424 protein-coding genes, 1 tRNA gene, 3 pseudogenes and 4 riboswitches (2 of these 432 cut by a window edge) are annotated in these 461,373 nt (G+C 68.9%); of the genes and pseudogenes, 283 read left to right on the top strand and 145 right to left on the bottom strand.

Features of this window, described 5'->3' with window-relative positions:
* From E0H75_RS17420 to E0H75_RS17405, 4 genes are all read right to left on the bottom strand, one after another.
* Positions 1–505 carry the 5' portion of a dihydrofolate reductase family protein gene (locus E0H75_RS17420; protein ID WP_131514578.1) on the bottom strand. Its footprint begins 77 nt before the window's first position, so the window shows 505 of its 582 coding nt (coding positions 1–505); its start codon is at positions 503–505; its stop codon lies off the left edge, out of view.
* Positions 506–585: 80 nt separating this feature from the next.
* On the bottom strand, positions 586–2,424 hold the full coding sequence (gene recQ / locus E0H75_RS17415; RefSeq protein WP_131514577.1) for a DNA helicase RecQ: 1,839 nt from the start codon (positions 2,422–2,424) through the stop codon (positions 586–588).
* 58 nt (positions 2,425–2,482) lie between these two features.
* On the bottom strand, positions 2,483–2,914 hold the full coding sequence (locus E0H75_RS17410; RefSeq protein ID WP_131514576.1) for a VOC family protein: 432 nt from the start codon (positions 2,912–2,914) through the stop codon (positions 2,483–2,485).
* Positions 2,911–3,744: an AraC family transcriptional regulator gene (locus tag E0H75_RS17405; RefSeq protein ID WP_238163081.1), complete on the bottom strand. Its 834-nt coding sequence runs from the start codon at positions 3,742–3,744 to the stop codon at positions 2,911–2,913. The genes E0H75_RS17410 and E0H75_RS17405 overlap by 4 nt, the downstream gene beginning before the upstream one ends.
* A gap of 133 nt (positions 3,745–3,877) precedes the next feature.
* Here E0H75_RS17405 and ilvD point away from each other — a divergent pair, with 133 nt between their 5' ends.
* Positions 3,878–5,728, top strand: a complete 1,851-nt coding sequence (gene ilvD, locus E0H75_RS17400) for a dihydroxy-acid dehydratase (RefSeq protein ID WP_131514574.1) — start codon at positions 3,878–3,880, stop codon at positions 5,726–5,728.
* 246 nt (positions 5,729–5,974) lie between these two features.
* Here ilvD and E0H75_RS17395 read toward each other — a convergent pair whose 3' ends face one another.
* Genes E0H75_RS17395 through E0H75_RS17380 form a run of 4 tightly spaced genes read right to left on the bottom strand, consistent with a single transcriptional unit; the run spans position 5,975 to position 8,085 of the window.
* Positions 5,975–6,277, bottom strand: coding sequence for a type II toxin-antitoxin system PemK/MazF family toxin (locus E0H75_RS17395; protein ID WP_131514573.1), 303 nt, complete (start codon positions 6,275–6,277; stop codon positions 5,975–5,977).
* On the bottom strand, positions 6,277–6,513 hold the full coding sequence (locus E0H75_RS17390) for a ribbon-helix-helix domain-containing protein (RefSeq protein ID WP_131514572.1): 237 nt from the start codon (positions 6,511–6,513) through the stop codon (positions 6,277–6,279). Before E0H75_RS17390 ends, E0H75_RS17395 begins: the two co-directional genes overlap by 1 nt.
* A gap of 24 nt (positions 6,514–6,537) precedes the next feature.
* Positions 6,538–7,365, bottom strand: a complete 828-nt coding sequence (locus E0H75_RS17385; protein ID WP_131514571.1) for an SDR family NAD(P)-dependent oxidoreductase — start codon at positions 7,363–7,365, stop codon at positions 6,538–6,540.
* Between the two features lie 51 nt (positions 7,366–7,416).
* Positions 7,417–8,085 (bottom strand): LON peptidase substrate-binding domain-containing protein, encoded by a 669-nt coding sequence (locus E0H75_RS17380; RefSeq protein WP_131514570.1) that lies wholly within the window; start codon positions 8,083–8,085, stop codon positions 7,417–7,419.
* Between the two features lie 101 nt (positions 8,086–8,186).
* Between E0H75_RS17380 and hisD the strand changes: the two genes are divergently transcribed.
* The 12 genes from hisD (at position 8,187) to E0H75_RS17320 (ending at position 21,908) form a co-directional block, all read left to right on the top strand.
* Positions 8,187–9,512: a histidinol dehydrogenase gene (gene hisD, locus E0H75_RS17375; protein WP_131514569.1), complete on the top strand. Its 1,326-nt coding sequence runs from the start codon at positions 8,187–8,189 to the stop codon at positions 9,510–9,512.
* Positions 9,512–10,630, top strand: coding sequence for a histidinol-phosphate transaminase (locus tag E0H75_RS17370; protein ID WP_131514568.1), 1,119 nt, complete (start codon positions 9,512–9,514; stop codon positions 10,628–10,630). Before hisD ends, E0H75_RS17370 begins: the two co-directional genes overlap by 1 nt.
* Complete coding sequence (gene hisB / locus E0H75_RS17365) at positions 10,627–11,226, top strand: imidazoleglycerol-phosphate dehydratase HisB (protein ID WP_131514567.1); 600 nt, start codon at positions 10,627–10,629, stop codon at positions 11,224–11,226. The genes E0H75_RS17370 and hisB overlap by 4 nt, the downstream gene beginning before the upstream one ends.
* A complete protein-coding gene (gene hisH / locus E0H75_RS17360) occupies positions 11,223–11,864 on the top strand; it encodes an imidazole glycerol phosphate synthase subunit HisH (protein ID WP_131514566.1) in 642 nt (213 codons plus the stop codon). The genes hisB and hisH overlap by 4 nt, the downstream gene beginning before the upstream one ends.
* Before the next feature lie 98 nt (positions 11,865–11,962).
* Entirely contained in the window at positions 11,963–13,378 is a 1,416-nt protein-coding gene (gad, locus tag E0H75_RS17355; protein ID WP_238163080.1) for a glutamate decarboxylase, read from the top strand.
* A 189-nt stretch (positions 13,379–13,567) separates the two neighbouring features.
* A complete protein-coding gene (locus tag E0H75_RS17350) occupies positions 13,568–14,353 on the top strand; it encodes an ABC transporter ATP-binding protein (protein ID WP_131514565.1) in 786 nt (261 codons plus the stop codon).
* Positions 14,350–15,174, top strand: coding sequence for an ABC transporter ATP-binding protein (locus E0H75_RS17345; protein WP_131514564.1), 825 nt, complete (start codon positions 14,350–14,352; stop codon positions 15,172–15,174). Before E0H75_RS17350 ends, E0H75_RS17345 begins: the two co-directional genes overlap by 4 nt.
* Entirely contained in the window at positions 15,171–17,027 is a 1,857-nt protein-coding gene (locus E0H75_RS17340) for an AMP-dependent synthetase/ligase (RefSeq protein ID WP_238163079.1), read from the top strand. Before E0H75_RS17345 ends, E0H75_RS17340 begins: the two co-directional genes overlap by 4 nt.
* Entirely contained in the window at positions 17,024–17,911 is an 888-nt protein-coding gene (locus tag E0H75_RS17335; RefSeq protein ID WP_131514563.1) for a branched-chain amino acid ABC transporter permease, read from the top strand. The genes E0H75_RS17340 and E0H75_RS17335 overlap by 4 nt, the downstream gene beginning before the upstream one ends.
* Positions 17,908–19,023: a branched-chain amino acid ABC transporter permease gene (locus E0H75_RS17330; protein ID WP_131514562.1), complete on the top strand. Its 1,116-nt coding sequence runs from the start codon at positions 17,908–17,910 to the stop codon at positions 19,021–19,023. The genes E0H75_RS17335 and E0H75_RS17330 overlap by 4 nt, the downstream gene beginning before the upstream one ends.
* Before the next feature lie 45 nt (positions 19,024–19,068).
* Positions 19,069–20,370: an ABC transporter substrate-binding protein gene (locus tag E0H75_RS17325; RefSeq protein WP_131514561.1), complete on the top strand. Its 1,302-nt coding sequence runs from the start codon at positions 19,069–19,071 to the stop codon at positions 20,368–20,370.
* A gap of 137 nt (positions 20,371–20,507) precedes the next feature.
* On the top strand, positions 20,508–21,908 hold the full coding sequence (locus E0H75_RS17320; RefSeq protein WP_131514560.1) for an alkaline phosphatase PhoX: 1,401 nt from the start codon (positions 20,508–20,510) through the stop codon (positions 21,906–21,908).
* Between the two features lie 45 nt (positions 21,909–21,953).
* Here E0H75_RS17320 and E0H75_RS17315 read toward each other — a convergent pair whose 3' ends face one another.
* The 8 genes from E0H75_RS17315 to E0H75_RS17275 all read right to left on the bottom strand — a co-directional run bounded on the left by E0H75_RS17315 (position 21,954) and on the right by E0H75_RS17275 (position 30,976).
* Positions 21,954–23,192: an ATP-grasp domain-containing protein gene (locus E0H75_RS17315; protein ID WP_131514559.1), complete on the bottom strand. Its 1,239-nt coding sequence runs from the start codon at positions 23,190–23,192 to the stop codon at positions 21,954–21,956.
* On the bottom strand, positions 23,185–24,450 hold the full coding sequence (locus E0H75_RS17310) for an MFS transporter (protein WP_131514558.1): 1,266 nt from the start codon (positions 24,448–24,450) through the stop codon (positions 23,185–23,187). Before E0H75_RS17310 ends, E0H75_RS17315 begins: the two co-directional genes overlap by 8 nt.
* Positions 24,447–25,694, bottom strand: coding sequence for an ATP-grasp domain-containing protein (locus E0H75_RS17305; RefSeq protein WP_131514557.1), 1,248 nt, complete (start codon positions 25,692–25,694; stop codon positions 24,447–24,449). Before E0H75_RS17305 ends, E0H75_RS17310 begins: the two co-directional genes overlap by 4 nt.
* Positions 25,695–25,833: 139 nt before the next feature.
* Positions 25,834–28,182 carry an FAD-dependent oxidoreductase gene (locus E0H75_RS43595; RefSeq protein WP_202873020.1) on the bottom strand — a complete coding sequence of 783 codons (2,349 nt, stop codon included), beginning with the start codon at positions 28,180–28,182 and terminating at the stop codon, positions 25,834–25,836.
* A 14-nt stretch (positions 28,183–28,196) separates the two neighbouring features.
* Complete coding sequence (locus E0H75_RS17290) at positions 28,197–29,447, bottom strand: class I tRNA ligase family protein (RefSeq protein ID WP_202873019.1); 1,251 nt, start codon at positions 29,445–29,447, stop codon at positions 28,197–28,199.
* Positions 29,440–29,793, bottom strand: a complete 354-nt coding sequence (locus E0H75_RS17285; protein ID WP_131514556.1) for a cupin domain-containing protein — start codon at positions 29,791–29,793, stop codon at positions 29,440–29,442. Before E0H75_RS17285 ends, E0H75_RS17290 begins: the two co-directional genes overlap by 8 nt.
* A 227-nt stretch (positions 29,794–30,020) precedes the next feature.
* Positions 30,021–30,431, bottom strand: coding sequence for a ferritin-like domain-containing protein (locus E0H75_RS17280; protein ID WP_131514555.1), 411 nt, complete (start codon positions 30,429–30,431; stop codon positions 30,021–30,023).
* Positions 30,428–30,976, bottom strand: coding sequence for a cell division protein FtsK (locus tag E0H75_RS17275; protein ID WP_131514554.1), 549 nt, complete (start codon positions 30,974–30,976; stop codon positions 30,428–30,430). Before E0H75_RS17275 ends, E0H75_RS17280 begins: the two co-directional genes overlap by 4 nt.
* A 154-nt stretch (positions 30,977–31,130) precedes the next feature.
* Here E0H75_RS17275 and rimP point away from each other — a divergent pair, with 154 nt between their 5' ends.
* The 8 genes from rimP to E0H75_RS17235 all read left to right on the top strand — a co-directional run bounded on the left by rimP (position 31,131) and on the right by E0H75_RS17235 (position 39,766).
* On the top strand, positions 31,131–31,652 hold the full coding sequence (rimP, locus tag E0H75_RS17270) for a ribosome maturation factor RimP (protein WP_202873018.1): 522 nt from the start codon (positions 31,131–31,133) through the stop codon (positions 31,650–31,652).
* A gap of 1 nt (position 31,653) precedes the next feature.
* Positions 31,654–32,646 (top strand): transcription termination factor NusA, encoded by a 993-nt coding sequence (nusA, locus tag E0H75_RS17265; protein WP_131514553.1) that lies wholly within the window; start codon positions 31,654–31,656, stop codon positions 32,644–32,646.
* A 45-nt stretch (positions 32,647–32,691) separates the two neighbouring features.
* Positions 32,692–33,045, top strand: a complete 354-nt coding sequence (locus E0H75_RS17260) for a YlxR family protein (protein WP_131514552.1) — start codon at positions 32,692–32,694, stop codon at positions 33,043–33,045.
* A gap of 112 nt (positions 33,046–33,157) precedes the next feature.
* A complete protein-coding gene (infB, locus tag E0H75_RS17255; RefSeq protein ID WP_131514551.1) occupies positions 33,158–36,301 on the top strand; it encodes a translation initiation factor IF-2 in 3,144 nt (1,047 codons plus the stop codon).
* Between the two features lie 100 nt (positions 36,302–36,401).
* Entirely contained in the window at positions 36,402–36,842 is a 441-nt protein-coding gene (gene rbfA, locus E0H75_RS17250; RefSeq protein ID WP_202873017.1) for a 30S ribosome-binding factor RbfA, read from the top strand.
* Positions 36,839–37,732 (top strand): tRNA pseudouridine(55) synthase TruB, encoded by an 894-nt coding sequence (gene truB / locus E0H75_RS17245; RefSeq protein ID WP_165553803.1) that lies wholly within the window; start codon positions 36,839–36,841, stop codon positions 37,730–37,732. Before rbfA ends, truB begins: the two co-directional genes overlap by 4 nt.
* A gap of 162 nt (positions 37,733–37,894) precedes the next feature.
* Entirely contained in the window at positions 37,895–38,752 is an 858-nt protein-coding gene (locus tag E0H75_RS17240) for an LLM class flavin-dependent oxidoreductase (protein WP_131514549.1), read from the top strand.
* Positions 38,753–38,872: 120 nt separating this feature from the next.
* A complete protein-coding gene (locus E0H75_RS17235; protein ID WP_131514548.1) occupies positions 38,873–39,766 on the top strand; it encodes an NAD-dependent protein deacetylase in 894 nt (297 codons plus the stop codon).
* 68 nt (positions 39,767–39,834) lie between these two features.
* Here the strand turns inward: E0H75_RS17235 and E0H75_RS17230 are convergent, their stop codons facing one another.
* Entirely contained in the window at positions 39,835–40,839 is a 1,005-nt protein-coding gene (locus E0H75_RS17230) for an SGNH/GDSL hydrolase family protein (protein ID WP_131514547.1), read from the bottom strand.
* Positions 40,840–40,957: 118 nt separating this feature from the next.
* Between E0H75_RS17230 and E0H75_RS17225 the strand changes: the two genes are divergently transcribed.
* The 6 genes from E0H75_RS17225 (at position 40,958) to E0H75_RS17200 (ending at position 49,459) form a co-directional block, all read left to right on the top strand.
* A complete protein-coding gene (locus E0H75_RS17225; RefSeq protein ID WP_131514546.1) occupies positions 40,958–41,923 on the top strand; it encodes a bifunctional riboflavin kinase/FAD synthetase in 966 nt (321 codons plus the stop codon).
* Between the two features lie 131 nt (positions 41,924–42,054).
* Positions 42,055–42,327, top strand: a complete 273-nt coding sequence (rpsO, locus tag E0H75_RS17220) for a 30S ribosomal protein S15 (RefSeq protein ID WP_131351575.1) — start codon at positions 42,055–42,057, stop codon at positions 42,325–42,327.
* Positions 42,328–42,598: 271 nt separating this feature from the next.
* Complete coding sequence (locus tag E0H75_RS17215; RefSeq protein WP_131514773.1) at positions 42,599–44,818, top strand: polyribonucleotide nucleotidyltransferase; 2,220 nt, start codon at positions 42,599–42,601, stop codon at positions 44,816–44,818.
* Complete coding sequence (locus E0H75_RS17210; RefSeq protein WP_131514545.1) at positions 44,815–46,128, top strand: M16 family metallopeptidase; 1,314 nt, start codon at positions 44,815–44,817, stop codon at positions 46,126–46,128. The genes E0H75_RS17215 and E0H75_RS17210 overlap by 4 nt, the downstream gene beginning before the upstream one ends.
* A gap of 62 nt (positions 46,129–46,190) precedes the next feature.
* Positions 46,191–47,576: an FAD-binding oxidoreductase gene (locus E0H75_RS17205; RefSeq protein ID WP_131514544.1), complete on the top strand. Its 1,386-nt coding sequence runs from the start codon at positions 46,191–46,193 to the stop codon at positions 47,574–47,576.
* A 161-nt stretch (positions 47,577–47,737) separates the two neighbouring features.
* On the top strand, positions 47,738–49,459 hold the full coding sequence (locus E0H75_RS17200; RefSeq protein WP_131514543.1) for an ATP-binding cassette domain-containing protein: 1,722 nt from the start codon (positions 47,738–47,740) through the stop codon (positions 49,457–49,459).
* On the opposite strand, the gene E0H75_RS17195 is transcribed toward E0H75_RS17200, so the two are convergent.
* A complete protein-coding gene (locus E0H75_RS17195) occupies positions 49,359–50,585 on the bottom strand; it encodes an MFS transporter (RefSeq protein WP_238163077.1) in 1,227 nt (408 codons plus the stop codon). The genes E0H75_RS17200 and E0H75_RS17195 overlap by 101 nt on opposite strands.
* 66 nt (positions 50,586–50,651) lie before the next feature.
* On the opposite strand from E0H75_RS17195, the gene pdxR reads away from it, so the two are divergent.
* From pdxR to E0H75_RS17140, 11 genes are all read left to right on the top strand, one after another.
* Positions 50,652–51,992, top strand: a complete 1,341-nt coding sequence (pdxR, locus tag E0H75_RS17190) for a MocR-like pyridoxine biosynthesis transcription factor PdxR (protein WP_131514542.1) — start codon at positions 50,652–50,654, stop codon at positions 51,990–51,992.
* Positions 51,993–52,257: 265 nt separating this feature from the next.
* Positions 52,258–53,838, top strand: coding sequence for a peptide ABC transporter substrate-binding protein (locus E0H75_RS17185; RefSeq protein ID WP_238163076.1), 1,581 nt, complete (start codon positions 52,258–52,260; stop codon positions 53,836–53,838).
* On the top strand, positions 53,835–54,761 hold the full coding sequence (locus tag E0H75_RS17180) for an ABC transporter permease (protein ID WP_131351586.1): 927 nt from the start codon (positions 53,835–53,837) through the stop codon (positions 54,759–54,761). Before E0H75_RS17185 ends, E0H75_RS17180 begins: the two co-directional genes overlap by 4 nt.
* Positions 54,754–55,647: an ABC transporter permease gene (locus E0H75_RS17175; RefSeq protein WP_131351589.1), complete on the top strand. Its 894-nt coding sequence runs from the start codon at positions 54,754–54,756 to the stop codon at positions 55,645–55,647. The genes E0H75_RS17180 and E0H75_RS17175 overlap by 8 nt, the downstream gene beginning before the upstream one ends.
* Positions 55,644–56,645, top strand: a complete 1,002-nt coding sequence (locus E0H75_RS17170; protein ID WP_131514540.1) for an ABC transporter ATP-binding protein — start codon at positions 55,644–55,646, stop codon at positions 56,643–56,645. The genes E0H75_RS17175 and E0H75_RS17170 overlap by 4 nt, the downstream gene beginning before the upstream one ends.
* Positions 56,645–57,649 (top strand): ABC transporter ATP-binding protein, encoded by a 1,005-nt coding sequence (locus E0H75_RS17165; RefSeq protein WP_131514539.1) that lies wholly within the window; start codon positions 56,645–56,647, stop codon positions 57,647–57,649. Before E0H75_RS17170 ends, E0H75_RS17165 begins: the two co-directional genes overlap by 1 nt.
* A complete protein-coding gene (locus E0H75_RS17160) occupies positions 57,649–58,086 on the top strand; it encodes a GNAT family N-acetyltransferase (protein ID WP_131514538.1) in 438 nt (145 codons plus the stop codon). Before E0H75_RS17165 ends, E0H75_RS17160 begins: the two co-directional genes overlap by 1 nt.
* A 24-nt stretch (positions 58,087–58,110) precedes the next feature.
* Positions 58,111–59,952 carry a hypothetical protein gene (locus E0H75_RS17155; RefSeq protein ID WP_131514537.1) on the top strand — a complete coding sequence of 614 codons (1,842 nt, stop codon included), beginning with the start codon at positions 58,111–58,113 and terminating at the stop codon, positions 59,950–59,952.
* Between the two features lie 62 nt (positions 59,953–60,014).
* Complete coding sequence (dapB, locus tag E0H75_RS17150) at positions 60,015–60,761, top strand: 4-hydroxy-tetrahydrodipicolinate reductase (protein WP_202873016.1); 747 nt, start codon at positions 60,015–60,017, stop codon at positions 60,759–60,761.
* Positions 60,762–60,832: 71 nt separating this feature from the next.
* A complete protein-coding gene (locus E0H75_RS17145) occupies positions 60,833–61,288 on the top strand; it encodes a tetratricopeptide repeat protein (RefSeq protein ID WP_131514535.1) in 456 nt (151 codons plus the stop codon).
* Between the two features lie 130 nt (positions 61,289–61,418).
* Positions 61,419–63,932: an ATP-binding protein gene (locus E0H75_RS17140; protein ID WP_238163075.1), complete on the top strand. Its 2,514-nt coding sequence runs from the start codon at positions 61,419–61,421 to the stop codon at positions 63,930–63,932.
* Positions 63,933–64,387: 455 nt separating this feature from the next.
* Here E0H75_RS17140 and E0H75_RS17135 read toward each other — a convergent pair whose 3' ends face one another.
* Positions 64,388–66,124, bottom strand: a complete 1,737-nt coding sequence (locus E0H75_RS17135) for an alpha/beta hydrolase (RefSeq protein WP_131514533.1) — start codon at positions 66,122–66,124, stop codon at positions 64,388–64,390.
* 163 nt (positions 66,125–66,287) lie between these two features.
* Between E0H75_RS17135 and E0H75_RS17130 the strand changes: the two genes are divergently transcribed.
* Positions 66,288–66,869: a DinB family protein gene (locus tag E0H75_RS17130; protein WP_131514532.1), complete on the top strand. Its 582-nt coding sequence runs from the start codon at positions 66,288–66,290 to the stop codon at positions 66,867–66,869.
* 3 nt (positions 66,870–66,872) lie between these two features.
* Here E0H75_RS17130 and E0H75_RS17125 read toward each other — a convergent pair whose 3' ends face one another.
* Together E0H75_RS17125 and E0H75_RS17120 are read right to left on the bottom strand one after the other, a co-directional pair.
* A complete protein-coding gene (locus E0H75_RS17125; protein WP_131514531.1) occupies positions 66,873–67,478 on the bottom strand; it encodes a GNAT family N-acetyltransferase in 606 nt (201 codons plus the stop codon).
* Between the two features lie 66 nt (positions 67,479–67,544).
* Complete coding sequence (locus tag E0H75_RS17120) at positions 67,545–68,735, bottom strand: DUF418 domain-containing protein (RefSeq protein ID WP_238163074.1); 1,191 nt, start codon at positions 68,733–68,735, stop codon at positions 67,545–67,547.
* A gap of 186 nt (positions 68,736–68,921) precedes the next feature.
* Here E0H75_RS17120 and paaA point away from each other — a divergent pair, with 186 nt between their 5' ends.
* From paaA to paaE, 5 genes are all read left to right on the top strand, one after another.
* Positions 68,922–69,839 carry a 1,2-phenylacetyl-CoA epoxidase subunit PaaA gene (paaA, locus tag E0H75_RS17115; RefSeq protein WP_238163073.1) on the top strand — a complete coding sequence of 306 codons (918 nt, stop codon included), beginning with the start codon at positions 68,922–68,924 and terminating at the stop codon, positions 69,837–69,839.
* Between the two features lie 76 nt (positions 69,840–69,915).
* The gene (paaB, locus tag E0H75_RS17110) at positions 69,916–70,197 is read left to right on the top strand and encodes a 1,2-phenylacetyl-CoA epoxidase subunit PaaB (protein ID WP_131514529.1); all 282 of its coding nucleotides are present in this window, start codon (positions 69,916–69,918) and stop codon (positions 70,195–70,197) included.
* Positions 70,194–70,946 carry a 1,2-phenylacetyl-CoA epoxidase subunit PaaC gene (paaC, locus tag E0H75_RS17105; RefSeq protein ID WP_131514528.1) on the top strand — a complete coding sequence of 251 codons (753 nt, stop codon included), beginning with the start codon at positions 70,194–70,196 and terminating at the stop codon, positions 70,944–70,946. The genes paaB and paaC overlap by 4 nt, the downstream gene beginning before the upstream one ends.
* Positions 70,940–71,419: a 1,2-phenylacetyl-CoA epoxidase subunit PaaD gene (gene paaD / locus E0H75_RS17100; RefSeq protein WP_131514527.1), complete on the top strand. Its 480-nt coding sequence runs from the start codon at positions 70,940–70,942 to the stop codon at positions 71,417–71,419. The genes paaC and paaD overlap by 7 nt, the downstream gene beginning before the upstream one ends.
* Positions 71,419–72,504: a 1,2-phenylacetyl-CoA epoxidase subunit PaaE gene (paaE, locus tag E0H75_RS17095; protein WP_131514526.1), complete on the top strand. Its 1,086-nt coding sequence runs from the start codon at positions 71,419–71,421 to the stop codon at positions 72,502–72,504. Before paaD ends, paaE begins: the two co-directional genes overlap by 1 nt.
* A gap of 178 nt (positions 72,505–72,682) precedes the next feature.
* On the opposite strand, the gene argG is transcribed toward paaE, so the two are convergent.
* Positions 72,683–74,116 carry an argininosuccinate synthase gene (gene argG, locus E0H75_RS17090; protein WP_131514525.1) on the bottom strand — a complete coding sequence of 478 codons (1,434 nt, stop codon included), beginning with the start codon at positions 74,114–74,116 and terminating at the stop codon, positions 72,683–72,685.
* Positions 74,117–74,253: 137 nt separating this feature from the next.
* Here argG and E0H75_RS17085 point away from each other — a divergent pair, with 137 nt between their 5' ends.
* On the top strand, positions 74,254–75,045 hold the full coding sequence (locus E0H75_RS17085) for a metal-dependent hydrolase (protein ID WP_131514524.1): 792 nt from the start codon (positions 74,254–74,256) through the stop codon (positions 75,043–75,045).
* On the opposite strand, the gene E0H75_RS17080 is transcribed toward E0H75_RS17085, so the two are convergent.
* Positions 75,046–75,540, bottom strand: a complete 495-nt coding sequence (locus E0H75_RS17080; RefSeq protein WP_131514523.1) for a hypothetical protein — start codon at positions 75,538–75,540, stop codon at positions 75,046–75,048.
* A gap of 228 nt (positions 75,541–75,768) precedes the next feature.
* On the opposite strand from E0H75_RS17080, the gene dapA reads away from it, so the two are divergent.
* Genes dapA through E0H75_RS17065 form a run of 3 tightly spaced genes read left to right on the top strand, consistent with a single transcriptional unit; the run spans position 75,769 to position 79,430 of the window.
* Positions 75,769–76,683 (top strand): 4-hydroxy-tetrahydrodipicolinate synthase, encoded by a 915-nt coding sequence (gene dapA / locus E0H75_RS17075; protein ID WP_131514522.1) that lies wholly within the window; start codon positions 75,769–75,771, stop codon positions 76,681–76,683.
* Positions 76,680–78,374: a ribonuclease J gene (locus E0H75_RS17070; RefSeq protein ID WP_131351645.1), complete on the top strand. Its 1,695-nt coding sequence runs from the start codon at positions 76,680–76,682 to the stop codon at positions 78,372–78,374. The genes dapA and E0H75_RS17070 overlap by 4 nt, the downstream gene beginning before the upstream one ends.
* Before the next feature lie 24 nt (positions 78,375–78,398).
* The gene (locus E0H75_RS17065; RefSeq protein WP_238163072.1) at positions 78,399–79,430 is read left to right on the top strand and encodes a LacI family DNA-binding transcriptional regulator; all 1,032 of its coding nucleotides are present in this window, start codon (positions 78,399–78,401) and stop codon (positions 79,428–79,430) included.
* Here the strand turns inward: E0H75_RS17065 and E0H75_RS17060 are convergent.
* Positions 79,404–80,495, bottom strand: a complete 1,092-nt coding sequence (locus E0H75_RS17060; RefSeq protein WP_131514521.1) for a fatty acid desaturase family protein — start codon at positions 80,493–80,495, stop codon at positions 79,404–79,406. The two genes, E0H75_RS17065 and E0H75_RS17060, sit on opposite strands and share 27 nt — an antisense overlap.
* A gap of 193 nt (positions 80,496–80,688) precedes the next feature.
* Here E0H75_RS17060 and E0H75_RS17055 point away from each other — a divergent pair, with 193 nt between their 5' ends.
* Positions 80,689–82,215, top strand: a complete 1,527-nt coding sequence (locus tag E0H75_RS17055; RefSeq protein ID WP_131514520.1) for an alkaline phosphatase D family protein — start codon at positions 80,689–80,691, stop codon at positions 82,213–82,215.
* A gap of 71 nt (positions 82,216–82,286) precedes the next feature.
* On the opposite strand, the gene E0H75_RS17050 is transcribed toward E0H75_RS17055, so the two are convergent.
* Entirely contained in the window at positions 82,287–83,135 is an 849-nt protein-coding gene (locus E0H75_RS17050; protein WP_131514519.1) for an alpha/beta fold hydrolase, read from the bottom strand.
* A gap of 54 nt (positions 83,136–83,189) precedes the next feature.
* Here E0H75_RS17050 and E0H75_RS17045 point away from each other — a divergent pair, with 54 nt between their 5' ends.
* Positions 83,190–83,735 (top strand): TetR/AcrR family transcriptional regulator, encoded by a 546-nt coding sequence (locus tag E0H75_RS17045; RefSeq protein WP_131514518.1) that lies wholly within the window; start codon positions 83,190–83,192, stop codon positions 83,733–83,735.
* Between the two features lie 10 nt (positions 83,736–83,745).
* Positions 83,746–85,809 carry a prolyl oligopeptidase family serine peptidase gene (locus E0H75_RS17040; RefSeq protein ID WP_131514517.1) on the top strand — a complete coding sequence of 688 codons (2,064 nt, stop codon included), beginning with the start codon at positions 83,746–83,748 and terminating at the stop codon, positions 85,807–85,809.
* A 10-nt stretch (positions 85,810–85,819) separates the two neighbouring features.
* Here the strand turns inward: E0H75_RS17040 and E0H75_RS17035 are convergent, their stop codons facing one another.
* Positions 85,820–87,184: an aminotransferase class V-fold PLP-dependent enzyme gene (locus tag E0H75_RS17035; RefSeq protein WP_131514516.1), complete on the bottom strand. Its 1,365-nt coding sequence runs from the start codon at positions 87,182–87,184 to the stop codon at positions 85,820–85,822.
* Between the two features lie 16 nt (positions 87,185–87,200).
* Positions 87,201–87,314: riboswitch (SAM riboswitch) on the bottom strand.
* A gap of 144 nt (positions 87,315–87,458) precedes the next feature.
* On the opposite strand from E0H75_RS17035, the gene E0H75_RS17030 reads away from it, so the two are divergent.
* The 11 genes from E0H75_RS17030 (at position 87,459) to E0H75_RS16980 (ending at position 99,351) form a co-directional block, all read left to right on the top strand.
* Positions 87,459–88,175: a hypothetical protein gene (locus tag E0H75_RS17030; protein ID WP_131514515.1), complete on the top strand. Its 717-nt coding sequence runs from the start codon at positions 87,459–87,461 to the stop codon at positions 88,173–88,175.
* A gap of 5 nt (positions 88,176–88,180) precedes the next feature.
* Positions 88,181–88,705, top strand: coding sequence for a DinB family protein (locus E0H75_RS17025; RefSeq protein ID WP_131514514.1), 525 nt, complete (start codon positions 88,181–88,183; stop codon positions 88,703–88,705).
* A 73-nt stretch (positions 88,706–88,778) separates the two neighbouring features.
* The gene (locus E0H75_RS17020; protein ID WP_131514513.1) at positions 88,779–90,869 is read left to right on the top strand and encodes a DUF6351 family protein; all 2,091 of its coding nucleotides are present in this window, start codon (positions 88,779–88,781) and stop codon (positions 90,867–90,869) included.
* A 26-nt stretch (positions 90,870–90,895) separates the two neighbouring features.
* Entirely contained in the window at positions 90,896–91,684 is a 789-nt protein-coding gene (locus E0H75_RS17015) for a DUF4184 family protein (protein WP_131514512.1), read from the top strand.
* Positions 91,685–91,955: 271 nt separating this feature from the next.
* Complete coding sequence (locus tag E0H75_RS17010) at positions 91,956–94,379, top strand: FtsK/SpoIIIE family DNA translocase (protein WP_131514769.1); 2,424 nt, start codon at positions 91,956–91,958, stop codon at positions 94,377–94,379.
* A 1-nt stretch (position 94,380) separates the two neighbouring features.
* Positions 94,381–94,947: a hypothetical protein gene (locus E0H75_RS17005; RefSeq protein WP_131514511.1), complete on the top strand. Its 567-nt coding sequence runs from the start codon at positions 94,381–94,383 to the stop codon at positions 94,945–94,947.
* A 115-nt stretch (positions 94,948–95,062) separates the two neighbouring features.
* Positions 95,063–95,821 (top strand): helix-turn-helix domain-containing protein, encoded by a 759-nt coding sequence (locus E0H75_RS17000; protein WP_131514510.1) that lies wholly within the window; start codon positions 95,063–95,065, stop codon positions 95,819–95,821.
* A 120-nt stretch (positions 95,822–95,941) separates the two neighbouring features.
* Positions 95,942–97,678 (top strand): MiaB/RimO family radical SAM methylthiotransferase, encoded by a 1,737-nt coding sequence (locus E0H75_RS16995; RefSeq protein WP_131514509.1) that lies wholly within the window; start codon positions 95,942–95,944, stop codon positions 97,676–97,678.
* On the top strand, positions 97,675–98,292 hold the full coding sequence (gene pgsA, locus E0H75_RS16990; protein ID WP_131514508.1) for a CDP-diacylglycerol--glycerol-3-phosphate 3-phosphatidyltransferase: 618 nt from the start codon (positions 97,675–97,677) through the stop codon (positions 98,290–98,292). Before E0H75_RS16995 ends, pgsA begins: the two co-directional genes overlap by 4 nt.
* Positions 98,293–98,345: 53 nt before the next feature.
* Positions 98,346–98,897 (top strand): CinA family protein, encoded by a 552-nt coding sequence (locus tag E0H75_RS16985; RefSeq protein WP_238163071.1) that lies wholly within the window; start codon positions 98,346–98,348, stop codon positions 98,895–98,897.
* 163 nt (positions 98,898–99,060) lie between these two features.
* On the top strand, positions 99,061–99,351 hold the full coding sequence (locus E0H75_RS16980; protein ID WP_131351698.1) for a helix-turn-helix domain-containing protein: 291 nt from the start codon (positions 99,061–99,063) through the stop codon (positions 99,349–99,351).
* Between the two features lie 20 nt (positions 99,352–99,371).
* On the opposite strand, the gene E0H75_RS16975 is transcribed toward E0H75_RS16980, so the two are convergent.
* From E0H75_RS16975 to E0H75_RS16965, 3 genes are all read right to left on the bottom strand, one after another.
* Complete coding sequence (locus E0H75_RS16975) at positions 99,372–99,818, bottom strand: DUF4262 domain-containing protein (RefSeq protein WP_131514507.1); 447 nt, start codon at positions 99,816–99,818, stop codon at positions 99,372–99,374.
* A gap of 84 nt (positions 99,819–99,902) precedes the next feature.
* Positions 99,903–100,709, bottom strand: coding sequence for an Fpg/Nei family DNA glycosylase (locus E0H75_RS16970; RefSeq protein ID WP_131514506.1), 807 nt, complete (start codon positions 100,707–100,709; stop codon positions 99,903–99,905).
* A gap of 3 nt (positions 100,710–100,712) precedes the next feature.
* Entirely contained in the window at positions 100,713–105,332 is a 4,620-nt protein-coding gene (locus E0H75_RS16965; protein ID WP_131514505.1) for an ATP-dependent helicase, read from the bottom strand.
* Positions 105,333–105,420: 88 nt separating this feature from the next.
* On the opposite strand from E0H75_RS16965, the gene E0H75_RS16960 reads away from it, so the two are divergent.
* Together E0H75_RS16960 and E0H75_RS16955 are read left to right on the top strand one after the other, a co-directional pair.
* Entirely contained in the window at positions 105,421–106,560 is a 1,140-nt protein-coding gene (locus E0H75_RS16960) for an LppM family (lipo)protein (protein WP_131514504.1), read from the top strand.
* A complete protein-coding gene (locus E0H75_RS16955; protein WP_131514503.1) occupies positions 106,557–106,751 on the top strand; it encodes a DUF3046 domain-containing protein in 195 nt (64 codons plus the stop codon). The genes E0H75_RS16960 and E0H75_RS16955 overlap by 4 nt, the downstream gene beginning before the upstream one ends.
* A gap of 3 nt (positions 106,752–106,754) precedes the next feature.
* Here the strand turns inward: E0H75_RS16955 and E0H75_RS16950 are convergent, their stop codons facing one another.
* From E0H75_RS16950 to E0H75_RS16940, 3 genes are all read right to left on the bottom strand, one after another.
* The gene (locus tag E0H75_RS16950) at positions 106,755–108,860 is read right to left on the bottom strand and encodes an MMPL family transporter (protein WP_238163070.1); all 2,106 of its coding nucleotides are present in this window, start codon (positions 108,858–108,860) and stop codon (positions 106,755–106,757) included.
* A 118-nt stretch (positions 108,861–108,978) separates the two neighbouring features.
* Positions 108,979–109,542 (bottom strand): GrpB family protein, encoded by a 564-nt coding sequence (locus E0H75_RS16945; protein ID WP_131514501.1) that lies wholly within the window; start codon positions 109,540–109,542, stop codon positions 108,979–108,981.
* 68 nt (positions 109,543–109,610) lie between these two features.
* Positions 109,611–110,402, bottom strand: a complete 792-nt coding sequence (locus E0H75_RS16940; RefSeq protein WP_131514500.1) for a hypothetical protein — start codon at positions 110,400–110,402, stop codon at positions 109,611–109,613.
* Positions 110,403–110,652: 250 nt separating this feature from the next.
* Between E0H75_RS16940 and recA the strand changes: the two genes are divergently transcribed.
* The 6 genes from recA to rny all read left to right on the top strand — a co-directional run bounded on the left by recA (position 110,653) and on the right by rny (position 118,748).
* A complete protein-coding gene (gene recA, locus E0H75_RS16935; RefSeq protein ID WP_131351723.1) occupies positions 110,653–111,729 on the top strand; it encodes a recombinase RecA in 1,077 nt (358 codons plus the stop codon).
* Between the two features lie 1,375 nt (positions 111,730–113,104).
* Positions 113,105–113,599 (top strand): regulatory protein RecX, encoded by a 495-nt coding sequence (locus E0H75_RS16930; protein WP_238163069.1) that lies wholly within the window; start codon positions 113,105–113,107, stop codon positions 113,597–113,599.
* A 289-nt stretch (positions 113,600–113,888) separates the two neighbouring features.
* Complete coding sequence (locus E0H75_RS16925; protein ID WP_131514499.1) at positions 113,889–115,316, top strand: alkaline phosphatase family protein; 1,428 nt, start codon at positions 113,889–113,891, stop codon at positions 115,314–115,316.
* A gap of 120 nt (positions 115,317–115,436) precedes the next feature.
* The gene (locus E0H75_RS16920) at positions 115,437–115,835 is read left to right on the top strand and encodes an MmcQ/YjbR family DNA-binding protein (RefSeq protein ID WP_131514498.1); all 399 of its coding nucleotides are present in this window, start codon (positions 115,437–115,439) and stop codon (positions 115,833–115,835) included.
* A 174-nt stretch (positions 115,836–116,009) separates the two neighbouring features.
* Positions 116,010–116,489 carry an antitoxin gene (locus tag E0H75_RS16915; protein WP_131514497.1) on the top strand — a complete coding sequence of 160 codons (480 nt, stop codon included), beginning with the start codon at positions 116,010–116,012 and terminating at the stop codon, positions 116,487–116,489.
* 567 nt (positions 116,490–117,056) lie between these two features.
* Entirely contained in the window at positions 117,057–118,748 is a 1,692-nt protein-coding gene (rny, locus tag E0H75_RS16910; protein WP_165553800.1) for a ribonuclease Y, read from the top strand.
* On the opposite strand, the gene E0H75_RS16905 is transcribed toward rny, so the two are convergent.
* Positions 118,749–119,120 carry a nuclear transport factor 2 family protein gene (locus tag E0H75_RS16905; protein WP_238163068.1) on the bottom strand — a complete coding sequence of 124 codons (372 nt, stop codon included), beginning with the start codon at positions 119,118–119,120 and terminating at the stop codon, positions 118,749–118,751.
* 45 nt (positions 119,121–119,165) lie between these two features.
* Here E0H75_RS16905 and E0H75_RS16900 point away from each other — a divergent pair, with 45 nt between their 5' ends.
* On the top strand, positions 119,166–119,657 hold the full coding sequence (locus E0H75_RS16900; protein ID WP_131514495.1) for a GNAT family N-acetyltransferase: 492 nt from the start codon (positions 119,166–119,168) through the stop codon (positions 119,655–119,657).
* A 176-nt stretch (positions 119,658–119,833) separates the two neighbouring features.
* On the opposite strand, the gene E0H75_RS16895 is transcribed toward E0H75_RS16900, so the two are convergent.
* From E0H75_RS16895 to E0H75_RS43105, 5 genes are all read right to left on the bottom strand, one after another.
* Complete coding sequence (locus tag E0H75_RS16895; protein WP_131514494.1) at positions 119,834–120,145, bottom strand: hypothetical protein; 312 nt, start codon at positions 120,143–120,145, stop codon at positions 119,834–119,836.
* Positions 120,146–120,228: 83 nt separating this feature from the next.
* Entirely contained in the window at positions 120,229–121,392 is a 1,164-nt protein-coding gene (locus E0H75_RS16890; RefSeq protein WP_131514493.1) for an acyl-CoA dehydrogenase family protein, read from the bottom strand.
* 54 nt (positions 121,393–121,446) lie between these two features.
* Positions 121,447–121,932 carry an NUDIX domain-containing protein gene (locus E0H75_RS16885; RefSeq protein ID WP_202873014.1) on the bottom strand — a complete coding sequence of 162 codons (486 nt, stop codon included), beginning with the start codon at positions 121,930–121,932 and terminating at the stop codon, positions 121,447–121,449.
* A complete protein-coding gene (locus E0H75_RS16880) occupies positions 121,929–122,504 on the bottom strand; it encodes a DUF1707 SHOCT-like domain-containing protein (RefSeq protein WP_131514492.1) in 576 nt (191 codons plus the stop codon). The genes E0H75_RS16885 and E0H75_RS16880 overlap by 4 nt, the downstream gene beginning before the upstream one ends.
* Before the next feature lie 38 nt (positions 122,505–122,542).
* Positions 122,543–123,232, bottom strand: coding sequence for a type 1 glutamine amidotransferase (locus tag E0H75_RS43105; protein ID WP_165553797.1), 690 nt, complete (start codon positions 123,230–123,232; stop codon positions 122,543–122,545).
* 121 nt (positions 123,233–123,353) lie between these two features.
* On the opposite strand from E0H75_RS43105, the gene E0H75_RS44650 reads away from it, so the two are divergent.
* The 7 genes from E0H75_RS44650 to E0H75_RS16840 all read left to right on the top strand — a co-directional run bounded on the left by E0H75_RS44650 (position 123,354) and on the right by E0H75_RS16840 (position 129,261).
* Complete coding sequence (locus E0H75_RS44650) at positions 123,354–124,208, top strand: FHA domain-containing protein (protein ID WP_165553795.1); 855 nt, start codon at positions 123,354–123,356, stop codon at positions 124,206–124,208.
* Between the two features lie 47 nt (positions 124,209–124,255).
* Positions 124,256–125,467 (top strand): 1-deoxy-D-xylulose-5-phosphate reductoisomerase, encoded by a 1,212-nt coding sequence (gene dxr / locus E0H75_RS16865; RefSeq protein ID WP_131514490.1) that lies wholly within the window; start codon positions 124,256–124,258, stop codon positions 125,465–125,467.
* On the top strand, positions 125,464–126,774 hold the full coding sequence (locus E0H75_RS16860) for a M50 family metallopeptidase (RefSeq protein ID WP_131514489.1): 1,311 nt from the start codon (positions 125,464–125,466) through the stop codon (positions 126,772–126,774). The genes dxr and E0H75_RS16860 overlap by 4 nt, the downstream gene beginning before the upstream one ends.
* A 24-nt stretch (positions 126,775–126,798) precedes the next feature.
* Complete coding sequence (ispG, locus tag E0H75_RS16855) at positions 126,799–127,950, top strand: flavodoxin-dependent (E)-4-hydroxy-3-methylbut-2-enyl-diphosphate synthase (protein ID WP_131514488.1); 1,152 nt, start codon at positions 126,799–126,801, stop codon at positions 127,948–127,950.
* An 87-nt stretch (positions 127,951–128,037) separates the two neighbouring features.
* Positions 128,038–128,292: a DUF2191 domain-containing protein gene (locus E0H75_RS16850; RefSeq protein WP_131514487.1), complete on the top strand. Its 255-nt coding sequence runs from the start codon at positions 128,038–128,040 to the stop codon at positions 128,290–128,292.
* On the top strand, positions 128,289–128,711 hold the full coding sequence (locus E0H75_RS16845; protein WP_131514486.1) for a PIN domain nuclease: 423 nt from the start codon (positions 128,289–128,291) through the stop codon (positions 128,709–128,711). Before E0H75_RS16850 ends, E0H75_RS16845 begins: the two co-directional genes overlap by 4 nt.
* Before the next feature lies 1 nt (position 128,712).
* Positions 128,713–129,261, top strand: coding sequence for a nucleosidase (locus tag E0H75_RS16840; RefSeq protein WP_131514485.1), 549 nt, complete (start codon positions 128,713–128,715; stop codon positions 129,259–129,261).
* Here E0H75_RS16840 and E0H75_RS16835 read toward each other — a convergent pair.
* Positions 129,242–129,748: an NUDIX domain-containing protein gene (locus tag E0H75_RS16835; RefSeq protein WP_165553794.1), complete on the bottom strand. Its 507-nt coding sequence runs from the start codon at positions 129,746–129,748 to the stop codon at positions 129,242–129,244. The genes E0H75_RS16840 and E0H75_RS16835 overlap by 20 nt on opposite strands.
* Positions 129,749–129,854: 106 nt before the next feature.
* Here E0H75_RS16835 and E0H75_RS16830 point away from each other — a divergent pair, with 106 nt between their 5' ends.
* The 4 genes from E0H75_RS16830 to trxA all read left to right on the top strand — a co-directional run bounded on the left by E0H75_RS16830 (position 129,855) and on the right by trxA (position 133,038).
* A complete protein-coding gene (locus tag E0H75_RS16830) occupies positions 129,855–130,640 on the top strand; it encodes a cyclase family protein (RefSeq protein WP_131514483.1) in 786 nt (261 codons plus the stop codon).
* The gene (locus E0H75_RS16825; RefSeq protein WP_131514482.1) at positions 130,637–132,253 is read left to right on the top strand and encodes a thiamine pyrophosphate-binding protein; all 1,617 of its coding nucleotides are present in this window, start codon (positions 130,637–130,639) and stop codon (positions 132,251–132,253) included. The genes E0H75_RS16830 and E0H75_RS16825 overlap by 4 nt, the downstream gene beginning before the upstream one ends.
* Before the next feature lie 81 nt (positions 132,254–132,334).
* Complete coding sequence (locus E0H75_RS16820) at positions 132,335–132,703, top strand: MerR family transcriptional regulator (RefSeq protein ID WP_131514481.1); 369 nt, start codon at positions 132,335–132,337, stop codon at positions 132,701–132,703.
* Positions 132,700–133,038 carry a thioredoxin gene (gene trxA / locus E0H75_RS16815; protein WP_131514480.1) on the top strand — a complete coding sequence of 113 codons (339 nt, stop codon included), beginning with the start codon at positions 132,700–132,702 and terminating at the stop codon, positions 133,036–133,038. The genes E0H75_RS16820 and trxA overlap by 4 nt, the downstream gene beginning before the upstream one ends.
* Here the strand turns inward: trxA and E0H75_RS16810 are convergent.
* A complete protein-coding gene (locus E0H75_RS16810) occupies positions 133,031–133,396 on the bottom strand; it encodes a VOC family protein (RefSeq protein WP_131514479.1) in 366 nt (121 codons plus the stop codon). The two genes, trxA and E0H75_RS16810, sit on opposite strands and share 8 nt — an antisense overlap.
* A gap of 52 nt (positions 133,397–133,448) precedes the next feature.
* Here E0H75_RS16810 and E0H75_RS16805 point away from each other — a divergent pair, with 52 nt between their 5' ends.
* The 10 genes from E0H75_RS16805 (at position 133,449) to E0H75_RS16760 (ending at position 142,635) form a co-directional block, all read left to right on the top strand.
* Positions 133,449–133,613 carry a ribbon-helix-helix domain-containing protein gene (locus E0H75_RS16805; protein WP_131514478.1) on the top strand — a complete coding sequence of 55 codons (165 nt, stop codon included), beginning with the start codon at positions 133,449–133,451 and terminating at the stop codon, positions 133,611–133,613.
* Positions 133,610–134,257, top strand: coding sequence for a VOC family protein (locus E0H75_RS16800; RefSeq protein WP_131514477.1), 648 nt, complete (start codon positions 133,610–133,612; stop codon positions 134,255–134,257). The genes E0H75_RS16805 and E0H75_RS16800 overlap by 4 nt, the downstream gene beginning before the upstream one ends.
* The gene (locus tag E0H75_RS16795) at positions 134,254–134,736 is read left to right on the top strand and encodes a GNAT family N-acetyltransferase (protein WP_131514476.1); all 483 of its coding nucleotides are present in this window, start codon (positions 134,254–134,256) and stop codon (positions 134,734–134,736) included. The genes E0H75_RS16800 and E0H75_RS16795 overlap by 4 nt, the downstream gene beginning before the upstream one ends.
* Positions 134,737–134,754: 18 nt before the next feature.
* On the top strand, positions 134,755–136,011 hold the full coding sequence (locus E0H75_RS16790; protein WP_131514475.1) for an MFS transporter: 1,257 nt from the start codon (positions 134,755–134,757) through the stop codon (positions 136,009–136,011).
* Between the two features lie 70 nt (positions 136,012–136,081).
* A complete protein-coding gene (locus E0H75_RS16785; RefSeq protein WP_131514474.1) occupies positions 136,082–136,906 on the top strand; it encodes a GNAT family N-acetyltransferase in 825 nt (274 codons plus the stop codon).
* A gap of 90 nt (positions 136,907–136,996) precedes the next feature.
* Positions 136,997–138,307 carry a M14 family zinc carboxypeptidase gene (locus E0H75_RS16780; RefSeq protein WP_131514473.1) on the top strand — a complete coding sequence of 437 codons (1,311 nt, stop codon included), beginning with the start codon at positions 136,997–136,999 and terminating at the stop codon, positions 138,305–138,307.
* Between the two features lie 112 nt (positions 138,308–138,419).
* A complete protein-coding gene (locus E0H75_RS16775) occupies positions 138,420–138,767 on the top strand; it encodes a YciI family protein (protein WP_131514472.1) in 348 nt (115 codons plus the stop codon).
* A 155-nt stretch (positions 138,768–138,922) separates the two neighbouring features.
* The gene (locus tag E0H75_RS16770) at positions 138,923–140,686 is read left to right on the top strand and encodes a proline--tRNA ligase (protein WP_131514471.1); all 1,764 of its coding nucleotides are present in this window, start codon (positions 138,923–138,925) and stop codon (positions 140,684–140,686) included.
* Positions 140,687–140,741: 55 nt separating this feature from the next.
* Positions 140,742–141,161 (top strand): HIT family protein, encoded by a 420-nt coding sequence (locus tag E0H75_RS16765; RefSeq protein WP_131514470.1) that lies wholly within the window; start codon positions 140,742–140,744, stop codon positions 141,159–141,161.
* Positions 141,162–141,267: 106 nt separating this feature from the next.
* Positions 141,268–142,635 carry an FAD-binding oxidoreductase gene (locus E0H75_RS16760; protein ID WP_165553792.1) on the top strand — a complete coding sequence of 456 codons (1,368 nt, stop codon included), beginning with the start codon at positions 141,268–141,270 and terminating at the stop codon, positions 142,633–142,635.
* Here the strand turns inward: E0H75_RS16760 and E0H75_RS16755 are convergent.
* Genes E0H75_RS16755 through E0H75_RS16745 form a run of 3 tightly spaced genes read right to left on the bottom strand, consistent with a single transcriptional unit; the run spans position 142,625 to position 145,075 of the window.
* Positions 142,625–143,863, bottom strand: coding sequence for an RNA polymerase sigma factor (locus tag E0H75_RS16755; RefSeq protein WP_131514468.1), 1,239 nt, complete (start codon positions 143,861–143,863; stop codon positions 142,625–142,627). The two genes, E0H75_RS16760 and E0H75_RS16755, sit on opposite strands and share 11 nt — an antisense overlap.
* Positions 143,860–144,252, bottom strand: coding sequence for a YciI family protein (locus tag E0H75_RS16750; RefSeq protein WP_131514467.1), 393 nt, complete (start codon positions 144,250–144,252; stop codon positions 143,860–143,862). Before E0H75_RS16750 ends, E0H75_RS16755 begins: the two co-directional genes overlap by 4 nt.
* A gap of 25 nt (positions 144,253–144,277) precedes the next feature.
* Complete coding sequence (locus E0H75_RS16745; protein WP_131514466.1) at positions 144,278–145,075, bottom strand: GNAT family N-acetyltransferase; 798 nt, start codon at positions 145,073–145,075, stop codon at positions 144,278–144,280.
* A 118-nt stretch (positions 145,076–145,193) separates the two neighbouring features.
* Between E0H75_RS16745 and E0H75_RS16740 the strand changes: the two genes are divergently transcribed.
* A complete protein-coding gene (locus E0H75_RS16740) occupies positions 145,194–145,970 on the top strand; it encodes a sulfite exporter TauE/SafE family protein (RefSeq protein WP_131514465.1) in 777 nt (258 codons plus the stop codon).
* Between the two features lie 8 nt (positions 145,971–145,978).
* On the opposite strand, the gene E0H75_RS16735 is transcribed toward E0H75_RS16740, so the two are convergent.
* Entirely contained in the window at positions 145,979–146,467 is a 489-nt protein-coding gene (locus E0H75_RS16735) for a GAF domain-containing protein (protein ID WP_131514464.1), read from the bottom strand.
* Positions 146,468–146,532: 65 nt separating this feature from the next.
* Here E0H75_RS16735 and E0H75_RS16730 point away from each other — a divergent pair, with 65 nt between their 5' ends.
* On the top strand, positions 146,533–147,300 hold the full coding sequence (locus E0H75_RS16730; protein ID WP_131514463.1) for a class I SAM-dependent methyltransferase: 768 nt from the start codon (positions 146,533–146,535) through the stop codon (positions 147,298–147,300).
* Here E0H75_RS16730 and E0H75_RS16725 read toward each other — a convergent pair.
* Complete coding sequence (locus E0H75_RS16725; RefSeq protein ID WP_131514462.1) at positions 147,278–148,393, bottom strand: cytochrome P450; 1,116 nt, start codon at positions 148,391–148,393, stop codon at positions 147,278–147,280. The genes E0H75_RS16730 and E0H75_RS16725 overlap by 23 nt on opposite strands.
* Positions 148,394–148,515: 122 nt before the next feature.
* On the opposite strand from E0H75_RS16725, the gene priA reads away from it, so the two are divergent.
* The 7 genes from priA to E0H75_RS16690 are packed head-to-tail and all read left to right on the top strand — an operon-like array spanning position 148,516 to position 156,618.
* Positions 148,516–149,286, top strand: a complete 771-nt coding sequence (gene priA, locus E0H75_RS16720) for a bifunctional 1-(5-phosphoribosyl)-5-((5-phosphoribosylamino)methylideneamino)imidazole-4-carboxamide isomerase/phosphoribosylanthranilate isomerase PriA (RefSeq protein WP_131514461.1) — start codon at positions 148,516–148,518, stop codon at positions 149,284–149,286.
* Positions 149,283–151,601, top strand: a complete 2,319-nt coding sequence (locus E0H75_RS16715; protein ID WP_131514460.1) for an HAD-IB family hydrolase — start codon at positions 149,283–149,285, stop codon at positions 151,599–151,601. The genes priA and E0H75_RS16715 overlap by 4 nt, the downstream gene beginning before the upstream one ends.
* On the top strand, positions 151,601–152,797 hold the full coding sequence (locus tag E0H75_RS16710; protein WP_131514459.1) for a zinc-dependent alcohol dehydrogenase: 1,197 nt from the start codon (positions 151,601–151,603) through the stop codon (positions 152,795–152,797). The genes E0H75_RS16715 and E0H75_RS16710 overlap by 1 nt, the downstream gene beginning before the upstream one ends.
* Positions 152,798–152,839: 42 nt before the next feature.
* The gene (gene larAH, locus E0H75_RS16705; protein ID WP_131514458.1) at positions 152,840–154,420 is read left to right on the top strand and encodes an NPN-dependent hydroxyacid isomerase, LarAH14/15/16 family; all 1,581 of its coding nucleotides are present in this window, start codon (positions 152,840–152,842) and stop codon (positions 154,418–154,420) included.
* Positions 154,420–155,352, top strand: a complete 933-nt coding sequence (locus E0H75_RS16700) for a lysophospholipid acyltransferase family protein (protein WP_131514457.1) — start codon at positions 154,420–154,422, stop codon at positions 155,350–155,352. The genes larAH and E0H75_RS16700 overlap by 1 nt, the downstream gene beginning before the upstream one ends.
* A 28-nt stretch (positions 155,353–155,380) precedes the next feature.
* Positions 155,381–156,142 (top strand): imidazole glycerol phosphate synthase subunit HisF, encoded by a 762-nt coding sequence (gene hisF, locus E0H75_RS16695; protein ID WP_131514456.1) that lies wholly within the window; start codon positions 155,381–155,383, stop codon positions 156,140–156,142.
* Positions 156,139–156,618, top strand: coding sequence for a MarR family winged helix-turn-helix transcriptional regulator (locus E0H75_RS16690; protein ID WP_238163067.1), 480 nt, complete (start codon positions 156,139–156,141; stop codon positions 156,616–156,618). The genes hisF and E0H75_RS16690 overlap by 4 nt, the downstream gene beginning before the upstream one ends.
* A 25-nt stretch (positions 156,619–156,643) precedes the next feature.
* Here E0H75_RS16690 and E0H75_RS16685 read toward each other — a convergent pair whose 3' ends face one another.
* From E0H75_RS16685 to E0H75_RS16675, 3 genes are read right to left on the bottom strand one after another with little or no spacing between them, the layout of a single operon-like run.
* The gene (locus E0H75_RS16685; RefSeq protein WP_165553790.1) at positions 156,644–158,164 is read right to left on the bottom strand and encodes a right-handed parallel beta-helix repeat-containing protein; all 1,521 of its coding nucleotides are present in this window, start codon (positions 158,162–158,164) and stop codon (positions 156,644–156,646) included.
* A complete protein-coding gene (locus tag E0H75_RS16680) occupies positions 158,161–159,543 on the bottom strand; it encodes an O-antigen ligase family protein (RefSeq protein WP_131514454.1) in 1,383 nt (460 codons plus the stop codon). Before E0H75_RS16680 ends, E0H75_RS16685 begins: the two co-directional genes overlap by 4 nt.
* A gap of 6 nt (positions 159,544–159,549) precedes the next feature.
* Positions 159,550–161,151: a Wzz/FepE/Etk N-terminal domain-containing protein gene (locus tag E0H75_RS16675; RefSeq protein WP_131514453.1), complete on the bottom strand. Its 1,602-nt coding sequence runs from the start codon at positions 161,149–161,151 to the stop codon at positions 159,550–159,552.
* Between the two features lie 185 nt (positions 161,152–161,336).
* On the opposite strand from E0H75_RS16675, the gene E0H75_RS16670 reads away from it, so the two are divergent.
* The gene (locus E0H75_RS16670) at positions 161,337–161,843 is read left to right on the top strand and encodes a MarR family winged helix-turn-helix transcriptional regulator (protein ID WP_131514452.1); all 507 of its coding nucleotides are present in this window, start codon (positions 161,337–161,339) and stop codon (positions 161,841–161,843) included.
* A complete protein-coding gene (locus E0H75_RS16665) occupies positions 161,843–163,450 on the top strand; it encodes an MDR family MFS transporter (RefSeq protein WP_131514451.1) in 1,608 nt (535 codons plus the stop codon). Before E0H75_RS16670 ends, E0H75_RS16665 begins: the two co-directional genes overlap by 1 nt.
* On the opposite strand, the gene E0H75_RS16660 is transcribed toward E0H75_RS16665, so the two are convergent.
* Positions 163,447–164,703, bottom strand: coding sequence for an MFS transporter (locus E0H75_RS16660; RefSeq protein WP_238163066.1), 1,257 nt, complete (start codon positions 164,701–164,703; stop codon positions 163,447–163,449). The genes E0H75_RS16665 and E0H75_RS16660 overlap by 4 nt on opposite strands.
* Complete coding sequence (locus tag E0H75_RS16655; protein WP_131514450.1) at positions 164,700–165,308, bottom strand: ArsR family transcriptional regulator; 609 nt, start codon at positions 165,306–165,308, stop codon at positions 164,700–164,702. Before E0H75_RS16655 ends, E0H75_RS16660 begins: the two co-directional genes overlap by 4 nt.
* 146 nt (positions 165,309–165,454) lie before the next feature.
* Here E0H75_RS16655 and E0H75_RS16650 point away from each other — a divergent pair, with 146 nt between their 5' ends.
* Positions 165,455–165,967, top strand: coding sequence for an RNA polymerase sigma factor (locus tag E0H75_RS16650; protein WP_131514449.1), 513 nt, complete (start codon positions 165,455–165,457; stop codon positions 165,965–165,967).
* The gene (locus E0H75_RS16645; RefSeq protein WP_131514448.1) at positions 165,960–166,544 is read left to right on the top strand and encodes a cell wall synthesis protein CwsA; all 585 of its coding nucleotides are present in this window, start codon (positions 165,960–165,962) and stop codon (positions 166,542–166,544) included. The genes E0H75_RS16650 and E0H75_RS16645 overlap by 8 nt, the downstream gene beginning before the upstream one ends.
* A gap of 40 nt (positions 166,545–166,584) precedes the next feature.
* Here E0H75_RS16645 and E0H75_RS16640 read toward each other — a convergent pair whose 3' ends face one another.
* Genes E0H75_RS16640 through dacB form a run of 3 tightly spaced genes read right to left on the bottom strand, consistent with a single transcriptional unit; the run spans position 166,585 to position 170,097 of the window.
* Entirely contained in the window at positions 166,585–167,514 is a 930-nt protein-coding gene (locus tag E0H75_RS16640; RefSeq protein ID WP_131514447.1) for a GNAT family N-acetyltransferase, read from the bottom strand.
* Positions 167,511–168,464, bottom strand: a complete 954-nt coding sequence (locus tag E0H75_RS16635) for a GNAT family N-acetyltransferase (protein WP_131514446.1) — start codon at positions 168,462–168,464, stop codon at positions 167,511–167,513. Before E0H75_RS16635 ends, E0H75_RS16640 begins: the two co-directional genes overlap by 4 nt.
* 49 nt (positions 168,465–168,513) lie before the next feature.
* Complete coding sequence (gene dacB / locus E0H75_RS16630; RefSeq protein WP_131514445.1) at positions 168,514–170,097, bottom strand: D-alanyl-D-alanine carboxypeptidase/D-alanyl-D-alanine endopeptidase; 1,584 nt, start codon at positions 170,095–170,097, stop codon at positions 168,514–168,516.
* Between the two features lie 153 nt (positions 170,098–170,250).
* On the opposite strand from dacB, the gene E0H75_RS16625 reads away from it, so the two are divergent.
* The 4 genes from E0H75_RS16625 to E0H75_RS16610 all read left to right on the top strand — a co-directional run bounded on the left by E0H75_RS16625 (position 170,251) and on the right by E0H75_RS16610 (position 175,214).
* Positions 170,251–171,561, top strand: a complete 1,311-nt coding sequence (locus E0H75_RS16625) for a family 43 glycosylhydrolase (RefSeq protein ID WP_131514444.1) — start codon at positions 170,251–170,253, stop codon at positions 171,559–171,561.
* Positions 171,562–171,744: 183 nt separating this feature from the next.
* A complete protein-coding gene (locus tag E0H75_RS16620; RefSeq protein WP_131514443.1) occupies positions 171,745–173,856 on the top strand; it encodes an alkaline phosphatase family protein in 2,112 nt (703 codons plus the stop codon).
* A gap of 3 nt (positions 173,857–173,859) precedes the next feature.
* Complete coding sequence (locus E0H75_RS16615; protein ID WP_131514442.1) at positions 173,860–174,624, top strand: MBL fold metallo-hydrolase; 765 nt, start codon at positions 173,860–173,862, stop codon at positions 174,622–174,624.
* Positions 174,621–175,214, top strand: coding sequence for a DedA family protein (locus E0H75_RS16610; protein ID WP_131514441.1), 594 nt, complete (start codon positions 174,621–174,623; stop codon positions 175,212–175,214). Before E0H75_RS16615 ends, E0H75_RS16610 begins: the two co-directional genes overlap by 4 nt.
* Here the strand turns inward: E0H75_RS16610 and E0H75_RS16605 are convergent.
* Positions 175,200–175,841, bottom strand: coding sequence for a TIGR03085 family metal-binding protein (locus tag E0H75_RS16605; protein ID WP_131514440.1), 642 nt, complete (start codon positions 175,839–175,841; stop codon positions 175,200–175,202). The two genes, E0H75_RS16610 and E0H75_RS16605, sit on opposite strands and share 15 nt — an antisense overlap.
* A gap of 161 nt (positions 175,842–176,002) precedes the next feature.
* Between E0H75_RS16605 and E0H75_RS16600 the strand changes: the two genes are divergently transcribed.
* Positions 176,003–177,853, top strand: a complete 1,851-nt coding sequence (locus E0H75_RS16600; protein WP_131514439.1) for an ABC transporter ATP-binding protein — start codon at positions 176,003–176,005, stop codon at positions 177,851–177,853.
* The gene (locus E0H75_RS16595) at positions 177,850–179,646 is read left to right on the top strand and encodes an ABC transporter ATP-binding protein (RefSeq protein WP_131514438.1); all 1,797 of its coding nucleotides are present in this window, start codon (positions 177,850–177,852) and stop codon (positions 179,644–179,646) included. The genes E0H75_RS16600 and E0H75_RS16595 overlap by 4 nt, the downstream gene beginning before the upstream one ends.
* A gap of 65 nt (positions 179,647–179,711) precedes the next feature.
* Here E0H75_RS16595 and E0H75_RS16590 read toward each other — a convergent pair whose 3' ends face one another.
* Together E0H75_RS16590 and E0H75_RS16585 are read right to left on the bottom strand one after the other, a co-directional pair.
* Positions 179,712–180,032, bottom strand: a complete 321-nt coding sequence (locus E0H75_RS16590; protein WP_131514437.1) for a Fe-S cluster assembly protein HesB — start codon at positions 180,030–180,032, stop codon at positions 179,712–179,714.
* Positions 180,033–180,258: 226 nt separating this feature from the next.
* On the bottom strand, positions 180,259–181,275 hold the full coding sequence (locus E0H75_RS16585) for a hypothetical protein (protein WP_131514436.1): 1,017 nt from the start codon (positions 181,273–181,275) through the stop codon (positions 180,259–180,261).
* A 201-nt stretch (positions 181,276–181,476) separates the two neighbouring features.
* On the opposite strand from E0H75_RS16585, the gene E0H75_RS16580 reads away from it, so the two are divergent.
* Positions 181,477–182,343 (top strand): GNAT family N-acetyltransferase, encoded by an 867-nt coding sequence (locus tag E0H75_RS16580; protein ID WP_131514435.1) that lies wholly within the window; start codon positions 181,477–181,479, stop codon positions 182,341–182,343.
* Here E0H75_RS16580 and E0H75_RS16575 read toward each other — a convergent pair.
* Entirely contained in the window at positions 182,340–183,452 is a 1,113-nt protein-coding gene (locus E0H75_RS16575; RefSeq protein WP_131514434.1) for a dipeptidase, read from the bottom strand. The genes E0H75_RS16580 and E0H75_RS16575 overlap by 4 nt on opposite strands.
* 64 nt (positions 183,453–183,516) lie before the next feature.
* On the opposite strand from E0H75_RS16575, the gene hisI reads away from it, so the two are divergent.
* From hisI to E0H75_RS16515, 12 genes are all read left to right on the top strand, one after another.
* Positions 183,517–183,846 carry a phosphoribosyl-AMP cyclohydrolase gene (hisI, locus tag E0H75_RS16570; RefSeq protein ID WP_131514433.1) on the top strand — a complete coding sequence of 110 codons (330 nt, stop codon included), beginning with the start codon at positions 183,517–183,519 and terminating at the stop codon, positions 183,844–183,846.
* Positions 183,843–185,375 (top strand): anthranilate synthase component I, encoded by a 1,533-nt coding sequence (locus E0H75_RS16565; protein ID WP_238163065.1) that lies wholly within the window; start codon positions 183,843–183,845, stop codon positions 185,373–185,375. The genes hisI and E0H75_RS16565 overlap by 4 nt, the downstream gene beginning before the upstream one ends.
* Positions 185,375–185,905 carry a Trp biosynthesis-associated membrane protein gene (locus E0H75_RS16560; protein WP_131514432.1) on the top strand — a complete coding sequence of 177 codons (531 nt, stop codon included), beginning with the start codon at positions 185,375–185,377 and terminating at the stop codon, positions 185,903–185,905. The genes E0H75_RS16565 and E0H75_RS16560 overlap by 1 nt, the downstream gene beginning before the upstream one ends.
* A gap of 56 nt (positions 185,906–185,961) precedes the next feature.
* Complete coding sequence (locus tag E0H75_RS16555) at positions 185,962–186,216, top strand: HGxxPAAW family protein (protein ID WP_131514431.1); 255 nt, start codon at positions 185,962–185,964, stop codon at positions 186,214–186,216.
* An 11-nt stretch (positions 186,217–186,227) separates the two neighbouring features.
* A complete protein-coding gene (trpC, locus tag E0H75_RS16550) occupies positions 186,228–187,037 on the top strand; it encodes an indole-3-glycerol phosphate synthase TrpC (RefSeq protein WP_131514430.1) in 810 nt (269 codons plus the stop codon).
* 88 nt (positions 187,038–187,125) lie between these two features.
* Positions 187,126–188,340 carry a tryptophan synthase subunit beta gene (gene trpB, locus E0H75_RS16545; RefSeq protein ID WP_131514429.1) on the top strand — a complete coding sequence of 405 codons (1,215 nt, stop codon included), beginning with the start codon at positions 187,126–187,128 and terminating at the stop codon, positions 188,338–188,340.
* Positions 188,333–189,160: a tryptophan synthase subunit alpha gene (trpA, locus tag E0H75_RS16540; RefSeq protein WP_131514428.1), complete on the top strand. Its 828-nt coding sequence runs from the start codon at positions 188,333–188,335 to the stop codon at positions 189,158–189,160. The genes trpB and trpA overlap by 8 nt, the downstream gene beginning before the upstream one ends.
* A gap of 7 nt (positions 189,161–189,167) precedes the next feature.
* Positions 189,168–189,824 (top strand): SCO family protein, encoded by a 657-nt coding sequence (locus tag E0H75_RS16535; protein WP_238163064.1) that lies wholly within the window; start codon positions 189,168–189,170, stop codon positions 189,822–189,824.
* Positions 189,821–190,324, top strand: coding sequence for a MauE/DoxX family redox-associated membrane protein (locus E0H75_RS16530; RefSeq protein ID WP_131514427.1), 504 nt, complete (start codon positions 189,821–189,823; stop codon positions 190,322–190,324). Before E0H75_RS16535 ends, E0H75_RS16530 begins: the two co-directional genes overlap by 4 nt.
* Entirely contained in the window at positions 190,321–191,028 is a 708-nt protein-coding gene (locus tag E0H75_RS16525) for a DsbA family protein (protein WP_131514426.1), read from the top strand. Before E0H75_RS16530 ends, E0H75_RS16525 begins: the two co-directional genes overlap by 4 nt.
* Before the next feature lie 72 nt (positions 191,029–191,100).
* Entirely contained in the window at positions 191,101–192,084 is a 984-nt protein-coding gene (lgt, locus tag E0H75_RS16520) for a prolipoprotein diacylglyceryl transferase (RefSeq protein WP_202873013.1), read from the top strand.
* Positions 192,085–192,133: 49 nt separating this feature from the next.
* A complete protein-coding gene (locus tag E0H75_RS16515) occupies positions 192,134–192,802 on the top strand; it encodes a VIT1/CCC1 transporter family protein (protein ID WP_131514425.1) in 669 nt (222 codons plus the stop codon).
* On the opposite strand, the gene E0H75_RS16510 is transcribed toward E0H75_RS16515, so the two are convergent.
* Positions 192,763–193,812 carry a 1-aminocyclopropane-1-carboxylate deaminase gene (locus tag E0H75_RS16510; RefSeq protein WP_131514424.1) on the bottom strand — a complete coding sequence of 350 codons (1,050 nt, stop codon included), beginning with the start codon at positions 193,810–193,812 and terminating at the stop codon, positions 192,763–192,765. The genes E0H75_RS16515 and E0H75_RS16510 overlap by 40 nt on opposite strands.
* Positions 193,813–193,867: 55 nt before the next feature.
* Between E0H75_RS16510 and E0H75_RS16505 the strand changes: the two genes are divergently transcribed.
* The 16 genes from E0H75_RS16505 (at position 193,868) to E0H75_RS16430 (ending at position 213,712) form a co-directional block, all read left to right on the top strand.
* Positions 193,868–194,629, top strand: a complete 762-nt coding sequence (locus tag E0H75_RS16505) for a protein kinase family protein (protein WP_131514423.1) — start codon at positions 193,868–193,870, stop codon at positions 194,627–194,629.
* Between the two features lie 54 nt (positions 194,630–194,683).
* Positions 194,684–195,223: a winged helix-turn-helix domain-containing protein gene (locus E0H75_RS16500; protein ID WP_131514422.1), complete on the top strand. Its 540-nt coding sequence runs from the start codon at positions 194,684–194,686 to the stop codon at positions 195,221–195,223.
* A complete protein-coding gene (locus tag E0H75_RS16495; protein WP_131514421.1) occupies positions 195,213–196,418 on the top strand; it encodes an MFS transporter in 1,206 nt (401 codons plus the stop codon). Before E0H75_RS16500 ends, E0H75_RS16495 begins: the two co-directional genes overlap by 11 nt.
* A 209-nt stretch (positions 196,419–196,627) precedes the next feature.
* Entirely contained in the window at positions 196,628–201,151 is a 4,524-nt protein-coding gene (gene gltB / locus E0H75_RS16490) for a glutamate synthase large subunit (RefSeq protein ID WP_131514420.1), read from the top strand.
* Positions 201,151–202,617 (top strand): glutamate synthase subunit beta, encoded by a 1,467-nt coding sequence (locus E0H75_RS16485; RefSeq protein WP_131514419.1) that lies wholly within the window; start codon positions 201,151–201,153, stop codon positions 202,615–202,617. The genes gltB and E0H75_RS16485 overlap by 1 nt, the downstream gene beginning before the upstream one ends.
* A gap of 126 nt (positions 202,618–202,743) precedes the next feature.
* Entirely contained in the window at positions 202,744–204,294 is a 1,551-nt protein-coding gene (locus tag E0H75_RS16480; RefSeq protein WP_238163063.1) for a metallophosphoesterase family protein, read from the top strand.
* Positions 204,295–204,394: 100 nt separating this feature from the next.
* Positions 204,395–205,846 (top strand): pyruvate kinase, encoded by a 1,452-nt coding sequence (pyk, locus tag E0H75_RS16475; RefSeq protein WP_131514418.1) that lies wholly within the window; start codon positions 204,395–204,397, stop codon positions 205,844–205,846.
* Positions 205,847–206,027: 181 nt separating this feature from the next.
* Positions 206,028–206,110 (top strand) — tRNA-Leu (locus E0H75_RS16470).
* A gap of 34 nt (positions 206,111–206,144) precedes the next feature.
* Positions 206,145–206,342 carry a hypothetical protein gene (locus E0H75_RS44165; protein WP_238163062.1) on the top strand — a complete coding sequence of 66 codons (198 nt, stop codon included), beginning with the start codon at positions 206,145–206,147 and terminating at the stop codon, positions 206,340–206,342.
* 76 nt (positions 206,343–206,418) lie between these two features.
* Positions 206,419–206,913: a hypothetical protein gene (locus tag E0H75_RS44160; protein ID WP_238163061.1), complete on the top strand. Its 495-nt coding sequence runs from the start codon at positions 206,419–206,421 to the stop codon at positions 206,911–206,913.
* Positions 206,914–206,931: 18 nt separating this feature from the next.
* Positions 206,932–207,513, top strand: coding sequence for an ANTAR domain-containing response regulator (locus tag E0H75_RS16460; protein WP_131351947.1), 582 nt, complete (start codon positions 206,932–206,934; stop codon positions 207,511–207,513).
* Positions 207,514–207,692: 179 nt separating this feature from the next.
* Positions 207,693–208,934 (top strand): branched-chain amino acid ABC transporter substrate-binding protein, encoded by a 1,242-nt coding sequence (locus E0H75_RS16455; RefSeq protein WP_238163060.1) that lies wholly within the window; start codon positions 207,693–207,695, stop codon positions 208,932–208,934.
* An 86-nt stretch (positions 208,935–209,020) separates the two neighbouring features.
* Positions 209,021–210,337, top strand: a complete 1,317-nt coding sequence (locus tag E0H75_RS16445) for a branched-chain amino acid ABC transporter permease (protein ID WP_238163059.1) — start codon at positions 209,021–209,023, stop codon at positions 210,335–210,337.
* Positions 210,334–212,046, top strand: a complete 1,713-nt coding sequence (locus E0H75_RS16440; RefSeq protein WP_131514417.1) for a branched-chain amino acid ABC transporter permease — start codon at positions 210,334–210,336, stop codon at positions 212,044–212,046. Before E0H75_RS16445 ends, E0H75_RS16440 begins: the two co-directional genes overlap by 4 nt.
* Positions 212,043–212,999, top strand: a complete 957-nt coding sequence (locus E0H75_RS16435) for an ABC transporter ATP-binding protein (RefSeq protein ID WP_131514416.1) — start codon at positions 212,043–212,045, stop codon at positions 212,997–212,999. Before E0H75_RS16440 ends, E0H75_RS16435 begins: the two co-directional genes overlap by 4 nt.
* The gene (locus tag E0H75_RS16430; RefSeq protein ID WP_131514415.1) at positions 212,996–213,712 is read left to right on the top strand and encodes an ABC transporter ATP-binding protein; all 717 of its coding nucleotides are present in this window, start codon (positions 212,996–212,998) and stop codon (positions 213,710–213,712) included. The genes E0H75_RS16435 and E0H75_RS16430 overlap by 4 nt, the downstream gene beginning before the upstream one ends.
* Before the next feature lie 41 nt (positions 213,713–213,753).
* Here the strand turns inward: E0H75_RS16430 and E0H75_RS16425 are convergent, their stop codons facing one another.
* Complete coding sequence (locus tag E0H75_RS16425) at positions 213,754–214,494, bottom strand: DUF554 domain-containing protein (RefSeq protein WP_131514414.1); 741 nt, start codon at positions 214,492–214,494, stop codon at positions 213,754–213,756.
* Positions 214,495–214,618: 124 nt separating this feature from the next.
* Between E0H75_RS16425 and E0H75_RS16420 the strand changes: the two genes are divergently transcribed.
* Positions 214,619–215,266, top strand: a complete 648-nt coding sequence (locus tag E0H75_RS16420; protein ID WP_131514413.1) for a GNAT family N-acetyltransferase — start codon at positions 214,619–214,621, stop codon at positions 215,264–215,266.
* Here the strand turns inward: E0H75_RS16420 and E0H75_RS16415 are convergent.
* Complete coding sequence (locus E0H75_RS16415) at positions 215,229–215,636, bottom strand: hotdog fold thioesterase (RefSeq protein WP_131514756.1); 408 nt, start codon at positions 215,634–215,636, stop codon at positions 215,229–215,231. The two genes, E0H75_RS16420 and E0H75_RS16415, sit on opposite strands and share 38 nt — an antisense overlap.
* A 105-nt stretch (positions 215,637–215,741) precedes the next feature.
* Between E0H75_RS16415 and polA the strand changes: the two genes are divergently transcribed.
* Entirely contained in the window at positions 215,742–218,444 is a 2,703-nt protein-coding gene (gene polA, locus E0H75_RS16410) for a DNA polymerase I (protein WP_131514755.1), read from the top strand.
* A gap of 66 nt (positions 218,445–218,510) precedes the next feature.
* Here the strand turns inward: polA and E0H75_RS16405 are convergent, their stop codons facing one another.
* Entirely contained in the window at positions 218,511–218,990 is a 480-nt protein-coding gene (locus E0H75_RS16405; protein ID WP_131514412.1) for an NUDIX hydrolase, read from the bottom strand.
* Positions 218,991–219,236: 246 nt separating this feature from the next.
* Here E0H75_RS16405 and E0H75_RS16400 point away from each other — a divergent pair, with 246 nt between their 5' ends.
* The 3 genes from E0H75_RS16400 to E0H75_RS16390 are packed head-to-tail and all read left to right on the top strand — an operon-like array spanning position 219,237 to position 222,917.
* Positions 219,237–220,991, top strand: a complete 1,755-nt coding sequence (locus E0H75_RS16400; protein WP_131514411.1) for a type 2 periplasmic-binding domain-containing protein — start codon at positions 219,237–219,239, stop codon at positions 220,989–220,991.
* A complete protein-coding gene (locus E0H75_RS16395) occupies positions 220,988–221,926 on the top strand; it encodes a carbohydrate ABC transporter permease (protein WP_131514410.1) in 939 nt (312 codons plus the stop codon). Before E0H75_RS16400 ends, E0H75_RS16395 begins: the two co-directional genes overlap by 4 nt.
* Before the next feature lie 4 nt (positions 221,927–221,930).
* Entirely contained in the window at positions 221,931–222,917 is a 987-nt protein-coding gene (locus tag E0H75_RS16390; RefSeq protein ID WP_131514409.1) for an ABC transporter permease, read from the top strand.
* Position 222,918: 1 nt separating this feature from the next.
* Here E0H75_RS16390 and E0H75_RS16385 read toward each other — a convergent pair whose 3' ends face one another.
* Entirely contained in the window at positions 222,919–224,184 is a 1,266-nt protein-coding gene (locus E0H75_RS16385; protein WP_131514408.1) for an oligosaccharide flippase family protein, read from the bottom strand.
* Positions 224,185–224,227: 43 nt separating this feature from the next.
* On the opposite strand from E0H75_RS16385, the gene E0H75_RS16380 reads away from it, so the two are divergent.
* Together E0H75_RS16380 and E0H75_RS44155 are read left to right on the top strand one after the other, a co-directional pair.
* Entirely contained in the window at positions 224,228–225,928 is a 1,701-nt protein-coding gene (locus E0H75_RS16380) for an MmpA family trehalose lipid delivery protein (RefSeq protein WP_202873012.1), read from the top strand.
* Positions 225,916–226,014, top strand: a pseudogene (locus E0H75_RS44155) (DUF2613 family protein); the annotation flags it as partial. The gene E0H75_RS16380 and the pseudogene E0H75_RS44155, both read left to right, overlap by 13 nt.
* On the opposite strand, the gene E0H75_RS16375 reads toward E0H75_RS44155, so the two are convergent.
* Positions 225,968–227,152, bottom strand: a complete 1,185-nt coding sequence (locus E0H75_RS16375) for a glycosyltransferase family 4 protein (RefSeq protein WP_131514407.1) — start codon at positions 227,150–227,152, stop codon at positions 225,968–225,970. The pseudogene E0H75_RS44155 and the gene E0H75_RS16375 overlap by 47 nt on opposite strands.
* A 117-nt stretch (positions 227,153–227,269) precedes the next feature.
* Between E0H75_RS16375 and E0H75_RS16370 the strand changes: the two genes are divergently transcribed.
* A complete protein-coding gene (locus E0H75_RS16370) occupies positions 227,270–228,016 on the top strand; it encodes a class I SAM-dependent methyltransferase (protein WP_131514406.1) in 747 nt (248 codons plus the stop codon).
* The gene (locus tag E0H75_RS45015; RefSeq protein WP_420323296.1) at positions 228,013–232,134 is read left to right on the top strand and encodes an alpha-(1->3)-arabinofuranosyltransferase; all 4,122 of its coding nucleotides are present in this window, start codon (positions 228,013–228,015) and stop codon (positions 232,132–232,134) included. Before E0H75_RS16370 ends, E0H75_RS45015 begins: the two co-directional genes overlap by 4 nt.
* Before the next feature lie 32 nt (positions 232,135–232,166).
* Here the strand turns inward: E0H75_RS45015 and E0H75_RS16360 are convergent.
* Positions 232,167–233,198: pseudogene (locus E0H75_RS16360) on the bottom strand (acyltransferase family protein); the annotation flags it as partial.
* Positions 233,195–234,952 (bottom strand): hypothetical protein, encoded by a 1,758-nt coding sequence (locus tag E0H75_RS16355; RefSeq protein ID WP_131514404.1) that lies wholly within the window; start codon positions 234,950–234,952, stop codon positions 233,195–233,197. The gene E0H75_RS16355 and the pseudogene E0H75_RS16360, both read right to left, overlap by 4 nt.
* 111 nt (positions 234,953–235,063) lie before the next feature.
* Between E0H75_RS16355 and pgfA the strand changes: the two genes are divergently transcribed.
* Positions 235,064–236,137 carry a cell envelope lipid trafficking protein PgfA gene (gene pgfA, locus E0H75_RS16350; protein ID WP_131514403.1) on the top strand — a complete coding sequence of 358 codons (1,074 nt, stop codon included), beginning with the start codon at positions 235,064–235,066 and terminating at the stop codon, positions 236,135–236,137.
* 2 nt (positions 236,138–236,139) lie between these two features.
* Here pgfA and E0H75_RS16345 read toward each other — a convergent pair whose 3' ends face one another.
* Positions 236,140–236,931 (bottom strand): class I SAM-dependent methyltransferase, encoded by a 792-nt coding sequence (locus E0H75_RS16345; RefSeq protein WP_238163058.1) that lies wholly within the window; start codon positions 236,929–236,931, stop codon positions 236,140–236,142.
* A 25-nt stretch (positions 236,932–236,956) separates the two neighbouring features.
* Here E0H75_RS16345 and E0H75_RS16340 point away from each other — a divergent pair, with 25 nt between their 5' ends.
* From E0H75_RS16340 to uvrB, 8 genes are all read left to right on the top strand, one after another.
* Positions 236,957–237,847, top strand: coding sequence for a phosphotransferase family protein (locus E0H75_RS16340; protein WP_131514402.1), 891 nt, complete (start codon positions 236,957–236,959; stop codon positions 237,845–237,847).
* Between the two features lie 250 nt (positions 237,848–238,097).
* Positions 238,098–239,576: a 30S ribosomal protein S1 gene (rpsA, locus tag E0H75_RS16335; protein ID WP_131351982.1), complete on the top strand. Its 1,479-nt coding sequence runs from the start codon at positions 238,098–238,100 to the stop codon at positions 239,574–239,576.
* A gap of 253 nt (positions 239,577–239,829) precedes the next feature.
* The gene (gene coaE / locus E0H75_RS16330) at positions 239,830–240,447 is read left to right on the top strand and encodes a dephospho-CoA kinase (RefSeq protein ID WP_202873011.1); all 618 of its coding nucleotides are present in this window, start codon (positions 239,830–239,832) and stop codon (positions 240,445–240,447) included.
* A 166-nt stretch (positions 240,448–240,613) separates the two neighbouring features.
* Complete coding sequence (locus E0H75_RS16325; protein ID WP_238163057.1) at positions 240,614–241,795, top strand: PrsW family glutamic-type intramembrane protease; 1,182 nt, start codon at positions 240,614–240,616, stop codon at positions 241,793–241,795.
* Complete coding sequence (locus E0H75_RS43590; protein ID WP_131514399.1) at positions 241,792–242,892, top strand: hypothetical protein; 1,101 nt, start codon at positions 241,792–241,794, stop codon at positions 242,890–242,892. Before E0H75_RS16325 ends, E0H75_RS43590 begins: the two co-directional genes overlap by 4 nt.
* 44 nt (positions 242,893–242,936) lie before the next feature.
* Positions 242,937–243,674, top strand: a complete 738-nt coding sequence (locus E0H75_RS16315; protein ID WP_131514398.1) for a hypothetical protein — start codon at positions 242,937–242,939, stop codon at positions 243,672–243,674.
* Between the two features lie 34 nt (positions 243,675–243,708).
* The gene (locus E0H75_RS16310; RefSeq protein ID WP_131514397.1) at positions 243,709–244,458 is read left to right on the top strand and encodes a hypothetical protein; all 750 of its coding nucleotides are present in this window, start codon (positions 243,709–243,711) and stop codon (positions 244,456–244,458) included.
* A gap of 59 nt (positions 244,459–244,517) precedes the next feature.
* Positions 244,518–246,623, top strand: coding sequence for an excinuclease ABC subunit UvrB (uvrB, locus tag E0H75_RS16305; protein ID WP_131514396.1), 2,106 nt, complete (start codon positions 244,518–244,520; stop codon positions 246,621–246,623).
* A gap of 45 nt (positions 246,624–246,668) precedes the next feature.
* Here uvrB and E0H75_RS16300 read toward each other — a convergent pair whose 3' ends face one another.
* The gene (locus tag E0H75_RS16300; protein ID WP_131514395.1) at positions 246,669–247,598 is read right to left on the bottom strand and encodes a nitrilase-related carbon-nitrogen hydrolase; all 930 of its coding nucleotides are present in this window, start codon (positions 247,596–247,598) and stop codon (positions 246,669–246,671) included.
* A gap of 88 nt (positions 247,599–247,686) precedes the next feature.
* Here E0H75_RS16300 and E0H75_RS16295 point away from each other — a divergent pair, with 88 nt between their 5' ends.
* The 3 genes from E0H75_RS16295 to E0H75_RS16285 all read left to right on the top strand — a co-directional run bounded on the left by E0H75_RS16295 (position 247,687) and on the right by E0H75_RS16285 (position 249,868).
* Positions 247,687–248,055, top strand: a complete 369-nt coding sequence (locus E0H75_RS16295) for a VOC family protein (protein ID WP_131514394.1) — start codon at positions 247,687–247,689, stop codon at positions 248,053–248,055.
* A 46-nt stretch (positions 248,056–248,101) separates the two neighbouring features.
* Complete coding sequence (locus tag E0H75_RS16290) at positions 248,102–248,452, top strand: MmcQ/YjbR family DNA-binding protein (protein WP_131514393.1); 351 nt, start codon at positions 248,102–248,104, stop codon at positions 248,450–248,452.
* Positions 248,453–248,734: 282 nt separating this feature from the next.
* On the top strand, positions 248,735–249,868 hold the full coding sequence (locus E0H75_RS16285; RefSeq protein ID WP_131514392.1) for a TerC family protein: 1,134 nt from the start codon (positions 248,735–248,737) through the stop codon (positions 249,866–249,868).
* Positions 249,869–249,923: 55 nt separating this feature from the next.
* On the opposite strand, the gene E0H75_RS16280 is transcribed toward E0H75_RS16285, so the two are convergent.
* The 3 genes from E0H75_RS16280 to E0H75_RS16270 are packed head-to-tail and all read right to left on the bottom strand — an operon-like array spanning position 249,924 to position 252,663.
* A complete protein-coding gene (locus E0H75_RS16280) occupies positions 249,924–250,793 on the bottom strand; it encodes a C40 family peptidase (protein ID WP_131514391.1) in 870 nt (289 codons plus the stop codon).
* Entirely contained in the window at positions 250,790–251,854 is a 1,065-nt protein-coding gene (locus E0H75_RS16275; RefSeq protein ID WP_131514390.1) for a mandelate racemase/muconate lactonizing enzyme family protein, read from the bottom strand. Before E0H75_RS16275 ends, E0H75_RS16280 begins: the two co-directional genes overlap by 4 nt.
* A complete protein-coding gene (locus tag E0H75_RS16270; RefSeq protein ID WP_131514389.1) occupies positions 251,851–252,663 on the bottom strand; it encodes a serine hydrolase in 813 nt (270 codons plus the stop codon). The genes E0H75_RS16275 and E0H75_RS16270 overlap by 4 nt, the downstream gene beginning before the upstream one ends.
* A 43-nt stretch (positions 252,664–252,706) precedes the next feature.
* Between E0H75_RS16270 and E0H75_RS16265 the strand changes: the two genes are divergently transcribed.
* Entirely contained in the window at positions 252,707–253,639 is a 933-nt protein-coding gene (locus E0H75_RS16265) for a cobalamin biosynthesis protein (protein WP_238163056.1), read from the top strand.
* Positions 253,640–253,650: 11 nt separating this feature from the next.
* Entirely contained in the window at positions 253,651–254,313 is a 663-nt protein-coding gene (locus tag E0H75_RS16260) for a histidine phosphatase family protein (RefSeq protein WP_238163055.1), read from the top strand.
* Positions 254,314–254,352: 39 nt separating this feature from the next.
* Here E0H75_RS16260 and E0H75_RS16255 read toward each other — a convergent pair whose 3' ends face one another.
* The gene (locus tag E0H75_RS16255; RefSeq protein ID WP_131514386.1) at positions 254,353–254,691 is read right to left on the bottom strand and encodes a hypothetical protein; all 339 of its coding nucleotides are present in this window, start codon (positions 254,689–254,691) and stop codon (positions 254,353–254,355) included.
* A 138-nt stretch (positions 254,692–254,829) separates the two neighbouring features.
* Here E0H75_RS16255 and E0H75_RS16250 point away from each other — a divergent pair, with 138 nt between their 5' ends.
* The 3 genes from E0H75_RS16250 to surE all read left to right on the top strand — a co-directional run bounded on the left by E0H75_RS16250 (position 254,830) and on the right by surE (position 260,562).
* Positions 254,830–255,798, top strand: coding sequence for a DUF3500 domain-containing protein (locus E0H75_RS16250; RefSeq protein WP_131514385.1), 969 nt, complete (start codon positions 254,830–254,832; stop codon positions 255,796–255,798).
* 68 nt (positions 255,799–255,866) lie between these two features.
* A riboswitch (cobalamin riboswitch) is annotated at positions 255,867–256,028 on the top strand.
* Positions 256,029–256,064: 36 nt separating this feature from the next.
* The gene (cobN, locus tag E0H75_RS16245) at positions 256,065–259,775 is read left to right on the top strand and encodes a cobaltochelatase subunit CobN (protein ID WP_131514384.1); all 3,711 of its coding nucleotides are present in this window, start codon (positions 256,065–256,067) and stop codon (positions 259,773–259,775) included.
* A 22-nt stretch (positions 259,776–259,797) separates the two neighbouring features.
* The gene (gene surE, locus E0H75_RS16240) at positions 259,798–260,562 is read left to right on the top strand and encodes a 5'/3'-nucleotidase SurE (RefSeq protein ID WP_131514383.1); all 765 of its coding nucleotides are present in this window, start codon (positions 259,798–259,800) and stop codon (positions 260,560–260,562) included.
* On the opposite strand, the gene E0H75_RS16235 is transcribed toward surE, so the two are convergent.
* Entirely contained in the window at positions 260,559–260,894 is a 336-nt protein-coding gene (locus E0H75_RS16235; protein ID WP_165553787.1) for a 3-keto-5-aminohexanoate cleavage protein, read from the bottom strand. The two genes, surE and E0H75_RS16235, sit on opposite strands and share 4 nt — an antisense overlap.
* A gap of 139 nt (positions 260,895–261,033) precedes the next feature.
* Between E0H75_RS16235 and E0H75_RS16230 the strand changes: the two genes are divergently transcribed.
* The gene (locus E0H75_RS16230) at positions 261,034–261,303 is read left to right on the top strand and encodes a hypothetical protein (protein WP_131514381.1); all 270 of its coding nucleotides are present in this window, start codon (positions 261,034–261,036) and stop codon (positions 261,301–261,303) included.
* On the opposite strand, the gene E0H75_RS44645 is transcribed toward E0H75_RS16230, so the two are convergent.
* Together E0H75_RS44645 and E0H75_RS44640 are read right to left on the bottom strand one after the other, a co-directional pair.
* Positions 261,297–264,248, bottom strand: coding sequence for a helix-turn-helix transcriptional regulator (locus E0H75_RS44645; RefSeq protein ID WP_131514380.1), 2,952 nt, complete (start codon positions 264,246–264,248; stop codon positions 261,297–261,299). The two genes, E0H75_RS16230 and E0H75_RS44645, sit on opposite strands and share 7 nt — an antisense overlap.
* A 76-nt stretch (positions 264,249–264,324) precedes the next feature.
* A complete protein-coding gene (locus E0H75_RS44640) occupies positions 264,325–267,249 on the bottom strand; it encodes a helix-turn-helix transcriptional regulator (protein WP_131514379.1) in 2,925 nt (974 codons plus the stop codon).
* Between the two features lie 98 nt (positions 267,250–267,347).
* Positions 267,348–267,487: riboswitch (cobalamin riboswitch) on the top strand.
* Positions 267,488–267,522: 35 nt separating this feature from the next.
* On the opposite strand from E0H75_RS44640, the gene E0H75_RS16215 reads away from it, so the two are divergent.
* The 9 genes from E0H75_RS16215 to E0H75_RS16175 all read left to right on the top strand — a co-directional run bounded on the left by E0H75_RS16215 (position 267,523) and on the right by E0H75_RS16175 (position 277,608).
* Positions 267,523–269,550, top strand: a complete 2,028-nt coding sequence (locus E0H75_RS16215; RefSeq protein WP_337589508.1) for a putative cobaltochelatase — start codon at positions 267,523–267,525, stop codon at positions 269,548–269,550.
* Positions 269,550–270,164: a cob(I)yrinic acid a,c-diamide adenosyltransferase gene (cobO, locus tag E0H75_RS16210; protein ID WP_131514377.1), complete on the top strand. Its 615-nt coding sequence runs from the start codon at positions 269,550–269,552 to the stop codon at positions 270,162–270,164. Before E0H75_RS16215 ends, cobO begins: the two co-directional genes overlap by 1 nt.
* A gap of 94 nt (positions 270,165–270,258) precedes the next feature.
* Positions 270,259–271,662, top strand: a complete 1,404-nt coding sequence (locus E0H75_RS16205) for a cobyrinic acid a,c-diamide synthase CobB (protein WP_131514376.1) — start codon at positions 270,259–270,261, stop codon at positions 271,660–271,662.
* On the top strand, positions 271,659–273,041 hold the full coding sequence (bluB, locus tag E0H75_RS16200) for a 5,6-dimethylbenzimidazole synthase (RefSeq protein ID WP_131514375.1): 1,383 nt from the start codon (positions 271,659–271,661) through the stop codon (positions 273,039–273,041). The genes E0H75_RS16205 and bluB overlap by 4 nt, the downstream gene beginning before the upstream one ends.
* A 27-nt stretch (positions 273,042–273,068) precedes the next feature.
* Positions 273,069–273,683 (top strand): LURP-one-related family protein, encoded by a 615-nt coding sequence (locus E0H75_RS16195; RefSeq protein WP_238163054.1) that lies wholly within the window; start codon positions 273,069–273,071, stop codon positions 273,681–273,683.
* Between the two features lie 180 nt (positions 273,684–273,863).
* Positions 273,864–274,907: a LolA family protein gene (locus E0H75_RS16190; protein ID WP_238163053.1), complete on the top strand. Its 1,044-nt coding sequence runs from the start codon at positions 273,864–273,866 to the stop codon at positions 274,905–274,907.
* Position 274,908: 1 nt separating this feature from the next.
* The gene (locus tag E0H75_RS16185; RefSeq protein ID WP_165553786.1) at positions 274,909–275,880 is read left to right on the top strand and encodes an ABC transporter ATP-binding protein; all 972 of its coding nucleotides are present in this window, start codon (positions 274,909–274,911) and stop codon (positions 275,878–275,880) included.
* Complete coding sequence (locus tag E0H75_RS16180) at positions 275,867–276,721, top strand: ABC transporter permease (protein ID WP_131514373.1); 855 nt, start codon at positions 275,867–275,869, stop codon at positions 276,719–276,721. The genes E0H75_RS16185 and E0H75_RS16180 overlap by 14 nt, the downstream gene beginning before the upstream one ends.
* Before the next feature lie 29 nt (positions 276,722–276,750).
* Positions 276,751–277,608: a putative RNA methyltransferase gene (locus E0H75_RS16175; RefSeq protein ID WP_131514372.1), complete on the top strand. Its 858-nt coding sequence runs from the start codon at positions 276,751–276,753 to the stop codon at positions 277,606–277,608.
* A gap of 24 nt (positions 277,609–277,632) precedes the next feature.
* Here the strand turns inward: E0H75_RS16175 and E0H75_RS16170 are convergent, their stop codons facing one another.
* The gene (locus E0H75_RS16170; RefSeq protein ID WP_131514371.1) at positions 277,633–278,301 is read right to left on the bottom strand and encodes an FMN-dependent NADH-azoreductase; all 669 of its coding nucleotides are present in this window, start codon (positions 278,299–278,301) and stop codon (positions 277,633–277,635) included.
* A gap of 115 nt (positions 278,302–278,416) precedes the next feature.
* Between E0H75_RS16170 and E0H75_RS16165 the strand changes: the two genes are divergently transcribed.
* Positions 278,417–278,977, top strand: coding sequence for a MarR family winged helix-turn-helix transcriptional regulator (locus E0H75_RS16165; protein WP_131514370.1), 561 nt, complete (start codon positions 278,417–278,419; stop codon positions 278,975–278,977).
* Between the two features lie 9 nt (positions 278,978–278,986).
* On the opposite strand, the gene E0H75_RS16160 is transcribed toward E0H75_RS16165, so the two are convergent.
* Positions 278,987–279,643 carry a response regulator transcription factor gene (locus tag E0H75_RS16160; protein ID WP_131514369.1) on the bottom strand — a complete coding sequence of 219 codons (657 nt, stop codon included), beginning with the start codon at positions 279,641–279,643 and terminating at the stop codon, positions 278,987–278,989.
* A 1-nt stretch (position 279,644) separates the two neighbouring features.
* Positions 279,645–280,961 carry a sensor histidine kinase gene (locus E0H75_RS16155; protein ID WP_238163052.1) on the bottom strand — a complete coding sequence of 439 codons (1,317 nt, stop codon included), beginning with the start codon at positions 280,959–280,961 and terminating at the stop codon, positions 279,645–279,647.
* Positions 280,962–281,343: 382 nt separating this feature from the next.
* On the opposite strand from E0H75_RS16155, the gene E0H75_RS16150 reads away from it, so the two are divergent.
* The 13 genes from E0H75_RS16150 (at position 281,344) to E0H75_RS16090 (ending at position 292,488) form a co-directional block, all read left to right on the top strand.
* Positions 281,344–282,366, top strand: coding sequence for an ABC transporter substrate-binding protein (locus E0H75_RS16150; RefSeq protein WP_131514368.1), 1,023 nt, complete (start codon positions 281,344–281,346; stop codon positions 282,364–282,366).
* A 9-nt stretch (positions 282,367–282,375) separates the two neighbouring features.
* Complete coding sequence (locus tag E0H75_RS16145; RefSeq protein WP_131514367.1) at positions 282,376–283,194, top strand: ABC transporter ATP-binding protein; 819 nt, start codon at positions 282,376–282,378, stop codon at positions 283,192–283,194.
* Positions 283,191–283,970 (top strand): ABC transporter permease, encoded by a 780-nt coding sequence (locus E0H75_RS16140; RefSeq protein ID WP_131514366.1) that lies wholly within the window; start codon positions 283,191–283,193, stop codon positions 283,968–283,970. Before E0H75_RS16145 ends, E0H75_RS16140 begins: the two co-directional genes overlap by 4 nt.
* A 7-nt stretch (positions 283,971–283,977) precedes the next feature.
* Positions 283,978–285,066 carry an Ldh family oxidoreductase gene (locus tag E0H75_RS16135; protein ID WP_131514365.1) on the top strand — a complete coding sequence of 363 codons (1,089 nt, stop codon included), beginning with the start codon at positions 283,978–283,980 and terminating at the stop codon, positions 285,064–285,066.
* Entirely contained in the window at positions 285,066–285,461 is a 396-nt protein-coding gene (locus E0H75_RS16130) for a RidA family protein (RefSeq protein ID WP_131514364.1), read from the top strand. Before E0H75_RS16135 ends, E0H75_RS16130 begins: the two co-directional genes overlap by 1 nt.
* A gap of 38 nt (positions 285,462–285,499) precedes the next feature.
* On the top strand, positions 285,500–286,345 hold the full coding sequence (locus E0H75_RS16125) for a fumarylacetoacetate hydrolase family protein (RefSeq protein WP_131514363.1): 846 nt from the start codon (positions 285,500–285,502) through the stop codon (positions 286,343–286,345).
* Entirely contained in the window at positions 286,342–287,070 is a 729-nt protein-coding gene (locus E0H75_RS16120; RefSeq protein WP_131514362.1) for a GntR family transcriptional regulator, read from the top strand. The genes E0H75_RS16125 and E0H75_RS16120 overlap by 4 nt, the downstream gene beginning before the upstream one ends.
* Complete coding sequence (locus E0H75_RS16115; protein ID WP_131514361.1) at positions 287,067–287,795, top strand: SDR family NAD(P)-dependent oxidoreductase; 729 nt, start codon at positions 287,067–287,069, stop codon at positions 287,793–287,795. Before E0H75_RS16120 ends, E0H75_RS16115 begins: the two co-directional genes overlap by 4 nt.
* 3 nt (positions 287,796–287,798) lie before the next feature.
* Positions 287,799–289,358 (top strand): FAD-dependent monooxygenase, encoded by a 1,560-nt coding sequence (locus E0H75_RS16110; protein WP_131514360.1) that lies wholly within the window; start codon positions 287,799–287,801, stop codon positions 289,356–289,358.
* On the top strand, positions 289,355–289,744 hold the full coding sequence (locus E0H75_RS16105) for a cupin domain-containing protein (protein WP_131514359.1): 390 nt from the start codon (positions 289,355–289,357) through the stop codon (positions 289,742–289,744). The genes E0H75_RS16110 and E0H75_RS16105 overlap by 4 nt, the downstream gene beginning before the upstream one ends.
* A gap of 1 nt (position 289,745) precedes the next feature.
* Entirely contained in the window at positions 289,746–290,645 is a 900-nt protein-coding gene (locus tag E0H75_RS16100) for an amidohydrolase family protein (protein ID WP_131514358.1), read from the top strand.
* Between the two features lie 61 nt (positions 290,646–290,706).
* Positions 290,707–291,651 carry a quinone oxidoreductase family protein gene (locus tag E0H75_RS16095; protein WP_131514357.1) on the top strand — a complete coding sequence of 315 codons (945 nt, stop codon included), beginning with the start codon at positions 290,707–290,709 and terminating at the stop codon, positions 291,649–291,651.
* Between the two features lie 144 nt (positions 291,652–291,795).
* Positions 291,796–292,488, top strand: coding sequence for a GntR family transcriptional regulator (locus E0H75_RS16090; protein ID WP_131514356.1), 693 nt, complete (start codon positions 291,796–291,798; stop codon positions 292,486–292,488).
* On the opposite strand, the gene E0H75_RS16085 is transcribed toward E0H75_RS16090, so the two are convergent.
* From E0H75_RS16085 to E0H75_RS16075, 3 genes are read right to left on the bottom strand one after another with little or no spacing between them, the layout of a single operon-like run.
* Complete coding sequence (locus tag E0H75_RS16085; RefSeq protein WP_131514355.1) at positions 292,485–293,201, bottom strand: PIG-L deacetylase family protein; 717 nt, start codon at positions 293,199–293,201, stop codon at positions 292,485–292,487. The genes E0H75_RS16090 and E0H75_RS16085 overlap by 4 nt on opposite strands.
* Before the next feature lie 7 nt (positions 293,202–293,208).
* Complete coding sequence (locus E0H75_RS16080) at positions 293,209–293,673, bottom strand: PPOX class F420-dependent oxidoreductase (protein WP_131514354.1); 465 nt, start codon at positions 293,671–293,673, stop codon at positions 293,209–293,211.
* A gap of 20 nt (positions 293,674–293,693) precedes the next feature.
* Entirely contained in the window at positions 293,694–294,227 is a 534-nt protein-coding gene (locus E0H75_RS16075) for a hypothetical protein (protein ID WP_131514353.1), read from the bottom strand.
* A 76-nt stretch (positions 294,228–294,303) separates the two neighbouring features.
* Here E0H75_RS16075 and E0H75_RS44125 point away from each other — a divergent pair, with 76 nt between their 5' ends.
* Positions 294,304–295,491, top strand: a complete 1,188-nt coding sequence (locus tag E0H75_RS44125; RefSeq protein ID WP_238163051.1) for a hypothetical protein — start codon at positions 294,304–294,306, stop codon at positions 295,489–295,491.
* Complete coding sequence (locus E0H75_RS16065) at positions 295,491–297,086, top strand: DNA polymerase Y family protein (protein WP_165553784.1); 1,596 nt, start codon at positions 295,491–295,493, stop codon at positions 297,084–297,086. Before E0H75_RS44125 ends, E0H75_RS16065 begins: the two co-directional genes overlap by 1 nt.
* Positions 297,087–297,089: 3 nt before the next feature.
* Here the strand turns inward: E0H75_RS16065 and E0H75_RS16060 are convergent, their stop codons facing one another.
* The gene (locus tag E0H75_RS16060; protein WP_131514352.1) at positions 297,090–298,073 is read right to left on the bottom strand and encodes a quinone oxidoreductase family protein; all 984 of its coding nucleotides are present in this window, start codon (positions 298,071–298,073) and stop codon (positions 297,090–297,092) included.
* A gap of 103 nt (positions 298,074–298,176) precedes the next feature.
* On the opposite strand from E0H75_RS16060, the gene E0H75_RS16055 reads away from it, so the two are divergent.
* The 3 genes from E0H75_RS16055 to E0H75_RS16045 are packed head-to-tail and all read left to right on the top strand — an operon-like array spanning position 298,177 to position 300,136.
* On the top strand, positions 298,177–298,563 hold the full coding sequence (locus E0H75_RS16055; RefSeq protein WP_131514351.1) for a VOC family protein: 387 nt from the start codon (positions 298,177–298,179) through the stop codon (positions 298,561–298,563).
* The gene (locus E0H75_RS16050) at positions 298,560–299,372 is read left to right on the top strand and encodes a hypothetical protein (RefSeq protein ID WP_131514350.1); all 813 of its coding nucleotides are present in this window, start codon (positions 298,560–298,562) and stop codon (positions 299,370–299,372) included. The genes E0H75_RS16055 and E0H75_RS16050 overlap by 4 nt, the downstream gene beginning before the upstream one ends.
* Entirely contained in the window at positions 299,369–300,136 is a 768-nt protein-coding gene (locus tag E0H75_RS16045) for a class I SAM-dependent methyltransferase (protein ID WP_131514349.1), read from the top strand. The genes E0H75_RS16050 and E0H75_RS16045 overlap by 4 nt, the downstream gene beginning before the upstream one ends.
* On the opposite strand, the gene E0H75_RS16040 is transcribed toward E0H75_RS16045, so the two are convergent.
* Positions 300,133–301,323 carry an RNA polymerase sigma factor gene (locus E0H75_RS16040; protein ID WP_131514348.1) on the bottom strand — a complete coding sequence of 397 codons (1,191 nt, stop codon included), beginning with the start codon at positions 301,321–301,323 and terminating at the stop codon, positions 300,133–300,135. The two genes, E0H75_RS16045 and E0H75_RS16040, sit on opposite strands and share 4 nt — an antisense overlap.
* Positions 301,323–301,691, bottom strand: a complete 369-nt coding sequence (locus E0H75_RS16035) for a YciI family protein (RefSeq protein WP_131514347.1) — start codon at positions 301,689–301,691, stop codon at positions 301,323–301,325. The genes E0H75_RS16040 and E0H75_RS16035 overlap by 1 nt, the downstream gene beginning before the upstream one ends.
* A 204-nt stretch (positions 301,692–301,895) precedes the next feature.
* Here E0H75_RS16035 and clsA point away from each other — a divergent pair, with 204 nt between their 5' ends.
* The 12 genes from clsA (at position 301,896) to E0H75_RS15975 (ending at position 312,883) form a co-directional block, all read left to right on the top strand.
* Positions 301,896–302,492, top strand: coding sequence for a cardiolipin synthase ClsA (gene clsA / locus E0H75_RS16030; RefSeq protein ID WP_131514346.1), 597 nt, complete (start codon positions 301,896–301,898; stop codon positions 302,490–302,492).
* Between the two features lie 4 nt (positions 302,493–302,496).
* Complete coding sequence (locus tag E0H75_RS16025; protein WP_238163050.1) at positions 302,497–303,348, top strand: DUF881 domain-containing protein; 852 nt, start codon at positions 302,497–302,499, stop codon at positions 303,346–303,348.
* Positions 303,345–303,677, top strand: a complete 333-nt coding sequence (locus E0H75_RS16020) for a small basic family protein (protein ID WP_131352136.1) — start codon at positions 303,345–303,347, stop codon at positions 303,675–303,677. Before E0H75_RS16025 ends, E0H75_RS16020 begins: the two co-directional genes overlap by 4 nt.
* A 1-nt stretch (position 303,678) precedes the next feature.
* A complete protein-coding gene (locus tag E0H75_RS16015; protein WP_238163049.1) occupies positions 303,679–304,512 on the top strand; it encodes a DUF881 domain-containing protein in 834 nt (277 codons plus the stop codon).
* A 25-nt stretch (positions 304,513–304,537) separates the two neighbouring features.
* A complete protein-coding gene (gene gcvH, locus E0H75_RS16010; RefSeq protein ID WP_131352139.1) occupies positions 304,538–304,921 on the top strand; it encodes a glycine cleavage system protein GcvH in 384 nt (127 codons plus the stop codon).
* 155 nt (positions 304,922–305,076) lie between these two features.
* On the top strand, positions 305,077–305,610 hold the full coding sequence (locus E0H75_RS16005) for an FHA domain-containing protein (protein WP_131514345.1): 534 nt from the start codon (positions 305,077–305,079) through the stop codon (positions 305,608–305,610).
* Complete coding sequence (ftsR, locus tag E0H75_RS16000; RefSeq protein ID WP_131352145.1) at positions 305,597–306,280, top strand: transcriptional regulator FtsR; 684 nt, start codon at positions 305,597–305,599, stop codon at positions 306,278–306,280. Before E0H75_RS16005 ends, ftsR begins: the two co-directional genes overlap by 14 nt.
* A 63-nt stretch (positions 306,281–306,343) precedes the next feature.
* Entirely contained in the window at positions 306,344–306,838 is a 495-nt protein-coding gene (locus E0H75_RS15995) for a bifunctional nuclease family protein (protein WP_131514344.1), read from the top strand.
* 193 nt (positions 306,839–307,031) lie between these two features.
* Positions 307,032–307,646 carry a MerR family transcriptional regulator gene (locus tag E0H75_RS15990; RefSeq protein ID WP_131514343.1) on the top strand — a complete coding sequence of 205 codons (615 nt, stop codon included), beginning with the start codon at positions 307,032–307,034 and terminating at the stop codon, positions 307,644–307,646.
* A gap of 49 nt (positions 307,647–307,695) precedes the next feature.
* Complete coding sequence (locus tag E0H75_RS15985; RefSeq protein ID WP_238163048.1) at positions 307,696–308,556, top strand: dihydrodipicolinate synthase family protein; 861 nt, start codon at positions 307,696–307,698, stop codon at positions 308,554–308,556.
* 15 nt (positions 308,557–308,571) lie between these two features.
* Positions 308,572–308,661: riboswitch (glycine riboswitch) on the top strand.
* Positions 308,662–308,738: 77 nt separating this feature from the next.
* On the top strand, positions 308,739–311,585 hold the full coding sequence (gene gcvP, locus E0H75_RS15980; RefSeq protein WP_131514341.1) for an aminomethyl-transferring glycine dehydrogenase: 2,847 nt from the start codon (positions 308,739–308,741) through the stop codon (positions 311,583–311,585).
* The gene (locus E0H75_RS15975; RefSeq protein WP_131514340.1) at positions 311,582–312,883 is read left to right on the top strand and encodes a serine hydrolase domain-containing protein; all 1,302 of its coding nucleotides are present in this window, start codon (positions 311,582–311,584) and stop codon (positions 312,881–312,883) included. Before gcvP ends, E0H75_RS15975 begins: the two co-directional genes overlap by 4 nt.
* A gap of 224 nt (positions 312,884–313,107) precedes the next feature.
* On the opposite strand, the gene E0H75_RS15970 is transcribed toward E0H75_RS15975, so the two are convergent.
* Positions 313,108–313,878: a hypothetical protein gene (locus E0H75_RS15970; protein WP_131514339.1), complete on the bottom strand. Its 771-nt coding sequence runs from the start codon at positions 313,876–313,878 to the stop codon at positions 313,108–313,110.
* Between the two features lie 174 nt (positions 313,879–314,052).
* Between E0H75_RS15970 and E0H75_RS15965 the strand changes: the two genes are divergently transcribed.
* From E0H75_RS15965 to E0H75_RS15945, 5 genes are read left to right on the top strand one after another with little or no spacing between them, the layout of a single operon-like run.
* The gene (locus E0H75_RS15965) at positions 314,053–315,543 is read left to right on the top strand and encodes a pyridoxal phosphate-dependent decarboxylase family protein (protein WP_131514338.1); all 1,491 of its coding nucleotides are present in this window, start codon (positions 314,053–314,055) and stop codon (positions 315,541–315,543) included.
* Positions 315,540–317,195, top strand: coding sequence for an IucA/IucC family protein (locus E0H75_RS15960; RefSeq protein ID WP_238163047.1), 1,656 nt, complete (start codon positions 315,540–315,542; stop codon positions 317,193–317,195). The genes E0H75_RS15965 and E0H75_RS15960 overlap by 4 nt, the downstream gene beginning before the upstream one ends.
* Before the next feature lie 17 nt (positions 317,196–317,212).
* Positions 317,213–317,743, top strand: coding sequence for a GNAT family N-acetyltransferase (locus E0H75_RS15955; RefSeq protein WP_238163046.1), 531 nt, complete (start codon positions 317,213–317,215; stop codon positions 317,741–317,743).
* Positions 317,740–319,035 (top strand): lysine N(6)-hydroxylase/L-ornithine N(5)-oxygenase family protein, encoded by a 1,296-nt coding sequence (locus E0H75_RS15950; RefSeq protein ID WP_131514336.1) that lies wholly within the window; start codon positions 317,740–317,742, stop codon positions 319,033–319,035. Before E0H75_RS15955 ends, E0H75_RS15950 begins: the two co-directional genes overlap by 4 nt.
* On the top strand, positions 319,032–320,741 hold the full coding sequence (locus E0H75_RS15945; protein WP_131514335.1) for an IucA/IucC family protein: 1,710 nt from the start codon (positions 319,032–319,034) through the stop codon (positions 320,739–320,741). Before E0H75_RS15950 ends, E0H75_RS15945 begins: the two co-directional genes overlap by 4 nt.
* Here the strand turns inward: E0H75_RS15945 and E0H75_RS15940 are convergent.
* The gene (locus E0H75_RS15940) at positions 320,738–322,132 is read right to left on the bottom strand and encodes an amidase (protein WP_165553782.1); all 1,395 of its coding nucleotides are present in this window, start codon (positions 322,130–322,132) and stop codon (positions 320,738–320,740) included. The two genes, E0H75_RS15945 and E0H75_RS15940, sit on opposite strands and share 4 nt — an antisense overlap.
* 75 nt (positions 322,133–322,207) lie before the next feature.
* Positions 322,208–322,363, bottom strand: coding sequence for a hypothetical protein (locus tag E0H75_RS43090; protein ID WP_165553780.1), 156 nt, complete (start codon positions 322,361–322,363; stop codon positions 322,208–322,210).
* A gap of 523 nt (positions 322,364–322,886) precedes the next feature.
* On the opposite strand from E0H75_RS43090, the gene E0H75_RS15935 reads away from it, so the two are divergent.
* The gene (locus E0H75_RS15935) at positions 322,887–323,705 is read left to right on the top strand and encodes a Mom family adenine methylcarbamoylation protein (protein ID WP_131514333.1); all 819 of its coding nucleotides are present in this window, start codon (positions 322,887–322,889) and stop codon (positions 323,703–323,705) included.
* Here E0H75_RS15935 and E0H75_RS15930 read toward each other — a convergent pair whose 3' ends face one another.
* The gene (locus E0H75_RS15930) at positions 323,706–325,247 is read right to left on the bottom strand and encodes a PfkB family carbohydrate kinase (RefSeq protein ID WP_131514332.1); all 1,542 of its coding nucleotides are present in this window, start codon (positions 325,245–325,247) and stop codon (positions 323,706–323,708) included. It abuts the gene before it with no gap.
* A 292-nt stretch (positions 325,248–325,539) separates the two neighbouring features.
* Between E0H75_RS15930 and E0H75_RS15925 the strand changes: the two genes are divergently transcribed.
* Entirely contained in the window at positions 325,540–326,214 is a 675-nt protein-coding gene (locus tag E0H75_RS15925) for a class I SAM-dependent methyltransferase (protein ID WP_131514331.1), read from the top strand.
* Between the two features lie 162 nt (positions 326,215–326,376).
* Positions 326,377–326,814, top strand: coding sequence for a DUF805 domain-containing protein (locus E0H75_RS15920; protein WP_131514330.1), 438 nt, complete (start codon positions 326,377–326,379; stop codon positions 326,812–326,814).
* 57 nt (positions 326,815–326,871) lie between these two features.
* On the opposite strand, the gene E0H75_RS15915 is transcribed toward E0H75_RS15920, so the two are convergent.
* Together E0H75_RS15915 and E0H75_RS15910 are read right to left on the bottom strand one after the other, a co-directional pair.
* The gene (locus E0H75_RS15915; protein ID WP_131514329.1) at positions 326,872–328,281 is read right to left on the bottom strand and encodes a TldD/PmbA family protein; all 1,410 of its coding nucleotides are present in this window, start codon (positions 328,279–328,281) and stop codon (positions 326,872–326,874) included.
* The gene (locus E0H75_RS15910) at positions 328,278–329,795 is read right to left on the bottom strand and encodes a TldD/PmbA family protein (RefSeq protein WP_131514328.1); all 1,518 of its coding nucleotides are present in this window, start codon (positions 329,793–329,795) and stop codon (positions 328,278–328,280) included. Before E0H75_RS15910 ends, E0H75_RS15915 begins: the two co-directional genes overlap by 4 nt.
* Positions 329,796–329,857: 62 nt before the next feature.
* On the opposite strand from E0H75_RS15910, the gene E0H75_RS15905 reads away from it, so the two are divergent.
* From E0H75_RS15905 to E0H75_RS15895, 3 genes are read left to right on the top strand one after another with little or no spacing between them, the layout of a single operon-like run.
* The gene (locus E0H75_RS15905; protein WP_238163045.1) at positions 329,858–330,418 is read left to right on the top strand and encodes an RNA polymerase sigma factor; all 561 of its coding nucleotides are present in this window, start codon (positions 329,858–329,860) and stop codon (positions 330,416–330,418) included.
* Complete coding sequence (locus tag E0H75_RS15900; protein WP_131514326.1) at positions 330,415–331,089, top strand: hypothetical protein; 675 nt, start codon at positions 330,415–330,417, stop codon at positions 331,087–331,089. Before E0H75_RS15905 ends, E0H75_RS15900 begins: the two co-directional genes overlap by 4 nt.
* A 51-nt stretch (positions 331,090–331,140) precedes the next feature.
* A complete protein-coding gene (locus E0H75_RS15895) occupies positions 331,141–331,818 on the top strand; it encodes a hypothetical protein (protein ID WP_131514325.1) in 678 nt (225 codons plus the stop codon).
* Positions 331,819–331,820: 2 nt separating this feature from the next.
* Here E0H75_RS15895 and E0H75_RS15890 read toward each other — a convergent pair whose 3' ends face one another.
* Complete coding sequence (locus E0H75_RS15890; RefSeq protein ID WP_131514324.1) at positions 331,821–332,525, bottom strand: nucleotidyltransferase domain-containing protein; 705 nt, start codon at positions 332,523–332,525, stop codon at positions 331,821–331,823.
* Positions 332,525–333,379 carry an alpha/beta fold hydrolase gene (locus E0H75_RS15885; protein WP_238163044.1) on the bottom strand — a complete coding sequence of 285 codons (855 nt, stop codon included), beginning with the start codon at positions 333,377–333,379 and terminating at the stop codon, positions 332,525–332,527. Before E0H75_RS15885 ends, E0H75_RS15890 begins: the two co-directional genes overlap by 1 nt.
* A gap of 146 nt (positions 333,380–333,525) precedes the next feature.
* Between E0H75_RS15885 and E0H75_RS15880 the strand changes: the two genes are divergently transcribed.
* Genes E0H75_RS15880 through E0H75_RS15860 form a run of 5 tightly spaced genes read left to right on the top strand, consistent with a single transcriptional unit; the run spans position 333,526 to position 339,118 of the window.
* Positions 333,526–334,455 (top strand): ABC transporter permease, encoded by a 930-nt coding sequence (locus E0H75_RS15880; RefSeq protein WP_202873009.1) that lies wholly within the window; start codon positions 333,526–333,528, stop codon positions 334,453–334,455.
* Positions 334,455–335,453 (top strand): ABC transporter permease, encoded by a 999-nt coding sequence (locus E0H75_RS15875; RefSeq protein WP_131514322.1) that lies wholly within the window; start codon positions 334,455–334,457, stop codon positions 335,451–335,453. The genes E0H75_RS15880 and E0H75_RS15875 overlap by 1 nt, the downstream gene beginning before the upstream one ends.
* Positions 335,446–336,444, top strand: a complete 999-nt coding sequence (locus E0H75_RS15870; RefSeq protein WP_131514321.1) for an ABC transporter ATP-binding protein — start codon at positions 335,446–335,448, stop codon at positions 336,442–336,444. Before E0H75_RS15875 ends, E0H75_RS15870 begins: the two co-directional genes overlap by 8 nt.
* Positions 336,445–336,455: 11 nt before the next feature.
* Positions 336,456–337,442 carry an ABC transporter ATP-binding protein gene (locus tag E0H75_RS15865; RefSeq protein WP_165553754.1) on the top strand — a complete coding sequence of 329 codons (987 nt, stop codon included), beginning with the start codon at positions 336,456–336,458 and terminating at the stop codon, positions 337,440–337,442.
* Positions 337,439–339,118 carry an ABC transporter substrate-binding protein gene (locus tag E0H75_RS15860; RefSeq protein ID WP_131514319.1) on the top strand — a complete coding sequence of 560 codons (1,680 nt, stop codon included), beginning with the start codon at positions 337,439–337,441 and terminating at the stop codon, positions 339,116–339,118. Before E0H75_RS15865 ends, E0H75_RS15860 begins: the two co-directional genes overlap by 4 nt.
* 4 nt (positions 339,119–339,122) lie before the next feature.
* Here the strand turns inward: E0H75_RS15860 and E0H75_RS15855 are convergent, their stop codons facing one another.
* Positions 339,123–339,620, bottom strand: coding sequence for a phosphatase domain-containing protein (locus tag E0H75_RS15855; protein ID WP_131514318.1), 498 nt, complete (start codon positions 339,618–339,620; stop codon positions 339,123–339,125).
* Positions 339,613–340,170 (bottom strand): GNAT family N-acetyltransferase, encoded by a 558-nt coding sequence (locus tag E0H75_RS15850; protein ID WP_238163043.1) that lies wholly within the window; start codon positions 340,168–340,170, stop codon positions 339,613–339,615. Before E0H75_RS15850 ends, E0H75_RS15855 begins: the two co-directional genes overlap by 8 nt.
* A 40-nt stretch (positions 340,171–340,210) precedes the next feature.
* Between E0H75_RS15850 and E0H75_RS15845 the strand changes: the two genes are divergently transcribed.
* The 4 genes from E0H75_RS15845 (at position 340,211) to E0H75_RS15830 (ending at position 348,020) form a co-directional block, all read left to right on the top strand.
* On the top strand, positions 340,211–341,032 hold the full coding sequence (locus tag E0H75_RS15845) for an oxidoreductase (protein WP_131514317.1): 822 nt from the start codon (positions 340,211–340,213) through the stop codon (positions 341,030–341,032).
* A gap of 86 nt (positions 341,033–341,118) precedes the next feature.
* Complete coding sequence (locus tag E0H75_RS15840; RefSeq protein WP_131514316.1) at positions 341,119–342,249, top strand: metallophosphoesterase family protein; 1,131 nt, start codon at positions 341,119–341,121, stop codon at positions 342,247–342,249.
* Positions 342,246–345,020 carry an AAA family ATPase gene (locus E0H75_RS44635; RefSeq protein ID WP_131514315.1) on the top strand — a complete coding sequence of 925 codons (2,775 nt, stop codon included), beginning with the start codon at positions 342,246–342,248 and terminating at the stop codon, positions 345,018–345,020. Before E0H75_RS15840 ends, E0H75_RS44635 begins: the two co-directional genes overlap by 4 nt.
* Before the next feature lie 42 nt (positions 345,021–345,062).
* A complete protein-coding gene (locus E0H75_RS15830; RefSeq protein ID WP_165553778.1) occupies positions 345,063–348,020 on the top strand; it encodes a helix-turn-helix transcriptional regulator in 2,958 nt (985 codons plus the stop codon).
* A gap of 21 nt (positions 348,021–348,041) precedes the next feature.
* Here E0H75_RS15830 and E0H75_RS15825 read toward each other — a convergent pair whose 3' ends face one another.
* The 3 genes from E0H75_RS15825 to E0H75_RS15815 all read right to left on the bottom strand — a co-directional run bounded on the left by E0H75_RS15825 (position 348,042) and on the right by E0H75_RS15815 (position 350,264).
* The gene (locus E0H75_RS15825; protein ID WP_131514313.1) at positions 348,042–348,320 is read right to left on the bottom strand and encodes a hypothetical protein; all 279 of its coding nucleotides are present in this window, start codon (positions 348,318–348,320) and stop codon (positions 348,042–348,044) included.
* Positions 348,321–348,429: 109 nt separating this feature from the next.
* Positions 348,430–349,257, bottom strand: coding sequence for a formate dehydrogenase accessory sulfurtransferase FdhD (gene fdhD / locus E0H75_RS15820; RefSeq protein WP_131514312.1), 828 nt, complete (start codon positions 349,255–349,257; stop codon positions 348,430–348,432).
* Positions 349,258–349,277: 20 nt separating this feature from the next.
* On the bottom strand, positions 349,278–350,264 hold the full coding sequence (locus E0H75_RS15815) for a phosphotransferase family protein (RefSeq protein WP_131514311.1): 987 nt from the start codon (positions 350,262–350,264) through the stop codon (positions 349,278–349,280).
* 57 nt (positions 350,265–350,321) lie between these two features.
* Here E0H75_RS15815 and E0H75_RS15810 point away from each other — a divergent pair, with 57 nt between their 5' ends.
* Positions 350,322–350,936 carry a trimeric intracellular cation channel family protein gene (locus E0H75_RS15810; RefSeq protein ID WP_238163042.1) on the top strand — a complete coding sequence of 205 codons (615 nt, stop codon included), beginning with the start codon at positions 350,322–350,324 and terminating at the stop codon, positions 350,934–350,936.
* On the opposite strand, the gene E0H75_RS15805 is transcribed toward E0H75_RS15810, so the two are convergent.
* Positions 350,919–351,647 carry a MerR family transcriptional regulator gene (locus tag E0H75_RS15805; RefSeq protein ID WP_131514310.1) on the bottom strand — a complete coding sequence of 243 codons (729 nt, stop codon included), beginning with the start codon at positions 351,645–351,647 and terminating at the stop codon, positions 350,919–350,921. The two genes, E0H75_RS15810 and E0H75_RS15805, sit on opposite strands and share 18 nt — an antisense overlap.
* A gap of 40 nt (positions 351,648–351,687) precedes the next feature.
* Positions 351,688–352,887 (bottom strand): MFS transporter, encoded by a 1,200-nt coding sequence (locus tag E0H75_RS15800; protein WP_131514309.1) that lies wholly within the window; start codon positions 352,885–352,887, stop codon positions 351,688–351,690.
* A 48-nt stretch (positions 352,888–352,935) separates the two neighbouring features.
* Between E0H75_RS15800 and E0H75_RS15795 the strand changes: the two genes are divergently transcribed.
* The 3 genes from E0H75_RS15795 to E0H75_RS15785 all read left to right on the top strand — a co-directional run bounded on the left by E0H75_RS15795 (position 352,936) and on the right by E0H75_RS15785 (position 355,408).
* Positions 352,936–354,015: a ferrochelatase gene (locus E0H75_RS15795; protein WP_131514308.1), complete on the top strand. Its 1,080-nt coding sequence runs from the start codon at positions 352,936–352,938 to the stop codon at positions 354,013–354,015.
* Positions 354,012–354,812, top strand: coding sequence for an inositol monophosphatase family protein (locus E0H75_RS15790; protein ID WP_131514307.1), 801 nt, complete (start codon positions 354,012–354,014; stop codon positions 354,810–354,812). Before E0H75_RS15795 ends, E0H75_RS15790 begins: the two co-directional genes overlap by 4 nt.
* Before the next feature lie 296 nt (positions 354,813–355,108).
* The gene (locus E0H75_RS15785; RefSeq protein ID WP_130379292.1) at positions 355,109–355,408 is read left to right on the top strand and encodes a DUF4193 domain-containing protein; all 300 of its coding nucleotides are present in this window, start codon (positions 355,109–355,111) and stop codon (positions 355,406–355,408) included.
* 74 nt (positions 355,409–355,482) lie between these two features.
* Here the strand turns inward: E0H75_RS15785 and E0H75_RS15780 are convergent, their stop codons facing one another.
* Both E0H75_RS15780 and E0H75_RS15775 read right to left on the bottom strand, forming a co-directional pair.
* Positions 355,483–355,806: a DUF4235 domain-containing protein gene (locus E0H75_RS15780; RefSeq protein ID WP_131514306.1), complete on the bottom strand. Its 324-nt coding sequence runs from the start codon at positions 355,804–355,806 to the stop codon at positions 355,483–355,485.
* A 30-nt stretch (positions 355,807–355,836) separates the two neighbouring features.
* Entirely contained in the window at positions 355,837–356,292 is a 456-nt protein-coding gene (locus E0H75_RS15775; protein WP_131514305.1) for a DUF3093 domain-containing protein, read from the bottom strand.
* Between the two features lie 52 nt (positions 356,293–356,344).
* Here E0H75_RS15775 and dut point away from each other — a divergent pair, with 52 nt between their 5' ends.
* The 4 genes from dut (at position 356,345) to E0H75_RS15755 (ending at position 358,744) form a co-directional block, all read left to right on the top strand.
* Complete coding sequence (dut, locus tag E0H75_RS15770; RefSeq protein ID WP_131514304.1) at positions 356,345–356,797, top strand: dUTP diphosphatase; 453 nt, start codon at positions 356,345–356,347, stop codon at positions 356,795–356,797.
* Between the two features lie 80 nt (positions 356,798–356,877).
* Entirely contained in the window at positions 356,878–357,516 is a 639-nt protein-coding gene (locus E0H75_RS15765) for a DUF3710 domain-containing protein (protein ID WP_131514303.1), read from the top strand.
* 18 nt (positions 357,517–357,534) lie between these two features.
* The gene (locus E0H75_RS15760; RefSeq protein WP_131514302.1) at positions 357,535–357,924 is read left to right on the top strand and encodes an OB-fold nucleic acid binding domain-containing protein; all 390 of its coding nucleotides are present in this window, start codon (positions 357,535–357,537) and stop codon (positions 357,922–357,924) included.
* Positions 357,917–358,744, top strand: coding sequence for a DUF3159 domain-containing protein (locus tag E0H75_RS15755; protein WP_131514301.1), 828 nt, complete (start codon positions 357,917–357,919; stop codon positions 358,742–358,744). Before E0H75_RS15760 ends, E0H75_RS15755 begins: the two co-directional genes overlap by 8 nt.
* 6 nt (positions 358,745–358,750) lie before the next feature.
* On the opposite strand, the gene E0H75_RS15750 is transcribed toward E0H75_RS15755, so the two are convergent.
* On the bottom strand, positions 358,751–359,425 hold the full coding sequence (locus tag E0H75_RS15750) for a potassium channel family protein (RefSeq protein WP_131352281.1): 675 nt from the start codon (positions 359,423–359,425) through the stop codon (positions 358,751–358,753).
* The gene (locus E0H75_RS15745; protein WP_131514300.1) at positions 359,425–360,087 is read right to left on the bottom strand and encodes a potassium channel family protein; all 663 of its coding nucleotides are present in this window, start codon (positions 360,085–360,087) and stop codon (positions 359,425–359,427) included. Before E0H75_RS15745 ends, E0H75_RS15750 begins: the two co-directional genes overlap by 1 nt.
* Before the next feature lie 120 nt (positions 360,088–360,207).
* Here E0H75_RS15745 and E0H75_RS15740 point away from each other — a divergent pair, with 120 nt between their 5' ends.
* The 5 genes from E0H75_RS15740 to acnA all read left to right on the top strand — a co-directional run bounded on the left by E0H75_RS15740 (position 360,208) and on the right by acnA (position 371,266).
* Positions 360,208–362,238, top strand: a complete 2,031-nt coding sequence (locus E0H75_RS15740) for an APC family permease (RefSeq protein WP_131514299.1) — start codon at positions 360,208–360,210, stop codon at positions 362,236–362,238.
* Positions 362,235–363,431 (top strand): class I SAM-dependent RNA methyltransferase, encoded by a 1,197-nt coding sequence (locus E0H75_RS15735; RefSeq protein WP_131514298.1) that lies wholly within the window; start codon positions 362,235–362,237, stop codon positions 363,429–363,431. Before E0H75_RS15740 ends, E0H75_RS15735 begins: the two co-directional genes overlap by 4 nt.
* Before the next feature lie 36 nt (positions 363,432–363,467).
* Positions 363,468–367,406: a hypothetical protein gene (locus E0H75_RS43085; protein ID WP_165553776.1), complete on the top strand. Its 3,939-nt coding sequence runs from the start codon at positions 363,468–363,470 to the stop codon at positions 367,404–367,406.
* Positions 367,407–367,416: 10 nt separating this feature from the next.
* Positions 367,417–368,349, top strand: a complete 933-nt coding sequence (locus E0H75_RS15720; RefSeq protein WP_131514297.1) for an LLM class F420-dependent oxidoreductase — start codon at positions 367,417–367,419, stop codon at positions 368,347–368,349.
* A 142-nt stretch (positions 368,350–368,491) separates the two neighbouring features.
* Positions 368,492–371,266 carry an aconitate hydratase AcnA gene (gene acnA, locus E0H75_RS15715; protein ID WP_131514296.1) on the top strand — a complete coding sequence of 925 codons (2,775 nt, stop codon included), beginning with the start codon at positions 368,492–368,494 and terminating at the stop codon, positions 371,264–371,266.
* Positions 371,267–371,332: 66 nt separating this feature from the next.
* Here acnA and E0H75_RS15710 read toward each other — a convergent pair whose 3' ends face one another.
* Positions 371,333–372,385, bottom strand: coding sequence for a hypothetical protein (locus E0H75_RS15710; protein WP_202873007.1), 1,053 nt, complete (start codon positions 372,383–372,385; stop codon positions 371,333–371,335).
* Entirely contained in the window at positions 372,382–372,981 is a 600-nt protein-coding gene (locus E0H75_RS15705; RefSeq protein ID WP_131514295.1) for an RNA polymerase sigma factor, read from the bottom strand. Before E0H75_RS15705 ends, E0H75_RS15710 begins: the two co-directional genes overlap by 4 nt.
* An 81-nt stretch (positions 372,982–373,062) precedes the next feature.
* Here E0H75_RS15705 and E0H75_RS15700 point away from each other — a divergent pair, with 81 nt between their 5' ends.
* Positions 373,063–373,635, top strand: a complete 573-nt coding sequence (locus tag E0H75_RS15700) for a HEAT repeat domain-containing protein (protein WP_131514294.1) — start codon at positions 373,063–373,065, stop codon at positions 373,633–373,635.
* 59 nt (positions 373,636–373,694) lie between these two features.
* Positions 373,695–374,006, top strand: coding sequence for a hypothetical protein (locus E0H75_RS15695; protein ID WP_131514293.1), 312 nt, complete (start codon positions 373,695–373,697; stop codon positions 374,004–374,006).
* A gap of 496 nt (positions 374,007–374,502) precedes the next feature.
* Here E0H75_RS15695 and E0H75_RS15690 read toward each other — a convergent pair whose 3' ends face one another.
* The 5 genes from E0H75_RS15690 to E0H75_RS15670 form a co-directional block, all read right to left on the bottom strand.
* A complete protein-coding gene (locus E0H75_RS15690) occupies positions 374,503–374,919 on the bottom strand; it encodes an HIT family protein (RefSeq protein ID WP_131514292.1) in 417 nt (138 codons plus the stop codon).
* Complete coding sequence (locus E0H75_RS15685) at positions 374,919–376,826, bottom strand: Na+/H+ antiporter (RefSeq protein ID WP_131514291.1); 1,908 nt, start codon at positions 376,824–376,826, stop codon at positions 374,919–374,921. The genes E0H75_RS15690 and E0H75_RS15685 overlap by 1 nt, the downstream gene beginning before the upstream one ends.
* Before the next feature lie 101 nt (positions 376,827–376,927).
* On the bottom strand, positions 376,928–377,512 hold the full coding sequence (locus tag E0H75_RS15680) for a dihydrofolate reductase family protein (RefSeq protein ID WP_131514290.1): 585 nt from the start codon (positions 377,510–377,512) through the stop codon (positions 376,928–376,930).
* A gap of 4 nt (positions 377,513–377,516) precedes the next feature.
* Positions 377,517–378,014, bottom strand: a complete 498-nt coding sequence (locus E0H75_RS15675) for a DUF402 domain-containing protein (protein ID WP_131514289.1) — start codon at positions 378,012–378,014, stop codon at positions 377,517–377,519.
* A gap of 206 nt (positions 378,015–378,220) precedes the next feature.
* Positions 378,221–378,745, bottom strand: coding sequence for a DUF402 domain-containing protein (locus E0H75_RS15670; protein ID WP_131514288.1), 525 nt, complete (start codon positions 378,743–378,745; stop codon positions 378,221–378,223).
* 190 nt (positions 378,746–378,935) lie between these two features.
* Between E0H75_RS15670 and dxs the strand changes: the two genes are divergently transcribed.
* The 5 genes from dxs (at position 378,936) to E0H75_RS15645 (ending at position 386,756) form a co-directional block, all read left to right on the top strand.
* Complete coding sequence (gene dxs, locus E0H75_RS15665; RefSeq protein WP_131514287.1) at positions 378,936–380,828, top strand: 1-deoxy-D-xylulose-5-phosphate synthase; 1,893 nt, start codon at positions 378,936–378,938, stop codon at positions 380,826–380,828.
* A 35-nt stretch (positions 380,829–380,863) separates the two neighbouring features.
* A complete protein-coding gene (locus E0H75_RS15660; RefSeq protein ID WP_131514286.1) occupies positions 380,864–382,213 on the top strand; it encodes a gluzincin family metallopeptidase in 1,350 nt (449 codons plus the stop codon).
* A gap of 245 nt (positions 382,214–382,458) precedes the next feature.
* Entirely contained in the window at positions 382,459–383,826 is a 1,368-nt protein-coding gene (locus tag E0H75_RS15655) for a hypothetical protein (RefSeq protein ID WP_131514285.1), read from the top strand.
* 72 nt (positions 383,827–383,898) lie between these two features.
* Complete coding sequence (locus E0H75_RS15650) at positions 383,899–385,380, top strand: amino acid permease (RefSeq protein WP_131514284.1); 1,482 nt, start codon at positions 383,899–383,901, stop codon at positions 385,378–385,380.
* A 68-nt stretch (positions 385,381–385,448) separates the two neighbouring features.
* Positions 385,449–386,756, top strand: coding sequence for a peptidase MA family metallohydrolase (locus tag E0H75_RS15645; protein ID WP_131514283.1), 1,308 nt, complete (start codon positions 385,449–385,451; stop codon positions 386,754–386,756).
* A gap of 25 nt (positions 386,757–386,781) precedes the next feature.
* Here E0H75_RS15645 and E0H75_RS15640 read toward each other — a convergent pair whose 3' ends face one another.
* Both E0H75_RS15640 and E0H75_RS15635 read right to left on the bottom strand, forming a co-directional pair.
* Positions 386,782–388,893, bottom strand: a complete 2,112-nt coding sequence (locus tag E0H75_RS15640) for a 3-hydroxyacyl-CoA dehydrogenase NAD-binding domain-containing protein (RefSeq protein WP_131514282.1) — start codon at positions 388,891–388,893, stop codon at positions 386,782–386,784.
* Positions 388,890–390,107 carry a thiolase family protein gene (locus E0H75_RS15635; RefSeq protein ID WP_131514281.1) on the bottom strand — a complete coding sequence of 406 codons (1,218 nt, stop codon included), beginning with the start codon at positions 390,105–390,107 and terminating at the stop codon, positions 388,890–388,892. Before E0H75_RS15635 ends, E0H75_RS15640 begins: the two co-directional genes overlap by 4 nt.
* Before the next feature lie 187 nt (positions 390,108–390,294).
* On the opposite strand from E0H75_RS15635, the gene E0H75_RS15630 reads away from it, so the two are divergent.
* The 5 genes from E0H75_RS15630 (at position 390,295) to E0H75_RS15610 (ending at position 394,232) form a co-directional block, all read left to right on the top strand.
* Positions 390,295–390,966, top strand: a complete 672-nt coding sequence (locus E0H75_RS15630) for a hypothetical protein (protein ID WP_131514280.1) — start codon at positions 390,295–390,297, stop codon at positions 390,964–390,966.
* A 32-nt stretch (positions 390,967–390,998) separates the two neighbouring features.
* Positions 390,999–391,676 carry a dienelactone hydrolase family protein gene (locus tag E0H75_RS15625; protein WP_131514279.1) on the top strand — a complete coding sequence of 226 codons (678 nt, stop codon included), beginning with the start codon at positions 390,999–391,001 and terminating at the stop codon, positions 391,674–391,676.
* Positions 391,673–392,161, top strand: a complete 489-nt coding sequence (locus tag E0H75_RS15620) for a glutathione peroxidase (protein ID WP_131514278.1) — start codon at positions 391,673–391,675, stop codon at positions 392,159–392,161. The genes E0H75_RS15625 and E0H75_RS15620 overlap by 4 nt, the downstream gene beginning before the upstream one ends.
* Before the next feature lie 221 nt (positions 392,162–392,382).
* Positions 392,383–392,973: a winged helix-turn-helix domain-containing protein gene (locus E0H75_RS15615; RefSeq protein ID WP_131514277.1), complete on the top strand. Its 591-nt coding sequence runs from the start codon at positions 392,383–392,385 to the stop codon at positions 392,971–392,973.
* Entirely contained in the window at positions 392,970–394,232 is a 1,263-nt protein-coding gene (locus tag E0H75_RS15610; RefSeq protein WP_131514276.1) for an MFS transporter, read from the top strand. The genes E0H75_RS15615 and E0H75_RS15610 overlap by 4 nt, the downstream gene beginning before the upstream one ends.
* A 4-nt stretch (positions 394,233–394,236) precedes the next feature.
* On the opposite strand, the gene E0H75_RS15605 is transcribed toward E0H75_RS15610, so the two are convergent.
* From E0H75_RS15605 to E0H75_RS15590, 4 genes are read right to left on the bottom strand one after another with little or no spacing between them, the layout of a single operon-like run.
* Positions 394,237–395,865 carry a type 2 periplasmic-binding domain-containing protein gene (locus tag E0H75_RS15605; protein ID WP_131514275.1) on the bottom strand — a complete coding sequence of 543 codons (1,629 nt, stop codon included), beginning with the start codon at positions 395,863–395,865 and terminating at the stop codon, positions 394,237–394,239.
* A gap of 35 nt (positions 395,866–395,900) precedes the next feature.
* A complete protein-coding gene (locus E0H75_RS15600) occupies positions 395,901–396,815 on the bottom strand; it encodes a carbohydrate ABC transporter permease (RefSeq protein ID WP_131514274.1) in 915 nt (304 codons plus the stop codon).
* Positions 396,812–397,783, bottom strand: a complete 972-nt coding sequence (locus tag E0H75_RS15595) for an ABC transporter permease (RefSeq protein ID WP_238163041.1) — start codon at positions 397,781–397,783, stop codon at positions 396,812–396,814. Before E0H75_RS15595 ends, E0H75_RS15600 begins: the two co-directional genes overlap by 4 nt.
* A gap of 2 nt (positions 397,784–397,785) precedes the next feature.
* Positions 397,786–399,273, bottom strand: coding sequence for a sulfatase-like hydrolase/transferase (locus tag E0H75_RS15590; RefSeq protein ID WP_272948912.1), 1,488 nt, complete (start codon positions 399,271–399,273; stop codon positions 397,786–397,788).
* A 97-nt stretch (positions 399,274–399,370) separates the two neighbouring features.
* On the opposite strand from E0H75_RS15590, the gene E0H75_RS15585 reads away from it, so the two are divergent.
* The 5 genes from E0H75_RS15585 to E0H75_RS15565 all read left to right on the top strand — a co-directional run bounded on the left by E0H75_RS15585 (position 399,371) and on the right by E0H75_RS15565 (position 407,273).
* Entirely contained in the window at positions 399,371–400,579 is a 1,209-nt protein-coding gene (locus E0H75_RS15585) for an ROK family transcriptional regulator (RefSeq protein ID WP_165553772.1), read from the top strand.
* Positions 400,580–400,650: 71 nt separating this feature from the next.
* On the top strand, positions 400,651–402,141 hold the full coding sequence (locus tag E0H75_RS15580) for a hypothetical protein (protein WP_131514271.1): 1,491 nt from the start codon (positions 400,651–400,653) through the stop codon (positions 402,139–402,141).
* A 41-nt stretch (positions 402,142–402,182) separates the two neighbouring features.
* On the top strand, positions 402,183–404,420 hold the full coding sequence (locus E0H75_RS15575) for an alkaline phosphatase D family protein (RefSeq protein ID WP_238163040.1): 2,238 nt from the start codon (positions 402,183–402,185) through the stop codon (positions 404,418–404,420).
* Between the two features lie 22 nt (positions 404,421–404,442).
* Positions 404,443–405,471: a family 43 glycosylhydrolase gene (locus E0H75_RS15570; RefSeq protein WP_131514269.1), complete on the top strand. Its 1,029-nt coding sequence runs from the start codon at positions 404,443–404,445 to the stop codon at positions 405,469–405,471.
* Complete coding sequence (locus E0H75_RS15565; protein ID WP_131514268.1) at positions 405,441–407,273, top strand: DUF2264 domain-containing protein; 1,833 nt, start codon at positions 405,441–405,443, stop codon at positions 407,271–407,273. The genes E0H75_RS15570 and E0H75_RS15565 overlap by 31 nt, the downstream gene beginning before the upstream one ends.
* A 127-nt stretch (positions 407,274–407,400) precedes the next feature.
* On the opposite strand, the gene E0H75_RS15560 is transcribed toward E0H75_RS15565, so the two are convergent.
* Both E0H75_RS15560 and E0H75_RS15555 read right to left on the bottom strand, forming a co-directional pair.
* Positions 407,401–408,663 (bottom strand): ribonuclease D, encoded by a 1,263-nt coding sequence (locus tag E0H75_RS15560; RefSeq protein WP_131514267.1) that lies wholly within the window; start codon positions 408,661–408,663, stop codon positions 407,401–407,403.
* Entirely contained in the window at positions 408,660–409,262 is a 603-nt protein-coding gene (locus E0H75_RS15555; RefSeq protein ID WP_131514266.1) for a DUF3000 domain-containing protein, read from the bottom strand. Before E0H75_RS15555 ends, E0H75_RS15560 begins: the two co-directional genes overlap by 4 nt.
* 107 nt (positions 409,263–409,369) lie before the next feature.
* On the opposite strand from E0H75_RS15555, the gene hemE reads away from it, so the two are divergent.
* From hemE to E0H75_RS15530, 5 genes are read left to right on the top strand one after another with little or no spacing between them, the layout of a single operon-like run.
* The gene (hemE, locus tag E0H75_RS15550; RefSeq protein ID WP_131514265.1) at positions 409,370–410,440 is read left to right on the top strand and encodes a uroporphyrinogen decarboxylase; all 1,071 of its coding nucleotides are present in this window, start codon (positions 409,370–409,372) and stop codon (positions 410,438–410,440) included.
* Complete coding sequence (locus tag E0H75_RS15545; protein WP_238163039.1) at positions 410,427–410,921, top strand: GNAT family N-acetyltransferase; 495 nt, start codon at positions 410,427–410,429, stop codon at positions 410,919–410,921. Before hemE ends, E0H75_RS15545 begins: the two co-directional genes overlap by 14 nt.
* Entirely contained in the window at positions 410,918–412,327 is a 1,410-nt protein-coding gene (gene hemG, locus E0H75_RS15540; protein WP_131514264.1) for a protoporphyrinogen oxidase, read from the top strand. Before E0H75_RS15545 ends, hemG begins: the two co-directional genes overlap by 4 nt.
* Positions 412,324–413,019, top strand: a complete 696-nt coding sequence (hemQ, locus tag E0H75_RS15535) for a hydrogen peroxide-dependent heme synthase (protein WP_131514263.1) — start codon at positions 412,324–412,326, stop codon at positions 413,017–413,019. Before hemG ends, hemQ begins: the two co-directional genes overlap by 4 nt.
* Positions 413,020–413,024: 5 nt before the next feature.
* Positions 413,025–413,408: a VOC family protein gene (locus tag E0H75_RS15530; protein WP_131514262.1), complete on the top strand. Its 384-nt coding sequence runs from the start codon at positions 413,025–413,027 to the stop codon at positions 413,406–413,408.
* A gap of 19 nt (positions 413,409–413,427) precedes the next feature.
* On the opposite strand, the gene msrB is transcribed toward E0H75_RS15530, so the two are convergent.
* The 5 genes from msrB to E0H75_RS15505 all read right to left on the bottom strand — a co-directional run bounded on the left by msrB (position 413,428) and on the right by E0H75_RS15505 (position 421,265).
* The gene (gene msrB / locus E0H75_RS15525) at positions 413,428–413,844 is read right to left on the bottom strand and encodes a peptide-methionine (R)-S-oxide reductase MsrB (RefSeq protein WP_131514261.1); all 417 of its coding nucleotides are present in this window, start codon (positions 413,842–413,844) and stop codon (positions 413,428–413,430) included.
* A gap of 65 nt (positions 413,845–413,909) precedes the next feature.
* The gene (locus E0H75_RS15520) at positions 413,910–416,312 is read right to left on the bottom strand and encodes a lamin tail domain-containing protein (RefSeq protein WP_131514260.1); all 2,403 of its coding nucleotides are present in this window, start codon (positions 416,310–416,312) and stop codon (positions 413,910–413,912) included.
* Between the two features lie 82 nt (positions 416,313–416,394).
* On the bottom strand, positions 416,395–417,774 hold the full coding sequence (locus tag E0H75_RS15515; RefSeq protein ID WP_131514259.1) for an adenylate/guanylate cyclase domain-containing protein: 1,380 nt from the start codon (positions 417,772–417,774) through the stop codon (positions 416,395–416,397).
* Positions 417,767–419,506 (bottom strand): NAD(P)/FAD-dependent oxidoreductase, encoded by a 1,740-nt coding sequence (locus E0H75_RS44630; RefSeq protein ID WP_131514258.1) that lies wholly within the window; start codon positions 419,504–419,506, stop codon positions 417,767–417,769. The genes E0H75_RS15515 and E0H75_RS44630 overlap by 8 nt, the downstream gene beginning before the upstream one ends.
* 163 nt (positions 419,507–419,669) lie before the next feature.
* Positions 419,670–421,265: a M4 family metallopeptidase gene (locus E0H75_RS15505; RefSeq protein ID WP_131514257.1), complete on the bottom strand. Its 1,596-nt coding sequence runs from the start codon at positions 421,263–421,265 to the stop codon at positions 419,670–419,672.
* Between the two features lie 159 nt (positions 421,266–421,424).
* Here E0H75_RS15505 and E0H75_RS15500 point away from each other — a divergent pair, with 159 nt between their 5' ends.
* Entirely contained in the window at positions 421,425–422,513 is a 1,089-nt protein-coding gene (locus tag E0H75_RS15500) for a DNA polymerase domain-containing protein (protein ID WP_131514256.1), read from the top strand.
* A 93-nt stretch (positions 422,514–422,606) separates the two neighbouring features.
* On the opposite strand, the gene E0H75_RS15495 is transcribed toward E0H75_RS15500, so the two are convergent.
* From E0H75_RS15495 to E0H75_RS15480, 4 genes are all read right to left on the bottom strand, one after another.
* A complete protein-coding gene (locus E0H75_RS15495) occupies positions 422,607–422,975 on the bottom strand; it encodes a hypothetical protein (protein WP_131514255.1) in 369 nt (122 codons plus the stop codon).
* 302 nt (positions 422,976–423,277) lie between these two features.
* The gene (locus E0H75_RS15490; RefSeq protein WP_238163038.1) at positions 423,278–424,042 is read right to left on the bottom strand and encodes an SDR family oxidoreductase; all 765 of its coding nucleotides are present in this window, start codon (positions 424,040–424,042) and stop codon (positions 423,278–423,280) included.
* A 67-nt stretch (positions 424,043–424,109) separates the two neighbouring features.
* Positions 424,110–425,969, bottom strand: coding sequence for a glycoside hydrolase family 15 protein (locus E0H75_RS15485; RefSeq protein ID WP_165553770.1), 1,860 nt, complete (start codon positions 425,967–425,969; stop codon positions 424,110–424,112).
* Positions 425,881–426,687, bottom strand: a complete 807-nt coding sequence (locus tag E0H75_RS15480; protein ID WP_238163037.1) for an SURF1 family cytochrome oxidase biogenesis protein — start codon at positions 426,685–426,687, stop codon at positions 425,881–425,883. The genes E0H75_RS15485 and E0H75_RS15480 overlap by 89 nt, the downstream gene beginning before the upstream one ends.
* Before the next feature lie 57 nt (positions 426,688–426,744).
* On the opposite strand from E0H75_RS15480, the gene moaA reads away from it, so the two are divergent.
* Complete coding sequence (gene moaA / locus E0H75_RS15475; protein ID WP_131514254.1) at positions 426,745–427,764, top strand: GTP 3',8-cyclase MoaA; 1,020 nt, start codon at positions 426,745–426,747, stop codon at positions 427,762–427,764.
* A 52-nt stretch (positions 427,765–427,816) separates the two neighbouring features.
* Here the strand turns inward: moaA and E0H75_RS15470 are convergent, their stop codons facing one another.
* Positions 427,817–428,017: a hypothetical protein gene (locus E0H75_RS15470; RefSeq protein WP_131514253.1), complete on the bottom strand. Its 201-nt coding sequence runs from the start codon at positions 428,015–428,017 to the stop codon at positions 427,817–427,819.
* Between the two features lie 201 nt (positions 428,018–428,218).
* Positions 428,219–428,578, bottom strand: a complete 360-nt coding sequence (locus E0H75_RS15465; RefSeq protein ID WP_131514252.1) for a DUF3099 domain-containing protein — start codon at positions 428,576–428,578, stop codon at positions 428,219–428,221.
* Positions 428,579–428,651: 73 nt separating this feature from the next.
* Between E0H75_RS15465 and E0H75_RS15460 the strand changes: the two genes are divergently transcribed.
* From E0H75_RS15460 to E0H75_RS15440, 5 genes are all read left to right on the top strand, one after another.
* Positions 428,652–428,864, top strand: coding sequence for a dodecin (locus E0H75_RS15460; RefSeq protein WP_131514251.1), 213 nt, complete (start codon positions 428,652–428,654; stop codon positions 428,862–428,864).
* Between the two features lie 97 nt (positions 428,865–428,961).
* Positions 428,962–429,666, top strand: coding sequence for a 3-oxoacyl-[acyl-carrier-protein] reductase (gene fabG, locus E0H75_RS15455; RefSeq protein WP_131352384.1), 705 nt, complete (start codon positions 428,962–428,964; stop codon positions 429,664–429,666).
* A gap of 26 nt (positions 429,667–429,692) precedes the next feature.
* Positions 429,693–430,463 (top strand): enoyl-ACP reductase FabI, encoded by a 771-nt coding sequence (gene fabI / locus E0H75_RS15450; RefSeq protein WP_238163112.1) that lies wholly within the window; start codon positions 429,693–429,695, stop codon positions 430,461–430,463.
* A 5-nt stretch (positions 430,464–430,468) separates the two neighbouring features.
* Entirely contained in the window at positions 430,469–432,154 is a 1,686-nt protein-coding gene (locus E0H75_RS15445) for a Mur ligase family protein (protein ID WP_131514249.1), read from the top strand.
* A 35-nt stretch (positions 432,155–432,189) separates the two neighbouring features.
* Complete coding sequence (locus tag E0H75_RS15440; protein ID WP_131514248.1) at positions 432,190–433,047, top strand: hypothetical protein; 858 nt, start codon at positions 432,190–432,192, stop codon at positions 433,045–433,047.
* A gap of 78 nt (positions 433,048–433,125) precedes the next feature.
* Here the strand turns inward: E0H75_RS15440 and E0H75_RS15435 are convergent, their stop codons facing one another.
* From E0H75_RS15435 to E0H75_RS15405, 7 genes are all read right to left on the bottom strand, one after another.
* A complete protein-coding gene (locus E0H75_RS15435) occupies positions 433,126–433,938 on the bottom strand; it encodes a hypothetical protein (RefSeq protein WP_131514247.1) in 813 nt (270 codons plus the stop codon).
* Positions 433,935–434,462 carry a SigE family RNA polymerase sigma factor gene (locus E0H75_RS15430; protein WP_131514246.1) on the bottom strand — a complete coding sequence of 176 codons (528 nt, stop codon included), beginning with the start codon at positions 434,460–434,462 and terminating at the stop codon, positions 433,935–433,937. The genes E0H75_RS15435 and E0H75_RS15430 overlap by 4 nt, the downstream gene beginning before the upstream one ends.
* 56 nt (positions 434,463–434,518) lie before the next feature.
* Positions 434,519–435,628: a Dyp-type peroxidase gene (locus E0H75_RS15425; RefSeq protein ID WP_238163036.1), complete on the bottom strand. Its 1,110-nt coding sequence runs from the start codon at positions 435,626–435,628 to the stop codon at positions 434,519–434,521.
* A 62-nt stretch (positions 435,629–435,690) separates the two neighbouring features.
* Positions 435,691–436,107, bottom strand: a complete 417-nt coding sequence (locus E0H75_RS15420; protein WP_238163035.1) for a copper chaperone PCu(A)C — start codon at positions 436,105–436,107, stop codon at positions 435,691–435,693.
* A 118-nt stretch (positions 436,108–436,225) separates the two neighbouring features.
* On the bottom strand, positions 436,226–437,356 hold the full coding sequence (locus E0H75_RS15415; protein WP_131514244.1) for a glycoside hydrolase family 99-like domain-containing protein: 1,131 nt from the start codon (positions 437,354–437,356) through the stop codon (positions 436,226–436,228).
* Positions 437,353–440,154, bottom strand: coding sequence for a cyanophycin synthetase (cphA, locus tag E0H75_RS15410; protein WP_131514243.1), 2,802 nt, complete (start codon positions 440,152–440,154; stop codon positions 437,353–437,355). The genes E0H75_RS15415 and cphA overlap by 4 nt, the downstream gene beginning before the upstream one ends.
* 6 nt (positions 440,155–440,160) lie before the next feature.
* Positions 440,161–441,243, bottom strand: coding sequence for a cyanophycinase (locus tag E0H75_RS15405; RefSeq protein WP_131514242.1), 1,083 nt, complete (start codon positions 441,241–441,243; stop codon positions 440,161–440,163).
* A gap of 80 nt (positions 441,244–441,323) precedes the next feature.
* On the opposite strand from E0H75_RS15405, the gene E0H75_RS15400 reads away from it, so the two are divergent.
* Positions 441,324–442,028, top strand: coding sequence for a hypothetical protein (locus E0H75_RS15400; RefSeq protein WP_131514241.1), 705 nt, complete (start codon positions 441,324–441,326; stop codon positions 442,026–442,028).
* Here E0H75_RS15400 and E0H75_RS15395 read toward each other — a convergent pair.
* The 4 genes and pseudogenes from E0H75_RS15395 to E0H75_RS15385 form a co-directional block, all read right to left on the bottom strand.
* Positions 442,025–442,543 (bottom strand): GNAT family N-acetyltransferase, encoded by a 519-nt coding sequence (locus tag E0H75_RS15395; protein WP_165553768.1) that lies wholly within the window; start codon positions 442,541–442,543, stop codon positions 442,025–442,027. The genes E0H75_RS15400 and E0H75_RS15395 overlap by 4 nt on opposite strands.
* Positions 442,544–442,643: 100 nt before the next feature.
* Positions 442,644–442,862, bottom strand: a pseudogene (locus E0H75_RS45010) (GNAT family N-acetyltransferase); the annotation flags it as partial.
* Between the two features lie 87 nt (positions 442,863–442,949).
* On the bottom strand, positions 442,950–444,167 hold the full coding sequence (serB, locus tag E0H75_RS15390) for a phosphoserine phosphatase SerB (RefSeq protein ID WP_131514239.1): 1,218 nt from the start codon (positions 444,165–444,167) through the stop codon (positions 442,950–442,952).
* Between the two features lie 53 nt (positions 444,168–444,220).
* A complete protein-coding gene (locus E0H75_RS15385; RefSeq protein WP_131514238.1) occupies positions 444,221–444,955 on the bottom strand; it encodes a hypothetical protein in 735 nt (244 codons plus the stop codon).
* 99 nt (positions 444,956–445,054) lie between these two features.
* On the opposite strand from E0H75_RS15385, the gene E0H75_RS15380 reads away from it, so the two are divergent.
* From E0H75_RS15380 to E0H75_RS15365, 4 genes are all read left to right on the top strand, one after another.
* Positions 445,055–445,837, top strand: coding sequence for an ABC transporter ATP-binding protein (locus E0H75_RS15380; protein ID WP_131514237.1), 783 nt, complete (start codon positions 445,055–445,057; stop codon positions 445,835–445,837).
* A 191-nt stretch (positions 445,838–446,028) separates the two neighbouring features.
* Positions 446,029–446,556: an NfeD family protein gene (locus E0H75_RS15375; RefSeq protein ID WP_131514236.1), complete on the top strand. Its 528-nt coding sequence runs from the start codon at positions 446,029–446,031 to the stop codon at positions 446,554–446,556.
* A gap of 190 nt (positions 446,557–446,746) precedes the next feature.
* Positions 446,747–447,913, top strand: a complete 1,167-nt coding sequence (locus E0H75_RS15370) for an SPFH domain-containing protein (protein ID WP_238163111.1) — start codon at positions 446,747–446,749, stop codon at positions 447,911–447,913.
* Between the two features lie 172 nt (positions 447,914–448,085).
* On the top strand, positions 448,086–448,832 hold the full coding sequence (locus E0H75_RS15365; protein WP_131514235.1) for a sulfite exporter TauE/SafE family protein: 747 nt from the start codon (positions 448,086–448,088) through the stop codon (positions 448,830–448,832).
* Here E0H75_RS15365 and E0H75_RS15360 read toward each other — a convergent pair.
* Entirely contained in the window at positions 448,816–449,466 is a 651-nt protein-coding gene (locus tag E0H75_RS15360) for a TetR/AcrR family transcriptional regulator (RefSeq protein WP_131514234.1), read from the bottom strand. The two genes, E0H75_RS15365 and E0H75_RS15360, sit on opposite strands and share 17 nt — an antisense overlap.
* Before the next feature lie 78 nt (positions 449,467–449,544).
* Between E0H75_RS15360 and E0H75_RS15355 the strand changes: the two genes are divergently transcribed.
* Both E0H75_RS15355 and E0H75_RS15350 read left to right on the top strand, forming a co-directional pair.
* Complete coding sequence (locus tag E0H75_RS15355; RefSeq protein ID WP_131514233.1) at positions 449,545–450,498, top strand: quinone oxidoreductase family protein; 954 nt, start codon at positions 449,545–449,547, stop codon at positions 450,496–450,498.
* Positions 450,499–450,520: 22 nt separating this feature from the next.
* Positions 450,521–450,952, top strand: a complete 432-nt coding sequence (locus tag E0H75_RS15350) for an organic hydroperoxide resistance protein (RefSeq protein ID WP_131514232.1) — start codon at positions 450,521–450,523, stop codon at positions 450,950–450,952.
* A 3-nt stretch (positions 450,953–450,955) separates the two neighbouring features.
* Here the strand turns inward: E0H75_RS15350 and E0H75_RS15345 are convergent, their stop codons facing one another.
* The 5 genes from E0H75_RS15345 to E0H75_RS15325 all read right to left on the bottom strand — a co-directional run bounded on the left by E0H75_RS15345 (position 450,956) and on the right by E0H75_RS15325 (position 455,515).
* On the bottom strand, positions 450,956–451,777 hold the full coding sequence (locus E0H75_RS15345) for a helix-turn-helix domain-containing protein (protein WP_131514739.1): 822 nt from the start codon (positions 451,775–451,777) through the stop codon (positions 450,956–450,958).
* A gap of 122 nt (positions 451,778–451,899) precedes the next feature.
* Positions 451,900–452,994: a flavin-containing monooxygenase gene (locus E0H75_RS15340; protein ID WP_131514231.1), complete on the bottom strand. Its 1,095-nt coding sequence runs from the start codon at positions 452,992–452,994 to the stop codon at positions 451,900–451,902.
* 109 nt (positions 452,995–453,103) lie between these two features.
* Entirely contained in the window at positions 453,104–454,654 is a 1,551-nt protein-coding gene (locus E0H75_RS15335; RefSeq protein ID WP_131514230.1) for a helix-turn-helix transcriptional regulator, read from the bottom strand.
* A gap of 22 nt (positions 454,655–454,676) precedes the next feature.
* Entirely contained in the window at positions 454,677–455,207 is a 531-nt protein-coding gene (locus tag E0H75_RS15330) for a YbaK/EbsC family protein (RefSeq protein ID WP_131514229.1), read from the bottom strand.
* Positions 455,204–455,515, bottom strand: a complete 312-nt coding sequence (locus E0H75_RS15325) for a GNAT family N-acetyltransferase (protein WP_131514228.1) — start codon at positions 455,513–455,515, stop codon at positions 455,204–455,206. The genes E0H75_RS15330 and E0H75_RS15325 overlap by 4 nt, the downstream gene beginning before the upstream one ends.
* Positions 455,516–455,651: 136 nt before the next feature.
* Here E0H75_RS15325 and E0H75_RS15320 point away from each other — a divergent pair, with 136 nt between their 5' ends.
* The 7 genes in view from E0H75_RS15320 to E0H75_RS15290 are tightly spaced (at most 34 nt apart) and all read left to right on the top strand, a layout consistent with a single transcriptional unit that may run on beyond the window.
* Positions 455,652–457,232: an MFS transporter gene (locus E0H75_RS15320; RefSeq protein WP_131514227.1), complete on the top strand. Its 1,581-nt coding sequence runs from the start codon at positions 455,652–455,654 to the stop codon at positions 457,230–457,232.
* 9 nt (positions 457,233–457,241) lie between these two features.
* Entirely contained in the window at positions 457,242–458,702 is a 1,461-nt protein-coding gene (locus E0H75_RS15315; RefSeq protein WP_131514226.1) for a cobyric acid synthase, read from the top strand.
* A gap of 22 nt (positions 458,703–458,724) precedes the next feature.
* The gene (locus E0H75_RS15310; protein ID WP_131514225.1) at positions 458,725–459,288 is read left to right on the top strand and encodes a DinB family protein; all 564 of its coding nucleotides are present in this window, start codon (positions 458,725–458,727) and stop codon (positions 459,286–459,288) included.
* Between the two features lie 4 nt (positions 459,289–459,292).
* A complete protein-coding gene (gene sigJ / locus E0H75_RS15305) occupies positions 459,293–460,201 on the top strand; it encodes an RNA polymerase sigma factor SigJ (RefSeq protein WP_238163034.1) in 909 nt (302 codons plus the stop codon).
* A gap of 15 nt (positions 460,202–460,216) precedes the next feature.
* The gene (locus tag E0H75_RS15300; protein WP_131514224.1) at positions 460,217–460,948 is read left to right on the top strand and encodes an SDR family oxidoreductase; all 732 of its coding nucleotides are present in this window, start codon (positions 460,217–460,219) and stop codon (positions 460,946–460,948) included.
* Positions 460,945–461,334 carry a hypothetical protein gene (locus tag E0H75_RS15295; RefSeq protein WP_131514223.1) on the top strand — a complete coding sequence of 130 codons (390 nt, stop codon included), beginning with the start codon at positions 460,945–460,947 and terminating at the stop codon, positions 461,332–461,334. The genes E0H75_RS15300 and E0H75_RS15295 overlap by 4 nt, the downstream gene beginning before the upstream one ends.
* Before the next feature lie 34 nt (positions 461,335–461,368).
* Positions 461,369–461,373, top strand: the start of a protein-coding gene (locus tag E0H75_RS15290) for a CaiB/BaiF CoA transferase family protein (RefSeq protein ID WP_131514222.1). It continues 1,117 nt past the right edge of the window; 5 of the gene's 1,122 nt are visible here — the first part of the coding sequence; the start codon lies at positions 461,369–461,371; its stop codon lies off the right edge, out of view.

Raw genomic sequence — 461,373 nt, 5'->3', positions numbered from 1 at the left:
TCGGCAGGACGTCGAAGAGCCGGAGCCCTTCGCCGAACAGGACCGGGACCTGGTCGATCTGGAGTTCGTCGAGGACGCCGGCCTCGAGCGCCTTCTGGGCGGTGACCGCACCGTGGACCAGGACGTCCTTGTCCCCGGCCGCGGCTTTGGCCTGCGCCATCGCGGTCTCGATGTCGGAGACGATCTTCACCTGCGGGTACTTCTGCTCGATCGCCGGCGCCGGTTGGCGGCTGAGCACGAAGATCGGTACGCCGTCGTGGTGTTCCCCGCCGTAGTAGTCGACCTGCTCGGCGGTTCGCCGGCCGACCAGCACCGCGCCGGTCGCGTTCAGCTCGTCCCAGACATCGCCGGCCGGACCCTCCGGCCGACCGAACTCGCCGTCCGGCCGCTCGTACCACTTGTGCAACCGCATGAAGCCGTCGCCGCCCGGGTTGCCCGGACGGTCGTTCGGTCCCGCGATGTACCCGTCGAGGGACATCGCCATCAACAACACCGATGAAGACATGATCCTGCTCCTTCACTCCGGAGAGCGCGGCCGACCCGCGCTCATACCCTCGCGTCGAAGGAACCCGGCCGGACTCGACATCAGTCCGCAGCGGACAACGCCTCCAGGACGCCCTCGCCGTACTTGGCGAGTTTGTTCTCGCCGATACCGCTGATGGTGCCGAGCGCGGCCAGGCTGCCGGGAAGGTCGGTGGCGATCTGGCGGAGCGTCGCGTCGTGGAAGATGACGTACGCCGGAACGCCTTGCTCCTTGGCCACGGCGGCACGCCAGGTCCGTAGCCGCTCGAACACGGGAGCCGCCTCGGGGGAGAGGTCCGCCGCGGCGGCCTTCTTCTTCGATCCGGACGAGGACCTCGACCGCACCCGCTCCGGCTCGCGGCGCATCATCACCTCGCGCCGCCGGCCGAGCACCTCACCGCTCTCGTCGGTGAGGACGAGCGTCCCGTAGTCGCCCTCGACCGCGAGCAGCCGCAGCGCCAGCAGTTGCCGGATCACGCCGCGCCACTCGGTGTCCTTCAGCTCGGTCCCGATCCCGAACACGCTCAGCTGGTCGTGCCGGAACTGCTTGACCTTCTCGGTCTCCTTGCCGAGCAGGATGTCGATCAACTGGCCGGCGCCGAACTTCTGGCCGCGCTCGTGCTGCAGCCGGTACACGGTCGACAGCAGCTTCTGCGCCGCGATCGTCCCGTCCCACGACTCCGGCGGGGTCAGGCAGGTGTCGCAGTTCCCGCACGTGTCGCCGTGCTGTCCGAAGTACGCGAGCAGTTGCGACCGGCGGCACTGCACGGTCTCGCACAACGCCAGCATCGCGTCGAGATGCGAACTGAGCCGGCGCCGATGCGCGAGGTCGCCCTCGGATGTGTCGATCATCTTCCGCTGCTGTACGACGTCCTGCAGTCCGTAGGCGAGCCACGCGGTCGACGGCAGCCCGTCGCGGCCGGCGCGTCCGGTCTCCTGGTAGTAGCCCTCGACCGACTTCGGCAGATCGAGGTGCGCGACGAAGCGGACGTCCGGCTTGTCGATGCCCATCCCGAACGCGATCGTCGCGACCACTACGAGGCCGTCCTCGCGCAGGAACCTGGCCTGGTTGGCGGCGCGGGTCCGGCTGTCCAGGCCGGCGTGGTACGGCACGGCCTCGATCCCGTTCTGGGTCAGGAAGGCCGCCGTCTTCTCGACGCTGTTGCGGGACAGGCAGTAGACGATGCCCGCGTCACCGGCGTGCTCGGTCCGGAGCAGGTCGAGCAACTGCCGCTGCGGGCTGTCCTTCGGCACGATCCGGTACTGGATGTTCGGCCGGTCGAAGCTCGCGACGAAATGCTTCGCGTCGGTCAGCTTCAACCGGGTCGCGATCTCCTGGTGCGTCGCCTCCGTTGCGGTCGCGGTCAAGGCGATCCGCGGTACGTCGGGCCAGCGCTCGTGCAACTCCGACAGCATCAGGTAGTCGGGCCGGAAGTCGTGGCCCCACTGGGACACACAGTGCGCTTCGTCGATCGCGAACAGTGCGATCTTGCCCTGGTCGAGCAGCCGGACGGTCGACTCCACCCGCAGCCGCTCGGGTGCGAGGTACAGCAGGTCCAATTCGCCGGCCAGGAATGCCTGCTCGACCTCACGCCGCTGCTCGAAGTCCTGGGTCGAGTTGAGGAACCCGGCCCGGACCCCGAGCGCGGTCAGCGCGTCGACCTGGTCCTGCATCAGCGCGATCAGTGGCGAGATCACCACACCCACGCCGGATCTGACCAGCGCCGGGATCTGGTAGCACAGCGACTTGCCGCCACCGGTCGGCATCAGCACCAAGGCGTCACCACCGGCCACGACCGTGTCGATGATCTCGGCCTGCTGACCGCGGAAGGCGTCGTACCCGAAGACTCGGCTCAGCACTTCGACAGCTTCGGAAACGGGCAGCCCGGATGTCTCGGTCACCCCGCGAGTCTAGTGAGATCGCCGCGCCGATGCTGGGCGTGCAGCATGAACCTGTGGATTACTTGGGGATCTCGCCGGCGTAGGTGCCGACGCTCCAGATGTTGCCCTCGGGATCGCGCACGGTGAAGCCACGGGATCCGTAGTCCGAGTCGGACAGCCCGCGGACCACGGCCGCGCCGGCGGCGATCGCGCGGCCGATCAGGCTGTCGGGGTCCTCGTGGACGAGATAGACCGACTGGGGTACGTCGGCCAGCGCGGTGAACTCGTCTGGTTCGGACTTGGCATCGCTCGAGCCCACCATGATGCCGCCACCGGTCGGCCAGGACAGCTCGGCATGCAAAACCGAACCCTCGGCCGCTCCGGGGTACGACGCGACCAGGACGAAACCGAGGCCCTCGGTGAGGAACTTCAGTGCGGCCTGTCCGTCCTTGTAGTGCAGGCCGGGCCAGACGCCGATCACGTTCTTCTGCTGTTCAGTCGTCGTGTTCATACCTCCAACTCTTCGGCCCAGGCCGGGACGAAGTCTTGAAGATTTGGGAGCTCCTCGGTCAGCCACTGCCGCGGCGAGCAGCCCGCGATCGCCTGCCACTCGCGGGTCAGATGCGCCTGATCGGCGTACCCGAACTCCGCGGCCAGGTCGGCGAGCCGGATCGTCGGCTGCCGTCGCAATCGCCCGACCGCCCGCTCGAACCGCAGCACGCGCGCCGCCACCTTCGGCGCCAGCCCGAACTCGGCGGTGAAGCGATCGGTCAGATGCCGCCGGCTCCACCCCACCTCGGCGGCCAGTTCCTGTACGCCGATCGCCCCGCCGGCGTCACGTAGTCGTCGCCAGGCCCAACTCACCTCCGGACGCACCTCATGTGCAGGCGTGTCCGCCATCCGCCGAAGGAACAGCGTTTCGAGTAGGTCCATGCGCTCGTCCCAACCCGGGGCCTCCCGCAGCTGCTCCGTCAGCATCCGGGCCGGCCGGCCGAGCACCTCATCGAGGCCGACGACGGTCGACGCGAGCTCACCGGGTGGCAGGCCGAGCAGGACGCGCGCCGCGGCCGGTGTCAGCGACAGCTGGACGCCCGCCCGGCTGGGTGTCGCGCCGATGTGGACCGCGGTCGAGTGCAGTCCGCCGACCAGTGCGTCGTATTTCTCCACCGGACAGTCCGGCCAGGCGACGCCGAGCGGATCGTCCAGCGTGATGACGAGCGTCAGGTACCGCGACGGCAGGCCGCGGTGCAGGTCGGGCGGATCGCCGTGGTACGCGTACCCGCTGACGTCACCGACGTACGGGCGCAAGGCTGGGTGCACCGCGCGCGTGTGATGCTCCATCCCACCCATGGTCACAGGCTAGATCCGGCCTCGGACAGAATCATCCGCGCCAGTATCCGGGACCCGCGTACCGCCATCCGGACGCACGTGGCACCATCGGATCAGTCGTCCCGCGAGCGAGGAGAGTGCCGTCGTGCCAGCCTTGAGGTCCCGTACCGTCACCCACGGCCGCAACATGGCCGGCGCCCGCGCCCTCATGCAGGCGTCCGGGGTCGCCCGGGAGGACTTCGGCAAACCGATCATCGCGGTGGCGAACAGCTTCACCGAGTTCGTGCCCGGCCACACCCACCTGGCGCCGGTCGGCCGCATCGTGTCCGAGGCGATCCACGCGGCCGGCGGGATCGCGCGCGAGTTCAACACGATCGCCGTCGACGACGGGATCGCGATGGGCCACGGCGGAATGCTCTACAGCCTGCCGTCGCGGGACCTGATCGCCGACTCGGTCGAGTACATGGTCGAGGCGCACTGCGCCGACGCGCTGGTCTGCATCTCGAACTGCGACAAGATCACCCCGGGCATGCTGAACGCCGCGCTGCGGCTGAACATCCCGACCGTGTTCGTCTCCGGCGGCCCGATGGAGGCCGGCCGGGCCACCCTGGTCGACGGCACCGTGCGCAAGCTGGACCTGATCGACGCGATGTCCGAGGCGGTGAACGAGAACGTCTCCGACGCCGACATCCTGCGGATCGAGGAGAACGCCTGCCCGACCTGTGGCTCCTGTTCCGGCATGTTCACCGCGAACTCGATGAACTGCCTGACCGAGGCGATCGGCCTGTCGCTGCCCGGCAACGGTTCGGTGCTCGCGACCCACACCGCGCGGAAGGCCCTGTACGAGAAGGCCGGCGAGACCGTCGTACAGATCACCAAGCGGTACTACGACAACGACGACGCGACCGTGCTGCCGCGCAACATCGCGTCCCGCGAGGCGTTCGGGAACGCGATGGCGCTGGACATCGCGATGGGCGGGTCGACCAACACGATCCTGCACCTGCTCGCGGCCGCGCAGGAGGCCGAGGTCGGCTTCGACCTGGACGACATCAACGCGGTCTCGCGCCGGGTGCCGTGCCTGGCCAAGGTCGCGCCGAACGTGGCGCCTGGCGGGACGTACTACATGGAGGACGTGCACCGGGCCGGTGGTATCCCGGCGATCCTCGGTGAGCTGCACCGGGCCGGACTGCTGAACGAGAACATCCACACCGTGCACAGCGACTCGATCGACGAGTGGCTGAAGACGTGGGACCTGCGCGGCGGTTCGCCGTCGCCGGAGGCTGTCGAGCTGTGGCACGCGGCGCCCGGCTGCAAGCGGTCGGCAACCGCGTTCTCGCAGTCGGAGCGGTGGGAGACGCTCGACACCGACGCGGCCGGCGGATGCATCCGCGACTTCGAGCACGCGTACTCGAAGGACGGCGGCCTCGCCGTACTGAAGGGCAACCTGGCCGTCGATGGTTGCGTCGTGAAGACGGCCGGGGTGGACGAGTCGATCTGGACGTTCCAGGGTCCTGCGGTGGTGTGCGAGTCGCAGGAGGAAGCGGTCGAGAAGATCCTGGCCAAGCAGGTCCAGCCGGGTGACGTCGTGGTGATCCGGTACGAGGGTCCGAAGGGCGGCCCCGGGATGCAGGAGATGCTGTACCCGACCTCGTTCCTGAAGGGCCGCGGCCTGGGCAAGGTCTGCGCGCTCGTCACCGACGGCCGCTTCTCCGGGGGCACGTCGGGCCTGTCGATCGGCCACGCCTCTCCGGAGGCCGCGTCCGGTGGCACGATCGCTCTGGTCCAGGACGGCGACCAGATCCGCATCGACATCCCGAACCGCTCGATCGAACTGCTGGTCGACGAGGCCGAGCTGACCGTACGCCGCGATGCCCTCGGCGGCGTCTATGCGCCGAAGAATCGTGAGCGCAAGGTCTCGCAGGCGCTCCGTGCGTACGCCGCCATGGCGACCAGCGCCGACAAGGGCGCGGTACGCGACGTGAGCAAGCTCGGCTGACCCAAAGCCAGTCCACCACCCCGAATCCGCCGGCTGGGTGTTCGGTTGGGGTGGCGGCGCCAACCCGTCGGCATTTCAGCGGATCTCCGCGCGACTTGTGGGTTGTTCGTTCGAAATACCGAGGGAGAACCCACAACGGAAGTGGAGATCCGCTCGAATGCGCGGGGAAGAGCGGGCGCGTCTGGGCTGGGGTGTGCCGGGACGGGCCGTGTCGGGGGCGGGTGTGGTGTGCGGGGGCGGGCGGGGTTAGAGCTCGAGGTCGAAGGCGAGATTAATGGCCTCGGCCAGGGCAGGTTCCTGGTCGGGGTGGAGGTAGCCGATCAGGCGGCCGAGCTGGACCCTCGGGATGGTCTGGATGTTGTCGCAGGAGATCGCGCTCTGGTGGTCGAGCCCGTTCTCCGGGCCGACCAGTACCTCGGTGGACAGGCCGCGGATCGTGCTGGTGATCGGTGCGACTGTCACGTTGGTGAGGCGTGGGCGGATGAGCTCGCGCGTCAGGACCACGACCGGCCGCGGTTTGTCGAGCCGGGCGATGTGGAGTGGCCGCATCAGTCGAGGTCGGTGAGCACGGTGCCGGCGGCCGCGGGGGCCAGGCCCTCCAGGTCGGGGTAGTCGCCGTGCTCGGTCAGGATCGCGAGGTCGCGGGCGGCCAGCTCGCGGCGGCGCTCGCGCTCCATCGCCCGGGCGACCACGGACGCCCGGCTCGTTGCCTTGTCGGTCGCCACCAACTCGTCCATGAAGTCGACGAGCTCATCCGGCAACCGCACGGTGATCTGCTTGCTCATACCAGAACCATACCGCGCTGGGATTCACTTCGGTAGGGCAGTCTGCTCCACGCACGTCTGCCACAGCCGCTCGGCGGTCGCCCGATCCTGGGCCGCAGCGGAAGGCTGGGTGAGTTTCTTGTCCGAGTAGTAGCCGCCGGCCTCGGCTTCAGCTCCCGCCGCCAGCCATACCAGCGTCTCGGCGCCCTGCTCCGGTGTCTTGGCGAACGGCTTGGTCATCGCCATCATCGCCTTCATCAGCCGGCCGTTGTTGGTGTTGAAGCCGGTGGAGACGAGCCCAGGCTCGAACGAGTACGCCGGAACCCCGCGCCGGGCCAGTTCCGCGGTGAGCAGGATCGTCGCGAGCTTCGTCTCGCCGTACCGGCGCAGCGGGCCGCCGGTCATCCGGGCGGTGGTGGAGTAGAACCGCTCGCCGGCCAGGTCGTCGAAGTCGATGCGCTTCGCCTTCGCGTGCTCGTCCGAGACGGTCATGATCACCCGGCCGCCGGCGGCGAGGCGGTCAGTCAGGAGATTGGTGATCAGGTACGGCGCGAGCACGTTCAAGGCCCAGGTCAGCTCGATCCCTTCCGAGGAGAGCTGGTGGGAGCCGTAGATCGCGCCGGCGTTGTTCACCAGGACGTCGATGACCGGCGCCCGGACCACCACGTCGGCGACCATCGTCCGGATCGAGGCCTGGGAGGTCAGATCGGCCTCGAAGACGTCCGCCCCGCCGAGGTCCGCCGCGACCTTCTCGGCCTTCGCCCGATTCCGCGCCACGAGCCCGATGCGGGCGCCCTGCTGACTCAGCTCGCGGGCGGCCGCCAGCCCGATTCCGTTGGTTCCCCCGGTGATCAGTACGTATTTCCCGTCCATCCCCAGCCCCTTCAAGAAGATCCCCTGGGACTACTAGAACCCCGGCGGGGGTCAGTTCGGCGACATTGTCGACCAGCTGAGGTCGGTGTCGGGCAGCGAGGGGAGCGCGGCGATGGCGGCGAGCTCGGTGTCGAGGAGGCCGACGAGCTGGGCCAGCCGGGCGGTGGTGTCGGTGGCCTCGAGCAATTTCTGCCGGTCCGGGGTGAGCAGAGTCATCGCAGCCGACATCAGGTACGACAGCGTGTTCGGGTCGTCCGGCAGCTCGCCGATGTGCAGACCCGGGCGGCTGATCTCGGTGACGGCCGCGGCGTACCGGCGGAACCGCTCGATCGCGATGGTCGCCGTACCGAGGGGGTCGTCGCCCAGCTCCTCGTCGAGCCACTCGACGTCCGCGACCAGGTAGTCGCCGCCGCCGTCCAGCTCGGCCACCTTGAACCGGCGGTTGCCGGTGAGGGTGAGCTCGACCGGTCCGTCGTCGTCGGCATCGAGAGTGATCTCGGAGATCGTCGCCGCACAACCGGTCCCGTAGAGCGACCGGAACACCCGCTCACCCAGCTCGTACCCGTCCCGGACGGCCAGCGCGCCGCAGACGAGTTCACCGCCGTTCTCGACCAGGTCGCGGACGACCGCGCGGCCCTGGACATCGGTGACCGGAATGGGGAGCACCAGCCCGGGGAAGATCACCGTCTCGACAGTGAGCAGCGGCAGGCGGGAGTCCATGCTGTCGAGCGTAGTGGACGATCACCCCGATCACGGCCCGTGATCGGCCGCGTGGTGGATAGGGCGCAAGGACGGCGGGCCGTCACCACTAGACTGAAGCCATGATTCGCCGCGTCGACCTGCGGGGCCGAGTGGCGGCCGGAGAGGTGTCCGACCTCCAAGCCGAAGTGCATGCCCTCGTCCCCCGAGCCGTGTTCGACGTCGAGAAGGCTCTCGACGTCGTCCGACCGATCTGTCTGGACGTCCGCCATCGTGGACTCGAGGCGATCAAGGAGTACGGCGAGAAGTTCGACCATGTGCGGGTCGACGAGGTCCGCGTCCCGGCCGAGGCGCTGAAGACCGCGCTGGAGGAGCTCGACCCCGAGGTCCGTGCGGCGTTCGAGGAGTCGATCCGCCGGGTCCGCGAGGTCAGCCAGGACGAGCTCACCGCCGACATCGCCTCCGAGCCCGCGCCCGGCGGGCGGGTGACACAGCGGTTCGTCCCGGTCCAGCGCGTCGGGCTGTACGTACCCGGCGGCCGCGCGCCGCTGGCGTCCAGCGTGGTGATGAACGTCGTACCGGCGCAGGTCGCCGGCGTCCCGTCGCTGGCTGTCGCATCCCCACCGCAGAAGGATTTCGGCGGCTTGCCGCACCCGACTGTGCTTGCGGTGTGTGCGCTGCTCGGGATCGAAGAGGTGTACGCGATGGGCGGCGCGCAGGCGATCGCCGGATTCGCGTACGGCTTCGACGGGTGCCGCAAGGTCAACCTGATCACGGGTCCCGGCAACATCTATGTGGTCGCGGCCAAGCGGTTCCTGCTGGGTGAGGTCGGCATCGACTCCGAGGCCGGCCCGACGGAGATCGCGATCCTCGCCGACGACACGGCGGACCCGCAGCACGTCGCCGCCGATCTGATCAGCCAGGCCGAGCACGACCCGATGGCCGCCAGCGTGCTGGTGACGCCTTCGGAGGAGCTGGCAACCAAGGTGGAGGCCGAGCTGTCGGTGCAGATCGCGAAGACCAAGCACCAGGACCGGGTCACCGAAGCGCTCAACGGTCAGCAGTCGGCCGTCGTACTCGTAAACGATCTGGACCAGGGCACCGCGGTGGTCAATGCGTACGCCGCCGAGCACCTGGAGATCCAGACCGCGGACGCGGAAGAGCGGGCCGGGCTGATCACCAACGCCGGCGCGATCTTCGTCGGCGGCTGGTCGCCGGTCTCGCTGGGCGACTACTGCGCCGGGTCCAATCACGTTCTCCCGACCGCCGGCTGTGCCTGTCACTCGTCCGGCCTGTCCGTGCGCAGCTTCCTGAAGGCGATGCACGTCGTGAACTACTCGCGCGACGCGCTCCAGGAGGTGGCCGGCCACGTGGTCGCGCTGGCGCACGCCGAGGATCTTCCGGCCCACGGCGCCGCGGTGTCGGTGCGATTCCCCGGGGAGGGCTGATGGGCGCCTTCGACGGGCTGCCGCTCCGCGACGAGCTGAAGAGTTTCGAGCCGTACGGCGCCCCGCAACTCGACGTGCCGGTGTTGCTCAACGTCAACGAGAACCCGTATCCGCCGAGCGAGGAGACCGTCGCCGACATCGCCGCGTCGGTCACCGAGGCGGCCCGCGGCCTGAACCGCTACCCGGACCGCGAGTTCCTCGACCTGCGCGCGGATCTCGCGGCGTACCTGGGCCGGGAGTCCGGCGCGCAACTGACCGCCGAGCAGGTCTGGGCGGCCAACGGCTCCAACGAGGTCATGCTGCACATCCTGCAGGCCTTTGGCGGACCAGGACGTACGGCGCTCTCGTTCGCGCCGACGTACTCGATGTATCCGGAGTACGCGCGGGACACCAACACGGCCTGGGTGACCGGTCGCCGGGCCGAGGACTTCACCCTCGACCCGAGCAAGGCGCTGGCCGCGATCTCCCGGCATCACCCGTCCGTCGTGCTGCTCGCCTCGCCGAACAACCCGACCGGGACGGCGCTGCCGATCGACGTGGTCGAGGCGATCGCCGCCCGGTCCGCCGCGGTCGGATCGGTGCTGGTGGTCGACGAGGCGTACGCCGAGTTCCGCCGTACCGGGACTCCGAGTGCGGTGACGCTGCTGCCGTCGTACCCGAATCTCGCGGTGGCGCGGACGATGTCGAAGGCGTTCGCGCTGGCCGGCGGCCGGGTCGGATACCTTGCCGCGAGCAAGCAGTTGGTGGACGCGCTGCGGATCGTGCGGCTGCCGTACCACCTGTCCGCGGTGACGCAGGCGGTCGCGCGGGCAGCACTGCGACACTCCGACGAGCTGCTCGGCCGGGTCGAGCAGTTGCGCGTGGAGCGCGACGAGACGGTCGACTGGCTGCGGGCACAGGGCCTGCGCGCGGTCGACTCGGACGCGAACTTCGTCCTGTTCGGCACGTTCGCCGACCGGCACGCGGTCTGGCAGTCGCTGCTGGACGACGGCGTACTGATCCGCGAGACCGGGCCGGACGGCTGGCTGCGGGTCTCCATCGGCACCGGCGCCGAGATGGCCGCATTCCGCGCTTCACTCGAGCGCGTTCTGAAGACTGACGTAGGAAGGTTGACATGAGCCGGATCGCGCGGATCGATCGGGAGACCAGTGAGTCCAAGGTCCTGGTCGAGCTGAACATCGACGGCGAGGGCCGGGCCGAGATCTCGACCGGCGTCGGGTTCTACGACCACATGCTCAACGCGCTGGCCAAGCACGCGCTGCTCGACCTGCACGTGAACACGGTCGGCGACCTCGAGATCGACGCGCACCACACGGTCGAGGACACCGCGATCGGCATCGGCCAAGCCTTGAAGGAGGCTCTCGGCGACAAGCGGGGGATCAGGCGCTTCGGCGACGCGACGGTGCCGCTGGACGAGGCGCTGGTGCACTGCACGGTGGACCTGTCCGGCCGGCCGTACTGCGTCCACACCGGCGAGCCCGACGGTCAGGTGTACGCGATCATCGGCGGCGACTACGCCGGTTCGCTGACCCGGCACGTGTTCGAGACGCTCGCGTTCAACGCCGCGATCTGCATCCACATCCGGGTGCTGTCCGGCCGCGACCCGCACCACATCGTCGAGGCGCAGTTCAAGGCGTTCGCCCGGGCGCTGCGCGCGGCGGCCGAGCTCGACCCGCGGCAGCCGGGGATTCCGTCGACCAAGGGCGCTCTGTGAGCAAGAAGGTCGTGCTGCTCGACTACGGATCAGGCAACATCCGCTCGGGGGAGCGGGCCCTACAGCGCGTCGGCGCGGATGTGACCGTCACGTCCGACTTCGACGAGGCGCTGAACGCCGACGGTCTGCTCGTCCCGGGCGTCGGAGCGTTCGAGGCCTGCATGACCGGGCTCAAGTCCGTTCGCGGTGACGTGGTGGTCGACCGCCGGCTGACCGGCGCGCGCCCGGTGCTCGGGATCTGCGTCGGCATGCAGATCCTGTTCGCTCGTGGTATCGAGCACGGCGTCGAGACCGAGGGCTGCGAGCAGTGGCCCGGCACGGTCGAGCGGCTGAGGCCCCAGCACGACGAGCCGGTCCCGCACATGGGCTGGAACACGGTCGACGTACCCTCCGGCACCGCACTGTTCGACGGCATCGAGAAGGAACGCTTCTACTTCGTCCATTCGTACGGCGTCCGCGAGTGGCGGCTGACCGATGCGCGCGAGTCGGTGGCCCCGCTGGTGACCTGGACGTCGTACGGCGACGACCGGTTCGTCGCCGCGGTCGAGAACGGACCGCTCACGGCCACCCAGTTCCACCCCGAGAAGTCCGGCGACGCCGGCGCCGCCCTGCTGGCGAACTGGGTCCGCTCACTCTGACCGCACCTGCGGCGTACAGCGTGTGCCTCACTCGGAGCGGGTGAGGACAACTCCGGTCGCCGCGGGATGGGATGGGTTGCGGCGGCAAGCCTGCCGTCGTGATCGGAGGGGGCGGGTCGGCGATGGGCGGGATCCACAGCACGAAGAATCCGGACACCGGCGATCGGGCGGTCGTTCCCCGGTTCACCAGGGACACCGTCCTTGCGGTCCCGAAGGACCGGATGCCGGGCGACGAGATGCTGCCGCAGTCGGCGTACCAGATCGTCCGGGACGAGGTCATGCTGGACGGCAACGCCCGGTTCAACCTGGCCACGTTCGTGACCACGTGGATGGACGACGAGGCGGACCGGCTGTACGCCGAGACGGTCGACAAGAACATGGTCGACAAGGACGAGTACCCGCAGACGGCGGAGATCGAGAGCCGCTGCGTGCTGATGCTGGCCGACCTGTGGAACGCGCCCGACACGGCCGACGCGATCGGGACGTCGACGACGGGTAGCTCGGAGGGCTGCATGCTGGGCGGACTCGCCCTCAAACGGCGCTGGCAGCATGCCCGCCGCGCCGCGGGTCTGCCCACCGACCGGCCCAACCTCGTGATGGGCCAGAACGTGCAGGTCGTGTGGGAGAAGTTCGCCGAGTACTGGGACGTCGAGCCGCGGTACGTGCCGCTCGAGGGCGACAACCTCTACCTGACCGCCGACCGGGCCGTTCGCGCCGTGGACGAGAACACCATCGGCGTCGTCGCGGTGCTCGGCTCGACGATGGAAGGCAGCTACGAGCCGGTCGCGGAGATCTGCGCCGCACTGGACGACCTGGAGGAGCGGACCGGCTTGTCCGTGCCGGTGCACGTCGACGCGGCCTCCGGTGGTTTCGTGGCTCCGTTCATCCAGCCCGATCTGGCCTGGGACTTCCGGCTGCCCCGGGTCGCCTCGATCCAGGCGTCCGGTCATAAGTACGGGCTGGTCTATCCGGGCGTCGGCTGGGTGCTGTGGCGGCACAGCGCGAACCTGCCCGAGGAACTGGTCTTCAAGGTGAACTACCTGGGCGGGGACATGCCGACGTTCGCGCTGAACTTCTCCCGGCCCGGTGCGCAGGTGCTGCTGCAGTACTTCCAGTTCCTCCGGCTCGGCCGGGACGGCTACCGGCGGATCCAGCAGACCTGCCAGGACGTCGCCGTACACCTCAGCGACGCGATCAACAAGATGCCCGAGTTCGAGCTGGTCTCGGACGGTCGGGACCTGCCGGTGTTCGCGTTCCGGATGGCCGACGGTGTCACGAAGTACACCGCGTACGACGTGTCCCGGAAGCTGCGCGAGCGGGGCTGGCTGGTGCCGGCGTACACGATGCCCCCGAACCGGGAGGATCTGGTCGTCCTGCGCGTGGTCGTGCGGAACGGGTTCAGTCACGACATGGCCGAGTTGTTCCTGCGCGACCTGCGGGTCGCGGTCGACTGGCTCGACGGGCTGGTGGCTCCGATGCCACCGGAGCGGGCGCCCGCCGGCTTCCATCACTGACGAGGAAGCGCACCCGCAGCGGATCGGCGGCGCAATACCAGTTGCATAGCTGGTTTTACTCCTGACCGGGGATCACGGTTTGGGTCACAGTGTCCGATTTCCGGGCTGCCAGGCCTTCACGGATGTCAGCGGTGGTGTCACACTCACTCGCCAGAGCGGTTGCGAACCATCGGGGATCCGGGAGGCCGGGTGCTGGCGGCGAAGAACCTCGAGGTCGTCTACGACGACGTGATGCTGGTGCTGCGGGGCGTCGGCCTCGAGGTCCCGCAGGGACGGATCGTCGCCCTGCTGGGGGCGAACGGCGCCGGCAAGTCGACCCTGCTGCGCGCGCTGTCCGGCCTGCTCGACGTCCATGACGGCGAGGTCCGGCGCGGCTCGATCACTCTCGACGGTGAGCCGATCCATTCCTACGGCGCCAGCCGGATCGCTGCCCTGGGCATCAAACAGGTGATGGAGGGGCGGCGGATCCTGTCCGACCTGACCGTCGAGGACAACCTGCGGATCGGGGGACACGTCAGCCCGCGCTCGATCCGGAGCAATCTGGACCGGACCTACCAACTATTCCCGGTGCTGGCCGATCGGCGTCGCTCGCTGGCCGGCTACCTGTCCGGTGGCGAGCAGCAGATGCTGGCGATCGGCCGGGCGCTGATGTCCGATCCGAAGTACCTGCTGCTGGACGAGCCGAGCCTCGGCCTGGCGCCGATGATCGTGCATCAGATCCGGGACGTGATCGTGCAGATCAACCAGGACGGCACCACCGTGCTCCTGGTCGAGCAGAACGCGGCGATGGCGCTGTCGATCGCCGAGCACGGCTACGTGCTGGAGAACGGCGCGATGGTGATGGACAAGCCCGCGGCCGATCTGCTCGCCGACGGCGACGTCCGCGAGTTCTATCTGGGCCTCGGCGCGGAAGGCTCGGCGAAGTCCTTCCGCGACGTGAAGCACTACCGCCGCCGGAAGCGGTGGTTGTCATGACCGCGACGGAGGCCAGGCCGGGAGAAACCACGCGCGCGGCACCGGTGCTCAACTTCGAGGACGTCGTGCTCGGGTTCGACGGGGTGACCGCTCTCAACGGTGTGACCTTCCAGGTGGATCCGGGCGAACTGTTCGCGGTGATCGGACCCAACGGCGCCGGCAAGACCTCGATCTTCAACGTCCTGTCCGGCGTCTACCGGCCGCAGCGTGGCACCGTCCGGTTCGGTGACGAGGACCTGATCGGGCGCCGGCCGCACACGATCGCGCGGCTCGGCATCGCCCGGACCTTCCAGAACATCGAACTGTTCTCGAACCTGACCGTGCTGGACAACCTGATGCTCGGCCGGCACCTCCATCACCCGTACGGCGTCCTCGCGGCCCTCGGGTGGATCGGCAAGGCCCGTCGCAACGAACTGGCCAACCGGGAGGCGGTCGAGGAGATCGTCGACTTCCTCGAGCTGGCGCAGTGGCGGCGACTCCCGGTCGGCCTGCTGCCGTACGGCGTACAGAAGCGGGTCGAGCTCGGCCGGGCGCTGGCCTCGCAACCGAAGCTGTTGCTGCTGGACGAGCCGGTCGCCGGGATGAACCTGGAGGAGACCGAGGACATGGCCCGGTTCATCCTCGACATCCGCGACGAACTCGGGCTGCCGATGGTGATGGTCGAGCACGACATGGGCCTGGTGATGGATCTGGCCGACCGGATCATGGTGATCGACTTCGGCCGGCCGATCCGCACCGGTACGCCGAAGGAGGTGGCCACCGACCCCGATGTGGTCCGGGCCTACCTGGGTGAGGAACACCGGGTGGTGGAGCGGTCATGACCACGGTCGCGGCTCCGGTCACGATGGCGACGATCGCCACCCGGGTACGGGATCGTGCCGTCGCGTCGCCGGACCTGATCGCCTTGCGGGAAAAGGATCTGGGCATCTGGCAGCAGGTCAGCTGGCAGGGGTACTGGGACACCGCGGAGCTGGTCGGTCACGGCTTGCTTGCCCTCGGCATCGAACCGGGCGACCGGGTCGCGATCCATTCAGAGAACCGGCGCGAGTGGCTCTACACCGACGTCGGTACGGTCGCCGTCCGCGCCGCCACGGTCGGTCTCTATCCGACGAACCCGGTCGCCGAGGTGGGCCACCTGCTCCGCCACTCGGGCGCGAAGGTCTTGATCGCCGAGGACCAGGAACAGGTCGACAAAGCCGTGGCCGTCGACGACCTGCCCGACCTGACGCACATCGTGTACGTCGAACCCCGCGGGATCCGGAACCGGTACGACGACCCGCGGCTGCTCGCCTGGCCCGACTTCCTGGCCCTCGGCGAGAAGCATCGACAGGCGCACCCGCAGGCAGTGACCCAGCGCATGGACGAGTCGCGAGCGGATGACGTGGTCACGCTGATCTACACCTCCGGCACCACCGGCCCGCCGAAGGGCGTGATGCTCACAGCGGCGAACGTCGACTTCGCCATCCAGGAACTGATCGAGCGCGGCGGCTTCACCGCACCACCACCGTCGCCCCGCGACAGCGTGTTGTCCTACTTGCCGTTGTGCCATGTCGCCGAACGGATCTTCAGCGGTTGGTTCGGCGCCGGCGCCGGTGTCTGCGTGCACTTCGCCGAGTCCATCGAGACCGTCGCTACCAACCTGCACGAGGTCCAGCCGACCGTCCTGTTCGGCGTACCCCGGATCTGGGAGAAGATCGCGGCCGGGGTGCAGATCCGGGTCGAGTCCGCCGATCCGGTGAAACGCGCGATCGGTGGCTTCTGGTTACGCCGCGCCGACTGGATCGGCGACGTACTGGCGGCCAACGGAGGTCGTCATACTGCTGCGTCCCGAGCGGTCTACGCCGTCGGATGGCTGTTCTGCTACCGGGCACTGAAGGACCGGCTCGGCCTGCGCAAGGTCCGGTACGCCGCCTCCGGTGCCGCGCCGATCGCACCCGAGGTACTGCGGTTCTTCATGGGCCTCGGCCTGCCGATGCACGAGGTGTACGGCATGACCGAGAACACCGCGGTGGCGACCGCGAACCGGCCAGGCCGGGTCAAGGTCGGGACGGTCGGCGAGCCGCACGATGGCGTCGAGGTGCGGATCGACGAGAGCACCGGCGAGATCCTGACTCGGCACCCGGGCACGTTCGCCGGCTACTGGCACGACCCGGACGCGACCGCCGGCGTGATCGAGCCGGACGGCTGGCTGCACACCGGCGACGTGGGGGAGTGGGTCGACGGCACGCACCTGCGCATCACCGACCGGATGAAGGACATCATCATCACCGCGGGCGGCAAGAACGTCGCGCCGTCGGAGATCGAGAACGCACTGAAGGCCTCGCCGTACATCAAGGAGGCGCTCGTGGTCGGCGATCGCCGCAGGTTCCTCGCCGCGCTGATCGGCATCGAACCGGACACGGTCGGCCACTGGGCCCAACTGCACCGGTTGCCCTATTCGACGTACGGCGATCTGTCCGCGAAGCCTGAGGTGATCGCGTTGGTGCAGACCGTCGTGGACGAGGTGAACGTCCGGTTCGCCACCGTCGAGCAGGTCCGGTCGTTCCGGCTGCTGCCGAAGTTGCTGGATCACGAGGACGGCGAGCTGACCGCGACCCAGAAACTCAAGCGCAGCGCCGTCACGAACTCGTTCGCCGACCTGGTCGAGTCCATGTACGCGGGTGATGCCCGGTGAACGAATTCGTCGCCACAGTGGTCCGTGGACTCGGCAACGGGTCGATCTATGCCCTGCTGGCACTGGGATTCGTCATCGTCTACAAGTCGATGCGAGTGATCAGCTTCGCCCAGCCGGCCTTCATGATGGCCGGCGCCCTACTGGTCAGCTACTTCGTGCTGTCGATGAACTTCTTCCTCGCCGTCGTGGTCGCGCTGCTGCTGACCGCGCTGCTCGGGGCCGGCGTGGAGCGGCTGGCGCTGCGGCCGATGATCGGCAAACCGGTGTTCGTGATCGCGATCATCACCCTGGGCGTCGACATCGTGGTCCGCACGGTGGTGAACGCGTTCATCGGTCTGGACATCCGTCAGATGGGCGACCCGTGGGGTCTGCAGCAGGTCGACGTACTGGGGGTGAAGGTCGATCAGCGGCACCTGGCGACGTTGGTGACGACGCTGATCGTGGTCGCCGCGCTGTTCGCCTTCTACCGCTGGTCGCGGACCGGGCTGGCGATGCGGGCCGCGTCGTCGGACCAGGAGGTCGCGCTCGCGCAGGGCGTCTCGGTCGGGCGGGTGTTCTCGCTGTCATGGGCGCTCGCGGCGGCCCTCGCCGGACTGGCCGGTGTGTTCCTGTCGACCGGCATCGGACTCGAGCAGAACCTTTGGCTGACCGCCCTCAAGGCTCTGCCGGTGATCATTCTCGGTGGTCTCGACTCGCTCGGTGGAGCGGTGGTCGCCGGACTCTCGATCGGCGTGGTCGAGGCGCTCGTCGGCAGCTACGGCGGCGACCTGCACCCGATCTTCGGCGGCGACTTCTTCCTGGTTGTGCCGTACCTGCTGATGCTGCTCGTCCTGCTGGTCAGACCGTACGGCCTGTTCGGGACCAAGGAAGTGGAGCGGATATGACCGCGCGCACCGGACGGCCTCTGCTCTACCTGTCCTACGGGCAGGACATGGCGTTGCTCAACACCTCGGCGAAGCGCGGCTGGACCTTGGTGCTGGCGATCGGCGCGGTGGCCCTGCCGTTCCTGCTCACCGACGACCTGCTCGTCGTACTGGCCACTGCGTGTGTCGCCTCGATCGGTGCCATCGGCCTGAACATCGTCACCGGGTACGGCGGGCAGGTATCGCTCGGGCACGCGTTCTTCCTGGGGATCGGCGCCTACACCGCGGCGGCGATCTCGGGTGATCCGGACAGCACCCGGCTGATCGGCTTCGGGATCACCTCGGTGCCGATCTGGTTGCTCGGCGCCGGTCTGGTCGCCGGTCTGGCCGGGCTGATCGTCTCGCCGTTGGCGGCCCGGTTGCGCGGGTTGTACCTGGCGGTGGTGACGCTCGGCCTGGTGTTCATCGGGGAACACATCTTCAAGCACTGGAAGCACCTCACCGGGGGAGTCGGGGTCGGCCGTCCGGCCGCCGTACCGGAGTTGTTCGGGATCCAGTTCGCGGTCGACGGGGAGGTGTTCACGAAGGCACAGAAGCTCTATCTGCTGATGCTCGTGCTGCTGGTGATCTTCGGCGTACTGGCCCGCAATCTCGTCCGGTCCAGGGTCGGCCGGGCGCTGGCCGCGGTCCGGGACCGGGATCTGGCTGCCGAGGTGATCGGCGTCGACGTGACCCGGTACAAGCTGATCGCGTTCGCGGTGTCGTCGTTCTACGCCGGCGTCGCGGGCGCGCTGCTGTACGTGATGATCGGGTTCGTCGAGCCCGGGTCCTTCAACCTCGCGTTGTCGGTGCAGTACATCGCGATGATCCTGATCGGCGGCGTCGCCACCATCTCCGGATCGGTGCTCGGCGCGTTGTTCATCACGCTGCTACCGCGGGTCACCCGCGAGCTTCCGGCCGTGCTGCCGTTCATCAGCAGCAGCTCCGGCTCCGGGGGCATCACGGTCTTCCAGGTCGAGACGATTCTGTACGGCCTGTTGATCATCGGCTTCCTGATCTTCGAACCGCGTGGGCTGTTCGGGATCTGGAACCGGCTGCGCACCTACTGGAAGTCGTGGCCGTTCTCGCACTGACCCCGCGTGCCCTGGGGCCACCGATCGGCCGGAGAAGGAGTATCGATGAGCGTTCGGAAGGGAATCGCCATCGCGCTGGTAACGGCGATGGCCGCGCTGGTGGGGTGCCGCAACGACGCCCCGGAGACCCAGGAGGGTGGTTCGGGCGTCAAGTTCGACGTCGGGGTCACCAGCGAGCCGTGCCCGGGCGCGGTCGACGCGGCCAAGGGCTGCATCTACCTCGGGTCGATCTCGGACCTGACCGAGGGGCCGTTCAAGGCGCTCGGCGTACCGATCACCGAGGCCCAGAAGGCCTTCTGGAAGCGGGTCAACAAGGCCGGTGGGATCGGCGACTTCGAGGTCGACGTGACGAAGTTCGTCAAGGACAACAAGTACAACCCGCAGACCCACAACGAGGTGTACGCCGAGATCAAGCCCGACGTCCTGGGACTGGCCCAGACGCTCGGTTCACCGACCACGGCCGCCATCCTCGGCGACCTGAAGTCCAGCAACGTGGTCAGCGTACCGGCGTCGTGGACGTCGGCCTGGGCGTTCGAGGACGTCATCCTCGAGTCGGGCACGAACTACTGCTTCGAGTCGATGAACTCGGTCGACTTCGGGGCGGAGACGTTGAAGGCCAAGACCGTCGCCGCGGTGCACTTCCCGGGCGACTACGGTGACGACGCCGCCGCCGGGACCAAGCTCGCGGCCGAGGCCAACGGGATGACGTTCACCGACATCCCGACCGCGCCGGGCCAGGAGAACCAGGGGGCGGCGGTGCAGAAGCTGCTCGCGGCCAAGCCCGATCTGGTCATCGTGTCGACCGGCCCGACCGAGGCGGCGACGATCGTCGGCGGAGCGGCCCAGAACGGGTTCAAGGGGCAGTTCATCGGCACCAGCCCCACCTGGAACGCGGCGTTGCTGAAGAGCCCGGCCGCTCCCGCGTTGACCGCGCTCTACCGGCAGTCCGGACCATGGGCGCCGTACGGCACCGACACCCCGGGGCACAAGGCGCTGGCCGGGGCGCTGGACCAGGCGATGTTCAAGGCCGCGCCGAACGACGGCTACACGGCCGGCTGGGTCTGGTCGTACCCGATGAAGGCGGCCCTGCAGAAGGCCGTCGACTCCAAGGACCTCACCCGCGCCGGGTTGCTGGCCGCGGTGAAGTCGCTGGAGACCGTGGACTACGAGGGGATGCTGCCCGCGGAGGCCGGCAAGTTCGGCGGTACGCCGGACGAGCGGGTGTTCCGGAGCAGCATCATCTCCAAGGTGGACCCGTCGGCGCCGACCGGCGTGAAGGTGGAGAAGGACTTCTTCACCGGCAAGACGGCCGAGAAGTACCAGTTCACCAAGCCCTGTTACCAGTAGGTCGTTGAATGTCGACGTACCCGCGGGTCTGACACCCGCGGGTACCTCGGCGCGCGGTTCGCCTTGTCGTTGACTGCCGTTCACCATACGTTCATCGATGACCGGCAGATCTTTTCCGCCCCCGAGGAGGCCGTACCGTGTCCGTTGATCCGAATCCCCTGTCCCGACGCCAGTTCGTCAGCCGTGCCGCCGCGGCCGGCGTGGCGGTCAGCCTGGCCGGCTCGGTCGAGGCGCTGTACACCGCGCAACCCGCGCTCGGCACCTCCGGCCCGAAGATCGGCTACGGCCCGCTGATCGAGGACCCGGACGGCATGCTCGACCTGCCGCGCGGGTTCGACTACAAGATCCTGTCCCGCGAGGGCACCGTCCGGCCGGACGGGCTGGAGATCCCGAGCCGGTTCGACGGCATGGGAGTGTTCCCGGACCGCAACGGCGGGACCCGGCTCGTCCGCAACCACGAGTGCAGTCCGACATCGGTGATCAAGGTGGTCGCCCCGGCCGAGCGGACGTACGACGCCGCCGGCGCCGGCGGCACCAGCACGCTGGCGGTGGACCGGCACAACGGCACCACCAAGGAGTTCGTCAGCCTCGGCGGCACCGCGATCAACTGCTCCGGCGGCCACACGCCGTGGCGCACCTGGCTGACCTGCGAGGAGACCGAGCTCAAGGCCGGCGAGAGCGGCTACACCAAGGACCACGGCTACATCTTCGAGGTCGACCCGTACGACGACCGCCGCAACGTGAACCCGACCCCGCTGAAGGAGATGGGGCGGTTCCAGCACGAGGCGGTGGCCATCGATCCGTCCACCGGGATCGTGTACGAGACCGAGGACGCGTTCGTCGCGCCGCTCGGCGGCTTCTACCGCTTCCTGCCGAACCGTCCACGCGGCGGCTGGGGAACGCTGCGGGCGGGCGGGGAACTGCAGGCCATGCACATCCCGGATCTGCCCGACCTGTCCGTGGTCCAGGAGGCCGGCACGTTGTTCCACGGCGTGCAGTGGGTCAAGGTTCCGGACCCGCTGGCGACGACCGAGTCGGTCCGGGCGCAGGACTACGCGAAGCCGATCACCGGCGGCTACAAGCTCGAGGGCTGCTGGTGGGGCGACCGGGACCGCTGTGTGTACTTCGTCTCGTCGTTCGCCCGGACGGAGCTGGGTCCCAAGGTGGACCACGACGGGCAGGTGTGGCGGTACGACCCGCGGAAGGGGACGCTGCGCCTCGAGGTGATCTTCACCCGGCCGAAGCCCGGCTCGGACGACCCCGAGTTCGATGCCCCCGACAACATCACGATGTCGCCGTACGGCGGTCTGATGATGTGCGAGGACGGGCTCGGTGAGCAGCACATCCTCGGTACCACCGAGGACGGCCAGGTGTTCAAGTTCGCCCGCAACCGGGTCAACCTCGGCACGCCGGAGGAGCCGGCGTACGGCGAACTGTCCGGCGTCGGCTTCTCCGCCGACGGCCGGACGATGTTCTTCAACGTCTACAACCCCGGCATCACCTACGCCGTCACCGGGCCCTGGCGCCGTCGCCGCTGAGCAACGGCGGGGTATCCCTTGTTTTCAAGGGATACCCCGCCGGCTTCAGGCGGTGGTGATGACGATGCCGGACTCCATCTCCAGGACCCGGTGGTAGTCGGCGTCGAGGGTGGCCGGGTCGCTGTGGATCAGGATGACCCAGGCCAGGCAGGTGAACAGATCCACGGTCTCGGGGACGACGGCGTCCTCGTCGTACAGGATCTTCATCCAGTGGAACGACTTCAGCGACTCGATGTCGTCGAAGATCTCGCGGTTGCGGAAGTACCCCTCCCGCGGTGCGATGACGAAGATGCCGCGTAGGTGCTGGACCAGGTCGAAGCCGTCCCGCACCTCGCCGCGCACCCGGTGCGCCACCGTGCGCTTGATGTGGTTGTCACCGGTGGCGAGGTCGCTGACCATCTGGTGACCACCGCCGGCGGGCCGCGCCGCGACCTCGATCAGCCGCGGTCCGGCCGGCGTCATCATCACCTCGACATGACCGCAGCCGACCCGGATGCCGACCGCGTCGAGCACGTCCCTGGTGTACGGCCACAGCGCCTGCACCTCCGCGTCGGCCTCGGCCAGGAAGTCGATCCGCCGGTAGATGCCGATCTTGTCGCCCCGGCCGACCTTCGTGTAGCGGCACACGTCGACCAGTGCGTGCTTCCCGTCCACGCTGTAGGTGTCGACCAGGTACTCCGTTCCTTCGGCGTACTCCTGGATCAGGACGGCGTCGTTGGTCAGCCCCATCTTGTTGGTCCGGCCAAGGACCCGGTCGAACCGCTCCCGCCAGTCACCGTCCTCGAAGACGACGTACACCTCGTCGCCGGCGGCGCTCTTCGACGGCTTGATCACCAGCCGCTTGCCGAGCAGGTCGTTCTCCTTCAGCCACCGCTCCGCCTCGACCGGATCCGCGGTCAGGAACTGGCGCAACCGCGGTACACCCGCGGCCGCGAGCGCCTGCGCCATCTCCCACTTGTCCCGCCGTGCCGGCGCCAGCTCCGGGACGTTGCCGGTGCCGGGAGCCAGGAGCCCGATCAGCCGGTCGCACAGCTCGACCCCGCTCTCCGCACCAGGCACCAGGTACTCCGGCTCGTACTGCCGCAGCTCCTCGACGAGCGCCTGTACGTCGCCGGTGAAGTAGTGCACGTGCTCGAAGTCCTCCGGATGCCAGCTCGTCGTGTAGGCCGGTGGGGGCTCGGAAGCACTGAGTACGGCGACCGGCAGCCGGCCGGCCTCGCGGAACGCGGCCGGATATTCCTGTCCCGTGGACAGCGGGTCCACGATGATCGTGTAGCTACTCATCTTGTCCTCCTACAAGCTCCGGCTCCGCGGCCGGAGTGGCGTCGATGCTGGTGTCCTCGGCGGTCGTGGGCGTCATGCCGAAGTACGCGAGGACGACGCCGATCGCGCCGGCCAGCCCGCACCACACCCAGACCTGGCTGCCGGACGTGTTCCACACCCACACTCCGAGGAACGGGCCAAGGGCGGACCCGAGGCCGAACATGGCGTGCGCGGATCCGACGTACCGGCCGAGTAATGGCTTCGGTGCGGCCATACCTGGATACGCGAACATGGTCGGGCCGCCGATGATCTCGGCCAGTGTCCAGAGCAGGGTGCCGATCACGAAGATCGCCAACCCGCCGGGCAGGGCGTAGAACGCGAGGCCGCCGCCCAGCAGTACGAAACCGGTCATCGCGACCACTCTCGCCGGTCGGTTCTGCACCACCTTCGTCACGAGCAACTCACAGGTGATCACGACGAAGCCGTTGAGCGCGACGATCGCGCTGTACCACCAGGTCGACAGCCCGTCCGCTTTCATGTGCAGCGGCAGCACGGCCAAGTACTGCATGTAGATCGCCGCGTTGATGAACATGCACAGCAGGAACAGCACGTACTTGTAGTCCCGCAGTACGGCGACGTAGCCGCCGGCCGACGGCTGGTCGTCCGGGGTTTGCTCAACGGCGGTTGCGGATCGCTTCGGCAGCGCGACGATCGCCACTGCCGCGTAGGCCAGTGCGGCGACCGCTTCGCCGATGAACAGCAGGTTCCAGGACACCGCGACGAGGGCGGCGCCGATCAGCGGCGCTGCCGTCGTACCGAGGTTCATGGCCAGCCGGTAGACCGCGAAGATCATCACCTGCCGGTTCTTCGGTGTCAGCTCGGTCAGCAGGGCGGCCGAGGCCGGGCGGTAGAACTGGCCGACCGCACCGGCCAGCGCCACCACGACCACCACGGCCGTGTAGCTCGGTACGTAGGCGATCGCGAGGACGAATCCCGCCATCCCGAACATGCTGATCATCACCGCGGCCCGTGGCCCGACCCGGTCCGACAGCGATCCGCCGATGATCAGGCCGATCACCGAGCCACCGCCGTACACGCCGAGCGCGGTGCCGGCCTGGACCGGCGTGAACCCCTTCGACGTGGTCAGGAACAACACCAGGAAGACCTGCAGGAACCAGCCGAGCTTGTTCACGAACACGCCGACCAGCAGCGCCTTCACCGGCACCGGAGCATCCCGGATGGTCTCCCAGATGCCGGTGCTCTCGTCGGTCGACGTCATGGCGTCGGCTCCTTGGGATGGCCTGACCAGCGCAGCGCCTTCTCCGCCGCGTCGAGTCCGGCGCGGCAGTCGTCCACCGTGGTGGCGACGGTCGTGGCGTAGGCGATCCGGCCCCACAGCGTGCCCGCCGGCGGAGGGCTGGTCGTGGCGCCGACCTCCATCAGTGGCACCAGTTGGTCGATCGTGCCCGGCAGACCGTCGGAGTCGAAGCCGACGGAGTCGAGCACCGTGTCGTCCTCGTCCACGTAGAAGAAGCGGACGCCGCCGACCATGGTGCGGTCCGGCAGCAGCAGGGGCTGACGCCCGCACGCGACCGCGGCCGCCGCCAGCCCCGGATCCACACCGGTCGCCTGCAGACCGAGGTACGGGATCAGGTCGCCGCCGATCCGGGCGTTGATCTCGATCAGCTTCGGTCCGTCGGCGGTGATCATGAGCTCGGTGTGCGTCACGCCATCGGTGAACGCGATCGCCTTGTGCGCATCGACGAGCACCTGCAGGAGTTGGTCATCGGCGAGCAACGGATCCGCCGCATCCACCACGTGCCCGATCTCTTCGGCGTACGGCGGGTAGCCGATCTCCTTGCGGGCCAGGCAGAACGGCGTCACCTGGCCCTGGTAGATCGCCGCGTCGATACTGATCTCGTAGCCGTCGGCGAACTCCTCGACCAGCACGTTGACGTCGTAGTGCGGCGCCTCCGGCACGGTCGTGTCGTGAGCGAAGGCCCAGTTCGCCCCGAGTTCCTCCGGCGAGTTCACCTTGACCACGCCGAGACTGGCGGCCAGGGCGCGAGGCTTGAGGATCACCGGGTAGCCGAGGTCGCCGGCGACTGCCAGTGCCTCGTCGACGGTGGCCACCAGGATCGACTTCGGCTGCGGGATGCCGTGCTCGGCGAGCGCCGTACGCGTCAGGTGCTTGTCGCGGCAACGGTTCACCATCGCGACATCACCGCCCGGCAGCCCGAGCGCTTCGGCGATGCGGGCGGTCTGCAGGATGCGTGCCTCGTCCCAGCACAGCACGCCGTCGATCGCCTCCTTGTCGTTGAGTTCGTTCGCCGCGGCGACCAGAGCGTCGGCGTCGAGCGTGCTGTCCAGCACGGTCCAGTTCTCGATGTACTCCGTCTCCCAGGTGGGCTCGGCGTGCAGGAACATGTGGATCCGGTACTGCGGTGCGATCGACCGCAGGATGTACTCCCGGAACAGCCGCATGCCGGTGGCCACCACCAGCAGGTGAGGTCGTTCGTTCATCTCAGGCCTCCCTGACCAGGTCGCCTGTCGCGGTGACCAGGGCAGTACGCCGCATCGAACGAGCCGGCCGGATCGTCGACCTCGAGCCGGAAACACACCCCGTCGACGTCGGGGACCAGCGGTTCCGGGACTGTCGCGGTCACCACTGCACCGCGCACAACTCGTCGGAGATCGGGTAGATCTCCCGCTCGAACATGGAGTTCAGCACGATCGCGGCCCGGACCGGCAGTTGCGTCAGCCCGGCGTTCGTCAGCCCGTGGCTGTACCGGCTCGCGTTGAACGTGTAGATCCGGTGCCCGTTCATGCCTTTCCAGCGCACCGAGTAGTCCGGCTCGACCAGCAGTTCACCGTCGTCGTCGACCTCGATCCGCTCCCGCAGATCGTCGTCGAACGGTGCCGTCACGTGCTCGCGCCCGGCCGCGACCACCACCTGCCGTACGACGTGCTCCTCCGGCGTTGAGGTCGTCGTACAGCACAGGCGGATGTTGCCGTCGGCCAGCAGTTCGGACGTCCTGACGTCGCGGCCGGGCAGCAGGGTGACCGGGAACCGGCCGAGCGTCAGCATGCCGTCGTAGTTGGCCTGGTACAGCGCTCGCAGGCCGCCGGGGGTGATGGCGTCCCCGCTGTAGCGGGAGTCGTCGATCATCTCACGGCGCTTGCCGCGGTTCAGGCCCTGCAGGTACTCGATGTGGGACGGCCGGTACAGCTCGTTGGCCATCGGCGAGTCATCGATGCTGCGGAACCACTGGTTCCGGCCGAGCCAGTGGATGTCGGTGAAGCCGGAGCCAAGCAGCCGCAGGACACACTCCAGTCCCGTCTGGCCGCCGCCGACAACCGCTGTCGGAGCGGCCGTGTCCAGCCCAGCCATCCGTACGCCGAGGTCGTCGGCGATGAAGGCACGCTCGGCGGGCAGTTCGGTGATGTACGCCGGCCGGACCGGGCGCGTGCCCAGACCGAGGACCAGGTGTTCGGAGACGCCGGCCGGGACACCGTCGACGCTGACCTCGAAGCCGTCGTCGGTGATCGAGATCGAGTCCACCCGGGAGGTGAAGTGCACGACGCCGAGGCGCTCGGTCGCCCAGGCCAGATAGCGCTCGTACTCGATCCGGGGGAGCGAGTCGAACTGGGAGTTGATCAGCGCATAGAGCCGCCCGGAGGTGACCAGGTAGTTCAGGAACGTCAGCTCGTGCCGCGGGTCGACCAGCGACACCAGGTCCTTCATCCAGCCGGTCTGCATCCGGACCCCGGGGTAGAGCAGGGGCGTGTGCCAGCCGGTGCCCGGGCGGGCGTCGAACAGGGCGAGCGGTTCGGTGGTGACGTTCTGGTACAGCGCCGCCAGCGAGAGGTTGGAGGGACCGGCCCCGATACCGATGGTGTGGTAGCGGGGCGTTCCTCGCTGCGGGCCTGGTTCCGTGATGGTCATGCGCTTGTTCTCCGTCCGCGAAGTGGTGGTGCGCGATGTGCCGATCAGGTCGCTCGCGGCCGTCCGGCTTGCGGCCAGCGCGGTTTTCACGCTGCCCCCGGACCCACCGGTGAAGGTGTAGAGCCGATGTGAGCTGCCGAGGACCGACCAGAGGGTCAGTACCGGCGGATCGGCGTAACAATCGGCGTTGCTGACCATCAGGTCGGGCGCCGACAGCTTGAGGTGTGGCAGCCGTTCGGCGGCGATCCGGACGGCCTGCTCGGCCAGGTCCGGGATCGGCCGGCTGCTGCCGGGAGTGACGGACCAGTGGTGGGTGTCGACACCGAGCAGCAGCCGGCCGTCGGCGGTGGGCCGCCCGTACAGGTCACTGGTCTCGTCGACGAACATGGTCGGCAGGGCGCCGGTGACGCGGTAGGTGGCGACCTGGATTGCCTTCGTGCGATACGGCTGGGCCGGGAGCGCGCTGCCGGTGAGCAGTCCGGGTGTCCACGGTCCGGCCGCGACGACGACAGCGTCGTACCGGTGGCTGGACGCGGGGAGGCGACAGCTCACCGATCCGTCCGGGTGCGGCACGAGCCGGAGTACCGGACCGTTGAGCACTCGGCTGCGCGGGCCGTTCGCGAGCCGGCGGATCACGGCCGAGCGGAGTTGGTCCGGCCGGATGAAGCCGGCCCGCTTCTCGAGTACGCCGACCGTGTCGTCGGGCAGGCCGTGCCAGCCCCGGCGGCGAAGGTCGGCGCCGTCGACGATCTCGGTCGAGCCCGGGTGGGCGTGTTCGACCTCGGCTACCGCCGCCTCGAGCCCGGCGTACGACGGCAACAGGTAGGTGCAGCCGGTCTCGATGTAGCCGGCCTGCTCCTGCAGACCCTCGAACAACTCGGTCAGGCTCTCGATGGCCAGCCGACGCTGGACCGGATGGGTCTCGAACCCACGTACGCCGCCGCCCGACGCCGCGGTCGCATCCGTCCCAGCCTCACCGGTCACCAGGTCGACCTCGACGCTCTCGCTGAGGCGCCAGGCCAGCAGGGCACCGGCGATGCCGGCTCCGATGACGCAGACTCGCATCGCCCTACTCCTGCTCAGACCCGGTCAGCGCGGCGCGCAGTGACCCGGTCTCCTGGATGCCGCCGGCGAGCAGCGTGAGCAGACTGCGGACCGCCAGCGGTGGATCGAATCCGTCCGGCCGCAAGGCGCTTTCGCCGCGGGCGAGTTCGATCGAGGAAAGGTCTGGATCGAGTGGCTCGGAAACGCTCTCGCCGCCGGCGAGCAATGGGTTCGACCCGCTCGGCGAAGGCGCGGAAGGAATTGAAGCTGAAATCACTACGGAAGCGGTCTGGCCGGTCCCAGGCCAGAAACAAGCGAACGATTGACGGGTCTTCGGTCCGCAGCAATTCCGTCGCGCCGGTCCCGTGTTTCCGGCTGGTCGAGAATTTCTCTCCGGCGAACGTGTAGAACTCGTTCACCACCAGGCCGGAAAGGGGCAGCCGGGCGACGCCGGCCGCGGCCCGGACGGCCGGCCAGTACAACGCGTACCAGAACGCGTTGTCCAGGCCGAGGAAGTGCCACAGCGATCCGACCTGGGTCAGCGCCGTCAGGTACTCCGGTACATCCGCGGCCTCCGGATCGATGCCGCGGGCAACGGCGTACAGGTCGGAGAGCGCGATCTCGGTGTACGGGCCGATCCGCAGGCCGGTGAGCGGACCGTCGCCTTCAAGTCCCCAGTTGGTGGGGTAGGCGAGTGCGAGCTCCGGGAGTCTGGCCTGCAGGGTCCGGTCGATCAGGTCGCGGACGGCGGGTGGCAGATCGGCGCGCAACCACATCGCGATCAGGGCTTCGCGGTGGTCCTCCATCCGCAGTACCGGCACCGTCGCGGCGAAGGGACGCGGCTCGCCACCACAGTGGCCGCAGACCGGATCGACCATGGTGTCGACCTGAGTGAGGCTGCCGCACTGTTCACACGCGCCGCCTGCTGCGGGTGCCTTGCACTCGCCGCACAGGCCACGCAGGTAGGACTCGTGCAGGGTCCGGCCGCAATCCGCGCAGGCGTGCAGGGTGATCTCGCGCAACGGCGTCGCAGCGGAGGTGGCCTTGATGTCGTCGCGGAACTCCGCCGTCATCACGCCGACCTCGACGCCTTCGCCCTCGGCGCGGGTCAGCACGTAGTTCAGGTGCACGTCGAGGCCGGTGGTGACCACGACGCGCTCGCCGCGGGCGCGCGCGGCCCGGGCGGCTAGGTCGGCCCCGAGGTACGGACCGGCCAGATGGCCGACGTGCAACGGGCCGTTGACGGTCGGCTGTGGGGAAGTGAAGACCGTGACCGGATCAGCCATGGCCGGGCTCGGCGGTGATCGGCATCCAATAGGCGCTGAAGACGGTCAGTTCGGTGTCGGCCGACCGGTTCTGTACGACGTGCGCCTCGGTACTGCTGAGCAGGAAGGCGTTGCCTTGGGGGACCACGTGTTCGCGGCCGCCGACGACGACGTACGCCGTTCCCGCGACGACGACGGACAGTTCGAGTTCGGGGTGCTGGTCGACCGGGCTTTCCGAACCCGGCGGAACGGAGTACCACATCGCCTGGAAGGGCAGGTCCCGCTCGAGTCCGTACTGCTCCCAACGGACCACCCGCAGGTCCTTCACGTACTGGTCGTCACCGGTGCTCAGATCGAATGTGCGCATGCTTCGCCACCCTCCGTAGCCGGCGCCAGGCGCGGCTGAAGAAGTTGAATGACAGCGGAATGTTGGTACGGAACAAGACGCTGCGATCAGCCCTGGAACGAGCACGCGCGACGCCACCAACGTCGGCTACGTGAAAAGCTCGGCGACCCCCCAGTCTCCGTGGCCGAAAATATAAGGAAGGTCGCGCTGCGAGTAAAGAGGAATACGCAGAGAAATTTCGCCGGGAATCAGACGGCGCCGGGGAAGGCGACCGGCGTACCGCCCCAGCTGAGCTGGGCGCCGGCGTTCGCGAGCAGCCCGTTGACGGCGAAAGTCCGCACCGCCGGCTTCTCCGCCGACTCGACCAGATCGCCGTACACCGCCGCCAGCCGCCGCTCGATCAGCAGGATCAGCGCGGCCGCGGTCGCCGCGTTGGTCACGGCCTGCGGCAGGTCGTACGCCGGCTCGGCCGCGGCCGGGGTCTCGCCCGCGGCGACGACGAGCTGGCTGAGGCGGTCGCGGTTCAGCCGGTGCTGCTCGTAGGAATCGGTCGCAGACCGGAACCGGGCGCCGCTGAGCTTGCCGCCGGCAACGCCGATGCCGTACAGCGCGGCGTGCTCGCCGGCCAGCGCCGCCTGCAGGGCCTCCACCTCGGTCACGATGCGTCCGCTTTCTTCTTCGCCGGGGTCAGCTTCGTCCCGAGCTGCAACTCGGACGCCGCGATCATGGCCAGCAACCGGGCGGGAGCACCCGACAGCTTGACCGCCGCAGCAGCGTGGGCGGCCGCCGCGGCCTTCTCCTGCTTGGCCAGGGCGGCGAGTGCGGCAGACGACGTACTCGCGGCTGCCGGGGCCTTCGGAGTGGTGGCCTGCACGCCGGCTGTCTCCTTCAGCTTGGCCAGGTGGCTCGCGTGGTACTTCGCCCCGGCGGCCAGCTGCGTGCGCAGGGCCGGGAACTTCCGGCTGGTACTGGTGTAGCCGAGGGACAATAGAGTCACCTGGGCCGCGGCCGCACTGAGTGACGCGACCACGGCCGGATCGACGGTCGGCGTCTCCTCGACCGCCTGACCGGTCTTCGGGTCGACGGCGCCCGGCGTACCGGAGCCCGCCTCGTCGTCCTTGCAGCCGCCCAGCGCGACGGCACCGGGCAGCACCACGGCAGTCGCGATGACGGCGCGGCGGGACAGGCGAGGTTCGGTCGGCACGCCGGAACGATACCCGGTGACGCGCCGGTGACCGGCCTGGGACGAGCCGGTGACGTGGACAATGCCGCGGGCCGGATATGGTGGGCTACTGCCCTCGGTCGGATCGCCGGGTGGCGGAACGGGTGCACAACTGGAGAGAGAGGCAGGTCAACCTGTGAGCCGAAGGACTGACCACACGGACACCACGAGCCTCGAGAACTTCCTGCGGCCGATCGTCGAGCAGTTCGGCTGCGACCTGGAGGCCGCCGACCTCGCGCCGGCCGGCCGCCGCCGGTTGCTGCGCGTGCTGGTCGACCGCGACGGCGGGATCAGCCTCGACGACATCGCCGAGGTGACCCGAGCCATCTCCAAGGCGCTCGATGCCGACGACATCATGGGCGACGGCGCCTACACGCTGGAGGTCTCCAGCCCCGGCGTCGACCGGCCACTCACTCTGCCCCGGCACTGGCGCCGCAACGTCAAGCGCCTGGTCGCGGTCACGCTGACCGCGGGCGGCAAGGTGACCGGCCGGATCAAGTCCGCCTCCGACGAGGCGGCCGAGCTGGACGTGGACGGCAAGGCCCAGACCGTCGCGTACGCCGACGTGGCCAAGGCCAAGGTCCAGATCGAATTCAACCGGGCTGCCGGCAACGACGAAACAGAAACACCTGCCGACGGCACGGTGGAGGAGAACTGACATGGACATCGACATGGCCGTGCTGCGGTCGCTGGAGCGGGAGAAGGACATCTCCCTGGACGTGGTCGTCGAGGCGATCGAGCAGGCGCTGCTGGTGGCCTACCACCGCACCGAGGGCGCCCAGCAGCACGCCCGCGCCGAGCTGGACCGCAAGACCGGGCACGTCACCGTGTACGCCCGCGAGCTCGCCGAGGACGGCACGCTGGCCCGCGAGTACGACGACACCCCGGCCGACTTCGGCCGGATCGCGGCCACCACGGCCAAGCAGATCATCCTGCAGCGGCTGCGCGACGCCGAGGACGAGGTCCGGTACGGCGAGTTCTCCGGCAAGGAGGGCGACATCGTCTCCGGGGTCATCCAGCAGGGCCGCGACCCGCGCTCGGTGATGGTCGACCTCGGCAAGATCGAGGCGGTGCTGCCGGCCCCGGAGCAGGTGCCGGGGGAGAAGTACGAGCACGGCAACCGGCTGCGGGTGTACGTCGTCGGGGTCCGCAAGGGCTTCAAGGGACCGCAGATCACGGTCAGCCGAACTCACCCGAACCTGGTCAAGAAGCTGTTCGCGCTCGAGGTCCCGGAGATCGCCGACGGCACCGTCGAGATCACCGCGATCGCCCGCGAGGCCGGTCATCGGACCAAGATCGCCGTACGGACGCTGAACCCGTCGGTGAACGGCAAGGGCGCCTGCATCGGGCCGATGGGGCAGCGGGTGCGCAACATCATGCACGAGTTGCACGGCGAGAAGATCGACATCATCGACCACAGCGACGACCCGGCCACCTTCGTCGGGAATGCGCTGTCCCCGGCGCAGGTTACGTCCGTCGAGGTGGTCGACGCCGCGGCACGCGCGGCACGGGTCGTCGTACCCGACTACCAGCTCTCGCTCGCGATCGGCAAGGAAGGGCAGAACGCCCGCCTGGCCGCCCGGCTCACGGGCTGGCGGATCGACATCAGGCCGGATACCGATGTGACTCGTGAGAGCGAGAAGGTAGACTGATCTCTCGGTCGGTCGACTGAGTCGCAACCACACCCTGAGGTTCACGTGACAGTGACTACAGACGCGCGCCCTGGCAAGCCCCGGGAGCGCACCTGTATCGGGTGCCGGAAGCGGTCCGGTCCGGCTGATCTGTTGCGGATGACGGTTTCTGGAGGGCTTGTCCTTCCGGATCCCGATCGTCGGGCACCTGGCCGTGGGGCGCATCTGCACCCGGTGGCCGAGTGTCTCGACCTCGCCGTCCGGCGCAAGGCGTTCCCACGGGCCTTCCGGGTCCCGGGGCCGCTCGACGTGACCGGGCTGCAGGAGTACGTCGCGCAGCGTGATAAGCAAGAGGTAAGTGCAGTGCAAACGGCGGCCACCCGGCCGCCCGCAGCGGTCCAGACCGCTGTGACGACATGAAGGCGGGTCATCGACTCATGACCACTCGATGAGTGTCTACCGATGAGTGCAATGCGATGAGCACGTACGTCAACTAACGGTCCGCGCCCAGGCTCGGACCAGAGGGAGAGTAGTGGCAAAGGTCCGGGTCTACGAGCTCGCGAAGGAGCTCGGAGTTACCAGCAAGGTCGTTCTGACCAGACTGAACGACATGGGCGAGTTCGTCCGGTCGGCATCCTCGACGATCGAGGCACCTGTCGTCCGGCGGTTGGCGGAGGAGTTCGAGAAGAACCCGCCGAAGAAGCGCGCGGCCAAGAAGGCCGCCGCCAGTACATCTGCCGCGCCGCAGGCGACAGCTCCGGTCGCGCCTGCCGAGCCGGCCAAGAAGGCTGCCCCGGCAGCTCCGGCCGAGCGCCCGGCGCCGGCCCCGAAGTCGACCCCTGCTCCGGTGGCCGAGTCCACCGTGAGCGAGAAGGCCGAGGCCGCTCCGGCTCCGGTCAAGGCGGCGCCCGCACCGGGCATCAAGCCGGGTCCGCGTCCAGGTCCGAAGCCGGCTCCCCGGCAGGAGGCTCCGGCAGCTCCGGTCGAGTCCGCTCCGGCGGCCAAGGTCGAGGCCCCGGCTGAGACCACGCCCGCGCCCTCGTTCGAGGCTCCGGCTGCCAAGGCGGCCACCTCCGAGGCGCCGGCCGCGCCTGCCCCGAGCCGTACGCCGGCTCCGAGCCGGCCGACCCCTGGTCCGGCGCAGCAGCGTCCGGCCGCCGACAGCCCGGCTCGTCCGGCCTCGCCGCGTCCCGGCGGTCCGCGTCCGGGTGGTCAGGGTGGCCCCCGTCCGGGTGCTCCGCGTCCCGGCGCTCCGCGTCAGGGCGGTCAAGGTGGCGGTCCCCGTCCGGGCGCACCGCGTCCGGGGAACAACCCGTTCAGCTCCACCCAGGGCATGCAGCGCGGTGGCGCTCGCCCGGGTCCGGGTGGTGGACAGGGCGGCGGCTCCGGCCAGGGTGCGAGCCCGGCCGGGATGGCGCCGCGTCCGCCGCAGGCCCGCAGTGGTGGCGGCAACGACCGGCCGCGTCCGAGCGGCGTACCGGGTGCTCCGCGCCCCAACCCGGCGATGATGCCGAAGTCCTCGGCGGGCACCTTCACCGGTCGCCCGTCCGGCCCTGGCGGCGGCAGCGGTGGCGGTGGCGGCGGCGGTGGCCGTGGTCGCCCCGGTGGCGGCGGTCCGGGTGGTGGACCCGGCGCTCGTACCGGTGGTGGCGGTGGCGGCGGTGGCTTCCGTCCGGGTGGCGGCGGCCCCAGCGGCCCGCCCGGTGGCGGCGGTGGCCGTCCGGGTCCGGGCAACCGTGGCCGTGGCGGGACACAGGGTGCCTTCGGGCGTCCGGGTGGTCCGGCGCGCCGTGGCCGCAAGTCGAAGCGGGCGAAGCGCCAGGAGTTCGACAACATGCAGGCGCCGGCAGTCGGCGGCGTTCGCGTCAAGCACGGTGACGGCGAGGTCGTGCGCCTTGCCCGCGGTGCGTCGCTGACGGACTTCGCCGAGAAGGTCGGCGTCGATCCGGCGTCGCTGGTGCAGGTGCTGTTCCACCTCGGCGAGATGGTGACCGCGACCCAGTCGGTCAACGAGGAGACGCTGCAACTGCTCGGCACCGAGCTGAACTACGACGTCCAGATCGTGTCCCCGGAGGACGAGGACCGCGAGCTGCTGCAGTCGTTCGACATCGACTTCGGCTCCGACGAAGGCGACGAGGGCGACCTGGTCAAGCGGCCGCCGGTGGTGACCGTGATGGGTCACGTCGACCACGGTAAGACCAAGCTGCTGGACGCGATCCGGATGGCCAACGTGGTCGCCAAGGAAGCCGGTGGCATCACCCAGCACATCGGTGCGTACCAGGTGACGACCGAGGTCGACGGCGAGCAGCGGGCCATCACCTTCGTCGACACCCCGGGTCACGAGGCGTTCACCGCCATGCGTGCCCGTGGTGCGCAGGCCACCGACATCGTCATCCTGGTGGTCGCGGCCGACGACGGCGTGATGCCGCAGACGATCGAGGCACTGAACCACGCCCGGGCGGCGAACGTCCCGATCGTGGTCGCGGTGAACAAGATCGACGTTCCGAGTGCGGACCCGGCCAAGGTGCGCGGTCAGCTGACCGAGTACGGCCTGGTGCCCGAGGAGTACGGCGGCGACACGATGTTCGTCGACGTGTCGGCCAAGTCCCGGATCAACATCGAGGGTCTGCTCGAAGGCGTCGTACTGACCGCGGACGCGGCCCTCGACCTGCGGGCCAACCCGAACATGCCGGCCCAGGGCATCGCGATCGAGGCGAACCTGGACAAGGGCCGTGGTCCGGTGGCGACCGTGCTGGTTCAGCGCGGCACGCTGCGGGTCGGCGACTCGATGGTGGCGGGACCGGCGTACGGCCGGGTCCGGGCCATGCTCGACGAGCACGGCGACCCCGTCGAGGAGGCGACCCCGTCGCGTCCGGTCCTGGTGCTCGGTCTGACCGCTGTACCAGGTGCGGGTGACAAGTTCCTGGTGGTGGACGACGACCGGATGGCCCGGCAGATCGCTGAGAAGCGGGAAGCCCGGGCTCGTGCGGCCGCCAACGCCAAGCGTCGTGCGCGCCGGACCCTCGAGGACTTCATGGCCTCGATGGAGAAGGGCGAGGCGCAGGAACTGCTGCTGATCCTCAAGGGCGACGTGTCCGGTTCGGTCGAGGCGCTGGAAGACGCCCTGGTCCGGATCGAGGTCGGCGACGAGGTCAACCTGCGCGTCATCGACCGCGGTGTCGGTGCGATCAACGAGAACGACGTCAACCTGGCCATCGCGTCGAACGCCGTCATCATCGGCTTCAACGTGCGGCCGGCGGGCAAGGCCGGTGACCTGGCCGAGCGCGAGGGCGTCGATGTCCGGTACTACTCGGTCATCTACGCGGCGATCGACGACATCGAGGCGGCCCTGAAGGGCATGCTGAAGCCGATCTACGAGGAGGCCGTCCTCGGCCAGGCGGAGATCCGCGAGATCTTCCGCTCCTCGAAGGTGGGCAACATCGCCGGTTGCTGGGTGACCAGTGGCCTGATCCGCCGCAACGCCAAGGTCCGGTTGATCCGGGACGGCGCGGTGGTGGTCGACAACACCGAGCTGTCGTCGCTGAAGAGGTTCAAGGACGACGCGTCCGAGGTCCGCGAGGGCTTCGAGTGTGGTCTGACCATCAACGGCTACAACGACATCAAGATCGGTGACGTCGTCGAGGCCTTCGAGCTTCGCGAGAAGCCGCGCAACTGATCCGCGACGGTGGCCCGGCACTGTGCCGGGCCACCGGAGTAACGTCCGGAGAGGCGGTGTTCTCTCCGGACGTTGTTCATGAATGAGGGAGTGAGCCCTGATGGGTGAAGCAAGGGCGAAGCAGCTGGCCGACCGGATCCAGGTGCTCGTCGCCGAGCTGCTCGAGCGCCGGGTCAAGGACCCCCGGCTGGGGTTCGTCACCGTGACGGACGCCCGGCTGACCGGCGACCTGCGCGAGGCGAGCGTCTTCTACACCGTGTACGGCGACGAGCAGGCGCGGACCGCGACCGCGGCCGCCCTCGAGTCGGCCCGCGGGCTGATCCGCAGCGAGGTCGGCAAGGCGCTCGGGCTGCGGCACACGCCGAGCGTGGCGTTCTTCCTCGACGCGGTGCCGGAGAGCGCCGGTCACATCGAGGACCTGCTGGCCAAGGCCCGGGAGGCCGACGCCGAGGTGGCCAAGGCCGCCGCAGGCGCCAAGCCGGCCGGCGACGCCGATCCGTACAAGCACCGCGAGGACGACGAGGACGAGCCGGCCGAGTGAGCGGTCCCGTCTTCACCCCGTCGTCCGACGGCGTCGTCGTCGTGGACAAGCCGATGGGGTTGACTTCGCACACCGTCGTGGCCCGGATCCGGCGTCTCGCCGGCACTCGCAAGGTCGGCCACGCCGGCACCCTGGACCCGATGGCGACCGGCGTCCTCGTGGTCGGTCTCAACCGCGCCACCCGGCTGCTGGGTCACCTACAGCTGTCGGACAAGTCGTACGACGCGACGATCCGGCTCGGCGCGACGACGACGACCGACGACGCCGAGGGCGAGATCGTGACCACGGCCCCGGTCGACGGCTTCACCGCGGAGGCGATCGAGGCGGCGGTGGGTGGTTTCCGCGGCGAGATCTCGCAGGTGCCGTCGAAGGTCTCCGCGATCAAGGTCGACGGCCGCCGCGCGTACGAACGCGTTCGCGCCGGCGAAGAGGTCGCCCTCAAGGCCCGCGCCGTCACGGTGTCGCGGTACGACATTCTCGACGTACGCCCCGGCGCGGACTGGATCGACGTGGATGTGTCGGTCGACTGCTCCAGCGGGACGTACATCCGTGCGCTGGCACGTGACCTCGGGGCCGAGCTCGGCGTCGGCGGTCACCTCACCGCACTCCGTCGTACCCGGGTCGGCGCCTTCGACCTGTCGACGGCATACACGCTGGAGTCCCTGGCCGAGGACTTCGTCTGGCGCCCGATCTCCGAGGTCGCCGCGGAAACCTTCCCGCGGTACGACGCCAGCCCCGAACAGGCCGCCGCCATCCGCACCGGCCGACCGCTGTCCGGCCTCAAACTGGCCCTCGGCCAAACCGCCATGTTCGACCCCACCGGCACGTTCCTCGCCCTCTACGAACCCCACGGCCCCGTCGCCAAACCCACCGCCGTCTTCGTCAGCTGACCTGGGCCAGCCGGTCCGGCGCGCCGGTGCGGTGCGGCGGGTTGGTGGACGGCGGTGGCGGGTTTGCGGAAACAAAGTGCCGCCAGGCGACGAGAAGTTTCCGAAGAGCGGGGGGTCTGGACGACGGCGGTTTCTGTCGGTGGGCGGTCTTACCGTCGGAGGATGAGATATGGGTTCGTGTTGCCGATGGGGGATGCTCGGGATGCGGCGGAGTTGGCGGCGCTCGCGGAGGAGAGTGGGTGGGACGGTTTCTTCGTGTGGGAAGCCGTCTGGGGGATCGACGCCTGGGTGATGCTCGGCGCCGCGGCAATGACGACTGAGCGGATCCGGCTGGGGACGATGCTGACGCCGTTACCGCGCCGGAAGCCGTGGGACGTCGCCGGGCAGACGTCGACGGTCGACAACCTGAGCAACGGCCGGGTGACGCTGGCGGTCGGGCTCGGGGTCTCGGGCGAGGATCGATTCTGGCTGTTCGAGGACGATCCGGGCCGCAAGGTGCGCGCGGAGTTGATGGACGAGTCGCTGGAGATGCTGCAGTACCTGTGGCGCGACGAATCGTTCGAGTACGCCGGCAAGCACTACCGCTCCAGGAAGGTCGGAGACCTCGTCCCACCCGCGCCGCCACCACCGGTCCAACAGCCGAGGATCCAGACCTGGGTAGTCGGCGCCTGGCCCCGACCCAAGTCCATGCGCCGCGCGGCTCTGCAGGACGGCTGGCTCCCGAACTACGTCGTACCGCCCGGCGAGAAGCCAGGCGAGTGGACACCAGACCTCCTGGCCGAAGGCGTCACCTGGATCCGCAACGAGCGAGCCGCCCACGGCCTGACCATGGACAACTACGACATAGTCGCCGAAGGCAGCACCACCGCCGACGACCCCAACCCCGCCACCACAGTCCGCCCCTGGTCAGAAGCCGGCGCCACCTGGTGGATAGACGCCGACTGGACCTCCCTAGACCCAACAACCGTCCGCTCCACAGCCGAACGCCGCCTAAAAGCAGGCCCACCCCGAGTGAACTGAGACCCCACGTCACCCACCAACCAGGTCACCCCGGCCATCCCGCTAACCGGTCACGTCGACTGCCGCCGCCGTCTGTCGGATTACAGCGCGTGGGTGGGATGTGCTGGTTACGCTGGAGGGGTGCGTTCTCGTCCGACTTTGCAGTGGGCTCCTGGGCCTGAGGTGTTGGCGCTTGAGCCTGGTACGGCGGACGTCACGCCGATCGCGGACGTGGTCGCCACTGGGGGAGTCGTCGTACTGAGTGGCGCCGGGATCTCCACCGAATCGGGCATCCCGGACTACCGCGGCGAGACAGGCAGCCTTCGCACCCACACCCCCATGACGTACGGCGATTTCACTGCGAGCGAGTCCGGCCGCCAACGCTACTGGGCACGCAGCCACCTCGGCTGGCGGACGATCGCCCGAGCAAACCCCAACACCGGCCACCGTGCGGTCGCAACAATGCAAGCCCGCGGCTACCTCGACGGCGTGATCACCCAGAACGTCGACGGTCTCCACCAAGCGGCCGGCGCCCGCGACGTGATCGAGTTGCACGGGAACCTCGACCGCGTCATCTGCCTCGACTGCGGTACGACGTCCCAGCGGGAAGTCCTCGACCGTCGGCTGAGAGCCGCCAACACGACGTTCGAGGGCGAGGCGACCCGCATCAACCCCGACGGCGATGTGGAACTGCCCGACGACATCGTCCGCACGTTCACCGTGGTCCCGTGCACCGTCTGCGGCGGCGTACTCAAACCCGATGTCGTCTTCTTCGGCGAGAACGTCCCGAAGTCCCGCGTCGAACGGTGCTATCGCCTGATCGACGACGCGAACGCCGTACTCGTCCTCGGCTCGAGCCTGACCGTCATGTCCGGCTTCCGGTTCGTCCGGCACGCCGCGAAGGCCGGCAAGTCGGTGCTGATCATCAACCAGGGCATCACCCGCGGCGACCCGTACGCCGAGTACCGCGTCAACCTCCCCCTCGGCCAGGCCCTGACCGAGCTCATGGAGCAGCTCCAAAGAACCGAGCTGTAGAAACACCTCCGGGCCGGACCGCGCGTGATGTGGTCCGGCCCGGGGGCCGCTCTACGGATTGGAAAGGGTCAGCGTTGCGCGCTGGTCCGTAGGCGGTTCAGGGAGGCCTTGACGGCCTGTGGGGAGGCGGCGGCTTGCCGGGTCAGCACCCGAGCGTGTGCGGCCCACTCCGACTGCTCCGCGGCGGTCACTCTAGCCGGGGCACCGGTCAATGTCTTGAAGGTCAGCGACGCGACACCCGCCTGGCCTTCGAAGCGCGGGTGGTAGTTCAGCGCCCGGAGGACGTTGATGTCCTTGCCCTGGATCCACGCCTGTCCGTCCGGTGCGCAAGCGTCATGCCCGGTCGACGGCCCGAACGTGTCCACGTACGTCGCTCCGCCGGCGGCCGCGGCCGCGGAGATCGCGGTGTTCAGCGCCTGCTCGATCGAGTACAGGTACGAGTAGTCGCCGTCGGCGAACGGCAGGATCGACGGGCAGGTGCCCTGCTCCGGCGCGATCTTCGGGTAGCCGACCAGCAGGACCGTTGCCTGCGGCGACCGTGCTTTGATGCCCTGGACAACGATCGCGATCCGCGTCTGGGTCTGGGCGATCTTCGCCCGCAGCGTGTCCACGCCGTCGACCGTGAAGTGCGCCTTGCACGGCGCCCCCGTCGGATCGGAGGCCCGCAGCCCGGGGCAGGTGCCGACGATGTCGCCGAACACGCCGAAGTCGTTGCCGCCGATCCCCAGCGTGACCAGATCCGTGTCCGGCGTCAGCGCGTCGAACTGCGGAGCGGCCGTCCCGAGGATCGTGCTCTGCGGCTGCGTCATGTTGGTCGTGTCGGCACCACCGCAGCTCACGTCGGTGAACTGGCGCACCCGCAGCATCGTGGCCAGCATCTTCGGGTAGTTGCTGTACGAGCGTGCGCACCCGAGCGACAGCAGATCCGGCAGCGGCACCAGCGGCGCAGAGGTGTACGAGTCCCCGAGCGCGACGTACTTGTGGAAGGCGGGCTCGGCGTTGGCGTTGGACACGGGCAGCGCGGCGACCAGAACCAGCGACGCGCAGGCGGCGACCAGGCGGCGTAGCTTCACAGGACCCTCCCCAGGCTCGGCAGTGCGGCCCCACCCTAAGTTGAGTCACCGCCTGATCACAAGGGGTGATCGCGGACCTGCCGCACGGAACGCCCTCGGGACATGGAATCCTGCTCTCATGCGTGTCTGGCACGGTTTGGACGAGGTGGGTGCGGATTTCGGCCCGTCGGTCGTCACCATCGGCAACTTCGACGGCGTGCACCGGGGTCACCAGGAGGTGCTCGCGCACGCCAAGGCGCGGGCGGCCGAGCTGGGTGGACTGCCGGTCGTCGCGCTCACCTTCGACCCGCACCCGATGATGGTGCTGCGGCCGGATCGGGCGCCGCTGATGCTCAGCGAGCCCGAGGAGCGGGCCAAGCTGCTGGGCCGGCACGGCGCCGACGCCGTGCTGATCCTCCCGTTCAACAAGGAGGTGTCCAGCTGGCCGCCGGAGGAGTTCATCGACCGGGTCCTGGTACGGACGCTGCACGCCAAGGCGGTCGTGGTCGGGGAGAACTTCCGGTTCGGTCACAAGGCGGCCGGGCACGTGGACACGCTCGTCGCGGCCGGTGCCGAGGCCGGTTTCCAGGTCGAGGGTCTGAGCCTGGCCGGTGGCGAGCAGCCGTGGTCGTCGACGTACACGCGGGAGCGGATCGCCGAGGGTGATGTGGAGGCGGCGGCCGAGGCGCTCGGGCGCCCGCTGCGCGTCACCGGCGTGGTCGTCGAGGGCGACAAGCGCGGCCGGGAGCTGGGCTACCCGACGGCGAACATCCCCGCCGACCCACGGGCCGCGGTGCCGCTGGACGGTGTGTACGCCGGCTGGCTGACCGTCCTCGAGCCCGCTCCCGGAGCTCCGGCGTACGACGAACCGCTGCCGGCGGCGATCAGCGTCGGCAGCAACCCGACGTTCGACGGTGTGGACCGGCGAGTGGAGTCGTACGTCCTCGACCGCGACGACCTGGAGCTGTACGGCACCCGGATCGCGGTGGATTTCGTGGCCCGGCTGCGCGGCAGCCAGATCCGGTTCGACTCGATCGACGAGCTGCTGGTGCAGATGAAGGCCGATGTCGACGGCGCACGCCGGATCCTTACCGGGACTCCCTAGGGAGTTCTGAATTAGGGTGACGCGTCCACGGACTGATACGCTGGCTGCTGCCGTCTGAACGGCCGCGGACAGAGAGTGCTCGGGTGAAGAATGCCCCGGTGCGCCGCGCAACGGAAATCGAGAGGAACTCTGTGTCATCTGTTGATGCTGCAACGAAGAAGAAGATCATCGGTGAGTACGCCCTGACCGAGGGTGACACCGGGTCTCCTGAGGTCCAGGTCGCGCTGCTGACGCACCGCATCGCCGACCTGACCGAGCACCTGAAGGAGCACAAGCACGACCACCACAGCCGTCGTGGCCTGCTGCTGCTCGTCGGCCAGCGCCGCCGGCTCCTGAACTACCTGGCGAAGAAGGACATCAACCGCTACCGGTCCCTGATCGAGCGGCTCGGCCTTCGCCGATGACGTCGCGAGGAGCGGCCCCCGAGTCCCGGGTGGCCGCTCCTGGCGTATTCGTGCCCAGGCACGAGCTCAACAACTGAATAACAGCAAGAAAGACGAACGAGGCGACGCGAAGCGCGTGGCGGGAGGACGACCGGTCCTCGGTAGTGGCTTTCGGGAGAACTCACAGTTCACCCGCGGGCCTCGATCGAAGACCGGCACCCCGGTAGCTCGCGCCTCGCTGTCGTCCACAGTGAGAGAGGGGTATCCCGTGACGGGATCCACCGGTACGCCCATGGAGGGCACCGAATTCGCCGAGGCCGTGCTGGACAACGGCAGCTTCGGCACCCGCACCATCCGCTTCGAGACGGGCCGTCTGGCCCAGCAGGCCGCCGGCTCCGCCGCCGCCTACCTCGACGGCGACACGATGGTGCTGTCGGCCACCACGGCCAGCAAGAAGCCCAAGGACCAGTTCGACTTCTTCCCGCTGACGGTCGACTGCGAGGAGCGGATGTACGCCGTGGGCCGGATCCCCGGCTCGTTCTTCCGCCGGGAGGGCCGTCCGTCCGAGGAGGCCATCCTGACCTGCCGGCTGATCGACCGCCCGCTGCGGCCGTCGTTCGTGTCCGGCCTGCGGAACGAGATCCAGGTCGTCATCACGGTCCTGGCGCTCAACCCGGACACGCTGTACGACGTTCTCGCGATCAACGCCGCGTCGATGTCGACCCAGATCGCGGGCCTGCCGTTCTCCGGCCCGATCGGCGGCGTCCGCGTCGCGCTGATCGACGGCCAGTGGGTGGCTTTCCCGACCCACACCGAGCTCGAGGACGCGGTCTTCGACATGGTGGTCGCGGGCCGGGTCACCGAGACCGGCGACGTCGCGATCATGATGGTCGAGGCCGAGTCGACCCCGGGCACCTTCGAGAAGGTCGCCGCCGGAGTCCAGGCGCCGACCGAGGAGATCGTCGCCGCGGGCCTGGAAGCCTCCAAGGGCTTCATCAAGACCCTGGTCGAGGCGCAGGCCGACCTGGCCGCGCGGTCCGCGAAGCCCACCGGTGAGTTCCCGATCTTCCCGGACTACGCCGACGACGCGTTCGCCGCGGTCGAGGCCGCCGCGTCCGAGGAGCTGGCGCAGGCGCTGACCATCGCCGGCAAGCACGAGCGCGAGGACGCCACCGACGCGGTCAAGGCCGCCACGGTGGACAAGCTGGCCGCCGACTTCGAGGGCCGCGAGAAGGAGCTGTCCGCGGCGTTCCGGTCGCTGACCAAGAAGCTGGTCCGGCAGCGGGTGCTGAAGGACAAGGTCCGCATCGACGGCCGCGGGCTGGCCGACATCCGGCCGCTCAAGGCGCAGGTGCGGGTGCTCCCGCGGGTGCACGGTTCGGCGCTGTTCGAGCGCGGCGAGACCCAGATCATGGGTGTCACCACGCTGAACATGCTTCGGATGGAGCAGCAGCTGGACACGCTGTCCCCGGAGACCCGCAAGCGCTACATGCACAACTACAACTTCCCGCCGTACTCGACCGGTGAGACCGGCCGGGTGGGTTCGCCGAAGCGCCGCGAGATCGGTCACGGCGCGCTGGCCGAGCGGGCCCTGGTGCCGGTGCTGCCGTCCCGCGAGGACTTCCCGTACGCGCTGCGCCAGGTCTCCGAGGCGCTCGGCTCGAACGGGTCCACCTCGATGGGTTCGGTCTGCGCCTCCACGCTGTCGCTGCTGTCCGCCGGTGTGCCGCTGAAGGCCCCGGTCGCCGGTATCGCGATGGGCCTGATCTCCGGTGAGGTCGACGGCGAGACGCAGTACGTCGCGCTGACCGACATCCTCGGTGCCGAGGACGCGTTCGGAGACATGGACTTCAAGGTCGCCGGCACCAAGGACTTCGTCACCGCCCTGCAGCTGGACACCAAGCTGGACGGCATCCCGGCCAGCGTGCTCGCGGGTGCGCTGACGCAGGCCAAGGACGCGCGGCTGACGATCCTGGACGTGATGGCCAAGGCCATCGACGCGCCGGGTGAGATGAGCGAGTTCGCGCCGCGGGTCATCTCGGTGAAGGTCCCGGTCGACAAGATCGGAGAGGTCATCGGCCCGAAGGGCAAGATGATCAACCAGATCACCGAGGACACCGGCGCCGACATCTCGATCGAGGACGACGGCACCGTCTACATCGGCGCGACCGACGGTCCGAGTGCGGAGGCCGCGAGAGCCGCTATCAATGCGATCGCGAACCCGACCATGCCGGAGAAGGGTGAGCGCTACCTGGGCACGGTCGTCAAGACGACCAACTTCGGTGCGTTCATCAGCCTGCTGCCGGGCAAGGACGGCCTGCTGCACATCAGCAAGCTGCGTGGCCTGGCCGGTGGCAAGCGGGTCGAGGCGGTCGAGGACGTGCTCTCGGTCGGCCAGAAGCTGCAGGTCGAGATCGCGGAGATCGACGACCGCGGCAAGCTCTCCCTGATCCCCGTCCTCGAGGAGGACGAGAAGAAGGGTGACGACAAGGCGGCCGAGTCCGCCGAGTGACCCGAGCGATCACCAGCACACTGCTGAGCCCGGAGGCGGGCGGTCCGGTCAAACGGACCGTCCTGCCCTCCGGGCTTCGTGTGCTGTCCCAGTCCGTGCCGGGCTTCCGCTCGGTCACCTTCGGCGTCTGGGTCGGCGTCGGCTCCCGGGACGAACCGGAGCAGCTGGCCGGCGCGACGCACTTCCTCGAACACCTGCTGTTCAAGGGCACCGAGCGCCGTGACGCGCTGGAGATCTCCGCCGCGATCGATGCGGTCGGCGGCGAGATGAACGCGTTCACAGGCAAGGAGTACACCTGCTACTACGCGCGGGTGCTCGACTCCGATCTCCCGCTCGCCGTCGACGTCATCTGCGACATGATCACCTCCGCCACCCTGACGAATGCGGACGTGGAGAGTGAGCGCGACGTCATCGACGAAGAGATCGCGATGCACGCCGACGAGACGTCGGACCACATCCACGACCTCTTCGCCGAGCAGCTGTGGGGCAGGTCGCCACTCGGCCGCTCGATCACCGGGACGCCGGAGTCCGTCGCCGGACTGTCCCGCCAGCAGGTGGTGGGCTGGTACCGCCGCCGCTACAAGCCGGCCAACATCGTCGTCTCGGTCGCCGGCAACGTCGACCACGCCGACGTCGTTCGCCTTGTCCGCAAGGCGTTCGAGCGCCACTGGGTGACCACCGAGGCCGAGCCGGCTCCGGTACGCCGTGCCGTCGCCACGCAGGCGCCGACGTACGGCGGGGTGCGCGTGCACCACCGTGATGTCGAGCAGGCGCACCTGGTGCTCGGGATGCCGGGCCTGGTCCGCAGCGACACACGCCGGTACGTCGCCGGCGTACTGCACGGGATCGTCGGTGGCGGCATGTCGTCGCGGCTGTTCCAGGAGGTCCGGGAGAAGCGCGGCCTGGCCTATTCGGTCTTCACGTTCGGCTCGGCGTATGCGGACTCCGGCATGGTCGGCGTGTATGCCGGCTGCCTGCCGAAGAAGGCCACCGAGGTGCTCGACGTGGTCCGGTCCGAGCTGCAGTCGATTGCCAGCGGCAACATTACGCCGGACGAGCTGCTCCGCGGCAAGGGCCAGATGCGCGGCTCGGTCGTGATGGGCCTGGAGGACACCGGCGCGAAGATGACCCGGATCGCCAAGGCCGAGCTCGTGTACGGCGAACTGCCCACCGTCGACGAGATCCTGCACCGGATCGACTCCGTCACCCTCGACGAGGTTTCCGCACTCGCCGCCGAGCTGTACGCCGGCACCCCCGCCCTCACCGTGATGGGCCCGTTCGACGAGGACAGCACCGCCTTCGCGGTCTGAGGTTCACCCTCGACAGCCCCGCGGCGCAGGGGCAGACTATCGAGCTGGGAGGGGGTCCCAGCATGACCACGACAACTACATCGGCAACACAAGCATTGGCCGACGACTTCCGCGGTGACCTGGTTTCTCCGGGCGATCCGTCGTACGACGAGCAGCGGAAAGTCTGGAACGGATCGATCGACCGACGGCCCGCACTCATCGCCTGCTGCACCGGAGCCGCCGACATCCGCGCCGCGCTGGCGTTCGCCCGCCGGACCGGCCTGCAGGTGGCGGTCCGCGGCGGCGGCCACAGCTTCCCGGGTCACTCGACCTGCGACGGTGGCATTCTCATCGATCTCGCCCGGATGAAGGGGATCCGGGTCGATCCGGTTCGCCGTACGGCGCGTGCGCAGGCAGGGGTCCTGCTCGGTGAGCTGGACCGCGAGACGCAGGCCTTCGGTCTGGCCACGCCGTCCGGCATCGTCACGCACACCGGGGTCGCCGGACTCACGCTCGGCGGTGGGATCGGCTGGCTGATGCGGAAGTACGGGCTGAGCATCGACAACCTGATCTCGGCCGACGTGATCACCGCCGAAGGCGAGCTGGTGACCGCGAGTGAAGACGCGAACGGCGATCTGTTCTGGGGGATCCGGGGTGGCGGCGGGAACTTCGGCATCGTCACCGAGTTCGAGTTCCGGCTGCATCCGGTCGGGCCGGTCATCTACGGCGGCCCGATCATGTGGCCGATGGAGAAGTCGCCGGACCTGATGCGGTTCTACCGCGACTGGATCACCGGCGTACCCGACGACCTCACCACCGCGGTGATGCATCGGTGGATCCCGCCGCTGCCGTCGATTCCGGCCGAACTGCACGGCCGTCCGGTGGTGGTCGTGCTGGCCTGCTACGCCGGTTCGGTCGAGGACGGCGAGCTGGTCGTGGCGCCGCTCAAGGCGTTCGCGCCACCGGTGCTGGACATGTGCACGCCGAAGCCGTACGTCGACCTGCAGGCGATGTTCGACCCGAGCTTCCCGCACGGCCGGTGGTACTACACGCGGTCCTCGGACGTCAGCACGCTGTCGGACGAGGTGATCGACATCGCCGCCGCGCGTGGGATGGCGATCACCTCGCCGTACACGTCGTACCCGATCTTCCAGCTTGGCGGCGCCATCTCCAGGGTGAGTCCGGACAGTACGGCGTTCGGCGCGCGATCGAGCGGGCACACGTTCAACTTCGTCGGTGTGACGCTCGGTCCGGACGGGTTCGAGGAGCAGCGGCAGTGGGTGCGCGACTCGTGGCAGGCACTCGAGCCGCACCAGTCCGGCGTGTACGTCAACTTCCTGAGCGACGAGGGCACCGACCGGATCCGGTCCGCGTACGGCGCCACGACGTACGACCGGCTGAAGGACCTCAAGCAGAAGTACGACCCGGGCAACCTGTTCCACCTGAACCAGAACATCCGGCCGCATTGACGCGATAGTCTTCGAGCTGTTGTGTCGCGTCACCACGTGATCTGCCTCTGGATCCCTCGCTGAACGGGCTGTGTCCCACGGCAAGGGTGTCAAGCACTTGACGGCCCGACGTGCCGCACCGCGCTGGATCGACCCAGCGCGGTTTGGCCTGCCGTCTGCGAATGAGGATCACCGTGCTGACTCCGCTGTGGGATGCGTTTCGTACCGCCCGCGAATCCCTGTCCGACGCCGTCCGGGTCGCTCCGGGCTGGTTGCTCTTCTACTCGACCCTTGTCCTCGGCCAAGCTGTCCTTCCGGGCGCTCAGGTCGTCCTGCTGCGCCGTCTGATCGACGGCCTGGACCGAGGCCACGCCTGGGTGCCGCTGATCGGGCTCACGGTGGTGGTGGGCCTGATGTATCCGCTCGCGCAGGTGGCGACCGGCTGTGGCCAGCGGATGATGCTGCGGCTGAGGTTGCACTACCGCGCCGAGCTCGCGCAGGTTGCCGCCCGGCTGAGCCCGAGCCGCCTGTCCCGCCCCGACGTGACGACGGATCTGGAAGCCGCCCAGTCGGCGACGTGGCCGATGGCGGACGTGCCCGGACGGCCGGTCCAGGTGCTCGGCGCGGGCGTGACCTCGGTCGTGCTGTGCGCGGCGATCTGGTCGATCAATCCGTGGTCCGGAGGACTCGTCCTCGCCGCGCTCGTACCGACGGTGGTCGCGTTCACTGCCATCGCGCGGATGGAGTCCGCGAAGTGGCCGAAGGTTGCGGAGAAGGACCGCGTCGCCGGGTATGCCACCGAACAGCTCATCCAGCAGCGTCCTGCAACCGAGCTGGCGGCCCTCGGCTCCGGCGTCAAGGTCGCGCGGCTGGTCGCCGAGCGCCGGGCCGGCGCGACCCGGATCCAGGACGGGATGATCGGGATGGCCATGACGGCGGAGCTCGCGGCTGCCGTCGCGACCGTCCTGCTGTTCGGCGGTGCGCTGGTCGCCCTGGTGCTCGGCGGGGCGACCGGGGGAGCAGCTGCCGCGGCCGTTGCCGGAACCATCTCCGGACTGAACGCGATCCGGTTGTGCGGCTACGCGTTCGGCACGATCGTCACGACCGCGCCGCAGGCCCGGATCTATCGCCGGTTCGTCCGGAGCGCTCCCGAGCGGGAGCCGCAGCTCGTCGTACCGCGGGTCGAGTCTGTTGCCCTGGACAACGTCACCTTCCGCTATCCGGGCGCGCCGGAGCCGGCCTTGCTGGACGTGTGTATCGAGGCACGGCGTGGTGAGCTCGTCGCATTGGTCGGCGTGAACGGGGCGGGCAAGTCGACCGCGGTCAACCTCCTCGTCGGCAGCCTGGCGCCGGATACCGGGCGGGTGCTGATCGACCGTCGGGACGCTGTGGAGCTGAGCGAGAGCGAGCGGCTGGGACACTTCGGGCTGCTCGTGCAGGAGTTCGGGCGGTTCGAGTTCACGCTCCGCGACGCCATCGCCCTCGGCTCCCCGGGGCCGGTGTCCGACGACGAGATCCGGGCTGCGCTGGCGGGTACCTTCGCGGCGGACGTTCCGCTCGGCACGCAGTTGGGCCAGCAGTGGGGCGGCACCGGAATCTCGGGCGGGCAGTGGCAGCGGCTCGCGCTGGCACGGATCCGGCTGCGGAACGCCGGTGTCTGGATCCTGGACGAACCCACGTCCGCCATCGACGCCGAGGCCGAGCGCGAGATCTTCGCCGAACTGCGGCGTACCAGGGACACCCGGATCACGATCGTGGTCTCGCACCGCGCCTGGACGCTTCGCGAGATGGACCGCATCTACGTCATCGACGCCGGCTCCGTGGTTCAGCAGGGGACGTATCCGGAGCTGATGGCTCAGCCCGACGGTCGGTTCGCGCGGCTGTTCGCAACACCACCGGAGTGAGCAGACCGGCGGCCGCGAAGAGCAGAGCCACCAGGAGCCAGCCGGTGAGACCCAGCGGGATGGCCAGGGTAGTCAGGACGATCGGGCCGGCGAGGTCGCCCATGCCCCTGCCGGTGGCGTGGGCGCCTTGATACTGGCCCACCAGGCCAGGTGGGGCCAAGGCGTAGCTCGCGCCCCAGCCGGAGGCAGCTTCGAGGATCTCGCCGGCGACGTGGGCCAAGGCAGCGAGCAGGAGCAGGGCGATCGTCAGTCCGCTCGACGTGATGGTGGTCAGGGACAGTACGGCACAGGACGCGGCGAGCAGCAGACCGGCGCGACGGCCTGCCCGGCCGGCGCCGGTCAAGGAGTCGGTGCCCCGGGTGAGACGGATCTGGAACAGGATCACGGCGCCGGCGTTGACGATCAGCAGGACCGAGATGACCCAATGCGGCGCGTCCGTCCGCGTCGCGACCCACACCGGCAGGGCGACGTTCAGCATCGTGTTGTGGATGTTGAGTACGCCGTTCAGCCCCATGAACCGCACGAACGGTCCATCACGCAGTACCTGCCACGACGACAGCTCGTGAGCCTTCATCGCCGGCACCCGGGGCAACCGGAAGACCAGAAGACCGGTGGCGAGAACCAGTACAGCGGTCGTCAGCAAACCGATGCGATACGCGGCAGGCGACCCCACCGCCAGCGCGATCCCGCCGAGTCCGGCGCCGCAGGCGAAGCCGATGTTGGCCGCCACCCGCACCTGGGCGCGGACCGGAAGCCGAGATTCGGGTGGCACCACCGCGTGGATCACCGCGCCCTGTGAGCTCCGGTAGCCGAGGTCCGCGACCGCCAATGCCAAGGCCACCACGGCATAGCCGGGTACGTCCCCGACGACGACCAGCCCGGCTGTCGCCAGAGCCTGCAGACCGAACATCGCCGCGTACATCTCCCGCGCCCCGAGCCGGTCCGCGAGGTGCCCGAGCCAGATGCTCGCGCTCACCGCCACGGCAGTCGTGGCCGTCAGGGTGAGTCCGACCGACCGCAGACTCAACCCGACCACCTGGGTCACGAACAGCGCCGAGAGGGTCGCGGCGATCCCCGACCCGGACCGCCCCACCACCGAGATCAGCAACAACATCGGATGAGTCACGGGGTACGACGCTAGGTCGATTTTGTCCCATGATCCTGGTCCAAGCCGGGTCTAGAATCCTGGGCCATGCGGGATCTGCATCTGATCGTCGACCGTTCGCTTGGCGTCCGCGCCGGGGTCGAGAACGCCCTGAGGGAGGCGATCCGCACCCTGCCACCCGGCACCCGGCTGCCGTCCTCACGGGCGCTGGCGATCGACCTCGGCGTGGCCCGCAACACGGTCGCCGAGGCCTACAGCCAACTCGTCCAAGAGGGCTATCTCACCGGTGACCGTGGGGCCGGTACCCGCACCGCGACGAGTCCGCAGAGGCCGGCCGAGCGGCCCGCGACGACGACCGAGCCGGCCGTCGTCCACGACCTGCGCCCAGGCAGACCCGACGTCTCCAACTTTCCCGTCGCCGCCTGGAACTCGGCCACCCGTCGCGTCCTCAACACCCGCCCCCGCGAGGCCCTCCAGTACGACGACGCCCGCGGGCCCGCCTACGCGCGCGAGGTCCTGGCCGGCTACCTGAGCAGGGCCCGGGGTGTCCGGGCCGAACCTGACCAGATCGTGCTGTGCAACGGCGCACGCCAGGCTGTCTCGCTCCTCGCCCGCGCGGCCGCCGCACAGGGTACGAAATCGTTCGCGTACGAACGTCCCGGCCAACCCGCGGTCCCGGCTCAGCTCGAACGCGCCGGACTCGAGCTCAGGCCGGTCGAGGTCGATCACCACGGAGCCGTCGTCGGCCAGTTGGGTGACGCGGGCGGCGTCGTACTCACGCCGGCGCATCAGTTCCCCACGGGCGTGTCGCTCGCGCCCAAGCGGCGTACCGAAGTGCTCGAGTGGGCTCGGGAGGCTGGGGCGATCGTGCTGGAGGACGACTACGACGGCGAGTTCCGGTACGACCGGCAGCCGATCGGCGCCCTGCAAGGACTCGCTCCCGATGTCGTCGCCTACGCGGGGTCGGCGAGCAAGACCCTCGCACCCGGCCTCCGCCTGGGCTGGCTCGTCCTGCCGCCGCGGCTGGTCGAGCCGGTTGTCGAGGAGAAGACCTGGGACGACCGGCACAGCGACACGCTGACCCAGATGACGCTCGCCGCCCTGATCGAGTCCGGTGCCTACGACCGCCACGTCCGGGCGTCCCGGCTGCGGTACCGGCGCCGCCGCGACGAGCTGATACGGGCCCTCGGCAACTACCGGACCAGCGGCATCGCCGCCGGTCTTCAGGTCGTCGTCGACCTCACCGGCCGCGACGAGGACGCGGTCCTGCGCACCCTCGCCGAGCACGAGGTGGTCACCTTCGGCATGTCCCACTTCGGTGCGGGTCTGCCGCCGGCTCTGGTGGTCGGGTACGGCGCGCCGGCACAGCATGCATGGGGTCGAACACTCACCGCACTCGTCGACGGCCTGGCGAGTGCGCATTTGTGAGCATCTGGGTTTTGGCCGAGATCTGACGTGACGTCTGATGACTCGGCGCGCTTATCGGATTAAGGTAGCCCGGGCCTGCCCATCGGATCACTGGTCGTCTGAGGTCTTGGGAAAGTAACGCCTGCGTTACGCGCCGCCGCTTTGCGCCTGACAACGTTGACATGCGCAGTTTCGACCAGGGAGCATGACGCTTGATCCGCCCGCCTAGCGGCGCTTTGCCGAGGAAGTTGGTTCGACCGTGCGACGTCTGACTGGGGTTCTGGGGGTGACAGTCGGCCTTGCGCTGTTGCTGTCGTCCTGTGGTGACGGCAAGAGCAGCAGTGGCTCCGGTTCCGGGGACAAGAGCGAGATCATCGCGATCGCCGCCGACCCGCTGGAGTACATCAACCCGCTGAACGAGAACGGCAGCCCGGGGATCCAGGTCGCGATGGCGGTGTTCGCGCCGCTGGTGACCACGGACCCGAACACCGGCAAGCTGCAGAACGTGATGGCGGACTCGATCACGCCGGACAAGACCAGCCAGACCTGGACGGTCAAGCTGAAGCCCGGCAACACCTTCCAGAACGGCCAGGCGCTGACCGCCAAGGACTACGTCGACAGCTGGAACATGACCGCGCAGGGCTCGAACGCCTGGAAGAACAACGGCTTCTTCTCCAAGGTCGAGGGGTACGACGCGCTGAACCCGCCGACCCCGGACGGCGCCACCCCGAAGCCGACCTCGGTGAAGACGCTGAGCGGACTCAAGCAGGTCGACGACCTGACCTTCACGGTCAAGCTCAAGGTGCCGTTCTCGCAGTTCGGCCTGACCCTGCAGTACTTCGGCCTGGCGCCGCTGCCGGAGGAGGTCCGCAAGAACCCGGACGCCTACAAGCGCAAGCCGATCGGCAACGGCCCGTACAAGATGGCGGCCGACTGGAACGCCGGCGACGACATCAAGCTGGCCAAGTGGGACGGCTACAAGGGCCCGAACGCGCCCGAGGCGCAGTCCATCACCTACCGCTTCATTCCGAACGCGGACACGGCGTACAACGAGTTCCTGGCCGGCAACGTGGACTTCGTCGACGTACCCCCGACCAAGGTGAAGACCTTCAAGTCCGACGCCCCCGACGGCTGGGTCACGGCGGTCAGCTCCGGCGCCAACTACCTGGTCATGCCGGCCTGGGACGCGCGGTACAAGAACCCGAAGCTGCGGCACGCGTTCTCGATGGCGATCGACCGGAAGGCGTTCGCGGACCTGGTCGGGCTGTCCGACCCGGCCAAGGGCCTGATCGCGCCGGACATCGACGGCTACCGCGACAACGCCTGCAAGTACTGCGACTACGACCCGGCCAAGGCCAAGCAGCTGCTGCAGGAGGCCGGCGGGTTCTCCGACCCGGTCATCATCAGCTACAGCACCACGTCGGCGACCGGGCAGATCTTCGCCGAGGCGATCGGCAACATGCTCCGGCAGAACCTCGGCCTGACCGTCAAGTACTCCGGCAAGGCGGGCTCGGACATCACCACGCTGGCCGACACCCGCAAGCTGGACGGCCTGCGGTTCAGCGGCTGGGGTCACGACTACCCGTCGATCGAGGACTACCTGACGCCGATGTTCAAGTCCAACGGTGACGCGAACTTCGCCGGCTACAACAACCCGGCACTGGACGCCGTACTGGCCAAGGGTGACGCCGAGCCGGACCAGGAGAAGGCGATCAAGATCTACCAGCAGGCCGAGGACATCGCGCTCGAGGACATGCCGCTGATCCCGCTGTACACCAAGTCGAACGCGTACCTGCACTCGGCCAAGATCGAGCCGAGAGTGTCCAAGTACGTCGGTGTCTCGGCGCTCTACGCCACGTTCAAGTGATCCGGTTCATCCTGCGCCGCATCCTGGCGGCGATACCGATCGGCCTGATCGTCACGCTGGGGGTCTTCGCGCTCGTCTTCGCGATGCCCGGGGACCCCCTGCGGGAACTGGCCGGCGACAAGCCGATCCCGGCCGCCGTGCTGGCAGCCAAGCGGGCGCAGTACCACCTCGACGATCCCTTCATCGTCCAGTACCTGCTGAGCATGAAGGACATGTTCACCGGCCACTTCGGTACGACGTTCGCCGGTGCGGACATCGCCGACCAGTTGCGGCTGCGGATCCCGGTCACGCTGAAGCTGGCTACTTTGGGCCTGGTCTTCCAGTGGATCGCGGGCCTGCTGTTCGGCCTGTACGCCGGCTTCAAGCGCAACGGCGTGATGGACCGGTTGCTGCTGCTGGCAACACTTGTCGTGCTCGCGGTGCCGGGGCTGGTGCTGTACTTCACCGGGCAGTACCTGTTCGGTGTCGAGCTGAAGTGGCTGCCGGTCTCCGGTACCCGCGACGGCTGGCCGATGTCGTACCTGCTGCCGGCGATCTGCATCGGCATCACCGGGTTCGCCGGACTGGCCCGGCTGACCCGGACGTCGATCGTCGACACGGCGAACTCCGACTTCGTCAAGACCGCCCGGGCGAAGGGGCTCGGCGAGCAGCGGATCCTGTGGCGGCACGTGCTGCCGAACGCACTGCTGCCGGTGGTGACGCTGATGGGCATCGACTTCGCCGGCATCTTCGCCGGTGCGGTGCTGGCGGAGAGCATCTTCAACCTGCCCGGGCTCGGCCAGTTCATGTTCCAGGCGATCAAGCTGAAGGAGGGTGGTGTGGTGGTGCTGCTGTCCACCCTGGCGTTCCTGATGTTCATCCTGATCAACCTGGCCGTCGACGTCATCTACGGCGCGATCGATCCGAGGGTGCGCAATGTCTGAGACCTCGCAGGTCTTCGGGGCCGAGACACAGGACCTCGAAGGCCGGACCCTGTCGAACACCCAACTGCTCCGGGCGTTGCTGCGCAAACCGCAGTTCGTCATCTGCCTGGTGCTGGTGCTGACGTTCTTCCTGATGGCCGCGGTGCCGCGGTTGTTCACCTCGGTCGACCCGCACTTCTGCGCGCTCGCCAAGTCCGCTCACAGTCGCGAGCCGGGGCACCCCTTCGGCTTCGACATCCAGGGCTGTGACTACTTCGCGAACGTGATCTACGGTGCCAGGCCGTCGGTGCTGGTCAGCCTGGTCGCCGGGATCGGCGGGTTCGTGGTGGCCGGCATCCTCGGCCTGCTGGCCGGCTACTTCCCCGGTCTGGTCGACACGGCGATCTCGCGGGTCGCGGACGTGCTGTTCGCGCTGCCCGGCCTGATCGCGCTGATCGTGATCCTGAACTCGGTGCCGAACCGCAGCATCTGGATCATCGTCGCGATCATCCTCGTGACCGGGTGGCCGCAGGGGATGCGGGTGATGCGCTCCACGGTGTTCTCGGTCCGCAACCGCGAGTACGTCTTGGCGGCCCGGTCGGTCGGGGTGCCACCGCTGCGGATCCTGCGCAAGCACGTGTTCCCGAACGCGATGGCGCCGCTGCTCGCGATGACCACGCTCGGTATCGGCGGTCTGATCGGGCTGGAGGCCGTGCTGACGTTCCTCGGCGTCGGCCTGCAACCGCCGTCGATCTCCTGGGGATCGCAGTTCGGCGTGGCTGCGTCGTACCGGGAATCCCCGCACCTGTTCCTCTGGCCGGCGTTGTTCATCTCGACGATGACGATCTCGTTCATGATCATCGGCGACTCGATCCGCGACGCCCTGGACCCGAAGTTGCTGAGATGACGACACCTGGTGAAGTACTGCTGAAGGTCGACGACCTGACCGTGGAGTTCGACACGCCGCACGGCCCGGTCCGGGCCGTCGACGGAGTGTCCTGGCAGGTCAGGGCGGGGGAGACACTGGCGATCCTGGGCGAGTCCGGGTCGGGCAAGAGCGTCTCGACCCAGGCGCTGACCGGCATCCTGGAGATGCCGCCGGGCCGGATCGTGTCGGGTACGGCGGAGTACCGCGGCGCCGACCTGATCGCGATGACCGTGAAGGAACGCCGCAAGATCGTCGGCGACCGGATCACGATGGTGTTCCAGGACTCGCTGTCGGCGCTGAACCCGGTGCAGTCGGTCGGGACGCAGATCGCCGAGTGCTACCGGGTGCATCGGGGCTTGTCGAAGAAGGACGCACTGAAGCGGGCGGCCGAGATGCTCGACCAGGTGCGGATCCCGGCCGCGGCGCGACGGGTGCGCGACTACCCGCACGAGTTCTCCGGCGGCATGCGACAGCGGGTGATGCTGGCGATGGCGCTCGCGCTGGATCCCGACGTACTGATCGCGGACGAACCGACCACGGCGCTCGACGTGACTGTCCAGGCGCAGATCCTCGAGCTGATCGCGGACCTGCAGGCCGAGCGGGACATGGGCGTCGTGCTGATCACCCACGACCTCGGCGTGGTGTCGGACGTCGCGGACAACGTGGTGGTGATGTACGCCGGTCACGTCGTCGAGCGCGCATCGACTGCGGAGGCGCTGGACCATCCCGTGCATCCGTACACCGAGGGTCTGCTCGGCTCGATGCCGTCGGCGGACCTCAAGGGTCAGGAGCTGCCGACGATTCCCGGTACGCCGCCGTCGCTGCGGGCGATCCCGTCCGGATGCGCGTTCCGGACCCGGTGCCCGATGGCGATCGACGAGTGTGCCAAGGAGGTCCCGCCGTTGCTCACCGTCGCGCCAGGACGGGACGCCGCGTGCATCCTTCGCACGTCCATCTCCGAGCGGGAGGCGGTCTGATGGCCGAAGAGTTGCTGGTGGCAACGGATCTGGTGAAGCACTACGACATCAGCCCGGCGCTGTCCTTCGGCGCCAAGACACTGGTCCGGGCCGTCGACGGTGTGGATCTGACGCTGCGCAAGGGCGAGTCGCTCGGCATCGTCGGCGAGTCCGGCTGTGGCAAGTCGACGCTGGTCCGGCTGCTCGCCGCCCTGGAGAAGCCGACCTCGGGCCAGATCGAGTACAACGGTGTCGACGTCAGCAGGTTGCGTGGCCGGGAACTGCGCCGCTGGCGCCAGAACGTGCAGGTGGTGTTCCAGGATCCGTACTCGAGCCTGAACCCGCGCATGCGCGTCGGCGAGATCGTGGCGGAGCCGCTGGAGGTTCACCCGGACGTCTCGAAGGGCATCGACATCCGGGCCCGGGTACGCGAGTTGCTCGACCTGGTCGGCCTGCGGGCCGAGGACGAGTCGAAGTTCCCGCACCAGTTCTCCGGTGGGCAGCGGCAACGGATCGGGATCGCGCGGGCGATCGCGCTCAACCCGGACGTGCTGCTGTGCGACGAGCCGGTGTCCGCATTGGACCTGTCGGTGCAGGCGCAGGTGGTGAACCTGTTGATGCGGCTGCAGCGTGAGCTCGGTCTCAGCATCATCTTCGTCGCCCACGACCTGTCCGTGGTCCGGCACGTCTCGGACCGGGTCGCGGTCATGTACCTGGGCCGGGTTGCCGAGTTGGGCGAGCACCAGCAGGTGTACGACGTACCCGCGCATCCGTACACGCAGGCGCTGCTGTCCGCAGAGCCCGGACTGGCTCGGCAAGGCCGCCAGCGCATCGTCCTGGCCGGCGATCCGCCGTCTCCGGTCCTGCCTCCATCGGGCTGCCGTTTCCACACCCGCTGTCTCCGTGCGGAGTCGCGCTGTAGCACTGAGGAACCACAACTGCGGAAACTCACCTCCGGCCAGACGGTCGCCTGCCACTTCGCCGAGGACGCCCAAACCGCCTACGCCTCCGCGGCCTCGGTCTGATGCTGATCGATCCCCGGCCATCGGACGATCCCGCGCTCACCTTGCTGCTGGACCTCGCCTTGAAGGAACTGTTCACCCGCTACCCGGACAGCCCCTCGACCCACTGGGTCGATCCGGCCACCAGCTTCCTCGTCGCGCTGGACGACGGTGACGGGCTCGGCTGCATCGGACTGATGCCGGTGCACGACGGGGTCGGCGAGATCAAGCGGATGTTCGTGCACGAGAACCACCGCGGGCAAGGGATCGCCCGGCGACTGGTGGCGTCGGTCGAGGCGGTGGCGAGGCACCGAGGTGCGACCTCGCTCCGCCTCGCCACTGGCACTCGCCAGCCGGAGGCGGTCGCCCTGTACGAGTCGCTCGGTTATCGGGCGATCTCGCCGTACGGCAAGTACGTTCACGATCCGCTGGCGCGGTGCTACGCGAAACGCCTTACCTGACGGCGATGGCCTAGGGTGGCCGCCGTGAAGGCAAGGACGAGCGACCCGACGGACGCGCTGCCTCGGCGGTCCGTGGTGCTCGCCGGGGTGGTTGTGGTGGCGGGAGCGCTGGCAGCCTCGTGGATCCTGACCGCGGTCCGGGCCGCCAACGAGGGGTTCGACATCACCGATGAGGGCTACTACCTGCTGTCGTATCGGTGGTGGGCCCACAATCCGCTGGCGTTGACCGGGGTGCAGTACCTGTACGGGCCGGTGTTCCAGTGGCTCGGGTACGACATCCTCAGCCTGCGGCTGTTCCGGCTGGTGACGCTCGTCGTGGTCCACCTGCTGTTCGGCTACAGCTTCATGCGCTGGTTGCGCGGCCGCCGGCCGAATGCGGCGCCGACGAAGCTGTGGGAGCTGGCCGGGATGGCCGTCATCCTCGCCGCGGGTGGGGTGTCCTACACCTGGATGCCGCAGTCGCCCGGCTACAACGACGTGATCCTGATCGGCGCGCTCGCGCTCGTCTCGTGCGTGCTGTGGATGGCGACCGCTGTCGACCGCGGCAGGCCGGTCCCGTTCTGGGTGCTGATGATCGCCGGTGTGGTGATCGGCACGATGGTGCTGGCGAAGTGGACGTCGGCCGTGGTGATCGGCCTGGCCGTGATCGCCGCGCTGGTCGTGCTGGCCGGGCAGGGTGTGAAAGCCGTTGCCCGGGGCATCGGTTTCGCGGCCGCCGGGATCGCACTCACCGCGCTCGTCGTGCAACTGTTCGTGATCAAGCTGAACGTCGCGGTGCCCGGGATCATGACCGTGAACAGGTTCATCGCGGGAACGTCGTACTCGCCGGCCGAGCTGTTGCAGATGTACTGGTCCACCGCCGTCGACCTGCTCGGCCAGACTCTTCGCGACCACTGGCCCCTGCTGGTCGCCGCCGTGATCGCGGTGTTCGCTCGCAGCCGGTGGCTCCAGGTCGTCGCCGCGGTCCTCGCCGTGGCCGCCTTGGTCCTCTCGGTACGCCGGGTTGTCGTCGACGATGCCGCGATCGGTGGCTCGGCGCATGTGTTCGACTACCCGGTGACCCTGCTGGCCGCCGTACTGGTGGCGCTGGTGGTTGCCGTCGCGGCCTTGATCGCCGGGAGACTGAGGCTGACGGGCCGGTCGGCGCTGAGCCGTGAGAATGCCCGCGGATGGGTTGTGCTCGCGCTGCTCGCGGTGTTGCCGATGGTGCAGGCGTTCGGGACGAACAACCCTCTCTACGTCATCGGGTTCAGCGCGTTCGCTGCGTGGGCCGCGGTGATGATCGCGGTCGTAACCGGGATCTGGGTGGCGCCGATCACGGCACGGCTGCTCGTCGGGCTCGTCACGATTGCGTCGCTCGTCGCCGTCGCGTCGCTCTCGTACACCGGCCTGTTCCAGTACCCGTACCGGTCGAAGGGTCACAACGAGCTGACCGTGGCGGCGACCATGCCGCCGCTGAAGGGCCTCTACCTCGACGAGACGGCGGCGCAGAACTACACCGCACTCGAGGCTCAACTGAAGCCGTACCTGAAGCCTGCCGGGCGACCGATGCTGGCGTTCGACAAGATGGCCGGGTTGGTCCTGATGCTGGGCGGCAAGCCGGTCGGCGAGGCGTGGGTCGCGCCGAAGGAACGACCGCGGACGGCCGCCGGCATCGAGGAGGTCTGCCAGAAGGGCCAGCCGTGGAGCCCGGGCCGGCCGCCGATCATCATCCTCAACCGCCGCATCTCCGACGTCGAGATCACCGCGCTGCACGCGTGCCTGCTGGATTTCCGGGCCGACTACGAACTGCTCGCGCCGGCCAAGGACACCATGGGTCTGCAGGTCTACGTCCCGCGCCGCGAGCGCGCGGTCAAGACACCCTGACCGGCTCGCTCGGGGCGGATGAGATCCTGTAGCCCTTCGACCACACAGCTGAGAGGGTGCGGATGATCAAGGTCGGTGTGCTGGGGGCCAAGGGCAAGATGGGCGCTCAGACGTGCCTCGCGGTGGAGGAGGCCGAGGACTGCGAGCTGGTCGCGCGGCTCGACCTGGGCGACGAGCTCGAGCAGCTGACCGCGGCCGGCGCCGAGGTGGTGGTCGACTTCACCCGGCCCGAGGTGGTGATGGACAACCTGGCCTGGTGCATCGAGCACGGCGTCAATGCGGTCGTCGGCACCACCGGGTTCGACGACGAGCGGCTCGCCACGCTCCGCGCGCTACTCGAGAAGAACCCGGAGACCGGCGTACTGATCGCGCCCAACTTCTCCATCGGTGCTGTGCTGATGATGCAGTTCGCCGCCAAGGCCGCGCGGTACTACGAGTCCGTCGAGATCATCGAGTTGCACCACCCGGACAAGGTCGATGCCCCCTCGGGCACGGCACGTCGGACCGCCGAGCTGATCGGTGCCGCACGGCGCGAGGCCAACGCCGGCCCGATCCCGGACGCGACGACTACCTCACTGGATGGCGCCCGTGGCGCGGACGTCGACGGGATCCGGGTGCACGGCATCAGGCTGCGTGGTCTGGTCGCGCACCAGGAGGTTCTCTTCGGCGACACCGGCGAGACGCTGACGATCCGGCACGACTCGATGGCGCGAGTCTCGTTCATGGCCGGCGTACTGCTCGGTGTCCGGCGGATCGGCGGAACGCCCGGATTGACCGTGGGCCTCGAACACTTCATGGACCTCGCCTGACCGGGGCGGTGGGGTGGGGAAAGGAACTGCCCTGACCGGGGCGGTGGGGTGGGGAAAGGAACTGTACTGACGTGAATGCCAAGCGTGCGGCGATCCTGCTCGCGGCGGTCTTCGTCGCGTACGCCGCTCTGCTCGGCTGGCGCGGGGTGTTGCTGATCGGCACCGGCGACCCGATCGCGGTCGGGCTCGGCATCGCGGTGCTGGTGATCCCGGTGCTCGGTGCCTTCCTGGTCTGGCGGGAGTTGCAGTTCGGACGTCGTACCGAGGTCTTGGCGCGGGAGCTGGAGGCGGCCGGTGGGTTGCCGGTCGACGACCTTCCACGCCGGCCGTCCGGGCGGATCGACCGGGCGGCGGCGGACCAGGCGTTCGAGAAGTACAAGGCCGAGGCGGAGGCAGCGCCAGGGGACTGGCGAGTGTGGTTCCGGTTGGCGACCGCGTACGACGCGGCAGGTGATCGCAAGCGCGCTCGCGCCACCATGCGGACCGCCATCGCACAGCATGAAGGGCAGGAACGGCCGGTGAACTGACCGGGAGTTACCTGGGAGTTGGCTGTGAAGGACGCCGCGGTAACTGACAACGCGGTGTGGAACGGGATACTTTCAGGGGAAGTGCGTGGCAACCGCCACGTACAGGTCGGAGACTGGGTGGAGCCGTCCTGTGCCATCAGACGGGTCTCGCCGCGGCTCGGACGACATGCAGAGCGCGGGGTTCGGCGGTTTGCTGCGACGGCATCGGCGAGAGGCCGAGCTGTCCCAGGAGGGACTGGCCGAGCGCGCCGGTCTGAGTGTTGATGCGATCGCGGCCTTGGAGCGGGGACGTCGGCGTGCGCCGCGAGCGCACACGTTGCGGTTGCTCGCGGATGCGTTGCGCCTCGAGGATCCCGAGCGCGCGGAACTCACCGCGGCCGCGCGCCGCGACACCGAGTCGCCCCGTGCGCCGATGCGCCAGCCGCCCGCGCCGCCGAACAACCTGATCGGCCGCACCACCGAAATGACCGCAACCAAACGTTTGCTGGACCAGCGCCTCACTCGCCTGCTGACGCTGACCGGTCCGGGTGGAGTGGGCAAGACTCGCCTCACCGCAGCCCTGGCGAACGAGTTGACGGACAGCTTCCAGGACGGCGTCTGCTGGGTGCCGTTGGCGACACTGACCGATCCGGCGGCGGTCATTCCGGCGATCGCCGCGTCTGCCGGACTGCACCGGATGGACGGCAGCAGACCCGTGGAGGAGATCGGCGAGCAGATCGGTCGCAGTCACATGCTGCTGGTCTTCGACAACTGCTCGCATGTCGTCGCGATGGTCGGCCAGGTCTGTGCCGCGCTGCTCGAGAACTGCCCGAATCTGTCGATCCTCGCGTCCAGCCGTGAGCTCCTGCGAGTCCCCGGCGAGAGCGTGTACGTCGTACCGGCGCTGGCGCTGCCGCACGACGAGGATCACATCGAGTCGTCCGCGGCCGTGCGGTTGTTCGTCGAGCGGGCCGTGGCGCGCGGCTACGACCCGGACGGCGAGCTCGACCAGGTCGCCCGGGTGGTCCGCCGGCTGGAGGGGATGCCGCTGGCCATCGAACTCGCCGCGGCCCGGACGAACGTGATGACCATCGAGGAACTGGCCGCCGAGCTGGAGACCTCGTTCGGCATTCTTGCCGGTGGCTCACGAACGGCATCGCCGCGGCAGCAGTCGATGCGCGGCGCGATCGAGTGGAGCCACGATCTGCTCACGCCGACCGAGCGCGAGGTGTTCGCCCGCTTGTCGGTGTTCGTCGGCGGCTGGACGTTGAGTGCCGCCGCGACGGTGATGTCGGGTCAGGCCTTGCCGGGTCCGCTGGAGCGCGCCGAGGCACTCGACCTGACCGGACGCCTGGTGGACAAGTCGCTGATCCGCGTGATCCGGCGGCGCAACGTCGCGCGGTACTACATGCTCGCGGTGATCCGTGAGTTCGCCGCCGATCGGCTCGCCGCCGACGGCGTGGTCGAGGAAGCGAAGCAGCGGCACGCGCAGTTCTATGTCGCCCTGGCCGAGGAGTCGGAAGGGCAGTTGCGCGGTCCGAACCAGGAAGTGTGGCTCGAGCGGCTCGACGCCGAGTTGGGCAATCTGCGTGCCGCCATGGCCTGGTCGCTGCGCACCGGTTCGATCCACGAAGCGCTGCGGCTGTCCGGTGCGCTGTGGATGTTCTGCTACCTGCGCGGCCACTACTCCGAGGGCAGTCAATGGCTGGAGCGTGCGCTCACCCTTGCCGACAACGTGCCGGTCTCCGAGCTCGACGGAATGGGACCGTACTGTGCCAAGGCGAATCTGGGCGCAGGCATGCTCGCGTTCCTGCAGTGCGAGTACGACGCCGCGACGACCCGGCTGGAGACCGCGCTGACGCAGTACAAGGATCTCGACGACACGGCCGGTACGGCGCTGGTGATGCAGCGGCTCGGCGGAGTCGCGCGGGAACGCGGTGACTACGAGGCCGCGGAGGACCTGCACTGCCAGAGCTACGACCTGTACGAGAGTCTCGGCGACCGGTCGGGGATGGCCTGGGCGCACAACCACCTCGGGTTCGTGGCGTGGCTGCGCGGCGATCTGGACATCGGTGCTCGGCGGTGCCAGCGGGCGCGGGAAAGCTTCCGGATGCTGGGCGACGGCGAAGGGCAGGCGTGGTCACTGATCAGCCTCGGGACCATAGCGCAGTACCGCGGCGACCTGACCGGGGCCGAGGACCTGCTGCAGGAGAGTCTGGCGCTGTCGCAGCGGCTCGGATACCGCGAAGGGGTTGCGTGGTCGCTGAACCAGCTAGGCATCATCGAACGGCGCCGCGGTCTGACCGAACGAGCTGTTCACCTCCTGGACGAGAGTCTGGCCGAACATCGCGACCTTGGTGATCGGTGGCGGTCGGCCAGTGTGCTCGAGGAGCTCGCTGCCGTCGCCCAGCAGCGGGGGAGGAGCGAGTACGCCGCCTTCCTCCTCGGTGCTGCGGACGGGGTGCGGGAAGTGATCGGCGCACCGATTCCGGAGATCGAGAAGCCCGACTACCAGTCGACCCGGGCAGCGATCGAAGAGTCGTTGGAGCGCCGGGCCTTCCGGACCGCGTGGTCGGCCGGCCGCGCCGCGCCGCTCGCCGCCGTGGCGGACGGCTATCCACCACCGGGATCGGCCTCCAGTCCGGATCACAGCGGCCGGCTCTGAGTCCGAGTCGGCCTGGCATAACAAACCGATCAGCAGTCCACCAGGTCTGCTGATCGGAAGGTTGCCTCGCGGAGCACCACGACCTGGGGGATCGACGGTACCCCGCGAGGGATCTTGGGAGCGCGGGATGAACGGCTCAGCCGGCTGTGTCTCTGTCTGACCCCCCAGGCAGTCCCCCCACCTCACAGCCGGCCGAAGCCGTGTGGCGAATGTCCGTGCCGTCGAGCCCTCCCGGTCGACGCCCCGTTCCTCCGCGCTGACTCAAGGTTGTCGAAATCACACTGTGTCGCACAGGGACGGAACCCTGACATCGCCCTGACAAATATGTCCTGACAACGAAAGCCCTGGCCGGATTTCGCCGACGGTGACCGGGAACTGCCCGTGGGTAAGGGAAATCCGGCGGAATTCCGCGCATTTCTTTGTCCCATCGGGCAGCACGCGAAGGCACGTCCCGGTCAGTGCAGATATCCGGAGACCGCTTTGGTGAATCCCGCGATCCGGCGCAACGGCGCGTTGTCGCCGTACTCCGGCTGTCCGGCGCCGGTGGCGGTCTCGTCGCCAGGGGTCGGCATCGACGGTGCCGGGATGCCGTGGCCGGCGCAGGTGACGTCCTTGGCCGGTGCCTTGCCGGTGGTGAGGAAGGTGTTGACGATCTTGTCCGCGCACGCGTTCACGCCGCCGTACACGCCGTGGTCGCCTTCGTGCGTGACGGTGACGAGACGCGAGCCGGCGTACCGCTGGTGGGCCGAGACCGCGAGCTCGTAACTCGTTGCCGGGTCGTGGATCGACTGCACCATCAGCGTTGTGGGCAAGCCTTTGCCGGTTGGTTGCGGCATGGTGAGGTTCGGGCGGTTCCAGAAGAAGCACGGGTTCTGGTTCATCGTCCAGCCGACCAACGGGTAGTGCGGACCGAGTCGCGCGGCCAGTTGATCGCCGTACTCGCGACCCTGCGGCCAGGCGGTGTCGTTGCACGTGACCGCTGTGAAGGTGGCGTCCTCCGCGTCGTCCTCGCCGACGACGCGGCCCATCGGTGGCAGGCCGACGCCACCCCGGGCGGCTCGCCGTACCAGCTCGTGCTGGCGGGTCAGCGAGAGAGCGTCGACCTGGTTCTGTGCGGCCCGCGGACCGCCCTTTGACTGAGCTACGGAAAGGTCGCGCAGAAATGCCAGATCGATTGCCAACGAATAGAAATCAATCTTTGTATACATGTCCCCGGAGACAATCTGGTCCAGGGTGTTCTGGTCGTAACTGATCTTCACCGAGCCGTCCAGGAACTCCTCGACCGCCGGTTGCTTTTTCAGGTCCCGCCGGAGGTGTTCGTAGGTCCGCAGGACCGCGCCGGCCGAGGTGCCCAGGTGCAACTTGGAGTCGTACTTCGCGGCCCAGGTCGCGAAGTCCTCGCGGAACCGGCGTTCGAAGGCCTGCGGCTGGGCGGCGAAGGTGTCCAGCCATGGCCGGGTGAAGTCGGTGTTCGAGTCCAGCACGAACCGGCCGACGTGCTCGGGGAAGTAGGTCTGGTAGTACGCGCCCATCCAGGTCCCACCGGAGTACCCGACGAAGTCGATCTTGTCGAAGCCGAGCAGTTGCCGGATCAGATCGAGGTCCTGCACGGTCTGCGCGGTGTTCACGTACGGCAGCAGGCCGCGTGACTGCCGGTCGCAGTACGGCTGGCTGAGCTGCGACGCCGAGGCGACCAGAGCGAGGTTGGACGGGTCCCGGTCGCGCGCGTCCATCGTGTAACCGGGCGCGCCCTCGCAGGTGACATTGGTGCTGTCGCCGGTGCCGCGCGGGTCGAAGCCCACGGCGAGGAAGTCCTCCTGCAGCGGCGCCTGATCGGCCAGGTACGGCGCCATGCCGAGACCGGCGCCACCCGGACCGCCCGGGTTGCCGAACACGACCCGGCTCGGCTTGCCCTTGGCCGGCGCGACCTTGCTGACGGCGAGCTGGATGTCGGTGCCCGAGTACTGGTTCGCCCAGTCGCGGGGCGCGGTGATCTTCGCGCAGTACGTCCGCAGCGACGGCTCGCCGCACTGCTTCCAGGCCGGTCTCTGCTTCAGGTACTTGCCGGCCACGGGATGCGGCCGGTCGACCGCGGTCGTCGCTTCGGTCGAGGCGGTCGCCCCCGATCCAGGGACGATGAGAACGGCGGCAGCGGAAATCCCCAGACCGATGGCCAGGGCGAGGTACTTCATGCAAACTCCAGCGAATGGCCTTGCGTAATCGGACCGTCGCAATCTGTCATGCCTGCTGTCCGCGGTCGAGCACCACCCCCGGCCGGTCGCGGATCCGCGAGGTGCTAAGGGATCTGTCGGTCTGGGCTTCTAGGCTTCTGCCCACGAGAGACGAGGAGTCGTGATGGCCGGTTGTGGTGACCTACTGATCGGACAGCTGGAGTTCTACTGGGACGTCCACTTCTGGCCGCGACTGCAGGGGTTGACCGACGAGGAGTACCGCTGGGAGCCGGTGGACGGGATGTGGTCCGTGCGGCCGGACGAGAACGGGCAGACGATCTACGAGCTGGCGGATCCGGTGCCGGATCCACCGCCGCTGACCACGATCGCCTGGCGGATCGTGCACATCGGGGTCGGGTGCTTCGCGATCCGCGTGAACGCGTTCTTCGAGGACGGTCCGGACGACGCCGACATGTTCGACCCGCGGCACATCCCGGCCGAGGTCCCCGCGACCGCCGCGGACGGCCTGGAGTTTCTGCGCCATTGGTACGAGCGCTGGCACGACTCGATCCGCGGTCTCGACAAGGACGCGTTGTGGAGCCCGCTCGGCCCGAAGGGCGCGAACTACGCCGACGACCCGATGCTCGGCCTGATCACCCACATCAACCGCGAGGTCATGCACCACGGCGCCGAGATCTGCCTACTCCGCGACCTCTACCGCGCCCAGGTGGGGAGCAACCACCCTGCCCGCGTTGGGCCTGCCTGAGGCTCAGTCAGTCGAGCCGGGGTCGGTGTGGAGGCGGATCTGCTTGATGCGGACCGACTCGTCGCCGTAGAGGTCGAGTTCGCGGTGGGCGCCGTCGGGGGCCCAGCCGGCCTCGGTGTAGAAGGCGCGCAGGACGTCATCGGTGGAGTTGACCCAGACCGTGACGCGGCTGAAGCCGTCGGCGCGGATGGTGTCGACGACCGCGTTCAGCAGCCGGGAGCCGTGGCCGGTGCGGGTCGCGTCCGGCTGGACGGCGAGCTCGGCGATCAACGCATCGCGCTGCGGGTCCGCGTCCGGGTCGTCCGACGGAGTGATCGCGGCGAACCCGACCAGCGTCCGGCCGGCCAGCGCGACCATGACCCGGTTGCGGGCCTCGCCCGGCGCGAGCAGCGCGCCCCGCCACTGCGCGGCGAACTGCGCGGGGTTGAGGTCGGCCAGCACCTCGGCCGGCAGCAGACCGGCGTACGACGCACGCCACGCCGCGACCTGGATCTCGCCGATCTCGTTGGCCTCGGCCGGAAGGGCCAGCCGCACGCTCGTCTCCGCCACCGGGCTCTCACCGGACAGCTCCGACAGGTTGGCGGGTTCCGGTACGCCGAAGTCACTCATATCCACAATCCTCGCAAGACAGTGTTGCCGGCCGGACACCAGGTCCGGCCGGCAACAGGTGAGGGGTCAGTACACGAGCCGCCGCAGCAAGGTCTCCGCCGGTCCGCGGTAGGACCGCTTCGTCATCGCGTAGGCGCCGAGCACCGACACGATCCACACCGCGACAGCGCATCCGAAGGCCGTGTACGCCGTGCTGCCGAAGCGGTGACCGAGGTCCAGGGTGAAGGGCGCCAGCAGCACCATCCACGAGACCGACTGGAACAGGTAGCCCGAGAGCGAGCGCTGACCCAGCGAGGAGATCGCCCGGACCGGCAGCGACAGCGTGGTGATGCGGGAGACCAGCAGACCGAACAGAGCGACGTACCCGGGACCGCCGAACATGCCGCTGACGTGGGAGAGGTTGCTCATGGCGTCGACCGTGGCCTCGTCGACGTGCAGCCAGTCGGCGCCGACCAGAGCCAGCGGCAGGCCGCCGAGGATCGTGAAGCCCATGCAGACGGCGGCGACACGGGTCAGCAGGGTGCGGTGTGCGGCCGGGTTCTCCAGAATCTGCTTGCGGGCCGCCCAGATGCCCAGCCAGACGACGATGATGAATCCGACCACGCTGGCGGTGTGCAGCGGGTACTCGTGCAGCCGGTCGACCAGGCCGGCACCGTACGACGCCGCGGCCAGCGACGGGTTCGGCTCGTTGGTCAGGGCGTGCGCCGGGCCGGAGCTGTTCAGTGTGGCAATCACTGCCTGGGCCGCCGTGGTCAACACATAGAGGGCCTCGAAGACCCAGATGCCGAGGACGATCCGGTGGAACTTGTCGCCGCGGTTGAGCAGGAACAGCGTGCAGATGATCCCGACGATGCCGTACGCGCCGAGGAAGTCGCCGAAGTACAGCAGTGTCGCGTGCACCAGGCCGAAGGCGATCAGCCACGTGTTTCGCTTCAGCAGGATCCGCCGGACTGCGCCGGTGGTCGCGCCGGACGAGCGCTGGCGCCGGGCGAGCTGGACGAGGCCGTAGCCGAACATCACCGCGAACACCGGGTAGGCACGGGCGTCCACGAAGGTGAGCTTGACGAAGTTCAGCAGCCGCTCGAGGCCGTGCGGCGCGCTTTCCACACCGGGCTGGCCGGCGAAGGCGAAGTTGGCGGCGTTGGCGAGCCCGATCAGCAGCAGCATCGCGCCGCGGATCAGGTCGGGCGCGAGGGCGCGCTCCTTGCCGGAGACCGGTCCGCGGTGATCGACGGCCGGGAGAGTCTGCGTAGTCACGGGACACCCTTTCGAGAAACTGTGTAGTGCTTGAGCTGTTACTCGAAATCCTCGCCTGCCACGGCGGCCGCACCCAGCGCGTTGCCACCACTTCCTGGGGTGGACCTACCACCACTCCTGTCCGACTTTGTGACACTTCTCGTTGATCTGGCCAGAAAGTGTCACATCTCGGCTATGCTGACCGGCATGGACAGCTTCCAGGCGACCATCGACGCCGACGGCCGGATCGAGCCGCGGGACGCGATGCCGGAGGGGTACCGCAAGACCCTGATCCGGCAGATCGCGCAGCATGCGCACTCCGAGATCATCGGCATGCAGCCGGAGGGCAACTGGATCAGTCGCGCGCCGTCGCTGCGCCGCAAGGCGATCCTGATGGCCAAGGTGCAGGACGAGGCCGGCCACGGTCTCTACCTGTACGCCGCCGCCGAGACCCTCGGCGTGGACCGGGCCGACCTGCTCGACCTGCTGCACAGCGGGAAGCAGAAGTACTCCAGCATCTTCAACTACCCGACCCTGACCTGGGCCGACATCGGCGCGATCGGCTGGCTCGTCGACGGTGCCGCGATCGTCAACCAGGTGCCGCTGTGCCGCTGCTCCTACGGGCCGTACGCGCGCGCGATGGTGCGGGTCTGCAAGGAGGAGTCGTTCCACCAGCGGCAGGGTTTCGAGATCCTGCACACGCTGTGCAACGGCACTGAGGGGCAGAAGGCGATGGCCCAGGATGCGCTGGACCGGTGGTGGTGGCCGTCGCTGATGATGTTCGGTCCGCCGGACTCGGCGTCGACGCACTCGGAGCAGTCGATGGCGTGGGGGATCAAGCGGCACAGCAACGACGAACTGCGCCAGCGCTTCGTCGACATGACCGTCCCGCAGGCCGGCGTACTGGGGATTCGCGTGCCTGACGACGGGCTGTCGTACGACGAGGAGTCCGGGCACTACCGCTTCACCGAGCCGGACTACACCGAGTTGTACGACGTGGTGAAGGGCAACGGTCCCTGCAACGAGCAGCGACTCGCGCACCGCGTCAAGGCGCATGAGGACGGTGCGTGGGTCCGCGAGGCGGCAGCGGCGTACGCGGCCAAGAAGGCGGTGCGGGCAGCATGAACGAGCGGAGCGAGTTCATGATTGAGCACAGCATCCTACGATGCTCAGCCGCGCCCGCAGCGAAGCGAGGACGTGGATGAGCATCGAGCCACTGTGGGAGGTGTTCGTGCGGTCCCGGCGTGGACTGTCGCACACGCATGTCGGCAGCCTGCACGCGCCGGACGCGACGATGGCGCTGCGGAACGCGCGCGACGTCTACACCCGCCGCCAGGAAGGCGTGTCGATCTGGGTGGTCCGCGCCGCCGACATCACCGCGTCCAGCCCGGACGAGAAGGACGAGTTCTTCGACCCGGCCGGCGACAAGGTCTACCGGCACCCGACCTTCTACCAGGTCCCGGAAGGCGTTCAACACCTATGAGCGCCTCTCTGTCCGACTTGTTCTTCTACACGCTCCGGCTCGGCGACGACGCGCTGATCTCCGCGCAGCGCACCGCCGAGTGGATCGCGGCAGCGCCGCAGCTCGAGGAGGACGTTGCCCTCGGCAACATCGGGCTGGACCAGCTCGGCCAGGCCCGGTCGCTGCTGCAGTACGCCGGGGTGGTCGAGGGTGCTGGTCGCTCGGAGGACCATCTCGCGTATTTCCGGGACGAGCGTGAGTTCCTCAACCTTCAGTTGTGCGAGCTGCCGAACGGCGACTTCGCGCACGCGATGGCACGGTTGCTGTACTTCGCGACGTACCAGCAACTGCTGTACGACGAGCTCCGGAGCTGCGACGACGAGCAGCTGGCCGGTGTGGCCGGCAAGGCGGTCAAGGAGGTCGCGTACCACGTCGACCACGCCACCCAGTGGGTGCTGCGCCTCGGCGACGGGACCGAGGAGAGCCACCGTCGGATGGAGCAGGCGCTGGACGCGCTCTGGCCTTACACCGCCGAGCTGTTCGAGTCCGACGAGCTCGTACGTCGTCTCGCGGTCGCAGTGGATCCGTCGACGCTGCAGGACGAGTGGACGCGTCGGGTGATGGCGGTGATCGACGAATCGACGTGCAGCCGGCCCTCGGCGTCGTACCAGCACAGTGGTGGCCGTCAGGGGCGGCACACCGAGCACTTGGGGTATCTGCTCGCGGAACTGCAGCATGTAGCCCGCTCGCATCCGGGGGCGACATGGTGACCGACACCGCGATCCTCGAAGCCGTTGGTGAGGTCGCGGACCCGGAGGTGCCGGTGCTGACGATCGCGGACCTCGGCGTGCTGCGGGGTGTGCGGCACGAGGGCGATGAGGTCGTCGTCACGATCACCCCGACGTACTCCGGCTGTCCGGCGATGGATCTGATCCGGCACGAGGTGGAGCTCACGCTCCAGGCGCTGCAGGTGGACGGACGGGTCGAGACGGTGCTGTCGCCGGCGTGGACCACGGACTGGATGAGCGAGTCCGGGAAGGCGAAACTGACGGAGTACGGGATCGCGCCGCCGACCGGGCGTCGGGCCGTCGGCGGTCCGGTGATGCTGAGTCTGACTGTGCGGTGTCCGTTGTGCGGTTCCCCGGACACGACCGAGTTGAGTCACTTCGGGTCGACCTCGTGCAAGTCGCTGTGGCGGTGCAACTCGTGCCGCGAACCCTTCGATCACTTCAAGGCGTTGTGATGACGACGACTGTGGCCCGTCGCCGGGCCGTCTTCCATCCGCTGAAGGTGGCCGCGATCGAGGCGATCACCGACGACTCGGTCGCGATCACGTTCGAGGTGCCACCGGAGTTGGCCGAGGAGTACGAGTTCAGCGCCGGGCAGCATCTCACCATCCGCCGTGCCGGCGAGGAGGTACGGCGTAGCTACTCGATCTGCTCACCGGCCGGTTCGGGCGTGTTGCGGATCGGTGTGAAGCGGATCCCGGGCGGCGAGTTCTCGGCGTACGCGGCACAGGGGCTGAAGGTCGGCGACGAGCTCGAGGTGATGACGCCGCTCGGCCGGTTCGGTACGACGCTCGATGCGGCGAACGCGAAGCACTACGCCTTCGTCGCCGCGGGCAGCGGGATCACGCCGGTGCTGTCGCTGGTCGCGACGATCTTGTCGGTCGAATCGTCGTCGCGCGTGACTCTGCTCTACGGCAATCGGACCGCGGGATCGGTGATGTTCGCGGACGAGCTCGCCGACCTCAAGGATCGGTACGCCGAGCGGTTCCACCTGGTGCATGTGTTGTCCCGGGAGTCGACCGAGGTGGAGCTGTTCAGCGGGCGGATCGACGCGGACCGGCTGGGCCGGATGTTCGCGACGATCCTGCCGCTGGGGTCCGTGGACGAGTGGTTCCTGTGCGGTCCGTACGCGATGGTCGTCGGCGCGCAGGAGTTGTTGCTGGGGGAGGGCGTGGCGCGCGAGCACGTGCACGCCGAGCTCTTCCACGTCGGCGACGAGGCTCCGGCAACTCCGGTCGAGGAGGCTCCCACCGACGAGAACGCGGCCCAAGTGACCGTCATCCTCGACGGCCGCCGCTCGACGTTCGCCCTGGCCGAGCACTCGAAGGCAGTCCTGGACGCAACTCTCGCCGTACGCTCCGACGCCCCCTTCGCCTGCAAGGGCGGTGTCTGCGGCACCTGTCGCGCCAAGCTCCTCGAAGGCTCCGTCCGCATGGACACCAACTGGGCCCTGGAACCCGACGAAATCCAGGCCGGCTACGTCCTGACCTGCCAATCCCACCCCACCACCCCGATCGTCATCCTCGACTACGACGCCTGACCCCCCGCCCGGCAGCCATCACCCCCCACCTCCCCACCCGACGATTTGGCCGGTCAACCCTCCGCGTAGCGGGTTCTCCCTCCGGAATTCGGCTGGAGAACCCGCAAGCGCAGGGGTTAACCAGCCAAATGCGGGGAGAGGTGGTGGGGGCCGGGTGGGGTGGCGGCTCGGGGCGGGGTCAGTCGGTGCCTGACTCCATCGCGGCGCGGTCCAGCAGCTCGTCTTCCTCGGAAACTTCGCCTCGGGAGGCGATGGCTTCGGCTCCGCCGGTGGGCATGGCGCCGATCAGGTCGGTGGAGGAGGCGAGGGCCGGGTTCGAGCTGCCGAACATGCCGAGGCCGGCGTACTGCTCGAGCTTGGAGCGGGAGTCGGCGATGTCCAGGTTCCGCATCGTCAGCTGACCGATCCGGTCGACCGGGCCGAAGGCCGAGTCCTCGATCCGCTCCATCGACAGCTTGTCCGGGTGATAGCTGAGCGCCGGGCCCGTGGTGTCGAGGATCGAGTAGTCCTCACCCCGCCGCAGCCGCAGCGTGACCTCACCGGTCACCGCCGTACCGACCCACCGCTGCAGCGACTCCCGCAGCATCAGCGACTGCGGGTCGAGCCAGCGGCCTTCGTACATCAGCCGGCCGAGCCGCCGGCCCTCGTTGTGGTAGTTCGCCAGCGTGTCCTCATTGTGGATCGCGCTCACGAGCCGCTCGTACGCCGAGTGCAGCAGCGCCATCCCGGGAGCCTCGTAGATGCCGCGGCTCTTCGCCTCGATCACCCGGTTCTCGATCTGGTCCGACATCCCCAGACCGTGCCGGCCGCCGATCGCGTTCGCCTCCAGCACCAGGTCGACCGCGGAGCCGAACTCTTTGCCGTTGATCGTCACCGGCCGGCCCTGCTCGAAGCCGATCGAGACCTCTTCGGGCAGGATCTCCACGTCCGGATCCCAGTGCTTGACACCCATGATCGGGTCGACGTTCTCGATCCCGGTGTCGAGGTGCTCCAGCGTCTTCGCCTCGTGGGTGGCGCCCCAGATGTTGGCGTCGGTGGAGTAGGCCTTCTCAGTACTGTCCCGGTACGGCAGCTGGTGCGTGACCAGCCACTCGGACATCTCCTTCCGACCACCCAGCTCGTGCACGAACTGCGCGTCCAGCCACGGCTTGTAGATCCGCAGCTGCGGGTTCGCCAGCAGGCCGTAGCGGTAGAACCGCTCGATGTCGTTGCCCTTGAACGTCGACCCGTCGCCCCAGATCTGGACGTCGTCGTCGAGCATCGCCCGGACCAGCAGCGTGCCGGTGACGGCCCGCCCGATCGGGGTGGTGTTGAAGTACGTCCGCCCGGCGGACCGGATGTGGAACGCCCCGCACGCCAGCGCGGCGAGCCCTTCCTCGACCAGCGCCGCGCGGCAGTCGACCAGGCGGGTGATCTCCGCGCCGTACGCCGTGGCGCGGCCGGGGACCGAGGCGATGTCGGGCTCGTCGTACTGACCGAGGTCGGCGGTGTATGTGCAGGGCACCGCTCCCTTGTCGCGCATCCACGCGACCGCGACGGACGTGTCGAGACCTCCCGAGAACGCGATCCCGACCCGCTCACCAACCGGCAATGACGTAAGCACCTTGGACACAGGAAAAGTATGCACCTGTCTGCATGATTATGCAAAACGGGACCTCGGGCGAGCCTCCCCGGGGCGTGGGATCCGGATTGAAAGGATGGGCCGTTGCCATGGTGAGGCAAGGGTGAGGGAGTGGTGAGGCGCAGGTGATGGGTCGGTCGCATGCCCTGTCGGGGTGGTGCCTGGGACTGGCGGTCGCACCGCTGGTGGGGCTGACGTCGGTGGCGGAGGTGGTCCCGTTCGCGGCGGCTACGGCCGGCTACGCGCTCGTCCCCGACCTCGATCACCCGGGTGCGAGTGCGTCCCGGCTGCTCGGTCCGGTGACCGGACTGGTGTCCGCGATGATCCGCACGTTCTCGGGTCTGCTCTACGACCTCACCAAAGGACCACGGGATGAGGACAGCACTGGGAAGCACCGCCACGCCACGCACACCCTGGCCGCCGCGATCCTGCTCGGCGTACTCGCGGCGAGCCTTGGCGACCGAGGCAAGTGGGCTGTGCTCGCCATCGCCGCGACCGGACTCCTCCTGGCTGCCCACGTGCTCGGCGACTGGCTGATCCTCGCGGTCCTCGCCGCTGTCGGCTGGTCAGTCATCGGTACGGCGCTCCCTGGTACGTCGACCGCGGACGCCGTACAAGCCGGTCTGACCGGGATCGGCGGATGGATCGGTGTCGCGGTGGCGCTCGGCATGTTCACGCATTGCCTTGGTGACAGCCTGACCCGCTCCGGTTGCCCGTGGTTGTGGCCGCTGCCGATCCGCGGCGAGACCTGGTACGAGATCCGGCTCCCGCGTCCACTGCGCTTCCGCACCGGCGGCTGGGTCGAGCGCATCCTCATTGCGCCGTTGCTTCTGGCGGGCGGCGTACTGCTACTCCCTGGCGCGTTGCAAGCAGTGGAGCAACTCTTCGACGCCACCTCGATCTGGCTGGCCGGCAGGTAGTCAGTCCTGCAGCCGTCCAGTGAGGTACGACGGGGTCCCGCGGGCCTCGAGCGACGCAGCGAACCGCTGCTGGTCGCGCGGACCGGGCCAGACCTCCCACGCCACCAGCGGCAGCGCGAGCACCGCGCCGACCAGCACCACCCAGAAACTGTCGACCACGAACGCGAGCGCGATCGAGAGCATGAACACGCCCTCACAGACCGCGAAGCGGGTGAAGGTGGACTGGGTGAACCGCCGCCACGACTCGGCCTCGATCTCGGCCGCCGGCCGGGCGGAGTACTCCAGGGCCGGCGCGCGGAAGCCGGCCAACTCGCAGAAGGCATAGGCGAGCGCCGCGGCGACCAGCACCACCAGTGGCGCCCAGGTGGGCGGGAACTCGCCGACACCGTCGGCGGCCAGGGTCACCCACACGACGAGGGTGATGACCGGGATCGCGGCGAGCATCGCGCCGGTCACGAGAGTCAGGGATCGCTGGGCGGGGGACACGGTCGGCACGGCGTGAGGCTATCGGGTCGGGGAGCCATGAATCGATGAACACGGAGCGAGGGTGTGACCACCGAGAGTATTCGCAGAATTTTTTCCGGACTTTTTTGGTCGAAGCTGTAACGACTGCCGGCGCCGGCCCGATAGGACGAGTGAGCCTGGTAGCTGCCCGGACCCCCGAGCGGACAGCTATCAGGCCTACTCATTTCTCTGCGGCTTCGGAGCGGTAATCTGAGCCCCATGTCCTCGCCAGATTCTTCTGCCTCGTCGGCGCTGCCCTTCGGCCGCCTGACGACGGCCATGGTCACTCCGTTCCGGCCCGATGGCTCGCTCGATCTCGAGGCCGCGCAGAAGGTGGCCAGCTACCTGGTCGACCGCGGCAACGACGCGCTGGTGATCAACGGGACCACTGGCGAGGCGCCGACCACCTCCGACGCGGAGAAGGTCCAGCTGGTGAAGGCGGTGCTCGAGGCGGTCGGTGACCGGGCCAAGGTGGTCGCCGGAGTCGGCACCAACGACACCAGGCACACGATCGAGTGCGCGAAGCAGGCCGAGGCCGCGGGGGCAGACGGCCTCCTGGTCGTCACGCCGTACTACAACAAGCCTCCGCAGGACGGGCTGCGCGCGCACTTCACCGCGGTCGCCGACGCCACCGGCCTGCCGAACATGGTCTACGACATCCCCGGCCGGGCCGGCGTCGAGGTCAAGACCGAGACGCTGATCGCGCTCGCCGAGCACCCGCGGATCGTCGCGGTGAAGGACGCCAAGGGCGACGTCGCCGGGGCCACCAAGGTGCTGGCGAACACCGATCTGTTCTACTACTGCGGTGCGGACGAGCTGAATCTCGCCTGGCTCGCGATCGGCGCGGTGGGTATCGCCAGCGTCGTCGCGCATGTCGCGAGTGAGCCGTACCGCCAACTGATCGACGCCGTGGTGGCCGGCGACCTCGCCACCGCACGAGAGATCGACCGACGGGTGGTGCCCGCCGTCGAGGCGATCATGACCAGGACCCAGGGCGCCATCATGGTGAAGGCCGCGCTCAAGCTGGCCGGCGTCATCGAGCACGCGACACTCCGGTCGCCGTTGATTGAGGCGACCGCGGAGCAAGTGGACTGGCTCACCACCGACCTCAAGACGGCAGGACTGATTGCATGAGCCATCCCCACCCAGATCTCGACGCGCCCGGACCTCTGACCCCGGGCGCTTTGCGGGTCATCCCGCTCGGCGGCCTCGGCGAGGTCGGCCGCAACATGACGGTCTTCGAGTACGACGGGAAGCTGCTGGTCGTCGACTGCGGCGTACTGTTCCCGGACGAGAACCAGCCCGGCGTGGACCTGATCCTGCCGGACTTCCAGCCGATCCGGGACCGCCTCGACGACATCGTCGCGGTGGTTCTGACCCACGGCCACGAGGACCACATCGGCGGCTTGCCCTACCTGCTGCGTGAGCGGGGTGACATCCCGGTCATCGGCTCGCAGCTCACGCTCGCGTTGCTGGAGGGCAAGCTCAAGGAGCACCGGCACCGCAACGTGCCGCAGCAGACCGTGGTCGAAGGCGAGAAGCTGCAGATCGGCCCGTTCGTCTGCGAGTTCATCGCGGTCAACCACTCGATCCCGGACGCGCTCGCGGTGGCGATCCGGACGCCGGCCGGCATGGTGCTGCACACCGGCGACTTCAAGATGGACCAGTTGCCGCTGGACAACCGGATCACCGACCTGCGCGCGTTCGCGCGGCTCGGCGAGGAGGGCGTGGACCTGTTCTGCGTCGACTCCACCAACTCCGAGGTGCCCGGCTTCACCACGCACGAGCGCGACATCGCGCCGGTGCTGGACCGGGTCTTCACCAACGCGAGGAACCAGCGCATCATCGTCGCCTGCTTCGCCTCGCACGTGCACCGCGTCCAGCAGGTGATGGACGCCGCGGTGAAGCACCGCCGCAAGGTCGCGTACGTCGGCCGCTCGATGGTGCGCAACATGGGTGTGGCCCGTGACCTCGGCTTCCTGAACGTGCCCGGTGACACGCTGATCGACATGCGCGAGCTGGACAACTACCCGCCGGAGCAGGTCGTGCTGGTCTCGACCGGTTCGCAGGGTGAGCCGATGTCGGCGCTGTCGCGGATCGCGGCCAACGACCACCACGTGGTCCAGATCCAGCCGGGGGACACCGTCGTACTGGCGTCGTCCCTGATCCCGGGCAACGAGAACTCGGTCTACCGGGTGATCAACGGCCTGACCCGGCACGGGGCGAACGTGATCCACAAGGGCAACGCGCTGGTGCACGTGTCCGGTCACGCCAGCGCCGGCGAGCTGCTCTACTGCTACAACATCGTCAAGCCGCGCAACGTGATGCCGGTGCACGGCGAGATCCGGCACCTGCACGCGAACGCCGACCTCGCGATCCAGACCGGCGTACCGCGGGAGAACGTGGTCGTCGTCGAGGACGGGGTGGTTGTCGACCTGATCGACCGCAAGGCCGTCGTGGCCGGCAAGGTCGACTGCGGGTACGTCTTCGTCGACGGCTCGACCGTCGGCGACGTCACCGAGACCTCGCTGAAGGACCGCCGGATCCTCGGTGACGAGGGTTTCATCTCGGTCATCGCCGTGATGGACTCCGTCACCGGCAAACTGACTGCCGGGCCGGAGATCCAGGCGCGCGGGTTCGTCGAGGACGACAGTGTCTTCGACGACCTGAAGCCGCGGATCGAGGCGGAGATCGAGAAGGCGATCGGCGGCGGCGTGGACGACATGTACCAGCTGCAGCAGGTGATCCGGCGGGTGGTCGGCAAGTGGGTCAGCGACACCCACCGCCGCCGCCCGATGATCATCCCGGTCGTCGTGGAGAGCTGAGAACCAGGAAGGGTGGGCCGGCGGTTGAGCATCAGCGGGGTGAACGGCACGGGGCAGCGCCGGCCCACGATGAAGGAGGTCGCGGCCCGGGCGGGCGTCGCGCTGAAGACGGTCTCCCGGGTGGTGAACGAGGAGCCGAACGTCAGCCCGGAGCTGACCGCGAAGGTCCAGGCGGCGATCAAGGAGCTCAACTACACGCCGAACGAGAGCGCCCGGATGCTGCGCCGCGGCAAGACCGGGACGATCGCGGTGGTCATCCGCGACATCGGCGACCCGTTCTTCGCTTCGCTCGGCCGCGCGGTCGAGCTCTGGGCCCGCTCGAGCGGTTCGGTCGTGATGATCGGCCTGACCGACGAGGACCCGGAGCGGGAGCGGGACGTCTGCCTGGAGTTCGTCGCCCGCCGGCCGGACGCGCTGATCATGGCACCGATCGGGGAAACCCAGGAGTACCTCGCCCCGCATGTCGACGCCGGGATGGCGGTCGTCACGATCGACCGGCCGGCGCACGGGATCGAGGCCGATGCGGTGCTCGCCGACAACGCCGGTGGCATCGACCAGGCGATCGACCACCTGATCCGGCAGGGCCACCGGCGGATCGCGTACCTCGGTGACGACGAGCGGATCTTCACTGCCCGCGAGCGCGTGGTCGCCTACCGGGCCGCGATGGCCCGGCACCGGATCGACGTGGACGAGGACCTGGTCCACCTGTCCGAGCCCACCACGGAGGGCATCGGCATCACGCTGTCCGCCGTACTGGATCGGGCGGAGCCGGCCACGGCGTTGCTGTCGGCGAACAACATGACGACTGCCGAGGTGCTCCGCGGACTGGCCGGCCGGCGGGGCAAGGTGGCGTTGGTGTCGTTCGACGACCTCGCGCTCGGCGACCTGCTCAGCCCGGGCCTGACCGCGGTCGCGCAGTCGGCCGACGTGATGGCCCGGACCGCGATCCAGCTGATGACCGAGCGGCTGCCCGAGCCGCACCGACCGGGCCGGACGGTCCGCGTCCCGGTGAAGCTGACGATCCGCGGCTCAGGCGAGATCCCGCCCGCCGGCTGAGCGGAGTTCCGCCGCCAGTGGGCACTGGAACGGATCCCGTGCTCTGAGCCCGACGTTGTTCAGGTAGTCGACGACGATCCCGTACGACGTGAACAGCCCGACCTCGGTGTACTTCACCCCGTGCAGATCGCAGTACTCGCGAACGATCGGCTGGACCTGCCGCAGCGTCGGTCGCGGCATGCTCGGGAACAGGTGATGCTCGATCTGGTAGTTGAGCCCGCCGAGCGCGAAGTCGACGATCATCCCGCCGCGGATGTTGCGGGACATCATCACCTGGCGGCGGAGGAAGTCGAGTTTCATCGTCGCCGGGACGAGCGGCATGCCCTTGTGGTTCGGCGCGAACGACCCACCGAGGCAGATCCCGAACACGGCCAGCTGCAGCCCGAAGAACGCTCCTGCCTTGCCGACCGGCAGCAAGATCAGCAACGCCGCCACCGATCCGGCCAAGCGAGTCAGCACGATCGCGGCTTCGATGCGTTCCATCGAGGACGCCGTACGCCGGAAGAGGTGGCGCAGACTGGCGACGTACAGGCTCAGGCCCTCCAGGGTGAGCAGCGGGAAGAACAGCCAGCCCTGGCGCCGGGTCAGCCAGGCGGCCAGACCCTTGCGCTGGGCAAACGTTCCGGGCGTGAAGGCGATGACCCCTGCACCGATGTCCGGGTCGCGGCCGAGCTGGTTCGGTGCGGCGTGGTGGCGGCTGTGCTTGGAGTGCCACCAGCTCGAGCTCATCCCGACCAGTACGGCGGCCAGCAGGCGCGTGGTCCAGTCGTTCCATCGTTTCGAGTCGAAGATCTGCCGATGCGCGCCGTCGTGGCTGAGGAACGCGACCTGGGTCAGCACCAGCGCCAGCCCGCCGGCCAGCAGGAGTACGAGCCACGAGTTACCGAGCAGACCAACACCGGCCCAGACACCCGCGAACGCGAGCGTCACCAGGGCGATCCGGATCCAGTAGTAGCGGTGGCGCCGATTCAGCAGCCCGAGCTCGCGCACCGTTCGGGACAGGTCGGTGTAGAGGCTTGTGTACCGCTGCTGCGGATGGTCGTCATCGGCGACGAGTTGTGACATGAGAAACGCCCCACTTCGGGAGTGCATCGACCGCGATGCGCTACCGGGTCCAGGGCAGCGCCACGTAGCTGTGGCTGGTACCCAACGGAACCATGGACGCGGAGCCGACGCAACCGGTCCGCGCCAGTGTGAGACAGGGAGCTGATCATCCGGGGTTCACCCGGTCGTCACCGGTGCGGAGCAAGCTGGCGGCATGAACTTGAGCCGCCGCCAGCTCTTGGCCGCATCCACCGTCGCCGGAGCCTCCCTGGCTGTGCCAGGGGTGGCCAGCGCGACCCCCAACGTCGCACGTCGTGACCGGCCCGCGCTGCCGTCCGGGATCATGTCGGGCGACGTCACCGAGAACTCCGCCGTCGTCTGGTCCCGGACCGACCGCCGCGCCCGGCTGGTCGTCGATCTGACCAGCAACGGCCGGTTCGACCGGGCGATCCGGTTGCGTGGCCCGATCACCGGACCCGACGACGACTTCACCGCCCAGCTGCCGCTGAAGGGCCTGCGCCCGGGTCAGCGCTACGACTACCGGATCGCGTTCGAGGACTCCTCGGGCCGCCGCGGCGAGACCCTCGAGGGCTCGTTCGGTACGCCGGGCCGCAACCGCGGACTGTCGTTCGTGTGGACCGGCGACACCGCCGGCCAGGGGTACGGGATCAACCCCGAGATTGGCGGCATGGCGGCGTACAGGGCCATGCACCAGACCCGGCCGGACTTCTTCCTGCACTCCGGCGACAACATCTACGCCGACGGCCCGATCGAGGCCGAGCTGAAGGTTGCCGACGGCACCGTCTGGAAGAACGTGGTGACCGAGGAGGTGTCCAAGGTCGCCGAGACGCTGGCCGAGTACCGCGGCCGGTACAAGTACAACCTGCTCGACGACAACGTCCGGGCGCTGTACGCCGACGTCCCGATCGTCAGCCAGTGGGACGACCACGAGACGCTGAACAACTGGTACCCCGGTGAGATCCTCACCGACGACCGCTACACCGAGAAGCGGGTCGACGTCCTGGCGGCCCGGGCCCGGAAGGCGTTCCTCGAGTACCTGCCGATGGTGCACTCGGCCGGCCGGAACCGGATCTACCGCAAGGTGAGCTACGGGCCGCTGCTCGACGTGTTCTGCCTCGACATGCGGACGTACCGCGGTGCGAACCCGACGCCCGACACCGTCGGCCCGGTCGCGATGCTCGGCGCCGAGCAGGCCGCGTGGCTGGTCCGCGAGGCGGCCGCGTCGAAGGCGACCTGGAAGGTGATCGCCAGCGACATGCCGCTCGGCCTGCTGGTCCCGGACGGCACGCTGATCGAGGCCGTCGCGAACGGCGTCAGCGGCGCGCCCGGCGGCCGTGAGCACGAGATCGCCTGGGTGCTGAGCCAGTTCAAGCGGCGCAAGGTCCGCAACACGATCTGGCTGACCGCGGACGTGCACTACGCCGCGGCCCACCATTACGACCCGTCCCGCGCGGCCTACACCGACTTCGACCCGTTCTGGGAGCTCGTGGCCGGCCCGGTGAATGCGGGCGCGTTCGGCCCGAACACCCTGGACTCGACGTTCGGGCCGAAGGTCGAGTTCGTGAAGGCGGCCGACTTCCCGAGCCAGTCGCCGGCCAGCGGCAACCAGTTCTTCGGTCACGTCTCGATCGACCCGCGCAGCGGTGTGTTCACCGCATCCCTGCGCAACCTGTTCGGCACCGTGCTCTGGTCCCAGGACATCAACCCGGCCCGCCACTGAGGGCCCGTCGTACCCACCGGCCTCCGGCGCCTGCGCGGGATGCCGCCCACCGGGGGCGGTGGGTACGACGCTCACTCTTGCTGGAAGAACTCCAGTGCATGCTCGACGACCGCGTCCGGACGGTCGTCGACGAGGAAGTGAGCCGCGCCGGCGATCTCCGCGACCTCGATGCCGTCCTGGCTGGGGATGGACTCGGCCCGCACGACGAGGTCCTCCGCGCCGAGCAGCACTCGAGTCGGTGTGGTCAGTTGCAGGTCGCGGTACTTGCCCCGCAGGACACGCATCCCTTCGCGCTGGATGAAGTTCCGGTACAACGCTGACCCGGCCCGCGCCCTGGCCGGATCACGCAGTTGATCGGCGAAGAGTTCGATGAGCTCCTCCGGCATCGTGGTCGAGTGCCTGCGCATCATGTGACGGGGTAGCCGGCCGGAGCGGAGCGCCCAGGGGCCGAGGCCCGGCCACGGCAGCACGAGGTTGAACCACCCGTACCGCAGGGCTCGCAGCGCGAACCCTCGGTCAGGTCGCACGGCCGGCGGCGGGATCGCGATGACCAGGTGGTCCCGGACGCGCTCGGGATGGCGCAGGCACAGCAGGAAGCCGAGGACCCCGGACCAGTCGTGCGTCAGTAGGTGCACGCGGTCGAGGTGGAGCTCGTCCAGCAGCGCGAGTACGTCGGCCAGTAGCTGGTCGGTGGTGTAGCCGTCCGGCGGCGCGTCGGTCAGCCCGGCACCGCGCAGATCGGGACAGATCACCCGGTAGTGCTGGGACAGCGTGGGAATGACGTCACGCCACTCCCACCAGTGCTGCGGGAAACCGTGCAGCATCAGGACGGCTTCGCCGCTGCCGGCCTCGGCCACCTGCATCCGCAGGCCCGGCAGTTCGACGAAGTGATGGGTCACCCCATCGAGTTGAGGAAGCATGGAGTCGACGGTACTACGAACGTAGTACGAAGTCACTACGTTTATAGTGTTCGGGTGACCTCAACGCGTACTCGTGCGCTCGAAGCCGCCGTCGACCTGCTCGGCACCGAGGGACTGCGTGCCCTCACCCACGCTCGCGTCGACGAGCGGGCCGGACTGCCGAAGGGCTCGACCTCCAACCACTTCCGCACCCGGGCGGCGTTGCTGACCGGCGTCGTCGACTGGATCGCCGCGAGCGAGTCGGAGGCGATCGGTTCGGAGTTGAGGCTGGGCTCGGCCGATGAGTTCGTCGACGCGATGTGCGCGCTGTTCGACTACATCACCCGGCTCAACCGGGTCCGCACCACCGCTCGGCTCATCCTGTTCCTGGAAGGCAGCCATGACCCCGTCCTGCGGGAGGCGCTGTCGCGTGGCCGCGAGGCCATGGAGACGACGGCAACTGCAGCACTCGCCGAGCTTGGCGCGCCGAACCCGCGCGAGGCAGCCCGGGCGATCGCGGCGGCCTCGGAGGGGATGATCCTGCACCGCATCGCGCGGCACGACGACGTCGACCCGCGGCCGACGTACGAGCTTCTGCTGAAAGTCGCACTCGCCGGTTAGGTTGGATCGCATGACCGCCGCTTACCCCGAGAGCCGTCGCGACGACGTCGTCGACACGCTGCACGGCCACCAGATCGCCGACCCGTACCGCTGGCTGGAGGACCCGGACTCCGACGATACCCAGGACTGGGTCCGCCGGCAGAACGAGTTCACCCAGGCCGAGCTCTCGACGTACCCGGAGCGGACGTGGTTCGAGGCCACGATGTCCGCGATCCTTGCCCGGCCGCGGGCCGGCGTACCGGCGAAGAAGGCCGGTTGGTACTTCGCCGGCCGCAACGACGGGACACAGGCGCAGGACGTCGTGTACGTCGCGGAGTCGCTCGAGGAACTGCTCGCCGGCGGCCGGGTCCTGATCGACCCGAACACGCTGTCCGCCGACGGCACCGACTCGCTGGGCTCGTTCACCGTCAGCCCGGACGGCAAGTACTTCGCCTACGGCATCAACGAGAGCGGCAGTGACTGGACGACGTTCCGGCTGCTCGACATCGCCACCGGCACCGCTGCGGACGACGGGGTGACCGAGGCCAAGTTCTGCGAGGCCACGTGGCTCCCGGACAGTTCGGCGTACCTCTATCTGCACTATCCGCCGACCGGCCGGAGCGAGGGCACGGAGACGAAGTCGCTCACCGGTGGCCGGCTGATGCTGCACAAGGTCGGCGACCCGCAGTCGTCGGACGAGTTGGTGTTGAGCTTCCCGGACCAGGACCGCTTCTTCATCACGCCTGAGGTGTCCGAGGACGACCGCTACCTGGTCGTGCACATCACCGAGGGCACCGACCCGGCGACCCGGCTCTGGGTCTTCCCGATCACGTCGGACGGCCTCGGCGATCCGGTCAAGGTGGTGGACGAGTTCGCCGACGAGATCGCGTTCGTGCGGATGTCCGGTGATCAGCTCGTACTGCGGACCGACCGGGACGCGTCCCGTGGTCGCGTGGTGCTGTCCTCGCTGGACGGTACGTTCACCGATCTGATCCCCGAGGGCGAGGCGACCCTGCAGGCGGTCCGCGGTACGGCGGCCGGCCTGACCACGCTCACGCTGGTGGACGCACAGCCGGTGCTGACGCTCTACGCGCTGGACGGCTCGGGTGCGCGGGTCGTCGACGTGCCGGGCGGCGGAGTGGTCGGTCTCAACGCGTCGCCGGAGTACGACGAGATCTTCATCGGCCTGTCGACCACCACGGATCCCACGCTGTCGTACGTCGTTTCGGCCGAGTCAGGCGCTGTCCGTGCGCTGCCGGAGTTGGTTCGTGGCGCAGGTGGCTTCACTCCGCCTTCGGTCACTGTGACTCGCCGGATCGCGCCAGGCCGCGACGTGCCGTACTTCCTGATCACTCGCTCCGACTTGGACTTCTCACAGCCCCGGCCGACGCTCATGTGGGGGTACGGCGGCTTCCGCATCCCGGTCTTGGCGGACTACCGGCCGGGATGGCCGGCGTGGCTCGCAGCCGGTGGAGTGCTGGTGATCACCAACCTGCGTGGCGGTGGTGAGTACGGCAGCGACTGGCACGACGCGGGGCGGCTGAAGAACAAGCAGAACGTGTTCGACGACTTCATCGCCGTGGCTGAGCATTTGCGCGACACCAACGTGACCACTCCGGAGCAGCTGGCGATCCACGGCCGCAGCAACGGCGGCCTGCTCGTCGGTGCGGTGATGGCGCAGCGCCCGGACCTCTTCGCAGTCGCGTTGCCGGGGGTGGGCGTCATGGACATGTTGCGCTTCCACCTGTTCACGGTGGGAGCAGCGTGGGCGTCCGACTTCGGGCATCCCGACGACGAGTCGCAGTTCGAGGACCTGCTGGCCTACTCACCGCTCCACAGTCTGCGGGACGGGACGGCGTACCCGGCGACGCTCGTGGTCACCGGTGACCACGACGACCGCGTCGTGCCGTTGCACAGCCACAAGTTCATCGCGACGCTGCAGCATGCTCAGTCCTCGGCCGCACCGATCTTGACCCGGATCGAGGTCAACACCGGCCACGGCTTCGGCAAGCCCGCCGCCATGGTCGCGTCGGAATGGGCGGACCTACTGGCGTTCGCTGCTCACCACGTAGGTCTCGTACCTCCTGAGCAGTAGGAGGGCCGGGTCACCAGATCCGGGGGGCCCTGAGGTCGCGGGGGTCGTCGACGGGCTGACAGCCGTGGGCGGCGTCCTTGTACTCCGTCCGCGGTCCGCTCGTGGCGAGCGTCCGTACGGCGTTGACGAGACGGTCCACGTGCTCACGCGTCGTACCGAGGCCGAGGCTCGCCCGTACGGCGGTGCCGTGCTCGGCGGAGCCGGCGAGCAGGTGTCCGACGAGAGGGTGCGCGCAGAACTTGCCGTCGCGCACACCGATGCCGTACTCCGCGCTCAGCGCCGCCGACACGAGCGTCGAGCTCAGTCCGGCGATGGTGAAACAGACGGTGCCGACGCGGTCCGCGTCCTCAGCGAAGATCGAGTACGTCGTAACGCCGGGGAGCTGGGCGAGACCCGTGCGAAGGCGGGCTAGCAGGCTGCGCTCGTGCTGCTCGATCGCGTCGCGGTGCTTGGTGATTGCGGCGCACGCCGAGGCCAGTGCGATCGCACCGATGACGTTGGGGGACCCGCCTTCGTGGCGTGCCGGCCCGGTCGCCCAGACCACGGTGTCGCCGGTGACTGCGGTTGTGGCGCCACCGCCGTACAGGTAGGGGTCGGCGGCGTCGAACCAGTCCGAGCGGCCGATCAGCGCACCGGCGCCGTATGGGGCGTAGAGCTTATGGCCGGACAGTGCGACCCAGTCGACGTCCAGCTTCTCGATGTCAACAGCGCGGTGCGGCGCGAGCTGGGCGGCGTCCAGGCAGACTCTGGCTCCGTGGGCCTTGGCGACTGCGGCGATCTCGGCGATCGGGAAGATCTCACCGGTCACGTTGGACGCGCCGGTGACCACGACCAGCCGGGGCCCCTCGGGTGCGGCCCGGAGCGCGTCCGCGACGTTCGTCACCGCCTCGGCGGCGGAGCTCGGAGCGGCGAGGCGGACGGTCCGCTCGGCCGGCCAGGGGAGGAGAGCCGCGTGGTGCTCGGACTCGAAGACGATCACGGTCGTGTCCGCAGGCACGACGTGCGCCAGCAGGTTGAGTGCGTCGGTGGTCTGCCGGGTGAAGATCACTTGGTCGTCCGCACGGGCGCCGACGAACGCGTGCACCTCGGCGCGGGCCCGCTCGTACCACTGCGTGGTGATGCGCGAGGCGTAGCCGTTGCCGCGATGCACCGACGCGTACGACGGCAGTGCGGCCTCGACGCTGGCGCGGACCGACTCCAGACACGGCGCGCTGGCCCCATGGTCGAAGTTCGCGTAGTCCGTGACTCGGCCGTCGGCCAGCGGGACCAGGAGGTCCGAGCCGACGGTGGCCGGGACGCTGCCGGTGGAGAGCCGGGCGACGGTCGGCCGCGGGGCCGTCGTACTGGCAGGCTCGAGGATGGAGAGGATCGACATGGTGCTGCTCCCAGGAAGTCCGCGCTTGCCGAACGGGGTGTCCGCACGGCCCGGTCTTCACCCGGGGCACCCCACCGCGGAGGAGGGTTGCCGGCCAGCAAGCCGGGGCTTGACGCTGGCACTCATGACCTGCCGAGAACGGTAACGAACGGGCCAGGATCGACGCCAGCCCTAATCTCGTGATGTGAGACTGCCGAACGCATGTTGAGACTCCGGTCCGGACCGCAACCATTCGTGCGGCTGTTGCGTCCGACCGGGCGGGAGGTGGTGGCGGATGTGGTGGAAGAAGGCCAGCTGCCCGGTCCGGAGCGTGGAGCAACTCTGGATCGAGGAGAACCTCGACTGGTTCGTCGCGGAGTTCGGTGACGAGCTCCTGCGCCGGCCGGTGGTGGTTCCCGAGGAGTCGTGGTTCCCGGCCGGCTACACCGGCTCGGAGGACGACGTACGGGCGGTGTTCCGGAAGCTGTGCGATCACGTGCAGGTGCCGGCGGACCGGGTCCGGCTGGACCTCGAGCCGGATGAGCCGGACGAGCTCGTCGCGCATGTGGGTCTGAACTCCGAGTCGTCCGGGGCGGCGGGGCACTGGCGTCAGCGTGGCGGCGCCACCGTGGTGACGGTGGATATGAAGCAGGCGCAACGGCCGGTGGCTCTGGTCGCGACCATGGTGCACGAGCTCGGCCACGAGCGGCTTCTCGGTGAGGAACGGATCGATCCGGACCGGCGCGACGGCGAACCGCTGACCGACCTGTTCACCGTCTTCGTCGGCTTCGGGATCTTCAGCGCGAACGCGTCCTTCGAGTTCTACCGGACCCACACCCACTACGGGACCTCCAAGCTCGGCTACCTGACCGAGGCCATGTACGGGTACGCACTCGCGCGGTACGCCTGGCTGCGCGGCGAGTCCGAGCCCGCCTGGGCGGAGCGGCTCGACACCAATCCGCGCGAGTGGATAAAGCAGGGGCTGCGCTTCCTGGAGGCTGGTGTTGGATAGGCGCCATGACGACGGAGTGGACAGCGCCTGACGTAGACCGGCCCGACGGGTCGCTGACCGCACCGGAACGCGAGCTGCTGCAGGGGTATTTGAACTTCTACCGCACCACGCTGCTGCTCAAGTGCGCCGGTCTGACCGCGGCGCAACTTGCTGAGCGCCCGTCGCCGCCGTCTAACCTCTCACTGCTCGGACTGATCCGGCACCTGACCAAGGTCGAGCGCATCTGGTTCCGAATCCACTTCGCCGGCGACGCGCCGGCCGAGCCGCTGTTCGCTCCCGAACTGGGCAAGGACGCCGACTTCGAGTTGATCGATCCGGCCGAGGCGCAGGCGGCGTACGACGGTCTGATCGCGGAGTGGAAGCTGTCCGACGACGCGGCCGCCGGGCGGTCGCTCGACGATCGCTTCACCTTCGGTGGCACCGAGTCGACGCTGCGGATGATCTACATCCATCTGATCGGGGAGTACGCCCGGCACTGCGGTCACGCCGACCTCGTCCGTGAGCAACTGGACGGCACCACCGGCGCGTGAGTGGTCCACTCGAATCTGGAAATCGATTGCCTTGACCCTTCCGGTCTGCATCGCGCTGTGATCGACTCGTCGCATGAAGCGACCGACCGCCCTCGTTCTGCTCCTGATCGCCGTACTCTCCAGCCTGCTCGCGGTGCCCGCGCACGCCGCGGGGATCCGGCTGGAGGTGCTCTCGTCGCCACGACCTGACATGGTCAGCGACGGCAACGTGCTGGTCGGTGTCTACGGCCCGCACCTCGACCGCCTCACCGTCCGGCTGGATGGGCGCGACGTCACCGACGCCTTCGCCCGGACCGGTGATCACCTGACCGGCCTGGTCGACGGTCTCGTCGATGGCCGCAACACCATCACGGCCGACCGCGAGCGGCTGGTGGTCACGAACCACCCGCGCACCGGTCCGATGCTCGCGGGTCCGCACGAGACGCCGTACATCTGTGGGACGGCCGACTTCACCACGCTTGCCAAGGTCAGGCTCGGACCGCCGACGGATGCGAACTGCTCGGTGCCGACCCGCGTCGACTACCTGTACCGCTCGACGATCGACCGTTCGCTGAAGGTGCTGCCCGCTGATCAGCCCGCGGACCTGGCGGTCACGACCACCTCGGACGGCCGGACCGTGCCGTACATCGTCCGCGTCGAGACGGGCGTGATCAACCGATCCATCTACGAGTACGCCGTACTCCACGACCCAGCGGCAGGCGAGCCGGACGTGCGGCACGCGCCGACCGGCTGGAACGGCCGGCTGATCTACACCTTCGGCGGCGGCTGCCCGGGTGGCTGGTACCAGCAGGGCAGCGGCACCGGCGGCATCAACGACGACCTGATGCTCGGTCGCGGGTATGCCGTCGCGTCGTCGAGCCTGAACGTGTTCGGTGTCAACTGCAACGGCGTACTTGCGGCCGAGACGATGTCGATGACGCGGGAGCACATCGTCGAGACGATCGGCGTACCGCGGCAGACTGTCGGCTGGGGCTGCTCCGGTGGGTCGTACCAGGTGTTCCAGATCGCCGACGACTACCCGGGTTTGCTGGATGGCATCGTCGCGTCCTGCGTGTTCCCCGAGGTCGGGTTCGCGACCCTGCACACGATCACGGACGCGTTGCTGCTCGACCACTACTTCCAGTCCGCGCCGGGCTGGACCGACGAGCAGAAGCAGGCCGCGGCGGGCTTCGGCAAGGTCGGCACGATCGCCAACCTGGCCGGCGCCGGCCGCCGCATCGATCCGCGAGTCTATTGCCCTGGGCAACTTCCGGTGGAGCAGCGGTACGACCCGGTGACCAATCCCGGCGGCGCGCGGTGCGACGTCTACGACCATCAGGTCAACGTCTGGGGCAAGGATCCCGTGACCGGCGCGGCGCGGCGTCCGCTGGACAACGTCGGCATCCAGTACGGCCTGGACGCGCTCAACTCCGGCAAGATCACCGCGGACCAATTCCTCGATCTGAACCGGACGGTCGGCGGCTTCGACACTGACGCGAACTTCGTCCCCGCCCGGACCGTTGCGGATCCGTCCGCGATCAGTACGGCGTACCGGACCGGGCAGCTGATCAACGGTGGTGGGGGATTGGCGAGTACGCCGATCATCGACTACCGGCAGTACTGGGACGAGCTGCCGAACGGCGACATCCACCTGATCTTCCACTCGTTCTCGCTCCGCGAGCGGCTGCGCAAGGCGAACGGGGACGCCGCCAACGAGGTGATGCTGGTGCAGGCAGGTGACGCTCCGGGCGGATTCAGTACGACGAACCCGGTGCTGGCCGACGCGCTGACGGCGCTGGACCACTGGATGGACGCCGCGGACGCCGACACCCGGCCCGGCTCATCGCACGCGCGGCTGCTGCGCAACAAGCCGACGTCGCTGGCTGAGGGTTGTTGGAGCCCGGAGGGCGAGAAGATCGTCGAGACGCAGGTCAACGGCATCGGGACGACCCGGTGCAACACCTTGTATCCGGTGTGGCCGTCGCCGCGGCAGGTGGCCGGCGCATCCGTTGCCAACGACATCATCAAGTGCCGGCTCCAGCCGCTGAAACCATCGGACTACAAGGTGCCGTTCACCAAAGCCCAGTGGGAGTCGCTGCGGCAGGCATTCCCCAACGGTGTCTGCAACTGGAAGGCACCCGGCGTCGGCCAGCAGCCGCTGGCTGGAAGCTGGCCCACCTTCTGACCTCTGGTCTTCCTAGGCTGCGGGACGTGCCGTTCACGCTCGCGCATCCCGCAGCCATCCTGCCCCTGGTCCGACGTCCGCTGGTGGCGTCGGCCCTGGTGGCAGGGGCGGTGGCGCCCGACCTGCTGTACCTCGACCCGATCTACCGCTTCGCCACCCAAGGGATCAACGGCAACTTCACGCTGACCCTCACGCACAAGCTCTCGTCCGCGCTGTGGCTGGACCCTCTCCTGGCTCTGATCTTGTTGGTCGCCTTCACGGTGGTGGTTGAGCGCCCGCTGCTGGCCCTGGCCCCGGCCGGTCTGGCTGCTCGCCTGCCCACCCCCTCCTTGCGGGTGCCCTCGACGGCTGTCCTGCTGTGGACGGTTGTGTCGGCGGTAATCGGGGCTCTCACGCACGTCCTCTGGGACTCGTTCACCCACTACGACGGCTACTTCGTCCGCCGGTATCACTCGTTCTTCACGGCGCAGGTGACTGGTGCGTGGGACGTCAACCGCATGCTGCAGTCCGTGAGCACCGTCGGCGGTTGCCTGATCCTCGCCGTCTGGCTCTACCGCTGGTACCGGCGGGTTGATCCGCAGTCGGTCGCGGGGGATGACCACGTCCCGTCTTGGGTGCGGTACGTCGTACTGGCTGCGATGGTGCTCATCGGTCTGGCCGGAGCTGTCGTCCAGTTGAGCAGGACGGACCTCGTCGGCGAGACCGCCGCCCGGTCGGTGCTGACGGGTGTCGCGTCGGGATGCCTGGCGGCGCTCGCCTGGTACGTCGTCCTGTGGCACCTCTTCCGGCTCCGCGGCCGTGTGGCCGCGCTGTGACGCTACGGATGGGGCAGCGTGATCGGCGTGTGACACGTGGGACTCGAGAGGTAATCGGGGTAGCCTGCTAGATATGGCGACCCGCACGTCTTCCCCGGCGCGGGCGCAGAAGTCGGCAGCCAAACGGCCGAGTACGGTTCGTTCGGCTGCTGGTGGACGCTCCCGTCCGTCAGGCGCCCAGAAACGTGGGCAGAGCGCGAAGCGCGGTGGATCCTCCGCCGCGCGGACCAGTACGCCCAAAAACGGCGGAGCGGGCCCGTTCGCGGCCGCCATGATCGCTCTCGGCCGCGGTGTCGTGAAGATCTGGATCGGCATCGCGCACCTGCTCGGCAGCATGGTCCGCGGCATCGGCCACGGCGCCCGTGACCTCGATCCCGAGCACCGCCGCGACGGCGCCGGCATGTTCCTGATCGGCCTGGCGGTCGTGGTGGCCGCCGCCATCTGGTGGGACCTCCCGGGCGCAGTCGGCCATGGCATCCGGACCGTCGTCGGCGGCAGCGTCGGCATGCTCGGCTGGGCCGTGCCGTTGCTGTTGCTCTTCGTGGCGGTCCGCACGCTGCGTCACCCGGACCGCAACGGTCCGGCCGGGCGTCAGGTGATCGGCTGGACCGCGGTCTCGCTCGGAGTACTCGGCCTGATCCACATCGCCAACGGCCTGCCCCGTCCGGGCAACCCCGCCGACGCCCCGCTGCAGGACGCTGGCGGCGCGATCGGGTACGTCGTCTCCTCACTGCTCTCGGACCTGCTCACGCAGTACGTCGCCGCGCCGCTGCTGGTCCTGCTGGCGATCTTCGGTGCGCTGGTGATCACCGCGACTCCGGTCTACGCGATCCCGCTGCGCGTCCGCGCGGCGTTCGACGTACTGATGGGACGTACGGCGCTGCCCGAGGACGCTCCGTCCGTCGCCGCGGCACCGACCGACGACACCGTGCGGCTGACCCGCAAGGAGCGCCGGGCCAAGGCCGCTGCGGACGAGGAGGACGGGGAGCCGACGGTCAAGCCGTACGACTCGCCCGTGCTCGAGGGCCGGGAGATCTCCAAGCGCGGCCGCAAGGCGAAGGCGACGCCTGCGCCGGACGAGGACGCGTACGACGTCGACGCGGATGCGGCCGCCGCTGCTGCCGCGGCCGGGCCGGTGGTTGCCGCGAGCAAGTCTTCGGACGGGCCGCCCGAGCCGCCGCCACATACTCCGCTGCCGCAGCGCGTGGAGCAACTCAGCCTGTCCGGCGACATCACGTACACGCTGCCCGACGGCCAGATGCTCAAGCCGGGCTCGGTGCACAAGGCGCGGACCAAGGCGTCCGACCAGGTCGTCGACCGGCTGACCGAGGTGTTCGACCAGTTCGGCATCGACGCGCAGGTCACCGGCTACACCCGTGGCCCGACAGTCACCCGCTACGAGGTCGAGCTCGGCTCGGCGGTGAAGGTCGAGAAGGTCACCGCGCTGTCGAAGAACATCGCTTATGCGGTCGCCTCGGCCGACGTCCGCATCCTCTCGCCGATCCCGGGCAAGTCCGCGATCGGCATCGAGATCCCGAACACCGACAAGGAGATCGTCAGCCTCGGCGACGTGATCCGGTCGGCGACCGCCCGCAACGACCACCACCCGATGGTGGCCGGCCTGGGCAAGGACGTCGAGGGCGGCTTCGTCGTCGCGAACATGGCGAAGATGCCGCACCTGTTGGTCGCGGGTGCTACCGGCTCGGGTAAGTCGTCGTTCGTGAACTCGCTCATCACCTCGGTCCTGATGCGGGCCACCCCGGACGAGGTGCGGATGATCCTGGTCGACCCCAAGCGGGTCGAGCTGAACAACTACGAGGGCATCCCGCACCTGATCACGCCGATCATCACCAACGCGAAGAAGGCGGCCGAGGCGCTGCAGTGGGTCGTCCGCGAGATGGACATGCGGTACGACGACCTGGCCGCGTTCGGGTTCCGGCACGTCGACGACTTCAACAAGGCGGTCCGTGGCGGCAAGGTGAAGCCGCCGCCCGGCAGCGAGCGGGTGCTGACGCCGTACCCCTATCTGCTCGTCATCGTCGACGAGCTGGCCGACCTGATGATGGTCGCGCCGCGCGACGTCGAGGACTCGATCGTCCGGATCACCCAGCTGGCCCGTGCGGCAGGCATCCACCTGGTGCTCGCGACCCAGCGGCCGTCGGTGGACGTGGTGACCGGTCTGATCAAGGCGAACGTCCCGTCCCGGCTGGCGTTCGCGACCTCGTCGCTGGCCGACAGCCGAGTCATCCTGGACCAGCCGGGTGCGGAGAAGCTGGTCGGCCAGGGTGACGGCCTGTTCCTGCCGATGGGCGCGAGCAAGCCGATGCGTATCCAGGGCGCCTGGGTGACCGAGTCCGAGATCCGCGGCGTGGTCGAGCACTGCAAGACCCAGCTCGAGCCGACGTACCGCGAGGACGTCACCGCCGTGGCCGGGCCGAGCAAGGACCTCGACGACGAGATCGGCGACGACCTCGACCTGGTCGTGCAGGCGGCCGAGCTGATCGTGTCGACGCAGTTCGGCTCCACGTCGATGCTGCAGCGTAAGCTGCGCGTCGGCTTCGCCAAGGCGGGTCGCCTGATGGACATCCTGGAAAGCCGCGGAGTCGTGGGTCCGAGCGAGGGTTCCAAGGCGCGCGACGTACTGGTCAAGCCGGACGATCTAGAGGACTTCATCGCGACCCTGCGAGGAGAGTGACGTGACCGCCGCTAGTGCGCAGCCCCGGACCGATCGCTTCGACGTGGATCCCAAGCCGGTGCCGTTCACCATCCGTTCCTCCCAGAAAGTGCATGGAGGACTGGCACTCGGCGCGGCCCTGGTCGCGGTGGGCTTCGCCGCGTCGGCCTCCACCAGTCCGACCGGCGTACTGCGCTGGATCGCGGCCGCGGCGTTCGCCGTACTCGCCGTGATCTGTGCGCGGGCGTTGACGGTCGGGGACATGCTGGTCGCCGACGATGTGGGTATCCGGTTGCGAATCGGCAACGAATGGATCGGGACCCGGTGGGAGGACATCGACCAGGTGACGGTGCTGAAGCGCCGCCATCCGCTCGACGACGGCCGGATTGCCGTTCATTTACAGGATCCTGGGCCGATCCTCGGCGCGATGCCGAGTTCGAGTCGCAAGACAACTGATGCGAATCGGCGGTTGACCGGCTCCTCACTCGCGATACCGTTCGGGTTGACGGCACGCCCGTCGAACGGGGAAGTCGTACAGGCACTGCACATGCTGGCGGACGCCAGGTGTCCGGTCAGGGAACAACTCTGAGTCTGGCGTGACCCCGTCGCACCAAGGCCGTTGACTTGATGTCGAGGGTCCTAGCCGTCGGCGAGACGACGACGGCCCGAGCAACCAGTCGGGCGATGGAGAGGACGGTGGGGACGTGAGCATCGGCAGCGAGCTCACGGCGGCCCGCGTACGGGCCGACATGACGATCGAGCAGCTGAGTGCCGCTACCCGGATCAGAACCGGGCTGCTCGTCGCCATGGAGGCCGACGACTTCTCTCGCTGTGGTGGAACCTTCTATGCCCGCGGGCACATCCGCTCGATCGCCCGCGTGGTCAAGGCCGACCCCGCGCCGCTGCTCGCGACCTTCGACGCCGAACATGCCGTCGAGGAGGAGAAGTCCCGCCGCGAGGAACGTGCCGTGGTCAAGCGGCCCTCGCTCCATCCGGCCCGCCCGCGCTGGGCCGTCGTGGTCGGCGCGATCCTGGTCGGCCTGATGGGCTGGGGCATGGTCCGACTCTTCACGCTGCCCAGCGACATCGAGGCCAACGCATCGAAGACCGCGAGCACCACTCCGGCCGTGACCACGCCGGTGGCGCCGAAGCCGACTCCCACGGCGACGTCGAAGGCCACCCCCAAGCCGCCACCGAGACCGCCGGCCCCCACTCACGTGAAGCTGGTGCTGACCGCGAAGGGCGATGGCTCGTACGTCACCTTGCGGAACAGCAAGGGCAAGCGTCTCTTCCAGGGCATGGTCGGTCCCGGCGTGACCCAGACCATCACGAACAAGGGCATCGTCCGCGTCTCCATCGGCGCGCCCGCCAACCTGGTCATGAGTCTGAACGGCGACCGCCTGCGAACCACCCTCTACCGCTTCACCGTCAAACCCGACGGCACGATCGTGAAGTCCTCCTGACGCCACGGCGGTCCGCCTGTTCCGCCCGGTAGAACTGGTGCGTGCGGTGGGGTGCGCGGGCGGTACGGAAGGTGACGGCTGGTTAGGTGGGGGACTGCGCGGCGAGTCATACTCGTGGGGATGACTACGCCTCCCACCACCGTCGCCCTGGTCACGCTGGGCTGTGCCCGCAACGATGTCGACTCCGAGGAACTCGCCGGCCGTCTCGAAGCCGGCGGCTTCCGGCTCGTCGAGGACGCCGCCGATGCGGACACCGTGGTGGTGAACACCTGTGGCTTCGTCGAGGCCGCCAAGAAGGACTCGGTCGACACCCTGCTGGCCGCGGCCGACTACAAGGACTCCGGCCGCACCCAGGCAGTCGTCGCGGTCGGCTGCCTCGCCGAGCGGTACGGCGAACAACTCGCCGACGCGCTTCCCGAGACCGACGCGGTCCTGAGCTTCGACGACTACGCGGACATCTCTGATCGCCTCCGCTCCATCCTCTCCGGCACCAAGCACCAGCCCCACGTCCCGCGCGACCGTCGCAAGCTTCTTCCGCTGGCCCCCTCCGCCCGCGCCGCCACCACTGGCGTAGCCATCCCCGGCCACGGAGACCACATCCCAGCCGAGCTCAAGCCCGTGCGGTCCACCGAGTCGGTGGAGTCTGACGAAGGACCTCAACCTCTCAAGGGGCGCTTCGTCACGACTGCGCCCGAGGAGTTGACGATCGACGCGCCCGACCTCGCGTCGGCGCCGGCGAGTGGGCCGCGGGTTGTGCGTCGTCGGCTGGACGGTGGACCGATGGCTCCGCTGAAGCTGGCGTCCGGGTGCGACCGGCGCTGTGCGTTCTGCGCGATCCCGATGTTCCGCGGCGCCTTCGTCTCCCGCCGTCCCACCGAGGTCCTCGGCGAGGCCCAGTGGCTCGCGGACAACGGCGTACGCGAACTGTTCCTGGTCTCCGAGAACTCCACGTCGTACGGCAAGGACCTCGGCGACCTTCGTCTGCTCGAGACCCTGGTCAGCGAGATCGCGGACGTCCCGGGTATCGCCCGCGTCCGCGTCTCCTACCTCCAGCCCGCTGAGATGCGCCCGACGCTCATCACCGCGATGACGTCGACCCCTGGCGTCGTCCCGTACTTCGACCTCTCCTTCCAGCACGCCTCCGGCCCGCTCCTGCGCCGCATGCGCCGCTTCGGTGACGCCGAACGCTTCCTGGACCTGATCGCCCAGGTCCGCGCCACGGCGCCGACGGCAGGCATCCGCAGCAACGTGATCGTGGGCTTCCCGGGCGAGACGGAGGAGGACGTCGATATCCTCTGCGACTTCCTCTCCCGGGCCGGCCTCGACGCGATCGGCGTCTTCGGCTACTCCGACGAGGACGGCACCGAGGCCGAGACGTACGACGGCAAGCTCGACGAGGACACCATCGCCGCCCGCCTCGACCGAGTGACCCGTCTCGCCGAGGATCTCACCTCCGCCCGCGCCGAGTCCCGCGTCGGCGAACTCCTCGAGGTCCTCCTCGAGTCCGTCGACCCAACCACCGACCCATCCACCGAAGCCGCCACCGCCACCGAAGCAACCACCGCCACCGCCACCGCCACCGCCACCGCAGCCGCCACCGCAGCCGCGGCTGACACCGACGCCGACGTCGACGCCGAAACCGGCCCAGCAGACGGACGGTCGGGTGAGGGACGGGCGGCTCATCAAGGCCCCGAGGTGGACGGTTCGACGACGGTGATCGGCCTTCCGGACGGGGTGAAGGTCGGGGACATGGTCTCGGCGAAGGTGGTCGGGACGGACGGTGTGGACCTGATCGCGGAGTTTGCGGCACTCGTGAGCCCCCAGGACAGCCGTCCGGCAGTTAACCTGACCGCGTGACCAACCCGCCGAACCCGGCGCCGCGCGCAGCCGGCCACCTTCACGCGCCCAGCGCGTGGAACGTGCCGAACGCGCTGACGGTGTTGCGGCTCGTGCTGGTCCCGCTTTTCGTCTGGCTGCTGCTTCGCGACGGCGGCACCGAAGACGGCAACCGGTTGCTCGCCACCGCCGCGTTCGTGGTGGCGATCGTCACCGACCGCTTCGACGGCGACATCGCCCGCCGGTGGAACCTGGTCACGAACTTCGGCAAGATCGCCGACCCGATCGCGGACAAGGCGCTCACCGGAGCGGCCTTCATCGGCCTGTCCATCCTCGGCGAGCTCCCATGGTGGGTCACCGTGGTCGTCCTGGTCCGCGAATGGGGTGTCACGGCGCTCCGCTTCTGGGTGATCCGGCATGGTGTGATGCCCGCCAGTCGGGGCGGCAAGCTGAAGACCGTCCTCCAGGCGATCGCTCTCGGCCTCTACCTCCTTCCATGGCAGTCGGTGGCGGTCGTCCACTGGACCGCTGTAGTGGTGATGGCCGCAGCCGTCATCGTGACGATCGTCACCGGCATCGACTACGTAGGGCGGGCCCTCCGCCTGCGAGCCGCGGCCAAGCGCCCCCTCCCATGACCCCCTGCGATCGTCGGCCGGATCGGCGTCTCGGGTGCACGGTGGCTGGATAGGTGACTGGTGTCGAGCGGATGGAGGGTGCAGTGTCGGACGGCGTCGTAGTTGGTGGGGGAGCGGACGACGAGCTGGGAGAGGCAGTCCGGCGGCTGGTCGCGCGGCTGAAGGACCGCGGCGAGACTCTGGCCACTGCTGAATCGTTGACGGGCGGACTGGTCGGCGCAGTGCTGACCGACGTACCCGGCGTGTCGGCCGTCTACCGGGGCGGTCTGGTCGTCTATGCCACCGACCTGAAGGCCCAGCTGGCCGGCGTGCCCGAGGACCTGCTGGCGGCTGTGGGGCCAGTTCACCCGGACACGGCCGAAGCCCTGGCCAACGGCGTACGAGAGCGTCTGGACGCCACCTACGGGCTGGCGACGACCGGTGTAGCCGGGCCCGACCCGCAGGGAGGCATCGAGGCGGGGACGGTGTACGTCGCGGTGGCCGGACCGGGCACGATTCAGGTGCGGAAGCTTGCGTTGAGCGGTGACCGGGCAACGGTCCGCAGGCGGAGCGTGCAGGCAGTTCTGGAACTCGCGATCGATCTTGTGCCGGAAGATCTCGACTGATCGGTGTGTTGAGACCAGCATGGAGACAGGTAGGGCAGACTGGCACGGCGCACCGAAGCTGGACATTGCGAGGAGTAGTGACCCAGCAACGGGTACCGTTGGTTCCTACGGTCGGGCTACCGTGCGGGTAGAGACGACCGGACAGGCGGAAGGGAGAAAGCTCATGGTGCTGGTTCGTGGCCTGCTGGGCGACGTACTGCGGCGTAAGCGGCTGCGCCAGGGGCGCACTCTCCGCGAGGTATCCGCCGATGCTCGCGTCAGTCTCGGCTACCTGTCCGAGGTTGAGCGCGGCCAGAAAGAAGCCTCCAGCGAGTTGCTCGCGGCGATCTGCATGGCTCTCGAGGTCCCGCTGTCGACCGTGTTCGCCGAGGTGAGTGAGGATCTGGCCCGCGAAGAGGCCCTGGTCCTGACGCATCCGGCCATCGAGCCCGAGGTCGTTGCCTCCGCCGCCTGACACCACGCTCAGGCACCTCATCACACGCTCCGTCCGGGAGCGACCGGCTGGATCAGGCCGGTCCTGGTCGGCCAGATCAGCTGCAAAGCCGGTATCGGGTCTGCGCCACGTTCCCTGAACATGCTGTTCGCGGTGAACAGATGCGTCGCCGAGTCCGGGAACCGCAGCAACTCGGCCTGCTCCGGCGGCGGGAAGTACTCCGACAGGTCGTCACCCTCGTCGAACACCGCGCCAGCCATCACCGCCCAGGCGAGCGGCTTCACACCCAGATAGGCCCAGCGTGGATCGCTGTCGAACACGATGATCTCGGGATGATCGTGCAGGCTGAGCCCGAGCGAGTAGCCGAACCCGGGATTGCGGTCGCCGTCGCCGTCGACATACTGCATCGTCCAGCCGTAGGTCTGGATGTTCTGGACCAGTTGCCGCGAGTACTGCTCGTCGGTCAAACCACCGCACCGGTCGCACATCACCTTCTCCTCTCGTTCGAACAGATGTTCGATACGCCGGAGAAGATATCCGTGTTCCGGCCTGTCGCCGGGGTTGTCCACAGGTCAGTTCGAGGGCTCCACGGCCGGCGCGCCGGGCTGGCACACCGGACACCAGTAGCTGACCCGCTCGCGGGTCGGTTCGCCGATCGACGCCGTCCGAATCGTCGTGCCGCAGCGCCTGCACTGTTTGCCGGCCCGCTCGTGCACCCAAGACCGCTGGCCTGGCCGGTCGATGCCGGTACTCACCTGGGCGCCGTTGCGCAGGTTGGCTTTCATCAGCCGTCGGCTGAGGTCGACGGCAGCCGGGATGTCGACGTCCGCGACTGGTCTCCACGGGTCGAGACCGAGCAGGAAGCAGACCTCGCTGCGGTAGAAGTTCCCGATCCCGGCGAGGTTCCGCTGGTCCAGGAGCGCCTCGCTGATGGTCCGCGCGGGGTCGGCCTCCAGGTTCGCGATCGCTTGGTCGCGGTCGAACGAAGGAGACAGCAGATCCGGCCCAAGGTGGCCGACCACGGTGTCTTCGGCGTCGGTCGCCACCAGTTCGAGCACCGGCAGGCGGTAGCCGACGGCCTTCCACGCCGCGGTCTCCAGCACCGCACGGATCTGGTGGTCCGGCCCGCCGTGCCAACGCTCGCCCGGCCGGTACAGATGCCAGCTCCCGTCCATCCGTAGGTGGCTGTGCACTGTCACTCCGCCGGAGACGCGCATGAGCAGGTGCTTGCCGCGTGCAATGACCTCGAGCATGGTCCGGCCGCAGAGGTCGGTCGTCGCCAGCGTGGGCACGCGGAAGTCCGTCGCCGTCAACTCCTGGCCGCTCAGCGCCTGATGCAGCCTCTTGCAGGCTCGCCAGACGGTGTCTCCCTCAGGCATGGCTCAGGCCCGTAGCCGCAGGCCCCGCGGCGTCGCATGGAAGCCTGCCTTGGCCAAGGCATCACCGAACGCGGTATGCCGGACCTGCTCGCCGTCGGCTGTCTCCACGCTCAGCTTCCCGAGTTGGCCGTCGCGGATCGACAGCGCGAGCGCGTCAACGGCCGGCTGCAGCAGATCGGGGTCTTCGGCGAAGCTCAGCACCGTCCGCCCGCCGCGCTCGACGTACACGATGAGCTGCCCGTCCACCATTACGACCAACGCTCCGGCCTTCCGCCCGGGTCGATGCCCGCTCGCACTCTCGCGCTCCGGCCACGGCAGCGCCGCGCCATAAGGGTTCGCCGGGTCCGAGGCCGCCAGTACGACGGCCCGCGCCGACAACTCCTCATCTCGACGATTGCGTCCCGCACCAACTCGCACCGGACGGATGTCGGCGCTCCCCGCCGTGCCAGGCAGCTCGGCCATCGCCCGCAGCCTGTCGACCGCACCGGGCAGCGCGAACTGCGCCGCACCGAGACCGGCCACGAAGTACCCACGACGGCACCGACCGGACTCCTCGAACGCGCTCAGCACTTTGTAGACCGCCGCGAACCCGCCCGGCGTCCGCTCGGTGATCACCGATCCCCGCGTGACGATCCCGTACCGATCGAGCAGCGTCTCAGCGGCAGCATGCGCGCGCCGGGTCGCGTCCTCGTTCCGCTCCGGCAGCAGCGACCACCGCCCACCAGCGGTCGGAGGGCCACTGCGCGCCGGCATGGCTGGGCGGCCAGGCCGGATCGGACGACCCGGCCGAGCACGAGGCGTCGTACGACGGGTCCGATGACTACCGCGACCTCCGCCGACCAGCGATCGGACCGGCGCGAGTGTGTCGTTGGTCAGATGTCCGGCCCAGACGAGATCCCACAACACGCCGACCAGCGTCTGGTCGTCCACCACACCCGACGCTGCGCCGACGACATCACTCAACTGGCGGAAGAAGAACGCACCGCCGCCCGACAACGCGTCCAGCACGGCCTGATGCGTCTCACCGGGCTCGAACGCCGGATCCGGATCGGGCAGCGTCAGGTCGCAGTTGTCCGCGAGATGCAACGACACCCACCCGTCGGTCCCCGGCAGCGAACCCGAACCCGCCCACACGACCTCACCAGTCGCCGTCAGTTCATCCAGCATCGACGGCTGATACCCAGGCACCCGCGACGGCAGCACGATCGACTCGAGCGCCGACGCCGGCACAGCGCATCCCGCCAACTGCTCGACCGCTCCAAGGAGTACGTCGTACCCTCGCCCGCGGCTACTGGTGATGCCCTGCCAAGCAGGCAGGAAGCGCGCGAGTGCGGAGGGATCGACCGGTTCGACCTCCTTGCGCAACGCCGCCAGCGACCTGCGCCGGAGCAAACGCAGCACCTCGCTGTCGCACCACTCCAGCGCGATGCCACCGGGCAGGAACTCGCCCTCGACGACGCGCCCCGCGGCACCCAACCGACGCAACGCATCGGTAACCACGGCGACGCCGATGCCCAGATGCGTCGCAAGATCGATGGCCCGGAACGGCCCGTGCGTCCGCGCGTACCGCGACACCAGATCCCCGAGCGGATCGGCGACCGGCTCGGCATGCGCCTCAGCAACCCCCGGTGGCAGTGGCACGCCGAGCGCGTCGCGCAAACGTGCGACGTCCTCGACCACGGCCCACCGGTGCTCGCCGGCGATCCGGACTCGCACCACCCGGCGAGCGGCCGCCAACTCGGTCAGCCAAGACTCCGCATCAGCACCATCCACACACCGCTGCGACGCCTCAGACACCGAGAGCGGACCGACCATCCGCAGTACGTCGAACAGACCTTCGCCATCGCGGGCACGGCGCTCCTCGGCGAGCCGCTGCAGCTCGGCCTCGGTCCGCAGAACTACCTCGGCGTCGAGCAACTCACGCAGCTCGGTCCGCCCGAGGAGCTCCGCCAGCAGGCTCTGATCCAGCGCGAGCGCGGCTGCACGCTTCTCCGCGAGCGGCGTGTCGCCCTCGTACATGAAGGCGCCCACATAGCCGAACAGCAACGACTTCGCGAACGGCGAGGCCTCGGACGTCTCCACCTCGACCACCGAGATCCGCCGCTCGCTGATCCCCGTCAGCAACTCCTTCAGCGCCGGCAGGTCGTACACGTCCTGCAGCACCTCGCGCAGCGTCTCCAGCACGATCGGGAACGAGCCGTACTTACTCGCCACACTCAGCAGCTGCGCAGACCGCTGCCGCTGCTGCCACAGCGGCGAACGTCGGCCAGGATTCCGCCGGGGCAGCAGCAACGCCCGCGCAGCGCACTCCCGGAACCGCGCCGAGAACAGCGCCGAACCGCCAACCTCCCCGGTGACCAGATCCTCGATCTCCGCCGGGTCGAACAGCACGAGCTCCGCACCCGGCGGCGCCTCATCCGTCTCCGGCAGCCGCAGCACGATCCCGTCGTCTCCCGACACCGACTGGGCATCCATGCCGTATCGCTCGCGCAGTCTCGCCGCGATCGCCAGCGCCCACGGTCCGTGCACCTGACCGCCGTACGGCGAATGCACGCAGACTCGCCAGTCGCCGAGCTCGTCGCGGAACCGCTCGACGACCACGGTCACGTCATCGGGCACCCGGCTCGTCGCGTCCCGCTGCTCGGCGAGGTACGACACCAGGTTGTTCGCCGCGTACTCGTCCAGGCCGGCCGCTCGCGCGCGCTCGACTGCCTTGGCCGCCGGGAGGGAGGCCATCTTCCGGATGAACGCACCGGTCGCCTCACCCAACTCGGCCGGACGGCCGACCGCGTCACCCTTCCAGAACGGCAACCGCCCCGGCTGTCCGGGCGCGGGCGAGACCAGCACGCGGTCGTGCGTGATGTCCTCGATCCGCCAGCTCGATGCGCCGAGGGTGAACACGTCGCCCACCCGCGACTCGTACACCATCTCTTCGTCGAGCTCGCCGACGCGATGGTTGGTCGACTCGCCGACCAGGAAGACACCGAACAACCCGCGATCGGGGATCGTCCCACCGCTGGTCACCGCGAGCCGCTGCGCACCGGGTCGTCCGGAGATCTCGCCACTGACCCGGTCGAACACGATCCGCGGTCGCAGCTCGGCGAACTCGTCCGACGGGTACCGGCCCGACAACATGTCGAGCACCCCGTCGTACGCCGATCGTGGCAGCGTCGCGAACGGGGCGCAGCGTCGTACCAAGGCAAAGAGCTCGTCGGCGTCGATCGTGTCCAGCGCGACGATCGAGACGATCTGCTGCGCCAGTACGTCGAGCGGATTGGCCGGGATGTGCAGGCTCTCGATCAGCCCGTCCCGCATCCGCTGCACGACGACAGCCGTGTCGATCAGGTCGCCGCGAAACTTGGGGAACAGCACTCCGCGCGACACCGCACCCACCTGGTGACCGGCACGGCCGACCCGCTGCAACCCGCTGGCCACCGACGGCGGCGCCTCGACCTGGACCACCAGATCGACCGCGCCCATGTCGATGCCGAGCTCGAGACTGCTCGTCGCGACCACACACGGCAGCCGCCCCGACTTCAGATCAGCCTCGATCAGCTGCCGCTGCTCCTTGCTGACCGAACCGTGGTGCGCCCGCGCGACCAGCGGCGGAGCGGCGAGCGAGGCACCGGACTGAGCCATCACCTGCGCCGGCGAACCGGCTTCGGCAAGCTCCAGCTCGGCTCGCTCGGCGGCGATCTCGTTCAGCCTGGCGGTGAGTCGCTCAGCCAGGCGGCGTGAGTTGGCGAAGACGATCGTGGAGTTGTGCTGCGCGATCAGGTCGAAGACCTGCTCCTCGACATGCGGCCAGATGGACGCGTGCTGCGGCGGACCGGCAGCCGATCCCGAGGTCTCGAGCTCGGTGGTGGCCAGCTCGGCCATGTCCTCGACCGGCACGACCACGCTCAGGTCCCACTGCTTGGCGAACTTCGGCTGGACCACGGTCACCGGCCGCTCGCCGCCGAGGAAGCGCGCCACCTCATCGACCGGTCGCACGGTCGCCGAGAGGCCGATGCGCTGCGCAGGTTGGGGCAGTAGTGAGTCCAGCCGCTCCAGTGTGAGCGCCAGGTGTGCGCCGCGCTTCGTCCCAGCGACCGCGTGCACCTCGTCGATGATGACTGTCTCGACGCCCCGCAGCGACTCGCGTCCCTGCGACGTCAGCAACAGGAAGAGCGACTCGGGCGTGGTGATCAGTACGTCGGACGGCCGGGTGGCGAAGCGGCGTCGCTCACCGGCCGGCGTGTCTCCGGAGCGCACCGCGACCTCGATCTCGAGCGGTGCCTCACCGAGCCGTCGTGCCGTCTCCCGGATCCCGATCAGCGGGGCGCGCAGGTTCCGCTCGACGTCGACCGCGAGGGCCTTCAGCGGTGAGACGTAGAGCACCCGGCAGCGCAGCTTGGGGTCATCCGGCGGGGGAGTCGTGGCCAGGCGATCCAGAGCCCACAGGAAGGCGGCCAGGGTCTTGCCTGAACCCGTCGGAGCGACCACCAGCGCATCCCGGCCCGCAGTGATGGCGTCCCACGCCTCGAGCTGGGCCGGGGTGGCCGCTTCGAAGACGTCGCCGAACCACGCCCGGGTCGCGGGCGAGAACCGGCTCAACGCGCTGGTTTTCGTCACGTCGACCATCTTGCCGGGTACCGCCGACAGTTTTCACGCCCGCCCGGATCGCCGCGGACCGAGGGCACTGTCCGCACCGTCTGGAATGATCGTGGGCATGATCAACCGCGTACGTGCAGCGCTTGTCGTCGTGGCGTGCCTGGTCGCGCTGACCGGATGCGTGAAGCTCGACGCCGACCTCAAGGTCAGCTCGAACGAGACGGTCTCGGGCACGATGGAGATGGGCGTCGACAAGCAACTGGTGGAGTCCAGCGGCCAGTCGCTGGAGAAGATCCGCGGCCGGGTCGAGGACGCCATCAAGGAGCTGACCACCGACGGCGTCAGCTGCAAGCCGTTCGAGGACGATCAGTACGTCGGTTCCACCTGCCAGTTCGACAGTGTTCCGTTCGAGAAGATGGGCACGTCGACCGGTGAGGGTGTCGGCTTCCGCAAGGAGGGCGACCGGATCATCGTCTCGGTGAAGGATTCCGATCTCGGTCAGGTCCCGTCCGGCACGCAGCCCTCGGTGAACTTCAAGATCACCATGCCGGGCAGGATCCTCGAGCACGACGACGGTGCGTCGATCAGCGGCCGGACAGCGACGTACGACAGCCTGGACAAGCTCGGCAAGGTGTCGCTGACGTCGGAGGCGGGCAGCACCTTCCCGCTCTGGTTGATCATCGTGATCGCTGTGCTGCTGTTGCTGGCCGCTGCGGCGGTGGTGTTCTTCGTGCTGCGTGGTCGCAGGAGACAACAGGCATACGCGCAGTACCCGGGGCAGTATCCGGGCCAGCCGCAGCAGGGGCAGTGGGGTCCTCAGTACGGCGGCCAACCGGGGCAGTACCCGGGACAGCCTGGGTACGACGGGCAGGGCGGCTACCCGCCAGGCGGCCAGTACGGAGGTCAGCCGGGCCAGCCAGGGCAGTACGGCGGCCAACCGGGGCAGTACCCGGGACAGCCGGCGCAGCCGCCGCACCAGGGGCAGCCTGGGCAGCCGCAGTACCCTGGACAGCCTCAGCAGGGGCAGTGGGGTCCGCAAGGACAGCCGCCGCAGCAGGGGCAGGGCGGTTGGGGGCAGCAGCCTGGTCAGGGCCATCAGCCTGGTCCGGGACAGCCGGGTCCAGGGCAGCCTGGTCAGGGACAGCCTGGTGCAGGACAGCGGCCGGCGCCGCCGCCTCAGCAGGGCCGGCCTGGACCGCAGGAAGGCTCACAGGGTGGTTGGGGACAGCCACCGAAGGATGACGACGGGCAGGCATGAGACTGACGGAGTTCTGGGCGCGGATGGACCAGCACCTCGGTCCCGCGTACGCACGGACCTGGGCCGAGACGCAGGTCGTTCGCGACCTCGACGGACGGACGGTCGTCGAGGCGCTGGCCGACGGCGAGCACGCCAAGACCGTCTGGCGTGCTGTCTGGGCCCACCTGCAGTTGCCACCCAGCGAGCGCTGACGGTCAGGTGCTGGTCAGCTCGGGCTCCGGTTCGGGCAGCTCGTCGGCAGGCTCCGGATCGCGCTTGTGCGCCAGCTTGCTCGGCCACCACAGGTGCCGGCCGATGTCGAGGTTGAGCGCAGTGACCAGCACCGAGCGGACCACGATGGTGTCGAGCAGGACGCCAAGCGCGACCGCGATGCCGATCTCGGCGAACGCCACCACCGGCAGCGTCGCCAGCACCGCGAACGTCCCCGCCAGCACCAGTCCGGCCGACGTGATCACCCCTCCGGTCGCGGCGACGCCGATCAGCGCACCACGCCGGGTGCCGTGCACTTTCGACTCCTCGTGCACGCGCGTCATCAGGAAGATGTTGTAGTCGATGCCCAAGGCAACCAAGAAGACGAAGACGAACAGCGGCAGCGACGTGTCCGCCCCCCCGAACCCGAGCGCGTCGAACACCAGCGCGCTGATCCCCAGCGCCGCGCCGAACGACAGCACGACCGTTGCCACCAGCAACACCGGTGCGAGCAGCGCCCGCAGTAGCAGGGCGAGGATGAGGAACACCACCACGAGCACGATCGGGATGATCACCTTGTTGTCCTGATCGGCCGCCCGCTGCGTGTCGAGCAGAATCGCCGCGCCACCACCGGCACGCGCGTCGGCACCCGGTATGGCGTGCACGGCGTCCCGGACGCGATCCACGGTGTCCTTCGCGGCCTGACTGTCGACCGCGTCCGTCATGGTGCCCTCGAGATAGGCCAGCCCATCGGCCTCCTGCGGTTCCGCCACCGACGCGATGCCTTGCGTCGAGGCCATCGCCGTACGGACCTCTTCTGCCTGGGCCTCGTTGCTGACCACGACCAGCGGGTTGCCCGCGCCGGCCGGGAAGTGGGTGGCGAGGATCCTCTCGCCGACAACGGAGTCCGGCGTACCTACGAAGGACTCCTCGTTGGACAGTCCGGTCGGGTCCAGGCGGAGGATGCCGAGGGACGCGATCCCCAGGACGACGGACGTGGTGATCCAGGTCAGCCGCGGACGTACGGCGATCCGGCGGCCGATACGACCCCACACACTGTTCTCGGTGTGGTCGTCCGAGCCGTACGTCGGTCGCAGCGGCCAGAACACCCAGCGTCCGCAGATGACGAGTAGAGCGGGTAGCAGAGTCAGCATTGCGAGCAGTGCGACGACGATGCCGACTGCGGCGACCGGTCCGAGGCCACGGGTCGAGTTCATCGACGCAAAGAGCAGACAGAGCATGCCTGCCACCACAGTCGAGCCGGAGGCAACGATTGCGGGACCTGCGCGGTGCATTGCGAAGGCCATGGCCTCGTGCCGGTCCTCGTGCCTTCGGAGCTCTTCCCGATAGCGAGCGACCAGCAACAGGGCATAGTCCGTCCCAGCACCGAACACCAGAACGGTCAGAATGCCTGCGCTCTGGGCATTGACCGTCAGATCCGCCCTAGTGGCGAGGTAGTAGACGACAGCCTGCGCTGCGAAGAGTGCGACACCTGCCGACACCAATGGCAGCAACCAGAGCACCGGACTGCGATAGGTCAGCAGCAGGATGATGATCACCACAGCCGCTGCGGAGTACAGGAGTTTGCCGTCGATGCCGGCGAACGCCTCCTGCGAATCGGCGGCGAAGCCGCCCGGTCCGGTGAGGTGGAACGACAGACCATCCGGCCGGTCCGCGGCAACGTGTCTGATGTCGTCCGCGCGTGCGCCGATCGTCTCCCAGCCTCCGGTGCCCGCGTTGATCGGTACCAGTACCTGCAGTGCCTTGCCGTCCTCGGACGGAATCGGCCCGACCACCTCGCGGTCGACGTTCTCCAGTTGCGCGAACTGCGCCAGGTGTTGCGTGACCGCTTGCCGATCGGCCGCGGTGATGCCGGACGATCGCTCGTACACGAGCACTGCCGGGATCTCGTCCGGCGACGAGAACTGCTGTGTCGCCTTCAGGACCTCGGTGGACTCAGCCTTGCCCGGCAACCACGAGACGGCGTCGTTCTCCTGAGCCCCCGTCAGCTTGCCGGCCGGGCTGAACGCCGCGGCCATGGCCACGATCCACAGCCCCAGCACGATCCACTTCGACACCTTGCCGCACGGCAACGCCGCTAGCCGACCCACTCCGCCCACCCCGACCACGCCCCCTACGGAGGGACGCCACGTACCCCCCGAATCCAGCCTGGTGGTTGCACGGTGACAGGGTCAACGACCCCGGAGTAGTACTGCCCTCACCCTGTGTTCAGGCAGTCCAGCCGGTACGAGCGGCCCATTCCTCGGCTGGCAGGTAGATCAGATCGCAGACCGGGTCCTTCAGATCGGTGTACTCCGCCGTCGACTCGATGGGCAAGGCAGCCGCGCGTACCTTGAACTCCCCGTAGGCGCGGGCGGTGTCCGGGTGGTTGCGGAGGTAGTCCCGAAACAGCAGCGCATAGCGCTGGTTGGCTCGCCCAGCGACGCGAATGTGCAGGTTCACCCGTCGCCGGTACATCGGCTCCACCAGTACTCGCTTGACCCACTGCAGGTCGTCGGCCGGCAGGCCGGGCACCGGGTGGTCGCGTTTCGGTGAGCGGACCTCCCAGTCCGCGGCCGCCATGCGCTCCACCACGTCGTCGAGCTCTGGCTCCGTCCCGACGGTCACCTGCATGTCGATGATGTCCTTGGCGGGCAGGCCCGGTACGGACGTCGATCCGATGTGGTCGATCCGCAGTGCGGTCTCGCCCAGCAGTTCGCTCACCACCCGAGCGGTCTTCTCGTACTGCGCGGGCCAGCTGTCGTCCGGACGCACGATGACGATCCCAGTCATGCCGAGATCATCCCAGGCCGACGTCGCTGCCCCCAGTCCTCGGCGTGCCCAGTCCTCGGAGTCGGGGCTCAGACTGGCTTGACGCGGAACGCGCTGGTGGTGAGCAGGTCCGCAGCCCGGTACGCCGCCTTGCGGATGGCCAAGCGCTCGTCGAAGAACCCACCGACCATGCCGACCATTGGCACCTTGCCGACGAATCTGGCTCCGAGGCTGCCGCGGGGGCGCTCCTCGAACACGTCACCGAGCCCGCCGAACAGCTTGCTGATCCGCCACACCAGGCGGACGCCCTTGCGCAGGCCGGCTTCCTCGGACTCGTCCCCGAACCCCAACTGCTTGGCGACGTCCTGGCCGGCCGCGGTCGGGTCGTCGTACTCGAGGACGTCGTCCGGCGTGATGGGCCGGTCGGTGAGTACGCGTGCGATCACCGCCGTACGGTCGGCATGCGCTTCGACGCCGTACTCGCGGCAGACCGCACCGATGACCATGGCCTGGACGGCCGCACCGAGGGTGTCTTTGATCGGGAGCCGGTCCGCGGCGGCGCCGCTGATCCGCGGGAGGCCGGCGACGATCGCGGCGAACCCGCCGAGGCGCTCCACCCACCAATCGCAACGCTCGGCCAACGGGAGCGTCGGCCACTCGGTATGACCGGGCACCTTCATCTTCAGCAGCCGGTCGATGGCCAGGATGAGGGCCTTCTCGGCCAGGTTGGGTCGCTCCTGCGCGGAGTACTCGACCAGGATGCTGCGGATGCCGAACGGATCCTGGGTGCGGAGCGCGTCGAGCACGGAGTCGACGCCGAACTCGACCCGGCTGAGGGCCAGGACGACGGCTGCGTCGGGGACGTCGGGACGGTCTGCCACGCCCGCAAGGGTAGGGAGTGGCAGGTCCAGGGTGGTTGCCCGGGCAGACTTCGGCGTGTCAGTTGCGATTCGAACAGGTGTTCGGGATAGTTTGGTGCCTGAAGGTGCGCCGGACGGCCGAAGTTGTCCACAGATTCGAAGTGGCGGCGAAAACTGTCCGACGTGATGGATACCTTCTCTGGCGACACGAGAAGTCCTCCGGGCGGCTGGGAAGCGGCCCCGATTATGAGATGGGTCAGGTGGCAGTCACATGGCTGGTGCAACGGCGAGTGCGGAGCGCGCGGCGAGCGATCGCGAGAAGGCGCTCGCGACTGCGCTGACGCAGATCGAGCGGCAGTGCGGCAAGGGTTCGGTGATGCGCCTCGGGGAGCAGAACAGGCCTCCGATCGAGGTCATCCCGACCGGGTCGATCGCACTCGACATCGCGCTCGGGATCGGCGGTCTGCCGCGCGGTCGCGTGGTGGAGATCTACGGTCCGGAATCCTCCGGTAAGACGACGGTCGCCCTGCACGCGGTCGCCAATGCTCAGCGCGCCGGCGGGATCGCGGCCTTCATCGACGCCGAGCACGCCCTCGACCCGGAGTACGCGCGGAAGCTGGGCGTCGACACCGACGCGCTGCTGGTCTCGCAGCCCGACTCCGGTGAGCAGGCGCTGGAGATCGCCGACATGCTGGTCCGCTCCGGCGCGATCGACATCGTCGTGATCGACTCGGTGGCCGCGCTGGTGCCGCGGGCCGAGATCGAGGGTGAGATGGGTGATAGCCACGTCGGTCTGCAGGCCCGGCTGATGAGCCAGGCGCTGCGGAAGATGACCGGTGCTGTCAGCGGGACGAACACGACCGCGATCTTCATCAACCAGCTGCGCGAGAAGATCGGCGTCATGTTCGGCTCCCCGGAGACGACGACCGGTGGTAAGGCGCTGAAGTTCTACGCGTCGGTGCGGCTGGACGTACGCCGGATCGAGTCGCTGAAGGACGGCACCGACGTTGTCGGTAACCGGACCCGCGTCAAGGTCGTGAAGAACAAGGTGGCTCCGCCGTTCAAGCAGGCCGAGTTCGACATCATCTACGGCCAGGGCATCAGCCGCGAGGGCAGCCTGCTTGACCTCGGTGTGGATCAGGGCTTCGTCCGCAAGGCCGGCGCCTGGTTCACCTACGAGAGCGACCAGCTCGGTCAGGGCCGGGAGAACGCGCGGAACTTCCTGCGCGACAACCCCGATCTGGCCAACGAGCTGGAGAAGAAGATCAAGGAGAAGATGGGCATCGGCCCGACGCTGGACGCACCGGCCGACGCGGCCGCCACGGCCGAGGTCGATGTCGACTTCTGATCACCCCACCGCGGGTGGCAGCGATCCTCGGCAGTCCGCTGCCGACGACGCTGCCCCCGCGGCGCTGTCTCTCCCACACGCCGACCGCCTGGCCCTGGCCCGAGACCTCCTCGCCCGCGGCCCGGCAGTAGCCGGTGGTGCTGCGACAGGATCCGGTGAACGCAACGAACCATCCGGTGATGCATCCCGGGCTGGTCGTCGGTCTGCCGACCGCGGTTCAGGTCGAGCCGCTCGTGGTGCGGGCCGCGGCGCTGGTACCAACCGTGCCGAAGCGTGGTCGGATCCGTTCGCGGACGACGACTCGTCGGAGCCGACGTCGGCCCGGCCTCGCGCAGGCAGGATCAGGCGAACCGCCGGCGCCGACGATCCGTGGGCAGACTCCGAAGCCTCCTCGAGTAGCACCGAGGAACAGGCGGATGACAGCAATCGAACCTCAAGTCAGCGCCGCCAGCCCCGGAACACCTCGAGACGTGGCGCGGATCCGAAGCGCGTCGACCCGTGGGGCGATCTGGACGACACCGTCGTACGAGCATCCGAGGCGAGAAGCGCTGACCGGCAGGCGGAAGCACGAGCCTTCGCCGCCGACACCTCGCAGCTGAGCCCAGCGCGAGACACGACCAAGCGCGATCCTGCATTTGACCAGCCGGAGGTAGCGGACGGGACGTCAGGCAACGATCAGCCGCGGCGAACTCCTGTGCGGGATCAGAGCTCGACTGTGGTTGATCCATGGGGCGACTCAGATGATTCTGCTGCTGATGCTTCAGCCGTCATCAAGCCGCGTCGAGGTACAGCGGCCACAACCAGCCAGCCTGCCCGCGACCGATCACCTGTTGTCCAGACATCAGGCGAACGCACGTCAGTAGGCAGTTCCACGCAGGCAACTGCCTCAGAGGTGGAGTCGATTGATCAGTCGACCGACCCGGCACTTCCTGCGGCTGACCGGTTGAATGCAAGCCCGGCTCGAGGTCGAGCGGTTCCTGCGGTAGACCCGCTGGACGCGAGCCCAGGTCGCACGGTTCCTGTGGTGGACCCGACGGACATGAGCTCAGGTCGAGGTCGGACGGTTCGTGCGGCGGATCCGGCGGACCCGAGCCGTGCTCGGGGTCGAAGGGTTCCTCTGGAGGATCCGTTGGAAGCGGGCGTAGCTGGAGGTCGCGGGGTTCCTGCGGAGGAGTCGCTGGACAGGGGCCCAGCTCGGCCTATGGCGGAGCGGGGGTCGAGGTCGGGGGAGTCTTCTGGCGGGACTGGGAGTCGCGGGCGGAGGACGGCGGCTCGGCGGAGTTTTGGTGGGGGGCGGCGGGGGAGTCGGCGGTCGGGGGGTGAGCCTGACGGGCCGGGCGATCCCGCGTTGGATGGGGTGGAGGATCCGCAGTCGGTGGCTCGGACGATTCTGCTGGACAAGCTGAGCGGGCAGCCGCGGACTCGGGCTGAGTTGGCGGATCTGCTGGCCGAGCGGGAGATTCCGGAGGACGTCGCGGAGGAGGTGCTGGATCGGTTTACCGAGGTCGGTTTGATCGACGACGCGGCCTTCGCGAACGCGTGGGTTGAGTCTCGGCACCGCGGTCGCGGGCTCGGCAAACGAGCTCTGGCTCAGGAGCTCCGTCGTCGGGGTGTGGACGATCAGTTGGCGCGCGACGCGCTGGACGAACTGGATCCCGACCAGGAGGAAGAAACCGCGCGGGCGCTGGTTCGGCGCAAGCTTCCGTCGATGCGTTCGCTCGACCGCCAGGTCGCCATGCGCCGCCTGCTCGGAATGCTGGCCCGCAAGGGCTACCCCGGCGGCCTCGCGATGACAGTCATCAAACAAGAGCTCGCAGCCAGCCACGAGGAACTCCCACTCCTGGACCCCTCCGGCCTGGAACCCGACTGACCCCACCGCACCTCGGCCAGTCCCAACCCTCTGCTGCCACCGCGAGGTCGAACGCGCCCTCGCCACCGTGAGTCGGGACGGGCGTCTGCCGCCGTGAGGCGGGAAGAGCACTACCACTGTGAGGTGGGGCGCGCGGGTGGGGTCGGCGTGTGGTTGGGCAGTTCATCTCCGCAAAAGGTTGTGCTCGGAAACTAGTTCCGCAGCGTTGGAGCATGCGCCGGGTCATGGCCATCTTCGAGGCGGAAGGTCGTTGACGGAATCACCGCCTACCTTCGAGAGGTTCCGCCCAATGTCCGACTTCACCCGCCGCCGCTTCCTGAGCGGCGCCGCTGCGACCGCCAGCCTTGGTGCCGCAGCAGCCCTGATGCCCGCGAGCGTGCAGAAGGCTCTGGCCACCCCGCCTCCCCGGCCGGCCCGGCTCCGCGACATCAAGCACGTCGTGATGCTGATGCAGGAGAACCGCAGCTTCGACCACTACTTCGGCACGCTGTCCGGGGTAGCCGGGTTCGACGACCCGCAGGCGATCAAGCTGTCCACCGGACGCAACGTGTTCCACCAGCCCGACGCGGAGAACCCGGACGGCTACCTGCTGCCGTTCCACCTCGACACCCACTCGACCAACTCGCAGGCCATTCCGTCCACCAGCCACGCGTACTCGGTCCAGCACCAGGCGTGGAACGGCGGCAAGATGGACAACTGGCTGCCCGCGCACCGCGCCGCGGACAAGGCCAACGGGCCGTACGTGATGGGCTACTACACCCGTGACGACATCCCGTTCCAGTACGCGCTCGCCGACGCCTTCACGATCTGCGACCAGTACCACTGCTCGGTGCAGGGCCCGACCTGGCCGAACCGCCTGTACTGGCAGACCGGCATGGTCGACCCGGGCGGCACACTCGGTGGTCCGATCACCTCGAACTCCCTGCCGAACGGTGCGTACCGCTGGACGACGTACGCCGAACGTCTCGAGGCTGCGGGCGTTGGCTGGAAGGTGTACCAGGACCAGGTCGGCCTGAACAGCTACAACATGCTGCCGCACTTCCAGCAGTTCCAGGACGCCGCGCCCGGTACGCCGCTGTACGAGAAGGGCATGAAGGTCTCGTCGCTCGGCCAGTTCGAGTACGACGCTCTGCACGACCAGCTGCCGACGGTGTCCTGGCTGATGACGGCCGGTGGCGTTTCGGAGCACCCGAAGGAGATGCCGGCCGCCGGCGCCGACTTCGTGGCCTCGAAGATCGCCGCGATCGCCGCCAACCCGGATGTGTGGAAGAAGACCGTCTTCATCCTCAACTACGACGAGAACGACGGCCTGTTCGACCACGTCGTACCGCCGACTGCTCCGGCCGGTACCCCGGACGAGTACGCCCTCGATCTGCCCATCGGCGGCGGGTTCCGGGTGCCGTGCATCATCGTGTCGCCGTGGACCGCGGGTGGCTGGGTGACCAGCCAGAAGTTCGACCACACCTCGGTGTTGCAGTTCCTGGAGAAGCTCACCGGCGTACGCGAGGCCAACATCAGCCAGTGGCGTCGCAAGACCTTCGGTGACCTCACCTCCGTCTTCCGGCAGGACCACGCCGCGAAGCCCCCGCTCCTCCCGGAGACGGGTTCCCGGCTGAACCTGGCCACCTACGAGACCGCGCAGTTCCCGGCTCCGACATTCCCCGGTGCCGCGCAGGTGGTTCCGCACCAGGAACGCGGCTCCCGCCACCGGCTCTGACGAACCGGCGTGCCCAGGCGATCGCCCCATCGCCTGGTCACGCCATCGTGCTGTCTACGCCGTCGTGCGGTGTACGCGATCGTGCGGTAGACGCCTGAACGACGCTGTAGCTTGAGGGTCATGGCGACCCTGAAGGACGTGGAGCGGCTGGTCGCGGCATTGCCCGAGACCGTGGAGACGACGAAGTACGGCAATCGCACCTGGGCTGTCGGAGGCAAGGCGTACGCCTGGGAACGGCCTTTCAGCAAGGCGGATCTGCGCCGCTTCGGCGATGAATCCCCGCCGGACGGACCGATTCTCGCGGTCCGGGTGGAGGATCTCGGCGAGAAGGAAGCGGTGCTCGCGGCTCGATCGGCCGACGGATTCTTCACGATCCCGCATTTCAATGGTTATGCCGCCGTACTGCTCCAGTTGGACGAGGTCCCGGAGTCCGTTCTGGGCGAGGCGCTCCTCGACGGTTGGCTGGTCTACGCACCCGCGGCGGTGGCGAAAGCGCACCTCGGCAAGAGCAAGACTTAGCCGCCGGAGGCGGTGCGGACGGAGAGTGAAGGGCGGAATCTGCGGGGGTGTGGGCGGCGAGGGGCGTTGACGGGTGCGGTGTGACGGTGTGTTATCCGGAGTGGGGCCGGTGTTTGGTCCGGCCCGTACGCTGGGGATTTTCGTCGATCCGCCCCTGACACCGCGGAGGGTGCAATGAGCGATTTCCAGGAACAGGCGAAGAACTGGCTCCGGAACGTCGTCAAGCAGAACCCGGACAAGATCAAAGCCGGTGTGGACAAGGCCGGCGACCTGATCGACAAGCAGACCGGCGGGAAATACGCGGAGAAGGTCGACGCCATGCAGAAGAAGGTCGGCGACTACGTCGACGGCCAGGCTCCCGAAGGCGAGGCAGGCGGAGTCCCGTCGCCCGGCGGCGGTGTCGACCCCGCGACCACCGGCGAAGCCCCCGAGCCTCCCCGCGACACCACCCAAGCGGGCAGCGACACCACCGAGGCGGCTCGTGATGCGGCCGAGTCGACCGAGGAAGCAGCCGACGGTGGCGTAGTCGGCGGCGACGCACCAGACCCGTCCACCGAGCCCACCAGCTCAGCCGGCTCAACCCCCGAAGGCACCCAACCCGGCAGCACGGTCACCGGCCAAGACTCTACCGACCTCCCCGGCCCCCGGCCCTAGCCCGGCCCCCGCCCCTGACCCAATCCACCCAGCAGTCGTCCTCTCACCGAGGACGGCTGCTACCTGTGCTCTAGCCGTGGATGTGGAATAGACCAGTTGGAGGTGTGGTTTGGGCGGGTGGGGTGTGAGTGTCCTTCTTGACCGGGTGGTGGGGCGCGCCTAGCCTCGGAATCAGTAAGGGATCACTCCACCTGACGGTGGCGGACATAGCACCGGCGGGTCGGTTGATCACCGGCTGACCGGCCGGAGAAAACACGAAACCACGCTCGACCGAGCTGAAGGATGACGACGGCGACTCGTACGCCGTCGATTGGACGGCACCGCGGCGGACGGATCCGGCGGTGACAGCGGCCCGAAGTCTGTTCCTGGGTGACGCACACCCGGAAACGGCGACGGCAGCGGTCACGACCGGCACCGTCAGTGAGCAGTACCGTCACAACGGACGGACCGCGCACCCCGGAAACCCCGGTGGTGCGTTCAGCCGTACCGTCTCCTCGACCGTAGGCGGATCCCTTCGACCGACGCCACAGTCCCGCCCGGTGCGTGACTCGACGAGGGGAGAAGCCGATGTCACTCGCGGCCATGCCGACAGCGACGTCAGTCGGGCTGACCCTGATCGGACTGCTGATCGCGGGCCTGCTGGCCTGGATCGGCTTCACGCTCTCCCGCCGCAAGGCCGCCGACAACACCGCGGCCGCCGCCAACGCCCAGCTCGAGGCAGCCACCATCGCCGCCGGCGCCAAGTCCGCCGCTGAGCTGGTACGCCGCCAGGCCGAGGAGGAGTCCGCCGTACTGCGGACCCGTGCGGAGACGGCCGAGAAACGCGCCGAGGAGATCCGCCGCGCCGCGGAGGACCGCGCGTCCGAGGTACGGCGTGAGGCCGAGCACCGCGCGTCCGACGTACGCCGGGATGCCGAGACCGAGGCGCAGTCGATCCGGGACGACCTGCGGGAGCAGCGCCTGGAGATGGAGCGCCGCGACCACCGGCTGACCGAGCGTGAGGAGCGGCTCGACGAGCAGCACCGTTCGATCGAGGAACGCCAGACCGAGCTGACCGCGCAACTCGCGGAGCTTGACCAGCGCAAGACCGAGATCAGGAACCTCGAGGAGGAGCGCCGCCGGATCCTCGAAGGCGTCGCGAACCTCAGCTCCGAGCAGGCGAAGGCGGAGCTGGTCGCGTCGATCGAGGTAGAGGCCAAGCGGCACGCGCACTCGATCGTCCGCGAGATCGAGCGGCAGGCCCTGGACGAGGGCGAGACGAAGGCGCGCAAGATCATCACCGGCGCGGTGCAGCGGCTGGCATCCGAGCAGACCAGCGAGTCGGTCGTCTCCGTGGTGCACCTGCCGAGCGACGACATGAAGGGCCGGATCATCGGCCGCGAGGGCCGCAACATCCGGTCGTTCGAGCAGACCACCGGCGTCAACCTGATCATCGACGACACCCCCGAAGCCGTGCTGCTGTCCTGCTTCGATCCGGTACGCCGGGAGACCGCGCGGCTGACCCTGGATTCGCTGGTGCTGGACGGCCGGATCCACCCGAGCCGGATCGAGGAGATTTACGAACGCAGCCGCGGCGAGGTCGCCGAGCTGTGCGAGCGTGCGGCCGAGGACGCGATGGCGGAGGTCGGCATCACCGATCTGCACCCGGAGCTGATCCGGACGATGGGCCTGCTGCGCTACCGCACGTCGTACGGGCAGAACGTGCTCAAGCACCTGATCGAATCGGCGCATATCGCCGGCATGATGGCGGCCGAACTCGGGCTGGATCCCAAGCTGTGCAAGCGTGGCGCGTTCCTGCACGACATCGGCAAGGCGCTGACGCACGAGTCCGAGGGCAGTCACGCGATCGTGGGTGCGGAGCTGGCCCGCAAATACGGCGAGAACGACGACGTCGTGCACTGCATCGAGGCGCACCACAACGAGGTCGAGGTACGGACCGTCGAGGCCGTCCTGACCCAGGCCGCGGACGCCGTCAGTGGCGGCCGGCCGGGTGCGCGGCGCGAATCGCTGGAGGCGTACGTGCAGCGGCTCGAACGGCTGGAGGAGATCGCGATGCACCACGACGGTGTCGAGAAGGTGTTCGCGATGCAGGCCGGCCGGGAGATCCGCGTGATGGTGCTGCCGGACGCGGTCGACGACATCGCCGCGCAGGTGATGGCGCGCGACATCGCCAAGCAGGTCGAGGAGGAGCTGACCTACCCCGGCCAGATCCGGGTCACGGTCGTCCGCGAGTCCCGCGCCACCGAGGTCGCCAAGTAGTCACTCGGCGTACTTCGCCCGCCACTCCGGCGGATCGAACGGCGACCCGTAGATCCGGGTCTCCCGCGCGATCCGCCCGTCCTTGAACTCGACGATGTTCGCGACGTAGTAGATGTCACCGCTGTAGTCCGAGCGGCCCAGTACGACGAAATGGTCGCCCGCGCCGGTGATGCGCAGGATCTGGATCGACGGTGGCGCAGGGTATTCCTGCTGCATCGCCCGCATCCGGTCCCGCCCGACGATGCGCTCGCCGGACTGCGGCATTTCCAGCACGTAGTCCTCGGCGCGCAGCTCGTGTTCGGCCTCCGCCGACAGCGCCAACTGGTCGTCGGTCGGCCACAACCGCTCCAGCAACTCACGATTCCGGTCCATGATTTACGGTCGCGACGGCCCTTCAATCAGTCTTAAAGTCTGCGAATGGACATCAGACCCGCGACCCCCGCCGATGTCGAACAACTGATCGCCGGCGTCGCCGAGCATCCGGCCGCGCAGCATCACCTCCGCGCCCGCTGGGCCATCCAGGAAGGCGGCGACGGGCTGTTCCTGCTGGCCCACCGCGACGGGGAGATCGTCGGCCAGACGATGCTGCTGCGGGAATCGAAGTACGCCGAGGTCCGCGCCGACGCGGATCCGGCCGAGATCAACGCCCTGAGCGCTGTCGTCTACAACCAAGGCATCGGTACGGCGATCATCCGCGTCGCCGAGGAGATCGCGGGGGAGTGGAACAAGCCCGCCATCGGCCTGGCCGTTGGCGCCGACAACCCCGACGCCCGCCGGCTCTACGAGCGCCTGGACTATCGGCCGTGGTCCGGTCCACCCGTCGTCGACGAGTGGACCGAGCAAGCGGCCGACGGCACAGTGGTCCGCACCCACGCCGACGAATGTGACTACTTCTTGAAGGCTCTCTGAGTCAGGCGATGCCGGCGGCCGGCGCGGTACAGCGCGTTGGCCGCCACCGCCCGGTTCTCCGTGGCGAGGGACGCTGTCATGGTCCGCACCGTCAGCGGCGTCGATGATCGTACGGTTGAACGAGCGTATCGGCCCCACCGCGCTGTCACGGCGGGGAGGTTATCTGTGGCAGTGGATCAGTTGCGGGTGCCGCGGTGGTTCGCCGAGTCGTCGCGCAAATGCGTCGGAGTGACGTCGATGGGATGCTCGGCGACCCGGTCGGGCGGGGTGGTGTTGTACTGCTTCTCGACTTCCGGGTCGATCACCACGACCTCATCGTGTCCGTGGCGCCGATTGGCCAGTCGGTACGACAGCCAGATCCCGGCGGCGCCACCGAGCATGATGATGATCCCCAGGGCGGTGAGGTTCAGAGTGTCGGACGTGTCCCGCACGGCGAACGCGATGATGGCTCCCGCTGCGATGAGCGCGATTCCGGCCCCGATCCTCATACCGGCTCCTTCCTGACCTCCCGAAGTGGTCACGTTGAGTAGCTGATCTCACTCCTGGTACCCGATCAGCGCTCGACCATGCGTCAGCGGAAGGCGGAGTGACCGGTCAGCGCCTGGCCGATGACGAGCTGATGAACCTCCGAAGTGCCCTCGTAGGTGAGGACGGACTCGAGGTTGTTCGCGTGCCGCATGATCGGGTAGTCGCCGCTGATGCCGTTCGCGGCCAGAATCGTCCGGCACTCGCGCGCGATCGCGATCGCCTCGCGGACGTTGTTGAGCTTGCCGACGCTGACCTGCTCCGGGCGCAGTGTGCCCTTCTCCTTGAGCCGGCCGAGGTGGACGGCGAGCAGAATGCCCTTGTTCAGCTCGACCGCCATGTCGGCGAGCTTGGCCTGGGTCAGTTGGTACGCCGCCAGTGGTTTGTCGAACACGATCCGCTCGCCGGCGTACGCGATCGTCGTCTCCAGGCAGTCGCGGGCCGCGCCCATCGCGCCGAAGATGATGCCGAAGCGGGCCTCGTTCAGGCAGCCGAGCGGCCCGGACAGACCGCGTGCCTCGGGCAACATTGCCGACGCCGGCAGCCGTACGTCGTCCAGTACCAGTTCCGACGTCACCGAGGCGCGCAGTGACATCTTCTGCTTGATCTCCGGTGCGGAGAAGCCAGATGTCGCGGTTGGTACGACGAAGCCGCGTACGCCGTCGTCGGTCCGGGCCCACACCACCGCGACGTCGGCCACGGAGCCGTTCGTGATCCACATCTTGGAGCCGTTCAGTACCCAGTCGTCGCCGTCGCGGCGGGCGTTCGTGCGCATGCCGGCCGGGTTGGAGCCGAAGTCGGGCTCGGTCAGGCCGAAGCACCCGATCGCCTCGCCCGCGGACATCCGGGGCAGCCACTCGTTCTTCTGCTCTTCACTGCCGTACTTCCAGATCGCGTACATGGCCAGCGACCCCTGCACCGACACGAGCGACCGCATCCCGGAGTCCGCCGCCTCGATCTCCAGGCAGGCGAGTCCATACGCGACAGGTCCGACCCCGGCGCACCCATAACCGGTCAGATGCATCCCGAGGAACCCGAGCGCCCCCAGCTCCTTGGCCAGCTCGCGCGCCGGGATGCTCGCCGTCTCGAACCACTCCGGCAACGCCGGCCGCAACCGCTCATCCGCAAACCGCCGAGCGGTCGCCCGTACGTCGACCTCCTCCGCGGTCAGCAACGAGTCGACATCCACCAGATCCAGCGAAACGGTCATACCCGAACGCTAACCTGTCCGCACTGCGCTGCGGTGGTGTGGAAAGCCACACCCTCACTTCACGATCAACGTCCCGTCGAACGCGTCGAGGTCCGCAAGCGTCTCCTGGTACACCGGCCGAAGCGGCGGCAGCTCCGAGAGCGGGAAGAACCGCGCGTCACGGGTCTCGTCGGTCTCGGCGACCAGTGACCCCCTCCAACGGTCGACCCGAAACATGACCGAGAACATCTGGTGCTGCCCGCCGTACGCGTTGGTGAACCAGTACTGCGGCCCCGTGTACAGGGCGATCGCTGTCGCCGACTCGACGACCAGCCCGGTCTCTTCACGCACCTCGCGGACGAGCGCATCCCAGATCGACTCACCCAGCTCGAGGCCCCCGGCCGGCATCACCCAGGTGTCGTCGTCGCTGCGCCGTACCAGCAGTACGGCGCCGGTGGCGTCGACGATCGCCGCACGCGGACCGGGGGTGATGATCCGCTGGGCGCCGACGTGCTTGCGCAGAATGCCGGCGTACGACTCCTCGAACGGGATCGCTGTCACTTCCGGTACCAGGGCCACCACCAGTGGCGCTTGCGCGGGTGACGGACGACGATGCTGCCGTGGCGGGCTTGGCCGGTCACGTGCAGGCGTACGCCGCCGGACCTGGGCGGGCCGGCCTTGTTCTTGGCGCTGCTGTGGACCATGTCGACCTGGTCCATGTCGACGCTCCAGCCCTCCGGAATCACCATCACGACCGAGCTGTGCTTGGCGTGCGCCTCGACATGGATCACCGACCAGTGCACCAGCGCGTCGGTGAAGTCGAGCTTCACCGAGGAGTGCTCGGCGATCGCTGTCATCCGCTCAGGCACGGTCCACGCACCTTCACGCTTCTGCGCGCTGTGCTTCGCCCGGAGCGTGAGCTCGGCGGCGCTGCCGTGCGCGACCGGCACGAGATCGGCCGTCGCGGTCCGCAACTCCAGTTGCGTCTTGGCCGAGTAAACCTGGGTCAGCCGCTCGTCCAACTCCTGGAAGTCCAGCCGACCATCGGTGTGTGCTTCTTGGACAACGGCGGCGGCGCGTTCACGATCGTTGTCGGACGCCCGTTGCCCGGGCGACGGCTGCTCCAGACTCATGCCCCCAAAGGTAGCGCCGCTACCGGTCCCTCCGGACGTCAGTCGGCCAGATCCAGGAACCGGCCGAAGACAGCCGACCACGTCTGGTCCAACTCGGCCTCGTGCTCCTCGGCGCCGGCGACGACTTCCTCGGGTACGAATCCCCACGAGCGCAGGGTTTCCGGGTTCCAGCGCCGTACCCGCTCGGCGGCGACCTCCGGATGGAACTGCACGCCCCAACTGCGGCCGATGCGCAGCATCTGGTTGGGGCAGCGCTCGCTCGACATCAGCAGTACGGCGTCGGCCGGCAGCCGGGTGATCTGATCCTGGTGGCTCTCGATCGCGCGGACGGTCGACGGCAGGCCCGCGAGCAACGGGTCGTCCTCGGCGCCGGGTAGCAGCCGCAGTTCGGTGACGCCCTTCTCGGGCAGTCCGTACTTGCCGCGGACCTCACCGCCGAACGTGTGCGCGATCAGCTGGGCGCCCAGGCAAATGCCGAGGACCGGCGCCTGGTCCTGCTCGGTGGTGGTTCGCAGCAGCTCCCGCTCGGCCTTCAGCCACGGCTTGGCGTCGTCGGCGTCGGGCAGCATGCCGCCGCCGAGCAGGATGAGCGCGGCATGGTCGTCGATACCTTCGGGAATCGGCTCGCCGTCCCAGGCGCGGATGACGACGGGGGAGAACCCCCGTCCCTCGAGCCAGTCGAGCAGCCGGCCCGGACCACTGCCCGGATCGTTCTCGATGATCAGCACTGTCTTCGTATGGCGAGTGGCGGGGGAGGACACAAGTCCCAAAGATATGCCACTCGCGGCACACCGGACAGCGCCGTACCGAGCGGTGGTTCCGCGATACTGAGTTGCTGGGGGTGTGCGGATGGAGCCGATCAGTGGGTTCGTGAGGGCCGTGGTGGGGGATGTGAACTTCACCTTCGGCAAAGGCATGGTGGCTGCGTTCCTGGAGGCGCGCGGCAAGGCACGCGCGTCCGGGGGTGACCGGTCCGTCCAGCCGCAGCTGGACGTGCTGATCAGGGCGCACGGCCAGTACGAGCCGCTGTTCATTCCGGCCGGCACGGTCCCGGCGGTGGACCGGTTGGCGGGGTTGGAGCAGGCCGAGCCGGCGCCGCAGTTGACTGTCGAGTTCACGCCTGGCGACGGTGGTGCGCAGGCACACCTGACCGCGAACGATCCGGTGGTCGTCACCATCACCGATGTCAGTCACCCGGAGTTCGATGCTGTGGTGTTGACCACGTCGCTCGGCGGTGCGACGTACGCGCGGCTGCCTCCGGGGTACTACCACGTGTCTGCTGTCGTGATCGATGCGGAAGAGGACCTGCTGCTCGGGTACGGCGCTCAGCACAACCTGCACCTGGCGAGTGGCGACGACCTGCTCCTGTCGCTGGCGATTCACACCGAGGGGATGCCGGAGATCGAGGCGGCGCTGGCCGCTCCACGGCAGCCGGTGCTCGTGGGTCCGGACGGTGACGCGATGCCGATCCTCGACCTGGTGCTGATCGGCCGGTCGCCGGACTGCGACCTGATCCTGGACCACCCGCAGGTGAGCCGGCACCACGCCGAGCTGCTCCGGATCGACCAGGTCACCTTCGAACTCCGCGACCTCGGCTCAACCAACGGCACCACCGTCAACGGCGTACCAGTGCGCACCATCCACGTAGGCGACGGCGACGAAATCCGCCTCGGCAACTTCCCCCTCCACCTGTACCTCTCGTAGCAGCCACCACCTCGTCACCTTGTGTGGTCACCTGGGAGGATGGGGGTGTGAATCCGCGATCCGTTGTCATTCTTGGCTCTACCGGCTCTGTGGGGACCCAGGCGCTCGAGTTGATCGGGCGCAATCGTGAGCGGTTCCGGGTGCTGGCGCTCTCGGCCGGCGGGGGCAACGTAGGTCTGCTCGCCGCGCAGGCGCTGGAGTTCGGCGTCGAAGTGGTCGCGGTGGCGAAGGCGACGGTCGCCCAGGACCTGCAGCTCGCGTTCTACGCCGAGGCGAAGCGCCAGGGGTACGCGCAGGGCGAGTTCCGGATCCCGAAGATCATCACTGGCCCGGGCGCGTCCAGCGAGCTCGCGGCGATGCCGTGTGACGTGGTCCTCAACGGCATCACCGGCTCGGTCGGGCTGCAGCCGACGCTCACGGCACTCGACGCGGGTACGACGCTCGCGCTGGCCAACAAGGAGTCGCTGGTCATCGGCGGCCCGCTGGTCACCCGCCGCGTCAAACCCGGGCAGATCGTGCCGGTCGACTCCGAGCACAGCGCGATCGCCCAGTGTCTGCGCGGCGGCACAGCCGACGAGGTACGCCGTTTGGTCGTGACAGCGAGCGGCGGTCCGTTCCGCGGCCGGTCGCGGGCCGAGATGGCCGACGTCACCCCGGAGCAGGCGATGAACCACCCGACCTGGGACATGGGCCCGGTGATCACGATCAATTCGGCCAACCTGGTCAACAAGGGCCTCGAGGTGATCGAGGCGCACCTGCTCTACGGGCTGCCGATGAGCCGGATCGAGGTGGTCGTGCACCCGCAGTCGATCGTGCACTCGATGGTGGAGTTCGTGGACGGCGCGACCATGGTCCAGGCGTCGCCGCCCGACATGCGATTGCCGATCGCCCTCGCCCTCGGCTGGCCTGACCGGATTCCGGACGTCGCGCCGGCCTGTGACTGGACTACGGTGAGCAGCTGGGAGTTCGAGCCGCTGGACGACGAGGCGTTCCCGGCGGTCCAACTGGCCCGTGAGGCAGGCACCCGCGGCGGCACCGCACCGGCCGTGCTGAACGCGGCGAACGAGGTCTGTGTGCAGGCCTTCCGGGACGGCCGGCTGCCGTTCCTGGCGATCGTCGACACCGTGGCCCGGGTAGTGACCGAACACGACGTACCCTCGTATGAGGAATTGTCCATCGACGACGTACTCGCCGCGGACGGCTGGGCCCGCGCCCGGGCCCGTGAGCTCACCGGCGTACAGGAGACCACCAAGGCATGACCGCGCTTCTCACTCTCCTCGGCATCGTGCTGTTCGCGGCCGGCATCCTGATCTCGGTCGCACTGCACGAAATGGGCCACATGCTGCCCGCCAAGGCCTTCGGGATGAAGGTGTCGCAGTTCTTCGTCGGCTTCGGCCGGACCGTGTGGTCCACCAAGCGCGGCGAGACGGAGTACGGCCTGAAGCTGATCCCGGCCGGCGGGTTCGTCCGGATCATCGGCATGATGCCGCCCGCCAAGGGTGCGGACCCGACCAAGGTGCGCAAGGCCAACACCGGCCCGATCCAGTCGATGGTCGAGAACGCCCGGACCGCGGACTACGAGACGATCGAGCCCGAAGACGACGGCCGGCTGTTCTACCAGAAGGTGTGGTGGAAGAAGCTGATCGTGATGGCGTCCGGGCCGCTGGTCAACGTGGTGATCGCGTTCGTGCTGTTCGGCGGCCTGTTCATGCTGTACGGCGCCAACGTCGCGCAGACGACCGTGGCCACGGTCACCGACTGTGTGATCCCGGCCTCACAGGCATCGACCGACCGCAAGTGCGTCGACACCGACAAGGTGTCGCCGGCCAAGGAGGCCGGGTTCCAGGTCGGCGACAAGATCGTCGCGTTCAACGGCGCCGCGATCTCCAGCTGGGACCAGCTGACCCCGCTGATCCGGGCGAACACCGACAAGGCCGCGACCATCGTTGTCGAGCGCAACGGCCGGCAGACCACGCTGCAGACCCACACGATCATCAACCAGGTCCCCGACGAGGCGGGCTCGGACAAGATCGTCTCGGTCGGGTTCCTCGGCGTCTCGCCGGAGATGAAGACCGAGCGGCAGGACTTCGGGTTCGTGGTCAGCAAGATGGGCGAGCTGACCGTGGCGACGGTGAAGGCGATCGGGAACTTCCCGCAGAAGCTGGTCGGCGTGGCCAAGGCGATCGGCGGCGGCGAGCGCGACGAGAACAGCCCCATGAGCGTCGTCGGCGCCAGCCGGGTGGCTGGCGAGATCGCGTCCAACCAGTCGCTGACGGCCGGTTCGCGGATCGCGTTCCTGATCTCGCTGCTCGCCTCGCTGAACCTGTTCCTTGCCTTGTTCAACTTCATCCCGCTGCTGCCGCTGGACGGCGGCCACATGATCGGTGCGATCTGGGAGGGCATCCGGCGCGGCTTCGCCAAGCTGTTCGGCCGGCCCGACCCCGGGTACGTCGACGTGGCCAAACTGCTCCCGATCGCGTACGTCGCGGCCAGTGTGATCGTGGTGATGGGCGTCCTGCTCGTCATCGCCGACATCGTCAACCCGATCCGTCTCTTCAACGGCTGACCCTCACTCAACGGTTAAGGACACATGAGCATCAACCTGGGCATGCCCGCGCTGCCGCCGCCGACCCTTGCCCCGCGCCGCAAGACCCGCCAGATCAAGGTGGGCAAGGTGCTGGTCGGTGGGGACGCACCGGTCTCGGTGCAGTCGATGACGACGACGAAGACGCACGAGGTCAACACGACGCTGCAGCAGATCGCGGAGCTGACCGCGGCGGGCTGCGACATCGTCCGGGTCGCCTGCCCGCGGCAGGAGGACGCGGACGCGCTGCCCGAGATCGCGCGGCACTCGCAGATCCCGGTGATCGCCGACATCCACTTCCAGCCGAGCTACGTCTTCGCCGCGATCGAGGCGGGCTGTGCGGCGGTCCGGGTGAACCCGGGCAACATCCGCAAGTTCGACGACCAGGTGAAGGAGATCGCGCAGGCCGCGAAGGACCACGGGACGTCGCTGCGGATCGGTGTGAACGCGGGCTCGCTCGACCCGCGGCTGCTGCAGAAGTACGGCAAGGCGACACCCGAGGCGCTGGCCGAGTCGGCCGTCTGGGAGGCGTCGCTGTTCGAGGAGCACGACTTCCACGACTTCAAGATCTCCGTGAAGCACAACGACCCGGTCGTGATGGTCCGCGCGTACGAACTGCTGGCCGAGCAGGGCGACTGGCCGCTGCACCTCGGTGTGACCGAGGCCGGCCCGGCGTTCCAGGGCACGATCAAGTCGTCGGTCGCGTTCGGTGCGCTGCTGTCCAAAGGCATCGGCGACACGATCCGGGTCTCGCTGTCCGCGCCGCCGGTCGAGGAGGTCAAGGTCGGCCTGCAGATCCTGCAGTCGCTGAACCTGCGCGAGCGCAAGCTCGAGATCGTCTCCTGCCCGTCCTGCGGCCGCGCCCAGGTGGACGTCTACACCCTGGCCGAGCAGGTCACCGCCGGCCTGGAGGGGATGGAGGTCCCGCTCCGCGTCGCGGTCATGGGCTGCGTCGTGAACGGCCCCGGAGAGGCCCGCGAGGCCGACCTCGGCGTCGCCTCCGGCAACGGCAAGGGCCAGATCTTCGTCAAGGGCGAGGTCATCAAGACCGTCCCCGAAGCAGCCATCGTCGAGACCCTGATCGAAGAAGCCATGCGCATCGCCGAGCAAATGGACGACCCAGCCGAGCCCGGCACCCCAACCGTCACCACCGGCTGACAGCACCACGGTCTCCAGAGATCTGGTGCAAGGTAGGCCCAGAGTTTGGTGCTAATGACGGAGTGACCTTGGTATAGCCTTGGTCATATGACGCGCATCTCCGTAGACGTGAACGACGAGTGGCTGGACGCCGCTCGGGCTGAGCTGGGCACCGACAGCAAGGTGGCGACGATCAACGCTGCCCTGCATGAGGTCGCCGTGCGTCGGCGTGGCCGAGAGATCGCGGAGGTGTTCGCGAGTGCTCCCATGGACTTCTCGCGGTCGGTTGAAGCCTTCGGCTACGGCGGCGGGCGCGACCTCGACGGGCTGGCCGAACGTGCTCGGGAGGACCGCACCGCATGATGGCTGGAGCCGTCTACCTGGCGGACACCTCGGTCTACGTCCATCAGGCGCGATCAGACGTGGTGTTCCGGAGATTCCAGTCGCTGCTGGTCGAAGGCCGGCTCGCGGCATGTCAGATGACCGCGCTGGAGTATCTCAACAACGCTTCCGACGCCCTGTGGTACGAGCGGCTGTGGGGAGCGGTTCACGGTCAGCGGTGGGTCGACACGACCAGCGAGGCGATGGATCGCGCCCTCGAGGTCCATCGCGAGCTCGCAACGAAGAGTCAGCATCGGCACTTCCGGCTGCCGGATCTGATCATTGCCGCGACCGCTGAACTGGCTGGGCTCACTGTCTTGCACTACGACGAGGACTACGAGCGGATTGCGAAGATCACCGGGCAGCCGGTGGAGTGGGTCGCACCGAAGGGATCGCTCTGAGGTGACCGAGTTTGTGGTGGTTAGTGCTGTGGCGGGGGAGGCTCGGTATGTGCCGGGTGGGGTGGAGGTGGTGGTGACCGGGGTGGGGAAGACTGCGGCCGCGGTGGCGACCGCGCGGATGTTGGCGGGGCGGGATACGTCGGAGCTGGTGGTGCTGAATGTGGGGACGACGGGAGCTCTGCGGGATGGGCTTTCAGGGGTGTACCTGCCTAGCACGGTGATCAATCACGATCTGAATGCCGGCGCGATCCGGGCGATCGGGCTCGACCCGCAGGAGGCGTTGCACGTCGAGGGTGGAGACGGGACGGTGCTGGCGTCGGGCGACGTGTTCGTGACCGACCCGGAGGTGCGGGCGCGGCTCGCTGAGCGGGCGCATCTGGTCGACATGGAGGCGTACGGCGTCGTCTATGCCTGCCGGGAGTACGGCGTACCGGTGCGGGTCGTGAAGCATGTGTCGGACTCTGCCAACGAGGCAGCGCTCGACTGGCCGGCGCTCGTGGATGCCAGCGCGAAGGTCCTGGGGGAGTGGGTCAGCGACTACGTGCGCTGAGCCATTCCAGTACGGCGATCTCCCGCACCAGCCACCGCATCACGCCGACCCCACTGGCCAGCACAGCCCGATTGGCCGCGAGGGCGTCGTCCACCGTCACCCACTGCGGCGTGAGCTCCAGCTCCGCCTCATATGGCTCGAGCTGCTGGTCGCTGACCGGCGATCCACCGGAGCACGCGAAGTAGTGCGAGGTCATGCCGAAGACGTCGTACTCCGGCTCGGCCGCCGGCACCTCCTCGCGGGTGGTGCCGAGTTCGGCGCCGACGACCACGTCCGCGTACCCGCACTCCTCGCGGAACTCGCGGTGCAGCGCAGACCCGAACGACTCGCCGGGCTCGACCCCGCCGCCGGGGAACTTGTAGTCGCCGTGGCGCGAGGCGAGCAGTAGCAACTCCCGTCCGCGAGAGAGCACACCTCGGACCGCGGTCCGCTCGACCAGCCGTCCACCAGGCGAGAGTTCGGGCGAACGAAAGGCTGCCAGTAGCATGCGGCCCATGCTGGCTGATCCGTGGCGCTGGGCGAAATCCTGGACGAGGTGACGGTCGTCGCCCTAGCGTCGGGGGGTCTCGTACGCCACTCCCTCGGAGGTCCGCATGACCGCCTCGTCGCCCTTGTCGGTACTCGTCGCAGCACTCGCCGATGGGTCGGTCGAGGTGGTGGACCTGACGTCGCCGCTGTCCGCGTCGACGCCGGTCATCCAGCTGCCCCCGGAGTTCGGGCAGACGGCGCCGTTCGCGCTGGAGGAGATCAGCAGGTACGACGAGCGCGGGCCGGCGTGGTACTGGAACAACTTCACCAGCGGCGAGCACACCGGCACCCACTTCGACGCGCCGAACCATTGGGTCACGGGCAAGGACCTCGCCGACGTGGCGTCGGTCCCGGTCCGCAAGCTGATCGCGCCGGCGGTCGTGCTCGACTTCAGCGCGGAGGTGGAGAAGAACCCCGACTTCCTCGTCGAGGTGGACCACATCCAAGCCTGGGAGGCGGAGAACGTGCCGCTGCCGTCAGGTGGTTGGCTGTTCGTTCGCACGGGCTGGGACACCCGGTCACACTCGCAGGAGGCGTTCCTGAACGCCGACGAGACCGGGCCGCACACGCCGGGCCTGTCGCCTGAGTGCGCGCGGTGGGTGGCGCATGAGTCGCCCGTACTCGGCCTCGGTGTCGAGACCGTCGGTACCGACGCCGGGAGGGCGCACTCGTTCGACCCGCCGTTCCCGTGCCATTCCTACCTGATGGGCAGTGACAAGTACGGGTTGACGCAGCTGCAGAACCTCGCCAAGTTGCCACCGATCGGCGCCGTCGTCATCGCCGGACCGTTGCCGATCGTCACCGGCTCCGGCGCTCCCGCACGGGTGCTCGCGCTGGTCGAATCCCGATGAACGTCGCCGTCGCCGTCGGCCGGACGCTGGCGGCCGCGGGCGTCCGCCAGGTGTTCGGCGTGATCGGGTCGGGCAACTTCCACCTCACGAACGCGATGGTGGCCGCCGGCGCGCGGTTCGTCGCCGCGCGGCACGAGGGCGGCGCGGCCACGATGGCAGACGCGTACGCGCGGATGAGCGGGACGGTCGCCGCGCTTTCGGTCCATCAGGGGTGCGGCCTGACGAACGCGATGACCGGAATCGCCGAGGCGGCGAAGAGCCGGACGCCGATGGTCGTCGTGGCGGCGGAAGTCACCGAGCCGAGGTCGAACTTTTACGTCGACCAGGAGGCGCTCGCCCGTTCGGTGGGTGCGGTGCCGGTGCGCGTCACCTCGGCGGAGACCGCGGTGGCGGAGGCACTGGGCGCAGTGGCGACGGCCATCCACGAACGCCGGACAGTGCTGCTGAACGTACCGCTTCCCGTGCAGGCGTTGGAGATTGCCGCTGAGGCACCGGCCGTCGCGCCGCCACCCCCACGGGACGGGGTGGTGCCGGACGCCACCGAGGTCACCGCTCTGACGGGCCTGCTGCAGCGTGCGGAGCGACCGGTGTTCGTCGCGGGACGTGGGTCGCGTGGACGTCGACAGGCCCTTGAACTGCTGGCTGAACGGTGTGGCGCGCTTCTCGCGACGTCGGCCGTCGCGCACGGGCTGTTCCGTGGCAACCCCTGGTCGCTCGGGATCTCAGGAGGCTTCGCCTCGCCACGGAGCGCCGAGCTGATCCGTGCCGCCGACCTCATCGTGGGTTGGGGATGCGCCCTGAACATGTGGACGACGCGGCACGGTCAGCTGATCGGACCCGGCACGACCGTCGTGCAGGTCGACGACGACGCCTCGGCGCTCGGTGCCCATCGGGATATCCAGTTGAGCGTTACCGGCGACGTCGGGCTCACCGCCACGATGGTGCTCGACGCGTTCGGCGAACCGCGGGTGGGCTGCCGCACGGCCGAGCTCGGCAGCGTGCGCTGGCGGGACGTCGGGTACCACGACACGAGCACGGCGGAGCGGATCGACCCGCGGACGCTGAGTATCGCGCTCGATGATCTCCTTCCGGCCGAACGCGTGGTCGCCGTCGACTCCGGTAACTTCATGGGCTACCCCAGCGCGTTCCTGTCGGTGCCGGACGAGAACGGCTTGTGCTTCACCCAGGCGTTCCAGTCGGTCGGGCTGGGGCTTGCCACCGCGATCGGCGCCGCGCTGGCACAGCCGGAACGGCTGCCCGTCGCCGCTCTCGGCGACGGCGGTGCGCTGATGAGCGCCGCGGAGCTCGACACCGTACGCCGGCTCGGCCTGCCGATGCTGGTGGTCGTGTACAACGACGACGCGTACGGCGCCGAGGTGCACCACTTCGGTGCCGGCGGGCACCCGTTGGACACGGTGACGTTCCCGCCGACCGACCTCGCCGCGATCGGCCTCGGGTTCGGCTTCGAGGCCGCGACTGTGCGTACCACAGGCGACCTCGCCGCGGTCAGGGACTGGTTGGACGGTCCACGCTCGGCGCCGCTGCTGGTGGACGCGAAGGTCGTCGGGGACCAGCCGTCGTGGTGGCTGGAGGAGGCGTTCCGCGGCCATTGACGCCGGCGAACAGCCTGCGGGCTATCCTGACTTGACCTTGACCCCAGGGGCAAGGTTTAGCGTCGGAGTGAAGGAGGCGGGATGCGGATCAGCGATCTGGCGGCCGAGGCCGGAGTCACGGTCAAGGCGGTGCGGTACTACGAGTCGCAGGGACTGCTCAAACCCCGGCGCGAGGCCAACGGGTACCGCACGTACGAGCCGGACGACGTGGTCGTGGTGCGTGAGGTGAAGGCGTTGCTGAGTCTCGGGCTGACCGCGGAGCAGACGTACCCGTTCATCGAGTGCTTGCGGGCCGGGAACGAACGGGCGGACGTCTGCCCGGCGTCGCTGACGGCGTACCGGACCCGGATCGCCGAAGTGGACCGGCGGATCACCGAACTCACCGACCTGCGGGCCCGGCTCACCGACCTCCTGTCCGATGCCGAGAACTGGAGGATGAAGCAACTATGACTGACCTGCAAGCGGTCGACGAGGGGACGTTCGACGAGCTGGTACTGCGCGCGGACAAGCCGGTGCTGGTGGACTTCTGGGCGCAGTGGTGCCCGCCCTGCCACCAGATCGCCCCGCTGCTGGCCCAGGTCGCCGCCGAACGCGCGGACCAACTCACCGTGGTGAAGCTGAACTCCGACGAGAACCCCGAGATCTCCGCCCGCTACCGCGTGATGGCGTTGCCCACGCTGATGCTGTTCCACCGCGGCGAGGTCATCTGGTCCGTCGTCGGCGCGCGCCCCCGAGCCAAGCTCAACAAGGAACTCGACGACGCGCTCGCCGCTCGGGTCAGTTGAACTTGTAGAGCTCCACCAGTACGCCGTGCGGGCCGGCGACGTACGCGGACGTCGTGCCCCAGTCGGTGTCGACCGGCTCGAGCGCGACGTTCCCGCCGCGCCCGCGGATCTCCTCGATGTCGGCCCGCACGTCGTCGCTGCGGAACTGCAGCAACGTCCCCCCATGCGCACCGAACCCGTCCACCATCGCGCCGGTGTGCAGTGCGATGGTGATCGCACCGGCCTTCACCTCGGCGTACCCGTCGCCGGCGTTGCCCGAGATCTCCAGGCCGAGTACGCCGGAGAAGAAGTCGGCCAAGTCCTGGTTCTTCGCCTTCGTGTCGGAGAGCAGGCCCAGGTGGTCGAAGCTGAGGTTCATCGTCGTACTCCTCCGTTGACTGGTAGCTGTCTAGGATGCTAGCAATATAGCCATGAGTGCTGACGGCGGCAAGAAGGTGCAGTTCAACGTGTATCTGCCGCCCGAGTTGGTCCGCCGGGTGAAGCACAAGGCGATCGACGAGGCGGCCAGCCTGTCCGCACTGGTGGAGCAGGCGCTGACGGAGTACCTGGACAAGCGTGGGGAGGCGAGGGGATGACGGGCGTGGTGATCCGGCCGCTGCGGTTCACGAATGACGTGGACGCGATGCGGGCGTTCCTGGAGACTGTGGGCCTGACGGCCCGGATCGAGTCCGAGCGGGGAGGGTGGGCGGTGATGCTCGCGGGGCAGGGGATGATCGCGCTGCACGACGCCGCCACCAGTTCGACCGGTGGCCGGCCGGGGCAGACGGACCTGGTTTTCGAAGCCGAGGACCTCGACGCGCTGAAGGCGACGCTGGACGATGCCGGGTACGCCGACGTGTCGATCTGGGACGAGGCGTACGGCCGGATCCTGTCGGCGATCGCCCCGAACGGGACGAAGCTGTGGGTCGACGAGCGCAGCGAGGACCTGTACGGCTACCGGCTCAACGAGACGCCGCCGGACGACCGCTGGAGCGTCACGCCATACCTGACCGACACGGACCAGGCGGGCTGGACGCAGATCCTGGACCTCCTCGGGACGCGACAGCAGGTGTACTTCGGCCCAGGCGAGAAGGAGGGCGTGCGGATGGATCTGTCGACGAGCGAGGACCTGGCCGCGGTACTGCGGCGCCTGACGGACGCCGGCTATCAGGTGACGCGGACCGGCGGCACGCTCGAGATCGTGGATCCGGACGGGCTGCCGATGGTGGTGCACGGATGATCACGGTCCGCCGGGCCGAGGTCGGTGACGTCGAGGCGATCCGGCAGATCGGGCTGACGACCTGGCCGGTCGCGTACGCCGGTCTGGTGGCGGACGGGTTCATCACCGACGGACTCGCGCAGTGGTGGTCGCCGGAGGCGGTCGAACGCGGCATCCGCAACGGCATCACCCTGGTCGCGGCCGACGGCGACCAGTTGGTCGGAATCGTCGGCCTCGGCCGCGAGGGCGGCTTCTGGGTGATGTGGAAGCTGTACGTTCTGCCGGACCACCAGCGCAACGGCGTCGGCAAGGCGCTCCTCGATGCGGCCGTCAAAGCCTTGCCGGAGGGTACGACGGAACTCCTGCTGGACGTCCTGGTCGGCAGCGAGCAGGCGATCGGCTTCTACCGGGCCAACGGGTTCGGCGAGGCACCGAAGACCCCGGACCGCGATCTCGGCGTCGAACTGATGTGGATGCGCCTTGACCTCCAGACGACTTGAAGTTGCAGAGTGCCCCGCATGACGACGACGATGCCCGACCGGCTGCGGGACGATCCGGACTTCCGGCGGTACTGGCTCGCACGGGCGCTGTCCGTCACCGGATCGATGGTCACCGCGATCGCGTTGCCGGTGCTGGTCTACCGGTTGAGCGGTTCGACCGTTCTCACCGCGTTGGTGAGTGCGCTCGAAGCAGCGCCGTACCTGGTGACCGGTCTGTTCGCCGGCGCGCTCGCCGACCGGTGGAACCGGCGGCGGGTGATGGTCAACTCCGATCTGGTGAACGCGGTGCTGGTCGGCTCGGTCCCGGTCGCACATCTGCTCGACGTGCTGACCGTGGCGCACGTGCTGGTGGTCGCGTTCCTGGTGCAGAGCGTCTACACGTTCTTCGACGGTGCGAACTTCGGTGCGCTGCCAGTGCTGGTCGGCCGAGCGCGGGTAGCGCAGGCGAACTCGGTGGTCTGGACAGCGTCCAGCCTGATCGAGTTGTTCGTCCCACCGCTGGCCGGTCTGTCGCTGGCGGTGCTGAATCCGGCCAGCCTGCTCACCCTCGACGCACTGAGCTTCGTCGGGTCGGCTCTCGCGGTCCGCGGGATCATGCGGGCGATGTCCGAGCGGCGAGACGGACAGCAGCCGCTGCGGACGCGGGTGGTCCTCGCCGACATCGCCGAAGGGTTGCGCTACCTGGTCGGGCACGCCGGAGTGCGCACGATGACGATCGTCGGCAGCCTGCAGTCCTTCGCCGGCGGCGGCTTCATGGCGCTGATGGTGGTGTGGTGCGACCGAGTTCTGGACGTCGGTACGTCGGGACTGCGGTTCGGACTCGTGTGGGGGACCTGGGGGATCGGCGGACTGATCGCAGCGGTCGGACTGCCCCGCCTGCTGAAGCGGATGTCGCCGGCCGCGATCACGCTCTACGCACTGCCGGTGTCAGCTCTCCTCGGCGTCATCACGCCGCTGGCGCGAGGCTGGGAGATGGCCGCCATCGCACTGCTCGTGTGGGGATCGGCGTACGTGCTGGTCATCGTGAACACCGTCTCCTACCGCCAGCAGGTGACGCCGGAGCACCTGCTGGGCCGGGTGAACACGGCCGCCCGGATGCTGTCGTGGGGTGTGGGCTGGACGTTCGGCTCGGTGGTCGGCGGTGTGCTCGGCAACCACTACGGCATCCGGACCGGCATGGTGGTGATGGGATGCTTCATCTTCGTCGCAGTGGCCGTGGCGTGGACGTCGCCGCTGCGCCGGATCGCGGCCGGGCACGGAGCGGTGGTGGCCTGAACCGGTCCAGCCCCGGCCCGCCGACGCCCCGTTGCATGCCGAACCGAGGATCATCCGCTAGGTTCTGCGCGTGGGCGTACGGGTTCTCGGTCCTCGTGACCTCGCGGCGGCGCGCGCCGTGATCGCCCGCGACCCGGTGGTCAACGTGTTCGTCGACAGCCTGGTGCAGGCGTCCGGGCTCGATCCACGGCGGGGTGCCGAGGTCTGGGGGTACGTCGACAAGGGCGGACTCGAGGCACTGTGCCATGCGGGCGGCAACATGGTGCCGGTGGGCGCGGACGACGCGGCACTGCGTGCGTTCGCGGCGTACGCGTTGCGTCGCGGCCGGAACTGCTTCCAGATCCTCGGACCGGCCCGCGAGGTCGAGCAGCTGTGGACGGCGCTCGAGCCGCACTGGGGTCCGGCCCGCGAGGTGCGCGACAACCAGCCGTTCATGGTCATCGAGGACCCGCCGCTGATCGCCGCGGATCCGCTGGTCCGCGCGGTCGAACCGGTCGAGCTGCCGATCCTCTACCCGGCCTGTGTGGCCATGTACACCGAGGAGGTCGGCGTACCGCCGCAGACCGGACCGGACGGGACGTTCTACCGGTCCCGGGTCGCCGAGCTGATCCGGGCCGGACGTGCCTTCGCGCGGATCGAGGACGGCCGGGTCGTGTTCAAGGCCGAGGTCGGATCGGTCGGGACCGGGGTGTGCCAGATCCAGGGCGTGTGGGTCGATCCGGAGTTCCGCGGTCGCGGTCTGGCCGCGCCGGGGATGGCCGCCGTGGTCGAGCTGGCGCGGCAGGTCGCGCCGGTGGTGACGCTGTACGTCAACGCGTTCAACGCGCCGGCCCGGGCCGCGTACGAGCGCGTCGGCTTCCGGACGATCGAGACGTTCGCGACGATCTTGTTCTGATACTGCGTGCTCTCCGTGATAGTGCGGTGACCGCGGGTGGGGTTGGCTGAGTCTCTACGCCGCCCCGCCCCGCGGAAGGAATCCCACAGCATGCGAAGGCTTGTCGTTGCCCTGTGCAGCTTTGCCCTGGTCCTGGTCTCGCTGACCAGCGTCTCCGCCGCCGCTCCACCGGATCTCTCGTACTACTCGATGCGCCTGCCCACCGGCCTGACGGTCGCCGACCTGATCAAGGACGGGTACGACGTCACGCATGGCACCCGGCCGACGGTGGTCGCGACTCCTGCCGAGGCCGAGCAGTTGCGGGCACGAGGCGTCGTACTGGGGAAGACCGGGGACGTGTATCACCCGGTATCGCGGTCTGAGCCCGGGGGAGCGACGTACTACGGCGGCTATCACACGGCCGCCGGACACGAGCAGCACAACGCTGCCGTCGCCGCGGCGCACCCGGACTTGGTGAAGCTCTACGACACCGGCGACTCGTGGCTGAAGACGCAGGGACAGGGTGGGCACGACATCCAGGCCCTGTGCATCACGAAGCTGGCTGCCGGCGACTGCGCGCTGAACAGCACCGGGAAGAAGCCGAAGTTCGTGTTGCACACGCAGATCCACGCGCGCGAACTGGTGACCGGCGAGACCGCGTACCAGTGGATCGACCTGCTGGTCTCGTCGTACGGCACCGATCCCGAGGTCACCGAGTTGATGGACACCCGTGAGCTGTGGGTCGTGCCGATGGCGAATCCGGACGGCGTCGACGTGGTCGCGTCGAACCCGGACCGGCCGGTGCTGCAGCGCAAGAACGTCGACGACAGCGCCGGCGGTTGTCCTGCGTCCGATGGCGGCGTCGACCTGAACCGCAACTCGTCGTTCCAGTGGAATGTGAACGAGGGCGGGCCGTGCGACGAGACGTACCCGGGCGCCAAGGCGCTGTCTGAGCCGGAGACGATGGCGATCCAGGGTCTGCTGGACAAGCTCTTCGCCGACACCAAGGGCGACATCGACGACCCGGCCGCCGCGAGTACGACGGGCGTCTTCCTCACCCTGCACAGCTTCGGCAACGACATCCTGGCGCCGTGGGGATACACCAACGACGATGCGCCGGACAAGGCGGCCTTGGTTGCCCTGGGCAAGAAGATGGGCGCACTCACCGGCTATCCGGTCTCGACCGGCGACGGCGGCGTCGGGTACTTCGCGCCCGGAGCGACGGACGACTGGTTGTACGGCACCCGCGGCGTACCGTCGTACACGTTCGAGATCGGGCCGGACGGCGGGTCGTGCGGTGGGTTCCTACCGGCGTACTCGTGCATGGCGTCGTTGTTCTGGCCGACACTGAAACCGGCCTTGATGTACGCCGCCCAGGCCGCCGCAACGCCATACGGCAAACTACCGATCACTGTCGGTTAAGCTCCGCGGTCCCGGAGAAGTTCGGCCGATAGCCTGTCGGATTCGGAGTGGGGCGTTCGTAGCAGGGGTGAGAGGTGGCCGGACGACGGTTGCCGGGACTAGGAGTGATGAGATGGCGCGGTATTTGATCTCGTTCGAGCGGGGTGCGATGGACCACATCCCCGCCGAGGACTTTCCCCAGGTGGTCGAGGACTCTCACGCGGCGATCCAGGAGATCAGGGACGCCGGCGTGTTCGTCTTCGGCGGCGGCCTGGACTACGACGACATGGAGCCCGCTGTGGTGTCCACTGACGGGATCGTCACCGAGGGCCCGTACCCGGCGACCAAGGAGCTCGTCGGCGGCTTGACGATCGTCGACGTTCCCACCCGCGAGGAGGCCCTGAAGTGGGCCGCCAAGATCGCGGTCGCCTGCCGCTGTGCGCAGGATGTCCGCGAGTTCGGGTACGACCCGGAGGCCTGATCGAGGGAGCTACCGGAGGCGATCACCCGGGCCACAGGTGGTCGCCTCCGACGCCACACCTGTGGATAACGTGGTGAGAGCACTGTCCCGGGACGGATATCCTCTGTGACGTCCGTAGTTCCGTTCATCCCTTCGTCGTGCTTTTGGAGACTCCCGTGATTCTGCGTATGTCGTCGATGTTCCTCCGCACCCTTCGCGAGGACCCGGCGGACGCGGAGGTCCCGAGCCACAAGCTGCTCGTCCGCGCCGGGTACATCCGGCGGACCGCGCCCGGCATCTACACCTGGCTGCCGCTGGGGCTGCGGGTGCTGCGCAACGTCGAGCGGATCGTGCGCGAGGAGATGGACGCGATCGGCGCCCAGGAGCTGGTGTTCCCCGCGCTGCTGCCTCGCGAGCCCTACGAGGCGACCGGCCGCTGGACCGAGTACGGGCCGAACATCTTCCGGCTGAAGGACCGCAAGGGCGCCGACATGCTGCTCGGGCCGACGCACGAGGAGATGTTCACGCTGGTCGTGAAGGAGCTCTACTCGTCGTACAAGGATCTGCCGCTGTCGATCTACCAGATCCAGAACAAGTACCGCGACGAGGCGCGGCCGCGGGCCGGAGTGCTGCGCGGGCGCGAGTTCGTGATGAAGGACTCCTACTCCTTCGACATCGACGACGACGGTCTCGCGGTGTCGTACGAGCTGCACCGCAAGGCGTACATCAACATCTTCGACCGGCTCGGCTTCGACTACGTGATCGTCAAGGCGATGTCCGGCGCGATGGGCGGGTCGCGGTCGGAGGAGTTCCTCGCGATCGCGGAGAACGGCGAGGACACCTTCGTCCGCTCGCCCGGTGGGTACGCCGCCAACGTCGAGGCGGTCGTGGTCCCGCAGGCCGAGGCCGTGGACGCGTCGGCTGTGCCGGCCGCCGAGGTGGTCGACACTCCGGACACGCCCACCATCGACACGCTCGTCGACGCGATGAACGCGAAGCACGCCCGCAGCGACGGCCGGGCCTGGACCGCCTCGGACACGCTGAAGAACGTGCTCGTCATGCTCGTGCACCCCGACGGGTCCCGTGAGCCGCTGGCCATCGGCGTGCCTGGCGACCGCGCGATCGACGAGAAGCGGCTCGGTGCGCAGCTCGAGCCCGCCGAGGTGGCCGCCTTCGAGGAGTCCGACTTCGAGAAGCACCCCTCGCTGGCGAAGGGCTACATCGGTCCCGGCGTGCTCGGTGCGGAGAACTCCTCCGGCATCCGCTACCTGCTCGACCCCCGGATCGCCGAGGGATCGGCGTGGGTGACGGGTGCGGACAAGCCCGGCTTCCACGTGATGGACCTGGTGCACGGCCGTGACTTCACCGCCGACGGCACGATCCAGGCCGCCGAGGTGCGCGACGGTGACCCGGCGCCCGACGGTTCAGGTCCGCTGGAGTCGGCGCGCGGGATCGAGATGGGCCACATCTTCCAGCTCGGCCGCAAGTACGCCGAGGCGCTGGACCTGAAGGTGCTGGACCAGAACGGCAAGCTCGTCACCGTGACGATGGGGTCGTACGGCGTCGGCGTCACCCGTGCGGTGGCCGCGATCGCCGAGGGCAACCACGACGAGCTCGGTCTGGTCTGGCCCCGCGAGATCGCTCCGGCCGACGTCCACCTCGTTGCCACCGGCAAGGATTCCGAGGTGTTCACGAAGGCGGCCGAGATCGCCGCCGAGCTGGAGTCGCGCGGCCTGTCGGTCATGTACGACGACCGCGAGAAGGTGTCGCCGGGTGTGAAGTTCAAGGACGCCGAGCTGATCGGTGTCCCCACCATCGCCGTGGTGGGCAAGGGTCTCGTGGACGGCACCATCGAGGTCAAGGACCGGCGTACGGGCGAGCGGGCCGACATCCCGGTCGCCGAGGTCGTCGACCACCTGGTCGCCACCGTCCGCAGCTGACCAGCCGCCGGCCTCGCTCCCCAGGAGTGAGGCCGGCGTTCTTCCTGGGGAATCCATGGACGACTCGTGCGTGTTCTGCGGCATCGTGGCCGGCCGGATGCCGGCGCGGTTCGTGTACCAGGACGAGCACGCCTGCGCGTTCCTGGACATCCGGCCGCTGCGGGCCGGGCACACGCTCGTCGTCCCTCGCCCGCATGTTCCTGATCTGAGCGCCGACGGCGCCCCCGACGCCGTGGCCGCGATCGGGCCGGCCCTGCAGGCAACCACCCGGACTCTCGTGAACCGGCTGAAGGCCGATGGGGTGAGCGTCCTCCAGGCGAACGGTGCGGCGGCGGGCCAGGAGGTCTTCCACCTGCACTTCCACCTCGTGCCCCGGCGGCGCGGCGACCGGCCGTTGAATGACTGGACCGCGGACGACGACGCCCGGCACCAGCTCGACGAGATCCATCAGCAGCTCGTCGGCTCCGAGGATTGAGAGTCGCCGAAAATTCTTTGCTGATCGATGTCGAGGAACGAAGGTTCGCTCCGATCCCTGGAGGAGACGCCCACAAGGGGCGTCTGTGATCCACGAGGGGCGAACGATGACGAATACTCCTGCGGTTCGGGTGACGCGCGGGATCGAGACCCTGCGGGCCGCGGTGACCGGCGAAGTCCTGACCGAACGCGATACCGGCTACCAGACGGCGAATCACACACTCACCAGACAGGGGCGGCCGGCGGTCGTCGTCCGGTGCGCAAGTGCCGCCGACATCGCAGCCGCTCTCGCGTACGCCGAGGCCAACGACCTCGTGGTCTCGGTGCGCAGCGGCGGCCACCACATGGCCGGGTTCGGTACGAACGACGGCGGCGTGGTGATCGACGTCCGGCCGCTGGACGAGGTGACCCTGGTCTCGGACGGACCCGGCGAGAAAGCGACGTTCCGGATCGGTACCGGCGCGACCTGGGGCACGGTCGCGGCGTACCTCGCGAAGACCGGCCACGCGATCTCGTCGGGCGACACGGCCGGCGTCGGAGTCGGCGGGCTGATGGCCGGTGGCGGCATCGGCTGGATGGTACGCCGGCATGGCCTGGCCATCGACAGTGTCGAGGCGGCCGAGGTGGTGACCGCGGACGGTTCGGTCCGCCGTGTCGACGCGACCGCCGAGCCGGAACTGTTCTGGGGCCTACGTGGCGCGGCCGGGGGTCTCGGCGTCGTCACGTCATACGACATCAGCGCCGTACATCAGCCGACGGTGCTCTTCGGCAGTCTGCTGTTTCCGTGGACACAGGCTGATCAGGTGCTGTCCGGTTGGGCGGACCACATGGCCGTCGCTCCGGACGAGCTGACGTCCTCGGTCCAGCTGCCGCCGACGATGGTCGCGGATCGCCAGGCTCCGGTCGCCATCAAGGTGTGCGTTGCCGGCGATGCGGCCGGGCGTGAGGAGATCCTGGCTCCGTTGCGCAGCCTCGGGACAGTGCTCACCGACACGGTGACGGAGGTGCCGTACGCGCAGGTGCTGGCCGACGAGGCGATGCCTCCGGGCTGGACTCCGCGCAACCGCAACGGGCTGTTCGACGCGTGGTCGCCCGACCTGGGCGAGCGGTTGGCCGACGCCCGCCTGCGGCTGCCGGCTATGGCTGTGGAGGTCCGGGCGCTCGGCGGTGCGTTCGGAAGGGTCGCTCGCCACGCCACCGCGTTCGCTCATCGCGACGCGCGGTTCATGGTCAACGCCGTACTGATCGGATCGACCGAGCTGCACGGAGACCAGATCGAGGGGTTCGAAGCGCTCTGGGCCGAGCTGATGCCGGAGGGCGCGTACCTGAACTTCCTGTCCGACCCGACGGCGGCGGACCTCGACCGTTGCTACCCGGGACCGCATCGAGCCCGGCTGGCGGCGCTGAAGCAGACGGTCGATCCGGCCGACGTCTTCCGCACCGCCCTGACCGTGCCTCCAGCAGTCAGCGGGTGAGGCGGGTGATGCGCTCGCGGAGATAGTTCTGCTCCGCGGTGTTGCGCGTGCGGTCGAGTGCGGCCAGATAGTGCTCACGGGCCAGATCTGGCCGCCCGGCAAGCTCCTGGAGATGCGCGAGCACCGACAGCCGGCGGTGGTGATCGCCGAGGTACCGATCGCCGGCGAGGCCTTCGACGAGGTCGATCCCCGCCTGCGGACCCTCGGTCATCGCCACCGCGACGGCGGAGCCGAGCGTCACCATCGGGCCCGGATCGACCTCGGCCAGGATCCGGTACAAGCCGGCGATCTGCTCCCAGTCGGTGGTCTCGACGGAGTCGGCCTCGCTGTGTACGGCGGCAATCGCCGCCTCGAGCTGGTACGGGCCGACGGGTCCCGAGGTCAGCACTCCCTCGACGAGCGCGGTGCCCTCGGCGATCTCGTCGGCGTGCCACCGGGAACGGTCCTGCCGATCGGCCGGGACGAGGTCGCCGCCACGTCCGGTCCGGGCGTCACGCCGTGCGTGCGTGAGGATCATCAACGCCAGGAGGCCAGTCACCTCATCGGCGCCGGGAGCGGCCCGGCGCAGCATGCGAGTGATGCGGAGTGCTTCCGCCGCCAGGTCCAGCCGCTGCAGGTCATCGCCTGCGCTCGCGGTGTGTCCCTCGTTGAAGATCAGGTAGAGCACATGCAGTACGGCGTGCAGACGCTCGTCGTACTCCGGCCCGCTGGGCAGCTCGAAGCGCGCGCCGGAATCCTTGATCGTCCGCTTGGCCCGGCTGATCCGCTGCGCCACGATCGTCTCGCCGACGAGCAGCGCCGCGGCCACCTCGGCAGTGGTCAGCCCACCGACCGACCGCAGCGTCAGCGCGATCTGCGACGCCGGTGTCAGCGCTGGGTGGCAGCACAGCACGAGCAGCCGCAGCGTGTCGTCGCTGTCCTGGTCGTGATCCTCCTCCACCGCCGGCGTGCGGAGATGGTCGTTGACCTCACGCTGCCGCCGGGCGTTGTCCCGCCGCCAGCCGTCCATCAGGCGGCGGGTCGCGACGCTGACCAGCCACCCGACCGGCTTCTCCGGTACGCCGTTGGCTCGCCACTGGACGAACGCCTCCAGCAGCGCCTCCTGAACGGCGTCCTCGCACTGGTCGAACGTCCCGTAGCGCCGCAGCAGCGCGGCCAGTGCCTTCGGAGCGCCGGCCCGGATCGCGGATTCGAGGTCGGCGTCGCGGGTGCCGTGCGTGGAGCTCACCGCTCCCGGGACAGCGCGGCGAGATCCTCGTCGCCGAGCTCCCGCACCGGCCGGACCTCGATCGGCAGCAGGGCCGCGAACGGAATGCCGGCCGCGATCTCCAGCGCCCGGTCCATCGTGGCGCACTCGACCATGAGCGCTCCGGCGAGGAACTCCTTGGTCTCCAGGAACGGCCGGTCCGAGATGACCGGCGTCCCCGCCGTCACCTTGACCGACTTGGTCTCCGACGGTGGCTCGAGGGCGAGGATCGTCAGCAGTTCGCCGTTCTCCCGCAGCGCGCGCACCTGGTCGAGGAGGAAGTCACGACCACCGATCAGCTCGAGCCTCTTCTCGGGGCTCAGTCCGTCCAGTGCTTCGGGGTTGTTGTGGATCAGCAGCAAGAACTTCACGCCGCCATTGTCCCGCGCCGACCGGTCACGGCCGTACCCAGACCGTCCAGCGTTCGAGGCGGAGGTAGCCGAGGCGTTGATACACGGGCTGGCCGTTGTCGGACGCGATCAGTACCGCGGGCTGGTCATGGTGCTTGGTCGCAGCCCATGTGATGGCCGCGCCGGCGCCACGACCACGGGCAGCCGGCATCACCGCGACGTTCTCGACGATGGTGACACCGGCGGCGCTGTGGGCCGTCGATGTCGCGAGCGGTACGTCGCCGTCGTACCCGACCCAGACCGTGGATCCCTCGAGGAACGACGCGTCGTACATGCAGCCCGCCCGGACCGGTTGCAGCTCGGGGAGCGGGTAGCCCTCGATCAGCACGCGCTCAGCCTGTGCGAGCCCGGCGGCGTCGGTGACCTGGCGGATGTCGACGTCCGTGGTCGGCGCGACGATCTCGGTCATCGGGAGGTGGACCATCAGCGGCGGGTGGCCAGCGAGGGCGAGGCCGTGCTCCCGCAGGTCGCGGGTCGGCCAGGGGCTGACGAACAGGTACGGCACGTTGTTCGGCAGCTCCCGGGCCGCCTCGAGGATCACCTCGGCCGGATCGACCGGCTGCTTCTGGATGACCCAGTTCGTCATCGGGCCGCTGTCGCCGAGGACACTGCCGGCCCAGCTGTCCCCGTCGAACCAGGGCTTGCCCGCTCGCCGAGCGGCGTCGGTCGCCCACGAAGCGTGCGCGAGCACGGCCTGCCGGACGAGCGAGTCCGCGGGAGCGAGGTCCGGCTCCCAGCCGGTGGCGAGCGCTTCGCCTTCGGGCGGCAGGATCGAGGACGCCATCCGCCTACTCTGGCACCGCCGCAGTGGTTTGTCTCTCATTCCCCGCTGTAAGGGTTGAGTGGCACAACGCCCTTACCTGATCATCGGTCCGTGAAGCTCTTCCGCCCGCGGTGGCATCGTGCCTGACGTTTCGTTGTGGACCCTGGTCTTCCTGGTAGTCGCGGCCTTCTCGGCCGGCTGGATCGACGCGGTGGTCGGGGGCGGCGGACTGCTGCAACTGCCCGCGATGCTGCTCGGCCTGCCGAACGCGTCGCCCGCGCAGATCCTGTCGACGAACAAGATCTCGTCGTTGTGCGGTACGGCGACCAGCGCGGTGACGTTCGGCGTGAAGGTGCGGCCCGATCGCCGGACCGTCTTGCCGCTTGCGGTCCTGGCCGGGCTGGGGTCGGCGGCCGGAGCGCTGGTGGCGACGAAGATCCCGATGTCGTGGTTCAAGCCGATCGTGCTGGTGCTGCTGGTCGGCGTCGCGATCTACACCGCGATGAAGCCGTCACTCGGAGCGCGTACGGCGTTGCGCTTCGACGGCCGCAACCACTACCTGGCCGCCAGCGGCGTCGGCGTACTCATCGGCTTCTACGACGGCGCGGTCGGGCCGGGCACCGGCTCGTTCCTGATCTTCGCGCTGGTCGGCTTCCTCGGCTACAACTTCCTCCAGGCCAGCGCCAAGGCCAAGATCGCGAACGTCGCCACGAACCTCGGCGCGATCGTCATCTTCGCGCTGCACGGCGCACCGCTGTGGCAACTCGGCCTGATCATGGGCGCCGCGAATATGCTCGGCGGTCTCCTCGGCGCCCGGACCGCGGTCGCCCGCGGCAGCCGCTTCGTCCGCGTGATCTTCCTGGTCGTCGTCTCAGCCCTGATCCTGCGCCTGGCGTACGACGTCTTCCTCGGCTGACGACAGCGTCAGTGCTTGCTGAACGTCGGCGCCCACGGAGCGTCGTCGAGGCCGATGCGATGGATCGCCTTCGCGGCGTGGTCGGCCAGGGTCTGCAGGCTGTCGATCTCGTCCGGCGAGGCGTGGTAGCGCCGCGACCAGTAGGCGCCGATCGCCGCCACCGGGGTCGGGGAGCCCACCGGGACCATCACGAGGCTGCGGACGAACGTCGGGGTGTACGCGTCCAGCGGGATGCGTTCGTCGACGGCGATGTCGGGGACGACCGCGATCTCGTCGTGCAGCATCGCCCACCCGCTGACGCAGGAAGTGATCGGGAAGCGCTGGCCCTTCCACAGCGGCGCGATCGCGTCCTCGTCGGCGTAGAAGCAGCGATCGTGCTCGCGCAGTACGAAGGTCGCGCCCTGGGCGCCGCTGCGTCGCCGGGCTTCGACGCGGACCACATCCCCGACCTCGACCAGAGTCTCAGCCGCGTCGAGATCGGCCATCAGGTCCGTCATGGCCTCATTGTGCGACGCCGCGGCTGTCCCGCACCAGCGATCCCCGCAAGGCATAGGGTCGAACCATGGTGGACTACGACGGTCGTTTGAGCAGTGTGTACGCCGCCGGACGCGGGATGTCACCAGGGGAGGTGCAGCGGTGGACCGCCGCCATCGCGGCGTACCTGCCGGAGGAGCGCCCGCTGACGTTCCTCGACCTGGGCAGCGGGACCGGCCGGCTCGCCCCAGGTCTCGCCGAGGTCTTCCAGGGGCCTGTGTACGGCGTGGAGCCGTCGGACCGGATGCGGGAGATCGCCGCGGAGACGGCCGCCCACCCGTCCGTCACCTATCTCAAGGGCGGCGCGGAGAACATTCCGTTGCCTGAGGCATCGGTTGACGGGGTGCTGATGTTCCTGTCCTTCCACCACTACCGTGACCAGCAGAAGGCGCTCACCGAGGTGTACCGCGTGCTGAAGCCCGGGGGAGTGGCGTTCCTGCGCAGCCAGTTCTCCGATCAGATGCCGGATCTGTTCTGGTACGCATACTTCCCGTCCGCCCGCGAGGTCGACGCCGCGATGTACCGGTCCGTCGCCGAGGCGGCGACCATGGCCCGCGCCGCCGGGCTGCTCGCCGCCGACGACCCGGTCTGGGTCAGCACCGAGAACCCTCGTACCCTCCGGGAGAGCTACCAGCGCGTGAGTCTGCGGGCGTTGTCGACGTTCGAGCACCTGCCGCAAGAGGAGATCGATCCCGGCTTCGAACGGTTCGCAGCCGACGCGGAGCGCGATCCGGACCGCCTGATGCCGGTCTATCCGGCCGCGATGCTGGTGCTCAGGCGTCCCACCACACGTTGACGGCCGAAGGCTTGCGGAAGACCAGACCGAGAGGTGGAGGCGATGACGGATCGAGGCGGAGGCCCGGCAGCCGAAGGAGTGCGGTGAGTGCTGTGAGGGCTTCCAGCCGGGTCAGGTGCATGCCCAGGCAGATGTGAGGTCCGCTGGCGAAGGCCAGGTGACGGCGGGCGTTGGGACGGCGTACGTCGAACTCGTCGGGCGACGAGAACACGGCAGGATCGCGGCCCGCGCCGGCCAGCGACACCGTGACCAGGTCGCCTCGGCGGATCGGTGCGCCGGCCAAGGTGACATCGCGGGTGGCGTAGCGGTCGACCACGGCGGCGGCCGGTTCGAGACGCAGTGACTCCTCCATCGCGTTGGGCAGGAGCGACGGGTCGGCTCGGACCAGGTCGAGTTGATCGGGATGGGTCAGCAGATGCCACAGCGCGTTGGTGATCATGCCTTCGGTGGTCTCGATCCCGCCGAACATCAGCACGGCCGCATTCGCGACCACGTCGTCGACCCCGAGCCCGGCGCGGGCCGCGGCCGCGATCAGGGAGTCGGTCGACTCGATGCCTGAGGCAACGTGTGCGTGCAGCAGCGCGAAGGCCTCGGCACCCTCCGGAGTCACCGGACGACCGGCCGAGACGCCGGTGACCGAGTCGGAGATCGCGGCGTACCAGTCCAGCACCGTCGAGGCCGAAGCAGGCGGCAGGCCGAGCGAGTAGGCCACGACCGCGACCGACAACGGGCCGGCCACTGTGCGGCGCAGATCCGCCGACGGAGGCTCCAGAGCACCGACCAACTCGCCCACGGTCTGTTGCACGACCTCGGTGAACCGGCCGCGAGTCTCCGCGAGCCCGAACGGTGACTCGAACGGATCCCGATGCGCCTTGTGGGCCGCACCGTCCAGGGACAGCATCGACGGACCTACGACCTGGGCGGTCGAGAACCGTGGATCGTCCACGGTGAACGTGTCCGGATCGCGCATCACCGTCATCGCCAGCTCGCGGCTCGCGACAACCCAGCTGTCCAAAGCCTCGACCCACCCCACCGGCCGCAAGGCCGCCAGCGCCGGGTGCGGATCCGTCTCGAGCTCCTCCAGCGTGACCATTCAGCCACCTTAGATCCATGAAACCAGTAGCTAGACTGGTATTGCTGCGACAGATCGAAATCAAACGACTCAGCGGGGCAGCGGGTTACGAAACTCGAACTAACGCCATCTAGGGTGTGGCCATGTCTGTGCTGGATTCCTCCCCCACCCCACCGCCCCGGTCGAACCTGGTGCTGCTGCCTGCCGTGGATGTGGCAGACGGTCAGGCTGTCCGGCTGGTGCAGGGAGAGGCCGGAAGCGAGACCTCGTACGGCGATCCGCTGGCGGCCGCGATGGCCTGGCAGGACGCCGGTGCGGAGTGGATCCACCTCGTCGATCTGGACGCCGCGTTCGGCCGGGGCAGCAACCGTGAACTGCTCGCCGACGTGACCGGCAAGCTCGACGTCCAGGTCGAGTTGTCCGGCGGGATCCGGGACGACGACTCGCTGGAGGCCGCGCTGGCGACCGGCGCTCGCCGCGTCAACATCGGCACCGCTGCGCTCGAGGACCCGGTGTGGTGCGACCGGATCATCCAGCAGTACGGCGACCGCGTCGCGATCGGTCTCGACGTACGCGGCCGGACCCTGGCGGCCCGCGGCTGGACCAAAGACGGCGGCGACCTGTACGAGGTGCTCGAGCGGCTGGAAGCGGCCGGCTGCGAGCGGTACGTGGTCACCGACGTCACCAAGGACGGCATGCTCCAAGGGCCGAACCTGGACCTGTACCGCGACCTGTGCGCACGCACCGCGAAGCCGATCATCGCTTCCGGCGGTGTCTCCGGCCTCGACGACCTGAAGGCGCTGAGCACGCTGGTCGCCGACGGCGTCGAGGGCGTGATCGTGGGCAAGGCCCTGTACGCCGGCGCGTTCACACTGACCGAGGCACTCGAACTCACGCGTGGAGGCGACCAGTGAGTCTGGCCGACAAACTCAAGGACAAGAAGGTCCTGGTCACCGGCGTCACCGGATTCGTCGGTGAGGCGCTGCTGCACCGGATCATCGGCGACCTGCCCGGGACGACCGTCGTCGCGATCATCCGCCCGAAGGGGTCGCTCAACGGCACCGACCGGATGGCGCAACTGCTGAAGAAGGACATCTTCAAGCCGTTCTACGGCGAGGGCACCGAGTACGCCGACGCCGAGGCACTGAGCAGTGCCCGGATCCAGGTGATCGACGGCGACCTGTCCGACGTACCGGAACTACCGAAGGATCTCGACATCGTCGTGCACTGCGCCGGCGACGTCAGCTTCGACCCGCCGATCCACGAGGCGTTCACCACCAACGTGCTCGGCACCAAGAGCCTGCTCGAGCGAATCGTCGAGACCGGTCGCCCGGTCCACTACGTGCACATTTCCACCGCGTACACCGCGGGCCGTCGCCGGGGTGCGATTCCCGAGGCGCCGGTCGAGCACAGTGTCGACTGGCGGACCGAGGCCGAGGCCGGGATGGCGATGAGATCCCGGATCGAGGAGCAGTCCCGGTCCGCGCCGATGCTGGCGAAGTTCCGCAAGGACGCCGAGAAGCTGCACCGCCGCGCCGGCCACCTGACCGCCGCGGCCGACACCGAGCGCCGCCGGACCGAGTGGGTCGCGAAGAAGCTGGTCGAGACGGGCACCGAGCGCGCCCGCAGCCTCGGCTGGACCGACTGCTACACGTTCACCAAGGCCCTCGGCGAGCGCGTGGTCGAGGAGTTCGCGAGCAAGCTGCCGACCTCGATCGTCCGTCCGGCCATCATCGAGTCCGCGGTGCAGAGCCCGCACCCGGGCTGGATCGAGGGCTTCAAGATGGCCGAGCCGCTGATCCTGGCCTACGGCCGCGGTGAGCTGCCGGAGTTCCCGGCCAGCCCCGACTCCGTCGTCGAGATCATCCCGGTCGACCACGTCGTCGGCGCGATCTGCGCGGTGATGGCGACCGACCCCGAGCTGAGCAAGCCGGAGTACTACCACGTCAGCTCCGGCGCCCGGAACCCGTTGACCTTCGAGCAGCTGTACGCCGGCGTCCGCGCGTACTTCTCCAAGCACCCGTTCGACCTCGGTGAGCGTGGCGCGGTCCGGCTCCCGGTCTGGAAGTTCCCCGGCGGCGACTCGGTCGAGAGCATGCTCCGGTACGGCGAGAAGGCCCACAAGATCGCCGACAAGATCATCACGACCGTGCCGCGGAGCGAAAGAGTCCGCAAGTACGCGCGCGAGCTGGACGTGCAGAAGCGCCGGCTCGACTTCCTCCGCCGCTACATGGACCTGTACTCCGAGTACGCGCAGGCCGAACTGCAGTTCATCGACGACAACGTGCTGGCGCTGCACAACGGACTCGAGGGCGACGACCGGGAGAAGTTCTGGTGCGACACCTCGATCGTGGACTGGCAGTACTACCTGCAGGAGCTGCACTGCCCGAGCGTGACCGAGTCGATGCGCCGGCTGGACGTCGTACGGAAGAAGCGGAACAAGGCGCTGCTCGAGTCGGCCGGCGTACTGAAGAGAATCGACGAGCCTGCTGGTAGCAACACTGACACCGAGGTGATCGCCGCGTTCGACATGGACGGCACGCTGCTGTCGTCGAACGTGATCGAGACCTACCTGTGGATGCGGCTGCCCGAGCTGGACAGCCACCAGCGGGTCGGTGAGATCGGCGCGATGCTGCGCCGGCTGCCGAAGCTGATCTCGGCCGAGCGCAAGGACCGCGGCACGTTCCTCCGTACGATCTACCGCCGCTACGAGGGCGCGGACCTGGAGGAACTGAACCGCATCGTCGACGAGATCCTCGCGGAGCACGTGCTCGAACGCCTGAGCGGCGCCGCGGTACGGCGGATCCGCGAGCACCGCGCGGCCGGGCACAAGACGATCCTGATCACCGGCGCGGTGCGGCCACTGACCCGGCCGCTGGAGCCGCTGTTCGACGAGATCGTCGCCGCGGAGCTGGCCGTCGACGACCGTGGTCGCTGCACCGGCTTCCTGTCCGGGCCGCCGCTGGTCGGTGAGTCCCGGGCCGCGTGGATCAAGCACCGCGCCCGCGGCACGAACATCGACCTGTCCAAGTCGTACGCCTACGCCGACAGCCACTCGGATCTGCCGATGCTGACGACCGTCGGCAACCCGGTCGCGGTCTCGCCCGACGTGTCGCTGTTCCGGGCCGCCCGGGCGGCGCGCTGGCAGATCGTCGACTGGAAGACCCCGTCCACCTCGTCCCGACTGGAGCTGCCGGGAGTGCAGCGTTCTTTTGGAGGGATGGCCTGATGATGCTCGCGCTCGAGATGTACCGGTCGCCGGCCAAGTACCTGGCGGCCAAGGCGGTCGGCGGCCGCATTCCCGGCATCCTGACCGGTCCGGCCGCGCCGCTGCGTCTCGTCACCATCAACGAGCCGAAGCCCGACCGGGAGGGCTGGGCGCGGATCCGCCCGATCCTGTCCGGCATCTGCGGCTCCGACCTCGGCATGGTGACCGGATCCACCAAGCTGTACTTCTCCGCCATGGTGTCGATGCCGTTCGTCCCCGGTCACGAGATCGTCGGCGAGCTGCTCGACGACTGTGAGGACCTGCCGAAGGGCACCCGGGTGGTGATGGACAGCGTCCTGACCTGCGCGGCTCGCGGTGTCGAGCCCTGCCAGGGCTGCGCTTCCGGCAACACCAACCAGTGCGACCGGATCACCGTCGGACACGTGGCGCCCGGTCTGCAGACCGGCTTCTGCCAGGACACCGGCGGCGGCTGGGGCAACGTGATGATCGCGCACCGCAGCCAGCTGTACGCCGTACCTGAGACACTCACCAACGAGCGGGCAGTGCTGGTCGAGCCGCTCGCCTGCGCCGTGCACACGGCCCTGAGGTCCAAGGTCGAGCCGGGCCAGTCGGTCTTGGTGAGTGGCGCAGGTGCGGTCGGCCTGTTCGCCACTCTCGCCCTCCGCGAGCTGACCCAGGCCGGCCGGATCACGGTCGTCGCCAAGCACGCCAAGCAGCGTGAGCTGGCCCGGGCGTTCGGCGCCAGCGACGTGGTCGCGCCCGACGAGGTCTTCCGCGGCGTCCGACGCTCGACCGGTGCGTTCCGGTTGAAGCCGGAGATGGCCAAGGAGTTCCTGCTCGGCGGTGTCGACATCGCTGTGGACGCGGTCGGCAGCAAGGACTCGATCGACACCGTGCTCCGGGTGACCAAGGCCGGCGGCCGGGTCGTCCTGTCCGGCATGCCGTCGACCGGCGCGGACCTGTCGCCGGTGTGGTTCCGCGAGCTGGAGCTGGCCGGGACCTACGCGTCCGCGCGGGAGGAGCCGAACGGCCAGCCTGCCTTCGAGACCGCGCTGGAGCTGGCCGCCAAGTCCCCGCTGGACGGCGTGGTCGGCGCGCGGTACCCGCTGTACCGCTGGCGCGAGGCGATCGACCACGCGCATTCGGCCGGCCGACTGGGCACGGTCAAGGTTGCTTTCGATGTGAGGGCCTCATGAGGGCCGTGACAGCGCTGCACGACGTACGAGAGAGGTTCTGACATGTCTCGGCCAGGGTTTGTGCTTGAGGTGGACGACCGGACTCCGCCCCTGCTCGTCCACAACGGTGAGGGATTCCTGCTCGAGCGGTTCCCGCTCGGGACCCGGGTGGTGTACCCGCCGGAGGCGCTGCCACCGGTGCGGGACGTGGACGAGGCGATCCAGAACGCGCTGCTCAACCCGCTGGAGTCCGAGCCGCTGCCCGAGCTGCTGTTCGCCGGGATGCGCCTGACGATCGCGTTCGACGACATCTCCATCCCGCTGCCGCCGATGAAGAAGCCGGACATCCGGCAGCGCATCATCGAGGCGGTCCTCGAGCTCGCCGCGGCCGCCGGAGTGGACGACGTCGAGCTGATCTCGGCGAACGCGCTGCACCGCCGGCTCACCCCGAACGAGCTGCGCGACATCGTCGGCGAGCGGGTGTTCCGGTCCTTCTTCCCCGACGGCAAGCTCTACAACTTCGACGCCGAGGACACCGCGAACCTGACCCACCTGGGGCAGACCAAGCACGGCGAGGACGTGGAGATCTCCAAGCGGGCGGCCGAGTCCGACCTGCTCGTCTACGTGAACGTGAACCTGGTGGCGATGGACGGCGGCCACAAGTCGACGTCGATCGGCCTGGCGTCGTACAAGTCGCTGAAGCACCACCACAACAGCCACACGATGATCCACTCGCGGTCCTTCATGGACCACAAGGCCTCGAAGATGCACCACTCGGCCTGGCGGATGGGCGAGATCCTGACCCAGCACGTCAAGGTCTTCCAGATCGAGACGTCGCTGAACAACGACATCTTCGGCGGTCCGCTGGAGTTCCTGCAGAAGCGCGAGTGGGAGTGGTCGATCAAGGACCAGGCCTCGATGCTCGGCACCAAGCGCGCGCTCGCGGCCGCGCCGGGCAAGCTGCGGCACAAGATCTTCACCGACGTCCGGTCGAACTACGGCCTGACCGGGATCCACGCCGGCAAGATCGAGCCGGTGCACGACAAGACGCTGGACAACGTGCATCGCCAGCACCTGGTCGAGGTGCAGGGCCAGTCCGACGTCGCGATCATGGGCGTGCCGTTCATCGGCCCGTACAACGTGAACTCGGTGATGAACCCGATCCTGGCCGCGTGCATGGGGCTGGGCTACTACTTCAACTCCTACCGGGGCAACCCGATCGTCCGCAAGGACGGCGCGGTCATCCTGTACCACCCGGTCGACTACGAGTTCAGCCAGTTGCACCACCCGTCGTACGTCGACTTCTTCGAAGAGGTGCTGTCGGAGTCGACCGACCCGGCCACGATCGAGGCGAAGTTCGAGAAGCAGTACGCCGAGGACCCGTGGTACATCCACCTGTACCGGACGTCGTACGCGTACCACGGCGTGCACCCGTTCTACATGTGGTACTGGATCTCCCACGCCCTGGACCACTGCGGTGACATCGTCTGGGTCGGCGCGAACCGCAAGACGGTCGAGCGGATGGGCTTCCGGTCCGCCTCGACGCTGCAGGACGCGCTGGAGATGGTCAGCCACTCGGTCGGCCGGTCGCCCTCGATCACGTACCTGCACAACCCGCCGCACCTGCTCGCGGACGTGCGCTGATGGGCACCAGTCTGGTGAAGTTCAGCCGCGACACCGCGCGCGACGTGAAGCAGGTCGCGCGCGGGTGGCGATGGGGCCGGCGGCCGCAGGTACCGCGGTCGGCCGAGCCGTACGTGATCCCGATGGAGACCTCGGTCTTCCCGACCAAGTGGGCCCGGACGCCGGCCGCGATCGCGGTCCGCGAGGTGCTGCAGAAGGGCGCGCTCAACTCGGTACTGCGGTTCGAGGTGAACCCGCAGGTGAGCGGGCTCGACTCACTGCTCAAGCTCAACGGTCCCGCCCTGATCGTGGCGAACCACTCGTCGCACCTGGACACCCCGTTGCTGCTGTGCACGCTGCCGGACGGCATGCGCCGCAAGACCGCGGTGGCCGCTGCGGCGGACTACTTCTTCGACACCTGGTGGCGGGCGACCGCGTCGGCGATCGTGTTCAACACGTTCCCGATCGAGCGCCGCGGCGGCAAGCTCAGCGCGACCCCGGGCGACCTGCTCGCGGACGGCTGGAACGTGGTCGTCTTCCCGGAGGGCACCCGGTCGCCGGACGGCTGGATGGAGCGGTTCCGGATGGGCGCGGCGTACCTGGCCGTCGAGCACGGCGTTCCGGTGATCCCGGTCGGTATCAAGGGCTCGTTCGCCGCGATGCCGCGCGGCCGCGGCTGGCCGGTGCCCGGCCGTCCCTCGGTCGCCGTCCGGTACGGCGATCCGCTCAGCCCGGCGGAGGGGGAGAGCGCCCGCGAGTTCGCACCGAAGATCTCCGCGGCGGTCTCGGCCCTCCTGGACGAGGAGTCGACCACCTGGTACGAGGCACGCCGCCGTGTCGCGGCCGGTGCTTCCCCATCCCAGTCCGGCCCCGACGCCGCCCGCTGGCGCCGGGTCTGGGAGTCCACCGCCCCGATCAAGCCGGCCGGCTCCAAGCGCCGCGCCTGGAAGTAGTTTGGGGCTGACTCGGTACGCTGACCGCGTGACTCTTGCCGTGCGGGTGATCCCCTGTTTGGACGTGGACGACGGGCGGGTGGTGAAGGGGGTCAACTTCACCGGCCTGCGCGACGCCGGGGACCCGGTCGAGATGGCCAAGGTGTACGACGGGGAGGGCGCCGACGAGCTGACCTTCCTCGACATCACCGCGTCCTCGGGCTCGCGGGAGACGACGTACGACGTGGTCGGGCAGACCGCCGAGCAGGTGTTCATCCCGCTCACCGTCGGTGGCGGAGTGCGCGAGGCGGCCGACGTGGACCGGCTACTGCGAGCCGGCGCCGACAAGGTCGGCATCAACACCGGCGCGATCGCCCGGCCGGACGTGATCCGCGAGATCGCCCACCGCTTCGGCAACCAGGTGCTGGTGCTGTCACTCGACGTACGGCGGGCCGCGGACCAGCCGAGCGGGTTCGAGGTGACCACGCACGGTGGCCGCAAGTCGGCCGGTCTGGACGCGATCGAGTGGGCCAAGCGCGGCGCCGAACTGGGTGCGGGAGAGATCCTGCTGAACTCGATGGATGCCGACGGCACCAAACAGGGCTTCGACCTGGAGCTGATCCGGGCGGTCCGCGAGGTGGTCGACATCCCGCTGATCGCCAGCGGGGGAGCCGGGGCGCCGGAGCACTTCCCGCCCGCGGTCGAGGCCGGTGCGGACGCCGTACTGGCCGCGAGCGTGTTCCACTTCGGCGACTTCCGGATCGCCGACGTCAAGAAGGCGCTGCGCGATGCCGGGATCGTGGTCCGGTGAACGAGATCGTTCAGTCGCCGCGGACCGAGCGGAGCGAGCGGATGCTCGCGGACATCGAGCAGGAGTTGTCGGCGCTGTTCCGGCGCTCCCGGTCGGCGTCGCTGCGGTTGGCGCGCCGGGTGCACCCGGACATGGACGCGGCCGGCTACGCCCTGATCTCCCAGATCGAGCTCGGCACGTCCGGCGGTCGCGCCGGCGTACGGGCGTCCGACGTCGCCCAGGCGCTCGGCCTGGACAAGTCCACCGTCAGCCGGGGGATCACCCAGCTGGAGAACCTCGGCCTGATCGAACGCGTCGGCGATCCCGACGACGGCCGCGCCCGTCTGCTCCGCCTGACCGCCACCGGCGCCGACAGCTTCGACGCCATGCGGGCCCAGCGCCAGACCGAGTTCAGAGCCATCCTGGACCGCTGGAATCCCACCGATCTGGCCGACCTCGGCCGCCTCCTCGCCCGCCTCAACGCCGACCTCACCTGACCGTCCCACCGCGGCCGGTCGGGGTTCAGCGGCCGGTGCGTTCGGCCCGTCCGCCGTTGTCGTTGCCCGCCACGAGCCACTCGGTCCAGGTCAGGTCGGTGTCGTTCCAGGAGAAGTACCGTCCGTTCAGCGACGACACGACGTACGTGTTGTTCTCGAAGCGGTTGCCGGCACCGGTGTACACGGTCGTGTCTCCGATGTCCTGGACCGCACCGGTGGTCTGACCGGCGGACAGTCTGACGCGGTTGTCGTGAACCCAGACGTTCCGGACGACGTGCGGTCCGTACGGAGCCGGCTGTTCGTCCAGACGGCCGCCGCTCTCGATCAGGGCGATGCCGTTGGCGTTGTCACCGAGGGTGTTGCCGGCGACCTCGATCAGCCCCGTCCCGCCCGACGACTGGATCTGGATGCCGGCCTCCCAGGCCCAGCCTTTGTGCCGCCGGCCGTTGCCGGTGATCTCGTTCTCCTTGATGGTCGCGTCATAGCTCATCTCGTGCTGGATGCCGGCTCCCCAGTTCCCGGTGATCTTGTTGAACGAGTAGTCGGTGCGCATGTTGCCGCCGTCGGTCCACAGCCCCGGTCCGTGGTTGTCGTGCACGTAGTTGTGCCTGACCGTGTGCCGGTCGGTGTGCCAGCTCTTGCTCCCGCCCGCCTCCCAGTCCGGCGAGTAGCCGGCCATACCGTTGAACGAGATCTCGTTGCCGCTGACCACCGATCCGTTGCCCCAGGCACCGAAACCGAGCTGGCCCTGGTGGTGCACGAGGTTCGCGGTGACAACGGCACCGTCGGCCAGGCCCAGGCCGACCCCGTGGTTGAGACGCACCTCGTTGTGCGAGATCCGCCAGTCGGACCCCATCCCGTACGGCGTCGTCCGGCGGGCCTCGACGGCGGCGACCTGGGCCTCGTTGGCGGCCTGCTCGAGCACGAGATTGGCGACGACCACCTTGTCGACCGTGGCTCTGATCAGGCTGGGTGCGACCGCCTGCTCGACCAGGTGGAGTCGCGGATCGTCGCCGATGGTGATCGTGTTCGTGCCGTAGTCGGCATGGACCGTGCCGACGGTCACGGCCGACTTGGACCCGACCCGACGTAGCCGCCGCTTGTCGACGAACACGTCTTCGGTGTACGCACAGGTCGGCACGGAGTCCAGGCACTCGCCGTGGTTGCCCGGTTTCGCGGGCAGGAAGCCCGTGGTCGACCAGACCCCGCCGTTCCGCCGCCAGCCGGTCAGCACCTTCGACCCGCTGACCACTGCCCCCTGACGGCCGATGAGCGCGTCACCCCGCTTCGGCTCCAGCGGTTGCTCCAGCCGGTAGACGCCAGGGGAGAGGCAGTACGTCGTACCGGCCGCATGCGCGTCGATGACCGACTGGACGTCCTCGGATGGATGCACCGAGACGCCGGCGCAGCCCCTCGCAACCGGACCGACCGGCGCGATGAGTCCCGCGCGGCCAGGCAGAGCGGCGTCGATCGACTCGCCGTCGCAGGAAACCGGCAATGCCGCCAGCAGGCAGATCGCCACGATCCAAGGCGTCCTGCGTCTCACGGTCCCATCCCGCCACGGAACCAGGGCCGGACCGTGGTCACCGCCACCCCGATGCCGAACGCGGTCCACAGCAATGCCGCGACCTGCGGACCCTCCAACTGCGGATCGAAGAAGCAGGACACGAGCACAGCAGTCGTCACCATCAGCGAGAGCACGCCCACCTGACGTCTGGTGTGCAGCCCTTCGCGGGCCAACCGCCGGCAGCCGCCGATCATGCGCCAGAACCATCCCACCCACAAGGCGATCCACCACGAGATGCCGACCACACCCATCCTGGCCATGATGTGCAGGTGTGAGTTGTGCGGGCTCCGCAGCGAGTCCTTGCCCGCGTCGAGGATGCCGACCTCGCTGGCCAGGTTCTGGCCGAAGCCGGACCCGTCGATGAGATGGCCGTCCGCCACCTGTTTCGCGAGGATCCGCGACCAGAGTTGCTCACGCCCCTCGACCGTTCCACCCAGGTTGCCGGGTGTCTCCTTGCCGCTGAGGCTCGCGACGTTGGAGATCAGCTGCGTGGCCGAGAACTCTCGCCCCTGCAGTCCGCCGAGCGGCACCTTCAGCGACAGCAGTGACGCGAGTCCCAGGCCGACAGCCATCACGAGTACGACGCGGGCAGCGAGCCCGGCGCGGTTGCGGAGGAACGCCAGCCCGACGGCCCCACCGGCCATCACACCGAGCAGGCCGCCCCGATTCTGTGTGGCGGCGAGCGCGACCACGACGAGCGCCATCAGACTCCAGCCCGTGCGGCTGCGCGCGCTGCGCGTCCCCGGCAGAAGCCACATGCACCCGAGCACGAGCAGCGCGGCGATGGCCGAGCTTCCGGCCTTGTGCGACAGCACCGACACGGTCGTGAACGGGACCGTCGGGGCATTGTCCCCGAGTGGATAGAGCACAACCGCGAACGGCAGCCAGAGCAGCAGCCACGGAGCCAACCGACTCAACCCGTTGATCCACCGGTCGAGGAGCTCCGGGGATCTGGCCAGCGCGGCGATGACGAAGAATGCGAACAAGCAGTAGAACCAGAGCGCGGCATCCCGCACGGCGTCCAGGTGGTACGTCGCGACGCCGGGCACCGTCCGGATCAGTCCCCAGGCGGCGAACGCCACGAGCAGCGTGAGGATGGACTCGTCCCTGATCGGCACCTTGAGGTAGTGGGTGGACACAATGGCGGCAGCAGCGCCGACTCCCAGCACCATCTCGCCGACGAACAACGGACTGCCGGGCAGATGGAGGTAGGCGAAGGCCCGGTCGAGCAGCAGGTAGCCGGCCAGGAGAGGCCCGAGCAACCGCCCGTACAGGACCCAGAGACGTCCCGATGCTTGCGGTGGCGGCGCGACCAGGGCACCGCTGACCTCGCGCGGAGCACCCGCGGGCGACGACATCCCGCATCAGTCCTGCGGTTGGCGGGGGCCTCTGGCAGGCCGGAATGCCAGCAGTTCGACCGGCTGCAAGGGCTCAGGTCCGATCCGTTCCCGCAGCCGGCGAACGAACTTCGGCCCAGGACCGGTCCGCCGGTAGATGTAGCCGGCGACACTGGGCTCGACGTGCTCGAGCCGCTCGACCACGGTGACGTGGTCCCGCACCGGTTCGCCGGGGCCGAGGACGACGACGGTCGCATCGGAGTCCTGCACCAGCTCGACGGCGTTCGCCGCTGTCAGCACCGCGGGGCTGTCGATCAGGACGAGTTCGAACGACTCCTTGGCCTCGGCGATCAGCTTCCCCACCGCTTCGGCGTACGCCGTGCCGCTGGTCCGCCGCACTCGGGCGGGGCCGGCCCGGAGGACGGTGACGTCCGCGTTGAGTGGGCTCGGCTCGATGCAGTCCGACACCGGACAGCACCCGGCGACGACCTGCTCGAAGCCGTCGGACTGCGGGCTGCCAGGGAGAAGCAGACCAGTCAGGGCGCTCGCGCCCGCATCGGCGTCCACCGCCAGTACTGGCGTCCCGCTTTCGGCGACCGCCAGCGCGACGTTGGCGACGACCGTACTGCGCTCGGATCCGCTCTCGGCCGAGACGAAGACGACGGCCATCCGGTGGTCCTGGGCAGAGCGCAGGCGCTCGACCGACCCCGCGGTGAAGCGGAACGCCTCGGCTGCCGCGGACTGCGGATCGGCGGCCATCGGCAGCGGATGGGCGGTCGCCGACAAGGTCGACCGGATCCGGGTCCGGGCGGTCGGGGGGATGTCACCGAGGAGGGGCGCGTCGTAGATGGCAACCGGATCGAGGCGGTCGTCGAGACACCGCCGGCGGCCGGCCCGCAGATAGGCCAGCACGGCACCGAGGGCGAGGCCGGCGATCAGCCCGATCGCACCGGAACGCTTCGCGTTGCCGTTGATCGGCAGCTGCGGTTCGGCGGCCCAGGTGACGGTCGGGTGGGTGGCCAGGGCCAGCTGCAGGTCGACCAGTGTCTGGGTTCGCTGGTTCTGCAGGTCATTGCGCTGGCCTCGGGTCCGGGCGTCGTCGATGGCTCGCTGGACAGCTGCGACATCGGCCGCACCTTGAGCCGCGATGGCGGCGGACCGGGCGTCGTCGAAGGCTCGGAGTACTGCGTTGACACCGGCCTGGGCGACCTTGCTGCTCGGCCAGGTGAAGGTCAGGGCGACGATGCTGGAACCGAAGCCGCCGGGCGTGGCCTGCTCCGGCGGCGTGATCTCCAACGAGCTGTTCTCGCCCGTGAAGTCGCGCCGGGTCAGCAGGTTCTCGTTCAGCTCCGCGTTGGCGAAGCGGACCGCGCGGTCGGCGACCTCCTGGGACTGCAGCAGCAGGACCTGACTGTCGAAGTACTGCGTGCGGGCCTCACCCTCGGCGAGGGTGCTCTGCGGCACCGTGACCGTGGCGTACGCGCGGTAGATCTCGGCTTGCGTCATCGAGTACCCCACCGCCGCCACCGCCGTCAGCACCGCGATGACCGTGACCATCACCCAGTAGCGGCGTACCGCACTGAGGACAGTCGGCTCAAAGCGCGCTTGCTCGATTCCGGTGGCCTTCATGGCCTCACCTCAGTCGCTCCCCTGGACTTCGGTGCACTCCCCAGAAAATGCTCCCCTTCGGAGGATGATAGACGGAGAGTGGCCGGAATTGTGCGGTTCCCCAGAATATCTCACGCTCCGTAAACGAAACCGCCCAGTCTGCCATATGGTTGCAGAAACCAACTATCTACGTATATAGTTGGGTTATGCAACTAGCCCAGGAACCCCTCGTCCCGGGGGTAGAGCGGGACGCGTCGGCCCAGGAGCTGCTCGAAGGAGTCAGCTCGCTGGTACGGGCCGTGCGTTGTATCGAGCATCGGCATCTGACCCCTGACGGCGGGCTGCGCCGCTCCGACGCGAGCGTGCTCAAGGTCCTGCTCAGGGACGGCGAGCAGCGCGGCGGCGAGATCGCGGCCAAGCTCGGCGTCGATGCGTCGGTGGTGAGCCGGCAGCTGACCGCGCTGGAGGCCGACGGACTGGTGAGCCGTCGACCGGATCCGGCCGACGCCCGGGTCGGGCTGGTCAGTCTGGCCCCCCACGGCAAGGCTCAGCTGGAGGCCCTGTACTCCACCTACACCCAGCAACTTCGAACTGCCCTGGCGGACTTCGACGACGACGCGCTCCTTGTCGCTGCGGAAACCATGCAGCGGATCGCCCGCGCCATCACCGACGCCGCCACGGGCGTGAGGCGTTCTCAACCAACAGGAGACTGATGACTGTCACCGAGACCCGGCGTGCGCCTGTGCCCACCGCGCCGGAACTCACCCACCGCGAGATCCTCGAGATCCTGATCGGCCTGCTCGCCGCGCTGTTCACAGCGATGTTGAGCTCGACCATCGTCAGCAACGCCCTGCCGACGATCATCGCCGAGCTGCAGGGGACCCAGACGCAGTACACCTGGGTGCTGACGGCGAGCCTGCTGGCCACCACGGTGTCCACGCCGATCTGGGGCAAGCTCTCCGACCTGATGAGCAAGAAGCTGCTCGTCCAGCTGGCGATCTCGTTGTTCGTGGTCGGGTCGGCACTGGCCGGCATGGCCCACAACGTGCCGTTCCTGATCGGCGCCCGGGTCCTGCAGGGCCTCGCGATGGGCGGCCTGATGGCGCTGGCCCAGGCGATCATCGGAGCGGCGATCCCGCCGCGCAGCCGCGGCCGGTACTCGGGCTACATGGGTGCCGTGATGGCCGTCGCGACCGTGAGCGGTCCGCTCATCGGTGGCGTCATCGTCGACACCTCGTGGCTCGGCTGGCGCTGGTGTTTCTACGTCTGCGTCCCGCTGGCCGTGGTCAGCCTGGTCATCCTGCAGAAGTACCTGCACCTGCCACTGATCAAGCGCAAGGTCCGGATCGACTACCTCGGCGCGGTGCTGATCAGCATCGCGGCCAGCCTGCCGCTGCTCTGGGTCACCTTCGCCGGTCACGACTTCGCCTGGATGTCCTGGCAGTCCGCGCTCTTCGTCGGCGGCACGCTGCTGGTCGGCTTCCTCGCCGTGGTGGTGGAGAACCGGGCCAAGGAGCCGCTAGTTCCGCTGAAGGTCGTGCGGGAGCGGACCACCGCGCTGGCGATCGTGGCCAGCCTGGCGGTCGGCGTCGCGATGTTCGGCAGCGCGCTGTTCCTCGGCCAGTACTTCCAGATCGCCCGCGGCTACAGCCCGACCGAGGCCGGTCTGCTGACCATTCCGATGATGCTGGGGTCGTTCCTCGGCTCGGTCGGGTCCGGTCAGATGATCACCAGGTTCGGCAAGTGGAAGCGCTACTTGGTTGCCGGTGGCATCCTTCTGGTCGGCGGCCTGGTCGTGCTCGGCACGATCGACCACACCACGCCGTACTGGTACGTCGGACTCGGCATGCTGGCGATGGGCCTCGGCATGGGGATGACCATGCAGAACCTGGTCCTCGCCGTACAGAACACCGTCGACGTCTCGCAGATCGGTGCGTCGAGCGCCACGGTCTCGTTCTTCCGCAGCCTGGGTGGTGCCGTCGGCGTGTCGGCCCTGGGTGCCGTCCTCGCGGTCCGGGTGCAGGATTCGATCGTCGCCGGTCTGCTCGCCACTCCGGGCGGCGCCGACGCCGCGCGCAAACTGCAGGAGGGTGGCTCCGGCAGCACCAGCCTGCTGGATGTCGGCCACCTGCCGGCGCAGCTCGCGGAGCTCGTCCGGCAGTCGTACGGCGATGCGACCGGGCGGATCTTCCTGATCGCGGCCGCCTGTGCGCTGGTCAGCCTGATCGCGGTGCTGTTCATCAAGGAGGTCCCGCTCCGGCTGACGGTCGCCAAGGTCGACGACGTCGAGGATCTCGCCGACCGCGCGGTCCACGACTAGAACTCAGGAGGCTCGAGACCGTCGAGTTCGCGGGTGCGAATGTTCGGCGAGCCGACGAGCCACAGGACGGCCAGCAGGCCGCCGGCCGCGGAGACGAGGAGGGTTGCCCGGACACCGATCCAGGTGCCGAGCAACCCGCCGACGACCGCGCCGAGCGGCCTGATGCCGTAGTTGATGGTGCTGTAGGCCCCCGACACCCGGCTCCGCATGTAGTCGTGCGTGACGGCGGCCTGCAGCGAGTTGTTCGGTATGTCGAAGCACATCACCGCGAACGCGCCGACGAACTCGGCTGCCGCCAGCGCGGTGGCCTTGACCCAGGTCGGGCCGTCGGCGAACGCAGCGATCGCGATGGCGCCGGGGAAGACGACGGCACCGGCCGCGATCAGCGGACCGACGCCGAAGATGCGGCTGAGCGGTGAGGCGGAGACCGCGCCGAGCAGCCCACCCGCCGCACCGATGCCGAAGGCGATCCCGATCGTCCCCGCGGACAGCTCCAGCTCCCGGCTGGCGAACAACACCAGCAAAGCGGTGCTGATCAGGTTGAAGAAGTTGACTGTGGTCGAGCAGGCCAGGCTGCGGCGGAGATACGGGTGCCGCAGCAGGTAGCGCATGCCGGCGCGGGCGCGGCGCAACAGCGGCTCCGCTGTCTGGTCCGATGCGGCCGGGATCATCTTGATCCGGCTGATCTGGAGGGCCGAGAACGTGAAGGTCAACGCGTCGACGACGATCGCGACCGGTGCGGTCAGCCACTGCACGAGCAGGCCGCCGAGCGCGGGACCACCCATGAACGAGATGGACCTGGTCGCGGACAGCTTGCTGTTGGCCTCCAGGAACTGATCCCGATCGACCAGTGCGACGAAGAACGACGCGTACGCCGTGTTGAACATGACATGCGCCGTACCGGCCAGGATCGCGATCACGTAGAGCTGGCCGAGGGTGAGCAGGTCCAGCCAGTACGCCGCCGGCAGCGAGAGCAGCAGGACGGTCCGGGACAGGTCGGCCGCGATCATCAGCGGGCGCTTGTCCCGGCGATGGTCGACCCACGTGCCGATGAACAGCGACGCGAGGTTCGGCAGCCAGACCGCCGCGGTCAGGAACCCGACCTGACTGGGTGAGGCGTTGAGCATGGTGACCGCGATCAGCGGCAGTGCCAGCTCGGTGATCCGGTCGCCGAACTCCGACACGCCCTGCGCGGACCAGAAGGTCCGGAACCGGCGGTCCCGCCAGAGGCTGGTGGCGGACAGCGTACTCACGGTGATCCCTCCGGCGGAGTTGTTGCTTCGGGCAACGTCATCCGCAGGTACCGGACCGAGCCGGCCTCCGGTGGCGTCTCGCCGTCGTCGCGACGCTGGACGTACGGCGCCAGCAGTTGCTCGATCGCGGATTCGATCTCCTCGGCCTCCGCCGGTGTGATGACCAGCCGGGTGTTGGCGGACCCGGCGACGCGGCTCCACCCGGGCTCGAGTCCGGGCTCGGTCTCGGCCAGCCACTGCTGCACGGCCTCCAGTGACTGGTTGATCATCTCGGCGCGGAGCAGCCGGCCGGCCTGTGCGCCCTCCGGAGTGTCGGGCATCTCGTAGCGGAACCCACGCGAGACCGCGCTCCACCAGCGCTGCCGCCGGTCCGAGCCGCCGTCCGGGGGAGGCCCGTCCACCACCAGCCCGAAGTTCGCCAGGTGCCGCAGATGCCAGCTGGTGACCGACGGCGATGCGCCCACGTGCTCGGACAGCTGGGTCGCGGTGGCGGGGCCGTTGCGCTGCAGCCAGCTCAGTGCGGCCAGCCGGACCGGGTGAGCCAGCGCCCGCATCGCCTGCGGGTCGATGATCTCGAAATCGCCGTACGGATTTCTGAGAGACATATTTCGAGAGTAATCTCTCAGATCTTGCGACGGCAAGGCCTGGCACTCTGGTCGGGGTGGCGCGAAACTTCTCCGGACCGGGATGGAACCGGGCGGGGTGGTGGCGCGTGTTAGCGGTGTGACGACCCGTTCGGGAGGTGCGCGGCGTGCACGACAGCGACGGAGACCCGGCTGCCGACATGGCGGCGCTGTACCGCCGGACGTGGCCGCGGCTGATCGGTCTGCTGGTGTCCATCGGCGGATCGCGGGCCGACGCCGAGGAGGTCGCCCAGGATGCGTACGTGAAGCTGCTCGGCCGCTGGGACTCGATCCGCCGGTACGACGACCCGGACGCCTGGGTGCGTGCGGTCGCGGTCCGGACGATGGTCAGCCGCTTGCGCCGGCAGCAGGTGGCGACACGTGCACTGGCGAAGCTCCGCGGCCGGCCGGCCGCCGTCGAGGGCCCGGATGGTGACGCACTGGATGTCGCTGCCGCCCTGGCGCGGATCACGCCCGAGCAGCGGGCGGTCGTCGTACTGCACCACGTGATGGATCTGCCGGTGGAGCAGATCGCCGAGGAACTGCAGGTCGCGCCGGGCACGGTCAAGTCCCGCCTGGCGCGGGCGCGGCAGGCCCTGGCGCCACTGCTCACGGTCAAGGAGGTGTCCGAGCATGCGTGAAGCCCTGATGGAGTATGTCGACGAGCTCACGCCTGCCGAGGCGCCGCCGTTCGAGTACGTCGAGCGCACGGCCCGGCAGCGTCGTCACCGGCGCCGGGTTGTGCTGGCTGCGGTGGCGGCGGTTGTTGTGGTCATCGGGGGAGTCGCCGCCACTGTTGGCCTACCGCGCGCGGGCGAGGAGCCGGCCGGGCCGGAGACGACCACGAACTCCCTCGACGACGGTCCACCGCCGAGCCGATTCCAGGTCGGTACGACGGTCATGGTGTTGCAGGGTGAGATCGGGGTGATGTCCGCGACGCCCGTACCGGACCACCCGTCCGTGCTGATGGTGAGCGTCGGACCCGGCATGGGTGTTCCGGAGCCGTGTGTGCCGAGTACGGTCGTCCGCATCCTGTCCCAGGACAGTGACTCGGTCCGGATCGCGGCGTATCGCTACACCGCCGTCGCTGAACAGCCGGAGACCCGGCACTGCAGGCCGTCCACCGGTGCGATCGCCCTGGACCTCGACCTGCGCACTCCAGTCGGCGACCGCACTGTCTACGCGGGCAGCAGCGGCCAGCGCGTCGTCCTGAACTGACGCCTCGCCGGGGTGGACCGCGACCACCCCGGCGAGACGTCTACACGGTCTTGCGCCAGATGTCGCTGATCAGGTCCGGGCTCATCCCGACCGAGGTATAGACGGCGACGGCGGGTGTCGGGTTGCTGCTGTCGACGTGGAGGATCGTGCCGGAGCGGCCGGCGGCGGCGTCCACGGCGAACGCGTCGTGCAGCAGGAACTTCGCCAGCCCGCGACCACGCGCCGCCGGTACGACGGCCAGTCGCCCGATATAGCCACAGTTGTCGGTGTTCACGAAGTTGTCGTTGCACTCGGTCACGGCCACCGCCTGCCCGTCGAGCTCGACCGTCGTCAGCTGCGACCAGTCGAACGTCGAGCGGCTCTCCCGCGACGCGAACCACTCGTCGTACGGGCGTGGATCGGCCCCGGCCTGCCCGCGGAACGCCTCCACCAGTACGGCGTGCGCCGCCCGGCGACTGCGGTCGTCGAAGGCCCCGCGTCGTACCGTCGCGCCGTCCGGCGGCGTCGGCGCCGGGACCTGACCGTCGAAGTTGATGCGCATCCGGTGCACCGACGTACCGATGGTGAAGCCGCGGGCTGCGAAGATCTCCGGGAGCAGTTGGTCCTGACGGATCACGCCGACACTCGCCACGACCTCGCCGGTCGCGCCGTCGGACGCCCGCTGCACGGCCCGGTCGAGGAGCCACTCGACGATGGCCGGGTTCTCACTCAGCACCTCGAGATTCGCCCGGGTCCGGTCGTTGTTCGCGGCCGCGGTCGCGGAGCCGGCGAACTCGCCTGCCGCGTCCGTCACGACCCAGCCGTCGGTGGCCGGGTCGAAGCCCGGGTCGCGCAGGTAGTTCGCCACGTCCTCGACGCTGTGCTTCGCGAATCCGATCAGCGCGCTGGTGTAGGCGCCGGAGTGTTCGGCGATCAGCGCGGCGTCTTCCACTCGCATCGGGCGGACGGTGTAGCCGGCGGGCAACGTCATGCGACCTCCACCTGCAGCCGCCAGACGTCGATCACCAGTGAGGCCGACATGCCGACCGACAGATAGAGGCCGAGGGCGGGCGTCGGGTTGTTCGTGTCCACGTGCAGGATCGTCCCAGCCAGCCCGGCCGCGGCATCCAGCGCGAACTGATCTCGCAGCAGGAACTTCGCCAGTCCTCGCCCGCGTGCCTCCGCGACCACACCCAGCCGCCCGATGTAGTTGCAGTTCTCGTCCTCGAGGAACTGGTCGGTGCACTCCCGGAACGCGACCACCTTGCCGTCCAGTTCGAGCAAAGTAATCTGCGACCAGTCGAACGACGACTGGTTCTCGTGCGACGCGTGCCACTCCTCGAAGGTCCGTGGGCTGAACCCGAACTGGCCCGCGAACGACGAGTTCAGTACGTCCTGAGCCGCCCGTCGGCCCGCCTCGTCCGGAGCGCCCCGACGTACCGTGATCCCGGCCGGTACCGCGGGAGCCTCGACCGGTCCGGCGTGATCGATCCGCATCCGGTGGTACGTCGTACCGGTCACGAAGCCGTACTCCGCGAGGCGCGCGCGGCGGGACTGGTCGGCGCGGTAGACGCCGACGTCCAAGGGCACGGAGGCGTGCCCGTAGGCGGCCGCGATCTCGGCTGCGCGCCGGGTCAGCTCGCCGAGCAGGTACGCCTCGACGATCGGCTCGGCCGTGACCACGTAGGCATCGAGCTGGCGGCGGTCGCCCTTGCCGTAGATGGTGGCGAAGCCGGTCAGGTGATCGCCGTCGAAGACCAGCCAGCCGTCCGTCGCGGGCTCGAAGCCGGGTGCGGTGAGCTCGTCGACGACGTCGTCGAGGGTGAAGTCGGCGAAACCGATCACTGCCGTGTTGCAGGTGGCGACCAGCTCGAAGACCGCTTCCGCGTCCTCCTTGGCCGGCGGTCGGACGGAGTACGTGTCAGGCAGTACGGCGGTCATCCCCACATCGTGGTGAACGACCGCCGTACTGTCGAACCGATTAGACCGATCAGCAGGCCTTCTCCCACTCGAGGTCACAGGTCGTCTGAGTGGTCCGCAGGGTGTTCGGGCTCACCGCGGCGGGCGGTGCCTGGTCGCTCCACGACGCGAGCGTGATGCCGACGGCGTCCTCGATCGAGCGCGGGCTGTCCAGGTAGTTGTTGCTGATCATCGAGAACACCAGCTTGCGGCCGTCGGCGTTGCTGACGTAGCCGGACAATGCCGTCACGCCGGTGAGCGAGCCGGTCTTGCCGTGCAGGTTGTTCGCGGCCGGGGTGTTGAGCATCCGGCTGCGCAGGGTGCCGCCGACGAAGCGTTCCGGGTTCCCGGCGATCGGCAGGCCGTCGTACCACTGCTGCCACCACGGCTCCTTCTGGACGCCGATCAGGATGTCGGTGACGCTGTCCGCGGTCACGTTCACCTTGCGGGACAGGCCGGAACCGTCGGAAAGCCGGATCCGGCTGGTGTCGACGCCGACGCTCTTGGCGTAGTCGGTGACGATGCCGAGACCCGCGGACCAGCTGCCCTTGGCCTCGACCACCGCGCCCATCGCTTTGACCAGCGTCTCGGCGTGCATGTTGTTCGACAGCTTGAGGAACGGCGTCATCAGTTCGCCGACTGTCATCGACTCGTCCCGGGCCAGCCGACGGGCGGTGGCGGGGGAGGCGGCGTTCTTGATGTGACCGTCGACCCGGATGCCTTCGGCCGCGAGCGCGCGCTCGAACACGTCGGCCGCGTAGAGCTCCGGCTCCCACACGGTCACCCACTCCTGGCCGACCGAGGCACCGAGCGGGACCGAGCCGGTCACCCGGACGATGTTGGTGCCGTGGTCGCGCTCGATGCTGAGCGTGTTCGACGTCCCGGCCGCGCCGGTCTTCGCGGTGTTGACCAGCTTGAGTACGCCGTTCCCCGGAACGAGCGTGAGCTTGACGGGTGCTCCGACCGCCGCACCGGGCCGGCTCTCGACGATCGCCGTACCCGAGTCGTAGTCGGTGTTCGGAGCGAGCGTGAGGGCCGAGATCTGGGCCGAGTAGTAGAACGGCTCGTCGTCCCAGGCCCAGCTGTCACCCAGCCGGACGTGGTCGAAGTAGGTGTCGTCGGCGATCAGGTCGCCGTCGACCCGGCGGACACCGGCCGCGCGGAGCTGCTTGGCCAGTCCCACGTAGTCGGATTCGAGCGCGGTCGGGTCGCCGTACCCCTTGAGGTAGAGGTCCCCCTGCAGCTTCCCGCCGCGAACCGGCGCGGTCGCCAGGACATCGGTGTGGAAGCGGTACGACGGGCCGAGTGTGTGCATCGCGGCCGTCGACGTGAAGAGCTTGGTGTTCGAGGCGGGCAGCATCCGCTGATCGCCGTTCCGGTCGTACAGCGTCTCTCCGGTCGTCGCGTCCCGGACCACCAGCGCGACCTGCGACCCGTCGTAGCGGGCATCGTTCAGCAGCGTGTCCAGCTGTTGCTGCAACGCCGTTTCCTGTGCTGCTCCTTGCAGCATGGCCGGTGCTCCGGTCGACTGTGACACCACACCGCCGACGGCCGCTGCGACAACGGCGACGGCGGCGACCACCCCGCGCCCCGACACTCTCGGTAAATAGCTCACGAGAACTCCCTCAAACCCAGGCGGAAACCAACAGCGGGAGTCTGTACCCCGGATCGCTCCAGGTCCAGGGATTGGCGCGAATCCGCTCTGTCCATCCAGGTGAATCGATGGAAAACTGTTCCGCACAGGTTCCGCCCCACCTGAGGAGTACCGATGTTCCGACGACTTCTGGTGGCCGCGCTGGCCGCACTCAGCCTGCCCGCTCTGCTCTCGGCGCCCGTGCAGGCCGCACCCCAGCGGACAGCCGCGGCGGTGTTCCCGGCCGAAATCATCGGCGAGGACTTCCCCGATCCGGACGCCTTCGAGCAGAACGGCACGTGGTACGCGTACTCGACGAACAACGGCCGCGGGCATGTGCCGGTGGCCAGTGCACCGAGCGCGAGCGGGCCGTGGACCATCCGCGGCGACGCCATGCCCGGTGGGCCGTCCGCGGGCTGGGCGCAACCCGGCCGCACCTGGGCACCGGACGTCTACGCGAACCCGGACGGCACCTACACCCTCACCTACACGGCCTGGCACAAGGCGTCCGGCCGACAGTGCATCGGCGTCGCGACTGCGACCTCACCGCTCGGCCCGTTCAACCCGGTCGGCAGCGCGCCGCTCATCTGCCCGCTCGACCTCGGTGGCGCGATCGACGCGAACACCTTCGTCGCCAACGACGGCACCCGCTACCTGGTCTGGAAGAACGACGGCAACGCGATCGGCCAGCCGTCGACGCTCTGGCTCACCCGGACGGCGAACAACGGTACGACGCTCGCCGGCGGGAACACCGCGCTGCTGACGTCCAGCGGGATCATCGAGGCGCCGGATCTGGTCCAGCGTGGCAGCCAGTACCTGCTGTTCTTCTCCGGCGGCGGGTACACCGACTGCAACTACCTCACGTCGTACGCGACGTCGCCCGGTCTGAACGGCCCGTGGACCACCGCGTTCCGCCCGCTGATGACGACCGGGACCTTCGACAAGCACATCTGCGGGCCGGGTGGCGCTGACTTCGTCGGGGACAAGGTCTTCGTGCACGGATGGGTGAACGGGTCGCGGCACCTGTACGTCGCCGACGTCGGCTGGGCGAACGACTACCCGGTCGTCCGGGGCAGCCGGGTCCGATACGAGGCTGAGCGCGGCACGCTGAACCACTGCCAGGTCCGCGCGAACGCCGCCGGTGCATCGGACGGCAAGGTGGTCGCCTACGTCGATTTCGCGGACTCGTGGGTGGAGAACTCGGTGTTCGCGCCGGTCACGGGCGGTTACACCCTGCACGTCGGCTATGCGAACGGCTCGGGTGCCACTGCCAGCCACGGCCTGGTTGTCAATGGCAACAACCAGGGATCGGTCAGTTACCCGGTCACCGGCTGGGACAACTGGCAGCAGAGTTCGGTCCAGGTCACCCTCAACGCCGGCTGGAACACCATCCGCCTCACGAAGGGCGATCTCTACACCGAGGTCGACTACCTCGAACTGCAGTAAAGCGCCGCCTTCGGCGGTGGTGGGGGGCATCAGTAGGCTGCCGGGTCAGGGAATCACCCGGCGGTACCCCGGGTCCGACCCGGGAACCACCCGTCCAGGGCGTGGCGCGGTGCAACTGTGCTGCAGCCTGCCTCGTACCCTCGGTACAGCACTGCAGGACGGACGGGGAGCACGAAGGCGGCAATGGCGAAACCACCTGAGCAGATCTCGGATCGGCGGCGGCAACGGCCGTTCTGGCTCGACCTGCGCCGTACCGGCCGGGGACTGCAAGCGATGCTGCTGGGCGGTCTCCTGTCGCTGATCTCGCTCATCATCACGTTCTGGACGCTGCCGCAGATCAGCAGTGACGGCCGGCTGCCGATCCTGCGCCTGGTCCTGCTGCTCGCGCTGTTCAGCATCGTGATGCGCTGGGTGCTGGCCGGAGTCGCGATCCTGATCGGGTCGATCGGCGTACTGGTCGGCGGGCTGCTCTCGCAGTTCGGCGTCGTCTACCTCGGCATCACGGTGGATCCCGGCGTGACTCTGCACGGTGGTGTCGGCGCTCCGCTGCTGGTCGCGGTCGTGATGGCCTCGGTCAGCGCCTTCGTCGGCTGGATCGCGTACGCCGGGAGCGACGACGCGTACGTCGCCGAAGTGATGCGAGTCGTGCACCGGAGAGCGCGGAAGATCCAGGCGGCGCCGAAGACGGGGATGCTGATCATCCAGATCGACGGGCTGTCCGCTCCGTTGCTGAACTGGATGGTCCTGGCCGGCAACCTTCCCAACCTGGGCGGCTGGATCCGGGACGGCAAGCATTCGATGGTCGGCTGGCACACCGGCGTACCGGCGACGACCCCGGCCAGCCAGGCCGGCATCCTGCACGGCGGCTCGAGGCACATCCCGGCGTTCCGGTGGTACGAGAAGGAAACCGGCCGGGTGATGGTGACCAACCGGGGCCGGGACGCGGCCGAGATCGAGACCCGGATGTCGACCGGGCGCGGCCTGCTCGCCGACGGCGGCGTCAGCATCAGCAACAACTGGTCCGGGGACGCGGACAAGTGCGAACTGGTCTTCAGCCGGGCCGCACTGCCGAACAGCCGCAGCCGGGGCTACGTGCGGTTCTTCTCCAGCCCGCAGGGCGCCGCGCGCGGACTGATCCTGTGCTTCGCGGAGATCTTCAAGGAACTGCACCAGGCGCGGCGCCAGCGGGTTCGCCACCTGGTCCCGCGGGTCAAGCGCGGTGGCGCGTACATCTTCCTGCGCGCGATCACCAACGTCCTGCTGCGCGACCTGAACGTCTCGCTGATCACCGACGAGCTGGTCAAGGGCACGCCGGTGATCTACTGCGACTTCGTCGACTACGACGAGGTCGCGCACCACGCCGGGCCGACCCGGGCGGAGTCCCTGCAGACGCTGGAGGGTCTGGACCGGGTGCTCGGTGCGCTGCAGCGGATCATCGACACCCTGCCGCACTCGTACGAGATCGTCGTCCTGTCCGACCACGGCCAGAGCCAGGGCTCGACCTTCCTGCAACGGTACGGCCGGACCCTGACCGAGGTCGTCGACGACCTGGTCGACACCACCAAGGAGCCGGTCGCGGCGGTCGGCAAGGCCGAGGGCTGGGGACCCGTGAACGCGTTCCTGACCGAGCTGAGCCTGCGACGGAGCGTGGCGGGCTCGGTGACCCGGAAGGCGCTGCACGGCAAGGCGTCCCGCGGCGAGGTGGAGCTCGGTCCGAAGGACTGCGAGCCGCCGGTGGCCGCCGACGAGCAGATGGTGGTCACGGCGTCGGGCAACCTGGCTTTGCTCTACCTCGCGACCACACCCGGGCGGGTGCCGCTGGAGGAGATCGAGCTGCTGCACCCCAAGCTGATCCCCGGTCTGGCCACTCACCCTGGCATCGGCTTCGTGGTGGTCGACTCGCTGGCCGAAGGGCCGGTGGCGATCGGCGGTGCGGGGGTTCACGTCCTGAGGACGGGCCGGATCGAGGGCACGGACCCGTTGACGCCGTTCGGTGAGCACGCGGCGGCGTCGCTGCTGTGGCAGGCGGAGATGCCGCACAACGGGGACATCGTCGTGGTCAGCAGGCTGGACGACTACACGCACGAGGTGGCGGCGTTCGAGGAGCTGGTCGGGTGCCACGGCGGCATCGGCGGCTGGCAGACCGACGCCGTCCTGGTGCACCCGAGTCGTTGGGTGCTGGCTGAGCCTCCCGTAGGCTCCGACGCGGTCCACAGACTGCTGATCAGCTGGCTGGAGCTCCTGGGCCATCGCAAGGACCTGGACCAGCAGGTCGAGACGAGTGTGGAGGCCTGACGCGTGCGGATCACCTGGTGGGGGCACGCCACCACCACCATCGAGGCGGACGGCACGCGGCTCCTGACCGACCCCGTCCTGACCTCGCGCATCGCTCATCTGCGTCGGCGCCGTGGACCGGCACCGCTGCCCGGTGCGAGCCGGTGTGACGCCGTACTCGTATCGCACATGCACTCCGACCACCTGCACCTGCCGTCGCTCGCGCTGGTCGCGCCGGACGCCGCGCTGGTCGTGCCGCGGGGATCGGCGAAGCTGATCCACCAGGACCAGGGTGCCGCGCTGTCGGACCGCTGCATCGAGGTCGCCCCGGGCAACCAGGTGCGCATCGGTTCACTCGACATCACTGCGGTGACTGCCCACCACGACGGTCGCCGGCTGCCGTGGTCGTCGTACGCCGGACCTGCTCTCGGCTACCGCGTGGACACATCGCCGAGTGTCTGGTTCGCCGGCGACACCGATCTGTTCGACGGTCTGGCCGCGGAGGCCGGTCCGGTCGACCTGGCCGTGGTTCCCGTCGGGGGTTGGGGGCCGTCGCTCGGTGAGGGTCACCTGGATCCGGTCCGCGCCGCGGACGCGGTTCAGCGGGTCGGGGCCACGACGGCGGTGCCGGTACATTTCGGGACCTTCTGGCCGATCGGGTGTGACTGGCTGAAGCCGGAGCTGTTCCTGCCACCGGGGGAGAGGTTCAAGACCGCGATGGCCGAACTGGACCCCGCGGTGAACGTCGAGCTCCTGGTGCCCGGCGAGTCGACCGAGGTCCGCGGATGAGCGGCGACACGCGCTTCGACCTCTGGTACCTGTTCGCACTCGCGGGAGCGGTTCTGATCGGAGCGGTGCTGCCGGTGCTGCCGACCGGCGCGGCCGTCTCGGCCGGTGCCGTGCTGGCGTCGCACAGCAACCCGATCGGGCTGGTCGGCGTCCTGATCGCCGGCGCGGCCGGTGCGTACGTCGGCGACCTGATCGTGTACGCCGGTTGCCGGTTCGGCGGAGAGCGGCTGGCCAAACGCATCGGCTGGCTGCGCGACAACGCCTCGCTGGATGCACTGCGCGACCGTCTGGCCGACCACGAGATAGGTGTGTTGCTGACGTCCAGGCTCATCCCGGGCGGCCGGGTTCCGGTGCTGCTCGCGGCCGGGCTGGCCGGGTATCGCTGGGAACGGTTCGCGGTGGTGGACCTGGCCGCGTCCTCGCTCTGGGCGGCGGTTTACATGGCGATCGGACTCCTCGGCTTCGCCTTGTTCGACGAGCCGTGGCAGGGCGTGCTGGCCGCGATCGTGCTCGTCGTACTGACCACCGTGCTCAGCAGCCTGGTCCAGCGCGCGCGTCGGCGGCGCCGGGCGAAGTCAGACGCCGAATGACGCGCTGCGGAGTCGCTCGACCAGCTCCGCGTCACCCTCGAGCTGGACGTCGGCCACCTGCTGGCGGCCCATGCAGAACAGCACCAGCTCGGCCGGATCGCCGGTCACCGTCACGGACCCGCGCTCGGTGGGTCGCTTGGCGACGGACGTCGTACCGTCGGGGCGTCTGAGCACCACGCCGCTCGGGGCCTTCCGGAGGAACGACTTCGCGCCGAGCCGGACGCCCTTCCACAGGCCCTCCTGCTGCTCGGCCGGCAGCGTGCGGACCTGGTACGACGGCTGGGCCCGGCGGACGTCCTCGTGGTGCACGAAGTACTCGGTGGTGTTGAGCTGGTGGCCGAGCTTCGGGAACGCGTAGATCGAGGCTCGGGGCGGGCCGTTGCGGACTTTGTCGACGACCTCGGTGAAGCTGTAGCGCCCCTTCGCCCGCGCCATCCGCCGCGCGGTGGTGTCCGACAACGCCGGAATCATGATGCCCGGCCCGGCCATCGGATCGGCCTCCCGCACATACAGATGCACGGCGAGGTCGTACGTCAACCACCCCTCACACAGCGTGGGCTGATCAGGCCCGAGCTGATCGAACAGATCACACAGAGCAAGTCGTTCTACCCGGCTGTAGTCGGTCACGAACTCGATCCTAACTTCAACTACTACTTGCTTCTTCTCTTCATCCTCCACAGGCGACCTGAGGAAAGAAAAGAAACAGGAAGGGGCGCGGGGAATGGCAGAATGTCAATCGTTGTCATGTCTATGCCTGGTGTTCGCACCTGACTGCCCTGGAGAGTGCCTTGCAGCCGAAAGTCCCCGACAAGGGAAGCGTCACCCGGCGGGGGCTCGCGGTTCTGCGGGTCGCGATCTGGGAGGAGCCGTGGATCTTCGCCTTCTCCGTGCTCGCCGCCATGCTCTACGGAGCGATGACCGTGGCCGGTGGCTGGGCGCTGGGCTGGGCGACCGATCACGTCCTCCGGCCCGCCTTCGAGAGCGGCCACACCACCTTCGGCTCGATCGCCTCGCTGATCGGGTTGTTCATCGGGATCGCCATCCTGAACGCGATCGGTGTGGTCGGGCGGCGACTCGGGGCCGGCGTGATGCAGTTCCGGCTGCAGGCGACGTACCGCCGCCGGGTCACCCGGCAGTACCTGAAGCTTCCGCTCGAGTGGCACCACCAGCACTCGACCGGCATGTTGCTGTCGAACGCCAACGCGGACGTGGAGTCGACCTGGTTCGTGATCGCTCCGCTGCCGATGGCGATCGGTGTGCTCGCGATGCTGGCGTTCGCGACCGTGGCGATGTTCGCGGCCGATCCGTGGCTCGCGCTCGTCGGCTGTCTGGTGTTTCCGCTGGTGTTCGTGGCGAACGTGATCTTCCAGCGCTACCTGCAGCCGCTCGCCACCCGGGCGCAGCAGCTCCGCGCTGACGTCTCCGAGGTGGCGCACGAGTCGTTCGACGGCGCACTGGTGGTGAAGACGCTGGGCCGCGAGGCCGCCGAGACCGAGCGCTTCCGGGAGCCGACGTACCAGCTCCGGGACGCGAACATCGCGGTGAACAAGGCCCGCGGCCTGTTCGACCCGGTGATCGACGGTCTGCCGCGGCTGGGTGTTCTCGCAGTACTGCTGGTCGGCGTCGCCCGGGTGCGGTCCGGTGGGGCGGACGCGGGTGACGTGGTCCAGGTGGCGTTCCTGTTCACGCTGATCGGCTTCCCGATCCGCGCGCTCGGCTGGGTGCTCGGTGAGTTGCCGCGGTCGGTCGTCGGCTGGGACCGGATCCAGCGGGTGCTGACCGCCGAGGGCGGGATCGAGTACGGCGAGGCGCGGCTGACCTCGACGAAGGCGGCCCGGTTGCAGGTGGCCGGCGTACGGTTCGGGTACCTGCCGGACCGCGACGTACTGGCCGGAGTGGACTTCACCCTCGACCCCGGACGGACCGTCGCGATGGTCGGTCCCACGGGCGCCGGGAAGTCGACGATGACCACGCTGCTGATGCGGCTGGTCGATCCGGAGCAGGGCGCGGTCAAGGTCGACGGGGTCGATCTGCGGGACCTGGCCCGGGACGAGCTGGCCGGATCGGTCGCGCTGGTGGCGCAGACCGCGTTCCTGTTCGACGACACGATCCGCGGCAACATCACGCTCGGTGGCGACTACAGCGACGAGGACGTCTGGGACGCGCTCCGGATCGCCCAGGGCGACGGCTTCGTGAAGCAACTGTCGGACGGTCTGGACACCAAGGTCGGCGAGCGCGGTACGACGCTGTCCGGCGGCCAGCGGCAACGCATCGCCCTGGCCCGCGCGCTGGTACGGCGTCCTCGGCTGCTGATCCTGGACGACGCGACCAGCGCGGTCGACCCACAGGTCGAGGCACGGATCCTGGCCGGGCTGCGGTCCGCCGTACAGGACGCCGCCGCGGCGACGACCGTGCTGGTGATCGCGTACCGGAAGGCGACGATCTCGCTCGCCGACGAGGTGCTGTTCCTCGACGAGGGCCGGATCGCGGCGCAGGGCACGCACACCGAACTGCAGGAGACGTCGGCCGCCTACCGGGATCTGGTCGACGCCTACGAGAAGGACGCGGAGCGCCGCCAGGAAGAGGCGGAGCTGGCCGCGGAGATCGACGATCTGGACTCGGAAGGAGCATCCGCGTGAGTGCGGCAGAAGCCAGCCGGTTGGACCATGGCGACGACGCCGGTGGTCTCGAGACCCTGCGGCAAGGGCTGAAGGTGTCGCCCGAGCTGGCGAACGGGTGGTGGGTCACCGGGATCCTCGCGCTGACGATGACCGCCGGGCGGATCGTCGTACCGATCGCGGTGCAGCAGACGATCGACAAGGGGCTGTCCGGTCCGGGCGGAGCGGACCTGTCGTACGTCGCCTGGATGTGCGTAGTCTGCACGCTCGGCATCCTCGTCACGGCCGGAGCGTCGTACCTGACCACCGTGCGGCTCGCGATCAACTCCGAGAACGGGCTGGCGACGATGCGGATCAAGGCGTTCCGCCATGTGCACGACCTGCCGGTGCTGACCCAGAGCACCGAGCGGCGTGGCGCACTGGTCAGCCGGGTCACGTCGGACGTGGACACAGTGTCGCAGTTCCTGCAGTTCGGCGGGTTCATCTTCCTGGTCAGCATCGGGCAGATGCTGCTCGCGACCGTGGTGATGTTCGTCTACTCCTGGCAGCTAGCGCTGGTGGTGCTGCTGTGCTTCATCCCGCTGTTCGCCAGCCTGAAATACCTGCAGCGGGCGATGTCGAAGGCGTACGGCATCGTCCGGGCCAAGGTCGGCGAGATGTTGTCCGCGGTCGCCGAGCCGGTGGTCGGCGCGCAGGTGGTCCGCGCGTACGCGATCGAGAAGCGGACGCAGGACCGGATCGACACCTCGATCGAGGACTACCGGCGGCAGGCGACGAAGGCCCAGGCGCTCACGGGGGTGACGTTCTCGATCGGTGGTCTGGCGGCGGGTCTGGCCAACGCCGGCGTGCTGTCGGTCGGTGTGCTGCTGGGTGTCGACAAGCAGGCGACGCTGGGCGAGCTCCTCGCGTTCATGTTCCTGGTCGCGCTGTTCTCCGACCCGGTGCAGATCGCGACGCAGGTGCTGACCGACGCGCAGAGTGCGTTCGCCGGGTGGCGGCGGGTGCTCGGCGTGATCGCGACCCCGGCCGATGTGGTCGACCCGGGAGAGTCGGGGGTGAAGCAGCCGCGCGGGCCGATCACGGTCGAGTTCGCGGACGTGGACTTCGCCTATCCCGAAGGCGATTTGGTCCTGCGCGATGTCGGCGTACGGATCGAGCCGCATCGGCGGGTCGCGGTGGTCGGCGAGACCGGGTCGGGCAAGACGACGTTCGCGAAGCTGCTGACCCGGTTGATGGATCCGACCTCGGGTTCCGTGCTGCTGGACGACGTGGATGCGCGCGAGATCTCGTTCGAGTCGCTGCGCGAGCGGGTCGTGATGGTGCCGCAGGACGGCTACCTGTTCGACGCATCGCTGGCCGAGAACGTGCGGTTCGGGCGGCCGGAGGTCACGGACGCGGAGCTGCTGACGGCGTTCGAGTCGCTCGGCCTGACGGACTGGCTGGAGTCGCTGCCGGACGGCCTGGACTCGCCGGTCGGGCAGCGTGGTGAGTCGCTGTCCGCGGGTGAGCGTCAGTTGGTCGCGCTGGTCCGGGCGAACATCGCGGACCCAGACCTGCTGGTGCTCGACGAGGCGACGTCAGCTGTCGACCCCGGCACCGAGGTCCGGGTCAACGCGGCGTTGGAGCGGCTGATGGCCGGGCGTACGTCCGTCACCATCGCGCACCGGTTGTCGACCGCGGAGGCGGCCGACGAGGTGCTGGTCTTCGACAACGGGGAGATCGTGGAGCGCGGCGCGCACGCGGAGCTGGTCGGCGCCGGCGGAGTGTACGAGCGCCTGCACGACAGCTGGATCGCGCAGCGCAGCGTGGCCTGACCGCTGGACGGAGGGATGGAGCCGGGACCCGGGAGGATGGGTCCCGGCCGCACCCACGGTCATGCTCAGGAAGTCGGGGCCGAACCGTTCTGCTGGCCGGCTCCCGGCTGCGGCACCAGCAGGAACTCGACACCGCCCTTGTCGTCGACCGCCGCGTCCAGGATCTTGTCGTCCAGGGCGTTCGCGGCGTTCTGCTCCAGGAACACGCGTGCTCCGGCCTCTTCCACCACCTGGTCACCGGGCCGCGGCGCCTCGGTCGTCGTCACCGCGAGCGCCGGATCCGCGGGGTTCTCCTGCGAGATCCGCACCCCGGCCCCCTCCGGCGCGCCCTCGACCCCCGTGATGCTCTTGATCACCAGAGTCGCGTTCTCAGTCAGGGTAAGCACAGCCCACTCCATCCGTCGGTTTCACTGAGCCCGCCCCGTGCCCGATCCCCCCGAACGCAAACCCCACCCCTGTGACTCGCCACCTTGAGCACCCACCAACCACAATCGGCGCCGAAATATGGTCACCCCGTGCTCAAAGTCCGCGCTTCGGCTGACTTTGTGTACCCACCAGCCACGGGTTCACGTCGTACGTGGTCGAGCGGTGCTCAAGGTAGGCGTTGGCGGCTTAAGCGGCGTGGGACGAGGGTGGTGGAGAGGGCTGTGGGGCGCGCCAGGTGGGGGGTTCGCCGGGGCGGTTTTGGCCGCGGTGGAAGGCTGCTCGGAGCCGGGCGAACAGGTCTGACCTGGGGTCGACTGCGTCTTCCCAGCCGAAGTGGACGAGTTCGATACCGCGGTCGCTCAGCCGCTGGTCGCGTCGATGGCTCCGGCGCAGGAGGCGTCGGCGCTCCGTGGCGCTGCCGGCCTCGTATTTCGCGAGCCCATCAGCTTCCGCCACCGTCCGGTACGTCGGCCACCAGAAGTCGACCCGCTCAGGCATCCAGACGACGCCGTCGAAGAACTGGGCCTGGAGGACGGGTGCGGGCAGCCCCGCGGCGGCGAACGCGACTCGGACGATCGACTCCAGCGCCGACTCCGATCTCGGGTCGCCGAAGCCGATCGAGGCACGTGCCCTCCCGATCCCGGGCCAGCGATGCTGACGTCCGACGACGGCTTCGAGCTCGGCCCGCGTCGTACCGATCGCCAACGCATGATCGACGCTGACGATCGCCTCACGAAGCGGCAGTTCCCGGGCGAGGTCGACGACTGTTCTGGCCACGCTCGTGACCGGCAGGCGCTGGTTTCGCGACAGATCGGCAGTTGTCAGCCCGGCACGTCGTACGACGATGTCCCGGCGGCGCTGGTTGCGTTTGGCCGCGGGCGGTCTGGTCAGCCACACGGCTTGCTCCGGCGGGCTGGAGCGACGTGCGGCATCAATCCAGGTCCGTACGCCGGCCAGCCGCGCCGCACTGAAGTGGCTGACCACCGAGCCCGGATACGCGGCCTGAGCGCAGACGATCCTCGCGGTCTCCTCGTCGACGGCCCCGTCGAGATAGTGCCCGTGGCGGCGTTGGAGCTGGCGGTTCCGGAGCAGACGGCGCAGGTCGGCATCGCTGAGCCCGAGCCCCAGCAGCATCGCTCGGCGCTGAGCCGTCAGGCGAGTCGCCAGCAGCCGCCCACGCACCCCGTCCCCGAGTCGATCCACCGACCCAGACTGCACCGCCGTACCCCACGCCGCACTCCACGTCTCGCTCGCCTGTGGACAACTACGCCACCTTGTGCTCGGGGTGGCTGTATCTCGGTGGCCGATTGTGGTTGGTGGGTGCTCAAAGTGGGAGTCGGCGGAAACCCGGGTGCGGCGGAAACGTGGGTGCGGAGTGTCGGTGGGGTGGTGTGTGATGCCGGTATGGCGATTGTGTTGGGGACACCGGCGGTTGATGAGTTGGGCAACGTTGTGCGGGCGCTGCGCGAGTGGCAGGACGATGCGGCTCCGATCCAGTTGCATCCGGGGGATCTCGGGTGGTTCTGGCGGTTCGGAGCGGAGCGGACGGCAGCGGCCACCAGGACGTGGAGCCGCGACGGCGACGTCGTCGCGGCCGGGATGCTCGACGAGCCGGAGCTGATCCGCCTGGCGATCAGGCCGGACCTGCAGCACGACGAGGAGCTCGCACAGCAGTTGGCCGAGGACGTCTCCGCGCCGGAGCGCAATGTCCTGATCGAGGGCAAGGTGTACGTCGAGGCCCCGATGGGCTCGCTCGTCCAGGACCTGCTGTTCAAGGACGGGTGGATGACGGACGACCCGTGGGTGCCGTTGCGTCGCGATCTGAGCGAGCCGGTGCCGGATCCCGGCCTGCGCGTCGACGTGATCGGAGCCGAGGAGGCGCACGAGCGGACGGGCGTGCAGCGGGCGTCGTTCGACGGATCGACGTTCACCGACGCGCGCTGGCACGCGATGGCCGACGGCGTGCCGTACGCGGACGCCCGCTGCCTGGTGGGGCGCAACGAGATCGGTGAGTCCGTGGCCGCAGTCACCGTGTGGTCGGCGGGAGAGGGCAGGCCCGGGCTGCTGGAGCCGATGGGCGTGCACCGGCTGCATCGAGGCCGCGGCTACGGCCAGGCCATCACGGTCGCGGCGGCGCGAGCCCTGCAGGACATGGGCTCGTCCAGCGCGATCGTGTGCACGCCTGGCTTCAACGTCGGAGCCGTCGCCACCTACAAGGCGGCCGGCTTCGAGCAGTTGCCGGACAAACGCGACCTGTACCGCAACGACTAGGCGGCCGCGTCGTCGGCGGCCCGGAGTACCCGGAGGATGTTGCCACCGGCAAGCTTTGCCAGCTCGTCATCGCTCCAGCCGCGATCGGCGAGAGCGGTGAACAGCGCCGGGTACGACGACACGTCCGGGAGCTCGACCGGGAACTCCGGGCACCCGTCGTAGTCGCCGCCGACGCCGATGTGGTCGACTCCGGCCACCTCGCGCACGTGCTCGACGTGTTCGACCACATCGGCCAGCGTGGCGAGCGGCTTCGGCGTGCCGTAGATCTCGGCCAGCCGCTTCCGGGTCTCCGGCTCGTTCGGGTCCAGGCCCTGCTTCTCCGCCGCCTCGCGAGCGCTCGCGACCCAGTCGACGTACGCCTGGGAGACGAAGTACGGGACGAAGGTGACCATGCAGACGCCGTCGTTGCGCGCGAGTGTCTCGAGGACGTCGTCCGGTGCATTCCGCGGTACGTCGCAGACCGCCCGGGAGGAGGAATGGCTGAAGATCACCGGTGCGCTGGTCACCCGCAGCGCGTGCCGCATGGTGTCGGCGGAGACGTGCGACAGGTCGACCAGCATGCCGATCCGGTTCATCTCCCGGACGACCTCCTCGCCGAAGTCGTTCAGTCCGCCGAGCACGGGCTCGTCAGTCGCGGAGTCGGCCCAGGACACGTTGTTGTTGTGGGTCAGCGTCATGTACCGGACTCCGAGCTCCCGCATCACCCGCAGTACGCCGAGGGACTCGCCGATCGAGTGGCCGCCCTCCATCCCCATCAGCGAGGCGACCCGGCCGGCCTTGATCGCCGCGTCGACGTCGGCGGCGGTCGACGCCAGCTGCAGCGCGTCCGGGAACCGCTCCACCAGCCGGAGCACGAAGTCGAGCTGCTCGAACGTCCGGCGGACCGAGTGCTCGTCCTGCGGGACCCACAGCGACCAGAACTGTGCGCCGACCTGTCCCTCCCGCAGCCGTGGCAGATCGGTGTGCAGCTGGGGAACCGAACCGCTCAGGTCGTGTGCGTCCAGGTCGTAGTCGCACAACTCGTGGAACGCGATCGGCAGGTCGTTGTGCCCGTCGATCACCGGCTGCGCCGTCAGGACGTCCCGGACCCTCGCCTCACTCGATGTCATCTCGCCATCCTGACAGATTCTGCCCGCGGTCAGGCGGCGGCCGTGCATCGGCGACAATGGGTCGGTGAGCATCGACGAGCTGACCTTCGACGCGGCCGGGCTGATCCCGGCAGTGGTGCAGCAATACGACACGCGCGAGGTCCTGATGGTGGGCTGGATGAACGCCGAGGCGGTACGCCGTACCGCGGAAACCGGACGGAGTACGTTCTGGTCCCGCAGCCGGCAGCAGTACTGGGTCAAGGGCGAGACCAGCGGCCATCGTCAGCACGTCAAGCAGATCCTCGTCGACTGCGACGCCGACACCCTGCTGGTGCTGGTCGACCAGGAGGGCCCGGCCTGCCACACCGGCACCCGCAGTTGCTTCGAGCACGGCGAGATCGAGGTCAAGCCGTGAACCAGAGCGTCACCGAGACCACGATCGCGAAGGAAGCCGTGAACAGCCCCAGCCTCGAGACCTTCCGGGAGTACGCCAAGGACCGCCGTGTCATCCCGGTGACGCGCCGGCTGCTCGCGGACGCCGAGACGCCGATCGGTGTCTACGGCAAGCTCGCGGCCGAGCGCGAGGGCACGTTCCTGCTCGAGTCGGCCGAGAACGGCGGGGTCTGGTCGCGCTACTCGTTCATCGGTGTCCGCTCCGCCGCGACCCTGACCGAACGCGACGGCCAGGCCGTCTGGACCGGCAACCCACCGGTCGGCCTGCCCGAGACCGGTGACCCGCTGCAGGCGCTGCGCGAGACGCTGGAGATCCTGCACACGCCCCGCCTGCCCGACCTGCCCCCGCTGACCGGCGGCATGGTCGGCTTCCTCGGGTACGACGCCGTCCGCCGGCTGGAGCGGTTGCCGGACACAACGACCGACGACCTCGGCCTGCCTGAGCTGACGTTCCTGTTCGCCACCGACCTGGCCGCGCTCGACCACGAGACCGGCGAGATCTGGCTGATCGCGAACGCGGTCAACTGGGACGACTCCGACGAGCGGGTCGACGAGGCGTACGCCGATGCGGTCCGCCGCCTCGACGCGATGGAGGCGGACCTCGCCCAGCCGACACCGTCGTACGTCGTCCGCGCGGACCGCGGCGCGCAGCCGGATCCGCACCGCCAGCGGTCCAGCGCCGAGTACCGGGAGGCTGTGGAGCACGCCAAGGAGGAGATCCGGGCCGGGGAGGCGTTCCAGATCGTCGTGTCCCAGCGGTTCGAGCTGCAGAACACCGCGTCCGCGCTGGACGTCTACCGGGTACTGCGCCGGTCGAACCCGAGCCCGTACATGTACCTGGTCCGCCTGGATGGCTTCGACATCGTCGGCTCCAGCCCCGAAGCGCTGGTGAAGGTGACCGAGAACAAGGTGATCCTGCACCCGATCGCCGGCACCCGCCGCCGCGGCGCCACGCCGGAGGAGGACCACGCGCTGGAGGAGGAGTTGCGCGCCGACGCCAAGGAGCGCGCCGAGCACCTGATGCTGGTCGACCTCGGCCGCAACGACGTCGGCAAGGTCTGCGCGCCGGGCACGGTCGAGGTGGTCGACTTCATGGACGTCCGCCGCTACAGCCACGTGATGCACCTGGAGTCGACGGTCACCGGCCAGCTGGCCGCTGGGCGGACCGCGTTCGACGCGCTCACCGCCGCGTTCCCGGCCGGAACGTTGTCCGGGGCACCCAAGCCGCGGGCGATGGAGATCATCGACAAGCTCGAGGTGACCCGGCGCGGCGTGTACGGCGGCGTGGTCGGCTACCTGGACTTCGCCGGTGACGCCGACACCGCGATCGCGATCCGGACCGCGGTCCTGCGCGGTACGACGGCGTACGTGCAGGCGGGTGCGGGCATCGTCGCCGACTCCGACCCGGCCGCCGAGGACGCGGAGTGCCGGACCAAGGCGGCCGCGGTGCTGAACGCCATCGCCGTCGCGGGAACGTTCAGTGATGTGTGATGAAGCCGCAGCGACTGGTTGACCTGCTCGCACTGATTGGGCTCGTCCTGCTCGGCTTGTCGGCGTACCTGACCTGGTCGTCGGCCGATCCGGGCAGCGGGCGGCCGGTCGTGGACTTCAACGGCTACACCGTCACCAAGGCGCCGGTGACACTGGCGCTGGCGTCGCTGGTCGCGGTCGTGGTCACCAAACTCGCCGGTACGGCGCTGCGGCGCGTGCTGGGTGCTCTCGTGCTGCTGATGGGTGCGGGCGCCATCGGTGTCGCGCTGCAGGTGCGACCGGGCTCGGACGAGCTGGGCCGGATCCGCCCGGAGCTGAGCCAAGCGCTCACCGACCACGTGTCCGTGACCGGAGGTCCGGCTCCGTGGTTCGCGCTGGCCGGGGGAGTGGCGCTGATCGGGGCGGGCCTGATCGCCTTGCTGACAGCGCATCGCTGGCGCCGCGCGACCGCTCGCTACGAGCGTGATCCGGCCGCCACACCGGCCGATCAGTGGAAGGCGATCGACGCAGGAGAGGACCCGACTCTCTGAGCTCGGCGGGCTACCGCCACAATAGGACGGGACGACGACGAGGAGTGGCGCCAACCATGGACAATACGACAGCCGATCAAGCGGTGACGCGAGTGAGCGAGGAGGCTCACGACCTGCACGGCAACAGCCCGGCGGCCTGGACCGCCGTGGTGATTGTGCTGGTCGCGTTCACGCTAGGGGCCATCGCAATGGTGCTCGGCCCGAACTGGCTGCTGTTCTGGATCTCGGTCGCGATCGCCGTACTCGGCGCGCTGACCGGCAAGGTGTTGCAACTGCTGGGCTTCGGTGTCCCGGCAGACGGCCACCACTGAGGAGTTGACCGATGACGACGGTGCTTGACGACATTCTCGTGGGGGTTCGGGAAGACCTCGCGGAGCGCCAGGCGCGGGTCAGCCTGGACGATCTCAAACTGGAGGCGCAGCGCAAGCCCGGCGCCAAGGACCCGATGCCGGTGTTCCGCGGCGACGGGATCGCGATCATCGCCGAGGTGAAGCGGTCCAGCCCGTCCCGGGGCGAGCTGGCCGAGATCAGCGACCCGGCCGCGCTGGCCGGGGAGTACGAGGGCGGTGGCGCCGCGGCGATCTCGGTGCTGACCGAGAAGCGCCGGTTCAACGGCAGCCTGGACGACCTGCGGGCGGTCCGCGGCCGGGTCGACGTGCCGGTACTGCGCAAGGACTTCGTGATCTCGTCGTACCAGCTCTGGGAGGCCCGCGCGGCCGGCGCCGACATGGTGTTGCTGATCGTCGCGGCGCTGGAGCAGGAGGCGCTGGTCTCGCTGATCGAGCGTGCGCACTCGATCGGGCTGTGCCCGCTGGTCGAGGTGCACGACGAGGAGGAGACCCGGCGTGCGGTGGACGCCGGCGCCCAGCTGATCGGCGTGAACAACCGGAACCTGAAGACCCTCGAGGTCGACCGGGACACCTTCGCCCGGGTCGCGCCGACCATCCCGGCCAACCTGGTCCGGGTGGCGGAGTCCGGGGTTCGCGGTCCGCATGATGTAATCGAGTTCGCGCGCGCCGGGGCCGATGTCGTCCTCGTCGGTGAAACCCTGGTGACCGGCGGCGATCCGCGTGCTTCGGTCGCCGACCTCGTCGCCGCCGGGTCGCACCCCGCCATCCAGCAGCGGCACTAGACCTCTCCTCGCGTCGGTCCAAACGGCGCGGGGGTGGTGGAAGACCCTCCCGTGCCTCAGGCCGGTGTTTCTTTGGAAGGCTTTTCGGATGAGTACTGTGCTGCCCGACCAGCTCGGGCACTTCGGCCGTTTCGGCGGCAGGTTCATGCCGGAGGCGCTGATCGCGCCACTCGACGAGCTGACCCGGGCCTGGCAGGAAGCCATGGCCGACCCGGAGTTCACCGGCGAGTTCGACCGGATGCTGCGTGAGTACGCCGGTGTCCCGAGCCTGCTGTACGACGCGACCCGGCTGTCCGAGGCGGCCGGGGCGCGGATCCTGCTGAAGCGCGAGGACCTGAACCACACCGGTGCGCACAAAGTCCGCAACGCGCTCGGCCAGGCGCTGCTGACCAAGCGGATGGGCAAGACCCGCGTCATCGCCGAGACCGGCGCCGGCCAGCACGGCGTCGCGACCGCGACCGCGTGCGCCTACCTCGACCTCGAGTGCGTGGTCTACATGGGCGAGGTCGACACCGAGCGGCAGGCCCTGAACGTGGCCCGGATGAAGCTGCTCGGCGCCGAGGTGATCTCGGTGAAGACCGGCAGCCGGACGCTGAAGGACGCGATCAACGACGCGCTGCGCGACTGGGTCGCCAGCGTCGACAAGACCCACTACATCCTCGGTACGGCGGCCGGTGCGCACCCGTTCCCGGCGATGGTGCGCGATTTCGTCCGTGGCATCGGCGACGAGGCGCGGGCCCAGTCGCTCGAACTGCTCGGCAGGCTGCCCGACGCGGCGGTCGCATCGGTCGGCGGTGGATCGAACGCGATCGGCCTGTTCGCCGCGTTCATCCCCGACGCCGAGGTGAAGCTGTACGGCATCGAGCCGGGTGGTGACGGCTTCGAGACCGGCCGGCACGCGGCCACGATCAGCGCCGGGCAGGTCGGCGTACTGCATGGCGCGCGGTCGTTCCTGCTGCAGGACGAGGACGGGCAGACGATCGAGTCGCACTCGATCTCGGCCGGGCTGGACTACCCGGGCGTCGGGCCGGAGCACGCGTGGCTGGCCGACACCGGACGGGCGTCGTACCGCCCGATCACGGACGCCGAGGCGATGGAGGCGTTCCGGCTGCTGTCGCGGACCGAGGGCATCATCCCGGCGATCGAGTCGGCGCACGCGGTCGCCGGTGCGTTGGACATCGCCAAGGAACTGGGGCCGGAGGCAACCATCCTGGTGAACCTGTCCGGTCGTGGTGACAAGGACATGGACACCGCGAGCAAGTGGTTCGGACTGATCGACGCGCCGGAGGCCGGTCGTGAGTGAAGTGATTGCCCTGGGCAAGGCCGGGGCCGCGATCCGGACGGCGAACGACGCGGGCCGCGGCGCCCTGGTCGCGTACCTTCCGGCCGGCTACCCGTCGTACGACGGTGGGATCGATGCGATCAAGGCGCTGGTCGACGGTGGCGCCGACGTGCTCGAGATCGGGTTCCCGTACAGCGACCCGGTGATGGACGGTGTCACGGTCCAGCGCGCCTCCGAGGCCGCACTGGCCGCAGGGCTGCGGACCCGTGACGTCCTCAGCACGGTGGAGAAGCTCGCGTCGTACTCCGACGTGCCGGTGCTGGTGATGACGTACTGGAACCCGATCGAGCGGTACGGCGTGGACCGGTTCGCCGCCGACCTCGCCGGGGCCGGGGGAGCGGGGCTGATCACGCCCGACCTGATCCCGGACGAGGGCGCGGAGTGGATCGCGTCCGCGGACAAGCACGACCTGGACAAGGTGTTCCTGGTGTCGCCGTCGTCGACCGACGAGCGGATCCGGATGACCACCGCCGCGTGCCGCGGTTTCGTCTACGCGACCGCGGTGATGGGTGTCACCGGGACCCGGGAGAAGCCGTCGGACCTGGCGGCGCCACTGGTGGCGCGGACGAAGGCGGCCACCGGTGTTCCGGTCGGTGTCGGCCTCGGTGTCTCGAACGCGGACCAGGCCGCCGGTGTGGCGGCGTTCGCAGACGCGGTCATCGTCGGTTCGGCGTTCGTCAAGGTGGTCGAGGCCGGTGAAGGCCCGGCGGGTGTGCGAAGGCTCACGGAGAGCCTGGCCGAGGGTGTCCGCAGGGAACCCAGCACCGCCGCCAGTCGTTAGAACCGCCGTGAGTCGAACCAGGAACGCGGCACTCCTGCTGACCGCGGTGGCTCTGCTGGCCCTCGCGGGCTGCAGCGGCGGCAAACAAGAGGCGGACAACCCCGGTGGAGCGGTCATCCGCACCACCCAGAACCCGAACGGTCTGCGCGGGGCGAGTCTGGACCGGCCGTACGCGATGCCGGCGAAAACCCTGACCGACACGGGTGGCAATCCGTTCAACCTGGTCACCTCGACGAAGAAGCCGGTCACGCTGGTGTTCTTCGGCTACACGAACTGCCCGGACGTCTGCCCGACGGTGATGGCCGACGTGGCGTCCGCGCTGACCAAGCTGGACCAGTCGGTGCGCGACCAGGTCCAGTTGCTGTTCATCACCACCGACCCGGCCCGCGACACCGGCCCGGTGATCCGTAAGTACCTGGACCGGTTCGACCCGTCGTTCGTCGGGCTGTCCGGTTCGCTGACTTCGATCAAGGACATCGCACAGGCCGTCGGCGTAGCGGTGGAGGGGATGCAGAAGCTTCCCTCCGGCGGGTACGAGGTCGGGCACGGTGCCCAGGTGATCGGCTTCGGCAAGAACGACAAGGCGAACGTGCTCTGGTTGTCGAACGCCGCCATCGGCGACCTGGCGCATGACTTCGGGAAGCTGGTGGAGGACAACCAGTGAGCAAGTGGCGACAGCCGTGGTTCCCCTGGGTCTCCCTGGCGGCACGGCTCGTGCTGGGCGTGGTGATGCTGGTGGCGGGTGCGCTGAAGGTGACCGACCCGGAGACCGCGGCGCAGGCGGTCCGGGCGTACGAGATCCTGCCGAGCGGGCTGGTCTCGCCGGTCGGCTGGGGGCTGCCGTTCCTGGAGATCGCGATCGGGTTGCTGTTGATCGTCGGTTTCGGTGTCCGCGCCGCGGCCGTGGCCGCAGGTGTTTTCATGATCGTGTTCATCGTCGCGGTTTCGTCCGCCTGGGTGCGCGGCCTCGCGATCGACTGCGGCTGCTTCGGCGGCGGTGGACAGATCGCCCCTAGCCAGACGAAGTACCTGCAGGAGATCCTGCGGGACGTCGGCCTGCTGCTGCTCGCGGCCTGGCTGTGGCTGAACCCTGTGAGTAAGTACGCCCTCGAGACCGACCCATCCACCGAATCGTCCGCCCGGACAGGAGCCACCGCGTCGTGAGCAAGACCAAAGCCCCCGTGAATCCGCTGGTGCAGCAGACCAAGCGGCGGATCTCGCCCGGGATCATCGTGGTGATCGTGCTGGTGCTGGCCCTCGGGGCCGGCGTCGGCGTGCAGTACTGGCGCGGCCACTCCAAGATCGAGGTGAGCGCGAACGGGCGGCCCGAGCCGACCGTGATCACCGGCCCCGGCCAGGCCGGCAAAGGTGTCACCGTCGGCCAGGCCGGCGCGAAGGCGCACATCGACCTGTACCTCGACTTCCGCTGCCCGCACTGCGCGGAGTTCGAGGAGGCGACCGGCGCGACCGTCGACAAGCTGGTCCAGGACGGCACCGCCACCCTGACCTACTGGCCGCTCGGCTTCGTCAACCCGGACGCCTCGCCGCGGCTGGCCAACGCCTTCGCCGCCGCGGCCGCGAACGGCAAGGCACTCAGCTTCGCCGACGAGATGTACGGCGACTTCAGCAAGTCCTGGACCACCGACCAGCTGATGGAGCTGGGCAAACAGCTCGGCATCGGCGACGCGAAGTTCCAGCAGGCAGTGCAGGACAACACGTACGCCGGCTGGCTCGACACCGTCTCCAAGGCGTCGGACGACCGCGGCGTGACCGGTACGCCGACCGTCTACGTCAACGACAAGCAACTCGACGCCGACCAACTGACCGCGGAAGGCCTGCAGAAGGCCGTGGACGCGATCGCGAGCTGACGCACCGAGTCCCCATCGTGACCATGAGTTTCTGGTCGCGGTGGGACGGGTCGAGTAGCGTTCCCACTTGCCATGTCTAGTCTGATTCCCGCCGTGATGGTTCCGGCGTTCATCCCCAGCCCGAGCCAGGGTGTCTGGCACGTCTTCGACCTGCCGATCCGCGCGTACGCGCTGTGCATCCTGGCCGGCATCTTCATCGGCTACTGGCTCGGCCGCCGGCGCTGGGTCGCCCGCGGCGGCTCGCCCACCGTGCTGGCCGACATCATGTTCTGGGCCATCCCGTTCGGTTTGGTCGGGGCCCGGATCTACCACGTCATCACCGACGCCGAGCTGTACTTCGGCGAGGGCCGGCACCCGATCGACGCGCTGAAGATCTGGCACGGCGGGCTCGGCATCTGGGGTGCGGTCGGGTTCGGCGCACTCGGCGCCTGGATCGCCTGCCGGCGGGCCAAGGTGCCGTTCCTGGCGGTCGCGGACGCGATGGCGCCCGGGATCGCGCTGGCGCAGGTCCTCGGCCGGTTCGGGAACTACTTCAACCAGGAACTGTTCGGCAAGCCGACCGACAAGCCGTGGGGCCTGGAGATCTCGCCCGAGCACCGGCCGGAGGGGTACCAGAACTTCGCCACCTTTCACCCGACGTTCCTGTACGAAGCGATCTGGAACCTCGGTGTGGTGGCGCTGGTGATCCTGGTCGACCGCCGCTTCAAGCTCGGCCACGGCCGCGCGTTCGCCCTCTACGTGGCCGGCTACACCGCCGGTCGCGCCTGGGTCGAGAACCTGCGGATCGACACCGTCAACCACTTCCTCGGCCTGCGGCTGAACGTGTGGACGTCGTTGATCCTGTTCGTCATCGCCGTCGTCTACTTCATCGTCAGCGCTCGGCTCCAGCCCGGCCAGGAGGACATCTCCGGCGGTCCCGCCGCCGGCCGGCCCACCGAGGACGAGGCGACGCCCGAGACCGAGACCGGCCCTGACGACGATCCGAAGGTAGACGCTGAGCCCAAGGTCGAGGCGAACAGCACCAACGGTTCCGATCCCGACGGGTCTCGTGACTGACATACCTGAGGATTCTGCCGAGCATCACGGAGATCACACTCATCGTGATGTGAACGGTGGCTGGCTGCGGCCGGCGGTGTTCGGGGCGATGGACGGCCTGGTGTCGAACTTCGCCCTGATCGCCGGCATGGACGGCGGGACCGAGTCCGGCTCGAACGTGATCGTCCTGGCCGGGCTGGCGGGCCTTGCCGCGGGCGCGTTCTCGATGGCGGCCGGGGAGTACACCTCCGTCGCCTCGCAGCGCGAGCTGGCCCGGGCCGAGATCGAGGTGGAGCGCAAGGAGATCCAGCGCCACCCGGTCGACGAGGAAATCGAGCTCGCCGAGACCTATCGCGCCAAGGGCCTCGACCCGGACCTGGCCAGCAAGGTCGCCAAGCAGTTCCACACCGACCCCGACCAGGCCCTCGAGGAGCACGTCCGCGAGGAGCTCGGCATCGACCCGCACGACCTGCCGAACCCGGTGGTCGCGGCCGCGTCCTCGTTCGTCTGCTTCGCGGTCGGCGCGTTCATCCCGCTCCTGCCGTACCTCCTCGGCGCCGGCAGCGTCGTACCGGCACTGATCATGTCGCTCACCGCGCTCTTCGTCTGTGGCGCTGTCGTCTCCCGCGTCACGAGTAGGTCGTGGTGGTACTCCGGCCTCCGCCAACTGCTCCTCGGCGGCCTGGCTGCAGCCCTCACCTACTTCGTCGGAACGCTGGTAGGACCCGGCATCGGCTGAGTATGCGTGAACAGCCCGCTGTAGGCGTTCAGGGCAGGCTGGCCGCCTAGGTGGGCGTAGAGGACGTTCGAGCCCTTGCTGATCTCACCCTCGCGGATCAGGTCGATCAGGCCCGCCATCGACTTGCCCTCGTAGACCGGGTCGATGATCATCCCTTCGAGCTGCCCGGTCAGGCGGATCGCGTGGAGCGTCGACTGCACGGGGATGCCGTACAGGTCACCGGCCCAGCCCTCGAGCACGGTGATCTCGTCGTCGCGGAGCTCCCGGCCGAGCTGGATCAGTTCGGCGGTCGCCCGCGCGATCCGCGCGACCTGGTCGTGGGTCTCCTGCAGCTTCGCGCTCGCGTCGATCCCGATCACCCGCCGCGGCCGGTCCTGCCCGGCGAAGCCGGCGATCATCCCGGCCTGCGTCGACCCGGTGACCGCGCAGACGATGATCGTGTCGAAGAACACGCCGAGTTGCAGCTCCTGCTGTGCGACCTCGCCGGCCCAGCCCGCGAACCCGAGCCCGCCGAGTGGGTGGTCCGAGGCACCCGCGGGGATGGCGTACGGCGTACCTCCGCGGGCCTCGACGTCGGCGAGGGCTTCCTTCCAGCTGTCCTTGAAGCCGATCCCGAAGCCGGCCGGGTCGAGGCGGACCTCGGCACCCATGATCCGGCTCAGCAGGATGTTGCCGACCCGGTCGTTCAGCGCGTCCGGCCAGTCGACCCAGTTCTCCTGCACCAGCACGGCTTTCAGGCCGGCCTTCGCCGCGACCGCCGCCACCTGCCGGGTGTGGTTCGACTGATATCCACCGATCGACACCAGCGTGTCCGCACCCTGCGCGAGCGCGTCGGGCAGCAGGTACTCGAGCTTCCGCGTCTTGTTCCCGCCGTACGCGAGTCCCGAGTTGCAGTCCTCCCGCTTCGCCCAGATCCGGGCCCCACCGAGGTACGTGCTCAGCCGGTCGAGCGGATGCACCGGGCTCGGCCCGAACAGCAGCGGATACCGTGGGAAATCGGACAGTGCCATGGTTCCTCCCGAAACTCGATCGCCCGGCGCCGCCGCCGTGACTAGGGTCGGCCAGATGTTCCCCGGCGAGATCGATGTCCAGCCGTCCATCTACCTCGACCACCTCGGCACCATCTTCGCCCGCTTCGGCGCCGACACCCAGGATTCCGGCAACGTCTCGTACGGCGTACAGACCGGTGCCGCCCGGTACTTCGTCAAGACCGCGGGCGACCCTGCGAACACCGACCCGTACCTGGGCTTCGGCGGCCGCGTCGCCCTACTGCGGAACGCCGTCGCGCTCGCGGAGTCCGTCGTACACCCCGCCCTGCCGACGCTGCACGCGGTGATCGAGTCGCCGGGCGGCCCCCTGCTCGTCTACGACTGGCGCGACGGCGAACTGCTCGGCATCCGCTCGGCAGCGCATGAACGATTCCGCGCCCTGCCCGTCGACGAGATCCTGACCGCGCTCGACACGCTCTACGACCTGCACGCCGATCTCGACGCGGCCGACTGGGTGGAGGGCGATTTCTACGACAGCGCCATGCTGTACGACTTCCCGACCCGCCGACTCACGGTGATGGACCTCGACACCTACCGCCGCGGTCCGCACCGCAATCACATGGGCCGCATGTTCGGCTCCACCCGGTTCATGGCCCCAGAACAGCTCTCCCTGGACGCCCCCATCGACACCCGCACGACGGCCTACGTCATGGCCCGCACCGCCCTCGTCTTCCTGTCCGACCCTCCACCGGCCCAGTACGCCGTCCTCCAGGAAGCCACCACCACCCGCTTCCCGTCGTACGCCGCCTTCCACGCCGCCTGGCTGTCAGCACGGTAGCCAAAAGCAGAAGAAGTCTTTGCGAAGAACTCTTCTGCATTTATCCTGGATGGTGTGACCGACCAGGAACTGCGGCTCGACGCCGCCACCTTGCGCGTGCTGGCGCACCCGATGAGGCTCACGCTGCTCCGGCATCTGCGCCAGCACGGCCCGGCGACGGCGCGGCAGCTCGCGGCGCAGTACGCCATCGACTCGGGTGCGGCCAGCTACCACCTCCGGCGGCTGGGCGAGGGCGGTCTGATCGAGGAGGACGTCGAGCGCGGCAACCGGCGGGACCGCTGGTGGCGGGCGCGCACGGCCGTGTCGGTGCACCATCCGTCCGGTGCGGAGGACGATCGGGCCTACGTACGGGCCGCGGTGCTCGCCTACAGCGATCAACTGCGCCGGGTCGCCGACGACGTCGCCCTGCTCTCCGACGAGTGGCTGGCCGCCTCGACGTTCAGTGACTACACGCTGCGGCTGAAACCGGCCGGGCTGGAGGAGGTCAAGCGTGAGCTGAAGGCTGTGCTCGACCGGCACCGCTCCGACGACGGAACACCGATCTCCGTGCAGCTGCAGGCCTTCCCGGTGCAGGAGCCTGCCAATGGCGCTTAGTACGCCCAAGGCCGCCTACCGCGACCCGAACGTACTGCGATGGGCGGGTGGCTACACGGCGTCGGTGGCTGGCGACGTCGTCTACTTCCTGGTGCTGGCCTGGGCGGTCACCCGAAGCGCCGGTGCTGCTGAGGTCGGTGCGGTGCTCGCGGTCGGAGCTGTGCCGCGGGCCGTGCTGATGCTGGTCGGCGGTGTCGTCGCGGACAGGTTCGGACCACGGCGCATCGTGATCGCCAGTGACCTCGTCCGCTGCCTGCTCGTGCTGTCGGTGGCCGTTGCGGTGTTCGCGGCCGGCACGCGGCTCTGGCTGCTCTTCGGTCTGGCGCTGGTGTTCGGCGTGGTCGACGCTCTGTTCATGCCGGCTGTCGGGGCGCTGCCGCCGAGGATTGCCGAGCCGGAGGAACTCGCGCGGGTCCAGGGGCTGCGGACGCTGGCCGTGCGGATCAGCAACGCGGCCGGACCGCTGATCGCCGCGGTCGTCCTCACGGCGAGTGGGGCGGCAGGTGGGTTCGCAGTGGCCGGGTCGCTGTTCGGGCTGTCGGTGGTGCTGCTGATCGGCGTACGGGTCAAACCGCTTGTTGCGCAAGGGGATCCGGCCGACGACGGAGTACGTGCCGGGCTGAGTTATCTGCGTCGCAACAAGCACCTGAGCAGACTGGTCGTGGTGATCGGGTTGAGCGAGCTGTGCTTCAGCGGACCAGTGGGGATCGGCCTCGTCCTGCTCGTCGGCGAGCGGAACTGGAGTGCCGGGGTGCTGGGCTGGGCGTTGAGTGTGTTCAGTATCGGGGGAGCTGTGGCCGGCGTACTGCTGACGCTCGCGCGCCGGATCCCTCGGGCCGACGTGACACTGGCGACGTCGCTGCTGCTGACCGCTGTGCTGGTTGCGGCCGTCGGCCAGGTGTCCGCGGCGGTGGCGGTCGTCGTGGTGGCGGCAGCGCTCGGGGCGATCAGCGGCGTCTCGATGGGAGTCGCCAACGCGTTGCTGCAACGCCGGACCGACGCCCGCTATCTCGGCCGGGTGAGCTCGGTGACGGCAGTCGCGACGGTCGGCCTGAGCCCGCTGCTTTACCCCTTGACCGGCTTGGCTGCCGCTGCGTGGGGAGCCGGCGCGATCTTCCTCGGCTGTGGGGCTGTCTGCCTGATCGCAGCAGGCGCCGCCGCGACGACATCAGGACCGGCCGTTCGGGGCAGATGAATCTCCGGTGCCGTGGGTGGTTCTGAGCAGGGCTTACTGGGAAGATTGGGGCTAGGAGTGAGCACTTGCTTACTGTGGGTTAGTAGGGCGTGGTGACGGTGGAACGGCTGTCCATCTGTCGGGCGTCATGAGGTAGTCTCGGGACACCCGGCTTGGGCCAATGTTGTCCCGCGGCCAGTTGTTGACCGTAGGACGACGGGAGCCCCTGAATGTTTGGTCGCGCCCCCTTCCCGAGCGAGGGACTGTACGACGGAGCCCACGAGCACGACGCTTGTGGTGTCGCCTTCGTCGCCACCCTGACCGGTGAACCCAGCCACGACATCGTGGCCAAGGCCTTGACCGCCCTGCGCAACCTCGAGCACCGTGGCGCCTCCGGTGCCGAACCGGACTCCGGCGACGGTGCCGGCATCCTGCTCCAGATCCCTGACACCTTCTATCGCAAGGTGTGCGACTTCGAGCTGCCGGTACCGCGCAGCTACGCCACCGGAATCGCGTTCCTCCCGACCGATGCCGACGACGCCGCGAAGGCGATCGCGCGGATCGAGGAGCTCGCCGCCGAGGAGAAGCTGACCGTCCTGGGCTGGCGCGACGTGCCGACCTCCCCGGACCTGCTGGGTGCCACCGCTCGCTCGGTGATGCCGACGTTCAAGCAGCTGTTCGTGGCCGCGCGGGCCGGCCGGGTGCTCGGACTGGCGCTGGAGCGGATGGCGTTCCGGTTGCGGAAGCGGGCCGAGAAGGAGACCGAGACCTACTTCCCGTCGCTGTCCGGCCGGACCATCACCTACAAGGGGATGCTGACCACCGACCAGCTGGACAAGTTCTTCCCCGAGCTGACCGACCCCGACCTCGCCTCCGCGATCGGCGTCGTGCACTCACGGTTCTCGACGAACACGTTCCCGTCCTGGCCGCTGGCCCACCCGTACCGCTACATCGCGCACAACGGCGAGATCAACACCGTCCAGGGCAACCGCAACTGGATGCGGGCTCGCGAGGCCCTGCTCGCCAGCGACCTGATCCCCGGCGACCTCGAGCAGCTCTACCCGATCTGTACGCCGTCCGCCTCGGACTCGGCGTCGTTCGACGAGGTGCTCGAGCTGCTGCACCTGGGCGGCCGGTCGCTGCCGCACGCCATCTTGATGATGATCCCGGAGGCGTGGGAGAACGCGACCACGATGGACCCGGCGCGGCGGGCGTTCTACGAGTTCCACTCGACGCTGATGGAGCCGTGGGACGGCCCGGCGTCGGTGGTCTTCTCCGACGGCAGCAAGGTCGGCGCGGTGCTGGACCGCAACGGCCTGCGTCCCTCCCGCTACTGGGTCACCGAGGACGGACTCGTCGTCCTGGCGTCCGAGGCCGGCGTACTCGACATCGACCCGGCCACCGTCACCGAGAAGGGCCGGCTCGAGCCGGGCCGGATCTTCCTGGTCGACGTCGAGGCGCACCGGATCATCACCGACTCCGAGGTGAAGAACGCGCTCGCCACCGAGCACCCGTACGACGAATGGCTGCACGCCGGCCTGATCCGGTTCGAGGACCTGCACGAGCGTGAGCACGTCGTGCACAGCCACGCGTCGGTGACCCGTCGCCAGCAGGTGTTCGGGTACACGGAGGAGGAACTGCGGGTCATCCTCACCCCGATGGCCAGGGCCGCTGCGGAGCCGATCGGCTCGATGGGCACCGACACGCCGATCGCGGTCCTGAGCGACCGGCCGCGGCTGCTGTTCGACTACTTCGCGCAACTGTTCGCGCAGGTCACCAACCCACCGCTGGACGCGATCCGCGAGGAGCTCGTCACCTCGCTGTCGTCGTCGCTCGGCCCGGAGGCGAACCTGCTCAGCCCGAGCCCGGCGTCCTGCCGGCAGGTCGTGATCCCGTTCCCGGTGATCACGAACGACGAGCTGGCCAAGCTTCGCCACATCAACCTCGACGGCGACATGCCAGGCCTGGCCACGACGGTCCTGCGCGGCGTGTTCGACGTCGAAGGCGGGGGAGACGCGCTGAAGGCGCGGCTCGAGGAGATCTGCGCCGAGGCCGACGCCGCGATCAAGGACGGCGCCCGCATTCTGGTGCTGTCCGACCGCCATTCGAACGCGGACAGCGCGCCGATCCCGTCGCTGCTGCTGACCGCCGCGGTCCACCACCACCTGGTCCGGGAGAAGACCCGTACGCAGGTCGGCCTCGTGGTCGAGGCCGGCGACGTCCGCGAGGTCCACCACGTGGCCCTGCTGATGGGGTACGGCGCTGCCGCCATCAACCCGTACCTCGCGCTGGAGTCGGTCGAGGACCTCTGCCGCCGCGGCACCTACCTGCCGGGCGTCGAGCCCGAGCAGGCCGTGCGCAACGTGGTGAAGTCCCTCGGCAAGGGCGTCCTCAAGGTCATGTCGAAGATGGGCGTCAGCACGGTGGCGTCGTACACGGGTGCCCAGATCTTCGAGGCCAACGGCCTCGCGCCCGACCTGGTCGACACCTACTTCACCGGTACGTCGTCCAAGCTCGGCGGCGTCGGCCTGGACACGATCGCCGAGGAGGTACTCCGGCGACACCTGCGCGCGTACCCAGCCGACGGCATCCTGCCGGCGCACCGCAAGCTGGAGATCGGCGGCGAGTACCAGTGGCGGCGTGAGGGTGAGCCGCACCTGTTCGACCCGGACACAGTGTTCCGGCTGCAGCACAGCACCCGGACCGGGCGCTACGACATCTTCAAGCAGTACACGGCCCGTGTGGACGAGCAGTCCGAGCGGCTGATGACCTTGCGCGGCCTGTTCGGGTTCAACTCCGACCGCGAGCCGATCCCGGTCGAGGAGGTCGAGCCGGTCAGCGCGATCGTCAAGCGGTTCTCCACCGGTGCGATGAGCTACGGCTCGATCAGCGCCGAGGCGCACACCACGCTCGCGATCGCGATGAATCAGCTCGGCGGCAAGTCGAACACCGGTGAGGGCGGCGAGGACTCCGACCGCCTGCACGACCCGTCCCGGCGGAGCTCGATCAAGCAGGTCGCGTCCGGCCGGTTCGGCGTGACCGCGGAGTACCTGACGAACTCCGACGACATCCAGATCAAGATGGCGCAGGGGGCCAAGCCGGGCGAGGGCGGTCAGCTGCCCGGCAACAAGGTCTACCCGTGGGTGGCCAGCACCCGGCACTCGACGCCGGGCGTCGGCCTGATCTCGCCGCCGCCGCACCACGACATCTACTCGATCGAGGATCTGGCCCAGCTGATCCACGACCTGAAGAACGCCAACCCCGCAGCGCGCATTCACGTGAAGCTGGTCTCCGAGGTCGGCGTCGGCACGATCGCCGCGGGTGTCAGCAAGGCGCACGCGGACGTCGTACTGATCTCCGGTCACGACGGCGGCACGGGTGCGGCTCCGCTGACGTCGCTGAAGCATGCGGGCGGTCCGTGGGAGCTCGGCCTGGCCGAGACCCAGCAGACCCTGCTGCTCAACGGGTTGCGCGACCGGATCGTCGTACAGACCGATGGGCAGTTGAAGACCGGGCGGGACGTGGTCGTCGCGGCGCTCCTCGGCGCCGAGGAGTACGGCTTCGCCACCGCGCCGCTGGTGGTGTCGGGCTGCATCATGATGCGGGTCTGCCACCTCGACACCTGCCCGGTGGGCGTCGCGACGCAGAACCCGGTACTGCGCGAACGGTTCTCCGGCAAGCCCGAGTTCGTGGTGAACTTCTTCGAGTTCATCGCCGAGGAGGTCCGGGAATACCTGGCCCAGTTGGGTTTCCGGTCCCTGGACGAGGCGATCGGCCACGCCGAGGTTCTGGACATCCACCGCGCGGTCGACCACTGGAAGGCCGACGGCCTGGATCTGTCGCCGATCCTGCATGTGCCGGCGCTGCCCGAGGGCGCGTCCCGGCACCAGGTCGTCGAGCAGGACCACGGCCTGGACAAGGCGCTCGACAACGAGCTGATCCGGATCTGCCAGCCGGCGCTCGACAGCGGCGAGCCGGTCCGGGCGCAGCTGCCGATCCGCAACGTCAACCGGACCGTCGGCACGATGCTCGGCCACGAGATCACCAAGCGGTACCGCGCGGCCGGCCTGGCCGACGGCACCATCGACCTGACCTTCACCGGGTCGGCCGGCAACTCGTTCGCCGCCTTCGTCCCGAGCGGTGTCACGCTGCGGCTCGAGGGTGACGCCAACGACTACGTCGGCAAGGGCCTGTCCGGTGGCCGGGTGGTGATCCGGCCGGACCGGGTCGCGCGGTTCGACGCCGCCGACCAGATCATCGCCGGCAACGTCATCGCGTACGGCGCGACGTCCGGCGAACTGTTCATCAGTGGTGGCGTCGGGCAACGGTTCTGTGTCCGGAACTCCGGCGCCACCGCGGTCGTCGAGGCGGTCGGCGACCACGCCTGCGAGTACATGACCGGTGGGCGCGTCGTCGTACTGGGCGCCGTCGGCCGGAACTTCGCGGCGGGCATGTCGGGCGGCGTGGCTCACGTGCTCGATCTGGACCGCGCCCTGGTGAACCCGGAGCTGGTGGACCTGCTCCCGCTCACCGAGGACGAGTCCGGACTGTTGCAGGACCTGGTCCGCCGGCACCACGAGGAGACCGGATCGGAACGGGCGGCCAAGCTGCTCGCCGACTGGGCCGCGGCCGAGGTCAGGTTCACCACGGTGATGCCCCGCGACTACGCCCGGGTGCTGGCGGCCAAGGCGGCCGCCGAGCGGGACGGGCTGGACGAGGATGCCACCACGCGAGCGATGATGGAGGCCATCTGATGGCTGACCCGAAGGGCTTCCTGACCACCCCGCGCGAGGTCGCCGACCGGCGGCCGGTGGGCGAACGGGTGCAGGACTGGAAAGAGGTCTACCCCGGTGGGCCGGGCAAGGCGCTGCTGCCGATCATCACCAAGCAGGCCGGCCGTTGCATGGACTGCGGGATCCCGTTCTGCCACAGCGGGTGCCCGCTGGGCAACCTGATCCCGGAGTGGAACGACCTGGTCTGGCGGGACGACTGGTCCGGTGCGATCGAGCGGCTGCACGCGACCAACAACTTCCCGGAGTTCACCGGCCGGCTCTGCCCGGCACCGTGCGAGCCCGCGTGCGTGCTCGGCATCAACCAGGAGCCGGTGACGATCAAGAACGTCGAGGTCGCCATCATCGACAAGGCCTGGGAGAGCGGTGACGTCAAGCCGCAGCCGCCGGAATGGCTGACCGGCAAGACGATCGCGGTCGTCGGCTCCGGCCCGGCCGGCCTGGCCGCCGCCCAGCAGCTGACCCGGGCCGGCCACACCGTCGCGGTGTACGAGCGGGCCGACGCGCCCGGCGGCCTGCTGCGGTACGGCATCCCCGAGTTCAAGATGGAGAAGCTCCAGGTCGACCGCCGGATCCAGCAGATGAAGGAGGAGGGCACGGTCTTCCGCTCCGGTGTCAACGTCGGCGTGGACGTGACCGGCACCCAGCTCAAGCAGCGGTATGACGCCGTCGTGATCGCGACCGGTGCCACCGCGGCCCGCGACCTCCCGGTGCCCGGCCGCGGGTACGGCGGCATCCACCAGGCGATGGAGTACCTGCCGCAGTCGAACCGGGCCTCGCTCGGCCGGACGGTGGACGACCAGATCGTTGCCACCGGCAAGGACGTGGTGATCATCGGTGGCGGTGACACCGGTGCGGACTGCCTCGGCACCGCGCACCGGCAGGGCGCCCGCTCGGTGACCCAGCTGGAGATCATGCCGCGGCCGTCCGACGACCGCCCGACCGGCCAGCCGTGGCCGACGTACCCGATGATCTACCGGGTCGCCTCGGCCCACGAGGAGGGCGGCGACCGGGTCTACTCGGTCTCGACCGTCAACTTCGAGGCCGATGCCGAGGGCAACGTGTCCGGGCTGAACCTGGTCGAGGTCGAGTTCAAGGACGGCCGGTTCGTCCCGGTCGAGGGCACCGAGCGGACCATCCCGACGCAGCTGGTGCTGCTCGCGATGGGCTTCCTCGGGCCGGAGCGGGAGGGCTTCCTCGAGCAGCTCGGGGTCGAGCTCGACGAGCGCGGCAACGTGAAGCGGGACAAGAGCTACCAGACCTCGGTCGAGGGCGTTTTCGCCTGTGGCGACGCCGGCCGCGGCCAGTCGCTGATCGTGTGGGCCATCGCCGAGGGCCGCTCCTGCGCGAACGGCGTGGACACGCTGCTCACCGGCTCGTCGACCCTGCCCACCCCGATCCCGCCGACAGCCCGCCCACTCGCGGTCTGACCCCCGGACATGAAATGCGGGCTGCAGGCAACAAAACGTTGCGTGCAGCCCGCACCTGTGTGAACGGCCGGCAACGGCCACCCGGTTCGAGATGCGATGACTTGACCAGCCCAATAGGTTGGATTCGTGGCTAGCCGCCTGCTGACCAGAGCCCGGCTCCGCGCGATCGCGCCGTGGGCCTCGCTCACCCTGCTCTTCCTCGTCACCTCCGTCACCGTCGGGCTGCTCGGCTTCGTCAACGACTCCGAACGCGTCACCATCGGTGCGCACGCGGCTACCGTCTCACCCACGTTCGACGGGTACGCCACGCTCGACCTCGGCGCTGTTCTGCCGCGGCTGCGGCTGCCGGCCGACACGCCCGGCGGCATCGGGATCAACATCGACATCCAGGAGACCGACGCCGACAACCTCACCGAACTCCTCAACCGCGACGCCCTGATCGCCTCCCAGCCCGACGGTGAAATCGCGAAGATCCAGCAGGTCGTCCAGCAGATGGCCGTCGACAACGCGGTCGCGGGCGCCGGCACCGGCCTGCTGGTCGTGGTGGTGGTCGCGACCATCTGGACCATGCTCGGCCGGCGCCGCCGCCGCGAGCTGTGGGAGCTGGTCCATTCGCACGAACGCCGGGTCGAGCACCGGGCGATCGTCGTACTCGTGGCGATGCTGATCACGATCGCGTCGATCTTCGGGCCGGGCCAGATGCGGACCGCGGACGTGATTCCGACCGAGTGGCGGCCGCTGGCCAAACTGCTGCCGGAGTTGGCGCTGGACGAGCGGTTGAAGGGTGTCGAGGTCGCGGCCGGGTTCTCCACCACCGGCGGAGTGGGCGTGATTCGTACCGCGGTCGAGACCTACGAGCGATCCACCGAGTTCTACGGCCGGCTGGAGGAGCGGGTCAGCCGGGTCGGCGGCCGGATCCACCAGGCGAGCGAGGGGGAGACGGTCGCGCTGCTCGTGTCGGACCGGCACGACAACATCGGCATCGACCGGTTCGCGGCCGAGGTGGGGAAGGTGGCCGGCGCCGAGCTGCTGATCGACGCGGGCGACGACTCGTCCTCGGGACAGTCCTGGGAGGTGTTCAGCATCAACTCGCTGCGCCAGCACTTCAAGGACCTGAAGGTCGTCGCCGTGGCCGGCAACCACGACGCCGGCGGGCACATCGAGGACTCGATGCGCAAGAACGGCTTCACCGTGCTCGACAGCAAGCCGGTCGAGGTCGAGGGCATCCGCTTCCTCGGCGACAGCGACCCGACGAAGACCGGGCTGGGTTCCGCGGACGCCCCGGGCGACGAGACGACCGCCGAGCAGTCCGAGCGGCTCGCGGACATCGCCTGCGACCAGCCCGACGACAGGCGGATCTCCACGATGGTGGTGCACGATCCGTCGTCGTTCGCCGACACCGCCGCCCGGGGTTGCGCGACGTTGCTGCTGTCGGGCCACCTGCATCGCCAGGTCGGGCCCGAGCACACGGTGGTCGACGGCCGGCCGGTGACGACGTACACGAACGGCACGACCGGGGGAGCGGCGTACGCGTTCGCCCTCGGGTACACGCTGCGGCGGCCCGGTGAGGTCACCCTGATCACGTACGCCGACGGCAAGCCGATCGGCCTGCAGACGGTCACCGCCCAGATCGACGGCGACGTCGGGGTAGGTGCCTACAGCCCCTTGCCTTCTTGACGATTCAGGCTCTCGACTCGAGCTGTCACGAGGTGTTGACCGCCTGGTAAGGGGGGCGGACCAGCGGGCCAGTGGTCTTGTAGGAGTAGGGTTTTGTGACGTGCGTCGCGCAAAGATCGTTTGTACGCTCGGCCCGGCTACTGCCGCCCCCGAGCGCATCCTTGAACTCGTCCAAGCCGGTATGGATGTCGCCAGGCTCAACCTGAGCCACGGGGCCCATGCCGAGCATGAGCGCATCTATCAGCGGATCAGAACCGCCGCTGCGGAGACCGGGAAGAACGTCGGCATCCTGGTCGATCTGCAGGGCCCGAAGATCCGGCTGGCCGAGTTCGCCGAGGGCAAGGTGACCTTGACCTACGGCGAGCGCTTCACCATCACCACCCGTGAGGTCCCGGGCGACGTGACCATCTGCGGTACGACGTACGACGGTCTGCCGGGTGACGTCAGTCCGGGCGACCAGCTGCTCATCGACGACGGCCGGATCGCGCTGGTCGCCGAGGAGGTGACCGAGACCGACGTGGTCTGCCGGGTCACCGTCGGCGGGCCGGTGTCGAACCACAAGGGCATCAACCTGCCGGGTGTCGCGGTCAGCGTGCCGGCGATGTCGGAGAAGGACGCCGAGGACCTGCGCTGGGCGCTGCACCTGCCGGCCGACATGATCGCGCTGTCGTTCGTGCGGGACGCGTCCGACATCCAGCTGGTGCACAAGATCATGGACGAGGAGGGCCTGCGGGTCCCGGTCGTCGCCAAGATCGAGAAGCCGCAGGCGGTCGCCAACCTGGACGAGATCATCGAGGCCTTCGACGGGTTCATGGTGGCCCGCGGCGACCTCGGCGTGGAGCTCCCGCTCGAGGAGGTCCCGCTGGTCCAGAAGCTGATCATCGACCAGGCCCGGCTGAACGCGAAGCCGGTGATCGTCGCGACCCAGATGCTGGAGTCGATGATCTCCGCGCCGCGGCCGACCCGGGCCGAGGCGTCCGACGTCGCGAACGCCGTACTCGACGGTGCCGACGCGGTGATGCTGTCCGGTGAGACCAGCGTCGGCCGGTTCCCGATCGAGACCGTCAAGACGATGGCTCGCATCGTCGAGTCCACCGAGGACCACGGACTCGGCCGGGTGCAGGCGATCGAGTGGGAGCCGCGCACCAAGGGCGGCGTGATCGCCAAGGCCGCGGCGGACGTGGCCGAGCGGCTGGAGGCGAAGTACCTGATCGCCTTCACCCAGTCCGGCGACACCGCACTGCGGCTGGCCCGCTACCGCACCGAGGTCCCGCTGCTCGCGTTCACGCCGGTCCCGTCGGTCAGCTCCTGGCTGAGCGTGGTCTGGGGGATCGAGACGCACATCGTCCCCACCGTCGACCACACCGACGAAATGGTCCGCCAGGTCGACCAGCGCCTCCTCGAACTAGGCAAGCTCAAGAAAGGCGACCTCGTCGTCATCGTCGCCGGCTCGCCACCCAGCATCCCCGGCTCCACCAACGCCCTCCGAGTACACCGCATGGGCGACGCCATAGAAGGCATAGCCCCCGCCTACCGAAACCCCGAGCACTAAGAGGCGGGCAACGAAAGAAGTACACAAAGATTTCAGAGCTCTGATCGAGGCGGGCGGTCCCTGGACCGCCCGCCTCGTCACGGAGCGTGTCCTCGGCCCGGCCCACACACCGTGCGACCGAGGCGGCCGGGTCGATGAGCACGATCGCGGCCCGAACCGATACAGTTCTCCTGCATACCCTGCCGGGTTGGTGGAATGGCAGACACGATGGACTCAAAATCCATTGCTCGCAAGGGCGTGTGGGTTCGAATCCCACACCCGGCACAAATTTTGTCGGTGGACGGCGTGAGTATGTGGCATGCCTCACTTCAGGTCGCAGGAGACGGTGGACTCCGCGTTGCGGATGTCCGACGAGGGCGTCCCCGATCGGGTCAACGCTGAGATCCACGGTGTCGCGATCAAGGATCCGGCGCTGGCGGCGGCTGTACCAGCGGCGGGGTCTGCCGCGTGGCACCGGGTTTCAGGGGACGCCGTGCCCGCGCTGCGACGGCGCTGAGCTCGACGAGTCCGCGTATGCGCTGTTGCTGGGGTGGTATCTGGGTGACGGATCGATAGCCCGCGCTCGCCGGGGCGTGTTCACACTGCAGATCATCAACGATCAGCGGTATACCCAGCTGAACCAGGAGATCGCCGACACGATCAGGCGGGTCAAGCCGACTGCGAGCCCGTGCTTGCGGGGCGGTGGCGGCGCGGTCCGGATCGAGGCGCGCTGGAAGCACTGGCCCTGTCTCTTCCCGCAGCATGGTCCCGGGCGCAAACATCTGCGGAAGATCGAGCTCGAGGAGTGGCAGCGGGAAATCGTTGCCATGTACCCCGAAAAGCTTCTCCGCGGCCTGTTCCACTCCGACGGATGCCGGTTCGTGAACTGGGCGAGCAAGCCTGACGGCAGGCGGTACTACTACCCGCGGTACATGTTCTCGAACGAGTCGGAGGACATCCTGGGAATCCTCACTGAGGCGCTGGATCTGCTGGGGATCGCGTGGCGGCGGCCGCGTCGGAATGCGATCGCGGTGAGCAGGAAGGCCGGGGTCGAACGGCTCGACACCTTCGTCGGCGCCAAGGGATGAGGTCGATAAGGTGTGGTGGTGACTGCTAAGCGTGTGGTGATCGCTGAGGATGAGGCTTTGATTCGGATGGATCTGGCCGAGATGCTGGCGGAGGAGGGATATGACGTTGTCGGGCAGGCGGGGGACGGGGAGGAAGCGATCCGGCTGGCGACCGAACATCGGCCCGACCTGGTCATCCTGGACGTCAAGATGCCGAAGCTGGACGGACTGAGCGCGGCGGAGAAGATCGCCGGCGAGCGGATCGCCCCGGTGCTGATGCTGACGGCGTTCTCGCAGCGCGAGCTGGTCGAGCGGGCCCGCGACGCCGGCGCCATGGCGTACCTGGTGAAACCGTTCTCCAAGGCCGATCTGCTGCCCGCGATCGAGATCGCCGCCTCCCGGTACGTCGAACTGGCTGAGCTGGAGCGTGAGGTCGCCGACCTGGCCGAGCGGCTGGAGACGCGCAAGCTGGTCGACCGGGCCAAGTCGATCCTGCAGACGAAGTTCGGGTTGTCCGAGCCGGACTCGTTCCGCTGGATCCAGAAAACCGCCATGGACAAAAGAGTTTCCATGCGACAGGTTGCCGAGTTGGTTGTTGACGAGGCTGGCGGTAGTGACTGACTCACTCTCCGCGTACGACGTTCAGCGCGCGTACAGCACTCACCTTCACTCACGCTACTTACCGCTGTAACGACCTCACAACACACGTTCCGTGACATCGCGTCGAGAGCCACCGGAGGTCTAACCTGCGGGTGCTCGCGGCAAACGCGGGAGTCCGGGGTTTGCCGGACTATCCAGACATGGGAGGAACAGTGCACCAGCGTTCCGTAGTACGGGTCGGCGCGTCGCTGATCGTTGCGTCGTTGGCCCTGACTGCCTGCGGTTCACGCAGTGGCGACGACTCCGGGGGGGACTCCGGCGGCGCGACGAAGACTGCCAAGATCGGCGTGATCGCGCCTCTGTCGGGAGACTTGTCGGCCCTGGGTCTGGGTATCCAGCACTCCGTCGAGCTGGCCGTGAAGCAGGCCAACGACAGCAACGCGATCCCGGGCTGGAAGCTCGAGGTCGAGGCGAAGGACGACGAGGCAAAGCCGGACACCGGCAAGAACGCAGCGACTGCGCTCGCCGGTGACGCCGACGTGATCGGCGTGGTCGGCACGCTGAACACCAGCACCAGCCAGCAGGTCCAGCCGGTTCTCGCGCCGAAGAACATCGTCCAGGTCTCGCCGGCCAACACCGGCCCGGGCCTGACCCAGGGCGCCAACTGGCAGACCGACCCGAAGCGGCCGTACCCGTCGTACTTCCGCACCTGCACGACGGACGCGGTCCAGGGTCCGTTCGCGGCGCGGTACCTGTACGAGACCGCCAAGATCACCAAGGTCGCCACCATCCACGACAAGAAGGCCTACGGCCAGGGCTTGGTCGGCACCTTCACCGAGGAGTTCGAGAAGCTCGGTGGACAGGTGGTCGCGGCCCAGACCATCAACCCGGACGACTCGAACTACCAGGCCGTGATCTCCGCGGTGAAGCCGTCGGGTCCGCAGGCGGTCTACTACGGTGGTGAGTACCCGCAGGCCGGTCCGCTCTCGCAGCAGATGAAGGCCGCCGGTCTGAACGTCCCGCTGATGGGCGGCGACGGCATCTACGACCCGAAGTTCATCACGCTGGCCGGTAAGACCAGCGAGAACGACCTGGCCACCTCGGTCGGCGCCCCGGTCGACACGCTGGAGTCGGCGAAGAAGTTCGTCTCCGACTACAACGCGTCCGGCTTCAAGGAGCCGTACGCGGCGTACGGCGGCTACTCCTACGACGCGGCCAACTCGATCATCAACGCGCTGAAGACCTCGCTGAAGGACGCCAAGGACGTCGAGTCCGCCCGGCAGGCCACCGTCGATGCCATGAGCAAGGTTTCGTTCGACGGCGTGACCGGCAAGGTCGCCTTCGACCAGTACGGCGACACCACCTCCAAGGTGCTGACCGTCTACAAGGTTGCCAGCGGCAAGTGGGCCACCGTCGAGACCAAGGACTTCGTGGCCAAGTAGTTTTCGAGTCGACCTGATGCCTCGGGGGTGGGAGCGATCCTCCCACCCCCGTGGCATGTCATAACTGAGGCAGATGGGAGGTCGACGTGGACCAGTTCTTCCAGCAGCTCGTGAACGGGCTGACACTCGGGTCGCTGTACGCCCTGATCGCAGTCGGGTACACCGTCGTCTACGGCATCGTGCAGCTGATCAACTTCGCCCACGGCGAGGTCTTCATGATCGGTGCGTTCGGCGCACTGACCACGTACTTGCTGTTCTTCGACGGCGATACCAGCGTCTGGATCCTGCCGATCATGATCATCGGCGCGATGATCGCCTCGGTCGGCACGGCCGTGGCGATGGAACGTGTCGCGTACCGTCCCCTGCGGAACGCGCCACGACTCGCACCGCTGATCACCGCGATCGGCATCTCGGTCTTCCTGCAGGAGTTCGTCCGGCTGTTCTACGAACGCCCGGGCTGGACGTTGTTCGCCTTCGCCGGCCTGGCAGTGGGCATCGGGTACTACGTCGGCGCGCTCGTGTCGAAGGCGGACCTGAACCACCCGGTGAGCAAGTGGTACGACCGTGCCCCGCTGATCGGCGCCGTGCTCGGCGCCGTCGGGACCTGGGTGGTGGTCCGGCTGGTCGACAGCGACGTGAGCGTCCTGCTGGCGCTGGGCGTCGTCATCGTCGGCGCCGCCGTCGGTACGGGGATCGGCTGGCTGGCCGGTCTGGCCACCCAGCGGAACGCACGCACCGCGATCGGCATCCAGGCGATCGCAGCGGCCGCGGCCACTGCGGCCGTCGCCGCGGTCGTGGGCTGGGTGCTCTTCGAGAAGCTCATCACCAGCATCACCTGGCCGAGCGCGAAGCAGCGCATCCCGTTCCCCCAGATCGATGTGGTCACCGGTACGGCGATCGACATCGGCGGCGTGACCATCCAGCGGTCGGCGATCTTCACCATGGCGGCGCTGGCGATCTGCGCCATCCTGCTGTGGTTCTTCATCAACCGGACCCGGCTCGGCCGCGGCATGCAGGCCGTGTCGCAGGACCCGGACACCGCCCGGCTGATGGGTATCAACGTGGACCGGATCATCGTGGTCGCGTTCGCCCTCGGCGCCGTACTCGCGGCCATCGCGGGTGTCTCGCAGGGTCTGCAGAACAACAACATCGAGTTCCGGATGGGCTTCCTGGCCGGTCTGAAGGCGTTCACCGCCGCGGTCCTCGGTGGAATCGGCAACATCTACGGCGCCGTCGTCGGTGGTCTGGTGCTCGGTGTCGTCGAGGCGATGGCGACGCAGTACATCCCGGGCCAGTTCGGCGGTAGCACCTGGAAGGACGTCTGGGCCTTCGTGATCCTGATTCTGGTACTGGTGTTCAGGCCGCAGGGCCTGCTCGGCGCGAGGGTGGTGGACCGGGCATGACCGATGTGAAGACGCCTCCGGCGGAGCCGGAGACCGCGGCCGAGCCGCAGGGCAAGCCTCTCGCCTGGCCGTTGGGCCTGGCCGGGGTGGTGCTGGTCATCGCCGGTTCGTTCCTGTCGTGGAGCTACGACGGCCAGATCCTCGGCGACCTGTCGATCAACTTCTATCCGGGTGGCCTGCAGATCCTGGCGATCATCCTCGCGCTGATCGCGCTGGTCCTGCTGCTGGCCGAGAAGGGTCCACTGACCAAGCTGGGCGCGTGGCTCGACGTCACCGCCGGTCTGCGGGCCCTGGGCTTGACGCTCACGCTGTACATGCTGCTGGTCCTGGTCGCGATCTCGGCCGACTCCGACGGCCTGATCAACGTGAACCCCGGCGGGTACATCTCGTTCGCCGGTGCCGCGCTGATCCTGGTCAGTGCCTGGCTGCTGCCGCTGCGGCAGTTGCGGGACATGAGCGAGGCGAGACTGCCGGCCTGGTTCGAGATCCTCTCGATCGCGGTGCTGATGGCCGCGGTGCTGTTCGTCGCGGCGTACGCGCTCGGCCTGGAGGACGCCTGGTCGTTCATCCTCTGCCTGGTCTTCATCGCGGCCGTCGCGGCCGTACTGTTCCGGACCGGTGCACTGAGCTGGGTCGGCCATGTCGCTCAGCGCAACCGCAAGGTGCTCACGCTGTCGGCGTTCCTGGTGGCGTTCCTGTTCCCGTTCACCCAGGGCGGGTCGGACGCGAACATGTCGATCGCCACCCAGGTGCTGGTCTTCGCGGCGACCGCGATGGGCCTGAACATCGTGGTCGGTCTGGCCGGTCTGCTGGACCTCGGGTACATCGCGTTCCTCGGATCCGGCGCCTACGTGGCCGCCACCATGTCGACCTCGGCGTTCGCCACCATCGGGTGGAAGCCGCCGTTCCTGGTCGTGATGCTGATCGGTGCCGGTGTCGCGGCGACCCTGGGTCTGATCATCGGTACGCCGACACTGCGGGTCTCGGGTGACTACCTGGCCATCGTGACGCTCGGCTTCGGTGAGATCTTCCGGTTCTCGATGTTCAACCTGGACGGCAACAACGGGCCGAACCTGACCAACGGACCGAACGGCGTCCCGGGCATCCCGGACCTGGAGATCGGCGGGTTCAACTTCGGCGACGTGCACACGGTCGCCGGGATCGAGCTCGGCCGTTTCTCGAACTACTACTTCCTGCTGCTGATCCTGACCGCGTTCGTCATCCTGGTCTTCTCCCGGCTGAACAACAGCCGGATCGGCCGTGGCTGGGTGGCGATCCGGGAGGACGAGAAGGCGGCCGAGGCGATGGGCGTGAGCACCTTCGGGCTGAAGCTGCTCGCGTTCGCGGTCGGTGCCTTCCTGGCTGGTCTGGCCGGCACGATCAAGGCCCATCAGGACGGTGCGGTCAGCCCGGACCAGTACATCTTCCTGGAGTCGGCGTTCCTGCTCGCCGCGATCGTGCTCGGCGGTATGGGCACCATCGCCGGTGTGTTGCTGGGGGCAACGATCCTGAAGCTGCTGCCGGAGAAGCTGCGGTTCTTCTCGGAGTACCGGCTGCTGCTGTTCGGCCTGCTGCTGGTGCTGATGATGCGGTTCCGGCCGGAGGGCCTGGTCGCGAGCAGACGCCGGCAGCTGGAGTTCCACGAGGAGGACGAGGCGCTGGCCGTAGAGGTCGAAGAAGAACGCCTCGCCGTCGAGGAGGCGAAATGACCGTCACCGACACGCAGCGCCAACCGGCCCGGACTGGAGGGCAGCCGGTGCTGGAGGCATCCGGTGTGACCATGCGGTTCGGTGGTCTGCTGGCGGTCAACAACGTCAACCTGACGGTCCGCGAAGGCGAGATCGTCGGTCTGATCGGCCCGAACGGCGCCGGCAAGACGACGTTCTTCAACTGCCTGACCGGCCTCTACAAGCCGACCGGCGGTCAGGTCCGATTCGCCGGCACACCGCGGAAGGCGCCGAAGGCGACCAGGAAGCAGGCGGACGACCCGGAGGCCGTGCGGGTGGAGCCGCTGGGTGCGCTCACCCCGCTGCCACCCAAGCCGCGGGCGGTGGTCCGCGCCGGGATGGCCCGGACGTTCCAGAACATCCGCCTGTTCGCGAACATGACCGCGCTGGAGAACGTGATGGTCGGGCGGTACTGCCGGACCAGCTCGGGCGCGCTCACCTCGGTCCTGCGCGGGCCGAAGTTCCGCCGCGAGGAGGCTGCCACCAGGGCGCGGGCCCAGGAGCTCCTCGACTTCGTCGGTCTCAGCAAGTCGACCGAGCACCTGGCCCGGAACATGCCGTACGGCGACCAGCGCCGGCTCGAGATCGCGCGGGCGCTGGCCACCGACCCGAAGCTCATCCTGCTGGACGAGCCGACGGCCGGCATGAACCCGCAGGAGACGCGGCAGGCCAGCGACCTGATCTTCAAGATCCGCGACTCGGGCCTGTCGGTCGTGGTGATCGAGCACGACATGCGGTTCATCTTCAACCTCTGCGACCGGGTGCTCTGCCTGGTCCGCGGCGAGGCGCTGGTCGAGGGCACCCCGCACGAGGTGCAGTCCGATCCGCGGGTGATCGAGGCCTACATCGGCACCGGCGAGGAGGACGACGAGGACGAGGTCCAGGACGCGCACGTCCAGGACACGACCGTCGCCGACGAGGAGGGCCGCTCATGAGCGCGATGCTGGAGGTCCGCGACCTGGAAGTTGCCTACGGCAAGATCGTCGCGGTGAAGAAGATCAGCTTCAGCGTGGAGCAGGGGCAGGTGGTGTCGCTGATCGGCACCAACGGCGCCGGCAAGACCACCACGCTGCGGACGATCTCGGGGCTGCTGCGGCCGACGTCGGGCGAGGTTCTGTTCCAGGGCGAGCGGATCGACCAGGTGGCGGCGCACGACATCGTCGCCCGCGGTCTGGCCCACTCGCCGGAAGGGCGGCGGATCTTCCCGCGGTTGTCGGTCGAGGAGAACCTGCTGCTCGGCGCGTTCGCCCGCAAGGACCCGGCCGGCGTACGCACCGATCTGGACTCGGCGTACGACCTGTTCCCGATCCTGGGGGAGCGGCGCAAGCAGCCGGCCGGGACGTTCTCCGGTGGTGAGCAGCAGATGCTGGCGATGGGCCGGGCGATGATGAGCCGGCCCAAGCTGCTGATGCTGGACGAGCCGTCGATGGGGCTGTCGCCGATCATGATGAAGCGGATCATGTCGACGGTCAGCGAGCTGCAGTCGCAGGGTACGACGATCCTGCTGGTGGAGCAGAACGCCCAGGCCGCGCTGAAGCGCGCGGATTTCGGCTACGTGCTCGAGGTCGGCAAGATCGTCTTGTCCGGCACCGGCCGCGACCTGCTGGTCAACGACGAGGTGCGCAAGGCCTACCTCGGCGAGGACTGACACTCGTCGGCTGAACCCCCTGGTGCCACCCACCAGGGGGTTCAGCGACGAATGACGACCAGCAGTTGCACCAGCAGGGGAGCGACGATCAGCGCGGGCAGCAGGTCGGCGACCGCGATCTGCTTGATCTTCAGCAACCGCAGAGCCACGCCGATCAGCATCACGCCACCAGTCGCACCGAGCGCGGTCACCTGCGCGTCGGGGAGTACGTCGCCCAATACGGCGCCGACCGCGGTCATCGACCCCTGCACCACCAGGACGACGAGCGCCGACGCCGTCACACCCCAGCCGAGGGACGCGGCGAACGCGATCGACGCGAACCCGTCCAGTACCGCCTTCAGGAACAGTTGATCCGCGCCCCGGCCGAGTCCGTCGGACAGCGAGCCCAGGAAGGTCAGCGGCCCCACACAGAACACCATCGAGGCCGTCACGAATCCCTCGACGAACGTGCTCTCGCCCTCAGCACGGCGGAACCGGTGCTGCAGCCACGCCCCGAATTCCTCCAGTCGTAGCTCGATCCGGAGCAGCGACCCGGTGATCCCGCCGATCAGCATCGCGCCCAGCACGATCAGGATCGGTGCGCTGTCACCGACCGCGTCGCTGAGGACCGCGTCGCCCACCGTGAGTGCGCTGCTGACCGCGATCAGCAGCGTGACCAGACCGAGCGCGTCGGTGACCAGATCCCTGGTTCGGTGACTGAGCCGGTGGCCCACGAGCACGCCGAGTACCGACCCGACGAGCACCGTCGCGACGTTCACAGCAGTGCCGATTCCGATGAACAAACCTGGTCTCCGATCACCTCGCGGCGCAGCTTTGCAAGTGACCCGCAAGGGCCTACTGTTGCGCGGGGACGAGCGTATCCGCCGTCCCGTTCACCTCGGGGGTGGACCGAAGCAGGAGGTCGCTGTGGCATCAGCCATCGAGGTGAGGGACGCCCAACGCGGTGATGCCGCCGCCTTGGTCGCGCTGTGGCGCGAGCTGGCCACCGGAGCCGGTCATCCGTCCCGGCTGCCGGCGGCGCCGTCGTCGGCAGCGGTCGAGGTTGCTGTCAGCAAGCATCTGGACGATCCGTTCGGCCGACTCGTCGTCGGTGAGCTCGACGGCGCCGTCCACGGCATGGCGTATCTGCGCCGGGCCGCGATCAGCCCACTGCACGAGGACCTCGCGGTGACGGTCGAGTACCTGCACGTCAGTGACGAGGCCCGCCGCCACGGACTGGGCAAGGCACTCATCGCCGAGGCGACCTCGTGGGCCGAGCACGAGAACTGCGCACACGTCGCCGCGGTCGCGCCCCCGGTCGCCCGTGAGGCGAACAGGTTCCTCGCCAGACTCGGGCTGGCCCAGGCCGGCGTACTGCGCTATGCGACCACGCACACGGTGCGCCGCCGGCTCGCGGCCGAGCACGCGCCGAACCTGCTGGCCCTGCTGTCGTCGCGACGGTCCGTGATCGCCCGCCGCGCGCAGCTCGGCCGTCCGCTGCCCACCGACGTGGCGCACGTCGACGGACCGGCCGAGGTCACTTACCCGGCGGAGCCTGAATCAGCTGGCACGTGAGCCGTGCGGTGCAGACCCGCTTGTCCCGATCGTCGGTGATCACGACCTCGTACGACGTGGTGGTGCGGCCGAGGTAGATCGGGGTGGCGACGCCCGTCACGGTGCCCTCGCGGACCGCGCGGTGGTGGGTGGCGTTGATGTCCACGCCGACCGCGACCTTGTCGTACGTCGCCGCGTGCAGGGCCGAGCCGATCGAGCCCAGGCTCTCGGCGAGCACGCAGGACGCGCCGCCGTGGAGCAGCCCGTACGGCTGGGTGTTGCCCTTGACCGGCATGGTCGCGACCACCCGCTCCGGGGAGGCTTCGGTGACAACGATTCCCATCAGCTGCAGGAGCGTGCCCTCCAGACCCATACCCGGGCCGAGGTCCATGTGATCAGTCACAGGGGCAGACTACGGCAGCAGCGCGGGTGTGTGAGAACTGTCCGTGGGAACCACTAGAGTCGGTACGTGGCTCCAGAAACCAACACCTCGACGATGACCAAGGACCCCGCGCAGCCAGGCACCGGCCGGCCGCGGATCCTGCTGCTGGACGGGCACTCGCTGGCGTACCGGGCGTTCTACGCGCTCCCGGTGGAGAACTTCTCCACCACCACCGGGCAGCACACCAACGCGGTGTACGGGTTCACCTCGATGCTGATCAACATGCTCCGCGACGAGCAGCCCACCCACATCTGTGTGGCCTTCGACGTGTCCCGCAAGACCTTCCGCTCCGAGCAGTACGCGGAGTACAAGGCGGGCCGGTCGAAGTCGCCGGACGAGTTCAAGGGACAGGTGTCGCTGGTCAAGGAGGTGCTGGAGGCGCTGCGGATCCCGACCACGGAGATCGACGGCTGGGAGGCCGACGACGTGATCGCCACGCTCGCCACCCAGGCCTCCGAGCAGGGTTTCGAGGTGCTGATCAGCAGCGGTGACCGGGACGCCTTCCAGCTGGTCAGCGACGACGTCACGGTGCTGTACCCGAAGCGTGGCGTGTCCGAGATCGCCCGGATGGACCCGGCCGCGGTCGAGGAGAAGTACGGCGTGACCCCGCAGTTGTATCCGGATCTGGCCGCGCTGGTGGGGGAGCAGAGCGACAACCTGCCGGGTGTGCCGGGCGTCGGCCCGAAGACGGCGGCCAAGTGGCTGAACCAGTTCGGCTCGCTGAACGACGTGGTCGACCGGGTGAACGAGATCAAGGGCAAGGCCGGCGAGTCGCTGCGCGAGCACCTGGCCGACGTGATCCGGAACCGGCAGATCAACGAGCTGGTCCGCGACCTCACGCTGGACGTCGCGGTGGACGACCTGGTCCGGACGGCGTGGGACCGGGACAAGGTGCACACGCTGTTCGACAGCCTGGAGTTCCGGGTGCTGCGCGAGCGGCTGGTCGCCGAGCACGAGGAGGTCGACGCGACCGTCGACCACGGCTTCGAGCTGGAGGGCGTGCAGCTGAAGCCGGGCGAGGTGGCCGGCTGGCTGAAGGAGAACGTGCACACCGGCGAGCGGGCCGGCGTCGCGGTGCAGGGCAGCTGGGGTCGCGGGACCGGTGAGATCACCGGCCTGGCGCTCGCGACCACGGCCGGTGCGGCCGCGTGGTTCGACCCGCTGACGCTGACGCCGGATGACGAGGCCGCCTGGCAGGCCTGGCTCGCGGACCCGAAGCAGCCGAAGGCGCTGCACGACGCGAACGGTCCGCTGCTCGGCTTCCTGGAGCGCGGCTGGACTCTGGCCGGTCTGAGCTCGGACACGCAGCTCAGTGCGTACCTGGTCCGCCCCGACCAGCGGTCGTACGACCTGGCCGATCTGACCGTTCGGTACCTGAAGCGCGAGCTGCGCAACGAGGAGGCCGACAACGGTCAGCTCAGCTTCGACGACATCGAGGGTGGTCCGGCCGCGGACCACACGATGCTGCGGGCGCGGGCGATCGCCGACCTGGCCGACACGCTCGACGCCGAGCTGGAGAAGCAGGCCGGTACGGCGCTGCTCGCGGACGTCGAGCTGCCGCTGATCGATGTGATCGCCAGCATGGAGCGCGACGGCATCGCGGTCGATCGGCCGTACCTGGAGGAGCTCGAGGCGCGGTTCGCCACCGGTGTCCGGGAGGCCGCGACGGCGGCGTACGAGGTGATCGGCAAGGAGATCAACCTCGGTTCGCCGAAGCAGCTGCAGGTGGTGCTGTTCGACGAGCTGCAGATGCCGAAGACCAAGCGGACCAAGACCGGGTACACGACCGACGCGGACTCGCTGCAGGCGCTGTTCGAGAAGACCGAGCACCCGTTCCTGGCCTACCTGCTGGCGCACCGGGACGCGACCCGGCTGCGGCAGACGGTCGAGGGGCTGCTGAAGACGATCAGCCCGAAGGACGCGCGGATCCACACCACGTTCAACCAGACCATCGCGGCCACCGGGCGGCTCAGCTCGACCGACCCGAACCTGCAGAACATCCCGATCCGGACCGAGGAGGGCCGCCGGATCCGGCAGGCCTTCATCGTCGGCGAGGGGCACGAGTCGCTGATGTCGGCCGACTACAGCCAGATCGAGATGCGGATCATGGCGCACGTGTCGGAGGACGAGGGCCTGATCTCGGCGTTCAACTCCGGGATGGACTTCCACTCGGTGACGGCGTCGCGGGTGTTCTCGGTCGACACCGCCGAGGTGACGCAGGAGCAGCGGGCCAAGATCAAGGCGATGAACTACGGTCTCGCCTACGGCCTGTCGGCGTACGGGCTGAGCCAGCAGCTGAAGATCGGCGTCGACGAGGCGCGCGGGCTGATGGACGAGTACTTCGAGCGTTTCGGTGGCGTCCGCGACTACCTGCGCAGCATCGTGCTGGACGCCGGCAAGAGCGGCTACACCGAGACGATCCTGGGCCGTCGGCGCTACCTGCCGGACCTGACCAGCGACAACCGGCAGCGCCGGGAGATGGCCGAGCGGATGGCGCTGAACGCGCCGATCCAGGGCTCGGCCGCGGACGTGATCAAGATGGCGATGCTGAAGGTGGACGCGTCACTGCGTGAGTCCGGCCTGAAGTCGCGGATGCTGCTGCAGGTCCACGACGAACTCGTCTTCGAGATCGCACCGGGCGAGCGCGAGCCCCTCGAGGAACTGGTCCGCCGCGACATGGGCCACGCCGTCGACATGACCGTCCCCCTCGACGTCTCGGTAGGCGTCGGCCGCACCTGGCACGAGGCCGCCCACTAGCCCGACCGCCCCGACTCCACCCACGTCCGGTGTCCCCTCGGTACCGAGGGGACCGGCGCTCGTCGGTCAGGGCTCTAGTCCTGGGAGGGCTGGAGTAGAGGTGGCGGAGAGGGCTCGCTCGATCGAGGTCAGTTCGCGGGGCGTGAGCGGGGGCAGGCCGGCCAGCGGGTACCAGGCGACCTCGAGGGACTCGTCGTCGTTCACGCGCGGCTCGCCGCGCAGCGGGCGACAGCGGAAGCACAGGTCGAGGAACTGGACCTGGTCGCCGTTGGGGTAGCTGGACGGAGGCAGGGCCTCGACGCTGAGCAGGCGCTCGACGGCGACCTCGACCGCGGTCTCCTCGTGGATCTCGCGGACCAGGGCGAGGGCAGGCTGCTCACCCGGTTCGAGGATGCCGGCGACCAAGCTCCAGCGGCCGGTGTCGGCACGCCGTACCAGGAGGACCTCCGCGTTGTCGTTCAGGACCACGCCGGTGATCCCGGTGAGCCACAGCAGGTCGTGACCGATCTTCTCGCGCAGCTCCAGGATGAACTTCGGGGTCGGCATGCCCAGCACCCTATCGAGCGGGGCCGGGCCACTTACTTTCCGCAAGAAAGATGTCCGATACACAGCAAGCGGAAAGCGTTTGCACGCAAGATGCGGACGGTAGGCGACTGACTCCGGTCGGTTGCCGCCGAACTCTTCCGTGCCGTCCCTTTCTCTGTCATTCTGCCGGGCAAGATCCGAGATCCTATCGGATATCCGTCTCGGATATTTCGTGCTCGTTCCGATCCAGCCGCCCAGGAGGAACCCATGCCGAACGACGATTTCCGACCGCCGGGGCTCAGCCGTCGATCACTGATCGCGGGGGCGCTAGGACTGACCGCCGCGACCGCAGGCGGCGGTCTGCTCAGCGGCTGCAGTGGCTCCAGCACTACCGACAGCGCGGCTGCGGGCGCCGGCCAGGCCGCCCCCAGCGTCACCCTCGGCCCGAAGTTGTCGACCGTGCAGTACCCGCAGGGATACGTCGGACCGGTCGCCCGCACGCTGAAGCCGCTCACGACCGAGAAGGTCACGTTCAAGATCGTCGTGAAGCAGGACGTGACGATCGGTGACTGGAAGACGAACGCGTTCACCAAATGGCTGGAGCAGAAGACCGGCGTCCACATCGAGTGGAGCCAGATCGGCGGCACCGACGACGACGTGATGACGAAGGTGAACGCGATGATCGCGGCCGGCGACATCCCGGACGCCTTCCTCGGCATCGGGTTCACCCGGTCGCAACTGTTCCTGTACGGCGCCCAGGGCCTGTTCACCGACGTCGGCCAGTACATCGACGCCTATGCCCTGAACCTGCAGCAGGCGATGAAGGACTACCCGGACACCCGCAAGCTGATCCAGGCACCGGACAAGAAGATCTACTCGTTCCCCGGTATCAACGACTGCTACCACTGCCGGGCCATCGACGGCCGGGGCTGGCTGAACTCGGCCTGGATCAAGCAGGTCGGCCTGGCCATGCCGCAGACCACCGACGAGTTCCGTGAGGTTCTGCGCGCGTTCAAGAAGGCGGACCTGGCCGGCAACGGCAAGACCATCCCGTTCGCCGGCTACAAGGATGCTCCGATCGACCCGCTCCTGATGAACCCGTTCCTCTACGACCCGGGCGAGCCGTGGCTGGTGGTCAAGGACGGCAAGGTCGACGTCGCGTTCGACAAGGACCAGTGGCGCGAGGGCCTCAAGTACGCGAACAGCCTGTACGGCGAAGGGCTGATCAACCGGGACGTGTTCACGGCCGATGAGGACCAGTTGCAGCGGTACGGCAACGCACCGGGCAAGCCGCTGATCGGAGGCGCCCGGTCGAACTACTGGGGCAACTTCCTCGACATCGACCAGAAGGACCCGAACGCGCGCTGGCGCCAGTACGAGGCCTGTCCGCCGCTGAAGGGACCGAACGGCGTCCAGTACGCCGCCTGGGACTACCTCACCGTCGGTGTCGAGGTCGCCCACCTGGTGATCACGAAGAAGTGTGCCAAGCCGGACCTGCTGGTGCGGTGGGCCGACGCGCAGTACGAACTGGAAGCGATCCTGCGCGGGTACGGCGGCCCGAAGTACGCGTGGGCGAAGAAGGGCGAACTCGGGATCAACGGCAAGCAGGCGATCTACGGGTTCGACGCGACCTGGAACTCGCAGAAGAACATCAACTGGAGCCAGGACAACCCGATGTACCGGTCCCAGGACTTCCGGCTCGGTGAGCGGGTGCAGCCGAACGACCTCACCTTCGAGAAGCCGCTCTACGAGCAGACCAAGGAGCGCTTCTTCCCGCACAAGCAGCCGCAGGAGATGCAGTTCCCGCCGGTCACGCTGGACCAGGACCAGGCGGCGCAGGAGTCGGAGCTGCGGACCAACCTCAAGGGGGAGGTGAACCAGTCGTTCGCCAAGTTCATGACCGGGCAGCTCGACCCGAACGACGACGGCGCCTGGAACGACTACAAGGACCGGGTCGAGAAGATCGGCGTGAGGCCGTACCTGGATCTCCAGCAGGCCGCCTACGAGACGTACAACGGATGAGCGCGGCAGGAACGCTGCCGCCGGACGAGCGGCGGCTGGCGGTCGGTGCGGCGATCCAGGACACCCGCGCCGACAAGATCGCGATGGCCTGCATCTACACCGCACTCGGACTCTTCTGTCTGGCGGTGCTGTACCCGATCATCTACGTGCTCAGCGCGTCGGTCAGCAACACCAAGCGGGTGGCGGCCGGCGAGGTGTGGCTGTGGCCGGTCGGCTTCACCCTGGACGCCTACAAGGCGATCTTCGACTACGACTCGATCGTCAGCAGCTTCGGCAACTCCGTGTACTACGCGGTGGCCGGAGCTGTGGTGGCCACGATCCTCACGCTGCTGGCGGCGTACCCGTTGTCCCGCAAGGGGTTGCCGGGCAAGGGACTGATCATGGGTGCGTTCGTGTTCACGATGATGTTCAGCGGTGGCCTGATCCCGACGTACCTGGTGGTGCACGAGCTGGGACTGCTGAACACCCGCTGGGCGATGATCCTGCCGACCGCGCTGGCGGTCTGGAACGTGATCATCACCCGGACGTACTTCATGGTGACGATCCCGGAGGAGCTGGTCGAGGCCGGGAAGGTGGACGGCTGCAGCGACTTCGGGTTCTTCTGGCGGGTGGTGCTGCCGCTGAGCAAGCCGATCATCGCGGTGAACCTGCTCTTCTATGCGGTCGGCCAGTGGAACTCGTTCTTCAACGCGCTGATCTACCTGACCAACGAGCACCTGTTCCCGTTGCAGGTGGTGTTGCGGCAGATCCTGATCCAGTCGAAGGTCGACCCGTCCCAGATGCCCGACACCAGCAAGTTGCTGCAGTTGAAGGAGCTGCAGCAGCAGCTGAAGTACTCGCTGATCGTGATCGGGATGATTCCGCCGTTGCTGGTCTACCCGTTCGTGCAGAAGCACTTCGTCAAGGGAGCCATGATCGGCTCCCTGAAGGGATGAGCGCATGACGACCTCGACCGGGACAGAGGCCCGTTCGCCGGTCCGGACGGCGGCCCACAAGCGGGCGGCGGTGAAGTCGCGGGTCGGCCTGGGACTGCGGATGCGCCGGAACTGGCAGCTGTACGCGATGCTCGCACTGCCGCTGATCTGGCTGGCGATCTTCGCCTACTGGCCGATGTACGGCGTGATCATCGCCTTCAAGGACTACAACGTGGTGTCCGGGATCTGGGGCAGCCCGTGGGTCGGGATGAAGTACTTCGACCGGTTCGTGGAGTCGTACCAGTTCTGGCGGCTGATCAAGAACACCGTCTACCTGCACATCTACGAACTGGTGGCCACCTTCCCGCTGCCGATCATCCTCGCGCTGTGCCTGAACACGATCCGGAAGAAGTGGTTCAGCCGGTCGGCCCAGCTGATCACCTATGCGCCGCACTTCATTTCGACAGTGGTCGTGGTCGGTCTGCTCGTCGTACTGACCAGCCCGAACACCGGGGTGACGAACAAGCTCATCGGCCTGTTCGGCTTCGGCCCCACCGATGTGATGGGCGACTCGGGGATGTTCCGGCATCTCTACGTCTGGTCCGGAGCGTGGCAGACGATGGGGTTCGCGGCGATCATCTACCTGGCCGCGCTGACCAGTGTGCCGCCGGAGTTGCACGAGGCGGCGATCGTGGACGGGGCGTCGCGGTTGCGGCGGATCTGGCACATCGACCTGCCGGCGATCGTGCCGGTCGCGGTGATTCTGCTGATCCTGAACATCGGCTCGATCCTGTCCGTCGGGTTCGAGAAGGTGCTGCTGATGCAGAACAGCCTGAACCTCGACGTCGCCGAAGTGATCGACACCTACGTGTACAAGATCGGTCTGGCCTCGGCTGTGCCGCAGTTCAGCTACGCGACCGCGATCGGATTGTTCAGATCGGTGATCGGCCTGGTGCTGCTGGTGCTGGCGAACACCTTCGCCCGCCGGTTCGCCAAGTCCAGCCTCTGGTGATTCAGTTCGCGTCGGAGGCCTGGCGGTGGAGTCCTGCCGCCAGGCCGGCCGACAACAGCAACGCACACGTGCTGGTCATCGCGACGAGGACCTTCACTCCGTTCAGTCCGGTCGCCATGTCGGTGCCGAGCACGATTCCGGCGGCGATCACGAGGACGACGAGACCGACCCAGATCAGCAGCGCGGCCCGCTTCTCCTGCTGCGCGATCGCCGCATAGACAACGAGTTGCAGTACGGCGTACGCCGAGCCGGAGATCGCGAACAGCCAGGTGTACGGGCCGAGCGGCGCGTACTTCTCCTCGCCGCCGATGATCGCCACCACCAGATCCGGCAGCAGCAGGGTGCCGATCACCGTGCAGACCCCGAGCCCGGCGACGGCCTGGATCGCGCGGCGCAGCCGCACGGTGTCGCCCGGCGAGCTGGCCAGTGTCGGGAACACGACCACGATGACGAACTGCGGCAGGAACAGGCACGCCTTCGCCACGATCACACCGGCCGCGTAGTACCCGCTGTCCGTGCCGTCGAGTAGCGCCCGTGCCAGCAGCACATCCGCGTTCGCGATGACGAAGAACGCCAGCAGGGTGTGCGTGCCGTGCACCGTCTCCCGCAGTACCTCCTTGATGTGCTCCGAGGTCGCACCGGACGATCCACGCAGCAGGAAGGCACCCAGCAGAGTCGGTACGACGGCGCCGAGGGTCAGACCGATCATCGCCGAGTCCAGCGATGGGTGGATCAGCAGCGCACCGCCGCCGAGCACCAGGCGACCCACACCGACCGCGGTGTAGACGGCTGCCAGTTCGGTCCAGCGTTTGCTGCCCTGCAGTACGCCGAGCTCCGAGCCCATCAGCGTGAGGCAGCCGAGTGTCGGCGCGAGGAGCAGGACCGGGAGGACGGAGTCGATGTGCAGCAGCCACATGAACAGCGGGGTGGCCACGAGCAGGACTGCGGTCAGCCCGAGCGCTCCGCGGCGGCCTGCCTTGACCAGTGCATCGGCCAGAGACTCGGTGGTGTCGCCGGTGTGGGTGGCGATCATCCGCGCGCCGGTCGCCTGCAGACCGAGTGAGGCGACGTTGCCGATCAGCAGCAGCCCGAGTAGGGCGGTGATGGCGCCGAACTCCTCCGGAGTGAGCCGGCGGGAGCCGAGGATCGTGAAACCGTAGGCGGCCACGTTCATGATGGCCATGCCGACGGCAACAACAGTGGCACCGCGCAGGAATGCCAACCGAGGTGCCATGGGCTCTTGCTCCGGAGTGGTGTCTGAACTCATGCTCTACTGCCTCAGGTCGCAAGCGCTGGGTGGGGAGGTGGTCATGTCAGAACGTGCACTGCGCGTCCTGCCCTGGTTGTGGCCTGTCCTGCTCACCCTGTTGATCACTGCTCCGCTGCTGGCTCCGGGCTACGTGGTCGGCTACGACATGGTGTTCGTGCCGGACCTCACGGTACGGCTTGACCTGTTCGGTGTCACAACGGCCATGCCGCGAGCGGTCCCGTCGGACGTGCTGGTTGCCGTACTGGACGAGTTCACCGGCGGTCAGGTGCTCAACAAGCTCGTGCTGGTAGCCATCCCGCTACTCTCCGGTCTCGGCCTGACCGCACTCTGGCGTGAGCTCCGGCTGGGCGGTGCACTACCCGGTGCCGCGGCTGCCACCCTCTACATGTGGAACCCGTTCGTCGCCGAACGACTCCGCCTCGGCGCCTGGGCACTCCTCCTCGGGTACGCCGCTCTGCCGTGGCTGGTGCGATCCGCGCTGCGACTGCGCAGGGGAGCGGGGTGGCCGGGCTTCGTGCTCGCATCCGCGGGCTGTGCGCTCACCGCGTCCGGTGGAATCACCGGACTGCTCGTCGGCGGCTTGCTCCTGCTGTGGCGACCACGGGCGAGGTCGCTGTGGCCGTTGGGCGCAGCGGTCCTGCTGAACGCGCCCTGGCTGATGGCAGGTCTCGCGCACACGGGCAATGCGACCACCGATCCAGATTCGGTCACCTCGTTCGCGGCGCGCAACGAGGGCTATGGGGGAGTGCTGCCCACGCTGCTCACCTTGGGCGGGATCTGGAACGCAGATGTTGTGCCGGGCAATCGGGGCGATCTGATGCCGGTCATCTTCGCCTTCGTCCTGCTGGTCGTCTCCGTGATCGGTGTCGTGGTGTGGTGGCGGCAGGACCCGGTGGCGGGGGCTCTGGTCGTGGCTGCGGTGATCGCACTGCTTCTCGGCCTGGCCGGTGTGGTCGCATCCGGAGCCTTTGCTCAGGTTGTTGCCCACGTCCCCGGCGCAGGCCTGTTCCGTGACGGCCAGCGCTATCTCGGTCCGCTCGCCCTGCTCGAGTCCGTCGGCTTCGGTGTCGCGCTGACCGTCGCCCTCGAGCATGTCCGCCTGTACCGAGTCGTCGGCATCACCGCGATGCTGCTGCCGATCGCCGCACTGCCGGCACTCTCCGGCGGCGGGGGATTGAAGGCGTCGCACTACCCGGCCGATTGGGAGCAGGCGCAGCAGGCCGTCGCGGGACGGTTCGTCCCGTGGCCGTTCGAGTCGTACCGGGCGCCGTCCTGGAACGGACGGCGCCCGCTGCTCGATCCGATGCCGCGGTACTTCGTCCAGCCCTCGGTCGTTCCGGACGAGTTGATCGTCGGCGGTCACCGGTTGGCCGGTGAGGATCCGAGTGCGCGTGAAGTGGCAACCGCGATCCGGTCGGCCGTGCGCGACAAGACGGATCCGACGTCCGCGCTGCTGCGGCAAGGCGTTGGCTGGATCGTGGTCGATCGCGAGGCGGGCGGGCCGACTCCATCCAGCCTCATGCCCGGTCTCACCGAGGAGTTCTCGGGTCCGACCGTGACGGTGTACCGACTTGCCGGCACGCCTGCTCCGCGGCCCCATGCGCTCTGGCGGACCATCGTCGTACTGGCTGCCTGGGCGGCCGCCGCAATGACCTTGATCGCCGCTCTGGTCTCGGTGGTCCGGCGTTGTTACTCTTCGGTTCACTTGACCGGGAGGGGACACAGTTCATGGGAACGTTGATCGGTGCGGCACTCGCCGTACTTGCCGGGCTGGCGGTTGCTACCACCACGGTTGTCGGGGTGGTGCAGTCGGTGCAGGAGGACCCGGCACCGCCGGCCGGACAGCCTCAGGGGCAGGCCGACGTACCGATCGTCGGCTACGGCACGAAGTAGACAGCAGCCGGTCGAAGGACAGTGCGGCCGCGCACCAGGTGAAGTTGTCCGCACCTGCGACCGCACCGTCCGACAGCCGGCGCCGAAGCTCGGTGTCCTGCAGCAGCAGGGCGATCGCCGTACTGAACTCGTCCGGGGTGTCCACCAGGACGCCGGTGACTCCGTCGTGCACGGACTCCGTCGGACCGCCCGCGCTCCGATAGGCCACCGTCGGTACGCCGTGACCCGCGGCCTCGCCGACGACCAGTCCCCAGCCCTCCTTGAGGCTCGGCAGTGCGAGCACCCAAGCCTCGTCGTAGGCCGCGTGCTTGTCGTCCTCGCTCACATGTCCGGTGAACTCGACCGCCTCCTGCAGACCGCGCTGCTCGACGTAGTCGCGCAGCGAGTCCTCCCACCAGCCCGAGCCGACGATGACCAGACGCGTGTCCGGAAGCGCCTTACGTGCTTCGGCGATCGCGTCGACGGCGTGCTCGAGTTGCTTGTGTGGAACGATGCGGCCGACGCAGACCACTGTCGGTACGGCGGCCTGCGGTCGCTGCCGTGGTGGCGCCGGATCGGTGCCGTTGTGGATCACGGTGATGTCGGCGACTCCCAGTCCGGCGAGCTCATCGCGGGAGGCCGACGACACGGTCACGTACCGGCAGTCGTCGTACAGCTGTGGAGCGACACGCGATTCCAGCCACCACCCGAGCCGGCCGCGCCAGCCCGGGTACACCACCTGCCACTGCTCGTGGTGCACGTGATGCACGAGAACCACAACGCCAGTACGACGTACGAGGCGGGTAAAGAATGGCAGTCCGTTCTGCACATCCACCACACGGTCCGGGCGGTGCAGCCAGGCGTGCAGGAGACCGCGCAGGTACACGCTGACCTTGGTACCGCGGTACAGGTACCGCACTTCGTGGCGCAGCGCCTCACGCGGGCTTCCGGGGTACGCCGCGCACAACACCGTCACCGACCAGCCCAACGCGGCAAGGCCTCTCGCCACCTCCTCCACATAGCGCTCGGAGCCCCCGCCCTCAGGATTCGTCGTGTCCCGCCAGTTCAGCATCAGCACGCTCTGAGCACGCACCTCGTCAACCCCACCCCTCCGGTCACCTCCCCCGAGGTAATGGGCGGGGACGTTACCAAGGAGTAACGATGTCCACCAGACCTCGCGAGATCCGTTAATGTCCCGCCTGTGCCAGTGATGACGAACACGACGGGACCTGCGGGCTGGACGGCCGATCTCGGCCGGGCCGTCCGGCTGTTCCGCGCGTTCGGCGTCGAGCAGACAGACCCGGATCGCTTCTACGAAACGCTTGCCGCGGACTCGGTCGGACAGGTCGGCCAGTACGCCGACCTGCGGGGTGCACTGATGCTCGACGTGGGAGGTGGACCGGGCTACTTCGCCGATGCGTTCCGCGCGGCCGGTGCGACGTACTACGCGATCGACTCCGACCTCGGTGAGCTGAGCGGCCGGGGCGAACCCGTACCAGGCACAGTGCTCGGCAGCGGCATGGCACTTCCCGTCGCGGACGCCACAGTCGACGTCTGTTTCTCGTCCAACGTGCTGGAACATGTGCCGGACCCGTGGCTGATGGCTGACGAGTTGGTCCGGGTCACGCGGCCCGGTGGCACGGTCTTCCTGTCGTACACCGGCTGGTGGGGTCCGCACGGCGGTCACGAGACGGCGCCCTGGCACTACCTCGGCGGAGACAGGGCGGCCCGTCGCTACGAACGCCGAGTGGGTCACCGGCCGAAGAACAAGTTCGGTGCGTCGCTCTTCCCGATCAGTGTCGCCGCCGGACTGCGGTGGGCACGCACTTGCACCGCGGCCGACCTCGTGGCGGCGGTGCCGAGGTATCACCCGCGCTGGGCGTACGGCGTACTCGCCGTTCCCGGGGTACGCGAGGTCGTCACGTGGAACCTCGTCCTGGTGCTCCGGCGGCGATGAGGAGACTGAAGGCCGGAAGTTCCGAGCAGGTGGTCTGGCGAGCGAGGCTCGTGCTGGGCTGCCTGGTCCTGATCGCTCTGTGCTTCCACCAGGCGCCGGGCAGGATCGTGCCGGACACCAAGCTGGACCTCACCGCCAGTCCTGGTGGCTTCCTCGTCCGCGCACTGCACCTGTGGGATCCGCAAGGAGCCTTCGGCCAGTTGCAGAACCAGGCGTACGGCTACCTGCTGCCCATGGGTCCGTTCCACTGGTTGCTCGACTCGCTGTCGGTGCTGGACTGGGTGACGCAACGGCTGTGGTGGTCGCTGGTGCTGTGCGTCGCCTTCCTCGGTGTGTGGAAGCTGTGCAACGCCCTCGAGTACGGCGTGCCGTGGACGCGCTTCGCGGTGGCGCTGCTCTACGCGCTGAGCCCGCGCATGCTCGGCGAAGTGTCGATCACCTCGATCGAGGTGTGGCCGATCGCCATGGCTCCGTGGGTACTGCTGCCACTCGTCACCCCGCGGGCTCGCTCCGGTTGGTGGCGCGTCGGCTGGTCGGCGGTCGCGTTCGCACTGGTCGGTGGAGTCAACGCGGTCGCCACCGGTGCGACGCTCCTGCTGCCTGCGTTGTGGCTGATCACTCGCCGGCTGGACCGGTCGACGGTGAAGGTCATCGTCGGCTGGCTCGGCTGCGTCGTCGCCGTGTCGATCTGGTGGCTCGTCCCGCTCGTGCTGCTCGGCCGATACAGCCCGCCCTTCCTCGACTGGATCGAGGACGCCGGAGTCACCACCGGAACGGCCAGCGTCTTCGAGTCCTTCCGCGGTACGTCGCAGTGGCTCAACTTCCTGTCCGGCGCCGACGGACCGAGCTGGCCGGCTGGTTGGTTGTACGTCACCCAGCCGACGCTCATCCTGATCACCGCGGTCGTCGCACTGCTCGGCCTGGCCGGCTTGGCGATGGGCTCGCTCAAGCACCGCGGCTTCCTGCGGCTCTCACTCGTCGTGGGACTGCTGCTCGTGACGCTCGGCCATGCAGGTACGGCCGGCTCGCCGCTGGCGCCGCAGATCCAGGATCTGCTCGACGGACCGCTCGCAGCACTTCGCAACACGCACAAGTTCGAGCTGGTCGTTCGGCTACCGCTCGCCCTCGCCGCTGCGCACTCGCTGAGCAGACTCACCGAGTGGGCGACCGTCCGAGGCATCCACCGCCGCGTGGTGCCCGTACTGGTCGCCTGTCTGATCGTGTCGGTGGCGACGCCGGCCATCTTCGGCCAGCTACCCAGACGCGAGGGGTACGACGCCATCCCCGCCCATTGGCGTGAGGCGGCGGCGTGGCTCGACAACCAGACCACGAAGGGCAGCGTTCTCGTGGTGCCGGCCGCGTCGTTCGCCGACTTCACCTGGGGGTCGACGAAGGACGAACCGTTCCAGGCCCTGCTGAAACGCCCGCTGGCCGTGCGAGACGCCGTACCGCTCGGCTCTGCCGGTACGACGCGCTGGCTGGACGAGGTGGAGCGCCGGCTCGGCACAGGGGTCGGCGACAAGACCCTCAAGCAGGCACTGACCCGCGCCGGAGTCCGGTACGTCGTCGTCCGCAACGATCTACGGTACGACGCCCAGGTGACACCGACTCTCGCAGTCCACGAGACCTTGGACGAGTCCGGCATCGACCGCGTCGCGTACTTCGGTCCAGGCACCGGCAGCACGATCGAACAGCCTGGTGTCACGCTCGACGGACACACCCGGCTCCCGTACCCGAGTGTGGAGATCTACGACGTCGGCGCCACCAGTCCAGGGCGGCTGATCCCGAAGTCGCAGTTGGTGGAGGTGCGCGGCGCGGCCGAGGACGTGCCGGCCGCGCTGACCGCGCTCGGCGGAAATCGCAACGCGGTCACGAGTTCTGATGCGGCCGGTCGACTGACTGGGCTCCCGCTCATCCAGACCGACGGCATGCAACGCCGTGAGGTCTCGGTTGGTCGTCCCGCGGAGAACTACTCGCCTGTGCTGACCGCGACCGAGGCGGGCCGTCAGGGGCGCCGCACCCTCGGGTACGACGTCGACCCCGCGGCGCCGGTCACGACGCGGACGTGGGGCGGCGGCGTCGTCGACGTACGGGCGTCGTCCTCGGCGGCGGATGCGGACGCGACGCTGCGGACCGGTCCGGGCAACGGGCCGTTCGCGGCGGTGGACGGTGACCCGTCGAGTCGCTGGATCTCCGGGACGTTCGGCCGGAGCAGCGGCGAGTGGATCGAGTTGACGTTCGCGTCGCCGCGCAGTGTCGACGGTCTGAAGGTCCAGTTCTCGCTGGCGCCGCCGACCACCGAGCCGGTGCGCACGTTACAGGTCGACACGGACGCGGGCTCACTGACCTCAGTGGTGTCCGGATCGACCGATCCGCAGAGCATTCCGGCCCCGCCCGGCCAGACCAAGCGGCTGCGCCTGAGAGTGGGTGTGACCGACGGCAAGAACCCGAACGGCGTCTCCATCGCCGAGGTCTCGTTGCCCGGGATGCTCCCGGTCAGTCGGCTCAGCGTGCCGTCGGACGAGCGTCAGCCGAGTGCACTGGTGTTCAGGAACCAGCAGATCGGCCGCTCCGCCTGTCTGCACGTTGCCACGCGTCCGCTCTGCCGACAGGACTCGGCGAAGGACTCCGAGGAGCCGACCGGACTGCTGCGTAGCGTCGACCTTCCGCAGGCCGCGTCGTACCAACTGCAGGGGACGGCGCTGCCGAAGGACGGTGCCACGCTCGAAGGTCTGCTGACTGTGCCGGGCGCCATCACGGCGTCGGCAACCTCCCGAGCGGTCACGGCTCCGGAGGGACGTCCGGGCGCCGCGGTGGATCGCGATCTGGGCACCGGCTGGGTCGCGGACCCGTCCGACCAGCACCCGGCGCTCACGGTGAAGTTGCCTGTGGCAAGGAGCATCAGCGGGCTGCAGTTCCTTTCCGATTCCTACCTGACCGCCTCGCAGCCGACCGAGGTGTCGCTGCGCTTCGATGGTGGCCCACCGACGAAGGGCACCGTGGATCCGGAGGGCTACGTGCGCTTTGCCGCACGGAGCGCACGAACAGTCGAGCTGACGTTCACCGCCACCAGACCGCTGACCGACTTCGACTCCGCCACCGGCTACGCGCGGACAGCACCGGTCGGCGTCGCCGAGGTCCGTGTGCTCGGCGCCGACGAGTTGCGCAAGGCGCTCGACCTGGACGGCCAGACCGGTGCGTACTGCGGCTACGGCCCGGGGGTGCGCGTGGACGGCGTACCAGCGGATACGCAGGTGAAGGCGACTGTGCGGGACCTGCTGCAGCGGCGTCCGGTGACGTTCACGACGTGTGGCAAGGACAGCGAGGTCCCGCTGCAGGCCGGACGCCACAACGTCGACGTACTGGCCGGTGGTGGGTTCGTGCCGACCGAGGCGACGCTGACCAGGTCAGGCTTCGGCAACGTGTCCAAGACGCCGGTGCAGGGTGTGGATGTGTGGCGCCCCAATCCGGCCGAGCTGAGCATCGAGGTTCCGGCCGCGGACGAGCAGTCGGTGCTGACCGTCGCGCAGAACTTCAACGAGGGCTGGGAAGCGTACGACCGCACTGGCCGCAAGCTGACGCCGATCCGGATCGGCGGCTGGCAGCAGGGATGGGTCCTGCCCGAAGGGCCTGAGCAGGTGGTCACCGCGCGGTTCATGCCGGACCGGCTCTACCGCGCCGGTCTGCTGGTCGGGCTGGTCGCACTCCTGTCGGTGGTTGCGCTCGCGGTCTTCTTCCGGCGCCGGTCGAGGCACTCCGGTCACCGACTCCGCGAAGGCCGCGACGTCGGGCCATGGGTCGCGCTCGCAGGTGGGCTGGCTGCGGGGTGGTTCATGTCCGGCTGGATCGGACTGGTTGCAGTGGCGGTCGCAGCGGTGTGCTCGTGGTTCCTGTCGCCGCGTGTGGCGATAGGGGTGTTAGCTGCCGCGGTGGCGGTCGGAGCGCTGATCGCAGCGGTTCAGCCGTGGCCGGACGAGGGAGCGGGGCTGGCGCCCGGAGTGGTCCAGGCATCGACCTTGTTCGCCTGTGCGCTGGCGCTCTTGGCCCGGCCGACCGGTGAGACGTCGTACTCCTTGTCGCGCCTACCCAGGCGCATGATGGGCCGCTCCATCCCGTAGTAGCTCGCGGCCGCGACGCCGGCGGACACCACCAGCGTCGGGAAGAACAGCAGTGCGAACTTGCCGCTGAACACCTCGTAGCCGGTGGCTCGCTCGACCACGCTCAGCACGATCAGGTGGTACGCGAAGACGCCGTACGAGATGTCTCCGGCGATGTGGCCGATCTTGCCTCCGAGGATGCGGACCGTTCTCGCTGTCGGGTTCAGGGCTGGGAACAGGATGCATGCCGCGATGCCTGTGTAGAGCAGGCTCTTCAGGAACGCCTGACCTGGAGTGGACGGCGAGAGACCGTACGGGCCGGCCAGTGGGCTCGCAGCGATGACCAGCAGCGCCGCGGCGACGCCCCAGATGGTGCCGGGGATCTTCGTGAGGGTGTCGAGCGTGGACGGCTCGAGGCGACCGCTGCTGCGCGCGACCTGCCACAGTGCGAATCCCATGCCGACGGCGAACCAACCGACATACCCAGGCAGCCACAGACCGGCGCGGGGGTGGCCGGTCGCGTTGATGGAGGCCATCCAGATCGGGCTGAGCACAGTGAGGACACCCAGTACGGCGAGACGCCAGCGGACGCTGCGTCGGGTCGGACGCTCGTACCCGGTCAGCAGCTTCGCCAGCGCCGGGAGTAGCAGATAGAACGCCACCTCGGTCGCCAGGCTCCACAGCTGCGTCAGTCCGTCCGCGGGCGGTCCATCGAAGTAGATCTGGGTGAGCGACGCGTGCTGGAGGTACGTCGCCCAGCCCACGCCGTCCTTCCGCGGGACCAGGAACGCGGCGAGCAGCACCGCGACCCACAGGGCCGGCAGGATCCGCAGCGCACGGTTGCGCAGGTACGGCAAGGTCAGTGGTGGCAGCGTGCCGTCGAACCACGCGACCACATGCGGCCGGTAGAGCAGGAACCCGGAGATCGCGAAGAAGATCGCCACCCCGACGTCGAGCCGCGCCAGCAGACCGGCGAACGGCCCGTTCAGCGAAGCGCCGGAATGAAACCCGACATGCGTGGTGAGTACCGCGAGCGCACCGATCGCCCGCAACCCGTCCAGCGCCGGGAAGCGTGTTCGATTCATCTGGGCAGTCCGATCTCGAGGTTCTCTACGCAGAGGTTCGTCGCGGGATCGGAGGAGCGTAGCCGAACCTCGGTGGCTCTGATCCGGTGCGACGGGCCGAGGTACATGCTCCCAACACCGGCCGGCCAGTCGGCGGCCGGGAGTGCGGCGATGTTGCCGTCCGCATCGAGTAGCTCGACGGATACCTGGTTCTCGCGATTGGAGAAGTACGCGGCCTTGATGAACCACTCGGCGGTCGCGACCTCGTTCTGCACCGGTGTCAGGCGGATGGTCAGCGGCTCGGTGCCGTGCACGAGCAGGTTGCAGAACGAGTTCCCGCGGGTAGGCGGCTCGGCGCGTGACCACACCGCGAACGGCGCCGGCCGGATGTGTCCGGTGTCGTCGACCAGCAGCGGCTCACTTCCCGCCGCTTGCAGCCGGAACTCCTTCCCCGCCATCCGCAGTACTGGTGACAACCTGGGGTCGGACATGAGTGCGGTGCCGATCGGCTGTGGCATCGAGGTGTCCCACAGGTTCACGTTCGGTCCGGTCCGATCCAGCTCGGCCGTGACCGTCGCGAAGTAGGCCTTGGCCGGATTCCTTCCCCACGGCCCGGCGAACCCGACGTCCGACACAACCACTCCGACGAGAAGGCAGGCCAGTCCGACGGCAGGTACGGCGATCCGCACCGTGGACGCCGACAGTACGACGGCCAACGTCAACGGGATCGAGAGATCGGACCAGTAGTGGTAGTGCACGGTGAAGACCGACCCGAATCCGGTGAAGCGTCCGTAGGACACCAGCGCCACGGTCACCAGGACGTAGGAGACCACTGAGGCCCACAGCAGGAGCGCACGGTGGTTGTGGCGGAAGGCGACCACGAGGAGCAAACCGCCCACCAGCGCACCGAGCACCACCGCTGCGACCGGCGGAGCGGCAAGGCTCAGCGGCTGTCCCGCCGGAGCCCACCTCCAGGGTCCGCCCACCGCTGCGGAGACCGGTACCTCGAAGCCGCGGGCGATCAGTTCGAGCAGCTGCGACGCAGACAGGACACGGCCGCGGGACGGATTGCCGCGGGTCAGATAGAGAGTGCCGAAGGCAACTATCGGAGCGGCGAGCGCGGCAGCGAAGGGCCAGGTCTTGCCAAGCCAGACGCGCATCGGCTGCTCGCGAAGGTAGAGGGCCAAGGCGATGGCCGTGACCAGGATCAGCCCGGACTTCTCCCAGCAGGCCAGCGAGATCAGCAGCGCGAGCGGGCCGTAGGCGAGCGCCCGACGGTGACCGTCGTACCAGTCGATGGTTGCGTGCAGCAACAGTAGGCCGAAGACGTGCGCGGACAGGTTGTTGACACCGCTCGACAGCGACATGAACGACGGCATGCTCAGCGGGGTGAGCGCGTAGAAGAGGGTGCCGAGGAGGACCCACCAGCTCGAGCCGAGCAGGCGCAGGAGCAGCAGACCCATCAGCGTGATCGCGAGCGCCTGCATCACCGTCCGCCACCCGACGGTGAAGTCGTGGTTGAGTGGCGCGACCTTCGCGAAGACCGCGTAGACGAACCGCAGGCCCGGCGCGATGTGGTCGTTCACCGGGGTGAGCAGCTCGGCCGGTGCGAATCCGCGACTGCCCTGGACCAGGAAGTCGAGGTCGTCGCTCAGCCACGAACCGCGGCGCGCGAGCAGCCCGAGAACCACCGACTGCACCACCGCGACAGCCACCACGAGACCCCGGAGAACCGATGACTTCGGCGCGTCCGGCAGTGTCCAGATCCCCCTCATGCGGCGCGACTATATGTCAGTTCTGACCTGGGCGAACTTTGTTGTCGCCGCCGTCTGTTCAAGGTGCCTACCCGCTGGTAGCGTCCCGCGGACAGACCGGGAGGGGAAGCAGTGGGGACTCGTAGTCGTGTGGTGCTGATCGGGCTCGGCGTGTTCTTCGTCGGCATCGCGGCGCTGGCCAGGTTCTATGCGTATCCGACGCTCGCGGTGGCGCCCGCGGACCAGACTGCGCACACGGTGTCGGTCGGGAAGGACGCTACGATCTTCAGCGCCGCCGACCTGAAACAGAAGACCGGCGTCGAGCTCGAGGCACGCCGGACCGTCCGCGGCGACGTGGTCGCGGCGGACAAGATCAGCAAGGCGCTGAACCGCGAAGTCGTGGTGTTCGACACCGCCGTGGTGACCGACGACTCGAAGAACTACCAGTTCCCCGACGACTCGTCGAAGACCGCCGAGCTGCCGCTCAGCTTCGTCCAGGAGCGGGTCGTGCTCGACGCGCACACCGGCGAGGCCGTGCGCTGGAACCCGTCCGGCGACGACAACAGCGGCGAGTACATCGCGACCACGCTGGAGAAGGCGGATCGGCTGAAGCCCGGCCAGAACAGCGCGCTGTTCTCGGGGCACGAGGGTCTGGTGCTGAAGTTCCCGTTCGGCACCGAGAAGAAGACGTACCCCTTCTGGGACACCACACTGCGCAAGGCGTTCCCGATCGACTTCAAGGGGGAGGAGCCGCTCGACGGGCTGAACGTCTATGTCTTCGAGCAGGAGATCCCGAAGAAGGAGGTCCCGCAGGCCAAGCCGCTGGAGGTACCGGGCAGCCTGGTCGGTGACTCCGGCAAGGACTCGGTCGTCGTCCAGCGCACCTACAAGAACACCCGGACCCTGTGGGTCGAGCCGATCACCGGCGCGATCATCAAGGGCCGGGAGCAGCAACTCGCCACCATCGCGTACAACGGCGAGGACAAGCTGATCGCCACCCAGGTCACGATCGAGTACGACGACGCCACGGTCGCGAAGAACGTGAAGGGCGCGACCGAGAACGGTGTCGCCGAGGGCGGCTACCAGTCGAAGGCAGCGCAACTGCACCTGATCGGCTTCTGGGTGCCGCTGCTGTCGCTGATCCTCGGTCTGCTGTTGCTGGCATCGGTCGGGTTCTTCCAGCTCCGGCCCAGGAAGGCGGACTGAGCTCAGGCCTTGTGGGCGGACCAGATCGCGGTGCCGGGAACGAGCCGGCCGCGGTCTGGTCCCCAGCCACCCCAGACCAGATCGTGCCCGGCCGGCCACTCCGGCTCCAGCAGGTCGTCCACGACGAAGCCCCCGGTGGTGAGCGCCCGGATCCAGTCGCCGGTCGTCCGGTGGTGCTCGGCGTAGATCGGCGTACCTGCGTCGTCCACTTCGACGTACGGCGTCCGGTCGAAGTACGAATGGGTGATCCGCAGACCGGCGGGGGTCGGGTCGTCCGGCATGGCCCAGCGGATCGGGTGTGTCACCGAGAACACCAGCAGTCCGCCCGGCTTCAGGGTCCGGGCGATCTCGCGGAGTGCGATGGTGGCGTCGGCGACGAACGGCAGCGCACCGAACGCCGAGCAGACGATGTCGAACGTACTGCTCTGATAGGGGAGGGCTACCGCGTCGGCGGCGACAGTGCGGACCGCGATGCCGGTGCGGGCGTCGAGTTGCCGGGCGATCCGGAGTTGCTCGAGCGAGATGTCGAACGCGACCACCTCGGCGCCTTGGCCGGCCAGCCAGCGCGAGCACTGGGCACCGCCGCAGCCGACTTCGAGGATGCGCTTGCCCCGGACCGGCCCGAGCAGTTGGGCCGACTCCTCGTCGACACCTTCGGGGCTCCAAATGAAGCGGTCGTCGCCGAGGAACTCGCCGTGCTCCGACAAGTACTCGTCGGCCGCGGAGTTCCAGTACGCCCGGCTGGCCCGGGAGGTCTCCGCCTCGCTCAACTCCACCCGCACCGGCCCGCTCACGAACCAAACTCTAATGTTCAGCGGTATGAGCGACTTCGCGGCCAGTGCTGTTCCGTTGGCGGGTGGGTACGGCGGGCAGACGTACGCCGTGAGCGCCGGCGGTGAGGACGCCGTACTGAAGCTGTATGTGAAGCAGCCGGAGCGGGCGGCCGTGGACGCCGCGTTGCTGCAGCTGGTCCGTGGGCTGCTGCCCGTCCCGAAGGTGTTGGAGGCCAAGCGCGAGGGGTCGGCGGACGATCCGCCGTACCTGCTGACCGAGCGGCTGCCGGGGATCAACCTGCAGGTGTACCTCGAGACTGCGGGGGAGTCGGAGCGGCGGACGGTCGGGGAGCAGTTGGGTGAGCTGCTGGTGCGGCTGAGCGGGATGCCGTTCCTGACCTTCGGCGAGTTCCGCGGCGGCGAGCTGGCGATCGAGCCGTTCGGTCTCGGGGATCTGGAGCAGTACGTCGGAGGCCTCGACCTCGGCCTGGATCCGGGGCAGCTGGAGCGGTTCGGCGTGGTCATCGCCGAGGCCGAGGACGTGCTGGCCGAGGGGGTCGACCGGGTCTGCCTGGTGCACAGCGACTTCAATCCGAAGAACCTGCTGGTCGACCCGGCCACGGCCCGGATCACCGGGCTGATCGACTGGGAGTTCAGCCACGCCGGGTCGCCGTACACGGATATGGGAAACCTTTTCCGGTTCTGCTCCGATCCAGTGCTGGCCGGCGCGGTGCTGAGCGTGATCCGGGGGAGCGGGCCGGGGCTGGGCGAGCCGCTGGTCGACCTCGGGCGGGCGGCGGATCTGTGGGCGCTGCTGGATCTGGCCGCACGCTCCACCGAGCACGAGATCGCGGCCGCAGCGCACGACCTGGTCTCCCGAATGGCGGACACGAGTACCCTCGCGGGGGGCCGAGTCGACCTGGACGTCGTACATTGAGATCAGTGAAACGTCGGGAAGCCTCGGCGGGCAGCCGGTGGAGGCCGGGTGCCCCGGGTTGCCCTGCCTTCGTCAGTACACGTATTCTGTCAGATGCGCTATGGGCCCGCGCGACCTCGGACGGAGCAGGCTCGTGCTCGCAGCAGTCGGTGGTGAATCTGTCCTCTTCAGGCAATCCAGCGGTTTGGTGCGATCCAACGGAACATGGCGCGACCGAACGACACCACCAGTCCACGGAGCAACCCACCACATGACGGCCAGCATCGAGGCACCTCTCGACCCCGCAGTGCGCAACACCCCGCAGGTAGCGGTCAATGACATCGGGTCGGAGGAAGACTTCCTCGCGGCGATCGATCAGACCATCAAGTACTTCAACGACGGCGACATCGTCGAGGGCACCATCGTCAAGGTCGACCGGGACGAGGTCCTGCTCGACATCGGTTACAAGACCGAAGGCGTCATCCCTTCCCGGGAGCTGTCGATCAAGCACGACGTCGACCCGAACGAGGTCGTCAACGTCGGCGACCACGTCGAGGCCCTTGTACTCCAGAAGGAGGACAAGGAAGGCCGTCTGATCCTCTCGAAGAAGCGCGCCCAGTACGAGAAGGCCTGGGGCACGATCGAGAAGATCAAGGAGGAGGACGGCGTCGTCACCGGCACCGTCATCGAGGTCGTCAAGGGTGGCCTCATCCTCGACATCGGCCTGCGTGGCTTCCTGCCCGCCTCCCTGGTCGAGATGCGCCGGGTCCGCGACCTCCAGCCGTACGTCGGCCAGGAGATCGAGGCGAAGATCATCGAGCTGGACAAGAACCGCAACAACGTGGTCCTGTCCCGCCGCGCCTGGCTGGAGCAGACCCAGTCCGAGGTGCGGATGAACTTCCTCACCCAGCTGCAGAAGGGCCAGATCCGCAAGGGTGTCGTGTCCTCGATCGTCAACTTCGGTGCGTTCGTGGACCTCGGTGGCGTCGACGGCCTGGTGCACGTGTCGGAGCTGTCCTGGAAGCACATCGACCACCCGACCGAGGTGGTCGAGGTCGGCCAGGAGGTCACCGTCGAGGTGCTGGACGTCGACATGGACCGCGAGCGCGTCTCACTGTCGCTGAAGGCGACCCAGGAAGACCCGTGGCAGCAGTTCGCCCGGACCCACCAGATGGGCCAGATCGTGCCCGGCAAGGTCACCAAGCTGGTTCCGTTCGGTGCGTTCGTGCGGGTCGAGGAGGGCATCGAGGGTCTGGTGCACATCTCCGAGCTGGCCGAGCGTCACGTCGAGATCCCGGAGCAGGTCGTCCAGGTCAACGACGACACGATGGTCAAGATCATCGACATCGACCTCGAGCGTCGCCGGATCTCGTTGTCGCTGAAGCAGGCCAACGAGGGACTGGACCCGGTCTCGGACGACTTCGACCCGACGCTGTACGGCATGACCGCGACGTACGACGACCAGGGCAACTACGTCTACCCCGAGGGCTTCGACCCGGAGACCGGCGAGTGGCTCGAGGGCTTCGACGCGCAGCGCGAGGAGTGGGAGCGGCAGTACGCCGAGGCCCACACGCGCTGGGAGGCCCACAAGAAGCAGATCGAGGACGCCAAGACGGCGGACGTCGAGGCCGGCGAGGCATCGACGTACTCCTCGGCCGCGGCTCCGAAGGACGACGCTCCCGTCGAGGGCGCGCTCGCTTCTGACGAGGCGCTGCAGGCCCTCCGCGAGAAGTTGACCGGCCAGGGCTGATCCACCGCAGGACCCGAGGCCCCCGCATCCCCGTACTGGATGCGGGGGTCTCGCTCGTCCACCTACCGCCCACACCGCCTCGCACCGCCCACACCGCCTCGCACCACCCGCCCCGCTGGCCCGACGGCATTTGAACGGATAACCCTTGAGGTTGCTGGTTGTCTGCCCCAATTCCGGCAGGAGAACCGGCAAGCCGAGGGGTTATCCGTTCAAATGGCGGTGGGGCGGAGCTGGGGAGGACTAGGGTGCAGGAGTGCTGAGAGTGGGACTGACCGGGGGCATCGGGGCCGGGAAGAGCGCGGTGTCCGCGCGGCTGGCCGAGCGGGGCGCGGTGGTGATCGACTCCGACGTCCTCGCGCGGGAAGTAGTTGCGCGCGGCACCGATGGGCTGGCCGAGGTGGTCCGGATCTTCGGTGAGAGCGTGCTCACTGCCGACGGCGACCTCGATCGACCCGCACTGGGCAAGATCGTGTTCGGTGATGTGGACGCCAGGCGCAAGCTCGAGGCGATCATTCATCCGCGAGTGCGGGCGCGGGCCGCCGAGATCGAGGCCGCGGCACCGGCCGGAGCGATCGTCGTGCACGACATCCCGCTGCTGGTCGAGACCGGTCAGGCGGACTCGTTCGACGTACTGCTGGTCGTGGACGTGCCGGTCGAGGTACAGGTCGAACGGCTGACCGCGCAGCGCGGAATGCCTGACACAGAAGCGAAACAGCGCATCGCGAGCCAGGCGTCGCGGGAGGATCGGCTCGCCGTCGCCGGTCTCGTCGTGGACAATTCCGGCCGGCTCGAAGAGCTGGATCGCCGCGTCGGCGAGGTGTGGGCGGAGCTGGTACGACGGGCAGGGCACGGTCCGGACACGAAAAGGTGACCCCTGCGCGGTAAATGATGAATCCGGGACCGGCTGTACAAGAATCTGTCCCGGTTCGGCCCAGGCTCTGGGCCGGGCACCGACGGCGCGCCCCCGCGCCGGTCCGGACGTCCAAGGTTGGGAGGATGGCGTGGTCTGTCCGCGCTGTAACTCAGACGTCCCCGAGGTGTCGCATTTCTGCCACCACTGTGGCAATGATCTGCGCTCCGGGGATGCCGAGCGGAAGAAGGCGTACGCCGCCAGGCCCGATGAGCCAGTGGCGTCGTTCCGGCTGGTTTCGACGATCATGCCGCAGGGCTCGGGCAAGCAGCCCTATACCTACAAGGTGGCGCTCGGTGTCGCGCTGCTGCTGACCGTTCTCACCGCCGCGCTCGGCGCGCTGCCGGTGGCGATCATGGTGGCGGCGTTCTCGATCCCGATCGTCTACATCCTTTATCTGTACGACGTGAACCTCTGGGAGGACGAGCCGATCCCGGTCGTCGCCGCGGCCTTCGTGCTCACCGGAGTACTGGCCGCGGTGTTCACCTGGATCTGGTCGGACAAGATCGCGCTGAGCCTGGACACGATCGGCGGCAACGACGCCGGTCCGGCCGGGCGGGATCTGCTGATCCTGCTCCTGCTGGTGCCGGTGGTGTCGGAGCTGATCCGCCAGATCGGCCCGCTCTACCTGGCCTCGCGGCCGCGGTACGACGACCTGATGGACGGCTTCACGTTCGGCGTCGTGGCCGGTGTCGGCTACGCGTGCTTCGAGACGCTGGTGCTGCACTGGGGCTGGATCAGCGGCGGCTTCGCCGGTCCGGGCAGCAGCGCAGGCACCTGGATCTCGATCGTCCTGCTGCACGGCTTCATCAAGCCGCTGATCTACGGCTCGGCGACCGGCCTGGCCGGTGCGGAGTTCTCCGGCCTGGGCGAAGGGTACGACGGCTTCACCCCTCGCTGGGTGTTCGGTGTGATCCAGGCGATCGTGATCAACGCGCTGTTCCAGGGCGGGGTCTACCTGCTCGGGTTCGTCGGCGGCCACGGTTCGACCGTCGGCGCGATCCTCGGTGTGGTCTGGGGCCTGCTGCTGCTCGGCGCGCTGATCATCCGGGTCCGCACGGTCCTGCACAAGGGTCTGCTGGAGGCGGCGCTGGAGTCGGCCGCCCGCGGCGGCTCCAACCACGCGTCGGGCGACCTGGCGTTCTGCTCGCGCTGTGAGATGCCGCTGCTCCCGCATTCCGACTTCTGCTCCGCGTGCGGCAACTCGGTGCGATCCGTACCGAAGTCCGCCCGCGGTGTGGCAGCACAGGCCGTGGCAGGCGGCGGGGCTGGTGGATACGACGCGACGACTGGGGAGACGCAGGCATGAGCAACCAGCCACCGCCCTACGGTCAGGGTGGCCACCCCGGGCAGCAGCCCCCGTACGGCGGCCAGCCGGGTCAGCAGGGTCAGCAGGGTCAGCCTGGCTACGGTCAGCCCGGTCAACAGCCTGGGCAGCCGCCGCAAGGGCAGCCTGGCTACGGCCAGCGGCCGGGGCAGCCACCACAGGGCCAGCCTGGGTACGGTCAGCCCAATCAACAGCCTGGTCAGCAGCCACAGGGGCAGCCTGGTTACGGGCAGCAGCCCGGACGGCCGCCGCAGGCTCCGCCGCCGGGCTACGGTCAGCCGGGTCAACCGCAGTACCAGGGTCAGGGTCAGCAGCCCTACCCCGGTCAGCAGCAGGCGCCGTACCAGGGCCAGCAGCAGTACCAAGGCCAGCAGCAGGGCTACCCGGGTCAGCAACAGCAGTACCCCGGCCAGCAGCAGCAGTGGGGCCAGTACGGCGGTCAGACTCCGCGCAGCAAGGGCGGGAACAAGATCCTGTTCCTGGCCGGCGGTGCGATCGTCGTCGTCGCGGTGATCGGTGTCGTGCTGGCGCTGATCTTCGGTCGTGGTGACGACAAGCAGGCCGAGCCGACCCCGCAGCCGACCAACGGGCAGAGCACCGAGCCGACCGAGAACGTCGACGAGGGCATCGAGGTCGCCGAGGGCGTCTTCGTGAAGCCGCAGCCCGGCTACGTCCGCAAGGAGTTGAAGGACTTCGACGGTGTCTACCTGCTGAAGGCCAAGGAGGCCTACTTCATGGTGGAGGCCTTCAAGGGCAAGGAGGGTGAGAACACCGACACCATCCTGCCGAAGCTGATCGGCGCCGAGACCGGGGACCTGTCCGCGGTGAAGAAGAACGAGCCGAAGGTGACCAAGCCGGGGCCGGACGACAAGACCCCGGTGAAGATCCTCACCACGCAGAGCTTCTCCGCCACCTCGTCCAGCCAGAACGGCAGCGAGCCGGTGGTCGGGTTCGTCGGTGTGGTCGAGCGCAACGACGGCGTGATCACGCTGGTGCGGGTGTACGGGCTGAAGACGAAGTTCGATGCCATCAACAAGGACTCGAACGAGATGCTGAAGTCGGTGCTCAAGAGCCAGTGATCCGCAAGCGCGCCGAGGGTGGGACCGGCAGGTCGAACCCTTGGGTGAGGAACCCAGCGCCGGACGACGGTGCGGCTCCGGGTACGCCGGAGCCGCCACCGTCGCGGCGAATGCCGGGTCGGTCGCGACCGACCCGGTCCGCAGGCCCGACTCAGGGTCCGCGGATCCCGACGTACCTGATCCCGGCCGGTGCCGGCCTGATCGTGGTCGTGGCGGTCGCGGTCGGGCTCTACCTGCTGTCCGGCGGGGACGACAAGGCCGACCCGGCTCCACCGCCGTCCCCGACGGCGACCGCGAGTACGCCGACGTCGACGTACACGCCGCCGCCGAACGCTGTCCTGGTCGGGTCCGGCGTCGCCGTCGTACCGGCGGCGGGCTGGAGCCTGCTGGAGAAGGAGACGCAGGGCAGGGAGTTCGTCTCCTACGCGGCCAGCGGCGACGCCCGCGCGTTCTTCTGGGTCCGGCAGAAGCAGAACGTGACCGCGAAGGCGTACGTGCTCGGGATCGTCGAGGGCGAGACCCAGAACGAGATCGCCCAACTCGGCAACGTACGGAACCTGACCTGCCCGAAGGACGTCCTGGAGGAGTGCGTCGCGATCAGCTACACCTCCACCACGAAGGACAAGACCGGACTGCAGGTCAAGGTCCAGGGGTACGTCGAGGCGTACCGGCGCAAGGACCAGGTGGTCACCGCGCTGGACTTCCGGACCCGGATCGACTTCGCGCCGCAAGCCGAGGCCGACGCCGCGACCATGAAGCAGTCGGTGCTCGACAGCCTGTGACGACGACATCCCAGACAGACCGCGAGGAAGAGTTATGAGTCAGCAGTACGGGCCGCCCCCGAACTCCGCGCCGGGCGGTTGGGGACGTGGGCCGGGCCGGCCGCAACGGCAGTCGTCGGGGTCGATGCGATCCCGGTGGATCATCATGGGCGGCACGATCGTCGCCATCGCGCTGATCGCCGTCGGGGTCGTCGTACTGGTGACCGGTGGCGACAAGGAGCAGCCGGTCGCCGAGCAGACGCCGGACCCGACCGGCACGCTGTACACGCCGCCGACGCCGTCGCCGACCAAGGCGGCCGTCACCAAGGGCCGGTACGACACCGGCGTCGAGATCGGTGGCGGGCTCTGGTTCACCCCGGTCAAGGGGTGGCTGCCGGACTGGGACAAGTCCAACGGCGGGACGAACTACATCCTGCAGCAGCCCGGGGCGCGCGGCCGGATCGACGGCTACTACTGGGTCCGCCAGACCACGCAGTACGACGCCAAGGGGTTCGCCGAGCACCTGGTCGACGTCGAGTCGGACGGGTTCAAGGACGTCCGGATCGGCAAGACGGTGGCCTGCAAGACGACCAACCCGGCGATCAAGGCCTGCTACGCGGTGACGTTCAACGCGCTCGTCGCGGCCGCCGCCGGCAAGTTCCTCCCGTTCCGCGGCTTCGTCACGGCGTACGCCGACCAGTCCGGCAAGATCACCGCCACCGACGCGGCCCTGGAACTCAGCGTCTACAAGCGCCGGGTCCGCGAGCTCGTCTACATGAACAACACCCTGATGAAAAGCTTCTGATCTGGCCCCTGACCTGGGGTTTTTCGGAACTGTCGGCGCGGCGCCGTACGGTGGAGGGCATGAGACAGGTCTCAGATCTTCAACGTATGGTGGCGCCACTCGAGGTGGTGTCCGATTTCGAGCCGGCCGGCGACCAGCCGGCCGCGATCGCGGACCTGGAACGCCGGATCAACAGCGGTGAGCAGGACGTCGTGCTGCTCGGCGCGACCGGTACCGGCAAGACCGCCACGATCGCCTGGCTGGCCGAGAAGGTCCAGCGCCCGATGCTCATCCTGCAACCGAACAAGACCCTCGCCGCGCAGTTCGCGAACGAGTTGCGGCACTTCTTCCCGGCCAACGCCGTCGAGTACTTCGTCTCGTACTACGACTACTACCAGCCGGAGGCGTACGTCCCGCAGACCGACACCTACATCGAGAAGGACTCCTCGATCAACGAGGAGGTCGAGCGGCTGCGGCACTCGGCGACCTGGTCGCTGCTGACCCGCCGCGACGTGATCGTGGTCGCGACCGTCTCCTGCATCTACGGCCTGGGCTCGGCCGACGAGTACCTGAACCGGATGATCCACGTGAAGGTCGGCACCGAGATGGACCGCGACGGGCTGCTGCGCAAGCTCGTCGGGGTGCAGTACGCGCGCAACGACCTGGCCGGCACCCGCGGCACGTTCCGGGTCCGCGGCGACACGCTCGAGGTCTTCCCGGTGTACCAGGAGCTCGCCGTCCGGGTGGAGTTCTTCGGCGACGAGATCGAGCGCGTGATGACGCTGCACCCGCTGACCGGCGAGGTCATCAGCGAGGAGGACGAGGTCTACATCGGCGCCGCGACGCACTACGTGACGGCGCCGGAGCGGATGGAGCGCGCGATCACGTCGATCGAGGCCGAGCTGGAGGAGCGGCTGGCCGAGCTCGAGCGCGGCGGCCAGTTGCTGGAGGCGCAGCGGCTGCGGATGCGGACGACGTACGACATCGAGATGATGCGTCAGATCGGGACCTGCTCGGGTATCGAGAACTACTCGCGCCACACCGACGGCCGTGAGCCCGGGACGGCGCCGCACTGCCTGCTGGACTACTTCCCCGAGGACTTCGTGCTGGTCATCGACGAGTCCCACGTGACCGTCCCCCAGATCGGCGGTATGTACGAGGGCGACATGTCCCGGAAGCGGACCCTGGTCGAGCACGGGTTCCGGCTGCCGTCCGCGATGGACAACCGGCCGCTGCGCTGGGAGGAGTTCCTGGAGCGGATCGGCCAGACCGTCTACCTGTCCGCGACGCCAGGGCAGTACGAGCAGGACAAGTCGGACGGCTTCGTCGAGCAGCTCATCCGGCCGACCGGTCTGGTCGACCCCGAGGTGATCGTGAAGCCGACCAAGGGGCAGATCGACGACCTGATCCACGAGATCCGGCTCCGGGTCGAGCGGGACGAGCGCGTCCTGGTCACCACACTGACCAAGAAGATGTCCGAGGACCTGACCGACTACCTGCTGGAGATGGGCATCCGGACCAGGTACCTGCACAGCGAGGTGGACACGCTGCGCCGGGTCGAGCTGCTCCGCGAGCTGCGCCAGGGCGAGTACGACGTACTGGTCGGCATCAACCTGCTGCGTGAGGGCCTGGACCTGCCCGAGGTGTCGCTGGTCGCGATCCTGGACGCGGACAAGGAAGGCTTCCTGCGCTCCGGCCGGTCGCTGATCCAGACCATCGGCCGTGCCGCCCGGAACGTGTCCGGCCAGGTGTTCATGTACGCCGACAAGATCACCCCGTCGATGGAACTTGCGATCGACGAGACCAACCGGCGCCGCGCGAAACAGATCGCCTACAACGAGGCGAACGGGGTCGACCCGCAGCCGCTGCGGAAGAAGATCGCCGACATCACCGACATGCTGGCCCGCGAGGACGCGGACACGGCAGACCTGCTCGGCTCCGGCCGGACCCAGTCGCGGGGCAAGGCGCCGGTGCCGGGTGGCGGCAAGGCGAAGGCAGGCGAGAAGGCGAAGGAGCTGGCCGGCGGGCTGCCGTCGTCCGACCTGGCCGACCTGATCCAGCAGCTGACCGACCAGATGCACAACGCGGCGGCCGAGCTCCAGTTCGAGGTCGCGGCCCGGTACCGCGACGAGATCTCCGAGCTGAAGAAGGAACTTCGCCAGATGACCAACGCCGGCATGAAGTAGGAGAGCGATCAGCCCCGGCCGACCTGTGTCGGCCGGGTCGGTTGCTCAGGGGCGTGGTTCGACTGTGTGCTGGGGTGATTCGTTGATGAGGAGGGTGAAGAGGTCGGGGCGGGCGTAGTGGCCGTTCGGGTCGAAGTCGAACTTGCCGCGGTCCAGGTCGCTGAGGTCGAGTTCCGCGAGCAGGACGCCCTCGCCACCGCGCAACGGGCCGGCGAGGATCTCGCCCAGCGGTGAGATCACCACGCTCCCGCCGTCGATCAGGACTGTGTCCGGCGCCTCACCCTGGACGGGATGCAGATCGTCGGCGAGATCGGCCCGGGTCAGGTACTGGTTCGCGCTGATCACGAAGCACCGCCCCTCGAGCGCGACGTGCCGCATCGTCGCCTGCCACTGCTCGCGGTCGTCGACCGTCGGCGCACACCAGATCTCGACTCCCTTGGCGTACATGGCCTGCCGGAACAGCGGCATGTAGTTCTCCCAGCAGATCGCCGCCCCCAGCACCCCGTACGGCGTCCGCACCGCCGGCATCGTCGACCCATCTCCCTGACCCCACAGGAAGCGCTCGGCCGCGGTCGGCATCAGCTTGCGATGCTTCGCCACCAACCCTTGCCGAGGATCGATGAACACGGCCGTGCAGTACAGCGTTCCACCGGCGCGCTCGATCACGCCGGCAACCAGGCGTACGCCGAGCTCGCCGGCCAACTCCGCCAACCGTCCCGTCTCCGATCCAGGTACGTCGATCGCCGCCTCGCGATACCGACGGAACGTGTCGCGTCCCCCCGGCGATCGGGAACCGACCGTCACGCCGAAGTCCAGACCCTTCGGGTACCCGCCCAGGAACGCCTCCGGCAGCACGATCAGCCGTGCACCGGCCGAGGCCGCCTCGCGAACGTATCGCTCCGCCCTCGTCAGGGTCGCGGGCGTGTCGAACAGAGTGGAGCCGGCCTGGATCGCGGCAACGACGACTGAGTTCATGCCCCGCAGCCTAGGTCGTGTCCGACGGTCGAGTTCTGTCCCCGGGAGGGGCTAGCGTGCGTTCCAGGATCACCAAGGGGAGGACGCCATGTTCGATCACCTGTCGCTGCAATGTGACGACCTGGACGCGAGTCGCCGGTTCTACGAGACGCTGCTCGCGCCGATCGGGATCTCCGTCGTCATGGAGTTCGGCGACGTACTGGCCCTGGGCGGGCCGGACGGCGCACCGAAGTTCTGGCTCGGGAAGCAGACGACCGGCGGTACGCAGCGGGAGATCCACGTCGCGTTCACGGCCCCGAACCGGACGACCGTGGACACGGTCCACCGGACCGCCCGAGACCTGGGCGCCGAGATCCTGCACGAGCCGAAGGAGTGGCCGGAGTACCACCCCGGCTACTACGCCGTCTTCGTCCGAGACCCCGACGGCAACAACGTCGAGGCCGTCTCACACAGCTGACCCCATGACAACGCCGTGAAACCGTTCGGACCGGTAGGGATGTGAGATGACGCGACTGAGTGGCTCGGAGGTGCTCGAGCACTGCCTGGCGAAGCCGGGGGCGTGGCAGGACGAGCCTTGGGAGGGCGATGTGGTCGCCAAGGTCGGCGACAAGATCTTCGCGTTCCTGGGTGGCGGGCACGGGGTCGGGATCAAGTGCGGCGCCAACCGCGAGGAGGCCGACGAGCTGGTCGACACCTACCCTGGCGACGTCACCAAGATGGCCTACATCGGCCGCTCCGGCTGGAACAGCGTCCGCCTCGGCGGCAGCGTGCCGGACGACGAGATCCTCGAGCTGATCGATGCGTCGTACGAGACGATCGTGGGCAAACTCCCCAAGAGCAAGCGTCCGACCTAGCCGCGGACGACACGCGTGAAGCTGACGGACTGATCACACAGCGCAACTATTCCTCGGCCGGTTGTGATCATTCCGACAGCCGGACACGGTGCCCGGGAATTTGGAGACTTGGACATCGACCAGTCAGAATAGACGTGGAGAAGGGGAGTATTCCTTCGCGGCGGCATCGTCATCACGGTCAGGGGTTCGCCCCCGCGCCCGGTGCCACCGGCCAGGCTCGCAGTGCGGGTCGGGCGGAAGAGACCTTCGGAGTCCTGTTTCAGTTGAGCTCCGGAGGTGTCTGTGCACGTTGCTGACTACGTTTGGTACATCACGGTTGGCGTGCTTCTCGCGCTGCTGGCTTTCGACGTCTTCATCATCGGCCGTCGTCCACACGAACCGAGTACCCGGGAGTCCGCGACCGCGATCGCGTTCTACGTGGGTCTCGCGGTGGTGTTCGGCCTGGGCGTCTGGTTGTTCTCCGGTGGGCAGTACGCGGGCGAGTTCTTCGCCGGCTGGCTGACCGAGTACAGCCTGAGCGTCGACAACCTGTTCATCTTCCTGATCATCATGTCCAGGTTCGGCGTACCGAGGAAGTATCAGCAGACCGCGCTGCTGATCGGCATCATCCTGGCGCTGGTCTTCCGCGGTGTGTTCATCGCGGTCGGCGCGGCCGCGATCAACCAGTTCTCCTGGATCTTCTACATCTTCGGAGCGTTCCTGGTCTACACCGCGATCCACCTGGCCAGGCAGGGTGAGAACGACGACGACGACTTCAAGGAGAACGCGGTCATCCGGTTCGCCAAGAAGCGCCTGAACGCCACCGACGAGTACAACGGCGTCAAGCTCACCATCGTCAAGAACGGCAAGCGGCTCGTCACTCCGATGGCGATCGTCATCATCGCGCTCGGTACGACCGACCTGCTGTTCGCGCTCGACTCGATCCCGGCGATCTACGGCCTGACCCAGGAGCCGTTCCTGGTCTTCACCGCGAACGTGTTCGCGCTGATGGGCCTGCGGCAGTTGTACTTCCTGCTCGGTGACCTGCTGAAGCGGCTGGTCTACCTGTCCATCGGCCTGTCGGTGGTGCTCGCGTTCATCGGTGTGAAGCTGGTCCTGCACGCGATGCACGTGAACGAGTTGCCGTTCGTCAACGGCGGTCACCACATCGAGTGGGCCCCGGAGATCCCGATCTGGTTCTCGCTGGGCTTCATCATCATCACCCTCGGCATCACCACGGTCGCCAGCCTGCGGAAGTCCCGCATCACCAAGCCGGCGGACCCGGCCGACCCCCCGGCCGAGGGTGGCGAGCTGGACGAGTCGACCCCGGTCGACAGCCCGAACGGTACGACGGCCGAGCTCGACCCGAAGACCCAGGCCGAGCTCGACTCGATCCGCGAGCCCGAGCCGCATGAGTCGGACGCCAAGAAATCCTGACCTGAAGGACACACGTCGCCCCGGACCGACCTGGTCCGGGGCGACGTCGCGTAGGTCAGAGCTTGGCGGCGGCGACCAGCGTGGCTCTGCGGTCGTCGGCCAGCGTTGCGTCTTCCAGGCGTTTGCCGGTCTCCGACGCGTGCATCATCCCGCAGGCGGAGGCGAAGCCGACGTGGTGGATCTGCTTGCCGGGCCGCCCGAAGAAGTAGAGGTCGCCGGGCTGCGCCTCGTCGAGCGGGATGTTCTCCAGCATCGCGGCCTGGTCGTGCGCGTCGCGAGGAATGCGCAGACCCAGCACCCGGCAGACCGTGTGGGTCAGGCCGGAGCAGTCCAGCCCGTACGCCGACGTACCGCCCCACAGGTACTCGAGCCCAAGGAACATCGCCCCCAACCGCAGCCGATCCTCAGGTGCGGACGGCTGCTCGACAGACCGCAGTACGTCGTCCGCCAGCCAGCCTGACCCGCCATCCGGGGTCGCCACCCGGGTGTACCCGTCGGCGTGCTCGGTCGACGCCAGGACGGTCGCGAACGAAAGCTCCCCCAGGGGCTCACCCGCGCCCGGCTCGGCGAGCAGCGTCGCGGTCGGGACCGTGATCGCGACGGGCGCGGTCGCGCTGCCGGGCAGCTCGCCCAGATGGCTCGACGGGACCCAGCCCGGGTACCCGAGCTCGTCGTTGGACGACGGCTGCCAGGGCGCCAGGATCTCCGACCACCCGTCCCGCTCTGAGCGGACCAGGACAGGCTCGGCGAACAGCAGTTGGGTCAGGGTCCGGCCGTGCAGGCCGAGCCGGGTTTCGGTGTCCATGGACTTCGCCCACGCGGCCACATCGGGCTGGGCGGCGACGGCCGCGGCATCGATGTCGCGGGGCGCATCCGGCGCGGTCCAGACGGTACTGACCGGGACTTTGGCGGCAACTAGCTTCATACGGTCAAGCCTGTCACGCCGAGGCCAGGAGCCGCAGGCAGGTGGATCAGCGCGCCGTCGTACCGGATCCCGCCGGTCACCGGCGCCTCCTTCAACCACCAGGCGGCGTCGAGGTCGTTGACCGCTGAGGTGGGATACGCCGACACGAGCGCGGCCGCCGCGCCGACGCCGACATGGCTCTCCATCATCGAGCCGACGATCGTCCGGATCCCGTGCTCGCGGGCCAGTTCCAGCAGGGTCCGGGCCGGTCCGAGCCCGCCGCATTTGGCCAGCTTCACGTTCACCATGTCCGCGGCGCCGTGCCGGATCACGTTCACCAGGTCGCGTACGCCGTACACGGACTCGTCGGCGAGGATCGGCGTACGGACCCGGTCGGTCACCCACGCCATCCCTTCGAGGTCGGCGGCAACGACCGGCTGTTCGACGAGTTCGAGGTCGCAGCCCGCGTCCTCCATCGCCCGGATGGCGGTGACCGCGTCGCGCCGGGACCAGCCCTGGTTGGCGTCCAGCCGGAGTGTCGGTTCCGGGCCGATCGCCTCGCGGACGCACCGGACCCGCTCGACGTCCGCGCGGGCGTCGGTGCCGACCTTGACCTTCAGTACGTCGAAACCGTCCGCGAGCCGGGCCTGTGCAGCGGCCGCGAGCGCATCGGGGTCGCCGACGGACAGCGTCATGTCGGTGCGCACGGTGTCGACGGTCGAGCCGAGGAAACCGTGCAGCGTCTGCCCGCGACGCCGCGCGGCCAGGTCGTGCAGCGCGACGTCGACCGCACCCTTCGCGCCGAAGTTGCCGGTCGCGGCGTTCTGCACGCGGCGCAACGCCTCGGTCAGGTCGTCCGGGCCGAGACCGTCCAGGGCGGCGGTGATCGGTCCCTCGACGCAGGCCTGCGACCCGGCGAGCGAATCGCCGGTGACTTTCCACACCTGCGGAGCCTCGCCCCAGCCGCTGAGCTCGCCGTCGGTCACCTCGACCAGCAGCGAGTCCGCGTGCGTCGCCGTCCGCAGTGCCGTGATGAACGGCGTGTGCAGCGGCGCCGAAACCAGATGCGTGCTGACCTTCACCGGACCCCTCCGAGGTCGCGCCGGTGGTTCCACGCCTCGAGCGCGATGTTCGCGATCAGCTTCTGCGCGTCCGCATCGGCCAGGTCGGACGTCGTACACACGACCAGCACGAACGGATCGGCGTCCGGCGGGCGGACGATGCCGCCGTCGTGCCGGATCCGGGTGTCCCAGCCGTTCTTGTGCTCGACCCGGATCCCGGCCGGCAGCAGGGCCGGGATCTCGCCGTTCCACTGGTTGCCGGCCAGCAGGTCGCGCAGGTAGTTGCCCGAGGCGCCCTGCTGATTGCCGACAGCAACCAGTACGCCGGCCAGACCCGCCGGGCTCATCAGGTTGCTGATGCCGGCCCGTACGCCCGGCCCGTCATCGATCCCGCGCCGGATCGCACTGTCCCCAGGCCCGTACTCAGCGAGCACCGCGTGAGCAGCGTCGATCCCGACCTGCTCCAGCACGAGGTCCGTCGCGAGGTTGCTGGACCGGGTGATCATCTCGGTCGCCAGCCAACCCAACGGCACCTGCTCACCCAGCTTCGTCCAGGTCGCCGGCGCCTCGTCCTCGGCCGGGTCGACCCCGAACCGCCCGCCGGCCGCGGACGCGAAGTCGTTGTGCACGGTCACCGGCTGGTCGAGCGACAGCTCACCGGCCTCGACCTTGCGCATCATCGCCATCGCCACCGGGAGCTTCATCGTGCTCGCGGAGTAGTGCGTCCGCTCCGCCAGATGCTCGAACACCGGTACGCCGTCCAGTCGCCCCAGCCAAACCCCGAAGGCGCCGCTCCCGTCGACGTCCCGGAGCAGTTCCGCGATTCCCATGCCGATCACCCAACCACACCACGCCCCTGGCAGACTGCCAAGGGTGTCCAGGGCATTGGGTCTCCTCCTCGGCTTCGCGGCCGACCGTGTTCTCGGTGATCCTCGCCGCTTCCACCCGGTGGCCGGGTTCGGGCAGGCGGCGTCCCGGCTGGAGTCCCGCTGGTACGCCGACTCCCGCGCGGCCGGTACGGCGTACACGGTCGCCTTGGTCGGTACGACGGCAGCCGCCGGAGTCGTGGTCGAGCGGCTGACCCGGAATCGTCCGATCGTCCATACGCTCGTCACCGCGGCCGCGACCTGGACCGCGCTCGGCGCCCGCAGCCTGGACCGCGAGGCCGAGGTGATGGCCGGGCTGCTCGAGGAGAAGGACATCCCGGCGGCCCGCGACCGGCTGAACCATCTGTGTGCTCGGGACGCGACCAGCCTGGAAGCCGACGAGCTCGCCCGCGCGACCGTGGAGTCGGTCGCCGAGAACACCTCCGACGCGTGCGTCGCACCACTGCTCTGGGGCGGGGTGCTCGGCGTACCGGGGCTGCTCGCCTACCGCGCCGCCAACACCCTGGACGCGATGGTCGGCTACAAGTCCGCGAAGTACCTGAACTTCGGCTGGGCGTCCGCGCGGCTGGACGACGTACTCAACCTGCTGCCCGCGCGCGTGTGCGCTTTGCTCACCGGACTCGCGGCGGGCCGGCCACGAGAGGCGATCGCGGTCTGGCAGCGGGATGCGTCGAAGCACCCGAGCCCGAACGCCGGGCCGGTCGAGGCCGCGTTCGCCGGTGCACTCGAGCTGACGCTCGGAGGCATGAACAGTTACGGGTCGTATCAGGAGGACCGAGGCACACTGGGTGACGGACCCACACCGGCGGTAGCGGACGTACGCCGCACTGCTGCGCTGGCCAGACGCGTCGATGTGGTCGCCGCTGGGGTCGCCGCGATCCTGGCCGTCGCAGGCCGGAAGGGAACACGATGGGGTTGAGTCACCGCCCGATGCGGATCGCACTGATCCGGCACGGCGAGTCCGAGGCGAACCTGGACAAGTCGATCTTCGAGCGGGTACCCGACCACGCGATCCCGCTCACGCCGCACGGGCACGAGCAGTCGGCCAAGGCGGGCAAGTACCTGCGGGAGGTGTTCGAGAACGAGCCGGCCCGTGTGTACGTCTCGCCGTACGTGCGGGCCTGGCAAACGCTGGACTCACTCGGGCTGGACGACCTGATCGGTGAGCCCCGGGAAGAGCCGCGGCTGCGGGAGCAGGACTGGGCCAACTACCAGGACACCGCGGATATCGAGCGGCAGGAGGTACTCCGGGATCGGTTCGGGCACTTCTTCTACCGGTTCACCCACGGCGAGTCGGGGTCGGACGTGTACGACCGCGTGTCGACGTTCCTGGAGACGATGCACCGCGACTTCGAGGCGCCGGACGCGCCGCAGAACGTGCTGCTGGTGTCGCATGGGCTGACGATGCGGCTGTTCTGCATGCGCTGGTTCCACTGGTCGGTCAAGTTCTTCGAGACGCTGCGGAACCCGGACAACGCGGAAACCCGTGTCCTGCTGCGGCAGCCGGATTTCCGGTACAAGCTGGACCGGCCGTTCGAGCAGTGGACAACAACCTACGAACCGACGGAACGGGAGCGATCGGCCTGGCTGTAGCGCGGCGGCCGGAGACAGCTTCACGCGCGGACTGCGGCCTCAGGCTCGGACTGCGGCGAGAACGAACAACGCCGCGAGCAGGATCGCCGCCAGCGCGGGCAGCGTCAGCAGGATCGTCCGGAGTGCGATGCCGATGGTGAAGGGCCGGATGCGCCTGGTCCACGTCCACCGCAGAACTGCGAAGCCCAGCGAGCCGATGACGGCCGCGAACGGGAGCGTGACGGCCTTGTACGGGTCCGCGGTGACGAGATACAGAATGAACAGGAAGACCAGGTAGACCACCAGCAGCGTGGCGGGCCGACGGAGGACATCGACCCACGGGGACCGAGTCGAAGTCGTCCGTCCGTGCTCGGTCCGCGATCGTGGCCGTCCAGACACTCCTGCAGCGTACGACGGCACAGGTCCGCGCCGGCGTGACAGCGACCACCGCGACGTTCTCCCGTGTCGCAACCGTGCTGAGGTGGTCGTCGTAGGCTTGGCGGGCCAACTCTGGGCGACGGAACGGGAGCGATCGGCATGGTTGTAGAGCAGACCAAGCAAGCTGTCCTCGATCTGCTGGCGAGCCTCTCGCCGACGCAGCTCGACAAGGTCAAGGCGGCGTTCGACTCCCCGGACCACAAGCAGTGGACGTACCTGCCGGGCGCCGTACCGGGCCTTCCGCTGACGGAGCTGACTCCGGCCCAGCAGCAGTTGGTGGAGCGGCTGGTCGCGATCGGGTGCAGTGAGCGCGGTGTGGCCGACGTCTGGGCGGTGTGGGAGGCGGAGATCATCGTGCGCGGGATCCCGGAGCTCCCGCCGACGGGGGAGTGGGAGGGATCCGTCGTCGCCGACCGGTACTACCTCCGCGTACTGGGTGATCCCGCCGGGACGGAGCCGTGGGCTTGGCGGCTGAACGGTCACCACCTGGCTTTGCACGTGACGCTTGTGGACGGCGCGATCTCGTTCACCCCGCAGTTCCTCGGATCGAACCCAGCCGAGGTGCGTTCCGGTCCACAGGCGGGGCGGCGCTTCCTCGCCGCGGAGCAGGACCTGGGCTTCCAGCTCCTGCACGCCCTCGAGCCGGCCCAGCGCGAGGTCGCCATCGTCTCGCCCGAGGCCCCCGACGACATCCTGACCCGGCACGACCCGGTCGCCGACGCCAAGCTTCTCCACCAGGGCCTCGCGTACGGCGACATGACCGCGGACCAACGGCAGTTGTTCAGCCTCCTCATCGGCCAGTACGTCGGCCGGGCCGCGGGACCGATCGGGTTGCAGACCTGGCAGGACATCACCGACCAGGGCATCGAGCGCCTCAGCTTCGCCTGGGCCGGCGAGACCGAACCGGGCGTCGGCCACCGCCATTACTACTCGATCGCCGGCCCGACGTTCCTGGCCGAGTACGACAATACCCAGGACGACGCGAACCACATCCACTCGGTCTGGCGAGACGTCCGCAACGACTGGGGCACCGACCTTCTCGCGGCCCACTACGCCATGCACCGCTGAGCGGACCTCCAGACCATCACAACTGCCGTCGCGGTGATGTCGCCTCGCTCACTAGCGCGCGACCGCGCCGATTGTGATGGCCTGGCGGTTCGCACAGTCGGATAGAGTCTCGGCGTCAAGCGATGGCATGGGTAGGAACCCGGTGTGAGTCCGGGACGGTCCCGCCACTGTGACCCAGCGCCGCAGTCGGGCGTGGGGGAGTCAGGAACTGCCGCCGTCGCACCTCCGGACGGGGCGTGGACACCCCGAGGAAGGACCGGTCGCGCATGCCCGCGAACCTCCTGCTGCTCTCCACCGCCGACACCGATCTGCTCGCCGCCGCGGAGGCGGACGCCGGCTGGAACGTCGCGAACCCCGCCCGGCTCGACCTCGCGGACCTGACTCCGCTGCTGGAGGCCGCCGAGATCGTCGTGGTGCGGCTGCTCGGCGGCCGCCGAGCCTGGGAGGAGGGCCTCGACGCGGTGCTCGCCTCCGGCAAGCCGGCCGTCGTGGTCAGCGGTGAGGCCGCGCCCGACGCCGAGCTGATGTCGCTGTCGACCGTGCCCGCGGGTGCGGTCACCGAGGCACTGGCCTACCTGCGCGAAGGCGGCTCCGAGAACCTGCGCAACCTGGCCGGCTTCCTGAGCGACACGCTGCTGCTGACCGGTGACGAGTTCGATCCGCCCCGCGCGCTCGCGGCGTACGGCGTCCGTGGGATGTTCGTCGAGGATGAGCGACCGGTGGTTGGGATCGTCTACTACCGCGCGCACGAGATCTCCGGGAACACGGCCTTCGTCGACGCGCTGGCCGGTGCGGTCGAGGCCGCCGGCGCGCAGCCGCTACCTGTGTACTGCGGGACGCTCCGCGGACTCGATCCGACCAGCTCTGAGAACGCAGAGCTCTTCGACCTGCTGCGGAAGTGCGACGTACTGGTCACGACCCTGCTCGCCGCCGGCGGATCCGTCGCGGCCGACGCGAGCGCGGGCGGCTCGGACGATGCCTGGGACGCCGGTGCGCTCGCGTCGCTCGACATCCCGCTGATCCAGGGCCTCGCGCTGACCTCGACCCGCGAGCAGTGGCTGGCCAGTGACGCCGCGATCAGCCCGATGGACGCCGCGACGCAGGTGGCGATCCCCGAGTTCGACGGGCGACTGATCACGATCCCCTTCTCATTCAAGGCGTACGACGCCGATGGTCTGGCCCGGTACGCGCCGGATCCGGAGCGGTGCGCGCGGCTGGCCGGCATCGCGGTTGCGCATGCACGGCTCCGCCACGTACCGAACCGCGACAAGCGACTCGCGTTGGTGCTGTCGTCGTACCCGACCAAGCACGCGCGGATCGGGAACGCGGTCGGGCTGGACACTCCGGCGTCGGCGGTCGTCCTGCTCGGGCAACTGCAGGCGGCCGGGTACGACCTGGGCGATCTCGACCTCGGTGAGCTGCAGGGTGCGGATGGCGCAGACGGGCTGATCCACCGGCTGATCGCGGCCGGTGGTCACGACGTCGACTGGCTGACGGACGAGCAACTGGCCAACGCCGTCGCGCAGATCCCGCGGTCGGTCTACCAGCAGTGGTTCGGCCGCGTCCCGGAGTCGTTGCGCGAGGCAATGACCGAGGCCTGGGGCGAGGCACCCGGCGAGCTGTACGTCGACACATCCGGTGACGAGCCCGCGATCGCGCTGGCCGCGTTGCGCTTCGGGAACGTCGTACTGATGATCCAGCCGCCGCGGGGGTTCGGGGAGAACCCAGTCGCGATCTACCACGACCCGGACATGGCGCCGTCGCACCACTACCTGGCGGCGTACCGCTGGCTGGAGGCCGCGCCATCGGATGGTGGCTTCGGTGCGCACGCGGTAGTCCACCTGGGCAAGCACGGGACGTTGGAATGGCTGCCAGGCAAGGGGATCGGGATGGCGGCCGACTGTGCGCCGGACGCCGTCCTCGGGAATCTGCCGATGGTCTACCCGTTCATCGTCAACGACCCCGGGGAGGGGACACAGGCGAAGCGGCGCGCGCACGCAACCGTCGTCGACCACCTGGTGCCGCCGATGGCGCGGGCCGAGACGTACGGCGACATGGCGAAGCTGGAGTATCTGCTCGACGAGTACGCGACCGTGTCAGCTCTGGACCCGGACAAGGTACCGACGCTGCGGGCGCAGATCTGGACTCTGATCCAGGCGGCTCAGCTGCATCACGACCTGCACACGTCCGAGCGGCCCGAGGACGACGACTTCGACGAGTTCGTGCTCCACCTGGATGGCTATCTGTGCGAGATCAAGGACGTTCAGATCCGCGACGGTCTGCACATTCTCGGTGGTGCGCCGACTGGTGAAGCACGGGTCAATCTGGTGCTCGCCGTACTGCGTGCGCGGCAGCTCTGGGGCGGGTCGTACTCGATTCCCGGTCTGCGTACGGCGCTGGGGGAGACCTTCGGAGTCGACGAGGCAGCGATGCTCGCCGACCCCGGCCGGGCCGTGCCGGAGCTGGCCGAGCTGGCCACGCTCGCAGACCTGCCCGCGGTGAGTGGCGCCGACGGTGTCGACCTGCTGGAAGCCGTCGCGCGCAAGCTTGTCGTCGGGATGGAGACGCTGAGCTGGGACGCCGGCAAGGTCCCGGTCGTCGTGATCGAGGTCCTCGGGAGGTCGTCGGCGCAGGTCGAGGCTTCGCTGAGCTTTGCGGCGTCTGAGGTCGTGCCGCGGCTCGCGCGAACCGGTGACGAGCTGACGAACGTACTGCGTGCCCTGGACGGCCGCTTCGTCGAGGCCGGTCCGTCCGGTTCGCCGACCCGCGGTCTGGTCAACGTGCTGCCGACTGGCCGCAACTTTTATGCCGTCGACCCGAAGGCGATCCCGAGCAGTAACGCCTGGGACGTCGGAGTCGCGCTGGCCGAGTCGCTGCTGGCCCGGCACAAGGCCGAGACGGGAGAGTGGCCGCGGTCGGTCGGTCTGACGATCTGGGGTACGTCGGCCATGCGCACCCAGGGCGACGATCTCGCCGAGGTGTTGTGGCTGCTCGGCTGCCGTCCGGTCTGGGACGAGGCCTCCCGTCGGGTCACCGGCTTCGAGGTGGTCGGTCTGGACGAGCTGGGCCGGCCGCGCGTCGACGTGACGATCCGGATCTCCGGGTTCTTCCGGGACGCGCTCCCGCACGTGGTCGCGCTGCTGGACGAGGCGGTGCGCACAGTCGCTGCACTGGAGGAAGGGGCTTCGGACAACTACCTCCGTGCGCATGTCGACGCCGATGTTGCGGCCGGCAACGACGTACGGGCGTCGACCGCTCGAGTGTTCGGCTCCAAGCCCGGCTCGTACGGCGCCGGCCTGCTGCCGCTCGTGGACGCGCGGAACTGGCGGACCGACGCCGAACTCGCCGAGGTGTACGCGGTCTGGGGCGGGTACGCGTACGGCAAGGATCTGGACGGCGCCGAGGCCCGTGGCTCGATGGAACGCGCGTACGCCCGGATCCAGGTCGCCGCGAAGAACGCGGACACCCGCGAGCACGACATCATGGACTCCGACGACTACTTCCAGTACCACGGCGGCATGATCGCGATGGTCCGTCACCTGACCGGATCCAACCCCAAGGCGTACGTCGGGGACTCCGCCGTACCGGCGCAGGTGAAGACGCGGACCCTCGAGGAGGAGACCAAGCGTGTCTTCCGGGCCCGGGTGGTGAACCCGCGCTGGATGGCGGCGATGCGGCGGCACGGCTACAAGGGCGCCTTCGAGATGGCCGCGACGGTGGACTACCTCTTCGGGTACGACGCGACCGCCGGCGTGGTGGACGACTGGATGTACGAGACCCTCACCACCGAGTACGTCGCCAACCCCGAGATGGCCGAGTTCTTCCGCAAGTCCAACCCCTGGGCCCGCCACGGCATCGCCGAACGCCTCCTCGAAGCAGCTCAACGCGGATTATGGTCCGAGCCGTCACCGGAAGCGCTGGACACGCTCCGCAGCGCAGTACTCGAGACAGAAGGCGATATCGAGGACCGCAGCTGAGGTCCTGTGATTGGGTGGGGGTATGGCGCCTCCACGGTTGAGAGTCCTGATCACCAACGACGACGGTTACCAGGCTCCGGGGATCCGGGCGCTCGCACCCGTGATCGCCGGGCTCGGGCATGAGGTGCTTGTGCTGGCACCGCTGTATGACGAGAGCGGCGTCGGGTCGGCGCGTGCCGGGATGGTCGGGCGGCCGATCCGGACGGCGACGTTGGAGGAGAACGGCGTCACCTACATCGGCGTCGACGGTACGCCGGCTCTCGCGGTGACGCTGGCGTCCGTCGGGGCGTTCGGGCGGGCTCCGGACGTGATGTTGTCGGGGATCAACCGCGGCCACAACATCGGCGTACCGATCTTCCACTCCGGCACTGTTGCGGCGGCTCTGACCGCGGCGGGGCAGGGGTTGTCGGCGGTTGCGATCAGCATCGACTCCGATGATCCGGACCACTGGCCGACGGCGGCTGCGGTGGCTGCCGAGGCGCTGACGTGGATCGTGCCGGAACCGGCCGGGACTGTTCTGACCATCAACGTCCCAGACCGTCCGCTCGACCAGCTCAGCGGTGTCCGGCACGCTTCGCTGGCGCCGATCAAACGTTCGCGTGTCGTCGGCACAACCGCTCCCACGGGTGAGCCGATGATCGAGCTCGAACCACCGCTGCCCAACGCGGTGCCCGACTCCGACGAAGCTCTCCTGAAGGCCGGGTACGTCACCGTCACCCCGATCGTCGGCATCCGCGAGGTCAAGGACGACGCGGCCGCCACGGCACTCGCGAAGCGCCTGTCCTAGCGGTAGCCCAGTAGGTCCGCGTTCGATTGGACGGGCTGTCCTTCATGCCCCGTCAGCATGTCCTCCAACCCGCCCCGTACGTCGTAACCCTGCGCCGAGGCCCAGCGCAGTACGGGCCAGGCCCACTCGCCTTCGCCATGTACAAGCACGTCACGCGTCGGTAGCTCGGCGAGCACCGCCTGAGCCGCTGCCACGCCATCCGCTTCCGGCGACACCCACGGGATCGCCTCGACCACCACGCGCACCACCGGACCACCCCAGGCGAGGTACTTGTCAGCGGCCGCCGGCGTGAACAACCCAGCCTCGACCCCGATGTCGCGCGCGATCAACAACTCCGCGATCCGCTCCGCACCGTCCCCAAGCTACCTAAGGGGGTATGCGGCGGATCTGAGGTGGACTGCCCGATATGGCGACTCCGGGCCCGGACGCAGGGTGAATGCAGACGGCGATCCGCGCCGTGAGGAGGAACCCATGAAGTACATCCGTACCCTCGTCGCCGTACCTGTGCTCACCGTCGGCATCACGCTGGCGGTCGCGTCCCAGGCGTCGGCGCGCGAGATCTATCCCGAAGGCGACTACCGGCAGCCTGTCGTGGTCGTCCACGATCCGGGCCCGACGATCGAGGTCGACGACAACGTCGCCGAAGGTCTGCAGGCCGGCGCAAGCGCCATCGGTGGGGCCGGCATCGCCCTGGCCGCCCTCTGGGCGTACCGACGTCGCCATCCAGCCCACGTTCACTGATCAGGCAGCCGCCGCTCAGCCAGAGCGGCGGCCGCCACCCGGCTCGTCGTCCCGGTCTTCCGCAGAATGTTCGAGACATGGACACTGACTGTTTTGTCGCTGATGAAGAGGTCCTTGGCGATCTCGCCGTTCGACCGCCCGGCCACGAGGAAGGCCAGCACTTCCCGCTCCCGCCCGGTCAGAGCCGCCAGCCGTGGGTCGTCAACGGGCGGCACGACCTCGACTGGGCTCAGGTCGACCTTCGCCCGCCGCGCCAGCGACTCGACCGCTCGGCGCAAGGGCTCGGCGCCCAACTCGACCGCGCACTCATGAGCCCGCCGCAGCAGGCCGCGTGCCTGCGCCGAGGTCGGTCCATTGGTGAGCTCAGCCTCGGCGCACCGCCACTGCGCGACCGCTTGATCCCAGCGACTTCCGGCAATACCGCACGCGTCTGCCGCGCGGTGCCAAAGCTCAGGCTGATCCGGGGTGTTCCGGCAGCGGCCGATCTCGGCCGCGAGGAGTGCCTGATTCATCGCTTGGACATCCACGCCACCCATGGCATCGGCGAAGGGCGCCCGCGGCCATCCGTCGATGACGCTGTCGAGCACGTCCGCGGCCGCGGCAACGGCGGCGACATCACCGCGGTCCCGGGCGGCGCAGGCTGTGTCGGCCACCGCCTGGGCAAAGCCAGGAAGTACCTCGTCATCCCACGCATCGGGCACCTGATCCATCGCGGTCAGACGTGGGCGTGCCCAGGCCACGGAGTCTGCGACCTCGCCTTCCGCGGTCATCAGCTCGATGCCGACGCGGGTGATGTACGGGCGGAGCGGATTGAAGTCGTCGGAGATCAGCTCCAACGCCCGATCGAAATGCAGCCTGGCCTCCTCGGTCCGGCCCGACCTCACGGCGAGCAGGCTTGCGGCCAGCCTGACACCTGCTCCAGGGATGTCGGCCGCGCGAGCCGCCAACGCGGACCGCAACAACGCACGGCACTCGTCCCAGCGACCGAGGTCGATCAGCTCGCTGGTGGCCTCGTGGGCGAGGAAATACGCCCAGACGCCGGCGCCGGCGGAAACTGCGTCGAAATACGCAGCGCGGGTGACCTCGGCTGCGTCGGATCTCCGGCCGAGTGTGTGGAGGGAGTTGAAACGGAAGATGGCGGCGCCGGTGGCGGTGTCGACATCTCCGCAGGACCTGGCCAGCTGCTCCGCAAGCTCCGCGTCGGCGAGCGACTTGAGCGGCGCGCGACTGTCGGACACGGCCGCAAGTGCGCCCAAGGCGCGCCCGAGGGCTTGTGCCGAGCCTGACCTGCGCGCGATCCGGACCGCTTCCTCTGCGTGGAGCACGTCGTCCGGCAGGCCGTGCAGTGTCTCGTCCTCGGACAGCTCGGCGAACGCGGCTGCGCGCTCCGCGCTCGCGGGGAAGTCTGTCGTCAACTCGATCGCTTCCCGAAGGTCGGCCAGGTCCGGCATCCCGGGCGCGGTCGAGTTCCAGCGAGCGTCGCATCGCGCGACCAGGAGATCGCACGCCAGCAACGGCTCGCGCGCTTTGTCCACCAGGCTCAATGCCTGCGTCAGGAGCGGGACGGCCGCGTCGGCCAGGCTTGCCCGGAGACAGATCGTGCTCGTCCGCCGCAACAGGCGGATCCTGTCGTCACGCTCGCCTCGGACCGCCGGTGATGCCGACTCCCAGAGGGCACATGCTCGGCGGAGTTGGATCGCTTCTTCGGACGGGGCGCGCAGCAGTGCTGCCTGGTCGGCCGCCACCAGCGACCAGCGGAAGGTCGCATCGGTATTTCCGGCTCGTTCGTTGTGGACCGCCAGGTCGGCGGCTGTCAACTCGGTGGGCCGCGACTCGAGTACCAGGACGTAGTCGGAATGCAGCTCGATCGCTTGGTCGGGGGACAGGCCGTCGTACAGGACTTCGGCCAGCAGCGGATGGCGGAACCACCAGTCGCGGCCTTCGCTGCGCACGACGCCGCGGTCCTGCGCCTCGGACAGGCTCGGGGTGATCTGATTCGCCTCGAGCCCACGGCCGGACGCGACCTCGGTCAGTACCGCGGCTGACGTCGGGCGACCGCCGACGGCGAGAATTCTGGTGAGCAGCCGGGCTTGTTCGGAGAGGCCGTGCCAGGTGGCGAGCAAGGCTTCCCCGAGTGCGGCCGGGACTGTTGGCGACAGACTGCGCTCGGAGCCGGACAGACCGCGGACCATCAGCTCGACGAGGTACGGGTTGCCGTCCGACCTGGCCAGGACTTCGCTGGCGAGTTCGATGTCGGGCGGGTGGCCGAGCAGTCCTTCGATCTGGCTGCTGGTGGCGTCCAGGTCCAGTGGTTGCAAGGAAATCTCGCCGAAGAACGGCATCCGGCGCATGTCGGCCAGCCAGGAGTGGAGTGGATGCCCCTCGCCGCGTTCCTCCGTCCTGCAGGTGGCGATCAGGACCAGCCGCTGGACCCGGAATCCGGCGATCAAGTAGGACAGCACGTCCAGCGAGGCGACGTCGGCCCACTGCAGGTCGTCGATGACGACCACCGTCGGGCGCTGGTCTGCGATCCGGTTCAGCACGAGATCGACCAGCATCGGCAGCCGTGTCGAGTCGATGCCGTCGGCAGCGCCGCCGCTGCCGCTCGTGCCGATCGAGGGAAGCAAGGCGGTCAGTCCGTCGGTGGCGGCGAGGACCCGCTCCCGCTCGTCCGCGTCGGCCTGGCTGAGCCAGTCCTGTAGCGCGCCACTGATCGGGGCGAACGGAACCGACGCGCCACCGAAATGCACACACGATCCCCAGAGGACAGTCAGGCGCGGATCCCGGCACATCTCACGCGCCAAGCGGCTCTTCCCGATGCCCGCTTCACCGTGGATCACGATCGCTCGCGGGATCCCGCCGACGGCATCGCGCAGCACGTCGCCGAGCAGTTCCTGTTCGACGGCCCGTCCCGCAAACCGATGATCGGCCCGAAGACCCCCCATGTCACCTCAGTGAACACCCATCACGGCCCCACCGACAGGCCCTGGTGTGCGAGTGGCGGCGCGATCGGGTCCGGCCTCACCGATCCGGGATCCGCCGTTCAGCCAGTGCGGCGGCTGCTACCCGGCTGGTGGTGCGGGTCTTGCGGAGGATGTTCGAGACGTGGACGCTGACGGTCTTGTCGCTGATGAAAAGGTCTCTGGCGATCTCGCTGTTCGAGCGGCCCGCCACCAGAAAGGCCAGCACTTCCCGCTCCCGGTCGGTGAGGGTGGACAGGCGCGGGTCGTCGACAGGTGGCTTGGTGTCGACCGGGGCCGGCGTACTGAGGTCGACCTTTGCTCGTCGGGCCAGGGATTCGATCTCGGTTCGTAAGGGCTTTGCGCCGAGTTGGACTGCGGACTCGTGGGCCGTGCGGAGCAGATCGCGTGCCTTCGAAGGGATCCAGCCACTCGTCAGGCCCGCCTCGGCGCGGCGCCACTGCGCCATCGCCTGGTACCAGCGACTTCCCGCCGTACCAGCGGTGTCCACGACCTCGCGCCAGCGCTCGGGCTGATCCGGAGCATTCCGGCAGCGGGCGAGTTCGGCCGCGACGAGGGCTCGTTGCATCGCCTGGACTTCCCGGCCGCTGCGGGCGTCGGCGAACGGCTCCCACGGCCATTCTGCGAGCACACGATCGATCGGCTCCGACGCCGCGAGTCCGCGTACGCCGCCGTCCAGGGCAGCATCAGCCACCGCGCGGGCGAAGGCAGGAAGTGCATCGTCGTAGTCCGGCTCGGGATAGCCGGGCTCCAGCAGCCGCGGGCGTGCCCAGCTCACGGCGTCCGCCACTCTGCCTTCGGCGATCATCAGCTCGACACCGGTCACCGTCATGAACGCGTGGAGTCGTTTGAAGTCCGCGGAAACCAGCTCCAGTGCGCGCTCGAAATGCTGCCGAGCCTCCCCGATCCGTCCCGACCGCACCGCCAGCAGACTCGCGGCCAACCTGACGCCGCCTCCCGGGATCCCTGTGCAGCGGGCTGCCAGCGCTGATCGCAGCAAGGTCCGGCACTCCTGCCAGCGGCCGAGCTCGATCAGCTCAGCCGCGGCCAGGTACGCGAAGAAGTAGGCCCAACTGCCGATCCCACCGGCGACGGCCTCGTAGTAGGCGGAGCAGTTGCCCTCGGCGAAATCGGCTCGTCGGCCCGCCTTCTGCAGGGCAAAGGCCCGCCAGAGGGCCGCGTCCGTGGCGGTGTCGATGTCATCGCACGACATCGCCAGCTTCACCGACAGCTCCGCGTCGGCGAGCGCTGCCTGTGGCCCGCGGTGACCCGGCGCGGCTGCGCGGGCGCTGAGAGCTCGTGCGAAGGAACGGGTTGATCCGGAGCTGCGCGCGATCCGGACGGCTTCGGCCGCATGGGCTGGGGCGTCCGGCATGCCGTACATGGCCTCGAGCTCGGTCAGATGGGCGAACGCGATCGAGCGCTCCGCGGAGTTGGGAGCTTCCGTGGTCAGCGCGATCGCTTCTTCGAGCAGGTCGAGATTGGGCTCACCGGGTGACGTCGACTGCCAGTCGGCATCCGACAGGTTGACGAGCAGATCGCAGGCCAGTAAGCGTTCCTGCTGTTTGTCGACGAGCGCCAACGCATCCGTGAGGAGTGCGACCGCTGCCTCCGGCCAAGCCGCTCGTAGGCAGGCGGTGCTGGTGCGTCTCAGCAGGCTGATCCGCTCGTCCTGCCCTCCGCGAGTGGTCGGTGACACCGTCTCCCAGAGAGCGCACGCACGGCGGAGTTGCATCGCCTCCTCGACCGGCGCCCGCAGCCGTTCCGCCTGGTCGGCTGCCACGAGGGACCAGCGGAAGGTCGCGTCGACGTTTCCGGCTCGTTCGTTGTGGACCGCCAGGTCGGCGGCCGTCACCTCGGTGGGCCGTGGTTCGAGCACGCGGATGTAGTCGGCATGGAGCTGTGCGGCCTGGTCGGGGGACAGGTCGTCGTACAGGACCTCGGCGAGCAGTGGATGGCGGAACCACCAGATTCCGCCGCCCGGGGTCTGCACCACCCCGCGGTCCTGCGCCTCCAACAGGCACGGGCCGATCCGGCTCGCCTCGAGCCCATGGCCGGCCGCGACCTCGGTCAGTACGGCGTATGACGTCGGGCGGCCGCCGACGGCGAGCATCCTGGTGATCGACCGGGCCTGATCGGACAAGCTGTGCCAAGCGGCAAGCAGTGCTTCGCGAAGTTCTGCGGGGACGGTCGTGGGCAGGCTGTGCTCGGAGCCGTACAGGCCGCGGACCATCAGCTCGATCAGGTACGGGTTGCCGTCCGATCTGGCCAGAACCTCGCTGACGAGCTCGATGTCCAGAGTTGTCCCGAGCAGCCCTTCGATCTGGCTGTCGGCCGCATCCAGGTCAAGTGGCTCCAGTCGAAGCTCGCTGAACATCGGCATCCGCCGCATGTCCGCCAGCCAGCCGTGCAGCGGATGTCCCTCGGGCCGCTCTTCGGTCCGGCAGGTTGCGATCAGTAGCAGCGGCTGGTCGCGGAACCCCGCGATCAGGTACGACAGCACATCGAGTGATGCGACATCGGCCCAGTGCAGATCATCCACGACCACGACTGTCGGGCGCCGTACCGCAATCCGGTTCAGCACGAGGTCGACCACTACCGGCAGCCTGGTCGTGTCGACAGTGCCGCCTCCGAGCGGGGGCACCAACGCCGAGAGACCTTCGATCCCGTCGAGGACCTCGGCCTTCTCCTCCGGACCTGCCCGAGTCAGCCAGTGCTGCAGCACCCCCGTGATCGGCGCGAACGGAACCGACGCCGCGCCGAAGTGCACGCACGATCCCCAGAGCACCGTCAGCCCCGGATCCCGGCAGACCTCTCGAGCCAGTCGAGTCTTCCCGATCCCGGCTTCGCCGTGAATGACAACCGCCTGCGGGACTCCGGCCGCAGCACCGCGCACGGTATCGCCGAGCAGTTGCCGCTCGGCAACCCGCCCAGCCAGCCGACGATCCCCCCGAAAAACCCCCATCTCATCCAGTGAACACCCGCTACGGCCCCGACGACAGCCCAGAGCCGCCGCGGGATGCGGGTGTGAACCTGGTCGCTGAGGGATGGGGTGAGGTGTGCCATGATCGGGCCGACGGTTGTGGAGGAACACCGGTGACTGGCTTCGGCCGGGAGTCCGGGGCGGTCCCGCCACTGTGACCGGGTCACGTACACGACGACGGCCCGGAAGCCAGGACATCCGCGTCCGTCCGCCGGGCCGCGGTCTCCGTGGTACGGCGTACCAGCCGTAGCGGGCGTGGACACCCGCTCGACGAAGGGACTCCCCGCCGTGCGGTCTGCGCCACCCTCCTCCGGTTTTCCGTTCACCGCTGTGGTCGGGATGGAGGATCTCCAACTCGCGCTGATCCTGGCCGCCATCTCGCCGGCGATCGGTGGTGTGCTGATCCGGGGCGAGAAGGGTACGGCGAAGTCGACCGCGGTCCGGGCGCTCACCGAGATCCTTCCGCCGGTGGACGTCGTACCCGGGTGCCGCTTCTCCTGCGATCCCGAGCATCCGGACTCGACCTGTCCCGATGGTCCGCATGCGGCCGGTGCGCAGACGCGGTCGGCGCGGCTGGTCGAGCTTCCCGTAGGTGCGACCGAGGACAGGGTGCTCGGTTCGCTGCATCTGGAGAAGGCGTTGGCCGAGGGCGTCACGGCGTACGAGCCTGGGCTGCTCGCGGCGGCGCATCGCGGTCTGCTGTACGTGGACGAGGTCAACCTGCTGCACGACCATCTGGTCGACGTACTGCTCGATGCCGCGGCGATGGGACGTGCGACGGTCGAGCGGGACGGGGTGTCAGTGACCCATCCGGCGCGGTTCGTGCTGGTCGGGACGATGAACCCGGAGGAGGGCGAGCTGCGGCCGCAACTGCTGGACCGGTTCGGGCTGACAGTGGACGTTGTTGCCAGCCGGGATCCTGCGGTGCGGGTCGAGGTGATGCGGGCGCGGCTCGCGTACGAGGCTGATCCGGTCGGGTTCGTGACGCGGTACGACGGTCCGCAGCGGGAGCTCGCTGAGCGGATCGTGAAGGCTCGCGATCTGCTGACCGAGGTGATTCTCACGGACGCCGCGTTGCGTCAGATCGCGGAGATTTGTGCGTCGTTCGATGTCGACGGGATGCGGGCTGACCTGGTGACTGCGCGAACGGCGGTTGCGCATGCGGCGTGGTCCGGGCGGACGGTGGTCGAGGTGGACGACGTACGCGCCGCGGCCAAGCTCGCCCTCCCGCACCGCCGGCGGCGGAACCCGTTCGACGCGCCGGGCCTCGACGAAGAACAACTCGAAGAAGCCATCAACAACAGCACCCCACCACCGGATCCAGACGACGACCCCGACGGCCCCGATGGTCCGGATGATCCAGGTGGCCCGGGTGGGGGTGTGGATCCCGTTGATCCTGGTGAGTCTGGTGCTGGTGATGCCAGTGCGCCTGGTCCCTCAGGTCCCGCACCCGCAGGCGAGGTCGCGGGCAGTTCCGAGCCTTACAAGGCTCGGCTGTTGAGTGTGCAGGGGGCTGGGGTGGGGGTTGCGGGGCGGCGGTCTCGGGCTCTTACTGAGGTTGGGCGCGTGGTGGGGGATCGGGCTCGGGTTGGGCGGGAGGCTGGGCGGCCGCATTTGCTGGCGACCATTCGGGCTGCGGCGCCACATCAGCAGGTGCGCGGGCGGACCGGGCCGGGGCTTGCGGTGCGGACGGCGGATCTGCGGCTCGCCGTACGGGAAGGGCGTGAGGGCAACCTCGTGCTGTTCTGCGTCGACGCTTCCGGCTCGATGGGGACGAAGAAGCGGATGGGCGAGGTGAAGACCGCGATCGTCTCGCTCCTGCTGGACGCGTACCAGCGTCGCGACACCGTTGGGCTCGTCACGTTCGCCGGCGCCGCCGCGACGGTCGCGTTGCCGCCCACCGGCAGCGTCGAGACCGCCGTACGTCGGCTTGAATCGCTGCCAACTGGCGGACGTACGCCGCTCGCCGAGGGACTGCTGCAAGCCGCCGACGTACTCCGGATCGCCGCGATCCGCGACCCACGTCGACGCCCCCTGCTCGTGCTCGTCACGGACGGCCGGGCCACCCACGGCGACAACGCGTTCGCCCGCGCCCGCCAGGCGGCCGGCTGGCTCGCGCAGCACGGGATCGCCACCGTCGTGGTCGATTGCGAGCCGCGTCGCGGTGTCCGGCTCGGGCTGGCCGGGGAGCTTGCTGCCGATCTGGGCGCGGAGTACCTCGACCTCGGTGAAGTTGCCGCTGGCAACCTCATCCGGACGGTCACGGACCGGAGGGCGGCCTGATGCCGAAAGGGCAGCCCAGCGTGGTGCCGCAGGACGGCCTCACCACCCGCCAGCGCCGGAACCGGCCGCTGCTGATGGTGCACACCGGTGAAATGAAGGGGAAGTCGACGGCCGCCTTCGGGATGGCGCTGCGCGGCTGGAACCAGGGCTGGAACATCGGCGTGTTCCAGTTCGTCAAGAGCGCGAAGTGGAAGGTCGGCGAGGAGAGCGCGTTCAAGGCGCTCGGGGAGTTGCACGCTGCGACCGGTCAGGGCGGGCCAGTTGAGTGGCACAAGATGGGCGAGGGCTGGAGCTGGTCGCGGAAGGCCGGCACCGAGGAGGACCACGCCGCCGACGCGCTCGAGGGTTGGCGCGAGATCCAGCGCCGGATCGCCGCGCAGACGCACGATCTGTACGTCCTGGACGAGTTCACGTACCCGATGAAGTGGGGCTGGGTCGACGTCGACGAAGTGGTCGAGACCCTGGCGAACCGGCCCGGTCATCAGTACGTCGTGATCACCGGCCGGAACGCCGACCAGCGCCTGCTGGATGCTGCCGACCTGGTCACCGAGATGACCAAGCTCAAACATCCAATGGACACAGGCCAAAAAGGCCAGAAAGGCATCGAGTGGTAACGCCCGGCGGGGTGCGGCGGTCGGGTGGGGGTGTGGTGCGGCCGTCGGGTGTGAGCTTGGTGCGGCGGTCGGGTTCGGGTGTGAGGGTGATCGGGTGATCGCGCGGGTTGTGGTTGCGGCGCCGGCTTCGGGGGCCGGGAAGACTACGGTTGCGGTTGGGTTGATGGCGGCGTTGCGGCGGGCCGGGCATGTGGTTGCGGGGTTCAAGGTGGGCCCGGACTACATCGATCCTGGGTTCCACGCGGTCGCCACCGGTCGTCCCGGGCGGAACCTCGATCCGATGCTGTCTGGCGAGGAGCGCGTCGGCCCGCTCTTCGCACACGGTGCAACCGGCGCCGACCTCGCCGTTGTCGAAGGCGTGATGGGCCTGTACGACGGCGCCCTCGGGACCGAGGGATTCTCGTCCACCGCCCACGTCGCGAAGTTGCTCAAGGCACCTGTCGTGCTGGTCGTCGACGCGTCGGCGGCGGGTCGTAGCGTCGGTGCCGTCGTCCAGGGTTTCGTTGCCTTCGACACCGAGATCCGGATCGTCGGCGTCATTCTGAACAAGGTCGGTTCGGACCGGCACGAGGCTGAGGTCCGGGCGGGGGTGGCGCCGACCGGCGTACCGGTGCTCGGTGTGCTCCGGCGCGACACCCGCCTCACTGTGCCCAGCCGTCATCTCGGTCTGGTCCCGGCCGATGAGCAGCGGGAGCAAGCCTCGGCGCCGGTCGAGGCTGCCGCCGAGCTGGTCCGCCAAGGCGTCGACCTGGAAGCCTTCGTCGCCGCTGCCCGCGCTGCCACGGATCTCGACGTCGAGGCGTGGGACCCGGCCGCGGCGGTGACTCTGACTGAGCCACGAGCTGACTGCCCAACGGAGCCGCCGCCCGGGCGCGATGGCGGCCGTGAACCTCGGCCGGTGGTGGCAGTTGCCGGTGGCCCGGTGTTCTCGTTCCGCTACACCGAGACCGGCGAGTTGTTGGTTGCCGCAGGCGCCGAAGTCGTTGCCTTCGACCCGCTGTCGGACCCATTGCCTGAAGGAACCTCGGCGCTGTATCTGGGTGGCGGCTTCCCGGAGCTGCACGCTGAAGCGCTGTCGGCCAACGACGTACTCCGTCGGCAGGTGGCGACCGAGATCGCGGCCGGGCTGCCGGTGATCGCCGAGTGCGCTGGACTGCTCTATTTATGTCGCGAGCTGGACGGCCACCCGATGACCGGCGTACTGCCCGCGACCGCGCGGATGACCGACCGCCTGACTCTCGGCTACCGGACGGCGATCGCCGCCACCACGACTGTGTTCTTCGACGAGGGTCGTCGGGTCCGGGGCCACGAGTTCCACCGGACCGCGATCGAGCTGGACGCCGAGGTGGATCCGGCGTGGCACTTGCCCGCTGGTGTCGAAGGCATCGCGTTGCCTCGGGTGCACGCGTCGTACCTGCATCTGCACTGGACGGCGACCCCGGACGTCCCGGTCCGGCTGGTCGCGGAAGCGCGTAGGCATGCGGGGCTCGAGAAGTGAACCTCGTCGTCGGCATCGGACTTCGCTCCGGTACGCCGTACCGCGAACTCCGAGACCTCGTCGCCAGCGCGTTGGAGGAGGCCGGCGGAGGCACGGTCCGACTCGTCGTCACGGTCGCCGGCCGGGAAACCGAGCCAGGTGTACAACGCCTGGTCGCCTCGCTCAACGCCGAGCTACACACCGCGCCCGCCGAGGAGCTGGCCCGCCAACCTGTCCCCACCCCCAGCGAGAAGGTCAACCACCTAACCGGCACCCCAGGCGTCGCAGAAGCTGCGGTACTCCTGACCGGCGCCCAACTGCTCGTCACGAAGCGACGCTCGTCCAACGCGACAACAGCCATCGGCCGCCTGCCTGCTGCCCCTGGCTATGCACCTGCAGAACGGAACGTCGTGCACCGGGTGATTGCGGAGCGGCGGGATGTGCGGCGGGGGTTTGTGCGACGTCCGATTCCCGCGGACGTGCTGACAAGAGTGTTGGAGTCGGCGCATCGGGCTCCGAGTGTGGGGTTGAGTCAGCCGTGGGACTTTGTGTTGGTTCGGGACGTGGCGACGCGGCGCAAGGTGCATGATCTGGCGTCGGCTCAGCGAGACGCATTCGCGGCGAGTCTGCCGCCTGACCGCCGGCAGTCGTTCGACGGCCTGAAGATCGAAGCCATCCTCGATACCCCGCTCAACATCGCGGTCACCTGCGACGCGGGCCGCGGCGGGCGGCATGTGCTGGGTCGGCACGCGGACCCACGGACCACCTGGTTCTCGGTGGCGATCGCGATCCAGAACCTGTGGCTGGCCGCACGAGCCGAAGGGCTGGGCGTCGGCTGGGTCTCCTTCTTCGAGCCGACTGAGGTCGCCGCCGTACTCAACCTCCCCGCCCACATCGAGCTCGTCGGCTACGTCTGCGTCGGGTACGTCGAGGAGTTCGCCACCGCGCCCGAGTTGGTACGCACCGGCTGGGCCGAACGCCGCCCTCTCGCCTGGGCAGTCCACCAAGAGGAGTGGGGCCACCGCGGTCTCCCCGGCATCGCACCCACGTCGATCGTGAACGACGCGGTGCAGGCGAAGCCGAACGCCGTACAGACAAACAGCCGTCAGCTTGTCCGACTCATCGTCGGCGGCGATCCGGCGCAGTACCTGCAGCAGCCCGAGGCGCTCGTCGTACACCTCCATGCAGAGAAGCCGTCAGCCGACTTCGGTGTGCTGTGGCGGCCCGCGCGTACGCCGGTCGAGGCGGTCGAGCTCGGTGTCGAGCTCGCACGGGACCTTGCGTTGCAGGGCGTAGGCGAGTTCGACATCCAGCTCGTCGAGCAATCCGAACTGGCGGACGCGATAGCCCGAGGACTGCGGGTAGGCGCGTCGGCTTGCGGTGTGACGACGGCTGGATGAGCCGGGGGAGCTGTCACACTCCTGGGCATGACTGTTCCTCCTGAGGGCCCAGCCTCCATGTACGTCGCCGCGTTCTCGATGAAGCAGCGGGTCACGTTGATGGCGAACAAGTACGAACTGATCGCGACCAACCCGGACGGCTCCGACGGGCCGTTGCTGGCGTTCGCGCAGCAGAAGCGGATGGCGTTCAAGGAACAGGTCACCTTCTACACCGACGACACCAAGACCCGGCCGGTGTTCTCGTTCAAGGCGCGCAAGACGATCGACCTGGGCTCGGGGTACGACGTGATGGACGCCGACGGCCAGCCGATCGGCTGGTTCAAGAAGGAGTTCGGCAAGAGCCTGCTGCGGTCCAGCTGGCAGCTGAGCGCCGGCCATGTGCACACGACCGGGACGGAGCGTAACGCCACCGTCGCGATCGTCCGCCGGCTCTGGGACTTCGTGCCGTTCATCGGCGAGATCCCGCTGCCGTTCATCTTCCACTTCGACTTCACCGACGCGAGCAGCGGGCAGCCGGTACTCTCGGTGGAGCGCAGGCTCTCGGTCCGGGACCGCTACCGGATCACGGTCGAGGACCCGCGCCTGGATTTCCGCGTGGCCGCCGCGATGACCGTGGCCCTGGACGCGCTGCAGAGCCGTTGAGCCGCCGTACTGGGCCCGGCGTACGACCCAGGTCGTACGCCGGGCTCACTCTTTTGGGTGAACCCACCCTGAGACCTCTTGGTTCCGCCGCCACCCAGTGCGAGTCTTGACTACATGGGCGTAACACAGCGCAGTCGACGGTGGTTGGTTCCGGTCACGGCAGTCGCGGTAGTGGCAGGTGTGGGGGCACTCGGGCCAGTGGTCGCGGACGCCTCCCCGAAGCTGCCCGGCATCACGGCGCAGGATCTGCTCGCCAAGGTGCAGACGGCCAAGGTCGACGGCCTGAGCGGCACGGTCCGCTCGTCCGCGAATCTCGGCCTGCCCTCGATCCCCGGTGTCGAGGGCGGCAACCAGCTGTCCGAGCTGCTGAGCGGACAGCACACCGCACGCGTCGCGTTCGCCACCCCGGACAAGGCCCGGGTGTCGGTCCTGGACAACCAGGCCGAGCGGGTCTGGACGACCGACGGCAAGTCCGCCTGGGCGTACGACTCGTCCCGGCGTGAGGCCGTCAAGCTGACGCTGCCGGCGCGCTCCGCGAAGCCGGACAAGCCCCAGGCCGCCCCGAAGAACTACGACCCGCAGGCGGTCGCGAAGCAGTTCCTGGACGCGATCGACCCGACCACCAAGGTCGAGGTCAGCGGCACGGAGAAGGTGGCCGGCCGGGACGCCTACAAGCTGCGCCTGGTGCCGAAGACGGACCGTACGACGGTCGGCTCGGTGACGCTGGCGATCGACTCGAAGACGTGGGTCCCGCTCGACGTGACCGTGATGCCGCGGACCGGCAACGACCCGGCCGTGGAACTCGGCTTCTCCTCGGTCTCGTTCGACGTACCGGCGGCGAGCACGTTCACCTTCACCCCGCCGAAGGGCGTGAAGGTGACGGACAAGAAGGTGCCCGCGACGCGCCAGGCCCCGCACCCGGTGAAGCCGCCGAAGGCGGTCGGGCCGAAGGGTGAGAAGGCTCCGGCCCAGCGCGGCGACAAGCCGACCGTGCTCGGCGAAGGCTGGGAGAGCGTGGTGATGGTCCGCGGCGTGAAGACCACTGGCAACGGACCGGTCGACCAGCTGCTCGCCAACGCTCGGACGGTCCAGGGCTCCTGGGGGAAGGGCAAGATCCTGACCAGCAAGATGGTCAGCGCCCTGATCACCGACGACGGCCGGGTCTTCGCCGGTCTGGTCACCCCCGACACCCTGCAGGCTGCCGCAGCCAAGGCTCCCCGCTGACGTGACGACCCCGCAGGAGCCGCCGCCACCCGCGGCATCGGCCGCCCCACCCATCGTCACGCGGGGACTGACGAAGCGGTTCCGGGGTGGCCAGGTGGCGGTGGACACCGTGGACCTGGAGGTCCCCGCAGGGAGCGTGTTCGGGTTCCTCGGACCGAACGGGTCCGGGAAGACGACGACGATCCGGATGCTGCTGGGGCTGATCGCGCCGACCTCGGGGTCGGTCGAGCTGCTCGGCGAATCGATGCCGAAGGCCCAGCTGAAGGTCTTGCCGCGGGTAGGCGCGCTGGTCGAAGGGCCGGCGTTCTACCCGTTCTGGAGCGGACAGGCGAACCTGCTGCGCTTCGACGCGGCCGACCGGACCGCTGATCCACGGACCCGCAAGGCCCGCGCCGCCGAAGCACTCGAGCGGGTCGGCCTGTCCAATGCCGCAGGCAAGAAAGTCCGGGCGTACTCGCTCGGCATGCGGCAGCGGCTGGCCATCGCGGTCGCGCTGATGCAGCGTCGCGATCTGCTGGTGCTGGACGAGCCGACCAACGGCCTCGACCCGCAAGGCACCCGCGAGGTCCGGAACCTGATCCGCGAGCTGGCAAGCGACGGCACCACAGTCTTCACCTCGACACACTTGCTGGCCGAGGTCGAGCAGGTCTGCACCCATGCGGCCGTGATGAGCCGCGGCAAACTCGTCCGCCAGTCGACGGTGGCCGATCTGCGCGCCGAGCTTCGTCCCCGTCTGGTTGTTCGTACACCGGACCTCGCGCAGGCAGCCGAGACCCTCAAGGGCCTCGGCGCCACCGACCTGAAGACCACCGAGGAGACCGTCGAAGGCGACTCCGGCGACCTCCCGATCGACAAGTTCGCGGCGGCCCTGGTCGCCGCCGATGTTCGCATCCACGGCTTCGGGCTGGAACGCCCCAGCCTGGAAGAGGCGTTCGTCGCGCTCACGGGGGAGGGATTCGATGTCGCTGAGTAGCACGGTCGACGGCGGACGGCGGCTGACCGCAGGCCGGCACACGCTCGGTCTGTTCCGCTCGGAGCTGCGTCTCGTCTTCGGGCGAGCCCGCACGCAGGCCGGACTCGGCGTCCTCGCCGCCGTCCCGCTGCTGATCGGGATCGCGATCAAGCTGTCCGGCTCGGACGGCGACGCGGAGGGCTTCCTCGGTCAGGTCGCCGGCAACGGCCTGTTCCTCATCGTCGCGAGCCTCGGCCTCTCGCTGCCGTTCTTCCTGCCGACCGCGGTGACCGTGATCTCGGGCGAGTCCCTCGCCGGCGAGGCCAGCCTCGGCACCTTGCGCACCATGCTCACCGCACCGGCCGGACGAAGTCGGCTGCTCGCGGCCAAGATGGTCGCGCTCGCGGTCTTCTGCCTGGCCGCGACGATGACGATCTGGATCTCCGGGCTGATCGTCGGCTTCATTCTCTTCCCGGTCGGCGACGTACTCCTGCTGTCCGGTACGACGGTCTCGCTGGGGGAGGGCCTGCTCCGGGCTCTCCTGATCGCGATCGTGATCTCGCTGTCGCTGCTCGGGCTGGCCGGGATCGGCCTGTTCGTGTCGTCGCTCACGTCGACTCCGCTGGCCGCGATGGCAGCGACGTTCGGCGCGTTCATCGTGCTCGGCATCATGACCGCGATCCCGCAGCTGCACGCGATCCATCCGTGGCTCCTGATCTACCGGTGGCAGTCGTTCGCCGACCTGCTCCGAGATCCGCCGTACTGGCATGAGATCGCCCGCAACCTGCTCGTGCAGGGCGCCTACCTGGTTGTGTTCTACACCGCCGCCTGGGCGCGCCTCACCAGCCGGGACATCACCTGACGCACCCGAGGCACTGAGACACTGGGTCGGTGGATGCCGACCTGGTCGCCGTATTGCGCTGTCCCGTCTGCGCGGACGCCCTCGCCCTGACCGACCGTACGGCGCGCTGCCCGCAGGGGCACGCGTACGACCTGGCCAAGCAGGGCTACCTCAATCTGTTGCCCTCGGCATCCACCGGGATCGACGGCGACTCGGCTGCGATGGTCGGCGCCCGTACGGTGTTTCTCGGCGGCGGTCACTACACCCCGATCCGGGACGCGCTGATCCTCAACGCCGCCGCGAGCCTGCAGCCGGACGGCGAGGAGCTGATCGTCGAGGTGGGCGCCGGCACCGGCTACTACCTCGCCGGTGTCGTCGGTGCCTCAGGCGCCCGCCGCGGCCTCGCCCTGGACGTCTCCAGGTACGCCGCCCGTCGCGCGGCCAAGGTGGATCGGCGGATCGGTTCCGTGGTGTGCGACGCGTGGCAGCAATTGCCGCTGATGGACAACTCCGCCCACCTGATGCTGAACGTGTTCGCGCCGCGCAACGCTACCGAGATGGCGCGGGTCCTCGCACCGGGTGGTTCGCTGCTGGTGGTGACACCGAATCAGGAGCACCTCGCCGAACTGGTCGGCGTACTGGGGCTCGTCACGGTCGATGAAGAGAAGGAACGCCGGCTACAGGAATCACTCTCCGGTGCGTTCGTGAACACCGGCCGGGAGGTCGTCGAAGAGACGATGCGGCTCGACCGGGGTGCGGTGGAGCAGTTGGTACTGATGACGCCGAGTGCGCGTCATCTGAACTATCGCGAGCTGGCGCAGCGGCTCGCCGTACTGCCCGAACCCTCGATCGTCACGTTGTCGGTCACGCTGTCGACCTGGCAGCTCGCCCGATCCGATGCCGGCTAGCACGGCACCGCACCAGGCTCACAGTCAGGCTGCGTTGGCGATGAGTTCGCGGGCTACCACGGTGCCGTGTTGCTCAGCGGCGACGCGGGCTTCGGACTCGGAGACCTTGGACGCATCGACGAGCTCCTCCATACCCGGGGTGACCGGGGCAAGGGTGAGTTCGGCGGCGGCGGTACGGATGTTCATGCCGAAGATGTCGGCGAAGACCCGCTCCAGGTACGGCGTGGCGTGGTCCCAGCCGTGCTTCGGGGTGCCGGGGCTGTAGCCGCCGCCGCGGGCGAGGGTGAAGATGACCGGCCGGCCCGCAGTCCCACCGGTGCCGCGGACCAGCTCCGGGTCGATCAGCAGCAGGTCGATCCAGGTCTTCACGTTGTTGGCGATGCCGTAGTTGTACAGCGGGACGGCGAGCAGGATCGCGTCCGCGGCCTTGACCTCGTTCGCGAGCTGCTCGGCGAGGGCCTTCGCCTCCGCCAGCGGAGTGCGGTCCGCGCCCTCGGCGGGCGTGGCGCCCACCTGAGCCGCGGCCAGCGTCGGCCAGATGGTCGAAGGCAGCGGGTGCAACCCGAGATCGCGGCGGACCACGATGCCGTCCGGGTGCTCCGCCTTCCAGGCCGCCTCGGCGCTGTCCGCCAGGGCGCGGCTCACCGATCCTTCGACCCGGATGCTGGCGTCGACGCGTAACAGGGTGGTCATTCGTTCATCTCCATCAGGTTTGGGGGCGGCTCGTTAACGAGCTGTCCTGAAGATAATCTGTGAAGCAGAACATATTCAAGTCAGATCGTATTCCGAGTGGCGTACACCACGTACGATGGGAGCCGTGACCAGTGCTTCGTCCGAGATCGGGACCCGCGCAGCCAGAGGAGCGCCGCACCGGAGCGCCAGCGGTGCGCCGGTCGAGACGGACCTCGGCTGGGCCCTGGGCGTCGTCTTCCGGCGCTACGCGAAGGCGGCCGCCGCGGTGCTCGACGACGTACCGGGCGGCCCGCGCGGCTACCAGGTGCTGGCGACCGCGCATGGGGACGGCCCGAAGCGCCAGCTCGATCTGGCGGCCCAACTCGGCGTGGACCGGACCGTGATGACCTACCTGCTGGACGACCTGGAGAACGCCGGCCTCGTCCAGCGACAGCCTGACCCGGCCGACCGCCGAGCGCGCCTGATCGTGGCGACCGAGCAGGGCCGGGAGACCCTGTGTGAGCTGGAAGAGCGACTGGCGACGGCCGAGGACGAGGTCCTCGGAAGCTTGGAGGACTCCGAGCGCGCCAGCTTCCGGATGCTCCTGCAGCGGGTGGCGGTCAAGGCCGACACGGTCGACCCACTGCACAACGCGTGTGTCCTCGCCGACGAGAACGTGGACCCGGCCGACACCTGACGATTTGGGTCAGTGCAGCGGGACGAAGCCCGACTCGTAGGCCCGGATGACGGCCTGGGTGCGGTCCCGGGCGTTCAGCTTGGCGAGGACGTTCGCGACGTGGGTCTTGACCGTCTGCAGGCCGAGGATGAGCTCCGTGGCGATCTCCGCGTTCGACAGTCCGCGCGCCATCAGACGCAGTACCTCCTGCTCCCGTTCGGTCAGCTGGTATTCGTCCAGGCCGGTCGGTCGCGGCGACCGCCCTCCTGCGTGGGCCTGGGCCAGCGCGCGGATCGCCTCGGGGAACAGCAGTGACTCGCTCCCGGCGACCGTGCGGATCGCCGCGATGATGTCGTCCGGCGGGGTCCGCTTGAGCAGGAACCCGGACGCTCCCGCGCGCAGGGCGTCGTACACGTAGTCGTCGTTCTCGAACGTCGTCACCACCAGCACACGCGGCGCGGGGTCGAGGTTCTCCAACAGCAGCCGGGTCGCCTGGATCCCGTCCACGGCAGGCATCCGGACGTCCATCAGCACCACGTCGGCGCCGGTACGGCGGACGACCGGCAGCACCTCCGCACCGTCGCCGGCCTCGCCCACCACTGTGAGATCCGGCTCGGCGTTGATGATGGCGCGCAGCCCGCTGCGGATCAGCGGCTCGTCGTCGACCACGACCACCGACAGATTCATGTCATCCCTTCGTCGTCACGGCGACCGGCAAGGTCACGGCCAGCCGCCAGAGCGGCCCGTCCAGACCTGCCGCCACGGTGCCCTGCAGTACGGCGACCCTTTCACGGATACCGGCCAGACCACGGCCGCCGCCCGAGTGGTCGGACGTACCGCTCACCGGGTTCGTCAGCTCGAGGCGGAGACCGGAGCCGTCCAGCCGGATGGAGAGGTCGATCGTGAGCTCGCCGGCCCGGTGGCCAGCGTGGCGGATCGCGTTGGTGAGGCCCTCCTGGACGATCCGGTAGGCCTCCCGGGAAACCGCCGCCGGCAGCCGTTCCAGGTCGCCGTCTCGCCGTACGTCGACCGTGATACCGCCGGCCCGGGTGGCGTCGACCAGTCGGTCGAGGTCGCCGAGCGTCGATTGCGGGGTCGTCTGCGACCCTGGACGCCGGTCGTCGCGCAGGAGCCCGAGCACGTGGTCGAGCTCGGCCAGTGCGGATCGGGCGGATGTTTCCATCGCGGCCAGTGCCGTCTCGGCGAACTCCGGATCGGTCGCCAGCACCCGGCGGGCGGCGGCCGCCTGGATGGTGACGAGACTGAGCGCGTGCCCGACGCTGTCGTGCAGCTCGCGGGCCAAACGGTTGCGCTCGGCAAGTGTCGCCGTACGGCGCTCGAGCAACTCGATGCGCTCTGCGGCGGTCGGCCCGAGTACGCGCGGAGCCAGGTGGGCGAGCAGGGCACCCACAGCCGCAGAGAGCAGGAACAGGCCGACGATCCCGCCCACGGCCGCGGCCGGTAGCCACAGATCGCTCCAGCCGCCAGTGATCTCGTACGTCCAGCCCGGCACGATGTCCCGGGTGCCACGGGAGCGGAACGGCACCGCGAGCCAGATCGCTCCGACGCCGAACACGATCGTGCTGAGAATGCCGATCGCGCCGCCGGCGACCAGATGCAGGCAGAACCAACTCGCCGTCCGGCGGCGCTGCGGCCAGGTCCGAGCCGGACCGAGCGGCCGCTCCTCGAACCGGACGCCGAGCAGCGACTCGACCGCGATCCCCTCGACCTCACGGACCGCGGGCAGTACGCCGAGGGCGATCGGCGGACCGGCCGCGATCACCGCGATGACGATGCCGATGGCAACTTTCGGCAGCTGGAGATCCTGGGCCACCGCGACCAGCGCACTGTCCACCAGGATGAACGCGAGCACCAGCGCCGCACCCAGCAGCAGGTAGACCCAGCGCAGGTACGTCGACGCCCGGCCGAGGCTGGTGACCGCGTGCAGCAGGGCCGGCGCCCCACGCACGGGACGCGCCGATCCGCGCACCAGCCCGTTCGCCACCCCTCCATGGTGTCAAATGCCCGGGCCGGAGACCTCCCTCCGGGGAGTGAGCACCGCGACGGGCCGGTCAGCCCCGGGTCATGGCCCCGGTTACGTGCCGTGCGTCACTCAAAACTGACGGTTTACACAAATTTGACACCGAACGGACAGTTTCTGAGCCTGCGGCCGTCGCGATCTGCTGTCCGGGCAGGTACGGTCTGTGGTCGGGGCGGGATGCCTGTCCACCACGGGCAGGTAGGGGAAACGGCTCCAGGACGGGTGGCCGGAGGGCTCTGCGGGGACCTGGCACGGGGACGTAAAGTCCCGGTGAAGTCGCCGAAGGCCGATTGACCACCTTTCTGTATTTGATGTTTGATCAAATATCGGGACGAGAGAGGTCGATATGAGGTTGAGGCGTTCCGTCATCGCGTTGGTGGCGGTCCTGGGGCTCGCCCTGGTCAGCGCGTGCAACAACGACGATGAGGGAAAGCAGGCCGACACCGGCCTGACCAAGGTCAGCTATCTGACCTCCTTCAACACCTTCGGCCGGGAGGCCTACGCCTACGTGGCCCTGGAGAAGGGCTACTTCAAGGACGCCGGCTTCGACGTCACGATCAACCCGGGCTCCGGCACGGTCGACGTGATGAAGCTGGTGGCCGGCGGCCAGGCCGACTACGGCATCGGTGACTTCACCGGCGCCGTCATCACCTTGGGCAAGCAGAAGCTGCCGGTGACCACGGTCGGGATGATCCACCAGCGCTCGCTGGCCGCGATCGTCTCGCTGGAGGGCTACGGCATCACCAAGCCGCAGGACCTGGTCGGCAAGTCTGTCGGCGACCAGCCGGGCTCGACCAACACGGTGATGTTCCCGGTCTACGCCAAGGCGGCCAAGATTCCCGCCGACAAGACCGACTTCATTCCCTCCCCGCCGCCGGCGCTGCCGCAGCTGCTCGCGTCCGGGAAGGTGCCGGCGATCGGCCAGTTCGTGGTCGGCGTACCGCTGGTCGAGAAGGCGGACCCGAAGCACCGCAAGGCCGTCGTACTGCCCTACGGCGACGTACTGCCGGACCTGTACGGCAACGCGATCATCACCCGGACCGACCTGGCCAAGGACCACCCGGACCAGGTGAAGAAGTTCACCGCCGCGCTGCTCAAGGGCCTGCAGGACACCATCGACGACCCGGCCGCGGCCGCCGCGACGCTCAAGAAGTACGTGCCGCAGACCGACGTCGGGGTCGCCACCGAAGAGCTCAAGCTGATGAAGCCGTACGTCAAGCCGGACGGCTTCAACGACCCGCTCGGCTCGGTCGACCCGCAGCGGGTGCAGACCATCCTGAACCTGCTCGACGAGGCCGGCGCGATCAAGCCGGCGGGCTCGGTCAAGGCCGAGGACGTCGTCAGCGCCGACCTCGCGCCGAAGAGCTGAATCGCGTCAATGATCCGGCTGGACGGTGTGGGGCAGGTCTTCGACGGACGCGAGGGCCAGGTCACGGCCCTCGAGGAGATCGACCTGCACGTCCAGCAGAACGAGTTCGTCACGTTGATCGGCCGGTCCGGGTGTGGCAAGTCCACCCTGCTCCGGCTGATCGCGGGCCTGATCTCACCGACGTCCGGCACGGTCCGGGTGGCGGGCGACCCCGTCACCGGTCCGCGCCGGGACGTCTCGTTCATGTTCCAGCGGCCGGCGCTGCTGCCGTGGCGGTCGGTACTGTCGAACGTCATGCTGCCGATCGAGATCGACGGCGGCGAGGGCGATCGGGGCAAGGCGGCGTACCGCGACCGGGCCCACCAGTTGCTGGAGCTGACCGGGCTGACCGGATTCGAGCGGCGGCTGCCGCACGAGCTGTCCGGTGGCATGCAGCAGCGCGTCTCACTGTGCCGGTCGCTGATCCGCGATCCGCAGGTGATGCTGATGGACGAGCCGTTCTCCGCACTCGACGCGCTCACCCGGACCGAGCTGTCCGAGGAGTTGCAGCGGATCAAGATGGAGCTGGACACGACGATCGTGTTCGTCACCCACTCGATCGAGGAGGCCGTGCTGCTGGCCGACCGGGTGGTCGTGCTGACTCCGCGGCCGGGCCGGCTGCGTGAGGTCGTCGACATCGACATCCCGCGGCCACGCACCCTGGGCCAGAACGCACACCTGACCGAGGTCGCGCGGATCAGTGGTCTGCTGCACGGTCTGCTCGCGGAGAAGGTCGCACCGGTCGAGGAGCCGGCGCCGCGGCAGGTGGACGAGGTGCGGCCGCGATGACCAAACGGTCCTGGCTGAAGGACTCGCCGGCCGCGGCGGTGCTGCTGCCGATCATCGGCCTGGCCGGTGCGATCGCACTGTGGTGGCTGGCCACGATCGTGTTCGGGATCGAGTCCTACCTGTTGCCGAGTCCCAGGGACGTCGTCATCAGCTTCATGGACCAGCCGTCGTACCTGCTGACCGAGACCGGGACGTCGATCCTGGAGACGGTCGAGGGCTTCCTGCTGGCGATCGTGGTCGGCGTACCGATCGCGCTGCTGATCGTCCGGTCGGTGCTGCTGGAGCGGCTGGTGTACCCGCTGCTGCTGATGGTGAACGCGATCCCGAAGGTCGCGATCGCACCGCTGCTGGTGGTCTGGATGGGCTTCGGTCAGTGGCCGAAGGTGGTGATGGTGCTGCTGGTCTGCTTCTTCCCGATCGTCATCTCGACCGCACAGGGGATGAAATCGACGCCGATCGAGTTGGTCGAGTTGCTCCGGTCGCTGAACGCGAGCCGGACGCAGGAGTTCTTCAAGCTGCGGCTGCGGTACGCGATGCCGCAGATGTTCACCGGCCTGAAGGTGGCGATCTCGCTGGCGGTGATCGGTTCGGTGATCGCCGAGTTCGTTGGCACGACCCACGGATTGGGCTACGTGATCTATCAGTCGGGTGCGAGTGCGGACACGCCGCTGGCGTTCGCCGCGATCACCCTGCTCAGCATCCTGAGCATCGTCTTGTTCTACATACTGGTCCTGCTGGAGCATCTGTTGCTGCCGTGGGCGCAGGAATCGCGGTGAGGGCCCGGTGACCGCACAAGCCTCCGACGCCGACCGCCGGGTCCTGGTCCGGCCGGCCTGGCTCGAAGCCACCGTCTCGGCCGTCTTCACCGCGCTCGGCTTCGACCCGGCCGACTCCACCAAGATCGCGGCTGCCCTCGTCGAGGCGGACTTACGCGGAGTAAGTTCGCACGGCATCATGCTCGTCCCGATGTACGTCGAGCGCCTCAACGCCGGCGGCGTCACCCGGGAACGCGAGCTCGACATGCTGTACGACGCGGGCGCGGCGATGGTCGTGGACGCGCGCGGCGGGATGGGACAACTGTCCAGCCCGCAGGCGATGGGCCACGCGATCGAGCGGGCCGGCCGCTACGGCCTCGGCTTGGTGTCGGTCCGCAACGCACACCACTTCGGTGCGGCCAGCCGCTGGGCCATGCAGGCCGGTCAGGCCGGATGCATCGGCGTCGCGATGTCCAACACCACGCCGCTGATGCCCGCGCCCGGTGGCGCGGAGCGGCTTGTCGGCAACAACCCACTGGCGATCGCGGTGCCCACCTCGGCCGGGGTGGAGATCGTCCTCGACATGGCTCTGTCGGCGGTTGCCCTGGGCAAGATCCGGCTGGCCGCGTCGGCCGGGCGGCCGATCCCGGAGACCTGGGCCACCGACCCGTCGGGCACACCGACCACGGATGCCGAAGAGGCCGTCCTGGGCATGCTGCTGCCGGCGGCCGGGCACAAGGGCTTCGGTCTGGCGCTGATGATCGACGTACTGACCGGCGTACTGAGCGGTGGCGGCTGGGGTGACCAGGTCCGGCCGCTGTACCGGGAGCCGGATCGGCCGAACGACTGCGCGCATCTGTTCCTGGCCATCGACCCGGAGTTGATGGGCGGGGTGGAGAGTTTCCGGCGGCGCTCGTCGGGGCTGGCCGCGCGGGTGCGCGGGAGTGCGACCGCGCCAGGGGTGAACCGGCTGTACCTGCCGGGGGAGATCGAAGCGGAACGGGCAGCACACCAGCGGCGGCACGGCGTACTGATCGAGAGGTCGGGGCTGGACGCGCTGCTGGCTGCCGCGCGGGCGGTCGGTGCCGTCGTTCCGGCGGGAGGGGTACTGAGCTGATGCCGAAGAAGCAGATCTCGACGGACACGCTGCACAGCCCGAACGGGGTGTTCTCACAGGCCACCACGATCGAGGCGACCGGGCGGCTGGTGTTCGTCTCCGGGATGACCGCCCGGCGTCCGGACGGCAGCATCGCCGGTGCCGGCGACATCAGGGAGCAGACCCGGCAGGTGCTGGAGAACGTGCAGGCGGCGGTCCAGGCGGCCGGCGGCACGCTCGCCGACGTGTGCCGGGTGGATGTGTACGTGCGCAACATGGAGGACTTCGCCAAGATCCACGAGATCCGGGCGCAGTACTTCGCCGAACCGCTGCCGGCCTCGACCATGGTCGAGGTCAGCAAGCTCGCGCATCCTGACTATCTGATCGAGATCAACGCGATCGCGGTGGTCTCATGACCGGGGGTGACTGATGCGCGGCGTCGAGTGGACCTGAGATGCGGTACGTGATGGTCGAGCACGCGGGCCGGGAGCGGCCGGGCGTGCTCGACGGGGATTCGGTCTTGTTGCTGGAGGCAACGGACCTGACGGCGGTGATCGCGACCGGCGCCGTACCGACGGGGGAGAAGATTCCTTTCTCCGAAGGATTGCTGCGGCCGCCGTTGCGGCGATTCCGCCGCGACATCCTGTGCACCGGGTGGAACTACTGGGACCACTTCGAGGAGAGCCAGGGCAAGCGCGAGGGCCAGGACGTGGACCGGCCGAAGCACCCGACGTTCTTCACCAAGGGCCCGGACGTGGTGATCGGCCCGTACGACGACATCGCCTGGGATCCGGCGATCTCGGTGAAGTGGGACTACGAGGCCGAGGTCGCACTGGTGATCGGCAAGACCGGTCGGAGCATCCCGGTCGACCAGGCGCTCGACCACGTCTGGGGTTACACCCTGGCGAACGACGTGTCGCAGCGCGACCTGCAACGGGCGCACGGCGGGCAGTGGCTGAAGGGGAAGAGCATCGATGCGACCATGCCGCTCGGCCCGTGGATCGTCACAGCCGACGAGCTGGGAGATCCGCAGGATGTGCAGCTGCAGTGCCTGGTGAACGGTGAGGTGCGGCAGGACGCGTCGACGCGCCAGATGGCGTTCGACATCGCCACTCTGATCAGCGAGCTGTCGTTCGGCATGACACTGCGACCCGGTGACCTGCTGCTGACAGGCACACCGGCGGGCATCGGCAACGCGCGGGAGCCGCAGGTGTTCCTGCAAGAGGGTGACGTCGTGGTGACGCGGGCAGACAAGATCGGCGAGCTGCGCAACACCGTGGTCCGGCAGGTGTTGTCATGACCGGTCCACTCGAGCTGTTGCCCGGTGGCGGACGCGGTGGCCGTCGTACCCTCGCAGAACATGCCGCCGCCGAACTGCACCAGCTGATCCTGTCCGGAGAGCTCCCGAGTGGTACGCCGTTGCGCCTGGTGGAGCTGGCGAATCGGCTCGAGATGAGTCAGATGCCGGTCCGGGAAGGACTCCGGCGGCTGGAGGCACTCGGACTGGTCGAGATCATCCCGCACCGCGGTGCATGGGTCCGCGACCTGTCGCTGGAGGATCTGCGGGACACGCACGAGACCCGGCTGGCATTGGAGAGCCTGGCGGTGCGTGCGGCGGCGGAGCGGTTCACCGACGGAGATTTCCAGCGGGCCGCCGCGGCGTTAGCCGAGCACCTGCGGTTGTCGCGGGCGGAGGATTCGATCGGTGCCCGGCAGGCGCATGCGGACTTCCACTTCACGCTCTACCGGGCCAGCGGCTCGCAGTGGCTGTCCCGGGCCATTGAGCCGGTCTGGCAGAACAGCGAGCGGTACCGGTTCGGCAGCCGGCCGACCGACTTCCTGATCGAACGGAACAGGCAGGAGCACCAGGCCATCCTGGACGCGTGCGTCGCCCGCGACTCGGCGGCGGCGGAGCGGGCTCTGCGCAACCATCTCGCCGGCGCGTTCCAGCGGATCACCGAGACCATGACGAGGCGGGCCGAAGGGAATCAGCGCGGCCCGTCGACCCAGAAGGAGACGTCATGAAGGTGAACTTCGACGCGGCCGGTGAAGTCGTGGTGATCACCGGCGGCGCGCAGGGCATCGGTGCGGCGCTGGCAGCGGCTGTCAACGCCTGCGGTGGAACGGCGGTGGTCTTCGATGTCGTGAAGCCGGCCGACGCCGCGGTGGAGTACGTCGAGGTGGACGTGGCGGACCGGGCGGCGGTGGAGTCGGCTGTCGCGTCCGTGCTGACTCGGCACGGGCGGATCGATGGTCTGGTCGCCGGAGCGGCAGTGCAGCCGCGGGCGCAGGTGCTGGACACGGATCCGGCTGACTGGGCCCGGGCACTCCAGGTCAACCTCAACGGTGTGGTCTGGGCGTGTCAGGCTGTCGTACCGCATCTGGTGGCTCAACGGTCCGGATCGGTCGTCGTGTTCACGTCCGGTCTGGCCGCGAGCGGTTATCCGGGTGCGTCGGCGTACGCGTCGAGCACGGCGGCGCTGGTCGCGTTCGCCAAGTCGCTGGCCGCGGAGGTGGCCGAGCACCGGGTCCGGGTGAACGTGGTCTCGCCGGGCGTGATCGACACCGAGCAGTTCCGCGGAGCGAACGCCGGTGCGGACCGGGACCACTGGCGCGACACCATAGGTATCGGCGACCCCGAGGACGTGGTCGGCCCGTTGCTGTTCCTGCTGTCCGACGCTGCGGCGATGACCGGGTCGATGCTGACCCGGGAACGCGCCTTTGCCAAGCTCACGAGCTTTGTGGAGTGATGTGTGACTGATCAGCTGCCTGTTGCGGTGGTGGGTGCCGGCCCGATCGGCCTGACGACGGCTCTCGGCCTGGCCCACTACGGTGTCTCGTTCGTGCTGCTCGAGGAGGACGCCGTCCTGTCCTCCGACACCAAGGCCGGGACGACGCTCAGCCGGACCCTGGAGATCTGGAACCGGTACGGCGCCGTCGACGGCATCCTGGCCGCCGCGCTGCGGATCGACGAGATCGGTGACATCGACCGGGCCACCAACACACCGCGGGCCTCGGTGCAGCTGGCCGAACTGGTCAACGACACCCAGTTCCCGTTCGTGATCAACCTGCCGCAGCAGAAGATGGAGCCGATCCTCGCGGCCGCTCTGCCGCAGCCGGTCCTGACGCAGCACAGGATGACGTCGTTCGAGGTGCGCGACGACCGCGTCGTGCTGCAACTGGAGACGCCGGACGGGCCGCGTGAGCTGGAGGCGTCGTACCTGCTCGCGTGTGACGGCGGCCGGAGCAAGATCCGGGACGCGCTCGGCGTGAAGGTGGTGGGGGAGACCCTGCCGGAGCGGTACATGCTGATCGACGTCGTGGTCGATCTGGACGTCGACAACGCGCGCGACTACCCCTACCTGGCGTACTTCGCGGACAAGTCCGAGTGGATGGTGCTGATCCGGCAGCCGGACAACTGGCGGTTCCTGTTCCCGCTCGGCCCGGGCACGGAGCCGCCGAGCGACGAGGACATGCTGGTCAAGGTCAAGCAGTTCATCGGCGAGGTGGACCGGATCGAGCTGATGGGCTCGGTGGTCTACAACGTGCACCACCGGGTCGCTGAGCAGTGGACTGCGGACCGCAGGGTGTTCCTGATGGGTGATGCGGCGCACCTGATCACACCGATGTGGGCGCTGGGTCTGAACACGGGTGCTCTGGACGCGTCCAACCTGCCGTGGCGGCTGGCCTGGGTACTGCGCGGCTGGGCCGATCCGTCGTTGCTGGACGGCTACGAGCAGGAGCAGCGCCCGGTGGCGATCAACGGCTCGGGTGAGATGGCCGAGGCTGCCCGCAAGTACATGTCGCACCAGCGTGGTGCCGTCACCGAGACCGCGGGCGACTGGGCGACGGCGTACAACCGCACGCTGCTCAGCGTCCGGCTGGATGTGGAGGGCACCGGGGACTGGTCGATGGTGGCCACCGCTGCAACCCCTCCCGCCGTACGGGCCGGTGACCGGGCGCCTGACCTCGTGCTGCAGAGCCCGACCGGTCGCGTGACGATCCACGACCTGTGCCGGGACTCGTTCGTCGCGCTGTACTTCACCGATGTACGGCGTCGTCCGGACATCCCCGTCAACGACTCGCCGGCGTTGAAGCACTACGCCGTCTCCCGGTGGGACGCGCCGCACGACTCCGGTCTCCGGGACCGGTCCCTGTTCGACCCGGGCAGCATTGCCACGAACAGGTACGGCGTACCCGCGGAGAGCGTCGTACTGGTCCGGCCGGATGGGCACATCGCCGCGGTGGCTCCGATCGCCGCCGGTGTGGCCGAGGAGCTGTACACCCATGTGACCGGGCGGGAGGTCCCATGAGCTTCGACGAGTCGCTGCGAGAGGTGCTGCTGCAGACGGACGACCTGGAGTGGGTGGAGAAGTCGCTCGACGGGTTGTCGCACAAGATGCTGTGGCGTGACCCGGAGACCGAGGCCTCGATCGCACTGGTGCGATTCGAGAAGGGGTCGGGGATCCCGTCGGAGCACAAGCACGCGTCGAACCAGTTCATGTTCTGCCTGTCCGGGCGGTACGTGTACCTGCCGACCGGGACCACGCTGACCAAGGGCAGCTTCTACTGGAACCCCAAGGGTGTGGTGCACGGTCCGACCCGGGCCGAGGAGACCTCGATCCTGCTGGAGGTGTACGACGGGCCGCACTATCCGGAGCGCCCGTCGTTCTACGACAACGACGAGGACGCCCGCTGACATGGCCGGCTGGGACATCCACACCCACCTGATACCGCCGACCGTTCTGTCGGCGGCGTACAAGGGTGAGTTCGGGCTGGGCGTCGACAGCGGCTCGCTGGTGGCCGGCGAGGAGCGGCTGCCGCTCAAGCGTTTGGCGGATCCGGCCGCACTGCTGCGCTGGATCGACGAGCAGGACCTGGACGGCGCGGTGGTGTCCGTGCCGCCCGCACTGTTCCGGTACGACGCCGGCGTCGAGTGGGCCGAGTTGGTCAACCAAGGCCTTCGTGAGCTCGCCACGCCGCAGCTGCGCGTGCTGGGCCACCTGCCGCTGCTGGATGCCGAGGCGCCGTCTGTTGCCGCGTCGCTGGCCGGTGAGGGTGTCTTCAGCGGCTTCGCCCTGGGTACGCCGAGCTACGCCGGGCTGGACCCGGTGTGGCGGGTGCTGCACGAAATCGAGGCTTTCACTCTTGTTCACCCGGGCCACAGTGACGACGAGCGCCTCCAGTCGTTCTACTTGACGAACCTGTTGGGGAATCCGTACGAGACCGGCCTGGCCGCGGCGTCACTGGTCTTCGCGGATGTGGTGGGCCGGTTTCCGGGGATCCGGTTCTGTCTGTGCCATGGGGGTGGGGTGACGGCAGCGGTGGCGGGGCGGTGGCAGCGTGGGATCGATCAGGCGCGGCCGGGCATCGTCGCGCCCTCCTTGCCGGTGGCCGACGCGTTGCGCCGGTTCTACGTGGACGACCTGGTGCACGACGAAGGAGTGCTGGAGCTGCTCGGGAAGACCTTCGGGGCGGAGCGGGTGCTGGCTGGGAGCGACTGGCCGTTCCCGATGGGCAGCGACGGGATCGTGGCCGCGCGAGCGACGGCGGCCGACGAGCTGACCAGGCCGCTGGCTCGGGAGGTTGTCGCTTCGTGAGACGCGCTCTTCGTCAGAGCGTGGGTGTGATCAGATATCAAATCGTGAACGGGGTAGAGGCATGAACGTACGGGGGCCGGTCCTGCGAAGTCATGGGCCGGGACTGCAGTTGAAGACCGAGCACATCGATCTGGTCGCGGGGCCAGGGGAGACGCTGGTCGAGATGCGGCTTGCCGCTGTGACCCAGCAGGACCGGTCGGTGCTGGCCGGTAAGCAGCCGACCCAGCCGTTCGTCCCGGGCTCGGAGGGCGCCGGCGTCGTGGTCAGCTCTTCCGTCCATGAGGCGGGGACTCCGGTGGTGATCCGCGGCGAGGGCGTCGGCCTCACCAGGCCCGGCCTGTGGGGCCGGTACGCCGTTGTACCGGACGCCGCCGTACATCGTCTGCCTGCTGGGCTAGAGCCTGCGGCGGCTGTGACCCTGCTGACTCCCGCGTTGACCGCTCACACCGCAGTACGACGGGTTGCAGGCGTACTCGAGGGTGAATCGGTAGTGGTCACCGGGATCGGCGGACTGGTCGGGCGACTGTGTGCTGCGGTGGCGCGGTCGGCCGGTGCGTCGCGGGTGATCGGACTGGCCTGGGCCGGTGAGCGTGTCGATGCGGTGTCTGGGTTGGTCGACCAGATCGTCCGAGTGGACGAGTTGGGGCAGGTCGGCCGTGAGCTGCAGTGGTGCGATGCCGCGATCGACACCGTCGGTGGTCCGGTGACCAGTGGGGTGCTCGGACACATCACTCCGGGCGGACGGATCGCCGTACTCGGTTACAAGGCCGGCGAGTTCACCACCATCGATCTGCATCAGCTGATCGGTCGGGACCTGCGGGTGCTGCCGGTGAACGTCCAGCGGACCACAATCGAGCCCGGTGCGGTCGGCCAGGCGCTCGCGGACGTCGCACTCGCGCAACCCCGAGCGGACGCCGAACTGGTGGCGGCGGATCGCGTGGGCGAGGTTCTGGACGGGTCGATGATCGGTGGACGTGTTCTGCTGGACCTCACGACGCTGAACTGACTGCCTGTTTTAGGCTGCCTGGGCTAGACCGGTGATGCTCCGGGCTGGGCAATCTGTTGCCGGAATGCCCGAGAACACCCGGTGGCGGATACGGTTACCTCCCAGAGCTTGTCTGCGCTGAAGGAGAGAGGCAGCCCGTACCCGATGACCCGACGACTCGAGCTCACACCTGGGGGACCGACCGGCCGTCGTACTCTCGCCGAAGAAGCCGCCGCCGAGTTGCACGAACTGATCCTTTCCGGTGAGCTCCCGAGTGGTACCGCGCTCCGGCTCGAAGAGCTCGCCAAGCGGCTGGACATGAGCCAGATGCCGATCCGCGAAGGACTGCGGCGGATGGCAGCGCTCGGACTGGTCGAGATCGTGCCGCACAAGGGCGCGTGGGTGCGTGAGCTCTCGATGGAGGATCTGCGCGACACGCACCAGACCCGGCTCTCCCTGGAGACGCTGGCGGTCCGGGCGGCCGCGACCCGGTTCGCCGACTCGGATGCGACCCAGGCCCGCGACGCGCTGGCCGAGCACGTCCGGCTGTCGAAGCTCGGCGACAACATCGCGTCCCGGCAGGCGCACACCGAGTTCCACTTCGCCATCTACCGGGCCGGTGGATCCCGGTGGCTGCCGCGGGCGATCGAGCCGGTCTGGCAGAACAGTGAGCGCTACCGGTTCGGATCCCGGCAGACGAAGGCGCGGATCGAGCAGACCCGACGCGAGCACCAGGCCATCCTCGACGCGTGCATCGCGCACGACGAGGAGGGCGCGGAGGCGGCCCTGCGTGACCACCTGGAAGGCGCCATGCAGCGCATCAGCGAGACAATGGCCCGCCGCTCCGCCAAGCCCTAGGCCAGTACTTCGAACCGGTCCTGCTGCCAACCGGACGCGTCGAAGACCGCTCTGAGGAGCAGTCCATCGCCGCGGCCGCCGTACGTCGTGACGAGCTCGGGCAGCACCTTGGTCCCGAGACCGTCGTAGTACTGGTCCATCGCTCGGCGCCGGGACAGCTCGGGTGCGCCGGAGATCTCCTCCAGCGCTCTGCTGTCGGGGCAGCCGACCACCTGTCCGGAGCCGACCTGCTCGTCCGGCAGCAATTGCCGCACGAGCTCCTCGCCGGCGCGGACGTCCTCGGCGCGCAGCCTGGCTCCCAGGGTGCGGCACGGGTGTCCTTGGACGGCGAGCTGCACGGCCCGGGAGACGGCGATGTGGTCCGGGTGACCGGTGAGGCCGTCGCTGCCGACGGTGAGGACCAGCTCCGGCGAGATGTCGCGGACCGTCCGCTCGACCGCTTCCGCGACTTCTCCCTGGTCAGCACTCGCCACTGTCCGCGGTCCGTTCCTGCCGCCGTCGTCGATCCACTGACCGGACTCTCCGAGCCAGTCCCATTCGTCGATCCCGAGCAGCTCGCAGGAGCCGGTCAGCCGCTCGGCCGCCGTACCCATGCCCGGTGTGGCGACGCGGAGGACGACGCGCCAGCCGGTGGAGTTCAGCACCCAGGTCGCGGCGCCGGTGGCGAACACCTCGTCGTCCGGGTGGGCGTGGACCACGAGCGCCGTACGCATCCCGTGGTCAGTCGGCCAGCCGGGCCGGGAAGCCGCCCGTCGCGATCGGGCTCCAGCGCTCCGGCGTGATGCGGATCAGGCACTTGCCCTGCGCCCGCATGGCCTCGCGGTACTCGTCCCAATCGGGGTGCTCACCGGAGATGGACCGGTAGTAGTCGACCAGCGGCTCGACTGCGTCCGGCAGCTGGATGACCTCGCCCCGGCCGTCCACCTGCACCCACGCGCCGTTCCACTCGTCGGACAGCACGACCACACTGGTCCGCGGGTCGCGCTCGACGTTCGTGCTCTTGGCCCGCTCCGGGTACGACGAGATGACGATGCGGCCCTCGCCGTCGACACCACCGGACACCGGCGACGCTTGCGGCGTACCGTCCGCCCGCGTGGTGATCAGCAGCATGTGGTGACGGGGCCGGACGAATTCCAGCAGTCCGTCCAGATCGGTCTTGGTGTTGGTGGCAATGGTCCTCGGCATGCCTCCCACCCTATGTTCGATCAGCACACGGGGAGGTCCGCTGGGGTGATCAGTTGCTCCAGCTCGTCGTCGCTGAGCCGGTTGATCAGGTGCTTCGCGCGCTGCGCCTGCGGGGTCGTGGGGAGTACGCCGTCGAGCAGGTCGGGCAGGAGGAGCTCGTAGCCGGCGCGGGCGCGGGGTGAGTACCGGTGCCTGGTCCTGGCCACGGCGCTGGCGACCCGGATGGCGTGCTCGTTGCCGGCAGGTACGTCGGGCCGGTCCACCTCGCGGGCGGCGAACCGGAAGCCGTTGGCGCGGTCGCAGCTCGTGCAGCCGGCCGGGCCTGCGCCCAGGCCGGAGCCGCATTCCGGACAGGTCAGCTGCTTGAGTGCGCCGTCCACCACGCGCCACCCGAACTCGGAGGTGTCCTGCAGGACGACCTCGGCCAGTTCACGCTCCTCCGGCGTACTTTGGTGGACGCCGGAATCCGCGCAGAACCGCTGCCAGGCGGCGTCGATACTGTCCTCGATCCGCTGCACGGCGGTGATGAACCGCGGATGATCGACCCGTCGCATGCTCTGGACTCTAGCTGTCGCGAGGGCTGTGGACAGCCGCATTGACATGATCGAACAGGTGTTCGAACATAGGTCTATGACGGGGGTCAGCGCAATGGACCAGAAGCCGGGCCAGAAGGTCACGGCGCTCGACCACGCCCGCCAACTCCTCGCCCGAGCCAAAGCCCAGAAAGCCGCCCAATCCCAGCCCCCAGACCCCGAACTCACCCCCACCACCCGCCTCCCCTCCTCCGACGCCTCCACCACCCACCTGACCCCCTCCTGCCCCGCACGTCCCACCTCCGGCGGCGACCTCGCCCACCTCACCCCTCCCGCCGAGTCTGCTCGCCCCACCCTGTCCAGCGACCCCTCCGACTCCACCCCCTCCGGCGTCCCATCCCACTCCGCCCGCTTCTCCTCGCCCCACCCCGGTTCGTCCACCGAGCCTGCTCACCCCACCCTCTCCAGCGACCCCTCCGACCTCACGCCCTCCGGCGTACCGTCCCACTCCGCCCGCTTCTCCTCGTCCCACTCCGGTTCGTCCGCGGAGCCTGCTCGGTTTGTGCCTTCCGCGGAGCGGATGCGGCGGGTGCAGCAGGCGTTGGACGCCGGCGAGGTGGATCGGCAGCTGCCCACGCTGCCGGCCGTCGCCGAGCTTCTGCCCGGGGCCGGCCTGCGCAGCGGGGCGGTCTACTCCGTGAGTACTTCGTCCGCCCTCGTGATGGCGATGATGGCCGGTCCGTCCGCCGAGGGTGCCTGGTGCGGAGTGGTCGGGATGCCGTCGTTCGGCGCGGAGGCGGCGCGAGGGCTCGGGGTCGACCTGGAGCGCCTGGTGCTGGTGCCGGACCCTGGGCAGGACTGGCTCAACGTCGTCGCCGCACTGGTCGACGCCCTGACCGTGGTCGTCGTCCGGCCGCCTGGCGAGGTGACCCCGGGGGAGGCATCCCGGCTCGCCGCCCGCCTGCGGACCCGGAAGGCGACGCTGATCTCGGTCGGTTCCTGGCCGGGGAGCGAGGCCCGGCTGGAGGTGGAGAGCAACGCCTGGACCGGCCTGGGTGACGGCGAAGGGCTGCTCTCGGCCCGGCAGGCGACCGTCGTGGTGAGCGGCCGCAGAGTCGTCGGTGGCTCCCGGCGGCACCAGCTCTGGCTCCCCGCCCCGGACGGCACCATCCGCCCGGTCGGCCCCGCCCACGAAGAAGCCCCAGGCTGGCCGGCAGAGACCACCTGGCCCGAAGAGACCGCCTGGGCCAAAGGAACGGCCTGGCCGGAGGAGGCGGTGGGCTGATGGGTGGTGGGCTGACGCGCACGTTGGTGATCTGGGTGCCGGACTGGCCGGTGACCGCGGCCGCTGTGGCAGCGGGCCGTTCCCCGGACGAACCGATTGCCATCCTCGAGAAGGGCAAGGTCCTCGCCACCTCCGCCGCCGCACGGGCCGGCGGAGTACGCCGCGGTCTGCGCGCCCGGGACGCGCAGTCACGCTGCCCGGAGCTCGTCGTACTGAAGTACGACCCGGTGATCGACGCCCGGGCGTTCGACCCGGTGATCAGTTGCCTGGAGGCGATCACGCCCGGCATCCAGGTGATCCGCCCGGGCATGTGCGCGTTGAAGGCGCGCGGCCCGACCCGGTTCTACGGCGGTGAGTTCGCGGCCGCGGAGAAGCTGCTCGACCGGCTCGAGACCTTCGAGGTCCTGGGTGGCCGGGTCGGGATCGCCGACGGCCCGTTCGCGGCCGAGCAGGCGGCCCGGGCGAGCTCGGCGCGGACGCGGATCCTGGTGGTCCCGCCCGGCGGGTCACCGGAGTTCCTTGCGCCGCTGACCGTCGACGTACTCGAGCAACCGCAGCTCACGGACCTGCTCCGCCGGCTCGGGCTGCGGTCGCTGGGTGCGTTCGCGCAGCTTTCCGCCACCGAGGTGCTGACGCGGTTCGGTCCCGACGGTGCCTTCGCCCACCGGCTGGCCCGTGGGTCCGACGACCGCCCGGTGGTGGCTCGGGAGATCCCGCCCGAGCTCACCCGCACCCTCGACTTCGAGCCGGCCGTGGACCGGGTCGACCAGGTCGCCTTCGCGGTCCGCTCGGTCGCCGACGAGCTGATCGCCCGGCTGACCGAGCTCGGCCTGGTGTGTACGACGCTCCGGGTCGAGGTCGGCACCGAGTCCGGGCGGATCCACGAGCGGGAGTGGCTGCATCCGCGCTGGTTCTCGGCGGCCGACGTGGTGGACCGGGTCCGCTGGCAGCTGCAAGGGAGCGGTACGGCGACCAGCGAGCTGACCTCACCCGTCGTGCGGCTGCGGCTGGTCCCCGATCAGGCGGATCCGGTCGGTGCACATGTCGACGGACTGTGGGGCGGCGGGCCGGACGAGCGGATCCACCGAGCGCTGTCCCGGGTGCAGAGCATGCTCGGTCATGGCGCTGTCGCGTCGGTGGTGATCGGCGGCGGCCGGGGGTTCGCGGAGCGGCAGACCCTGGTCCCCTGGGGCGACCGCCCGGTGCCGGCTCATCCACCGGACCAGCCGTGGCCGGGCGCGATCAGCTCCGTCGACCCGTCCCGCTGGCCGACGCTCGCGCCCACCACGATCTTCCCCGCGCCGCTGCGGGCGAAGGTGTACGCCGAGGACGGCAGCGAGGTCTCGGTCAGCGCCCGGGGCGCCCTCTCCAGCGCCCCCACCGCCTTCCGCCTGGACCCGGCCCCACAAGTTGCCGACAGCAACAAGCTGCACCCGATCACCGCCTGGGCCGGCCCCTGGCTGACCCACGAACGCTGGTGGGATCCCAGCACCGAGTCCCGCCAGGCCCGTTTCCAGTTCCAGACCGCCGACACCCGCGCCTGGCTCTTCACCCTGCACCGAACCACCTGGCAAGCCCAAGCCACCTACGACTGAGACTCAGGCCACCCGGAAGACCGTCTTGCCCGAGGTGGTGGCTGATTCCAGCTGCTGATGAACGGCCGACGCGGCCGCCAGCGGCTCGATCTGGGGATCCGGCAGCGTGAGCCCGCCGGACTCGAGGGCGCTCAACGCGTCCGCCAGATAGTCACCGATGGTGGCGGGAGAGCGCCGGGCAAGATCGCCGATGTTGAAGCCGGCGATGGCCTTGTTGGTCTTCCACAGGTCCCAGACGTCAGCGGTCCAGTCCTCGTGCCGGCCGAGGTCGCCGTACACCACGACTCGGCCGAACGGAGCGAGTGCTTCCAGGCTCGCCGTGCGGACCGGGCCGCCGACCGGGTCGAGCACCAGGTCGGCGCCACCGCCGTCGGTGGCATCGAGCACCTGTCCGGCGAAGTCGTCGCGGCTGAACAGGGCGTCGTACCCGAGGGATCCGGCCAGTGCGAGCTTGTCCGCCGAGCCGACCGTGCCGAAGATCCGGTCCGCACCCAGCGTGCGCGCGATCCTGGCCGCGGCCGAGCCGACACCACCGGCTGCCGCGTGGATCAGCACCGTGTCGCCGGCACGCAACCGGCCGGCGTCGTGGAGTACGCCGTACGCCGTCGGGAAGACGCACGGCAGTCCGGCCGCCACCGCCGCCGGTACGCCGCCGATCGGCCGGACGAAGGTGGCATCGGCGACGGCGTACTCCGCGTAACCGCCGAACCCAGGTAGGTACGCCGCGACTGCCTCGCCCTCGGTGAGACCGCCAACGCCGGCTCCGATCGCGGCGATCACCCCGGAGACCTCCAGGCCCGGTACGTCGTACCCGTCGGGTCCGTCAGGCGCACCGAACTCGCCCCGGCGGTGCTGCACCTCCGCGAAGTTCACGCCCGCGTACGCCACCTGGATCAGCACCTGCCCGTCGCCGGCCGCGGGGACCGGACGATCGATCTCCTCGAAGACCTCGGGTCCACCGTTGGTCCTGAAGGCAAGCGCACGCATGAAGGGTCCTTCCGATCGGCCGCAGCGGTGACCGCCGACAACCTCTGGCCCGGCCCGGATATTCCGTGCGCCTCCGAGCTTCGGCGCAGTTAGGTTTGGCTGCATGCACAGGAGCAGGGTGTCGACGTTCTTGATCGATGTGCACCAGGACGAGGTGCCCGGAGCGGTCGGGTTCTGGTCGCAGGCGCTCGGGGTGCGGACCTCGTCGCCGCCCGGAGAGCCGCAGTTCACGTCGTTGCACGACGGCGTACCCGGGTATGTGCTGGCGATCCAGTCGATCGACGACGCGCCGCGGTACCACCTGGACATCGAGACCGACGACGTTCCCGCAGAGGTCGCACGGCTGACCGATCTGGGTGCTGTCGAAGTATCAAGCTGGCAGGGCTGTCACACGTTGCGGGCGCCCGGTGGGCATCTGCTCTGCGTGATTCCGGTGCACAGCGAGCCGGAGTACTTCACCGAACACTCGACCGCCTGGGGGAGTGAATGACAGTCGTCGTCCGGGACCTCGTGCCCGCCTTCCTGGAGTTCTGGACCGACCCGAACAGACAGTGGGACGAGTACGCCGGCCAGCACCCGGAAGTGCTCAACGACTTCACCCGGATCGGACGCACGCTCGAGCCGGAGCGCCTGGAGAAGGCCCTGGCGACCTACCCCGAACTCGAAGCACGCATCCGCGCCAACGCACCGCACGCCACCCGCTGGATCGAGGAGGCCGCCGCATGCGTCGCACCGGTCCTGGACGGGGAGCACCTCGACATCCACGGCATCGCCATGGTCGGGCTCGGTACGTCGAACGGCTGGGTCGACAACGGCACGCTGTACCTGGCGGTCGAGCTGATCCCGGACGAGCGGTCGGCCGAGATCCTCGCCGCCCACGAGATCGCCCATGCACTGCAGCTCCCTCTGCCGGAGAGCCCCTGGCCCGGCGGCGGACCGCTCGGCCAGCGCATCTACAGCGAGGGCTTCGCCACCGCACTGACCGCGGAGCTGTTCCCGCAGTACGACCTCGCCGACCATCTCTGGTTCGGACCCGGGTACGACGACTGGCTCGCCGACTGTGAGAGCCGGCGGCAGGAGGCCGAGGCAGCGATCCTGGCAGACCTCGACTCCGACGACGACGCGGTGAGCGGACGGTTCCTCTGGATGAGCGGACAGACCGACTTCCCCCGGCGCATCGGGTACTTCGTCGGCACCCGGCTGATCCAGGCGCTCCGCCGCGACCACAGCTGGCCGGAACTGGCCCGCTGGTCGACCGAGCGGGCGATGGACGAGGTCCGTGCGAGGCTGTCGGCATGAGCGACCTGGCGGGAACGTTCCAGCACGAGGCAGTGGCAGAGGCGTATCGGCATCGTCCGCCGTACCCGGACGAGGTGTTCGACCGGCTCGAAGCGCTGATCACCGACGAGCCGAGGACGGTGCTCGACATCGGCGCCGGCGAGGGAGCGCTCGCGCGGCCGTTGGCGCCGACAGTCGAGCGCGTGGATGCGATCGACATCTCCCCGGCCATGGTCGACGCGGGCCGCAACCAGCCGGGCGGCGATCATCCCAACCTGCGCTGGCAAGTGAGCGGCATCGAGACCGCCGAGCTGGACGGTCCGTACGCCCTGGTCACCGCGGGCGCGAGCATCCACTGGATGCCGTGGCAGCAGACGTTCGCCCGGATCGTCCCGCACCTGACACCGAACGCGCAGCTCGTGATCATCGAGCACGGCCCGGTGGACATGCCGTGGTGGGACGGCGTCGCGGCCACCATCAAGCGTCATTCGCGCAACCAGAGCTACAACCCGGCGTACAGCGTGGCAGATGCGATCCAGGAGCGCGGGCTGCTGGAGCCGACAGGCACGGTGCGGACCACGCCGATCACCTTCGAGCAGCGCGTTGCCGACTACATCGAGCAGTTCCACTCGACGTCGTCACTCGCTCGGGACCTGATGTCCGGCGAGGAGGCTGCCGAGTTCGACACCGCGATCGAGCAGGCGGTCACGCCGTACGCGAAGGACGGCGTTCTGGAGTTGCAGGTGGTCGCGCAGCTGAGCTGGGGCCGTCCGCTCGCACCTTAGAGCGCGTCCGCGCGGCCCTGAAGATAGAGCTGCTCGGGATCGCTCTGCGTCAGCCGCGCAGCCTCCTGGTACGCCTCCCGAGCGGCGGCCCGGTCGCCGGACAGCTCGAGCAGATGCGCGCGTACGGCGGCCAGCCGGTGATGGTCGCGCAACGCGGGGTCGGCGTCGTCAAGTAGCGCGAGCCCGGCCGCCGGACCGTGCACCATGGCGACGGCGACGATCCGGTTCAGGGTGATCATCGGGCCGGGCGCCATCGTCTCGAGCAGTTCGAACAGCATCAGGATCTCGCGCCAGTCGGTGTCCTCGGCGCGCTTCGCCTCGTCGTGCACCGCAGCGATCGCCGCCTGCAACTGGTACGGCCCGACCGGTGCGCTGCGCAGGGTCGAGGCGATCAGCTCAGTACCTTCGGCGATCGCGCCGGCGTCCCACACTGAGCGGTCCTGCTCCGGCAACGGCACCAGCGCACCGTCGCCCGTCGTACGGGCCGGCCGGCGTGCGTCCGTGAGCAGCATCAGCGCCAGCAACCCGGCGACCTCGCCCTCGTCGGGCAACTGCTCGCGGAGCTGCCGGGTCAACCGGATCGCCTCGGTACTCAGCTCGACCCGGTGCAGCGACGAACCGGACGACGCGGTGTACCCCTCGTTGAAGATCAGATACAGCACCTGAAGTACGGCGGCCAGCCGCTCGGGCTGCTCGGCCGTCGGCGGCAGCGCGAACCGGGCACCCTGCAGCTTCGCCTTGGCCCGGCTGATCCGCTGCCCGATCGTTGCCTCCGGCACCAGAAACGCCCGGGCGATCTCGCCGGTGCTGAGGCCGCCGACCGCGCGCAGAGTGAGCGCGATCTGGGACTGCGGCGTCAGCGCCGGGTGGCAGCACAGCATCAGCAGAGTTAACGAGTCGTCGACCGACGGCGCAGGGTCCGGATCCGGGGGAGTCTCCATCGCGACGGTCTCCTCGCGCCGCTGCCGGGCCGCCTCGCTCCGCAGTACCTCGATCCGCCGCCGCGACGCGACCGTGATCAGCCAGCTGCGCGGATTGTCCGGTACGCCGTCGCCCGGCCACTGCAGCGACGCGGCCAGCAGCGCCTCCTGGACCGCGTCCTCGCACGCATCGAAGTCGCCGTACCGGCGGACGAGTGCGCTCAGGACCTGAGGTGCTTGCTCCCGCAGCAGCTCCTCGATCGGCATCAGGAGTACGCCGACAGATCGCGGACCGGCCGTACTTCGACGATGCTGAACGGCGCCTCCGGGATCTGCCCGACGATCTCCACGGCACGGTCCATGGAGTCGCAGTCGAGCAGGTAGAACCCGGCCAGCTGCTCCTTGACCTCGGCGAACGGGCCGTCGGTGGTCATCGGGAGACCGTCGCGGATGAGCACCTGCTTGGTGGCGGCGGGGTCGTCCAGCGACTCCGACGCGACCAGCTCGCCGCGCGCCGCGAGCGCCTCGTGCAGGGCCGCGTACCCGGCCATCCCTTCCTTCTTCTGCTCGTCACTCAGCGCGTCCCAGACCTTGCGCGACTCCGGATTGCCGTAGATCAACACCAGGAACTTCATCCGCACCTCTCCCGTTTTCCAAGCTAAGCATCACCCTTGAGTATCGATCGGGTCACTGGTTTGCAGCGGGCGTAGCGGGATCGGTGGCGACGCGTTCTGGTATCAGGGGAATGTCCGGGCCTGCCCCGGGATGGCCGGGCGTAAACCTGTCCGGCCGCCCAAGTACAGTTACGACCGGTATCCAGGGTGAGAGGGAGGGGTCGCGTGCCGGATGTGGAAGTGTCCGATCGGGTACTCACGATCCCGAACGCGCTCAGCTTCCTCCGGTTGCTGGGGGTGCCGCTGTTCCTGTGGCTGATCCTCGGGCCGCAGGAGGACGGCTGGGCACTGCTGGTGCTGGCCGTGTCCGGGTTCACCGACTGGGCCGACGGCCAGATCGCCCGGCGGATGAACCAGACCACCCGGCTCGGGCAGATGCTCGACCCGGTCGCGGACCGGCTCTACATCTTTGCCACCGTGATCGGCCTGGCGCTGCGCGACATCATCCCGTGGTGGCTGGCGATCGCGCTGCCGCTGCGGGACCTGCTGCTCACCCTCACCCTGCCGGCGCTGCACCGTCGCGGCTTCAACGCGCTGCCGGTGCACTTCCTCGGCAAGTCGGCCACCTTCTGCCTGCTGTACGCGTTCCCGCTGCTCCTGCTCGGCGACGGCGACAGCACGCTCAACCTGCTCGCCAGGGTCTTCGGCTGGGCGTTCGCGATCTGGGGGACCGGGCTGTACTACTGGGCCGGTGCCCTGTACTTCGCCCAGCTCCGCCACCTCGTCCAGACGGTGAAACCGATCAACGACCCGGCCGGGTAGCGCCGTGACCCAGACTGCGCCACCGAAGGATGGCCCACCCAAGCCGCGGCGCGTCGACGCGTCGATGTCGTTGCTGAACAACCTCATGGCCCACCCGCTCGACGAGGGGTACGCCGTCGCCGCCCGGACCCGCCCGAAACAGGACGGGCGCCCGGCGAAGACCCGGCACCGCGTGATGCTGGTGGTGGCGCTGCTCGTCCTCGGGTTCCTGCTCGCGGTCGCGGCCTCGCAGAACTACCGCAGCGCGCCCGAGGCGGAGAAGCAGCGCAGAGAGCTGATCACCCGGATCAACCAGGCCGACACCCAGCTGAACAGCCTGCGCACCCGGCAGTCGCAGCTGGCCGACGAGGTACGCCGGTTGCAGGCGAGCGGACTGAGCAACACGAGCTCGGGCGCGGTGCTGCAGCAGCAGCTGGACGCCCTCGAGCTGCAGACCGGCGCGATCGCGGCCACCGGTCCGGGCATCAAGGCGGTCATCGACGACGCGAAGGACGCCGACAAAGAGGGCCGGCTGCTCGACGTCGACCTGCAGCAGCTGGTCAACGGACTGTGGACCTCGGGCGCGGAGGCGATCTCGGTGAACGGTCACCGGCTCACCTCGATGACCGCGATCCGCGGTGCCGGGAGTGCGATCACGGTCGACTACAGCTCGCTGACCCCGCCGTACACGGTGCTCGCGATCGGGGACACCACGACCATGCCGGCCCGGTTCTCGCAGAGCTCGGGCGGCCAGTGGGTGCAGTACCTGGTCAGCAACTTCGATGTCCGGATGACGATCACGACGGAGGACTCCTTGCTGGTGCCGGCCGATGCGACCATCGCGCTGCGATACGCGAAGGTGAGTGGACCGAGATGATCGCCGTACTCGGACTGGTGATCGGTGTCGTGATCGGCCTGCTGGTCGCGCCCGATGTCCCGGAGTGGGCCCAGCCCTACCTGCCGATCGCGGTGGTGGCCGCGCTCGACGCCGTCTTCGGGGCGCTGCGCGCGTTCCTGGACGGGATCTTCGACGACAAGGTGTTCGTCGTGTCGTTCGTGTCCAACGTGCTGATCGCGGCGCTGATCGTCTACCTCGGCGACCAGCTCGGCGTCGGCTCCCAGCTGTCCACCGGCGTGGTCGTCGTCCTGGGCATCCGCATCTTCACCAACATGGCCGCGATCCGGCGGCACATCTTCCGGGCCTGACATGAGCGACGACACCCCCGAGACCAGCAAGCCGGACCCGGTCGAGCAGCCGCATCCGGACGAGCCGACGCCGATGCCCCAGGCCAAGCCCAAGCCCCGGACGCCGAACCTGGCACTGCGCCGGCTGCGGACCGGGTTCAAGCCGTCCCGCGGCCAGGCGATCGTCGCCGTCGTACTGGCGCTGGTCGCCTGCGTGGCCGTCGTCCAGGTCCGGGTCAACCGCGCCGACGACGGGTACCAGAACGCCCGCCGCGAGGACCTGATCGCGATCCTCGACGGCCTCGGTCAGAACACCCGCCGGCTGGAGAGCGAGATCGCCGAGCTGGAGGAGCGGAAGAACTCGCTGTCCTCCAGTGCGGACAAGGCCCAGACGGCCCGCGAGCAGGCCGAGGCCCAGGTGCGTACGCTCGGCATCCTGGCCGGCACGCTGCCCGCTCAAGGCCCGGGAGTGCGCATCACGCTGAACGACCCCGAGTCGAAGATGACCTCGAGCAACCTGCTGGACGCGATCGAGGAACTGCGCGACGCCGGCGCCGAGGCGATCCAGATCAACGGCGCCGCCCGGGTGGTCGCCAGCACGGACTTCGTCGACGACGCCCCGGGGATCCGGATCGACGGTCAGAAGCTGAACTCGCCGTACGTGATCGAGGCGATCGGGGAGTCGCACAACCTGGCCGAGGCGGCCAATTTCCCCGGCGGCCTGGTCAGCGAGGTGACCGGTCCGCAGGTGGGCGGTACGGCCGAGGTGACCGAGCTTCCGCAGGTCCAGATCACCGCCTTGCACGCCCCGGAGGAGCATCGCTACGCTCGCCCGGCGCCCAGCCCGACCAAGTAGCTGTTCGAGCGAAAGAGGAACGAAGGTGTATCCCGAAGACCTGAAGTACACGGCCGAGCACGAATGGGTGAAGGCCGACGGCGACGGCCCGGTGCGGGTCGGCATCACCGACTTCGCGCAGGACGCGCTCGGTGACATCGTGTACGTGCAGCTGCCCGAGGTGGGCAGCGCGGTACGGGCCGGTGACGCCTGTGGCGAGCTGGAGTCGACCAAGAGCGTGAGCGACCTGTTCGCCCCGGTGAACGGCACCGTGACCGCGGTGAACGAGTCGCTCGCCGACCAGCCGGACCTCGTCAACAGCGACCCGTACGGCGAGGGCTGGCTGCTCGACATCGACGTCGAGGACACCGCCGAGGTCGAGGCGCTGATGGACGCGGAGACCTACCAGGGTCAGCTCGACCCGAGTTGACCCGACTTGAGCGCAGCCGGCTTGCCGGCTCCTGATAGGTTGGCCGGACCTCAACCGCTGGTCGAGGGTTGAGGTCCGCGAATCTGCGTCCACACTTGTTCATACGGGGTCTACGAAAACGTCGCCGGACCGCCGGCGATCGGGAGGATCACAGCATGCCGTTCTGCAACCAGTGCGGGCACGAGAACTCCGAGGGCAGCCGGTTCTGTTCGCAGTGCGGAGCGATGCTTCCTGGCGCGGATCGCCCGGCGGCAGCCCCGGCGACGCCGCCGACTCCCGGTGTCACCGACACCGCGATGCTGACCCCGATCGGCGCCGAGCCGGAGCCCGAGCGGGCCGGCGAGCCGCTGTCGCTGGAGGACGAGGCCGCGGTCGGTGCCCTACCGGCCGGCTCCGCCTTGCTGATCGTCCAGCGCGGACCGAACGCGGGCAGCCGGTTCCTGCTCGACGTCGACGTGGTCACCGCCGGCCGGCACCCGGACAGCGACATCTTCCTCGACGACGTGACCGTGTCCCGCCGGCACGCGGAGTTCCGCCGGGACCCGTACGGCGTCAAGGTGCGCGACGTGGGCAGCCTGAACGGCACCTACGTGAACCGCGACCGGATCGACGAGGTCCAGCTCAGCAACGGCGACGAGGTCCAGATCGGCAAGTACCGCTTGGTGTACTACGCCAGTGGCCAAGCCTGAATCGTCCGCCGAAGGCCGCGGCATCGGGGAGGTGCTGCAGCTCCTGCGGGCCGAGTTCGCCGACGTCACCATCTCGAAGATCCGGTTCCTCGAGGCCGAGGGACTGGTGACGCCGGCCCGGACCGCGTCGGGCTACCGGAAGTTCAGCTCGGCCGACGTCGAGCGGCTGCGCTACGTGCTGACCGCGCAACGCGACCAGTACCTGCCACTGAAGGTGATCAAGGAACATCTCGGCGCGATCGACCGCGGCCTGCGCCCGGCGGCCGGTGGTCCACCGGTCGCGCCGGGGTCGTTGCCGGAGACTCCCGGTCTGCCGGTCGCCGAGGACTTCGGTGCCGCGGGCATCGAGCTGAAGCTGACCCGGGACGAACTGCGAGCCGCCGCGGGCATCTCCGCCGAGCTGCTCGACCAGGTCGAGAGCCACGGGCTGGTGGTGGCCCGCGGCAACCACTACGACGGCGATGCGATCCTGGTCGCCAAGCTGGCCGGTGAACTGGCCGGCTACGGGATCGAGCCCCGGCACCTGCGCCTGTTCCGTACGGCGGCCGATCGGGAGGCCGGCCTGATCGAGCAGGTCACCGGGCCACGCCGTACCGAACAGACCGGCGAACTCGCGGCGCTGGCGGTCCGGTTGCATGCCGCCCTGGTCCGCTCCCGCCTACCACACTGAGCCCACCGGCCACGGCACCCGCCGGGGACTGCCCGGGCCTGCCCCGCGGAGTAGGCTGAAGGTGTGCGCGAAGTCGACGTGGTCGGAGTCCGGGTTGAGATGCCCTCGAGTCAGCCGATCGTGCTGCTCCGGGAGGTCGGCGGAGAGCGGTACCTGCCGATCTGGATCGGCGCGGCCGAGGCGAGTGCGATCGCCTTCGCCCAGCAGGGCATGGAGCCGCCGCGGCCGTTGACGCACGATCTGTTCGCCGAGACCCTGCGAGTGCTCGGGCACACGCTCAGCCAGGTCCGGATCGTGAATCTGACCGACGGCGTCTTCGAGGCGATCCTGGTGTTCGACGACAAGACCGAGATCTCGGCTCGGCCGTCGGACTCGATCGCGCTGGCGCTGCGCACCGGGACACCGGTGTTCTGTACCGAGGAGATCCTGGCCGAGGCGGGCATCCCGGTTCCGGACAGTGAGACGGCGAACACCGACGAGGTGGAGGAGGAAGAGGAGGTCGAGCGGTTCCGTGAGTTCCTCGACCAGGTGACTCCGGAGGACTTCGACAAGAGCTGAGGACCGGGCTGGTTTCGACCCGCGTGGTACAAGACCAGGTAGGTAACGATTCGAGCGGCAACCGCGACACGCTCACGGCTCGGAGCGGTTGTCGTTGACCCTCCCTGGTCGGCGGCTTACCTTGAAGGAGTCGTGGGGTGTTGTCACTCCACGGAAGTGACCCGTTCCAGTCGGTACCCAGGGAGGCTCAGGCGTGACACGCACCGGCGACACGGATCTGACGGCGCAGTCGACGTCCGAAGCACGCGCCGAGGCGGCCGCTACCGCCGGCGTCCAGGGCCTGCTCTTCGACGACGACCTGCGGCCGATGCCGGAGGATGTCGGGTTCCGCGGACCGACGGCGTGCCACGCGGCCGGAATCACCTACCGTCAGCTCGACTACTGGGCCCGCACCGGCCTGGTCTCCCCGTCGGTGCGCCCGGCGACCGGTTCCGGGACGCAGCGGTTGTACGGTTTCCGTGACGTCCTGTTGCTGAAAGTGATCAAGCGGCTGCTGGACGCCGGGATCTCGCTGCAGCAGATCCGGACCGCGATCGCCCACCTGAGCAAGCGCGGCATCGACGACCTGACCCAGATCACGCTGATGAGCGACGGCGCGTCGGTCTACATGTGCACCTCGCCGGACGAGGTGATCGACCTGCTGGCCGGAGGCCAGGGTGTGTTCGGCATCGCCCTCGGCGGTGTCTGGCGCGAGGTCGAGGGTTCGCTGTCCGAGCTGCCCACCGAGCGGGCCGACGGTCATGAGGACGGCGATCAGCACGCGAATGATGAACTCGCGGCTCGCCGCCGCGCCCGCATGACCGGCTGACACCTCCATCCATCCTGTGCGCCCACTCACCGCTGATTCGCTGCGCGGTGTGTGGGCGACTCTGTTGTTGCCCCTGAACGCCGACGACTCCATCGACTTCGCGCGTCTGCAGGCTGAAGTAGATGTCCTGGGTGCCACACAGCTGGACGGCTTGTACGCGCACGGCACGGCCGGCGAGTTTCAAACGCTGACCGAGGACGAGTTCGACCGGATCAACGAGGTGCTCGCGGGTGCGGGCAAGCCGTTCCAGATCGGTGCGAGTCACCCGTCCGCCCAGCTGCAGTTGGATCGCGTACGTCGAGCCGCCGCGCTGGGACCTGGTGCGATCCAGGTGATCGTGCCCGACTGGCTCTCGTTGAACGACCGAGAGGTCCTGGACTTCCTCCGTCGCACGGCGGACACCGCGGGCGACGTACCGCTGGTCCTCTACAACCCACCACACGCCAAGACGCCGGTTGGCCCTCGGTTGTTGCGGACGCTGGCGGCGGCTGTGCCCAGTCTGATCGGGCTGAAGGCCGCGGGTGGGGACAAGGCCTGGTTCGAGCAGGCGCTGGAGTCCGGGCTGTCGATCTTCGTGCCAGGACACTTCCTCGCGAGTATGTCGTTACTCGGTGCGCACGGCAGCTACTCGAACGTCGCGGCGCTCTCACCGAACGGCTCGGTGCAGCACGCCCGCAACCTGGACGTCGAACGCCGGATCGGCGAGTTCTTCGGGCAGCACGTCGTACCGCTGCAGAAGGCAGGCCTGTCGAACCCGGCGCTGGACAAGTTCCTGGCCGCGGTGGGGGACTGGGCGGACGTCGGTACGCGGGTCCGGTGGCCGATGGTGCCGGCCACCCAGGCCGAGGTCGATGCGGCCCGCCCGGCCGCCCGGCGACTGCTGCCCGAACTCTTCGCGGATTCCTGGTAGCCTCGGGACAGCCGTTCACAGCACTCGGGAGAGACCCGTGCGATCGGGCGCCGAAGGGGCAATTCCTCCCCGGAACCTCTCAGGCCCATGGACCGAGTGTCACAGGCGACTCTGGAGCGTGCGCTGCTCGGCGTGACAGAGGGGGAGGCGACCGGAAGCACTGTCAGCAACGGAGCCTCTTGATGAACAACTCACCCCAGATCTCTGCGGCGTTCGCCGACCGGCACATCGGACCACGGCCGGACGAGGTCGCCCGGATGGTGCAGCTGCTCGGGTACGACGACGTCGACGCGCTCGTGGACGCCGCCGTACCGGAGTCGATCCGGTCCACCGAGGCGCTCCGGCTGCCCGAACCGGCCTCCGAGGTCGATGCGCTGACCGAGCTTCGCCAGCTCGCCGCGCGCAACACCGTGGCCACCTCGATGATCGGCCAGGGGTACTACGGCACCTTCACCCCGTCGGTGATCGTCCGTCGCCTGGTCGAGAACCCGGCGTGGTACACCGCTTACACGCCGTACCAGCCGGAGATCTCGCAGGGCCGGCTCGAGGCGCTGCTGAACTTCCAGACCGTCGTGTCCGACCTGACCGGCCTGCCGACCGCGAACGCGTCGCTGCTCGACGAGGGCACCGCGGCCGCCGAGGCGATGACGCTGGCGCACCGGTCCAACAAGAAGAGCAAGTCCGACCGCTTCCTTGTCGATGCCGACTGCTTCGACCAGACCATCGCGGTGGTGCGGACCCGGGCCGAGGCGCTCGGCATCGAGGTCGTTGTCGCCGACACCACCGACGGTCTGCCGGACGGCGACTTCTTCGGCTTCCTGGTGCAGTACCCGGGCGCCGGCGGTGTGGTCCGTGACTTGACGCCGCTCGTCGCCGCCGCTCACGAGCGCGAGACTCTGGTCGCGGTCGCCTCCGATCTGCTCGCCTTGACGTTGCTCGAGGCACCGGGTGAGGCCGGCGCCGACATCGTGATCGGCTCCTCGCAGCGCTTCGGCGTACCGCTGTTCTACGGCGGTCCGCACGCCGGCTTCATGTCCGTCCGCGCCGGTCTGGAGCGGTCGTTGCCCGGTCGCCTGGTCGGTGTCTCCGTCGACGCCGACGGCGCACCGGCGTACCGGCTCGCGCTGCAGACCCGCGAGCAGCACATCCGCCGGGAGAAGGCGACCTCCAACATCTGTACGGCGCAGGTTCTGCTCGCTGTGGTCGCGTCGATGTACGCCGTCTACCACGGGCCGGACGGACTGAAGGCGATCGCCGACCGTGTCCATGAGTACGCGGGCAAGCTCGCCGCGTCGCTGGCCGCCGGTGGTGTGGAGGTTGTCCACGGCAACTTCTTCGACACCGTCCTCGCGCGCGTCCCCGGTCGCGCCGCCGACGTGGTCGACGCCGCCCGGCAGAACGGGATCTGGCTGCGCCTCGTCGACGCGGATCACGTCGGCATCTCCTGCGACGAGAAGACCGACGTCGCCGCGCTGACCCGGGTCTGCGTGTCCTTCGGCGTCCAGTACGATGGTTCCGTCGAGGCAGCCGGTCTGCCCGAGACGATCCGCCGTACGTCGGAGTACCTGACGCACCCGGTGTTCAACACACACCGGTCCGAGACGGCGATGCTGCGGTACCTGCGCAAGCTGTCCGACTACGACTACGCGCTCGACCGCGGCATGATCCCGCTCGGCTCGTGCACGATGAAGCTGAACGCGACGACCGAGATGGAGCCGGTCACCTGGCCGGAGTTCGCCGACCTGCACCCGTTCGCCCCGATCGAGGACGCGGCCGGGTACGTGAAGCTGATCAATCAACTGGAGCGCTGGCTGGCCGAGGTCACCGGCTACGCGAAGGTCTCGATCCAGCCGAACGCGGGCTCGCAGGGTGAGCTCGCCGGTTTGCTCGCGATCCGCGGGTACCACCACGCGCAGGGCGACCAGGACCGCAACGTCTGCCTGATCCCGGCCAGCGCGCACGGCACGAACGCCGCCTCCGCGGTGATGGCCGGCATGAAGGTGGTCGTTGTCAAGGGCAACGACGACGGCACGATCGACCTGGACGACCTGCGGGCGAAGGCGTCCGAGCACGCTTCGAAGCTTGCGGCCATCATGATCACGTACCCGTCGACGCACGGCGTCTACGAGGAGAGCGTGCGCGAGGTCTGCCAGATCGTTCACGAACACGGTGGCCAGGTGTACGTCGATGGTGCGAACCTGAACGCACTCCTCGGGCTCGCGAAGCCCGGCGAGTTCGGCGGCGACGTCAGCCACCTGAACCTGCACAAGACGTTCTGCATCCCGCACGGCGGTGGCGGGCCGGGCGTCGGTCCGGTGGCCGTGGCCGAACACCTCGCGCCGTACCTGCCGAACCACCCGCTGCTGGACGAGGCCGGTCCGGAGTCCGGCGTCGGCCCGATCAGCGCGGCGCCGTTCGGTTCGGCCGGCGTGCTGGCGATCTCGTGGGCGTACATCCGGATGATGGGCGCCGAGGGCCTGACCGCCGCGACGAAGGCCGCGGTACTGACCGCGAACTACGTGGCGAAGCGGCTCGAGGGTGCCTTCCCGGTGCTCTACACCGGCGAGAACGGCCTGGTCGCGCACGAGTGCATCCTGGATCTGCGGCCGATGACCAAGGAGACCGGGATCAGCGTCGATGACGTCGCGAAGCGGCTGATCGACTACGGGTTCCACGCCCCGACCATGTCGTTCCCGGTCGCGGGCACGCTGATGGTGGAGCCGACCGAGTCCGAGGACCTCGGCGAACTCGACCGGTTCTGCGACGCGATGATCGCGATCCGGCACGAGATCGACCGCGTCGCCGCGGGGGAGTGGCCGGCCGCCGACAACCCGCTGGTCAACTCGCCGCACACCGCCGAGTCCGTCATCAACGACAAGTGGGAGCACCCCTACACCCGCGAAGAGGCCGCGTTCCCCCGCTCGGTCGACCGCACCTCGAAGTACTGGCCGCCCGTCCGCCGCATCGACGGCGCCTACGGCGACCGCAACCTCATCTGCTCCTGCCCTGCCCCGGAGGCCTTTGAGTGACTTCAGTTCGTCCTGCTACCGCCGACGCTCTGTACGCCGAGATCGCTGTCGCGCAGAGCGAATGGAAGTTGCCTTCGGTCACTGCGGGGGTGGTGCGTGATGGTGCGCTGGTGTGGAGCGGGTCGCGCGGGAGGTCTGCGACAGCGGACGGTGGTGCGCCCGGTCCGGATGTGCAGTATCGGATCGGGTCGATCACCAAGACGCTGACGGCGATCCTGGCGATGCAGTGCCGCGATGACGGGCTGCTCGCGTTGAACGATGCCGTGGGCAAGCATCTGCCGGGGATCGCGTTCGGCGACCGGACTGTGCGGCACCTGCTCGCGCACTCGGGCGGTATGAACGCCGAGCCGGAAGGGCCTTGGTGGGAACGCAATCCGGGCGTCTCGTTCGACGAGCTGACCGCGGCGATGGACGAGTCGCAGGCGGTCGGGCCGGCCGATCGTCGGCATCACTACTCGAACCTTGGCTACGCGTTGCTCGGTGAGATGGTGGCCCGGTTGCGGGGCGAGTCCTGGCTGGATCTGGTGCAGTCCCGCATCCTCGATCCGCTGGAGATGCGGCGTACGACGTATTTCCTGTCGGGTTCGGCTGCCCAGGGCTTCTCGGTGCATCCGTTCAGTGGGCGGCTGCTGGAGGAGCCGGCGTACGACTCCGGTGCGATGGCGCCGGTCGGGCAGTTGTGGAGCACGATCGAGGATCTGGCGAAGTATGCGATGTTCTGGATCGACCCGGTGCACGAGATCCTCAGCCGCGACACGGTCGAGGAGATGGCGTCGCCGGCGGCATCTGACCCGCGCGAGAAGCTGACCGCTTCCTATGGCTTGGGGCTCCGGCTGATCGCCGACGACCCGCAGCTGTTCATCGGGCACACCGGCTCGATGCCCGGCTTCCTCGCCGGGCTCTTCGTCGACCGGACCCGCAGCGTGGGTGCGGTGACGTTGGGCAATGCGACGTACGGCCGTGTCGCCTCCCTGCCGCCGGACCTCGTGCGCATCCTCGTCGCCCACGAGCCGGTCCTGCCGCAGGAATGGGTGCCGGAGCCGTCGCTCACCCAAGGCGATGACCTGCTGGGGCACTGGTACTGGGGCAACACCCCGCTGACGATCTCCGTCTCGGCCGGAATCCTCACCCTGACCGGCGGGCTGACCACGCGGTTGTCACCGCTGGGCCGAGACCTCTACCAAGGCCGCGACGGCTACCTGGCCGGCGAAACACTCCGCGTCCACCGCGACGGCTCCCGCATCACCCACCTCACCGTCGCCACCTTCGCCCTGACCCGCAACCCCTACGGCGCCTGAGGGATGGTCAGCGTAGAGCGACCCGGTTTCGGGCGGTCGGGCGGCTACGGGACCAGGCGCGCTCTCACGGCGGGTGTCTGGCGCCTGGCGTCGAGGGACTGGCGGCGGTTGTCGTCGGGGAGCGTTTCGACGCTGCGGGTCGCGTTGGTGCGGACGGGCGCCGTCTGCTCGGCTGGAGTGTCGGCAAGCACTGGGCCCTGGGCGACTGACAGACGCTGACGGTGCTAGCGGATGATCTCCGCCAGGCGTAGGCCCTCCTTCGGACCCTTCACGGACAACTCGGCGACCTGGCCGATGCCGCGGACGTAATACTTGTTGTCCAGGACGTCAGGTTCGAGAGCGTTGGTCTCGGCGGTTCTGAGGGCGTGGTGGAAGGCGCCCAGCGGGACCGCGACGGTTGCGTTGCGGGCGACGGCCCAGAAGACGTCCTCGGCATGGCCCGCATACCACTCCTGGCGGAACTTGCGGCCGAGCTGCGGATGGGCCTGCATGAAGACGCCGGGCTGGGCACCGTCGACTCCGGCGTGGAACGATCCTTCGGTGCTGACGACCCGGCCACGGGAGTCGAGCTCGGCGGTGTCCTCGCCGAAGTACCAGACGTTGCCGCAGCGGTCCTGGGCGTAGTAGTCGCTGGTGCGCTCGTTCAGCACGTTGTTCAGGTACAACCGGTCCTCGACGACGCGGGTCCGGACGCCGTCGACGAGCCTGGTGCGTGAGGTCGTGATGACAAGGTTGAGCGCTTTCTCATCATCCTTGACGCCGGTGGACACCAGCGTCCGTCCGGGTAGGAGCGGGAACCACGGGTTGGTCACGTTCGGCGAGAAGTCTCCAGGGTCGATCTTCGGCTGATAGCGGCTGCCGGGACCGAACATCGGCAGCTTGCAGACCGCCGGGTGGTGGTCCGGTGGTCGACAGGTGGTGCCGACCGGCGCGGTCGAGCCCGCGAACAGAGCGACCGCCGCGAGCACGACACCAGGAGTGAGCCAACCGAACATGATCAGTGCTCCCTTCGTTCATCCTCACCCTGCGACCGGCTCGCTGAACCAGGGCTGAACCGTGACGATGCCCACTCCTTGGGTGGTGGAGTTGACACGGTGCGTGAGGCGGGAGAAAGGTTAGGGCTGCCTTAGTAAGGCTTGCCTTACTCGACAACTTTCCCGGGAGATCTGGTGCCGCATCCTGCGCGTCTGACCGCGTTGCCCTCGCCTGTGCGCAACCCGTTCGATTCCGCGTGGCCGTTCGCCTCGACTGTGTCCGACCGTGACCGGGGGCCGCTCCCGCCCGGGTCGCCGGTGGAGGTGCTGCGCCGCACGGCCGAGGTGCTGGGCGAGCCGCGGGTGCCGTCGACCGGGGTCGGCGAGTCCGCCGCGCTGGACCTGATCGCGGGACTGCTGGACGAGCACGGCATCGATCTAAGCCACCCGCACGCAGCCGCGCATCTGCAGCCGCCGGTGCTGCAGGTGGCGGTCGACGCCGACGCGCTGGCGTCGGCAAGCAACGCCTCGATGGACACCTACGACTCCGGTCCTGCGACGCTCGCGATCGAGCAGTGGGTGGTGAAGGCGCTCGCCGGGCTGGCCGGGTTCGGCCCCGAGGCGGACGGCGTGCTGACGCCGGGCGGCTCGATCTCGAACCTGCTCGCCGTGCTGATCGCCCGCGACAGCGCCGGCGCCGCGATCGGGATCGACGTACGGCGGGACGGCGTACAGAGACTCGAGCACCCCGTCGTGTTCTGCTCGGAGCTCGCCCACTTCTCGGTCCAGCGAGCCTGCGCCGCCCTCGGGCTCGGTGAGGAGGCGGCGATCACGATCGCCTCCGACGAGGAGTTCCGGATGCGCACCGACGTGCTGGCCGACGAGTTGGCCAGGCCGGGTCGTACGCCGGTCGCCGTGATCGCCACGGCCGGTACGACGGACTTCGGCTCGATCGACCCGATCGCGCCGATCGCGGAGCTGGCCCGGCAGTACGGCGCTTGGGTGCACGTGGACGCGGCGTACGGGTTCGGGGCGCTGTTCTCCGACCGGCTCGCTCCGCTGCTGGCCGATTTGTCGCACGCCGACTCGGTCACGCTCGACCTGCACAAGGTCGGCTGGCAGCCGGCCGCGACCAGCGTGCTGCTGGTGGGTGACCGGAACCGGTTCGCGGCCTTCGGCCGCTCGGTCGACTACCTGAACCCGACCGACGACATCGACTCCGGCCTGGACGGGCTGCTCGGCCGCAGCCTGCAGACCACCCGCCGCCCGGACGCGGTGAAGGTCGCCACCACGCTGACGGCCTACGGCCGGGCCGGACTGGGCACGATGCTCGACACCTGTCACGAGCTCGCGCACGCCGCCGCGGCCCGGGTCGTTGCCGACAGCAACCTCGAGTTGCTGGCACCGGTGACCCTGACCACGGTGCTGTTCCGGGTCGCCGGGCAGGGCCTGGAGGCGGTCGCGGCGGATGCTCTCCAGGGTGAGGTCCGGCGCCGGTTGCTGACGTCCGGGCGGGTGCTGATCGGCCGGACCAAGCTGCCGGCGCGCGGCGGCCGCCCGGCGGTGGTCGCGTTGAAACTGACGCTGCTGAACCCGAATGCCACCGCGACGGACATCGAGGACCTCCTCGATCAAGTCGTGGCCACCGGCCACAACGTCCTGGCGGAGAGCGAAGGAGCAGCGTGACCTCATCGGCCTCGTCGAACCCAATGACCTCCCCGGCCCGTACGGCGGTGGCTGCGCATCTGAACGCGATCCTGCGGTGCTTCACCCGGGAGACATCCGTGCCGGTCGCCGTCGGTCCGCTGACTCTGGCGGTCGGCGACACGACTGTGACGGCGCGGGTGGAGCATGCGTCCCGGACCGGGTTGCACCAGTTCACCGACGTGCTGCTGGACGGCGTACCGCCGTCACCTGAGGACCTGGTCCGGGTGCTGTCGGCCGACGCCGACCCGGCCGAGATCGCCGACCTGGCGGCGCGTACGGCGGAATCGGTCCGCAACGTCGCGCGGTTCGTCGGTGAGGCCCGCGGTGAGCGCGGACCAGGTCGGTTCCTGGAGGTCGAGCAGGCGCTGCTGTTCGGTCACCTGAATCATCCGGCGCCGAAGAGCCGGGACGGATTGAGTGGCGACGAGTTGGCGGCGTACTCACCGGAGCTTGGCGGCCGCTTCGCAGTGCACTGGTTCGAAGCCGACGCCGAGCTGGTGTCGTCGGACCAGGTGGCCGGCGCGCCTTCGCTGCAGGGTCTGGACGCTGTGCAGCTGATGGGCGCGCTGGCCGAAATCACTCCGTCGGCCGGGCGGGTGCTGATCCCGGCCCACCCGTGGCAGGCGGCGTCCGTCATGCAGCGGCCGCGGGTGGCTGAGCTTGTCGCCGCCGGTCGAGTGAAGGCTCTGGGAGCTCAGGGGCCGGAGTGGTACCCGACCTCGAGCCTGCGGACCGTGTTCCATCCGGACATCTCCGTGATGCTGAAGCTGTCGCTCGGTCTGCGCATCACCAACTCGCGACGCGAATCGACAGCGACCGAGTTGCGCCGCGGGCTGGAGATCAATCGGCTGCTGGATGCGGCCTACAACGCCGGTACGGCGACCGCACACCCGCGGTTCTCCATCGTCCGCGACCCGGCCTGGGTTGCTCTTGACGAGGGTGGACCAACATTGACTGGACTTGACGTTGCTGTACGAGAAGTGCCAAGAGACGTCAACAGTTATCAATGTTTGGCGGGTCTAGTAGCGCCACGACCGGGCGGGGTATCGCGGCTGAGCGAGTACGCCGCGGACGATCCGCTCGGCTGGACGGCGTCGTACATCGACAACGTGTTGATCCCGATGCTGCACCTGTACGCCGAGACGGGCATCGGCCTGGAGGCGCATCAGCAGAACACTCTGGTGCGCACCGACGGTTCCGGCCGGATCAAGGGTGGTGCGTACCGCGACAACCAGGGCTACTACCTGGCTTCGTCGTACCTGCGTGGTCTGCTCGGTGTGACCGGGTTGCGGGACTCCACGCTGGCTGTGGTTGAGGACGCCATCGTGGACGACCGGTTGACGTACTACCTGCTGCACAACCAGGCGCTGGCCGTTGTCGGCTGTCTGGCGGTCGACGGAGTCGCGGACGAGGCGGAGCTGCTCGGTGTGGTGCGTGAGCGGCTGACGCTGGCCTTGCCGTTGCTGAAGGCTGCCGGTCCAGACGGCGACCGGCTGGCCCGCCGCTGGCTGGAGGCGGACACGTTGCCGTGCAAGGCCAACATGATGACCCGGCTGCGCGGCATCGACGAGGTGGTCGCACCGCTGGACGCCCAGTCGGTGTACCTCGACATCCCGAACCCGCTCCGATGAGGTGTGACGTTCGGCCGATGCTTCACCTGGACAACGGCCTCGACCTCCGCCCGGCCGAAGCCACCGACGCTGCCAGGATCGCGCTGTGGATGGCGCAGCCGCACATCCAGCAGTGGTGGCAGCAGGACTGGTCGGTGGAGCACTGGGCGCAGGAGCTCAGCCGGCAGACGGCGGGCGAGCACTCCGTCCCGTGCGTGGTCGCAGCCGAGGCAGAGGATTTCGGGTACGTCGAGCTCTACCGGGTCCGGCACGACCGCCTGGCCGAGTACTACCCGAGCGACGTGCACGACTGGGGGATCCACGTCGCCATCGGCGACCTGACTCGCGTAGGCCGCGGCCTCGGGCGTCGGCTGCTGCGAGCGCTCGCCGACGCTCTCCTGCACTCCGACCCCGCCTGTCAGCGCGTCGTCGCTGAACCCGACATCGCGAACACCCCCTCCGTCCGGGCGTTCGACGCGGCCGGCTTCGTCAAGCACGGCGAACTACAGCTGCCTGAGAAGACCGCACTACTGATGGTCCGCACCAGGACCGTGGAGGTACTGACATGACGACCGCCCCGACCTCGACGCCGTACGACGTGATCGCGATCGGCTGTGGACCCTTCAACCTCGGGCTGGCCGCGCTGGCCGACGGACTGGACGACGTACGGCTGGCAGTGCTCGACAGCCGGCCGGAGTTCACCTGGCACCGCGGACTGATGTTCGGCGACGCGATGCTGCAGGTGTCGTTCCTGGCCGACCTGGTCAGCCTGGTGGAGCCGGCGCACCGGTTGTCGTTCCTGTCCTTCTTGCGCGACAACGACCGGCTGTACCAGTTCTACGTGCGGGAGAAGTTCCACCCGACCCGCCGCGAGTACGAGACGTACCTGCGCTGGTGTGCGGCACAGCTGGACTCGCTGCACTTCGGACACCACGTCAGCGAGGTCTCGTGGACTGGTGAGGTGTTCGAGCTGACGGTGGAGCGTGGTAAGTCCACTGAGACGTTTGCAGCGCGCCATCTGGTGGTTGGCGTCGGTACTGAGCCCGCTGTGCCCGTCGCACTCGCCGGACTGCCCGAGGAGCGGTTCCTGCACTCGGCGGACTACCTCTTCCGCCGGGACGACCTCCTAAGGACCGGGCGGGTGACTGTTGTCGGGTCCGGTCAGTCCGGCGCGGAGTGTGCGCTCGACCTGCTGCGGGCCAACGCGGACGGTGGCCCGGCCGTGTCATGGCTGACCCGGACGCCGTCGTTCACTCCGCTGGACTACTCGAAGCTCGTGCTGGAGATGACCACGCCGGCGTACGTCGACTACTTCCACGCACTCGACGAGGCCAGCCGCGACAAGCTGGTCAAGGAGCAATGGCGGCACTACAAGGGCATCTCGTCGGAGACGCTCGACGACATCCACGATGTGCTCTACGCACGGGACCTCACTGCCGCACCGGTCGAGCTGCAATGCGGTGTGGCCGTCGTGTCCGCTGTCGCCCGTGCAGACGGCATCGAGCTGACGCTGCAGCACGCGGACAGCGGCAAGACCTTCCAGCACCACTGCGACGCCGTGGTCGCGGCCACCGGCTATCGCAACCGCCCGCTGCCGTTCGTGGTCGCTCTGGAGGATCAGGTACGTCGCGACGCCGCCGGGCGATGGATGATCAACCGGGACCACAGTGTGGCGACCGACGCCGCTCTCGCCGGCCGGCTCTTCGTGGCGAACGCGGACCTGCACAGCCACGGCGTTTCGGCGCCGGACCTCGGGATCGGTGCCATCCGCAACGCCACCATCCTCAACAGTGTGGCCGGGCGCGAGGTGTTCCGGCTGCCGAAGTCCACGGCCTTCACGACGTTCGCGATCCCCGGATGAGTGTCTGGAATCGCTGTTCGGCAGAGCTGCTGGCCAAGCTGATCTCGCAGTTCTGCACGGAGAACCTGCTCCAACCGGTCGACAACCGGCTGGACCTCGGCACCCTGTCCTACACGTTCACCGCGACCCGCGGCGCCTTTGGCAGCTGGCGGGTCGCACCGGACTCGGTCCGGCGTACGACCGCGGGGATCCTGGGCAACGACGAGAGCGAGGTCGCGGTCGACCCAGTGCAGTTCCTCGTCGACGCGGCCGACGTACTCGGACTCGACGGACCCACGGTGGCCGGGTACGTCGCGGAGCTGGCCAGCACGCTGGCTGCCGACGTACGGATGGCATCTACCGCGGTAGCGCCAGCCGAGCTGCTGGACCTGCACCACAGCCGGGTGGAGGGGCATCTGACCGGACACCCGTTGCTGGTGGCCAACAAGGGCCGTCTGGGGTTCTCCGCCGAGGACAGCCTGCGATACGCGCCGGAGGCACGTACTCCGTTGCGTCTGACCTGGCTCGCCGTACGCCGAGGGCTCGCAGAGTTCCGTGGTACGCCGGACCTGTCGGAGCACTCGGTGGTAGGGCGTGAGCTGGGTCCTGACGCGTTGGAGACCTTCCGCGGGCAGTTGGTCGACCCGGACTCGTACGTGTGGCTGCCGTGCCATCCATGGCAGCTGGACCACGTCGTACGGACGCAGTGGGCGCGCGAGCTGGCCGCGGGGGAGATCGTCGTCTTGGGGGAGGGACCGGACGAGTATCTGCCGACCCAATCGATCCGGACGATGGTGAACATCACGCAGACGCTGCGCTACCAGGTGAAGCTGCCGCTGAAGATCCTCAACACCTCGGTGTATCGCGGCATCCCGGAGCACTGCACGCTGGCCGCGCCGATGGTCACGCAGTGGCTGCGCGGACTCTGGTACCGCGACGAGGTGCTGGGGCGTCTCGGCACCGAGCTGCTCGGTGAGGTCGCGTCTGTGACCGTGCGCCATCCGCAGCTGTCCAGTGCTCCAGGCATTCCGTACCAGTGGACCGAGACGCTCGGCTGCATCTGGCGCGACCCGGTGGACCCGCGTCTCCAGCCCGGTGAGACGGTCTGGCCGCTGGCCGCCGTACTGCATCCGGGTCTGGTCGAGGAGATGATCGCCCGCTCCGGCGCCGACGCCCGCACCTGGGTCAGTCATCTCCTCGGCACGCTCCTGCGCCCACTGCTCCACCTGATGCACCACTACGGCATCACGGTGAACCCACACGGCGAGAACCTGGCCGTCATCTGCAGCCCCGAAGGCCTCCCGGCTCGCCTCGTCATCAAGGACCTGGTCGACGACATCAACGTCTCCACCGAACAGGTACTTGCCCGAGGCATCGAGCCGGACTCCCACGACCGCGTCCTGCCCCGCAAGCCGTGGCACATCCTCCGCCAATACCTCGTCGACGCGCTCCTCCTAGGCGTCCTCAATCCCCTCGCCGACCTCGAACTCCTCCCACCAGAAGAGTTCTGGGGCCTCACCCGCGGCGAGGTCGACCTCTACACCACCACCCATCCCGAGTACGCCGACCGCCTCACAGCCACCGCCCTCACCGCCGAAACCTTCGCCCGCTACCCCCTCAACGGCTACCGCCTAACCCTCGGCTACACCGACCTCGACACCAGACCCCCCATCCCCACCACCGGCCGCATCCCCAACCCACTGCACACGGCCGAGCCGCTCCACTAGAACCGCGATGGAGGGCCGTGGCGCCAGAGTTGTAGTTCTTCGTCGATGACGAGGGCTAGGCCTAGGAGGTCGGCTTCGCGTTCGGGGAGGGCGGCTAGGGAGAGGCCTACGGGTAGGGCTCGGTTGTCGAAGCCGGCGGGGACGCTGAGGGCGGGGAAGCCGGCGACGGACCAGGGCGTGGAGAGACGGATCTTGGGGCCCTTCGGGGGGCCGTTGGGGTCGATCAGGGGTGGGGCGGCGTCGATGGTGGGGTGGGCGATCGCGTCGAGCCTGTGGGCGGCCATGATGCCTCGCCAGTCGTTGGCCCAACCGGCTCGGAGGCGGAGGGCTTCGGCGTACCGCTCGGAACTGACGCGTTCGCCCTTGCGGACTCGTTCGCGGACCTGGGGTGTGTAGAGATGGCTGTGGGGTTCGAGGGCGTCGTGGATCTGGTGCGCCTCGCTCTCGGTGATCGTGTCGAAGACGCCGATGGACTTCTCCAGGACGACCTTCGTGTTCGCCGGGTTCTCGACCTCGACCAATTGAGCGCCGCGGGCTGCCAAAAGGCCGAGAGCCTCATGGCAGACGACGGAGATGCGGTCGTCGACCTGCTGCCAGGACATCTCGGTCGGAAGGCCGATGCGGACGCCACTGAGGTCGTGCGGGGATTCCAGGGGGTACGGAGGGCACGGCTCGTCACGGGTAGCCGGGTCGCGGGGGTCGTGACCGGCGAGGACTGACATCAGGATCGAGATGTCGAGCATGCGGCGCGCCATCGGGCCGGCGACGTCGAACGACGGGCTGAGCGGGATCACGCCGTACCTGGAGATGCGGCCTGGGGTGCTGCGCAGGGTGCAGACACCGCATGCGGCGGCCGGGATGCGGAGCGAGCCGCCGGTGTCGGTCCCGGTTGCGATCGGGGCCATGCGACCGGCCAGTGCGGCGGCCGATCCGCCGGAGGATCCACCCGGGGTGCGACGTACGTCCCATGGGTTGGCCGTCGGCGTCGACGCGGTCCCGTAGGCGAACTCGTGGGTCGTCGTCTTCCCGAGCAGGCCCGCACCGGCTGCGGACAGCCGCTCCCACACGGCGGCGTCCTCGGCCGGGACGTACGTCGCGAGCACTTGGCTGCCCGCGGTCGTGAGGACTCCTTTGGTCAGGAAGACATCCTTCACCGCGACCGGTACGCCGGCCAGCGGTCCGACCCGATCGCCCGATGCGCGGGCCTCGTCGGCGCGAACTGCGGCGTCGAGGGCGAGGTCAGGAGTGCGGGTCACGAATGCGCGTACGGCGGGCTCGGACAGGTCGATCCGGCGCAGACAATCCTCGACGAGTTCGCGCGCGGAGAGTTTCCGTTGCCCCAGTAATTGGAGCACCTCGGTCAGGCTGAGGTCCGCGGCGGAGTCACTCACGTCTGCGAGCCTACGAAAAAATACCCGCCCGGGGATCCCGGGCGGGTGTCGAGAGGTGCGCGGCAGCGCTGCCGGTCAGCGCCCCATGGCGGTGGCGACGTTGTAGAGGCCGAAGCAGAAGACCATCACGACGCCGAAGAGCAGAATGAACAGGATCTGCTTCCAGAAGGAGATCAGGAGCACCGCACTGGCCAGCACGACGACGGTCGCGACGAATTCGTTGGGAGGCATGGCGTTTCCTCTTTTCCTTCGATTCACTTCCTCTTGGTGACTTGTCATTTGCCACTCACCGGTTAGAGTGAGTCGGCGGCTCGGCGTAACTGATTACGCTTTCAGTGAACGCCGCGACAATCGGTTGTCAATCCAGAAAAGTTGGCACCACAATCTTTGTCCGGACATGATTTTGGCAGCCTCGCGTCCCAGCGGCTCCGAGGTTTGGCAGTGGCCGGCGGTACGCTGGCAGGTTTGCGCGTATCACTTTCCGCCAGTTGGCAGGATCGGTCTGCCAACTGGCAGTTCCGGCGCCAACACGCCGCCAAAACTCGTCCAGTTGGGAAGTTGCGGTGCCGTGGCAACTGTCGGATAGCATCCGGGTGTGGTGATCAATGCCGCCGGCCCGGCGGTGCGCGCCGCCGCTGTCCCGCGGCCTCCAGTCTCAGTGGTCCCAGCAGTTCCCGCGTCCCCAGTAGCCAGACTTTCGCTCGATGATTGCCGAAGGCATGCTCCTGGTTTCGCCGATCTGCTGGACGATGCCGTGCGCCGGCACGGCGTCCCGAACCGCGCGCTCAGTGTCCGGACCTTGCTGCATCTGCCGCGATTGGCCCGCCCGAACGGCACGGTCGCACGCCAGCAGGTGATCGCCGAACTGAATCGCAATGCAGCCCGGCTACAGCGCGATCAGCAGGCCATCGACAGCCTTATTCCGAAGGACAAGTACCTGCTGCCCGACCTGCGTTTCGTGCGACTCGGGAACAGCGACGCGGACCAGGTTTTCAGTCGTCTGCATTACCTGCGCAGTGCTCGGGCCGGGTCGGTGAACTTCGCCCTGGTTGACCCGGTGAACAAGCTGCCAGTGACGTTGTGCAGTGTTTCCCCGCTGGAATGGATGCGGGTCGGACGGCAACTCCAGGCGCAGTTCGGCGTACCACTCGGAGCGGCCTGGGACGTGTCCAGGGTGTATTCCTTCGACGTCGCTCCGGTGAATGCGATCTCGTTCCTGCTGTCGAAAGTCCGGCAGGTGATCCGGCGCGAGATTCCCAGCGTGCAACTGCTCACCACAGCGGTCGATCCGAATCTCGGATTCATCGGCTCGAGCTACCGGGCTGCCAACTGGCAACAGTGGATGTCGATCGAGGCGCGTCCCTACCTGTACGTCGACGGGATCTACGCCAGCCCGCGCCAGCTCCGGACCCGCTACGGCGGCGCGAACCTCACCGAGCTCCGGCGTACCCACACCGGCACCCGCTTCGAGCAGAGCCGCGCCAAACTCCTCGACTCGGTCATCTACTGCTGCCGCCTGCGCGGCGAGACCGCTCCCGTCGCCGTCGAAGACCAACGCCGCCTACGCCGCTGATCAGGTGCTCGCCCCGCCGTTCATCGAGAACGGGAATCTGGCCAGCAGGGCGTCGACGCGTTGGCGGTCGGGCATGGAGTTGGTGAGGGGGAAGTCGGCGGTGGCGCACGACATCGCGGCGGTGGCCCAGAGGGCGACCGCCGCGGAGAACTTGCCGTCGTTGTCGACGAGCTTGGCGGCCAGTGCGGCGCAGAAGGCGTCGCGCGCGGCTGAGGACTCTTTGTAGATCGACGGGATCGTCGGCACGCTCAGTACGTCGTGGGCCGCGCCGGAGTAGACCGTGCAGCCGCCGTTGACGAGCACGCAGAGCGCCTCCACCCCGAAGGCGAGCAGGTTCCGCGCGACCGGGTCGGGATCGAACGGTGTCTGGCCCTGGGCTGCGAAGTGGCCGAGCTCCCAAGGGTGCGCGACCAGGTAGTCGATCCGCAGGAAGGTGTCGCGCGAGATGCGCTCGTCGACGTAGGGCTGGCCCGGAGTCACGATCACCAGCGGCCGGTTGAGCGGGTCCGAGTGCGCGAGAGCAAGCGATTGCTGCATCGTCTCGCGCGGGACCTCGAAGGTCGTCAGCAGTACGTCGCAGCCGGCCAGGTGGTCGCGGTGGTCGTCGAGGTCCTCGGGTGAGAGGAAGACCTGCTTCTCGTTCCGCCAGTTGACGGCGATGCTGTCGCCGAGCTCCTTCTCGAAGACTCCGGTGAACGGCGTACGGCGGCCGCGGATGCGCTTGACGAGGGACGTGTCGACGCCCTCGTCGTGCAGGTACTGGAGGATCTCCTCGCCGAAGCGGTCGTCGGTCACCGCCGCGATCAAGGAGGTTCGCATGCCGAGGCGCGCCGCAGCGACAGCCTGGGTCAGGCCTTTGCCGCCGGGGGAGAGGTCGAAGCCGTAGGCCTCGCTCGACGTCTCCGGCTCCGGCAGGGTCTTGGTCCGGAACGTCGCGTCCATGACCGCGCCGCCGACCACGATCACGCGCCCGGCCGGAGCGGCGTCCGCGGCCGGGGCCGCGTCGAGCATGGTGACGGTCTTCGAGCCGACCGAGTAGATCGCCCGGCGGATCAGCTGGTTCGCGAGTTCGCGCAGTACGGCAGGCTCCGTCGTACCGCGCAGGGAGCGGTCGCTCGGGGCCTCGCCAGGTTGGTGGCCGAGCGCCTGGTGCAGGCGGTGCCAGTTGTTCAGCAACGCCTCGCGGCGCGGACCTAGCGACGGGTTATAGAGCGACCGGGTGACCCGCTCCTCGATGCCTGCCTCCGCGTACGACGTGGTGTGGACACCGAGGGCGAGGATCGCGTCGGCGACGATCTGTGTGGTGCCCTTGAGGTCGTCGCGGACGCAGTTGATGACCAGCTCGCGTGCCGCCCGGGCGCGGTCGAGCTCATGCACGGACGCGAACCTGCGGGTCGCCGGCAGCTCCAGCAGGGGCGCCGTCGTGCCTGACTCGCCGGCCTTCAGCCGGGCGATGGTCAGGCCGTCGTGGGTGCGGAGCTTCTCGAGCACGCTGGCAAGCAGCAGCACGTCAGCCGTCTGCTTGTCGCTGCGATTCGTCATCCGGCCCCCGGGTCGTGAATATCCTCGAACCAAGTATGCGGACCCGCGGGCCAGGGTGGAAACCGGCTGCGCGCGTCGGGTCACGCCCGGGCGGCGCCGGTCACGAAGAGTGTCCGGATCCGGCGACCACGGGCGCCCGCGATCCACCGCCCACTGTCGTTGCCGTCAGCAAACAATCTGGCGTCGCGGCGGCTGAGGCAGGACCGCTGGACTGGGGGCCGGACCTGGTTGTGACGTAGGCTGCTGCGGTCTGCCGGTTGTCCAGACCGGCGAGACGACCACGGGGAGCAAGATGAAGACTGGGCATGTCGAGCTCGCGAGAGCTCAGCAGGAGCGTTGGCAGCGGGCCTACGTGCATCATCCGCAGCTGCACGGTTCGGAGCCGTCCGCAGCGGCGCAGTGGGCCGCGGAGGTGTTCGGTGCCGCAGGCATCGATGATGTGCTGGAACTCGGCGCCGGGCACGGCCGCGACGCGTTCTTCCTGGCCAGACAGGGATTCAGCGTGCACGCGACGGACTTCAGCGAGTCCGCGCTCGACCAGCTGCGGCTGGAAGCACAGCGTGAGGGCCTCGACGACCGCGTCACCGCCGCGCTGCACGACGTACGCGATCCGCTGCCGCCCGCCGACGCCACCGTCAACGCGGTGTTCGCGAACCTGCTCCTGAACATGGCCTTCTCCCGTGCCGAACTGCGCTCCCTCGTGTCCGAGATCTACCGTGTCCTGTGCCCGGGCGGACTCTTCGTGTACGCCGTGTGGTCGGCCGACGACCCGTGTGCGGGCCACTGGCAAGAACTCGAGGAGGGCCTGGCCGTGCACGACGGGTTCGTCGGCCGGTTCTTCGACCAGCCGCTGATCCAGGAACTGGCCGACCGCTGGCGGCTCGACGACGAGACGCCGTACGACGAAGGACCGCGGCCACTGCGGATGTGGCGGGTCACGCTGGCGAAACCTGAGCCGCAAACCTGAAGTCGGCTCTAACAGTTGGCCGGTTCCGGAAAGGTGACGTTGGCGTCGGCAACGGCGTGCCAGGTTGCGGTGTGGTCACCATACGGAAAAGTTGCATTGACGGAGTAGCGAGCTTCCGACAGGCTCTGTCCGCGTCTCACCTTCGACCATCGGAGATCAGCAATGCAGTGGTTCATCGACGTCATCACGAAACGGTATGCGCAGTTCAGCGGGCGTGCCCGGCGCAAAGAGTTCTGGATGTACGTTCTCTTCTACTTCATCGGGTCGATCATCGTCGGCATCCTCGACCGGATCCTCGGCCTGGACTTCGAGAACGGCGGGGTTCGCAGCGGCGGCTGGCTGTCGTCGATCTACGGCCTGGCGCTGCTGGTGCCGACGATCGCCGTCGCGGTCCGGCGCATGCACGACAAGGATCGCAGCGGCTGGTGGGTGCTGATCTGGCTCATCCCCTGCATCGGGTGGATCTGGTTCATCATCTGGCAGGCCCAGGAGGGCACGATCGGTGACAACCGGTTCGGTCCGGACCCGAAGGCGGCCGAGCGCGGCCAGGGCTTCGGGCAGCCGGGCGGGCCGGCTGAGCCGGGGTATCCGACCGTCTGACCCAGCACGCAGAACGCCCCGCGAACCCGAGGAGGGTTCGCGGGGCGTTGCGCTGTGTCAGCTGGCCTGGCTGACGCTCGACATGTTGAAGTCGGGCACCAGCAGCGGCGGCGTCGCGGTCCGCGAGAAGTAGTCGCCCCACTCGCGCGAGAACGACGGGACCGTCGCCCCCGCGGCGCTGAACCGCGCGAGCAGATCGACCGGGCTCTCGTTGAAGCGGAAGTTGTTCACGGCACCGGTGACCTCGCCGTTCTCGACCAGGTAGACGCCGTCACGGGTCAGACCGGTGAGCAACGACGTCTGCGGGTCGACCATCCGGATGTACCAGAGGCAGGTGAGCAGCAGGCCGTGCTCGACCCCGGCGACCAGGTCGTCGGTCGACCCCGAAGCTCCGTCCACGGACAGCACGTAGTTGTCGATACCGGGTGACGCGGCCGGAGCGCCGATCAGGTCGGCCGTGTGCCGGCTGGTCATCAGGTGCTCGAGCTTGCCGCCGCGGATCCAGTCGGTCGCGGACAGCGTGAGCCCGTTGTCGAACACGCTGGACGCTCCGCCGGACGAACGGGCCACCGCGAACGGGAAGGTCTCGAGCCCAGGCAGCTGCGGGTCCGACAGCAGGTTGACCGGCTGCGACGACAGCGCGTCGCCGATCCGCGTTCCGCCGGACGGTGTGGAGAAGACGCTGCGGCCCTCGAAGGCCTCTCGTCCGTCCAGTTGCCAGAACAGGTACGTCATCAGGTCGGCGACTGCGGCCGGCGGCAGGATCGTCGGGTGTCGGCCTGCGTCGACCGACACGGTCCGCGATGCCCAGCCGAGCCGGCGATTCAGCTCGGTGTCGAGCGCGAACGGGTCGATGTCGGCGAAGTCGCGGGTGGCCGCACCGACCCAGGCGGACTGGCTGAGGTCGCCGGACTTGCCCGTCTCCGAAACGAATCCGCGAGGCAGCGCCTGCCGCAACCGCAGCCCGGCGGACGAGCCGAGGTACAGCGTGGTGACCTCGTGGTCGGCGAAGCCGTAGAGCCAGCGGCTCTCCTTGCCGGCCCGCTTCAGCGTCTCGCCGAGGGCCGGGGCGAACTTCTCGTAGACGCTGACCGACGTCTCCTCCGGCTCCGCGGCCCAGTCCGCGCCGACGCTGCCGTCGACGAGCGGGCGGGCATCCTCGGCCGGGCTGGACCCGCGAGCGGTGGCGACCGCGGCGGACACGAGATCGCCGAGCGAGGTATCCGTGGCCGACGACCGGCCGACGACGCCGGCCGCCGTACCCTCGCCGGCGCCGACGGTCGCGATCACGGTCACGCTGGAGCCGCGCATGGCGCCGTTGGTGGTCAGGGTGTTGTTGGCCCAGCGCAGGTTGGCGCTGGAGGTCTCGGCGACGATGACGACACAGCCGTCGGCGCCCTCGGCCGCGGCCAGGTCGAGCCCGCGCTCGATCGTGTCCTGCGGAGTGAGCTGAATGGCGGTCGTCACCGGCCGGCCTCCTGCGTGGTGTTGAGAATGCGGACGCTGCGGAACAAGGCCGACGGGCAGCCGTGGCTGACGGCACCGGACTGTCCGGGCTGTGCCTTGCCACAGTTGAGCGCACCGCCGAGGACGTACGTCTGCGGGCCGCCGACCGCCTCCATCGAGCCCCAGAAGTCGGTGGTGGTCGCCTGGTAGGCGACGTCGCGGAGCTGACCGTCCAGCTTGCCGTCGGTGATCTTGTAGAACCGCTGACCGGTGAACTGGAAGTTGTACCGCTGCATGTCGATCGACCAGGACTTGTCGCCGACGATGTAGATGCCGTTCTTCACCCGGCTGATCAGCTCCTCGGTCGAGGGACCGTCAGGGGCCGGCCGCAACGACACGTTGGCCATCCGCTGGATGGGGATGTGGCCGGACGAGTCGGCGTACGCACAGCCGTTGGAGCGCGGCGTACCGAGCAGGTCCTCGTTGACCTTGGCCATCCGGCGGTCGACCTGGTAGCCGACCAGGGTGCCGTCCTTGACCAGGTCCCACTGCTGGCCGGCGACACCCTCGTCGTCGTACCCGACCGTGGACAGGCCGTGCTCGGCGGTGCGGTCGCCGGTGACGTGCATAACCGGCGAGCCGTACTTCAGCGTGTTCAGCTTGTCAGTGGTGGCGAAGCTGGTGCCGGCGTAGTTCGCCTCGTAGCCGAGGGCGCGGTCCAGTTCGGTGGCGTGGCCGATCGACTCGTGGATGGTGAGCCACAGGTTGCTCGGGTCGATCACCAGGTCGTAGCTGCCCGCCTCGACGGCCGGCGCGGTCATCTTCTCGGCAAGCCAGCCGGGCATCTCGGCGAGCTCCTCGTCCCAGTTCCAGCCGGTGCCGGTCAGGTACTCCCAGCCACGGCCGGCCGGGGGGACGCAGCTCGACATCGAGTCGAACCGGCCGGTCTCGTTGTCCACCGCGTAGGCGGTGATGTCCGGGCCGATCCGGACCCGTTGCTGGGTGTACGACGTTCCCTCGGTGTTGGCGTAGAACTTGCACTCGTGGACCGAGGCGACGTGAACGCTGACGTGCGCGACGCCGTCGGCCTTCAGCAGCCGGTCGCTGTAGTCGGTCAGCAGCGCGACCTTCTCGGCGCGCGGCACGCTGAACGGGTCGATCTCGTACGACGACACCCAGCTGACGTCGTCGTACACGGGCTCGTCGGCGAGCTCGATCGGCTCGGCGTTGATCGGCCGGGCGACCTGCGCCATGTTGACGGCCTGCTCGGCGACCTGGACCGCCTCGTCGGTGGTCAGCGCGACCCCGGCGGCGAAGCCCCAGGTGCCGTCGTGGATCACGCGGACCGCGAGGCCGAGATCCTCGTCGTCGGAGGCACTCTCCAGCAGGCTGTCGCGTAACGCGATGGACTCGGACCGGATCCGCTCCAGCCGGAACTCGGCGAAGGTGGCGCCGAGGTCTCGGGCGCGCTGCAGCGCGGCCTCGGCGAGCTCGTGACGGGGAAGGGCGAGGAAGGACGCATCGACTTCTGGCACGTTCCCGACCTTATACACGGGAACCGCGGATGGTCCGGTGGTGTAGTCACAATGTCTGGAAGTTGACAGGAGGCGTGATCAGCCAGGGCGACGAGGCGGAGATTCTGGCTCGGGTGCGCGGTGGTGAGTCGGCCGCGTACGGCGAGCTGGTGCTGCGGCATGTCCCGGTGGCCAAACGTACGGCGGTCTTCCTCGGTGCCGGTGCGGACGCGGACGACGTGGTCCAGGAGGCGTTCGTGAAGGCGTACCGGGCTCTGGGTGGGTTCCGGGACGGATCGGCGTTCCGGCCGTGGCTGTTGCGCATCGTCGCGAACGAGACGCGCAACGTCTTCCGGTCCCGCAGCCGCCGGTCCCGCCGTGAGGAGCTGGCCGCGCCGCTGGACGTCGTACTGGATCCGGCCGAGGAGGCGGTGTCACTGGAACGGCGGCAAGAGCTGCTGACCGCTGTCCGTGCGCTGCCCGACAACATGCGCCAAGTGGTGACCTGTCGCTACCTGTTGGAGCTTGACGAGCAAGAGACGGCAGTGGTGCTCGGTTGGCCGCGTGGGACGGTCAAGTCCCGCCTGCACCGTGCACTGGGCCGGCTACGGACCGAACTTCCCGACAAGGAGGTGCAGCGATGAACTTGGACGACGAGCTACGGGTCCTCGGGCGTTCTGCCGTCGTACCTCCGGTCGACGAGGGGCTGACGGCCGCAGTGCTGTCGCGGGTGGCCGGCATACCGGTGCGCAGGCGGCTGCGGGACCGCTGGCGTGCGTTCGTGGCCGGCTTCCTCGTGCTGATCGCGGGTGCGGCGCTGACGCCGCCGGTCCGAGCGACGGTGGCGGAGTGGCTGAACATCGGGGGAGTGCAGGCTCGTCCGGTCGGCACCGGCCCGACCAGTGCGCCGCCAGCGCCTGGTGTCAACGGCCAGCTGTCGTTGGAGGAGGCAGAGCGGATCGCCGGGTTCAAGCCAGCACTGCCGCAAACGCTGGGCTCTCCCAAAGGTGTTGAGGCTTCGAAGGGCTTCGTGGCGATCAGCTGGCGGAGTGGGATCCGGCTGGAGCAGTTCCGGGCCGAGGTGTCGCCGCTGTACCTGAAGAAGTACTACGACAGCCTGGAGTACGTGCAGGACATCAACGGCTACTGGTTCAAGACCCCGCATGAGCTCGTGCTGGAGGACGAGCACGGTGTGGAGCAGCGTGTCCGCGTGGCCGGCCCCACTCTGGTCTGGGTCAGCAACGGCGTGACGTTCCGGCTCGAAGGAGCGCCCGACAAGGCCGGAGCGGTCGAGTTGGCTCGCGGAACCTCCTAGAGACCGGCGGTGTATCAGGGGTGAGTCCTCGTCTTTCCAGGGAGAGCCGCCATGGTCCGCCGTACGCTCGCACTGCTTGCCGCCGTGATCGCTGTCGCCGCTGTCGGAGCCGCACCCGCAGACGCAGGCGGTCCGACCAGCGTGCTGCTCAGCGCCCCACCACGGGTGACAGCGGTCGGGTACGACGATCGCGCCTACGAAGAGCTCCAGCGACTGACGCAGGTCGCCGGGTCGAAGCCGGCCGTCGGGGATGAGCGGCACGACGCCGGTGCGTTCATCCGCGCCGCGTGGATGATCCACGACATGTCCGTCTGGCGGCTCGACATCATCTACCCGAACGTGGAGGGCGGACCGTGGATCGCCACGACCGAGACGCTCGACGGTAAGACGATGCCGGCCCAACCCACCTGGCACACCTCGACCGACCCGGCCGCGCTGCTGAAGCTGCTCGGCTCACTCAAGCTGCTGCCCAGCCAGCAGGAGCAACCAGGGTCGTACGGCGGCCCGACCAGCATGGACTGGAATCTCCAGCCGGCTCCCGTCCCGGCGACCGAGCCCGTTCAGACCACCGCGCCGGTGGCACCCCCACAGGCCCAGACCGCGTCAACAGGTGTCCTCACCGGGTGGCGCTGGATCATCCCCGGCGTCCTGATCGGCGCACTGGTCGCAGTACTCGCCATCCGCCTGCTCCCGAAGCGCCGCAACTGGCAACTGATCGACGCCGAGTAGAGCTAGGGCGTAGTCCCAGTCAGCTCGAAGCCGCTGAACAGTCGCCCGCCGTAGGGCTGCAGGATGCGGTCGACCTCCTCGACCAGACTGTCGTCCTCCGCCCGGACCCCGTCCATCAGCGCCGTCGCGTGGTCGGTGCCCTGCGACTCGTCGTACGCCATCACCTCGCGCAGCAGCCCTTTGCCGGTGCCGGACCAGTGGCGGGCACCGGTGAGGAGGAGTCGGGCCGCGTCCTGCCACAGCGCCGAGCACAGAGCGGTGCGTACGTCGCCGGACGCGTCCGCCAGGTCGTCCAAGAGGCCGGTGATGGTGTAGCGGAGCAGCTCGAGCTCGCTCGTGCTCAATGGAGCCGGGCCGGCTGCTACCTCGGCCTGGCCCGCCTGCTGGAAATGCGCGCCCGAGCCGTCCCTGTCCAGCAGTACGACCGACTCTCCGACCAAGCGCATCATCGTCGGCTGCCGGCGCTTCTGGTCTTTGTCGGAGAAGTACGCCAGCGACTTCTCGGTGTGCACGAACAGCTCGACCGGCCAGCCGCCGTACTCCAGCGACTTCCGGAGCGGCGCAGGCGGTCCGTCGAGCAGCACCGTGATGTCGAGGTCGGAGGTCGAGGAAGCGTCCCCACGTGCCACGCTCCCGCCCAGCCACGCCGCCCGGGCGTCCGGGTACTGCTCGACCACCAACTGTCGCGCCAGGTCCTTCGGGTCCATCAGGACAGTGTCAACCACTGCAGCAGGTCGCGAAACGCATTTGCCGGCTGGATGTGGCCGCCTGTGTAGGGCCTGGGCTCGGCGTGTGGGATCGCTGCGGTGAGGAGGTCGGCATACTTGCGGGCGCGGTCGTCGGCGGAGCCGAACCAGATGCTGGTGGGGACATGGACCTCATCCAGGCTGAAACCCCAGTCGTTCGCGAACGCGAGGTTGTCGTCGACCCAGCCGTCGTGGCTGGTGACGAACGTCGCCGTGAGCCGAGCCATGGCGTCCGGATCGTCCCGCGCCGGCACCAAAGGCGTGGGGAAGTGCGGGTCGGGCGGGAACTCCGGTCCGCCGGCCTCGACCCCGGACATGATGCTCCGGGCCGCCTCCTCGATGGACGGGCGGATGTACTGCTCACCGCGGGCCGCCAGCCACGACGTGCGATTCCGCCGCGGATCCTCCTCGTCGCCGTCCGGTTCAGGGCCATCCACCAATGGCGGTGTGATGCCACCACTCACCGCACAGCGCGTGACGCGGTCAGACAGCAGCGCAGCACACGCCAGCGCATGCGGTCCACCACCTGATCCACCAGAGACTGCGAACCGCTCCCACCCGAGTACGTCGGCCAACGCGGTCACGTCCTCCACGACGTCGGCAACGGTCCGCCCTGGCTTGCGCGTGGATCCGCCGTACTCCGGCCGATCGGGAATCACCAGATGTACGCCGCACTCCTCGGCAGCCCGTCCGACGTCCGGGCGCTTCCACCGCGTGCTCGGCGACCCGCCCTGTGACAGCACCGGCACCCCACCGGTGTCGCCGTACACGCTGTACTTGAGCACCCGTTCGCCGACCATCAGTTCCTTGTCCACGGTGCGGAGAGTAGCCGGTCGGGTGTCGCGCACAGACGCCGAGTAGATCCAGTGGGATTCTCGGGATTCGGGATGGAACTGCGATGGTGGAAGACTTCGGCCTACCGTCTCCCGGCTGGGATTGTTCAACGTTGTCAGGAGTGCCTGTGAGTTCCTCGGTGGCCGCGGCCGTCTCGCCGACCCGGCAAGCCCTGCGCCGCGCCCGCAAGGACCGGAGTGCGCGGCTCGGTGCGGTGCTGGTCGTGCTGCTGGTGCTGGTCGCGGCCGCGGCGCCGCTGCTGGTCAAGCTGTCCGGTCAGGATCCGTACACCTACCACCTCGACCTGCTCGACCCGGCGCGCGGCAACGCGCCGAAAGGTGCGCTCGGTGGGGTGAGCAGCGACCACTGGTTCGGCGTCGAACCACTGACCGGCCGGGACCTGTTCTCGATCGTGGTGCTCGGCCTGCGGACCTCGCTGACGATCGCGATCGTGGTCACCCTCGTCACCTCCGTCGTCGGGACCTTGATCGGCATCAGCGCCGCCTACTTCGGCGGCTGGTACGACGCGGTCGCGTCCCGGGTGTTCGACTTCCTGTTCGGCTTCCCGCAGCTCGTCTTCATGATTGCCCTGGGCATCATCGTGCCCGCGGGCTTCCCGCGCTGGCTGCTGCTGATCCTGGTGCTGAGCGTGTTCGGCTGGGCCAGCCTGGCCCGGCTGATCCGCAACCAGGCCAGGTCTCTCGTCGCGCGCGAGTTCGTCGAGGCGGCGCGCAGCGTCGGCTCGTCCGGCTGGCATGTGATCACCCGTGAACTCCTGCCGAACCTGCTCGGCCCGGTCCTGGTGATCGCGACCCTGGCCATCCCCGGCTACATCGGGGCCGAGGCGGCGCTGTCGTTCCTGGGCGTCGGCGTACCACCGCCGACACCAAGCCTGGGCCGGTCCATCTCCGACTCGATCGCCTGGGTCTACACCGGCGCGGATCCCTGGTTCCTGTTCTTCCCCGGCGTCGCGCTGTTCGTCGCGGTGCTCGGCTTCACGTTGCTCGGCGACGGCGTCCGTGACGCGTTCGACGTCCGGTTGCGGAGGACGACCTGATGCCCGACCTCCTCTGGTTCGTGATCCGCCGCCTGTTCGGGGCCGCGTTGGTGATGCTCGCGCTGAGCTTCGCCGTCTACCTGGTCTTCTACGCGATCCCGGCCGACCCGGCGCATCTCGCCTGTGGCAAGCCCTGTACGCCGGACCGCCTCGAGCAGGCCCGGCACTTCATGCAGCTGGATCAGAGCGCCATCCAGCAGTACCTGAGCTTCCTCAAGGGCATCTTCGCCGGCCGCACCTTCGGCGACGGTGCGGCCGCGGTGCACTGCAACGCACCGTGCTTCGGCTACTCGTTCCCATTGGCCCGCCCGGTGACCACGCTGATCCTCGACCGGCTGCCGATCACGGCGTCGATCGCGATCGGTGCGGCCATCCTCTGGCTGCTGTTCGGGGTGTCGCTCGGCGTGGTCGCAGCGCTCAACCGGGGACGTCTGCTCGACCGGTTGTCCGTCGGGGTCGCGCTGGTCGGAGTGTCGACGCCGTCGTTCCTGCTCGGACTGCTGGCGATCCTGGTGTTCGGGTTCTGGCTCAACATGGTCCCGGTGAACGGCTATGTCCCGCTCACCGAGAGCCCGGTCGACTGGGCCTGGCACCTGATCACGCCGTGGCTCGTGCTCGCGGTCCTGCAGGCGGCGGCGTACATCCGCCTGACCCGTGCGCAGATGCTCGAGGAGCTGAACCTCGACTACATTACCACGGCGCGGGCCAAGGGCGCCGGCGAGACCCGCGTGGTCGTCACCCATGGCCTGCGCGGCGTCCTGGTGCCGATCATCACGCTCTTCGGCCTGGACCTCGGGTTTCTGCTCGGTGGCGCGATCCTGACCGAGAAGGTGTTCAGCATGCAGGGCCTGGGCGACCTCCTGATCAGCGCGGTCGCCCAGCTGGACGTGGCCGTGGTCGTCGGCGTGACGCTGTTCTCGGCCTTCCTGATCATCCTGGCGAATCTGGTGGTGGACATAGTGCACGGTGTGCTCGATCCGAGGGTGAGCCATGGCTGAGCCGGTCCTGGAAGTACACGACCTGCACGTCACGTTCACGACCGAGGGCGGTCTCGTCCCGGCCGTCGACGGCATCGACTTCTCGGTCGCACCCGGCGAAACGCTCGCGATCGTCGGCGAGTCCGGCTCCGGCAAGAGCGTCAGCTCCGCCGCCGTGATGGGTCTGCTGCCGTCCAACGCCGCCACCACTGGAGAGGTGCTGCTGGACGGCCGGGAACTGATCGGCCTCCCGAACGACGAGCTCCGCAAGATCCGCGGCAACGACATCGCGCTGGTGTTCCAGGACGCGCTGTCCGCACTGAACCCGTACTACAGCGTCGGCTGGCAGGTCGCCGAGGCGTACCGGCTGCATCACGATGTGTCGAAGAAGGTGGCCCACCGGCGGGCGGTCGAGATGCTGGACAAGGTCGGCATCCCGGACGCGGCCCGCCGGGTGGACAGTTACCCGCACGAGTTCTCCGGGGGAATGCGGCAGCGGGTCGTGATTGCTATGGCTCTGGTGAACGACCCGAGAGTGCTGATCGCGGACGAGCCGACGACCGCACTCGACGTGACCGTGCAGGCACAGATCATCCGCCTCCTCGACGATGTCCAGGAGGAGTTCGGTACTGCGCTCGTCCTGATCTCGCACGACCTCGGAGTGGTCGCGGAGGTCGCCGACGACGTTCTGGTCATGTACGCCGGTCGCGCGGCCGAGCGGGGCACGGTCCGCGATCTGTTCTACCGGGCGGCGCACCCGTACAGCCTGGGTCTGCTCGGTGCGATGCCGCGGGTCGACGTACCCCCGAAGCCACGATTGACCACGATCCCCGGCACCCCGCCGTCGCCCGGCTCGATCCGGACCGGGTGCCCGTTCCAGCCGCGATGCGCCTATACCCACCTGGTCGGCGAACGCTGCATCACGGAGCGTCCCGAGCTCACGCCCCGGCCCGGCGAGGGCGATCACGAGGCCGCCTGCCACCTGGGGCGTCGTCCGGAGGCCCTCCTGTGACAACACAGAGCGTGAGCGAGGAACTGCTCCGCCTCAAGAACGTCCGGAAGTACTTCGGTCTCCCCGGCGCTCCGTGGCGCCAGGCGCAGGCGGTCAAGGCCGTCGACGGCGTGAACTTCGTCGTCCGCAAGGGTGAGACGGTCGGCCTGGTCGGCGAGTCCGGCTCCGGCAAGTCCACGCTGGCCCGAGTGGCGACTCGGCTCCTGGACCCGACCCAGGGCAGTGTCGAGATCGGCGGCGTGGACGTCACCAATGTCCGCGGCCGGAAACTCCGGCCGGTCCGCCGCAAGATCCAGATGGTGTTCCAGGACCCGCAGGCGTCACTGAACCCGCGGCAGTCGGTCGGCACCATCCTGAGTACGCCGTTCCGCGCCCAAGGTATCCGGCCGACCAGAGCCCAGTTGGTCGAGTTGCTGCAGCAGGTCGGGTTGTCCGAGGAGCATCTCGAGCGCTACCCGCACGAGTTCTCCGGCGGTCAGCGGCAGCGGATCGGGATCGCGCGGGCGCTGTCGGTGAAGCCCGACCTGCTCGTCTGCGACGAGCCCGTCTCCGCCCTCGACGTGTCGGTGCAGGCCCAGGTGCTGAACCTGCTCGCCGACCTTCGCGACGAGCTCGGCCTGTCCTATGTGCTGGTCGCCCACGACCTGGCCGTGGTACGTCAGGTCACGAGCCGGCTGGCGGTCATGTACCTCGGCACGATCGTCGAGGAGGGTCCGGCCGACCAGGTGTACTCGGCGCCGGCCCACCCCTACACGAAGGCCCTGCTGTCCGCCGTTCCGGTGCCCGAGCCGGGTGTCGAGCGGGACCGGATCGTGCTGACCGGCGATGTCCCGACGCCGATCGCGCCTCCGTCGGGCTGCCCGTTCCGGACCCGTTGCTACAAGGTCCAGGACGTGTGCGCCACCGTACGGCCCGTGCTCGAACCCGTCCACGGGAGCACCGAACACCGGGCCGCCTGCTACTTCCCTGAGCCCCCACCTCCTGAGAGGACACGATGAAACACCTAACCCGAGCGGTCGCGGTAGCGGCCGCATTGGCGCTGGCAGCGGCCGCCTGCAACGCCAACGACAAGTCCGCCAGTGGCGGCAGCACCGCGGCCGCGGAGCAGGGTGGCACCTGGCACGTGCTCACCACGAGCAAGGAGGTCAACCTCGACCCGGCCAAGAGCCAGAACCTGGGGATCAGCACGATCCACCTGGTGCTGCGCGGCCTGACCTCGTGGAAGACCGAGGAGGGCAAGGGGGCGCAACTGGTTCCTGACCTGGCCACCGACACCGGTCAGGTCTCCGACGGCGGCAAGACCTGGACCTACAAGCTGAAGCCGGGTCTGAAGTACCCCGACGGGTCGCCGATCGTTGCCGCCGACATCAAGTACGGCATCGAGCGGTCGTTCGCGCCGGAGCTGTCCGGTGGCCTCGGCTACCACAAGTCGCTGCTGGTCGGCGGGGACAAGTACACCGGCCCGTACAAGGGTGGCGACCTGGCCTCGGTCCAGACGCCGGACGACACCACCCTCGTCTTCAAGCTGAACAAGCCGTTCGGCGACTGGCCCTGGATCGTCAGCATGCCGGCGTTCGCGCCGGTGCCGAAGAAGGCCGACACCGACCCGGCGCACTACGGTGAGAAGCCGGTCGCCAGCGGGCCGTACCAGGTGAAGTCACTCGCCCCGGGCTCGAAGCTCGAGCTGGAGCGCAACCCGGGCTGGGACAAGTCGACCGACCAGGCCCGCACCGGCCTGCCGGACTCCATCGTGTTCGAGATGGGCCTGCAGCCTGACGTGGTGAACCAGCGCCTGATCGCCGACGCCGGCGACGACAAGTTCGCGGCCACCACCGGCACCTCGGTCCCGGCCGCGCTGATTCCGACGGTGACCGGCAATCCGGCCGTCAAGGCCCGCGTCGCCACGTCGTCGTCGGGCGCCCTGCAGTACCTGGCGATGAACACCAAGCGCCCCGCGCTCTCGAACCCCGAGGTCCGCAAGGCGATCCAGTTCGCCGTCGACAAGCAGGCCGTCCAGGTCGCCGAGGGCGGTCCGGAGTTCGGCGGCGAGCTCGCCACCACCTTGATCACGCCGGGCATCGACGGCTTCAACAAGTTCGACCTGTTCCCGGCGCCGCCGCAGGGCGACCCCGAGAAGGCCAAGCAGATGCTCGCGGCCGCGGGCGTCAGCAACCTCACCTTGACGATCGTCGCCGACAATTCGACCGCGACCGGCCTCCCGGTGGCGCAGGCGATCCAGCAGGGCCTGAAGCGGGCGGGGATCACGGTCAAGCTCCTGCCGGGCCTCGACAGCGAGTCGCTGACCGACCTGATCACCGGGAACAAGCCGGACTTCGACCTGACCGTGTCCAACTGGCTGCCGGACTTCCCGAGCGCGCTCGGCAACATCCAGCCGCTGTTCGCGTCGTCGGAGATCGGCAACGGCGGGTACAACATCTCCCGCTACTCCAACCCCGCGGTGGACTCCGCGATCGCGGCGGCGACGGCCGAGTCGGACCTGGGCAAGGCCGCCGGGATGTGGAGCGCGGTGGACAAGCAGATCATGCAGGACTCGCCGGTCGTGCCGCTGATCTACGCGCGCAACGCGTTCCTGCACGGGTCGAAGGTGCAGAACTTCTATCTGTCCGCCTACCCGCCGTACCCGAACCAGCTGATCGTAGGTCTGAGCAAGTAAGGCCTCAGGTCCGTCCTTCGGACTCCTGAGCGTCGAAGAGGGTCGGCTGGGTCTCGGCATCGAGCCCCCAGTCGGCCCTCATCACCGTGTACCCGGCCTTCTCCGCGGCCGCGCACACCTTGGCGTCGTCGTCGACCAGGACGGCGACCGGGCGGTCCTCGGCCAGGCGTTCGAGCCGGCCGAGCTTCATCAGCACCGACGGCCGGCGGTCGGTGTTGCCGCGCATGTAGACCTTGCCGTCCGGGAAGCCGTTGTCCTTCAGCCACTTCAGCGTGTCCCGCCGCAGCCGCTCGGGCCGGCCGGTCAGGTAGACGATCTCGTGGTCGGCGGCCAGCGTCGTGGCGACCGCGAGCCCCTCGTCCAGGACCGCGTCCTCCTTCGCATGCGCGAAGAACGAGTCCCAGTCCTTCGGCCGCTTCGCCAGGAAGTGGATCCGCTCGCTGGTGTCGGACAGCGTCGCGTCGATGTCGAGTACGGCGTACGGCCGTTGGTCGTCAGGCACATCGTCCAGCTTCCCAGGTCGGCCGGTCGACGGCGTACTGGACCTCGCCGAACTCGGTCCCGGGCAGGGGATCGTCGAACACCTCGTGGTAGACGCGGACGAACCGCAGACCGGACCGTCGCATGACCGCCCGGGACCGGTGGTTGACGGCCATCGTGTCGGCGACGACGCGGTCCATCCCGAGCTCACCGAATGCCTTGTCGATGAGCGCCTTCGTCCCCTCGGTCGCGTACCCCTTGCCCCACGCCGTCCGATTCAGCCGGTAGCCCACCCCCACCATGGCCGGCTCTTTCGTCGGCTGCATCCCGAACCATCCGATGAACACACCGTCGCTCTTCTGGTACGCCGCGAACGTCCCGAGCTCCCGATGTTCCGCGTAGACGGCCAGGATCTCCGGCAGTACGACGTTCGCGATCTCGTCGCGCGGCGTCGCCTTCCCGGTCAGGAACCGCATCACCTCGAGATCGGAGTCCAGCCCGGTCAGCAGATCCACGTCGTCCACCGTGAACCGCCGCATCATCAGCCGCTCGGTCTCCAGGTACACATCCACCCCCGGATCCTAGGACCCCGCAGGTGACATTCTGGGACGCATGGCGGACATCTGGTTGATCACCGGCGCGAACGCCGGATTCGGGCGAGCACTGACCGAGGAGGCACTCGCGGCGGGTCACACCGTCGTCGCCGCGGTACGACGACCGGATGCGATGGACCTGACCCACGAACGGCTGTCCGTGGTGAAGCTCGACATCACCGACATGGCCGCCATCCCCGGCGTCGTGGACGACGTACTGCAGCAGCATGGGCGGATCGACGTACTGGTCAACAATGCCGGCCGGGGGATGGTCGGGGCTGCTGAGCAGACGACCGACGCGGAGTTGCGCGGCCTGATGGAGCTGCACTTCTTCGGGCCGGTCGCGTTGACTCGTGCGGTGCTGCCGTCGATGCGGGAGCGGGGGAGCGGCACGATCGTTCAGTTGAGCAGTCAGGGTGGCCGGTTCGCGTTCCCGGGGGTGAGTGCGTACTGCGGTACGAAGTTCGCGTTGGAGGGCTGGTCGGAGGCGCTGGCCGCTGAGGTGAGGCCGTTCGGTCTGCGGGTGATGCTTGTCGAGCCTGGAGCCTTTCGTACGTCGTTCAACGAGCCGACCGCACTGCATGTGTCGGAGTTCAGTGACATCTACTCGGAGTCGGTCGGAGCGGTGCGTACGGCTCTCGAGGAGGGCAACGGCAAGCAGCCGGGTGATCCGGTGCGGGCGGCGCAGGCGATCCTGACGGCCGTCGCCACTGCGGAGCCGCCGCTGCGGTTGCCGCTGGGCTCGGACGCGGTCGATGCGCTCGCTGCGGTCTACAGCAACTCCCAGACCGAGCTGACCACGTGGGAAACCCTCTCCCGGAGCGCTGACTTCCCAGCCTGACCGCTGTCCGGAGTGTGGGCGGTGTGGGGGTTGGGGTGTGTTGGGTTGCGCGGTTGTCGGCGGGGCAGGTTAGCGTTCTCACCGCAATGGACGACTCGATCACGTTTCTGCACAGCTCGGACTGGCAGCTGGGGATGATGCGCCGGTTCCTGGGGCCGGACGGTCAAGCCCGGTGGGGGCAGGCCCGGCTGGATGCTGTCGCGCGGATCGGCGAGGTCGCGGCGGCCACCGGTGCGGCTTTCGTGGTCGTCACCGGCGACGTGTTCGAGCACAACCAGGTCGAGCGGCAGACCATCTTGCGTGCTTGTGAAGCGCTCAAGCGGATCCCGGTCCCGGTCGTCCTCCTGCCCGGCAACCACGACGCGCTCGAGCCCGGCTCGCTGTGGACCTCGGCCCAGTGGCAGGCCCACCAGCCTGAGCAGGTGACCGTCCTGACCGGCACCGAGCCGCTGGAGATCGCGCCAGGCGTCGAGATCGTCGGCGCGCCGTGGCGATCGCGCCGGCCGTTGTCGGATCCGGCCGCGCCCGGGTACGCCGACCTGACCCCGGCCGAGCCCGGTACGACGAGGATCCTGCTGGCGCACGGCCAACTGACCAGTCTCTCTGGCGGCATGTCCGACGTACCGACGATCGATCAGGCCGCACTCGAGGCGGCGGTCGCGGACGGACGACTGCAGTACGTCGGTCTCGGCGACCGGCACTCGACGACGCGCGTGACCGATCGCATCTGGTTCTCGGGGACGCAGGAGGTCACGTCGCCCGAGGAGGACGCACCGGGCAACGTGCTCAAGGTGACGGTCGGTGCCGGCGAGATCGAGGTCGAGCCGGTGCGTGTCGGCGCCTGGCACATGGTCGACCACCGCGTCGAACTGTTCGACGAGGAGTCGCTCACGGCTCTCGAGGACTGGTTCGCGGAGCTGCCGGAGAAGGAGCGGACGTACGTCCGGCTCGCCGGCGACGGTTCGCTGGCGCTGCCGCTGCTCAGTCGGCTGGACGCGATGATCGACGCGCAGGGCGAGGTGTTCGCGAGCGTCGAGCGCTGGGCCAAGTTCTGGACCGTGCGGCCGGCGCCGGACGCGGCGGATCTGGACGCGTTGCAGCTGAGCGGTCCGGCGCGGGCCGCGATGGAAGAGCTGCGCCAGGCGCTGGCCGGTGGCGACGAGGGCGCGGGTGCGGCGCTGTCGCTGATGCACAGATTGGCGCGGGACGCGGGATGAGGCTGCTCAGCTTGGCGCTGCGGGACTTCCGTGGCGTCCGGGACCGCATTGTCCGGTTCCCCGCGCTCGGCACCACCGTGGTGGTCGGTGACAACGAGGTCGGCAAGTCCAGCCTGGTCGAGGCGTTCGGGCTGGTCTTCGACCTGCCGGACGACTCCAAGTCGACCCGGATCCGCGACATCCAGCCGGTCGGCCAGGACGTCGGCCCGGAGGTGACGGTCGAGCTGACCCTCGGCAACCGCGAGCTGAGCTACACCAAACGCTGGCTGAAGAACCGCTCCACCGAGCTGGCCGTGGTCGAGGCCGACGGCCGCCGCCGTTCGTGGACCGGCCGGGAGGCGCACAACGAGGCCGAGCGGCTGTTCCGCCAGCACGTCGACCCGGTGCTGTGGCAGACGCTGATGGTCAGCCAGGGGCAGTCGTTGGTGCTGCCAACGCCGGCCGACGCGGAGCCGTTGATCACCGCGGTGACCGCAGAGTCGGGGACACCGGTCGACGGTGCGTCGATGCCGCTGGTGACTGCGGTCGAGCACGAGTACCTGCGCTACTGGACCCGTGGCGGACGGGCGACCGGCGACTTCGCCCGGTCCGAGAAGGCCGTCGCCACGGCCGAGCTGACTGCGGCCCAAGCGCTGAAGGCGATGGAGGAGGTCCAGCAGGACATCCGCCGCGCCGAGCGGCTGACCCTCGATCTGCAGGACGTGACGGGCCGGCTCACCGACCACCTCACCTCGGTCGAGGAGCTGCGCGAACGCAAGAAGGCGACCGACGAGATCCTGCTCCGCCGCGACTCGGTCCGGCACCGCGCCGAGACCGCGCGGGCCCGGCTGGAGAACCACACCCGGACCCGGGTCGAACGCGAGCGGCTGCTGGACGAGGCCGAGCGGTTCGCCAAGATCGATGCCGAGCTGGCCGAACGTCGTAGCGATGCCGAGACGGTCGCCAGGACCGCAGTCGAGAGCGTGCATGCGGCCGAGGCCGCGCTGGCCGAGGTGGTCGAGCTCAAGGACGCCCGGCGTACCGACGTCCAGGAGGCGGAGCGGCAGGTCTCGGAGCTGATGGACCGCGCCGAGCTGGACCGGCTGCTCGGCCAGCAGGCGGAGTTGGTCGACGTACGCGCCCGGATCGCCGCGGCCGGGACGGTCCTGGACCGGATCAAGGTCGACGACGCGCTCGTCGTCGCGTTGGAGTCCGCGCGTGCTGAGGTGGTCGAGGCTCGTGCCGCGCTGGCGGCCGGCGTCCCCGAGGTGTCGGTACGGCGTCTCGGCGCGGAGCCGGTCGAGTTGTCGGGGACCGGGTTGGACGGCGGCGCTCGTGAGGTGCCGTCGGAGTTGGGGTTCGACGAGTCGGCCGAGGTCCTGGTCTCCGGTGAGCTGGTCGTCGGCGTACCGGGGCAGGTCGAGGTGACCGTTCGCGCCGGAGGCGAGGCGGCGACGCTGCGGTCGCGCGTGGACGAGGCGGTCCGGCGGGAGAAGGACCTGCTGAAGAAGGCGGGCGTCAAGGACGTCGCCGCTGCTCGGGAGTTGCTACGGAAGGCCGACACGGCGACCGCCGAGCTGCACGAAGCCCGCCGGACCGAGCGGACGCTGACGACCGGTGGAGATCCCGGGGAGCGGATCGCGGTGCTGACCGCGCGGCTCGGCGTCGGTGCGGACGACGACGTGGAGGCCGAAGAGGGGGGCGGCAAGCAGCCCGCGGTGGAGGGCGTGCCCGGGCAGATGTCGCTGTTCGAGGAGTTCGCGTCACCCCACGACACGCTCGACTTCGAGGATTTCGAGGTGCCGGTCAGCGCGCCGGATGATTTGGCCGGTGCACAGCGTGCGCTGGAAGAGGCGCGGGACGCGTTGGCCGAGGTCGAGCGGTTGCTCGGCGACGCGGAGTTCGCGGCGGCGCAGGCGCGGAAGGCGGCTGACGAGGACCGGTCGGAGGCGCAGCAGGCTCGGGCTCGCTCGGAGCTCGCGGGGGAGCGGCTCGCGGCTGCGGTCGAGGCGTTGGAGGCCGCGCGGGATCTTCTCGACGATGACGCTGTTTCCGCGGCCGAGGCCGAGGCGACTGGTGAGGTCGAGGCGGTGCTCGAGGAGCTGGCCGCCGTACAGGAGCAGGCAGATGCGGCCGGGGCCGATCAGATCGCGGGCGAGTTGACGGACGCGCTTGCGGTCGCGGCGCGGCTGCAGGGCGAGCGGGACACGTTGCGCGACGCGTTGCGGACGACCGAGGGCAGGCTGGAGCAGTCGGGCCGGGATGGGTTGGCGACCCGGCGCGATCTGGCCGAGCTCGAGCTGGCCGGCGTACGGGCCGAGCACGACAGTCTGCAGCGCCGGGCCGAGGCGGCTCGCCGGGTCCATGAGACGCTGAGCCGGCACCGGGCCGAGGCACAGACGAAGTACTCCGAACCACTGCAGAGCCGCATCGAGTCACTCGGACGGAGTGTCTACGGGCCGTCGTTCCGGGTCTGGCTGGACGACGACCTGGCCGTCGCGGAGCGCGAGCTGGACGGCGCGCGGCTGCCGGTCGAGGCGTTGTCGACGGGCGCGCAGGAACAGCTCGCGATCATCACCCGGCTCGCGATCAGCCACCTGGTCAGCACCGGCGAGAGCAGCGTCCCGGTCATCTTCGACGACGCCCTCGGCTGGTCCGACAAGGCCCGCCTCCGCGACATGGGCGCCCTCCTGGGCCGAGCCGGCGACCACGGCCAGATCATCATCCTCACCTGCATGCCCGACCGCTACGAGTACGTCCCGAAGGCAACCTTCATCAAGCTCGACGCCTGATTGTGCGTGGCGGCGGTCCATTCCTGGGTGGACACTGAGCGCGTGGGGGATGTCCGGGCAGGGCCTGATCATCGGCTCGCCGGGCGGGGCGCCGAGCGCGACGCACTGGCCGGTGTGGTGGCCGCTGCGGCCCAGCGGCGGCCGTCCGCGATGGTCGTGCACGGGGAAGCCGGGGTCGGGAAGACCCGCCTGGTGCAGGAGGTCTGCGGCGACCCGGAGCTCCTGGTGCTGTGGGGGTCCTGTGTTCACTTCGGCGGCGCGTCGGTCCCGTACGCACCGGTCATCGGCGTACTCCAGGACTGGCTTGTCCAGGCCGACGCGGCGGAGCGCGCCGCGGTTCTGACCGGTGCCGACGAGCTGAGTTCGCTGCTACCCGCTCTGGGCGGCTTACCGAGTACGCCGACTGCCCGGCTGATCCCGTTGATCGACCTCGTGCTCAACCGGATCGCGGACCGGCATCGCACCGTCGTCGTGGTCGACGACCTGCACTGGGCCGATCTCGCCTCACTGGATGTGCTCGCCTACGTGATCACCGGGTTCCGTGCCCAGCAACTGACCGTGCTCGGCACCTCCCGCGACGAGGACCGGGGTGTTGGACACCCGTTGCACAGCTGGCTGGCGGACATGCGCCGGATGCCGTCGTTCCACGAACTCCACCTCGACCGGCTCGACCTGGACACCACCGGTCTCCAGGTGGAGTACCTGGTCGGACAGATCCCGGATATCGCTCTGGTCAACCAGGTACAGGCGAGGTCGGACGGGAACCCGTACCTCACGGAGCTTCTGGTGCAGAACCTGTCCGGTGCGGAGTCAACCCTGCCGGACACCGTTTCGGGCGCCCTCCGCGACGCGCTCCTGGCCGCGTGGCATCGGCTGTCCGCGCAGGCACGTCAGCTGGTTCGAGTGCTGGCGGTCGGCGGCCGTCCGACCCCGCTCCCGATCCTGGCGGCGGTCGCCGGTGCACACGGCGTCGAGGTCGGCGGCCTGCCCGGCTACATCGCCGAAGCACAGGAGCGCGGCGTCATCGGGGGCGGCCACGGCCCGCCCTGGTTCCGCCATCCGCTGCTCGCCGACGTGCTGTACGACGGTCTGCCGCCCGGCGAGGCCGCGCTCATCCACACCACGTACCTCGAGGTGCTCGAGTCCCGGTCGGATCCGGTCGAACCGGTGGCCGCCGATCTGGCGGTGCACAGCCTGCAGGCGGGACGCATCGACGACACTTACCGCTGGTCCGAGGTCGCCGCCGGGCACGCGGTGATGCTGCGTGCTCCGGCCGAGCAAGCCATCCAGCTCGAGCGGATGTGCGACCTGTGGGAGCAGGTCTCCCCGGAACTTCGCGGTACGACGGCCGACCGGACGGCGCTCATCCTCAAGACGGCTGCCATCGGCTCGAGAGTCGCCCGGAACGACCAAGCCATCGAGTTGCTCACGCAGGCGATCAGCCTGGTCGACCGGGCTCGCGATCCACTGCCGGCCGCGGATCTCCTGATCGACCGCAGCACTGTGCGCTGGCACCGGGCCGAGTCGATCGAAGCTGTCGCGACCGATATCCACGATGCTTTCGAGGCGACGAGCGCGCTGCCGGACTCTGCTCAGCATGCGCGGGCGCTCGCCGCGCTGGCCTGGGCGGAGAGATGGCAGGGACTGCCCGGGGCGGTGGCACACGCGGACGAAGCCGTACGGATCGCCCGTCGGGCCGGTTCGCCCCGAGCGCTTGCTGCGGCGCTGGCCCAGCGCTCGATGGTGCTGTCCAGTCAATCGCCGCTGGAGTCGCTCGCCGACGGGCAGGAGGCCGAACGGCTGGCCCGCTCCTGTGGAGCGACGCTCGAGTGGTTGAGGGGCGTGGTGTGGCAGCGGCATGCGCTCTGGAACCTCGGCCGGCGCGAGGAAGCCACCGAGGCGGCGCTGCGCAACTATGCCGACATGGCAGCGCCCGGCCGGGACCTGTTCGCTTACTTTCTCGCGTACCTGGCCGCCGAAGGTCTGCTGGAATCCGGACGCTGGCAGGAGTGTGACGAGCTGTTGCGGGCCGGGCTGGCCGTTCGTTGCGTCAACACCGGCGGCGCAGGGCTGCGGCTCACGGCCGCGTCACTCGCTGTTCGGCGTGGTCGGGTCGCCGAAGCCCGGCAGCATCTCGACCGGGCTGTCGAGCTCATCCCGGCGACTTTCCGCGGGATCCGCCACAGCCTGGCCACCGGCGGTGGCGAGGTGCTGCTCGCCGAGCACAAGCCGCAGGCCGCGATCGACTGGATCGGTTCCCGGCTGACGCTGCTCGATGCGGCTCCCATCGACGAGGACGACGACCTGCTGGTGCTCTATGCCCACGCGGTCGCCGAGTCGGCGCGGGTCGCGCGCGACGCCGGCGACCAGGAGTCGGCCGCCAAGGCTGTCGGCATCCTCGAGGACACACTGAGCAGCCGGCCCGGCGAGCCGTTCACCAGCACGGATTCGCAGGACTCCGCGTTCAAGTCGATGTATCGCGCACAGATCAGCGCCGAACTCGCCCGGTGCCGGAACGACGCCGATCAACCGGAACGCTGGCTGCGGGCCGTCGACGCCTGCGGTGCGGCAGGGGCACGCTGGCATCAGGCGGTGGCGCGCTGGCGGTGCGCGGAAGCAGCGATCGCTGGCGGGCAACCGCCGGTCGGCGTCGCGAACCTGTTGCGTCAGGCGCACAGCTGCGCGGTCGAGTTGGGTGCCGCGCCTCTTCAGGCCGAGGTCGAGTCACTCGCGCGGCGGTCGCGGATCAGCTTGCGCGCGCCGGTGCCGGTCGCCGTACCGGAGGAGCCGGGGACGCCACTGTCCACGTTGACGTCGCGAGAGCGGGAGATCCTGGCGTTCCTGGTCGCCGGCCGGTCGAACGGCGAGATCGCGAAGGACCTCGTCATCACCGACAAGACGGTGAGCGCCCATGTCTCGAACATCCTCCGCAAGACCGGGACTGCCAGCCGGCTCGAGGCTGCGGCGCTGGCTGTGCGGCTGAACGGTCCTGGAGCCTGAGCTGCACCAGGACCGTCTGCCTCAGTGGACTCCGAGTGGATGACGGCGGCGGTACGCCCAGACGCCGGCCATGGCCAGCCCGGCTCCGCCCAGCACTCCGGCTCCCGTCTGCAGAGCCTCGGTGATGTTGTCGTCCACTTGCACCTCTGTGGTCGGCGCGACCCGGTCGACGTAGACGACCGGCGGCCGCTGGTGGCGCTGGTCGGGATCGATCGGTCGTGCCGACGCCTGCGCCGAACCGGCCACGACTGCCCCGCAGACGAGCACCGGCAGAGCGAGGATGGTGTAGCGGTGTTTCATGGCTTCCTCCCTAGGCGACGACGATCGCCGCCTATCTCCACCTTCCGGTGGCAGGGAGAACCGCACATCGGGCATACCCCCTTAGATCTGGCCGCCTAGACCCCTCAGATCAGCGGAGGACGCGCTCCGGGGCGCTGTAGAGGACGCAGCGGTCGCCTCGGGCGAAGCCGGCGAGAGTGATGTTGAAGCGGCGGGCCAGGTCTACGGCGAGGCTGGAGGGGGCACCGACGGCGACGATCATGCCGAGGCCGGCGGCTACCGCTTTCTGGATGATCTCGTAGCCGGCCCGGCCGCTGACGACGAGGACCAGGCCCTGACGGCTGTGCTGGTTGAGGACGGTCCAGCCGACGACCTTGTCGACGGCGTTGTGGCGGCCGACGTCCTCCTTCACGACGACCTTCCGGCCGTCCGTGGTGTACAGGCCGGCCGCGTGCAGGCCGCCAGTACGGCTGAACGTCGGTTGGGCTTCCCGGAGCACGTCAGGCAGGCGTCGTACGACGTCCAGCGGGGCCTCCACGGGGTCAACCGGGTCGTAGTCCCGCTCGGCCAGTTCGTCGAGGCTCTGCTGGCCACAGACGCCGCAGGCCGCCGAGGTGACGCCGTACCGCTGGGGTGGTTCACGGTCCGGAGGGCCGTCGAACGTGACGGTGACGGTGTTGAACTGTTGCTCCTGGGTCAGTTTCACATCTGTGCAGTAGGCAACGGTCCGGATCGCGTCCGGGCGGACGGCGAAGCCCTCGCCGAGGCAGAAGCCGGCCGCCAGTTCGAAGTCGGAGCCCGGGGTGCGCATCGTCACGACGAGAGGCTCGGGTGGACGACCGGGCCACTCCAGCCGCAGCTCGAGCGGCTCCTCGGTGGTGACCACGTCCTCACGCCGCGACGTCCGGTCGCCGTCCAGCACCTCGACCTTGAACCTGGTGGTCGGACCTTTGCTCATACGTCCACGGTAGGCCGCTGTCACCACCCGCGCCGCGCGGCCAGCCAGTCGAGGAAGGTCCAGGCGTACAGCCGCTGGTGCTCCCGGAGCGCCGGCGTACAGCCAGGCGGTGGTGGCACGTCGGCGTTCCGCATCATGTACGCCGCGATGGCGCCGACGAAGCAGTCGAGATGGTCGGCCGGCGCGTCCGCAGTCAATGGGTTGGTGCGGACCGCGGTGAACGTGTCGATGCCCTGGTACTGCGCGATCGGCAGCAGACACAGCCAGTCCATCCAGCGCGGGCCGAGAGCGAGCCAGTTCCAGTCGACCGTCCAGCAGGTGCCCGCGTCGTCGAGCAGCAGGTTGTCCGGCCGCAGGTCACCATGTGTCGCGGTGTTGCCGGCGAACGCCTCCGGCGCGAGCTGCATCAGGTCGGCGAGCTCGGGCAGGATCCGGGGCAGCCAGGGCTGCAGGCGCTCGGGCAGCGGGCGATCGCCTGCGATGATCTGCGCCGGGATCTCGAGTGGCGACTCGTCACCTGCCAGGTCGTCGACGAAGGGGTCGAGTCCGGCGAGCGGACTCGGATCCATCACGTCCGCGATCCGCTCCCAGGTTTCCGTCACCAGGGCGAAGTCCTCGACCGACCAAGGCGCCCCCGGCATCCGGCCGGCCACCCACTCGGAAACCACCGCGAACCACTTCCGCTCGTCTGCGACCGCGTGGGCGGTGGCGAGGATGGCGGGGACCCGGATGGCGGCGGGGAGCTGGGGAACGATCTCGGCCTCGCGTTGGTAGGCGCCGTAGGCGTGCATGGTCTCGTCGGACGCCTTCACGAAGACCCGGCGGCCGTCGGCCAGCCGGACCGGCGCGGCAAAACCACTGGTGAATCCCGAGCCGACCGACGGCCCGGCCGCCGCGATCTCGGTGCCGAGGGCAACGGCGAGTGCTTCGTGGAGAGCAGCAGGAAGGGCATCCCAACCCGGTCGCAGGGAGGTTGCGGTGTAGTCGACGTCGGGCGCTCCGGTCATGTCCACAGACGATAGAGCTGCCAGGGTCGAGGGCGCCCGTGGTTTAGCGTGCGGCCTGTGAGTGGATCCGTGGCCTTGCATGTGCCAGACCTGGTCGGCATCTTCGTGTTCGGGATCACCGGTGCGCTGGTCGGCGTACGCAAGAAGCTGGACGTGTTCGGCATCCTGGTGCTTGCCCTGGTCACCGGGCTGGGCGGCGGCTTCATCCGGGACGTGCTGATTGGCGAGACCCCACCGGCCGCGCTCCAGGACGGGCGCTATCTGGTCGTCCCGGTCTTTGCCGGGCTGATCACTTTCTTCCTGCATCCTGGCATCGGGCGCGTCGAGCGACTGGTGAACATCTTCGATGCGGCCGGCCTCGCGCTGTTCTGCGTGACCGGTGCGCAGAAGGCGATCGAGCACGGCCTGTCGCCGCTGTCGGCCGCGCTGCTCGGCACGATCTCCGGGATCGGCGGCGGCGTGATCCGCGACCTGCTGAGCGGCCGCGTTCCCGTCGTACTGCGGTCGGAGATCTACGCCACGCCGGCGTTCCTCGGCGCGGGCATCGTCGTCGCGGCGGCTCTCGAGTACGACGCGACCTGGGTGCCGATCGTCGCCGCGGTGACCTGCTTCGGGATCCGGCTGCTCGCCATCCGCCGCGGCTGGAACGCGCCGCTACCCCGCAATCCGTGACGGCGGTGCCCAACCGTTGACGATGGCGAGTAGCTCGACATAGCGATCCCACTGCGGGCCTGCCTCGGTACGGCGGAGCTCGATCAGCCGGTCACGAAACTCTGGATCGTGCCACAGCGGGGCGTCCGTCGCGATCGCCCGATACCCCGAGACCATCCGTCGTACCGCTGCCCGGAAGTCATCGTCCTGGACCAGCGCGGCAAGCTCCAGCCAAGCCTCGACCTGCTCCACGTCGGCGTCGTCGGGGAGTTCGGGGGTGAGGTTCTGCCGGATCGCGGCGAAGCGTGGATCCTCGCCGAGGACCGCGGTCAGGAAGTCCGCGATCAAGGTACGGCGTTCGTCCTCAGACTGAGCGGTCTGGTTGTGCATGTGTTCAAGCTCCTCCGGGGTGGAATGGCGCCGAGCTGCGATAGACAACACGGCATGGCGCACTCGCAGGCTCTGGATCTCGACGGCCACCGCGGCGGCATGCGCGGCCAGGACCTCGCCCAGCGTCCGCTCCCGCTCCAGCACTGCCCGCACCGTCGGCAGATCGATGCCCAATCCTCGCAACGTCCGAATCAACTCGAGCCGCGCAAGGGCGTCCGCCTCGTACCGCCGATGTCCGGCAGCGGTCCGATGCGAAGCCAGCAGGCCCAACTCGGAGTAGTGGCGCACGGCCTTCACCGACACTCCACCCAGCCGAGCTAGCTCACCGATCGAGTACTCCATACCCACACCTTCACACCTCCCGTAACGGGAGGTGCAAGCCCTAGTTGTGGGCGAAGCGGGTCTTGGGCCGGGCGAAGGTCGTCGAGACGGCCGCCACCAACGCACAGGCGATCCCGAAGGAGAACGGGACCCAGTACGCCGTGGACGGACCCCAGAGGTCCACTGCGTGACCTGAGAGGGCGTTTCCGGGAGCCACTCCGAGCAGCATGCCGGTGACGGTCCACGTGATCGCCTCGGTCAGGCGCTGCGGCGGGACCCACTCCTCGACGCAGGCGGTGACGGCGACCATCGTCGGCGCAATGGTGAGACCGCAGCAGAACAGGACCACTCCGAGGAGCAGCACACTGTTGACCCAGGGGAGTGGCGCCAGGGTGATCGCCAGCAACATCGTGCCGAACAGCAGCCGCCGCTCCACCGGAGCCTGCCAGTGCACCGAGCCGTACCAGAGACCGGCCAGCAAGCTGCCGAACGCCCACACGGCCAGTACGACGCCGGACAGCTGGGCTTGGCCCTTCTCGGTGGTGAACGCGATCGTGACCACCTCGGCACCACCGAGGGTCGCGCCGAGTCCGAGACCGATCAGGCTGAGCAGCAAGATCGAGAGCCAGGGGAGTGGTGCCTGCTCCTTGCCGTGGGCCTTGCCCCGGCCGGGCGGGTCGGAGGCGCGCAGCAACGCCAGCCAGATCCCGCCGGCCAGTCCCAGCAGTCCGGCCGCCGACAGAGCGGCGTACGGGCTGACCTGGGTGGCGAGCGCGGTCACGACGACCGGGCCGACGACGAAGACGACCTCGTCGCCGACCGCCTCGAGCGCGAACGCGGTCTGCAGCGCCCGGCCCCGGCCGAGCAGATGCGTCCAGCGGGCCCGGACGAACGAGCCGACCTGCGGGCGGGTGCCACCGGCAACGAACGAGAGCACGTACAGGACCCAGATGGGTGCGTCGGCACGCACCGCGACGAGGAGGAACCCGAGCGCGATCGTGCAGACGATCGAACCGGCCAGCAGCAGCGTCCGCTGGCCGAAACGGTCGACCAGCCGCCCCTGGATCGGACCGGTGAGTGCGCCGGCGATGACACCGACCCCGGACACCGCACCGGCCAGGCCGTACGACCCGGTCTCGCGGGCGATCAGGATGACGATGCCGAGGCCGAGCATCGAGATCGGCATACGCCCGAGGATCCCGGCGGTGAAGAACGCACTGGCACCGGGACGGCGCATGAGATGGACATAAGGCTTGAGCATGAGAGACCGGCAACACCCTAGCTCTTGGCGGTCTGAGAAACTCGGAATATGCCGTTGCCCCAGTCGCCTGCCGCTGTCCCGTACGACGCCGTCCTGCTGCTGTCCTTCGGAGGTCCCGAGAAGCCCGAGGACGTGCTGCCGTTCCTGCAGAACGTGACCCGCGGCCGGGGCATCCCGGACGAGCGGCTGAAGGAGGTCGGCGAGCACTACTACGCGTTCGGCGGGAAGAGCCCGATCAACGACCAGAACCGGGCCCTGCTCGAGGCGCTGCGGGCGTCGTTCGACGAGATCGGCCTGGATCTGCCGATCTACTGGGGCAATCGCAACTGGGCGCCGTACCTGACCGACACGATGCGCCAGATGGCCGCCGACGGCATCCGCCGTGCGGTGGTGATCGTCACGTCCGCCTACCCGTCGTACTCCGGCTGCCGGCAGTACCGCGAGAACCTCGAGGACGCGGCCAAGGAGGTCCCGGACGCGCCGCGGATCGACAAGCTCCGGCACTACGCGAACCACCCCGGCTTCGTCGGATCGTTCGTCGAGTCGACCGCCGAGGCACTCGGCGAGCTCCCCGAGGGCTCCGCGATCGCGTACGTGACGCACTCGATCCCGGCCGCGATGAACGCGACCAGCGGCCCGGACGGCAACGGGTACGTCGACTGGCACCTGGACGTGGCCGCGGAGATCACTGCCGCGCTCGAGCGCCGTACTGGGAAGACTGGGCGGACCGACCTGGTCTATTGCTCACGCTCCGGTCCGCCGCAGGTGCCGTGGCTCGAGCCGGACGTGAACGACCACCTGGAGTCGCTGGCGGCCGAGGGTGTGCCGGGCGTGGCCGTCGTGCCGATCGGGTTCGTCAGCGACCACATGGAGGTCATCTACGACCTCGACACCGAGGCCGCCAAGACCGCCGAGAAGCTGGGTCTGCCGATGGCCCGGGCCGCGACGCCCGGGACCGACCCGCAGTTCGTCTCGATGCTGCGCGACCTGGTCGTCGAGCGGGCCGCCGCCGAACGCGGCGAGGAGCCGGCCCGACCCTGCGTCGGCAAGCTCGGGCCGGGCTGGGACGACTGCCGCCACGACTGCTGCCCACCTCTGCGCCGACCAACTGCCAAGGAAGCCGTATGACGACCGAGAACCCGCAAGACCTCCTCAAGCTCGCGGTGGAGGTGGCGGAGGAGGCGGCCCGGCTGATCGTCGAACGCCGCCGCGGCACCATCACCGTCGCCGACACCAAGAGCACGGTCACCGATGTGGTCACCGCCGTGGACCGCGAATCCGAGGAACTGATCCGGGCGCGGATCCTGCAGGCCCGGCCGGACGACTCGTTCCTCGGCGAGGAGGGTGACGATGTCGCCGGCTCGAGCGGCGTGCGCTGGGTCGTCGACCCGATCGACGGCACGGTCAACTACCTGTACGACCTCCCGACGTACGCCGTCTCGATCGCGGTCGAGTACGACGGGACGACAGTGGCCGGTGTCGTCGTCGACGCCCCGAAGGGTGAGGTGTTCACCGCCACGAAGGGTGGCGGCGCGTTCGTGGACGGGAAGCCGATCCGGGTCTCGGGCTGCACCGACCTGAATACCGCTCTGGTCGGGACCGGCTTCGGGTACGACGCCGACCGCCGCCAGGTGCAGGCCGAGGTGGTCCAGCATCTGATCACCAAGGTCCGCGACATCCGCCGGATCGGGGTGGGCGCGCTCGACCTCTGTTATGTCGCCTGTGGCCGGCTGGACGCTGTCTACGAACGCGGACTGAATCCGTGGGACTACGGAGCGGGTGCGCTGATCGCGGCCGAGGCCGGTGGGACCATCGGCGGTCTGCACGGCGCCCCGGTGTCGCCGGAGATGTCGATCGCGGCCAGTCCGGCGCTGTTCGGCCCGTTCCACGACCTGCTGGCCGAAGCGAACCCCTTGCGCGCGTAGATGTCGCTGAGTGCACATTGCTGCGCAGGAGTGCGCACTAACGAGCAATTCGGTGTTCGGTCCTGACATTTGTGGAGACACGCGGGTCAATACATGGACCCCGACGCGCGCGAAGGGCCCTTCATAGGGCACAATCCCGTCCTCGGGAACGGTAGTTGCCGGTCCCGGCCTGACTGTCAAGGGTTTCGGGGGACGAAGATTCAGCGCGGTGCTTCGGCGCGGAATTTCTCGGCCGCTTTACCCGTTCAAGGGCTCAGCAGGCAACACCACGGGTACGAAGAGGGCAGGGAAACACCATGGCGACTGATTACGACGCCCCGCGCAAGACGGACGAGGACGCATCCGAAGAGTCGATCGAGGAACTGAAGACTCGCCGTCACGACAAGAACTCCGGCAAGGTCGACGAGGACGAGGCCGAGGCCGCGGAGAGCTTCGAGCTGCCCGGCGCCGACCTGAGCCACGAAGAGCTGGCGGTGCGGGTGCTCCCGCGCCAGGCCGACGAGTTCACCTGTTCGAGCTGCTTCCTGGTACACCACCGCAGTCAGCTCGCCGAGACGAAGAACGGGCAGCTGATCTGCCGCGACTGCGCAGCCTGACACCAGCGCCCTTCTTCTTGACCCACAGCGGGACCGTTCCCAGACCCCTGGGAACGGTCCCGCTGTTGTCTGCCCTACTTCTCGAGCTGCTTCTCGACGCTCTTGACCAGGCCGCCCGGGGCCTTCGCGTCCTGCTCGTACCCCGGCGGTGCGTACCCGGTCGACTTGAGCCAGTACGACGCCGCCCGCCGCTCCGCGAACAACTTCGCGGCCGCCGCCGCGGCCCCGCTCGCCACCGCCCAGCTGACGACCTCGACGTACCCGCCCTGGCCGTTCTTCGGCGGCTTGCCACCTGAGCCGATCTTCCAGGCCGTGGTCACCGCCTTGTTCGCGAGCAGACCCACGACGATGGTGAACGCGGCCTGCACCAGCTTCCAGCCGATCTTCGCTCCGACCACAGCAGCCTCCCTAACGCAAGTCCCCGACAGTCAGGATCTTGCCACGCTGTGCCCCGTCAGCGCCGCTGCCAACCGGTCCGGGTGCCTCGTGGCGATCACCCAGTACGGCGCGGGGTCGCGCGGATCGGTGATCTCGACCCGGACCGCGCCCTTCACATAGCTGCGCAGCAGTAGGTAGGCCTTCGGATCGCAGTCCCGTCCGAACGCGTGCCGCGCGTCGTCGCCGGTCAGTGCCTCGACCTTGCCGAGGAACGCCCGTCCGATCACGGCCCGCCCGGCCTGCAGCCGCTCACCGTCCACCACGACCCGCGCGGCGCCGTACTGGACGAACCAGAGGACCAGGATGAGCGCGGCGACGCCGCCGACGAGGGTGCCGGCGAACATCCCGACCGGCACAGTCACGATGGCGAACAGCGTGACGACCAGGGCCACGGCGATGATCCACCAGGACACCGGCACGCTCAGGCGTTCACGATAAATTGGCACAGCACCAGCCTGGCACGTGGGCGGTCCAGGCACGTCGATAGGGTCTGCTCTCGTGACCGAGGTACTGATCCAGCGACTCGACCCTGACTTGCCCGTTCCGTCCTACGCGCATCCGGGCGACGCCGGCGCGGACCTGGTGGCGGCCGGCGACATCACTCTGAAGCCTGGCGAGCGCGGTCTGGTCGGCACTGGCATCGCCATCGCGCTGCAGGACGGGTACGCCGCCTTCGTACACCCACGGTCCGGCCTGGCGGCAACGCACGGCGTTTCGATCGTCAACGCTCCGGGCACCGTGGACGCGGGTTACCGCGGCGAGATCAAGGTGTGCCTGATCAACCACGACCCGCACGCGGAGGTGACGCTGCGGCGCGGCGACCGGATCGCGCAACTGGTCATCCAGCAGGTGGAGAAGGCGCGGTTCGTCGAGGTGACGTCGCTGCCGGGTTCCGCCCGCGGTGACGGGGGGTACGGCTCGACCGGCGGTTTCGGTGATGTGACACGCTGAACACCTGCGCCCGTTGACCTGACGGATGCGCGAAACTACGGCGGCTGTACCAAGACGAAGAACCAGGGAAGTAGAGAACAGTGATCTTCCGCCGCAAGGCCAAGAACGACGACCCCGAGACGACCGAGCAGGACGCCGCGCCGCAGGCGCCTGCCGTCGGGCCGTTCGACTCCGCTGAGGTCGACCCCGAGGTGCTCGAGGCGGAGGACCGCATCGACCTGGGCGCGCTGGTGGTCACCGGCATGCCCGGGATGGAACTGCGGCTGCAGGTCGACGAGCAGAGCGGCCAGGTGCAGGCAGTACTGCTGGTGCTGGACGACTCCGCTCTGGAACTGCGCGCCTTCGCGGCGCCGAAGACGAGCGGCATCTGGTCCGAGGTACGGCGAGAGATCGCCGCCGAGGCCAGCCGGATGGGCGGTACGGCGACCGAGTCCGAGGGATCGTTCGGCACCGAGCTGGTGCTGGTCGTGCCGGTCGAGGACCCGGAGGGCCAGATCTTCAGCCAGACCTCGCGGGTGCTCGGTGTGGACGGCCCGCGCTGGCTGCTGCGAGCTACTGTGCTCGGCCGCGCCGCGGTCGAACCCGACGCCGCGTCGACGATGGAGCAGGCGCTGCGCAACGTCATCGTGGTCCGCGGGAGTGAGCCGATGGCCGTCCGCGAATCGCTGCCGTTGCGGCTCCCGCCGGGCGCTCAGCCCGCGGACGAAGAACAGGGCTGAACGGACTACACTCGAATCATGGGTAGCGACAAACCCGAGGGATTGTTTCGGCGTGCCTTCCGGGGGCTGGCCGGTGACCGGGACCAGCAGGACGCCGAGGTTCTCCAGGACTTCGCGCAGGACTGCGGTGCCCGGTCCATCACCGGCTGCCACGACCGCGAACTGGTCACGCTGTACGGCACGCTGCGCACCATCACGTTCAGCCCACGCGGCGGCGTACCGGCACTGGAGGGTGAGTTGTACGACGGCACCGGGACGGTCAAGCTGATCTGGCTCGGCCGGCGCAGGATCGCTGGGATCCATCCCGGCTCGGAACTGATCGCCTCCGGGCGGATCGGGGTCGTGGACGGTGACCGGGTGATGTTCAACCCGCGCTACGAACTCCGTCCGACGGCTGCGCATGGCTGAGCCGCAGTCCGGGCCGCAGTCGCGCCGGGACCAGGTCGAGGAGAACCTCGAGGAGAAGCTGGTCGAGATCCTGCGCCCCGAGCTCGACGCCGCCGAGCACGAACTCACCGCGGACCAGCAGCCCGCTCCGGAGTCGGAGCAGCCGGCCGAGAAGCCCGCGAAGCCGCAGACCACCGACAAGGACTTCTTCCACGCGCTCGGTGGCTGGGGCGCCCTGCTCGACATCGGCCTGCCCTGGATCGCGTTCCTGATCGTCTACGGCGCGTCCGACCACAACCTGCGGCTCGCGCTGATCGTCGCGGTCGGCTCGGGTGCACTCGCCGCCGTACTCCGTCTGATCCGCAAGCAGCCGCTGCGCAACGTCTTCGGCGGCTTCGTCGGTGTCCTGATCTCCGCCTGGGTCGCCAACCGCACCGGCGACGCGAAGGACGTCTACGTTCCCGGCCTGCTGACGAACCTCGGGTACGGCGCCCTGTACCTGATCACCGTGCTGATCCGCTGGCCCCTGTTCGGCGTCCTGTACGGCGTGATCACCCAGACCGGCACGGCCTGGCGCAAGGACCCGGCGATGCTCAAGGGGTTCTCGCGCGCGACGATGGTGTTCGTCGGCCTGTTCGCGATCCGCCTGATCGTCCAGGTCCCGCTGTACCTGGCCGGTTACCTGAACGCGCTGGGCATCGCGAAGGTCGGCCTCGGCCTTCCGTTCTACGCCCTGGCGCTGTGGATGGCGTACGCCGTACTGCGCGGATCGCTGCCGCCGGACAAGTGGGACGAGGCACGCGACCACGTCACCCACCTGCTCCGGGGCAACAAGAAGTAGAAGGCCCTACTCGCTCTTGCGGTGGTGCGGGGAGAGGATGTCCTCGAGCTGTTCCTCGGTCTCGTCTGCCGCGACGAACAGGAGCTCGTCGTTCAGCTCCAGGGTGCCTTCCGGGTCCGGGCGCAGGACCCGGCCCTCGCGCAGGATCACCACGAGCGCGGTGTCCAGCGGCCAGTCGATGTCGCCGACGCGCTGACCGATCATGGGGGAGTCCTCGGGCAGAGTCAGCTCGACCAGGTTCGCGTCGCCCTGGCGGAAGGTGAACAGCCGGACCAGGTCGCCGACCGAAACAGCCTCCTCGACCAGTGCGGACATGATCCGCGGCGTCGACACCGAGACGTCGACACCCCAGGCCTCGTTGAACATCCACTCGTTCCGCGGATGGTTGACCCGGGCAACAGTCCGGGGAACGCCGAACTCGGTCTTGGCGAGCAGCGAGACGACCAGGTTGACCTTGTCGTCGCCGGTGCTGGCGATCGCCACCTGACAACGCTGCAGCGCGGCCTCCTCGAGTGAGGACAGCTCGCACGCGTCGGCGAGCAGCCATTCGGCCTGCGGCACCGACTCGGCCTTGATCGCTCGTGGGTCCTTGTCGATCAGCAGCACCTCGTGGCCGTTCTCCAGCAACTCGGCGGCGATCGAACGACCGACGTTGCCGGCGCCGGCGATGGCTACCCGCATCACAGCTCCTCAGGCTTGGTGCCGAGCTGGGACTCGATCGCGGCGGCGTCCCGCTCCAGCATCACGACATGGACCAGATCGCCCTCCTGGATGACCGTGTCGGCCTTGGGCAGGACTCCTTCGCCGAGCCGGGTCAGGAACGCGACCCGGGCACCGGTGGCCTTCTCGATGTCGAACGCGAGCCGGCCGACCCACTCGGAGTGCACATGGACCTCGGCCAGCCGGACCGTCCCGGACGGGTCGCGCCACTCCGGCTCGGAGCCCTCCGGCAGCAGCCGGCGCATCATCTGGTCGACGGTCCAGCGCACAGTGCCGACGGTCGGAATACCGAGCCGCTGGTACACCTCGGCACGTCCGGGGTCGTAGATCCGGGCGACCACGTTGTTGATGCCGAAGGTCTCCCGGGCCACCCGGGCGGCGAGGATGTTCGAGTTGTCGCCGTTCGAGACCGCGGCGAAGGCCTCCGCGTCCTCGATCCCGGCCTCGATCAGGATCTCGCGGTCGAAGCCCATCCCGACGATGGTCCGGCCGGTGAAGTTCGGGCTCAGCCGGCGGAAGGCATCGGCCGACTGGTCGATGATCGCGACCGTGTGGCCCCGCTTCTCCAGGCCTCGCGCGAGCGTCGACCCGACGCGGCCGCAGCCCATGATGACGACGTGCACTCGGTGATCACTCCCTGCCCCGTCTGGGGCGGCTGGGTCGGACTCGGCAGGGATAGACGCTACACCGGACCGGGGCTCCCTCTAACATCACGGACCGCGCTTCCCTCTAACATCACCGGTGTGACCCCCGCTCTCGGCGATATCGGTAAACGGCTGCTGCTCGGACGCAAACTGCGCAGCACCCAGTTGGGCGAGACCCTGCTGCCCAAGCGCATCGCCCTCCCCGTTTTCGCCAGCGATGCGCTGTCGTCGGTCGCGTATGCCCCGGACGAGATCTTCCTGACCCTGTCGATCGCCGGTCTGGCGGCGCTCACGATCTCCTGGAAGATCTCGCTCGCGGTCGCCGTGGTCCTGGTTGTCGTGGTGCTGTCCTACCGGCAGAACGTGCACGCCTATCCGTCCGGTGGCGGCGACTACGAGGTCGCCAACGTCAACCTGGGTCCGACGGCCGGCCTGACGGTAGCCAGCGCGTTGATGGTCGACTACGTGCTCACTGTCGCGGTGTCGATCTCGTCCGCCGCGCAGTACGCCGCGTCGGCCATCCCGGCGCTGGAAGGGCACCAGGCCACGGCGGCCGTGATCGCGGTGCTGTTCCTGACCACGATGAATCTGCGCGGTGTCCGCGAGTCCGGGGCCGCGTTCGCGATCCCGACGTACATCTTCATGTTCACCATCCTGGGGATGGCCGCCTGGGGCTTCGGCCGGCTGTTGTTCGGCCACCTGCCGGATGCGTCCAGCGCAGGCTTCGGCATCGCGGCCGAGGACCCGTTCGCCCACGGCGCCAGCGGGTTCGCGATGGCGTTCCTGATCCTGCGGGCGTTCTCCTCCGGGTGCGCCGCGCTCACCGGCGTAGAGGCGATCAGCAACGGCGTACCGGCCTTCAAGAAGCCGAAGAGCCGGAACGCCGCGACCACGCTGGCGCTGCTCGGCAGCATCTCGATCCTGATGGTGATCAGCGTGGTGACGCTGGCGAATGTGATGAAGGTCCGGTTCGCCGAGGACCCGGCCACCCAGCTGACCCGCGACGGAGTTCCCGTCGGCCCCGATTACCACCAGGACCCGGTGATCGGGCAGCTGGCCAAGGGCATCTTCGACCACTTCTCGCCCGGCTTCTACCTGGTCGCGGCCGCCACCGGCGTGATCCTGGTGCTGGCCGCGAACACCGCGTTCAACGGCTTCCCGGTGCTCGGCTCGATCCTGGCCCGGGACGGCTACCTGCCACGTCAACTGCACACCCGCGGTGACCGGCTCGCGTTCAGCAACGGCATCGTCATCCTGGCCGGCTTCGCGATCGTGCTGATCGTCGCCTTCAACGCCGAGGTGACCCGGCTGATCCAGCTCTACATCGTCGGCGTGTTCGTCTCGTTCACGATCAGCCAGACCGGCATGGTCCGGCACTGGACCCGGCTGCTGCGCGACGAGCAGGACCCGGGCGCGCGGGCGCGGATGATCCGGTCCCGGATCATCAACACGGTCGGCCTGACCCTGACCGGCGTGGTGCTGGTGATCGTGCTGATCACCAAGTTCCTGCTCGGCGCGTACATCGCGATCATCGCGATGGCGGTGCTGTTCATGCTGATGAAGGGCATCCGCCGGCACTACAGCCGGGTCAGCGAGCAGATGGCGGTCGAGGGGGACGAGCCGCTGATGCTGCCGTCGCGGGTGCACGCGATCGTGCTGGTGTCGAAGCTGCACAAGCCGACGCTGCGGGCGCTGGCGTTCGCGAAGGCGGCCCGGCCGTACATGCTCGAGGCGGTCACGGTCGACGTCGACCGGGACGAGTCCGAGGCCCTGCAGACCGAGTGGGACAACCGGGGCATCCCGGTTCCGCTGAAGCGGCTCGCCTCGCCGTACCGGGAGATCACCCGGCCGATCCTGCAGTACGTGCGCGACATCCGGCGGCAGTCGCCGCGGGACGTGGTGATGGTCTACATCCCCGAATACGTGGTCGGGCACTGGTGGGAGCACATCCTGCACAACCAGAGCGCACTGCGGCTCAAGGGGCGGCTCTTGTTCACACCTGGTGTGATGGTTACGTCCGTTCCTTACCAGCTGATCTCTTCGCAGGTGGCCCAGGAACGGCAGGACCGGGTGGAACGGGTCGCCGGCCAGGTACGGCGTGGGGCCCGCAAGGCGTCAGGAGATCGGTGACGGACGAGGACATCGTCGGGACGGTAGTCGAGCTGGAAGTAGGACCAGTAGCGCACGGGGGACACTGTGTGGCCCGGCACGAGGGGCAGGTGGTCTTCGTCCGGCACGCGTTGCCGGGTGAGCTGGTCCATGCCCGCATCACCGAGCAGACCGCGAAGTACCTGCGGGCTGACGCCGTGCAGGTACTGACACCGTCACCGCAGCGGATCGAGGCGCCCTGCCCGTACGCCGGACCGGGCCTGTGCGGAGGGTGTGACTTCCAGCACGCCAACATCGTCGAGCAGCGGCGACTGAAGGCCACAGTGGTGTCGGACACGCTCCGGCGGATCGGTGGCATCGAGCGCACGGTGGTGATGGAGTCGCCGGGCGACGACGGTCTCGGCTGGCGTACCCGGATGCGGTACGCCGTTGTCGACGGCCGGCCGGGCATGTACGCGCACCGCTCGCACGACCTGATCCCGATCGAGCAGTGCCTGATCGCTCACCCGGACGCGCCCGACGTACTGGGGCAGCGATGGCCGGGCGAGTCGTCCGTGCAGGCTGTTGTGTCGTCGGAGGGCAAGACCGCCCTGCTGACGGGCGATGAGCCCGGCGGACGGGTCGTCGAGGTGGTGCGCGACCGGCGGTTCCGGGTGGAGGCCGGCGGGTTCTGGCAGGTGCACCCGGCCGCTCCGGAGACGCTGGTGGACGCCGTACTGAGTGGATTGGAGCCTGCGGCGGGGGAGACCGCGCTGGATCTGTACTCCGGGGTCGGACTGTTCGCGGCGTTCCTGGCCGAGGCGGGGTGCGCCGTACTGGCGATCGAGGGCGACAAGGACGCGGTGCGCAACGCGCGGCGGAACCTGCACGACCTGCCGGGCGTCACGCTGGAGACCGGTGATGTCGACCGCGTGCTGAACGCGGCCGCCGGGCAGGGACTCGAGCACGTGGACCTGGTCGTGCTGGACCCACCACGCACGGGTGCGGGCAAGGACGTCGTACGGCGGATCGCGGCGCTGGCTCCGCGGCGGGTGGCGTACGTGGCGTGTGATCCGGCGGCGCTGGCGCGCGATCTGAAGACGTTCGGGAAGCTCGGGTACGGGATCGCGTCGCTGCGTGCCTTCGACCTGTTCGGCATGACCCACCACATCGAGTGCGTCGCCATCCTCGAGCCCGTGGAAGGTGAAGTGGTGGTGTCCGGAGGGCTCGGGTAGCGTTCTGGCCCTGGATTCCAATGCGCTGGAGACCTGATGCCGCTGGTTGACCTGGACGACCCGGAGGAGTTGCGCGCCCGCTGGACCGCACTCGCCGCGGTCGCCCATGCCACCGGGTTCGACCGGCGGTGGTACGCCGACGAGGACGGGTACCACCACCAGGACGAGACCGGGTCGGTGCTGCGGATGCAGCGGCTCGAGGACGGGCGCGCGGTCCTGTTCGGGTTCCAGACGCAGCACAGCCAGACGAGGCGCGCCGACCTGCTGGCGGGGTCGCCGGACTGGATCGGCCAGCCGGAGGTTCGGCGGCGCCAGACCGCCGGCGAGCTCGGGTTCGTGTACGGCGCGTTCAACGGGACGTGGGCGCGGGCGGCGTACCCGGGAGATCCGTGGCAGCCGGCCGAGGACGGGTTCACGCAGATCGGGCAGTGGATCACCTCGGACGCGGACGCCGCCGCGGAGATGATCGAGTGGGTCGCGGAGTGGGCGGACTACCTCGGCGGCCTGGACGAGCTGCAGCCGTTCGGGGTGCAGTTGATCCAGACCGCCGGCTCGTCCGGCATCTCCTTGGAGGCGCTGCAGGCGTTCTTCGATCACTTCGAGATCGACGCGCGATCGCCGGTCCAGCCGGACCTGCCGTCCGGCGTCGTCGCGGCCGAGGACTTCACCCGGAACTTTGCAGTCGCGGAAAGTTTCGCCGACGACCCTGACACAGCCGAGGTGTCGGTCGTTGAGGATGTTGTGATTGGAGCATCCGACGGGCCTGCCCCGGTGGACGAGGAGGACGAGCAGTCCTTCATCGTGCCGCCCGGCATCAGCCCGTTCACCGGCCAGCCGATCGACGAGGCCCCATTGGTCCCGTCGTACGAGCAGCCTGTTCATGAGCAGCCTGTTCAGGAGGAGCCTGCGTTCGAGGGGCCGGCGGTGTATCAGCAGGTCGCGTACCGGCCGGAGGCGCCGGCGGAGTACGGGGTCACCGGCAAGAAGCAGGGGTGGCTGCGGCGGCGTAAGCACGAGAACGCTCCTGAGCATCCGGCCGGTTTCGGGGGCGAGGGCGGTGGCGCGGCTGGCGGCGCGGCTGGTGGGCCGGCTCCTGGGACGTATCTGCCGGACGATGTGTCGGGTGGCGGGCTGCCGGCGTACGGCGGTGGTCTGCCTTCGTCGGAGCCGCCGCGTGTCGGTGGTGGGGTGCACGAGGGGGAGGACTTCTACGCGAGCCTGTTCGCGGACGGTCCCTCGGCGGCGTCGTACCAGCAGGATGCTGCTGAGCAGGACTGGGAGACCGCCGAGCAGGCCGGCTGGAGCGAGCAGGAAGCCACCAGCGAGTACAACCCGTTCGCCGACGAGACCGCCGCTCCTGAGCCCGAGCCCGAACGAGAGTGGGTCGGCGGCGCCTGGATCAACGGTCAGTGGGTCGAGGACGCCGCCAACTACCACCCCCAGCCCGCCACCTCCTCAGACGACGACGAAGCCCCCACCGCAGAAATAGCTGCCGTCCCCGACACCGACCCACAAGCCGCCCAATCCCCCTTCGCCCCCGCCACCCCAGACCGCGGCCAGTCGCCCTTCGCAACCACCCCTGCCCAAGCCCAATCCGACACCGCCCAACACGAGGCAGGCGTCACCCCGGACGCTGACGTCGTGCGTGGCGAGGCTGGCGTTGCGCGGTTCGAGGGTGATGTTGCGCGGGGCGGAGCTGGCGTAGCGCGAGGCCAAGCCGCTGGTGCATGGGACGAGGCAGGCGCTCCGCGGGACCAGGCCGACGCTTCGCGGGACGAGCCCGGCGGTGCCTGGAGCGAAGCGGGCGTTGCGCCAGGCGAGGCAGGCGTTGCGCGGGGCGACGTGGACTCGTTTGAGGACGACGACGAGGAGGAGCTGGCGTCGTTTACTGGGCCTTCGCCGTTCGCGCCGGTGGGGGCGGGGGAGCCCGAGCACGATCAGACTGCTGAGGTTCCTGCGGTTCGGGTCGACGAGCTCGACGACCAGACGGCCGAGGTCCCAGCCGTGTCGGCGGAGCTGCCTGAGGCTCCGGTCGAGGCTAAAGCTCAAGTTGAGCCTCACCCTCAACCACAACCGTGGCCGCAGCCCCAGCCGGAGCCCTGGCCCCAACCAGAGCCCCACCCGGCCCCCTGGCCGCAGCCGGACCCACAGCCGTCACCAACCCCGGACCCATTCCCGCGCCCAGAGCCCCACCCAGAGCCCGCACCGAGCCCGACCCCGGACCCGCAGCCGCACCCAGACCCAGATCCGGACCGCGAGCCATGGCCCGCCCCCGAGCCAGAACCACTGACCCCAGAACCCGACCCAACCCCAGCACCACAACCAGAACCCGACCCAGACCAAGGGCCCTGGCCAACCCCAGACCCCAACCCCAACCAGTGGACCCACCCCCACACCGAACCCCACCCCATCCCCGGCCACCAGCCCCAGCCGGCTCCCGGTCCCCAGCACAACCCGAACCACTGGCCCCCGCCAGAGCCGGCCGCGCAGCATGAGCCGGACCAGTGGCCCCACCCGGAGCCGGCTTCACAGCCGGGGCGTGAACACGAGCGGTGGGGTGAGCCGGCGGCCGAGGCTGTGCAGTACCAACAGTCCGAGCATGAGAACGGGTCCTGGCAGCACCCCGATCCGGAAGACGACCGGTGGGCGCAGGCTGAACCTGCACAAATGCAGGAAGGCTGGACTCAGGCGGAGGCGGAGTCGGCTCCGCACACGCCGGAACCGCACGCGTCGGCTCCACAGGCGTCGACTCCAGACGTGTCCGGGTCGGATGTGTCCCGGGCGGAGGTGTGGGGCGGGTCTGCGGACCGGGGTTGGCAGGCGGAGGAGGCTGGTGCGTACTCCGTGCCGGTGGCGGATGCGGATGCGCCGACCGGGGAGATCCCGGTGGTGGAGGACGACGTCGCTGCCGGGCCTGGGCCGATCGTGAATGCGCCCGAGGCGAGCGCGGCGTCAGGTCTGGTGGACGACGAGGCGCCCACCGGGCCTATGCCTGTGGTGAACGCGGACGCCAGGTCCGAGGACGACGACGCGCCTGCCGGACAGGTGCCGGTCGGGCATGCCAACGGCTTCACGCGTGGGGAGCCGGGCGGGCGTGTCCTTCGTGGAGATGGCGACGACGCGCCTGGCGGGTCTGTGCCGGTCGGACACCCGAACGGGTTCTCGGGTGTGGATGACGATGACGTGCCGACTGGGTCTGTGCCGGTTGTGCAGGGGAGTGGCTTCCCGGGGGACGTGCCGGCTGAGTCTGTGGCGTTCGCGGGGGACAACGGCTTCTCGGATGACGACACTCCGACGGGCGCTGTGCCGGTGGTGGGTGCCGAGCAGGACGCGGATGACGACACTCAGACGGGCGTCGTACCGGTCGCCGGGGCTGACGGCCTGCCGGAGTCGGATGGGGTCGGAGCGGACTTGGGTGTTCCGGCGGCTCGGGTTATTGAGCGGATGTCTATTCCTGGGCTCGCGTTGGCTGGGTCTGATGGGCCGGCGATCGAGCTCGTGCCGGGGTCTATCGAGGAAGCGTTGCGGGCCGAGGTGGAGCGGCCTCGGCCGCGGCCGCAGGAGTCGGTGGCGTTCGAGGCGCTGCATGCCTGGTGCCGCGCGCGGACCGCGATCGTCCCGTCGGGGTTCACCATCCAGGTCCAGGTGCTCGACCCGGCCGCGCCGTCGTACCGGTTCGACCTGGAGCCGCCGGACGTGGACGACCCGGAGTTCGCCGCGGACAAGCTGAGCGGGCTGCTCGGCGATCTGTGGGTGACCGAGGCGGAGAGCGAGCTCGGCGGCTGGTTGTTCGCCCGGATCGACGCGGCAGGCCGGACCATGCGGGTGGACCGCTGGTACGACCGCGTCCCGGACTGGTGGGACAACCCGGTGGAGCCGCGGCTCGACGTCAACGGTCTGGTCCGGCGACTGTACGGTCGCGGTCCGCAGTGGCAGCCGTCGTACCTGGAAAGGCTGTACACGACCGCAAGATAGCGTTGGCGCCATGCTTCTCAGAATCTTCACCGAACCCCAGCAAGGTGCCTCGTACGACGATCTGCTCGCGGTGGCACGCAAGACCGAGGAGAACGGGTTCGACGCGTTCTTCCGGTCCGACCACTACCTGGCGATGGGCGATCACGACGGCCTGCCCGGACCGACCGACGCATGGATCACGCTGGCCGGCCTGGCCCGTGAGACGCAGCGGATCAAGCTCGGCACGCTCGTCAGTTCGGCGACGTACCGCAACCCGGGCGTGCTCGCGATCACGGTCGCCCAGGTCGACCAGATGAGCGGCGGCCGCGCCGAGCTGGGCCTCGGGGCCGGCTGGTACGAGGCCGAGCACAAGGCGTACGGAATGGACTTCCCGGACACCCCCGGCCGCTTCGACCTGCTGACCGAGCAGCTCGAGCTGATCACCGGCCTGTGGGACACACCGGTGGGGGAGAAGTACGACTTCGCCGGCAAGCACTACCAGCTGACCGACTCGCCGGCGCTGCCGAAGCCGGTCCAGCAGCCGCACCCGCCGGTTATCGTCGGCGGCGCGGGCAAGAAGCGTACGCCGGCTCTCGCGGCGCAGTTCGCGAGTGAGTTCAACGCCGGGTTCCGCACCGTCGAGCTCACCGACACTCTGTTCCGGCGCGTCCAGGCCGCCTGCGATGCGATCGGCCGCGACCCGAAGACCCTCGCTCTGTCCACCGCACACACCGTTGTCGTCGGCAAGGACGACGCGGAGGTCAAGCAGCGCGCCGACGCGATCGGCCGCGACGTCGACGACCTGAGGCAGAACTCGATCGCCGGCACCCCCGCCGAGGTCGTCGACCGGCTCAGCCAGTACGCCGCCGTCGGATCCCAGCGCCAGTACGTCCAGATCATGGACCTCCAGGACCTCGACCACCTCGACCTGATCGCGGCGGAAGTTCTTCCACAGGTTTCCTGACGGCGGGAAAGTTGGCTCGATGTCGTGTATCTTGATGTCGAGAGAGTTTGTGGCGCGAGGTTAGGGGAACCTGACCTCGCGGCCGGGCCGCGTGCTCGGCAGGATGGGTTCAGCGAACAGGACCGGATAGAGGAGCAGGCTGATGGCCAGCGTCGACAGCTTCGGTGCCAAGGGTGCACTCGAGGTCAACGGACAGTCGTACGAGATCTTCAGGTTGGCGGGCATCGAGGGCGCGGACACGCTGCCGTACTCGCTCAAGGTGCTGCTGGAGAACCTGCTGCGCACCGAGGACGGCGCGAACATCACCGCCGAGCACATCACCAAGCTCGGCAGCTGGGACCAGAACGCGGCCCCCGACACCGAGATCCAGTTCACCCCGGCGCGGGTGATCATGCAGGACTTCACCGGTGTGCCGTGTGTGGTCGACCTGGCCACCATGCGCGAGGCGGTCGCCGAGCTCGGTGGCGACCCGACCAAGATCAACCCGCTGGCCCCGGCCGAGCTGGTCATCGACCACTCGGTCATCACTGACGTCTTCGGCCGGCCGGACGCGTTCGAGCGCAACGTTGAGTTCGAGTACCAGCGCAACGGTGAGCGCTACCAGTTCCTCCGCTGGGGCCAGACCGCGTTCGACGACTTCAAGGTTGTCCCGCCGGGCACCGGCATCGTGCACCAGGTGAACATCGAGCACCTCGCCCGCACCGTCATGGTCCGCGACGGCGTGGCCTACCCGGACACCTGTGTCGGCACCGACAGCCACACCACGATGGTGAACGGCCTCGGCGTGCTCGGCTGGGGCGTCGGCGGCATCGAGGCCGAGGCGGCCATGCTCGGCCAGCCGGTGTCGATGCTGATCCCGAAGGTCGTCGGCTTCAAGCTGACCGGCTCGGTGCCGGCCGGTGCGACCGCGACCGACGTGGTGCTCACCATCACCCAGCAGCTGCGCAAGCACGGTGTGGTCGGCAAGTTCGTCGAGTTCTACGGCGAGGGTGTTGCGGCGGTGCCGCTGGCAAACCGCGCGACGATCGGCAACATGAGCCCGGAGTTCGGCTCCACCTGCGCGATCTTCCCGATCGACGACGTCACGCTGGACTACCTGCGGCTGACCGGCCGCAGCGACCAGGACGTCGCGCTGGTCGAGGCGTATGCCAAGGAGCAGGGCCTGTGGCACGACCAGTCGGTCGAGCCGCGGTTCTCGGAGTACCTCGAGCTGGACCTGTCGACCGTCGTACCGTCGATCGCCGGGCCGAAGCGGCCGCAGGACCGGGTCGCGCTGAGTGAGGCCAAGGAGGCGTTCCGCGGTGCGCTGACCGACTACGCGACCGAGGAGCTGGACGTCGACCCGTCGGAGACCGGGAGCTTCCCGGCCAGCGACGCGCCGAACGGCCACGGCAACGTGAACGACGAGCCGCACGTGCCGCACGGCGGTCCGGGCCGTCCGTCGAAGAAGACCACGATCAGCATGGACGGCGCGGAGATCGAGCTCGACCACGGCCATGTCGTGATCGCGAGTATCACCTCCTGCACCAACACGTCGAACCCGTCGGTGATGCTGGCGGCCGCCCTGCTGGCGAAGAACGCGGTCGACAAGGGCCTGGCGTCCAAGCCGTGGGTGAAGACGTCGCTCGCGCCCGGGTCGAAGGTCGTCACCGACTACTACGAGAAGGCCGGCGTCACGCCGTACCTGGAGAAGCTCGGCTTCCACCTGGTCGGCTACGGCTGCACCACCTGCATCGGGAACTCCGGCCCGCTGCCCGAGCCGGTCTCGGCCGGCGTGCAGGAGGCCGACCTGGCGGTCGTCTCGGTGCTGTCCGGGAACCGGAACTTCGAGGGCCGGATCAACCCCGACGTGAAGATGAACTACCTGGCGAGCCCGCCGCTGGTGATCGCCTACGCGCTGGCCGGGACGATGGACTTCGACTTCGAGACCGATGCCCTGGGCAAGGACACCGACGGGAACGACGTGTTCCTGAAGGACATCTGGCCGGCCGCGGACGAGGTCGAGCAGGTGATCGCCTCCTCGATCAACAAGGAGATGTTCACCAAGGACTACGCCGACGTGTTCGCCGGTGACGAGCGCTGGCAGTCGCTGCCGACGCCTGAGGGCAAGACGTTCGCCTGGGACGCCGAGTCGACGTACGTGCGCAAGCCTCCGTACTTCGACGGGATGGCGAAGGACCCGGAGCCGGTCACCGACATCGCCGGTGCACGGGTCCTGGCCAAGCTGGGCGACTCGGTCACCACCGACCACATCTCCCCGGCCGGTTCGATCAAGGCCGACAGCCCGGCCGGCACGTACCTGGCCGACCACGGCGTCGCGCGCAAGGACTTCAACTCGTACGGCTCGCGCCGCGGCAACCACGAGGTGATGATCCGGGGCACGTTCGCGAACATCCGGCTGCGCAACCAGATCGCCCCTGGCACCGAGGGCGGCTTCACTCGCGACTTCACCAAGGACGACGCACCCGTCACCTCGATCTACGAGGCGGCGCAGTCGTACGCCGAGGCCGGTACGCCGCTGGTGATCCTGGCCGGCAAGGAGTACGGCTCAGGTTCGTCGCGTGACTGGGCCGCCAAGGGTACGGCGCTGCTCGGGGCGAAGGCCGTGATCACCGAGTCCTTCGAGCGGATCCACCGGTCGAACCTGATCGGCATGGGCGTCCTCCCGCTGCAGTACCCGGAGGGTGAGACGGCGGAGTCGCTCGGTCTGACCGGCGAGGAGACCTTCGACATCACCGGCGTCACCACGCTGAACGACGGCGACATCCCGGGCACCGTGCACGTCAAGGTCACGGCGCCCGACGGCTCGGTGAAGGAGTTCGACGCGGTCGTCCGCATCGACACCCCCGGCGAGGCCGACTACTACCGCAACGGTGGCATCCTGCAGTACGTGCTCCGGTCCTTGATCGCGGGCTGACAAGCAGCAACGAAAGTACGGCGTACCCCGGCCCCTCAACCGGAGTACGCCGTACTCGTCTGTGGACTACTTGCAGCCGAGGCCATCCACGTAGCCGAGCTCCGCATCGGGGGTCTTCGCCAGCCCTGCCGGCGCCTGGCCCTTCGCGATGCTGTCGGCGTACTCCCAGATCACGTCCGGGTAGGCCCCGTCCTTGGCCATCTCCTTCAGGATCGGCCAGCCGTGGCTGGTCTTCATCGCGGCGACTGCTTCGGCAACCTTCGCCCGGTCACCGGACTTCTTCGCCGCGGTCCACTGGTCCAGCCACGCGCAACTGACCGCTCCGGTGACCCGTGCCCCGACCTGGTACCGGTCGCCGACGGTCTGCTGGTACAGCTTCGCGGTATCGAAACCGTCGGGCGTCGGCAGGCCCTCGAGCATCGCGTCGACGGTCTTCTTGTTGTCGGCCGGCTTGACCGCGGACGCGGGCAGGGCGTCGAGCCACTCGTCGACGCCGACCGGCTTCAGCTTCCGCACCAGCGCGCGGTACGCCGTCTCGTCGCCGGCGCCGCCGCGGATCTCGAGGAAGTTCTTGCCCTTCGCGGGCAGGATCGTGGTGAAGTCGGTGTCGGTGTACCGGAACATCGTCCCCTTCTGCCCGAGCAGTGTGATCGGCTCGTGCGCGTTGTCGTGGGCCCGGTCGTCGAAGTACGTCTGGTACTGGTCCGCCGGCCGCCAGAACACCTCGAGGCGCTGGTTGCCGTTGGCAAAGGTCATCTCGCCGAGGTCGGTGGTGAACTCGTCGACCCGGCTGACCTTCCAGCCAGGCGCGTCGACGAGCAGGCGCTGGTTCGCCTCCGCGACGGCGCGGACCTCGTTGGCGTACGCCGAGGTCGGTGCGGCGGGGTTGCCGCGCGGGAAGAACACACCGGTGAGCGCGATGACGATCGCAGCCGCTGCAGCGACGAGGACGATGACGCGTCGCCGGCGGTTCGGTCTCAGCTCGGGGGTCGGTGCGGTGGTGGTCACGATCTCCTCCAACAGGTCGGACGCGGCGGCATCGGCCGGCAGTCGCCGGACCGAGTCGTCGCCGAACGGGTTGGCCCGCGCGAGCAGCCGGTCGAGCTCGTGGTCGTTCATCGCTCCTCCTGAACTGCTGGCGCGTGCTGGTCATCCCGTACGTGTCCGTCACCGGTGAAAGCGTCTCCGACGACCCGGCGCAATCTCACCCGGGCCCGGTGCAACCTGGTCCGGACGGTGCGGGCCGGGACACCGAGCACGACCGCGGCCTCACGCGGATCGAGACCGTCCCAGCCGGTGAGCATGAGCAGCTCCCGATCGTTGTCGCTGAGCTTGGCGAGCGCCTCCCGGATCGCGACCGTGGAGTCGGCCAGGCTGGTCTGGTCCGGCGTGGCTTCGGCCAGTTGCAGGCGCAGCCGCTCGGCCAGCCGGTCCCGCCGAATCTCGCCGCGCCGGTGGTTGGCGAGGACGCGGCGCGCCACGCCGTACAGGTACAGCCGCGCGGTGCCGTCGACCGGTACTTCGTCGAACCGGCGCCAGGCCACGAGCATCGTGTCCGCGACGATATCGGCGGCGTCGTCGGGAGAAGCCACGCGTCGCAGCGCATAGCCGAGCAGGTGCCGGTAGTTGTTCTCGAAGAGCTCGCGGAAGCGGAGCTCACGATCCGAAACAGCACGAAGTGCCACCGCTCGGGGTGGACTCGGCGTACTCGTCATATCGGATCCATGTCCGGGACCGCGGGGGTCGTTACAGGTCGGCGTCCAGAATTTGTCGGCGGGTGCGGCTTTACTGACGGTATGGCTGCCGAGGGTCGTGACCATCCGCGCGAGGTCGTGCTGCGCGCATGTGCCGAGCACGGGCAGGACACGGTGATCGACTGGTGCATCGCGTTCCTCACCGGGGAGATCTCGGGGGAGGACGCGTACGGCGCCGACCTGCCGAAGCTGGTGGCGATCACGGGCAGCGCCAACCCGGGCGGCTGGTCGGAGCCGGTCGACCCGGTGAACTACTACTGGATCCGGGTCTGGGCGGCTCGGGTCTTCCTCTACGTCTGGCGCGACGACGTCGTCGACGCTTTGCTCGTCGCCGTCGAAGATCCGGCCTGGCGCGTTCGTGAGCATGTCGCCCGCATCACCGCGAAGCACGAGCTGGGTCAACTGGCGGACGCGCTCGTCCCGGACCTGTCGCACGAGCTTCCCCGGGTCCGCGCCGCAGCCGCCCGGGCGATCGGCGCCGCCGGCGAGGCCGAGCACGCGGAGCCGCTGCAGGAATTGGTCGACGACCCCGATCCGGCGGTGCGAGCCGCCGCCGAGGCAGCGTTGGCTCGGTTGGAGAAGCGGCTGGATCGCCGTTTCGAACGGCGTACCTAGTCACCCGATGGTCACCTGGAGGTCAGCAGCCGCACACTCTCGGCGGGAACGGTCGGCGCATGGAGACCTCCCGTAGATCCGTCCTGAAAGCCGGTCTGGCTTCCACTGCGGCTGTGGCCGGCCTGACCTCGACCCTGACCACCCCGACGACTACCGCCGCGACGCCGGTCCGGCAGGACCCGTTCACCCTCGGCGTCGCCAGCGGCGACCCGTGGCCGGACCTCGATGGACGCCTGGGACGGGTACGTCGCCTCGCGCGGCAGGATCAGCAAGGGCTGGGACCACTCACCGCGCGGACGCTAACCACGTCCGCCACGTCCGCCACGTCCGCCACGGACGACACGGTCGCCTGGGCAACCGCCCGCCCGTAGCACGCCGAGTCGGGTGAGCCCGGTCATCCGGGCTCCCCCCAGCAGTCCTACTTGTACCCGGCCAGGGGGTTGGTTGCGGTTGGGATCACTGGGTCGATGTAGCGCGTCTGGTGGGGAGGCGCACGATATCCCGGGTGATGGTGGCGGGGGTGGTGTGGACGTGCAGCACTCATCAACGTTTCTGTCGGGTGACCTGCAGGCCTGAGGTGAGCGCGGCGGCCTCGGTCTGCGGATGGTTGGTGAGTGCTGCGGGTCCGCCCGTGGCGGCCGGCCACCGGTGCGGACCGTGATCCGGCCGGGGTAGTCACCGGGGCGGGCTGCGACCTTGTGCTCGGGTCGACCATGTCAGCTGGCGGCGGGTGGTTGGCCGGTGCACAAGGTCGTGGGTGTGAGGTGGGCGGCCCGCGCGCATCCTGCGGGTTCAGCAGGCTCGTCGCGGGTCCGTGATGCCGGTCGGCGCGATCGTGGTTGGCACCAACCTCCTGACCGGATACACCTAGTCAGCTAGGGCAGCTCGGAGCTTTCCGGCGTACTCGGCGGCTTCGGTGTCGTCGGCGTACTTGGTGCGGGGCCAGAAGAAGCCGCGGAGGCCGTCTCCCTTGGTGCGTGGCACGACGTGGACGTGGAGGTGGGGGACGGACTGCGACACCACGTTGTTGACCGCGACGAACGACCCCTGCGCATCGAATGCCGTACGCACGGCAGCAGCCACCGACCGGGCCGTGCCGAACAGCGGCACCAGCAGTTCGTCGGTCATCTCGACCATGGTCGGCACATGCTCGCGCGGCACGATCAGCGTGTGGCCCTTGAAGACCGGCCGGATGTCCAGGAAACCGACGATCTCCGGGGTCTCCAGCACGATCTGGGCCGGCGTCGTACCGGCGATGATCGAGCAGAACAGACAGTCCGCCATCAGCCGAGCTTCTCGTCCACGAAACACCACCGCCAGTTCTCACCCGGTTCGAAGCTGCGCATCACCGGGTGCTTGGTCTCTTCATAGTGCTTGCTCGCATGCTTCATCACCGACGAATCACAGCAGCCGACATGGCCACAGCCTAGGCAGAGCCGCAGGTGCACCCACGTGATGCCCTCGGCCAGACACTCCTCACAGCCGTCCGGCGTGTTCGGGGTCCGCACCAGGGGCGTCTGCTCGAGGTGCTTGCAGGCGCCGCCCGGCGGCATCTTGATCCGCAGGTCCTCGGACTGGCCGCCGACGTCGTCGTCCTCATCGCGATCCAGGACGGACTCCTCGATGTCGAGTGCGATCTGCGCCCGCTGCAGCACCTCGTCGGCGACCAGGCCGGCGTCCCGGACCTTCAGGATGTGCTCCCGCTCAGCCCCCAGCATCGCGATCCGCAACCGGCGATACGCCTCGCTGGGAGTCTCGTACTCGGTCTCCGGACGCCCGAGCCGCTCCCACGCGGCCTGCGACCGCGCCTCGCCCCGCTGACGCAGGACGTTGAGCACCTCCGGCGGATCCTCTGGCCCGGCGATCTCGTCCAGCTTCTCGATCGCAGCACGATGAGCTCCCTGCAGCACGGCGGCCTCCTGCAGCGCATCCTCCGCCGGGTCCGGCCCGGGTAGCCGCACCTTGCGTACCACCCACGGCAGCGTCGACCCCTGCACGAGCAGAGTGCCCGCGGTGACAGCCAGAGCGATGAACACCAGCACCTCGCGGTCCGGCGTCTCCTCCGGCAACGTGAACACCGCGGCAAGCGTCACCACACCGCGCATACCCGCCCATGAGACGACGATCAGCGCCCCCCAGGACACCGGACCGGGCCGCGACGGACCGAGGACCCGCCGCGACAGCATCGTGGTCGGGATGATCCAGATCGGCCGGAGCAGTACGACGGCGAGGTACACCGCGATCGTCGTCACCGCGATCAGCCAGGCCGGCAGCGGACTCTCGGACAGGTCGTCCAGGATCCACCGGGTCTGCAGGCCGATCAGCAGGAAGACCGTGTTCTCCAGCAGGAACTGGAACGTCCGCCAGTTGGTGCGCTCCGACATCCGCGACTTGGCCGACTGGATGATCGGCGCCTTGTGGCCGAGCAGCAGCCCGGTGACGACGACGGCGAGAACGCCGGACGCGTGCACGTAGTGGTTCTCGGCCGCGATGTAGGCGATGAACGGCGCGGTCAGACTGAGGGTCGTGTCGAGCACCGGGTCGGTGAAGCGGCGGCGGACCTTGGCCAGCACGAACGCCACGAGCAGGCCGATCGCGACACCACCACCGGCCGCGCGGAGGAAGTCGAGGCTGACGTGCAGCACGGTCGGCGCGACCACAGCGGCCGCGATGGCCGTCCGGAGACAGACCAGCGCGGTCGCGTCGTTCAGCAGGCTCTCGCCCTCGAGGATCGTGACCACGCGCCGGGGGAGACCCACTCGTTTCGCGATCGCGGTCGCTGCCACGGCGTCCGGCGGCGCCACGACCGCACCGATCGCGAAGGCGGCCCAGAACGGCAGCGGCTCGTGGCCCTGGGACTCCGCGACGGCGCCGAGCAGCCAGTACGCGACCAGGCCGACGCCGAGGGCGGTGAACACGACCAGTGCGACCGACAGGAGTCCGATCGAGCGCCGGTGCTGGGAGAAGTCGACCAGGCTGGTCTTGATCGCCGCGGAGTACAGCAGCGGCGGGAGGAAACCGACCAGGACGACTTCGGGCTCGAGTTCGACCCGGGGCACGAACGGGAGGTACGACGCGGCGATCCCGATGACCACCAGCAGCAGGGGAGCCGAGATCCCGAGCCGCCGGGCCAGTGCGGCCCCGGCCGCGACCACGGCGACGAGGGCCACGACCTCGATCGCGATATGCACGCGCACAGTGTGGCAGTGCGGAGCCGGTTCGGCCCCCTCGGTTCGCCCTGAGCGGAGCCGGATCAGGTCAGCGGCATCCGTCGGTCACTTCGAGTGAGCGTTCACTGCACCACGCGGTAGCGCAGGTGGGTGACCTGCTGGAGGCGGTCCACCTCGTCGCCCGGGGTCAGCTGCCGCATCAACTCCAGCTCGACGTGATCCGGCGGCAGGTTGTCGAACAGCCGCCGGCCCTGACCGAGCAGGACCGGTACGACGTGCATCTCGAGCTCGTCGACCTCACCGGCCGCGAGCAACGCCTGCGTCGCCCCGGCTCCGTGCACCATCACGTCTCCGTCGCCGGCTGCCGCACGGGCCTGCGCAGCGCACTCGCGCGCGTCTGTGACGAAGCGGACGGTGCCCGGCGGCGGTCCGTCCGGCACGTTGTGCGTCAGGATGAACATCGGAACGCCGTTGTGGTGGTCGCCCTGCCAGTGATTGGCGTGTTCATAGGTACGGCGTCCCGCGATCAGCGCCCGGGTGGCCATCGACTCCCCGACCACCTGGCCACTCACCCCCGGGTCGTTGCGCCGGTCGAGCCAGTTGAACAGCCGGAACCCGCCGACCCCCATCGGATCGTCCATGCTGTCCTGGGGACCGGTGACGTAACCGTCCAGCGACATGGTCATGTACACCCGGATCGTTGCCATCGGGCTATCGCACCTTGTCCAGGTAGGTCTTGTAAACGGTCAGGAACGGCTCCTCGGTCACGACCGCCCCGACCAGCCAGTCGCAGGTCTCCTGCGCCGTCTTGATCACGTCGGCCGGGTAGCCGTACTTGACCTGGTGCTCGGCGAACTCGTCCTCGTCGTCGACCAGCACCGTCGTCCCGTCCCGTCGCCGGATCACGTCGAGATCGAGGTCGATCATCGTGAACACGTCCTCGCCGAACTCCACCGGCGTGGTGATGTCGCAGTAGATCTCGGTCCAGCGCGGCTCGTCGTTGAACGCCGCGGTGAACCACTTGTCCCGCGGGAACAGCTGCACCACCGCCTGCGACTGGACGATCTCCGGCTCGTCGCCGCGCTGCGCCACCGAGTTCGGTGGCGCCCCGAGCCAGACGCCGTACTCGTCCTCGCCCAGGTAGCGCATCCACTGGTGCCAGTGCAGCTTCTCGTCGTACTTGCGATAGACCACCCGGACGTTCCGCATGCGCTCAACCTATCGGCGCAGGGTTGCACCCCAGGCCGGGCCTGGAATCCAAGACCTGCAGCTTCGTGCAACTTTGCTCTGAGGTGTGGACCAGACACGCTTGGTGTTCGAGCATGGTCCGGTCGGCTTACACGAGGCCGGCGCCGTTGATCGGCCCTTGCCGGCTCAGGGGGGCTCCTAGCCGGTGGGGGCCGGTTGGTGTGCGCTCAAGTGGTCTGCTCAGGGGTCTGGTTGAGCGCGCGGATCTGCTCCAGGTACGGCAGGTACGCCGAGGCGAAGGGTTCCGTGGTGGTGATGTGGGCGGCCAGCCAGTCGCAGGTGGCCTGGGCGGTGGCGACGACCTGCGGCGGGTAGTTGTACTTGACCTGGTGCTGACGGAATTCGTCCTCGTCCATCACGCGCACTGTGCCGTCGCGCATCAGGCGGATGTCGAGGTCGAGGTCGACGGTGGTGACGGTGTCGACGCCGAACTCGGCCGGCATGGTCACGTCGCAGTAGATCCGGGTCTGGTGCGGGTCGTCGTTGAACAGGGCGCTCCACCATTGGCCGTGCGGGAACAGCCGGACCCGGTGGTGATCGATGGAGACCCAGGTGCCGTCGGCGCGACGGCCGCGCTGGCCCGGCACCGACCCGACCCAGAGGCCGTGCTCGTCCTCACCCAGCCGGACCGCTTCCACCAGGCGATGCGGCTGTCCGTCGTACTTCTGGAACAGCGTCCTCACTGTTTTCATACCTGCCCCGCTTCACCGCCCCGGTCTGGCTGCATGCGATCACTGTAAGTGAGACGCACACCACCGCGAACAATGCACACGCAGCCGGCGTCTTGGAGTGTGAGATTGGCCCGGTGCCCGCTATCGAGTTCGGATTCCGGGCGGTCGGTGCATAGACTCAAGCATTCGAGGATGACGCGGGAGGAGCTCGATGCGCGTGCTGGAGACGGTCGGAGGGCCGGCGGACCTCAAGAAGCTGACCGCGCAGGAGCTTACCGATCTGGCGACAGAGATCCGGGATGTCCTGGTCGAGACGGTGTCGCGGACCGGCGGTCACCTCGGTCCGAACCTGGGCATGGTGGAGATCACCCTGGCGATGCACCGGGTGTTCGACTCGCCCCACGACCGGCTCGTCTTCGACGTCGGTCACCAGGCGTACGTGCACAAACTGGTCACGGGCCGGGCGCCGAAGTTCGACACGCTCCGTCAGCAGGGCGGCCTGAGCGGGTACCCGAGCCAGGCCGAGTCCGAGCACGACATCATCGAGAACAGCCACGCCTCGACCGCCCTCTCGTACGCCGACGGCCTGGCCAAGGCCTACCGGCTGCGCAAGGAGGACCGGCACGTGGTCGCGCTGATCGGCGACGGCGGCCTGACCGGCGGCATGGCCTGGGAGGCGCTGAACAACATCGCCGCCGCCAAGGACCTCAAGCTGATCATCATCGTCAACGACAACGGCCGCTCCTACAGCGACACCGTCGGCGGCCTGGCCACGCACCTGACCAGCCTGCGCACCAACCCGCGCTACGAGAAGGTCCTCGACCTGATCAAGAAGAACCTGGCCCGGACGCCGTACGTCGGCCCGCCGATGTACGAGGTGCTGCACGGCGTGAAGAAGGGCCTGAAGGACATGCTCGCCCCGCAGGGCATGTTCGAGGACCTCGGCCTCAAGTACGTCGGTCCCGTCGCCGGTCACGACCGCGAGGCGATGGAGGACGCGCTCCGCAGCGCCAAGGCGTTCGGCGGTCCGGTGATCGTGCACGCGGTGACCCAGAAGGGCTTCGGGTACGCCGCCGCCGAGCAGGACGAGGAGGACAACTTCCACCAGATCCGCCCGGTCAACAAGCCGCGCGGCTGGACGGACGTGTTCGCCGACGAGATGATCCGGATCGGTCACCGCCGCCAGGACGTGGTGGCGATTACTGCGGCCATGTTGCACCCGACCGGCCTGGCCGCGTTCGCGGCGGAGTTCCCGGACCGGATCTTCGACGTCGGCATCGCCGAGCAGCACGCGGTGACCAGCGCCGCCGGTCTCGCGCTGGGCGGCCTGCACCCGGTCGTCGGGCTGTACTCGACGTTCCTGAACCGGGCCTTCGACCAGGTCCTGATGGATGTCGCGCTGCACAAGCTCGGCGTCACCTTCGTGCTGGATCGCGCGGGGATCACCGGCGACGACGGCCCGAGCCATAACGGCATGTGGGACATGTCGATCCTCCAGGTCGTCCCCGGCCTTCGCCTCGCCGCGCCCCGCGACGGCAAGCGGCTCGAGGAGCTGCTGAACGAGGCGGTCGAGGTGTCGGACGCGCCGACCGTACTGCGCTTTGCCAAGGGTGAGGTGTTCCCGGACATCGACGCGATCGACCGGATCGGCGGTCTGGACGTGCTGAAGCGGTCCGGCTCCGACGTCCTGCTGGTCGGGATCGGCGCGATGGCAGCCACGGCGATGGACGTCGCCGGCCGCCTGGAGGCGCAGGGCTTCGGCGTCACCGTGGTGGACCCGCGGTGGGTGAAGCCGGTCGCCCCGAAGCTGATCGAGCTGGCCGGGACGGTCAAGCTGGTGGTGACGATCGAGGACAACGGCCGGGCCGGCGGTTGCGGATCGATGATCGCCCAGGCGCTCCGCGACGCGGCGGTGAAGACGCCGGTCCGCGACTTCGGCATCCCGCAGAAGTTCCTCGACCACGCCAAGCGTCCCGCCGTCCTGCAGGAGATCGGACTCACCGGGCAGGACCTGGCCCGGGACATCACCGAGCTGATCGCAAAGCACCACGGTGACGCGATGAGCGAGCCGGACCGGGCGAGCGGTCGCCCGGGGAGCGCCTGAGCCGGATCATGCCCGGATGATGGCCGAGCCGGACAGTGCCTGACACAGGGCGGCATACCGCACCGCCGCGGAGCCGTCACGCCGCCGCTCGACGGCGGACCCGCGTCTGGCCGCTGCTGCTCTCCCTGATCCTTGTCGTTGTGGCCGTCGCCGGTGGACTTGCCCTGCACCGGTCCACGGAGCAGGCCGACGGCAGTGACCAGGCTGCGCCGAGGACACCGGACATCGACCTGGCCGCGCGTGCTGCTGCCGTCGACCAGGTCCTCAAGAAGCGCGCGCAGGCTGTCCTGCAGTCGGACCAGAAGGCGTTCGTGGCCGACGTCGATCCCGGCAACAAGGGCCTCGTCGCGCGTCAGACCACGCTGTACAGCAACCTGCGGCAGTTCGGCTTCGCCCGGCTCGCCTACCAGCAGTTGTCCCAGCAGTACGACGACGCCATCACCAGGAAGTACGGCCCGTCGACGTACCTGGTCGCGATCGCGATGACGTACCAGATCCGCGGCATCGACACCGTGCCGGTCCGGGCGATGCTCGGCTACACGTTCACCGAGACGCAGACCGGCCGCTGGCTGCTGGTCTCGGACAGCGACCTGGACAAGCGGCTTCCCCGCGGTTCGCATCAGGAGGCGTGGGACACGGGTGAAGTGCTGGTCAAGCGCGCGCCGCGCGTGCTCGTGGTGGTGGAGAAGGGGCAGGACCAGCTCGCGACGCGCCTGACCGGTATGGCGAGCGGCGCGGTGAAGGCGGTGACCAAGAGCTGGCCCGGCGGCTGGAACGGCTCCGGCGTGGTGATCGCGCTCGACGACAGGATCGTCCGCGGCGCCGACTACACCGTGCCGAAGAACGCCGAGGACGCGATCGCGATGGCCACCTGGGTCTACCGCACGCTGCCCGGTGAGGTCACCGGCGAGGGCCAGCGGGCCGACTCGTACGTCGTCGTGAACCCGCGCAACCGGGCCAAGGTCGACGCCCGCACCCTGGCGCACGAGTTCACCCACGTCGCCACCGCGCCGTACGGCGCCCATGCCCCGCGCTGGATGGTCGAGGGCGCGGCGACGTACGTCGAATATCTGCCGATGGACGGCGCGGAGGACCTGGCGCTGGGGAAGTTCAGGCAGGACGTGCGGACGAAGTACCTGGCCAAGGCGAACAGCCTGCCGGCTGACGCGGTCTTCTTCCAGCACGCCGACAGTTCGTACCCGATGGCCTGGCTGGCGGTCGACTATCTGTTCACCCGGTTCGGCGGCACCGAGGTCGGCACGCTCTACCAGGAGTTGGCCGCGCTCGGCTCGACGCAGGCAGAGCGCGACCGCATCATGCTCGAACACGTCGGCATCACCGAGGCCGGTCTCTTCCAAGCCCTGAAGGCTGCCGCCGCAGCTTAGGCGGTGTCTCATGATCCCGCGCCTACTGCGCGGCACTCGGCACGGCACCTCGCCGCACTGGAGCAAAGGCCACGATGGATCCACATCGAGGCCTTCACTCCAGCACGACGATGCACCGCACCGAGCACCTGCTCGCGACGGCGCGGGACCATGAGACACCGCCATCGGCGTGTCGGTGGTGGAATGCGGGGAACCGAGTAGGGTAGCCGGGCTGGACTGACGGGTACTCGGAGGAATGACCCGAAGTGAGTGCGACCATCCCTAGCGCCGAACCGCCAGGCGCTCAGGTTCCGCCGCCAGGCCCCCGCCGCTGGGTGGGGCTGCTGGTTGCGGTCGCGCTGGTCTCGGGCGGTGTGGCCTACACCGTTGAAGAGCGGAACCAGGACGCCCAGGCGCGAGTGGTCGCGACCCAGCCAGGCCCGAACCAGGGCACCAAGCCACCGTCGAAGACCGCGGCGGCGACCGCCGCCCGCCGGGTCGCCGTCGACACGATCCTGCTCCGCCGGGCCCGGGCCGTGCAGACCGTGAACGAGGCACTCTTCCTGCAGGACCTCGACCCCACCAACACCAGGCTCCGCGCCGCGCAGAAGGTGCTGTTCGCGAACCTGGTCGAGATCGGGTTCAGCGAGCTCGGCTACAGCCAGGCCGAGGAACGCTTCGACGAATCCGCGGTCCACGCACACAGCGGGACGACGTACTTGGTCCGGGTCCTGATGCGCTACCAGATCCCGAACGTCGACGTCACGCCGGTGACGACCGAGCTCGGCTACACCTTCGTCGCCCGGGGCGGGCACTGGGTGCTCACCGACGACGACGATCTGGACAAGGATCTCGGGCCGGGCGCGCACAAGGAGGCGTGGGACCTCGGACGGATCGAGGTACTGCGGTCGCCGCGGGTCCTGGTCGCGGTCGAGAAGGGCGACGCCAAGCGCGGCCAGTCGATCGCCGCCGAGGCCCGTGAGGCGATCGGCGAGGTGACGTCGTACTGGCCGCGGGCGTGGCGTGGGTCGGTGTTCGTGATCGCACTCGACGAGACCGACGTACGGGACGCGCGCTTCGCCGACGAGGACATCGAGTCGGCCGCGAGCGCGGGGACGACGTTCTCCTCGCTGCCCGGGCAGGACACCGCCGACGGTACGGTCGCCGGCTCGTACATCGTGATCAATCCGAACGAGCGCGACCGGGTCGACGAGATCCTGCTGTCGCACGAGATCACCCACGTGGCCACGGCCGACCTCGGTGGGTACGAGCCGTTGTGGCTGGCCGAAGGCGCGGCGGAGTACGTGTCGTGGCGGGGGATCGAGGCGATCAGCGGTCCGGGCGAGGTCGGCAAGTGGGAGCAGGAGGTCATCGACGACGCGATGCCCGCGCTGACCTCGCTGCCGAGCGACGCCGGCTTCTACCAGAACTCGGCCGACGTGTACGGCGTGAGTTGGCTCGCGGTGCGCTTCCTGGTCCAGCGGATCGGGCTCCCGATGGTCGAGGAACTGTACGAGGACATGGCCAAGCACGGCACCGACCAGGCGTCCCGGGACCGGATCCTGCTCAGCCGCAGCGGCCTCACCGAAGCCACCCTGTGGGTGGCACTCCAAGACTACGAACCGCCACGCTGAGTGGCGGTTTGACCTCGCGGTGTCAGAGAGGCACGCTCGGAGAGTTCCGTCCATTGCGAGGAGGCGAGCAGATTGAGTCTGTTGCGGAAGAAGACGATCGAGCAATCGATAGCTGACACCGACGAGCCGGAGTACCAGCTCAAGAAACGCCTGACCGCCATCGATCTGACCGTCTTCGGAATCGGCGTCATCATCGGTGCCGGTATCTTCACGCTGACCGGCCGCGCGGCCAAGCTGTACGCCGGGCCGAGTATCGCCCTCTCGTTCGTCCTGGCCGCGATCTGCTGCACGCTCGCCGCGTTGTGCTACGCCGAGTTCTCGTCGACCGTGCCGGTGTCGGGATCGGCCTACACGTTCTCGTACTTCTCCCTGGGCGAGATCTTCGCCTGGATCATCGGCTGGGACCTGCTGCTCGAACTGATGCTCGGGGCAAGCGTTGTGTCCCAGGGCTGGTCGACGTACGCCGCGCTGTTCCTGGATCAGATCGGGTTGGGCTGGCCCGACTCGATCGGGCCGGACAGCAACGTGAACGTGCTGGCGATGTTGCTGGTGCTGGTCCTGGCGACGCTGGCGACGATCGGTATCAAGGAGTCGCTGCGGGTCAACCTGGTGCTGGTGGCAATCAAGTTGTTCGTGGTCCTGTTCGTGATCATCGCCGGCCTCTTCTACGTCAAGGGCTCGAACCTGTCGCCGTTCATCCCGCCGAGCGTCCCGGCACCCAACGGTGACGTCACCGCCACTACGCCGCTGTTCCAGGCCATCTTCGGCTTCACGCCGTCGACGTTCGGGGTGATGGGTCTGGTCTCGGGTGCGTCGCTGGTGTTCTTCGCGTTCATCGGGTTCGACGTGGTCGCGACCACCGCCGAGGAGGCGCAGAACCCGCAGCGCGACCTGCCCCGCGGCATCATCGGCTCGCTGGCGATCTGCACCGTGCTCTACGTGCTCGTCTGCATCGTCATCACCGGCATGGTCAACTACACCGACATCAGCGGCGAGGCAGCGCTGGCCGAAGCGTTCCGTTCGGTCGGGCGCAGCGGTTTCGCGACCCTCATCTCCGCGGGTGCGGTCGCCGGTCTGACCACCGTCGTCCTGACGTTGATGATCGGCGCCGCCCGCGTCGTGTTCGCGATGAGCCGCGACCACCTGATGCCGCGTCAGCTCGGCAAGACGCACCCCAAGTGGGGTACGCCGTACCGCCTGACGATCGCGATCGGCATCATCGTCGCGATCGTGGCCGGCGTGACCCCGATCGGGAAGCTGGAGGAGATGGTGAACATCGGCACCCTGGCCGCGTTCACGCTGGTGTCGATCGCCGTACCGCTGCTGCGCAAGAGCCGGCCGGACATCCAGCGCTCCTTCCGGGTGCCGGGCAACCCGGTGATCCCGATCCTGGCCGCGCTGATCTGCTTCTACCTGATGCTGAACCTGTCGATCGAGACCTGGCTGCGGTTCGTGATCTGGATGATCCTCGGCTTCATCGTCTTCTTCGCCTACGGCTACCGCAAGAGCCGGGTCGGCATCGAGGAGCGGACCGGCGAGGTCACCAAAGCCTGAGCAGTAGGCTACCTGCTCTGATGGTCGGCGGGCGGTAGGATCAGCCGACCATCAGAGGGGACCCCGGCATGAAACACCCGAGACGCCTGTTCGCAGGCGTTGCCGTGCTGGCGCTCGCCGCGAGCGCGACCGTCGTGGTGGTCCGGCTCCAGCACGGTGGGTCGACGCCGGGTAGCAGCGCGGCGGCGGTCGAGGCGACGCCGCCGGGCGATCTCACCGACGCGCAGAAGGTGGTTCGCAAGCGAGAGGTCGACGCGGTCCTCGCGCGGCGCTCCACGGCGGTCCTGAAGGGCGACGTCATGGGCTTCCTCGCGGCGGTCGATCCGAAGCAGCCGCAACTGGTGGCGAAACAGCGGACCCTGTTCACGAACCTGCGCCAGTTCGCGTTCACCAGCCTGACGTACTTCGTCGGCGACGAACGGCCGGCTCCCGCGCAGGTGGCGCGGTACGGACCGACGACGTTCTCGACCCGGGTGATGATGCGGTACCAGCTGACCGGGCTGGACGCCAAGCCGGTGCAGACCGACGTCGGGTACACCTTCGTCCGGCGCGGTACTGCGTGGGTCCTGGTCGCGGACAACGCGATCGACGAGACCCTCAGCCCCGACGGGCATCGGCAGCCGTGGGACTTCGGCCCGGTGGCCGTGGTTCGCCGCGGCAAGGTTGTCGTCGTGGTCGATCGCGGCGAGAAGGCGCGGGGGGACAAGATCGCGAAGGCGTCCCAAGGAGCCGTCGACGGCGTCCGGAGGCACTGGCCGCGGCCGTGGAACGGTGCCGTCATGGTGGTCGCGATGTCCGAGTCGCAGGTGCTCTCGATCCTGTGGACGTCCGGCGCCGGCAGTGGCTGGACCATCGCCGCCAAGGCGGTCAGCCTGTACGACGGCGATCCCTGGACGCACCACCAGACCGCGCCGGTGAGTAGCCGGATCGTGGTCAACCCGGCGGTCCGCAAGGAGCTCGACCAGGATCTGCTCGTGCACGAGATGACGCACGTCGCCACGCTGCGCCTCGGCACCCGCGCACCACTCTGGCTGGTCGAAGGCATCGCTGAGTACGTCCGCGCCGCCTCCATCGAGGACGACCCGAAGTGGACCGTCGACCCCTACCGCAAGACGGTCCGCACCAAGTACCTGCCGTCGATGAAGGTCCTTCCCGGCCAAGCCGAGTTCAACGCCGACGGCGACCGCGCCTACGGCCAGAGCTGGTGGATCACGTCGTACCTGGAGCACCAACTGGGTGAGAAGAAACTAGCCGCCCTCTACACCGACCTGGCCCAGCACAACACCACCCAGGCCGCCTTCGCCACCATCCTCAAGAAGCACACCGGCAAGACCCCAGCCCAGCTGGTTGCCGCCGCGAAATCCTTCAAGGGTTAGAAGGTTCCTGCGACGGCCCCAACGGTCAGGTCAGGCTGGCGGTGCCCTTGGGGAGGAAGCGAGTGCCGTTGACCTTTTCGGCGATGCCTGAGCGGTCCAGGTACGGCGTGACGCCGCCGAGGTGGAACGGCCAGCCGGCGCCGAGCAGCAGGCACAGATCGATGTCCTGCGCCTCCGCGACAACACCCTCGTCCAGCATGATCCGGATCTCCTCGGCCAGCGCCGTCAGCACCCGGGTGCGGAGTTCGTCCGGGGTTGACGGGGTGGAGCCGACCGTCACCAGCGCGGCGACCTCCGGGTCGACGACCGGCTTGCCCTCGGGCCACAGGTAGAACGAGCTCTTGCCCGCGGCAACCACCTTGGCCAGGTTCTCCGACACCGAGAACCGCTCCGGGTACGCCCGGTTCATCGTCTCCGCGACGTGCAACGCCACCGGCAGACCAACAAGCTGCAGCAGCACGAACGGTGGCATCGGCAGCCCGAGCGCCGACAACGCCTTGTCCGCCTCAGGAATCGGCGTACCTTCGTCGACCGCCGCGCTGACCTCACCCAGGAAGCGGGTCAGCAGCCGGTTCACCACAAAGGCGGGCGCGTCCTTCACCAGCACACAAGACTTCTTCAGCGTCCTGCCCACCGCGAACGCAGTCGCCAGCGAAGCGTCGTCGGTCCGATCCGCCCGGATGATCTCGAGCAGCGGCAGGACGGCGACCGGGTTGAAGAAGTGGAAGCCGACGACCCGCTCCGGGCGCTCCAGATCCGCGGCCATCTCGGTCACCGACAGGGACGAGGTGTTCGTCGCCAGGATTGCGTCCGGCCGGATGATCTTCTCCAGGTCGGCGAAGATCGTCTTCTTCAGCTGCAGTTCCTCGAAGACCGCCTCGATCACGAAGTCGGCGTCCGCGAACACGGCCCGGTCCACCGCCCCGGTGACCAGCGCCTTCAACTGGTTCGCCTTGTCCGGACGGATCCGGCCCTTGCCGAGCAGCTTGTCGATCTCACCGTGCACATACCCGACCCCGCGGTCCACCCGCTCCTGGTCCAGGTCCGTCAGTACGACGGGCACCTCGAGGCGACGGACGAACAGCAGGGCCAGCTGGCCGGCCATCAGACCGGCGCCGACGACGCCGACCTTCGTGACCGGGCGGGCCAGCGATTTGTCCGGCGCTCCGGCCGGGCGCTTGGCCCGCTTGTTCACCAGGTCGAACGCGTACAGGCCGCTGCGCAGCTCCTCGCTCATGATCAGATCAGCGAGCGCCTCGTCCTCGGCCGCGAACCCACGGTCGCGGTCGTTGTCTTTTGCCGCGGCGATCAGCTCGAGCGCCCGGTACGGCGCCGGCGCCGCGCCGCTCACCTTGAGATCGGCGAACCCCTTGCCCCGGGCAACAGCCGTGTCCCACGCCTCGCCCCGGTCGATCACCGGCCGGTCGACCGTGATCGCCCCGGCGAGCACCTTGCTCGCCCAGCTCAGCGACTGCTCGAGGAAGTCGGCCGAGTCCAGCAGTACGTCGCCGATGCCGAACTTCACCGCCTCCGGCCCGGTCAGCATCTTGTTCTGGTTCAGGGCGTTCTCGACCACGACCTTGACCGCCTTGTCCGCACCGATCAGGTTCGGCAGCAAGAAGTTGCCGCCCCAGCCCGGGATCAGGCCGAGGAAGACCTCGGGCGTCGCGAGCACGCCGGCCGCGGCCGACACGGTGCGGTAGGTGGCGTGCAGCGCGACCTCGAGACCGCCACCCAGCGAGACGCCGTTCACGAACGCGAACGACGGCTTGCCGCCGTCGACCAGCTTGCGCATCACGCCGTGCCCGATCCGGCCCAGGTTCAGCGCCTGCTCCCGGTCGGTCAACTTCGGTACACCGGTCAGGTCCGCACCGGCAGCCAGGATGAACGGCTTGCCGGTGACACCGATCGCGGCGATGTCGTCACGCGCGAGCGCTGCGTCGATCGCGGTGTTGAGCGACGCCAGACCCTTCGGGCCGAACGTGTTCGGCTTGGTGTGGTCGTGCCCGTTGTCGAGCGTGATCAGCGCCATCGTGCCCGCCTTGCCCGGCAGTACGACGTCACGGGAGTGCGCGAAGGTGACGACCTCGTCGTCGGAGAGCGCAACAGCGGAGTCGATCAGTTCCTGCAGCTTCATGCGGCCGCGTTCCCTTCCCAGTTCGGGTTCTCCCAGATGACCGTTCCACCCATGCCCAGGCCGACACACATCGTGGTCAGGCCGTAGCGGACCTCGGGCCGCTGCTCGAACTGCGTGGCCAGCTGGTTCATCAGCCGGACGCCGGACGACGCCAGCGGGTGGCCGTACGCGATCGCGCCGCCGTACGGGTTGACCCGCGGGTCGTCGTCGGCGATGCCGTAGTGCTCCAGGAACGCGATCACCTGGACGGCGAACGCCTCGTTGACCTCGAACGCCTGGATGTCGTCGATGGTCAGCCCGGCGAGCTTCAGCGCCTTCTCGGTGGCCGGGATCGGGCCGACGCCCATCACCTCGGGCTCGACGCCGGCGAAACCGTAGGACACCAGCTTCATCTTCGGGGTCAGGCCGAGTTCGGCGGCGGCCTCGGCGGAGGTCAGCACGCAGGCGGTCGCGCCGTCGTTGATGCCGGCCGAGTTGCCGGCGGTGACCCGGCCGTGCGGGCGGAACGGCGTCTTCAGCGTGGCCAGGTCCTCGACCGTGGTGCCCGGTCGCATCGGCTCGTCGGTGGCCGCGTAACCCCAGCCTTGCTCGGCCGACCGGGTCGCGATCGGGACGAGGTCCGGCTGGATCAGGTCGTTCGCGTACGCCTTGGCGGCCTTCTCCTGGGACGCGGCGGCGAAGGCGTCGGCGCGCTCCTTGGTGATGCCGGGGAAGCGGTCGTGCAGGTTCTCGGCGGTCGAGCCCATCACCAGTGCGGACGTGTCGACCAGCTTCTCGGCGATGATGCGGGGGTTCGGGTCGACGCCCTCGCCCATCGGGTGCCGGCCCATGTGCTCGACCCCGCCGGCGACGACCACGTCGTACGCGCCGAAGGCGATGCCCGAGGCGGTCGTGGTGACCGCGGTCATCGCGCCCGCGCACATCCGGTCGATGGCGTAACCGGGGGTGGTGTTCGGCAGGCCGGCCAGCAGGGCCGCGGTCCGGCCGATGGTCAGGCCCTGGTCGCCGATCTGGGTGGTGGCCGCGATCGCGACCTCGTCCACCCGCTCCGGCGGGAGCTCCGGGTTCCGCCGCAGCAGCTCCCGGATGCACTTGATCACGAGGTCGTCCGCGCGAGTTTCGGCGTACTGACCTTTCGCCTTGCCGAACGGAGTGCGAACGCCGTCGACGAACACGACATCGCGGATCTCACGGGGGCTGTTCTCACGGGGCACAGGGGCCCTCCTCTGGGGTCGGGAAAGCTACCTCGATGCTACCCGTCGGTAACAGAACTCCCCAAGCAGCCACGCCTGTGCGGCTGCTCACAGCGCACAACCGGGTGCTCACGCAGACCACAACCCGTGGCGCACCGGCGCGATTCGGCGCATGCTGGTGGCAAGGTCCGTGTGTCTGGAGCCGTTCATGAACAATGCTGATCTCTCCGTGCCGGTGCTGAGCCGGGGCAAACACCGCAACCCGCGCAAGGGTGCCTGCTTCATGGAGTTCGCCTCCTACCTGGCAGGCGAGCCATGGTCGGACCACCCGGCCTGTACGCATCCGCTGCTGGCAGGCGTGGCGCGCGACGTCAACGACTGCACGACGGACGCCGGCCGGACCCGGCTGGCGCCGCTGATCCCATCCGTGATCGGGTTGACTCCCGACGATCCACACGTCGTACCGCGGGTGACCGCCCGCTGTATCCAGCACGCGCTGCCGGTGGTGTCGCAGGAGCGGCAGTACATCCTCGCAGTGGCGCTGCTGGTGGGGGAGAGGCGACTCGCCGCACTGGACGGGCGGCCGCTGGACGACCTCGAGCCCGACTCGCAGGCGGTCCTGGAGGCGGTCCCGGCCGCGACCAAGTGGGCGCGATCCTTCACCGCAAGGGCCCATCGGGGTACGCCGGACTTCGCCAAGCGGACCGCGCCACGCGCTGTGTCCTGCGCGGTGGAAGGCATCTCGCAGGCCTGTGTGCCGGACCCCGACGACCGGCTGTACAACCTGCTGACCGCCGCCATCACCGAGTGCAAACTCTGGATGCCGGCCCCGGCTCCCGCGCCCACCCCGATCCACACGGAGGCCGTGGAAGTTCGGTAGGGGCGTATCTGACAGCCAGTACGCTTCACCGTGTGACCTTGGAGATCGATACCGGTTCAGGTTTGATGCCAGTCCACGAGTGGGGCGCCGCCGGCGGTGAGGCGCCCGGGCTGCTGCTCCTCCAGGAGATCTTCGGGGTCTCCGACTACATCAAGCAGCGCGGCGCGGATCTCGCCGCGCTCGGGTACTACGTGATCGCGCCGGAGATCTACTGGCGGCTCGACCACACCGAGTTGGACGAGTCCGCACCCGATCTGCTCCAGCGCGCGATGGGGATCCTGCAACGGCTCGACTGGGATCTCGCGGTCTCGGACTCCGTGGCAGCGCTGGAGTACCTGCGCGGGCGCGGCCACGGCACCGGCGTACTCGGGTTCTGCTTCGGCGGCGGGCTCGGGTTCAACGTCGCGGCCGTCTCCTCGCCGGATGTCCTGGTGAGCTACTACGGCTCGTCCTTGCCGACCCTGCTCGAGCTGGCGCCGAAGGTTCAGGCGACGAGCCTGCACCACTTCGGCGACGCCGACACGTACCTGCACGCCGACGAGGTCATTCCCTCCCTGGGTGACGCCGAGATCCATCGGTATCCCGATGCCGGTCACGCGTTCGACAACCCGTTGCCCGCCTTCCACCACGCCGAGGCCGCCGAGCTGGCCTGGCGGCGTACCGCAGACTTCCTCTCCCGTCACCTCCCAACCTCCGAAGGATCCGCATGAGCCTGTACGACATCCCGCTGACCACGCTCGCCGGCGCGGCGACCTCGCTCGCTGACTACAAGGGCAAGACCGTCCTGGTCGTGAACGTCGCGTCGAAGTGTGGCCTGACCCCGCAGTACGAGGGCCTGGAGAACCTGCAGAAGCAGTACGGCGCCCGCGGCTTCACGGTGCTCGGTGCCCCCTGCAACCAGTTCGGCGGCCAGGAGCCGGGTACGGCGGACGAGATCTCCACCTTCTGCTCGACCACGTACGGCGTCACCTTCCCGATGCTGGACAAGCTCGAGGTGAACGGCGAGGGCCGGCACCCGCTGTACTCCGAGCTGACCCTGACGCCGGACGCCGACGGCGAGGCCGGTGACATCCAGTGGAACTTCGAGAAGTTCCTGATCACCCCGGAGGGCACGGTCGCCGCCCGCTTCCGCCCCCGCACCGAGCCGGAGTCCGCCGAGATCGTCACTGCCATCGAGTCCCACCTCCCGGCCTGACTCGCCGCTCGCCCCTCGCCCGCCGCGTATCCGCGGCGGGCGACTTCTTTGCGCCCAGCCGCGACCTCATCTGGCTGGTTGACCAGCCAAATGGTGGGTTTGCCACCCGGAATCACGGTGGCAAACCCACCATCTGCCTGGTCAACCACTGAAATGCAGGGAACTGGGAGGGGGACGCTGAGGGTGTTGCAACAACTCTTTCGAAAGAGTACTTTCGACGCATGCCGACGCCGCATCGTCGCCTCAGCGACCCCCGTGAGCTCAACGCCCTGGCCCATCCGGTGCGGATGGCGATCGTCGAGCTGCTGTCGATCAGCGGACCGCTGACCGCGACCGAGCTGGCTGACCGGCTCGACGAGACGCCGGCCAACTGCTCGTGGCACCTGCGCAAGCTGGCGCAGCACGGGTTCGTCGAGGAGGCCGAGGGCGGGAAGGGCCGGCAGCGGCCGTGGAAGGTCCCCGGACTCGGCTTCCGCTGGGACGACGAGCACTCCACGGCGTCGATCGACGGGCGTCGGGCTGCGCAGGCGCTGTCCGAGGTGACGATGGGCCGCGCGATGGACCGGCTGCGGGAGTCCCAGCAGCGCGCGCCGGAGGAGTCCGAGGAATGGCGCGCGGCGCACAGCAACACCGAAATGGTCGCGTGGCTGACCGCGGACGAGCTCAAGGAGATGAACGAGGCGATCAATGCCGTCCTGGACCGCTTTGTGGAGCGACTGACCGAACCGCAACAGCGACCACCCGGCGCGCGGCCGTGTGAATTCGTCGCGTGGGGCGTCCTGACGTACTTCCCGGGGGTTGAGCCGGCATGAGGAAACTGTTCGCGCAGCCCGGGTTCCCCCGCCTCTTCAGTGGGCTGAGTACGTCGATGCTCGGCGACTCGGTGATGCTGCTGGTGCTGAGCATGTGGGTGAAGACGCTCACCGGCTCGAACGCGATGGCCGGCCTGACCTTCTTCTTCATGGTGCTGCCGGCGCTCGGTGCGCCGCTGCTCGGCGTCTGGGTGGACCGGCTGCCCCGCAAGGCGATCCTTGTCTGGGGCAACTTCGCGAGCGCGGCCGCGGTCCTCCCGCTGGTGCTCGTGCGGGACGCGAACGACGTCTGGCTGATCTGGGTCGTCGCCTTCCTGTACGGCGTCTCGTTCGTCGTACTCCCGGCGGCCCTCAACGGGCTGCTCAAGGACCTGCTGCCCGAGGAACTCCTGGTCGACGCGAACTCGAGCCTGGCCACGATCAAGGAGGGCTACCGGCTGTTCGGTCCACTGGTCGGGGCCGCGATCTTCGCGACCACGGGCGGCTGGCTGGTCGCGGTCGTCGACGCCGCCACGTTCGTCATCGCCGGACTGCTGATCGCGACGATCAAGATCGCCGAGACGCCCGCGCCGGCGAAGCACACTTTCAAAGAAGACGTCCTCGAGGGCGTCCGGTTCCTGATCAACGACCGCATCCTCCGCCACGTCCTGCTGGGGCTCGCGATCTCGATCCTGGTCATCGGCTTCTTCGAGTCGTCGATCTATGCGCTGATGGACGCCTTCGGCAAGCCGCCGACCTTCTCCGGCGTCTTCGTGACCTGCCAAGGCGTCGGCGCGGTCATCGGTGGTCTCACCGCGAGCCGCGCCGTACGCCGCCTCGGTGAGATCGCCACCTGCGCACTCGGCCTGACCGCACTGGCCGTCGCAACGATCGTCTGCGCGGCCGCGCCGAGCATCGTCCTGGTCCTCGTCGGTGCGGGCATCTGCGGAGTCGGTCTGCCGTGGACGTTCGTCGCCTTCACGACGCTGATGCAACGGCGTTCGCCGGGCCATCTGATCGGCCGGGTCTCGACCGCGGTGGAGGTGCTCGTGTCGACGCCGCAGGCGATCTCGCTCGCGCTGGGCAGCCTGCTCGTCAGTCTGCTCAGCTACCGGCAGATCTTCGCGATCATCGCGACGGTGATCCTGCTCGGCGTACTCCAGACGGTGCTCACGCTGCGCGGCGAGATCCGCGCGGATCTGACCAGCGGCGACCGCCGATCGGTGCAGCCGGTCCCGGCCCCGGAGGCGGATCCCACCTCCGGAGCCGACCTGCTCTGACCGGTCACTTGGACGCGGCGAAGGCCTCTTCGTACTCCTTGCGGACCTGATCGCCGCCCTGCTTGCGCCAGCGGTCCATCGCGTCGTCCCAGGCCGCCAGCTCCTTGCGGCCCTGAAGGACGTCGGCGAGCGCGTCGTCGAGCAGCTTGTTCAGCGTGTTCCGCTTGCGGTTGTAGGTCTCGGAGTACAGGGCATCCGCCGGGTTGGCCAGCGTCATCGGCACCGCCTTGACCTGGTAGGCGTGCTCCTTCTTGGTCTCCTCGGGGTGACCGGGCTCGTACAGCGGCCAGGGTGCGTCGGCGATCCGGTAGAACTCGGCGGTGTGCTCGACCTCGCCCTTGCTGGTCAGGATCGGGTCGCCGTTCACCATGGTGTAGTCGACGCCCTCTTTGCCGTACCGGTTGATCAGGTACTCCTGGGTGCCGAACGGCGCAGCGAGGTAGTTCGCGACCCGGAGCATCAGCTTGATCCGCTCCTTGTCGTCGGTCTTCTTGAACGCGGTCGTGCTGAACGACGGAACTCCGCGCCCCAGGTTCGGCGTCGAGCTCGCGTCGTACTTCGGCGGCAGCATGCCGTCGAACTGCACAGGGGAGCCCGGCTTCACGTTCTGGGTGACGTACTGGGGCCAGGCGGAGTAGTTGTCGGCGACCATCACGACGCGTCCGCCGCCGATCCAGTCCTTGAACGGCGCACCCTGGGTGAACGTGTCGGGATGGAAGTAGCCGGCCTTGACCAGTTCCCGGGTGTCGCTGATCGCCTGCTTGGTCTGGTCCAGCTCGTTGATCGAGGTGAACTTGCCGCCCTCCTCCTGCCAACCGACCGGAGCTCCCATCATCCGCAGGATCAGGTCGCGAACTCCGGGCGCGCCGTGGAACGCCCAGCGGTTCTCCTTCGGGTTGGTGACGCCCTTCGCCAGCTCCTTGAACTCGGCGAACGTCGCCGGCGCCGGATTCAGGCCGTGCGCCTTGACGATGTCGACGCGGGTGAACCAGATGACACCGACCCGCTCCCGGGGGATCGGGATGCCGTAGATCCCGCCGTTGAAGGCTGTTGTGCGCCAGGCCTCCGGGCGCAGGTTGGCCAGCATCGGGTAGTCCTTGATCGCGTCGCCGGCCAGGAACTCGCTGAGGTTCTGGCACTTGGCGTCCAGCAACTGCGGCATGTTGGGCGTGTTGACGATCATCGTGAAGTCCGGCAGTTCGCCGCTGAGCACGGTCGGCAGCTTGTCAGCGTAGTTCGCGCTCGGCACCATCTGCAGGTTCAGGGTGACGCCGAGCTTGTCGTTGACGTTGCGCCAGTACTCGTTCCTCGACGCCGCCGGTGGGATCGGCCGGAACTGCTGGATGAAGGCGGTCAGTTCCTCCGAGCCCGTGCCCGGCCGGTCCGGGATCCCGACGATCGGAGTCGCGGGGTAGCGCAGGAAGCCCGACATCACGCCGTCCTTCGTCGGCGCCAGGTCCGGTTTGACCCCCTGATACGGGATGTACGACGGGAGCTGGACCCCGGAGTTCTGCTGTTGCTGGCTCGTGGCGGGGGAGCTGGAGCAGGCGCTGAGGGTCGGGCCGGCAATGGCGGCGGCCGCGGTTCCTCCCATCAGCCGGAGAAGGGTACGGCGACTCATTGATTCGGACATGGGTTCTCCTTTCGAAGCCGGCGGTGGACGACGGCTCAGCCTTTGACGGCGCCGACCAGAACGCCCTTCGTGAAATGGCGCTGCAGGAAGGGGCAGACGAGCAGGATCGGGATCAGCGAGATGACGAGGATGGCCATCTGGAGCGACTGGGTCGGCGGCAGTACGCCGGCCTCTCCGGACAGCTGCTCCGCACCGAGCCGCGCATTGTCGACGACGTACGTGCGGAGCACCAGTGGGAGCGGCAACTTCGACGGATCGTTGATGTAGAGCAGGGCGTTGAACCACGAGTTCCAGAACCCGACGGCGAAGAACAGCCCGATGACGGCGAGGGCGGCCTTGGACAGCGGGAGGATGATGCGGACGAAGATCTGCAGGTCGTTGGCCCCGTCGATGCGGGCCGACTCCAGGATGTCCGGCGGCAGTCCCATCATGAACGAGCGCAGCACGATGACGGAGAAGCCGGTGACCAGCACGGGCAGGATCAGCGACCACCAGCTGTTCAGCAGTCCCAACTGCTTGATCAGCAGGTAGTTCGGGATGATCCCGGGACTGAACAGCATGGTGAGCAGGACGACCATCAGGATCGGCTTGTGCGCGAAGGACGTCGGCCGCGACAGTGAGTAGGCCATCGCCGAGGTGACGATCAGGCCGAGAACCGTGCCGACGACGGCGATCCCGACGCTGACGAGCAGCGCCCGGGCGACCACGCCACCGGCCAGGATCGAGCTGTACGCCGACAACGACGGCCGGTCCGGCAGGAGCACGTAGCCACCGGCGTCGGTGATCTGCTGCTGGTCGGCCAGGCTCGTCGAGATCACCGAGACGAACGGCATCACGACCAGCCCACAGGCGATCAGGAGCACGATGGCCTTGAGAATCTTGATCGGGACGGACGCGGGCGCCATCGCGGGCGATCGGCCGTTGGTCCTCGTACGGGCTGTGGTGTTCATCGCGATCGGTACACTCCGTCCTCTCCGAAGAGATGCGCGACCTTGTTCGCGCCGAGGACCAAGGCCAGGCCGACGACGCCCTTGACCAGGCCGACCGCGGCACTGATGCCCCACTCGCCCTGCTGGAAGGCGTGGTGGTAGACGTAGGTGTCGAGGACCTCGGTGACCTCGGTGCCCGCCCCCTGTTGCAGCAGGATCTGTTCGAAGCCGACGCTGAGCGAATCGCCGAGGCGCAGGATGCCGAGCAGGATGATCAGTGGACGCAGCGCCGGCAGCGTGACGTGCCACATCTGCCGCGCCGGACCGGCGCCGTCGACCGAGGCAGCTTCGTACTGTTCCTGGTCGACACGTGACAGCGCGGCCAGGAACAGGATCGTTCCCCACCCGGTGTCCTTCCAGATGACCTGCGAGGTGATCAGCGCACGGAACGCGTCCGGGTTGCCGATGATCTCGATCGGCTCGATGCCCTTGTGCCGCAGGTAGGTGTTGAGCAGACCGGCGTTCCCGAGGATCTGCTGGAAGATCGCGACGACGATCACCCAGGACAGGAAGTGCGGCATGTACAGGACGCTCTGCACGAACCGCTTGATCGGCTCGTACATCAGGCTGTTGAGCACCAGCGCGAGCACGATCGGAGCCGGGAACACGAAGGCGACCTGGAGGACCGTCAGCACGAGCGTGTTCTTCAGCGCGTTGAGCACCTCGGGATCGCCGCTGAAGATCAGTGCGAAGTTCGAGAAGCCGACCCATGGGCTCTGCCGGACGCCGAGGTACGGCTGGTAGTCCTTGAAGGCGATCACGTTGCCGAGCAACGGGACGTAGTGGAAGACCAGGAAGACCAGCAGGCCGGGCACCGCGAACACGAGCAGGCCCCAGTCCCGCTTGAGGCGCGCGAGCCGGCCCAGTGAGTGCGGTGATCCAGGCGGAGCTGACTTCACCGCCGGCCTCTTGTCGATGGTCAATGCCACGGTCAGCTCCTTCCACGAACCATCGGTTGGACTTCCGGGTAGCCGGCGTTGCGGTAGCCGGGGTCCGCGTCCGGGCCGTAGCCGAGGGCGGCGCGTCTGCTCCGGAACTGCGCCAGCACCTCGCGATACTCGGGTGCGGCGACGAAGTCGCGTTCCTCCGACGGATCCGCGTGGAGGTCGAACAACACCTCGGGCATGGCTTCGCCGTAGTACTGGTACTTGAGGTGGCCCTGCTTGATCATCAGGTTCGTGTCGCCGAAGTGGGAGACCGATTCGTCGGACCAGTCCGCCGGCTCGCCGCGCATCAACGGGACCAGGCTGCGGCTGTCCAGCCCGTCTGGCACGGGATGTGCCGCCAACTCGCACAGGGTCGCGTATAGGTCGCAGAGGTTGACGTTCGCGTCGATGTGACTGCCGCCGAAGTGCTGCGGCGAGCGGATGATCAACGGCACCCGCGCACTGGCTTCGTAGAACTTCTGCTTCTCCCAGATGCCGTGCTGCCCGAGCATCTCGCCGTGGTCGGCGGTGTACACGATCACCCAGTCGTCCAGGTCCTGGCCCTGGTGCTGCAGCGCCTTGAGGACCTGCCCGAACATGGCGTCGACGTTCTCGACCATCGCGTAGTACGCCGCTGTGGCCCGGCGGATCTCGACCTCGGTGGCGTCGATCCCCGGACGCACCTGACGCTGGGCCAGGAACGGATGCTCGGACACCGGTTGGTTCAGGTACGGCGTGACGCGGTTGAGGTAGTGCGTGAAGCGCTCCTCGTCCGCGAAGTACGGGTAATGCGGCTGGTTCAGGCTGACCTTGAGCAGCACGGGCTGTTCGCGGTTGGGCCGGTCGTAGTACGGGTCGGTGAAGAACTCCTCGATGAAGTCCAGCGCGCCGGTCAGCGTGTATTCGTCCTGTGCCACCAGCGGTCCGCGGCCGATCCCGGCCCGCTTGACCTCCTTGGCATCGCTCCACTTCACGGTGGCCAGCGACGGCACCCGCTCGGCGAATTCGGAAGCCGGATTGTCGACGGCGTCCGCGCCGATGGTGGTGTCGGAGCCGATCCGCCGGGTCCAGCCCTGCATCTGGTCGGCGCCGCGGTGGTGAAGCTTGCCGCAGGCAACTGTCGCGTAGCCGTGCCGGGCCAGCGTGCGGGCGAACGTCTCGTGCCCAGGGAGCAGATCCTGCCCGTACCGCAGGCAGCCGCTCGTCTGCGGCAACTGCCCGGACATCAGACTCTGCCGGGCCGGGATGCAGACCGGGGAGGGGGTGTAGGCGTTGCCGAAGACCGCACCTGTCTCGGCCAGCCAGTCCAGGGTGGGGGTCCTGATCACCGGATCACCGGCGAACCCGGCCACGTCGTACCGGTGCTCGTCGGACATCAGGAACAGGATGTTGGGACTCTTCGGGACCACTTTTGTAACCGTCCTTAAGAAGATCGCATCATGGTGACATCCTCCCAATGAGGCGTCAACACCGGAGGAAACTTCCCGCCCCATCAGAAAACGTTCTCTGGGCATCTGTTGACGCACGGTCCGCCGGACCCGCATCATGGTCGGCACGCACTTCTTCAGGAGGGTTTCGAAAGTGGGCGGCGTGCGACGAGTCAGGGACGAGCATCGGGCCCAGGTGCTCGGCCGGCTCCGGGCTCACGGCAACTTGTCCAAGGCGATGCTGGCCCGCGACCTGGGGCTGAGCGTGCCGACGATCTCGGAGATCCTGGCCGGCTTCGAGACCGAGGGTGTGGTCCGGCCGGTGAGCGAGGGGGAGTCGTCCGGTGGCCGCCGGCCGATCCTGTACGGCCTGAGAATGGACGGACTGCTGGCCGCCGGAGTGAGTGTCGACCGGCATCACATCTCGGCGGTTGTCTCGGACCTGTCCGGCCACATCCACGGTGAGGTGTCGGCGGACTGTGACCTCGAGGACGGACAACGGCGCTTCGAGCGGACTCTGGAACGTCTCGTCGGTCGGCTCCTCGCGACGGTGGAGACGCCTGACCGGGTGACCGGGCTCGGGGTTGCCGTGCCGACCCGGATGCAGCGCTCGAGACCCGGTATGTTCCTTCCGCAGCAGGCGCCGGGCTGGACAGGCCTGGATCTGCATGCGTTCCTGGCCGAGCGGTTCGAGCTCCCTGTCGTGGCCGAGAACCGCGCTCATGCGGTGGCCGTCGGCGAGCACCTGTTCGGCGCCGGTCAGGGAGCCACCGATCTGCTGTGCCTGGTGGTGGACGAAGGTCTGGGCGGTGCCGTGATCAGCGGCGGTCGATTGTTCACCGGCGGCGACGGTGCTGCCGGAGCGGTCGGCCGGATGATCCTGGAGCTCAACGACGGCAAGGGTCGCGTGACACCGGTGAAGGCGTCGGACGTGGTCGGCTGTTCGGCCATCATTCGCGCCGCGGTCGGACGGCTCCGTGCGTCCAACCGCAGGCGTCTCGGTGGCGTGCCGTTGTCGCGCGTCGACGCCGACGTCGTGATCGACGAGGCGTTGTCGGGCGACGTGCAGATGGCCGACGTACTGGCCGATGTAGGCCGCGGGCTGGGCGCGGTGGTTGCGGCGACCTTGTGTGTGACGGATTCACCGCTGGTGGTCCTGTGCGGCTCGACCATGCGTGCAGGGGACTTCATCGTCGGTCCGCTGCAGGAGGTCACCGACCGCCGGCTGCCGTTCGCGCCACCGACGATCCGGCTCGGTCGCCTCGGCGCGCGAGGCGGTGCGCTCGGTGCGGCGGCCTTGGTGCTCACCGACATGGTCGGCATGGCCGGTGGCCCGATCTCGCCGGCTCAGGAGATCGCGGGGTCGCTGTAGCGGCAGGCACGTCTGGGAGAAGAGCGGTAAGGGTCTGGTCCGTGCTGCGCTCTGACGAAGGAGAAGATGCTATGCCTGGCAAGATCTCGCGAAGAGACGCACTGAAGGCGAGTGCGATCGCGTCGGGAGCGGTCCTGCTGCCGACGCTGCCGGCCGCCGCGGCACCGGCTGTCGCCACCGCGAAGACGACGATCAAGGTCGCCGGCGAGCCGTGGGGAGTGAGTACTCGCTACATCGGCGCCGATCGCGGCACCACGAACTTCGACATCCGCGACCTCAAGGATCTCGGCATCAACACCTACCGTTTCTACGAAGGTCACATGTACGCGTGGGAATGGGACGACGATGACGGCGTCTTCGGTTCACCGACGATCGACGAGATCAAGTCCGACCCGAACGTCGTCAACTGGGCCTGGTGGGACAACGCCTTCACCCATCCGCCCGAGGGCAGCCCGTTCTGGTACGCGACGAATCCGGGCGACGGATGGCAGGGCAACTGGCGTCAGATCTTCGGCAGCCTCAAGGACGCGCACGTCAAGCCGATGGTGTCGCTGCGGGTCCAGAACGCGACCCTGGATCCGGACTGGGCCACGCCGCTCAACCCACCGAACACGCCCGAGGGCCGCAACGAGTGGTGGCAGCACGTCTTCGCCTGTGTCTACTGGCTGAACGTCCGCAACGACTACCGGGTCGACGACTGGGAACTCGGCAACGAACCGAATCACGACGGCCAGGGCTGGCTCGGCACCGAGGACGACTACTGGGACTTCGTCCGGCTGACGAAGGACGCCATCGACTACACCTATCAGCGGTTCCTCCCGCATCGGGCGTACCAGACCTACGCACCGGTGTCGGCCGGTACGTCGGTCAACGACGCCGGCGAACGCTTCGGCTGGATCAAGGACGCGCTCGAGAAGGTTCCGGACTCCTTCGACGCCGTCGACTACCACGACTTCTCCGACGACCCGAGCGGAAACCTCCGCGAGGTGCACCAACTCATGAACGCGGCCGGCCAACCCGATCGGCCGTTGTGGGTGACGGAGTGGGGCCCGGTCTACAACCACGGCGGCGACTCGTATCAGCAGATCTCGTCCGGAATCCTGATCCTGCAGAACCTGATCCGGATGTCCAGTCCGGACTCGTATGTCTACGGCAACCACATCGTCAATCTCTACGATGCGCCGAACCGGGCGTACCTGATCGGGAAGGACGGCACCCGCCGGGTCACGTACTACGCGCTCCGGATGGGGATCCGAGCGCTGCAAGGCGGCCGCGTGACCTACGAGAGCGTCTCTGGCTCGCCGGACGTCTTGGCCATCACCACCCGCGACCACGACGGAGACGTCTGGCTGCTGGCGGTGAACTCGGCCACCGACACGGCGCACGAGGTGACCGCCGATCTGACCGAGCACCTGCAGGGGGGCGCGGGCGAGATGTGGGAGTTCAGTGAGAGTCGGCAGGACGCTCGGGCCGGACACAGCCGGGTGGTCGACGGGCACGTCGACTTCCGCGTCCCGGCGCTCGGTGCGGTGCTGCTGCGATTCGATGGCCGGAAGAGATGATCCGGCGAGTGACCCGGCGGGAGTTCGTCAGGATGTCCGGTATGGGCGCCACCGCGGTTGCTCTGGCAGCGCAGGGGCTGTCCGGCGAGAGCGCCGCGGCGGAGGTGCGGTTGCCGGGCTATCCGTTCACGCTTGGCGTCGCGTCCGGAGATCCAGAACCCGACGGCGTGGTGTTGTGGACGCGCCTTGCCTCCGATCCACTGATCGACCCGGAGGCGGCCGGCATGCCGCCGGCGCCAGTGGCGGTCGAGTGGGAGGTCGCAACGGATCCCGGAATGCGGCGGGTGGTCAAGCGCGGTGTGGCCAAAGCCGTCCCCGAGCTCGCGCACTCGGTCCACGTCGAGGTGCACGGGCTGTCGCCGGCCCGGGAGTACTTCTACCGCTTCAAGGCGGGGCCGGAGATCAGCCCGGTCGGCCGGACCAGGACGGCACCGGCGCCGGGATCGCGGCCTGATCGCCTTCGCTTCGCGGTCGCTTCCTGCCAGCAATGGGTGGGTGGCGGCTACGCGGCGTACCGCAACATGGTCGACGAAGACCTCGATCTGGTGCTCCATCTCGGTGACTACACCTACGAGAACTCGACCACCAGAAGCCTCGCCGACTACCGGGCCCTGCACGCGCTGTACAAGACGTCGCCCGATCTGCAGGCGGCGCACGCGGCCTTCCCGTTCGTCGTCGTGTTCGACGATCACGACGTCGAGGACAACTGGGCGGGGGACACCCCGAAGTCGCCCGACCCGGACTTCCTCACGCGTCGTGCGAGCGCGTTCCAGGCGTACTACGAGCACCTGCCGCTGCGGGCCCGAGCACGGCCGGACGGGGCCGGCATGCTGCTGTACCGCAGGTTCAGGTACGGCGACCTGGCCGAGCTCAGCATCCTGGACACCCGTCAGTACCGCGACGACCAGGCGTGCGGCGACGGCCGCAAGGAGCCGTGTCCCGAGATGTACGACGAGAACCGCACCGTCATGGGTCCGGAGCAGGAGCGGTGGCTCCTCGACGGCCTCGCGCACTCGACCGCCAAGTGGAACGTCGTCGCACAGCAGATCGTGATGGCGGAGTTCGACTACGACCCCGGCCCCGGTGTCGTGGTCAACCTCGACCAGTGGGACGGCTACCCGGCGGCGCGCGATCGCTTCCTGTCCGGGATCGCGGGGATCCGGCCGTCGAATCCCGTCGTACTCAGTGGTGACTGGCACTCGAGCTGGGTCAACGACCTGAAGGCCGACTTCGCGGCTCCGGACTCCGAGACGCTGGCGACGGAGTTCGTCAGCACCTCTGTCAGTTCGGGCGCGCCGTGGAGCGCCGACGTCGTGAAGGCGCTGCCGGCGAACCCGCACGTGAAGTTCTTCAACGGCAGCCTGCGCGGCTACCTACGCTGCGAGGTCTCCCGGGACAGCTGGCGGACCGACATCCGGGCGGTGTCGAACGCGTCCGATTCCCAGTCGCCGGTCAGCACGCTTGCCTCGTTCGTCGTCGAGGACGGTACGCCGGGTGCCGTGAGAGTCCCCGGTGTGGAGGTCACCGGCATCACCGCCGACGTGATGATCGGAGGCCGGCCCAACGCGCTGCAGGTCGCGGTCACCAACTCGACCGACACAGCCGTCGTGGTCACGGCCGCGATCACGCCACCGCCGGGCTGGTCCAGCGACGCCAGCGCGGCAACTCTTGCGCCATCGGCCTCGACGACCTTGGCGCTGCAAATCACTCCGCCGGCAGACAGACCCAGTACGGTGATGAGCGAGGTGCGGGTGACGGCTGGGGACGCGCCGATCTTCGGACCACCCATGCGGCTGCAGCTGGTCTCCGTGCCGTCCGGTGACGATGTCCTGCTCGCGCTCGATTCTGGTGGACCGAGCACCCCGCTCCTCACGACGCACCAAAGGCTGTCTCAGCTCGACCTCTGGGATCCGGTCAAGGGGTACGGCTGGTTGACCGAGGTCGACTTTCGTGACCGGGGCAAGCTCGATGCCCTCCGCCGGGACTTCACGCTGTCACGAGGCGAGCCGTCGGTGCTCAGGCTCGCGGTGCCGGCCGGTCCGCACACCGTCCAGCTGCTGACCGGTGACGCGTCGTTTGCCTCCGGCAACACGATGGTCCGGATCGACGGAGCCTTGGTGGCGGGGTCGGGTGACGACGTCATTCCCGAGGGACAGTTCCGGTGGATCGACTTCACGGTCGACGGCGGTGCCGACGGCCGGGAACTTGACCTGGAGCTCACCGGCGATCTCCGCGAGGGCTACTGGCGCGTCTGCGCCCTGATACTCCAGCAAACCTGAACCGTCCGCCTACGGAGGAACTATGCGATTACCCCGACTGGTCATACGTGCGGCGGCGACAGCCGCGGCGCTCGTCCTGGCAGGAAGCGGCAGCGTCGTCGCCACGATGCCCGCCTTGGCTGGAACCGCGGTGCCCTGTGCGTCGCGCGTTGGTTCCGGCGACTATCCGAATCCGTTGCACGAATGTCCGGCCGCGGATCCGGGGATTGTTGTCCGGGGCAACACTTGGTACGCGTTCACGACCGGGCTGAAGGAGTACCGGTCGCGGGATGCGGGGCACACCTGGGAGGACCTCGGTCGCTTCGTCGAGCCGCCGGCCGGGTACGTCGACTTCTGGGCGCCGGAGGTCTACCACATCGGCGGTCAGTGGGTCGCCTACTTCAACATGCGTACGGCGCCCGGCCAGTTCAACAAGATCTACGTCGCCACCTCGGACAACCTCGAGAAGGGCTGGGTCCTCAATCCGACCCCGATCGCGGGTGAGACGGACTTCTCGCTGATCGACGCGACGACGTTCCTGGACACCGACGGCACCAGGTATCTGATCTACAAGGAGGACCGGCAGGGAACGCTCACCAAGCGCATCTCGATCGGCCGGCTCTCCCCGGACGGCCTGACCCGAGTCGGTCCGGCCACCGAGATCATGCACGTGACGCTGCCGTGGGAAGGCAACTCGGTCGAGGGCCCGAGCATGCTGTACCGCGACGGCAGTTACTACCTCTTCTACAGCGGGAACCTCTACACCTGGAACGGCAACTACGCGGTCGGTGTCGCCCGGGCCACCTCGCCGATGGGGAACTTCGACGCCGGCAAGCACCCGACGCCGATCCTGCGCGGCGACGACCGGGTCGCCTCGCCCGGCCACCAGTTCATCACCGACGTCCGCATCGGCGGCCAGCAGCGGCAGATGATCTTCTACCACGGCTATCCGTGGTACGACGCCGAGGGCAACCACCTGCCGTCCGTGCAGACCCGCAAGCTGATGATGGACGAGCTGCACTGGGATGCGGAGGGATGGCCATGGGTGAACGACGGCACGCCGAGCGACTGACAGAAGATCGAACGCTGTCGCCGTACACAGGATGGACGCGGGCGCACTGGGAGCAGACGGCCGATCGGACCTTGCTCGCCTTGCGGGACTTCGCGAGCCCGCGCCATGCGAATCTCGACCCTCCCGGTCCCGCGTCCAGATCCGGGACGGCGAGCGACGGGCTGGAAGGGTTCGCCCGCTCTTTTCTGACCGCAGGATTCCGGCTCGCCGGGTCGGACGACGACCCGCACGATCACGCCGGCTGGTACGCCGAAGGCCTCGCCGCCGGTGCAGACCCGGCGTCCCCGGAGGCGTGGCCGCGGCTGACGGAGTTCGGTCAGCCGCGCGTCGAGGCCGCCGCGATGGCGATCGCCCTGCACGAGTCCCGTGCCCAGGTGTGGGACAAGCTGGACGACCGGACGCGCGTGCAGGTCGTCGAATGGCTGGCCCCGGCCAACCAGGTCACGTACTCCGCGAGCAACTGGCTGTGGTTCCAGAACGTCACCCTCGCCTTCCTGCGCTCGGTGGGCGGACCGTGCGACGAGGCCGTGATCGAGAGGAACATCGCCACGCTGGACACGTTCTACCAAGGCGACGGCTGGTACACCGACGGGATCCGCGAGGGCAGGACCACCCACTACGACTGGTACAACGGCTGGGTCATGCACCTGTTCTCGCTGTGGTACTGCCGCATGTCCGGCGAGACCGGGGAACTGCTCGACGGTTATCGCGGGCGGCTGCATGAGTACCTCGGCACCGTCCAGCATCTCGTCGGAGCCGATGGTGCGCCTCTCCACCAAGGCCGTTCGCTCGTGTACCGGTTCGCGACCGCGTCGCCGTACTGGGCCGGCGCGATCTTCGACGCGAGTCCCTTGCCTCCCGGAGCGACCCGGCGTCTGACCAGTGGCATCCTCAGTTGGTTCGCCGACGCCGGTGCCTGGGACGACCGCGGTCTGCTCGGTCTTGGGTGGCGTACGGCGTTCCCGCGGATGCGGCAGTCGTACTCGGGTCCGGGATCGCCGTACTGGGCGAGTCTGGGCTTCGCCGGACTCGTGCTGCCGGCTGGTCATCCGGTCTGGAGGGCTCGCGAGGAGCCGCTGCAGCTCGAGCAGTCCGACGTCTCGGTCGTGGCTCGGCCGCCGGGCTGGCTGATCTCGGGTACGACGGCCGACGGCATCGTGCGCGTCGTCAACCACGGCACCGACCACGCCGGGACCGAACTGACTGCGGAGGATCCGCTCTACTGCCGCCACGCCTACTCGACGATCACCGGGCCTGATCTGGTCGATGCAGACGAGGTCCCGGACAACCAGGTCGCCGTACGAAGGCCCGACGGGCGATGGTCGCAGCGGCGCCCGATCACCCTCCTGAGCCTCGGCCCGCGGACGGCGGTCAGCCGGTTCCCCCTGCAGTTCGGGGCGGAGGACCCGGAGACGGCCGACCTGTCGGTGGTCGCCGCATCCGTCCTCCGTGGTCCCTTCGAGGTCCGCATCGCCCGTGTGGACGGTCAGTACGACGGTGAACCGCTGACCCTGACGATCTCCGGCTACGCGCTGACTGGGTCTGGTCGGGAATCGACCGTCGTACCGCTGATCGGCGAGTGGCAAGAGGGCAGCACGACCCGGGAGGGCGTGAACGCCTTCGGCGAGGTGTCTGTCACTCCGTGGGTCGAGACCAGCCTCGAACCCGGACGCGTGTACGCCGCCATCGTGCTGCTCAGCGGTCAGGACTGCACTACCGACGGCATCACAGCCGAGGTCGACGGAGCCAAGGTTGTCGTCACCTGGCCGGACCAGCAACAGGATGTGGTCGCACTGAAGTAACTTCTACTGGCTGCAGACCCGGATCGAGGAGGTCGACGAGGCCGAGATGGGTCGCCGGTTCGGCGACGAGAAGTTCACCAAGGCGCTGGAGTACGTGCAGAGCTCGCTGTTCCGCCCGGCCGGCTGATCAGTCGAGCTGTTCCTTCGGGGCCTCGGACTCCATCGCGTCGGTCAGCACGCCGGCGGTGAGGCCGATCTGCCACTCGCGGGCATGGTGCTCGCGCAGGAACGTCGTCACCACCTCGAGGCTGAGCTCAGGTGGTGGCGACCAGGCCAGTCGCCGGATGGTGTCGGGGGAGAGCAGATTCTCGGTCGGGAGGCGGTGCGCCTCGGCGATCTCGGCGACGGAGGAGCGGGCGGCCGACAAGCGGGCTGCCGCATCCGGGTCCCGATCGGCCCACGCGCGAGCCGGCGGCGGGCCGTCGTACCGCGGGCCTTGCTTCGGCAGCTCGGAGTCCGGGAGGCGGCGTGCGTGATCGATCGCCTCCCACCAGGTCCGCATGTGCCGGTGGGCGCCTCGGCCCTTGAACGCGGTCAGCCGTTGAAGCGTGTCCCGGTCGGTCGGCATCGCCGACGCGGCCTCGACGATCGCGGCATCGGGCAGGATCCGGCCGGGGGAGATGTCCGCGGACTCGGCGATCTGGTCCCGTGCCTCCCACAACGCCCGTACTACGGCCAGACTGCGGCGATTGCGGACGCGGTGCATCCCGGACGTGCGGCGCCACGGATCCGGCTTCGGCTCACGCGGCGGCGCGGACAGGATCGAGGCGAACTCCTGCTCGGCCCACTCCCACTTGCCCTCGCGGCGCAGCTCGGCCTCGATCGCGTCGCGCAACTCGATCAGCATCTCGACGTCGAGAGCGGCGTACACGAGCCAGGGGGCCGGCAGCGGACGGGTCGACCAGTCGGCGGCGGAGTGCTCCTTGCGCATCCGGTAGCCGAGGACTTCGCTGACCAGCGAGGCGAGGCCGACCTTCGGGTACCCGAGCAGGCGGCCGGCCAGCTCGGTGTCGAACACCTTCCGCGGCACCATCCCGAGCTCGGCCAGGCAGGCCAGGTCCTGGTTCGCGGCGTGGATGATCCACTCGGCGTCCACGATCGCGTCGCCGAGCGCAGACAGGTCGCCGAACGGGATCGGGTCGACCAGCGCGGAGCCGGCGCCCTCGCGGCGCAGTTGCACCAGGTACGCCCGGTGGGAGTAGCGGTAGCCGGACGCGCGCTCGGCGTCGACGGCGACGGGGCCGGTGCCGGCCTGGAAGGCCTCGACCACGTCGGTCAGCGCCGGGTCGGTGTCGATGACCTCGGAGAGGCCGTCACGGAGTTCGAGCAGGGGCAGGTTCGCGGTCGGGTCGTCCGGGACGGGCGGCTGCTGGGTTTCGGCCGGGCTCATCGGCCCCGCTGTCCGCGCCGGGTCGGCATCGCCACGACCCCCGGCGGAACCGGCGGCAGTCCGGCCGCCGTGCAGAGAACTTCGCCCCACGCCTCGGCGTGCCGGGTCACATCCACCAGACCACCTGGCCCCGGCACAGGGCTCCAGGACGCACGGATCTCGATCTCCGCCGTCGCGTCGTCGTCGGCCATACCGCCGAAGCTTTCCGATACCACCCTGGTGACGGTACCGCTCGGCGCCTGGAAGTCCGCGCCCCGGTCCGCCAGCGCCTCCATCAGCCAGGTCCAGCCCACGCCGCCGAGCAGCGCGTCGGTCACCATCTCCGGTTCGACGGCGGCGCGCACGTACGCGACACAGCGGAAGGTCGACTGCCAGGCGTCGTTCCCGTCCGGGTCGTAGAGGATGACGAGGCGGCCGGTGGCGACATCGTCACCGTCGACCGTCACGTCGGCACTGACCGCCGCCGCATGCGGTGCGATCCGCTGCGGTGCGGGCATCTCCTCGACGAATACCTCGGGCCGGAACCGGGCACTGCGTAGCTGCGACACTGCCTCGGCGAACTCCGCGGGTGGCGCGTCGACCTGCTTGCGGGCACCCATGCTTGGCAGCCTACGACTGATTACTCACCGACGCCTGTGGCGACGCGCCGGTAACCGCGTGCGACGGCCGCTCACGGGCGAAATTCCGCACGTGGGATTATCGCTGTGTGCCTCTGCCACAGTCCCGCGCGCTCGACCGTTCCGCCTTTCTGCTCGCCGCTCGAGGTGAGCCGGGCCCGCACACGCCGGTGTGGTTCATGCGGCAGGCCGGGCGGGCGTTGCCTGAGTACCGCGCGATCCGTCAGGGGATCACGATGCTCGAGTCCTGTATGCGGCCCGACCTCGTTGTCGAGATAACGCTGCAGCCCGTCCGCCGTTACGGCGTCGACGCGGCGATCTTCTTCTCCGACATCGTGTTCCCGCTCCAGGCGGTCGGCTTCGGCATCGAGATCGAGCCGGGGGTCGGCCCGGTGGTCGCGGATCCGATCCGCGACGCGGCCGGCCTGACCGCGGTCCGGCCGGTCACTCCCGCAGACGTGCCGTACACCACGGACGCCGTGAAGCAGTTGGTCTCGGAGCTGGACGGTACGCCGCTCATCGGCTTCGCCGGGGCCCCGTTCACGGTGGCGTCGTACCTGGTCGAAGGCGGCCCGAGCAAGGACCACGCCAAGACCAAGGCGCTGATGTACAGCAACCCGGACCTCTGGCACGCACTCGCCGACCGGCTGGCTGACGTCGCGATCGCGTACCTGTCGGTGCAGGTCGAGGCGGGCGCGTCCGCGATCCAGCTGTTCGACTCGTGGGCGGGCGGGCTGTCGCCGCGCGACTACGAACGGTTCGTGCTGCCGCACTCCGCGAAGGTGTTCGAAGCGATGGCGTCGTACGGCGTACCGCGGGTGCACTTCGGAGTGAACACGGGCGAGCTGCTCGGGTTGATGAGCGGTGCCGGGGCTGACGTCGTCGGTGTCGACTGGCGGGTGCCGCTGGATGAGGCGGTACGCCGGATCACCGCGGCCGGAGGCGGTCCGAAGCCGGTGCAGGGCAACCTGGACCCGGCCCTCCTGTTCGCTCCCTGGGAGGCAGTGGAGCCGGAGATCGACCGGATCCTCGCCGAGGGGAAGGCCGCACCCGGCCACATCTTCAACCTCGGGCACGGGGTCCCGCCGGAGGCCGACCCCGAGGTGCTGCGCCGGGTCGTCGAGCGCGTCCACGCGAAGTCGGCCCGTGTACCTGCCTGACCACGACGTGACGCTCGAGCCGCTGACCGCTGAGCACGCCGACGCCGTACTCGCCTTCGAACGGGAGAACCGGACGTACTTCGCCGCCTGGATCGAGGATCGCGGTGACGCCTTCTTCACCTCGTTCGCGGAGCGACATCAGGCGCTGCTGGCCGAGCAGGAGGCCGGGACATGCCGGTTCCACGTCTTGGTGGATCCGTCCGGCGCGGTGGTCGGACGGGTGAACCTGATGGATCTGGAGAACGGCTCGGCCGAGCTCGGCTACCGGATCGCGGAGAAGGCGACCGGCCAGGGGCTCGCGTCGGCGGCGGTCCGGGCGGTCGCCAGGCTCGCCGCGTCGGAGTACGGGCTGAAGATGCTGCGAGCGGGGACGTCGGACCGGAATGTGGCGTCACAGGCGGTGCTGACGCGTGCCGGTTTCCGCCGCGTGGCCGACCCGGCGGCTCGTCTTGGTTTCGAGTTGACGCTGGAGGACGTGTGAGCCGGGTCGTTGTGGTCGGTGGCGGGATCAGTGGGCTGGCGGCGGCGTATGCGCTGGCGACCGGGCCGAATCCGCCGCAGATCACGGTGCTGGAGGGGTCACCGCGGCTCGGCGGCAAGCTCGCGGGTGACGTGCTCGAGGGTGTGCCGGTCGACCTCGGGGCCGAGTCGGTGCTGGCGCGGCGGCCGGAGGCGGTCGACCTGATCAAGGCGGTCGGCCTCGGTGACGACGTGGTGCATCCGGCGACGACCTCGGCCGGACTGTGGATCGGTGACCGGATCCGGGCCATCCCGCCGACCGTGATGGGTGTCCCGATGGACCCTGCCGCGACGGCCGACGTACTCGGTTCCGAGGGTGCCGAAGCGGTGGCGCACGAGGCCGACCTGCCGGCGCCGTCGTTGACTGAGGACGTCGCGATCGGGCGGTTCGTCGCCTCGAGGATGGGTCCGGCGGTGACGGACAAGCTGATCGACCCGCTGCTCGGCGGGGTGTATGCCGGGCGGGCGGAGGAGATCTCGCTGGCGGCCGCCGTACCGGAGCTGTACGCCAAGCTGCGGACGGCGCCGAGCTTGCTCGCGGCGACCGCGGAGATGCGTGAGGCTGGGCAGCGGCGGGCGGGTGCGCCGGTGTTCGCCGGAATCGTCGGCGGGATCAACCGCCTGATCAGCGCGTTGGAGAAGGACCTGACGTCCCGAGGCGTCGACATCCGGCGCAAGCTCGCCGTACGACGGATCACGCGGACCGCTGACGGCTACGCGCTGGAGGCTGGGCCGGTGCCTGCGCCGACTCTGTTGGAGGCCGACGCGGTGATTGTCGCCGTACCGGCCACACCGGCGGCTCGGATGCTCGCGGAGCTGGTTCCGGCGGCATCGACGGAGCTCGCGACGATCGAGTACGCGAGCATGGCGATCGTGACGCTCGCGGTCCGCAAGGAGGACTGGCCCGAGGCAGCTGCCGGGTCCGGGTTCCTGGTGCCGTCGGTGGAGGGGCGGACGATCAAGGCGTCGACGTACTCGCACGCGAAGTGGGAGTGGTCGGGTGCGGCCGGTGGAGAGCTCGCCGTACTGCGGTGCTCGGTCGGGCGGCTGGGGGAGGAGTACGTCCTGCAGCGGTCCGACGAGGAGCTGGTGGAGCTGGCCACAGCCGATCTGGGTCGAGCTGTCGGGCTCCAGGCACCCCTGGTGGGGTCGCTCGTGACGCGGTGGGGCGGCGGGCTTCCGCAGTACGCCGTGGGGCATCTGGACCGCGTTGATCGCGTGGAGGCGGCGGTTGAGGCGGAGCCTGGTCTGGCTGTGTGCGGAGCGGCGTACCGAGGTGTCGGGATCGCTGCCTGCGTGGCATCGGGTGGGCAGGCAGCCACCCGGGTGCAGGCTCATTTATCCACATTGGAGACAATGGCTCCGTGACAGAGAAGCCGAAGGCGCGTGAGCTGAACAATGTGATCCGCTACACCCTGTGGTCGGTCTTCAAGGTGGAGACCCCGCTGGGCGACGCGGACCGGGACGAGCTGACCGCCGAACTGTCCGAGCTGGTCGCCAAGCTGGCCACGGACGACGTGGTGATCCGCGGCATCTACGACGTCGAGGGCTTCCGGGCCGACGCCGACTTCATGATCTGGTGGCACGCGCCGACGTCGGACGCGCTGCAGAAGGCGTACCACGCGCTGCGCCGGTCCCGGCTCGGGCGGCACCTGGCGCCGGTCTGGTCGCAGTTCGCGCTGCACCGGCCGGCCGAGTTCAACAAGAGCCACATCCCGGCGTTCCTGGCCGACGAGGAGGCGCGGGCCTACATCTGCGTCTACCCGTTCGTGCGGTCGTACGAGTGGTACCTACTGCCGGACGAGGAGCGGCGGTTCATGCTCGCCGAGCACGGGAAGATGGCGCGCACCTACCCCGACGTCCGGGCGAACACGGTCGCGTCGTTCGCGCTGGGCGACTACGAGTGGATCCTGGCGTTCGAGGCCGACGAGCTGCACCGGATGGTCGACCTGATGCGCGACCTGCGCGCGTCCACCGCCCGGCGGCACGTGCGCGAGGAAGTGCCCTTCTACACGGGCAAGCGGACCGAGCTCGGCGAGCTGGTCGCCAACCTGGCCTGACGCCCGTGGCTGGGCACCGCAAGGCCTTCCCGGTGCTGTACGTGAGCGACGTACGCCGGTCCGTCGGTTTCTACTCGCTGCTCGGGTACGAACCGACGTACCAGTTCCCGCTCGAGGGCGACCCGCACTACGTCGGCCTCGAGCGCGGCGACTCGTCCCTCGGTATCGCCGATGCCAACTGGCCCCAGGCCCAGCTCGGCATCACCGTCGGCACCGCACCCCGCTTCGAGCTCTTCGTGTACGTCGACGACGTGGAAGCCTCCGTCGAGCTCTTCCGCGAGGCCGGCCATCCCATCCTCCAGGAACCCGCCACCATGCCCTGGGGCGAACGCCAGGCCTACACCGCCGACCCCGAAGGCAACCCGATAGCCCTCGCCACCCCGATCTGATCTCGGGGTGGCCTGGTGATCAGGCGGGGGTGAGCGTCAGGCTGATGCTGTTGATGCAGTAGCGGAGGTCGGTGGGGGTGTCGTAGCCCTCGCCCTCGAAGACGTGGCCCAGGTGGGAGCCACAGTTGGCGCAGCGGACCTCGACGCGCTTCATGCCGAGCGTGCTGTCCTCGATGTACTCGACCCGGTCCTCGGCGAGCGGGGCGAAGAAGGACGGCCAGCCACAGTGTGAGTCGAACTTGGATTCGCTGCGGAACAGCTCCGTGTCGCAGGCGCGGCACTTGTAGACGCCGACCGTCTTGGTGTCGGTGTACTCACCGACGAACGGGCGCTCGGTACCGGCCTTGCGCAGCACGTGGAACTCGGCGGGGGAGAGCTGCGCCTTCCACTCCGCATCGGACTTGGTCACGGCGTACTGCTTGGTGTCGTCTGTCACGACTCCATTGTGGCCGTCCGGGCAAGGAAAACCCCGCCCGGACGGCCGCCGTAAGACTCCCGCAATCAGTGCACCCAGGACGGTAGCGGGATCACCCGCACCACCTGCGGATCGTGGTCGCTGATCTGGTCCGGGAACTCTGCGTTCATGTGCACCACGTCGTACGTCGAGGCGGGCTGCAGGTTCCGGGAGATCAGGATCTGGTCCAGGATCTGGCTGTTGCCCTCGAACACGTAGCTGTAGCGCTCCTTCAGCGGCAGTGTCCGCGGCATGTCGATCAGTGCCGTCTTGCCGGACCCGACCAGGATGTCGGCGGTCTCCGACCAGTCGAAGTCGTTCAGGTCACCCAGCACGATGACGTTGGCGCCCTTGTCCTTGGCCAGGATCTGGTCGACGAACCCGCGCACCGCCTGCGCCTGCAGGTGCCGCTTGGCCGCGGTCACCTGGACCGGCGGCTGGGTCCGGCCCCAGAGCGGGTCGTCGCCGCCTTTGGAGCTGAAGTGGTTGACCACCACGAACAGGCTCTGCCCGTGCCAGGTGAACTCGCCGGCCAGCGGGACCCGGGTGGCCTCCCAGGCCGCTTCGTTGGCCGGGTCGACGCGACCAGGCGACGAGCTCAGGTGCGGCCGGCCGAACCGGTCGGTGGTGATGGTGGTCGGGACGGTCGAGCCGCCGCCGGGACGGTCGACGAACTTCACCGGCTTGTCGGTGCGGTACATGAACGCGACCCGGATGTTGCCGCCCGGCTCGCCACCCTCTTGGTTGTTCACCGGGTCGATCTGGCGGTAGGCGTACTTCGGTCCGCCCGCCTTGCGGATCGCCGCGACGAGCATGTCGAGGGTGACGTTGGCCGCGGTGGTGCCGGAGTTCGTCGCGCCGTCGTTGTCCTGCACTTCCTCCAGACCGAGGATGTCCGGGGACGCGAGGTTCCTCACCACCGCCTGGGCCAGTCCGTCGAACTTCGCATCGCCGTCGGACGGGTCGAGGTTCTCCACGTTGAACGTCGCCACCGACACCTGCAACGGAGAGGTCGCCTTGGTCGTCTCACGCTTCACGCCACCGTCGACCACGGTCGGCGTCTGCGTCGGGAGGAACTTGAAGTTGCCGAAGGAGTAGTCGAGAACACCAGACACCACGCCGGCCAGCTTGTCGCCGGTCTTGGCGTCCGGGATCGGCGTCAGCACGTCGTCGAGCAGCACCCGCTCCGGGTTGCTGTCGGTCTTCTGCAGCAGGATGCCGCCGCGCACGGTCCGGACCGAGGATCCGGCCGGTACGACGGACAGTTCGCGGAACGAACTGGTCGGACCGGTGACCTCGGGCTGGTTGATGCCGAGCCACATGCCCTCCAGCGACTCCCAGAAGTCGAGGCCGTCGTTGGCCGGATCGAACGCCGTACTGGTCGTCTCGACGTCACCGTTGGAGTCGTCGTCGATCACGGTCGACGGTGGGACCCGGCCGCCCGGGCCGACGATCGTCGGGGCCGGTACGGACGCGGTGCCGGTGACGGTGATCGTCGGGTTGGTGATCTCCGTGGTGGTCAGGTTGTCGGTACCGCCGGAGCCGCCGGGTCGGAACTCGGCGACGGTGCCCTGGACGGTCAGTGCGTCACCGACGGCCACGGTCGGCGCGGAGCTGGTGAAGACGAAGATGCCTTCGCTGGTGGCCGGGTCGTTGTCGGGCTGCGGGTCCTGGAACCAGAAGCCGTTGGTGCTCTTCGCGGTGACCACCCCGGTGACGTCCTTGACCGGCTTGCCGTTCAGCGGCGACAGGTGCGCGGCACCCTGGATGTCGTGGATCTTCGCGTCCACCGGGTCCGGGTCGGGCGGCGTCGAGGTCAGCGTCTTCGGGGACGGGTTGACCGCCGCGAACTCGGCCCCGTTGTTGTCCGCGTCCTGGGTGGGGACCTTCCGGGTCGCCGAGGTCGTGTTCGACAGGCCCGGCGCCGGGCTGGTCTCGGAGTCGCTCGCCGTCGAACCGTAGCCGACGAAGTCCTTGACCCCGGCCGCGTCGTGACAGGCCGACGTACCGCAGGCCAGTGCGGTCTGATTGGTGACGAGGGCAACCTTCCCGGCCCCCGCCGCCATCATGATGCTGCCGGTGGCGTCCGGCGCGGGCATCGGCTGACCGCTGCCGGCGCCGGCGCCTTCCTGGACCAGGTAGGCGGCGCCCGGGGCGATGCTGCCGGCGAGGTCGGTGACCTGCCAGGAGCTACCGGTCGCGGAGGCGTACTGGACCGACCAGCCGCTCACGTCGATCGGCGCCGTACCGTTGTTGGTCAACTCAATGAAGTCGTTCGTGTACGGCGCGCCACTGTTACCGCCGCCGCCGTACACCTCGGTGATGACCACATCGGTCGACGCGGCGTCCGCGGGCGCGGCGGCCAGTGTCACTGCCAGGCCGGAGACGATGAGACTGGACGTGACCACGAGGGCGCCCAGGCGGCGCTGTGATCGGTTCGGGGCAGACATGAGCCGGATTCTCACACCCGGACCAGTCGCCGCCAAGGTCCAACACGTGAACACCAGGTGCGGCCCCTGAAGGCAGGGGTGATCATTCGCCGGACAGTGCCAGCAGCTGGTGAACCTCGACCGGTTCGGCCTTGCCTTTCAGGTCGACCAGGCCCAGGGACTGCGTCACCGCATCGGGCAACATCGCCTTCGTAGCCGGGCCGATGGCGACCCCGCCGCCCGGTGCCTTGCCCTCGATCCGCGAGGCGACGTTCACCGTGTCGCCGATGACCGTGTGGGTCCGGCCGCCCTCGGTACCGAGCAGGCTGACCGAGGCGATCCCGCTGTTGATCCCGACCCGGAACCGCGGCCAGTTCGGGTGCGCCGCCTGCACCGCCGCCGCGGCCTCCTGCAGTGCCAACCCGGCCGCGGCCGCCCGGGCCGCGTGATCGGGCTGGTTGCCGCGTTTGTTGAAGGTCACCATCAGCGCGTCGCCGATGATCCGGTCGACGTCACCGCCATGACGTCGTACGACGGGAGGTACGACGACCTGGAAGTAGGTGTTCAGCATCGTGGTGACCTCGGCCGGGTCGTGGTTCTCCGAGAACGTGGTGAATCCCTGCAGGTCCGCGAACAGCACGCTCAACTCGCGCCGGCCGGACACGGTGTCGTCGAGGTACAGATCGGCGAACCGCTCCTCGTACCACTGGATCCGGACGCCGGCGACCACCAGCACGAACGCGGCCAGCATCAGCACGTGCCACTCCCACCACGACAGCGCCCAGTTCGTCGCGAACACCATCGCGACCATCGCCTCGGCGAGCAGGATGAACGCGGCGATCATCGACAGCAGCATCAACGACGGCTTCCGCCACCAAAGGTGCAGGTAGCGGGCGGCCGCGACCGCGTACAACAGCACGGCCGGTACGGCGAGAGCAGTGAGGATGCCATCGGCAACCTCCGGTACGGCGGTGTCGTGCAACGGAGGCAGGCGCAGGATCGAAGCCACCGCCCACAACGCCATCAGCGTCAGCAGCGCAGCACGCAGGATCCGCCCCCGCCGGACCCAGGCCGTCACCCGCTCGCCGGACATGTTCAGGCTCGACAGGACTGCGAAGATCGACGCGACGGCGACCCCGATGGGCGTCGCGAGGGTGAAACCCGCGTTCGGTGTGTCCAGCAGGATCTTCGGCGTCGCCAAGGCGTGCAACCCGAGGAATCCGGCGGACGACAAGAACGCCAGCGACACCAGCAGAACCCGCGGATCGCCTCGCCGCAGCGCCGCCGCGCCCGTGAGGTACGCCAGTACGGCGCTCAGCACCGCGGTGATCAGCACCAGCCAGAAATGCGACGGATGGTGCTCCCAGTGCACATCCAACCGCGGTCTCTGGACCAGGAGGAACAACCCGGCCAACGGCACCAGCAGGACCAGCGCGGTCAGGACAACCATCGCCGGGGTGTAGACGAACCGCCGTTCAGGCATCCTCGGACACCTTGAGATGGGTGTGGACCTGCGAGACGACCACGGAGCCTTCACCGACCGCCGACGCCACCCGCTTCACCGAACCACTGCGTACGTCGCCGATCGCGAACACGCCGGGCATCGTCGTCTCGTACGGCTGTGGCGGCCGGTCCTCGGCCCAGCCCGGATCCGCCGCGGCGTCCGACCCGGTCAGTACGAAGCCACGCTCGTCCCGGCCGACCTCGTCCGGCAGCCAGTGCGTGCCGGGTACGGCGCCGATCATCACGAACAACCCGTCGACGTCGAGTCGCTCCTCGCCGCCCGACGTACGGTCGCGCAACGTCACCCACTGCAGCCGCCCGTCGCCGCCACCGCCGACGACCTCGCTCCAGGACCGCACGACCACGTTGGGCGCGGCATCGACGGCATCGATCAGGTACTTCGACATGCTCGCGACGAGATCCTTGCCCCGGATCACCAACGTGACGAGCTTGCAGTAGCGGGCCAGATGCAGCACCGCCTGCCCGGCCGAGTTGCCGCCACCGACCACGCACGCGTCGCGATCCTTCAGACCGTGGGCCTCCGACACACTGGCGCCGTAGTACACGCCCGTCCCCATCAACTGCTCCAGCTCCGGTACGTCGAGCCGCCGGTACGCCACCCCGGTCGCCAGGATGACCGCCCGGGCCGTCACCTGGCCCACGTCACCGATCTCTGCGACGAAATGGCCGTCCCGCTGCTCGATCCGGTCGATCGACCGCATCAGCACGAAATGCGCTCCGAACACCCACGCCTGCTGATAGCCGCGTTGGGCCAGTTCGGAGCCGCGGATCCCGCGCGAGAATCCCAGATAGTTGCGGATCAGCGAACTCGTCCCCGCCTGCCCGCCGATCGCCTCCCGCTCCACGACCAGCGTGCGCAGCCCCTCGGACGACGCGTAGACGGCTGCTGCCAATCCGCCCGGGCCGGCCCCGATCACGAGAAGGTCGAACGAGTCCTCGCCGTCGGCCAGCGTCGTCGACACGCCCCACGCCTCGGCGATCTCCACGTCGGTCGGATCGCGCAGCACTTTGCCGCCCACGGCCGGCATCCACACCAGCACGCTGTCCCCGGGATCCGGCTCACCGATCCACTCCAGTACAGCGTTCGCCGGCACCGAACCGCTGACCCGGAACGCGCTCGGGATCCCGTTGCGCGCCAGCAGACTGCGCACCGCCTGACCGCGGACCGAGTGGTCGGACGCGATCACGACCACCTCACGCAGGTTCGCGACCTCGTAGCGCGACCATTCCTGCACGAACTCGGCGACCGTCCGGTGGAACAGCTCGTCCTGCGCGATCCACGGCTTCAGCACGTAGTAGTTGATGTCGCCGACCGACATCGCGGTCAGGATCGCGGACGCCGTACTGCGGGTCGCCCACGCACCCCACTCGATCAGCAGGGCACGGCGTGCGTCCGGATGGAGAGTCCTCGACGCGGCCAGGATCTCGGCCCGCTCGTTGTCCGGCAGAGCATTGTCGACCATCACGACGGCAACCCGGTGCTGCAGGTCGTGTGCGAGCTGTAGGCAGGTCAGTGCAGCTGCCGTGGTCGACTCGCCGCGGACTCTGTAGTCGACGCCGAAGCCTCGCTCCAGCTCGGTTTCACACCGTTCCAGACGCTCCGGGTCAGCGTCGACGACCAGCAGTAGTGGCCTGGCTTCACGCAGCTTGGCCTCACGCCGTCCGAAATGTCCCCCGGGCTCCCCACCCATGGTTGTGACGGTAGGTGGGTCGCCCCCGCAGGGCAATGGACAAAGCGTTTGTTCACCGGTCCTGTCCGCCCCAGTGGGACAGGACCGGTGAAGTCAGTGCACACTGCCGTGCCTCCGGCACGACGGGTCATGGGGCCTTGGCTCCCGGCCCCATGACCGGCGGTCAGTTGACGCTGACCGCGGTCCAGGCCGCCGCGACCGCCGCCCGCTCGGGGCTGCTCGCGCCGTACAGGTCGGTGGCCGCGTTCAGCGTCGCGGTCCGGGCCTGGGCGTACGTCGTACCGGTGGTCATGTACGTCGTCAGCGCGCGGTACCAGATCTTCTCGAGCTTCTGGTGGCCGATGCCGGTCAGCGTCGAACCGTCGCAGGTCGGCGAGTTGTGCGGCAGGCCGCCGATCGTCTTGGCGCCGCTGCCCTCGGCGAGCAGGTAGGCGAAGTGGTTCGCGATACCGGAGGAGTAGTGCACGTCGAGGTTGCCGACGCCGGAGGACCAGCAATCGGGGGAGTTGCCGTCCTTGCTCGGCTTGTCCATGTACCGCAGCGCCGGGCGGTCCTTCATGATCTCCTCGCCGATGTAGTAGTCACCCGGGTCGGAGGCCTTGTTCGAGTAGAACTCGACCATGGTGCCGAAGATGTCGCTGGTCGCCTCGTTCAGGCCGCCGGACTCACCGGAGTAGGTCAGGTTCGCGGTCGCCGAGGTGACGCCGTGGGACATCTCGTGGCCGGCCACGTCGATCGAGACCAGCGGGCCGGCGGTCACACCGTCGCCGTCGCCGTACGTCATCTGCTTGCCGTCCCAGAAGGCGTTCACGTAGTTGGTGCCGTAGTGCACCCGGCTCGGGACGCCCGTGCCGTTGTTGAAGATGCCGTTGCGGCTGTGCACGTTCTTGTAGTAGTCGAACGTGGTCGCGGCGCCGTAGTGCGCGTCGACGGCGGCGGTGGCGCGGCTCGCGGTGGTACCGGTGCCCCAGTGGTTGTCGGCGTCGGTGAACCGGGTCGGGGTCGGGCAGCCGATGCCGAGCAGCTGGCACAGGATCGAGTCGGTCTTGTTGTTCGCGTCGGCGGTGAAACCGTTGCCGCGGACCGGGTCGGTCAGCGTGAAACCGCCGGTTGCCGCCGTCGTGTCGAGCGGGACGGTGCCGGAGTACAGGCTCTGGCCGTCGCCGGTCGCGGTCTCGATGTGCTGCTCGCTGACCAGCTTCGCGCCGGTGAGTGCGTCCACGGTGGTGGTGATGTGGCTCGGCGTACCGTCCGGCTGGGTCCCGACGGTCGTGACCAGGTAGGCCAGGCGCGGCGCGCCCTTGCGGGCCTCGATCACCAGCGGGGGTTTGCCCTCGGCCTTCTGACCGCGGGCGAGTGCCTTGGAGGTGGCTGTGGCGAGGCTGACCTTCGGGCTACGGCCGACGTTCGCGCTGCGGGTCAGGCTCAGGCTGGCACCCGTCCAGCTGCCGTCCTTGGCCTGGTGCACGACGACGTCGCCGCCGAGGACCTCGAGCCCGCCGATGGTCCGATCCATCCGGACGTGGCTGGATCCGTCGGGGTCGACGAGGACCGTGCGGACGACGAACGCGTCCGAACCGGTGGCTCGCAGTACGGCGAGATTGTCACCGATGGCGGCCTTGGCCCGGGCGACGGCGGCGGCCGGAGTGGGGACTGGGTCTGCCGTCGGCGCACCGGTGGCGGTGGTGGCGCTGGTCAGACCGAGGGCGGTAGTGGTCGCCACTGCGGTGGCAGCGGCGAACAGGGCGGATCTGTTCATCCTCGCGCTCCTTCATCAGCGTTCCGGGAGCCTCACGCCCCGGGAACGAGGTGCTGGAACGTTACCGCTCGGTCACCTGGCGTGGCCAGAGGTGGAGAAAAGTTGGCTTTCCGCCCTTCTGCCGCCGGTTTGGTCGGCTCCGGGCGATACCGTCTCGCCATGGCGAAGACCACAGCGGTGATGCTCCCCGCCGGGGACCGGGAAGTGCGCGTCTCCAGCCCGGAGCGGATCGTCTACGAGGCGACCGACTGGGCCCCGGAGGTCACCAAGCTCCAGGTCTGTGAGTACTTCGTCGGCGTCGGTGCCGCCTTCATGCACGCGTCGGGCGACCGTCCGGTCGCGCTGGAGCGCTGGCCCGGCGGCTGGCGCGAGGGGATGACGCTGTCCGTGGACGCGACCGGCCGGCAGACCGGCGACGGTTTCTACTCCAAGCGCCTGCCGAAGGGCGCACCGGACTGGCTCGAGACCTGCAGAGTGCTGACGCCGAACGACCGCCCGATCGACGAGCTGTGCCTGACCGAGATCGGGGCCGCGGTCTGGGCGGCCCAGATGGGCACCCTGACCTTCCACCCCTGGGCGGTGCGCAAGGGCGATCTCGACCATCCGGACGAGCTGCGGATCGACCTCGACCCGCAGCCGGGGGCGACCTTCACCGACGCCCGGCGGGTGGCCGGCGTCGCCCGGGAGTTGCTCGAGGAGCTGGGTCTTCGCGGGTATCCGAAGAGCAGCGGCAACCGGGGGATCCACATCTACGTGCGGATCCGGCCGGAGTGGTCGTTCCACGAGGTCCGGCACGCGGCGATCGGCCTCGGGCGGGAGCTGGAGCGCCGCGACGACACGGTCACCACCGCCTGGTGGAAGGAGGAGCGCGGCGACGCGGCGGTCTTCCTCGACTTCAACCAGAACCTGCGCGACCGCACGGTCGCCGGTGCGTGGTCACTGCGCCCGCGGCCTGGCGCGCCGGTCAGTACGCCGATGACGTGGGAACGGCTGGCCGAGGTCGACGATCCGCGGGCGTTCAACCTGCACACCGTCCCGGAGTACCTCACCGATGGCGACCCGTGGGCGGACATGGACGAGACGGCGTACTCGCTCGACCCGCTGCTGCGGCTGTGGGAGGAACTGCCGGGCGGGGAGCTGAACTTCCCGCCGGACTACCCGAAGATGCCGGGCGAGCCGCCGCGCGTGCAGCCGAGCAAGAAAGTCGCCGACCACTGGGACGACAAAGGCAACCGCATCGCGGAGTAGTGCTGACAGCCTTCGGTGTTGTCTCGTCGGATGCCCGCGCACGCGACGGCGAACCGCCCGAGGGACTGAGATGACGGGTGGAGCGCTGACGGATCAGCGCCCCCTCTCGATCCGTTGCCGTGGTCGGCGTTTGAGCTCGTAGCCCTGCCTGACCAGTTCGCTGCGGGTCCGCTCCAGGATCTCGTTCGGAGTCGTGTCCTCTGCCAAGGCGAGCAGCGCCACGAGATGGCTGAGGCTGACCTGCAGGTGACCGCTGGGGATCGTCATGCTGGCCCAGGCCTGGGCGTCGCCATCGTCGTTGCGGCTGACTCGCAAGTCCAGCCCGTCGTAGCGGAGACTCGCCTGAGCCAGTACCGCGACATCCGCCTTCGGGTTGTCGAACGAGAAGAACGTCACCTGGGTCTTGCAGCCGGCCTGCATAATCTCCCCCTTGCTCCAGTCCCCGCTCTGTGCCTGCGACATCGCAAGCACTGACCGGACTGTTACAGCAACCCGACCGGCCAGCCCGGACCTGGTCCGAGGCTGGCCCTCGCTGGCGGGTTGTTTCACGGCTGGCGGGATGTAAGCCGCCAGCGGGTAGCCAATCCGACATCGAGCACATCTGGAGCGGCGCCGCGGGGATTCGGCTTGCGTTGCTGGCGGGTTGCTCGTGGCTGGCCGGATATGAAGGTGCCAGTGGACGGACAAGCAGCCAGCCAGCCGATCGAGTACTGCATCAACCGGTGGATCCGGGTACGGCGTCAGCAAGCAGAACCGGTACGGCGTTAGAACGTGCGGAGGGCTCCGCCGTCGATGGGGATGATGGCGCCGGTGATGTAGGAGGCGGCGGGGGACAGGATGAAGGCGGCGGCGCGGCCGAACTCGTCGGGGTCGCCGTAGCGGCGCAGCGGGATGGTCTTCTCGGAGGCGCGGCGAGCGGCCTCGGGGTCACCACCCTTGGCGTCGAGTTCCTTCAGGCGGTCGGTGGCGATCCGGCCCGGCATCAGGCCGTTGACCCGGATCCCGTTGGGGCCGAGCTCGTCCGCGAGGGTCTTGGCGACCATCGCCAACCCCGGACGCAGCCCGTTGGAGATCGCCAGTCCGGTGATCGGTGACTTCACCGACGACGACAGGACGAACGCGATCGACGTACCCTCGGATCCGGCCCGGGCGACCGACCGCGCGATCCGCAGTCCACCCAGGAAGACGCTGTCGAACGCGGCCCGCCAGTCCTCTTCGTCGGTGTCGAGCGCTGTCCCTGGCCGCGGACCGCCGACGCTGACCAGGGCACCGTGCAACGCACCCCACTTCGCGATCGCCGTCGCAGCCAGCCGCTCGGCGCTCTCGGGATCGGCGTTGTCGACCGGGATGCCGACCACGTTCTCCCCGAGCTCGGCCGCGGCCCGCGCGATCGACTCCTCGTTGCGGCTGGAGATCACCAGCCGGGCACCTTCACCCGCGAGGGCTTTGGCGGTGGCGAAGCCGAGTCCTGCGCTGGCTCCGGTGACGATGTACGTGCGGTCGCGAAGTCCGAGGTCCACGACCACCATCCTGCCTCACCACACCCCGTCGCGCACCTTGACTGTTCGTGGCCGACGGCAAGAACCGGTGGACGGTCTAGTACGCCGACCTGCGCAGCGGCGACTCGGCCGTGTTGAGGTGCCACGCGGTGTTCACCAGACCGAGATGCGAGAACGCCTGCGGGAAGTTCCCGAGCATCCGTCCCGCCACCGGGTCGTACTCCTCCGCGAGCAGTCCCACGTCGTTGCGCAAGGCAACAAGCTTCTCGTACAGCGTCCTGGCCTCACCGACCCGGCCGATCATCGCCAGCGAGTCGGCCAGCCAGAACGAGCAGATCAGGAACGCGCCCTCGTCACCGCCCAACCCGTCGTCGGTGTGTTCGGTGAGATACCGGCGGACGAACCCGTCGGAGGCCAGTTCCCGGCGCACGGTCTCGACTGTGCCCACCACCCGCGGATCCTCCGGCGGCAGGAACCCGACCTGCGGGATCAGCAGTACGGCGGCGTCCAACGCCTTGCTGCCGTACGCCTGCGTGAAGGTGTTGCGGTCGGAGTCGTACGCCTTCTCGCACACCTCTCGATGGATCTCGTCCGCGGTCGCCCGCCACTGCTTGGCCGGCCCACCCATCCCGTACCGCTCGACCGCCCGCGCCGCGCGGTCGAACGCGACCCACGCCATCACCTTGGAGTAGGTGAAGTGCTGCCGGCCGCCGCGGACCTCCCAGATCCCTTCGTCCGGCTGGGTCCACACCTCGGTCAGGTGCCGCATCAGCCCGCGCTGCATCGACCAGGCGTCGTCGCTCGCCCCGACCTGCGACTCCCGGGCCAGCGCGAGCACGTCCATCACCTCGCCGAACACGTCGAGCTGCAGTTGTTCGGCGGCCGCGTTCCCGATCCGTACCGGTGCCGAGGACGCGAACCCGGGCAGCCAGCCGGCCTCGAACTCCGGCAGCCGCCGTTCACCGGTCACGCCGTACATGATCTGCAGATCGGCGGGTGAGCCGGCGATGGCACGCAGCAGCCAGTCCCGCCACGCGTGCGCCTCCTCGGTGTACCCGGTCCGCAGCATCGCCGAGAGCGTCATCGTTGCGTCCCGCAACCAGCAGAACCGGTAGTCCCAGTTGCGCGACCCACCGAGCGCCTCGGGGAGCGAGGTCGTCGGCGCCGCGACGATGCCACCGGACGGTGCGTAGGTCAGCGCCTTCAGCGTGAGCAAGGATCGGGTGACTTCCTCGCTGGTCCCGTTGGCGTCGGTGCTGCGGCCGATCCACTCGGTCCAGAACGACTCCGTCGGCTCCAGCGAGTCGATAGCGTCGATCGGATTCGGCACGTCTTCATGCGACGGATGCCAGGTGAGCACGAACCAGGCCTGGTCGCCGGCCGACACCTCGAAGTCCGCGTACGTCGCGAAGTCACGGCCGTACTGATGGACGTCGGACCGCAGCGACACCGCGTCCGGACCGGCGATCGCCACGACCTGACCGTCGATGCTCCGCACCCACGGGACCACGTGCCCGTAGTCGAAGCGCAGACGCACCTCGGACCGCATCGCGACCCGGCCACTGATCCCTTGCACGATCCGTACGACGTCGGGCGCGGCGTCCCGCGGCGGCATGAAGTCGATCACCCGGACCGAACCGCTGTCGGTGGACCACTCGGTCTCCAGCACGAGCGTGTCGCCGCGGTAGTGCCGGCTGCTGGTCGCGTCGGCGTCCTGCGGGCAGAGCCGCCAGTGACCGTTGTCGTCGGTACCGATCAGCGCGGCGAAGCAGGCGGGGGAGTCGAACCGCGGGACGCACAACCAGTCGATCGAGCCTCGCCGGGACACCAGCGCGGCGGTCTGGAGGTCTCCGATCAGCGCGTAGTCCTCAATCCGGCGCTCCGGCGCGAGCTTCTTCGGGTTTGTCTTCCTCTGCTGTGGCTGCTGCCGGCTCGTCGTCGCTGGAGGAGGTGTCACCGCGTGAGTCCTGTCGGGAGAAGTAGACCAGTCCGCCGATCGCGAGCAGGGCGAAGAAGAACCACTGCAGCGCGTAGAAGAAGTGTGGCCCGTCGTCGATCTCCGGACCGGGGAACGCGCCGAAGTCCGGGTCGTTGGCCGGTTCCTGCTTGTCCACGGTGAGGTAGCCGTCGTACAGGTTCAGGCCGAGGGCCTTGGCGAAGTCCGGTCCGTTGATCAGGCGCGCCGTACCGTTGTCCGGCGTACCGCCGTTGGTGCTGCCGCCGCGCTCGCTGCGGCGCAGGCGGCCGGTGATGCTCACCTCACCGGTGGGTACGGCGGGGATGTGGCCGGGCGCGAGTTCGGCGCCCTGACGGGCCAGGAAGCCCCGGTCGACCAGTACCGCCTTGCCGTTCGAGAGGATCAAGGGCGTGACGATCTCGAAGCCTGGACGATCGTCCACATTGCGGTACCGCAGCACGATCTGCTGGGAGGCGTCGTACCGGCCGGTGACGACCGCCGTGCGCCAGGCGTGCTGGTCGCCGACCAGGCCCTGTGCGCCGACGATCTGGTCGATCGGCGCCGGCGGAGCGGCCAGATTGGCCCGCGTCACGTCGTTGCGGGCCTTCCGGTCGTCCAGGCGATGCAGCTGCCAGCGACCGAGCTCGACGCACACGCCGGCGAGCACCAGGACCGCCAGCGCGGCGGCGATCCAGCGGACATTCAGGAGACGACCCACATCTCGAACTTAAGCCATCACCTGAAACGGTCGGTCCCCGGCACGTAGGCTGGAGAGATGACGGCAACGGAGGAAGTGACGCAGCTGGGTCTGGCGGACCGGTTCGGCCGCGTCGCCACTGACCTGCGGGTCTCACTGACGGACCGCTGTAATCTGCGTTGCACGTACTGCATGCCCGAGGAAGGCCTCGACTGGCTGGCCAAACCGGAGCTGCTGACCGACGACGAGGTGGTCCGGCTGGTGTCGATCGCCGTGAAACACCTTGGTGTGCAGGAGATTCGCTTCACCGGCGGCGAGCCGCTGCTGCGGCGTGGCCTGGTCGGCATCGTCGCCCGTACGACGGAGCTGACGCCGCGACCTGAGGTCTCGCTGACCACCAACGGGATCGGCCTGGCGCGGCAGGCGCAGGCACTCAAGGACGCCGGCCTGGACCGCGTGAATGTGAGCCTCGACACGGTCCAGCAGGACACCTTCATCGAGCTGGCCAGACGGGACCGGCTCAAGGACGTTCTGGCCGGACTCGATGCGGCGCAGGCGGCCGGACTGACTCCGGTGAAGGTCAACGCCGTACTCATGCGCGGCGTGAATGACCAGCAGGCGCCGCAATTGCTGGAGTACTGCCTCGAGCGTGGTTACGAACTGCGGTTCATCGAGCAGATGCCGCTCGACGCCCAGCACGGCTGGAACCGGGCCACGATGGTGACCGCTGACGAGATCCTCGACCAGTTGTCGGATCGGTTCGACCTGCAGCCGACGGACGCTGCGACCCGGGGGAGTGCGCCGGCGGAATCGTTTACAGTTCGCGGCGGACCACAGACGGTCGGGATCATTGCCTCGGTCACCAGGCCGTTCTGCGGAGACTGCGACCGCGTTCGGCTGACGGCCGACGGTCAGGTCCGCGACTGCCTGTTCGCGCGGACCGAGTCGGACCTGCGATCGGCGCTGCGCGGCGGTGCGGACGACGAGGAACTGGCGGACCGCTGGCGGCGCGCGATGCGGAACAAACTGCCCGGCCACGGCATCAACGACCCGAGCTTCCTGCAGCCCACCCGCCCGATGTCGGCGATCGGCGGCTGACCGTCATACCGGCCCAATCCGGAAATGCAGTTTTTCGGTGCGGGCCTAACACTTAGGAGAAAGGCTCGACCTCCCGCAGGAATGACCTGCGGGCCAGGAAGTCCGACAGGCTCTCCTTGTGTTCGTCGCACGCGAGCCAGGTCTTGCGCCGCTCCGGAGTGTGGATCTTCGGGTTGTTCCACTGCAGCGCCCACGTGGCCGGCTGCCCACATCCCTTGGCGGAGCAGACGGACGGGAGTGCTTCTTCGGTCATCGTCAGAGCCATTCCGGTGGTCGCAGGCAATTGTTCCTGACCACTCAATAATCAAAAGTGTGGGGAAAATGAAGCGACGTCGGACAGCCACGGGGGGAGCCGTCCGACGCCGCATCAAGTCCCTGAATTCCACTCATGAACTTCAGAGCACGCGGGAGATTCTGACACGGATCCTGTCTGAGTTTCCAGTCCCGGCACAGATCACTTTTCGGTGTCGATCGGACGGTCGGTATCCGGGTCCGGATCCGGCTGCGTGACGACCCCGGGATGCGAGCCGATCGCGGGACGCTCCGGGGCGATGAAAGGCTCGGCACCGGACACCGTGGAGGAGCGCTGCGCGTTCGCCAGCACCACCGCGATGTAGGGCAGGAACACCGCCGCGACGATGAACATCCAGCGCCACGGCGACGGTGTCAGCACCGCGAGCACGAAGCAGACGATGCGGATCGACATCATCCAGGCATACCGAGCGATCCGGCTGTCCAGATCCTCGGATCGGCCCGGTTGTGCATTCGTCACCGAGATGACGGTTTCGCCGGTCCGTTCACGACGTCTCGACATCTATCCTCCTCACCAACACCAACGGTACGCCGCGCCGGCCGCCCGGGCGCAGGCAGGATGGAAGGAACGTTCGATGACCGATCGCACCTACCGCGTGACCGAGATCGTGGGCACGTCCAAAGAGGGCCTGAACCAGGCCATCACCAACGCCATCAGCCGGGCCGGCGACACCCTGCGGCACCTGGACTGGTTCGAGGTGACCGAGATCCGCGGCCACATCATCGACAACGAGATCGACCACTACCAGGTCGGCCTCAAGGTCGGCTTCCGGCTCGAAGACTCCTGATCCGCCGTACGGCGGCAGTCCGGTGAGTACCCGCCGTCCGCAGGGACGGACGGCGGGCGATAGCGTTCGTGCGACTGGTGACGAGTGAGGAGGGCTTGTGAGCAGGTCTGTGTTGGTGACCGGTGGCAGCCGGGGGATCGGGCTGGCGATCGCTACCGCGTTCCGGGAGGCCGGCGACCAGGTCGCCGTCACGTACAACACCAGCGCGCCACCGGAGGGCTTCCTCGGGGTCAAGTGCGACATCACCGACCAGGAGCAGGTGGACGCGGCGTTCGACGCGATCCAGGAGGCGCACGGTCCGGTCGAGGTGCTGGTGGCCAACGCGGGCGTCACCCGCGACACGCTGCTGCTGCGGATGTCCGACGACGACTGGGACACCGTCATCCAGACCAACCTCACCGGCGCGTTCCGGGTCGCCCGCCGCGCGGCCAAGGGCATGCTGCGGCTGCGCAAGGGCCGGATCGTGTTCATCTCCTCGGTCGTCGGCATGCTCGGCTCGCCCGGCCAGGTGAACTACGCCGCCAGCAAGTCCGGCCTGATCGGCATGTCTCGCTCGATCGCCCGCGAACTGGGCAGCCGCGGCATCACCGCGAACGTGGTCGCCCCCGGCTTCGTCGAGACCGACATGACCGCGGTCCTGCCGGAGGAGACCCAGAAGCAGTACCTGAGCCAGATCCCGCTCGGCCGTTTCGGCCTGACCGAGGAGATCGCGAACGCGGTCCGCTGGCTCGCCTCGCCCGAGGCCGGCTACATCACCGGTGCGGTGATCCCGGTCGACGGCGGCATCGGCATGGGCAACTAACGTTCTTTTCGAGAAAGGGCATGCCGGTGGGCATCCTCGACGGCAAACGCATCCTGGTCGCGGGCGTCACGCTCGACTCCTCGATCGGTTTCGCGACCGCGAAGGTGGCGCAGGAGCAAGGCGCCACCGTGCTGATCTCCAACTTCGGCCGGGCGCTCAGCATCACCAAACGGATCGCGAAACGCCTGCCGCAGGAGCCGCCGGTCCTCGAACTGGACGTGACGAACGCAGAGCATCTGGCCGCACTGCCGGACGCCGTACGCGAGCACGTCGACGGTCTGGACGGCGTGGTCCACTCGATCGCGTACGGCAACCCGGAGACCATCCTCGGCGGGAAGTTCCTGGACGGCCCGTGGGATGACGTGTCCCAGGCTGTGCACGTCTCGGCGTACTCGCTGAAGGCGCTCGCGGTGACGTGCGCGCCGTTGATGAGCCGTGGCGGCAGTGTCGTCGGGATGACCTTCGACGCGACCGTCGCCTGGCCCGGGTACGACTGGATGGGCGTCGCCAAGGCGGCCCTCGAGTCCACGAGCCGGTACCTGGCCCGCGACCTCGGCGCGCAGGGCATCCGCTGCAACCTGGTCTCGGCCGGTCCGCTGAAGACGCTGGCCGCGAAGGCGATCCCCGGCTTCGAGAAGTTCGAGGAGCCGTGGCTGGACCGTGCGCCGCTGGGCTGGGACCCGACCGACCTGGAGCCGACCGGCCGGACCATCGTCGCGCTGCTGAGTGACTTCTTCCCCTCGACCACCGGCGAGATCGTTCACGTCGACGGCGGTTACCACGCGATGGGAGCGTAGTGGCCGTGGCCACCTCGTTGGTTGAGCTCCGGGTTCTCGACGGCGCCAACCTCTACTTCAGTCGTGCCGCGATCAAGCTGACGCTCGACGTCTCCGCGTTGGTCGACGCACCCGCCCCGGCGGCGAAGGCGTACGGGCAGGCCATCGGTCTGGGTGCCACCCGGCCCGGGCGGATCGGGTCCGGGTTCCGGCAGCGGTTCGCGATCCGCGTCGCGGGTCACGTCGTACGACGGATCGCGCGGGAGGCCGGGATCGGCCGGATCGGTGTCCGGGTGCGCGCGGAGTCCGACGTACGCCGGCTGGTCGTCGCGTACCCGTGGGCGCACGAGGAGCGGGCGCGGGCGCTCGGTGCGGCGATCGTCGAGGTGCTGGACGCGTTCGGCGCCGAGGATCTGACCGAGCTGATCGCGACGGTCGGCGATCGGGTCCGCAACGAGCCTCCCGGCAACCCACCGCCGACGATCCGGCCGAAGGTGCCGGTGGTCGCGGTGACCGGGACGAACGGGAAGACCACGACCTCGCGGATGATCGCGCACATCGGCCGCGCGGCCGGTCTGCACGTCGGCTGGTCCAGCACCGACGGCGTCTACTTCGACGGCAAGCTGGTCAAGTACGGCGATTTCTCCGGACCGAGCGGCGCCGGTCAGGTGCTTTCCCAGCCCGGCATCCAGCTCGCGGTGACCGAGACGGCCCGCGGCGGCATCCTCCGTCGTGGGGTCGGGGTGGCCTCGAACGACGTCTCGGTCGTCACCAACGTGACCGCGGACCATCTCGGCCTGGGTGGGATCGACACAGTCGACCAACTTGCCGAGGTGAAGGCGGTCATCACCCAGATCACCAAGCCCCGCGGCTGGTGCGTGGTCAACGGCGACGATCCGCGGACCTTCGCGATGCGGCTCGGCTCGCCGGCCAAGTGCTGGGTGTTCTCGCGCAACCCCGACTCGCCGTCGATCCGGACCGTGCTCGACGAGGGCGGCCGGGCGACGACCGTACTGGACGGGTTCATCACCGTGCTCGACCAGGCGGCCGATCCGGAGCCGCTGCTGAAGGTCGTCGACGTACCGATGACGCTGTCGGGCCTGTCGCACTACAACGTCGAGAACGCGCTGGCCGCGGCTTCGGCGGCGTTCGGCCTCGGGCTGCCGCGGGCGGCCGTGATCGAGGGGCTGAGCACCTTCGCGCCGAACGAGAACAATCCCGGCCGGATGAACATGTACTCGCTGCGCGACTTCACCGTGGTGATCGACCTCGCCCACAACGAGGCCGGCCTGGAGGCGCTGCTCGAGATCATGAACGGCGTCCGGCGACCGGGCGGACGGTTGCTGCTGGCGCTCGGTTCGCCGGGGGACCGGGCCGACGACATGGTCGCCACGCTCGGTGCCATCGGGGCCCGAGGGGCCGACCGGGTGATGATCGGGCACAAGACCGACTACCTCCGCGGACGGCCGCCGGAGGAGCTGGAGGCGGTGTTTCGCGAGGGCACCGCGTCGGTCGGCGTGGACGACGTACCGGCGTACCCGTCCGAGTTGGAAGCGGCGCAGGCGCTGGTCGCCGAGGCGGAGCCCGGGGATGTGGTCGCGGTGATGTCTCTGCAGGATCGGGCGAGTCTTGACGCCTGGTTGCGGTCCGAGGGGGCTACCGTCGACACACCGGAGACCTTGAGAGCCAAGGTCGAGAGAGCCCAGCGCTAGCCCCTCCGCCGCGGTTGGGGCGGGAACGGGGTGTCATGCGCTACCTGTGGTCGATCCCGGCCGCCGTGGTCGCCTGGTTCGTGGCCGGGTTCTCCGCGACGTACCTGAAGGGTCTGCCGGAGGGTACGACGATGTTCGTGCCGCCACGGGTGGACCTGCTGGTGCTGGGTGGGTTCGCCGGTGGTGTGCTGGCCGGGCTGCTGGTCATGCGGGTGCGCATCACCGTGCCGCTGGTCGTGGCTGTCGGCGCCGGCATGTGGTGGTTGACCGGCAATGACTGGTCGGATCGGTCGCTGTTGACCACGTTGCTGGTGGCAACCGCTGTCGGTGGCCTGTTCGGTGCCCTGGGCACCAGAAGTTCGGTGGTCGCCGCGTTCGCTCTCGCCCTGCCGATCGCGTGGTACGCCTTGCGGCCGGCGAACCAGTTGGATGAGTGGCGCTGGCTCTGGCAGCTGAACGGCCTGCTCGTGGCGGTCGGTCTGGCTCTCGTTCTGTACGTCGCCTGCTGGCGGCGCGGCTGGCGATCGGCGTACTTCTGGGTGCCGCTGGCGGGCTTCTACCTGGCCTCCTTCGGCATCGTGAACGCGATCCGGGTCGTCGATCGGGCACCGGCCGCACAGTCCGCCAACGACACCGCGGACGCCGCCACCGACGCGTTCTTCCAGTCCTTCGAACCGGTCCTGCGCGAGTACGGCGTCTGGCTGGTGCTCGCCGTACTCCTGGCGATCCCGATGGTGGTCCTCAAGCTCCGCGCCCTGCCGCCACCTCCGCCACCACCGGACCCGTACGCCGACAGGTCCAACGACGCCGTCCTGTCCGACGACCTCGACTGGATCGACCGAGACGAACCCCGCCGCCGTCTCCTCGCCCGCCGCCAAGAACCAGCCTCCTGACCGTCGGCGGTACGACCCTCCGCGTGGGTCAGCCGGCTGGGTGGGGAGGAGACCGTGCCGGCTCCTCCCCACGTGCCCTCAGCTGACCGGGTGGCCGGCCGCGTTCACGGGTTGGACCGAGGTGATCTTGAGGTCGCGGCGGGGGATGACGATCGCGAAGAAGCGAAGGGTGTCGGTGGCCGGGGTCGCGACGGCGTTCGTCGTGTAGGTCTTGCCGCCGGCGACGATTCGCACCTTGCGGGCGCCGATCGGGGCCGATCCCATCACCAGGGTGGCGTCGATCTTCGCGCTGCCCTTCTCCTTGCCGTGGCCCTGCACCACCCAGTGCGTGCCGTTGTGTGGCGGGTTGAAGCAGATCAGCGGGCGGCCGAAGCTGACCGCTGGGCCCTCGTCGGTGACCAGGCACCCTTCGCGTGAGTAGACCAGGACCGCCCACGACTCGGTCGGGATGGTGCCCTTGGCGACGTAGTACGCGTGCGGCCGGTAGGCGTTCGCGTCCGGCATCTTGGTGAACCGCTCCGCCGACCACGGCGCCGGCAAGATCTTGTGGTGATCGCCGGTGGGTATCGGCGTGGTGCCCGACCTGGTACTCGGAGTGCTCCCTGGTGTGGTGATCGTGCTTGGTAGCAGCGGCGTACTCGGCTGGACCGACGCCGGCGACGGAGCACCGAAGCCGGCGACGGCGGGTTCGGTCGGCCGCATCGAGTTCAGCAGAGGGCCGGCGGCCAGGGCGGCGGCGGTCACGCCGGCCACAGTCAGGACGACGGCGGCCCCGCGACGGCGACGCCGCCGGCGCTTGATGCGAAAGCGGATCGGAGCCGCGGGGTCGGCCGGCTCGGGACGGTCGTCGGTCAGTACAGAGAGCTTCGTGGTCAGGTCGTCGTCGGTCATGCGATCCCCCTCCCGGCCAGGTCGGCCAGTTCGTCAGGTGTGCCGAAATGAATGTCAGTGCGGAGCGCGTCCAGGCCGCGCCGGGTGTGCTGCTTGACCGCGCCGACCGAGCAGCCGAGCAGGTCGGCGACGGAGCGTTCGGAGAGGTCCTCGGCGTACCTCAGGTAGACGGCGGCGCGTTGCCGCGGGCTCAGCTGGGCCATCGCTTGGCGGAGGGCGAGCCGCTCGTCCACCTGGGCCGTGCCTGCGCCCACCGCGGTGTCGGGTGGCGTCTCGGTCGGCCGCTCGCCGATCCAGCGGCGGCGCCGGCCGGACAGGAACGTCGTGGTGACGATCTTCCGCAGGTACGCCTCCGGGTTACCACCACTCACCTTGCGCCAGTGGAACCACAGCTTGGTGAAGGCCTCCTGGGCGAGATCTTCGGCCTGCTGGTGGTCCAGGGTCAGCGCGTAGGCCAGCCGCGCAGTGGTCGTCCACCGCGCCCGCACAAACGCATCGAAGTCGTCATCGGGTTCAACTCTCATCGGCATCCTCTCCTCACCCCCTCTGAACGCCGTTGCCAGCGTCGCAGGGTGACAGGTCAGGCGAGGAGGTTCTGGGCGAGCCAGGTGCCGGGCTGGAAGCCGGGTGGGAGGGCGAAGACGGCCGAGCCGATCGAGGTGGTCCACTCGTTGAGGGCGTCGGCCGCGTCGAGGCGGGCGAGGAGCGGGAGGAACTGGGCGGCGACGTCGGCCTGGTGACTGAGGAAGATCAGGCCGGATTCGCGGGCCGGGCCGGTGTCCTGGACGTAGTTGAGGCCCTTGCGGAAGATCCGGCGGCCGTCGTTCTCGGAGTGGTGAGAGAGGCGGGCATGGGCGTTCTCCGCGATCACCGGGCGGCCGTCGGCGTCCCGGGCTTCGAGATCGAGCTCGTCGTGCTCGGCCGCGCCGGTCAAGGGTGCGCCGGTGGAGAGCTTGCGGCCGATGGCGCGTTCCTGCTCCGAGCGGGTGAGCTCGTCCCAGGTGTCCAGGTTCAGCCGGATCCGGCGTACGACGAGCGTCGTACCGCCGCGGAACCAGTCGGGACCGTCGGAGGACCACACGGTGGCGTCGAACTCCGGCGTACCGACGGCCGGATTGCCGGTGCCGTCGACCTGACCGAAGAGGTTGCGGCCGGTGACGGGTTGGCCGTCGGATCCAGTGCCGTTCCAGAACCCGGTCTGGCGCCAGGTTGGTGTCGCGAACGGCTTCGCGTCCGCGACCAGGCGTCGTACGGCGTGTACGACGCTGACCGGATCGTCGGCGCCGACCATGATCAGGAGATCGCCGCCCGACCACGCGGGGGCGAGCCGGTCGCGCTTCATCACCGGCAGGTCGTCGAGCCCGGGCGGTTTCTCGCCCGTCAACTCGAACACCCGCGGCCCGAACCCGACCGTGGTCGTCAGCGCAACATTGCCGATCACCAGCTCGGGCGCGGTGTCACCGGGCGCTGCCCGCCCGTTGGCCAGGGCAACGATGTCCCCGGTCCACAACCGCATCAACCGCCCAAGCGCCGCCTTGTCCACACCGTGCCTCAGGTTGAACGCCACCAACTCAGCGTGCCGAGGAGAAGCAGCCGCGATTCCCGGCTGATGCACCCCGTACGGCTCGATCCCGCGCCCAACCGCCTCAGCCGGACCGTCCTTGCCCAGAGCAACTACACCCCCAACCACAGCTCCACCCGCGGCAGCAGCCCCGGCGTACCCGAACAGCTGCCGTCGTGAAGGTCTGCCGCTCACTTGGTTGTCGGGTGGTAGTGCTCTTGTTCTTCGGTGAAGGATTTGACGGGGACTGTGAGGTCGTGGGTGGTGTTGTCGGAGAAGGTGAGGGTGAGGGGGACCTCGTCGCCGGGCTTGAGGGCTTGTTTGAGACCCATCAGCATCACGTGGTCGCCGCCGGGGGAGAGGTGGGTGTGCGAGGTGGCGGGGACGGTGATGCCGCCGGGCTTCTCCTGCATGACCATCTTGCCGTCCTTCGCCGCCATCTCATGCAGCTGAACCAGGCCGGCCACCGGGGAAGCTGCCGAGGTCAACTTGATGTCGGTGTTGCCCGGGTTCGTCAGCGACATGAAGGCGGCCGTCATCGTGGTGTCCTCGGCGCCGGTGGTGGCACGCACCCAGGCGTCTTCGACCAGCACACTCGGCGTACTCACCGCCGCCTCCTGGGTGGTGGTAGCGGACGATCCGCAGGAGGACAACAGGACAGGGAGGGCGAGTGCCATAGTGGCCGCCAACAACTTCATCTTCACGGACAGCCAACGACCGCCACGGTCAGTGAGTTCCGAGGATGTCCCGAATAGCCTCGAGGTACCCGAGCCGATGCGTGGTCTCCGGCAACAAGTACGACCCCTCGGTCCACTCGTTCCAAGCGTTCACGGTGATCACCGGGTACCGCGGCTTCCATCGCTCGACGAAGTCCACCGCCTGCCGCACCGCGACCGCGAACTCGTCCGGACCCTGATCCCACACCGACGTCCACGGATACCGCCCGGCGACGTACTCGAGCGACTGATCCGTCCGCGGCGACGGATCCCACCCGACGGTGACATTCGGATGGAAGTCCACGTCGAGCAGTCCGGCGTACCGCTCGTACTCCGCGAACGCCGACTCCCGCAGCTCGGCCACTGACGCCTCCGGAAAGGACGATCCGCCCACGTCATGGTGATGGACCCAGACGTACGACGTCCCCGAGTCGAACCCGAGCGCCCGCACCCAATCGACCACCAGTGGCGACTCGGCCGACGTCGGAATCACCGCCGAGCTCCACAACACGGCGTCCAGATGAAGTCCCGGAAATCCGGCCGACCGCACCCGCTCCCGGAACCAGTCGATCGCGTCCCGCGCCGCCTCGACCCCACCGAGCCCGTCGATGAAGTTCGCCAGGTCGTACACCGTGAACCACGGCCGGCCGTCGACCGTCAGATAGTTCGGCCGCGAGAAGTACCGCTCGATCACGTACGCCGCCATCGCCTCGAACGACCGCCGATCGAGCGCACCGTCCTTCAGCAGCCCAGGTGCAGAACCGCCGCGATCCGGGAAGATGTCGACCAACTGATGATTCGCCCACATCAACGCGAACCGCAGCCGCGAACTGTTGGCCGCACCCAGGAACCCGTCGTCCAAGGCACCCGACAGATACGGCCCGTCGTCGTACCAGTAGTAGTCGAACAGAAACCCGTCGATCCCGTGCGCCGCCGCCAGATCGATGTCCGAGGCAGCGACCGCAGGATCGGACTCGTCCCGATACCCGAGCAGCGGCGTCCGTGGCTGCCGATGCCCCTCGAACCGAGGACGAGCAGCCTTCAGCAACTCCCACTCGGTCCACCCGTGACCGAACCACGCCGCGTTGCGGGGATCCCGATGCCAATCGGGGAAGTAGTACGCCAGAACGGTCGGCCTCACTCGGTCGCAGCCTCGGTCTCCTCGTCAGGCTGGACGAAGTCGGGGTCGCCACCTTCGTCGCCCGACCGCGCGCCGGCCTGCGCCAGGTGTGAGACGGACTCGAGTTCGGCCAAAACCGTCTGATGCTGATCGACGCAGAGAACGACGAGATCGCCGCGGTTTGATCGGCTCAACGCGTGCCGGATCGCGGCCAGTTCGTCCAGCACGATGTCGATCTGCCGGCAGCGCGCGCCGTTCTCCATCGCCCGCCGTACACCGGCCTCGACCAGCGCGGCGGACTCACCCCGCTTGCGACCCCGCAGCCGCGCGTCCTCGCGGACGATCACGACGTCGAAGTGCTGCGCCGCGACCTCACCCAGCTCGCGGATGTCGTCGTCGCGGCGGTCGCCCGCGGTCGCGACCACACCGATCCGCGACGGCCGGCCGAGCTCGGACGACGCGTTCAGGCTCTCGCCGAGCCGGTCGACGAAGTCGCCGAGCATCCGCATCGCCGGCGCGTTGTGGCAGTAGTCGACGATCACCGTGCGCCCGTCGACGTCGATCTCGTTCAGCCGCCCGGGGGACAGGTAGTACGACGTGTTGAACGTGCGCAGACCCTGCCGGATGTCGTGCAGCGGCGCCCCGGCCGCGAACGCCGCAGCCGCCGCGGCCATCGCGTTCTGCACGTTCATCATCGCCCGCCCGCCGAACGTTGCCGGGAGCAAGTGTGTCCAGGCGAGCTGCATCGACCGCCGGCCGTGCTTGACCACGATCATGTCGCCCAGGTCGGACCGCTCCAGCACGACCGCCCGGCCACCGCGACGGCAGTGTCCCTCGATGTAGTCGCGCACCTCGCTGCCCGGCTCGGCCATGCTGAACCACACCACCTGCCCGGAACACTTCCGCCGCATCTTCCGCACCAGCGGGTCGTCGGCGTTCAGTACGGCGTACCCGGTCCGCGGCACGGCCTCGACCAGGACCGCCTTCACGTCCGCGAGCTGCTCGAGCGTGTCGACACCACGCATCCCGAGGTGGTCGGGCTGGATGTTCAGCACGACGGCGACGTCGTTGCGCTCGTACCCGAGCCCTTCGCGCAGGATCCCGCCCCGCGCCACCTCGAACACGGCGAAGTCGACCCGCGGGTTCTGCAGCACCATCCGGGCGGACTTCGGCCCGGACGCGTCGGACCGGATCACCAGCCGCTCGTCGATCACGATGCCGTCGGTCGAGGTCATCCCGACCTTGCGACCCATACCCTTGAAGACGTGGCTGATCATCCGCGAGGTGGTGGTCTTGCCGTTCGTGCCGGTCACCGCGACGATCGGGATCCGGCTGGTCGCGCCCGTCGGGAACAGCATGTCGACGACCGGTTTCGCGATGTACTGCGGTTCGCCGATCGTCGGGTTGGTGTGCATCCGGAACCCGGGCGCCGCGTTCACCTCGCAGATCGCGCCGCCGGTCTCGCGCACCGGCTGGGTGATGTCCGGGCAGATGAAGTCGATACCGGCGATGTCGAGCCCGATCATCCGGGCCGCCTCCTCGGCGATCTCGACGTTCTCCGGATGCGCCTCGAAGGTCCGGTCGATCGAGATCCCGCCGGTGGACATGTTGCCGGTCAGCGTGAGCTTCACCATCTCGTCTTCCGGCGGTACGTCGTCCAGCTCGAAACCCTGGCTCCGAACCAGCTCACGCGCCGCCGCGTTCACGGTGATCCGGGTCAGGATCTTCTCGTGCCCGACGCCGCGCCGCGGGTCGGAGTTGGTGATGTCGACCAGCTCCGCGACGGTGTGGATGCCGTCGCCGACCACATGCGCGGGCACGCGTTCGGCGATCGCCTCCATCCGGCCGTTGATGATCAGGCAGCGGTAGTCCTTGCCGGTGACGAAGTTCTCCACGATCACCCAGCCGCGACGGGACTGTTCGGCCGCGATGGGGAACGCCTCCCGCAGCTCGTCCGCGTCCTGCAGGTTCAGGCAGACGCCGCGGCCGTGGTTGCCGTCCAGCGGCTTGCAGACGACCGGGTACCCGATCTTGTGCGCGACCGTCACCGCCTCGTCGACCGTGCGTACCGACTCCGACCGTGGCACCGGCAGGCCGGCCGAAGCGAGCAAGCGGGTGGTCAGGTCCTTGTCGCTGGCGATGTCGACCGCGATCGACCCGGTCTCCGAGGTCATCGTGGCGCGGATCCGCTGGGCGTGCACGCCCTGGCCGAGCTGCACCAGGCTGGCCTTGTTCAGCCGGATCCACGGGATGTCGCGGGACACCGCCTCGTCCACGATCGCCTGCGTCGACGGGCCGAACGCGGTCCGCTCGGCCTGCTTGATGAACTTCTCCAGCTCGGTGGTGAAGTCGAAGTCCGGAGCCGGCTGCACCAGGTTGTTCACGAACCGCACGGCGAGTTCCCCGGCGGCCAGTCCGACCGCCTCGTCGGCGTACGCGTAGGTGATGTTGTAGCGGCCCGGGATGCCCTTGACCTGGCGGGTCTTCCCGCGCCGCAGGTCGTGGCCGGCTTCCTGCTGGAGCTGCAGCGAGACGTGCTCGGCGATGTGGCCGAGCCAGGTGCCTTCGTGCAGCCGCTCGATGAAACCGCCGCGGCGGCCGCGCGAGCAGTGGTGCTGGTCGAGCCGGGGAAGGTACTCCAGCAGCTTCTCGGTGAAGCCGGGGATGGTGTTCGACGGGAAGCTCTCCAGCGAGCCCAGATCCACGACCAGGTGGATGGCCGGGTCGTAGCTCCAGACGTTCGGCCCGCGGTACACGCGGGTCTCGATGATCTTCAGGTCCGGGCTGGGCGCGCCCTGCGTTGCGGCAGTGTCGGTCATTCGGTCCTACTCTGATGGCGGCATGCGGTCGGAGGGGTCGTCGAGGTCGGCGCCGGCCGTGATCGGCTCGGTCGCCTCCGGTCTGGACTCCCCGGCAGCCGACGATCTCCCGGCGGCCCGTTTGGACGACTCCGCCTGCGCGGTACGACGTCCCGCTCGCCGCTTGCGATCCGCGTAGTACTTGGGTGACACCCCCTCGGCGGCGATCTCCCTCGCCAGCTTCTGCAGGTCCGCCTCGGCGGCCTCGAGCTCGGCGATCTCCTCCGCCGGCGGCTGCGGACCGTACGACAGCAGCACCCGCGCCTCCAGGTCGAACGTCGCGGTGGCCGGCAACACGTGCAGTACGACGCCTGACGCGAGGATCGGCTCGGATCGCTTGGCGTAGTGGGCGTTGGACGCGATCCGGCTGCCGTCGAAGATCGTCACCGCACCACGGCCGACGACCTCCAGGTGAGTACCGCGGACAACGGCGGCGGTGTCCTCGTCGACGCCGATGCCGAGCAGGCCGGGGGACTGGGCGACCAGCGACAGCAGCCGGCCGTACCGGTTCCGCTGAGCGAAATGCTGGTCGACGATCGCCCCCTGGACCAGGCCGAGACCGCCCGACAGCTGACTCATCCGCTGCCGCGGGGTCGCGCCCGAGCGGCCGAAGGCGATCATGTGCTCGGCCAGGATGCTCGCGCCGGCCGACGTACCGCCGACCGTGGCACCGCGGTCGTGGGCGGCGGTGACTGCGCGGCCGAACGCCGTACCCGTGACGACACCGGCGAGCTTGAGCTGGTTGCCGCCGGTCATGAAGATGCCGGTCGCGTCCTCCAGCGGCTCGAGGAAGGCCGGGTCGTCGGCGTCCTCGCGGTTCTCCGGGCGGACGCCGACGACGCTCGCGGCGCCGAGGGCGGCGAACAGGGCGTGGTACACGTCGACGACGTCGGGGCCGAGCGCGGACGCGGTCGGAACGACCACGATCCGGGCCTTGGATCCACCGGCCGACTCGACGAACTCCTGCAGCACCGTGCGTCTCTTCAGCTTGTCCTCGGCGCCACCAATGGCGAACAGGGCCCCCGGCCCACCACCCTGCAGATCAGACATAGCGGAAGGATAGGTGCTCTCGCGCCGCAGACCCGCATGGCGGAACGAGGGCTGATCCCCGCGGTCGTGAGAATGGGCGCATGAGCAATTCGGCCTTCCACCTGATCGAGACCGGCACCCGGCTCGCCGACGCCGCGGCGACAGTCGAACGCCTGCTCGACATCGCCGCGGATCGTGCCCAGGTCCAGGTCGAGCTGATCGTCAGGACGGACTCCCGGGCCGCCCGCCGGTTCCTGAGCCTGACACGGTTCGGCGCGAACGTGGTGCTGGAGCTGCATACCTCCGCGGAGACGACGAGCCGGTTCCTCGACAGGCTGGATCCGTTGATTCCCGCCGATCAGCGCCGTGGGCTCGATCCCGACGTACCCATCGGGGTCTCGGACGGAGAGGGCGGCTTCTGGTTGGCGCTGTCGGAGGAGGACACGGACGCTGTGGGCACGCTCGATCAGCTCCCGGTGGTCGAGACGGAAGTGTCCGTGGACGACCTGCCACTCGCGCAGTTCGACTGGTCGGTGATCCCACCGATCGGAGGGCCGGAGCGAACGTCGGTGCACTGGGCTGTCGGCTGCTGGCCGGCGGTGCCGGAGCTCGGGTTGGAACCGACCGCGAAGCACACCGGGATCGAGCTGTCCGTCAATGCCACTGGGCTGTGGGATCTGGCCCCGGCGCCGCCCGGCTACCACCTGTACGTGACCACTCGCGACAGTGATGCCGCCGAAGCCCACGGGCCGGTGATCGCCGAGCGCGTAGGTCGGACCGTCATCGGTCCGATCGAGTACTGCTAGGCGTGGCGCCAGACCGTCGTACTGCGGCGGACGTGCATGCCGAGGTGTTCGTACATGGCCAGGGCGCCGGTGCCGGAGTGGGTCCAGAGGATGCAGCTGTCGCGCCCGAGCCGGGCGAACTCGGCGCAGGTCTGGTCGAGCATGGCGCGGGCGATGCCCTTGTTCCGCTGGTCGGCCCGGACCGCTAGCTGCTCGACGTACCCCTCGCGGCTGTCCGGGAGGTCGAGTGCGAGCACCGCGCCGACCAACTCGTCCCCGGCGTACGCCAGGGTCGACACCGCGGGCAGGAAGCTGGGCCGCTCGACGGTCAGCTGTCCCCACTCTTCGAAGGACTTCCGGCGTGACCGGAAGGTGGAGAATGCGTCCTCGACCAGCTCGTGCACCTCGTGCGCCCGCGCCGGGTCGTACGCACCGAGCCTGATCCCAGCCGCCAGCTCGCGAGCAGCGGGTCCGTCGATCGACCGCACAAGCAGCCAGTTCGTCGCGAGTACCTCGTACCCGCGGGATCGGAGCAAGGTCGGTGCCGGCCTCGTCCGCGTCGTCCACGGTCTGCGCGACCCAGGCACTCCCGGCCTCGCGGGACCGCGCCTCGATCCAATCGAGCAGCATCGTCCCGATCCCGCGCTCGCGGTACGACGGGTGGACGGCGACCTGCGCGCGCTTGCCCAGGTGGAGCCAGACCCAGCCGGCCAGATCGCCGTTCTCCGCGTGGACGACGAGGGTGTCGCGCTCAGGATTCAGCCCGGGACGGCGCAGGTCCGCCGCGACCTGGTCCGGAATCGCCTCGACCTGGCCGTGCCAGTCCTGCTCACTGGCAGCGATCACCTGGTACATGGCGCCCGCGTCGTCGGGTGTCGCGGGCCGGCTGGAGAACTCCATGTCGCGATCTTCCCGCACCCGCGGGTCTGCAGACAGCCGCGGTCAGGCCGGGTTGTCCGCGTCTGCGGCTTCCACTTCCTCGCGGCTGATGCCGAGCAGGTACAGGATCGTGTCCAGGTACGGCACGCTCAGGTGCGTGTCGGCGGCCGCGCGGACGACCGGCTTGGCGTTGAACGCGACACCGAGACCGGCCGCGGCGAGCATGTCGAGGTCGTTGGCGCCGTCACCGATCGCGACCGTCTGGGACAGCGGCGTACCGGACTGTGCGGCGAACCGCCGCAGCGCGGTGGCCTTGCCGGCCCGGTCGACGATCTCGCCGATCACCCGGCCGGTCAGCCTGCCGTCGACGATCTCCAGCTCGTTCGCCTGCGCGTAGTCGATGCCGAGGTCCGCGACCAGCTTGCCGGTGATCTGGCTGAAACCGCCGCTGACGATCGCGAACTTGTACCCGAGCCGCTTGAGCGTCCGCACCAGCGTCCGGGCTCCGGGCGCCAGCTGGATCGCGTCGTACACCTCGTCGAGTGCCGACGCGGGCAGGCCCTCCAGCTTGGAGACCCGGTGCCGCAGCGACTCGGCGAAGTCGAGCTCGCCGCGCATCGCCTGCTCGGTGACGGCCGCGACCTCCTCCAGCCGGCCGGCGTGCCCGGCGAGCATCTCGATGACCTCGCCCTGGATCAGCGTCGAGTCGACGTCCATCACGATCAGCCGCTTGGCCCGGCGGTACAGTCCGCCGTCCTGAACTGCCACGTCGAGGCCCTGCCGGACACCCTCCAGCGCGAGCACAGCACGCAGCGTGTCCGGGTCGGCACCGGATACGGCGATCTCCATCGCGGTCACCGGGTACCGCGCCATCCGGCTGATCCGGTCGATGTTGGCGCCGGTGTCGGCGATCCGGCCGGCGATCGCGGCCAGCCCGGCCGCGGACAGCGGATGCCCGATCACGGTGACCTGGCTGCGGCCCTTGCGCCGCGGCTCGTTGTCACCGACGCCCTTCTCCACCGAGATCTCGACGTCGAGAACGTCGGCCAGCGCCTTCAGTTCCTCTTTCAGGTCCTTGTGGTCACGCGGCGCGGACAGCAGGACGCCGAGGACCAGCCGGCCCCGGAGCACGACCTGTTCGGCGTCGATCACCTCGAGGCCGCGGGTCGCGATCGTCGAGAGCACCGCGGACGTCAGCCCGGGCCGGTCGGTGCCGGTCAGAGTGACCAGCACGGTCGGTCGATCGGGTGAATGCTTCTCGAGCTCAGCCTCTTCTGTCATCGCAGCACCGACGCTACCCAAATCACCTGTCGGTCTGCTGTCCGGTCCATATCTCAGGCGTGAACAGGAGGCGCGCAGGCCGCGACCAACGCGCGCCTGGCCGCGGCGGCGAGGTCCAGCAGCGCCCGGCGGCGAGCGTCAGCCTCGGCACCGGTGACCGCCGCGCCATCGTCCTCGAGCGCGGCGTCCGCGATGGCCAGGCAACGCCGGGCGGTCGCCGCCGCCTTCACCGCGCGAGGTTGGTAGCCCGGGGCAAGATCGTCGTTCCGGCCGCTGCCGATCTTGCGGATGTCGATCAGCGCGTCCGCGACCTCGGGCTTCCAGCGTGCGACGTCGAGCGCGGCCAGCGAGTCCGCGGCCTCGATCAGGGCCAGCCGCAGGCCACGGTCCGCCTCACCGATGTCGGCAGGCAGCGGACTTGCCGCCGGCATCACACTCCACTGCACGGCCGGACCGACGTACGCCGGAACCAGTCCGATCTCGGCGCCCGACAGTACGACGGCCTCACCCGTTTCCAGGGCGGCCTCGTTGAACGACGGCGGTCCGGCGAGTCCGATCGGGTCACCCGGGACCGGCAACGCGAGGTGGGCCTGGGTCGCTCCCGCAGCACGCAAGAGGTTCAGCGCCACGGGGAGAGTGGCCGGGTCCGGATGTCCGGCCAGGCCCGCGACATGGTGCCCGACGTCGTCGCCGAGGATCTTGTGCGCGGCGGTGTCGGGGTCGCAGGCACCGGTCAGCATCGCGTTCGTCCAGACGGTGAACCGGACCGAGGCGGAGGTGGTCAGCACGCCCGACAGTGTCCCACCAACACACCGGCCGGACGACTCCGGCCAGGCAGGTCCAGGGTGGCTACCGGGCACGCGGAGCCACCCCGTAGGTTTTGGGGCATGACTGCAGTGGTGGAGCTGGCCGGGGTGTCGATCGTCCGCGGTGACGCGCTTCTGCTCGACGGCATCGACTGGACCATCGACGAGGCCGATCGGTGGGTGGTGATCGGACCGAACGGTGCCGGCAAGACGACCCTGCTGCAGGTCCTCGCCGCCCAGATCCACCCGACCGCAGGTGTCGCCGGACTGCTCGGTGAGGTGCTCGGTGCGATCGACGTCTTCGAACTGCGGCCCCGGATCGGACTGACCAGTGCCGCATTGGCCGACCGCCTCCCCAGGGGTGAACGAGTCGCGGATGTCGTCGTCTCCGCGTCGTACGCCGTCCTCGGTCGCTGGCGGGAGGAGTACGACGAGCTGGACCACCAGCGGGCCAAGGAGTTGCTCAGCGAGCTCGGCATCGCGCATCTGAGCGAGCGAACGTTCGGCACGTTGTCGGAGGGGGAGCGGAAGCGAGTCCAGATCGCTCGCGCCCTGATGACCGATCCCGAGCTGATGCTGATGGACGAGCCGGCCGCCGGTCTCGACCTGACCGGCCGTGAGCAGCTGGTGCGCTCACTCAGCTCGATCGCGACCGCGGTCGGTGCTCCCGCGATGGTCCTCGTCACCCACCACGTCGAGGAGATCCCGCCCGGCTTCACCCACGCGCTCCTGCTCAAGCAGGGCCGCATCGTCTCGGCCGGCCCGATCGCCGAGGCCCTCACCGCCCAGACCCTGAGCGACACCTTCGACCTCGCTCTGTCCCTGAACCACGAAGACGGCAGATACACCGCCCGCGCCCTCTGAGCCCCACCCACCGCGCTCCCGCCCCGCGCCCGTCTCGTGGGTGGGCCAGGGAGATGGTGGGTCGGCCAGTCGGATTGGCGGGGGTGAACCCACCATCTCATGGGTCAGCCCAGGAGATGGTTTGGATCCTGTGACCGGGCAGGCACGTCCAAGAGCCTGTGTGGGGACCGGAACGTGGATAGGCTTGGGAAATGATGGATTGGCTGCGGGACAACGTGTGGGCGGCTTGGCTGACGATCGCCGCCGTCCTCGGTCTGGCCGAGCTCGCTTCGCTCGACTTCACCCTGCTCATGCTGGCTGCCGGTGCGCTCACGGCCGCCGGGGTGGCGGCCTTCCTCCCAGGACTGCTCTGGCTGCAGATCGTCGTCGGCCTCATCACGGCCGGCGCGATGCTGGCCGCGATCCGTCCGCTGCTCGTGCGCAAGATGCACCACGGTGGCGAGCTGAAGACCGGTTCGGCGCACGTCATCGGCCGCAACGGGACCGTGGTCAAGGAGATCCACCCCGACGGCGGCGGCTCGATCCGGCTGAACGGTGAGCTCTGGACCGACCGCCCGTACGACGAGGTGTCGACGATCCCGCCGGGCACCCGGGTCGAGGTGATGGCGATCGACGGCGCGACGGCCGTCGTCTACCCGGTCGGCGACCCGCTGCACCACCAGCTGAACAACCCGGAGTCGACGCCGAACCCGAACCCGACCGACCCGCCCAAGAACTGAGAGGGCGTCTGAGACACAACCGACGCGGCGGGCAGGTTGAGTCGGCCCCTGCGCGCAGTACTGTCGGAATCGAGGGACGGCAGCGATCCATGACGGATCAGGCGCCCGACTCGCCGGGAACCGGAACGCCGGGTGGCCCGTCGATAGGAAAGACTGTCCGTCCTGAGGGTTCTGTCGAGTGGAGGGTCTAGTGACCGCGTTCCTCATAGTGCTTGCGGTGGTCGCCTTGCTGGTGATCGTCACATTGGTCAAGTCCGTCCGGGTGGTGCAGCAGCAGACCGTCGGGATCGTCGAGCGGTTCGGCAAGTTCAAGACCGGTTTGCAGCCGGGCCTGAACCTGTTGACGCCGTTCGTCGACAAGGTTCGCTACACCATCGACATGCGCGAACAAGTGGTCGCGTTCCCGCCCCAAGGCGTCATCACCGAGGACAACCTGATGGTGTCGATCGACTCCGTCATCTACTTCCAGGTGAACGACCCGGTCCGGGCGACGTACGAGATCTCGAACTACATCCAGGCGATCGAGCAGCTGACCATGACGACGCTGCGAAACATCATCGGTGGCATGGACCTGGAGCAGACGCTGACCAGCCGCGAGGAGATCAACGAGAAGCTCCGGTACGTGCTGGACGAGGCGACCGGCAAGTGGGGCATCCGGGTCAACCGGGTCGAGCTCCGCTCGATCGACCCGCCGCCGTCGATCCAGGACTCGATGGAGAAGCAGATGCGCGCGGACCGCGACAAGCGCGCCGCGATCCTGACCGCCGAAGGTATGCGGCAGTCGGCGGTGCTGTCGGCCGAGGGCCAGAAGCAGTCCGCGATCCTCACCGCCCAGGGCGACCGGGAGTCCCGGATCCTGCGCGCGCAGGCCGAGCGGGAGGCCCGGATCCTGAAGGCACAGGGTGAGGCGCAGGCCATCACCACGGTGTTCAACGCGATCCACGCCGGCAAGCCGGACCAGGGTCTGCTCGCGTACCAGTACCTGCAGATGCTGCCGTCGATCGCCCAGGGCGACGCGAACAAGCTGTGGATCGTGCCGAGCGAGATCGGCGACGCGCTCAAGGGTCTCGGCAGTGCGGTCGGCCAGGTGGCCGGCATCACCCAGAAGGCCGAGGGCACCTGGCAGGCGCCGGAGCTCGACAACGGCCACGCACCGGAGATCGAGGGCGTCCCCGCGGCCGTCCCGGACGCCGCGGTAGCCGAGGCCGACAACGCCGTCGCGGAGGCGATCGCAGCCGCGCAGAACGCGGCGGTCAGCAGCCGCAGCCAGCAGACCCCGCCGACGACCCTGCCGACGACACCGCCGGTGTCGCCGAACTCGGAGCCCCCGGCCGCCGAGCCGCCCCAGGATCGCTGAGCAGCAACCGTCGACAGGGCCTTCCCCGTACGTCCGGGGAGGCCCTGTCCTAGCCTCGGTCCGTGGATCCTGGCGCGAGGCTTCGTCCTCTGCTGGAACGATCGGATCCTGACTGCTCAACGGACGGACCGATGAGCGCGACCGCCGGTCAGGTGCGTAAAGTCTGGCAGCGATGACATGGTTCGAGGCGCTGTTCGTCTTGGTGGCGGGGATGGGCGCGGGCACGATCAACGCTGTGGTGGGGTCGGGCACGCTGCTGACGTTTCCCGCCCTGCTGGCCGTGGGAATTCCGCCGGTGCTGGCCAACGTCAGCAACAGTGTCGGCCTTTCTCCCGGTACGGCAGCCGGCGCGATCGGCTATCGCCGTGAGCTGGAAGGCCAGCGCGGCCGGATGATCCGGCTGATCCCGGCCTCGCTGCTCGGCGGCGTCGTCGGGGGAGTGCTGCTGCTCACCCTGCCCGACTCCGCGTTCCATGCCATCGTCCCGGTGCTGATCTTGCTCGGCTGTCTGCTGGTCGCCTTCCAGCCCTGGTTGTCGAAGTGGATCAGCGTGCCGTCGCACGCCCATCGCGGTGCCTGGTGGGTGATCCCCGCGGTCTTTGCCACCGGCATCTACGGCGGGTACTTCGGTGCCGCGCAAGGCGTCCTGCTGATGGCGATCCTCGGCCTCGGCCTGGATTCGAACCTGCAGCGGATGAACGGTCTGAAGAACGTCCTCGCCACCGTCGTGAACACGGTCGCCGCGGTGCTGTTCATCATCGTCGCCGACGTCGACTGGCTGGCCGCCGCGCTGATCGCGGTCGGCTCGACGATCGGCGGTTTCCTCGGCGCCCGCTACGGCCGCAAGCTGCCGCCGATCGCGTTGCGCGTGCTGATCGTCTGCATCGGGATTCTTGCCATCGTCACGATGGTGTTCTGACCCGCAGCCCCTCGAGCAGCAGGTCGAGGCCGTAGTCGAACTGCTCGTCGCCACCCGTCGTCCGGGACAGCTCCGGTGCCAGTTCGACGACCGTCGGGAAGTCCCGCGCCGAGAGTGACTCCATCGTCGTCCGGAGTCGCCGCCATGCCTCCGGATCGCGGCGCTCGGCCGCCATCTGGATCTCCCACGACGTTGCCCCGAGCACGTACGTGAACAGCGTGGTATGAGTCCGCGCGGCCGTCTCCGGATCGAACCCGGCGGCGCGCAGTACGCCGAGCAGACCCTCGGCCACCCGGGCCGTCTCGTGCCCGGCCAGCGGCCGGCTCGCGAGTAGTTGCGCAAGGCAAGGATGCTGGAGCATCAGCAGCCGCAGCCCTCGGCACACCGCCCGGACCTGATCCGGCCACGACACGTCCTGCGGTACGGCGGGCAGCAGACCCATCAGGTGGTCGCGGACAGCGTCGTACAGGTCGTCCTTGTTGCGGAAGTAGGTATAGAGCGCCATCGGGCCGACCCCGAGCTCGGCGGCCACGCCGCGCAGGCTGAACGCGTCGGTCCCCTTGGACTCCATCAGCTCGAATGCGGTCCGGACGATCAGCTCGGAGCTGAGCGTGTTGCGCGGTGTCCGGCCCATCTCGATCCCTCCTTGGAAGCAGTTAACGTACAGTGTATAGTACGGCGTATCGAGCGGACAACGGAAGGCAGGGAGAACGTGCGAGCGATACAGATCGCCGAGTTCGGCGGACCTGAGGTGCTGAAGGTCAGCGACGTTCCGGATCCGGTGGCCGGCGATGGGCAGCTCCTGATCACGGTGGACCGCGCGGGTATCAACTACGCGGACACGCATCAGGTCGAGAACAGCTACCTGTCGAAGGCGCAGCTGCCGCTGACCCCGGGTGGTGAGGTGGTCGGACACACTCCCGACGGTCGCCGGGTGGTCGCGCTGGTCGGCTCCGGCGGCTACGCCGAGAAGGCAGTCGCGCACGCCGCGGTGGCGTTCGACGTACCCGAAGGTGTCAGTGACGGGGCGGCACTCGCACTGGTGGTCCAGGGGACCACGGCCTGGCATCTGCTCAAGACCATGACCCACATGGCACCCGGCGAGTCCGTGCTGGTGCACGCCGGTGCCGGTGGTGTCGGCTCACTGGCCGTGCAGCTCGCGAAGTTGTGGGGCGCCGGCCGAGTGATCGCGACCGCGTCCTCGGAGGAGAAGCGCAACCAGACCCTCGAGCTCGGTGCGGACGCCGCCATCGACGGTACGCCGGAAGGTCTGAAGGACCGGATCATCGCGGCGAACGGCGGCAAGCCGGTCGACATCGTGCTGGAGATGGTCGGCGGGCCGACGTTCGACGAGTCGTTCGCGGCACTGGCGCCGTTCGGCCGGCTGGTCACCTTCGGTGCCGCGTCCCGGCAGGCCGCCGCGGCGATCGACCCGGGCCGGCTGATGAAGGGCTCGAAGACCATCGCCGGGTTCTGGCTGGTCGACTGCCTGCGTGATCCCGCCGCGGTCGGCGGTCCGCTGACCGAGCTGTTCGACCTGACGGCCAGCGGCAAGCTCACCTCGATCGTCGGCGGCGACTACGCGCTGTCCGACGTGGCGACCGCCCACGAAGACCTGCGAGCCCGCCGCACCGTCGGCAAGCTCGTGCTCGACCCCACTCGCTGAACGACTTAGGAGAACGACAGATATGACCATCGCAGTCGAGAAGGTTCTGTACACCGCGCGCGCGACCGCCCAGGGCGGCCGGGACGGCAAGGTGGCCACCAACGACGGCAAGCTCGACGTCGTCGTCGCCCCGCCCGTCGAGATGGGTGGCAATGGCAACGGAACCAACCCGGAGCAGCTGTTCGCGGCCGGCTACGCGGCCTGCTTCCACAGCGCGCTGAAGCTGGTCGCGCGCAAGGCCCGCCAGGACGCCGACGGCTCGACCGTCACGGCGGCGGTCGGCATCGGCCCGATCAACGGCGGCGCCGGCTACGGCCTGGAGGTGGAGCTCGAGGTGAGCCTGCCCGGCGTCGACCGCGCCGTCGCCGAGGAGTTGGTCGCCAAGGCGCACGAGGTGTGCCCGTACTCCAACGCAACCCGCGGCAACATCAAGGTCGACCTGGTGGTCGCGTAACGATCAGAGGCGGGCGAGGGCTTCCTTCAGGAGGCTCTCGGTCGCCGAGACCGGCGCCGCCGCGATCGTGAGTGCCTCCATGATCGCGACGTACTCGTCGACCTCTTCGAGCTTGTCCAGGTAGAGCGCGCTGGCCGCGTGCTCGATGTAGACGATGTCCGGCAGGTCCCCGTCGGGGAACCGCAGCAGGCTGAACGCGCCGCCGGTGCCGGGATACCCGACACTGCTGAACGGCATGATCTGCAAGGTGATGTTGGGCTGCTGCGCCCACATGATCAGGTGCTCGATCTGGGCCCGCAGGATCGCCTCGCCGCCGACCGGCCGGTGCAGCACCGACTCGTCGATGACCACCCACAGCCGGGCCGGATTCAGCCGGGTCAGGATCTGCTGCCGGGTCACCCGCAGCGAGACCCGCTGCTCGACCTCGTCGCCGGGCAGGAACGACTTGCCCAGCTGAACGACGGCCCGGGCATACTCCTCGGTCTGCAGCAGCCCGGGGACGAACATCACCTCGTAGGTCCGGATCAGCGTGGCCGCGACCTCGAGCCCGACGTAGTTGTTGAACCAGCTCGGCATCACGTCGCCGTACCGGGACCACCAGCCGGGGTTGTTCGCGGCCCGGGCCAGTTCCATCAGCCGGTTGCGTTCCTCCGCGTCGTCCATGCCGTAAAGCCCGAGCAGGTCGTTGACGTCGCGCTCCTTGAACCCGACGCGCCCGAGTTCCATCCGGCTGACCTTGGACTCCGAGGCACGGATCTGCCAGCCCGCATCGGCGCGACTGATCCCGACCGACTCCCGCATCCGCCGCAGTTGTCCGCCCAGCATGATCCGGAGGGCGGTCGGCCCGCCCTCGCCACCAGCCACTGTCACTGACTCACCCACGCCCTCGCTCCGGGGTTGCGAGGGGAACCCGGCACCCGTCCACTCACCCATTTCAGCCCGCGATGCTACCGCCTGTCCACGGTAACGGGCCGACTGGCACCCCGAAGGGCGTTTTGACGCAGCTGCCGTAGCAGATACCGGGCATCCCGGTCCAGCCCCTGGATGGTCGCTGACGCGACAGCGAACTGGAAGTCGAGCCCGAGGAACATCAACCCGGGCTCACCGGTCGCGATGCCGCGTTCGTGCCGCACCCGGCCGCCCTCGAAGACAGGCAGGTCGAGGAAGCTGTGGTCCGGGTCCGAACCGGTGCACCACACGACGGTCCCTACGTCGGTCAGTACCTCGCCGTCCGCGGTCGTCGGCTGCCCGTCGCGGACCCCCTCGATCCGGCCCAGCTGCTGGACGCCGGCCGCCTCGAGGTGCGCGAGCTTGTTGCGCACGAGGTTGACGCCATGCCCTTCCATCGCGGCGATCGCGTTGCGGCCCAGCGGCGTACGACGGGTCAGGACGTGCCGGAAGACGAACATCACGACCGGCACCATCAGGTGCCCGCGCCACGAGTCGATGTCGACCGGGACCTGCCCCGGATGCCGCCCGGCCAGCAGGGTGCGGTGGGTCTTGGCGGCCTCCAACGCGATGTCGGTGCCGGAGTTCGCGGCGCCGACCACCAGAACGGTGCCGTCGGCAAATTGTTCCGGGCTGCGGTACTCGAGCGAGTGCAGTTGCCGGATCGCCGGGTCGAGTTCACTCGCGAACGCCGGCCGCCGCGGCACCGTGTGCGATCCGCCGGCCACGATCACCTGATCGGCCAGGAACTCGCCGTCGTCGGTCTCCACCCGGAAACCCTCGGCGTCACGCGACACCCGTGTCACCAGTACGCCGGTCCGCACGGGCAGCTCGAAGTGAGCGGCGTACTGCTCGAGGTAGTCGCCCATCTCGTCCCGCGTCGGGCAGTCGTCCACCGGGATCGGCAGACCGGGCAGACTCGCGTACCGCGGCGGACTGAACAGCCGCAGTGAGTCGTATCGTCGTCGCCACGAGTCACCGACCCGCGGATGCCCTTCGAGGATCACGAAGTCCTCACCCCGCCGCCGCAGGTGGTAGCCCATCACCAGACCGGCTTGTCCGCCGCCGATCACCACAGTCCCGAACCTGTTCATCCCAGCCCCCTTGTGCCGTTCGTTCGGCTCAACGTAGGACCGCGGACCGTGCCGCCACATCGACCGACCACGCCAAGCACGGCGCAGCGGACTGGTCATTTCTACCCAGTCAGACCAGGCCCTTCTCATAGGCGTACGCCGTGGCCGCGGCCCGGCTGGAGACGCCGAGCTTGCCGAAGATGTTGCTCACGTGCCGGGCGACGGTCCGCTCGCTGAGGAACAGCTGCTCACCGACCGCCCGGTTGGTGATGCCCGTGGCCAGCAGCCGCAGGACCTCCAACTCCCGCGGACTCAGCCCGCCGGTCTGACCGGTGCCCTCGAGTGCTGCCAGGTCGGCCAGTGCCCCGAGCTGTTCGAACGCTGCCCGGGCACTCGCGAGCTCCATCTGCTCCGCATCACCATCGCCGAGCGCGCCACACGCCCGCCCGACCAGCACCCGGGTCCGCGCGGCCTCGTACGGCATCTCCAGCTCCTGCCACAACATCCAGGCCCGCCGCAACAGCGGCATCGCCCCACGCGCATCGTCACCCGCAACCCGGACCGCCCCGTCGCAGTACGCCGCCAGCGCCTCCAGGTACGGCGAGTCGACGCGGGCGAACTCGTTCAGCTCGGCAGCCGCCTTCCGCGCCGCCTCGAGATCACCACAGTCGACGGCCAGGTCCACCCTGGCCGCGAGAAGCGCCGGACGGGTCGGAGCCAGCGGGTCCTCGGCCAGTGCTCGTTCGAGCCCCGCGATCGCCGACGCATGGTTTCCCTGTGCGGCCCGCAGCCTGGCCAGACCTGGCTGCACCTCGGCGCCCTCGCTGCCGGCTCGCTGATACGCCTGGTCGGCCTCCGCATACCGTCCGCGTTGGCGTGCGAGCTCCGCCAGCTGGTACCACGCGGACCCGACTGCCCCCGGGGCCAGCCGCCGGCAAGCATCCTCTGCGGCGCCCGCCGCCTCGGACCACGCACCGCGCAGTTGCAGGATCTGCGCCCGATGCACCAGACACACACCGCGGTACGGCACCAGGCCGGACTGCAGGTCACACCAGCCCGTCAGCGCGTGTGTCCACTCCTGCGCCCGGCGTACGTCGTACAACCGCATGCACAGGTCGATCACGGCGCAGTAGGCGATCCCAGCGACCTCCGGGCCGACCCGGCCGGCGGTGACGTGCACCATCGTCTCGTCCAGTGCCGTCAGCGCCTCGGTGCGCCGACCGAGCATCTCCAGGCATCGGCCGCGGCCGAGCGCTGCCAACGCGATCGCGGACGGTTCGGTCGCGAGCTCGAGGGCCTGTTCGAACCGGGGGAGTGCGGTGACGGGGTCGCCGGTCATCATCCGCGTGGCCGCGTCGGCCTGCAGGAACATGCCGGTCAGCTCGATGTTCTCGGCCGGAATCATCCGTTCGACCCGGGCCCGCCAACCGGCGGCCCGGGCGAACTCGCCGCGACCCATCAGGTGGAACCCGAGCCAGAACGCGCTGCGGATCGCCAGGTCGACCTCACCGCGGGCGAGATGCTCCTCGAACGCGCGCTCCCGGTAGCCGGCGACCTCGTCGTCATGCCCGAGAACGAACGCGGCGACCGCCAGCCGGTCGAGGTCGGCCGGTGGGAGTGGGCTGCGCCGGTCGGCAGCCGTCAGCTCGGCGTACTCGGCCGGCCAGTCGTACTGCTCCATCGCACCCCCAACCGTCCAGCCGCTAGCCCTGTGCCAGCGCCAACACTGTTGCTGCTGGCAACTTGGCTAGGTCGGCGCCGTCCAGCAGGATCTTGGAGCCGCGGATCCCGCTGCCGATCACGACCGGTCCGGCCTTGGTGACCGCCTCGTCGACCAGCACCGGCCACTCGGCCGGCAGTCCGATCGGGGTGATCCCGCCGTACTCCATGCCGGTCGAGCTGACCGCGTCGTCCTGGGCCGCGAAGGAGATCTTCCGAACGCCGAGGTGCTTGCGGATCACGCCGTTCACATCCGCCCGGTCCGTGGCCAGCACCATCACCGCGGCGTACGTCGACTCCCCGGCGCGCTTGCCGTGCACGATCACGCAGTTTGCCGACGCCTCCATCGGTACGTCGTACTCCGCGCAGAAGGCGGCCGTGTCGGCCAGGCCCGGGTCGATCGCGGCCGCGTAGGCAGCAAGGTCGCCGAGCGCGTCACGCACCGGCGCGGCCAGGAGCTCCGGCACCTCGGCAGCGGGGCGCCACTCGACCTTGCCCAGCACTGGTGCGGTCACTTGGCTGCCTCCTCACCCGGCCGGCGGACCAGGTCGGCGTACTCGGTGTGCTGCTGGAGATAGTCCTGGTAGAACGGGCACGCCGGCTTGACCCGCAGGCCGAGGGCGCGGGCGTCGTCGAGGGACTTCGACGCGATCCGGCCGGCCACACCGTGGCCGCGGAACTCGGGCAGGGTCTCGGCGTGCAGGAAGCTGATCACGCCCGGGTGCAGCTTGTAGTCGACGAATCCCATCAGGTGGCCGTCGGTGTCGAGTGCCTCGTACCGGCTGCGCTCCTTGGCGTCGACGACGCTGATCTCGTTCTCCATGTCCGCCACTGTAACCAGCGCCCCCGGCGGCGGTGCCGCGTGACCGTGGGTTTGGACTTCGTGACCCCTGGGGTACGGGCTCTGCAGATGTGTCCGGCCGGACACACCGTGGCACCACGGGCTCGGGAGGAGCAGGATGAGCGAGCACGCACTGGAAGAAGGCAGAGCGATACCGAGTCTCGTGCCGGCCCGGATGGACCGGCTGCCGTGGACCAGGTTCCACTGGATGATCGTCGTCGGACTAGGCGTCTCCTGGATCCTGGACGGCCTCGAGATCCAGCTGGTCTCGCTGGTCGGGAACGTGCTCAAGGAGCCGGAGACGCTGCACCTGACCACGTCCGAGGTCGGCCTGATGGCCTCGGTCTACCTGGCCGGTGAGGTGGTCGGTGCGCTGGTCTTCGGCCGGCTCACCGACAAATGGGGCCGGCGCAGCCTGTTCATCATCACGCTGATGGTCTACCTGGTCGCGTCCGGTCTGGCCGGCCTGTCGTGGGACATCTACTCGCTGCTGTTCTTCCGCTTCATCGCCGGTATGGGTATCGGCGGCGAGTACGCCGCGATCAACTCCGCGATCGACGAGCTGATCCCGTCGAAGTTCCGCGGCCGGGTCGACATCGGCATCAACGGCACCTACTGGGCCGGCGCGCTGATCGGATCTGCGGTCGGTCTGGTCTTCCTGAACGAGGACATCATCCCGATCGAGTGGGGCTGGCGGCTGTGCTTCCTGATCGGTCCGGTGATGGGCCTGATGATCATCTACCTGCGCCGGCACATCCCGGAGAGCCCGCGCTGGCTGATGACGCACGGCCGGGTCGAGGAGGCCGAGCGGACCGTCGACGAGATCGAGGAAACGGTCCGGCGGCAGGGTGGCGAGCTGCGCGAGGTGACCGACGACGAGGCGATCAACGTGATCGACTACCCGCCGGTGACGTACCGCGAGATCGCCCGGGTGATGCTGCGCGACTACCGCAGCCGGTCCTTCCTCGGCTTCTCGATGATGGTCACGCAGGCGTTCCTCTACAACGCGATCTTCTTCACCTACGCGCTGGTCCTGAAGGCGTACTTCGGCCTGAACGACTCCAGCATCGCGCTCTACTTCTTCCCGTTCGCGATCGGCAACCTGGCCGGTCCGCTGCTGCTCGGCCACTTCTTCGACACCATCGGCCGGCGCAAGATGATCCTCGGCACGTACTCCGTGTCGGCCGTGGTGCTGTTCATCACCGCGCTGCTGTTCAACGCCGGTGCGCTGAGTGCGGTCACGCTGACCCTGCTGTGGTGCGTGGTGTTCTTCTTCGCCTCGGCCGGCGCGTCGTCGGCCTACCTGACGGTGAGCGAGATCTTCCCGATCGAGCTGCGTGGCCAGGCGATCTCGTTCTTCTTCGCGATCTCGCAGCTGACCGGTGGTGTGATCGCGCCGTTCCTGTTCGCCTCGCTGATCGGTGAGGGCGACAACCCGGCCCGCGGTCCGCTGACCGTCGGGTACATCATCGGTGCGGCCGTGATGCTGATCGGTGGTCTGATCGCGTGGTTCTTCGGGGTCGACGCGGAAGGCAAGTCGCTGGAGAACATCGCGAAGCCGCTCTCGGCCCGTGAGGGTGGCGCCGGGACCCGGTTCCAGGGTCCGCGGCCGCGGCTGCCCAGCACCGACGCCCAGGGCCGCCGGATCACCCCGGTGAAGCCGGAGGCCGACCAGGGGAGACCGTCCGACGAAGCTTAAGATCCCCGCGTGGGCTCACTCCTGATCGCTGGTACGACGTCGGACGCGGGCAAGACGACCGTGGTGACCGGTTTGTGCCGGTGGTTGGCTCGGCAGGGTGTGCGGGTGGCGCCGTACAAGGCGCAGAACATGTCGAACAACTCGATGGTCTGCGCGGACGGCACCGAGATCGGCCGGGCGCAGTGGATCCAGGCGGTCGCGGCCGGCGCGGAGCCCGAGGCGGCAATGAACCCGGTGCTGCTCAAGCCGGGCAGCGACCAGCGCAGTTACGTCGTACTGATGGGGCAGGCGTGGGGCGAGTTGTCGTCCCGCGGCTTCCTCACCGAGCGGGCCGAACTGGCCAAGGCCGCCTTCGCCGCGTACGACGATCTGGCCTCGCGGTACGACGTGGTGATCAGCGAAGGCGCCGGCAGTCCGACGGAGATCAACCTGCGGCGGTCGGACTACGTGAACATGGGACTGGCGCAGCACATCAAGTCTCCGGTGGTCGTTGTCGGTGACATCGATCGCGGGGGAGTGTTCGCCTCGATGTTCGGCACGGTGGCGCTGCTGGACGCGGCCGACCAAGCGCTGATCAGCGGGTTCCTGGTGAACAAGTTCCGCGGCGACGCGACCCTGCTCCAGCCCGGCATCGACATGCTCACGTCCGTGACCGGCCGCCCGTCGTACGGCGTCCTGCCCTGGCTGCCCGAGCTGTGGCTGGACTCCGAGGACGCGCTGGACATCCCAGTACGCCGTACCTCGTCGGCCGAGTTGCTCACGGTGGCGGTGATCCGGTTCCCGCGGATCAGCAACTTCACCGACCTCGACGCGCTGGCGGTCGAGCCGACGAACAGCGTGTTCTTCACGACCAGCCCGGCCGAGGTGCGGGACGCGGATCTCGTCGTACTGCCGGGGTCGCGGGCCACTGTGTCGGACCTGGCGTGGCTGCGGTCGCTCGGTCTCGCGGATGCGGTCAGCGCCCGGGTGGCGGCCGGGCGGCCGGTGCTCGGGATCTGTGGTGGCTACCAGGCTTTGGGCGGCGCGATCACCGATCCGCACGGCGTCGAGGGCGGCGGTGAGCACGCCGGCCTGGACTTGTTGCCGGTAGCAACGGAGTTCGCCCGGGCGAAGGTGCTGGCCCGGCCGGCGCCGACGGCGTACGAGATCCATCACGGCGTGGTGACCGTGACGGACGAGGCGTCGGCGTTCCCGGGTGGCTGCCGGGTCGGGAACACCTGGGGGACGATCTGGCACGGGCTGCTCGACGACGACGCAGCCCGGCACGCGTTCCTGACCGAGGTGGGTCAGCTGACCCACAAGCCGGCACCGGACGGCACGGTCTCGTTCGCCGGTCTGCGCGAAGCTCGGCTGGATCGGCTCGCGGACGCCATCGACGAGTACGTCGACACCGACGCCTTGCTGAGGCTGATCGACGAAGGACCCGGGCCGGTGCCGTTCATTCCGCCGGGCGCGCCGGAAACTGTCTGACGCCTGCACTAGCGTCCCGTCCATGAAGGCCGAACTGCAGAAGTACCTCCAAGGCACCCGTGCGGTGATGCTGGCCAAGCTCGACGGGTTGAGTGAGTACGATCGCCGCCGCCCGCTGGTGCCGTCCGGAACCAACCTGCTCGGCCTGGTCAAGCACCTGGTCGGGATCGAGTACGTCTACCTCGGCACGAGCGTCGGGCGACCACCGGCGAAGGCGCTGCCGTGGGAAGAGGACGGCACTGTCTGGGAGGGCGGTGACATGTGGGCGCTGCCGTCCGAGAGCACGGAGTACCTCACCGGTCTCTACCGCGACGCCTGCGCCCACAGCGACCGATCCATCGCCGAGCTCGACCTGGACACGCCGGCCGAGGTTCCGCACTGGCCGGAGGGAGGCCGCGGTACGACGTTCGGCGCGTTGCTGGTCCGGGTCGTGGACGAGACGGCGCACCACGCCGGCCACGCGGACATCGTGCGTGAGCTCATCGACGGCCAGGGCGGGTCCGACGCGGACCACATGGACGCGGCCGGCTGGTCGGAGTACTACGCCAAGATCCAGCGGGCAGCGGAGGCCTTCCTGACAGACTGACCGGGTGGATGACTTCGAACGCCTGCGTGGCCGGATGTTCGGGATCGCCTACCGGATGATGGGTACGGCGACCGATGCCGAGGAGATCCTGCAGGACGCCTGGCTGCGCTGGCAGGCCACGGATCAGGATTCCGTGCGCGACCCGGACGCCTACCTGGCCCGGGTGGTCACCAACCTGTCGATCAAGCAGCTCACCTCCGCGCGAGCCCGCCGGGAGACCTACGTGGGGGAGTGGCTGCCGGAGCCGGTGCTGAGTGGGCGGACGGAGTTCGACGAACTCGGGCCGCTGGACGTCGTGGCCGAGCGGGAGTCGGTGTCGTTCGCGCTGCTGCTGGTGCTCGAGCGGCTGACGCCGGCGGAGCGGGCGGCGTACGTGCTGAAGGAGGCGTTCGGTTACAGCCATCGCGAGGTGGCCGAGCTGATCGGCACGACCGAGGTCAACGCCCGGCAGCTCGCGTCCCGCGCGGCGAAGCGGATCGCGGCCGAGCCGCGGCGGGACCAGCCCGTCGACCGGGCCGGCTGGCGGGAGCTGGTGGAGCGGTTCATCGCCGCGGCCCGGCTGGGGGAGATCGAGGAACTGGAGAAGCTGCTCGCGGGCGACGTGGTGTCGCGGGCGGACGGCGGCGGCAAGGTGATCGCGGCCCGGAACGCGCTGGTCGGCAAGGAGCGGGTCGCGCGCTACCTGGTCGGCGTGATCGAGCGCTTCGGCGGTGGCATCGAGGCGGGTTTCGCCGAGGCGAACGGCCGCCCCGCACTGGTTGCCTTCGGCCCCGACGGCGTCCACGCCGTGTGCTTCATCGAGTTCGGTGCCGAGGGCATCACGGACCTGCGGCTGGTGATGAACCCGGACAAACTCACGCTCGCCGCCCGCCAGTTGTCACGAATCGACGGGCTACCGGATCTGAACTGGTGACAGAAAGGACACCAGATGCGTTCCATCCTCGTCACCGGTGGCACCGGGACACTCGGCCGGCCGACGGTCGGGCGGCTTCGTGCGGCCGGCCATCAGGTCCGGATTTTCAGCCGGCAGCCCGGGCCTGATCGCTTCGTCGGAGACCTGACGACCTGCGCCGGGCTGGCCGCGGCGGTCGAGGGCATCGACGTGATCGTGAACCTGGCCACCAGCCTCGGTCGCCGGGACGAGCGGCAGGCACGCAATCTGCTCGACGCCGCCCGAGTCGCCGGTACGCCGCACGTCGTGCAGATGTCGATCGTCGCCGTCGACCGGATCCCGATGCCGTATTACCGGACCAAGCTCGCCGTGGAGCGGCTCGTCGAGGAGTCCGGCGTGCAGTTCACGATCCTGCGGGCGACCCAGTTCCACCATCTGATCGATCAGATCTTCCGCGCGCAGCGGTTCCTGCCGGTGCTGCTCGCGCCCGCTGTGATCCTTCAGCCGATCGCCGTCGAGGATGTCGCCGGCCGCATCGTCGAGTTGGTCGCAGCCGCACCCGCCAACGGGCGTGTCGCCGACATCGGCGGTCCTGAGCGCAGTCGGGTCCCCGACCTCGCCGGGCTGTGGAAGCGAGCCAGAGGTTCACACCGGCCGACGGTTCCAGTCCGGGTGCCGGGCAGGACGTTTCGTACCTTCGCCACCGCCGGCCCTCTGGTCGACGGGACGCCGTACGGCCAGATCACGTTCGCGGAGTACCTCGCATGAGGGGCTATGTGCGGTCGGTGCTGGTGGTGTTCGGGGCGTACCAACTCGTCCTCGGTCTGTGGCTACTGTTCTTCCCGTTCTCGTTCTACGACGACGTACCGACGGTGGACTGGACGCCGCCGTACAGCGAGCACCTGTTCCGCGACTTCGGCGGCGCGACGCTCGGTCTGGCGGTGATCTTCATCGCGGCCGCGGTGCGGTTCGATCGTTTGCTCAGTGTGGTCGCGCTGCTCGCGTACCTCGTCGGCGCGGTGCCGCACCTGTTCTTCCACCTCGGTCACCTCGAGGGCGACTCGCCCGGGTGGTCGATCGCGCTCGGCGTCGTGCTGGCCGTGAGCGTGCTGGTTCCGGCGGCGGCGCTGGCGATGGTTCGCCAAGTGACTTGACGACTGTGACAGTAGAACTGTCACAATAGCGGACATGGG

It is taken from the genome of Kribbella capetownensis (assembly GCF_004331485.1).
Lineage (GTDB): Bacteria > Actinomycetota > Actinomycetes > Propionibacteriales > Kribbellaceae > Kribbella > Kribbella capetownensis.
The sequence above is the reverse complement of the archived record's forward strand: the minus strand, read 5'-3'. Positions and strand labels throughout refer to the sequence as shown.

Coding starts and splice junctions, on each gene's coding strand:
- E0H75_RS15860 (WP_131514319.1), top strand. CDS start 337,439: ATGAAACACCTAACCCGAGCGGTCGCGGTAGCGGCCGCATTGGCGCTG.
- E0H75_RS15570 (WP_131514269.1), top strand. CDS start 404,443: ATGCGATTACCCCGACTGGTCATACGTGCGGCGGCGACAGCCGCGGCG.
- E0H75_RS16970 (WP_131514506.1), bottom strand. CDS start 100,709: ATGCCTGAGGGAGACACCGTCTGGCGAGCCTGCAAGAGGCTGCATCAG.
- E0H75_RS15790 (WP_131514307.1), top strand. CDS start 354,012: ATGACGACCGAGAACCCGCAAGACCTCCTCAAGCTCGCGGTGGAGGTG.
- E0H75_RS16485 (WP_131514419.1), top strand. CDS start 201,151: ATGGCTGACCCGAAGGGCTTCCTGACCACCCCGCGCGAGGTCGCCGAC.
- ispG (WP_131514488.1), top strand. CDS start 126,799: ATGAGCATCAACCTGGGCATGCCCGCGCTGCCGCCGCCGACCCTTGCC.
- E0H75_RS16440 (WP_131514417.1), top strand. CDS start 210,334: ATGACCGATGTGAAGACGCCTCCGGCGGAGCCGGAGACCGCGGCCGAG.
- E0H75_RS16015 (WP_238163049.1), top strand. CDS start 303,679: ATGAGCGACGACACCCCCGAGACCAGCAAGCCGGACCCGGTCGAGCAG.
- trpC (WP_131514430.1), top strand. CDS start 186,228: ATGACGACGGTGCTTGACGACATTCTCGTGGGGGTTCGGGAAGACCTC.
- E0H75_RS16610 (WP_131514441.1), top strand. CDS start 174,621: ATGAGCGGCGACACGCGCTTCGACCTCTGGTACCTGTTCGCACTCGCG.
- E0H75_RS15325 (WP_131514228.1), bottom strand. CDS start 455,515: ATGGAGAACGAGATCAGCGTCGTCGACGCCAAGGAGCGCAGCCGGTAC.
- E0H75_RS16505 (WP_131514423.1), top strand. CDS start 193,868: ATGTTCCCCGGCGAGATCGATGTCCAGCCGTCCATCTACCTCGACCAC.
- E0H75_RS44645 (WP_131514380.1), bottom strand. CDS start 264,248: ATGGGGGGTCTTCGGGCCGATCATCGGTTTGCGGGACGGGCCGTCGAA.
- E0H75_RS16395 (WP_131514410.1), top strand. CDS start 220,988: ATGAGCGCGGCAGGAACGCTGCCGCCGGACGAGCGGCGGCTGGCGGTC.
- E0H75_RS17175 (WP_131351589.1), top strand. CDS start 54,754: ATGTCTGAGACCTCGCAGGTCTTCGGGGCCGAGACACAGGACCTCGAA.
- E0H75_RS16415 (WP_131514756.1), bottom strand. CDS start 215,636: ATGGACCTCGGCCCGGGTATGGGTCTGGAGGGCACGCTCCTGCAGCTG.
- E0H75_RS16370 (WP_131514406.1), top strand. CDS start 227,270: ATGACGAACACGACGGGACCTGCGGGCTGGACGGCCGATCTCGGCCGG.
- E0H75_RS16975 (WP_131514507.1), bottom strand. CDS start 99,818: ATGTGCGACCGGTGCGGTGGTTTGACCGACGAGCAGTACTCGCGGCAA.
- E0H75_RS16640 (WP_131514447.1), bottom strand. CDS start 167,514: ATGACGTTGCCCGCCGGCTACACCGTCCGCCCGATGCGAGTGGAAGAC.
- E0H75_RS16340 (WP_131514402.1), top strand. CDS start 236,957: ATGAGCGACTTCGCGGCCAGTGCTGTTCCGTTGGCGGGTGGGTACGGC.
- E0H75_RS15705 (WP_131514295.1), bottom strand. CDS start 372,981: ATGACGAGTACGCCGAGTCCACCCCGAGCGGTGGCACTTCGTGCTGTT.
- E0H75_RS16655 (WP_131514450.1), bottom strand. CDS start 165,308: ATGTCTCTCAGAAATCCGTACGGCGATTTCGAGATCATCGACCCGCAG.
- E0H75_RS16735 (WP_131514464.1), bottom strand. CDS start 146,467: ATGACGGACCTGATGGCCGATCTCGACGCGGCTGAGACTCTGGTCGAG.
- E0H75_RS15565 (WP_131514268.1), top strand. CDS start 405,441: ATGGGTGAACGACGGCACGCCGAGCGACTGACAGAAGATCGAACGCTG.
- E0H75_RS15610 (WP_131514276.1), top strand. CDS start 392,970: ATGAGGAAACTGTTCGCGCAGCCCGGGTTCCCCCGCCTCTTCAGTGGG.
- trpB (WP_131514429.1), top strand. CDS start 187,126: ATGAGTACTGTGCTGCCCGACCAGCTCGGGCACTTCGGCCGTTTCGGC.
- E0H75_RS16560 (WP_131514432.1), top strand. CDS start 185,375: ATGAAGCCGCAGCGACTGGTTGACCTGCTCGCACTGATTGGGCTCGTC.
- E0H75_RS17130 (WP_131514532.1), top strand. CDS start 66,288: ATGGCCGGTTGTGGTGACCTACTGATCGGACAGCTGGAGTTCTACTGG.
- E0H75_RS16290 (WP_131514393.1), top strand. CDS start 248,102: ATGACGCGACTGAGTGGCTCGGAGGTGCTCGAGCACTGCCTGGCGAAG.
- E0H75_RS15590 (WP_272948912.1), bottom strand. CDS start 399,273: ATGGGGCGGGAAGTTTCCTCCGGTGTTGACGCCTCATTGGGAGGATGT.
- E0H75_RS16050 (WP_131514350.1), top strand. CDS start 298,560: ATGACAGTCGTCGTCCGGGACCTCGTGCCCGCCTTCCTGGAGTTCTGG.
- E0H75_RS16300 (WP_131514395.1), bottom strand. CDS start 247,598: ATGAACTCAGTCGTCGTTGCCGCGATCCAGGCCGGCTCCACTCTGTTC.
- E0H75_RS16980 (WP_131351698.1), top strand. CDS start 99,061: ATGGTGCTGGTTCGTGGCCTGCTGGGCGACGTACTGCGGCGTAAGCGG.
- E0H75_RS15375 (WP_131514236.1), top strand. CDS start 446,029: ATGATGGATTGGCTGCGGGACAACGTGTGGGCGGCTTGGCTGACGATC.
- E0H75_RS15560 (WP_131514267.1), bottom strand. CDS start 408,663: ATGAGCCCGGCCGAAACCCAGCAGCCGCCCGTCCCGGACGACCCGACC.
- E0H75_RS15490 (WP_238163038.1), bottom strand. CDS start 424,042: ATGGTGGTCGTGGACCTCGGACTTCGCGACCGCACGTACATCGTCACC.
- pdxR (WP_131514542.1), top strand. CDS start 50,652: ATGCGGGATCTGCATCTGATCGTCGACCGTTCGCTTGGCGTCCGCGCC.
- E0H75_RS17205 (WP_131514544.1), top strand. CDS start 46,191: ATGACCACGACAACTACATCGGCAACACAAGCATTGGCCGACGACTTC.
- E0H75_RS17410 (WP_131514576.1), bottom strand. CDS start 2,914: ATGAACACGACGACTGAACAGCAGAAGAACGTGATCGGCGTCTGGCCC.
- dxs (WP_131514287.1), top strand. CDS start 378,936: ATGCGCGTGCTGGAGACGGTCGGAGGGCCGGCGGACCTCAAGAAGCTG.
- E0H75_RS16835 (WP_165553794.1), bottom strand. CDS start 129,748: ATGCTACTGGCAGCCTTTCGTTCGCCCGAACTCTCGCCTGGTGGACGG.
- E0H75_RS43595 (WP_202873020.1), bottom strand. CDS start 28,182: ATGCGAGTCTGCGTCATCGGAGCCGGCATCGCCGGTGCCCTGCTGGCC.
- E0H75_RS16065 (WP_165553784.1), top strand. CDS start 295,491: ATGGGTGGTGGGCTGACGCGCACGTTGGTGATCTGGGTGCCGGACTGG.
- E0H75_RS17040 (WP_131514517.1), top strand. CDS start 83,746: ATGACCGCCGCTTACCCCGAGAGCCGTCGCGACGACGTCGTCGACACG.
- E0H75_RS15825 (WP_131514313.1), bottom strand. CDS start 348,320: ATGAAACACCGCTACACCATCCTCGCTCTGCCGGTGCTCGTCTGCGGG.
- E0H75_RS15870 (WP_131514321.1), top strand. CDS start 335,446: ATGGCTGAGCCGGTCCTGGAAGTACACGACCTGCACGTCACGTTCACG.
- E0H75_RS16995 (WP_131514509.1), top strand. CDS start 95,942: ATGACTACGCCTCCCACCACCGTCGCCCTGGTCACGCTGGGCTGTGCC.
- E0H75_RS16160 (WP_131514369.1), bottom strand. CDS start 279,643: ATGAATCTGTCGGTGGTCGTGGTCGACGACGAGCCGCTGATCCGCAGC.
- E0H75_RS16140 (WP_131514366.1), top strand. CDS start 283,191: ATGACCAAACGGTCCTGGCTGAAGGACTCGCCGGCCGCGGCGGTGCTG.
- E0H75_RS15675 (WP_131514289.1), bottom strand. CDS start 378,014: ATGCGGAACGTCCGGGTGGTCTATCGCAAGTACGACGAGAAGCTGCAC.
- E0H75_RS44125 (WP_238163051.1), top strand. CDS start 294,304: ATGACGGGGGTCAGCGCAATGGACCAGAAGCCGGGCCAGAAGGTCACG.
- E0H75_RS15900 (WP_131514326.1), top strand. CDS start 330,415: ATGAACTTGGACGACGAGCTACGGGTCCTCGGGCGTTCTGCCGTCGTA.
- E0H75_RS15640 (WP_131514282.1), bottom strand. CDS start 388,893: ATGAAGCTGCAGGAACTGATCGACTCCGCTGTTGCGCTCTCCGACGAC.
- E0H75_RS16965 (WP_131514505.1), bottom strand. CDS start 105,332: ATGGTCGACGTGACGAAAACCAGCGCGTTGAGCCGGTTCTCGCCCGCG.
- E0H75_RS17010 (WP_131514769.1), top strand. CDS start 91,956: ATGATCGCTCTCGGCCGCGGTGTCGTGAAGATCTGGATCGGCATCGCG.
- E0H75_RS15955 (WP_238163046.1), top strand. CDS start 317,213: ATGCTTCACCTGGACAACGGCCTCGACCTCCGCCCGGCCGAAGCCACC.
- E0H75_RS15580 (WP_131514271.1), top strand. CDS start 400,651: ATGCCTGGCAAGATCTCGCGAAGAGACGCACTGAAGGCGAGTGCGATC.
- E0H75_RS17025 (WP_131514514.1), top strand. CDS start 88,181: ATGACGACGGAGTGGACAGCGCCTGACGTAGACCGGCCCGACGGGTCG.
- E0H75_RS16765 (WP_131514470.1), top strand. CDS start 140,742: ATGGACGACTCGTGCGTGTTCTGCGGCATCGTGGCCGGCCGGATGCCG.
- E0H75_RS17345 (WP_131514564.1), top strand. CDS start 14,350: ATGACCGCGACGGAGGCCAGGCCGGGAGAAACCACGCGCGCGGCACCG.
- paaC (WP_131514528.1), top strand. CDS start 70,194: ATGAGCGCCTCTCTGTCCGACTTGTTCTTCTACACGCTCCGGCTCGGC.
- E0H75_RS15945 (WP_131514335.1), top strand. CDS start 319,032: ATGAGTGTCTGGAATCGCTGTTCGGCAGAGCTGCTGGCCAAGCTGATC.
- E0H75_RS16295 (WP_131514394.1), top strand. CDS start 247,687: ATGTTCGATCACCTGTCGCTGCAATGTGACGACCTGGACGCGAGTCGC.
- E0H75_RS16280 (WP_131514391.1), bottom strand. CDS start 250,793: ATGAAGCTAGTTGCCGCCAAAGTCCCGGTCAGTACCGTCTGGACCGCG.
- E0H75_RS16180 (WP_131514373.1), top strand. CDS start 275,867: ATGTCGCTGAGTAGCACGGTCGACGGCGGACGGCGGCTGACCGCAGGC.
- E0H75_RS17170 (WP_131514540.1), top strand. CDS start 55,644: ATGACGACACCTGGTGAAGTACTGCTGAAGGTCGACGACCTGACCGTG.
- paaD (WP_131514527.1), top strand. CDS start 70,940: ATGGTGACCGACACCGCGATCCTCGAAGCCGTTGGTGAGGTCGCGGAC.
- E0H75_RS17315 (WP_131514559.1), bottom strand. CDS start 23,192: ATGAGTAGCTACACGATCATCGTGGACCCGCTGTCCACGGGACAGGAA.
- E0H75_RS16035 (WP_131514347.1), bottom strand. CDS start 301,691: ATGAAGTTCCTGGTGTTGATCTACGGCAATCCGGAGTCGCGCAAGGTC.
- dapB (WP_202873016.1), top strand. CDS start 60,015: ATGATCAAGGTCGGTGTGCTGGGGGCCAAGGGCAAGATGGGCGCTCAG.
- E0H75_RS15340 (WP_131514231.1), bottom strand. CDS start 452,994: ATGAACAGGTTCGGGACTGTGGTGATCGGCGGCGGACAAGCCGGTCTG.
- E0H75_RS17240 (WP_131514549.1), top strand. CDS start 37,895: ATGAGATATGGGTTCGTGTTGCCGATGGGGGATGCTCGGGATGCGGCG.
- E0H75_RS15805 (WP_131514310.1), bottom strand. CDS start 351,647: ATGGAGTACTCGATCGGTGAGCTAGCTCGGCTGGGTGGAGTGTCGGTG.
- E0H75_RS16575 (WP_131514434.1), bottom strand. CDS start 183,452: ATGACATCGAGTGAGGCGAGGGTCCGGGACGTCCTGACGGCGCAGCCG.
- E0H75_RS16195 (WP_238163054.1), top strand. CDS start 273,069: ATGACTGTTCCTCCTGAGGGCCCAGCCTCCATGTACGTCGCCGCGTTC.
- priA (WP_131514461.1), top strand. CDS start 148,516: ATGTCTGTGCTGGATTCCTCCCCCACCCCACCGCCCCGGTCGAACCTG.
- E0H75_RS17330 (WP_131514562.1), top strand. CDS start 17,908: ATGACCGCGCGCACCGGACGGCCTCTGCTCTACCTGTCCTACGGGCAG.
- paaA (WP_238163073.1), top strand. CDS start 68,922: ATGGACAGCTTCCAGGCGACCATCGACGCCGACGGCCGGATCGAGCCG.
- E0H75_RS16260 (WP_238163055.1), top strand. CDS start 253,651: ATGCGGATCGCACTGATCCGGCACGGCGAGTCCGAGGCGAACCTGGAC.
- E0H75_RS16385 (WP_131514408.1), bottom strand. CDS start 224,184: ATGAGTTCAGACACCACTCCGGAGCAAGAGCCCATGGCACCTCGGTTG.
- E0H75_RS16955 (WP_131514503.1), top strand. CDS start 106,557: ATGAGACTGACGGAGTTCTGGGCGCGGATGGACCAGCACCTCGGTCCC.
- E0H75_RS16125 (WP_131514363.1), top strand. CDS start 285,500: ATGCGGTACGTGATGGTCGAGCACGCGGGCCGGGAGCGGCCGGGCGTG.
- nusA (WP_131514553.1), top strand. CDS start 31,654: ATGGACATCGACATGGCCGTGCTGCGGTCGCTGGAGCGGGAGAAGGAC.
- E0H75_RS15925 (WP_131514331.1), top strand. CDS start 325,540: ATGAAGACTGGGCATGTCGAGCTCGCGAGAGCTCAGCAGGAGCGTTGG.
- E0H75_RS15500 (WP_131514256.1), top strand. CDS start 421,425: ATGGCGAAGACCACAGCGGTGATGCTCCCCGCCGGGGACCGGGAAGTG.
- E0H75_RS16435 (WP_131514416.1), top strand. CDS start 212,043: ATGACCGTCACCGACACGCAGCGCCAACCGGCCCGGACTGGAGGGCAG.
- hisD (WP_131514569.1), top strand. CDS start 8,187: ATGATTCGCCGCGTCGACCTGCGGGGCCGAGTGGCGGCCGGAGAGGTG.
- E0H75_RS16145 (WP_131514367.1), top strand. CDS start 282,376: ATGATCCGGCTGGACGGTGTGGGGCAGGTCTTCGACGGACGCGAGGGC.
- E0H75_RS16925 (WP_131514499.1), top strand. CDS start 113,889: ATGTCCGACTTCACCCGCCGCCGCTTCCTGAGCGGCGCCGCTGCGACC.
- E0H75_RS15620 (WP_131514278.1), top strand. CDS start 391,673: ATGAGCCTGTACGACATCCCGCTGACCACGCTCGCCGGCGCGGCGACC.
- E0H75_RS15520 (WP_131514260.1), bottom strand. CDS start 416,312: ATGTCTGCCCCGAACCGATCACAGCGCCGCCTGGGCGCCCTCGTGGTC.
- E0H75_RS16510 (WP_131514424.1), bottom strand. CDS start 193,812: ATGGCACTGTCCGATTTCCCACGGTATCCGCTGCTGTTCGGGCCGAGC.
- E0H75_RS16830 (WP_131514483.1), top strand. CDS start 129,855: ATGACCGCCTCGTCGCCCTTGTCGGTACTCGTCGCAGCACTCGCCGAT.
- E0H75_RS17200 (WP_131514543.1), top strand. CDS start 47,738: ATGAGGATCACCGTGCTGACTCCGCTGTGGGATGCGTTTCGTACCGCC.
- E0H75_RS15845 (WP_131514317.1), top strand. CDS start 340,211: ATGGCGGACATCTGGTTGATCACCGGCGCGAACGCCGGATTCGGGCGA.
- E0H75_RS43085 (WP_165553776.1), top strand. CDS start 363,468: ATGCCGCTGGTTGACCTGGACGACCCGGAGGAGTTGCGCGCCCGCTGG.
- E0H75_RS15600 (WP_131514274.1), bottom strand. CDS start 396,815: ATGAACACCACAGCCCGTACGAGGACCAACGGCCGATCGCCCGCGATG.
- E0H75_RS17380 (WP_131514570.1), bottom strand. CDS start 8,085: ATGGACTCCCGCCTGCCGCTGCTCACTGTCGAGACGGTGATCTTCCCC.
- E0H75_RS15815 (WP_131514311.1), bottom strand. CDS start 350,264: ATGACCGGAGCGCCCGACGTCGACTACACCGCAACCTCCCTGCGACCG.
- E0H75_RS15440 (WP_131514248.1), top strand. CDS start 432,190: ATGCGCTACCTGTGGTCGATCCCGGCCGCCGTGGTCGCCTGGTTCGTG.
- E0H75_RS15470 (WP_131514253.1), bottom strand. CDS start 428,017: ATGACCGAAGAAGCACTCCCGTCCGTCTGCTCCGCCAAGGGATGTGGG.
- E0H75_RS16790 (WP_131514475.1), top strand. CDS start 134,755: ATGACGACGACGATGCCCGACCGGCTGCGGGACGATCCGGACTTCCGG.
- E0H75_RS16230 (WP_131514381.1), top strand. CDS start 261,034: ATGAAGTACATCCGTACCCTCGTCGCCGTACCTGTGCTCACCGTCGGC.
- E0H75_RS17020 (WP_131514513.1), top strand. CDS start 88,779: ATGAAGCGACCGACCGCCCTCGTTCTGCTCCTGATCGCCGTACTCTCC.
- E0H75_RS15310 (WP_131514225.1), top strand. CDS start 458,725: ATGAAGGCCGAACTGCAGAAGTACCTCCAAGGCACCCGTGCGGTGATG.
- E0H75_RS16880 (WP_131514492.1), bottom strand. CDS start 122,504: ATGAGTCTGGAGCAGCCGTCGCCCGGGCAACGGGCGTCCGACAACGAT.
- E0H75_RS15700 (WP_131514294.1), top strand. CDS start 373,063: ATGGCTGCCGAGGGTCGTGACCATCCGCGCGAGGTCGTGCTGCGCGCA.
- E0H75_RS15840 (WP_131514316.1), top strand. CDS start 341,119: ATGGACGACTCGATCACGTTTCTGCACAGCTCGGACTGGCAGCTGGGG.
- E0H75_RS15380 (WP_131514237.1), top strand. CDS start 445,055: ATGACTGCAGTGGTGGAGCTGGCCGGGGTGTCGATCGTCCGCGGTGAC.
- polA (WP_131514755.1), top strand. CDS start 215,742: ATGACCAAGGACCCCGCGCAGCCAGGCACCGGCCGGCCGCGGATCCTG.
- E0H75_RS17165 (WP_131514539.1), top strand. CDS start 56,645: ATGGCCGAAGAGTTGCTGGTGGCAACGGATCTGGTGAAGCACTACGAC.
- E0H75_RS15710 (WP_202873007.1), bottom strand. CDS start 372,385: ATGAACGACCACGAGCTCGACCGGCTGCTCGCGCGGGCCAACCCGTTC.
- E0H75_RS16090 (WP_131514356.1), top strand. CDS start 291,796: ATGACCCGACGACTCGAGCTCACACCTGGGGGACCGACCGGCCGTCGT.
- E0H75_RS16850 (WP_131514487.1), top strand. CDS start 128,038: ATGACGCGCATCTCCGTAGACGTGAACGACGAGTGGCTGGACGCCGCT.
- E0H75_RS16670 (WP_131514452.1), top strand. CDS start 161,337: ATGCAACTAGCCCAGGAACCCCTCGTCCCGGGGGTAGAGCGGGACGCG.
- E0H75_RS17390 (WP_131514572.1), bottom strand. CDS start 6,513: ATGAGCAAGCAGATCACCGTGCGGTTGCCGGATGAGCTCGTCGACTTC.
- E0H75_RS16400 (WP_131514411.1), top strand. CDS start 219,237: ATGCCGAACGACGATTTCCGACCGCCGGGGCTCAGCCGTCGATCACTG.
- gcvP (WP_131514341.1), top strand. CDS start 308,739: ATGAACAACTCACCCCAGATCTCTGCGGCGTTCGCCGACCGGCACATC.
- E0H75_RS16390 (WP_131514409.1), top strand. CDS start 221,931: ATGACGACCTCGACCGGGACAGAGGCCCGTTCGCCGGTCCGGACGGCG.
- E0H75_RS16895 (WP_131514494.1), bottom strand. CDS start 120,145: ATGAGGATCGGGGCCGGAATCGCGCTCATCGCAGCGGGAGCCATCATC.
- E0H75_RS16795 (WP_131514476.1), top strand. CDS start 134,254: ATGATCACGGTCCGCCGGGCCGAGGTCGGTGACGTCGAGGCGATCCGG.
- E0H75_RS15750 (WP_131352281.1), bottom strand. CDS start 359,425: ATGCGGGTAGCCATCGCCGGCGCCGGCAACGTCGGTCGTTCGATCGCC.
- E0H75_RS16920 (WP_131514498.1), top strand. CDS start 115,437: ATGGCGACCCTGAAGGACGTGGAGCGGCTGGTCGCGGCATTGCCCGAG.
- E0H75_RS16845 (WP_131514486.1), top strand. CDS start 128,289: ATGATGGCTGGAGCCGTCTACCTGGCGGACACCTCGGTCTACGTCCAT.
- E0H75_RS16730 (WP_131514463.1), top strand. CDS start 146,533: ATGGTGGACTACGACGGTCGTTTGAGCAGTGTGTACGCCGCCGGACGC.
- cobN (WP_131514384.1), top strand. CDS start 256,065: ATGCCCGCGAACCTCCTGCTGCTCTCCACCGCCGACACCGATCTGCTC.
- E0H75_RS16380 (WP_202873012.1), top strand. CDS start 224,228: ATGTCAGAACGTGCACTGCGCGTCCTGCCCTGGTTGTGGCCTGTCCTG.
- E0H75_RS43090 (WP_165553780.1), bottom strand. CDS start 322,363: ATGCCTCCCAACGAATTCGTCGCGACCGTCGTCGTGCTGGCCAGTGCG.
- E0H75_RS15365 (WP_131514235.1), top strand. CDS start 448,086: ATGACATGGTTCGAGGCGCTGTTCGTCTTGGTGGCGGGGATGGGCGCG.
- E0H75_RS17370 (WP_131514568.1), top strand. CDS start 9,512: ATGGGCGCCTTCGACGGGCTGCCGCTCCGCGACGAGCTGAAGAGTTTC.
- E0H75_RS17225 (WP_131514546.1), top strand. CDS start 40,958: ATGCGTGTCTGGCACGGTTTGGACGAGGTGGGTGCGGATTTCGGCCCG.
- E0H75_RS16700 (WP_131514457.1), top strand. CDS start 154,420: ATGGGCACCAGTCTGGTGAAGTTCAGCCGCGACACCGCGCGCGACGTG.
- moaA (WP_131514254.1), top strand. CDS start 426,745: ATGACGGCAACGGAGGAAGTGACGCAGCTGGGTCTGGCGGACCGGTTC.
- E0H75_RS15970 (WP_131514339.1), bottom strand. CDS start 313,878: ATGTTCGGTTGGCTCACTCCTGGTGTCGTGCTCGCGGCGGTCGCTCTG.
- E0H75_RS44650 (WP_165553795.1), top strand. CDS start 123,354: ATGGAGCCGATCAGTGGGTTCGTGAGGGCCGTGGTGGGGGATGTGAAC.
- E0H75_RS15785 (WP_130379292.1), top strand. CDS start 355,109: ATGGCGACTGATTACGACGCCCCGCGCAAGACGGACGAGGACGCATCC.
- E0H75_RS15645 (WP_131514283.1), top strand. CDS start 385,449: ATGAAACACCCGAGACGCCTGTTCGCAGGCGTTGCCGTGCTGGCGCTC.
- E0H75_RS15350 (WP_131514232.1), top strand. CDS start 450,521: ATGACCATCGCAGTCGAGAAGGTTCTGTACACCGCGCGCGCGACCGCC.
- surE (WP_131514383.1), top strand. CDS start 259,798: ATGGCGCCTCCACGGTTGAGAGTCCTGATCACCAACGACGACGGTTAC.
- E0H75_RS17035 (WP_131514516.1), bottom strand. CDS start 87,184: ATGTCGATCCTCTCCATCCTCGAGCCTGCCAGTACGACGGCCCCGCGG.
- acnA (WP_131514296.1), top strand. CDS start 368,492: ATGGCCAGCGTCGACAGCTTCGGTGCCAAGGGTGCACTCGAGGTCAAC.
- E0H75_RS17060 (WP_131514521.1), bottom strand. CDS start 80,495: ATGTCACAACTCGTCGCCGATGACGACCATCCGCAGCAGCGGTACACA.
- E0H75_RS17215 (WP_131514773.1), top strand. CDS start 42,599: ATGGAGGGCACCGAATTCGCCGAGGCCGTGCTGGACAACGGCAGCTTC.
- E0H75_RS16960 (WP_131514504.1), top strand. CDS start 105,421: ATGATCAACCGCGTACGTGCAGCGCTTGTCGTCGTGGCGTGCCTGGTC.
- E0H75_RS15405 (WP_131514242.1), bottom strand. CDS start 441,243: ATGTCTGATCTGCAGGGTGGTGGGCCGGGGGCCCTGTTCGCCATTGGT.
- E0H75_RS16310 (WP_131514397.1), top strand. CDS start 243,709: ATGAGTCAGCAGTACGGGCCGCCCCCGAACTCCGCGCCGGGCGGTTGG.
- E0H75_RS16105 (WP_131514359.1), top strand. CDS start 289,355: ATGAGCTTCGACGAGTCGCTGCGAGAGGTGCTGCTGCAGACGGACGAC.
- larAH (WP_131514458.1), top strand. CDS start 152,840: ATGTCTCGGCCAGGGTTTGTGCTTGAGGTGGACGACCGGACTCCGCCC.
- E0H75_RS15800 (WP_131514309.1), bottom strand. CDS start 352,887: ATGCTCAAGCCTTATGTCCATCTCATGCGCCGTCCCGGTGCCAGTGCG.
- E0H75_RS15930 (WP_131514332.1), bottom strand. CDS start 325,247: ATGACGAATCGCAGCGACAAGCAGACGGCTGACGTGCTGCTGCTTGCC.
- E0H75_RS15720 (WP_131514297.1), top strand. CDS start 367,417: ATGCTTCTCAGAATCTTCACCGAACCCCAGCAAGGTGCCTCGTACGAC.
- E0H75_RS16635 (WP_131514446.1), bottom strand. CDS start 168,464: ATGACCGCCGTACTGCCTGACACGTACTCCGTCCGACCGCCGGCCAAG.
- E0H75_RS16760 (WP_165553792.1), top strand. CDS start 141,268: ATGACGAATACTCCTGCGGTTCGGGTGACGCGCGGGATCGAGACCCTG.
- E0H75_RS15465 (WP_131514252.1), bottom strand. CDS start 428,578: ATGTCGAGACGTCGTGAACGGACCGGCGAAACCGTCATCTCGGTGACG.
- serB (WP_131514239.1), bottom strand. CDS start 444,167: ATGACAGAAGAGGCTGAGCTCGAGAAGCATTCACCCGATCGACCGACC.
- rpsA (WP_131351982.1), top strand. CDS start 238,098: ATGACGGCCAGCATCGAGGCACCTCTCGACCCCGCAGTGCGCAACACC.
- E0H75_RS17395 (WP_131514573.1), bottom strand. CDS start 6,277: ATGCGGCCACTCCACATCGCCCGGCTCGACAAACCGCGGCCGGTCGTG.
- E0H75_RS15435 (WP_131514247.1), bottom strand. CDS start 433,938: ATGACCGACGACGACCTGACCACGAAGCTCTCTGTACTGACCGACGAC.
- E0H75_RS17405 (WP_238163081.1), bottom strand. CDS start 3,744: ATGGAGCATCACACGCGCGCGGTGCACCCAGCCTTGCGCCCGTACGTC.
- E0H75_RS16455 (WP_238163060.1), top strand. CDS start 207,693: ATGGGAGGAACAGTGCACCAGCGTTCCGTAGTACGGGTCGGCGCGTCG.
- E0H75_RS16040 (WP_131514348.1), bottom strand. CDS start 301,323: ATGCCGATCGAGGAGCTGCTGCGGGAGCAAGCACCTCAGGTCCTGAGC.
- E0H75_RS16805 (WP_131514478.1), top strand. CDS start 133,449: ATGAGTGCTGACGGCGGCAAGAAGGTGCAGTTCAACGTGTATCTGCCG.
- E0H75_RS15295 (WP_131514223.1), top strand. CDS start 460,945: ATGAGGGGCTATGTGCGGTCGGTGCTGGTGGTGTTCGGGGCGTACCAA.
- E0H75_RS16645 (WP_131514448.1), top strand. CDS start 165,960: ATGCGTGAAGCCCTGATGGAGTATGTCGACGAGCTCACGCCTGCCGAG.
- E0H75_RS17055 (WP_131514520.1), top strand. CDS start 80,689: ATGAACTTGAGCCGCCGCCAGCTCTTGGCCGCATCCACCGTCGCCGGA.
- E0H75_RS15630 (WP_131514280.1), top strand. CDS start 390,295: ATGAACAATGCTGATCTCTCCGTGCCGGTGCTGAGCCGGGGCAAACAC.
- rbfA (WP_202873017.1), top strand. CDS start 36,402: ATGGGTGAAGCAAGGGCGAAGCAGCTGGCCGACCGGATCCAGGTGCTC.
- E0H75_RS16405 (WP_131514412.1), bottom strand. CDS start 218,990: ATGCCGACCCCGAAGTTCATCCTGGAGCTGCGCGAGAAGATCGGTCAC.
- dapA (WP_131514522.1), top strand. CDS start 75,769: ATGTCCTCGCCAGATTCTTCTGCCTCGTCGGCGCTGCCCTTCGGCCGC.
- E0H75_RS16680 (WP_131514454.1), bottom strand. CDS start 159,543: ATGTCGTCGCCCGCGGGTGCTCCGCGCGAGGTCAGCGGTGCCCTGGTC.
- E0H75_RS15430 (WP_131514246.1), bottom strand. CDS start 434,462: ATGAGAGTTGAACCCGATGACGACTTCGATGCGTTTGTGCGGGCGCGG.
- E0H75_RS17085 (WP_131514524.1), top strand. CDS start 74,254: ATGGGTCGGTCGCATGCCCTGTCGGGGTGGTGCCTGGGACTGGCGGTC.
- cphA (WP_131514243.1), bottom strand. CDS start 440,154: ATGACCGACACTGCCGCAACGCAGGGCGCGCCCAGCCCGGACCTGAAG.
- E0H75_RS16250 (WP_131514385.1), top strand. CDS start 254,830: ATGGTTGTAGAGCAGACCAAGCAAGCTGTCCTCGATCTGCTGGCGAGC.
- E0H75_RS16905 (WP_238163068.1), bottom strand. CDS start 119,120: ATGGACCGGAATCGTGAGTTGCTGGAGCGGTTGTGGCCGACCGACGAC.
- E0H75_RS16860 (WP_131514489.1), top strand. CDS start 125,464: ATGACCGCGCTTCTCACTCTCCTCGGCATCGTGCTGTTCGCGGCCGGC.
- E0H75_RS16555 (WP_131514431.1), top strand. CDS start 185,962: ATGGACAATACGACAGCCGATCAAGCGGTGACGCGAGTGAGCGAGGAG.
- E0H75_RS16625 (WP_131514444.1), top strand. CDS start 170,251: ATGTTCCGACGACTTCTGGTGGCCGCGCTGGCCGCACTCAGCCTGCCC.
- uvrB (WP_131514396.1), top strand. CDS start 244,518: ATGAGACAGGTCTCAGATCTTCAACGTATGGTGGCGCCACTCGAGGTG.
- E0H75_RS16710 (WP_131514459.1), top strand. CDS start 151,601: ATGATGCTCGCGCTCGAGATGTACCGGTCGCCGGCCAAGTACCTGGCG.
- E0H75_RS15680 (WP_131514290.1), bottom strand. CDS start 377,512: ATGGCAACGATCCGGGTGTACATGACCATGTCGCTGGACGGTTACGTC.
- E0H75_RS16890 (WP_131514493.1), bottom strand. CDS start 121,392: ATGACCGTTTCGCTGGATCTGGTGGATGTCGACTCGTTGCTGACCGCG.
- E0H75_RS44165 (WP_238163062.1), top strand. CDS start 206,145: ATGCCTCACTTCAGGTCGCAGGAGACGGTGGACTCCGCGTTGCGGATG.
- E0H75_RS16775 (WP_131514472.1), top strand. CDS start 138,420: ATGGCGCGGTATTTGATCTCGTTCGAGCGGGGTGCGATGGACCACATC.
- E0H75_RS16725 (WP_131514462.1), bottom strand. CDS start 148,393: ATGGTCACGCTGGAGGAGCTCGAGACGGATCCGCACCCGGCGCTGGCG.
- E0H75_RS16005 (WP_131514345.1), top strand. CDS start 305,077: ATGCCGTTCTGCAACCAGTGCGGGCACGAGAACTCCGAGGGCAGCCGG.
- E0H75_RS16665 (WP_131514451.1), top strand. CDS start 161,843: ATGACTGTCACCGAGACCCGGCGTGCGCCTGTGCCCACCGCGCCGGAA.
- E0H75_RS15460 (WP_131514251.1), top strand. CDS start 428,652: ATGACCGATCGCACCTACCGCGTGACCGAGATCGTGGGCACGTCCAAA.
- E0H75_RS16120 (WP_131514362.1), top strand. CDS start 286,342: ATGACCGGTCCACTCGAGCTGTTGCCCGGTGGCGGACGCGGTGGCCGT.
- E0H75_RS16745 (WP_131514466.1), bottom strand. CDS start 145,075: ATGGCGTCCTCGATCCTGCCGCCCGAAGGCGAAGCGCTCGCCACCGGC.
- E0H75_RS17340 (WP_238163079.1), top strand. CDS start 15,171: ATGACCACGGTCGCGGCTCCGGTCACGATGGCGACGATCGCCACCCGG.
- E0H75_RS15335 (WP_131514230.1), bottom strand. CDS start 454,654: ATGGAGCAGTACGACTGGCCGGCCGAGTACGCCGAGCTGACGGCTGCC.
- paaB (WP_131514529.1), top strand. CDS start 69,916: ATGAGCATCGAGCCACTGTGGGAGGTGTTCGTGCGGTCCCGGCGTGGA.
- E0H75_RS16170 (WP_131514371.1), bottom strand. CDS start 278,301: ATGACCACCCTGTTACGCGTCGACGCCAGCATCCGGGTCGAAGGATCG.
- E0H75_RS17160 (WP_131514538.1), top strand. CDS start 57,649: ATGCTGATCGATCCCCGGCCATCGGACGATCCCGCGCTCACCTTGCTG.
- lgt (WP_202873013.1), top strand. CDS start 191,101: ATGTCTAGTCTGATTCCCGCCGTGATGGTTCCGGCGTTCATCCCCAGC.
- E0H75_RS15605 (WP_131514275.1), bottom strand. CDS start 395,865: ATGTCCGAATCAATGAGTCGCCGTACCCTTCTCCGGCTGATGGGAGGA.
- E0H75_RS16080 (WP_131514354.1), bottom strand. CDS start 293,673: ATGCCGAGGACCATTGCCACCAACACCAAGACCGATCTGGACGGACTG.
- E0H75_RS15695 (WP_131514293.1), top strand. CDS start 373,695: ATGGAGACCTCCCGTAGATCCGTCCTGAAAGCCGGTCTGGCTTCCACT.
- E0H75_RS45015 (WP_420323296.1), top strand. CDS start 228,013: ATGAGGAGACTGAAGGCCGGAAGTTCCGAGCAGGTGGTCTGGCGAGCG.
- E0H75_RS15755 (WP_131514301.1), top strand. CDS start 357,917: ATGGCTGAGCCGCAGTCCGGGCCGCAGTCGCGCCGGGACCAGGTCGAG.
- E0H75_RS17125 (WP_131514531.1), bottom strand. CDS start 67,478: ATGAGTGACTTCGGCGTACCGGAACCCGCCAACCTGTCGGAGCTGTCC.
- E0H75_RS16675 (WP_131514453.1), bottom strand. CDS start 161,151: ATGAAGGCCACCGGAATCGAGCAAGCGCGCTTTGAGCCGACTGTCCTC.
- E0H75_RS17050 (WP_131514519.1), bottom strand. CDS start 83,135: ATGCTTCCTCAACTCGATGGGGTGACCCATCACTTCGTCGAACTGCCG.
- E0H75_RS17285 (WP_131514556.1), bottom strand. CDS start 29,793: ATGCGCACATTCGATCTGAGCACCGGTGACGACCAGTACGTGAAGGAC.
- E0H75_RS17290 (WP_202873019.1), bottom strand. CDS start 29,447: ATGGCTGATCCGGTCACGGTCTTCACTTCCCCACAGCCGACCGTCAAC.
- E0H75_RS44640 (WP_131514379.1), bottom strand. CDS start 267,249: ATGGGGGTTTTTCGGGGGGATCGTCGGCTGGCTGGGCGGGTTGCCGAG.
- E0H75_RS17310 (WP_131514558.1), bottom strand. CDS start 24,450: ATGACGTCGACCGACGAGAGCACCGGCATCTGGGAGACCATCCGGGAT.
- E0H75_RS15360 (WP_131514234.1), bottom strand. CDS start 449,466: ATGGGCCGGACACCGCGCAACACGCTCAGCTCCGAGCTGATCGTCCGG.
- E0H75_RS16430 (WP_131514415.1), top strand. CDS start 212,996: ATGAGCGCGATGCTGGAGGTCCGCGACCTGGAAGTTGCCTACGGCAAG.
- E0H75_RS17385 (WP_131514571.1), bottom strand. CDS start 7,365: ATGGACGGGAAATACGTACTGATCACCGGGGGAACCAACGGAATCGGG.
- E0H75_RS16150 (WP_131514368.1), top strand. CDS start 281,344: ATGAGGTTGAGGCGTTCCGTCATCGCGTTGGTGGCGGTCCTGGGGCTC.
- recA (WP_131351723.1), top strand. CDS start 110,653: ATGGCTGGTGCAACGGCGAGTGCGGAGCGCGCGGCGAGCGATCGCGAG.
- E0H75_RS16085 (WP_131514355.1), bottom strand. CDS start 293,201: ATGCGTACGGCGCTCGTGGTCCACGCCCACCCGGACGACGAGGTGTTC.
- E0H75_RS15300 (WP_131514224.1), top strand. CDS start 460,217: ATGCGTTCCATCCTCGTCACCGGTGGCACCGGGACACTCGGCCGGCCG.
- E0H75_RS15670 (WP_131514288.1), bottom strand. CDS start 378,745: ATGAAAACAGTGAGGACGCTGTTCCAGAAGTACGACGGACAGCCGCAT.
- E0H75_RS16800 (WP_131514477.1), top strand. CDS start 133,610: ATGACGGGCGTGGTGATCCGGCCGCTGCGGTTCACGAATGACGTGGAC.
- E0H75_RS16825 (WP_131514482.1), top strand. CDS start 130,637: ATGAACGTCGCCGTCGCCGTCGGCCGGACGCTGGCGGCCGCGGGCGTC.
- E0H75_RS15575 (WP_238163040.1), top strand. CDS start 402,183: ATGGGCGCCACCGCGGTTGCTCTGGCAGCGCAGGGGCTGTCCGGCGAG.
- E0H75_RS17305 (WP_131514557.1), bottom strand. CDS start 25,694: ATGAACGAACGACCTCACCTGCTGGTGGTGGCCACCGGCATGCGGCTG.
- E0H75_RS16270 (WP_131514389.1), bottom strand. CDS start 252,663: ATGGGAATCGCGGAACTGCTCCGGGACGTCGACGGGAGCGGCGCCTTC.
- E0H75_RS16045 (WP_131514349.1), top strand. CDS start 299,369: ATGAGCGACCTGGCGGGAACGTTCCAGCACGAGGCAGTGGCAGAGGCG.
- E0H75_RS16495 (WP_131514421.1), top strand. CDS start 195,213: ATGGCGCTTAGTACGCCCAAGGCCGCCTACCGCGACCCGAACGTACTG.
- E0H75_RS16075 (WP_131514353.1), bottom strand. CDS start 294,227: ATGCGACGGGTCGATCATCCGCGGTTCATCACCGCCGTGCAGCGGATC.
- E0H75_RS17135 (WP_131514533.1), bottom strand. CDS start 66,124: ATGAAGTACCTCGCCCTGGCCATCGGTCTGGGGATTTCCGCTGCCGCC.
- E0H75_RS15760 (WP_131514302.1), top strand. CDS start 357,535: ATGGGTAGCGACAAACCCGAGGGATTGTTTCGGCGTGCCTTCCGGGGG.
- E0H75_RS16115 (WP_131514361.1), top strand. CDS start 287,067: ATGAAGGTGAACTTCGACGCGGCCGGTGAAGTCGTGGTGATCACCGGC.
- E0H75_RS16130 (WP_131514364.1), top strand. CDS start 285,066: ATGCCGAAGAAGCAGATCTCGACGGACACGCTGCACAGCCCGAACGGG.
- E0H75_RS16945 (WP_131514501.1), bottom strand. CDS start 109,542: ATGACTGGGATCGTCATCGTGCGTCCGGACGACAGCTGGCCCGCGCAG.
- E0H75_RS15875 (WP_131514322.1), top strand. CDS start 334,455: ATGCCCGACCTCCTCTGGTTCGTGATCCGCCGCCTGTTCGGGGCCGCG.
- E0H75_RS15895 (WP_131514325.1), top strand. CDS start 331,141: ATGGTCCGCCGTACGCTCGCACTGCTTGCCGCCGTGATCGCTGTCGCC.
- E0H75_RS44630 (WP_131514258.1), bottom strand. CDS start 419,506: ATGGGTGGGGAGCCCGGGGGACATTTCGGACGGCGTGAGGCCAAGCTG.
- E0H75_RS16580 (WP_131514435.1), top strand. CDS start 181,477: ATGGCGATTGTGTTGGGGACACCGGCGGTTGATGAGTTGGGCAACGTT.
- gltB (WP_131514420.1), top strand. CDS start 196,628: ATGTTTGGTCGCGCCCCCTTCCCGAGCGAGGGACTGTACGACGGAGCC.
- E0H75_RS16780 (WP_131514473.1), top strand. CDS start 136,997: ATGCGAAGGCTTGTCGTTGCCCTGTGCAGCTTTGCCCTGGTCCTGGTC.
- E0H75_RS15555 (WP_131514266.1), bottom strand. CDS start 409,262: ATGGGTGCCCGCAAGCAGGTCGACGCGCCACCCGCGGAGTTCGCCGAG.
- E0H75_RS16820 (WP_131514481.1), top strand. CDS start 132,335: ATGCGGATCAGCGATCTGGCGGCCGAGGCCGGAGTCACGGTCAAGGCG.
- E0H75_RS16055 (WP_131514351.1), top strand. CDS start 298,177: ATGCACAGGAGCAGGGTGTCGACGTTCTTGATCGATGTGCACCAGGAC.
- E0H75_RS15505 (WP_131514257.1), bottom strand. CDS start 421,265: ATGAACAGATCCGCCCTGTTCGCCGCTGCCACCGCAGTGGCGACCACT.
- E0H75_RS16165 (WP_131514370.1), top strand. CDS start 278,417: ATGGGAGCCGTGACCAGTGCTTCGTCCGAGATCGGGACCCGCGCAGCC.
- E0H75_RS15345 (WP_131514739.1), bottom strand. CDS start 451,777: ATGCTGGGCGGACAACTGCGGCGGATGCGGGAGTCGGTCGGGATCAGT.
- E0H75_RS15495 (WP_131514255.1), bottom strand. CDS start 422,975: ATGTCGCAGGCACAGAGCGGGGACTGGAGCAAGGGGGAGATTATGCAG.
- E0H75_RS15795 (WP_131514308.1), top strand. CDS start 352,936: ATGCCGTTGCCCCAGTCGCCTGCCGCTGTCCCGTACGACGCCGTCCTG.
- hisB (WP_131514567.1), top strand. CDS start 10,627: ATGAGCCGGATCGCGCGGATCGATCGGGAGACCAGTGAGTCCAAGGTC.
- E0H75_RS16900 (WP_131514495.1), top strand. CDS start 119,166: ATGGACATCAGACCCGCGACCCCCGCCGATGTCGAACAACTGATCGCC.
- paaE (WP_131514526.1), top strand. CDS start 71,419: ATGACGACGACTGTGGCCCGTCGCCGGGCCGTCTTCCATCCGCTGAAG.
- E0H75_RS17325 (WP_131514561.1), top strand. CDS start 19,069: ATGAGCGTTCGGAAGGGAATCGCCATCGCGCTGGTAACGGCGATGGCC.
- E0H75_RS16355 (WP_131514404.1), bottom strand. CDS start 234,952: ATGAGGGGGATCTGGACACTGCCGGACGCGCCGAAGTCATCGGTTCTC.
- E0H75_RS16095 (WP_131514357.1), top strand. CDS start 290,707: ATGAACGTACGGGGGCCGGTCCTGCGAAGTCATGGGCCGGGACTGCAG.
- fdhD (WP_131514312.1), bottom strand. CDS start 349,257: ATGAGCAAAGGTCCGACCACCAGGTTCAAGGTCGAGGTGCTGGACGGC.
- E0H75_RS15615 (WP_131514277.1), top strand. CDS start 392,383: ATGCCGACGCCGCATCGTCGCCTCAGCGACCCCCGTGAGCTCAACGCC.
- E0H75_RS17030 (WP_131514515.1), top strand. CDS start 87,459: ATGTGGTGGAAGAAGGCCAGCTGCCCGGTCCGGAGCGTGGAGCAACTC.
- E0H75_RS16810 (WP_131514479.1), bottom strand. CDS start 133,396: ATGAACCTCAGCTTCGACCACCTGGGCCTGCTCTCCGACACGAAGGCG.
- E0H75_RS15320 (WP_131514227.1), top strand. CDS start 455,652: ATGAGCGAGCACGCACTGGAAGAAGGCAGAGCGATACCGAGTCTCGTG.
- trxA (WP_131514480.1), top strand. CDS start 132,700: ATGACTGACCTGCAAGCGGTCGACGAGGGGACGTTCGACGAGCTGGTA.
- E0H75_RS15920 (WP_131514330.1), top strand. CDS start 326,377: ATGCAGTGGTTCATCGACGTCATCACGAAACGGTATGCGCAGTTCAGC.
- E0H75_RS15400 (WP_131514241.1), top strand. CDS start 441,324: ATGAGCAATTCGGCCTTCCACCTGATCGAGACCGGCACCCGGCTCGCC.
- E0H75_RS43590 (WP_131514399.1), top strand. CDS start 241,792: ATGAGCAACCAGCCACCGCCCTACGGTCAGGGTGGCCACCCCGGGCAG.
- E0H75_RS16020 (WP_131352136.1), top strand. CDS start 303,345: ATGATCGCCGTACTCGGACTGGTGATCGGTGTCGTGATCGGCCTGCTG.
- E0H75_RS16100 (WP_131514358.1), top strand. CDS start 289,746: ATGGCCGGCTGGGACATCCACACCCACCTGATACCGCCGACCGTTCTG.
- E0H75_RS15890 (WP_131514324.1), bottom strand. CDS start 332,525: ATGGACCCGAAGGACCTGGCGCGACAGTTGGTGGTCGAGCAGTACCCG.
- E0H75_RS16915 (WP_131514497.1), top strand. CDS start 116,010: ATGAGCGATTTCCAGGAACAGGCGAAGAACTGGCTCCGGAACGTCGTC.
- E0H75_RS44635 (WP_131514315.1), top strand. CDS start 342,246: ATGAGGCTGCTCAGCTTGGCGCTGCGGGACTTCCGTGGCGTCCGGGAC.
- E0H75_RS16060 (WP_131514352.1), bottom strand. CDS start 298,073: ATGCGTGCGCTTGCCTTCAGGACCAACGGTGGACCCGAGGTCTTCGAG.
- E0H75_RS15690 (WP_131514292.1), bottom strand. CDS start 374,919: ATGGCGGACTGTCTGTTCTGCTCGATCATCGCCGGTACGACGCCGGCC.
- rny (WP_165553800.1), top strand. CDS start 117,057: ATGTCACTCGCGGCCATGCCGACAGCGACGTCAGTCGGGCTGACCCTG.
- E0H75_RS15515 (WP_131514259.1), bottom strand. CDS start 417,774: ATGCCTGAACGGCGGTTCGTCTACACCCCGGCGATGGTTGTCCTGACC.
- E0H75_RS15950 (WP_131514336.1), top strand. CDS start 317,740: ATGACGACCGCCCCGACCTCGACGCCGTACGACGTGATCGCGATCGGC.
- E0H75_RS16620 (WP_131514443.1), top strand. CDS start 171,745: ATGGCGAAACCACCTGAGCAGATCTCGGATCGGCGGCGGCAACGGCCG.
- cobO (WP_131514377.1), top strand. CDS start 269,550: ATGCCGAAAGGGCAGCCCAGCGTGGTGCCGCAGGACGGCCTCACCACC.
- E0H75_RS17070 (WP_131351645.1), top strand. CDS start 76,680: ATGAGCCATCCCCACCCAGATCTCGACGCGCCCGGACCTCTGACCCCG.